The sequence below is a fragment of the Novosphingobium sp. HNCC26BN242 genome, from assembly GCF_057180525.1.
Genome location: NZ_JBXUGM010000001.1, coordinates 905,552 through 1,362,336, shown reverse-complemented (window position 1 = coordinate 1,362,336; position 456,785 = coordinate 905,552). Strand labels below are relative to the sequence as shown.

410 protein-coding genes, 5 tRNA genes, 1 pseudogene and 3 riboswitches (2 of these 419 running past the window's edge) are annotated in these 456,785 nt (G+C 61.7%); of the genes and pseudogenes, 193 read left to right on the top strand and 223 right to left on the bottom strand.

The window, feature by feature from the left end; genetic code table 11:
- The 5 genes from AC2A1F_RS06375 to AC2A1F_RS06355 all read left to right on the top strand — a co-directional run.
- Positions 1 to 302, top strand: the 3' portion of a protein-coding gene (locus tag AC2A1F_RS06375; protein WP_484207896.1) for a c-type cytochrome. Its footprint begins 43 nt before the window's first position; the window shows 302 of its 345 coding nt (coding positions 44-345); its start codon lies off the left edge, out of view; the stop codon is at positions 300 to 302.
- Complete coding sequence (locus AC2A1F_RS06370; RefSeq protein ID WP_484207895.1) at positions 299 to 1,927, top strand: FAD-binding oxidoreductase; 1,629 nt, start codon at positions 299 to 301, stop codon at positions 1,925 to 1,927. The genes AC2A1F_RS06375 and AC2A1F_RS06370 overlap by 4 nt, the downstream gene beginning before the upstream one ends.
- Complete coding sequence (locus tag AC2A1F_RS06365) at positions 1,927 to 2,679, top strand: SDR family NAD(P)-dependent oxidoreductase (RefSeq protein WP_484207894.1); 753 nt, start codon at positions 1,927 to 1,929, stop codon at positions 2,677 to 2,679. Before AC2A1F_RS06370 ends, AC2A1F_RS06365 begins: the two co-directional genes overlap by 1 nt.
- A gap of 13 nt (positions 2,680 to 2,692) precedes the next feature.
- Positions 2,693 to 3,571, top strand: coding sequence for an MBL fold metallo-hydrolase (locus tag AC2A1F_RS06360; protein ID WP_484207893.1), 879 nt, complete (start codon positions 2,693 to 2,695; stop codon positions 3,569 to 3,571).
- Between the two features lie 354 nt (positions 3,572 to 3,925).
- Complete coding sequence (locus tag AC2A1F_RS06355; RefSeq protein WP_484207892.1) at positions 3,926 to 6,838, top strand: TonB-dependent receptor domain-containing protein; 2,913 nt, start codon at positions 3,926 to 3,928, stop codon at positions 6,836 to 6,838.
- Positions 6,839 to 6,935: 97 nt separating this feature from the next.
- Here AC2A1F_RS06355 and AC2A1F_RS06350 read toward each other — a convergent pair whose 3' ends face one another.
- Positions 6,936 to 7,430 (bottom strand): GreA/GreB family elongation factor, encoded by a 495-nt coding sequence (locus AC2A1F_RS06350; protein ID WP_484207891.1) that lies wholly within the window; start codon positions 7,428 to 7,430, stop codon positions 6,936 to 6,938.
- Positions 7,431 to 7,499: 69 nt separating this feature from the next.
- On the opposite strand from AC2A1F_RS06350, the gene ybaK reads away from it, so the two are divergent.
- Both ybaK and AC2A1F_RS06340 read left to right on the top strand, forming a co-directional pair.
- A complete protein-coding gene (gene ybaK, locus AC2A1F_RS06345) occupies positions 7,500 to 7,994 on the top strand; it encodes a Cys-tRNA(Pro) deacylase (RefSeq protein WP_484207890.1) in 495 nt (164 codons plus the stop codon).
- Between the two features lie 88 nt (positions 7,995 to 8,082).
- Positions 8,083 to 9,084, top strand: coding sequence for a sensor histidine kinase (locus AC2A1F_RS06340; protein ID WP_484207889.1), 1,002 nt, complete (start codon positions 8,083 to 8,085; stop codon positions 9,082 to 9,084).
- Positions 9,085 to 9,224: 140 nt separating this feature from the next.
- Here the strand turns inward: AC2A1F_RS06340 and AC2A1F_RS06335 are convergent, their stop codons facing one another.
- The 5 genes from AC2A1F_RS06335 to AC2A1F_RS06315 form a co-directional block, all read right to left on the bottom strand.
- Complete coding sequence (locus AC2A1F_RS06335; protein ID WP_484207888.1) at positions 9,225 to 11,264, bottom strand: alpha-glucuronidase family glycosyl hydrolase; 2,040 nt, start codon at positions 11,262 to 11,264, stop codon at positions 9,225 to 9,227.
- Between the two features lie 71 nt (positions 11,265 to 11,335).
- Positions 11,336 to 13,231, bottom strand: a complete 1,896-nt coding sequence (locus AC2A1F_RS06330; protein ID WP_484207887.1) for an outer membrane protein assembly factor BamB family protein — start codon at positions 13,229 to 13,231, stop codon at positions 11,336 to 11,338.
- A gap of 16 nt (positions 13,232 to 13,247) precedes the next feature.
- Complete coding sequence (locus AC2A1F_RS06325) at positions 13,248 to 13,544, bottom strand: putative quinol monooxygenase (RefSeq protein ID WP_484207886.1); 297 nt, start codon at positions 13,542 to 13,544, stop codon at positions 13,248 to 13,250.
- Between the two features lie 4 nt (positions 13,545 to 13,548).
- Positions 13,549 to 13,863, bottom strand: a complete 315-nt coding sequence (locus AC2A1F_RS06320) for a putative quinol monooxygenase (RefSeq protein WP_484207885.1) — start codon at positions 13,861 to 13,863, stop codon at positions 13,549 to 13,551.
- A 29-nt stretch (positions 13,864 to 13,892) separates the two neighbouring features.
- Positions 13,893 to 14,453, bottom strand: a complete 561-nt coding sequence (locus AC2A1F_RS06315; protein WP_484207884.1) for a nuclear transport factor 2 family protein — start codon at positions 14,451 to 14,453, stop codon at positions 13,893 to 13,895.
- Between the two features lie 248 nt (positions 14,454 to 14,701).
- Here AC2A1F_RS06315 and AC2A1F_RS06310 point away from each other — a divergent pair, with 248 nt between their 5' ends.
- Complete coding sequence (locus AC2A1F_RS06310; protein ID WP_484207883.1) at positions 14,702 to 17,233, top strand: TonB-dependent receptor; 2,532 nt, start codon at positions 14,702 to 14,704, stop codon at positions 17,231 to 17,233.
- Between the two features lie 81 nt (positions 17,234 to 17,314).
- Complete coding sequence (locus tag AC2A1F_RS06305; protein ID WP_484207882.1) at positions 17,315 to 18,661, top strand: aromatic ring-hydroxylating oxygenase subunit alpha; 1,347 nt, start codon at positions 17,315 to 17,317, stop codon at positions 18,659 to 18,661.
- Positions 18,662 to 18,836: 175 nt separating this feature from the next.
- Here AC2A1F_RS06305 and AC2A1F_RS06300 read toward each other — a convergent pair whose 3' ends face one another.
- Positions 18,837 to 19,595, bottom strand: a complete 759-nt coding sequence (locus AC2A1F_RS06300; RefSeq protein ID WP_484207881.1) for an SDR family oxidoreductase — start codon at positions 19,593 to 19,595, stop codon at positions 18,837 to 18,839.
- Positions 19,596 to 19,625: 30 nt separating this feature from the next.
- Positions 19,626 to 20,546, bottom strand: a complete 921-nt coding sequence (locus tag AC2A1F_RS06295; protein WP_484207880.1) for an SDR family oxidoreductase — start codon at positions 20,544 to 20,546, stop codon at positions 19,626 to 19,628.
- Between the two features lie 183 nt (positions 20,547 to 20,729).
- On the opposite strand from AC2A1F_RS06295, the gene AC2A1F_RS06290 reads away from it, so the two are divergent.
- Positions 20,730 to 21,458 carry a ThuA domain-containing protein gene (locus AC2A1F_RS06290; RefSeq protein ID WP_484207879.1) on the top strand — a complete coding sequence of 243 codons (729 nt, stop codon included), beginning with the start codon at positions 20,730 to 20,732 and terminating at the stop codon, positions 21,456 to 21,458.
- A 9-nt stretch (positions 21,459 to 21,467) separates the two neighbouring features.
- Here the strand turns inward: AC2A1F_RS06290 and AC2A1F_RS06285 are convergent, their stop codons facing one another.
- The gene (locus tag AC2A1F_RS06285; protein ID WP_484207878.1) at positions 21,468 to 22,139 is read right to left on the bottom strand and encodes a TetR/AcrR family transcriptional regulator; all 672 of its coding nucleotides are present in this window, start codon (positions 22,137 to 22,139) and stop codon (positions 21,468 to 21,470) included.
- Positions 22,140 to 22,429: 290 nt separating this feature from the next.
- Here AC2A1F_RS06285 and AC2A1F_RS06280 point away from each other — a divergent pair, with 290 nt between their 5' ends.
- Complete coding sequence (locus AC2A1F_RS06280; RefSeq protein WP_484207877.1) at positions 22,430 to 24,031, top strand: class I adenylate-forming enzyme family protein; 1,602 nt, start codon at positions 22,430 to 22,432, stop codon at positions 24,029 to 24,031.
- A gap of 134 nt (positions 24,032 to 24,165) precedes the next feature.
- Here the strand turns inward: AC2A1F_RS06280 and AC2A1F_RS06275 are convergent, their stop codons facing one another.
- Genes AC2A1F_RS06275 through AC2A1F_RS06260 form a run of 4 tightly spaced genes read right to left on the bottom strand, consistent with a single transcriptional unit; the run spans position 24,166 to position 27,579 of the window.
- The gene (locus AC2A1F_RS06275) at positions 24,166 to 25,317 is read right to left on the bottom strand and encodes a thiolase (protein WP_484207876.1); all 1,152 of its coding nucleotides are present in this window, start codon (positions 25,315 to 25,317) and stop codon (positions 24,166 to 24,168) included.
- Complete coding sequence (locus AC2A1F_RS06270) at positions 25,317 to 25,691, bottom strand: Zn-ribbon domain-containing OB-fold protein (protein ID WP_484207875.1); 375 nt, start codon at positions 25,689 to 25,691, stop codon at positions 25,317 to 25,319. Before AC2A1F_RS06270 ends, AC2A1F_RS06275 begins: the two co-directional genes overlap by 1 nt.
- Positions 25,688 to 26,890, bottom strand: coding sequence for a CaiB/BaiF CoA transferase family protein (locus AC2A1F_RS06265; protein WP_484207874.1), 1,203 nt, complete (start codon positions 26,888 to 26,890; stop codon positions 25,688 to 25,690). Before AC2A1F_RS06265 ends, AC2A1F_RS06270 begins: the two co-directional genes overlap by 4 nt.
- On the bottom strand, positions 26,887 to 27,579 hold the full coding sequence (locus AC2A1F_RS06260) for a TetR/AcrR family transcriptional regulator (protein ID WP_484207873.1): 693 nt from the start codon (positions 27,577 to 27,579) through the stop codon (positions 26,887 to 26,889). Before AC2A1F_RS06260 ends, AC2A1F_RS06265 begins: the two co-directional genes overlap by 4 nt.
- Positions 27,580 to 27,750: 171 nt before the next feature.
- Between AC2A1F_RS06260 and AC2A1F_RS06255 the strand changes: the two genes are divergently transcribed.
- Genes AC2A1F_RS06255 through AC2A1F_RS06225 form a run of 7 tightly spaced genes read left to right on the top strand, consistent with a single transcriptional unit; the run spans position 27,751 to position 35,229 of the window.
- Complete coding sequence (locus AC2A1F_RS06255; RefSeq protein ID WP_484207872.1) at positions 27,751 to 28,632, top strand: SDR family NAD(P)-dependent oxidoreductase; 882 nt, start codon at positions 27,751 to 27,753, stop codon at positions 28,630 to 28,632.
- Positions 28,632 to 29,981 (top strand): aromatic ring-hydroxylating oxygenase subunit alpha, encoded by a 1,350-nt coding sequence (locus AC2A1F_RS06250; RefSeq protein WP_484207871.1) that lies wholly within the window; start codon positions 28,632 to 28,634, stop codon positions 29,979 to 29,981. The genes AC2A1F_RS06255 and AC2A1F_RS06250 overlap by 1 nt, the downstream gene beginning before the upstream one ends.
- A gap of 14 nt (positions 29,982 to 29,995) precedes the next feature.
- Entirely contained in the window at positions 29,996 to 30,970 is a 975-nt protein-coding gene (locus tag AC2A1F_RS06245) for a thiamine pyrophosphate-dependent dehydrogenase E1 component subunit alpha (RefSeq protein WP_484208182.1), read from the top strand.
- A gap of 12 nt (positions 30,971 to 30,982) precedes the next feature.
- Positions 30,983 to 31,993 (top strand): alpha-ketoacid dehydrogenase subunit beta, encoded by a 1,011-nt coding sequence (locus AC2A1F_RS06240; RefSeq protein WP_484207870.1) that lies wholly within the window; start codon positions 30,983 to 30,985, stop codon positions 31,991 to 31,993.
- A gap of 14 nt (positions 31,994 to 32,007) precedes the next feature.
- Positions 32,008 to 33,429, top strand: coding sequence for a dihydrolipoamide acetyltransferase family protein (locus AC2A1F_RS06235; protein ID WP_484207869.1), 1,422 nt, complete (start codon positions 32,008 to 32,010; stop codon positions 33,427 to 33,429).
- A gap of 15 nt (positions 33,430 to 33,444) precedes the next feature.
- Positions 33,445 to 34,605, top strand: coding sequence for an acyl-CoA dehydrogenase family protein (locus tag AC2A1F_RS06230; protein ID WP_484207868.1), 1,161 nt, complete (start codon positions 33,445 to 33,447; stop codon positions 34,603 to 34,605).
- 3 nt (positions 34,606 to 34,608) lie between these two features.
- Complete coding sequence (locus AC2A1F_RS06225) at positions 34,609 to 35,229, top strand: FMN-dependent NADH-azoreductase (protein WP_484207867.1); 621 nt, start codon at positions 34,609 to 34,611, stop codon at positions 35,227 to 35,229.
- Positions 35,230 to 35,293: 64 nt separating this feature from the next.
- Here AC2A1F_RS06225 and AC2A1F_RS06220 read toward each other — a convergent pair whose 3' ends face one another.
- From AC2A1F_RS06220 to AC2A1F_RS06205, 4 genes are read right to left on the bottom strand one after another with little or no spacing between them, the layout of a single operon-like run.
- Positions 35,294 to 35,794 carry a MaoC/PaaZ C-terminal domain-containing protein gene (locus tag AC2A1F_RS06220; protein ID WP_484207866.1) on the bottom strand — a complete coding sequence of 167 codons (501 nt, stop codon included), beginning with the start codon at positions 35,792 to 35,794 and terminating at the stop codon, positions 35,294 to 35,296.
- Complete coding sequence (locus AC2A1F_RS06215) at positions 35,794 to 36,690, bottom strand: acyl-CoA thioesterase (protein WP_484207865.1); 897 nt, start codon at positions 36,688 to 36,690, stop codon at positions 35,794 to 35,796. The genes AC2A1F_RS06220 and AC2A1F_RS06215 overlap by 1 nt, the downstream gene beginning before the upstream one ends.
- The gene (locus AC2A1F_RS06210; protein WP_484207864.1) at positions 36,687 to 37,490 is read right to left on the bottom strand and encodes an SDR family oxidoreductase; all 804 of its coding nucleotides are present in this window, start codon (positions 37,488 to 37,490) and stop codon (positions 36,687 to 36,689) included. The genes AC2A1F_RS06215 and AC2A1F_RS06210 overlap by 4 nt, the downstream gene beginning before the upstream one ends.
- A gap of 3 nt (positions 37,491 to 37,493) precedes the next feature.
- The gene (locus tag AC2A1F_RS06205) at positions 37,494 to 38,720 is read right to left on the bottom strand and encodes an aromatic ring-hydroxylating oxygenase subunit alpha (protein ID WP_484207863.1); all 1,227 of its coding nucleotides are present in this window, start codon (positions 38,718 to 38,720) and stop codon (positions 37,494 to 37,496) included.
- 243 nt (positions 38,721 to 38,963) lie between these two features.
- On the opposite strand from AC2A1F_RS06205, the gene AC2A1F_RS06200 reads away from it, so the two are divergent.
- Entirely contained in the window at positions 38,964 to 39,425 is a 462-nt protein-coding gene (locus tag AC2A1F_RS06200) for a VOC family protein (protein ID WP_484207862.1), read from the top strand.
- 80 nt (positions 39,426 to 39,505) lie between these two features.
- On the opposite strand, the gene AC2A1F_RS06195 is transcribed toward AC2A1F_RS06200, so the two are convergent.
- Genes AC2A1F_RS06195 through AC2A1F_RS06185 form a run of 3 tightly spaced genes read right to left on the bottom strand, consistent with a single transcriptional unit; the run spans position 39,506 to position 40,849 of the window.
- Positions 39,506 to 39,856 carry a Rieske (2Fe-2S) protein gene (locus tag AC2A1F_RS06195; protein ID WP_484207861.1) on the bottom strand — a complete coding sequence of 117 codons (351 nt, stop codon included), beginning with the start codon at positions 39,854 to 39,856 and terminating at the stop codon, positions 39,506 to 39,508.
- Positions 39,857 to 39,867: 11 nt separating this feature from the next.
- Positions 39,868 to 40,398: a VOC family protein gene (locus AC2A1F_RS06190; RefSeq protein WP_484207860.1), complete on the bottom strand. Its 531-nt coding sequence runs from the start codon at positions 40,396 to 40,398 to the stop codon at positions 39,868 to 39,870.
- 43 nt (positions 40,399 to 40,441) lie between these two features.
- A complete protein-coding gene (locus AC2A1F_RS06185; RefSeq protein ID WP_484207859.1) occupies positions 40,442 to 40,849 on the bottom strand; it encodes a MarR family winged helix-turn-helix transcriptional regulator in 408 nt (135 codons plus the stop codon).
- A gap of 194 nt (positions 40,850 to 41,043) precedes the next feature.
- Between AC2A1F_RS06185 and AC2A1F_RS06180 the strand changes: the two genes are divergently transcribed.
- Positions 41,044 to 43,650, top strand: coding sequence for a TonB-dependent receptor (locus tag AC2A1F_RS06180; RefSeq protein WP_484207858.1), 2,607 nt, complete (start codon positions 41,044 to 41,046; stop codon positions 43,648 to 43,650).
- Positions 43,651 to 43,928: 278 nt separating this feature from the next.
- On the opposite strand, the gene AC2A1F_RS06175 is transcribed toward AC2A1F_RS06180, so the two are convergent.
- The 3 genes from AC2A1F_RS06175 to AC2A1F_RS06165 all read right to left on the bottom strand — a co-directional run bounded on the left by AC2A1F_RS06175 (position 43,929) and on the right by AC2A1F_RS06165 (position 49,489).
- Positions 43,929 to 45,536: a family 43 glycosylhydrolase gene (locus tag AC2A1F_RS06175; RefSeq protein ID WP_484207857.1), complete on the bottom strand. Its 1,608-nt coding sequence runs from the start codon at positions 45,534 to 45,536 to the stop codon at positions 43,929 to 43,931.
- Positions 45,533 to 46,513 carry an alpha/beta hydrolase gene (locus AC2A1F_RS06170; RefSeq protein WP_484207856.1) on the bottom strand — a complete coding sequence of 327 codons (981 nt, stop codon included), beginning with the start codon at positions 46,511 to 46,513 and terminating at the stop codon, positions 45,533 to 45,535. The genes AC2A1F_RS06175 and AC2A1F_RS06170 overlap by 4 nt, the downstream gene beginning before the upstream one ends.
- 99 nt (positions 46,514 to 46,612) lie before the next feature.
- On the bottom strand, positions 46,613 to 49,489 hold the full coding sequence (locus AC2A1F_RS06165; RefSeq protein ID WP_484207855.1) for a TonB-dependent receptor: 2,877 nt from the start codon (positions 49,487 to 49,489) through the stop codon (positions 46,613 to 46,615).
- Positions 49,490 to 49,729: 240 nt separating this feature from the next.
- On the opposite strand from AC2A1F_RS06165, the gene AC2A1F_RS06160 reads away from it, so the two are divergent.
- Together AC2A1F_RS06160 and AC2A1F_RS06155 are read left to right on the top strand one after the other, a co-directional pair.
- Positions 49,730 to 51,070: a pectate lyase family protein gene (locus AC2A1F_RS06160; protein ID WP_484207854.1), complete on the top strand. Its 1,341-nt coding sequence runs from the start codon at positions 49,730 to 49,732 to the stop codon at positions 51,068 to 51,070.
- Positions 51,067 to 51,462, top strand: coding sequence for a cupin domain-containing protein (locus AC2A1F_RS06155; protein ID WP_484207853.1), 396 nt, complete (start codon positions 51,067 to 51,069; stop codon positions 51,460 to 51,462). Before AC2A1F_RS06160 ends, AC2A1F_RS06155 begins: the two co-directional genes overlap by 4 nt.
- Here the strand turns inward: AC2A1F_RS06155 and AC2A1F_RS06150 are convergent.
- From AC2A1F_RS06150 to AC2A1F_RS06130, 5 genes are all read right to left on the bottom strand, one after another.
- On the bottom strand, positions 51,431 to 52,975 hold the full coding sequence (locus AC2A1F_RS06150; protein ID WP_484207852.1) for a carboxylesterase/lipase family protein: 1,545 nt from the start codon (positions 52,973 to 52,975) through the stop codon (positions 51,431 to 51,433). The genes AC2A1F_RS06155 and AC2A1F_RS06150 overlap by 32 nt on opposite strands.
- The gene (locus tag AC2A1F_RS06145) at positions 52,962 to 53,984 is read right to left on the bottom strand and encodes a sugar kinase (protein WP_484208181.1); all 1,023 of its coding nucleotides are present in this window, start codon (positions 53,982 to 53,984) and stop codon (positions 52,962 to 52,964) included. Before AC2A1F_RS06145 ends, AC2A1F_RS06150 begins: the two co-directional genes overlap by 14 nt.
- Positions 53,984 to 54,751: a 2-dehydro-3-deoxy-D-gluconate 5-dehydrogenase KduD gene (kduD, locus tag AC2A1F_RS06140; protein ID WP_484207851.1), complete on the bottom strand. Its 768-nt coding sequence runs from the start codon at positions 54,749 to 54,751 to the stop codon at positions 53,984 to 53,986. Before kduD ends, AC2A1F_RS06145 begins: the two co-directional genes overlap by 1 nt.
- 28 nt (positions 54,752 to 54,779) lie before the next feature.
- Complete coding sequence (locus AC2A1F_RS06135) at positions 54,780 to 55,418, bottom strand: RpiB/LacA/LacB family sugar-phosphate isomerase (RefSeq protein WP_484207850.1); 639 nt, start codon at positions 55,416 to 55,418, stop codon at positions 54,780 to 54,782.
- Positions 55,419 to 55,538: 120 nt separating this feature from the next.
- Entirely contained in the window at positions 55,539 to 56,555 is a 1,017-nt protein-coding gene (locus AC2A1F_RS06130) for a LacI family DNA-binding transcriptional regulator (RefSeq protein WP_484207849.1), read from the bottom strand.
- Positions 56,556 to 56,729: 174 nt separating this feature from the next.
- On the opposite strand from AC2A1F_RS06130, the gene AC2A1F_RS06125 reads away from it, so the two are divergent.
- The 6 genes from AC2A1F_RS06125 (at position 56,730) to AC2A1F_RS06100 (ending at position 63,832) form a co-directional block, all read left to right on the top strand.
- Positions 56,730 to 58,262, top strand: coding sequence for a UxaA family hydrolase (locus tag AC2A1F_RS06125; RefSeq protein ID WP_484207848.1), 1,533 nt, complete (start codon positions 56,730 to 56,732; stop codon positions 58,260 to 58,262).
- A gap of 80 nt (positions 58,263 to 58,342) precedes the next feature.
- A complete protein-coding gene (locus tag AC2A1F_RS06120) occupies positions 58,343 to 59,152 on the top strand; it encodes a 2-keto-4-pentenoate hydratase (protein ID WP_484207847.1) in 810 nt (269 codons plus the stop codon).
- Between the two features lie 50 nt (positions 59,153 to 59,202).
- Positions 59,203 to 60,486 (top strand): MFS transporter, encoded by a 1,284-nt coding sequence (locus tag AC2A1F_RS06115; RefSeq protein ID WP_484207846.1) that lies wholly within the window; start codon positions 59,203 to 59,205, stop codon positions 60,484 to 60,486.
- A gap of 277 nt (positions 60,487 to 60,763) precedes the next feature.
- On the top strand, positions 60,764 to 61,297 hold the full coding sequence (locus AC2A1F_RS06110) for a hypothetical protein (protein ID WP_484207845.1): 534 nt from the start codon (positions 60,764 to 60,766) through the stop codon (positions 61,295 to 61,297).
- Positions 61,298 to 61,361: 64 nt separating this feature from the next.
- The gene (locus AC2A1F_RS06105; protein WP_484207844.1) at positions 61,362 to 63,128 is read left to right on the top strand and encodes an SLC13 family permease; all 1,767 of its coding nucleotides are present in this window, start codon (positions 61,362 to 61,364) and stop codon (positions 63,126 to 63,128) included.
- 101 nt (positions 63,129 to 63,229) lie between these two features.
- Positions 63,230 to 63,832 (top strand): twin-arginine translocation pathway signal protein, encoded by a 603-nt coding sequence (locus AC2A1F_RS06100; protein ID WP_484207843.1) that lies wholly within the window; start codon positions 63,230 to 63,232, stop codon positions 63,830 to 63,832.
- A gap of 107 nt (positions 63,833 to 63,939) precedes the next feature.
- Here the strand turns inward: AC2A1F_RS06100 and AC2A1F_RS06095 are convergent, their stop codons facing one another.
- Positions 63,940 to 64,740 (bottom strand): M48 family metalloprotease, encoded by an 801-nt coding sequence (locus AC2A1F_RS06095; protein ID WP_484207842.1) that lies wholly within the window; start codon positions 64,738 to 64,740, stop codon positions 63,940 to 63,942.
- 118 nt (positions 64,741 to 64,858) lie between these two features.
- The gene (locus AC2A1F_RS06090; protein WP_484207841.1) at positions 64,859 to 66,049 is read right to left on the bottom strand and encodes an aminotransferase; all 1,191 of its coding nucleotides are present in this window, start codon (positions 66,047 to 66,049) and stop codon (positions 64,859 to 64,861) included.
- An 87-nt stretch (positions 66,050 to 66,136) separates the two neighbouring features.
- Here AC2A1F_RS06090 and maiA point away from each other — a divergent pair, with 87 nt between their 5' ends.
- Together maiA and trhO are read left to right on the top strand one after the other, a co-directional pair.
- The gene (gene maiA / locus AC2A1F_RS06085) at positions 66,137 to 66,775 is read left to right on the top strand and encodes a maleylacetoacetate isomerase (RefSeq protein WP_484207840.1); all 639 of its coding nucleotides are present in this window, start codon (positions 66,137 to 66,139) and stop codon (positions 66,773 to 66,775) included.
- Positions 66,776 to 66,822: 47 nt separating this feature from the next.
- The gene (gene trhO, locus AC2A1F_RS06080; RefSeq protein WP_484207839.1) at positions 66,823 to 67,764 is read left to right on the top strand and encodes an oxygen-dependent tRNA uridine(34) hydroxylase TrhO; all 942 of its coding nucleotides are present in this window, start codon (positions 66,823 to 66,825) and stop codon (positions 67,762 to 67,764) included.
- Between the two features lie 121 nt (positions 67,765 to 67,885).
- On the opposite strand, the gene AC2A1F_RS06075 is transcribed toward trhO, so the two are convergent.
- The gene (locus tag AC2A1F_RS06075) at positions 67,886 to 68,557 is read right to left on the bottom strand and encodes a GntR family transcriptional regulator (protein WP_484207838.1); all 672 of its coding nucleotides are present in this window, start codon (positions 68,555 to 68,557) and stop codon (positions 67,886 to 67,888) included.
- A gap of 136 nt (positions 68,558 to 68,693) precedes the next feature.
- Between AC2A1F_RS06075 and AC2A1F_RS06070 the strand changes: the two genes are divergently transcribed.
- From AC2A1F_RS06070 to AC2A1F_RS06015, 12 genes are all read left to right on the top strand, one after another.
- The gene (locus AC2A1F_RS06070; protein ID WP_484207837.1) at positions 68,694 to 70,454 is read left to right on the top strand and encodes a CocE/NonD family hydrolase; all 1,761 of its coding nucleotides are present in this window, start codon (positions 68,694 to 68,696) and stop codon (positions 70,452 to 70,454) included.
- 70 nt (positions 70,455 to 70,524) lie between these two features.
- Positions 70,525 to 73,227 carry a TonB-dependent receptor domain-containing protein gene (locus tag AC2A1F_RS06065; RefSeq protein WP_484207836.1) on the top strand — a complete coding sequence of 901 codons (2,703 nt, stop codon included), beginning with the start codon at positions 70,525 to 70,527 and terminating at the stop codon, positions 73,225 to 73,227.
- Between the two features lie 4 nt (positions 73,228 to 73,231).
- Positions 73,232 to 74,338, top strand: a complete 1,107-nt coding sequence (locus AC2A1F_RS06060; RefSeq protein WP_484207835.1) for a CapA family protein — start codon at positions 73,232 to 73,234, stop codon at positions 74,336 to 74,338.
- A complete protein-coding gene (locus AC2A1F_RS06055; protein WP_484207834.1) occupies positions 74,335 to 74,787 on the top strand; it encodes a TRAP transporter small permease in 453 nt (150 codons plus the stop codon). Before AC2A1F_RS06060 ends, AC2A1F_RS06055 begins: the two co-directional genes overlap by 4 nt.
- Positions 74,784 to 76,094, top strand: a complete 1,311-nt coding sequence (locus AC2A1F_RS06050; RefSeq protein ID WP_484207833.1) for a TRAP transporter large permease — start codon at positions 74,784 to 74,786, stop codon at positions 76,092 to 76,094. Before AC2A1F_RS06055 ends, AC2A1F_RS06050 begins: the two co-directional genes overlap by 4 nt.
- Before the next feature lie 2 nt (positions 76,095 to 76,096).
- A complete protein-coding gene (locus AC2A1F_RS06045) occupies positions 76,097 to 76,978 on the top strand; it encodes a hypothetical protein (protein WP_484207832.1) in 882 nt (293 codons plus the stop codon).
- Positions 76,975 to 79,062, top strand: coding sequence for a CaiB/BaiF CoA-transferase family protein (locus AC2A1F_RS06040; RefSeq protein ID WP_484207831.1), 2,088 nt, complete (start codon positions 76,975 to 76,977; stop codon positions 79,060 to 79,062). The genes AC2A1F_RS06045 and AC2A1F_RS06040 overlap by 4 nt, the downstream gene beginning before the upstream one ends.
- Complete coding sequence (locus AC2A1F_RS06035; RefSeq protein ID WP_484207830.1) at positions 79,059 to 80,357, top strand: 2-hydroxyacyl-CoA dehydratase subunit D; 1,299 nt, start codon at positions 79,059 to 79,061, stop codon at positions 80,355 to 80,357. The genes AC2A1F_RS06040 and AC2A1F_RS06035 overlap by 4 nt, the downstream gene beginning before the upstream one ends.
- A 20-nt stretch (positions 80,358 to 80,377) precedes the next feature.
- Positions 80,378 to 81,406 (top strand): TRAP transporter substrate-binding protein DctP, encoded by a 1,029-nt coding sequence (gene dctP, locus AC2A1F_RS06030; RefSeq protein WP_484207829.1) that lies wholly within the window; start codon positions 80,378 to 80,380, stop codon positions 81,404 to 81,406.
- A complete protein-coding gene (locus tag AC2A1F_RS06025) occupies positions 81,403 to 82,317 on the top strand; it encodes a dienelactone hydrolase family protein (RefSeq protein ID WP_484207828.1) in 915 nt (304 codons plus the stop codon). The genes dctP and AC2A1F_RS06025 overlap by 4 nt, the downstream gene beginning before the upstream one ends.
- Positions 82,314 to 83,489 (top strand): CaiB/BaiF CoA transferase family protein, encoded by a 1,176-nt coding sequence (locus AC2A1F_RS06020; protein WP_484207827.1) that lies wholly within the window; start codon positions 82,314 to 82,316, stop codon positions 83,487 to 83,489. Before AC2A1F_RS06025 ends, AC2A1F_RS06020 begins: the two co-directional genes overlap by 4 nt.
- Complete coding sequence (locus tag AC2A1F_RS06015) at positions 83,462 to 84,772, top strand: alpha/beta fold hydrolase (RefSeq protein ID WP_484207826.1); 1,311 nt, start codon at positions 83,462 to 83,464, stop codon at positions 84,770 to 84,772. The genes AC2A1F_RS06020 and AC2A1F_RS06015 overlap by 28 nt, the downstream gene beginning before the upstream one ends.
- Positions 84,773 to 84,781: 9 nt before the next feature.
- Here AC2A1F_RS06015 and AC2A1F_RS06010 read toward each other — a convergent pair whose 3' ends face one another.
- Complete coding sequence (locus AC2A1F_RS06010) at positions 84,782 to 85,831, bottom strand: alpha/beta hydrolase (RefSeq protein ID WP_484207825.1); 1,050 nt, start codon at positions 85,829 to 85,831, stop codon at positions 84,782 to 84,784.
- 188 nt (positions 85,832 to 86,019) lie between these two features.
- Between AC2A1F_RS06010 and AC2A1F_RS06005 the strand changes: the two genes are divergently transcribed.
- The 5 genes from AC2A1F_RS06005 (at position 86,020) to AC2A1F_RS05985 (ending at position 93,736) form a co-directional block, all read left to right on the top strand.
- On the top strand, positions 86,020 to 87,141 hold the full coding sequence (locus AC2A1F_RS06005) for a CapA family protein (RefSeq protein ID WP_484207824.1): 1,122 nt from the start codon (positions 86,020 to 86,022) through the stop codon (positions 87,139 to 87,141).
- Positions 87,138 to 88,184, top strand: coding sequence for a hypothetical protein (locus AC2A1F_RS06000; protein WP_484207823.1), 1,047 nt, complete (start codon positions 87,138 to 87,140; stop codon positions 88,182 to 88,184). Before AC2A1F_RS06005 ends, AC2A1F_RS06000 begins: the two co-directional genes overlap by 4 nt.
- A 103-nt stretch (positions 88,185 to 88,287) precedes the next feature.
- Positions 88,288 to 90,861, top strand: a complete 2,574-nt coding sequence (locus AC2A1F_RS05995) for a TonB-dependent receptor (RefSeq protein WP_484207822.1) — start codon at positions 88,288 to 88,290, stop codon at positions 90,859 to 90,861.
- Positions 90,861 to 92,378: a tannase/feruloyl esterase family alpha/beta hydrolase gene (locus AC2A1F_RS05990; RefSeq protein ID WP_484207821.1), complete on the top strand. Its 1,518-nt coding sequence runs from the start codon at positions 90,861 to 90,863 to the stop codon at positions 92,376 to 92,378. The genes AC2A1F_RS05995 and AC2A1F_RS05990 overlap by 1 nt, the downstream gene beginning before the upstream one ends.
- Positions 92,375 to 93,736: an MmgE/PrpD family protein gene (locus AC2A1F_RS05985; RefSeq protein ID WP_484207820.1), complete on the top strand. Its 1,362-nt coding sequence runs from the start codon at positions 92,375 to 92,377 to the stop codon at positions 93,734 to 93,736. Before AC2A1F_RS05990 ends, AC2A1F_RS05985 begins: the two co-directional genes overlap by 4 nt.
- Positions 93,737 to 93,890: 154 nt before the next feature.
- On the opposite strand, the gene AC2A1F_RS05980 is transcribed toward AC2A1F_RS05985, so the two are convergent.
- The 5 genes from AC2A1F_RS05980 to AC2A1F_RS05960 form a co-directional block, all read right to left on the bottom strand.
- Positions 93,891 to 94,664 (bottom strand): hypothetical protein, encoded by a 774-nt coding sequence (locus AC2A1F_RS05980; protein ID WP_484207819.1) that lies wholly within the window; start codon positions 94,662 to 94,664, stop codon positions 93,891 to 93,893.
- The gene (locus AC2A1F_RS05975) at positions 94,661 to 96,163 is read right to left on the bottom strand and encodes a hypothetical protein (protein WP_484207818.1); all 1,503 of its coding nucleotides are present in this window, start codon (positions 96,161 to 96,163) and stop codon (positions 94,661 to 94,663) included. Before AC2A1F_RS05975 ends, AC2A1F_RS05980 begins: the two co-directional genes overlap by 4 nt.
- A 17-nt stretch (positions 96,164 to 96,180) precedes the next feature.
- Positions 96,181 to 98,400 carry a TonB-dependent receptor gene (locus AC2A1F_RS05970; RefSeq protein WP_484207817.1) on the bottom strand — a complete coding sequence of 740 codons (2,220 nt, stop codon included), beginning with the start codon at positions 98,398 to 98,400 and terminating at the stop codon, positions 96,181 to 96,183.
- A 75-nt stretch (positions 98,401 to 98,475) separates the two neighbouring features.
- Positions 98,476 to 99,666, bottom strand: a complete 1,191-nt coding sequence (locus AC2A1F_RS05965; protein ID WP_484207816.1) for a Bcr/CflA family efflux MFS transporter — start codon at positions 99,664 to 99,666, stop codon at positions 98,476 to 98,478.
- On the bottom strand, positions 99,663 to 100,973 hold the full coding sequence (locus AC2A1F_RS05960) for an MFS transporter (protein ID WP_484207815.1): 1,311 nt from the start codon (positions 100,971 to 100,973) through the stop codon (positions 99,663 to 99,665). Before AC2A1F_RS05960 ends, AC2A1F_RS05965 begins: the two co-directional genes overlap by 4 nt.
- A 78-nt stretch (positions 100,974 to 101,051) precedes the next feature.
- On the opposite strand from AC2A1F_RS05960, the gene AC2A1F_RS05955 reads away from it, so the two are divergent.
- From AC2A1F_RS05955 to AC2A1F_RS05920, 8 genes are all read left to right on the top strand, one after another.
- Positions 101,052 to 102,245: a cytochrome P450 gene (locus tag AC2A1F_RS05955; protein WP_484207814.1), complete on the top strand. Its 1,194-nt coding sequence runs from the start codon at positions 101,052 to 101,054 to the stop codon at positions 102,243 to 102,245.
- Positions 102,246 to 102,314: 69 nt separating this feature from the next.
- The gene (locus tag AC2A1F_RS05950; RefSeq protein WP_484207813.1) at positions 102,315 to 103,340 is read left to right on the top strand and encodes a LacI family DNA-binding transcriptional regulator; all 1,026 of its coding nucleotides are present in this window, start codon (positions 102,315 to 102,317) and stop codon (positions 103,338 to 103,340) included.
- A gap of 90 nt (positions 103,341 to 103,430) precedes the next feature.
- On the top strand, positions 103,431 to 104,444 hold the full coding sequence (gene galE / locus AC2A1F_RS05945) for a UDP-glucose 4-epimerase GalE (RefSeq protein WP_484207812.1): 1,014 nt from the start codon (positions 103,431 to 103,433) through the stop codon (positions 104,442 to 104,444).
- Between the two features lie 303 nt (positions 104,445 to 104,747).
- Positions 104,748 to 106,451 (top strand): carboxylesterase/lipase family protein, encoded by a 1,704-nt coding sequence (locus AC2A1F_RS05940; protein ID WP_484207811.1) that lies wholly within the window; start codon positions 104,748 to 104,750, stop codon positions 106,449 to 106,451.
- Between the two features lie 5 nt (positions 106,452 to 106,456).
- Entirely contained in the window at positions 106,457 to 108,310 is a 1,854-nt protein-coding gene (locus tag AC2A1F_RS05935) for a bifunctional sugar phosphate isomerase/epimerase/4-hydroxyphenylpyruvate dioxygenase family protein (protein ID WP_484207810.1), read from the top strand.
- Positions 108,311 to 108,402: 92 nt separating this feature from the next.
- The gene (locus AC2A1F_RS05930) at positions 108,403 to 109,050 is read left to right on the top strand and encodes a TetR/AcrR family transcriptional regulator (protein WP_484207809.1); all 648 of its coding nucleotides are present in this window, start codon (positions 108,403 to 108,405) and stop codon (positions 109,048 to 109,050) included.
- Between the two features lie 146 nt (positions 109,051 to 109,196).
- Positions 109,197 to 110,195 carry an alpha/beta hydrolase fold domain-containing protein gene (locus tag AC2A1F_RS05925; protein ID WP_484207808.1) on the top strand — a complete coding sequence of 333 codons (999 nt, stop codon included), beginning with the start codon at positions 109,197 to 109,199 and terminating at the stop codon, positions 110,193 to 110,195.
- On the top strand, positions 110,192 to 110,536 hold the full coding sequence (locus AC2A1F_RS05920; protein WP_484207807.1) for a c-type cytochrome: 345 nt from the start codon (positions 110,192 to 110,194) through the stop codon (positions 110,534 to 110,536). The genes AC2A1F_RS05925 and AC2A1F_RS05920 overlap by 4 nt, the downstream gene beginning before the upstream one ends.
- Before the next feature lie 4 nt (positions 110,537 to 110,540).
- Here AC2A1F_RS05920 and AC2A1F_RS05915 read toward each other — a convergent pair whose 3' ends face one another.
- Both AC2A1F_RS05915 and AC2A1F_RS05910 read right to left on the bottom strand, forming a co-directional pair.
- On the bottom strand, positions 110,541 to 111,464 hold the full coding sequence (locus tag AC2A1F_RS05915; protein ID WP_484207806.1) for a ThuA domain-containing protein: 924 nt from the start codon (positions 111,462 to 111,464) through the stop codon (positions 110,541 to 110,543).
- The gene (locus AC2A1F_RS05910; RefSeq protein ID WP_484207805.1) at positions 111,461 to 113,443 is read right to left on the bottom strand and encodes a pyrroloquinoline quinone-dependent dehydrogenase; all 1,983 of its coding nucleotides are present in this window, start codon (positions 113,441 to 113,443) and stop codon (positions 111,461 to 111,463) included. Before AC2A1F_RS05910 ends, AC2A1F_RS05915 begins: the two co-directional genes overlap by 4 nt.
- A gap of 135 nt (positions 113,444 to 113,578) precedes the next feature.
- Between AC2A1F_RS05910 and AC2A1F_RS05905 the strand changes: the two genes are divergently transcribed.
- From AC2A1F_RS05905 to mazG, 6 genes are all read left to right on the top strand, one after another.
- On the top strand, positions 113,579 to 114,028 hold the full coding sequence (locus AC2A1F_RS05905; RefSeq protein ID WP_484207804.1) for a type II 3-dehydroquinate dehydratase: 450 nt from the start codon (positions 113,579 to 113,581) through the stop codon (positions 114,026 to 114,028).
- Positions 114,025 to 115,290 (top strand): MFS transporter, encoded by a 1,266-nt coding sequence (locus AC2A1F_RS05900; protein WP_484207803.1) that lies wholly within the window; start codon positions 114,025 to 114,027, stop codon positions 115,288 to 115,290. Before AC2A1F_RS05905 ends, AC2A1F_RS05900 begins: the two co-directional genes overlap by 4 nt.
- A 226-nt stretch (positions 115,291 to 115,516) precedes the next feature.
- Entirely contained in the window at positions 115,517 to 118,498 is a 2,982-nt protein-coding gene (locus AC2A1F_RS05895) for a TonB-dependent receptor plug domain-containing protein (protein ID WP_484207802.1), read from the top strand.
- Positions 118,499 to 118,564: 66 nt separating this feature from the next.
- Entirely contained in the window at positions 118,565 to 119,467 is a 903-nt protein-coding gene (locus AC2A1F_RS05890; RefSeq protein WP_484207801.1) for a shikimate dehydrogenase, read from the top strand.
- A 241-nt stretch (positions 119,468 to 119,708) separates the two neighbouring features.
- Positions 119,709 to 120,713 carry an IS30 family transposase gene (locus AC2A1F_RS05885; protein WP_484207800.1) on the top strand — a complete coding sequence of 335 codons (1,005 nt, stop codon included), beginning with the start codon at positions 119,709 to 119,711 and terminating at the stop codon, positions 120,711 to 120,713.
- Positions 120,714 to 120,848: 135 nt separating this feature from the next.
- Positions 120,849 to 121,622 carry a nucleoside triphosphate pyrophosphohydrolase gene (gene mazG / locus AC2A1F_RS05880; RefSeq protein WP_484207799.1) on the top strand — a complete coding sequence of 258 codons (774 nt, stop codon included), beginning with the start codon at positions 120,849 to 120,851 and terminating at the stop codon, positions 121,620 to 121,622.
- Here the strand turns inward: mazG and hflX are convergent.
- The 7 genes from hflX to dusB all read right to left on the bottom strand — a co-directional run bounded on the left by hflX (position 121,603) and on the right by dusB (position 131,059).
- Positions 121,603 to 122,958, bottom strand: a complete 1,356-nt coding sequence (hflX, locus tag AC2A1F_RS05875) for a GTPase HflX (RefSeq protein WP_484208180.1) — start codon at positions 122,956 to 122,958, stop codon at positions 121,603 to 121,605. The genes mazG and hflX overlap by 20 nt on opposite strands.
- Entirely contained in the window at positions 122,955 to 123,536 is a 582-nt protein-coding gene (gene hfq / locus AC2A1F_RS05870) for an RNA chaperone Hfq (RefSeq protein ID WP_484207798.1), read from the bottom strand. Before hfq ends, hflX begins: the two co-directional genes overlap by 4 nt.
- 180 nt (positions 123,537 to 123,716) lie before the next feature.
- Positions 123,717 to 125,102 (bottom strand): nitrogen assimilation response regulator NtrX, encoded by a 1,386-nt coding sequence (gene ntrX, locus AC2A1F_RS05865; protein ID WP_484207797.1) that lies wholly within the window; start codon positions 125,100 to 125,102, stop codon positions 123,717 to 123,719.
- Positions 125,103 to 125,114: 12 nt separating this feature from the next.
- A complete protein-coding gene (locus AC2A1F_RS05860) occupies positions 125,115 to 127,310 on the bottom strand; it encodes a sensor histidine kinase (RefSeq protein WP_484207796.1) in 2,196 nt (731 codons plus the stop codon).
- Positions 127,311 to 127,446: 136 nt separating this feature from the next.
- Complete coding sequence (locus AC2A1F_RS05855; protein ID WP_484207795.1) at positions 127,447 to 128,883, bottom strand: sigma-54-dependent transcriptional regulator; 1,437 nt, start codon at positions 128,881 to 128,883, stop codon at positions 127,447 to 127,449.
- Entirely contained in the window at positions 128,880 to 130,013 is a 1,134-nt protein-coding gene (locus tag AC2A1F_RS05850) for a two-component system sensor histidine kinase NtrB (protein ID WP_484207794.1), read from the bottom strand. The genes AC2A1F_RS05855 and AC2A1F_RS05850 overlap by 4 nt, the downstream gene beginning before the upstream one ends.
- Positions 130,010 to 131,059: a tRNA dihydrouridine synthase DusB gene (gene dusB / locus AC2A1F_RS05845; protein WP_484207793.1), complete on the bottom strand. Its 1,050-nt coding sequence runs from the start codon at positions 131,057 to 131,059 to the stop codon at positions 130,010 to 130,012. The genes AC2A1F_RS05850 and dusB overlap by 4 nt, the downstream gene beginning before the upstream one ends.
- A gap of 101 nt (positions 131,060 to 131,160) precedes the next feature.
- Here dusB and AC2A1F_RS05840 point away from each other — a divergent pair, with 101 nt between their 5' ends.
- From AC2A1F_RS05840 to AC2A1F_RS05830, 3 genes are read left to right on the top strand one after another with little or no spacing between them, the layout of a single operon-like run.
- Positions 131,161 to 132,378 carry a bifunctional 2-C-methyl-D-erythritol 4-phosphate cytidylyltransferase/2-C-methyl-D-erythritol 2,4-cyclodiphosphate synthase gene (locus AC2A1F_RS05840; protein ID WP_484207792.1) on the top strand — a complete coding sequence of 406 codons (1,218 nt, stop codon included), beginning with the start codon at positions 131,161 to 131,163 and terminating at the stop codon, positions 132,376 to 132,378.
- Between the two features lie 22 nt (positions 132,379 to 132,400).
- Positions 132,401 to 132,952 carry a hypothetical protein gene (locus AC2A1F_RS05835; protein WP_484207791.1) on the top strand — a complete coding sequence of 184 codons (552 nt, stop codon included), beginning with the start codon at positions 132,401 to 132,403 and terminating at the stop codon, positions 132,950 to 132,952.
- A gap of 4 nt (positions 132,953 to 132,956) precedes the next feature.
- Positions 132,957 to 133,460, top strand: a complete 504-nt coding sequence (locus AC2A1F_RS05830) for a CinA family protein (RefSeq protein ID WP_484207790.1) — start codon at positions 132,957 to 132,959, stop codon at positions 133,458 to 133,460.
- Here the strand turns inward: AC2A1F_RS05830 and AC2A1F_RS05825 are convergent.
- Together AC2A1F_RS05825 and lipA are read right to left on the bottom strand one after the other, a co-directional pair.
- Positions 133,421 to 133,882, bottom strand: coding sequence for a type II toxin-antitoxin system RatA family toxin (locus AC2A1F_RS05825; protein WP_484207789.1), 462 nt, complete (start codon positions 133,880 to 133,882; stop codon positions 133,421 to 133,423). The genes AC2A1F_RS05830 and AC2A1F_RS05825 overlap by 40 nt on opposite strands.
- A 2-nt stretch (positions 133,883 to 133,884) precedes the next feature.
- Complete coding sequence (gene lipA / locus AC2A1F_RS05820; RefSeq protein WP_484207788.1) at positions 133,885 to 134,829, bottom strand: lipoyl synthase; 945 nt, start codon at positions 134,827 to 134,829, stop codon at positions 133,885 to 133,887.
- Between the two features lie 66 nt (positions 134,830 to 134,895).
- Between lipA and AC2A1F_RS05815 the strand changes: the two genes are divergently transcribed.
- Entirely contained in the window at positions 134,896 to 135,546 is a 651-nt protein-coding gene (locus tag AC2A1F_RS05815) for a carbonic anhydrase (RefSeq protein ID WP_484207787.1), read from the top strand.
- A 91-nt stretch (positions 135,547 to 135,637) separates the two neighbouring features.
- On the opposite strand, the gene AC2A1F_RS05810 is transcribed toward AC2A1F_RS05815, so the two are convergent.
- Positions 135,638 to 136,966, bottom strand: a complete 1,329-nt coding sequence (locus AC2A1F_RS05810; RefSeq protein ID WP_484207786.1) for a tetratricopeptide repeat protein — start codon at positions 136,964 to 136,966, stop codon at positions 135,638 to 135,640.
- Between the two features lie 315 nt (positions 136,967 to 137,281).
- Here AC2A1F_RS05810 and gyrA point away from each other — a divergent pair, with 315 nt between their 5' ends.
- From gyrA to trmFO, 3 genes are read left to right on the top strand one after another with little or no spacing between them, the layout of a single operon-like run.
- Positions 137,282 to 140,044 carry a DNA gyrase subunit A gene (gene gyrA / locus AC2A1F_RS05805; RefSeq protein ID WP_484207785.1) on the top strand — a complete coding sequence of 921 codons (2,763 nt, stop codon included), beginning with the start codon at positions 137,282 to 137,284 and terminating at the stop codon, positions 140,042 to 140,044.
- A complete protein-coding gene (locus AC2A1F_RS05800; protein WP_484207784.1) occupies positions 140,041 to 140,394 on the top strand; it encodes a DUF952 domain-containing protein in 354 nt (117 codons plus the stop codon). Before gyrA ends, AC2A1F_RS05800 begins: the two co-directional genes overlap by 4 nt.
- A gap of 54 nt (positions 140,395 to 140,448) precedes the next feature.
- Positions 140,449 to 141,813, top strand: coding sequence for a methylenetetrahydrofolate--tRNA-(uracil(54)-C(5))-methyltransferase (FADH(2)-oxidizing) TrmFO (trmFO, locus tag AC2A1F_RS05795; protein ID WP_484207783.1), 1,365 nt, complete (start codon positions 140,449 to 140,451; stop codon positions 141,811 to 141,813).
- Between the two features lie 47 nt (positions 141,814 to 141,860).
- Here the strand turns inward: trmFO and AC2A1F_RS05790 are convergent, their stop codons facing one another.
- Both AC2A1F_RS05790 and AC2A1F_RS05785 read right to left on the bottom strand, forming a co-directional pair.
- Positions 141,861 to 142,325, bottom strand: coding sequence for an EF-hand domain-containing protein (locus tag AC2A1F_RS05790; protein ID WP_484207782.1), 465 nt, complete (start codon positions 142,323 to 142,325; stop codon positions 141,861 to 141,863).
- A gap of 95 nt (positions 142,326 to 142,420) precedes the next feature.
- The gene (locus AC2A1F_RS05785; RefSeq protein ID WP_484207781.1) at positions 142,421 to 143,008 is read right to left on the bottom strand and encodes a hypothetical protein; all 588 of its coding nucleotides are present in this window, start codon (positions 143,006 to 143,008) and stop codon (positions 142,421 to 142,423) included.
- Between the two features lie 317 nt (positions 143,009 to 143,325).
- Between AC2A1F_RS05785 and AC2A1F_RS05780 the strand changes: the two genes are divergently transcribed.
- From AC2A1F_RS05780 to AC2A1F_RS05770, 3 genes are read left to right on the top strand one after another with little or no spacing between them, the layout of a single operon-like run.
- Complete coding sequence (locus AC2A1F_RS05780; RefSeq protein WP_484208179.1) at positions 143,326 to 145,137, top strand: Tad domain-containing protein; 1,812 nt, start codon at positions 143,326 to 143,328, stop codon at positions 145,135 to 145,137.
- Positions 145,134 to 145,730 (top strand): TadE/TadG family type IV pilus assembly protein, encoded by a 597-nt coding sequence (locus AC2A1F_RS05775; RefSeq protein ID WP_484207780.1) that lies wholly within the window; start codon positions 145,134 to 145,136, stop codon positions 145,728 to 145,730. Before AC2A1F_RS05780 ends, AC2A1F_RS05775 begins: the two co-directional genes overlap by 4 nt.
- Entirely contained in the window at positions 145,727 to 146,392 is a 666-nt protein-coding gene (locus AC2A1F_RS05770; RefSeq protein ID WP_484207779.1) for a TadE/TadG family type IV pilus assembly protein, read from the top strand. The genes AC2A1F_RS05775 and AC2A1F_RS05770 overlap by 4 nt, the downstream gene beginning before the upstream one ends.
- Positions 146,393 to 146,455: 63 nt before the next feature.
- On the opposite strand, the gene AC2A1F_RS05765 is transcribed toward AC2A1F_RS05770, so the two are convergent.
- The 5 genes from AC2A1F_RS05765 to AC2A1F_RS05745 form a co-directional block, all read right to left on the bottom strand.
- On the bottom strand, positions 146,456 to 147,844 hold the full coding sequence (locus tag AC2A1F_RS05765; RefSeq protein WP_484207778.1) for a pyruvate dehydrogenase complex E1 component subunit beta: 1,389 nt from the start codon (positions 147,842 to 147,844) through the stop codon (positions 146,456 to 146,458).
- Position 147,845: 1 nt separating this feature from the next.
- Complete coding sequence (pdhA, locus tag AC2A1F_RS05760; RefSeq protein WP_484208178.1) at positions 147,846 to 148,856, bottom strand: pyruvate dehydrogenase (acetyl-transferring) E1 component subunit alpha; 1,011 nt, start codon at positions 148,854 to 148,856, stop codon at positions 147,846 to 147,848.
- Positions 148,857 to 149,246: 390 nt separating this feature from the next.
- Positions 149,247 to 149,323: transfer RNA gene (locus tag AC2A1F_RS05755), tRNA-Arg, on the bottom strand.
- A 47-nt stretch (positions 149,324 to 149,370) separates the two neighbouring features.
- Positions 149,371 to 149,447 (bottom strand) — tRNA-Arg (locus tag AC2A1F_RS05750).
- Positions 149,448 to 149,462: 15 nt separating this feature from the next.
- Positions 149,463 to 149,927 (bottom strand): (deoxy)nucleoside triphosphate pyrophosphohydrolase, encoded by a 465-nt coding sequence (locus AC2A1F_RS05745; RefSeq protein ID WP_484207777.1) that lies wholly within the window; start codon positions 149,925 to 149,927, stop codon positions 149,463 to 149,465.
- 59 nt (positions 149,928 to 149,986) lie between these two features.
- On the opposite strand from AC2A1F_RS05745, the gene AC2A1F_RS05740 reads away from it, so the two are divergent.
- Both AC2A1F_RS05740 and AC2A1F_RS05735 read left to right on the top strand, forming a co-directional pair.
- Positions 149,987 to 150,169 (top strand): Flp family type IVb pilin, encoded by a 183-nt coding sequence (locus tag AC2A1F_RS05740; protein WP_484207776.1) that lies wholly within the window; start codon positions 149,987 to 149,989, stop codon positions 150,167 to 150,169.
- A gap of 102 nt (positions 150,170 to 150,271) precedes the next feature.
- Positions 150,272 to 150,460, top strand: coding sequence for a Flp family type IVb pilin (locus AC2A1F_RS05735; protein WP_484207775.1), 189 nt, complete (start codon positions 150,272 to 150,274; stop codon positions 150,458 to 150,460).
- A gap of 77 nt (positions 150,461 to 150,537) precedes the next feature.
- On the opposite strand, the gene AC2A1F_RS05730 is transcribed toward AC2A1F_RS05735, so the two are convergent.
- The 4 genes from AC2A1F_RS05730 to AC2A1F_RS05715 all read right to left on the bottom strand — a co-directional run bounded on the left by AC2A1F_RS05730 (position 150,538) and on the right by AC2A1F_RS05715 (position 156,007).
- Complete coding sequence (locus tag AC2A1F_RS05730; RefSeq protein WP_484207774.1) at positions 150,538 to 152,022, bottom strand: M48 family metalloprotease; 1,485 nt, start codon at positions 152,020 to 152,022, stop codon at positions 150,538 to 150,540.
- 119 nt (positions 152,023 to 152,141) lie between these two features.
- On the bottom strand, positions 152,142 to 153,098 hold the full coding sequence (locus tag AC2A1F_RS05725; protein WP_484207773.1) for an acetyl-CoA carboxylase carboxyltransferase subunit alpha: 957 nt from the start codon (positions 153,096 to 153,098) through the stop codon (positions 152,142 to 152,144).
- Between the two features lie 32 nt (positions 153,099 to 153,130).
- Positions 153,131 to 154,048 (bottom strand): tyrosine recombinase, encoded by a 918-nt coding sequence (locus tag AC2A1F_RS05720; RefSeq protein WP_484207772.1) that lies wholly within the window; start codon positions 154,046 to 154,048, stop codon positions 153,131 to 153,133.
- A 3-nt stretch (positions 154,049 to 154,051) separates the two neighbouring features.
- Positions 154,052 to 156,007, bottom strand: coding sequence for a hypothetical protein (locus AC2A1F_RS05715; protein ID WP_484207771.1), 1,956 nt, complete (start codon positions 156,005 to 156,007; stop codon positions 154,052 to 154,054).
- A gap of 232 nt (positions 156,008 to 156,239) precedes the next feature.
- Between AC2A1F_RS05715 and AC2A1F_RS05710 the strand changes: the two genes are divergently transcribed.
- Together AC2A1F_RS05710 and aroB are read left to right on the top strand one after the other, a co-directional pair.
- A complete protein-coding gene (locus AC2A1F_RS05710) occupies positions 156,240 to 156,821 on the top strand; it encodes a shikimate kinase (protein WP_484207770.1) in 582 nt (193 codons plus the stop codon).
- Positions 156,812 to 157,918: a 3-dehydroquinate synthase gene (gene aroB, locus AC2A1F_RS05705; protein ID WP_484207769.1), complete on the top strand. Its 1,107-nt coding sequence runs from the start codon at positions 156,812 to 156,814 to the stop codon at positions 157,916 to 157,918. Before AC2A1F_RS05710 ends, aroB begins: the two co-directional genes overlap by 10 nt.
- Before the next feature lie 47 nt (positions 157,919 to 157,965).
- Here aroB and AC2A1F_RS05700 read toward each other — a convergent pair whose 3' ends face one another.
- The 7 genes from AC2A1F_RS05700 to AC2A1F_RS05670 form a co-directional block, all read right to left on the bottom strand.
- Positions 157,966 to 158,748, bottom strand: coding sequence for an enoyl-CoA hydratase-related protein (locus AC2A1F_RS05700; protein ID WP_484208177.1), 783 nt, complete (start codon positions 158,746 to 158,748; stop codon positions 157,966 to 157,968).
- Positions 158,749 to 158,861: 113 nt separating this feature from the next.
- Positions 158,862 to 159,830, bottom strand: coding sequence for a glucokinase (locus tag AC2A1F_RS05695; protein WP_484207768.1), 969 nt, complete (start codon positions 159,828 to 159,830; stop codon positions 158,862 to 158,864).
- A gap of 38 nt (positions 159,831 to 159,868) precedes the next feature.
- On the bottom strand, positions 159,869 to 161,689 hold the full coding sequence (gene edd, locus AC2A1F_RS05690; RefSeq protein WP_484207767.1) for a phosphogluconate dehydratase: 1,821 nt from the start codon (positions 161,687 to 161,689) through the stop codon (positions 159,869 to 159,871).
- Positions 161,689 to 162,315: a 6-phosphogluconolactonase gene (locus AC2A1F_RS05685; RefSeq protein WP_484207766.1), complete on the bottom strand. Its 627-nt coding sequence runs from the start codon at positions 162,313 to 162,315 to the stop codon at positions 161,689 to 161,691. The genes edd and AC2A1F_RS05685 overlap by 1 nt, the downstream gene beginning before the upstream one ends.
- Positions 162,308 to 163,756, bottom strand: a complete 1,449-nt coding sequence (gene zwf / locus AC2A1F_RS05680) for a glucose-6-phosphate dehydrogenase (RefSeq protein WP_484207765.1) — start codon at positions 163,754 to 163,756, stop codon at positions 162,308 to 162,310. Before zwf ends, AC2A1F_RS05685 begins: the two co-directional genes overlap by 8 nt.
- A gap of 210 nt (positions 163,757 to 163,966) precedes the next feature.
- Entirely contained in the window at positions 163,967 to 166,015 is a 2,049-nt protein-coding gene (locus AC2A1F_RS05675) for a glycoside hydrolase family 97 protein (RefSeq protein WP_484207764.1), read from the bottom strand.
- A complete protein-coding gene (locus AC2A1F_RS05670; RefSeq protein ID WP_484207763.1) occupies positions 166,015 to 167,664 on the bottom strand; it encodes an alpha-amylase family glycosyl hydrolase in 1,650 nt (549 codons plus the stop codon). The genes AC2A1F_RS05675 and AC2A1F_RS05670 overlap by 1 nt, the downstream gene beginning before the upstream one ends.
- Positions 167,665 to 167,836: 172 nt before the next feature.
- On the opposite strand from AC2A1F_RS05670, the gene AC2A1F_RS05665 reads away from it, so the two are divergent.
- Positions 167,837 to 168,736 (top strand): ROK family protein, encoded by a 900-nt coding sequence (locus AC2A1F_RS05665; protein WP_484207762.1) that lies wholly within the window; start codon positions 167,837 to 167,839, stop codon positions 168,734 to 168,736.
- On the opposite strand, the gene AC2A1F_RS05660 is transcribed toward AC2A1F_RS05665, so the two are convergent.
- The 4 genes from AC2A1F_RS05660 to AC2A1F_RS05645 all read right to left on the bottom strand — a co-directional run bounded on the left by AC2A1F_RS05660 (position 168,715) and on the right by AC2A1F_RS05645 (position 175,585).
- A complete protein-coding gene (locus AC2A1F_RS05660; protein WP_484207761.1) occupies positions 168,715 to 170,070 on the bottom strand; it encodes a glycoside hydrolase family 32 protein in 1,356 nt (451 codons plus the stop codon). The genes AC2A1F_RS05665 and AC2A1F_RS05660 overlap by 22 nt on opposite strands.
- The gene (locus AC2A1F_RS05655) at positions 170,045 to 171,415 is read right to left on the bottom strand and encodes a 2OG-Fe(II) oxygenase family protein (RefSeq protein ID WP_484207760.1); all 1,371 of its coding nucleotides are present in this window, start codon (positions 171,413 to 171,415) and stop codon (positions 170,045 to 170,047) included. Before AC2A1F_RS05655 ends, AC2A1F_RS05660 begins: the two co-directional genes overlap by 26 nt.
- 2 nt (positions 171,416 to 171,417) lie before the next feature.
- Positions 171,418 to 172,920 (bottom strand): tryptophan halogenase family protein, encoded by a 1,503-nt coding sequence (locus tag AC2A1F_RS05650; RefSeq protein ID WP_484207759.1) that lies wholly within the window; start codon positions 172,918 to 172,920, stop codon positions 171,418 to 171,420.
- 154 nt (positions 172,921 to 173,074) lie between these two features.
- Positions 173,075 to 175,585 (bottom strand): TonB-dependent receptor domain-containing protein, encoded by a 2,511-nt coding sequence (locus AC2A1F_RS05645; protein ID WP_484207758.1) that lies wholly within the window; start codon positions 175,583 to 175,585, stop codon positions 173,075 to 173,077.
- Between the two features lie 266 nt (positions 175,586 to 175,851).
- On the opposite strand from AC2A1F_RS05645, the gene AC2A1F_RS05640 reads away from it, so the two are divergent.
- Positions 175,852 to 176,871, top strand: a complete 1,020-nt coding sequence (locus AC2A1F_RS05640) for a LacI family DNA-binding transcriptional regulator (RefSeq protein WP_484207757.1) — start codon at positions 175,852 to 175,854, stop codon at positions 176,869 to 176,871.
- Between the two features lie 3 nt (positions 176,872 to 176,874).
- On the opposite strand, the gene AC2A1F_RS05635 is transcribed toward AC2A1F_RS05640, so the two are convergent.
- From AC2A1F_RS05635 to AC2A1F_RS05620, 4 genes are all read right to left on the bottom strand, one after another.
- Entirely contained in the window at positions 176,875 to 178,008 is a 1,134-nt protein-coding gene (locus AC2A1F_RS05635) for a glycoside hydrolase family 68 protein (protein ID WP_484207756.1), read from the bottom strand.
- Between the two features lie 23 nt (positions 178,009 to 178,031).
- Complete coding sequence (locus tag AC2A1F_RS05630; RefSeq protein ID WP_484207755.1) at positions 178,032 to 180,125, bottom strand: alpha-galactosidase; 2,094 nt, start codon at positions 180,123 to 180,125, stop codon at positions 178,032 to 178,034.
- The gene (locus AC2A1F_RS05625) at positions 180,125 to 181,444 is read right to left on the bottom strand and encodes an MFS transporter (protein ID WP_484208176.1); all 1,320 of its coding nucleotides are present in this window, start codon (positions 181,442 to 181,444) and stop codon (positions 180,125 to 180,127) included. Before AC2A1F_RS05625 ends, AC2A1F_RS05630 begins: the two co-directional genes overlap by 1 nt.
- Positions 181,445 to 181,679: 235 nt before the next feature.
- The gene (locus AC2A1F_RS05620) at positions 181,680 to 182,582 is read right to left on the bottom strand and encodes a DMT family transporter (RefSeq protein WP_484207754.1); all 903 of its coding nucleotides are present in this window, start codon (positions 182,580 to 182,582) and stop codon (positions 181,680 to 181,682) included.
- 309 nt (positions 182,583 to 182,891) lie between these two features.
- Here AC2A1F_RS05620 and AC2A1F_RS05615 point away from each other — a divergent pair, with 309 nt between their 5' ends.
- The 4 genes from AC2A1F_RS05615 to AC2A1F_RS05600 all read left to right on the top strand — a co-directional run bounded on the left by AC2A1F_RS05615 (position 182,892) and on the right by AC2A1F_RS05600 (position 186,633).
- Positions 182,892 to 184,436 (top strand): TadA family conjugal transfer-associated ATPase, encoded by a 1,545-nt coding sequence (locus AC2A1F_RS05615; protein WP_484207753.1) that lies wholly within the window; start codon positions 182,892 to 182,894, stop codon positions 184,434 to 184,436.
- 147 nt (positions 184,437 to 184,583) lie between these two features.
- A complete protein-coding gene (locus AC2A1F_RS05610; RefSeq protein ID WP_484207752.1) occupies positions 184,584 to 185,189 on the top strand; it encodes a 50S ribosomal protein L25/general stress protein Ctc in 606 nt (201 codons plus the stop codon).
- A 267-nt stretch (positions 185,190 to 185,456) separates the two neighbouring features.
- Positions 185,457 to 186,026: an aminoacyl-tRNA hydrolase gene (pth, locus tag AC2A1F_RS05605; RefSeq protein ID WP_484207751.1), complete on the top strand. Its 570-nt coding sequence runs from the start codon at positions 185,457 to 185,459 to the stop codon at positions 186,024 to 186,026.
- A 178-nt stretch (positions 186,027 to 186,204) separates the two neighbouring features.
- Entirely contained in the window at positions 186,205 to 186,633 is a 429-nt protein-coding gene (locus tag AC2A1F_RS05600) for a PEP-CTERM sorting domain-containing protein (RefSeq protein ID WP_484207750.1), read from the top strand.
- A 34-nt stretch (positions 186,634 to 186,667) separates the two neighbouring features.
- Here the strand turns inward: AC2A1F_RS05600 and AC2A1F_RS05595 are convergent, their stop codons facing one another.
- The gene (locus AC2A1F_RS05595) at positions 186,668 to 188,188 is read right to left on the bottom strand and encodes a tetratricopeptide repeat protein (protein WP_484207749.1); all 1,521 of its coding nucleotides are present in this window, start codon (positions 188,186 to 188,188) and stop codon (positions 186,668 to 186,670) included.
- 127 nt (positions 188,189 to 188,315) lie between these two features.
- On the opposite strand from AC2A1F_RS05595, the gene ychF reads away from it, so the two are divergent.
- The gene (ychF, locus tag AC2A1F_RS05590) at positions 188,316 to 189,416 is read left to right on the top strand and encodes a redox-regulated ATPase YchF (protein ID WP_484207748.1); all 1,101 of its coding nucleotides are present in this window, start codon (positions 188,316 to 188,318) and stop codon (positions 189,414 to 189,416) included.
- A gap of 93 nt (positions 189,417 to 189,509) precedes the next feature.
- Here ychF and AC2A1F_RS05585 read toward each other — a convergent pair whose 3' ends face one another.
- Both AC2A1F_RS05585 and mutL read right to left on the bottom strand, forming a co-directional pair.
- Complete coding sequence (locus tag AC2A1F_RS05585) at positions 189,510 to 190,001, bottom strand: hypothetical protein (RefSeq protein ID WP_484207747.1); 492 nt, start codon at positions 189,999 to 190,001, stop codon at positions 189,510 to 189,512.
- 1 nt (position 190,002) lies between these two features.
- The gene (gene mutL / locus AC2A1F_RS05580; RefSeq protein WP_484207746.1) at positions 190,003 to 191,796 is read right to left on the bottom strand and encodes a DNA mismatch repair endonuclease MutL; all 1,794 of its coding nucleotides are present in this window, start codon (positions 191,794 to 191,796) and stop codon (positions 190,003 to 190,005) included.
- Positions 191,797 to 191,984: 188 nt separating this feature from the next.
- Between mutL and AC2A1F_RS05575 the strand changes: the two genes are divergently transcribed.
- From AC2A1F_RS05575 to AC2A1F_RS05545, 7 genes are all read left to right on the top strand, one after another.
- On the top strand, positions 191,985 to 193,031 hold the full coding sequence (locus AC2A1F_RS05575; protein WP_292628971.1) for a rod shape-determining protein: 1,047 nt from the start codon (positions 191,985 to 191,987) through the stop codon (positions 193,029 to 193,031).
- A gap of 111 nt (positions 193,032 to 193,142) precedes the next feature.
- Positions 193,143 to 194,048, top strand: coding sequence for a rod shape-determining protein MreC (gene mreC / locus AC2A1F_RS05570; protein WP_484207745.1), 906 nt, complete (start codon positions 193,143 to 193,145; stop codon positions 194,046 to 194,048).
- A complete protein-coding gene (locus AC2A1F_RS05565) occupies positions 194,045 to 194,599 on the top strand; it encodes a rod shape-determining protein MreD (RefSeq protein ID WP_484207744.1) in 555 nt (184 codons plus the stop codon). Before mreC ends, AC2A1F_RS05565 begins: the two co-directional genes overlap by 4 nt.
- Before the next feature lie 5 nt (positions 194,600 to 194,604).
- Complete coding sequence (gene mrdA, locus AC2A1F_RS05560) at positions 194,605 to 196,674, top strand: penicillin-binding protein 2 (RefSeq protein WP_484207743.1); 2,070 nt, start codon at positions 194,605 to 194,607, stop codon at positions 196,672 to 196,674.
- A complete protein-coding gene (gene rodA, locus AC2A1F_RS05555; protein WP_484207742.1) occupies positions 196,674 to 197,789 on the top strand; it encodes a rod shape-determining protein RodA in 1,116 nt (371 codons plus the stop codon). Before mrdA ends, rodA begins: the two co-directional genes overlap by 1 nt.
- Before the next feature lie 95 nt (positions 197,790 to 197,884).
- Positions 197,885 to 197,960, top strand: a tRNA-Lys gene (locus AC2A1F_RS05550).
- A gap of 48 nt (positions 197,961 to 198,008) precedes the next feature.
- Positions 198,009 to 198,084: transfer RNA gene (locus tag AC2A1F_RS05545), tRNA-Lys, on the top strand.
- Between the two features lie 64 nt (positions 198,085 to 198,148).
- On the opposite strand, the gene AC2A1F_RS05540 is transcribed toward AC2A1F_RS05545, so the two are convergent.
- The 7 genes from AC2A1F_RS05540 to AC2A1F_RS05510 all read right to left on the bottom strand — a co-directional run bounded on the left by AC2A1F_RS05540 (position 198,149) and on the right by AC2A1F_RS05510 (position 203,713).
- Positions 198,149 to 198,559, bottom strand: a complete 411-nt coding sequence (locus AC2A1F_RS05540) for a hypothetical protein (protein WP_484207741.1) — start codon at positions 198,557 to 198,559, stop codon at positions 198,149 to 198,151.
- 165 nt (positions 198,560 to 198,724) lie between these two features.
- Positions 198,725 to 199,477, bottom strand: coding sequence for a hypothetical protein (locus AC2A1F_RS05535; RefSeq protein ID WP_484207740.1), 753 nt, complete (start codon positions 199,475 to 199,477; stop codon positions 198,725 to 198,727).
- Between the two features lie 68 nt (positions 199,478 to 199,545).
- On the bottom strand, positions 199,546 to 200,304 hold the full coding sequence (locus tag AC2A1F_RS05530; protein ID WP_484207739.1) for a hypothetical protein: 759 nt from the start codon (positions 200,302 to 200,304) through the stop codon (positions 199,546 to 199,548).
- A gap of 218 nt (positions 200,305 to 200,522) precedes the next feature.
- Positions 200,523 to 201,338 (bottom strand): hypothetical protein, encoded by an 816-nt coding sequence (locus AC2A1F_RS05525; RefSeq protein ID WP_484207738.1) that lies wholly within the window; start codon positions 201,336 to 201,338, stop codon positions 200,523 to 200,525.
- Between the two features lie 137 nt (positions 201,339 to 201,475).
- Positions 201,476 to 202,042: a hypothetical protein gene (locus AC2A1F_RS05520; protein ID WP_484207737.1), complete on the bottom strand. Its 567-nt coding sequence runs from the start codon at positions 202,040 to 202,042 to the stop codon at positions 201,476 to 201,478.
- A gap of 114 nt (positions 202,043 to 202,156) precedes the next feature.
- On the bottom strand, positions 202,157 to 202,384 hold the full coding sequence (locus AC2A1F_RS05515) for a hypothetical protein (protein ID WP_484207736.1): 228 nt from the start codon (positions 202,382 to 202,384) through the stop codon (positions 202,157 to 202,159).
- A gap of 558 nt (positions 202,385 to 202,942) precedes the next feature.
- Positions 202,943 to 203,713, bottom strand: coding sequence for an Arm DNA-binding domain-containing protein (locus AC2A1F_RS05510; RefSeq protein WP_484207735.1), 771 nt, complete (start codon positions 203,711 to 203,713; stop codon positions 202,943 to 202,945).
- 521 nt (positions 203,714 to 204,234) lie between these two features.
- Here AC2A1F_RS05510 and AC2A1F_RS05505 point away from each other — a divergent pair.
- Complete coding sequence (locus AC2A1F_RS05505) at positions 204,235 to 205,074, top strand: 23S rRNA (adenine(2030)-N(6))-methyltransferase RlmJ (RefSeq protein ID WP_484207734.1); 840 nt, start codon at positions 204,235 to 204,237, stop codon at positions 205,072 to 205,074.
- Positions 205,075 to 205,261: 187 nt separating this feature from the next.
- Here AC2A1F_RS05505 and AC2A1F_RS05500 read toward each other — a convergent pair whose 3' ends face one another.
- Together AC2A1F_RS05500 and AC2A1F_RS05495 are read right to left on the bottom strand one after the other, a co-directional pair.
- Complete coding sequence (locus tag AC2A1F_RS05500) at positions 205,262 to 205,582, bottom strand: hypothetical protein (RefSeq protein WP_484207733.1); 321 nt, start codon at positions 205,580 to 205,582, stop codon at positions 205,262 to 205,264.
- Between the two features lie 57 nt (positions 205,583 to 205,639).
- A complete protein-coding gene (locus tag AC2A1F_RS05495) occupies positions 205,640 to 205,939 on the bottom strand; it encodes a PepSY domain-containing protein (protein ID WP_484207732.1) in 300 nt (99 codons plus the stop codon).
- A 238-nt stretch (positions 205,940 to 206,177) separates the two neighbouring features.
- Between AC2A1F_RS05495 and AC2A1F_RS05490 the strand changes: the two genes are divergently transcribed.
- Positions 206,178 to 207,971 carry an ABC-F family ATP-binding cassette domain-containing protein gene (locus AC2A1F_RS05490; RefSeq protein WP_484207731.1) on the top strand — a complete coding sequence of 598 codons (1,794 nt, stop codon included), beginning with the start codon at positions 206,178 to 206,180 and terminating at the stop codon, positions 207,969 to 207,971.
- Positions 207,972 to 208,222: 251 nt separating this feature from the next.
- Here the strand turns inward: AC2A1F_RS05490 and AC2A1F_RS05485 are convergent, their stop codons facing one another.
- Both AC2A1F_RS05485 and AC2A1F_RS05480 read right to left on the bottom strand, forming a co-directional pair.
- Positions 208,223 to 210,046 carry a DUF885 domain-containing protein gene (locus AC2A1F_RS05485; protein WP_484207730.1) on the bottom strand — a complete coding sequence of 608 codons (1,824 nt, stop codon included), beginning with the start codon at positions 210,044 to 210,046 and terminating at the stop codon, positions 208,223 to 208,225.
- Positions 210,047 to 210,129: 83 nt separating this feature from the next.
- On the bottom strand, positions 210,130 to 210,603 hold the full coding sequence (locus AC2A1F_RS05480) for a DUF6456 domain-containing protein (protein WP_484207729.1): 474 nt from the start codon (positions 210,601 to 210,603) through the stop codon (positions 210,130 to 210,132).
- Between the two features lie 116 nt (positions 210,604 to 210,719).
- Here AC2A1F_RS05480 and AC2A1F_RS05475 point away from each other — a divergent pair, with 116 nt between their 5' ends.
- Positions 210,720 to 211,292 (top strand): helix-turn-helix domain-containing protein, encoded by a 573-nt coding sequence (locus AC2A1F_RS05475; RefSeq protein ID WP_292628603.1) that lies wholly within the window; start codon positions 210,720 to 210,722, stop codon positions 211,290 to 211,292.
- A gap of 2 nt (positions 211,293 to 211,294) precedes the next feature.
- The gene (locus AC2A1F_RS05470; RefSeq protein ID WP_484207728.1) at positions 211,295 to 212,482 is read left to right on the top strand and encodes a glycosyltransferase; all 1,188 of its coding nucleotides are present in this window, start codon (positions 211,295 to 211,297) and stop codon (positions 212,480 to 212,482) included.
- Between the two features lie 108 nt (positions 212,483 to 212,590).
- On the opposite strand, the gene secF is transcribed toward AC2A1F_RS05470, so the two are convergent.
- Genes secF through yajC form a run of 3 tightly spaced genes read right to left on the bottom strand, consistent with a single transcriptional unit; the run spans position 212,591 to position 215,560 of the window.
- Entirely contained in the window at positions 212,591 to 213,568 is a 978-nt protein-coding gene (gene secF, locus AC2A1F_RS05465) for a protein translocase subunit SecF (protein WP_484207727.1), read from the bottom strand.
- Between the two features lie 15 nt (positions 213,569 to 213,583).
- Positions 213,584 to 215,203, bottom strand: a complete 1,620-nt coding sequence (gene secD, locus AC2A1F_RS05460) for a protein translocase subunit SecD (protein WP_484207726.1) — start codon at positions 215,201 to 215,203, stop codon at positions 213,584 to 213,586.
- Between the two features lie 27 nt (positions 215,204 to 215,230).
- Entirely contained in the window at positions 215,231 to 215,560 is a 330-nt protein-coding gene (yajC, locus tag AC2A1F_RS05455; protein ID WP_292628597.1) for a preprotein translocase subunit YajC, read from the bottom strand.
- A 230-nt stretch (positions 215,561 to 215,790) separates the two neighbouring features.
- Here yajC and AC2A1F_RS05450 point away from each other — a divergent pair.
- The 6 genes from AC2A1F_RS05450 to accC all read left to right on the top strand — a co-directional run bounded on the left by AC2A1F_RS05450 (position 215,791) and on the right by accC (position 219,347).
- Positions 215,791 to 215,867, top strand: a tRNA-Pro gene (locus AC2A1F_RS05450).
- A 127-nt stretch (positions 215,868 to 215,994) separates the two neighbouring features.
- Positions 215,995 to 216,408 carry a holin family protein gene (locus AC2A1F_RS05445; protein ID WP_484207725.1) on the top strand — a complete coding sequence of 138 codons (414 nt, stop codon included), beginning with the start codon at positions 215,995 to 215,997 and terminating at the stop codon, positions 216,406 to 216,408.
- A gap of 121 nt (positions 216,409 to 216,529) precedes the next feature.
- Positions 216,530 to 216,868 carry a hypothetical protein gene (locus AC2A1F_RS05440; RefSeq protein ID WP_484207724.1) on the top strand — a complete coding sequence of 113 codons (339 nt, stop codon included), beginning with the start codon at positions 216,530 to 216,532 and terminating at the stop codon, positions 216,866 to 216,868.
- Positions 216,869 to 216,938: 70 nt separating this feature from the next.
- Complete coding sequence (gene aroQ, locus AC2A1F_RS05435) at positions 216,939 to 217,391, top strand: type II 3-dehydroquinate dehydratase (RefSeq protein WP_484207723.1); 453 nt, start codon at positions 216,939 to 216,941, stop codon at positions 217,389 to 217,391.
- A 110-nt stretch (positions 217,392 to 217,501) separates the two neighbouring features.
- On the top strand, positions 217,502 to 217,990 hold the full coding sequence (gene accB, locus AC2A1F_RS05430) for an acetyl-CoA carboxylase biotin carboxyl carrier protein (RefSeq protein ID WP_484207722.1): 489 nt from the start codon (positions 217,502 to 217,504) through the stop codon (positions 217,988 to 217,990).
- 10 nt (positions 217,991 to 218,000) lie between these two features.
- Positions 218,001 to 219,347: an acetyl-CoA carboxylase biotin carboxylase subunit gene (gene accC / locus AC2A1F_RS05425; protein ID WP_484207721.1), complete on the top strand. Its 1,347-nt coding sequence runs from the start codon at positions 218,001 to 218,003 to the stop codon at positions 219,345 to 219,347.
- Positions 219,348 to 219,412: 65 nt separating this feature from the next.
- Here the strand turns inward: accC and AC2A1F_RS05420 are convergent, their stop codons facing one another.
- From AC2A1F_RS05420 to gshB, 3 genes are all read right to left on the bottom strand, one after another.
- A complete protein-coding gene (locus AC2A1F_RS05420) occupies positions 219,413 to 219,646 on the bottom strand; it encodes a hypothetical protein (protein ID WP_484207720.1) in 234 nt (77 codons plus the stop codon).
- 92 nt (positions 219,647 to 219,738) lie between these two features.
- The gene (locus AC2A1F_RS05415) at positions 219,739 to 220,341 is read right to left on the bottom strand and encodes a DedA family protein (RefSeq protein ID WP_484207719.1); all 603 of its coding nucleotides are present in this window, start codon (positions 220,339 to 220,341) and stop codon (positions 219,739 to 219,741) included.
- Between the two features lie 187 nt (positions 220,342 to 220,528).
- The gene (gene gshB / locus AC2A1F_RS05410) at positions 220,529 to 221,476 is read right to left on the bottom strand and encodes a glutathione synthase (protein WP_484207718.1); all 948 of its coding nucleotides are present in this window, start codon (positions 221,474 to 221,476) and stop codon (positions 220,529 to 220,531) included.
- Between the two features lie 116 nt (positions 221,477 to 221,592).
- Between gshB and AC2A1F_RS05405 the strand changes: the two genes are divergently transcribed.
- Positions 221,593 to 221,781, top strand: coding sequence for a hypothetical protein (locus AC2A1F_RS05405; RefSeq protein ID WP_292628580.1), 189 nt, complete (start codon positions 221,593 to 221,595; stop codon positions 221,779 to 221,781).
- A gap of 140 nt (positions 221,782 to 221,921) precedes the next feature.
- On the opposite strand, the gene AC2A1F_RS05400 is transcribed toward AC2A1F_RS05405, so the two are convergent.
- Both AC2A1F_RS05400 and rsmI read right to left on the bottom strand, forming a co-directional pair.
- Positions 221,922 to 222,278, bottom strand: coding sequence for a YraN family protein (locus AC2A1F_RS05400; protein WP_484207717.1), 357 nt, complete (start codon positions 222,276 to 222,278; stop codon positions 221,922 to 221,924).
- Positions 222,275 to 223,126 (bottom strand): 16S rRNA (cytidine(1402)-2'-O)-methyltransferase, encoded by an 852-nt coding sequence (gene rsmI / locus AC2A1F_RS05395; protein WP_484207716.1) that lies wholly within the window; start codon positions 223,124 to 223,126, stop codon positions 222,275 to 222,277. Before rsmI ends, AC2A1F_RS05400 begins: the two co-directional genes overlap by 4 nt.
- 51 nt (positions 223,127 to 223,177) lie before the next feature.
- On the opposite strand from rsmI, the gene AC2A1F_RS05390 reads away from it, so the two are divergent.
- Both AC2A1F_RS05390 and AC2A1F_RS05385 read left to right on the top strand, forming a co-directional pair.
- Positions 223,178 to 224,344 (top strand): penicillin-binding protein activator, encoded by a 1,167-nt coding sequence (locus tag AC2A1F_RS05390; RefSeq protein ID WP_484207715.1) that lies wholly within the window; start codon positions 223,178 to 223,180, stop codon positions 224,342 to 224,344.
- Positions 224,345 to 224,427: 83 nt separating this feature from the next.
- Positions 224,428 to 226,440: a DNA topoisomerase IV subunit B gene (locus tag AC2A1F_RS05385; RefSeq protein WP_484207714.1), complete on the top strand. Its 2,013-nt coding sequence runs from the start codon at positions 224,428 to 224,430 to the stop codon at positions 226,438 to 226,440.
- Positions 226,441 to 226,459: 19 nt separating this feature from the next.
- Here AC2A1F_RS05385 and AC2A1F_RS05380 read toward each other — a convergent pair whose 3' ends face one another.
- Positions 226,460 to 226,945 (bottom strand): cupin domain-containing protein, encoded by a 486-nt coding sequence (locus AC2A1F_RS05380; RefSeq protein ID WP_484207713.1) that lies wholly within the window; start codon positions 226,943 to 226,945, stop codon positions 226,460 to 226,462.
- A gap of 77 nt (positions 226,946 to 227,022) precedes the next feature.
- Positions 227,023 to 227,808, bottom strand: coding sequence for a hypothetical protein (locus AC2A1F_RS05375; protein ID WP_484207712.1), 786 nt, complete (start codon positions 227,806 to 227,808; stop codon positions 227,023 to 227,025).
- Between the two features lie 238 nt (positions 227,809 to 228,046).
- Here AC2A1F_RS05375 and AC2A1F_RS05370 point away from each other — a divergent pair, with 238 nt between their 5' ends.
- The gene (locus tag AC2A1F_RS05370; RefSeq protein WP_484207711.1) at positions 228,047 to 228,892 is read left to right on the top strand and encodes an AAA family ATPase; all 846 of its coding nucleotides are present in this window, start codon (positions 228,047 to 228,049) and stop codon (positions 228,890 to 228,892) included.
- A gap of 103 nt (positions 228,893 to 228,995) precedes the next feature.
- Here AC2A1F_RS05370 and AC2A1F_RS05365 read toward each other — a convergent pair whose 3' ends face one another.
- Positions 228,996 to 229,736 carry a glutathione S-transferase family protein gene (locus tag AC2A1F_RS05365; RefSeq protein ID WP_484207710.1) on the bottom strand — a complete coding sequence of 247 codons (741 nt, stop codon included), beginning with the start codon at positions 229,734 to 229,736 and terminating at the stop codon, positions 228,996 to 228,998.
- Between the two features lie 108 nt (positions 229,737 to 229,844).
- Positions 229,845 to 230,765, bottom strand: a complete 921-nt coding sequence (locus AC2A1F_RS05360; protein ID WP_484207709.1) for a L,D-transpeptidase family protein — start codon at positions 230,763 to 230,765, stop codon at positions 229,845 to 229,847.
- 170 nt (positions 230,766 to 230,935) lie between these two features.
- Here AC2A1F_RS05360 and AC2A1F_RS05355 point away from each other — a divergent pair, with 170 nt between their 5' ends.
- The 4 genes from AC2A1F_RS05355 to AC2A1F_RS05340 all read left to right on the top strand — a co-directional run bounded on the left by AC2A1F_RS05355 (position 230,936) and on the right by AC2A1F_RS05340 (position 235,781).
- Positions 230,936 to 232,117 carry a vWA domain-containing protein gene (locus AC2A1F_RS05355; RefSeq protein WP_484207708.1) on the top strand — a complete coding sequence of 394 codons (1,182 nt, stop codon included), beginning with the start codon at positions 230,936 to 230,938 and terminating at the stop codon, positions 232,115 to 232,117.
- 119 nt (positions 232,118 to 232,236) lie between these two features.
- A complete protein-coding gene (locus AC2A1F_RS05350; RefSeq protein WP_484207707.1) occupies positions 232,237 to 233,313 on the top strand; it encodes an AI-2E family transporter in 1,077 nt (358 codons plus the stop codon).
- A gap of 37 nt (positions 233,314 to 233,350) precedes the next feature.
- A complete protein-coding gene (locus AC2A1F_RS05345; protein ID WP_484207706.1) occupies positions 233,351 to 234,124 on the top strand; it encodes an enoyl-CoA hydratase in 774 nt (257 codons plus the stop codon).
- Positions 234,125 to 234,230: 106 nt separating this feature from the next.
- A complete protein-coding gene (locus tag AC2A1F_RS05340) occupies positions 234,231 to 235,781 on the top strand; it encodes a hypothetical protein (RefSeq protein WP_484207705.1) in 1,551 nt (516 codons plus the stop codon).
- Between the two features lie 52 nt (positions 235,782 to 235,833).
- Here the strand turns inward: AC2A1F_RS05340 and AC2A1F_RS05335 are convergent, their stop codons facing one another.
- Together AC2A1F_RS05335 and AC2A1F_RS05330 are read right to left on the bottom strand one after the other, a co-directional pair.
- Positions 235,834 to 237,033, bottom strand: a complete 1,200-nt coding sequence (locus AC2A1F_RS05335; RefSeq protein WP_484207704.1) for an exo-beta-N-acetylmuramidase NamZ family protein — start codon at positions 237,031 to 237,033, stop codon at positions 235,834 to 235,836.
- Entirely contained in the window at positions 237,030 to 237,566 is a 537-nt protein-coding gene (locus AC2A1F_RS05330; protein ID WP_484207703.1) for a DOMON-like domain-containing protein, read from the bottom strand. The genes AC2A1F_RS05335 and AC2A1F_RS05330 overlap by 4 nt, the downstream gene beginning before the upstream one ends.
- 36 nt (positions 237,567 to 237,602) lie before the next feature.
- Here AC2A1F_RS05330 and AC2A1F_RS05325 point away from each other — a divergent pair, with 36 nt between their 5' ends.
- From AC2A1F_RS05325 to AC2A1F_RS05295, 7 genes are all read left to right on the top strand, one after another.
- Complete coding sequence (locus AC2A1F_RS05325) at positions 237,603 to 238,019, top strand: hypothetical protein (RefSeq protein WP_484207702.1); 417 nt, start codon at positions 237,603 to 237,605, stop codon at positions 238,017 to 238,019.
- The gene (locus AC2A1F_RS05320; protein ID WP_484207701.1) at positions 237,970 to 238,176 is read left to right on the top strand and encodes a hypothetical protein; all 207 of its coding nucleotides are present in this window, start codon (positions 237,970 to 237,972) and stop codon (positions 238,174 to 238,176) included. The genes AC2A1F_RS05325 and AC2A1F_RS05320 overlap by 50 nt, the downstream gene beginning before the upstream one ends.
- 68 nt (positions 238,177 to 238,244) lie before the next feature.
- Positions 238,245 to 239,474, top strand: coding sequence for a tyrosine--tRNA ligase (gene tyrS, locus AC2A1F_RS05315; protein WP_484207700.1), 1,230 nt, complete (start codon positions 238,245 to 238,247; stop codon positions 239,472 to 239,474).
- 174 nt (positions 239,475 to 239,648) lie between these two features.
- A complete protein-coding gene (locus AC2A1F_RS05310; RefSeq protein ID WP_484207699.1) occupies positions 239,649 to 239,978 on the top strand; it encodes a PilZ domain-containing protein in 330 nt (109 codons plus the stop codon).
- A gap of 55 nt (positions 239,979 to 240,033) precedes the next feature.
- Positions 240,034 to 241,338: an MFS transporter gene (locus AC2A1F_RS05305; RefSeq protein WP_484207698.1), complete on the top strand. Its 1,305-nt coding sequence runs from the start codon at positions 240,034 to 240,036 to the stop codon at positions 241,336 to 241,338.
- 32 nt (positions 241,339 to 241,370) lie between these two features.
- Positions 241,371 to 242,288, top strand: a complete 918-nt coding sequence (gene cysK, locus AC2A1F_RS05300; protein ID WP_484207697.1) for a cysteine synthase A — start codon at positions 241,371 to 241,373, stop codon at positions 242,286 to 242,288.
- A gap of 5 nt (positions 242,289 to 242,293) precedes the next feature.
- Positions 242,294 to 242,998, top strand: coding sequence for a dienelactone hydrolase family protein (locus tag AC2A1F_RS05295; protein WP_484207696.1), 705 nt, complete (start codon positions 242,294 to 242,296; stop codon positions 242,996 to 242,998).
- A gap of 36 nt (positions 242,999 to 243,034) precedes the next feature.
- Here the strand turns inward: AC2A1F_RS05295 and AC2A1F_RS05290 are convergent, their stop codons facing one another.
- From AC2A1F_RS05290 to AC2A1F_RS05270, 5 genes and pseudogenes are all read right to left on the bottom strand, one after another.
- A complete protein-coding gene (locus AC2A1F_RS05290; RefSeq protein ID WP_484207695.1) occupies positions 243,035 to 244,837 on the bottom strand; it encodes an acyl-CoA dehydrogenase C-terminal domain-containing protein in 1,803 nt (600 codons plus the stop codon).
- A gap of 14 nt (positions 244,838 to 244,851) precedes the next feature.
- The gene (locus tag AC2A1F_RS05285) at positions 244,852 to 245,319 is read right to left on the bottom strand and encodes a MerR family transcriptional regulator (protein ID WP_484207694.1); all 468 of its coding nucleotides are present in this window, start codon (positions 245,317 to 245,319) and stop codon (positions 244,852 to 244,854) included.
- 31 nt (positions 245,320 to 245,350) lie between these two features.
- The gene (gene hisI / locus AC2A1F_RS05280; RefSeq protein WP_484207693.1) at positions 245,351 to 245,734 is read right to left on the bottom strand and encodes a phosphoribosyl-AMP cyclohydrolase; all 384 of its coding nucleotides are present in this window, start codon (positions 245,732 to 245,734) and stop codon (positions 245,351 to 245,353) included.
- Between the two features lie 440 nt (positions 245,735 to 246,174).
- Complete coding sequence (locus AC2A1F_RS05275) at positions 246,175 to 246,735, bottom strand: ComF family protein (protein ID WP_484208175.1); 561 nt, start codon at positions 246,733 to 246,735, stop codon at positions 246,175 to 246,177.
- 57 nt (positions 246,736 to 246,792) lie between these two features.
- Positions 246,793 to 246,963 (bottom strand): annotated as a pseudogene (locus AC2A1F_RS05270) (double zinc ribbon domain-containing protein); the annotation flags it as partial.
- Between the two features lie 104 nt (positions 246,964 to 247,067).
- Here AC2A1F_RS05270 and AC2A1F_RS05265 point away from each other — a divergent pair.
- Complete coding sequence (locus AC2A1F_RS05265; protein WP_484207692.1) at positions 247,068 to 247,799, top strand: methyltransferase domain-containing protein; 732 nt, start codon at positions 247,068 to 247,070, stop codon at positions 247,797 to 247,799.
- A 198-nt stretch (positions 247,800 to 247,997) separates the two neighbouring features.
- Here the strand turns inward: AC2A1F_RS05265 and ppdK are convergent, their stop codons facing one another.
- From ppdK to AC2A1F_RS05245, 4 genes are all read right to left on the bottom strand, one after another.
- Complete coding sequence (gene ppdK / locus AC2A1F_RS05260; RefSeq protein ID WP_484207691.1) at positions 247,998 to 250,661, bottom strand: pyruvate, phosphate dikinase; 2,664 nt, start codon at positions 250,659 to 250,661, stop codon at positions 247,998 to 248,000.
- A gap of 64 nt (positions 250,662 to 250,725) precedes the next feature.
- Positions 250,726 to 253,149, bottom strand: coding sequence for a glycine--tRNA ligase subunit beta (glyS, locus tag AC2A1F_RS05255; RefSeq protein WP_484207690.1), 2,424 nt, complete (start codon positions 253,147 to 253,149; stop codon positions 250,726 to 250,728).
- Positions 253,146 to 253,271, bottom strand: a complete 126-nt coding sequence (locus AC2A1F_RS05250; protein ID WP_484207689.1) for a hypothetical protein — start codon at positions 253,269 to 253,271, stop codon at positions 253,146 to 253,148. The genes glyS and AC2A1F_RS05250 overlap by 4 nt, the downstream gene beginning before the upstream one ends.
- Positions 253,268 to 254,173, bottom strand: coding sequence for a glycine--tRNA ligase subunit alpha (locus tag AC2A1F_RS05245; RefSeq protein WP_484207688.1), 906 nt, complete (start codon positions 254,171 to 254,173; stop codon positions 253,268 to 253,270). The genes AC2A1F_RS05250 and AC2A1F_RS05245 overlap by 4 nt, the downstream gene beginning before the upstream one ends.
- 121 nt (positions 254,174 to 254,294) lie before the next feature.
- Between AC2A1F_RS05245 and AC2A1F_RS05240 the strand changes: the two genes are divergently transcribed.
- Both AC2A1F_RS05240 and AC2A1F_RS05235 read left to right on the top strand, forming a co-directional pair.
- Positions 254,295 to 255,212, top strand: a complete 918-nt coding sequence (locus AC2A1F_RS05240; protein ID WP_484207687.1) for a TraB/GumN family protein — start codon at positions 254,295 to 254,297, stop codon at positions 255,210 to 255,212.
- A 24-nt stretch (positions 255,213 to 255,236) separates the two neighbouring features.
- A complete protein-coding gene (locus tag AC2A1F_RS05235; protein ID WP_484207686.1) occupies positions 255,237 to 256,157 on the top strand; it encodes a TraB/GumN family protein in 921 nt (306 codons plus the stop codon).
- On the opposite strand, the gene AC2A1F_RS05230 is transcribed toward AC2A1F_RS05235, so the two are convergent.
- The gene (locus AC2A1F_RS05230; protein WP_484207685.1) at positions 256,154 to 256,372 is read right to left on the bottom strand and encodes a hypothetical protein; all 219 of its coding nucleotides are present in this window, start codon (positions 256,370 to 256,372) and stop codon (positions 256,154 to 256,156) included. The two genes, AC2A1F_RS05235 and AC2A1F_RS05230, sit on opposite strands and share 4 nt — an antisense overlap.
- Positions 256,373 to 256,477: 105 nt before the next feature.
- On the opposite strand from AC2A1F_RS05230, the gene AC2A1F_RS05225 reads away from it, so the two are divergent.
- A complete protein-coding gene (locus AC2A1F_RS05225) occupies positions 256,478 to 257,362 on the top strand; it encodes a DMT family transporter (protein WP_484207684.1) in 885 nt (294 codons plus the stop codon).
- Between the two features lie 11 nt (positions 257,363 to 257,373).
- The gene (locus AC2A1F_RS05220; RefSeq protein WP_484207683.1) at positions 257,374 to 257,574 is read left to right on the top strand and encodes a hypothetical protein; all 201 of its coding nucleotides are present in this window, start codon (positions 257,374 to 257,376) and stop codon (positions 257,572 to 257,574) included.
- 57 nt (positions 257,575 to 257,631) lie between these two features.
- Here the strand turns inward: AC2A1F_RS05220 and gcvPB are convergent, their stop codons facing one another.
- The 12 genes from gcvPB to AC2A1F_RS05160 all read right to left on the bottom strand — a co-directional run bounded on the left by gcvPB (position 257,632) and on the right by AC2A1F_RS05160 (position 268,355).
- Complete coding sequence (gcvPB, locus tag AC2A1F_RS05215; protein ID WP_484207682.1) at positions 257,632 to 259,188, bottom strand: aminomethyl-transferring glycine dehydrogenase subunit GcvPB; 1,557 nt, start codon at positions 259,186 to 259,188, stop codon at positions 257,632 to 257,634.
- Positions 259,185 to 260,543 carry an aminomethyl-transferring glycine dehydrogenase subunit GcvPA gene (gene gcvPA / locus AC2A1F_RS05210; RefSeq protein WP_484207681.1) on the bottom strand — a complete coding sequence of 453 codons (1,359 nt, stop codon included), beginning with the start codon at positions 260,541 to 260,543 and terminating at the stop codon, positions 259,185 to 259,187. Before gcvPA ends, gcvPB begins: the two co-directional genes overlap by 4 nt.
- A gap of 4 nt (positions 260,544 to 260,547) precedes the next feature.
- Positions 260,548 to 260,919, bottom strand: coding sequence for a glycine cleavage system protein GcvH (gcvH, locus tag AC2A1F_RS05205; protein ID WP_484207680.1), 372 nt, complete (start codon positions 260,917 to 260,919; stop codon positions 260,548 to 260,550).
- Complete coding sequence (gene gcvT / locus AC2A1F_RS05200; RefSeq protein WP_484207679.1) at positions 260,919 to 262,079, bottom strand: glycine cleavage system aminomethyltransferase GcvT; 1,161 nt, start codon at positions 262,077 to 262,079, stop codon at positions 260,919 to 260,921. Before gcvT ends, gcvH begins: the two co-directional genes overlap by 1 nt.
- Positions 262,080 to 262,112: 33 nt before the next feature.
- Positions 262,113 to 262,237, bottom strand: a riboswitch (glycine riboswitch).
- Positions 262,238 to 262,338, bottom strand: a riboswitch (glycine riboswitch).
- A 53-nt stretch (positions 262,339 to 262,391) separates the two neighbouring features.
- Entirely contained in the window at positions 262,392 to 263,069 is a 678-nt protein-coding gene (locus tag AC2A1F_RS05195; RefSeq protein ID WP_484207678.1) for an NAD(P)H-binding protein, read from the bottom strand.
- A complete protein-coding gene (locus AC2A1F_RS05190; RefSeq protein ID WP_484207677.1) occupies positions 263,062 to 264,234 on the bottom strand; it encodes a deoxyguanosinetriphosphate triphosphohydrolase in 1,173 nt (390 codons plus the stop codon). Before AC2A1F_RS05190 ends, AC2A1F_RS05195 begins: the two co-directional genes overlap by 8 nt.
- A gap of 7 nt (positions 264,235 to 264,241) precedes the next feature.
- The gene (locus AC2A1F_RS05185) at positions 264,242 to 264,931 is read right to left on the bottom strand and encodes an aspartate/glutamate racemase family protein (protein WP_484207676.1); all 690 of its coding nucleotides are present in this window, start codon (positions 264,929 to 264,931) and stop codon (positions 264,242 to 264,244) included.
- 79 nt (positions 264,932 to 265,010) lie between these two features.
- Positions 265,011 to 265,331, bottom strand: coding sequence for a hypothetical protein (locus AC2A1F_RS05180; protein ID WP_484207675.1), 321 nt, complete (start codon positions 265,329 to 265,331; stop codon positions 265,011 to 265,013).
- Positions 265,331 to 266,803: an NAD(P)(+) transhydrogenase (Re/Si-specific) subunit beta gene (locus AC2A1F_RS05175; RefSeq protein ID WP_484207674.1), complete on the bottom strand. Its 1,473-nt coding sequence runs from the start codon at positions 266,801 to 266,803 to the stop codon at positions 265,331 to 265,333. Before AC2A1F_RS05175 ends, AC2A1F_RS05180 begins: the two co-directional genes overlap by 1 nt.
- The gene (locus tag AC2A1F_RS05170; RefSeq protein ID WP_011445494.1) at positions 266,803 to 267,087 is read right to left on the bottom strand and encodes an NAD(P) transhydrogenase subunit alpha part 2; all 285 of its coding nucleotides are present in this window, start codon (positions 267,085 to 267,087) and stop codon (positions 266,803 to 266,805) included. Before AC2A1F_RS05170 ends, AC2A1F_RS05175 begins: the two co-directional genes overlap by 1 nt.
- A 10-nt stretch (positions 267,088 to 267,097) precedes the next feature.
- Entirely contained in the window at positions 267,098 to 268,213 is a 1,116-nt protein-coding gene (locus AC2A1F_RS05165) for an NAD(P) transhydrogenase subunit alpha (protein ID WP_484208174.1), read from the bottom strand.
- A 19-nt stretch (positions 268,214 to 268,232) separates the two neighbouring features.
- Complete coding sequence (locus AC2A1F_RS05160) at positions 268,233 to 268,355, bottom strand: aa3-type cytochrome c oxidase subunit IV (protein ID WP_292628498.1); 123 nt, start codon at positions 268,353 to 268,355, stop codon at positions 268,233 to 268,235.
- A 188-nt stretch (positions 268,356 to 268,543) separates the two neighbouring features.
- Between AC2A1F_RS05160 and AC2A1F_RS05155 the strand changes: the two genes are divergently transcribed.
- Positions 268,544 to 269,962 (top strand): sigma-54-dependent transcriptional regulator, encoded by a 1,419-nt coding sequence (locus AC2A1F_RS05155; protein ID WP_484207673.1) that lies wholly within the window; start codon positions 268,544 to 268,546, stop codon positions 269,960 to 269,962.
- 19 nt (positions 269,963 to 269,981) lie between these two features.
- Positions 269,982 to 270,749 carry an SDR family NAD(P)-dependent oxidoreductase gene (locus AC2A1F_RS05150; protein WP_484207672.1) on the top strand — a complete coding sequence of 256 codons (768 nt, stop codon included), beginning with the start codon at positions 269,982 to 269,984 and terminating at the stop codon, positions 270,747 to 270,749.
- Here AC2A1F_RS05150 and folP read toward each other — a convergent pair.
- The 3 genes from folP to AC2A1F_RS05135 form a co-directional block, all read right to left on the bottom strand.
- Entirely contained in the window at positions 270,746 to 271,852 is a 1,107-nt protein-coding gene (gene folP / locus AC2A1F_RS05145) for a dihydropteroate synthase (protein WP_484207671.1), read from the bottom strand. The two genes, AC2A1F_RS05150 and folP, sit on opposite strands and share 4 nt — an antisense overlap.
- A 104-nt stretch (positions 271,853 to 271,956) precedes the next feature.
- Positions 271,957 to 273,114: a DNA methyltransferase gene (locus tag AC2A1F_RS05140; RefSeq protein ID WP_484207670.1), complete on the bottom strand. Its 1,158-nt coding sequence runs from the start codon at positions 273,112 to 273,114 to the stop codon at positions 271,957 to 271,959.
- A 203-nt stretch (positions 273,115 to 273,317) separates the two neighbouring features.
- Positions 273,318 to 273,947 carry a ribonuclease HII gene (locus AC2A1F_RS05135; RefSeq protein WP_484207669.1) on the bottom strand — a complete coding sequence of 210 codons (630 nt, stop codon included), beginning with the start codon at positions 273,945 to 273,947 and terminating at the stop codon, positions 273,318 to 273,320.
- 10 nt (positions 273,948 to 273,957) lie between these two features.
- Here AC2A1F_RS05135 and AC2A1F_RS05130 point away from each other — a divergent pair, with 10 nt between their 5' ends.
- Positions 273,958 to 275,091, top strand: coding sequence for a PQQ-dependent sugar dehydrogenase (locus tag AC2A1F_RS05130; RefSeq protein WP_484207668.1), 1,134 nt, complete (start codon positions 273,958 to 273,960; stop codon positions 275,089 to 275,091).
- A 114-nt stretch (positions 275,092 to 275,205) separates the two neighbouring features.
- A complete protein-coding gene (locus AC2A1F_RS05125; protein WP_484207667.1) occupies positions 275,206 to 275,673 on the top strand; it encodes a DUF2569 family protein in 468 nt (155 codons plus the stop codon).
- A gap of 93 nt (positions 275,674 to 275,766) precedes the next feature.
- Here the strand turns inward: AC2A1F_RS05125 and AC2A1F_RS05120 are convergent, their stop codons facing one another.
- Complete coding sequence (locus tag AC2A1F_RS05120) at positions 275,767 to 278,079, bottom strand: S8 family peptidase (RefSeq protein ID WP_484207666.1); 2,313 nt, start codon at positions 278,077 to 278,079, stop codon at positions 275,767 to 275,769.
- Between the two features lie 94 nt (positions 278,080 to 278,173).
- Here AC2A1F_RS05120 and AC2A1F_RS05115 point away from each other — a divergent pair, with 94 nt between their 5' ends.
- The 5 genes from AC2A1F_RS05115 to AC2A1F_RS05095 all read left to right on the top strand — a co-directional run bounded on the left by AC2A1F_RS05115 (position 278,174) and on the right by AC2A1F_RS05095 (position 281,279).
- Positions 278,174 to 278,863, top strand: a complete 690-nt coding sequence (locus tag AC2A1F_RS05115; RefSeq protein ID WP_484207665.1) for a pyrimidine 5'-nucleotidase — start codon at positions 278,174 to 278,176, stop codon at positions 278,861 to 278,863.
- Positions 278,864 to 278,920: 57 nt separating this feature from the next.
- Positions 278,921 to 279,757, top strand: a complete 837-nt coding sequence (gene dapD / locus AC2A1F_RS05110) for a 2,3,4,5-tetrahydropyridine-2,6-dicarboxylate N-succinyltransferase (RefSeq protein WP_484207664.1) — start codon at positions 278,921 to 278,923, stop codon at positions 279,755 to 279,757.
- Between the two features lie 101 nt (positions 279,758 to 279,858).
- On the top strand, positions 279,859 to 280,017 hold the full coding sequence (locus tag AC2A1F_RS05105; RefSeq protein WP_484207663.1) for a hypothetical protein: 159 nt from the start codon (positions 279,859 to 279,861) through the stop codon (positions 280,015 to 280,017).
- A 100-nt stretch (positions 280,018 to 280,117) separates the two neighbouring features.
- Positions 280,118 to 280,522: a DoxX family protein gene (locus tag AC2A1F_RS05100; RefSeq protein WP_484207662.1), complete on the top strand. Its 405-nt coding sequence runs from the start codon at positions 280,118 to 280,120 to the stop codon at positions 280,520 to 280,522.
- Between the two features lie 4 nt (positions 280,523 to 280,526).
- Positions 280,527 to 281,279 carry a sulfite exporter TauE/SafE family protein gene (locus AC2A1F_RS05095; protein WP_484207661.1) on the top strand — a complete coding sequence of 251 codons (753 nt, stop codon included), beginning with the start codon at positions 280,527 to 280,529 and terminating at the stop codon, positions 281,277 to 281,279.
- Here the strand turns inward: AC2A1F_RS05095 and AC2A1F_RS05090 are convergent.
- Positions 281,272 to 281,919, bottom strand: a complete 648-nt coding sequence (locus tag AC2A1F_RS05090) for a GNAT family N-acetyltransferase (protein WP_484207660.1) — start codon at positions 281,917 to 281,919, stop codon at positions 281,272 to 281,274. The two genes, AC2A1F_RS05095 and AC2A1F_RS05090, sit on opposite strands and share 8 nt — an antisense overlap.
- Before the next feature lie 31 nt (positions 281,920 to 281,950).
- Between AC2A1F_RS05090 and AC2A1F_RS05085 the strand changes: the two genes are divergently transcribed.
- Positions 281,951 to 282,256, top strand: coding sequence for an alkylphosphonate utilization protein (locus tag AC2A1F_RS05085; RefSeq protein WP_484207659.1), 306 nt, complete (start codon positions 281,951 to 281,953; stop codon positions 282,254 to 282,256).
- A gap of 256 nt (positions 282,257 to 282,512) precedes the next feature.
- Entirely contained in the window at positions 282,513 to 282,803 is a 291-nt protein-coding gene (locus AC2A1F_RS05080) for a hypothetical protein (RefSeq protein WP_484207658.1), read from the top strand.
- 160 nt (positions 282,804 to 282,963) lie between these two features.
- Here AC2A1F_RS05080 and AC2A1F_RS05075 read toward each other — a convergent pair whose 3' ends face one another.
- Together AC2A1F_RS05075 and AC2A1F_RS05070 are read right to left on the bottom strand one after the other, a co-directional pair.
- The gene (locus tag AC2A1F_RS05075) at positions 282,964 to 283,359 is read right to left on the bottom strand and encodes a nuclear transport factor 2 family protein (RefSeq protein WP_484207657.1); all 396 of its coding nucleotides are present in this window, start codon (positions 283,357 to 283,359) and stop codon (positions 282,964 to 282,966) included.
- 66 nt (positions 283,360 to 283,425) lie between these two features.
- Positions 283,426 to 283,632, bottom strand: a complete 207-nt coding sequence (locus AC2A1F_RS05070) for a cold-shock protein (protein ID WP_292628462.1) — start codon at positions 283,630 to 283,632, stop codon at positions 283,426 to 283,428.
- A 248-nt stretch (positions 283,633 to 283,880) separates the two neighbouring features.
- On the opposite strand from AC2A1F_RS05070, the gene AC2A1F_RS05065 reads away from it, so the two are divergent.
- Positions 283,881 to 284,363, top strand: coding sequence for a YaiI/YqxD family protein (locus AC2A1F_RS05065; protein ID WP_484207656.1), 483 nt, complete (start codon positions 283,881 to 283,883; stop codon positions 284,361 to 284,363).
- Between the two features lie 64 nt (positions 284,364 to 284,427).
- Positions 284,428 to 284,562 (top strand): hypothetical protein, encoded by a 135-nt coding sequence (locus AC2A1F_RS05060; RefSeq protein WP_484207655.1) that lies wholly within the window; start codon positions 284,428 to 284,430, stop codon positions 284,560 to 284,562.
- Between the two features lie 61 nt (positions 284,563 to 284,623).
- On the opposite strand, the gene AC2A1F_RS05055 is transcribed toward AC2A1F_RS05060, so the two are convergent.
- On the bottom strand, positions 284,624 to 285,112 hold the full coding sequence (locus AC2A1F_RS05055) for a glycine zipper 2TM domain-containing protein (RefSeq protein ID WP_484207654.1): 489 nt from the start codon (positions 285,110 to 285,112) through the stop codon (positions 284,624 to 284,626).
- 106 nt (positions 285,113 to 285,218) lie between these two features.
- On the opposite strand from AC2A1F_RS05055, the gene AC2A1F_RS05050 reads away from it, so the two are divergent.
- Positions 285,219 to 285,752: a hypothetical protein gene (locus AC2A1F_RS05050; protein ID WP_484207653.1), complete on the top strand. Its 534-nt coding sequence runs from the start codon at positions 285,219 to 285,221 to the stop codon at positions 285,750 to 285,752.
- Between the two features lie 52 nt (positions 285,753 to 285,804).
- Here the strand turns inward: AC2A1F_RS05050 and thiC are convergent, their stop codons facing one another.
- The gene (thiC, locus tag AC2A1F_RS05045; RefSeq protein WP_484207652.1) at positions 285,805 to 287,700 is read right to left on the bottom strand and encodes a phosphomethylpyrimidine synthase ThiC; all 1,896 of its coding nucleotides are present in this window, start codon (positions 287,698 to 287,700) and stop codon (positions 285,805 to 285,807) included.
- 50 nt (positions 287,701 to 287,750) lie between these two features.
- Positions 287,751 to 287,858, bottom strand: a riboswitch (TPP riboswitch).
- A 429-nt stretch (positions 287,859 to 288,287) separates the two neighbouring features.
- Between thiC and AC2A1F_RS05040 the strand changes: the two genes are divergently transcribed.
- The 7 genes from AC2A1F_RS05040 (at position 288,288) to AC2A1F_RS05010 (ending at position 296,759) form a co-directional block, all read left to right on the top strand.
- On the top strand, positions 288,288 to 290,492 hold the full coding sequence (locus tag AC2A1F_RS05040) for a hypothetical protein (protein WP_484207651.1): 2,205 nt from the start codon (positions 288,288 to 288,290) through the stop codon (positions 290,490 to 290,492).
- Positions 290,493 to 290,761: 269 nt separating this feature from the next.
- On the top strand, positions 290,762 to 292,003 hold the full coding sequence (gene crtY, locus AC2A1F_RS05035) for a lycopene beta-cyclase CrtY (protein ID WP_484207650.1): 1,242 nt from the start codon (positions 290,762 to 290,764) through the stop codon (positions 292,001 to 292,003).
- Positions 292,000 to 293,478, top strand: a complete 1,479-nt coding sequence (locus AC2A1F_RS05030) for a phytoene desaturase (protein WP_484207649.1) — start codon at positions 292,000 to 292,002, stop codon at positions 293,476 to 293,478. Before crtY ends, AC2A1F_RS05030 begins: the two co-directional genes overlap by 4 nt.
- Positions 293,475 to 294,056 (top strand): LOG family protein, encoded by a 582-nt coding sequence (locus AC2A1F_RS05025; RefSeq protein ID WP_484207648.1) that lies wholly within the window; start codon positions 293,475 to 293,477, stop codon positions 294,054 to 294,056. Before AC2A1F_RS05030 ends, AC2A1F_RS05025 begins: the two co-directional genes overlap by 4 nt.
- A gap of 32 nt (positions 294,057 to 294,088) precedes the next feature.
- Positions 294,089 to 295,066 carry a phytoene/squalene synthase family protein gene (locus tag AC2A1F_RS05020; RefSeq protein ID WP_484207647.1) on the top strand — a complete coding sequence of 326 codons (978 nt, stop codon included), beginning with the start codon at positions 294,089 to 294,091 and terminating at the stop codon, positions 295,064 to 295,066.
- A gap of 110 nt (positions 295,067 to 295,176) precedes the next feature.
- Complete coding sequence (locus AC2A1F_RS05015) at positions 295,177 to 296,019, top strand: cytochrome b/b6 domain-containing protein (protein ID WP_484207646.1); 843 nt, start codon at positions 295,177 to 295,179, stop codon at positions 296,017 to 296,019.
- Positions 296,016 to 296,759: a molybdopterin-binding protein gene (locus tag AC2A1F_RS05010; RefSeq protein ID WP_484207645.1), complete on the top strand. Its 744-nt coding sequence runs from the start codon at positions 296,016 to 296,018 to the stop codon at positions 296,757 to 296,759. Before AC2A1F_RS05015 ends, AC2A1F_RS05010 begins: the two co-directional genes overlap by 4 nt.
- Before the next feature lie 75 nt (positions 296,760 to 296,834).
- On the opposite strand, the gene gorA is transcribed toward AC2A1F_RS05010, so the two are convergent.
- Complete coding sequence (gene gorA / locus AC2A1F_RS05005; protein ID WP_484207644.1) at positions 296,835 to 298,193, bottom strand: glutathione-disulfide reductase; 1,359 nt, start codon at positions 298,191 to 298,193, stop codon at positions 296,835 to 296,837.
- A gap of 96 nt (positions 298,194 to 298,289) precedes the next feature.
- Complete coding sequence (pgi, locus tag AC2A1F_RS05000) at positions 298,290 to 299,813, bottom strand: glucose-6-phosphate isomerase (RefSeq protein WP_484207643.1); 1,524 nt, start codon at positions 299,811 to 299,813, stop codon at positions 298,290 to 298,292.
- 168 nt (positions 299,814 to 299,981) lie between these two features.
- On the opposite strand from pgi, the gene lepB reads away from it, so the two are divergent.
- From lepB to AC2A1F_RS04975, 5 genes are all read left to right on the top strand, one after another.
- Positions 299,982 to 300,854 (top strand): signal peptidase I, encoded by an 873-nt coding sequence (gene lepB, locus AC2A1F_RS04995; protein WP_484207642.1) that lies wholly within the window; start codon positions 299,982 to 299,984, stop codon positions 300,852 to 300,854.
- The gene (gene rnc, locus AC2A1F_RS04990) at positions 300,827 to 301,525 is read left to right on the top strand and encodes a ribonuclease III (protein WP_484208173.1); all 699 of its coding nucleotides are present in this window, start codon (positions 300,827 to 300,829) and stop codon (positions 301,523 to 301,525) included. The genes lepB and rnc overlap by 28 nt, the downstream gene beginning before the upstream one ends.
- A 66-nt stretch (positions 301,526 to 301,591) precedes the next feature.
- A complete protein-coding gene (gene era / locus AC2A1F_RS04985; protein ID WP_484207641.1) occupies positions 301,592 to 302,497 on the top strand; it encodes a GTPase Era in 906 nt (301 codons plus the stop codon).
- Positions 302,494 to 303,333, top strand: coding sequence for an SGNH/GDSL hydrolase family protein (locus AC2A1F_RS04980; protein ID WP_484207640.1), 840 nt, complete (start codon positions 302,494 to 302,496; stop codon positions 303,331 to 303,333). The genes era and AC2A1F_RS04980 overlap by 4 nt, the downstream gene beginning before the upstream one ends.
- A gap of 169 nt (positions 303,334 to 303,502) precedes the next feature.
- A complete protein-coding gene (locus AC2A1F_RS04975; RefSeq protein ID WP_484207639.1) occupies positions 303,503 to 305,047 on the top strand; it encodes a hypothetical protein in 1,545 nt (514 codons plus the stop codon).
- Between the two features lie 19 nt (positions 305,048 to 305,066).
- On the opposite strand, the gene topA is transcribed toward AC2A1F_RS04975, so the two are convergent.
- From topA to plsY, 3 genes are all read right to left on the bottom strand, one after another.
- A complete protein-coding gene (gene topA, locus AC2A1F_RS04970; protein ID WP_484207638.1) occupies positions 305,067 to 307,682 on the bottom strand; it encodes a type I DNA topoisomerase in 2,616 nt (871 codons plus the stop codon).
- 121 nt (positions 307,683 to 307,803) lie between these two features.
- The gene (dprA, locus tag AC2A1F_RS04965; RefSeq protein WP_484208172.1) at positions 307,804 to 308,919 is read right to left on the bottom strand and encodes a DNA-processing protein DprA; all 1,116 of its coding nucleotides are present in this window, start codon (positions 308,917 to 308,919) and stop codon (positions 307,804 to 307,806) included.
- Between the two features lie 5 nt (positions 308,920 to 308,924).
- On the bottom strand, positions 308,925 to 309,506 hold the full coding sequence (plsY, locus tag AC2A1F_RS04960) for a glycerol-3-phosphate 1-O-acyltransferase PlsY (protein ID WP_484207637.1): 582 nt from the start codon (positions 309,504 to 309,506) through the stop codon (positions 308,925 to 308,927).
- Between the two features lie 82 nt (positions 309,507 to 309,588).
- On the opposite strand from plsY, the gene murI reads away from it, so the two are divergent.
- The 4 genes from murI to AC2A1F_RS04940 all read left to right on the top strand — a co-directional run bounded on the left by murI (position 309,589) and on the right by AC2A1F_RS04940 (position 313,551).
- Positions 309,589 to 310,410: a glutamate racemase gene (gene murI, locus AC2A1F_RS04955; RefSeq protein ID WP_484207636.1), complete on the top strand. Its 822-nt coding sequence runs from the start codon at positions 309,589 to 309,591 to the stop codon at positions 310,408 to 310,410.
- 45 nt (positions 310,411 to 310,455) lie between these two features.
- Entirely contained in the window at positions 310,456 to 311,376 is a 921-nt protein-coding gene (locus AC2A1F_RS04950; RefSeq protein ID WP_484207635.1) for an MBL fold metallo-hydrolase, read from the top strand.
- Positions 311,377 to 311,531: 155 nt separating this feature from the next.
- Positions 311,532 to 312,752, top strand: coding sequence for a 5-aminolevulinate synthase (hemA, locus tag AC2A1F_RS04945; protein ID WP_484207634.1), 1,221 nt, complete (start codon positions 311,532 to 311,534; stop codon positions 312,750 to 312,752).
- Positions 312,753 to 312,870: 118 nt separating this feature from the next.
- The gene (locus tag AC2A1F_RS04940; RefSeq protein WP_484207633.1) at positions 312,871 to 313,551 is read left to right on the top strand and encodes a nitroreductase; all 681 of its coding nucleotides are present in this window, start codon (positions 312,871 to 312,873) and stop codon (positions 313,549 to 313,551) included.
- A gap of 60 nt (positions 313,552 to 313,611) precedes the next feature.
- Here AC2A1F_RS04940 and AC2A1F_RS04935 read toward each other — a convergent pair whose 3' ends face one another.
- From AC2A1F_RS04935 to AC2A1F_RS04920, 4 genes are all read right to left on the bottom strand, one after another.
- On the bottom strand, positions 313,612 to 314,832 hold the full coding sequence (locus AC2A1F_RS04935) for a type III PLP-dependent enzyme (protein ID WP_484207632.1): 1,221 nt from the start codon (positions 314,830 to 314,832) through the stop codon (positions 313,612 to 313,614).
- 266 nt (positions 314,833 to 315,098) lie between these two features.
- Positions 315,099 to 316,298, bottom strand: a complete 1,200-nt coding sequence (locus tag AC2A1F_RS04930; protein WP_484207631.1) for a carboxynorspermidine decarboxylase — start codon at positions 316,296 to 316,298, stop codon at positions 315,099 to 315,101.
- Between the two features lie 60 nt (positions 316,299 to 316,358).
- A complete protein-coding gene (locus AC2A1F_RS04925) occupies positions 316,359 to 316,634 on the bottom strand; it encodes a GxxExxY protein (protein ID WP_484207630.1) in 276 nt (91 codons plus the stop codon).
- Positions 316,635 to 316,801: 167 nt separating this feature from the next.
- Positions 316,802 to 318,007 (bottom strand): saccharopine dehydrogenase family protein, encoded by a 1,206-nt coding sequence (locus AC2A1F_RS04920; protein ID WP_484207629.1) that lies wholly within the window; start codon positions 318,005 to 318,007, stop codon positions 316,802 to 316,804.
- Between the two features lie 77 nt (positions 318,008 to 318,084).
- Here AC2A1F_RS04920 and AC2A1F_RS04915 point away from each other — a divergent pair, with 77 nt between their 5' ends.
- From AC2A1F_RS04915 to AC2A1F_RS04900, 4 genes are all read left to right on the top strand, one after another.
- Positions 318,085 to 319,074, top strand: coding sequence for a threonine ammonia-lyase (locus AC2A1F_RS04915; RefSeq protein WP_484207628.1), 990 nt, complete (start codon positions 318,085 to 318,087; stop codon positions 319,072 to 319,074).
- Between the two features lie 164 nt (positions 319,075 to 319,238).
- Complete coding sequence (locus AC2A1F_RS04910) at positions 319,239 to 320,396, top strand: BtaA family protein (protein ID WP_484207627.1); 1,158 nt, start codon at positions 319,239 to 319,241, stop codon at positions 320,394 to 320,396.
- 2 nt (positions 320,397 to 320,398) lie between these two features.
- A complete protein-coding gene (locus AC2A1F_RS04905; protein ID WP_484207626.1) occupies positions 320,399 to 321,043 on the top strand; it encodes a class I SAM-dependent methyltransferase in 645 nt (214 codons plus the stop codon).
- Positions 321,044 to 321,108: 65 nt separating this feature from the next.
- A complete protein-coding gene (locus AC2A1F_RS04900) occupies positions 321,109 to 321,543 on the top strand; it encodes an MAPEG family protein (protein ID WP_484207625.1) in 435 nt (144 codons plus the stop codon).
- A gap of 171 nt (positions 321,544 to 321,714) precedes the next feature.
- Here the strand turns inward: AC2A1F_RS04900 and AC2A1F_RS04895 are convergent, their stop codons facing one another.
- From AC2A1F_RS04895 to AC2A1F_RS04860, 8 genes are all read right to left on the bottom strand, one after another.
- On the bottom strand, positions 321,715 to 322,920 hold the full coding sequence (locus AC2A1F_RS04895) for a class I SAM-dependent RNA methyltransferase (RefSeq protein ID WP_484207624.1): 1,206 nt from the start codon (positions 322,918 to 322,920) through the stop codon (positions 321,715 to 321,717).
- Positions 322,917 to 324,341: an NAD(P)H-hydrate dehydratase gene (locus AC2A1F_RS04890; RefSeq protein WP_484207623.1), complete on the bottom strand. Its 1,425-nt coding sequence runs from the start codon at positions 324,339 to 324,341 to the stop codon at positions 322,917 to 322,919. Before AC2A1F_RS04890 ends, AC2A1F_RS04895 begins: the two co-directional genes overlap by 4 nt.
- Positions 324,325 to 324,642 (bottom strand): hypothetical protein, encoded by a 318-nt coding sequence (locus tag AC2A1F_RS04885; protein ID WP_484207622.1) that lies wholly within the window; start codon positions 324,640 to 324,642, stop codon positions 324,325 to 324,327. The genes AC2A1F_RS04890 and AC2A1F_RS04885 overlap by 17 nt, the downstream gene beginning before the upstream one ends.
- A gap of 35 nt (positions 324,643 to 324,677) precedes the next feature.
- A complete protein-coding gene (ilvD, locus tag AC2A1F_RS04880) occupies positions 324,678 to 326,525 on the bottom strand; it encodes a dihydroxy-acid dehydratase (RefSeq protein WP_484207621.1) in 1,848 nt (615 codons plus the stop codon).
- Positions 326,526 to 326,642: 117 nt separating this feature from the next.
- Complete coding sequence (locus AC2A1F_RS04875; protein WP_484207620.1) at positions 326,643 to 327,365, bottom strand: N-formylglutamate amidohydrolase; 723 nt, start codon at positions 327,363 to 327,365, stop codon at positions 326,643 to 326,645.
- Positions 327,362 to 328,159 (bottom strand): 4-(cytidine 5'-diphospho)-2-C-methyl-D-erythritol kinase, encoded by a 798-nt coding sequence (locus AC2A1F_RS04870; RefSeq protein WP_484207619.1) that lies wholly within the window; start codon positions 328,157 to 328,159, stop codon positions 327,362 to 327,364. Before AC2A1F_RS04870 ends, AC2A1F_RS04875 begins: the two co-directional genes overlap by 4 nt.
- Positions 328,159 to 328,608, bottom strand: a complete 450-nt coding sequence (locus tag AC2A1F_RS04865; protein WP_484208171.1) for an endonuclease domain-containing protein — start codon at positions 328,606 to 328,608, stop codon at positions 328,159 to 328,161. Before AC2A1F_RS04865 ends, AC2A1F_RS04870 begins: the two co-directional genes overlap by 1 nt.
- 102 nt (positions 328,609 to 328,710) lie before the next feature.
- A complete protein-coding gene (locus tag AC2A1F_RS04860) occupies positions 328,711 to 330,360 on the bottom strand; it encodes an electron transfer flavoprotein-ubiquinone oxidoreductase (RefSeq protein WP_484207618.1) in 1,650 nt (549 codons plus the stop codon).
- Positions 330,361 to 330,471: 111 nt separating this feature from the next.
- Between AC2A1F_RS04860 and AC2A1F_RS04855 the strand changes: the two genes are divergently transcribed.
- The 5 genes from AC2A1F_RS04855 to AC2A1F_RS04835 all read left to right on the top strand — a co-directional run bounded on the left by AC2A1F_RS04855 (position 330,472) and on the right by AC2A1F_RS04835 (position 335,303).
- Positions 330,472 to 331,269, top strand: coding sequence for a uracil-DNA glycosylase family protein (locus tag AC2A1F_RS04855; protein WP_484207617.1), 798 nt, complete (start codon positions 330,472 to 330,474; stop codon positions 331,267 to 331,269).
- On the top strand, positions 331,236 to 333,056 hold the full coding sequence (locus AC2A1F_RS04850) for a lytic transglycosylase domain-containing protein (RefSeq protein WP_484207616.1): 1,821 nt from the start codon (positions 331,236 to 331,238) through the stop codon (positions 333,054 to 333,056). The genes AC2A1F_RS04855 and AC2A1F_RS04850 overlap by 34 nt, the downstream gene beginning before the upstream one ends.
- On the top strand, positions 333,046 to 333,573 hold the full coding sequence (gene moaB / locus AC2A1F_RS04845) for a molybdenum cofactor biosynthesis protein B (protein ID WP_484207615.1): 528 nt from the start codon (positions 333,046 to 333,048) through the stop codon (positions 333,571 to 333,573). The genes AC2A1F_RS04850 and moaB overlap by 11 nt, the downstream gene beginning before the upstream one ends.
- A gap of 125 nt (positions 333,574 to 333,698) precedes the next feature.
- The gene (locus AC2A1F_RS04840; protein ID WP_484207614.1) at positions 333,699 to 334,766 is read left to right on the top strand and encodes a PA0069 family radical SAM protein; all 1,068 of its coding nucleotides are present in this window, start codon (positions 333,699 to 333,701) and stop codon (positions 334,764 to 334,766) included.
- A gap of 21 nt (positions 334,767 to 334,787) precedes the next feature.
- Complete coding sequence (locus AC2A1F_RS04835) at positions 334,788 to 335,303, top strand: hypothetical protein (RefSeq protein ID WP_484207613.1); 516 nt, start codon at positions 334,788 to 334,790, stop codon at positions 335,301 to 335,303.
- A 64-nt stretch (positions 335,304 to 335,367) separates the two neighbouring features.
- On the opposite strand, the gene AC2A1F_RS04830 is transcribed toward AC2A1F_RS04835, so the two are convergent.
- The 6 genes from AC2A1F_RS04830 to AC2A1F_RS04805 form a co-directional block, all read right to left on the bottom strand.
- The gene (locus AC2A1F_RS04830) at positions 335,368 to 336,993 is read right to left on the bottom strand and encodes a long-chain fatty acid--CoA ligase (protein WP_484207612.1); all 1,626 of its coding nucleotides are present in this window, start codon (positions 336,991 to 336,993) and stop codon (positions 335,368 to 335,370) included.
- A gap of 21 nt (positions 336,994 to 337,014) precedes the next feature.
- Entirely contained in the window at positions 337,015 to 340,605 is a 3,591-nt protein-coding gene (dnaE, locus tag AC2A1F_RS04825) for a DNA polymerase III subunit alpha (RefSeq protein WP_484207611.1), read from the bottom strand.
- A 173-nt stretch (positions 340,606 to 340,778) separates the two neighbouring features.
- Positions 340,779 to 341,267, bottom strand: coding sequence for a glutathione peroxidase (locus AC2A1F_RS04820; RefSeq protein ID WP_484207610.1), 489 nt, complete (start codon positions 341,265 to 341,267; stop codon positions 340,779 to 340,781).
- An 85-nt stretch (positions 341,268 to 341,352) separates the two neighbouring features.
- Complete coding sequence (locus AC2A1F_RS04815; protein ID WP_484207609.1) at positions 341,353 to 342,027, bottom strand: ABC transporter ATP-binding protein; 675 nt, start codon at positions 342,025 to 342,027, stop codon at positions 341,353 to 341,355.
- The gene (locus AC2A1F_RS04810) at positions 342,020 to 343,261 is read right to left on the bottom strand and encodes a lipoprotein-releasing ABC transporter permease subunit (protein WP_484207608.1); all 1,242 of its coding nucleotides are present in this window, start codon (positions 343,259 to 343,261) and stop codon (positions 342,020 to 342,022) included. The genes AC2A1F_RS04815 and AC2A1F_RS04810 overlap by 8 nt, the downstream gene beginning before the upstream one ends.
- 140 nt (positions 343,262 to 343,401) lie before the next feature.
- On the bottom strand, positions 343,402 to 344,337 hold the full coding sequence (locus AC2A1F_RS04805; protein ID WP_484208170.1) for an MASE1 domain-containing protein: 936 nt from the start codon (positions 344,335 to 344,337) through the stop codon (positions 343,402 to 343,404).
- A 237-nt stretch (positions 344,338 to 344,574) separates the two neighbouring features.
- On the opposite strand from AC2A1F_RS04805, the gene purF reads away from it, so the two are divergent.
- The 3 genes from purF (at position 344,575) to AC2A1F_RS04790 (ending at position 347,232) form a co-directional block, all read left to right on the top strand.
- On the top strand, positions 344,575 to 346,080 hold the full coding sequence (gene purF / locus AC2A1F_RS04800) for an amidophosphoribosyltransferase (RefSeq protein WP_484207607.1): 1,506 nt from the start codon (positions 344,575 to 344,577) through the stop codon (positions 346,078 to 346,080).
- Positions 346,081 to 346,087: 7 nt separating this feature from the next.
- Entirely contained in the window at positions 346,088 to 346,789 is a 702-nt protein-coding gene (locus AC2A1F_RS04795; RefSeq protein WP_484207606.1) for an SDR family NAD(P)-dependent oxidoreductase, read from the top strand.
- Positions 346,790 to 346,878: 89 nt separating this feature from the next.
- On the top strand, positions 346,879 to 347,232 hold the full coding sequence (locus tag AC2A1F_RS04790; protein WP_484207605.1) for a PilZ domain-containing protein: 354 nt from the start codon (positions 346,879 to 346,881) through the stop codon (positions 347,230 to 347,232).
- 147 nt (positions 347,233 to 347,379) lie between these two features.
- Here AC2A1F_RS04790 and AC2A1F_RS04785 read toward each other — a convergent pair whose 3' ends face one another.
- The 3 genes from AC2A1F_RS04785 to AC2A1F_RS04775 all read right to left on the bottom strand — a co-directional run bounded on the left by AC2A1F_RS04785 (position 347,380) and on the right by AC2A1F_RS04775 (position 351,112).
- A complete protein-coding gene (locus AC2A1F_RS04785) occupies positions 347,380 to 348,660 on the bottom strand; it encodes a class I SAM-dependent methyltransferase (RefSeq protein WP_484207604.1) in 1,281 nt (426 codons plus the stop codon).
- Positions 348,661 to 348,697: 37 nt separating this feature from the next.
- A complete protein-coding gene (locus tag AC2A1F_RS04780) occupies positions 348,698 to 350,062 on the bottom strand; it encodes a cryptochrome/photolyase family protein (RefSeq protein ID WP_484207603.1) in 1,365 nt (454 codons plus the stop codon).
- A 75-nt stretch (positions 350,063 to 350,137) separates the two neighbouring features.
- The gene (locus AC2A1F_RS04775) at positions 350,138 to 351,112 is read right to left on the bottom strand and encodes a metal-dependent hydrolase (protein WP_484208169.1); all 975 of its coding nucleotides are present in this window, start codon (positions 351,110 to 351,112) and stop codon (positions 350,138 to 350,140) included.
- Positions 351,113 to 351,298: 186 nt separating this feature from the next.
- Here AC2A1F_RS04775 and AC2A1F_RS04770 point away from each other — a divergent pair, with 186 nt between their 5' ends.
- Together AC2A1F_RS04770 and AC2A1F_RS04765 are read left to right on the top strand one after the other, a co-directional pair.
- Positions 351,299 to 352,252: an alpha/beta hydrolase gene (locus AC2A1F_RS04770; protein WP_484207602.1), complete on the top strand. Its 954-nt coding sequence runs from the start codon at positions 351,299 to 351,301 to the stop codon at positions 352,250 to 352,252.
- Positions 352,249 to 352,740 carry an RNA pyrophosphohydrolase gene (locus AC2A1F_RS04765; RefSeq protein ID WP_484207601.1) on the top strand — a complete coding sequence of 164 codons (492 nt, stop codon included), beginning with the start codon at positions 352,249 to 352,251 and terminating at the stop codon, positions 352,738 to 352,740. The genes AC2A1F_RS04770 and AC2A1F_RS04765 overlap by 4 nt, the downstream gene beginning before the upstream one ends.
- 180 nt (positions 352,741 to 352,920) lie before the next feature.
- Here the strand turns inward: AC2A1F_RS04765 and AC2A1F_RS04760 are convergent, their stop codons facing one another.
- The 5 genes from AC2A1F_RS04760 to AC2A1F_RS04740 all read right to left on the bottom strand — a co-directional run bounded on the left by AC2A1F_RS04760 (position 352,921) and on the right by AC2A1F_RS04740 (position 358,818).
- A complete protein-coding gene (locus AC2A1F_RS04760) occupies positions 352,921 to 353,427 on the bottom strand; it encodes a tetratricopeptide repeat protein (RefSeq protein WP_484207600.1) in 507 nt (168 codons plus the stop codon).
- A 54-nt stretch (positions 353,428 to 353,481) separates the two neighbouring features.
- Entirely contained in the window at positions 353,482 to 354,669 is a 1,188-nt protein-coding gene (locus AC2A1F_RS04755) for an RsmB/NOP family class I SAM-dependent RNA methyltransferase (RefSeq protein WP_484207599.1), read from the bottom strand.
- A gap of 161 nt (positions 354,670 to 354,830) precedes the next feature.
- Entirely contained in the window at positions 354,831 to 356,288 is a 1,458-nt protein-coding gene (guaB, locus tag AC2A1F_RS04750) for an IMP dehydrogenase (RefSeq protein WP_484207598.1), read from the bottom strand.
- 102 nt (positions 356,289 to 356,390) lie between these two features.
- The gene (locus AC2A1F_RS04745) at positions 356,391 to 357,914 is read right to left on the bottom strand and encodes a M28 family metallopeptidase (protein ID WP_484207597.1); all 1,524 of its coding nucleotides are present in this window, start codon (positions 357,912 to 357,914) and stop codon (positions 356,391 to 356,393) included.
- Positions 357,915 to 358,032: 118 nt separating this feature from the next.
- On the bottom strand, positions 358,033 to 358,818 hold the full coding sequence (locus tag AC2A1F_RS04740) for a 3-hydroxybutyrate dehydrogenase (RefSeq protein WP_484207596.1): 786 nt from the start codon (positions 358,816 to 358,818) through the stop codon (positions 358,033 to 358,035).
- Positions 358,819 to 358,914: 96 nt separating this feature from the next.
- Here AC2A1F_RS04740 and ypfJ point away from each other — a divergent pair, with 96 nt between their 5' ends.
- Positions 358,915 to 359,781 (top strand): KPN_02809 family neutral zinc metallopeptidase, encoded by an 867-nt coding sequence (gene ypfJ / locus AC2A1F_RS04735; protein ID WP_484207595.1) that lies wholly within the window; start codon positions 358,915 to 358,917, stop codon positions 359,779 to 359,781.
- 75 nt (positions 359,782 to 359,856) lie between these two features.
- Entirely contained in the window at positions 359,857 to 360,513 is a 657-nt protein-coding gene (locus tag AC2A1F_RS04730) for a hypothetical protein (RefSeq protein WP_484207594.1), read from the top strand.
- A 99-nt stretch (positions 360,514 to 360,612) separates the two neighbouring features.
- Here AC2A1F_RS04730 and sdhA read toward each other — a convergent pair whose 3' ends face one another.
- From sdhA to sdhC, 3 genes are read right to left on the bottom strand one after another with little or no spacing between them, the layout of a single operon-like run.
- Positions 360,613 to 362,427, bottom strand: a complete 1,815-nt coding sequence (gene sdhA / locus AC2A1F_RS04725; RefSeq protein ID WP_484207593.1) for a succinate dehydrogenase flavoprotein subunit — start codon at positions 362,425 to 362,427, stop codon at positions 360,613 to 360,615.
- 3 nt (positions 362,428 to 362,430) lie between these two features.
- Positions 362,431 to 362,814, bottom strand: coding sequence for a succinate dehydrogenase, hydrophobic membrane anchor protein (gene sdhD / locus AC2A1F_RS04720; protein WP_292628327.1), 384 nt, complete (start codon positions 362,812 to 362,814; stop codon positions 362,431 to 362,433).
- A 39-nt stretch (positions 362,815 to 362,853) separates the two neighbouring features.
- Positions 362,854 to 363,279, bottom strand: coding sequence for a succinate dehydrogenase, cytochrome b556 subunit (gene sdhC, locus AC2A1F_RS04715; RefSeq protein WP_292628324.1), 426 nt, complete (start codon positions 363,277 to 363,279; stop codon positions 362,854 to 362,856).
- 154 nt (positions 363,280 to 363,433) lie between these two features.
- Between sdhC and bla the strand changes: the two genes are divergently transcribed.
- Positions 363,434 to 364,312: a subclass B3 metallo-beta-lactamase gene (gene bla / locus AC2A1F_RS04710; RefSeq protein WP_484207592.1), complete on the top strand. Its 879-nt coding sequence runs from the start codon at positions 363,434 to 363,436 to the stop codon at positions 364,310 to 364,312.
- Positions 364,309 to 365,214 (top strand): 50S ribosomal protein L11 methyltransferase, encoded by a 906-nt coding sequence (locus tag AC2A1F_RS04705; protein WP_484207591.1) that lies wholly within the window; start codon positions 364,309 to 364,311, stop codon positions 365,212 to 365,214. Before bla ends, AC2A1F_RS04705 begins: the two co-directional genes overlap by 4 nt.
- On the opposite strand, the gene AC2A1F_RS04700 is transcribed toward AC2A1F_RS04705, so the two are convergent.
- Genes AC2A1F_RS04700 through recN form a run of 5 tightly spaced genes read right to left on the bottom strand, consistent with a single transcriptional unit; the run spans position 365,211 to position 370,207 of the window.
- Positions 365,211 to 365,702 (bottom strand): CinA family protein, encoded by a 492-nt coding sequence (locus AC2A1F_RS04700; protein WP_484207590.1) that lies wholly within the window; start codon positions 365,700 to 365,702, stop codon positions 365,211 to 365,213. The two genes, AC2A1F_RS04705 and AC2A1F_RS04700, sit on opposite strands and share 4 nt — an antisense overlap.
- A 4-nt stretch (positions 365,703 to 365,706) precedes the next feature.
- Positions 365,707 to 367,806, bottom strand: a complete 2,100-nt coding sequence (ligA, locus tag AC2A1F_RS04695) for an NAD-dependent DNA ligase LigA (protein ID WP_484207589.1) — start codon at positions 367,804 to 367,806, stop codon at positions 365,707 to 365,709.
- Positions 367,803 to 368,126, bottom strand: a complete 324-nt coding sequence (locus tag AC2A1F_RS04690) for a hypothetical protein (RefSeq protein WP_484207588.1) — start codon at positions 368,124 to 368,126, stop codon at positions 367,803 to 367,805. The genes ligA and AC2A1F_RS04690 overlap by 4 nt, the downstream gene beginning before the upstream one ends.
- Positions 368,127 to 368,168: 42 nt before the next feature.
- Positions 368,169 to 368,546, bottom strand: coding sequence for a putative quinol monooxygenase (locus AC2A1F_RS04685; RefSeq protein WP_484207587.1), 378 nt, complete (start codon positions 368,544 to 368,546; stop codon positions 368,169 to 368,171).
- Positions 368,543 to 370,207, bottom strand: coding sequence for a DNA repair protein RecN (gene recN, locus AC2A1F_RS04680; protein WP_484207586.1), 1,665 nt, complete (start codon positions 370,205 to 370,207; stop codon positions 368,543 to 368,545). Before recN ends, AC2A1F_RS04685 begins: the two co-directional genes overlap by 4 nt.
- 146 nt (positions 370,208 to 370,353) lie before the next feature.
- On the opposite strand from recN, the gene AC2A1F_RS04675 reads away from it, so the two are divergent.
- Positions 370,354 to 371,265 (top strand): UDP-2,3-diacylglucosamine diphosphatase, encoded by a 912-nt coding sequence (locus AC2A1F_RS04675; protein WP_484207585.1) that lies wholly within the window; start codon positions 370,354 to 370,356, stop codon positions 371,263 to 371,265.
- Entirely contained in the window at positions 371,262 to 372,326 is a 1,065-nt protein-coding gene (locus AC2A1F_RS04670; RefSeq protein WP_484207584.1) for a glycosyltransferase family 4 protein, read from the top strand. Before AC2A1F_RS04675 ends, AC2A1F_RS04670 begins: the two co-directional genes overlap by 4 nt.
- A 29-nt stretch (positions 372,327 to 372,355) precedes the next feature.
- Here the strand turns inward: AC2A1F_RS04670 and zapE are convergent, their stop codons facing one another.
- The 3 genes from zapE to AC2A1F_RS04655 are packed head-to-tail and all read right to left on the bottom strand — an operon-like array spanning position 372,356 to position 374,737.
- Positions 372,356 to 373,489: a cell division protein ZapE gene (gene zapE, locus AC2A1F_RS04665; protein WP_484207583.1), complete on the bottom strand. Its 1,134-nt coding sequence runs from the start codon at positions 373,487 to 373,489 to the stop codon at positions 372,356 to 372,358.
- On the bottom strand, positions 373,486 to 373,950 hold the full coding sequence (locus AC2A1F_RS04660) for a PaaI family thioesterase (protein WP_484207582.1): 465 nt from the start codon (positions 373,948 to 373,950) through the stop codon (positions 373,486 to 373,488). Before AC2A1F_RS04660 ends, zapE begins: the two co-directional genes overlap by 4 nt.
- A 4-nt stretch (positions 373,951 to 373,954) precedes the next feature.
- Positions 373,955 to 374,737 (bottom strand): succinate dehydrogenase iron-sulfur subunit, encoded by a 783-nt coding sequence (locus tag AC2A1F_RS04655; protein ID WP_484207581.1) that lies wholly within the window; start codon positions 374,735 to 374,737, stop codon positions 373,955 to 373,957.
- Positions 374,738 to 375,195: 458 nt separating this feature from the next.
- On the opposite strand from AC2A1F_RS04655, the gene AC2A1F_RS04650 reads away from it, so the two are divergent.
- Positions 375,196 to 377,184, top strand: coding sequence for an alpha/beta hydrolase family protein (locus AC2A1F_RS04650; protein WP_484207580.1), 1,989 nt, complete (start codon positions 375,196 to 375,198; stop codon positions 377,182 to 377,184).
- A 93-nt stretch (positions 377,185 to 377,277) separates the two neighbouring features.
- Positions 377,278 to 377,973 (top strand): HAD family hydrolase, encoded by a 696-nt coding sequence (locus tag AC2A1F_RS04645; RefSeq protein WP_484207579.1) that lies wholly within the window; start codon positions 377,278 to 377,280, stop codon positions 377,971 to 377,973.
- A gap of 311 nt (positions 377,974 to 378,284) precedes the next feature.
- Here the strand turns inward: AC2A1F_RS04645 and AC2A1F_RS04640 are convergent, their stop codons facing one another.
- The 13 genes from AC2A1F_RS04640 to AC2A1F_RS04580 all read right to left on the bottom strand — a co-directional run bounded on the left by AC2A1F_RS04640 (position 378,285) and on the right by AC2A1F_RS04580 (position 396,543).
- Positions 378,285 to 380,570, bottom strand: a complete 2,286-nt coding sequence (locus tag AC2A1F_RS04640; RefSeq protein WP_484207578.1) for an EAL domain-containing protein — start codon at positions 380,568 to 380,570, stop codon at positions 378,285 to 378,287.
- 83 nt (positions 380,571 to 380,653) lie between these two features.
- Entirely contained in the window at positions 380,654 to 382,555 is a 1,902-nt protein-coding gene (locus AC2A1F_RS04635; RefSeq protein WP_484207577.1) for an XrtA/PEP-CTERM system amidotransferase, read from the bottom strand.
- 9 nt (positions 382,556 to 382,564) lie between these two features.
- Positions 382,565 to 384,130, bottom strand: coding sequence for an exosortase A (xrtA, locus tag AC2A1F_RS04630; RefSeq protein WP_484207576.1), 1,566 nt, complete (start codon positions 384,128 to 384,130; stop codon positions 382,565 to 382,567).
- Complete coding sequence (locus AC2A1F_RS04625; protein ID WP_484207575.1) at positions 384,120 to 385,349, bottom strand: TIGR03087 family PEP-CTERM/XrtA system glycosyltransferase; 1,230 nt, start codon at positions 385,347 to 385,349, stop codon at positions 384,120 to 384,122. The genes xrtA and AC2A1F_RS04625 overlap by 11 nt, the downstream gene beginning before the upstream one ends.
- Complete coding sequence (locus AC2A1F_RS04620) at positions 385,346 to 386,401, bottom strand: FemAB family XrtA/PEP-CTERM system-associated protein (RefSeq protein ID WP_484207574.1); 1,056 nt, start codon at positions 386,399 to 386,401, stop codon at positions 385,346 to 385,348. Before AC2A1F_RS04620 ends, AC2A1F_RS04625 begins: the two co-directional genes overlap by 4 nt.
- Entirely contained in the window at positions 386,398 to 387,276 is an 879-nt protein-coding gene (locus tag AC2A1F_RS04615; protein WP_484207573.1) for an XrtA system polysaccharide deacetylase, read from the bottom strand. The genes AC2A1F_RS04620 and AC2A1F_RS04615 overlap by 4 nt, the downstream gene beginning before the upstream one ends.
- 25 nt (positions 387,277 to 387,301) lie before the next feature.
- Positions 387,302 to 388,666: an XrtA/PEP-CTERM system-associated ATPase gene (locus AC2A1F_RS04610; RefSeq protein WP_484207572.1), complete on the bottom strand. Its 1,365-nt coding sequence runs from the start codon at positions 388,664 to 388,666 to the stop codon at positions 387,302 to 387,304.
- 16 nt (positions 388,667 to 388,682) lie between these two features.
- Positions 388,683 to 390,353 (bottom strand): preprotein translocase subunit YajC, encoded by a 1,671-nt coding sequence (locus tag AC2A1F_RS04605; protein WP_484207571.1) that lies wholly within the window; start codon positions 390,351 to 390,353, stop codon positions 388,683 to 388,685.
- Positions 390,350 to 391,363: an AAA family ATPase gene (locus AC2A1F_RS04600; RefSeq protein WP_484207570.1), complete on the bottom strand. Its 1,014-nt coding sequence runs from the start codon at positions 391,361 to 391,363 to the stop codon at positions 390,350 to 390,352. Before AC2A1F_RS04600 ends, AC2A1F_RS04605 begins: the two co-directional genes overlap by 4 nt.
- 13 nt (positions 391,364 to 391,376) lie before the next feature.
- Positions 391,377 to 392,894, bottom strand: a complete 1,518-nt coding sequence (locus tag AC2A1F_RS04595) for an XrtA system polysaccharide chain length determinant (protein ID WP_484207569.1) — start codon at positions 392,892 to 392,894, stop codon at positions 391,377 to 391,379.
- A 25-nt stretch (positions 392,895 to 392,919) separates the two neighbouring features.
- The gene (locus tag AC2A1F_RS04590; RefSeq protein ID WP_484207568.1) at positions 392,920 to 393,567 is read right to left on the bottom strand and encodes an XrtA/PEP-CTERM system exopolysaccharide export protein; all 648 of its coding nucleotides are present in this window, start codon (positions 393,565 to 393,567) and stop codon (positions 392,920 to 392,922) included.
- A 226-nt stretch (positions 393,568 to 393,793) separates the two neighbouring features.
- Complete coding sequence (locus tag AC2A1F_RS04585) at positions 393,794 to 395,020, bottom strand: pyridoxal-dependent decarboxylase, exosortase A system-associated (RefSeq protein ID WP_484207567.1); 1,227 nt, start codon at positions 395,018 to 395,020, stop codon at positions 393,794 to 393,796.
- Positions 395,017 to 396,543: an acyl-CoA ligase (AMP-forming), exosortase A system-associated gene (locus tag AC2A1F_RS04580; protein WP_484207566.1), complete on the bottom strand. Its 1,527-nt coding sequence runs from the start codon at positions 396,541 to 396,543 to the stop codon at positions 395,017 to 395,019. Before AC2A1F_RS04580 ends, AC2A1F_RS04585 begins: the two co-directional genes overlap by 4 nt.
- A gap of 30 nt (positions 396,544 to 396,573) precedes the next feature.
- On the opposite strand from AC2A1F_RS04580, the gene AC2A1F_RS04575 reads away from it, so the two are divergent.
- The 4 genes from AC2A1F_RS04575 (at position 396,574) to AC2A1F_RS04560 (ending at position 399,364) form a co-directional block, all read left to right on the top strand.
- Positions 396,574 to 397,566 (top strand): GNAT family N-acetyltransferase, encoded by a 993-nt coding sequence (locus AC2A1F_RS04575; protein WP_484207565.1) that lies wholly within the window; start codon positions 396,574 to 396,576, stop codon positions 397,564 to 397,566.
- 71 nt (positions 397,567 to 397,637) lie between these two features.
- Positions 397,638 to 397,901, top strand: a complete 264-nt coding sequence (locus tag AC2A1F_RS04570; RefSeq protein WP_484207564.1) for an acyl carrier protein — start codon at positions 397,638 to 397,640, stop codon at positions 397,899 to 397,901.
- A 3-nt stretch (positions 397,902 to 397,904) separates the two neighbouring features.
- Positions 397,905 to 398,576 carry an alpha/beta hydrolase family protein gene (locus AC2A1F_RS04565; protein WP_484207563.1) on the top strand — a complete coding sequence of 224 codons (672 nt, stop codon included), beginning with the start codon at positions 397,905 to 397,907 and terminating at the stop codon, positions 398,574 to 398,576.
- Positions 398,573 to 399,364, top strand: a complete 792-nt coding sequence (locus AC2A1F_RS04560; protein ID WP_484207562.1) for a hydrolase 1, exosortase A system-associated — start codon at positions 398,573 to 398,575, stop codon at positions 399,362 to 399,364. Before AC2A1F_RS04565 ends, AC2A1F_RS04560 begins: the two co-directional genes overlap by 4 nt.
- A gap of 83 nt (positions 399,365 to 399,447) precedes the next feature.
- Here the strand turns inward: AC2A1F_RS04560 and trxB are convergent, their stop codons facing one another.
- Positions 399,448 to 400,416: a thioredoxin-disulfide reductase gene (gene trxB / locus AC2A1F_RS04555; protein ID WP_484207561.1), complete on the bottom strand. Its 969-nt coding sequence runs from the start codon at positions 400,414 to 400,416 to the stop codon at positions 399,448 to 399,450.
- Between the two features lie 207 nt (positions 400,417 to 400,623).
- Between trxB and add the strand changes: the two genes are divergently transcribed.
- Entirely contained in the window at positions 400,624 to 401,643 is a 1,020-nt protein-coding gene (add, locus tag AC2A1F_RS04550; protein WP_484207560.1) for an adenosine deaminase, read from the top strand.
- A 7-nt stretch (positions 401,644 to 401,650) separates the two neighbouring features.
- Here add and AC2A1F_RS04545 read toward each other — a convergent pair whose 3' ends face one another.
- From AC2A1F_RS04545 to AC2A1F_RS04525, 5 genes are all read right to left on the bottom strand, one after another.
- Positions 401,651 to 402,460: a tyrosine-protein phosphatase gene (locus AC2A1F_RS04545; RefSeq protein ID WP_484207559.1), complete on the bottom strand. Its 810-nt coding sequence runs from the start codon at positions 402,458 to 402,460 to the stop codon at positions 401,651 to 401,653.
- A 40-nt stretch (positions 402,461 to 402,500) separates the two neighbouring features.
- Positions 402,501 to 402,890: a response regulator gene (locus tag AC2A1F_RS04540; protein WP_484207558.1), complete on the bottom strand. Its 390-nt coding sequence runs from the start codon at positions 402,888 to 402,890 to the stop codon at positions 402,501 to 402,503.
- Positions 402,887 to 403,984, bottom strand: a complete 1,098-nt coding sequence (locus AC2A1F_RS04535; RefSeq protein WP_484207557.1) for a PAS domain-containing protein — start codon at positions 403,982 to 403,984, stop codon at positions 402,887 to 402,889. Before AC2A1F_RS04535 ends, AC2A1F_RS04540 begins: the two co-directional genes overlap by 4 nt.
- Positions 403,985 to 404,053: 69 nt before the next feature.
- Complete coding sequence (locus tag AC2A1F_RS04530; protein ID WP_484207556.1) at positions 404,054 to 404,497, bottom strand: hotdog fold thioesterase; 444 nt, start codon at positions 404,495 to 404,497, stop codon at positions 404,054 to 404,056.
- The gene (locus AC2A1F_RS04525) at positions 404,494 to 405,693 is read right to left on the bottom strand and encodes a M20 metallopeptidase family protein (RefSeq protein ID WP_484207555.1); all 1,200 of its coding nucleotides are present in this window, start codon (positions 405,691 to 405,693) and stop codon (positions 404,494 to 404,496) included. The genes AC2A1F_RS04530 and AC2A1F_RS04525 overlap by 4 nt, the downstream gene beginning before the upstream one ends.
- A gap of 134 nt (positions 405,694 to 405,827) precedes the next feature.
- Between AC2A1F_RS04525 and AC2A1F_RS04520 the strand changes: the two genes are divergently transcribed.
- Together AC2A1F_RS04520 and AC2A1F_RS04515 are read left to right on the top strand one after the other, a co-directional pair.
- Positions 405,828 to 407,075 (top strand): acetyl-CoA C-acetyltransferase, encoded by a 1,248-nt coding sequence (locus tag AC2A1F_RS04520; RefSeq protein ID WP_484207554.1) that lies wholly within the window; start codon positions 405,828 to 405,830, stop codon positions 407,073 to 407,075.
- 129 nt (positions 407,076 to 407,204) lie between these two features.
- Positions 407,205 to 408,206: a sensor histidine kinase gene (locus AC2A1F_RS04515; RefSeq protein ID WP_484207553.1), complete on the top strand. Its 1,002-nt coding sequence runs from the start codon at positions 407,205 to 407,207 to the stop codon at positions 408,204 to 408,206.
- Positions 408,207 to 408,323: 117 nt separating this feature from the next.
- Here AC2A1F_RS04515 and AC2A1F_RS04510 read toward each other — a convergent pair whose 3' ends face one another.
- Positions 408,324 to 409,658 carry a M28 family peptidase gene (locus tag AC2A1F_RS04510; RefSeq protein ID WP_484207552.1) on the bottom strand — a complete coding sequence of 445 codons (1,335 nt, stop codon included), beginning with the start codon at positions 409,656 to 409,658 and terminating at the stop codon, positions 408,324 to 408,326.
- Positions 409,659 to 409,824: 166 nt separating this feature from the next.
- Here AC2A1F_RS04510 and ettA point away from each other — a divergent pair, with 166 nt between their 5' ends.
- On the top strand, positions 409,825 to 411,498 hold the full coding sequence (ettA, locus tag AC2A1F_RS04505) for an energy-dependent translational throttle protein EttA (protein ID WP_484207551.1): 1,674 nt from the start codon (positions 409,825 to 409,827) through the stop codon (positions 411,496 to 411,498).
- Between the two features lie 83 nt (positions 411,499 to 411,581).
- On the opposite strand, the gene AC2A1F_RS04500 is transcribed toward ettA, so the two are convergent.
- Complete coding sequence (locus AC2A1F_RS04500) at positions 411,582 to 412,172, bottom strand: flavin-binding protein (RefSeq protein ID WP_484207550.1); 591 nt, start codon at positions 412,170 to 412,172, stop codon at positions 411,582 to 411,584.
- Positions 412,173 to 412,307: 135 nt separating this feature from the next.
- Here AC2A1F_RS04500 and AC2A1F_RS04495 point away from each other — a divergent pair, with 135 nt between their 5' ends.
- Complete coding sequence (locus tag AC2A1F_RS04495) at positions 412,308 to 413,435, top strand: RcnB family protein (protein ID WP_484207549.1); 1,128 nt, start codon at positions 412,308 to 412,310, stop codon at positions 413,433 to 413,435.
- 122 nt (positions 413,436 to 413,557) lie between these two features.
- Here AC2A1F_RS04495 and AC2A1F_RS04490 read toward each other — a convergent pair whose 3' ends face one another.
- A complete protein-coding gene (locus AC2A1F_RS04490; protein WP_484207548.1) occupies positions 413,558 to 413,926 on the bottom strand; it encodes a winged helix DNA-binding protein in 369 nt (122 codons plus the stop codon).
- Between the two features lie 199 nt (positions 413,927 to 414,125).
- Between AC2A1F_RS04490 and AC2A1F_RS04485 the strand changes: the two genes are divergently transcribed.
- From AC2A1F_RS04485 to AC2A1F_RS04460, 6 genes are all read left to right on the top strand, one after another.
- Positions 414,126 to 414,851, top strand: a complete 726-nt coding sequence (locus tag AC2A1F_RS04485) for a prolyl hydroxylase family protein (protein WP_484207547.1) — start codon at positions 414,126 to 414,128, stop codon at positions 414,849 to 414,851.
- Entirely contained in the window at positions 414,842 to 416,698 is a 1,857-nt protein-coding gene (locus tag AC2A1F_RS04480) for a DUF885 domain-containing protein (protein ID WP_484207546.1), read from the top strand. Before AC2A1F_RS04485 ends, AC2A1F_RS04480 begins: the two co-directional genes overlap by 10 nt.
- Before the next feature lie 78 nt (positions 416,699 to 416,776).
- On the top strand, positions 416,777 to 417,184 hold the full coding sequence (locus tag AC2A1F_RS04475) for a DUF350 domain-containing protein (RefSeq protein WP_484207545.1): 408 nt from the start codon (positions 416,777 to 416,779) through the stop codon (positions 417,182 to 417,184).
- Between the two features lie 23 nt (positions 417,185 to 417,207).
- Positions 417,208 to 417,603 (top strand): hypothetical protein, encoded by a 396-nt coding sequence (locus AC2A1F_RS04470; RefSeq protein ID WP_484207544.1) that lies wholly within the window; start codon positions 417,208 to 417,210, stop codon positions 417,601 to 417,603.
- 3 nt (positions 417,604 to 417,606) lie between these two features.
- Positions 417,607 to 418,758 carry a glutathionylspermidine synthase family protein gene (locus tag AC2A1F_RS04465; RefSeq protein WP_484207543.1) on the top strand — a complete coding sequence of 384 codons (1,152 nt, stop codon included), beginning with the start codon at positions 417,607 to 417,609 and terminating at the stop codon, positions 418,756 to 418,758.
- Positions 418,755 to 419,126 carry a potassium channel family protein gene (locus AC2A1F_RS04460; RefSeq protein ID WP_484207542.1) on the top strand — a complete coding sequence of 124 codons (372 nt, stop codon included), beginning with the start codon at positions 418,755 to 418,757 and terminating at the stop codon, positions 419,124 to 419,126. The genes AC2A1F_RS04465 and AC2A1F_RS04460 overlap by 4 nt, the downstream gene beginning before the upstream one ends.
- Positions 419,127 to 419,135: 9 nt before the next feature.
- On the opposite strand, the gene AC2A1F_RS04455 is transcribed toward AC2A1F_RS04460, so the two are convergent.
- Positions 419,136 to 420,743 (bottom strand): lysine--tRNA ligase, encoded by a 1,608-nt coding sequence (locus AC2A1F_RS04455; RefSeq protein ID WP_484207541.1) that lies wholly within the window; start codon positions 420,741 to 420,743, stop codon positions 419,136 to 419,138.
- A gap of 401 nt (positions 420,744 to 421,144) precedes the next feature.
- The gene (locus AC2A1F_RS04450; protein WP_484207540.1) at positions 421,145 to 421,972 is read right to left on the bottom strand and encodes a flagellin N-terminal helical domain-containing protein; all 828 of its coding nucleotides are present in this window, start codon (positions 421,970 to 421,972) and stop codon (positions 421,145 to 421,147) included.
- A gap of 184 nt (positions 421,973 to 422,156) precedes the next feature.
- Here AC2A1F_RS04450 and AC2A1F_RS04445 point away from each other — a divergent pair, with 184 nt between their 5' ends.
- Both AC2A1F_RS04445 and AC2A1F_RS04440 read left to right on the top strand, forming a co-directional pair.
- A complete protein-coding gene (locus AC2A1F_RS04445; RefSeq protein WP_484208168.1) occupies positions 422,157 to 424,883 on the top strand; it encodes an ATP-dependent DNA helicase in 2,727 nt (908 codons plus the stop codon).
- Positions 424,880 to 425,425, top strand: a complete 546-nt coding sequence (locus AC2A1F_RS04440) for a SixA phosphatase family protein (RefSeq protein ID WP_484207539.1) — start codon at positions 424,880 to 424,882, stop codon at positions 425,423 to 425,425. Before AC2A1F_RS04445 ends, AC2A1F_RS04440 begins: the two co-directional genes overlap by 4 nt.
- A 3-nt stretch (positions 425,426 to 425,428) precedes the next feature.
- Here the strand turns inward: AC2A1F_RS04440 and AC2A1F_RS04435 are convergent, their stop codons facing one another.
- From AC2A1F_RS04435 to rpmF, 5 genes are all read right to left on the bottom strand, one after another.
- Entirely contained in the window at positions 425,429 to 425,839 is a 411-nt protein-coding gene (locus tag AC2A1F_RS04435) for a MerR family transcriptional regulator (protein WP_484207538.1), read from the bottom strand.
- Between the two features lie 24 nt (positions 425,840 to 425,863).
- Positions 425,864 to 426,163 carry an integration host factor subunit alpha gene (locus AC2A1F_RS04430; protein ID WP_484207537.1) on the bottom strand — a complete coding sequence of 100 codons (300 nt, stop codon included), beginning with the start codon at positions 426,161 to 426,163 and terminating at the stop codon, positions 425,864 to 425,866.
- 120 nt (positions 426,164 to 426,283) lie between these two features.
- Entirely contained in the window at positions 426,284 to 427,261 is a 978-nt protein-coding gene (locus AC2A1F_RS04425; RefSeq protein ID WP_484207536.1) for a beta-ketoacyl-ACP synthase III, read from the bottom strand.
- Entirely contained in the window at positions 427,258 to 428,352 is a 1,095-nt protein-coding gene (plsX, locus tag AC2A1F_RS04420) for a phosphate acyltransferase PlsX (RefSeq protein ID WP_484207535.1), read from the bottom strand. The genes AC2A1F_RS04425 and plsX overlap by 4 nt, the downstream gene beginning before the upstream one ends.
- 25 nt (positions 428,353 to 428,377) lie before the next feature.
- Positions 428,378 to 428,557, bottom strand: coding sequence for a 50S ribosomal protein L32 (rpmF, locus tag AC2A1F_RS04415; RefSeq protein ID WP_054106339.1), 180 nt, complete (start codon positions 428,555 to 428,557; stop codon positions 428,378 to 428,380).
- A gap of 246 nt (positions 428,558 to 428,803) precedes the next feature.
- On the opposite strand from rpmF, the gene AC2A1F_RS04410 reads away from it, so the two are divergent.
- On the top strand, positions 428,804 to 429,196 hold the full coding sequence (locus AC2A1F_RS04410) for an MAPEG family protein (RefSeq protein WP_484207534.1): 393 nt from the start codon (positions 428,804 to 428,806) through the stop codon (positions 429,194 to 429,196).
- Positions 429,197 to 429,299: 103 nt separating this feature from the next.
- Here the strand turns inward: AC2A1F_RS04410 and AC2A1F_RS04405 are convergent, their stop codons facing one another.
- Both AC2A1F_RS04405 and AC2A1F_RS04400 read right to left on the bottom strand, forming a co-directional pair.
- On the bottom strand, positions 429,300 to 429,968 hold the full coding sequence (locus AC2A1F_RS04405; protein ID WP_484207533.1) for an MBL fold metallo-hydrolase: 669 nt from the start codon (positions 429,966 to 429,968) through the stop codon (positions 429,300 to 429,302).
- 130 nt (positions 429,969 to 430,098) lie between these two features.
- Positions 430,099 to 430,791: a S24 family peptidase gene (locus AC2A1F_RS04400; protein WP_484207532.1), complete on the bottom strand. Its 693-nt coding sequence runs from the start codon at positions 430,789 to 430,791 to the stop codon at positions 430,099 to 430,101.
- 119 nt (positions 430,792 to 430,910) lie between these two features.
- Between AC2A1F_RS04400 and AC2A1F_RS04395 the strand changes: the two genes are divergently transcribed.
- Together AC2A1F_RS04395 and AC2A1F_RS04390 are read left to right on the top strand one after the other, a co-directional pair.
- Positions 430,911 to 431,099, top strand: coding sequence for a hypothetical protein (locus tag AC2A1F_RS04395; protein ID WP_484207531.1), 189 nt, complete (start codon positions 430,911 to 430,913; stop codon positions 431,097 to 431,099).
- Entirely contained in the window at positions 431,089 to 431,481 is a 393-nt protein-coding gene (locus AC2A1F_RS04390; protein ID WP_484207530.1) for a hypothetical protein, read from the top strand. The genes AC2A1F_RS04395 and AC2A1F_RS04390 overlap by 11 nt, the downstream gene beginning before the upstream one ends.
- A 174-nt stretch (positions 431,482 to 431,655) precedes the next feature.
- Here the strand turns inward: AC2A1F_RS04390 and AC2A1F_RS04385 are convergent, their stop codons facing one another.
- The 16 genes from AC2A1F_RS04385 to AC2A1F_RS04310 all read right to left on the bottom strand — a co-directional run bounded on the left by AC2A1F_RS04385 (position 431,656) and on the right by AC2A1F_RS04310 (position 453,269).
- On the bottom strand, positions 431,656 to 436,248 hold the full coding sequence (locus AC2A1F_RS04385) for an LVIVD repeat-containing protein (RefSeq protein ID WP_484207529.1): 4,593 nt from the start codon (positions 436,246 to 436,248) through the stop codon (positions 431,656 to 431,658).
- An 11-nt stretch (positions 436,249 to 436,259) separates the two neighbouring features.
- Positions 436,260 to 438,188 (bottom strand): hypothetical protein, encoded by a 1,929-nt coding sequence (locus tag AC2A1F_RS04380; protein WP_484207528.1) that lies wholly within the window; start codon positions 438,186 to 438,188, stop codon positions 436,260 to 436,262.
- A gap of 38 nt (positions 438,189 to 438,226) precedes the next feature.
- Entirely contained in the window at positions 438,227 to 440,203 is a 1,977-nt protein-coding gene (locus AC2A1F_RS04375; protein ID WP_484207527.1) for a heme-binding protein, read from the bottom strand.
- Positions 440,203 to 441,531: a multiheme c-type cytochrome gene (locus tag AC2A1F_RS04370; RefSeq protein WP_484208167.1), complete on the bottom strand. Its 1,329-nt coding sequence runs from the start codon at positions 441,529 to 441,531 to the stop codon at positions 440,203 to 440,205. The genes AC2A1F_RS04375 and AC2A1F_RS04370 overlap by 1 nt, the downstream gene beginning before the upstream one ends.
- Positions 441,532 to 441,809: 278 nt before the next feature.
- Positions 441,810 to 442,748: a D-2-hydroxyacid dehydrogenase gene (locus AC2A1F_RS04365; RefSeq protein ID WP_484207526.1), complete on the bottom strand. Its 939-nt coding sequence runs from the start codon at positions 442,746 to 442,748 to the stop codon at positions 441,810 to 441,812.
- The gene (locus AC2A1F_RS04360) at positions 442,745 to 443,146 is read right to left on the bottom strand and encodes a type II toxin-antitoxin system HicB family antitoxin (protein ID WP_484207525.1); all 402 of its coding nucleotides are present in this window, start codon (positions 443,144 to 443,146) and stop codon (positions 442,745 to 442,747) included. Before AC2A1F_RS04360 ends, AC2A1F_RS04365 begins: the two co-directional genes overlap by 4 nt.
- Entirely contained in the window at positions 443,143 to 443,325 is a 183-nt protein-coding gene (locus AC2A1F_RS04355) for a type II toxin-antitoxin system HicA family toxin (protein WP_168852991.1), read from the bottom strand. Before AC2A1F_RS04355 ends, AC2A1F_RS04360 begins: the two co-directional genes overlap by 4 nt.
- A gap of 38 nt (positions 443,326 to 443,363) precedes the next feature.
- Entirely contained in the window at positions 443,364 to 444,920 is a 1,557-nt protein-coding gene (cysS, locus tag AC2A1F_RS04350; protein ID WP_484207524.1) for a cysteine--tRNA ligase, read from the bottom strand.
- 47 nt (positions 444,921 to 444,967) lie between these two features.
- Entirely contained in the window at positions 444,968 to 445,762 is a 795-nt protein-coding gene (locus tag AC2A1F_RS04345) for a hypothetical protein (RefSeq protein ID WP_484207523.1), read from the bottom strand.
- Positions 445,749 to 447,794, bottom strand: a complete 2,046-nt coding sequence (locus tag AC2A1F_RS04340) for a CHASE2 domain-containing protein (RefSeq protein WP_484207522.1) — start codon at positions 447,792 to 447,794, stop codon at positions 445,749 to 445,751. Before AC2A1F_RS04340 ends, AC2A1F_RS04345 begins: the two co-directional genes overlap by 14 nt.
- 154 nt (positions 447,795 to 447,948) lie before the next feature.
- A complete protein-coding gene (locus tag AC2A1F_RS04335) occupies positions 447,949 to 448,620 on the bottom strand; it encodes a nitroreductase (RefSeq protein WP_484207521.1) in 672 nt (223 codons plus the stop codon).
- A 59-nt stretch (positions 448,621 to 448,679) separates the two neighbouring features.
- Entirely contained in the window at positions 448,680 to 449,195 is a 516-nt protein-coding gene (locus AC2A1F_RS04330) for a DUF2846 domain-containing protein (protein ID WP_484207520.1), read from the bottom strand.
- The gene (locus AC2A1F_RS04325; protein ID WP_484207519.1) at positions 449,195 to 449,722 is read right to left on the bottom strand and encodes a hypothetical protein; all 528 of its coding nucleotides are present in this window, start codon (positions 449,720 to 449,722) and stop codon (positions 449,195 to 449,197) included. Before AC2A1F_RS04325 ends, AC2A1F_RS04330 begins: the two co-directional genes overlap by 1 nt.
- Positions 449,723 to 449,931: 209 nt before the next feature.
- Complete coding sequence (gene cobT, locus AC2A1F_RS04320; protein WP_484207518.1) at positions 449,932 to 451,746, bottom strand: cobaltochelatase subunit CobT; 1,815 nt, start codon at positions 451,744 to 451,746, stop codon at positions 449,932 to 449,934.
- A gap of 94 nt (positions 451,747 to 451,840) precedes the next feature.
- Positions 451,841 to 452,494, bottom strand: coding sequence for a fructose-6-phosphate aldolase (gene fsa, locus AC2A1F_RS04315; protein WP_484207517.1), 654 nt, complete (start codon positions 452,492 to 452,494; stop codon positions 451,841 to 451,843).
- A 91-nt stretch (positions 452,495 to 452,585) separates the two neighbouring features.
- Positions 452,586 to 453,269, bottom strand: coding sequence for a DUF4197 domain-containing protein (locus AC2A1F_RS04310; protein ID WP_484207516.1), 684 nt, complete (start codon positions 453,267 to 453,269; stop codon positions 452,586 to 452,588).
- Between the two features lie 71 nt (positions 453,270 to 453,340).
- On the opposite strand from AC2A1F_RS04310, the gene AC2A1F_RS04305 reads away from it, so the two are divergent.
- Both AC2A1F_RS04305 and AC2A1F_RS04300 read left to right on the top strand, forming a co-directional pair.
- Positions 453,341 to 455,506, top strand: coding sequence for a primosomal protein N' (locus tag AC2A1F_RS04305; protein WP_484207515.1), 2,166 nt, complete (start codon positions 453,341 to 453,343; stop codon positions 455,504 to 455,506).
- A 62-nt stretch (positions 455,507 to 455,568) separates the two neighbouring features.
- A protein-coding gene (locus AC2A1F_RS04300) for a cryptochrome/photolyase family protein (RefSeq protein WP_484207514.1) crosses the window boundary here: on the top strand, positions 455,569 to 456,785 show its 5' portion. Its footprint extends 355 nt past the window's final position; only the first 1,217 of its 1,572 coding nucleotides appear in the window; the start codon lies at positions 455,569 to 455,571; its stop codon lies beyond the right edge, outside the window.

Genomic DNA, 456,785 nt, shown 5'->3' with positions numbered 1-456,785 from the left:
CCGCGCTGTCCGCCGCCGCATTTACGCCGCCATTGCTGGCCGGGCAAAAGCTTGGCGAAGTGCAGGGCACCCGCACTGCCGACGATATCTATGCCAAGACCTGCGGCTATTGCCACGGGCGCAATGTGGGGCCGATCATCCTTGGCCGCGCGATCCCGGCCGATACCGTCAAATACATCGTGCGCCACGGCCAGAACGGCATGCCCGCCTTCCGCCCCACAGAAATCAGCCCGACCGAACTCGCAGCCCTTGCCACATGGGTGGAAAAGAGCGCGGCGCGCAAGCAGGAGCACGGATATTGAGCGAGATCAGTCTTGATCGCCGGGGCTTGATCGGCGCTGGCATCCTTGGCGCAGCCAGCTTTGGCCTTGGCACGGGTGCAAGCGCGCAGAACCCGGCCCCGCTGGCGCCACACATGTCAAAGGCAGACTTTGCGGGCGCAATGAAAGCGTTTCGCGGCGTCGTGGGCGCGCAATGGGTGTTTGGTGACGAGGAATCGGTTGCGCCCTATGCCAAGGTCTATGTCCCCGATCCGCTGAACCGCCACGTGCCCATCGGCGCGGTCTGCCCCGAAACGGTGGAGCAGGTGCAGGAAATCGTCCGCATCGCCAACACCTACAAGCAGCCGCTCTGGCCCGTCTCCACTGGCAAGAACATGGGCTATGGCATGACCGCGCCCGCCACGCCGGGGCAGGTGGTGCTCGATCTGAAGCGGATGAATCGCATTCTGGAAGTGGATGCGGACCTTGGCACCTGCCTGCTGGAACCGGGCGTTACTTACCAGCAGCTCAAGGACTATCTGGTCGAAAACAACATCCCGCTGTGGATCGATGTGCCCACGGTCGGCCCGATCGCCTCGCCGGTTGGCAATACGCTCGATCGCGGGGTGGGCTACACGCCCTATGGCGAACACTTCATGTTCCAGTGCGGCATGGAAGTGGTCCTGCCCGATGGCCAGCTGATGCGCACCGGTATGGGTTCGATCAAGGGCAGCACCGCTTGGCAGGCGTTCAAGTGGGGCTACGGACCCTATCTTGATGGCCTGTTCACCCAGTCGAACTTCGGCGTCGTCACCAAGATGGGCCTGTGGCTGATGCCCAAGCCCCCGGTCTACAAGCCGTTCATGGTGCGCCACGCCGAAATGGGCGATGTGCCGCGCATCATTGAAGCGATGCGCCCGCTGCGTGTGTCCAACCTCGTCGCCAACTGCAACCTGATGATGAGCGCGTCGTATCAGCTCGCCATGTTCAAGCGCCGCAACGAAATTGTGCCCGATGGCGCGATGCTGGACGAAGCTTCGCTGAAGAAGGCGGCCAAGGCCAATGGGCTGGGCATGTGGAACACCTACTTCGCGCTCTATGGCACCGAACAGACCGTCGCGGCTGTTGAGCCGATTATCCGCGCGAGCCTGACCGCCAGCGGCGGCGAAGTGCTGACCTCGGCCGAAATGGGCGACAACCCATGGTTCCACCACCACGCCACGCTGATGGAGGGCGGGCTCAATCTCGACGAGATCGGCCTGCTGCGCTGGCGCGGGGCGGGCGGGGGCCTTGCGTGGTTTGCGCCAGTGGCCGCCGCGCGCGGAGTAGAGGCGGAGCGCCAGACCATTCTGGCCAAGGAAATCGTCGAGAAATACGGCTTTGACTATACCGCCGCCTACGCCATCGGCTGGCGCGATCTGCACCACATTCTTGCGCTGCTGTTTGATAAATCGGACGCTGAGCAGGAGAAGAAAGCCGACGCCTGCTACCGCGAACTGGTCACCCGCTTTGGCGCACAAGGCTGGGCCAGTTACCGCACCGGCGTCAATTCGATGGACCTTGTTGCGCAGCAATATGGCGAAGTGAACCGCGGCTTCAACGCCAAGATCAAGCACGCAATCGACCCGAACGGCATCCTTGCCCCGGGCAAATCGGGGATCATCTGATGATGCGCTTTGAAGGGAAAGCCGTGCTGATCACTGGGGCTGCCACCGGTATTGGCCGCGCCACGGCGCTCGCCTTTGCGCGCGAGGGGGCCAGCTTGATGATCGGCGATATCGATGCGCGCGTGGGTGAAACCGTAGACCTGATCGTGGGCGAGGGTGGCCGCGCCGCTTTCTGCCACACCGATGTGCGCAAGGCCGCAGACCTTACCGCGCTGGTGGCTGAATGCGTCGAGCGCTATGGCCGGATGGACGCCGCGTTCAACAATGCCGGGGTCCTGCCCCCGCAGCGCCCGATCCACGAAGTGCCCGAAAACGAGCTCGATCTTGCCATCGATGTCGATTTCAAGGGCGTGTTCTTTGCGATGCAGGCGCAGATCCGCCATTTCTTGACCGTTGGCGGCGGGGCCATTGTCAACACCGCCAGCGTCGGCGCGCTGATCGCAGACCCGAACATGAGCGCCTATTGCGCCATGAAGCACGCCGTCTCCGGCCTGACCAAGGCGGCGGCGGTCGAATATGCGCAGATGGGCATCCGCGTAAACGCCATCGCGCCGGGCTTCGTCGTCACCCCGATGACGCAGCACTGGGCCGACAGCAACGCATTTACGGAAATGTTCTTCGCCCAGAACATCTCGGGCCGCGCCGCCCGGCCAGAAGAAATCGCGCCCACCGTGCTGCACCTGTGTTCCGACGGGGCGAGCTTCATCAACGGGGCCACTTTCACCATCGATGGCGGCCAAACCGCCCACTGACGGGAGACTGTTCATGCGCAAAGTTCTCACACTGCTCGCTGCGACCGCGCTGTCTATCAGCGCCGCACAAGCCAAACCGCTGGATTACAAGGTTATCGCCACCAGCCCGGTCAGCATGGTCGCCAATGTCACGTTGGTAACCGGCGAAAAGGAGGCGGTGCTGGTCGATGTGCCTTTTGCCCGGTCCGATGCGCTGCGCGTGGTGGCCGATATTCTCGATAGCGGAAAGACGCTGAAGGCGATCATCATCACGCACGATCACCCCGATCACTTCTTCGGGCTGGACGTGCTGCAGGATGCCTTTCCCGATGCCAGGATCGTGGCGCATCCGGTGGCCGCCAAGGACATGGAAAAGTCCATCCCGATCAAGTTCAAACGCTGGAGCGGGCAACTGGGCATCAACGCGCCCAAGCGCCCGGTACAGCCCATGGCGATGAGCGGCGACAGCGTGGACCTTGAAGGCCACAAACTGCAGGTGCTGGGGCCGATGCAGGGCGATCATGTTCATTCCACCGTGGTGTGGGACGCCGAAACGCGCACGCTGATAGCGGGCGATATCCTGTACAACGGTGTCTACGTGTGGCTCGGCGAACATGGTCCGACACACTACGACGCATGGCTCAAGGTACTGGACCGGTTAGAGGCGATGAACCCGGTGCGGATCGTGGCGGGGCACACCCGGCCCGGCTTGCCCGATGACAGCATGAGCATCGCGTGGACGCGCGGCTACATCAAGGCCTTCGTCGATGCGCGCGCGCGCAGCAAAACATCAAAGGAACTGGCCGCGATCATGGCCGAGAAATACCCCAATGCCACCGAAGTCTATGGCGGCTTCCTGCTGGGCATTTCCAGCCAAGTCGGCGCGGGCGAAATTCCGCCATGGGACGAATAATTCAGCGGACAAGCCCGTCAATTTACACCCTCTTTGACAATGGGGGGATTTGTTGAGGACGGCAAATATCGTCCGACCAGATGCCGCCTATCCCCACTTTTGAAAAGGCCAGTTTTCCCTACGGAAAGCGGGCCTTTTTCTATTCCAAAGCGGAACAATCGATGTTGCATGTGTGCAACACTCTATCACATATCGTTACATTGTATACCAACTTCCGTTTAATTCAATCTTGACCTATCGGCCTGTCGAAGCGAGTTGCCATCCACTAACATTTTCTGAATAAACCGAAATCAGGGACGTGCCATGATTCACAAAAGTTCACTCCGTTCAGCCATGCTACTGTCCGCAAGCGTGATGTCGATTTTTGCTGTTCCATCCATCGCGCAGGAAGCGCAGATCACTGATCCCGCCGCGCCGCAAGCATCGGAAGATAGCGCGCCCGAAGCAATTGTCGTTACCGGCAGCCGTATTCAGCAGCGCGCGGATTATGCCACGCCCAACCCGTTGGTGACGGTCACCGCAGAAACGCTGCAGCAGGCTGGCAACATCCAGATCGTGGAAACGCTGGCCCAGAATCCGGCCCTGCTTAATTCGCTGTCGGGCGCGCGCACATCGGGTTCCAACGCCGATTTTGGCCGCGTTGGGGTACAATTGCTCGATCTGCGCGGACTGGGTGAAGACCGCACGCTGGTGCTGGTCAATGGCCGTCGCCATGTGTCGAGCCTGTCGGGTTCGGCCTCGGTCGATGTCAACACGATCCCTACCGATCTGATCGAAAGCGTTGACGTGCTGACCGGCGGGGCATCGGCCATCTATGGTGCCGATGGCGTCTCGGGCGTGGTCAACTTCCGCCTGAAGCGCAATTTCGAAGGCTTGGCAGCCAGCGGCCAGATCGGCATTTCCAGCCTTGGTGATGCCGGGCAGCGCATCGGCGCAATTACCGTGGGCCGCAACTTTGCCGATGGCCGCGGCAACATTGCGCTGTCCTATGAATTCCGCGAGATTGATCGTGTGGGCAGCACGGCGCGCGATTACATCGGCAACCCCGACCGCGCGTTTGGCCTTGTGCGCAACCAGAACGATATCCCCGACGATCCCAACTTGCCCGATCGCGTGCCCACCAACAACCTGCGCTATGCCGACAGTTCGGTGGATGGCGCGCTGGATTTCGATGTGGACGAATGCTTCACGATCGGAACTTGCATTCCCGACTTTACCGGCTCAGGCAAAGTCTATGACCGGGGCCGTCTGCTGGCCTCGGCCGGTGGTTTGACCCAGGGCGGCGACAGCACGCCGCTGGCCGGATATCAAGGCGATCTGCAGGCCTATAACCGCGTTCACAATGTGAACATGCTGGCGCACTATGATTTCAGCGACGCGGTGTCGTTCTACTTCGAAGGCAAGTACGTCAAGAACCGCACCTTCACGCTGGGCCAGCCGTCGTTTGATTTCTTTACGTTCCTTGCCCCTGACAATGCCTATCTTGAAGATCGGTTTGGCGGCATCCGCTCGATTGCCGAAGGCGCGCTGATATCGCGCGATAACTTCGATCTGGGCGTGCGCGGTGAACAGAATGATCGTGAAACGATCCGCCTTGTCGGTGGGTTCGAAGGCCGTATCTCCGATCACGCCCGTTATGACCTGTCCTATGTGTTCGGGCAGACCAAGGCCAACATTCTGCTGACCGATTATCGCATCGGCGACCGCTACGCCGCGGCAATCGATGCGGTGCGCGATCCGGCCACCGGCAATATCGTTTGCCGTTCCAACCTGACGCCCGCTTCGGCCGATGGTGCCACCACTTTCACCCCCGGTGCGGGCAGTGGCTGTCTTCCGCTCAATCTTCTGGGCAATGGCGTGCGCAGCCAGGCCGCGCTCGATTGGGTAAATGCGGACATCAACAACCGCTCACGCCTGCGCCAGCATGTCGTCTCGGGTGCCATCTCGGGCGATTTTGGCCAGCTGTTCGAACTGCCCGGTGGCCCGGTCGGCTTTGCGCTTGGCGCTGAATACCGCAAGGAATCGAGCAGCTTCGTGCCTGACCAGCTGTTGCAGCAGGGCGCGCTGGCCGATTTCTCGACGCAGCTTCCCGAAACCGGCGAATTTGACGTGAAGGAAGCCTTTGCCGAGCTTTCGGTGCCGCTGCTGCGCGAAATGCCGTTTGCGCACGATCTTTCATTCGGCGCGGCGCTGCGCTTGTCGGACTATTCCACCGTGGGCAAGACCACCACGTGGAAGATCGACGGCACTTATGCTCCGATCCGCGATGTGACGTTCCGGGCCACCCTGTCCGAAGCCGTGCGCGCACCGAACATTACCGAGCTGTTCCAGCCCAGCAACGGCACGTTTTCGTTCATTGGCGATCCGTGCGATCCGGTGTTCATCACCGAAGGCACACAGTTCCGCGCGGCCAACTGTCAGGCAACGCTGGCTGATGCGGGGCTGACGCCGGCACAGATCCTGGCGTTCAATCCTGAAAACGATCCGACCGCCACAGTCAGCCTGCCTGGCAACATCGGTGGCAATCGCAACTTGCGCGAAGAAACCGCCCGCACCTGGACAGCCGGTGTGGTGGTCCGCCCCAGCTTCATCCCGGGCCTTGTAGCCTCGTTTGACTGGTGGGACATCCGGCTGAAGAACGCGATCAACACGCCGGATGCCGAAGAGATTGCCGAACTGTGCGTCGATCAGCCCAGCCTAGACAACGTGTTCTGCGAAAACATCACGCGTTCGCCTACCACAGGCTTCATCTCGGGTTATCTGTTGCAGCCGGTGAACGTGGCGAATTTCCGCACGGCGGGTGCAGATTTCAAGCTGAACTACAGCTTCCGCACCGACAAGATGGGCGCATTCAGCTTCACGTTGGTCGGCGGGTATCTTGACCGGCTGGAATTCACCCCGACCATCGGCGCGCAGATCGACGATGACCGGGAAGAGCGCTACTTCCCCAAGTGGAACGCCACCGGCGACATCACGTGGAAGATGGACGCGGTGACCGTGAACTACGGGATCAGCTGGTTCAGCTCCACCCGCCGGTATGAACTGGAAACGCTGGCCGCCAACCCGGATATCGCCGCGCCTGAAAACCTGCGGGTCAAGGCGCGCTGGCAGCATGATGTGCAGGTTGGCCTTGATGTGGGCGAAAAGTTCAACTTCTACTTCGGCGGCAACAACATCTGGAATCAAAAGCCCGACCGGTTCGATACGACCTATCCGATCAGCTTTGTGGGCCGCTATCTTTATGCAGGTGCGCGCATCAAGATGTGATGATCGGTCTGAATTGATCCTTCGACAGGCTCAGGATGAGCGGATTTGGTTTCACATCCGCTCGTGCTGAGCTTGTCGAAGCACGCCTGATACCAGCCTACCCCATCACGTAACTGCCATTCTCACCGATTTGCGCTGTGCGAATGGCAAGCACTTCGATGGCTTCGGCCTTTCCGCCAAAATCCAGCAATTCGCCCACCTCAGCGCCCATGATGGCGCGGGCCAGCGGGGCCGAAAATGCAATCAGGCCGTTTGCCGGATCGGCCTCGTCATCACCAACAATGGTAATGAAGCGCTCTTTCCCGTTCAGGCGCAGGCCGACCGTGCAGCCAAACACGATCGTCTCTCCAGCAGGTGCAGGTTGCACATCTGCCGTTGCCTGCCGCGTGCTCCAGTAGCGCAAGGTGCGGCGCAGCTTCTTGACCTCGGCTTCATCGCTCACGCCCTCTAGCGCCGCTTCGGCCTCCGCCAGCCTTTGCGCAATCTGCGCTGCCCCACGCGGGGTCACAAGATTCGGACCCGGGGGAATGGGGATCTCGAACTTCGGCTCCATATGTTCGTCATCGCCTTCACGGCGGAACGCGACACTCATTCTCATTGTCTCCAACAGCGGATTTCTGCGGTGGCATTCGGCCGGGCAGTCTGCAACAAACCCGCGGATATGGCACAGATCACCCGCGCAACGAAGGCTCTCGAACAGGCGGGCGTGGGCTTTGAACTGCGCACATATGATTATGATCCCGAAAGCCCCAGCATCGGCCGCGCCGCCGCCGATGCGCTGGGCGTTCATCCGGCGCAAGTGTTCAAGACGCTGATGGTGCTGGCTGATGGGAAGCCAGCTTGCGCCATTGCGCCTTCGGATGGTGAGATTTCGCTTAAGCGCGTGGCGGCAGCGCTGGGTGCAAAGTCGGCGGCAATGATGCCCCGTGCCGATGCCGAACGGCTGACTGGCTACAAGATCGGTGGGATCAGCCCGTTTGGACAAATGCGCAGCGTGCCATGCGTGATCGATGAAACAGCGCTGCTGTGGGACGCGGTGTTCCTGAACGGAGGGCAGCGCGGGTTGCAGGTGCTGGTCGCGGGCACAGATGCGGTGCGCGTGCTTGGCGCGGTTGTGGCGGATATCGCGGCAGTGTTTCCCCGGGGAAACATATAGCGAACGAAATCACGTGCTGCGATATCGCTGGTGACCTGATGGGCAAGCGCGTAGGGTATAGGTCCTTTAAGAAAATTCGGAATTTCCATTGGTCGCCCACAAGCCAGAGCCTTATCAGTGGCAGCCCGATCAGTTGCGGCGTGCTGTCATTGCGGCCGGAGTGGCGCTGTGGGCGTGGAATGTCGATACCGACGCCTTCACGATGGACGATGTGGGCTTTGCGTTGTGGGGCGTTGCCGATCACGAGAATGTGACGTTCGAGAAGCTTTCCGCACATATCCACCCGGCTGACCGGGACAGGGTGCGGGCGGCATTCACCGCCACACGATCGATCCTGGGGCCTTACGAAACCGATTTTCGCATCATGATCGGCGATGAAGTGCGCTGGATCGCGGCGCGCGGGCAGGGGGAGGATGTGGGCATCGTCGGGCGCACGATGTATGGCATTTTCCTTGACGTGACCGGGCGCAAGCAGGCCGAAGAGGGACACGAACTGCTGGCGGGCGAAATGAGCCACCGGGTGAAGAACCTGCTGGCCATCGCCTCGGCACTGACCGCCATTTCATCGCGCTCTGCCGGCTCGTGCGAGGAGATGGCGCGCGAATTGACCGAGCGTTTGGCCGCGCTGGGCCGTGCGCACGATCTGGTCCGCCCGCTGCCGAACGGGCAGGGGCAGGCCGCGCTGCTGGGCGATCTGCTATCGCTGCTGCTCGCGCCTTATGACGAAAAAGGCGCGTTCAAGGGCCGCATTCGTGTGGCAGTGGAGCGCATGGGCGTGGGTGAGGATGCCGCAACCGGGCTGGCGCTGATCATTCATGAGCTGGCGACCAATTCGATGAAATACGGCGCACTGTCTACGCCGGTCGGAACCCTCGACGTAGCGAGTGTGACCGATGGTGATGATCTTGTGCTGACCTGGACCGAACATGGCGGGCCGCCGGTCGAAGCGCCCGATGGTCCTGGCGGCTTTGGCAGCAAGCTGGTGCGGCGCAGCATTTCGGGCCAACTGGGTGGCTCAATCGATTATGATTGGGCCGAAGCGGGCCTGATCGTGACCCTTCGGATGAGCCGGACACGGTTGGCGGGGTAAGAAGCAAGTCTGTAAACCCAGTCCGTTCGTGTCGAGCCTCAGCACGGTGTATCGACTTCGTGCCTTTGGCGCGAAGTTTATCCCGAGCATGCCGAGGGGCTCGACACGAACGGAAGTAAGGCCAGGCTCGTTTTGGCAATCTAATGCGGCGTTCCCGGCACATGCTTGAACCGCTGCGCCTTGTACCACGCCAGATCATGTTCTGGCAGCGGTGATCCGGCGGGCAGGGGCAGGCCGTGTACCGACATCCAGTAAGCCAGACTAGCATCGCGCCACCAGCGGGCTTCGCGGTGCTGGATGGCAAGCAGCGCGTCGGTCTTGGCCCAGCGTTGCGGATCGACGTGCTGGCGCAGCGTGGCCCAGTCTTGCCGCAGCGTGGCCACTTGCGCCACGCCGCGATCATAGCGGCGCGCAAGTTCGTGCCATAGCGTTGTGTCGCCGGGCATGGCGTAGTCCCACGGCAGGTGGTGGAACCACAGCAGCAGTTCGGGCGGGGTGGTTTGGGGCTTGGCCAGCCGCGCGGCGATTTTCGGAGCGTATTGCGCAACGGCGTTGCTGCCGTTCGCGCTGCGGTTAAAGCCGATGCCGGTGCGGGTGGCGCGGTGGTAATAGACCGGGTTCCATTCGGGGCGGGCCAGATCATCAACCCACGGGCCGGGGCCATAGTGGTGATCGGTGGCGAACAAGTGGGCAAGGCCGAGCGGGCCGGTATAATCGACCACAGCTTCACGCGAACGCATCATCATGCCGGTGATGGTGCCGGTGGGGGCGGGATCGGTGCCGAAGGTTTGCGCGGCCCATTCGCGGGCGATGGCTTCTGACGATAGCGACGGGTCCCAAGCCAGTCTGCCGAACGCATACCAGTTGGCCTGATTGAAGGTGCTGCCCGCCCAGTCCCGGTCGCGCCCGATGTTGGCAACGCCTGCCATGGCGGTCAGCGATGTGCCCACCGTTTCACCCGGGCGGTGGCCGGTGGGCGTATCGAGCGCTTCTTCGAACAGCGGGCCAAGGAAAGCCAGGTGCGTGGCAAAGCCCAGGTATTCCTTGGTGATCTGGAATTCAGCCGCCAGCCGCGTTTTGGGCATGGCACCGAACAGGGGGTGGACCGGTTCGCGCGGCTGAAAATCGATGGGTCCGTTCTTGACCTGCACGATCACGTTTTCGGCAAACTGGCCGTCGAGCGGCTTGAACTCGGTGAAGGCCTGCTTGGCGCGGTCATCCGGGTTGGTATCGGCATAAACGAAGGCGCGCCATAGCACCGTGCCGCCATAGGGTTTGAGCGCGTTGGCCAGCATGTTCGCGCCATCGGCGTGGGTTGCGCCATAATCGCGTGGGCCGGGCTGGCCTTCGCTGTTGGCCTTGACCAGAAAACCGCCGAAATCGGGAATGACGCGATAAATCTCTGCCGCCTTAGCCTGCCACCATGCGGCCACGCGCGGATCGCGTGGATCGGCGGTGGGCAGTCCGCCCAGCTCTTTCGGTGCGGAAAAGCGGGCGGAAAGATATACGCGAATGCCATAGGGGCGGAACACATCGGCCAGCGCCGCCGCCTTGGCGATATAGGGCGCGGTCAGGCTGTCGGCGCTGGCATTCACGTTGTTGAGCACGGTGCCGTTGATGCCAAGCGAGGCATTGGCGCGCGCATAATCGGCGTAGCGCGGGTCTTTCAGGTCGGGCAGCGTCCACCAGTCCCACAGCGATTGCCCGGCATAGCCGCGCTCGACCGAACCATCGAGATTGTCCCAGTGGTTGAGCAGGCGCAACTGAACGGCGGGATTGGAAGCAAGATTGACAGTGCGCGGATCGCCGCCGGTGCGGATGTGGCGGATCAGCGCAAACGCGCCGTAGAGCAGGCCAATATCGCGCTGCGCGGTGATCTGCAGCCGGTTGTTGCCTTGGCGGATGGCATAGCCTTCATCGCCGAGCGCCGGGTCGTCAGTGCGGGTGAGCGCTACTGCGAAGGGTAGGCGTGGCAGGCTTTGTCGCAACTCTGTGATGGCAAGCGCAATGGTGGGCGAGGTGGCGTTTGCTTCCACCACCGAGCCGCTTTGCTCACGCGCTGCCGTGCCCAGCCACAAGCTGTAGCCTTCATCGGCGCGGACGGGATGGGCTGTGCCGAAGGCGAACAGTGCCAATGCCAGCCAGCGCGCCAAACGGTTGCGCCAATCCACACCCTTCATTCCCGCTATCCTCAACCTTGATTTATGATAGCGGTATCATGAAGGGTGTGGCGGGGCAATCAGCGCAGCGATTACTTTGCGGCTTCGAACACCATCAGCGCGTTTCCAGCCATGTGGCTGTACATGCCGTAACCCGAATTGACGAAGACCTTGCCTTTCCACACAGCAGCGCCCGGGCCGCTCATGCTGCCGCCCTTGGTGGTTTTGCCATCAATCGTGGTCATGGGCTGAGTGGTGTCAAACTGCCAGATCACACGGCCGGTCTTGCTGTCATAGGCGCGGAACATGCCATCAAGGTGGCCTGCAAAGACTGCGCCGGGAATGGCGGTGGCAGCGGCGGAAATGCCCGGATCGCAGAACTTGGCGCCCTTGCACTTGTCTGGCGCGCGGGTGAACCAGCGCACCTTTCCGGTGGCGGCATCAAGCGCGTGGATACCGGCACCCCGGATCTTTGCGTCATAGACGCGCGCGTCATAAGTTTCCGCCATATCGTTGACCGGCACGAACACCGTGCTGCCTTCTGCGGCCATGCCAAAGTGGACGCCGCCCTGCGTGCCGCCGTGGCCGACGCGGGTTTGCCACATGACCTTGCCGGTTTCGGGATCAATGCCGGTGGCCTGCCCCGATTTTTGCCCGGCGACGAGGATCGTGCCGCCCGTGGGGGTGGGCATGATCAGCACCGATGCGGCAAAATCATAGTCCGGGCCGTTTTCGACCGGGCAGGAATCGTTGCCGACCATGCAGCCCACGTTCCACGCGTCCTTGGGCGTCAACTGCCTGCGCCACAGTTCCTTGCCGGTGCGCGCATCGACCGCGAAGATGGCGTCAGAGCTGGAATCGGCGGGGGAGGAGTAGTTCTCGCCCGAGCCGAAATAGACGCGACCCGTTGCGGCATCATAACTGGGGCTGTTCCATACGGGCGAGCCGGAGGGCCCGATGATGGGCGTGCCCGAGGCGGTCTTGCCGAACGGCTTGGGCTCCCCCGCCGTCCACGCGCGCCATACTTCGCGGCCCGTTGCCGGATCGAGCGCGACGACCGAGCCGCGGAAGGTGCAGCAGGCATAGGCGGAGTCTCCGGCCTGCACCACTTCGAGCGATGAGACGGGCACATAGAGCAGCCCACCGCCCAGCGTGGGCGTGCCGGTGATGGTGGAATCGGCATGATCGCTCATGCGCCCCGCCCACAGTTCCTTGCCGGTCAGCGCGTCGAGCGCGTGGACCTTGCCCAGCAGATCGCCGAAATAGAGCCGCTTGTTTTCGGCATCGGCCACGATGGCGGTGCGCACTTCGGCGCTGAGGCGGTTGGTCCAGCGGGCACAGCCAGTATCGGGATCAAAGGCATAGACGGTGCCGTCCTGGCTGCCGACGAACAGTGTGCCCCAGGCCAGCGTGGGCTGCGAGCGCGCGCGGTTTGAGGCCGGGTAGGCGAAGGACCATTTGAGCTTGAGCTTGGGAATATCCGCTGCTGGCAACTGCGCGACATTGGCGGGCACGAAGCGGCGGTTATCGTGGCCCCAGCCGATGGGGGCGGGCACATCGGCCATGTCCATGCGGGCCGCATAGCCGGTGCACTGCTTGGGCGGGGCGGGGCGCTGATATGAGGCGAAGGGCGTGCGCGTCAGGTATTCGGCGACCTCGATTTTCTGCTGCGCGGTCAGCGCTGCGCCTTGGGTGCGCATGATGCCATCGGTCAGCGATTGCACGATGGAATCGGGCGCAACCATGGCAAGGAACGCGGGGCTGGGCGCCTTGGGCACGCCGCCCATGTGGCACATCGCGCAATGCTGTTCGAACAGCGGACGGCCCGGCGCGGTGGCAGGATCGATGCGCGGGGTATCGTAGACCTGCAGATCGTCAGTCGATTTGATCCGTTCGGGCGGGGCGGCGTTCAGCAGCGATGATCCGATGGCCCCGGCTGCCAGCACGGGCAGGCAAAGGGTAGCGATGCGGCGGAATGAAAGCGTCATCGAAAATGCTCTCTCTTCAATCGAGCGAACGGTAGAAAGCGATGGTCATGTCTTCGGCCAGACATTCGAGGATCGGCGGCACCAGACGATCATGGAAATCGATGGTCATGTGCGCATCGAAGGCCGCTTCATCGCGGAACGTGGCGACGCATTCAAACAGATCGGGATCGGTTTCCGACTGGAACAGCTCGTAAACCAGCGCATCGGGTTCCTGCGCAAAGACGAGGCGTTTCAGTTCGGTCTGCAGCGCAATCAACTCTTCGCGCTTTTCCGGGCGCGTGCGCAGGCGGGCGATGAAGCTTTTCTTGGCCATGGGGTTACTCAGCCTCGGGTTCAGGGGAAATGTCGGGAAGATCGTAGAGCAGCTCGCGCGTGTAGCTGCCGTCCATGCAGGCGATCATCGCGGTGATCAGTGGCTGGTTATGCGGGTATTCGCCATGCGCCTTGTCCGCCGCTTCATCGACGAAGCGTTCGTAGACTGCGAACATGCCGGGTTCTGCAAGAGCATAGAACTGATAGCTGAGCGTGCCGGACTCATCGGCGGCGAGCGCCTCCATCTGCCGGGCAAGTTTGACGAATTCGGCTTCCTTGCCAGCGGCAATGCGGAAGCGGGAGAGGAAACTGAATGCCATCGATGGCGCTCCTGATGGATGAGGCGGGGCTACGCAGGTGCGTGAGACTGGTGGTAGGAAACCCAGTCCGGCAGGCGTTCGGGAAAGTCTGCGGGAAGGGGCTTTGGATAAGCGTGGTTGCGATCCGGGCGGCCCAGAATGCCGGGATAGGCATCGACCGGCACGTAATAGAGGAAACCGATCACGCGCTCGGCAAACTTCCAGCCACGCGGGGTAAGGGCGTAGTAATCATCATAGCGCAGGGCGGCGACCATCATCTGCCCATTGCGCCACAGTTCGGCATGGCCCGAAACGCGTCCGCGCGCCGCAGTATCGCTTTCAAAATCGATCTGCACATCATGCATCACATGATGGCCGGGGCCGAGAACGGCAAAGCGGCCGTCGAACTGCGCCATGATCGCATCTACGCCGCGCGCGTGCATGACTCCATCGGCGGAACGCAGCACGGCATCTTCGGCAAACAGTTCGCGCACCGCTTCAACCCGCCGATCATCGATATCGAAGCTGTAGCGCGCAATCAGTTGGCGAATTTGTGATTCGGCTTCGAGGCGGGCGATTCTCGCCTCAAGTTCGGCCTGAACTGCGGCCATGGTTCTGCTCTCCCGTCGGGCCTCTGCGAGCCGTGTCGTGATACGATGATACCCGGGGATGCCATAAAAACAATCATGAATGTATGGGAAGTCGCGGCTTTTTCGCTGGGCCCGCCGTGCCGTCAAACCCGGCCTGACATGCCCTTTGTGCAACACAATAAAAAAACATACATGTCTGCTTGCAATATGCCGGATTGGAGTTAGTTTGAGGGCAACTCGCAAGGATGGCGGGGAATGAGGAGAGACGGATGTTGAGCAGTTATCTGCGGCGGTCGACTGCCGCTTGCGCCCTTGTAGCAGCAGCCCTTGCACCAACGATCCTGTCGGCCCCAGCCTATGCAAACGCCGCGGTCGCAGCGGACGAAGCGCAGGCTGCGCCACAGGAATCGACAACGGAAGCAACGACCGATGGGACCAGCGCCACCAACGCAGGGCAGCTGAGCGAAATCGTGGTCACCGCGCTGCGCCGCGATTCAAACCTTCAGTCAACGCCAGTGGCGGTTTCCGCTGTTGACGCCAGCCTGATCCAGCAGGTCAGCCCGCGCGATCTGGGCGATCTGGCAGCCTTCGTGCCGAACTTCTCGGCCAACACCATCACCAATTTCAACGCCGCATCGTTTGCCATGCGCGGCGTCGGCCAGACCTCGATCATCGTCTACTTCGAACCACCGGTGGCGGTGCTCGTGGACGATTTCGTCGTGTCCTCGGTCCAGACCCAGCTGCTCGACGTGTTCGATGTGCAGCAGGTGGAAGTGCTGCGCGGGCCGCAAGGCACGCTGTTTGGCAAAAACACCACAGGCGGCGCGGTTACCGTGCGTACCAAGCGCCCTGAACTGGGTGCTGTCGGCGTGGATGCGCGGGCAGAGATCGGCAGCTTTGGTACCAAGCGGTTCCAGACTGCGCTGAACGTGCCAATTGGCGAAAACCTTGCTCTGCGGATCGTTGGCGGCGCGGAAAAGAGCGATGGCTTTTACAAGAACGGGGCCTGCTATGGCCCGGTGACCGCGCCGGTGACGACGAGCAAGTTCAACGGCGTTTCGGGCTGCCTTGATGGGGAATCCGCAGGCGGCAAGGACGTGGTCAACTTGCGCGCCAAACTGCTGTGGGAGCCGACCGACCGCATCCGCCTGTTGGCGCAATATGAATGGCTGCGGGACCGATCAGAGACGGTGCCTTCGGTCAACGAAAACGGGCTTTACACCGGTAATACGCCGTTCCTGACAGATGTGTTGAACGCCGTGCGCCCCAACCCGAACAGCAACGATCCGCTTGATAATGCAGCGGTCAGCTATCGTCAGGATGGGTTGATCAAGATGCGCGATGGCCAGCGCATTTCGGTGGATGGCATCTATCTTAACGGTGACATCGATTTCGATTTCGGCACGCTGACATCGGTCACCGGTTGGCGCCGGCAGGAATCGCGCATTCCGAACTCCTATGCGGGCGCAGTGCCGATTGCGGCAGACGGTCAGCCGCTGTCGATCTTTGACGCAACGCGCGACGACAACCGCAAGACCTTCCAGCAGGAACTGCGCTTTGCCACCGATTTCGGCGGTAATTTCGATATGGTGCTGGGCGGGTTCTACCAGCGTGAAACCATCGACTTCTGCGTGGCGCAGTTGCTCGGCTTCCTTGACCTGACATCCGGCCCGCTGCCGTTCGGCAACTGGAACGATACGCCTTATATCTTGTGCAATGCGCAAAAGTCGCGGTCGAAGGCGGCCTTTGCCGAAGGCACTTACAAGATCACGCCTGAAATCACGTTTACCGCAGGCGCGCGTTACACGTGGGAAGACAAGGAATGGTATGGCCGCCAGCAGGTGTTCATTCCTGAACTGAACGGCGGGTTTGATCCTTCGATCCAGATCGATGACGCGCTGGATGCCAGCGTGTTCAAGTTCCCCGCAGGCGTGATCCGCGTGGATGACCGCGCTCGCCGCGCCACATGGCGCGCCAGCCTTGGCTGGCAGGCGACGCCCGATATCTTTGCCTATGCGACCTATTCACGCGGGTTCAAGAGCGGGGGCTTCAACGACCAGATCGGCGGCTTTGCAGCCTTTGGCACCAACGTGGACCTGTTCCGCGCCGCAGCTCGTGCAACGCGCCCGGAAACGGCTGACAGCTATGAAGCGGGCGTCAAGACTGAGCTGTTTGACCGCCGTTTGCGCTTCAACCTCACCGGGTTCTATGTGAAGTACAAGGATCTGCAAAAGCAGCTCAACGTGCCGATCGTGGTGAACGGGCAGTCGAACCAGGTGACGATCTTCGTCAACGCGGCCAGTGCCACGGTGAAGGGGCTTGAGGCCGAAGCAACCGCGCGCCTGTTTGAAGGTTTCACGCTGCGCGGCGTGCTGGGTTATCAGGATGCGGCTTATGACAGCTATACCGCGCCGGGCGCGGGCTATGACCTTGCCACTGCGCCGCTGGACCGCGCGCCCAAGTGGCAGTGGACTGTGGATGGCACCTATGAAGTGCCGGTCAGCAGCGAGTTCAAGTTCGTGGCCAATGCCTCGGCTGCTTATACCAGCCGCAACCTGAACACGCAGGCGATTGACGATCCGCTGGGCAACACGTTCCTGAACGCGCGCACGCTGGTCAACGCCTCGCTCACGCTCTCGCAAGTGGACAACAAGTATTACGTCCGCGTGATGGGCCGCAACCTGACCGACGAGCGTTATCGCATTGCATCGCAGAACGTGGCGGGCCTGTGGCTCAACTCGAACTTCGGCGCGCCGCGCTACTTCGGCGCAGAAGTGGGCGTGAAGTTCCGCGGGCCCTGAGCCGATTTGCGGGGGGAATGATACCAGTACCAGATGGCCGCGCCTTATGGGTGCGGCCATTCCTGCCAACAGGAGTTGAGCATGAAGACTGATTTCGACCTGTGGGACATCCACACCGGAGCCCACCACCCGTTCAACGACCGCGCCCCCCGGATCGACAATGGCACCGGGCGCGTGGGGCCTGATCGCTATACCGACCCTGCCTTTGCCAGCGCCGAATGGGACCGCGTGTTTGCACGCAGCTGGCTGCTGGCTGGGCCTGCATCGGACATTCCCGAAGAGGGCGATTTCTTCAAATTCGATATCGGCCCGGAAAGCTTCATCGTAGTGCGCGGCGAGGATGATACGATCCACGCCCACTACAATGTGTGCCCGCACCGGGGCAGCCAGTTGGTGATGGGTGATTTCGGATCGCTCGACCGGTTCACCTGCCCGTTCCACAGCTGGAAATTCGATCTGGACGGCACCAACATTGCGGTGACCGACGCCGAAACCTTCCGCCCCGAAGTGCTTTGCCATGGCACCGACCTTTCATCGGTGCGGTGCGAAGTGGCGGCGGGGCTGGTGTTCATTTCGATGGACCCGGACATCAAGCCGCTGAAGGAATTTCTGGGGCCGATCCTGCCGCAGCTTGAACTGTACGAAATCGATCAGATGTATGTCGTCCAGCATCGCCGCTCAGACTGGGGCGCGAACTGGAAGGGCGGGGTGGATGCCTTTGCCGAAATCTATCACCTGCATGCGGTGCATCCGCAAACGCAGGGCCTGATGGATGATCGCACGCAGATAGATTTGTGGGAAGGCGGCCTTAGCCGTCAATTCGTGCCGTTTGCGCAGCCGAGCCCGCGCTATGGCGATCAGGAAGGCGTCAATCCCGGCATTCAGATGATGCTGCGCGATGCGGGCGTCGATCCTGAAACCTTCAGCGGCACCGCGCGCGAAACCCGCGCCGCCGTGCAGCAGGCCAAGCGCCTCCGGTCTGACGAGCTGGGCCTGCGCTATGACCGGTTCAGCGATAGCCAGCTTTCGGATTCGGTGGTCTATTCGATCTTTCCGAACGTGCAGATCGGCTGCCACCCCGAAGCGGTGTTCCTGCACCGGTTCATTCCGCACGCGACCGATCCGAACCAGTTCACTTATGACACCTGCATCCTTTATCGCCATGTCGATGCGCCCGGATATGGCGCGCCGGCGTGGATGGGCATGGGTTCAGAAGTGGACATGTCTGGCCGCACCCGGCCCGAGATTGTCCACACCAAGCTGGGTGAGCCGCCGTGCCTTGGCGAAGTGCTCGATCAGGACAGCGATCTGTTGCCGGTGGTGCAGAAGGGCGCGCATTCACGCGGCTTCAAGGGGCCGCTGTGGAGCGAGCAGGAAGGGCGGCTGCGCCACTTCCATGCCGAGCTGGATCGGTTGATGGCGGGGTAGGGGGCGGCTCGCGGCCGCTTCGCACTCGTCCTACTCCTCCGTCACCCCGGGCTTGACCCGGGGTCCCGCTTTCTTCCGACGTTGAAAGAAAAGCCTAATCCCGGGTCAAGCCCGGGATGACGATGGTGGTGGATGGGCTGGTGAGCGCATCTGGCGCAGGTCCAGGCTCCACCCTTCAGAATGGGCGGATCGTCACACCGTTGTCGATCACCAGTTCGGCGCCGGTGATGAAGCGCGATTCGTCCGAAGCGAGGAACACGACCAGTGCCGCCACATCATCGGGGTGGCCGGGCGTGCCGAAGGGCAGGACGCCTGCGGGAATGTCCTTCGCTTCACCAATGCGGCCTTCGGCTTCCTGCACCATCGGCGTTTCGATGGCACCGGGGTGGACCGAATTGCAGCGGATCTTGTAGCCCTTGACCTGCGCCATCACGGCCACCGATTTGGTCATCGATCGCACCGCGCCTTTGGCGGCGGAATAGGCGAAGAAGATCGGGTAGCCCAGCAGCGCACCGACCGATGACATGTTGATGATCGATCCGCCATCGCCCTTGTTCATCAGCGGGATGGCGTATTTCATGCCCAGGAAAACACCGTCGGTCATGATCGAATTGACCCAGCGGAACTTCTCCAGCGACGTATCCTCAACATCGGCGCTGAGCACGACCCCGGCATTGTTGACCAGCACATCGAGCCGCCCGAAGCGGCTTTCGATCTCGGCCATGACCGCGATCCACTGCTCTTCGTTCGACACATCGTGCGCCATGGCGATGGCCCCGCCGCCGATCCTGTCTGCCACGGCCTGTGCCGCAGCAAGGTTCACATCGGTGACGACAACGGTTGCGCCTTCGCGCGCCAGTGCCGCGCTATCTGCTGCACCAAGCCCTGATCCTGCGCCGGTAACGAGCGCCACTTTGCCTTCAACCCGGCCCATATCTCTCTCCCGATTTGCTATCGTGTTGTTTCAGGCTGCGCCGTCTTCTGAAAAGTAGTCCGGCATTCCGGCGGGCCAGATCACGCCCCATTGGGCCTGTCCGCCATCGATGATCATCAGATCCCCGTTGATGAAGCGCCCGGCGGGCGAGGCCAGATAGGCGATGGCTTCGGCCACGTCCCAGGCATTGCCGCGCATCTTCATCGGGTTGGCCTTGTGAAAGCGGGCCAGCGCCTCTTCGGGATACATGCGGAAACCTTCGGTTTCGATCACGCCGGGGCCGATGCAATTGACGCGGATGTTGTGCGGTGCCCATTCGGTGGCAACCGTCTTGGACAAATAGATCACGCCCGCCCGGGCGGCACAGGTATGCGCGGCTTGCGGCATGCCACGTTCGACATTGGCGACGATGTTGATCACATGGCCGGGCTTGCCAACCTCGCGCCAGCGCTTGGCGGCTTCCTGCATCATCCACCAGGTGCCGTTGAGATTGGTGTCGATCACCGCGAGCCAGCCCTTGCGGCTGAAATCAATCGCGTCCTGCGGGAATTGGCCACCGGCATTGTTGACCAGCGTATCCAGCCCGCCAAAGTGATCATGCACTCGGCCGATCAGGGCTTCGACCGCATCGGGATCACGAATGTTGGTGGATTGGCACAGTACATCGCGCCCGGTATGTTCGCGGATCAGCGATGCGGTGCCATCCAGCTTTGCCGCATCACGCCCGCAAATCGCCACGTTTGCGCCAAGCCGCGCGGCAAGGAACGCTGCAGCCTTGCCCATGCCGCTGCCAGCGCCAGAGATCAGGATGGTATGCCCGGCCAGCAGGTCTTCGCGAAACACGCTGGCCTGCTGCGCCAGCGAATCATCGTCCAGCCCGCGGCGCGGGCGGCCCGGATCACCCGGTTCAGGACGGAAGATGCGCGGTGCAGTTGTTTTCGACGCGGTCAAAGGCTCTTCCCCCGTGGATCGGTCATTCGTTTGTATTTACAGGATACGCCCTTGCCGGGCATCCAGCCGAAAACCGTTGCCTCACAGGTTAGCCCGATGCAATAAAAAAGACAAACACGTTTGATTGTGTTTTTTAACAGCACGGGCATCATTGCAGCCTGAACTGGCGGGAGAGAGAACGACATGCAGGCCCATCTCGTAGCGTCGGGGAAGTATCACGATATCGATTTTGCGCGGCTCGAACTCCTGAAGCTGCTGGCAGAGAACGCGCAGATCCGCACAACGGTTTCCACCGATTATGCCGATACCGCTGCTATTTCTGCAGCCAGTCTGCTTATCAGCTATACCTGCGATGTGGTGCCCGATGAAGCGCAGACCGCGGCATTGCGCGCCTTTGTTACAGGCGGCGGGCGCTGGCTGGCGCTGCATGGCACCAATGCCCTGCTGCGATTCGCCGAGGATGGCGTGTGCGAAACGCCCGATGAAGCGCCCGCGTTCATGGACCTGCTGGGCACGCAGTTTGCCGGACACCCGCCCATTGCGCCATTCAAGGTGGAGGTGACACGCGGCGACCACCCGATGACACAAGGCCTGCGCGCTTTCCGCGTGGAGGACGAACTTTACCTGACCCGCCCGCGCAGCGATATCGACGTGCTGCTGCACACCGCGTTTACCGGCACTTGCCCTGAATTCCGCGATTCCGATTGGGATGAGGCCCAAGTGCCCGTGCTGTATGAGCGGCGCGTGGGTGAGGGGGCGATCTTGTACCTCACGCTCGGCCATTGCCGGGGACATTATGATCTGGCCCCAGTGGCCCCGTTCTGGCCGCATCCGCAGCGCTGTGCGTGGAATTATCCGGTGTTTTACGAGCTGTTGCGGCGGGGAATCCGCTGGGGCTTCGGCCAAATCTGACCGACCGGCTCAAACAGGCGCAGCAGGGACCAGCGCAGCGATTTGCGATTCGAGATGGCGGAGCATCGGTTCAACCTTCTGCGCATCCATGCCGCCGGTCTGGACGCTGATCGCCATCCCTTCAAGCAAGGTCTGTGACAAGGTCATCGCCAGCGCAAAGTTGGCGGGCGCGCTCGCCCATTCAGGAAAGAGCTGTTCGGCCTGCGCATTGAATTTTTCAGCAAATTCATCTTGAAGTGGCTTCAGGATGCTGGCCAGATCGGCATCGGTGCGGGCGGCCACGGCCAGTTCGTGAAAGGCGATGAACGCTGGTTTCTGCAGCTGCCGCCAATAGGTTTCAACCAGATCGGTCACTTCATGGACCGGCTTGTCAGCCGCCCGGCGGAAGGCGCGCAGACGCTTTTCGTGGAGTTCGGCAATAGTCGCCTTGATCAGTGCGGTGCCATTGTCGAAGTGGTGCATCATCGCCCCGCGTGATAGTCCCGCTTCTTCGGCCACTTTGGGCGTGGTGGTATTGGCATAGCCATATTTGACGAGGCAACGCACGGTGGCTTCGATCAGGCGCGCACGGGTTTGCGCGGCCTTGGCGGCTTGCAATTGCGGCCCCTTTTCACGCCCGGCTTCGTTTGCGGGGCGGGGTTGCCGGACGGGGCGTGCAATCCGGGTGCGGGAAAGTGCCATTTTTCGTAAGCCTGATTCTGTGTGCGCAGAGGGAAATCGCCGGTTCGGCCTGCTGCCATAGCGCGCCCTTGCACAATTGGGCAAGAATGGCGGTGAAGCGTGCAAAAAAGGTGAACCGGCAGGCATAAAAAAGACAGATATGATTGTCTTTTTTGCAGTGCCGCGATATTCACTGCGACATAACAACGGCACCGGCTTTCGCAAGGTCCGCCGACATAGCCCGAAGGGCTATGGCCAGAACGATTAGGGGATGCATGGAAAACGGTCACGAAATCCACACCATAGGTGCGATGATCGCAAGTTCTGCGGCGCGCTTTGGCGATGACGAAGCCATCGTGTTTCCCGACCGGCGGCTGACGTATCGCGCGCTGGATGCCGCCGCTCGCCGCTGGGCGCGCGCGCTGATCGCGCTGGGGGTGGAGCCGGGGCAGCATGTCGGCCTGCTGATGCCGACATGTGTGGAATTTATCGAAGCGTTTTGTGGCATTGCCATGGCAGGCGCTGTCGCCGTGCCAATCAACGCGCGGTATCAGCCGCAGGAATTGGCCTATCTGGCGCGTGATGCCGATCTGGTCGTCCTGATCACCGCCGGAAAGCTCACCGATTCGCTCGATTTCTGCGAGCGGGTGGCCGCGGCGCTGCCTTCGATGTCGGGCCAGACGGCGAGCGCCGGACTGAACCTTCCCGAAGCGCCGCTGCTGCGCACGATTATCTCGCTCGACGAAGTCTGTTCGGCTTCGATGCTGCCACTCTCTGCCGCATTGGCGCGTGCTGATGGTGTGGACGATGCGGTGCTGGACGCGCGCATGGCTGCGGTTGATCCTGCTGACACGGCGATGATTCTCTATACATCTGGCACCACTTCCAGCCCCAAGGGCGCGATGATCTCGCACCGGGGGCAGGTGGGCAACAGCCGCAATCTGGGTCGGCGCTATGAATGCACCAGCGCGGACAAGGTGTGGTCGCCGCTGCCGATCTTCCACATCGCGGGCATCCTGCCGATGATCATGATCCTCGATCTGGGCGGCGTCTACATGACCGTGCCGCATTTCGATGCGGGCCTTGCGCTGAACATGCTGGGCCGCGAAGGCGCGACGATTGCCTATCCCAGCTTCGTCACGATCATGCAGGATCTGATCACGCACCCGACCTTTGCCCAGACGGATCTTTCGCGGCTGCGGGTGATGAATTCGAACTTTGCGGTGCAGCCCGCGTGGATCAAGGAGGCGGTGAAGGCCGCCATGCCGCACACCATTCAGGTGGGAACATATGGCCTGACCGAAGCGGCGGGCACCGTCTCGACCAGCCGCCTGTCCGACAGTTACGAAACCCGCACCGAGCGCTGCGGCACGCCGCTGAACGAATGGGAAATGCGCATCGTTGATCCTGAAACCGGGCGCGATTGTGCCGCTGGTGAGCGGGGCGAGATCGTGCTGCGCGGGCCGAACATGCTCAAAGGCTATTACAACGCGCCTGAAAAGACCGCCGAAGCGCTGCGCGATGGGTGGTTCTATACCGGCGATATCGGATCGATCGATGCAGGCGGCAACGTGATGTTCCATGGCCGCACCAAGGATATGCTGAAAGTGGGCGGCGAGAACGTGGCAGCTGCCGAGATCGAGGCGATGCTGCAGACGCACCCGGCGGTCACGCTGGCGCAAGTCGTCGGCCTGCCCGATGACCGCTATGTTGAAGTGCCCGCCGCCTTCGTGGAACTTGCCGATGGTGCCAGCGTGACCGAGGCGGAGCTGATCGCGCACTGCAAAGGCAAGCTCGCCAGCTTCAAGATCCCGCGCCATGTGCGTGTGGTAAGCGAGTGGCCGATGTCGACGTCGAAGATTCAGAAGTTCCGGCTGCGCGATGGGTTGATTGCGGAGTTGCAAGGGGTTTGAGGGGGGGCGGTGTTAACTCCTGCCATACACCCACCCCGCTCATGCTGAGCTTGTCGAAGCATCACGCCCAACCGTTGCGCCAGCACCCTTCGACAAGCTCAGGGTGAGCGGATTGGGGTAAAAGTAAAAACAGCTTACGCCGTATCCGAGCTGCCGAAAATCACCGTGGCCTGTGCTGAAAGCGTGCCGCCGTTGCCGTGGGCCAGCGCAACCTTCGCACCCGGTATCTGGTTCGCCGCAACCCCCCGCATTTGACGCACCGCTTCGGTCATGGCGAACATGCCGTACATGCCGGGGTGGCAGCATGAAAGCCCGCCGCCGTTGGTATTGACCGCCAGCGATCCGCCCGGCGCGATGCGTCCGCCTGAGACGAACGCGCCGCCTTCGCCCTTGCCGCAAAAGCCCAGGTCTTCGAGGAACAGGATCGTGTTGATCGTGAAGGCATCGTAGAGCTGGACGGTGTCGATATCCGCAGGCGTCACGCCCGCCATGGCCATGGCGCGCGGGCCAGATTCGGCAGCGGCGGTGATGGTTACATCTTCTGCCTGCGAGAGCGAATTGTACCATGTGGCTGCCGCCGCGCCGAGGATCGGCACCGGCGGCTGCGGGCAATCGCGCGCCCGGTCCATGCGGGTCAGCACCAGCGCCGCGCCGCCATCGGTGACCAGGCAGCAATCGCGCACCGAAATCGGCGTGCTGACCATGCGCGCGGCAAGGCAATCTTCGATGGTCAGCGGCCCTTTGGCGAAAGCTTCGGGGTTGGTATTGGCCCATAGCCGCGCTGCCACCGCCACTTCGGCCAGTTGTTCGCGCGTGGTGCCGTACTGGTGCATGTGGCGCGCGGCGGCCAGCGCATAGAACGACAGCGGATACATCGGCGCATAGGGTGCGTCCCACCGGTCTGGCCGGGCGGGGGTGGAAAGCTTGCCACCTGAAGAACGCTGGTTCGCGCCATAAGCGATCACCGCACAATCGAGGTATCCGGCATCGAGCATCATCACGGCCGTCACCAGGTGGCTCATGAACGAGGCCCCGCCTGCGCGGTTGTTGTCGGTAAAGCGCGGGTGGATGCCAAGGTATTGGGCGAGTGAAAGGCCACCGAACAGATCATCGGGCAGGGCGATGAACAGGCCGTCGACTTCCGGCAGGCCAATGCCTGCATCAGCCAGCGCGAGGTGGACGGCATTGGCCGCAATTTCGAGCGCGGAGTAGCCGGGCATTTCGCCCACGCCAAAGGTGGCGGAACCGGCAACGGCCGTGCGGGCGCGGGGGAAACGGTCGCCCATCAGGCTTGTCCTTCGTTCACTGGCCAATTTTCTACCGGATCGAACACCAGCAGCGGTCCTTCGGCAATGCGCGCCTGCACGGCCATGCCGATGTGCAGCGTTTCGGGCGTCACGCCTTCGACGCGGCTCATCATCCGTGCGCCTTCGGCCAGATCGATCAGCACGACGTTGTAGGGCGCTTCGGGCGGGCGGCGCTGAATCCATGTGGCGGAATAGACAGTGCCGTGCCCCGATGCTTCGATCCATTCGAGCGGTGCGCCCGTGCCGGGGGCATGTTCGCGCGGAGGGAACACGGCGGTTCCATCGGGCGCGCGCTGTAGCAGGAAGCGCCCTTCGGCCAAGGCCGCATCCCAGTGTTGCGCGGAACCGCTCATGATATCACCGCGCCACTGGCGACGAGTGCGGACACTTCGTCAGGGGTAAACCCGGCTTCGTTTAGAATGGCCATGTTGTCTGCTCCCAGAACCGGGCCGGGATCGCCGATGGCGCCCGGCGTTTCAGAGAAAGTGGTGGGAATGCCCGGATAGCGCAAACGCCCGGCCTCGGTCTCACGCTCTTGCCAGAAGCCGGTTTCCACCAGATGCGGATCGTGCAGCAACTGAGCCATTGAGGCGATAGGCGTGGCGGGAATTTCAGCGCGGCGGAACAGGTCCATCCATTCGGAGGTGCTCCGCGTGGCCAGTTCGCGGGCTACGCTGGCCAGCACTTCGCCGATGTTCTCGGTGCGGCTGCGCAATGTGGCGAACATCGGGTCTTGCGACCACGGCGGATTGCCCAGTTCGCGGAAGAAGGCCTGCCACTGCTTGTCGTTGTAGATCATCACGCCCACGTGCCCATCGGCGGTGCGATAGGGGCGGCGCGATGGCGATGTGGCGCGTGGATATTCGGGCGGGCCCTGGGGGGGATCGAACAGCGATCCGCACAGATGCTCCACGCTGGCAAAGGATACCATCGTTTCGAACATCGGCACTTCAATCTCTTGACCCAGCCCGGTGCGTTCGCGCGCAAACAGCGCGGCGATTACGGCATAGGCTCCGGTCAACCCGCTGACCTTGTCGGCAATCACGTTGGCCACATAGGTCGGCTCGCCGCCCGACAGCCGCGCCTGCAGATCGACCACGCCCGATGCGGCCTGCACGATATCGTCATAGGCCGGGTAATCACGGTACGGCCCGTTGCGACCATAGCCATAGAGGTTGGCGTAGATGATCTTTGGATTGGCCGCGCGCAGGGCTTCGTAATCTAGGCCAAGCCGCGCGATGGCCTGTGCGCGCATCGAATGGATGAATACGTCGGCCGTTTCCGCCAGACGCAGCACCGCATCGCGCGCGACGGCCTGCTTCAGATCAAGCGCTAGGCTGCGCTTGCCGCGGTTGACGTTGAGGAACATCGCCCCGCGCGTGGCTTCCGGGCCGGGAGGGATGGCGCGGGTGGTATCGCCAGCCGGGCCTTCGATCTTGATCACATCTGCACCCAGATCGGCAAAAATCTGCGTGGCATATGGTCCCATCAGCACGCTGGTAAGGTCCAGCACTTTCACGCCAGCGAGTGGCCCCAAACCTTTGCCGCTCATGCCGTTTCTCCACCGGGCCGAAGTGCCATGACGCTCATTTCAAGGAAATCCAGCAAAGGATCAATCAGGCTGTCATCGGCTGCCCCGGTCAGGTGGGCCCCGGTCAAGTAGGCAATGCGCATGCCTTCCATCAGCACTTGCGAAAGCGCCATGGCAAGGCGAAGGCGCTCAGGCTCGCTGACCCAATCGGGATAGAGTTGGCCGGCCAGCGCCTGAAACCGCTCGGCAAATTCGGCCTGCAGCGGCAGAAGAATGGCGGCAAGGCCTTCGTCCGTGCGCGCGGCCATGGCCAGTTCCTGAAACGCGATGAAGCCTGGCTTTTGCAATTGTTGCCAGTACCCGCGCACCATCGCGCGCACATCGCCGGTATGGGTTGAGGCGGCGCGGCGGAAAGCGTTCAGTCGCCGCTCGTGCAGTTCCACGATGGTCGCCCGAATCAGCGCATCGCCATTGGCAAAGTGGTGCAGCATCGCCCCGCGTGAAAGGCCCGCTTCTGCTGCCACCAGCGGGGTAACGGTCTTGGCATAGCCATATTTGACCAGACACGAGATCGTCGCCTCTATCAGCCGCGCCTGCGTGGCCGCGCTCTTGCGAATCTGCCGCCCCGGGCTGGTATCAACCAGATCCGGGGCGGGATCCGGAGGCACCGGATGCGATGATACCGTGGACCGCCTTGCTGTAAGCGCCATCTGTTTCCTGTCAGCCGCTGGGACGGCCTCTCCCCAAGTGTGCCGGCCTTGCTGAAAGCCGCCGGTCGAATATCTGGGTACACCATGCGTCACACGAAAAAAGCATGCAAGCATGTTTTTTTGTTTGCACTCTGCAAGGGCTGCAATAGAGTGCGTGCCAAGGGAGATAGGATGATGCGCATCCGCAGTGCCAGCTATGGCGCGCGGTGCATCAAGGATAGCGGTTCGGCCAGTGTGCCGGACAGGCTGGTCCGCCCGATCTTCACGTTTGGACGTTTGAAAGGGCAGGACATGGATCTCGGGCTGCAAGGAAAGAAGGCCATCGTTGTCGGCGGTGCGCGCGGCATCGGCTATGCCGTGGCCGAAATTCTGGCGCGTGAAGGCTGCGATGTGGCGCTTAGCGCACGCGGCGAGGATTCGGTGAAGGACGCAGTCGCTTCGCTCTCGCGCTATGGCACCAAAGTGATCGGCAAGCCGGTCAACGTGAAGCGCGCCGATGAATACAAGGCGTGGATGGAATGGGCGATTGAAGCGCTCGATGGCGTGGACGTGCTGATCCCCCTGAGCTCTGCAAGCGGCGGCATCGGCAGCGAAAAGTACTGGCACAACGCCTTTGAAACCGACGTGCTCGGCCCCGTCCGCGCGATTGAGGCGGCGATCCCCAAGATGACTGAACAGCAGCGCGGTTCGATCGTGCTGGTCGCAACCACTTCGGCGCTTGAAGCGATGGGCGGCCCGCAGGCCTACAACGCGATGAAGGCCTCGCTGATCACTTATGGCAAGCAGCTTGCGCTGGCCCATGGCAAGGACGGCATCCGCGTGAACGTGGTCTCCCCCGGCCCCATCGAGTTTGAAGGCGGCAACTGGGACATGATCAAGGGCACGATGGAAAAGTTCTACAATTCGCAACTGCGCCAGCAGCCATCGGGGCGGCTGGGGCGGCCCGAGGAAGTGGCGCGCGCTATCGTGTTCCTCGCCAGTGAAGCGGCCAGTTGGTGCAACGGTTCGCATCTGGTGGTCGACGGCGGCTTTACCAACCGGACGCACTTCTGATGTGGGACACTGCACGGATGGATGTGAAGCGCGTCGTCGACGTGATCCGCGTCGATCCTGCGGCGTACGCGGGCGGCACGCCGGTGGAAAAGGCGCCCGATCCTGATCTTGGCACCGATGTGATCCCGGCGGCACGCTATTACTCCGAAGAGTTCATGAAGCTGGAGTGGGAGCGGATCTGGTCAAAGGTCTGGCTGTTGGGCGGCCGGGCCGACGATATTCCCGAACCGGGCGATTATATCTGCACCGACATCGGCAAGGAATCAGTGCTGATCGTGCGCCAGCACGATGGATCGATCCGCTGCTTCCCCAATGTCTGCCTGCATCGCGGCAACCGGCTGCGGCCCGAGGGGCTGGGCAATGCCGAACAGTTTCGCTGCATGTACCACCACTGGACCTATGGGCTGGATGGCGCGATTGAGCGGCTGCCTGATCTGTGCACGTTCCAGCAAGGCGGGCCTCCGGGCATGACCTTGCCCAGCCTGCCCTGCGTGGAATGGAACAGCTTCGTCTGGTATTCGCTGAACCCGCAGGTTGAACCGTTCGACGATTACATCGCCCCGATGAAAGAGCATCTGGAGCCCTATCATCCCGAACGGATGGCTTGGTCGCGCGACGTGACGGTGGAGTGGGATTGCAACTGGAAGGCCTCGGTCGATGCCTTCAACGAGACTTATCATGTGCAGGGCATTCACCCGCAGCTGCTGTGGTATCTTGATGACGTGAACGTGCAGATCGACTGCTACGAACGGCACAACCGCTATCTGATCCCGTTTGCCACCATCTCTCCGCGCGTGGCCATGCCCAGCCAGATACCGCCTGCAATTGATGAAATCATGCGCAACGCGGGGATGGACCCGGCCGAATACGAAGGCCGCGTGGGCGATATCCGCCGCGATGTGCAGCTGTTCAAGCGCAAGCATGGGGCCGCACAGGGAAAGGACTATTCGGCGCTGAACGACGATCAGCTGACCGACGATTACCACTACATGATCTTCCCCAACGTGGCGCTGAATGTCCACGCCGATGACATCATGATGTTCCGCCAGCGCCCCCACGCCACCGATCCGAACAAGATGCTCTATGACGTGTGGGTGTTCGAACTGGTGCCGCAGGGTGAGGAATGGCCCGAGCGGGTCAAGCATCGACACTTCAAGCATGGGGACCGCTCCATCGGCCAGGTGCTCGATCAGGATGCCTACAACCTGCCCACCGTGCAGCTGGGCATGAAGTCTGACAGCTTTCCGGGGTTGTGGATCGGCGAACAGGAACTGCGCATCCGGCACTTCCACAAGGTGCTGGACGATTACATCTATGGTCCCGGCGGCAAAGGCCCGGACGACATCTGAGAGGAACTGCCATGTTGCAACTGGGCCACGACCAGCTGCTGGGCGCTTATCGGCGCATGAGCACGATCCGCGCTTTTGAAGAGCGGCTTCACGAAGAGATCAAGACCGGCGAAATCGGCGGCTTCACGCATCTGTACTGCGGACAGGAAGCCGTGGCCGTGGGCATTTGCGATCAGTTGACGGTGGAGGACAAGATCGTCTCCACCCACCGCGGCCATGGCCACTGCATCGCCAAGGGCTGCGATGTGCGGGGCATGATGCTCGAAATCTATGGCCGCGCCGATGGCCTGTGCAAGGGGCGCGCAGGTTCGATGCACATTGCTGATCTGGACGTGGGCATGCTGGGCGCGAACGGCATTGTCGGCGGCGGCGCACCGCAGGCAGTCGGCGCGGCGCTTGCGGCCAAGATGGACGGCAAGGGCCGGGTGGGCATTGCCTTTTCGGGCGATGGTGCGTGCAATCAGGGCACTACGTTCGAGGCCATGAACATGGCCGTGGTGACCAAGGCTCCGGCGATTTTCGTATTCGAAAACAACCACTATTCCGAACATACCGGCGTGGAATACGCGGTCGGCACTTCGCTCGACATTGCCAGCCGCGCCGAGGCGTTTGGAATGAAAGTGTGGCGTGCCAATGGCTGCGATTTCTTCGATACTTATGAGCAATTCCGCGAGCTGCTGGACTATGTGCGCGCAGGGCATGGTCCTGCCGCGATCGAGCTGGATACGGAGCGCTTCTATGGCCACTTCGAAGGCGATCCGCAGCGCTATCGCGGCCCCGGAGAGCTGGACCGCATCCGAGACGAGCGCGATTGCCTGAAGGCTTTCCGCAAGACCGTGACCGAAGCCGGGCTGCTGACAGAGGCCGAGATGGACGCCATCGATGCCGAGGTTCACGCGCTGATCGACGCCGTGGTGGCCGAAGCCCGCTCTGCCGCCGATCCCGATCCGGCGACTGTCGCCGACGACGTTTACGCCGAATATTACTGAGGATTTGCGATCATGGCGGTGATGAACATTCGTGAAGCGATCCTGCGCACCTTGCATGCAGAGATGGAGCGCGATCCCGACATCCTTGTGCTGGGCGAAGACGTTGTTGGCGGTAACGGCACTGCGGGCGGCCCCGAGGCAATCGGTGGCATCTGGGGCACGACCGGCGGCCTATGGGAGAAATTCGGCCCCAACCGGGTGATCGACACACCGATTTCAGAAAGCGCGATCATCGGTGCAGCCGCTGGCGCAGCGCTTGCGGGGAAACGCCCGGTCGCCGAGCTGATGTTTGCCGATTTCGTTGGTGTCAGCCTTGACCAGTTGTGGAACCAGATGGCCAAGTTCCGCTACATGTTCGGCGGCAAGACCAAGTGCCCCGCCGTGGTGCGCATGGTCTATGGCGCGGGGATGCAGACGGCGGCGCAGCACAGCCAGTCGGTCTATGCGCTGCTTACCGCCATGCCGGGGCTGAAGGTCGTTCTTCCCACGACGCCCGCCGATGCCAAGGGCCTGTTGACTGAAGCCTTGCGCGGCGATGATCCGGTGATGTTTTTCGAACACAAAGCGCTTTATGGCGTGAAGGGCGAAGTGCCCGATGGCGATTATCGCGTCCCCTTCGGCCAGGCACGGATGGTGCGCGAAGGCGGCGATGTGACCGTGGTGGCCTGCGGGCGCATGGTCAACTTTTCCGAAAAAGCGGCTGACAAGCTGGCAGCCGATGGCATCGGTGTGGATCTGATCGACTTGCGCACCACCAGCCCGATGGACGAGGACGCGATCCTTGATTCGGTGGAGCAGACCGGCCGCTTGGTGGTGGTGGATGAAAGCCCGCCGCGCTGCAGCCTTGCCGCTGATATTTCGGCACTCGTCGCCACGCGCGCTTTTACCAGCCTTAAGGCTCCGCCCGAAATGGTCACCGGCCCCCACGCGCCGATCCCGTTTTCGCGCGGGCTGGAACGGGCATGGCTGCCCTCGCCACTGACGATCGAGAGCGCGGTCCGCCGCACTCTCGCGTTCCGTTGAGCGGGGGGCGGGCCATGGCCAAGCTCAAGGCGTTCACCATGCCCAAATGGGGCATCGAGATGGCCGAAGGCACGATTGCCGAATGGATGGTGGCCGAAAACGCCGCCTTCACGCGCGGCACCGTGCTGACCCTGATCGAAACCGACAAGATCACCAACGAGGTGGAAGCCGAAGCCGACGGCCGCTTTGTGCGCATTCTGGCCAAGGCCGGTGAGACCTATCCGGTGGGCGCCCTGCTGGCGGTGCTGTCGGACGGTGGCGAGGCGAGTGCGGCAGAAATCGATGCGCTGGTTGCGGGCTTCCGCGCCTCTGACACCAGCTTCGATCCCGATGCGGGCGAACCGGCAGCACCTGTTGCCACCGCTGCGCCTGCCGCACCGGAAATAGTCGTGCCTGAAGGCCTTGCGATCAGCCCCGCCGCACTGGAACAGGCCAAGGCCTTGGGCGTCGATCTGGCCACGGTGCAGGGCAGCGGACGCAACGGCCGCATCTCAGCGCAAGACGTGGCGCAGGCCGCGCGCGCTCCGGCCCAACCCGCGCTCGTCGGTGTGTTCCCGCTCCTGCCCGAAGGCCCGGTCAAGGCAACGCCGGTCGCGCGCCGTCTGGCGCTGCTGCATGAGATCGATCTGGCCAAGATCACCGGCACCGGCCCCCGTGGCCGCGTGCGCCGCGATGATGTGCTGGCGGCGGTCGCCAATGCTGCGCCGGTCGTGGTGCCGGAACCGGTTTCGGCCCCGGTGATCGCAGCGCCAGTGGCGGCAGCCGCAGGCGCACCAGATGTGCAGCCAATGTCCTCGATGCGCCGAACCATCGCGCGCAGGCTCACGCAGTCCAAGCAGGAGATCCCGCACTTCTACGTCCGCCGCCGCGTGCGAGCAGACCGCCTGCTGGCGCATCGCGCCGCCACCACGGGCGACAAGCCGAGCGTCAACGACTACCTGATCCGCGCCTGTGCGCTGGCGCTGCTGGAAGTGCCAGCGGTGAACATTCAGGTCCACGGCAACGACATCCACCGCTTTGCGCAGGCCGACATTTCGGTGGCCGTCGCCACTGATCGTGGCCTTGTAACGCCCATCGTGTTCGGGGCCGATGACCTGTCATTGGCGCAGATTGCCGCTGCGATGAAGGCGCTGGCGCAAAAGGCCCGCACTGGCAAACTGCGCCCCGAAGAAATCGCAGGCGGCAGCTTCTCGCTGTCCAACCTCGGCAGCTTTGGGGTGGAGCAGTTTGATGCGATCATCAACCCGCCGCAGGGCGCAATCCTTGCCGTCGGCACCGCGCGGCCCGAACCCATCGACGATGCCGGAGCCATCCGCATCGTGCCCGTCCTCAACCTTTCGCTAAGCTGTGATCATCGCGCGATTGATGGCGCAGATGCCGGGCGTTTCATGGCGGCGCTGGCCAGCCTGATCGAACAGCCTGATCTGTTGGCCTGACCGGAGAATCCTCAAATGAACTTTGCCCTGACCGAAGAACAGCGCCAGCTTCAGGAAGCCGCGCGCGAATTTGCCCGTGCTGAACTTCCCGCGATTGCCGCTGAGTGCGAGCGGAACAATACCCCGCCCAGTCACGCGCTGATCAAGCGCTATGCCGATATGGGCTTCCTTGGCATCAATGTGTCGTCCGATCTTGGCGGGCTGGGCCTCGGCAATGTCGAGGCGCTGGTGGTGCTGGAGGAATTTGCCAAGATTTCCTCGGCCGTGGCTTTCCCGATCTTCGAATCCTCGGTCGGCCCGGTGCGCGCGATCGAACACTTCGGGTCTGACGAGCTGAAGCGTCGCGTCGTGCCCAAAGTGTGTGCAGGCGAGATGATCGTGGCGGTTTCGATGTCCGAACCCGATGCCGGCAGCGCGCTGACCGATTTGAAAACGCGCGGCGAACAGCGCGGTGACAAGATCATCCTCAACGGGACCAAGCGCTGGTGTTCGGGCGGGGGCCATGCCGATGCCTATGTCGTCTATTGCCGCCTGTCCGATGCACCGGGGGCCAAGGGCATTGGCGCAGTGCTGGTGGAAAAGGACGCCCCCGGCCTCAGCTTTGGCCCGAACGAGGAACTGATGGGCTTTCGCGGCGTGCCTTCGTCAGACCTCAACTTCGACGATTGCGAGATTCCGGCGGCCAACGTGATCGTGCCCGCAGGCGGGTTCAAGCAGCTGATGGAAGCGTTCGATCTGGAACGCTGCGGCAATGCCACGATGGCGCTGGGCCAGGCCTCGGGCGCGCTGGAAGATGTCAGCGCCTATGTTCAGGAGCGCAAGCAGTTCGGTAAGCCGATCGTGGAATTTCAGGCGGTGCAGATGAAGCTGGCCGAAATGCACATGAAGGTGGAGGCCGCCCGCCTGCTGATCTGGCGCGCGGCATCGCTGGCGCAGGATGGCCTGCCATCGGTGCTGCACAGCTCCACCGGCAAATGCTTTGCCAACACCATTGCGCGTGAAGTGACCGGCGATGCGATGCAGCTGATGGGTGCCTATGGCTATTCCAAGGACTTCCCGATGGAGCGCCGGTTGCGTGACAGTTGGGGCTGGGGCATCGCGGGCGGAGCCATCGATATCCAGAAGACGAACATCGCCGGCGCCATGCTGGGCCGCCGCTTCGATCAGCGGCGCTAACAGGTGGAACGCTTGCTTCACGTGTTGGGCAGCCCGCGCGGGGTGCGCTCACGGTCAGACATGGTGGCGCGGCGGCTGATCGAACGGTTAGGCGTGGCGCAAGCGGAGGCGCTGGACCTTGCCAGTGCCGCCCTGCCAGCCTTCGACGGCACGACCATAGAAGGCCGCTATGACCTGATTGAGGGCCGCGAAGTGCGCGCCGAAGTGGTGGAAGCATGGGAAGGCATTGGGCGCACGGTCGAACACTTCTTGTCGTTCGATACCTATGTGTTCAGCGTGCCGATGTGGAACTTCGGCGTGCCGTGGCGGCTGAAGCAGTACATTGATGTGCTGACCCAGCCCGGCCTTGCCTTCACCGCCGACGCCACCGGCGTCACCGGCCTTGCCGCCGGACGCCGCGCGATTCTGGTCTGTTCAGGCGCGCTCGATATCCGGCCCGGCCAACCCGGCGCAGAGCTGGATTTCCAGACGGCGTTCATGAAGGCGTGGCTGGGGTTCATCGGCATTACTGACGTCCACGAAGTGCAGGTGCGGCCTACGTATGGCACGCCTGAGGATGTGGAAGCCGCGATGCAGCGCGCCTATGCCGATGCAGATGCGCTGGCGACTGCGCTTGCAAGCTAATTTAACTCCCCCCCCCCCCGTTCGTGTCGAAGGGCTCGACACGAACGGAGTTAGGTTGAGAGAATCATTTGCCCCCAGCATCCCTGCTGCGCCCCTCGCGCGTATAGACGAGGTTGATGCTTTCGAACGTGACGCATTCGGTGCCATCGTCCAGCAGCACGGCATAGCGGGTGATTGCAGTGCCACGCGCCTTGCCGCTCCGCGATGGTTCCAGGCTGATGATCTCACTGGTCACATAGATCGTATCGCCCGCGCGCACCGCGCGTTTAAGGCGCAAGTGTTCCCAGCCCACGCCGCAAACGAAGTCGATGTCGCTGTTGATCGTGTGATCTAACTGCCGCCACAGCGCCAGAACATGGATGCCGCTGGCCACCACTTGCCCGAACACAGATGCGCGCGCCGCTTCGGGATCGGTGTGGAACCACTGCGGATCATAAGCGCGGGCAAACTCCACGATTTCTGCTTCGGTCACCGTGCGTGTGGCCGATTGGCGTTTCAGCCCCACGGCCAAGTCTTCAAAGCACAGCCACGGCATGCCCAGCGGTGAAAGGTCGGTTTCGCTCATCAGATTTTCCCTTCGCGCGGCACATCCAGCATCCGCGCCAGCCCCTGTTGTGCCACCGTGGCCACCAGCGTGCCATCGCGCCGGAATAACTTGCCAGTGCCCATAACGCGCGCGCCCGATGCCACCGGGCTATCGAGCGCATAGAGCAGCCAGTCATCCACGCGGAACGGATTGTGGAACCAGATTGCGTGATCAAGGCTGGAGGTCTGCAGATGATCGTCGGTCCAGGCAATCCCCAGCGGCCGCAGACCGGTCTGCATGATGTGCGTGTCGCTGGCATAGGCCAGCAGCCGCTGGTGGACATGCAGCGGCGCATCGACCGTGGCATTGGCGCGCAGCCAAAAGTGGCGTTGCGCTGGCTGCGGCGTGGCAAGGCGGATCGGGAAATGTTCGACCGGCCGCCATTCAAACATTTGGCGGCGGCACCAGAAGGGGCGGTGGCGCGCGGGCACATCGTCCATGGCGCGCGCGAAAATGGCGGGCAGCGGCTCCAGCCCCTCCGGCCCGGCAACGGCGGGCATCGCTTCGTGATGCGCGGCACCTTCCTCTGCCACCTGAAACGATCCCATGGCATAGGCCACCGGCACGCCATCCTGCGTCACGGCCACGCGCCGCTGGGCAAAGCTGCGGCCATCGGTATCGCGTTCCACCGTGAAATCCAGCGGACGGTCGATCAGCCCGGCGCGCTGATAGAACAGGTGCAGCGCATGGGCGTCCTTGTCCTGCGGCACCGTGGCGCGCATCGCGGCCAGCGCCTGCGCCACGATCATGCCGCCGTACAGCCGCAGCAAACCGCTGGGCAAAGGCCGGGTGTGAAAAGCATCCGGCCCGACTTGTTCGAAATTGAAGATTGCTTCGCGTTCCAGATCGGGATCGTCGGGAAAGGGATTGGTCACGCCTGCGCCGCCGCCTTGCGCGCCGCGCGTACCGATGCGCCGATTTCGGCATTGGTGGGATTGCGGCGCAAGGTCAGCCCGCCGTTCACTTGCAGCACCTGTCCGGTCATGAAGCAGGCATCGTTGCACAGCCATGCCACAGCCTCGGCCACGTCTTCGCTGGTCCCTACGCGGCCCAATGGATATTCGGAGGCAAAGGCCTCGATCAGGCCGGGGGTGGTGCTGGCCTTGCCGGTCATCGGCGTGGCGGTGAATCCGGGGGCGACAGAATTGGCGCGGATGCCGCGCTTGCCGAACTCGTTGGCAACGCAGCGGATAATGTGATCCGCCCCTGCCTTGGTGCCCATATAGATCGCGTGGTCTTCCAGCATGATCGATGCCGTGGCCGATGAAATCTGCACCAGCGACCCGCCATCGCGCATTACCCGCAGCATGGCCTGATAAAACAGCATCGCCCCGGTCAACTGCAGCGCCACCATGCGCTCGATATCCTCGCGCGTGGTTTCAAGGAAGGGCTTGAGCAGGCCCCACCCGGTGGCGTTCACCGCAATATCCAAGCCACCGAAATGCTCCACGGCGCTGCTTGCCAGACGCGCCAGATCGGCCTCATTGGAAATGTCGCACCGGCTCACTGCCAGCCCGCCGATGTCCTGCGCGAGCGACTCCAGCGCCTCGGGCGCACGGCCTGCGACGACGACCTTGGCCCCCTCGGCTGCCAACTTGCGCGCGATGATTTGCGCCATGTTGCCGTGGCCTGCCGCGCCGATGACGACGGCTACCTTACCTTCAAGCGTTGCCACCCGTCACACCTGCTTGATATAGGGCGCCAGCACCGGCTTTACCCGCGCCGCTTCGGGCACGTTGTCTATGCCAATGCGGCGGTCGAGTTCCTCGTGCCAGTGATAGATGCGCCGCTCCTGATAGTTGAGCGACATGCCCTGAAAGCCCGGACCTTCGACCGATTCCTGAATCTGCGGGGCAAATTGCAGGTCTTCGTACAGGATGCGCTCCCAGTTCTTGATGCGCGTTTCCCACAGCGGGTTGGGATTGGCCGGATCGTGATCGGGCGCCACCCAGCTTGACACCACGCGGGTGCGTCGCGTGCCCAGCGGCCAGAACTGCAGCAGCGGAATGCCGGTGGGGGCAGGGGGCATGATGAAGTTGGGATAGATGTTGTAGCTGATATTGTTCTTGGCGGTGAATTCCGAAACCGTGGGGATTTCGGGCATGCCCTTGGTGCCGGGGTCAACCCAGTCTGGCCGCCGGTTGGGCGTAACCATGCGGCTGTGGCCATTGGGCCAGAGCGTGATGATCATCGCGCGGTGATCGAGGAAGCGGTCCACGGTGTTTTCGTGGATAGATTTCAGGTGATAGACCTCAAGGAACGCATCGAGCAGCACCTTGACGTTGCAATCCACCTCATAGCTGCGGCTATCGACCAGCCGCAGCGTTTCCAGCTGCAGTTCCTCCAGATGCGCGGCCATCGGCCCGATATGTTCGATCAGCGGCTGGGCTTGCGGATCGCAGTTGAGGAAGATCAGCGAGCCGAGCAACTCGCACCGCACGGCGGAAAGCGAATGGCAGGCCATATCAAAATCGGGGAAATCGCGCTTGTCGCGCACGGCGGTCAGCTTGCCATCGAGCGTGTAGCTCCAGCCGTGATAGCCGCAGACGAACCCGCGCGATGTGCCTGCGTCTTCCTTCACCAGCGGCGCACCGCGGTGCTTGCAGGTGTTGTAGAACGCCTTCACCTCGCCCGAAAGCGTGCGGCATACGACGATAGGCGTGCCGGTGTTGCGCGTCAGGAACCAGGATCCCGGCTCGGGCAACTGGTCCACATGCCCGGCATAGAGCCATGCCTTGTTCCACATGCCCGTCCGTTCCAGTTCGAGGAAATCGGCATCGACATAGCGAGCGGCAGGGACAGTCGGCAGCGCCGGAAAGCCCTCGGGCGCGTCCTTGCGGTCCCGCTCCCAATCCATGCGGGCAAGGTCTTCGGCGTGTCCAACGTTGATGGCCGGATCAAGCATGGTTTCCAACTCCGCTAAACTTATGTTCTGGGGCGTATGTTCTGAAAATTAAAAACAGACATGTATGCTTGTAAATTACCGCAGGCGCAGATGCAAGCCTGACAAATATTTATGCATTATAGATAGTTAGAGGTATTTCTCTGGTGCCGGGGCAACGAATCTGCATTGCGCGCTGGCCAATTTGCGGGCTTGTGCAAAGGCCAGCCCACAGGCATCGTGCAGAAAGGTTTTGAAGGAAGCGCCATGAACATCCTTGCGGGAATCTTTCACCATGGGCTGATCGTCGACGATATCGACGCGGCCATGGCGGGGATAGCACAGGCTGCGCCGGTTGCCTGGACGCCAGTGCGCGCGTTCGATCCGCTGCCAGTGTGGTCACCGGCAGGCGGGCGGGGTGAAGCGCGGCTGAAGGTGGCCTATGCGCGGCAGGGCCCGATCAGGCTGGAACTGGTCGAAGCGCAGCCCGGATCGCCCTATGATCAGATGCGCGCGCTGGACCGATCGCACATCGGTGTGTGGGTCGATAATCTGGGCGATGCGGTGGAAGACTTCGTCGGGCAAGGGTGGGAGATCATCATGGCAGGTGCTTCACCCAAGCACCGCTATGGTAGCATGGCCTATCTGGTGCGCGAAGGGGGGCCGGTGATCGAACTGGTTGGCCGCGAATTGCAGCCGATGATGGAGGCGTGGTGGCAGGCTGGATGAGCGGTTTTTTGCCGTAACATCAGCAGCATCCTGAACAGCACCTAGATGCACTTAACTGCACCTAGGCGCACCTTACCGCTTCAGAGCACGACCGGAAGCTCGTCCATTGCGGGTGCTGCATCGGGTACGCAAACAGCGATCATGCCGTCTTCGATCCGCACCGGAAAGCTGCGCAGATCCTTGTAGGCCCCGCCGATACATTTCCCGTCCTTCAGATCGAATCGCGCGCCATGGAGCGGGCACATCACTGCGCCGCGCCGCACGCGTCCGGGGGAAAGCAGCGCCGCCTGGTGGGTGCAGCGATCGTTGACGGCAAAGATGCCTTCGTCGGTCTTGGCCAGCAGGACGTGCCAGCCGCCAATTTTGGTGGCGAGCTTACCCTCGGCGGGAAATTCGGCTTCGGAAACAAGGGTATGCCAAGTGTCGGTCACGAATATGATCCTCAGGTCATGCGGATGGTCTTGATCGGATCGCCACCGCGCCAGTTCTTGGCGGCTTGCGCGACCATCGCATAGAAATCAAGCAGGGTGCGCGTTGGGGCATAGATCTCGGTCATCAACCCCAGCGTGGCCGTGGTATCGGCAAAGGCGAAGATGAACCCGTCGGTCATCTCCGCGCGCAGTGCGCAAGGCGCACCGCTTGCAGAAAACCTTGCGATTTCAGCGTCCACATCTTCGGCAAACACGGCGATATGGTGCATGCCCCAGCGGCCCGATCCTTCGGGATAGAGATCGCGGAAGGGGGAGGGGCCGGGATTGTTCTGGGCGACGAATTCCACCATCACATCGCCCCATTGGCCGTAGGCGGAAGTGTGGTCCAGCACCCGCTCCACCCCGCGATGCACTGCGCGGGCCAGCGGGATGTTGTCGGCCACAAAGAACGGCCCCGATCCAAAGGCCGCGTGATGGGCGCGAGCGGCGATGCGCACATCCTCGACAAAGAAGGCGATTTGCCGGACGGGGAGCGTATTCATGCGCAAGTAACGGGATTCATGCGGTTTTCCTATTCTGCGCTGTTCAGCGGATCAACCGCAACTGTTCGAGCATCCTGGCATAGCCCGCTTCACCCACGGCGGCGGCAATTGCTTCTTCCCCCGCGCGCGATGCTGCGTGGATTTGCGGCATGATGGCTGCGCCATCGGGCGACAGCGACAGGTGGATGGTCCTTCCCCCGCCCTGTTCGCGAACGATCCAGCCCCGTTCGGTGAGGCGCGAGACGATCGGCACGAGGTTTGACCGTTCCATGCGCAGCATGCGCCCGATCGAGCTTTGCGTAATACCAGGATTGGCTTCGATCACCATCAGGGTGGCGGCATCGGGGTGACGGATTCGCAAGGTGCCATAATTTGCATTCACGATCTTCAGCGCCAGGTTGGCCGTGCGCACAAGGTGAAAGCCGACCATGGGTTCAAGTGGGTGCTTCATGACGGCTGTCTAACATTCCCGCCCGCGATGTGCATCAGGGAAGCAGTTGGCATTTCACCCGCGCGTATCCGGGCCTTAATTTTCTAACAAATGTTGCTATTGACTATAACACAAAGGCGGGCTTATGTTGCTGTGGCCGGATAAGAGATCGGCGCACCGCCAGGCTCGAATAAGTGCCGGTTTGGGAGGACAAGATGACCAGAAAGCTTCTTGCGGGCGTGAGCCTGCTTGCCTTTTCGTTTGCCGGATCAGCGCTTGCACAAGATGCAGGGCAGACAGAAACGCCCCAATCTTCAGAAACGCAGGCCGCACCAGCTTCGAACGCCGAAATCGTCGTCACTGCGCAGTTCCGCGCCCAAAACCTGCAGGATACGCCGCTGGCCATCACGGCGGTCAGCGGGGAACTGCTGGCAGCACGCGGGCAGACCAACGTTTCCGAAATCACCGCCCAAGCGCCGAACGTGACTCTGAAGCCGCAGGGGCAGGAATTGGGCCCCGGCATCATCGCCTTCATCCGCGGGGTGGGCCAGACCGACCCGAACTTTGCGCTGGAACCCGGCGTTGGCATGTACATCGACGATGTCTATCTGCCGACGCTGACCGGATCGCTGCTGGACTTGACCGATCTAGATCGCGTGGAAGTGCTGCGCGGGCCGCAGGGCACGCTGGCCGGGCGCAACTCGCTGGGCGGTTCGATCAAGCTCTATTCCAAAAAGCCCACCGGATCGAACACCGGATCGCTTGAGGCGACTTATGGCCGTTACAATCGGCTGGATCTGCGCGGGCTGTTCGATCTGAAGCTGTCGGACAACCTGTTCATGCGCGTGGCTGGCGTGACCAAGAACATCGACGGCTATGTCAAGCGGCTCGATTATGCGCTGACGCATCCGGGCACCAATGTGCCGACCTTTGCGCAAGGCGCCGATCCTGAACTCGGCACGCTGGGCGGGCAGTCCTATGCGGCGGGCAAGATCAGCCTGCGCTGGCAGCCGACCGAGACCATCGACATCAACCTGAGCGGCGATTACACGCGCGAACGCAATGAACCGGGCGCAAATGTGCTGCTCTATGCCAATACATCGGCAGTGTTCGACGGCCCCAATGCCACCTTCACCGGCGGGCGTCCGTTCCTGCAAGGCACCAATGGCGCAGGGGTGCCGCTCAATTGCGCGTTCGTGCCGAACGGGGCGAACAGCTGCGATACCATCACCGGGTATGACCGCCGCTTTATCTCCTATGCCACTTATGCCGATCCGGCGCGGGCCGACAGCCAGATGCCGTTCAAGCCGACGTTCACTGAACCGAAGTCGGACCTTGACAACTATGGTCTGGCGCTGACCATCGACATCGATCTGTCCGACCAGCTGAAGCTGAAATCGATCACATCGTGGCGCAAGTATACCGCTGAATGGTCTTATGACTCTGACGGTTCGCCGATTGCCAACAACAACCTGAACCAGATCCAGAAGAACAAGCAGTGGAGCCAGGAGCTGCGGCTTTCGGGCAAGGTTCTGGACGATGCGCTGGATTTCACGGTGGGCGGGTTCTACTTCGATACGCGCGGCACGTACACCGGGCGCATCAACCTGAACTATGCCGGGATCGATTTCCTGCACGGGCCTGATCCGACGCCCGCCCGGAACAAGGCGCTGTTTGCCAACTTCACTTATGCGCTGGCCGAAGGGGCGAACCTGACCGGTGGTATCCGCCAATCGTGGGACGAAAAGGATTACGGTTATGTCCGCCGCAATCCTGATGGAACGGCGATTCAGGGGCCGTGCAACTTCTTCCTTGGTGCGCCCACCGCAGGGCCGGTGGGGCTTGGCAACCAGCCAAACTGCCTGCTGTTCGGTCTGAACGGGTTGACCGCGCAGTTCCGGGACAGCCGCCTCGATTGGCGCATTGCGGCCGATTATCGTTTCAGCCCGGAATTCATGGCCTATGCCCAAGTATCAACCGGCTATCGTGCAGGCGGCGTAAACCCGCGTCCGTTCTTCCCGAGCCAAGCGACCGCGTTTACACCCGAAACCATCACCGCCTATGAAGTGGGCTTCAAGTCTGACCTGTTTGACCGCAAGCTGCGCGTCAACGTTTCGGCGTTCTTCAACGATTACAAGAACATCATCTTGAGCAGCGTGAACTGCCTCGATCTGGCAACAGCGGGCCCCGGCGGATCATCGCAGGCCACGCCATGCCTGCGCCCGTCCAACGTGGGTTCCGCCCATGTGAAGGGCTTTGAAGTTGAAACGCTGCTCCGTCCGACCGAATTCTTCACCATCGATGGGTCGGTCAGCTACCTCGATTTCCAGTACCAGAATGTCGACACGCTCTCGACCGGGGTGACGCTGAACGATGTGACGCCTTATACGCCCAAGTGGAAGGCGGCGATTGGCGCGCAGTATGATATTCCCGATGTGCTGTCGGGCATGGTCACCATGCGGCTTGATGGAGCCTACCAGTCTGAAATCTTTACCGAAGCCGCCAATCTTCGCAGCCTGGCGGTCAGTAGCACGGTTCCGGCCAACGGCCCGGCCACGCCTTCGCCGTTCAGCAATGCTGGCGGTGGCGGGCCAATCACCACGCTGCGCCTGTCCAACCGCATCGCCCCCTATTTCCTCGCCAATGCGCGGCTGGGCTGGCAATCGGATGCCAAGGATTGGGGCGTGACGCTGGAAGTGCAGAACCTGACCAACAAGTACTACTTCCTGACACTGCTGCAGGAAGCGTTCGGTGCAGGCACCGCATCGGGCCAACCGGGGCGGCCGCGCACTTGGTCCGTCTCGGTCCGGCGGACGTTCTGATGAAGGGATGATGGCATGGCTTGGAGTCAGATGGCGTCATCTGGCTCCAAGCTGTTTGGCCAAAGCAGAAAAAAGGATGGTTCGCGCAGAGGGCGCAGAGGAAGCAGAGACGCAGAGATGACGCTTCGGACCGAAGGTCCTTCTATCCCGATCGCCTCGCGCAAAACGCAACGTCCGGATTCGTGAGACGGCTTCGCCGCCGCTTCTACCTCTCTGCGGTCTCTGCCTCCTCCGCGGCCTCTGCGCGAAACCCTTTTTCTTGGATGGAATGACCTTAATCAATCATCCAGCGCGGTGAAGGTGAAGTTGCGGAACTCCGTTTCGCCCGGCCCGGCGGCGTAGAGGCCGGGGCGCAGCATCAGAAAGCCGCCGCGCACGTTGTGGTGATAGCCCGATACTTCCATGCCGCGATCAAACTTGCGCCAAGTGCGCCCGCCATCGCCCGAGGTGTAGTAGCTGACGATATGACGGCGGTTGACCACGCGCATGCGCATTGACGTGCCGTGGGGGTTGGCCGGGCGGCCGCGCTCCATGCCGTACTGGTGCGTGACAAAGCGCTCTGCATCAAAGCCCAGCCCCGCATAGAGCTTGTCATCATAGAATAGCACCAGCCCTGCGGTGGCACCGGGGGCCAGATCGATATCGCATTCGAACTGGTAGGACGTGTCGCCCGCGATCAGCAGCAGCGGGGAACCAGTGGAGGGGGCAAGGCCTTTGCCTTTGAAATAGAGCATGTTGTCGGCAACGCGCACCCGGCTGGCCTCATCAGAAGCAGGGCGGAAGAACGACCATTTGGTGCCCAGTTGCAGCGTGCTGAAATCATCGGACAGCGGCATGCCGTGGGGCAGGGCGGCACCGCCGTTGGGCTTTCGCAGCGGCTGTGCCAAGTCGCCGCCGGTCATGCGGAACCAGCCATCGGCGGTCCATTCCACCGGATCGAGCAGGCATTGGCGGCCCAGCGTCCAATACCCGTTTTCAAAGCCGTGGTAGAGGCTCCACCACGAACCATCCGGCGCTTCGACCAGACTGGCGTGGCCGCGGGACCACCATGCCTCGCGGATGTCGGTTGTGCGCACGAGCGGGTTGCCGGGATGCTGTTCCCATGGGCCGTGGATAGATTTTGACCGCGCGGCGATGACCATGTGGCCAGTGGGCGGGCCTGCGGTGCCGCCGACGGCGGTGATCATGTAGAACCACTGGCCAACGCGGTGGATTTTCGGGCCTTCGGGTGAGAAGCCTTCGACGTCCCACTCATCGGGGTAGCGCCAGGGATCGTAGACGTGTTCGACCGGGCCGACCGTGCGCATGCCATCGTCGGTCAGGCGCACGCGGTCTCCGCCCGAGAGGAACAGCCAGCGCGAACCGTCTTCACCCACGGCATGGCATGGGTCGATATGGGCGTGGAGGCCGAGTGGGACCGGGGCGCTCCACGGGCCGTCGATGTGATCGGCCCAGATCACGAAGATGTCGTTCTTTGGGCTGGCTTTGACCGGGATGTAGAGGAAATAGCGTCCCTTGTGCTTTTCGAGGCTGACCGCCCAGACCGAGCCGATGTTCTTGTGCAACGCGGGCTTGCGCGGTTGCCAGTTTACCAGATCGCGCGAATGCCAGATCAGCAGGCCGGGGTAGCTCTCGAAGCTGGAGAAGGTGAGGTAATAGTCCTTGCCGTCCTTCAGGATGGCGGGGTCAGGCCGATCGCCAGACAGGACGGGGTTGAGGAACGTGCCATTGCCTTGGTCGGCAATACGTTGGTTGTCGAAGCCCCGACGGTGCGTGGAGATTGGACGGGGCGTCGGGACAGTTTTGGCGCTTGCGTTAAGAGGGAGCGCAAGGCCGAAAGCAGAAATCGACGCAGACTTGATCGCATCGCGGCGGTTGATCGTCATAGCGCCAGCCCTGTGGTGCGCGCCCATGCGCGCCAAAGCTCGGGCCAGACTTCTACCGGCTTGCCAATGGCCTTGCGCAGGCCGAAGCCGTGGCCACCATATTCGAACAGGTGCGTTTCGGTGCGGATGGTTTTTTCCTTCAAAGCCGCGCGCAGCAGAAGGGTGTTGTTCACCGGCACGGCATCGTCATCCTCGGCATGGAGCAGGAAGAATGGCGGCGCGTCGCCCGGCACGTTGCGATGTGGGGAATGCGCAGCTTCCCGCGCGGCAGTGGCGGATTTGCCGACCAGCAGCTCGCGCGATCCGGGGTGCGCATCGGGGGCAGTCATGGAGATAACCGGATAGATCGGCGCGGCGCTGTGCGGTTTGGCAGAGAGCGCATCGGCAGCATCTATGGGTTCATAGGTCTTCGTGGCAAATCGCGTGGCGAGATCGGCGCACAAGTGGCCGCCTGCCGAAAAGCCCATCGCCGAAACACGCTCCGGGTCCACGGCAAAATCGCGTGCGCGGTGGCGGATCAGGCGCATGGCGCGCTGCGCATCGGACAGGGCGACGTTCGGCCCGGCCGCCCAGCCCTCTCCGGGCAGGCGATAGAACAGGACGAAGGCCGTAAAGCCGCGTGCCGCCAGCCAGCGGCCCATTTCATAGCCTTCCTTGTCCACCACCACCCACTTGTACCCACCACCCGGCGTGATCAACACTGCCGCGCCATTGGGGCGGTCGGGCCGGAACACCGCCAGGCGCGGGGCGGTGATGCCGTAGACCGCCCGGTCGGTAACGAGGCGGTCGGTTGAGCGTTCGAGAACGGTTTCAGTGAGTGCTTTGGCAGGCTTGCCCGGTGCGCCGTTCGGCCACAGGTCAATCGTTTCGGACGGTTGCGGCAGGCCGGGGGGCAGCGCGCCGCCGGGCACCGCAGGCACCGCCGTTTGCGCAAGGGCCTGCTGCGTCCCGCCTGCCAACAAAAGGGAAGCCGCCATAAACGAACGGCGATCAAATGATGCGGCGTTGGTCATGGCGGCTCCGAGTGTTGTGGCCGGGCGCGGGAGAGGTGAGCGCCCGGCAGGGTAGATTAGGGATCAGTACTTGAAGCGCGCCCCGATCAGGATGTTGCGCCCGAAGTGGTTGTTTTCATAGTTACGGTCGGCAGCAATATCCGTGAAGCGATAGCGATATGTATCGAGCAGGTTGTTACCTTCGACCGAAACCTCCACCCATTCGGCGATCTTATAGCGGATCGAGGCATCAAGGTTGAATTGGCTGCCATAGCCTTCGAGCAGGTTGCCGGTGCCGCTGGCGCCTTCATGGAAGCGGCTGCGATAGGTGCCCATGACGCGCGCCGAAAACTTGCCGTCATCATAGTACAGCGTGCCGTTATAGGCCCACTTCGATACGTTGGCGAGCGTGCTGGTCAGCGTGACCGGGACAAGCGCACCGCGCGGAGTGGTTGCCGGCCCGGCAAGAGTGTAAGTCGCACTGCTATCGATGTACGTGGCGTTGGCAAGGACACCGAAATTGCCGAGGAAGCCTTCGGTGAAGATCTTGAACGGGATTTGCGCGGCCACTTCCACGCCCTTGAGCGTGGCCCCTTCGCCATTGACGATGGTGGTCAGCTGCCAGATCGGCTGGCTGAGCAGATCGGGGTTCAGCACCGCCGGGGACGAGGGGTTGAGCACCGAAACCGGCAGGCCGGTCTGCGCAAAGGTGGCTTCGGGCACCACCGAGCTTTGCGTGAACGTGGCGATTTGCTTGATGAATCCTGCGACAGACAGCAGGGCCTGAGGGGCGAAGTACCATTCCACGGCGACGTCATAATTGGTCGCGCGGAAAGGCCGCAGGAACGGGTTGCCGCTGTTGACGCGGAAGTTGAAGCCATCAGCCGAACCGCCCGGCGTGAGCGAGCCCAGCGTGGGGCGCGTGATCACTTCGGCCACGGCACCGCGGATGATCACGTCATCAGCGGGGTAAAGCGCAAGGTTCGCTGCGGGCAACCAGTCGTCATAGGCGCGCTCAACCGTCGCCTGCACGCCGCTGACCAGACCATAGGAGGACTGTTCGGTTTTCACGTAGCGCATACCGGCATTGAGCGCATAGCGCAGGCCGAACAGTTCGCCCTTGCCATCGAACTGGATGTAGCCGCCCTTCGTGGTTTCCTGCACGCCACGGATGTTGCCCGCATCGGCCACCAGCGGGCGATTGTAGAGCCCGGTCAGCGCAGTCGTTGCATCAAGGTTGGGCACCAGCCACGCATTGGTGTTGCCTGCTGGCTGCCCGGCATTGCCCAGATTGAACAGTTGGGCCAGCTGTGCGGTGACGGGGATGCCATAGACTGCGGTCGGGCCGAACACCGACGAGGCCGAGCAGGTGATCGTGCCCAGCACGCGGTCAAGCCCGCCATTGCCGCACACCGCCGTATCGCGGGTATAGGCTTCGGTATCGAAGTTGAACCGGCGCCACATCGCGCCCGCCTTTACCGTAAAGCCATCGGCCACGTCCCATTCGGTGCGGAACTGCACGGTCTTGAAGCGGTTTTCGACATTCGAGGGACGGTCGCGGATTTCAGCGAGCTGGAAGTTGGCGGGGTCCGTTACACTCGTGCCGAAGGTCAGCTTCGGGCGCTGCATGTCGGTGTAATCGTAGCTGTACCCTTGTGCATCACGATCATCGAAGATCATCGTCGTTTCAACAGGGATATCTGCGGTCGACTTGGAAAATCCGCCGAGCAAGGTGAAGCGCAGGCTATCGGATACGTCCTGATCCCAGGTGCCGCCCACCTGATAAAACTCGGTCGTGCTCTTGCGCAGGTAATGTTCGGTGCGGACCCACGCATCGTTGAGCGTGGCCGAGACCATGTTGTTGTTGGAATCGTAAACCGGGTTCACCACATCGATCGAGCGTTCGTTGCTGCGCAGCAGAACTTCGCCCCACTTTTCGTTGCGGTCGTTGTTGAAGCGCGAATAGAGCCCGTCGATCGAGAACTTTGTGGCGTCACTTGGCGCGAACTGGACCGAGCCGGTCAGGCCCAGACGCTCGCGATCATGTTTCACTTCGCCATAGCGCGGAATGCGCGGGTGAAAGGCCAGCGCAGCCTTGTCGCAAGCAGCATCGCGGCCATTGGTATAAGTGCCGCCAGAGTTCGGACGTCCGGCAAGATTGGTTGCGCTTTGCGTAAAGCAGGGCGCACCATCAACCGAGTCGAATGCTGCCTGCGCCCAGCGCACGGTGTTGTTGCCCAATTCCAGCACGCGGGTCTTCTGGTAGGCTGCGGAAACTGATACGCCGAACGTGCCGGCATCATTGCGCCAGCTGAGCAGCCCGGCAAGGCGCGGGCCGACATATTTGGACAGATCGTTGTAGGTGCCGACGACCGAGGCAACGCCGGTAAACCCGGCCTTTGCGGCCAGCGGGTTGCCGGTGTTGAGATCGACCACCGCGCCCAGCGAGCCTTCGTCAAGCGAGGCTTCGGCAGTCTTGTGCACGACGATGGAGCTGAACAGTTCCGAGGCAAAGACGTTGAAATCGAACGCACGATCACGGTTGGCAGATGCGCCATCGGTGGAGGTGGCAACGGTTTCAAGGCCGTTCACACGCACGCGGGTGAACTGGCTGGACAAGCCGCGAACGGTGATGGCCCGGCCTTCTCCGGCATCACGCGAAATCGAGATACCGGGAATGCGCTGCAACGATTCCGCCAGGTTCTGATCGGGGAACTTGGCAATGTCTTCAGCAACAATCGCATCGACTGCGCCAACCGCGTTCTTCTTTACGTTGATCGCAGCCTGCAGTGACTGGCGGAAACCGGTGACGACGATAGCAGCATCGGCGGCCCCATCGTCTTCTGCAACTTGCGCTTGTGGTTCGGCATCCTGCGCTGTGGCGGTGCCTGTTACAGCAAACGCACCACCGGCCAGCAAAGCCATCCTGAACAGCGAAACGCGTGAACCCGAAATACGCATGCCTAATCCCCTCGTCGCCCTTTTGGGGGCTATTGATACCGGTGTCAAAGGGGCATGCGCCAATCGCGGCAAGCCTTCCAATGCACCACTGCTCCCACGCGCCGATGCTGCAACCCGCAGGGCACCGACAGTCGATCCGGCTTTTGTCCAGAGGCTTTGTCGCCTTTGGTAACCGGTGTCATTATTTATTGCCCTCAAGCCGCTGCTCTGTCAATAACCATGACATTGGGAGAGTCGAAGATGCACAAGTACCTGCAAAAAGCCTGCATTTCCGCCATTGCCATTACCCTTGTGAATGGTACCGCACATGCGGAACCCCATCCTGCTGATCCGACCAAGGGCGGTGCAGGCGGGCGAATCATCCGTGTGACGACGCTGGCAAAGTCTGGCCCGGGGTCACTGACAGAAGCGCTTGCCGCCAAGGGACCGCGTACCGTGGTGTTCGAAGTGGGCGGGGTGATTGATCTTGGCCGAGATTCAATAGCGATTACAGAACCTTATCTGACAGTGGCAGGCCAAACTGCGCCTTCACCCGGCATCACGCTGATCAAGGGCGGGATCGATCTGAAGACGCACGATGTGGTGCTTTCGCATTTGCGCGTGATGACGGGAGCCGATGGGCAGGCCAAGCTTTCAGGCTGGGAAGCCGATGCCTTTTCCGGCGTTGCGGCGCACAATGTGGTGGTGGAACATTGCAGCTTTCTGTGGGGGGTGGATGAAAACATGTCGGCCTCCGGCCCGCGCTTTACCGGCAATACCTTGGCGGAATGGCGCGCCGGGACCAGCCATGATGTGGTGTTCCGCGATAACATCGCCGCAGAAGGCCTTGCCAATTCGAGCCACCCCAAGGGCGAACATTCCAAAGGCTCACTCATCCACGATAATGCAACTAATATAACGTTTTACCGCAATGTCTGGGCGCACAACGTGGAACGCGCGCCACTGGTGAAGGGCGGGGCGCAGGTAACCATGATCAACAATGTGATCTACAATCCCGGCCACCGCGCGGTGCATTACAACCTGATGAATCTGGAATGGCAGGGCTACCCTTATGTGACCGGTGAGATCACCGCAGTGGGCAATGTAATGCGCGGTGGGAATGATACCGATCCGGGTATGCCGTTTTTGATGCTCGGCGGCGACGGGGATCTCAAGTATTTCGGCAAGGACAACCGCGCGGTGGATCGGCACGGCAATCCGCTGCCGCAATTCGGCCGCTATGGCGAAACGGAGGCAAAGCTGATCACGGCCAAGGTGCCGATGGCCGACCTATCGCGCTACACTGTGCTGCCATCGGGCGAAGTCGAGACCTCGGTTCTGCAAACCGTGGGTGCGAGGCCTTGGGACCGCGCCCCCGATGATATCCGCGTGCTGTTTTTCGTGGCGGAGGGGCGCGGCGACATTATCGACGATGAAAGCGAAGTGGGTGGCTATCCGAAGCCGGTGCCGACCCACGCGCCGTTCAATGATGCGGACTGGCACCTTGATACGATGACCCCCAAGTCAGGGCGCTATCCGGGCCAGAAAGCCGGCGCGCAGGAAAAACTCTCAACTCGCGATGCTGCGATGCGCGCGCAATGAGCGTGTTGTTGGCCATGTTGATGTCGGCAGCGCCGCCGATGGCGGTGATCAATGAGGCCGATACCGTGCGGCGCGAGCCGCCGCCGCACGGTGCCATCGGCATGAGCACAGCATGGCGCATCAGCGATTTTGCGCCGCAACCGCGCCGCATGGAATTCCGCCGCCGCACACTCGATGTGGGAGCCGCCATTGGCGAACACCCGATTGCGCATGACGAGGTTTATTATGTCCTGGAGGGTGAGGGTGAGGTCGTTTCCGACGGGAAGCGTGCTGTGCTGACCAAGGGCATGACCGCCTACCTGTATGAAGGCGCGTTCGTTGGCATATGGCAGACGGGCGACGCGCCGCTGGCGCTGATCATCAGCTACCCGGTTGAACGTAAGGCGCAATAGACCACAGTTCGCGCTCCCAACCGCGCGGGTCGTTCACCGTCTCTACCTGACCGTCGCCCACTACCAGCGTGGCGCGGTCGGGCAGGGTATAGGGCACCCAAGCGGCAAGGCCCGGCAGGCCCGTTTTGGCAAGGCCTGTGAAGGCTTGCATCAGCAACCTGCTGGTGGCTTGCGCACCGCTATCGGTGCCGCTCATGCTCCCCGGCCCATCGAGCGTGCCGAACACATAGGGAATATCATCGGTGTGCGCCGCACCGCGCATGGGATCGAGCGGGGAGCGGCGGTCGAGTTGATAAACCCATGTCGCCGTCGCTCCCGCCTTGGCGCGCTCGTCGGCCTCGATCACCTGTCCCGGCCATGATCGGCCCGCCGTGGTGGCCGAATAGAACACCTGTTGCGCCGTCCAGTCTGGATAATGCGCGCGATATTGCGAAACGACCCAAGTGACATCGAGGTCTATCTTGATTTCCGGCGCGATACGCGTCGCAAGATTGTCCCAATCCAGCCCTTGCAGCTTTGGTCCGCGTGGATCGATGAAGGCGCGTGTTTCATCGCGCGTGTTGCCAAGGATCATCGGGATCTGCCGCGATTGCGGCGCGGCATCGGGCCAGAATGGGTGGCGCGGCAGGTTGGTCATGTCGAGAACTGGCCCGAAATAGAGCGAACCGCCGATCACGGGGTCGGTGGCGGCGAGGCCTTCCACCAATTGCTGTACCGGTATCGTGCGCAGCATTTCTACATCGCTGGCTTGCAGTTTCAGCGCGGCAAACAGCGTCTGCGTGCGTTTCCAGGCGTTGCCAGGGCCACTGGCGACGACCTGTTGCCCGCTCATCGTGGCGGCGCTGTGGAACAGCCCCTTGGCGGCGGGCATTGCCATCAGCGTGGCAATCTTGGCTCCGCCACCTGATTGGCCGAACACCATCACGCGCGCCGGATCGCCGCCGAATTCGGCGATATGTGTCCGCACCCATTTGAGCGCGAGGATCAGATCGAGCTGCCCCAGATTGCCGCTGTCGGCAAAGCGTGGGCCGAAGGGTTTGAGCCAAGCATAGCCCAGCGCGTTGAGCCGGTGGTTGACGGTCACCACCACGACATCGCCCTGCGCCGCCAGCTTTCCGCCGTGCGTCAAAGGATCGGTAACGGTGCCATTGGCATAGGCCCCGCCGTGGAAATAGACCATGACCGCGCGGCGCGCATTATGGTTCGCGTCGGGCGTCCAGACGTTGAGGAACAGGCAGTCTTCGCTTTGCGGCACGTCAGGATTGCCGCGTTGCGGGGCGATGGCTGCGCAGGCCTGTGCCTTTATCGGCGAGCCATTCAGCGGCTCGGCCACCGCGCGTTCGAACCGTGCAGCGCGGGCATACCGGATTCCCTTGAAGGCCAAAACGCCCTCCTCGCGCAGACCGGTGAAACGCGCAACTTGGGGATCGCGCGTCTTTGCCAGAACCGGTCCAGCCACAAACGCTGCACCTGCACCAAGCAGGCCACGCCGCGTCAGATCAACGGCGGACATCGCCGCCTTGCGCTGAAAATGTGGCCAATTCATCCGCGCCGATCAGGCAGAAATCACCCGGAAGCGAATGCTTGAGCGCGGCCAGCGCCAGCCCGCATTCCGCCATAGCCTGCGCATCGCCGCCGCAAAGAAGCTGGTGCAGCACGCCTGCAGCATAGGCGTCACCCGTGCCGATGCGGTCGACAATGCCGGTAATGTCAATCTCGGCGGTCTGGTGCTTTGCGGTGCGGGTATCAACGCGCGCGGCAAGGCGGTGATGATCGCTTGACACCACGTGGCGCGCGGTCGATGCTACCAGTTCTAGGTTCGGGAAGGCGGCAAATGCTGCATCCACCGCCTCGCGCCGCCGCTCTGCACCATCGCCGGAGAACGTCGTGCCCAGCAGCAGCGAAATGTCGCGGTGGTTGCCGATCAGCACGCTGGCCGCGCTGACCAGTTCGTTCAGCACAGAGCGTGGATCGCTGTCCCAGCTTTCCCACAATTGTGCGCGGTAATTGCCATCAATGCAGATCGGCACATCTGCCGCTTGCGCAGCAGCCACTGCTGCCCGGGCCAGCGCCACGCCGTTTGGTCCCAAAGCGGGCGTGATGCCCGACAGGTTTAGCATAGCCGCGCCTTCCAGCGCGCCTGCCAGATCGAACGCCGCTGCATCGGCAAGAGCAAAGGCCGATCCTGCCCGGTCATAAGTGATCGATGAAGGCCGCAGCCCCGCGCCCGGCTCCATGAAATAGAGCCCCATGCGCCCAGAGCTGCGTACCACGAACCGGGTATTCACACCTGCCGCGCCAAGCTCGGCGCGCGCCTTTTCACCCAGCGGCGTATCGGGCAGCAGCGTCACCATCCGCGCTTCGTGCCCCAGCGCGGCCAACGCTGCGGCGACGTTGGCCTCCGCCCCGCCCACGACCATGTCGAGGCTTTGTGCCTGCACCATCAGCCTGGCGCCGGGCGGCGAAAGCCGCAGCAGCATCTCGCCAAAGCAGACGACGTGCCCAGACAAAGGCCCACGCATCAGCGGGCCAGCCACCCGCCGTCCACGGCCAGCACATGCCCCTGCACATAGTCCGCAGCGCTGCTGGCCAGGAACACCGCGGCCCCGCCAATGTCCGATGGCGCGCCCCAGCGGCCTTCGGGAATGCGCTCCATGATCTGGCGGTTGCGCGTTTCATCGCCCTGCAACGCGGCCGTGTTGTTTGTGGTGATATAGCCGGGCGCGATGGCGTTCACGTTCACGCCCTTGGCCGCCCATTCGCAGGCGAGCAGCTTGGTCAGGCCAGCAACGCCGCTCTTGCTGGCGGTGTAGCTGGGCACACGGATGCCACCCTGAAAGCTGAGCATCGAGGCGATGTTGATGATCTTGCCGCGCTGCCCGGTGGCTTCGCAGTGGGCGATCATGTGGCGACCGGCGGCTTGCGAAAGGAAGAACACCGATTTGAGGTTGGTGTCGATCACAGCGTCCCAGTCTTCCTCGGTAAACTCCACCGCATCGGCCCGGCGGATGATCCCGGCATTGTTGACGAGGATATCCAGCCCGCCGAGCGTTTCCTTCACATAATCGACCACGGTCTGGACCGGCGCGATGGTGGAAAGATCAGCGCCTACCAGTTCGCACTTGCGGCCCAGCGCGCGCACCATGGCTGCGGTTTCTTCAGCCGGGGTGCGGCCCACAGCGGCGATATCCGCGCCTGCCTCGGCCAAGGCCACGGCAATGCCTTGCCCGATGCCGGTGTTCGCGCCGGTGACGACCGCGACGCGGCCCGAAAGATCAAAGTTGCTCATGCCCTATCCTCTCCCCGCTGCCTGTTTGTCAGGCAGTCAGACCGCGCAGATAGTCGGCAATCGCCGCATCCTTGCAGTTGGGATAGAACAGCTCGGCAAACTTTTCGCCCGCAATGGCGGCTTTCAGCAGGTCCTGATCAACGGTCTTGAGCACGGACAGCATATCGTGGCAGGCCGCTGCCTTCAGGTCCTTCAGGATGCCGCGATTGGTGGCCATGATTGCGGCGCGTTCACGCGGGTAGCCAAGGCCGCGTTCGCCATCGAACAGCTTGGCATAGCAATCCTGGAGGTTCAGCTCTGCCGCCCAGCCAAAACCTTTGGCATAAGGCATGGAAATGGCGTTGCCATCGTTGATCTGGCCAAACAGGAAGGCGTCGGTCGGATCGATCACCAGCCCGCAGAACACGCCGGGCATGGCATTGGCCGCCAGCATCGATCCCATGCCGGTGCCGCAGCCGGTCACTACAAAGTCAGCCGCGCCCGAATTGAGCAGGATGCCCGTCAGCACGCCGTTCATCACATAGGTGAGCGAAGCTTTGTCGTCAGCCGCATACATTCCGTAGTGGTGGACTTCATGGCCCAGCGGCGTGGCCACGGCGGTCAGCGCGTCGTGGACAATGCTGCTCTTGGCGGCCTGGCTGTTTTCAATGATGAGCGCGATCTTCATGGGGGATTCCTCTCGCTCCGGCATCCGGCGCCGGTAGCCTGTTCGTTTCAAAGTTGATTGCTAGGTAACCGGTGTCATAAATTCGTGCAAGCCGGATTTTGGCGTTTGCGCAAAAGCGCTTCAGGCGGATGCTACAGAAGCGCGTTCGATCAGGTCGGAAAGGAAGTGCGATGGTTGCCGCCGGGCTTCTGCCGGATCGATCAGTTTGATCGCGGCTGATCTGGCCATGTCCTGAATCGGCCACCGCACCGTGGTGAGCGGAGGCCAGATGTGTGCGGCGATGGCGGTATCGTCAAAGCCCACGATTGACAGGTCTTCGGGCACCGAAAGCCCCTGCTTGCGCACGGCATGAAGCACGCCTGCGGCCATTTCATCGTTGCTGGCAAAGATGGCGGTGGGGCGGGGCGATGCGGCCAGCAGCTTATCCCCCGCAGCAATGCCGGTTTCGAAGGTGTAATTGCCCTCGGCCATGATCGCCGCGTCGATGGCCAGGCCCGCCGTTTCCAGCGCATCGCGATAGCCCAGCGCGCGTTCGGCGGCAGAGCGGAAGCCTTCTGGCCCCGCCACAAATCCGATTCGCCGATGCCCGCGCCCAATCAGATAGGCTACCGCCTTGGCCACGGCCTCGCGGTCGTTCGATGCGACCATGTGCTGGTCCTCATCCAGCTTGACCGAACCCATCCGCACCCAGGCCACGCCCAGTTCCTCGCACAGATCTGCCAGCGCATCGTTTTCGGAAATCGGCGGCAGCAGCAGCACGCCATAAAGCCGCTGCTGTTCAAGGAAGCTGCGCACATCTTCCAGCATATCGGGCGAGCGGCGGTTTACCGGGCGCACCACCAGCGCGAACTCGGTGTTGCTGATGGCCGAAAGAATGCCTTCCTGCACCCCCAGCACCATCTGTGCGTTCGGGTTGTCGTGGATCAGCCCGATCAGGAAGTTGCGCCGCAGCGCCAGCGCGCGCGCCTGCGGGTTGGGCACATAGCCAAGGTCAGCAATCACCGCCTCAACCTTTTCGCGCGTGGCTTCGTTCAGCAGGGGTGAACGGTTGATCACGCGGCTGACAGTCTTTTTGGATACGCCGGCGATGCGCGCAACATCGTTGATCGTCGGTTTGCCGTCCTTTGCCTTTTTCACGCCCGTCCCCGATCGATCCTGTTGGGCTGCCGATGGCTTACACCGGTGTCATCAACATTTCCGTCCTAGCCTTATCGCCCCGATCTTTGCAATGGCAGCGCATTCATCGGCAATTGACACCGGTTACCTAAGCGCTATCGATGGCGGCACACCTCACAGGAGAGTCGCTTGTCCATGCCGGACGCCCTGATCCTCGATGTTCTGCCCGAGGCGCTGCAAATCCATGCCGCAGATGGCGTGGCCGTGGCCCTGCGCGATCTTGCGGCGGGAGCGGTTGTGCGGGTGAATGGCACGAACGTCATCTTGAACGCGGCGGTTGCACGCGGGCACAAGTTTGCGCTTGTCCCGCATGAACCGGGCGTGTCGGTGATGAAGTATGGCCTGCCCATCGGCTGCACTACGCAAGCGATTGCGGTGGGGGACCATGTTCATGTCCACAATCTGGCCACGGCGCTGGTAGGAGAGGTGGCCTATGCGCCGCCTGCCACCAAAGCCAAAGCGCCTGTCCAGTGCGCCTCAGATGCCGCAATGATGTGGCAGGGCTATCTCCGCGGCGATGGCCGCGCTGCCACGCGCAACGAGATCTGGATTCTGCCCACGGTCGGCTGCGTCGGTTTGACGTCAGAACAAGTCGCCCGCGCCGCAGAAGTTCGCCACGCTACACTGATTGCACAAGGGCGGATCGATGGCATCCACGCCTTTGCGCACCCGCACGGCTGTTCGCAACTGGGCGATGATCTTGGCGGCACGCGCGCGTTGCTGGCGGGCCTTGCCGCCAATCCCAATGCGGCGGGGGTATTGCTGTTGGGGCTGGGCTGCGAATCGAACCAGTTGGCCGACCTGATGGATGCCATTCCCGCTGAACTGCATGGCAAAGTTCGGACGCTTTCTTCACAAGGCGCGGGCGATGAACTGGCAGAGGCGGCGGTGCTGGTCGACCAATTGGTGGAGCAAGCAGCGCAGGCGCAGCGTGAAGCCCTGCCGCTTTCCGCCCTGACAGTGGGCCTCAAATGCGGCGGATCGGATGGCTTTTCCGGCCTCACCGCCAATCCCCTGCTGGGCCGCTTTGCCGATGTGTTGGCAGCAGCGGGCGGGACTCCGGTTCTGACCGAAATTCCTGAGATATTTGGTGCTGAACAAGCGTTGCTGGACCGCGCCGTGGACCCACAGACGTTCAATACCGCAGCTGCGCTGGTGAACGGGTTCAAGCGGTACTATCTTGATCAGGGGCTTCCCGTTTCGGAAAATCCCTCGCCCGGAAATATCGCGGGCGGCATTACCACGCTGGAGGAAAAGTCCGCAGGTGCCGTGCAAAAGGCTGGCGGCGCACCGTTGTGCAGCGTGGTGGCCTATGGCGATCAAGCGCGCGTGCCCGGTCTTGCCCTGCTTGAAGCGCCGGGCAATGATGCGGTGTCCTCAACCGCGCTGACCGCCGCGGGGGCCACGCTGGTGCTTTTCACCACCGGTCGCGGCACGCCGCTTGGCTTTCCGGCGCCAACCGTGAAAATTGCATCGAATCGCACGCTGGCGCAGGCCAAACCGCACTGGATCGATTTCGATGCTTCGCGCGTGCTTGATGAAGGTGTTGAGGCTGCGGATGCGGCCTTTCTCGCCACGCTGCTTGCTATCGCCAGCGGGCAGAAAACCGCCGCTGAACGCGGTGGGCAGCGCGCCATCGCCATCTGGAAAAGGGGCGTAACGCTCTAATTGAAACGGCTGCCAAAGCGCAGCCACTTGCGAATGACACCGGTTTCCTATACGCAGCCGGACGAATGAAGGACCAAGGGATGGGGATCGAATTGAACAAGAGCGCGGATCATGTCGCGAAGGCCTTTGTGGGTGCCCGCCACGCTGCGCGCGCGCTGCCGGTCTACCCCGGCGTTGCCCCGCGCAATCTGGCTGCGGCCTATACCGTGCAGGACCGCGCCATTGCCATTGACGCCCGCATGGTGGCCGGATGGAAGGTTGGCCGGATCAATGCTCCGCTTGACAGCCAGTATGGCGCAAACCGCCTTGCCGGGCCGATCTTTGCCGATAGCATCATCGATGCGGTAGCAGATGAATCCCCGCCGATGCCGGTGTTTGCCGGTGGTTTCGCGGCGGCAGAGGCTGAACTGCTGCTTCATGTAGCGCCAGGATTTAGTGGCGCGGTGCCCACCGATGATGCCGGAACCATCGCCATTGTGGATGACGTGCGGCTCGGCATTGAAATTGCCAGCTCACCCTATCCCGGTATCAATACCGATGGCCCGCTGGTGACTGTGTCTGATTTCGGGAACAATGCAGGGCTGGTGCGCGGTGCGCGGCTCGAAGGCTGGCAGACGCTCGACTTGTGCGCCATCATGGTGCGCAGCAAGATTGATGACGTGGAAGTGGGTGCAGCAACCGCCGCTACCATGCTTGATGGTCCATATGGCGCAGTGCGGTTCCTGCTGGCCAACCTGATTGCGCGCGGCTTTGATGTGTCGGACGGCCTGTGGGTATCGTCCGGCGCGATTACAGGCGTGCATGAAATTGCGGTGGGCCAATCCTTCCGCGCCATATTCGAAGGTTGCGGCGATCTGCGCTGCAGCGTGGTCGCTGCGGCCCCGCGTTAAGAGCGAAGGGCAGACCGGGCAAAGCCGGGTGCCCGTATGGGAGAGTTCTGATGGTCCAAGGTTCCGCCCCCGCGCTTGATGCCGCCGCCGCCAAGGCGGGCCGCTATCGTTGGGTGATCGTGGCGCTGCTCTTTGCGGCAACGGCGGTCAATTACATCGACCGGCAGATGATCGGCGTGTTGAAGCCTACGCTGGTGGCTGAATTCGGGTGGAGCGAGACGGACTTTGCCTACATCGTGTTCTGGTTTCAGGCCGCTTATGCCATCGGCTACATCGGCTTTGGCCGCATCGTTGATGTTGTCGGCGCAAGGCTGGGCTATACCGTTGCCATCATCATATGGACCGCAGGGCACATGGCACATGGTTTTGCCAGCGGCCTGATGAGCTTCGCTGCTGCACGCTTTGGCCTCGGGCTGGGCGAAAGCGGCAATTTCCCCGCAGGCATTCGCGCGGTCACAGACTGGTTCCCACAGCGTGAACGCGCATATGCCATCGGATTGTTCAATGCCGGCGCAAACGTGGGCGCAATCATCACCCCGCTGCTGGTGCCGGTGCTGGTCCTGTGGTTCGGGTGGCGCGCGGCATTCTTCGTCACCGGCATCTTTGGCGTGCTGTGGCTGGTGGCGTGGTGGCTGATCTATCGCCATCCTTCGGAACACCCGAAGGTATCGCCCGCCGAACTGGCGTGGATTCAGCAGGACCCGGCTGATCCGGTGGAAGCTATTGGGTGGAACCGCCTGCTGACCGTGCGGGAGACCTGGGCCTATGCGCTGGGCAAGTTCCTGATCGATCCGGTGTGGTGGTTCTTCCTGTTCTGGCTGCCCGGCTATCTTTTCGAACGCTATGACATGGACCTCAAGACTTTCGGCCTGCCGCTGGCGGCGATTTACCTGATTTCCGATGGCGGTTCGATCTTTGGCGGATGGATGTCGTCGCGGCTGATAAAGGCTGGGCGCACGCCCAACTTTGCGCGCAAGATCACGATGTTGCTTTGTGCCTTTGCGGTCCTGCCGATCTGGTTTGCGCAAAGCATCGACAGTGTATGGGGCGCTGTGCTGATCATTGGCCTTGCCACCGCCGCGCATCAGGCATTTTCGGCCAATCTTTACACTTTGCCATCGGATATGTTCCCGCGTGGTGCGGTGGGTTCTGTCGTGGGGATCGGCGGCACACTGGGCGCGCTGGGTGGCATGGGCATGGCGCTGTTCACGGGATATATTCTGGACACCACCGGCAGCTATGAAATCCTGTTCGGGATCTGTGCCGGAGCCTATTTCGCCGCGCTTGGTGTGGTGCATCTGCTGGCGCCCAGACTGGCTCCTGCGAAAGTTTGACCGGGGCTTTCCAAGCGTTTTTCTGAACTGCACCAAGATGCACCTAACTGCGTTCAAGCGGCACCAAATCTACCATAAAGGGCCGCGCGTGACACTTTACCCCCGGGCAAAGTGTCACAGAGGACAAATGTTGGATTTCGGGTGATGACGGGCACGGAAGGGATTCACAGGAATCCTGTTATGTGCTTTGTTGAATCACGAAATGTTCCAAGCAGCGATCCTCCCCGGTTCATCCGCTCCCTCTGCTAGTGCTTCTGGCTCCGGCTCTCCCAGCCCGGTGTCATCGCTGCTGGATTGCCTTGCGCAGGCCAGCACCCGCCCGCGCTATGCCTTCATGGTGCTCAGCCTGATTGCCGAAGTGTCCGATGCCCGGGGAGAGGCGGGGCCGTTTGTGCGCCGGGGTGGGCGTGAAATGACCTTGCGCGATTTCCTGTGCGACAGTCTGGCCCCGATGGGCGGGCGTGATCCGCGCCGTATTGCTCTGGCAGAGCGGGTGAAATCGGATCTGATCCTTGAAGATCGCATGCCAACAGACCCTGCTGCTGCTGCCGCGCTGGTGGAGGATGAAGTGCGTGAGCGGGTGCGGGCATCGGGCAAAACCAATCTCAGCCGCGCTGTGTCCGAGCTGGTGGCTGCAGGACTTTTACGCCGGTATTACAAAGGTTTCGCGGTGGATCACGAAAACCGGGGCGGGCAACGCCACGCGGTTTATGTGTTGCAGGGTATCGCACGCTGCCTGTTATCGCACCGCATGGCCGCCCCTGCGCCATCCCGAAAATCCCCCGTTCAGGGCGAACTTCGCTTCGTCTGATTGCTTCGTGCTTGGAACTTCGGCCTAAGTTTGGCATTCAGGCGGGGATGAGCCCGTATATTCAATGACATCAGCCCAATGGCTTTCGCTGGCCACGCTTGCCGGAATGATGATCTTGTTCCTGTGGGGACGGTTCCGGTATGATGTAACGGCGGTGATGGCGCTGCTAGGCGCGGTTGCGCTTGGCGTCGTGTCGCCCAAAGCCGCATTTTCCGGCTTTTCGGACGATATCGTCATCATCGTCGGGTCCGCGCTGGTGCTTTCGGCGGCGGTGCAGCGTTCGGGCATGATCGAAGGGCTGCTGCAATCGCTGGCGCAGCGGATAAAGCGGCCACAGACGCAGATGCTGGTCATGTCGGCCGCCGTGGGCGTGGCTTCGGGCTTTATCAAAAACGTGGGCGCGCTGGCCATGCTGATGCCGGGCGCTGTGCAGATGGCGCGCAAGAACGGATCGTCCCCCTCGCTCTATCTGATGCCGATGGCCTTTGCTTCGCTGCTGGGTGGCCTGACGACGCTGATCGGCACATCGCCCAACATCATCGTCAGCCGCGTGCGCGAGGAGATGACAGGCGAACCGTTCAGAATGTTCGACTATCTGCCCACCGGCGCAGCGCTGCTGGCCGTTGGGCTTGTGTTTTTAAGCGTGGGCTGGCGGCTGCTGCCGACCAACCGCAATGCCGCGCAAGGCATGGACGAGGCGATCAACATATCGTCCTATGTGATCGAGGCGAAAGTGACCACCGGCTCACCCGTGGCCGGATTGACCGTCGCTGCGTTTCGGGAGCGGCATGACAGCGAAATCGAGGTCACCGGTCTGGTCCGCGGCGATATGCGCGGGGCGGTTGATCCGGGCATCCACATCGAAGAAGGCGATGTGCTGATCGTTAGCGGAGAGCCGAACACGCTTGAGCGGGTGGTGGGTGCTGATCGCCTGATCCTGGCAGGTGGTGACAAGGACGATCAGGGTAAGGCCGATAGCCTTGGCGTGATCGAAGCCGTGATCCATGCAGAATCGGCGTTAATCGGCCGCACGGCAAGGCGGTTGCAGATGCGTGATCGGCTGGGCATTAACCTGATCGCTATCTCGCGAGAAGGGGCGACAATCGCCAGCAAGCCGGGCAATACCGTGCTGCAGGCAGGCGACGTGATCGTGCTTCAAGGGCCGCTCAATACCATGCCCGCGCGCCTATCAGAAATGGGCGCGCTGCCACTGGCACAGCGCAAGATCGGGCTGGGTTCACGCAAATCACGCTGGTTGCCGCTGGTCATTCTGGCCGCAGCAATGGTGGCTGCCGGCAGTGGCGTTGTGCCTGCTGCCATGGCGTTTTTCGCCGCTGCTAGCCTGACCGTGATCACCGGTGCCCTACCTGCGGACGAAGCCTACAAGGCCATCGAGTGGCCGATCCTGATCATGCTGGCCGCGCTGATCCCGGTCAGCGAATCGTTGCAGACGACCGGCGCTTCTGACGTGATTGCACGTTTGCTGGCCGATCTGGCGATGCAGCTGCCCGCATGGGGCGCAGTGGCGCTGATTCTGGTTGCGGCAATGGCGGTCACGCCGTTCCTGAACAATGCCGCCACGGTGCTGGTGATGGCGCCGATTGCGGCAGTCTTTGCCGAACAGCTGCACTATCGCCCCGAAGCCTTCCTGATTGCCACAGCAATCGGCGCTGGCTGCGATTTCCTGACCCCCATCGGCCATCAGTGCAACACGCTGGTGCTGGGGCCGGGGGGCTATCGCTTTGGTGATTACGCAAGGCTGGGCGCGCCATTATCACTGCTGGTGGTGCTGATCGGCACGCCGCTGATCCTGTGGTCGTGGCCGCTTTAGAATTCATCCGCCCTTGCCGAACCTGTCGGTGCCGAATGGCGTATTGTGATGCCCGGTGCAGCGTTGAATGTCTGCCCGTCGATTGTGATGGAGCATGGTTCATGGGTTTGAGGATTGCGGGTGTATTGTGGGTGGTGCTAGCTCTGGCGGGCAGTCCGTCGCTGGCGCAGACATCTGAAATGGCGGCTGCGGCAAAACCTGCGCCGCTGCTGGTGCCGGCCGATTTCAAGGTGCCGACGCTGGTGGAAGGGCCGGGTTTCAAGCTGGTTCCGCTGGGGCCGGATTTGGTCAAGATCGATTTTGACGCCTACATGTCGTCAATCGAACATCTGCAGAAAACCTTTTCGCGCAGCACGAGCTGGCCTCATCCCGGCATTTCCGATGCCGATGCAATGAAGGACATGGAAGGCGAACATGCGCGGTTTAAGGCGCGCAAGTCGTTTGCCTATGGGGTGCTGACGCCTGATGGCAAACGCGAACGCGGAAGCGTCTATGTCTCGCCCAGCCGCGTGCCGGGCTACGATGCGATGGTCAGGATGTGGGTGACCAAGGCGGATTACGACGCAGGCTTCGATGCGCAGCTTTACGCCTGGGTGCAGGCATGGGTGGCCAAGGAATGGCCCTTTGCGCGCGTTGCCTATCCGGGCCGCGCGATTGCGTGGGACGATTGGGATGCGCAAATGAAGGCGGCCAAGGGGGGGTGACGCCGCTCAGCCGTTCAACTGTCTGACGGTATCTCGCTTTAATGCGTTGCCCACCCCCACCCCCTCCCGCAAGCGGGAGGGGGGCGAGCTTTATCGGGCAATGAGCCTTATTTGATCTGTGCCCGCATCCGCGCGGCGCGCTTGGCCGGATCGGGGTGGGTTTGCAGCAGCGCGATGCCACCACCGCCGCCCAACGCCGCCAGCTTGTCCATCGCGGCAGGGCAGGCGGCCAGCGGATAGACTTTGGCCTTCATGAAACCGAGTGCATAGTCATCAGACGCAGTTTCGGCGGCCTGCGAATGCTGGGCGTTGACCACGTTCCTTATCAGCCCGCCAAGCTGCGAATTGGCAAGCCGGCCAACGCCGCTGCTGGCCGTGCTGGCCACGCTGAGCGCTGCGTCCTGCTGCAGGGCCATCTTCATGCGCTTTTGCCCGTGGCCAAGCTTCACGTGGCCGATTTCGTGCCCGATCACGCAACGCACTTCATCGTCGGTCATCTTGTCCATCAGCCCGGAATAGACCCGCACCGTACCATCGCCCATCGCAAAGGCATTCACATCCTTGGCAAGGTAGGCCTTGATATCAAGATTCAGCCCGTCATAACTGGTCAGGCCCTTGGTCAACTTGGCCAGCCGCACGGCATAGGGGTTCTTGGCAGGCGCAACGGTGTTTTGCTTGTCCAGTTCAACGGACATCTGCGAGAAATAAGCGACCATCTGCTGGTCTGAGACTGTGGCCGCTTGCACCACCTTTTTGGCCGAACCCAATATGCCGCCAAGCCCCTGCGCCTGAGCAGAAGCTGCCAGCATGACCGTGGCCAGCCCGGCAAGAGCCGCTCCAGCAGTGGTCAAAAGCGATGATGCACGCCGCGTTGAAGCGTGACGCCGTGATGTGATGGTCTTTTTCATGAGTATTCTCTCCTTGTGGGAAAGGTTAGCGACCGCTTTGCATCGCAGCAAGCCGAGGCGCGCCTTCGGCACAGGAATTGAATCTGATTCGGGGCGAATGCAGCAGGCCAGATGGCTTTCAGCTTCGCCCCAGTGCATCCCGCCCCAGTGCATCCCGCCACTGTGCCAGCCGTTCAACCGCTTGCGTCAGCATCGCCTCAGGTTTGCAGTGGCACAGCCGCGCAATGTGGGTTGGGGCATTTGCGCCTTCCCACAGTGCCGAAAGCGGGATGGAGGCGACGCCAGCTTCTTCAACAGCGCGCAGGGCAAAGGTCCGGTCATCCAGCGCAAAGCCCGATGCGGGCAGATCAACGCAGGTGAACCATGTGGCGGCGCTGGGCAGCAGGGCGAAGCCTTCGCGGGTCAGCGCCTTGATCAGGCCGTGGCGGCTCTCAACCCAGCGGGCGGTGCAGCCTTGCGCAATTTCCGGGTGATGCAGTGCTTCGGCCACGGCCGCTTGCAGCATCGGCGGCGTGGTGAAGGTCAGGAACTGGTGCGCGCGCCCTACCACGGCGGCGACATCGGGCGCGGCCACGATCCAGCCCACTTTCCAGCCCGTTGCGCCAAAGATCTTGCCAGCCGATCCGATTTTCAGCGCGCGCGCCGCCATACCGGGCTGGGCGAGAAGCGAGGCATGAGTCTGACCGTCAAACCGCACATTCTCCCAAACCTCGTCACAGATCGCGAACAGATCATGCTCTGTGCAAATGTCGGCCAGCATTGTCAGGTCTGCGGGCGATGCGACGGTGCCGGTGGGATTGAGCGGATCGTTAAGTACCAGCACACGGGTGCGCAGGGTGATCGCAGCCCTGATTGCCACCTGATCATAGGCCCAGTACGGCGGTTGCAGCGGCACGAACACCGGCACCCCGCCCGCGCGGCGCACCAGCGGGGCATAGGCATCATAGGCGGGTGCGAAGAGCAGCACTTCATCGCCCGGTTGCACAACGGCAAAGATCGCCGCAGCCACGGCCTCGGTCGCGCCGGAGGTAACGATCACGCTTTCCGGCGGCAGGTTGAGCCCTTGCGTGCGCGCATAGAAAGCGGAGACCGCGCGGCGCAATTCGGGCAACCCTGCCATCGGCGGATACTGGTGCGATTGTTCCGCGCTGGCACGCACCAATGCCTCCAGCAATTCAGGCGGCGGTGGACCATCGGGGAAACCCTGCCCCAGATTGATCGCACCGGTGGCGCGGGCAAGGCCGGACATCTCTTCGAAGATTGTCACCGGCATATCGGCGTATAGCGGGAGCAGGCGCGGTTGTGTCATCGCCGCCAAGCCTAGCCTCTGGCCGCGTATGGTTGCAATGCGTGTGATGGCAGCTACGCTGCCACCCGCAGAAGAGGAGTTGGCCGCGTGTCACAAGGGATTGTCCTGCATGGTTTCTGGCGGTCCACCGCCACCTGGCGCGTGCGCATTGCGCTGGCGCTGAAGGGGCTGGCCTGGGACACCGTGCCGCATGACCTGCGCAAGGGTGATCAGCGCGCCGAAGATTATCTGGCGCTCAATCCACAAGGCGTGGTGCCCACGCTGGTGGTGGATGGCGCGCCGTTGATGCAAAGCATGGCAATCTGCGAGTACCTTGACGAGGTCTATCCCGAACCGCCATTTCTGCCCGCAGGGCCGCTCGAACGCGCGCGGGTGCGGGCCTTTGCGCAAGTGGTGGCGTGTGAAATACACCCACTCCAGAATCTCAAAGTGCTCAAGATGGTCAAAGCACTGGGACAGGATCAGGCGGGCGTGGATCGGTGGGCGGCCGAGGTGATCGAACGTGGGCTTGAAGCCTGCGCCGCATTGATTGCCGCGCACGAAGGCCCTTATTGCTTTGGCGCGCAGGTGACGCTGGCCGATGTGCTGCTGGTGCCGCAACTCAGCAATGCGCGGCGGTTTGGTGCGCGCTTCGATTATGGGCGGATTGCAGAGGTGGAAGAGGCTTGCATGGCCTTGCCAGCCTTCGCCGATACCGCACCTGCCATGCAGCCCGAGGCGGATTAGCCGCGCCTACTGGCGATTTGTGCCCTGCGCGCTTAAAGGGGCGCACCATGAATACCAATCAGCCGATCACAGTAGCCGCGCTTTATCACTTTGCCATGGTGGATGACCCTGCGGTCCTGCGTGATGCGCTGGATGATCTATGCCGCGCGCAAGGGATCAAGGGCACACTGCTGGTGGCGCGCGAGGGGATAAACGGGACAATTGCGGGCCATGCGCAAGGTATTGCGCAAGTGACAGGCTTTATCCGCAGCCGGTTCGGCGATGGGGTGGAAATCAAATATTCGGGCGCGGCGGAAATGCCGTTCTACCGCATGAAAGTGCGGGTGAAGCGCGAAATCGTGACGATGGGCCAGCCGGACATCGATCCGCGCGCCAGCGTGGGGACCTATGTGGCTCCGCAGGATTGGAACGCGCTGATCGCCGATCCCGACACGATCGTGATCGACACGCGCAACGATTACGAGGTTGAAGTCGGCACGTTTGAACGCGCCATCGACCCGCGCACGCGCTCGTTCCGCGATTTTCCTGACTGGTTCCGGCGGGAGCGTGAGCGGCTGCTGGGAGAGGGCAAAGCGCCCAAAGTCGCCATGTTCTGTACAGGCGGCATTCGCTGCGAGAAATCCACCGCGTTTCTGAAATCCGAAGGGGTGGAAGAGGTCTATCACCTCAAGGGCGGCATCCTGAAGTATCTGGAAGAAGTGCCACCCGGCCAGAGCCTGTGGCATGGCGAATGCTTCGTGTTTGATGAGCGTGTGGCGGTGGGGCATGGCCTTGTGCCCGGCACCCACGTGCTGTGTCGCGCCTGTCGCTGCCCGGTAAGCGAAGAGGGTCGCGCATCGCCGCTTTATGAAGACGGCGTATCATGTGCGGCCTGTTATCACGAACGCACCGATGACCAGCGCGCCTCGGCGCGGGAGCGGGACCGGCAGGAGAAGCTGGCACGCGCGCGGGGCCTTGCGCATATCGGCGCGGTGCAAGGGGACGGTTAGACCCAAAATCCTCCACCCAACCCGCTCATGCTGAGCTTGTCGAAGCATGCTACATGACCTTGCGCCAAACACCCTTCGCCCTTCGACAAGCTCAGGGTGAGCGGGGTTTGTAGAACAAGCCTTAACTGTAAAACTCGCTTTCAATCCGCGCGAGCGTTTCGAAACCATCGCCGATGTGCGCGCGCATCGCGCGTTCAGCGCCATCGGCATCGCCTGCCACGATCAGCGCCAGCATGGCGCGATGATCGGCATTGGCGGTTTTCAGCCGCTCTTCGTCATAGAAGCTTTCGAACAGCAGGCGGTGGATCGGCACGTTAAGCCGCTGCAAGTGATCGGCGATCACTTTGTTGCCCGATCCATCCACGATCAGCCGGTGCCATTCATTGTTCAACCGGCCAAAGCGGTCGGGCGCACGGTCCTTTACGCATGCGTCAAGCTGGTCTTGCAGATCCTGCAACCGCGCGATCATGGCCGGATCGGCCCTTGCGGTGAAATCGTGCATGGCCATGCCCTCCAGCGCCATGCGTGCGCGGTAGATCTGGCGCACTTCATCCAGCGTTGACGAGCGCACCGATGCGCCGCGAAACTCCTCGATCTCCACCAGCCCTTCGCCTTCAAGGCGCTTTAACGCCTCGCGCACCTTGGACCGGCTCGCCCCGGTCTGGCGGATGATGTCCACCTCTACCAACCGCTGGCCCGGCACGAAGCGCCCGGTGCGGATGCGCTGGCGCACCCAATCGGCGATTTCAGGGCCGGTTGGCGCGCGCGGCGGTTCGAGGTTTCCCGTTTGCATGACATGCACCTATCGCGCAGCATCAACGATATTGTCAACAATATCATCAGCCATTTTTCAGTTGTAAGCGCTTGCCACTTCAACGATCACAGGATCAGCAACAAAGCGGACATCGAATCCGCGCAGGAGAGATGGCGTGATAAGGACTCCGATCCTGGCAGCGGTAATGGCGGCGGCTTGTATGACCGCTGCGCCTGTTGCCTTGCAGGCGCAAGCTGTGTCGGCCGCGCCCTATCCCGATGTTGTTCGCACCTCATCCTATGTCCCGGTGCGCGATGGCACACGGCTTGCAGTCAATGTTTATCGCCCGGCACGCGATGGCGCGGCGGAGACTGCGCCACTGCCGGTAATCTTTTCGTTCACCCCCTATCGCGCGCGCTTCAAGGACAAGGACGGCAAGGTTGAGGAGCTGGCCCTGAATGACCGGCTTGCCATGCGCAGCCTGATCCGCGCGGGCTATGTTGTGGCCACGGCCGACATTCGCGGCAAGGGCGCCTCGTTCGGGCACCGCCGCGGCTTTCAGGACCGGACCGAGGCGATGGACGGCCACGATCTGGTCGAATGGCTGGCCAATCAATCGTTTTCGACCGGCAAGGTGGGGATGATCGGCTGTTCTTATCTTGGCGGTTCCACCTTCCATACCGCGTCCACCGCCCCTCCATCGCTGAAGGCCGTGTTCATCGGCGCATCGGATCTCGACAAGTACGCCTTCGTGCGCCGGGGCGGGATACCGGCGCAGTTCAACACGCGGCCTGATGAGCCGCCCGAGGTTGATCTGGCCAGTGTGCCGGTGGACGCCGATGCCGATGGCTCTCTGCTGCGCGCAGCCGTGGCCGAACATGCCGCCAACACGCCTATGGCGGCGCTGTGGTATGGCATGCCCTATCGTGACAGCGTTTCGGCTTTTACCGGCAATGCCTTCTGGGAAGAGGTTGGCACCTACAACTATCTCGATGCCATTCGCCGCGCTGGAATTGCCACATACTTCTGGAGCAACTGGCAGGATGAACCAACCGCGCAATCGCTGCTGAGCGCGGCCAATTTCCCTGAAAGCCGCTTTCTGGCAGGTCCGGGCAGCCACTGCGTGCCCCCGCCGGGGTTCGATTTCACCGGCGAGATTACGCGGTATTTCGATCTGCATCTGAAAAGTGCTGGCGCTGGTCGCAATGGGGCAGGCAAGGTCCCACGCGCGACCTATTGGGTCGAGGGGTTAAATGGGAAGGGCGGCTATGTCTCGTCCGACACGCTGCCGGGTGAGAAGAGCACGCCGCAAGGCTGGTTCCTCAGCGGCGGCAAAAGCGGCACTGCGCATTCGGTCAACGATGGCACTTTGATGCTCAAGGTTGCGCGCGCAGGCGCGGACAGCTTTACCGTGCAATACGATCTGCCCGATCCTGAATACTTCGCGTTCTGGGCCAAGCCGATGGACGACAAGGGCCTGAGCTATACCACAGCGCCCTTGACCAAGCCTGCCAAGCTCATCGGCTTTCCGGTGGCACATCTGGCGGTTTCGGCCGACAAATCTGATGCCCACGTGTTCGTCTATCTCGATCAGGTGGATGCTACGGGCAAGGCGGAGGTCGTGGCCTTCGGGCGGCTTGCGCTGTCGCATCGCGTTGAGGGCCGCGCACCCTATGCGGCGATGGGCCTGCCATTCCACCCGGGGCGCAAGGCCGATGTCCTGCCTGTGGCTCCGGGGCAGGTGGTGCGCCTGAACATCGACATGACGCCGATCGCGCGCGTGGTTCCGGCGGGCGCGCGGCTGCGGCTGACGATTGCCGGTGCTGATCCGCGCCAGCGCAATTTGAAGGATATCGCGCAAAGTCCGGCTCCGGTCATCACGGTGCACCATGGCGGGGCCGATGCCTCACGCCTCGATCTGCCGCTGGCGCAATGATTACGAAGTGACGTTTGCATTTTGGGGAAGTGGAAGCCGCGTTTGACGGCTCAGGGAAGGAGCAATGAACATGAAGGGCAATCTTGATCGGTCTGCCAAGGCCATGCTGAATTTGGGTGCCAGCATGCTGGCGCTGGCTTTGCCAGTGGCTGCTCACGCGCAGGACGTTCCGCAGGAAGCCGCAGAAGAAGCCGCGCCCGGCGATGATGCGATCATCGTAACCGGTAGCCGCGTGCGTGGCACCGCGCCGGTGGGTGCGGCGGTAACGGCGCTAGGCCGCAAGGACATCGAAACATCAAGCGCGGTAACCGTGGACCGCATGATCCGCGAAATCCCGCAGGTTTTCGATCTTGGCGTCTCCGAAAACTCGCGCGGGCAATCGGGCGGCAGCGGCAACATCACCTTCGGCAACTCGGTCAACCTGCGCGGGATCGGGCCTTATGCCACGCTGATCATCGTCGATGGCCACCGCGTGACCAACAACAGCCGCTCGATCGATCCCTCGACCATTCCTTCGCTGGGTGTTGAGCGGGTTGAAATCATCGCTGATGGCGCTTCGGCCATCTATGGTTCGGATGCCGTGGCAGGCGTGGTCAACATCATCCCGCGCCGTTCACTGGATGGCGGTGAACTGCTGGCCCGCCAGGGCATTAGCAGCCGTGGCGATTTCCATGAAACCACGCTGGGCGCTGCGCTGGGCAAAGTGTTTGATCGCGGGCAGATCATGGTCGCCTATGAACATATCGAACGCTCGAACCTGTCAGGCGATGATCGCGATTTCTTCACCAGCGATCAGCGCCGCTTTGGTGGGACGGACTATCGCATTGTTCGTTGCGATCCGGGCAATATCAACGCCAACGGCACCACTTATGCCATCCCCGCATCCGGGCTTACGCAGGCAGGCGCGGCAGGCTTGGTCGCAGGATCGCTCAACAAGTGCGATGAGCTGACCAATCAGGATCTGATCCCTGAACAACGCTACGATTCGGTCAACAGCACGGGCCGGTTCGAGGTCAGCGACTGGCTGGAAGTGTTCTACGACGGGTTTTATTCCAAGCGCTCATTTTATCGCAAATCGGCCTTTGCAAGCGCGCGGATCACTGTGCCCCAGACCAACGCCTTCTTCGTGCGCCCCGCCGGTTTTACTGGCTCCAGCTACACGCTCGATTACAATTTCCGCGATGATCTGCCGACCAACGATTCATCGGGCTTTGCCAAATCATGGCAGATCACGCCGGGGGTAAAGGTCAAGCTGCCCGGTGACTGGGAAGCCGAAGCCCTGTTCGGCTATGGCAAGACCAACGATTTTTCGGGATCGTACTTTGCCACCAACAATGCCGCGCTCAATGCCGCCCTGGCCAGCAGCAATCCCGACACTGCGTTTGATCCCTATGGCCTTGGCCGCACCAGCCAGGCCGTGCTCAATGGCATTGCCAACCAGATCTTTCTTGCCCCCACCAATGGCCGGTTGCGCACTTATGAAGGCCGCCTCAACGGCAGCCTGTTCACTGCACCGGGCGGCGATGTGAAACTGGCGGCCGGGTATGAACGGCAAGACTTCACTGTCGCGCTTGGCTCGGCCCGTGGCGGCCCGACGACGCCGATTGTGTTCCGCAACTTCGGGCGCAAGGTCGATTCGTTTTATGCCGAACTCTATGTGCCGGTGTTCGGCCCTGAAAACGCGATGGGCGGCTTCCAGCGTCTGGAATTCAACGCCGCCGTGCGCCACGACAAGTATTCGGACGTAGGCGGCACCACCAATCCCAAGTTTGGCGTGAACTGGGTGCCGTTCGATGGGGTTAAGCTGCGCGGCAGCTATGGCACATCATTCCGCGCGCCGACGATCCCTGAAATCTATGGCAATTCCAACAACATCTTCGGCCAATCGTACCAGAATCCGGCCGGCGGCGCGCCGCTGCAGGGCTATGCGCTGTCTGGCCCCAACCTTGATCTTGAGCCGGAAACGGCCACGTCATGGTCGGTCGGCATCGATTTCGATCCCACGCCCAACCTGCATTTCGGCCTGACGTACTGGGATGTGAACTACAAGAATCAGGTGCTCGCCAACCTGTCGAACCTCGCCATTCTGGGCACGGAAGCGCAGTACGCCGGGACCGGAATCATCCTGCGCGGCACCGATGCGGCCACCCGCGTGCAGCAATTACTGGCACAGGGCGTGACGCTGGCGGGTGGCTCCTTCCCCGGCGGCAGCGCGGCCAATGTCACGCTGTTCGTCGATGGACGCAGCCAGAACCTTGGCGTTTCTGTCACGCGCGGCATTGATTTCATTGGCAGCTGGCGGGCCGAACTGGGCGGCGAAGATGCGCTGACGTTTAGCGCATCAGGCACTTATCTGACCAAGTACCGCGTGGCGCTGACCCCCACCGCCCCGCTGATTGACCGGCTGAACTTCATCTTCAACCCGCTGAAGTTCCGTGCGCGCGGCAGTGTGACATGGGATCACGGCGCGTTCAGTGCGCGCGTGCTGGCCAACCATGTCAACGGCTATTTCAACAATCTGACCACCGCCGGTCAGCAGGTGAAAAGCTACACGCCGATCGAGCTGAACCTAACCTACCGGATCGGGGATCGAGACGCGACCGGCTTCTTCGACAAGGGCATGACGCTCAGCCTCGAAGTGCGCAACCTGTTCGATATCGACCCGCCTTATGTGAACCTCGCGCCCAGCGGCAACGGCAGTGGCGGCTATGACGCCAGCGCCAGCGACCCGATTGGCCGCTTGTTTGCCGTGTCCTTGCGCAAGTCGTTCTGACCCTATGCGCGGCGGAGCGATCTCGATTGTGCTGGCAGGGGACCTCGTGCTCGATGAGCCCGATGCGCCCTACTGGCTGGCCGGGATCGCTCCGACACTGCAGGCGGCAGACCTTGCGGTCGGCCATCTGGAAGTGCCGCATTCGGCGCGCGGGGTTGAGCTGAAAGGCGATGTCCCCGCACCCGCCGCACCGCCGGAAAATGTGGCGGCGATTGCGGGGGCGGGGTTTCATATGCTGAGCCTTGCCGGGAACCACATTGCCGATTGCGGGGCCGATGGCATTGCCGATACCCTTGCGCTGTTGGCAGCGGCGGGGCTGAAAGGCACCGGCGCGGGGCTGACCCTGGCACAGGCGCGCGCTCCGGCAGTGGTTGAACGGGGCGGACGCAAGATCGGCCTGCTCAGCTACAATTGCGTCGGACCAGTAATTTCGTGGGCCAGCGACAGCCGCGCCGGTTGCGCCTACTTGCGCATCGAAACTGCAGACGGTTCCCCCATCGCCCCTGCCGCCAATCTTGAACACGTGACCGATGAAGCCGTGGCCATCTTGCAGGCTGACATCGCCGCCCTGCGCCAAGAGGCTGATTTCGTGATGGTCGCGCTGCACAAAGGCATTGTCCACACCCCCGCGCGCCTTGCTCCCTATGAACGTGCAATCAGCCACGCCGCCATCGATGCGGGCGCGGACGCGGTGATCGGCCACCATGCCCACATCGTGCGCGGCATCGAGTTTCATCGCGGCAAACCGATCTTCCACGGCCTCGGCAATGGCTGCGTCGTCACCAGCGCGCTAAGCCCCGCACAAGACCATCCGGCCCGCCGCGAATGGGCCGAGCGGCGCAAGGTGATGTTCGGGTTTGAACCGGACCCGGCCTATACTCTCGCCCCATTCCATCCCGAAGCGGTCAATGCCATGCTGGGGCGGCTGACCTTGCACCCGGACGGCAGGGTGGACGTAGGCGTTGTGCCGGTAGACGTGCTGGCACCCGGACGGCCCATGCTAGCGACAGGAGAACGAAAGACCGCCGTGGCCCGCTATATCGAACAGATCACCGTGGCCGCCGGACTGCCCGCCATCACCATCGCGGCTGACGGGACGGTGTCGGCATGAAAGCCTTGCGCACAGCCGTGACCCTGACCGGCGGCATCGCCCTACTCGCAGCCACCGGCATCGATACGATCTCAGTTATCGGGCGGCACATCGGCCTGCCGTTTCGCGGCTCCATTGAACTGGTGCAAGTCGCCGTGCTGGTCGCCGGAACGCTGGCCCTGCTGGTGGCCACGGTCGACCGTTCACACGCAAAAGTGCACCTGCTGGTTGACCGGATGAGCGAACCCGCCCGCGCCATGCTGGATCGCGTATCCGCGCTGTTGGGCGCGCTGTTCTTCGCCGCCCTGCTGGCCGGTTCGGCTTGGCTGATGGCCGATCTGTGGAGCGGGCACGAGGAAAGCGAAGTCGTCGGCGTATCATGGCGCGCGATGCGGCTGTTCGCCAACGTCGTGTTCGCCACGATTGTGATCGCGCTGCTGGGCCAGGTCATTCGGAGGCGCAAGCCATGATACTGGCAACGCCCGAAACCGGCCTGATCGGCGTGCTGATCCTGTTCGCACTGCTGCTGGCGGGCCTGCCCATCGGCGTGGCGCTGGGTCTTGTCGGCCTTGGCGGGCTGTTCCTCGTGCTCGGCATAGAGCCAGGGCTGATCAAGGGCGGGGTGGTGCTGGTCGATACGCTCACCCGCTATGAACTCGGCACGCTGCCGCTGTTCATGTTCATGGCGCACTTGTTCTTCTCGTCCAACGCCAGCCGCGATCTGTTCGATGCGGCTGCCAAGATGGTAGGCCACCGGCGCGGCGGCCTCGCCTATGCTTCGGTCGGCGGCTGCGCTGGCTTTGGTGCAATCAACGGGTCGAGCCTTGCCACAGCGGCCACCATTGGCCTTGTCGCCCTGCCCGAAATGCGCAAGCGCGGTTATTCCGATGCGCTGGCCACCGGCACAGTGGCAGCAGGCGGCACGCTGGGGCAGATGATCCCGCCATCGGGCGCGCTGATCGTGTTCGGGATCATCGCCGAACAGTCCATCGGCAAGCTGTTCACCGCCGCCATCGTGCCGGGCATCACGCAGGCGCTGCTCTATTGCGCGGTGATCTGGATCGTGGTGCGCCTGCGCCCCAATGCCGCCCCTGCCAGCGAACGCGCCACCTGGGCTGAGCGGCGCGCGGCACTCGGCAAGATTGCCGACATGGTGCTGCTGATCGCGCTGGTCATCGGTGGCATTGCGCTGGGTTGGTTCAGTCCTTCGGAAGCAGCCTCCATTGGCGCGGCAGGCGCTCTGGCAATCGCCGCGTGGCGCCGCCGCCTGAACGGTGACATGCTGATGCAGGCGTTCGAAGAAACGCTGCGCACCAGTGGCTTGATCCTGATGGTCATTATCGGCGCACTGGTGTTTTCGGTGTTCATCTCGGTCACCGGCGTCACCGATGCGGTGGGTGCCTGGGTCACCGGCCTCGCGCTGGGCACCGTGCCCACACTGCTGCTGGTTGCGCTGATCCTGCTGCTGCTCGGCTCGGTGCTCGATGGGCTAGCGCTGATGCTGCTGACCACGCCGATCCTGCTGCCGGTGGTCGAAAGCGTGGGCATGTCGGCCATCTGGTTCGGCATCTTCCTGTGCCGCGCAATGGAGATCGGCTTTGTCCACCCGCCATTGGGCATGAACCTCTATGTCATTCAGGGCGTGGCCAAGGATGTCAGCATCAACCGCATTTTCAAGGGCGTGATGCCGTTCCTTGCCAGCGATCTGTTCCACCTCCTGATCATCATCCTGTTCCCCGCGCTGGCGCTGGGACTGCCCGAATTGCTTGGAAACTAATGATGATAGCTTACGCTGGCCCCAACCTGCCGCACGATCTGTTCGATGCCACGGGTCGCAACGCTGGGCCGCTCACATGGAACATCGACCGCGCGATGCCCGCCGCTGACCGCTGGCTGGAAAGCAAGTTCGCGCCCTGGACCCGCTCGGTGGTGCAGGACTGGGCTGATGGCGCACTCGACCATCTGGAAGCCGTGGTCTTCACCCGTGCCGACGACAGCGCACAGCGGCTCTATTACTATCTTTGCGAGCTGCGCCGGGCAGGTTCAATCAACGGGCCAGAGCCGCTCATGCTCGACATCGCCAAGATCGCCCGCAGCAGCAGCGTGGCCCGCACCGAAGCTGCCCTGCGCCAACTGGGCGAAAGGCTGAGTGTAGATGCTGGGGCGCTTTCGGCGGCTATCGCCAGCGGCAATGCGGTGCGTTGCGATGCGACGCCTGCTGTAGCCGCAATCGCCCCGGTCTGCCTGATTGCAGGCAGCCCGCTGCCCGATGACCGGATGCACGTAATGGTCGCGAACGCCGGTTGGGCCGCTACTGGCCGTACGCTGGCCGATGAATGGGCAGATCGCGGCCCCGAAGTGGATGAAGCAGGCGACCCGTTCGCGGCTCTTGCCCGCCAACTTCACGCCCGCCATCTGGATACTCGCGGGTTCTATGATCGCTCCGCCGTGCTGGCTGAACAGGCGCGCAGCATCGGCGCAGAAGCCGCCGTGCTGTGGCTTATCGAAGAGGACGACACTACCGTCTGGCACTTGCCCGCGATGCGCGCCGTGCTGGAAGATTTGGGCGTGCCGGTGCTGGTGGCCACGCGCCGCGATTGGTCCTGCCGTGACGGGATCGACACTGAAATTGCAGCATTTCTCGCAGGAGTTTCCGCATGAAGCCGCTTTCCGGCCACCGCGTTGCCGTGCTGGGCAACATGGCAGACCGCGCGCTTGCCCGATTTCTCGCGTCATTGGGCGCAGAACTGGGCGGGCCAGTCGAAGGTGCGTCGTTCGTGATTGATGACCTCGGCCTCGAAGGGCTGGAGGGCGTGACGATCCCCGAAAGCGCAGTCCACGTTTCGGTCACCGCCTTCGGTTCGGGCGGCCCGCGTTCGGCATGGCAGGGCGGCGAACTCGTCGCCTCGGCCATGGGCGGGGCCTTGCGCGTAACCGGAGAACCGGGCCTGCCGCCGGTCAAGGAAGCGGGCGATGCCTGCACCTTCCACGCCGATATGGTCGCCGCATCGGGCGCACTGGCAGCGCATTATGCACGGGGCACCCATGGTAAGGGTCAACACGTCGACGTGTCGATCCAGCAGGTTGCTTTCAGCCGCAATTTCAACGGCGTGCTAGTGTGGCAGTTCGATCAGCGCAAGTTGGTGCGCGTCGGCGGCGCGCTCGCCTATGGCAAGGCCACGGTGCGCGCGATCTGGCGGCTTGCTGATGGCTGGTGCTTCCATTCATTGATGACCGGACGCCTTGGCGCGCCCGCCAATCAGGCGCTGTCTGACTGGATCGACGAAGTGGGAATGCCCAATCCGCTGGCAGGCACAGATTGGCTTTCGTACAACCGTTCCACCCTGCCTGCGGAAACCCGCGCCGTATGGGAAGCAGCCATCGCGGCGTTCTTCCTGTCACGCACCAAGCACGAAATCGCCACCGAGGGTTTGCGGCGTGGGATCAACGCCTGCGTGGCCAACGAACCGGCAGACGTGCTGGCCGACCCGCATCTGGCCGCGCGTGGCTTCTTCGATACGGCAGACGGCTTGCCTGAACGCTTTGCTTCGTTCCGCGAAGGAACCGCGCAAATCGCCGCGCCCGCCATCCACACCGGCACCCGCCCCGGCCCGCTTTCCGGCGTTAAAGTGCTCGATTTCGCATGGGCGCTGGTCGGCTCGATCACCACCAAGACGCTGGGCGATCTGGGGGCAGAGATCGTCAAGATCGAAAGCCGTACGCGGCCCGATCTTGCGCGGCTCGATGTGCAGGTCTCGGCCTCAAAGCCCGGAAACTGGGACGACAAGCCGTGGTTCGCGCACCTCAACACCTCCAAGCGCAGTGTCTCTCTCAACATGAAAAAGCCAGAGGCGCGCGAGCTGATCGATCCGCTGATCGATTGGGCCGATGTGGTGGTGGAGAATTTCTCCCCCGGCACGATGGCCAAACTGGGGCTGGACTATGACAGCCTCGCCGCGCGCAATCCCGGCATCGTCATGGTATCGGGCAGCGTATTCGGCCAGACCGGGCCAATGGCGCAGCAATGGGGCGTTGATGGCACCGGTGGCGCACTTTCCGGCCGCACGTTCCTTACCGGATGGGCGGATCGTGACCCGGTGATCCCCGGCGCGGTGCCTTTCGGTGATGTGATCGTGCCCTATGTGATGGCCGCTGGCGTGGCGGGTGCCTTGCAGCACCGCCGCGAAACCGGGCGCGGGTGCCACATCGATGCGTCGATGTATGAAATCTGCGTGCAGCAGATGCGCGACTATCTGGCGCAGGCCAAGCGCGGCGAACGCCCGCAACGTATGGGCAATTCCGATGCGCGCGTGTTCTGGCAGGACGTTCTGCCTGCTGCTGGCGACGACCGTTGGGTGGCAATCTCTTGTTCGACCGAGGCGGACCATGCTCGATTGTTGGCGCTGACTGGGCCGAACCCCGCCGCGTGGACTGCCGCACGCGAAGATCAAGCCATCGCCGCCGAACTCCAGTCCCACGGCATCGCCTGCGGCGTGGTGCAGGATTGCGAGGACATGATCGAGCGCGATGCGCAACTGATCGGGCGCGGCGCGCTGGCCATGCTGGACCATCCGCTACTCGGCCCCTTCGGCCACATCGCCACGCCAATCCGCTTTTCGCGCGACCAATTCGCCCCCTTCCGCGCGCCCGGCATAGGTGAGCATGTGCATGAAATCGCACGCGATCTGTGCGGCCTGACCGAGGCCCGGATTGCCGAACTAGACCAGGCAGGAGTTTTCCAGTGAGCGACGCCCCAACTGCACCATCGGGCCAGCGCAGCCGCAAGGATCTTGCCTGCACATCTGCCGCCAACGCCTTTCAAAAGCAGTTCGGCGCAGACCTGAAGCGCCGCGTGGTGGACGAGGGTGAGCCTTTCGCCATCGTCCAGGCCGATACCCCGCACGAGATTTTCCACGTGATGGGCATCCCGATCATCACCAACCAGTGGTGGTCGGCCTATATCTCGGCCAAGCAGCTTTCGAACCACTACTTCGAAGTGATGGCGCAGGCCGGTTACCCGAAAAACAGCTGCAAGTACTGCTCCTTGGGCCTTGCCTGTACGCTGGCCAACGACCCGAAGACCGCGCCATGGGGCGGCTTGCCCAAGCCCACCGTGCTGGTGGCGCGGATGACCTGCGATTGCATCCAGCACGTGTTCGGCCAATGGGCCGATGCGCTGGGCAGCGAATTCTTCCCGATGGAGGCACCCGCGTGGGAGCACAAGGACCCGCGCTGGTTTGCGCATTCGCGCAACGCATGGGACGAGGTCTATGATCCAGACCGCATCGCGCTGGCGGTCACGGAAATGCGCGATCTGATCACGCTCCTGGAGAACCGCACCGGGCGCAAGTTCGATGAGGCCAAGCTGCATTACCTGATGGAGCGGATCAACGAGCAGGAAGGCTATATCTGGGAAGCCGCGCAAGCCATTGGAACGGCTCGGCCCTGCCCCGTCTCAATTGCCGAACAGATGCCCAACACGATGATCCCGCAATGGCACCGCGGCTCCGACTGGGCGGTAAACCACGCCAAACGCTTCCGCGATGAAGTGATGGAGCGCGTTGCGGCAGGTGCAGGTTGCGCCACGCAGGAGAAAATCCGCCTGATGTGGATCGGCGCGGGCGTGTGGCACGATCCCGGCTTTTATCAGGCACTTGAAGAGCGCATGGGCGCAGTCTTCGTCTGGTCGATGTACATGCCGTTTGCCGGCCCGCAGTACATCCGCGAATTGCAGGGCCGCCCGATGGAGGCGCTCGCCAGCCGCGTCTGTTCGATGAACGAGGTGCTGCATCTGCCGCCGTGGATGAACGGGTGGATGACCAGCGAGGCGGAGCGGTGCGGGGTCGATGCCTGCGTCGTGCTGCTGCCGCCCGAGAACCGGCTATCCCAATCGGGCACGAAGATCACTGCCGAAGCGTTGGAAAAAGCGGGCGTCCCGGTGCTGATGATCGATGCCGATATGGTCGATGCGGGTAACTGGGACCATGACAAGATGGTTGGTCTTGTGGCGGACTTTCTGGTGCAGCGGGGGCTGGCTTGAGGCGGCCAGGTGTCATCTCTGTGCTTCTAGGTGCACTTCAGGCGCTGTTCCTTTCCGGCTGCGCGCGCCCGGTGGAAACCGGCGTGACCGAGCTGGTCTTTGCCTCGCCCTACAGCCCCAACCACCCCTTTTCGAAAGCCGATCAGGAGTGGATGGCATTTGTCGAAAAGCGGTCCGAAGGGCGCCTAAAGATCAAGCCGGTATGGTCGGGCGCGCTGCTTTCGTCGGACATGTCGATGGAGGAACTGCGCCACGGCGTGGCCGACATCGGCCTGATCACGCCGATCTATGTGCGTGGCGGAACGCACCTTATCCGCATCCAGTCGGGCTTTTATCAGGGCGCGGACAGCGTTGAATCGCAAGTAAAACTCTACCGCTGCATCGATGCTGCCAACCCGCAGGTGGGGCGCGAACTGGCGGGCTTGAAGGTGCTGGCGGTGCAGGGCGGCACGTTGCCCGGCCTGATCACGGTCAACCGCCCGGTCAAGAGCCTAGCCGACATAAAGGGCCTGCGCATCCGCGCGCCGACCGAACTGCTTAGCGTGCTGGATTCGCTGGGCGCGGACCCTGTAAACATGCCGATGGGCGAGGTCTATTCGGCGATGGCCAAGGGCGTGATCGATGGCGTGATCGCGCCGGAGGACACGTTCAAATCCCTGCATTTTGCCGAGATTTCAAAGCACTTCTACCAGATCGCCGTGCCGCGCGGGGCCTATCCGGCCCGCGCGATGAGCGCCAAGCGGTGGAACACTTTGGCGGTGGAAGACCGCACCGTGCTGGAGGAAGGCATAGGCGTGTGGGAAGCGGCGCTGGCGCGGCAGGTGCGCGCGGCGGTGGACAAGGGCAAGGATGAAGCCGCGGCCTACAAGGTGACTTTCCATCCCGCCACAGCGGCGGATCAGCAGCGCTTTGATGCGATATATCTGCGCGATTCGCAGGCCAATGCGCGCGGCCTTTCGGCGTTTGGCATTGATGGTGAAGCGGCTTTCCGTTCGGCCCGCAAGGCGGTGCAGGGGCGGGACAAGATTTCCTGTGGGAGTGGAATATGAGACGTTTGACAGCCCTTGCCCTGTCGGCGGCCCTTTGCGCCGGCCCGCTGATTGCAAACGCGCAAGTGATTGGCGAACCAGCGGGAACCGGCGCTTCGCCTGCCGTTGCCGAAGCCCGCGCCGATGCGCCGGGATACACGATCTACCGGCCCTCCAATTGGCCGAAGGAACCGCTGCCGCTCGTGCTGTGGGGCAATGGCGGGTGCCGCAACAATGGCCTGTCGGCCAGTCACTTCCTGCGCGAGATTGCCAGCAACGGATACGTGGTGATCGCCAACGGCGCGCCAAAGGAAGAGCGCCCGGTGCAGGCCGCGCTGCCGCCAGCCAATGGCCCGCGCCCCACCGGCGCTCCGCCGCCACGCGCCACGGCGGACGAAACGCAGACTAGCCAGATGCTTGGCGCGATTGACTGGTTGGCGAAGAGCGACCTTGCCCCACATGTAGACACCACACGCATTGCGGTGATGGGCCATTCCTGCGGCGGATTACAGGCGCTGGCCGCCGGGGCCGATCCTCGCGTCGATGCCGTGGTGGCCTTCAACAGCGGCGTCTACGTGCGCGCCGGATCGGGGCTGAGCGGTGTGGGCATCACCAAGGAAGACCTGACCAAGCTGCACACGCCGGTCGCCTACATTCTCGGCGGGCCGGATGACATTGCCTATCCCAACGGGTCTGACGATGTGGCACGGATCGCGCATGTGCCGGTGTTCTATGCCAATTCGCCGGTAGGCCACGGAGGCACTTTCGGCCTTGCCAATGGCGGCGATTATGGGCGCATCGGCGCGGCCTGGCTCGATTGGCAGCTGAAGGGCAGCAAGGCGGCAGGCGCGATGTTTGCCGGGACCGATTGCGGCCTGTGCACCGACAAGACGTGGACGATTGTCCGCAAGCAGTTCCCGGAGAAACCATGAGCAATCCTCCCGGTATCGGGCCACTATCCGGCATCCGCATCGCCGATTTCAGCCACGTTATGGCAGGCCCCTATGCCTCGCACCTGCTGCGGCTGATGGGCGCGGAGGTGATCAAGATCGAGCCGAAGGGCGGCGACGGGTTCCGCAATTATGGCGCGGATCGGCGCTACGACGGCATGTCGCCCGCGTTCATCGCGGCCAATGCGGGCAAGAAGTCTATTGCGCTTGATCTGAAGGACTCAGGCGATCTGGGCATTGCGCGCGACATCATTGCGCGCAGCGACGTGGTGCTGGAAAACTTCCGGCCCGGTGTGATGGCGCGGCTTGGGCTTGGGTACGAAGCGGTGTGTGAACTGCGCGCCGACGTGATCTATTGCTCGGTTTCGGGCTATGGTCAGGAAGGACCGCTGCGCGATTGGCCTGCCATCGACAACATCGTGCAGGCCACCAGCGGCATGATGATGCTGAGCGGCGAAGAAGGCGATCCGCCGGTGCGGGTGGGCTTTCCGATCGTGGATACACTGACCGGGCAGACCGCCGCGATGGCTATTCTGGGCGCATTGATGCAGCGCGAGCGCAATGGCACCGGCAGCAAGCTGGACGTGTCGATGCTCGATGCCAGCCTTGCGTTCATGACATCGGCTCTGACGCCGTTCATGGTGACGGGCAAGCCGATGAGCCGCATGGGCAATACCGGATACAGCGGGTTGCCCACCGCTTCGCTGTTTACCGCAGCCGACGGGCGGCAGGTTTCGCTTGGCGTGGTGCAACCGCCACAGTTTGCCGCGCTGGCGCGGGCGATGGGGCGTGAGGATTGGCTGACCGATCCCGCCTATGCCACACCCGATGCGCGGCGAGCGAATTTCGATGCAATGCACGCCGAACTTTCAGCAGAGTTCGTGAAGGACAAGGCCGCCGCGTGGGAGAAGCGGCTCAGCGATGCCGGCATACCCTGCGGCATGGTGCGCCGGGTGGATGAAGCGGCCGATCTGGCGGGCGAAACCGCGCTGATCGACATCGCAATTCCGGGTCTGCCGCAAGAAAACGTACGCATCCCGGGTGCGGGCTATCGCGTGGAAGGGCAGGTGCCAGTCACGCTTGATGCACCGCCGCGTCTTGATGCGGATCGCGAGAGCATTCTGGCATGGCTGGCAGGCGAGTGCGCGGCGTGAAGCGCGCTTTGAAAGTGTGCCTTGCCTCGGTGGCGCTTTTGGGAACTCCCGGCGCGGCGCAGGATGCATCCGTTCGGACCGTGGAAGGCACATTGCCCGGCGGTGCGCAGTGGCAGGCGGTGGTGCCGCAGACCTTCAACGGTACGCTGCTGCTTTACAGCCACGGTTATTCCCCGCGCAAGGACGCGCCCGAACCTGCGCCGAAGGAATACCGCGAACTGTTGTTGCGCAAAGGGTACGCGCTGATCGCGTCAGACTTTGGCGCGGGTGGCTGGTCGCTGGAACAGGCTGTTCCGGCGCAGCGTGGGGCGGTGGAGGCCTTTGCGGCAAAGGAAGGCCGTCCGCGCCGCGTGCTCGCGTGGGGTTCATCGATGGGCGGGCTGATTTCCACGGCTTTGGCGGAGCAGGATCAGCCCGCGATAGATGGGGCGCTGGCGATGTGCCCCTCCATCGGCGGGGCGGTGGGCATGATGAACATGGGGCTGGACGGAGCGTTCGCCATTGCCACGCTGATCGCTCCCAATTCCGGCCTGTCTTTGGTCAACGTGGCCGATGACATGGCCAATGGGCGCAAGGCGATGGCGGCAGTTTCGGCAGCAGCCCAGACAAGGGAAGGACGCGCGCGGATTGCGCTGGCAGGCGTGCTGGGCGGCATTCCGGGCTGGACGCGCAGCGACCGGGCGCAACCGTCAGCGGAGGATTTTGAAGGTCAGGTCGGTGAAATGGCCGCGACGCTGGTGTTCGGCACGCTGATGCCGCGCAACGATCAGGAGAGCCGCGCGGGCGGGGCGTTTTCGTGGAACACGGGTGTTGATTACGCGCAAGTTCTGGACCGGACGGGCCGCCGTCCGCTGGTGGAGGCCATGTACCGCAAAGCCAGGTTGAGCCTTTCGCGCGATCTGGCGGCTCTGGCCAAAGCACCGCGTATTGCCGCCAAGCCTGCGGCCGTGCGGTACATGCTGCAGAACTATACGCCCACTGCGCAGCCCAAAGTCCCGATCGTGTCATTGCAGGCAGTGGGAGATGGCGTGACTTCGCCTTCACTGCAGCGCGCCTATATCGAGGCTGCGCCGCGTGCGATGGCCAACGGTTTGTGGTCAAACAGCGCGGGCCATTGCCGTTTTCCGGCCGAGCAGGTCATGGCAGCACTGGGCCATCTGGAAGCGCGGCTTGATGGTGAGACATGGCAGGCGCGGCCTGCGGTGTTCATCGATCACACGCCTGCACCGATGGTGCAAACCTGCATTCGCCGGACCGGAACCACCGGCCCGGTGTGCCAGTAAGTCAGCGTGTCAATCGATACCCTTCTTCTCGATGGTCCAGCTGGGGACTAAGCACAGGCGGCAGTTTGCGCCCTTGAAGCTGCGTGCAGCTGCCTGATTTCCGCGCAACTGCCATTCGAGCCAGTCGAGCGAAAGCGCGGCAACCGCGCCGCCGTTGGCGCTGCGGAACGTGCCGCCGTGGCCGACAGGAAGCTGCACCAGCGCTGCCGGGACATGGGTGATGCGCTTGTAGTCATCGGTGCCGTTGGGGAAGGCAACATCGTCAGGCCCGCCCAGCACATAGAGCACCGGGGTGTGCAGTTTGAGCAGCAAGTCCTTGTTTACGGTGATGCCCCGGATCGGGTTGGTGCCATCAGTGAAGATGCCGCTGTTGTGCACGATCACCGCCTTGATGCGTGGATCGGGCGCGATTTCCAGTGCTTGCAGTCCACCGCAGCTGTGTCCGGCCACAGCCAGCAGCGCCGGATCGATGCGGCCTTTGAGCGGGCTTCCAGTGCGCTGGTTTTCGGCCAGCGCCCAGTCGATCCCGGCCAGCACGTCGGCGCTGGTCGTCGCCACTGGGGGGAGCATCCCTGCGGTATCGGGGCGGCGTTCGGGGCGCTTGGCCAGCGCGCCGGGGCCGCTCATGACCTCGCCGGGGGCGATTACGACATAGCCGTGGCTGGCGATTTCGATCAGGTGCTGGCGCGCGCTGGCGCCATCGGCACTGCATCCACCGTTGCCCCAGACCAGCACGCCCAAGGGCGGCGCGGCGGTGAGATCGGCAGGCCGGTAGATCACGTGTCGGGGGAGCGATGCCTCTGTCGTCATGATCGCCGGATAGGCCCCGGTTCCGGGGCCATTCGGCATCGCATCGTAGGCGGCGCGCGCGGGATCAGGCGCTCCAGCGGGGGCGGCCTGCTGTGCCGCCAGCGGCAAAGCTGCGGTTGCAAGCAGGGCCGCCGCGCCGATACGGGCAAAACGTGTGGCAATCGAAACCAAGGCATCCTCCATCACTATTCCGGTTGTCCCGGAGCGGGCAGACTGGCCACGGATTGCGATCTGCGCAAGGGCTTGCAAGGCACAAGAGCACGCGGACTGTACAATTTCTGGCAGGAATTTCCTGAAGATTGGCAATTTAAATCTCTAAATCAGTGTTATAGATTGGTTCCGCCAATTCATTCCTTTAAATGCAAGCGCTTGCCAATGCGTTGGATGCCGGTTACGCTCCTATCAAACATTACGACAACCGAACATGGGAGGGTGTCATGAGCCACACCGTGCTGGCGACGGGCGATCTTGCCATGGATCGCGATGATTACGACGCCTGCTTTGCCGGAACCGCTGATTTGCTGCGGAGTGCAGACGTGGTGTTCGGGCAGCTTGAAACCAGCTTTGCGGAAAAGGGCGTGCGCCTGCCACAGGCGCGCCATGCCGTGCTGGCGCGACCCGAAGGCGCTGCCGCGCTGGGCCGGGCAGGATTCGATGTGATTTCGATGGCCGGAAATCACGTGATGGACTGGGGGCACGAAGCCTTTTTTGAAACCCGCGCGCATATTGAAGCGGCGGGGATGAGCGTAGTGGGCGCTGGCGCGAACATTGCCGAGGCGCGCCGCCCGGTGATCCGCACGCTGGGCGATGGAACGCGCGTGGCGTTTCTGGCCTATTCCAGCATCCTGCCGCATTCCTATTGGGCGGATGAACGCCGCCCTGGCTGTGCGCCGATGCGGGCGTTCACAGTGTACGAGCAGATCGAGCATGACCAGCCCGGCACGCCCGCACGGGTGCACACCTACCCGCACCGCGAAGATCTGGCTGCGATGGAGGCCGACATTCGCGTGGCCAAGCGCCAAGCCGATGTGGTGCTTGTCTCGCACCACTGGGGCATCCACTTTGTCCGCGCGGCGATTGCCGATTATCAGCGCGATGTGGCGCGTGCCGCGATTGCTGCGGGGGCCGATGCGATCTTTGGCGGGCATGCGCACATCCTGAAAGGGTGCGAGCTGATTGATGGCAAGCCGGTGTTCTATTCGCTGTGCAACTTTGCCACCGACCTTGCGATGGACGAGGCCCATGCCGCGTCCAAAAGCTTCAACGAGATCCGCGTGCTGGCAGAGGAATGGGAGCCGGACTTTGGCAGTCTGTACAACTTCCCCAAGGCGGCACGGCTTTCGATGATTGCAAAGCTGGAGATTGAGGGCGGTAAAGTGCTGCGCGCGGGGCTCTTGCCGCTGGTGATCGGGCGTGATGCGGTGCCGCGTCTGGTAGCGTCGGGCAGCGAGGATCATGCGGCAGTGGTCGATTATCTGAGCGCGGTGACGCAGGAGGCCGGCCTCAATGCGCGCTATCGCACCGATGCAGGCATGGTGCTGCTGGAAACTGCAGCGTGACCGCGCGCAAGGGCGCCTTTCCGCTTGAGGGGTTCGTTTTCCTCTACTTGCTGGCCTATCTGCCCAACGTGATCGTGACCAAGCTGGTCACCTCGATCCCGCATCCCGGCCTTGGCCGTCCGCTGACCGGACTGGAGACGCTGCCTGCATCGCTGATCATCAGCATGGTGCTGACGTATGGCTTTATCTGGCTGTCGGGCTGGCACAAGGATGCGAACAAGATTGCGCTGGGGCCGGTGCGGGTGCCGTTCCCCACGCGCTACACGTTCCTTTCGGGCATCGGCACGGCGATGGTGCTGTTCACGGTGCCGCTCAGCTTTACCATTCCCGATGTGAGCATTCCGTTCATCCAGTTGCTGATGCGCGGGGATATTCTGGTGATCGCGCCGATTGTTGACCTGATGTTCGGCCGCCGCGTGCGCTGGTGGAGCTGGACGGCGCTGGTGATGGTGCTGTTCGCGTTGGTCATCGCGCTATCGGACCGGGGCGGGCTGAAGCTGCCGCCAATCGCGATCCTGACAGTGGTGCTCTACACCATCGGCTATTTCCTGCGCCTTTATGTGATGACCAAGATTTCCAAGAGTGGTGATCCGGCTTCGGTGCGGCGGTACTTTGTGGAAGAAAAGGTGATCGCGCTGCCGATGTCGGTGGTGATCCTTGGGGCCATTTCCGCAAGCGGGATCGGTGGGCAATCTGGTGAGCTGGCCTGGGGCTTCATCAGCGTGTGGGGCGATCCGGTGCTGGCTGATCTGTTCTGGATCGGCGCGACGCTGACGGTGATTTCGGTGCTGGCCATCATCATCCTGCTGGACCCGCGCGAGAATGCCTATTGCGTGCCGCTGGAGCGCGCAGCGAGCCTTGTGGCCGGGATTGGCGGATCGGTGCTGCTGGCATGGTTCTGGGGCCTGCGCATGCCGCGTGATGCCGAATTGATCGGCGCGGGCGTGCTGGTGGGGGCCATTGTGCTGCTGTCTTTGGCTCCGCGTTTTGCCGCGAAGCGGGAACTGGCCGCGCGGGCGCAAATGTTCAGCGAAACACCATAATTTCTAAGTCTCCGGTCGGGGTAAGGCCGGTTTTCGATACACGAGGGAGAGTACAATGGGGAACGTCAACAGCACGAAGTTGAGCCTGTTTGCAGGCGCCGCAATGATAGCGCTTGCACCGCTGGCCACGCAGGCTCAGGAAGCGCAAGCTGAAACAGCGGGAAGCGCAGGCGCAGAGGATCAGGCGATCATCGTTACCGGCAGCCGAATTCGCGGTATCGAGGCCGTCGGTTCGAACGTCATCTCCATCGGCGCGGCCGATATTGCGCAGGAACCGGTAACATCGACCGCAGACCTGCTGCGCCGTGTGCCGCAGATCGTATCGCTGGGGGCCAACCGCAATGGCGGTGCGGCGCAGAACGGTGCAGCCAATGCTACGCGCGGTGCCGGGATCAACTTGCGCGGCATTTCCACCAACGCCACGCTGCTGCTCTATGATGGCCGCCGCTTTCCCCCGCAGGGCACGCAAGGGCAGTTCACCGATCCTTCGGTGATTCCCGCAATTGCGCTGGAACGGGTCGAAGTCGTCGCCGATGGCGCATCGGCGGTCTATGGTTCCGATGCCATTGCGGGAGTGGTGAACTTCATCCTGCGCCGCAATTTCGATGGCGTGGAAGTGCGGGCCCGCGCTGGCATCGCTGAGGGCGGCTATACCGAAAAGCAATTTGCCGCGCTCTATGGCCGCAAGTGGGACACCGGTTCGGTGATGGTCGCCGCAGAATATACCGACAACACGCATCTGCGCGGCTATGACCTTGATTTCTATCAGGATGATAACCGCTATCGCGGCGGGCGCGATCTGCGGGTGCAGAACTGCAATCCCGGCACGATCAGCACAGGCGGCACGACATATGCCATCCCGCAAGGCGGGGTGACAGCGGCGAACGTGGGTGCGTTGGTGGCAGGCACCAACAACCGCTGCTTCTATAACGCGCAGGACACAGTGATCCCCGAACAGAAGCGCTATAACCTGACTGCAGCCTTTTCGCAGGATATTGGCGATAGCTTGCGCGTGTTTGCCGACGGGTTCTATTCCTATCGCAACGGCACGATTTCGGGCATCAACAACATCAGCGCCACGGTGCGCAATACCAATCCGTTCTTCGTGACGCCGGTGCCCGGCACCACGCAGCAGACGGTGCTGTGGTCGATGGTTCCCGAACTGGGGCCGGACTTCAATCCCTATCACGGGGAATCTTGGAATGTGGTGGCCGGGATCGAGGCCAGCCTGATGGGCGATTTCAAGGCAACCGCCTATTACGCGCATGGTGAATCCGAAGACGTGGCCGACCGCCGTCTTGGCGTGAACACGGCTGCACTCAACGCCGCGCTGGCCGATACCAACCCGGCAACCGCGCTTAATGTGTTTGGCGGGCCGAACAATCCGGCCACGCTGGCGCGAATTCGCGACAACCTGTTTGTGATCACCGGACGGACGAGGCTGGAAGTGGCCAACGTACAGATGGATGGCTCGCTGTTCGATCTGCCCGGCGGCGCAGTGCGCGTGGCGCTTGGCGGGGAATATCGCGAGGAATACACCTTCACCGATCTGAAGACTGGGCAGGCCGCAACCCCGCGCAGCGTGGCCGATGCAGGCACGCGCAACGTGAAAGCGGTGTTCGGCGAACTGTTCGTGCCGATCGTTGGCAGCGGCAACGCGATGCCGTTTATCGAGCAGCTCTCGCTTTCCATCGCGGGCCGGTATGAAAAGTACAGCGATTTTGGCAGCACCACCAATCCCAAGATCGGGCTGACGTGGAAGCCGATGGATACGCTCACGCTGCGCGCCAGCTATGGCACATCGTTCCGCGCGCCAACCTTTACCGAGGTTTCTACAATCGCGGGCGGGGCGGGCTTGTACTACGACACGCTGCCTGGCGCTTCGGGCAATCTGGTGGGCATCGGCATTGCCGGGGGCAATCCGGGGCTGAAGCCAGAGACGGCAACGACATGGTCGGTCGGCGGGGAATTCAGCCCGATTAGCGCTCTGCGGCTGACTCTCAACTACTTCGATATTGACTACAAGGATCAGATTCAGGCCTTGCGCGGCACGCCGGGCATCCTGACCAATCCGATCTATGCCTCGTTCGTGAACCTGAACCCCACGGCCACGCAAGTTTCGGCGCTGATCGCATCGGGCCTGCCGATCAACAACCCGATCAATGCAAATCAGGTGCAGTTCATCGTCGATGGCCGTCGCCAGAATCTGGGCCGGTCGCAAGTGCGGGGTATCGACTTTGGCGCCTATGCCAACTGGACGATGGGCAATGTGAAGTTTGATGTAGGGGTGCAGGGCACTTATTTCACCAAGTATCTGTTTCAGGCGCTGCCGAGGGCTGCGGTCAACAACGTGGTGGGGTTGATCAACTTTCCGCAGAAGTTCCGCTCGCAAGCCGATATCGGCGCGCAGGTCGGCATCTTCTCGGGCCGTCTGACGTGGAATCATCTGGCGTCCTACACCAACACGACGCTGACCCCGTTCCAGAAGGTTTCGAATTACGATACCTTTGATCTGGGCGTGAATGTGGAGGTTAACGAACATCTGCGCATCGGCTTTGATGTGCGCAACCTGCTGAACGAAGACCCGCCGTTCGTTGATACGACGCGCGGTTATGATGCGCAGTCGGCCAACCCGATTCCGCGCATCTTCTCGATGACGGCAGGGGTGAAGTTCTGATGGCGGCGCTGCTTTCACTCTTGGCTGCGGCAAGCCTTGCCACGGTAAATGCAGGCGATTGCAGCGCGCTTTCAGGTGTGGTGGGTGACGTGGTGGTTGACAGGGCCACCACGATTCCTGCCAATGCGGCGTTCAAACCCGATGATAGCCGCACATTCTACAAGGCCGTGCCGGTATCGGCGGGGTTTTGCCGGGTCGAAGGGCGGATCGAAGGCAACATCGGTTTTGAGCTGTGGCTCCCGCTGACGTGGAACGGGCGGCTTTTGGGCGCGGGCGTGGGCGGCGATGCGGGGGTTTTCAACTATATCGACATGAGCCTGCGGATTGGGCAGGGCTTTGCCACGGTCACCACCGATACAGGACACAAGGCCACGGACGCGCACTGGATGCGCAATGCCAAAGCGCGCACCGATTACGAACACCGCGCCGTCCACCTGACTGCGCAGTCCGCCAAGGCGCTGGCCGCGCGGTTCTATGCAAGGCCGGTGGATCGCAGCTACTATACCGGATGTTCGGGCGGCGGGCGGCAGGCCCTGAAGGAAATGCAGTTCCATCCGCAGGACTATGACGGCGTGATCGCAGGCGCGCCCGGGCCGAACATGCCGCTGCAATCGGTGCGGATGATGTGGTTCGCGCTGGAGGCGCAGCGCAAACCTCAAGCTGTCTTGAGCGATGCCGACTGGTCGCTTTACGAAAGCCGCGTGACTGCCGCTTGCGATGGGATTGACGGCAAAGTGGACGGGATCATCACCGATCCACTGCAATGCCGTTTCCGCACAACCGCGCTGCTGTGCAAGCCCGGACAAGGCGACGGGTGTTTGACCGCGCCGAAGCTGGCGATGCTGAACAGCATCATCGCGCCGTTGCGGGATGAACGTGGCCAGGCGATGGATCGGGGCCTGTTCCCTGCCGTCCGCACCCGCCCCGGTCCGCCATCACCACTGCTGCGCGCGATGTGGGCCGATGCTGCGCACGATGATCCCGAATGGGACGCGCTGACATTTCGCCGCACGGGGGATCTTGCCCTGATCAACCGGATCATGCCGCAATTGCGCGCCGATTCCACGGCCATTAGCGCGTTCCTTGCCGATGGCCGCCGTGCGATCCTCTATCAGGGTTGGCAGGATCCATCGACCAATGCCGGGCCGACGCTGGAGTATTATGGCGCGCTGGCGCGTGATAATGGCGGCCTTGCGCGACTTTCCCAGAACGTCCGTCTGTTCATGGTGCCGGGGATGTATCATTGCCGGGGCGGGCCGGGGGTGGACAGCTTTGGCGCATCGGGCCACGCACCAGTAAGTGAGGACCCGGCGAAGGACATGCTGTGGGCACTGATCCGCTGGGTGGAGCAGGGTGTGGCACCAGACCGGATTGAAGCGAGCAAGATGACTGACCCAGGTAGCTTTACCCGCCCGATCTGCGCCTTTCCGAAGTCTGCGCGGCTGCGGGGCGCGGAGTGGGCGTGCGAACATGATGCCACGCTGCTGCGCTGGCCTTCGGCGAAGTTTGAGAAATGATCAGCGATATCCTGTCCGCCCATATCGCCTCTGCGCGTTGGGAAGACTTGCCCGAAGCGGCGCGGGAAGGTGCGCGGCGGGTGCTGCTTGATGCTGTGGGTGTAACGTATGCCGCCAGCGGGCTTTCGCCTGAAGCCGCGCCGTTCATCACGCTGGCCCGTGCCAATGGGGCGGGGCCGTGTTCAATCCTTGGCACAGCGCACCGGGTGCAACCGCTGGGCGCGGCGCTGGCCAATGGCGCACTGGCGCATGCGGTGGATTATGAGGACGCGTTTGACCGCGCGCCTGCGCATCCCAATGCCTCGCTGGTGCCGGTGTTGTTGGCTTTGGCGCAGTCCGAAGGCGGGATTGACGGCAGGCGCTTGCTGACGGCGCTGGCCGTGGGCGGGGATGTGGCCTGCCGCATCGCGCTGTCGCTGCGCCAGCCGATGGAGCAGGGCGGGTGGTATCCGCCGCCGATTGTGGCCGCGTTTGGTGCGGTGGCTGGGGCGGCTAACTTGCTGGGGTTGACGGCAGAGCAGACCAAGGACGCCCTGTCGCTCACGCTATGTCAGGTGACCATGCCCGGCGAGATCAAGCACAGCCGCCGCACCGTGCTGCGCGCCGTGCGCGAGGCTTTCCCAGCGCAGGCCGCTCTGACGGCGGCGCTGCTGGCGCGCAAGGGCGTGGCGGGGTTCGAAACGCCAATGGAGGGCAAGTCGGGCTTCTACGCGCTCTATGCCGGGGGGCAATTTGACGAGAGCGATCTGACCGACCGGTTGGGCCAGCATTACTGGGGCGCGGCATTGACGTTCAAGCCATGGCCCAGTTGCCGGGGCACGCATCCTTTCATTGAAATGGCGCTCGATCTGTTGGCGCAGCATGGCTTTGCGGCGGATGACATTGCCTCGGTCGAGGTCATGGTCGATGATGTGCAGGCGATGCTGGTCGAACCGCTTGAGCGCAAGCAGGCCCCGGACGTTGCGATTGATGCCAAGTTCTCGATCCCGTTCACCACGGCGCTGGCACTGGTGCGCGGCGGGGTGAGGCTGGATTCGTTCGGGCCTGAAAGCCTGGGCGATCCGCAGGTTCTGGCGATGGCGGCCAAGGTTGTGCCGGTCGTGCAGGCGTTACCCAAATGGCAGCGCGGTGTGGGCGGCGCGATGCGTGTGACGCTGAAGGATGGTGTGGTGCATGACGCGTTTGTCGCCAATGCGCTGGGGTGCCCGGACCGGCCCCTGAGCGATGCGGCGCAGCGGGCGAAGTTCATTGATTGCCTGTCACGCGCGGCTGTGCCGGTGGGCCTCGGGGATGCTCAGGTTCTGGCGGAACGCATTCTTGCGCTCGACGGGTGCGAGGATGTGGGCGCGCTGTTTTGAAAACTCGTCATCCTGAACTTGTTTCAGGATCCATGTCTGTCCCCGGACTGAGTGTAGTGCAAACAGCAAACCGAGCAGTTGCATATCCCAGCACGCTACCGGCAATCCGGCACGATGGATCCTGAAACAAGTTCAGGATGACGGCATTTGGCTGTCAGAAAACGGCCTTGATCTCCGCCCGGCGCTGGCTTTGCCCGGGCAGGCCATCAGCCTCCGGCTCATCGGTTGGCTTGGCGGCGACTTCCCATTGCGTTTCGATTTCCATGCCCGGCAGCAGGCGGTGCATCGTTTCGGCAATCGTCTCGGCGCGCTCTTGCGCAGCCTCGGGACGCTCGGCAAGAACCACGCCGCTGACGGTTTCAGGGGTGGTCGCGGCATAGCCAGTGATGACCAGCTTTTTGGGCTTGGCCGCCTTGATCCACGTCACCGCGTTGTCGATCAGCCAGTCATCATATTGGTAGACAAGGAAATCCTTGTCGAATTCAAAGTACACCGGAAACACGCGCTCGGCATAAGGGCCGGGGGGCACAGGGCGTGCGACCGATGCAGGCGCAATGTTGCGGCGGGGCAGGGTATAGCGTCGGCCGGGGAAGCCTTCGGCCGGGACCATGTGACGAGTGCAGGGAATGTCGAGCCGCGAGGTGCGCACAGGGTCCAGCGCGGGGGCACCGCAGGGCTGGGCCGTGTTGGCAGAGGGCTTGCCTTCGACAAGTACCGCAAAGTTCCAGTCGGGCTTGTAAGGGCTTTCGGTCACGTCCCAACGCTTGCCGGTTTCACGATCATCGGCCAGCCAGCACCCCGATTTGCGGCCCGCGTCGGTATCGCGATAGATCGGGCACGCGACATAGCGCACAAGTCTCGCCGCATCCTGCGCGGCCTGCGCAGTGGTGGCGGTGCACAGCGCGGCAAGGAGGGCCAGCTTCCTCACAGCGCGCTCATCAGGTTGACCAGATCCTGCTTTTCCTGCTCGGTATAGCCGATGGAATAGCGCCGCTCGTAATAGTCCACCACGCCGCGCAGATCCTTGGCTAAGCCGTTGGAGAAATAGGGCGCGCGGCCTGAAAGCCCGCGCATCGATTGCAGCGTGATCTTGCCCACATCGGCGCATTTGCCCGATGTCAGCGCAAAGCCGGGATCGTAGGTGTAGATGACCTTGCCGTAATGCGGGTGCGGGCGTCCGGTGCAAGTGACCTTGAACAGCGGCAAATCATCCCACGGATCGGCAAAGGGCAGGGTGGTGGTGCCGAGATCGACCTGGCCCGGGGCCACGTCATTGCCCATCTGGCTCATGTTGTGACAGAACACGCAGGAGTTGCGCACCGGATTGCCAAAGCCAATGCGGGAATTGATGCCTGCGGTATCGGTGATCAGGAACATCTTTTCGCGGAACACGCGCGCGCCGCGCGCCACGGACTGGCGGAAGGCCAGTTGGTCAGACGTCAGCTTCGCAGCCTCATCAGCGGAGATGTTTTCCCAGCCCTTGAACTCGCTCCACACCGGCTCGCCGATGGAGCCCAATGCGCCGGGTTCGCTATCGCGCAGCCGCGCCGGGCCTGCCTTGGCCCCGCCGGAATCCACTGCACCACCTGCTTTGGTCACCTGCATCGCGGTGTAGATGCGCAGTTCAAAGTCCTGCAACTGCTTGCGCTGATCCGGGCTAAGCGCCTTGAGCATTTGCAGATGCGTGGTGGCCGCGTCTTCCATCTGAATGCGCAAGTTGCCCGCGCGGTTATCGGCCATCAGGTTGCCCGATTGGGGTTTGCCGTCATCGGGATCGAGCGGCAGCGCATAGCCCTGCTTTGGATCGAACGGAAAGCCAACCGCCAGCAGATACTTCATGTTCGCCACCGGGCGGGGGCGGCGATAGACCGAGATCTTGCCAGCCTCAGGCCCATAACTCGGCCCCGAATTGCAGCCATTGGGATCGCGCACAACTTCGATGGTGAAATCGGGCTTTACCGGTTTGCCGTTGAAGCTTGTGGTGGGCCAAGGCCGTTCGATGCGGATCAGCCCGCGATCGAGCAGCAGCGAATGGCTCTCGCGTTGGTCCTGCGGCAGGGTGGGGCAGTTCGAACCGTCATAGGCGGCAAACAGCGGGTCCTTGCCGCCGGTACGCTCCCACTGACGGCGCGCGCTTTCCACCGAAAGGCTCATTGCATCTGATGGCTGGTGGCAGGACACGCAGGCGCGGCCATCCTTGCCCAGCGGTTCGAAGAAAGGATGGCCTGCCGTATTCAGCGGCCCGCCCACGGTCAGCGTGCGCAGCGTGCCATTGGCGTTTTCATAGTCCAGAACCGCTGGCAGGACCCGGCCCTCACCGGGTGCCCACCAGCGGTCCGGCACATCCCCGCCACGCGCACCGACCGCAAGGATCAGCGCAAGTGCAGCGAGTGGCAGGGCTAACGACCTTTGCGGGAGGAAGTGCATCGGTCGCTTTCCCATTCTCAGTTGCCGATTTCAACGCGCAGGCGAACGCCGAATGTGCGTGGCGCGCCATAGATGCTGCCGCCGTCCGCGCTGGAGCTGTTCTGGATCTGCGATGCGATGTAGGTCTTGTTGGTCAGGTTGTTGACGAACCCTTCCAGCTTGTATTTGCGGCCCATGTCGATCGTAAGGCGCGCGTCGAAGATGTTGCGGCCCGGCACCAGCGTGTTGACACTGGGGAAGGGGGTGGCGAACTGTTCGGCGATGTAGGACCACTGCACGCGCGGGGTGACTTCAACCGATCCCAGCGGGATGGCATATTGCACGCCTGCGTTGACGGTCCATTCGGGCGAGAACGGCAGCACGCGGTCCTTTGGCACAAAGCGCAAGTTGGTGGGGCAGCCGGCATCGGTGCCCGGCGCATTGGTATCGGAAATGCAGGCCGAATTGGCGAATTCGGACTTCAGATAACCCATTCCGGCGTTGGCCGCGAAGCCGCCAAACTGCGCAGTCACTTCCAGTTCTGCGCCCCACGATTTGCCCGCCAGCGCATTTTGCGTGACCGGCAATCCGCCGACGAGGCTGGAAAGCTGAATGTCCTTGTAGTCCGAATAGAACACATCGCCGTTCACGCGCAGGTGCCGGTCAAACAGCTCGGTCTTCAGGCCGGCTTCATAGACAAAATTGCGCTCTGGCAGGAAGTCCGGGGTGTTGGGCGTCAGGTTTACGCCGCCTGCCTTGTAGCCCTTCGATGCGGTCAGGTAGAACATGTTGTTATCACCGAAGTGATAGTTCACGCCCAGCTTGCCGGTCAGCTGCTGCGAGGTGACCTGGCTGGTGAAGGGCAGCGTGATCGGCGGGCCGGGCACGGCAAAGCGGGTGTAGACCTGTTTGTCCCAAGAATAGCGCGCACCTGCCAGCACTTCGATGGCATCGGTCAGGTAGTAATTGACCTGTCCGAATACCGATTGCGATGTGTTCTTGGCTTCAGTGATGATGCTGCTGTTCGATTGCACTACATCGAGCACGTTGCGGTTGTCGCGCAGCAGGGTGACCGGGATACTTTCATCCATCACAAACCCGCCAAGCACCCACTGCAGCGGACCCTTGCCGGTGGACAGCAAGTTGAATTCGCCGATAAGCGTCTTGAACCTGGTCTTGCCGTTGCTCATCCGCCCGGGGAAGCGTGCGGTATTGGCTCCGTTGGTGGGCAGGTTGCCTGGCACCGGCAGGGCCGTGGCGGTGCGGTCCCCATCGGTCTGATCGTCGGTCGTGCCATCCTGCCACGATACCAGCGCGCGCGCCTGCACGCTGTCGCTCACGTCATAGCGGGCTTCGGTGGAGACGCGGTATCCGGCCTGATCCTGGAACGACAGGCCGTCTTCCTGAATTTCGAACGGATTGGTGCTGACCGTATCGCCCCGACGCTTGACCGCGTTGTTATCGCTGCGCACATCGAAGTATTCGCCGCGCACGTTGACATTCAACCGGCCATCCATGCCGCGCAGGCGAAGATTGGCGCGGATCGCGTCCATGTTCATGTTGCCGGGCTGGCTTTGCGCGGTGGCGGCGATGTTGCGGGTAAAGCTGTCACGCTCTTCATGCACGCCTGCAATGCGCAGCGCCACGTTCTCGCCGCCGACGTTGACTGCCACGACCGCGCGATAGCGGTCATAATTGGCCACCGTCACATCACCAATGGCAAAGGCGCTGTTAAATTCCGGCTCGGGCGTGCGGACATAGAGCGCGCCGCCGGTGGAGTTCTGCCCGGTCAGCGTGCCCTGCGGCCCGCGTAGCACTTCCATCGAACCGATATCGAAGAAGGTGTGGCCGATGAACTGTTCGTGCGGGATCAGCTGGCCATCAATGTAATAGGCAACACCGGGGTTCGATGTCGGCGCGGACTGCGCAATGCCGACCCCGCGGATGTTGATGAAGGTTGACCGGTTGAACGTGTTGATCGCTATCGAAGGCGCGATCTGCTGAATGTCGTTCAAGTTGACGACGCCCTTGCGCTCAAGCTCTTCACCAGTGAAGACCGATGCGGAGATCGGAATGTCCTGCAGGCTTTGTTCGCGGCGTTCGGCGGTTACGATAATGGCAGTAAGACCGCCGGAATCTTCGCTAGTGGCGGCATCTTGCGCTACACTTTGAGCGAGGGCCGGGGTTGCGGCTATGATCGCCGTGCCGCCCAGAAGCGCGCCGAGCATGCTGGCTCTGCGTGTGTTGTTGGAAAGCATTCGAATCCCCTCACGTAAGTTCTGCTCTTGTCGATAACAGTTTTCATACTGCCTATGTAAGGGCTTGCAAACCCCTTATTTTGCGTGGTTCGCTACGCGCGCACCAATCGCGCAGGCAAATGCGATGCCAGATGACAGGCCGATTGCGCAAGCCACGCGCAGCGGATTCAGCGGTGCAAGCAGGCCGAGCAAGGTCATGGCAGTGCCACTGGCCAGCATCTGCAAGGCACCGGCCAGGCTGGTCGCTGTCGCTGCCAGGCCGGGTTCGGCAAAGGCCACGGCGTTGAAGGCCACAGGCCCGGCCAGCCCTGCGCCAAGGCCCAGTAGCGTGATCGGCGCGATCAGCGGCACCACGCCCTCTATCCCTGTCATTGCAAGCGCAAACGCAATGGCGGCGCCCGTGGCAGAGCTGGCCGTGCCCACAATCAGTGCGCTGAACCGGCGCTCTACCGGCACTACCAGCCGGGTTCCGGCAATGCTTGCCGCCGCAATGATCAGCAATGCGAGCCCCGCTTCTGCGGATGACAGGCCAAAACGTTGGACCAACAGGAACGGCGCTGCGCCCAGAAACATGTACAGCCCGCTGCTGGCCGCACACAAAGTGATTGTGGTGAGCACAAAGCTGCGATTGCGCGCCAGTTGGGCATAATCGCCGATCAGACTGCGCGCTGTTGCGCTGCGCCGCTGCGGCACCCCTGTTTCTGCCAATCGCAACCACGCAGCAAACAGCGCCAGCGCCCCGGCCAGTGCCAGCAGGCCAAATACCGCGCGCCAGCCTGCAACGTCGGCAGCAGCACCCCCGATTACCGGGGCAATCGCAGGCGATATCAACACGATGGTCATCAAGGTGGCCTGAACGCCCGCCGCCCGTTGCTTGCCAAACACATCACCCACCATCACGCGGGCGGTTACCACGCCGCAGGCCCCGCCAATGGCCTGCGCCAGACGCGCAAGCAAAAGCCAGTCCGGGCTTGGTGCAAAGGCAGCCGCCGCACTACCTGCGATGTAAAGCATCAATCCGGCCAGCATCACTGGCCGGCGGCCCAGCCGATCTGTCAGCGGCCCGGCCACCAATTGCCCTGCAGCAAGGCCCGCCAGATAGACGCTGACCACTTGCTGCGCGCGGGCTTCACCAATGGCAAAGTCCATTGCAATCAGCGGCAGGGCGGGCACCAGCATATGGATAGCCATCGACCCCATCGCCGCGATTGCCGCCAGCGTGAGGATCGTGACGTGGTAGCCTGCGGGTTGTTTTGCTTCGGTCATCGTTCGCTGCGCGCCGCCACTTGCCGCGCGGTCAGCGTCAGCGCGGCGCAGACCACGGCAATGCCCACCAGCAGCAACGTGGGCGGGGTGAACGATCCGGTGCTTTGGCGCAGCCAGCCCATTAGCGGCGGCACTGTGGCTCCGGCGAGGCTCCCGGTCATGTTGATCACCACGATGCCCATTGCCATGCTGCCGGGCGAAAGCAGGCGCGTGGGGATGGCCCAGAAGGCGGCCACCGTGCATCCGGTGCAGGCCCCGCCGATCACCAGCGCAATCAGCCCTGGCAGCCCGGCTCCGAACAGGTTTGCCGCCAGCAGCCCCGCACCGCCCAGCAGCGCCGGAATGGCGACATGCAAGTAGCGTTCGCCGGTCCGATCCGAATGGCGTGCATTCAAGATCAGCCCGATCCCGCTGGCAGCCCAAGGCAAGGCCACTATCAGCCCGGTCTGCGCCGAGGTCAGCCCTGACAGGCTTTTCACCACTTGCGGCAACCAGAACATTATGCCGTAATTCGATGCCAGAATGCAAAACCAGATCGCCGCGCAAAGCCAGCCCACCGGGCTGCGCAGCACCGCCCAGCGTTCACCGGGCTTATCACTGGCCGCAGCCTTGCTTGCGCCTTTGACATTGCGGACGATCCAGTCACGCTCGCCCGTAGTCAGCCAGCGCGCATCCTTGGGGGTATCGGGGAACCACACCCATGCAAACACCGCCAGCGCCAGCGCGGGCAGGGCTTCGACCAGAAACATGAAGCGCCAGCTGGCCATGCCAAACGGCTGATCCAGATCAATCAGCATGCCCGAAATCGGTGCGCCAATCACTTGCGCGACTGAAATCGACACGATTGGAATCGCCAGAATTGACGCACGATAGCGTTCGGGCGCCCACTGGCTAAGGTAGAGCATCAGTCCCGATGATAGCCCGCCTTCGGAAAAGCCAATGGCCACGCGCAAGCCATAGAGCTGCCATTCGTTGGTCACCGCCGCCATCAGACACGAGCAGATGCCCCACGCCGCCGTGATCGTGGCCAGCCAGCGGCGCAGGCCGACAGCCTCATAAAACAGCACGCTGGGATACTTGGCGATCATGTAGCCCACGAACAATACGCCCGCGCCAAAGCCATATTGCGTGGCCGAAAGGCCTAGTGCGCGGTTCATGTCGATGGCAGCAAAGCCCACGTTCGTGCGGTCAATCGCTCCCACAAGGATGAACAGCGCGGCCGGAATCACCAGCCTGCGGATCACCTTTCCGCCGACACTGCTCTCCAGTGCATCTTCCTGCGCCACGCCCATGGCGGGCTTTCCCATTGGCACCGGCTTTCCCCTTGGTCCATATCGCGATGATAGCGCTTGCATGGCGCAGCGCGGCTGCTTATGCAACCACTCATGACCGAACTTGCCCCAAATATCGAGCTTGACGATTTCAACCCCGAAGTTGCCGAAGATTTCGATAGTCCTCATATCGAATATGCGCGTCTGAGGCGCGAATGCCCGGTGGCCCACACCAGCGGACTGGGCGGGTTTTGGGCGCTTACCCGCTATGAAGATGTAAAGCGGGCAGCATCAGATTCGGCCACGTTCATCACCTCAAAACAGAATGTCGTGCCCAAGATCGCCTATACCGGGCGCCGTCCGCCACTGCATCTCGATCCGCCCGAACACACGCCCTATCGCAAGGCGCTCAACCCGCTGCTGTCGCTTGATCGGGCCGAAATGTTCGCTGATCGCGCGCGCGAATTGACGCGCCGTCTGCTCGATCCGATGGTGGCCAAGGGCGGGGGCGATGTCTGCGTAGAACTATCCAGTTATCTGCCGGTCCACGTGTTCGGCGAATGGATGCGCATGCCCGAAGAGTGGCTGGATACGCTGCACGATGCCGGCCGCGCGTTCATCCTCGCGGTGCATTGCAACAATCCTGAAGTGATGAAGGAAACCTCGCTGCGGCTTTATGATATGGCCCGTGCGCTGATTGCGCTGCGTCATGAACATCCGCAGGACCCAGCGCTTGATCCCACCAGCGCGCTGATCGCGGCGCGGCATGAAGGAGAGCCGCTGCCCGATGAGCTGTTGGTAGGTACTGTGCGGCAGGTGCTGGTCGTTGGCATCGTCGCGCCGATGGTGATGATCGGCAATGTCTGCGTCCACCTTGCCCGCGACAAGGCTCTGCAACAGCAATTGCGCACCGACCCTTCGCTGATCCCAGCGGCTATCGAGGAATTCCTGCGGCTCTACACCCCCTATCGCGGCTTTGCGCGTACGGCGGTATGCCCGGTGGACATGGGCGGGCGCACTATCCCTGAAGGCGAGGCCATTGCGTTGATCTATGCCTCGGCCAACCGCGATGAAGACGTGTTTCCCGAACCGGACAAATTCATCCTGAACCGCCCAAACATCGGACAGCACTTGGCATTCGGGCGCGGGCCGCACAATTGCCCCGGCGTTCACCTTGGCCGCATGCAATTGCGCGTGATGCTGGAGGAAATTCTGGCAGCCACGCGTGAGTTCGATCTTGATGGCCCGGTCACGGTCAGCCGCTGGCCCGAAATTGGTGCGCTGTCAGTGCCGCTCAAGTTCGACTGAAGGCCAGCAAGCTGAGCGTCAACAAAGAGCGTTTGCATTCTACCGGGCCAAGGCGCTAGCCACATCGCCATGACAGGCCAATCCGCCGAACCCTTCGATGCCCTTGCCGGCAAGGCAGCCACGCTGGATGACGTGGCTGCCCGCGCCGGTGTATCCACCGCCACGGTCAGCCGCTTCATCAACAACCCGCAAGTCGTGGCCAAAGCCACGGCTGAGCGGATTCAGGAGGCGATTGCCGCCACCGGCTACATTCCCAATCTGCTGGCAGGCGGGCTTGCGTCGAGCAAGTCCAAGATGGTGGCGGTGCTGATTCCCTATCTGACCGATTCGATCTTCAACGATACGATGCAGACAATGGTGGAAGAGCTGTCCGCGGCGGGAACCACGGTCATGCTCGGCCTGACTGGCGTGTCAGAGGCGCGGACCGAAGACCTGATCCGCGCGGCCATCAGCCGCAGGGTCGATGCGATCATCTTTACCGGCCCCGTCACGCCAAATGTTGAAGGAATGATGCGGCGCAGCCCAGCGCTGTTCATCCAGGTATGGGACTTGCCCGAAAATCCCATCGGCATCGCCGTTGGCTTTTCACACCACGCAGCGGGGCGTGATATTGCCCGATTTCTGATGTCGCGCGGATACCGGCGGCCGCATGTGGTGACGGCGCAGGGTGCGCGGGCCAATATGCGCCGCGATGGGCTGGTGTCCGAATGGTTGGCCGGGGGCAACGCTGCGCCGACCGAGGCTAATGTCGAAGTGCCTTCGCGCTTTGGCCATGCACGGCGGATCTTTGCGGAAATCCGCAGGCTTGATCAGATGCCCGATGTGGTGGTCTGCGGGTCAGACTATCTGGCCCAGGGCGTAATCGTTGAAGCGCTGGCGGCGGGCTTGCGTGTGCCCGAAGATATTGCCGTGGTCGGCTTTGGCAACAGTTCCATCGCCGGTGAAATGCGCCCGACGATCACCTCGGTCGAGGTGGACGGTGCCCGCATCGCGCGTGAAGCGATTGCCGCCATCCGCAACCGCGCTGGCGCGGCGCTGCCGCAAGAACGCTGGATCGACGTTGGCTTTCGCCTTGTGGCGCGCGAAAGCGCCTGAACCGCGCGCGTGTGGCTGATGATGTTTAGAGCATCGCAAGACCTGCACTTTACAGCCCATAGCGCAACAGCATTCGGGTAAGAACAACGCATGAAGATTCTTTTGACAGGCGGCGCAGGATACATTGGCAGCCACGCCGCTGTTGCTCTTCTGGAAGCCGGGCACAGCGTTGTTTGCTTTGACAATTACGCCAACAGCAAGCCCGATATTGGCGCGCAGCTTGAACAGATCACCGGATCGCAGCCTATCCTGATCGAAGGCGATATTCGTGATCGTGCGGCGCTCGATGCGCTGTTTTCCGCTTATGCAATTGATGCGGTGATCCATTTTGCCGGGTTGAAAGCGGTAGGCGAGTCGGTGGCCAAGCCGCTGGATTATTACGAAAACAACGTCTGGGGCACGGCCTGCCTGTTGCAGGCCATGACAGCCGCCGGGGTGCGGCAGCTGGTTTTCTCCTCCAGCGCCACGGTCTACGGCTCACCCCAATATCTGCCGCTGGATGAAGCGCACCCGCGTTCTGCCACCAATCCCTATGGCCGAACCAAGCTGATCGTTGAGGAGATGCTGGAAGATCTGGCAGCCTCCGATCCTTCGTGGCGCATTGCCATCCTGCGCTATTTCAATCCGGTGGGTGCCCATGCCAGCGGGTTGATTGGTGAGGACCCGAACGGCATCCCCAACAACCTGATGCCGTTCGTGACGCGGGTGGCAGCAGGCAAGCTGGCGCAGCTCTCGGTATTTGGCGACGACTATGATACGCCGGATGGCACCGGAGTGCGGGATTACATTCACGTGGTCGATCTGGTCGAGGGCCATTTGGCGGCGCTGACTCGCATCGCCAGCGAAGACCAGCCCTTGTCGATCTGGAATCTTGGTACCGGCACCGGCTATTCAGTGCTCGATCTGGTCCGCACGTTCGAGGCGGTGAACGATGTGGCGGTGCCTTTCACCATTGCGCCCCGCCGCGCTGGCGATGTCGCAGCCTGCTTTGCCGCGCCAGACCGCGCGCGGGCAGAGTTAGGCTGGCAGGCGCAGCGCGATCTGGCCGAGATGTGTCGTTCGGCCTGGCAGTTTGAAGCGCTGGCGGCCAGGCGCAATTTCTGATGCACCCGCTTGCACTGATTGCAACTGTAACATCATTGTTCGCACTTGCGAGATCGGCCGGTGCAGCCCATTTGAGTGAGGCCTTTCAGGCATCCTCTCCCAAAACTTCCCAGGGCTGGCCAAGTGCCAGCCCTTTTTTTGTCCGGTCTCTTTACCGTGCCCTCTGTTTGCCCGGGGGTTGCGTGAGCATTTTGGGATCAGCAGACCAAATCGACGCATCGTGCAAAACAGGCCTTCACGATTTTCAAATTTTCATGAGTGAACTAGTTAGTTAATATCTTGCGTTGTCGGCAGACTTGACCGATGTTCACCTCCAGAACGGCCATGCACGTGCATCAAGGCCACGATCTGGGAGAGACTGTGATGAAGCCATCGCTGCGGTTCTGCTTGGCAGCCGTTTTTTTGAGCACGGCCGCGCAAGCAACTGCTGACAGCGCCGACCCTGCAGTACCCGTGGTGCAAACCGCAACAGGGCGCGTGGCTGGCAATGCCTTGCCATCAGGTGTTCAGGCATGGCTTGGTATTCCTTTTGCCAAACCCCCAGTGGGCGATCTGCGGTGGGCTGCGCCGCAGCCTGCGCAGTGGAGCGGCGTATTCCATGCCGATCGTAAAGGGCCAGCCTGCATCCAAGTGCTGCGCCCGCACGACATCAACCACTACTTTGGCGAAGAGGCGACCGGCGAGGACTGCCTGACCATGAACATCTGGGCGCCGCCCGGCGCAGCGGCCGGGGCAAAGCGTCCGGTCATCGTGTTCATCTATGGCGGTGGCTACACGATCGGATCATCGGGCATGGCCAACTATGATGGCGAAGCGATGGCCAAGGCCGGGGCGGTCTTCGTCAACTTCAACTATCGCGTTGGCGCGATGGGCTTTCTTGCTCATCCTGAATTAACGGCCGAGCAAGGCGGAGCATCAGGCAATTATGGGCTGATGGATCAGACCCTTGCGCTCAAATGGGTGCATGAAAACATCGCGGCGTTCGGCGGTGACCCCAACAAAGTGCTGATCATGGGCCAGTCTGCGGGGGCAAGTTCGGTAGCGGCGCAAGTGCAGTCTCCCGCCGCGAAAGGGCTGTTCCGCGCGGCTGTGATGTCAAGCGGGTGCAATCTGCGGGGCGTGAAGGCAACACTGCCCGATGCCGAAAAGGTCGGCCTGGCGCTGCAGGAGCGGCTTGGAGCACAGAACCTTGAAGCGCTGCGCAATGTTCCGGCTGATCGCATTCTTGCTGTGCAATCCGAAAGCCAGCTGGGCCTGACGGTTTCCGGCGTGCGCATTTCCGGGCCAATCGTGGATGGCCGCGTGCTGCCGCAACAAACTGCCGATGCGGTTGCTGCGGGCAACTTTGCCAAAGTGCCGATCATGGCAGGCTTTAACGAAGATGATATCGCCTTCGGGTTTGGCCCGCTCACCAGCGCAGCAACCGTCGCAGAGTATGAAGCCGCAGCGGCCCAATTGTTTGCCGCTGATACCGCGTCCTTTTTGAAGCTTTATCCGGCCAGAAACGATGCCGAAGTGCGCTCTGTGGCGCGCCGCGCCGCGCAGGATGCAGGCTTTGCCGCTTCGGCGCGGACTTGCGCCACCGATCTTGCGGCGCAAGGCGTTCCGGTGTGGATCAACGAATATGCGCGCAAGCATCCTTATGTGCCGGGCGTGAAACTGGCCGATCAGAACACCGCCACCATTGGTGCCTATCATACAGCGGACATGCCCTATTGGCTGGGCACGCAGGACAAATACAACATGTTCCGCCCCACGCGGACCTGGACGGCGTGGGATCGCACGCTTTCTACCCGTATGATGCTGGCGCTGATTGCCATGGCCGAAACCGGCAGCCCCGATACCCCCGCAATGCCGTGGAAGGCTTGGACGCCCAAGAATGACTCACTGCTTTGGCTGGGCGATGCGATTGAGGTGAAAAAGCTGAACGTGGCTGGCCAAACATGGCTTGCCGCGCATAAACCGGCAGCGGTCAATGCGCCGCGCCCCACCACGCCGCGCGATTGATCGCCATGAAGTATGCCATCGCATCGGTATCGCTCAGCGGCACACTGGAAGAGAAAATCCGCGCAGCCGCAGCTGCGGGGTTTGACGAGATCGAGATTTTCGATGTCGATTTCGTCGCCTCGCCGCTGTCCGCGCGCGATGTGCGGGCGCTCATTTCCGACCTTGGCCTCACCTGCAAACTCTATCAGCCGTTCCGCGATCTGGAAGGCATGCCCGATCCGCAGCGCATCCGGGCTTTCGATCGGCTGAAGCAGAAGTTCGATGTGATGGAAGAGCTGGGCTGCGACCGGTTGCTGCTATGCACCAACTGTTCGCCACTATCATCACCCGATCGTGCCCGCATCATCGCCGATCTGCGCGAAGCGGGCGAGCTTGCGCAGAGCCGGGGCCTGGTGATCGGTTATGAAGCGCTGGCTTGGGCCGCGCATATTCAGGACCACCGGGTAGCCTGGGACATCGTGCTACAGGTCGATCATCCCGGCGTCGGCATCCTGCTCGACAGCTTCCATTCGCTTTCGCGCGGCATTCCGGTAGAATCAATCCGTGCTATCGATCCGGCAAAGATCGTCTATGTGCAACTGGCTGATGCGCCGGTGCTGGATATGAACCGGTTGTACTGGAGCCGCCACTTTCGCAATCTTCCCGGGCAGGGCGGGTTCGATGTGGAAGGCTATGTTACCGAACTGATGCGCATCGGGTATGATGGTCCGATCAGTCTTGAGATATTCAACGATCGCTTCCGTTCCACGTCCGCCGCGCTGGTCGCGCGCGATGGTGTGCGCTCGCTTGATGCGTTGCGCGATTCCGCAGCGCGCAATCTGGGACATGAAACGACAATGCCGGCCAAGGCGCAGATAACCGGGCTGGAATTCGTTGAATTTGCGATCAGCCCGGAAGACCGCAGCGCGATGGAAGCCATGGCAAGGCGCATGGGCTTTGTTCCGGTCGGGCAGCACAAATCCAAGCAAGTGGAGCTATGGCGCAGCGGTGCGGCCAATCTTGTGTTCAATTTCGAAGATGCGGGATTTGCCCGCGCCTACCGGCTTACCCATGGCAGCGCGCTGTGCGCCATTGGACTTTCGGTGAAAGACAGCGTGGCTGCCATTCGCCGTGCACGAGCCTTGGGCGGCAACACCGAGTTGACTGACATCCCGACTATGCCCGCCATTCGCGGGGTAGGGGGCAGCCTTGTCTATCTGTTGGACGAAGGCAGTGCCGATACCATCTGGGCCAGCGAGTTCGATCTTGATCCGACAGCTGCGCCTGACCATGGCCTGATCGACGGCATCGATCACCTTGCCGTGGTGGTTCACAATGACGAGTTCCTGTCATGGCAACTTTATTGGCGTGCGCTGTTTGATGTGCAGGTGCAAGAAGCACAGGACGTGATCGATCCCAATGGGCTGGTCTACAGTCAGGCCATCCAGAACCGCCAAGGCACGTTCCGGCTGACCATGAATGCCACCGACGCGCGCGATGCGCTGACGTCCCGTTTTCTGAACCAGTCGTTCGGTGCAGGCTTTCAGCATATCGCGTTTCACGCGCCCGATATTGTCGCGCTGGCCAGCAAAGTTCAGGCAGACGGGCTGGAATGCCTGCCCATTCCGGCGAACTATCATGATGATGCAACAGCCCGGTTTGGCCTTGATCATGCGCAAAGTGCCACGATGCGCCAGCTGGATATTCTGGTGGACGAAGATGCCGCCGGGAATCGCTATCGCCAGTTTTACAGCCGCGCGTTCAATCGCAGCTTCTTCTTCGAGTTCGTTGAACGGACGGGATACGAAGGGTATGGTGCCCCCAACGCGCCGGTACGGCTGGCAGCGCAGTCGCGCTATCGCATCGATCCGCAGCCCTGAACCGCGCAAAAGCAGGCGCGCAACGGGCGGGCAGCTATTGCGCTGGTGGCAGGATTGGCCATAGAGGAGCCTTGATCTGATGAGGTGCGGCATTGGCCGAGGCAGAAACAAAAACCAGCAAGCGCGCACGCGAGGCAGCAGAAACACGAGACAACATTCTCGAGGTGGCTGCGCGCGAATTTGCCGACAAGGGTCTGGCTGGCGCGCGAATTGATGAAATTGCCGACAAGACAGCCTCGTCCAAGCGCATGATCTATTACTATTTCGGCGGTAAGGACGAACTGTATCGTGCCGTGCTGGAGCGCGCCTACGAACGCATCCGCGCGCAAGAGCAGGACGCTCATTTCGAAAACCTGCCGCCTGACGAAGCATTGCGCGCAATCATCGGGCACAACTTCGATTACCATTTCGAACATCCCGAATTTGTGCGACTGGTGATGAACGAAAACGTTCATCACGGCGAACATATCGCCCAGATTGCCAGCATGAAGGACCGCAATCGCACGGTCATTGAATCGCTCGGCGCGATTCTGCAAAAGGGTGAGGACGCAGGCGTGTTCCGCGGCGGGATCGATCCGGTCGATCTGCATTCCATGATCAGCGCGCTCAGCTTCTACAGCGTGTCGAACCGCCACACCTTCCTGCACAACTTCGGCGTGGACTTTGCCAATCCCGTGGTGCGCGCAAGACGGCGTGAAATGATCATGGCCTGCGTGCTGCGCTGGGTCATCAAGGGCTGATCGCTGCGGATTGCCCCCGATAATCCGACTGCCCGATAATTGGGGCGCCCTTATGGCAAGCGCACGCTTAACCGTTGCCCGCTCGCTTGCCTTGATGGCTCCGTTTGTGTACTAACCGGTTCACATAAAACGAGAGGGAGCCGCATATGCGATTGGCGATAAAGCGGGCTATCAGTGCTTCATTTCTGGGTATGGCCCTGCTGCCGACGATGGCCAGCGCACAGCGCACCTTTCCGGTCGCCGACCGTCCCTTGTCCGATGACATGGACCCCGGCACGATGAAGATCTGGCCCGGCGGAGTCACCTCGCAATCTGATGTCCGCTATGCCGCAGTGTCGGGCTACCGGCGGCTCACGCTCGATCTCTACATGCCGCCCAGTGCGGGTGAGCCAAAGCCGCTTATACTCTACGTTCACGGCGGTGGCTGGATGAACAGCGACAGCCGCCACATGGGTGCAGTTGCCGATCTGCCTGCCTTGTTTGCCCAGCTGGCGGGCGAAGGCTTTGTCGTCGCCTCGATCGAATACCGCCACGCAAAGGAAGCGCGTTTCCCGGCGCAAGCGCACGATGTGCGCGCCGCCTTGCGCTTCCTCAAAGAAAACGCTGCAAAGTTCGGCATCGATCCTGCCCGCACAGGCATCATGGGCGGATCGGCTGGCGCACATCTGGCGGGTCTTGCGGCGCTGTCTTGTGGGGACAAGAGCCTTGATCCCGCCGATACCAAAGCGCCGGATGGCAGCGAATGTGTGCAGGCCTTTGTCGGCTGGTACGGCGTCTATGATGCAACTGCGCTGGCCGCAGAACGCCCCACCGGGCGCGATGGCGGGATCGAGGCTTTGCTGGGCTGCCAAGGCGTGTGCCCTGCAGACAAGTTGGCAATGGTCAGCCCGGTAACCTATCTCGATCGGCGCGATCCGCCCACGCTGCTGATCCACGGCACCGAAGACAAGGTCGTGCCGATCTCGCAATCCCGCCTGCTTGAAGCGCGGATGAAAGCCGCAGGTGTGGCTGTCCAGTCGATCTATATTCCCGCTGTCGATCACAGCTTTATCGGCAATACGCCTGCCGAAACCCGTTCAGCAACGCTGCAGGCGGTAAATGCCAGTTTTGATTTCTTTCATGAAAAGCTGGACCGCAAGAAGTGAAGCCCATTCTTTCAGCCATGCTGTTTGCACTGAGTGCCGCCTTGTTTGCGCAGTCCGGTGCGGCTTCCACCGATGCAGCGCAAGAAGCCTCAGCCCCGCCGCCACCGCTTGATCCGGCGCAGGTCCTTGCCGCCTTTACCCCCGGGACTGGGCGTGAAGTGACCGCCGCAGCCTGTGGCGCGTGCCACTCACCATCAATCATCACCGGCAAGAAACTGGATGCCGATGCCTGGGCGCAACTGGTCGATCAGATGATTGGCCGGGGGGCACCGGTTGATGACAAGGATTACGACACAATCGTCGATTACCTTGCCGCCAACTACGGCCCTGCCAAGACCTGAGGCACTACTGCTTCGCCGGGATCGGATGCGGGCGCGGGGCTTGCCCGCCACCAATGGCCCACTTGATCGCCTCCAGCGTCATGGTGCGCACGCGCGGATCGTCCCAAGATGCGTCGGTGTGGCCCAGCCCTGAATAGAACACGCGGCCTGCGCCATAGGGCTTGATCCACGCCACCGGAAAATCTCCGTCCGTGCGGTGAACCATGGGCGCTTTCAGATCGACGCTCGACGTGTCGATCCTCGCCAGCACGTCCACCTTGTCGCGTGAATAGGGGGCAAGGCGCATCTGATAATGCTCGTCGCGGAAGGTCATGCCCGTCTTCCAGCCCTTCATTGCGGGAAAATCGGGCCGCTCCACGATCACTTTGGCGTCAGCGATCATCCACGGGTGGTTATCGAATACGCCTCCCAGCATCTCGCCATATTCGGGCCAGCCATAGGCGGTGGCCGTAGCCGTGTGGATGCCGATGAAGCCTTTGCCGTCCTTTGCGATGAAATCAAGCAGGTCCTGCTTCTGCCCCGCCGTCATGGTCGTTTCGCCATTGGTGTAGAACAGCACGGCATCGAAATAGTCGAGGTTTTTGCCACGCGCCTGGCTGCGGCCGCCCTTGGCATAGTTGCCTTGGCCCCACGTCTCCCCCTTGGTCACCCAATCGGTATCGGTGCGGATGAAGGCCACATAGGCTCCCGATTGCCGCCCAAGCTGTTCGATCACCGACGCGGCATGGCTGACTGCCATGTGCGCCGATTGGTTGCCGGTCGATAAGTCCGCCACGATCAGCAGTTTCTTTTTGCCCGCATATTGATCGCCATAGCCCGGCGGCGGTTTGCGTTCGGGCGCAGGCTTTGTGGGGGCTGTCGTTGTGGGCGCTGTTTGGCCCATCAGAATACCGGCCAAGGCCAGCGTGCAGAAGGTGCGGCGGATCATCGGCGGTTCTCCGGCAGGGCAAAGGCGGTGATCGTGTCAGACGCCAGTGGGCTATCCAGAAACGATCCGCCGGTAGCGGTTATGGCTACCATCTGGCGGCCTTCGGCGTTGGCATAAGTCATCGGCGTGGCGTGGGCGGCCGCATCCAGCTTCGTCTCCCACAGCAGCTTGCCGCTGGCCGTTTCATAAGCGCGAAAGCGTGCATCGTCGGTCGCGCCGATGAACGTCAGGCCAGTGGCCGTGGTGATGGCCCCGCCGATGTTGGGGCGCCCGGTCAGCCGCTTGTCTTCTGGCAATTCGTCGGTCACGCCCAACGGCACCTGCCATTTGATCGCGCCTGTCGAAACATCGACCGCGCTCAACCGGCCCCACGGCGGGGCCTGGCACATCAGCCGCGTTCCCTCCAGCTTGAACCGCCCACTCACCGGCCCGCGTTCATAAGGCAGCGGGCCTTTCGATGGCACCAGCGCGGTCACTTGCCCCAGATCACTGGTGTTCACCAGCAACAGCCCGCGCGCAGGATCAAAGGTTGCACCGCCCCAGTTGGACCCGCCCTGAAGGCCGGGGAACGAGATCGTTACCTCGTTGAACCCCACCGGCACATACAGCGCGCCCGGCTTCATATCGTGCTTCGCAATCCAATCGGTGCAGCCCTTGCGCAATTCGGGCGTCAGATCGGCAATGTCACTCATCGCAAAGGCTGTGCGCACCAGTGGCGGCGTGGCCTGCGGCATCGGCTGCGTGGGTGCGGCTTGCTCACCCGGAACGTTGCTGGCCGCAACCGGCACTTCGGCCACCGGCAACAGCGGCTTGCCGGTCACCCGGTCCAGCACGAACAGCAATCCGTTCTTGGAAACGATAGCCACCGCTGGGCGCTTGCGGCCATTCTTGCCCTTCCAGTCAAACAGAAGCGGCGGGGCTTGCAGGTCGTTGTCCCAGATATCGTGATGCACCACCTGGAAATGCCACAGATACTTGCCGGTGCGCGCATCAGCCGCCACCAGCGAGGTGCCATACAGATTGTCGCCCTTGCGATCCCCGCCGTACCGATCAAACGCGGGCGCGCCGAAGGGCATGTAGACGATGCCGCGCGCCTGATCGACGGTCAGGAACCCCCACGCATTTACGCCTGAACGCCGCTCGGCACTACCCGCCTGCCAGGTGTCGTATCCCCGCTCACCCTTGCGCGGCACCGAATGGAACGTCCACACCAGTTTGCCGGTGCGCACGTCCCACGCCCGCACGTCTCCGGCGGCGCCTTGTGGCGGAAACTCCTGCACGGCAGATCCGGTAATCACCAGATTTCCATGGACAATCGGCGGGCTGGTCATGCCATAAAATCGCGCTGCGGCCCCCTGCATCACTTCCGGCGTTTTCATGTCCACCACGCCGCCTGTACCAAACCCTGCGGCATAGGCACCGGTGGCGGCATCAAGCGCAATCAACCGCCCATCGCGCGTGCCAAACACGATGCGTGGGGCCAGCTTGCCATCACCGGGCCAATATTCCACGCCGCGCAGGCTGGGCTGGCCAGGGCCGGGAATGGCCGTTGCCCACAGTTCCTTGCCCGTGGCCGGATCCAGCGCCGCCACCCGGCCATAAGGCGTGGTGACAAACATGCGCCCGTCCACCACCAGCGGCGTCACCTGCGATCCGGCAAAGCGGCTGCGGCGGGCCGCTGGCGATATGGCAGGTGCGCCACCTGCGCTTGCGCCCACACCCTCGGCCGCCCGCTGCGCCTCAACGTTCGCGTCGGCAGGTGCAGCAACCGGCGGCGTTTCAGGCTTCATGTGATAAACCCAAGCAGGCTTCAGCTCTGCCACGTTGGCAGGCGTGATCTGCTGCAAAGGCGAATGGCGCTGCCCGCCCTTGTCATGGCCATAAGTGCGCCAATCGCCATCCGGCGCGGCCATCGCGCTGCCCGATAGCAACGCGCCCGAAAGCGCTGCGAGGCCAAGAATCAGCCGACGTGGCGGCATTTAGAGTCTCCCAACTTAATTTTATGGACTAGTTCGTTCATAACGGTTTGCTTGGCAAGAACCTTTCGCTACAAGGTGTTCAAACAGGCGCATATGAACGCAGCAAACAACCGCCGCAGGCTTCTTGGGGGAGCGATGAGCAAGACGATACTGGTCCTGAACGGGCCGAACCTTAACCTGCTGGGCGAACGCGAACCTGCGATCTACGGCCACGATACGCTGGCCGATGTCGAAGCGATGTGCCGTTCGGTGGCAGACCCTGCTGGCTACGCCATCGATTTCCGGCAGACCAATGCCGAACACGAAATGGTCGATTGGGTGCAGGCCGGGCGCAAAGGCTTTGCCGGTATCGTGATCAATCCTGCGGCCTTCACTTATGCCGCTTATCCGGTGCTCGATGCGATCAAACTGGTCGATTGCCCGGTGGTCGAAGTGCATATCTCGAACATCCATCGGCGCGAGGCTGAATGGCGCTCGAAGTCGATCATGACGCAAGTGGTCACCGGGATCATCTCCGGCCTTGGCGTTCACGGCTATCCGCTGGCCGTGCAACACCTGATCTGGCGAATCGAGCGCAGCGCATGAAGCCGACCCGCGCCCGCTTCGGCATCCTCATGCTGATCAGCATTGCCACGCTGATCAATTACCTCGACCGGTCGGTGATGGGGGTGGCCAAGCCTGAACTGGTGGCCGAACTCAAAATCTCGCCCGAAGTGATGGGCCTGATCTTTTCAGCCTTTTCATGGACATATGCGCTGGCGCAAATCCCCGGCGGCTTTGTGATCGACAAGCTTGGCACGCGGCTCACTTATGCGCTCTCGCTTGGCCTGTGGTCGCTAGCCACCATGGTTCACGGCTTCATGACCAGCGTGGCGGGCCTCGTTTCGGCACGGCTTGCCCTAGGCGTTGCCGAGGCGCCTTGTTTTCCCGCCAACAGCCGCGTCCTGTCCACATGGTTTCCACAGCAGGAACGCGCCAAGGCCACCGGCGTCTACACTGTAGGAGAATACATCGGCCTTGGCTTCCTGATCCCGGTACTGGCGTGGATCATGGCGACATTCGGCTGGCGTTCGTTGTTCTGGATCGTGGGTGGGCTGGGTGTTGTCTTCGCCTTCGTGTTCCATGCGCTCTACCGCGAACCCAATGAAAGCTCCAAAGCCAATCAGGCCGAACGCGATTTGATAACCGCAGGCGGCGGGTTTTCATCGGGCACGCCAAGCCTTCCGTTCTCATGGTCGCGCGTCCGCCGTCTGGTCACCACACGGCAGATCGCAGGCGCGTCCATCGGACAGTTTTGCAGCAATTCCACGCTCGTGTTCTTCCTCACATGGTTTCCCAGCTATCTGGCCGAAGAGCGTGGCATGGATTTCATCAAATCCGGCTTCATGGTGTCGCTGCCCTATTTGGCCGCCTCGGTCGGCGTGATGATCGGCGGCATCGGATCGGACTGGCTGATAAAGCGCACAGGCTCTGCCAGCATCGGGCGCAAGGTGCCGATCATTGCGGGGCTGCTGCTGTGCGCATCGATGATTTCGGCCAACTTCCTTGAAAGCAACGCGGCGGTAATCGCGGTCATGTCGCTTGCCTTTTTCGGGCAGGGGCTTGCGGGCCTCGGCTGGACGCTCCTGTCCGATGTTGCGCCCAAGGAAATGATGGGGCTGACCGGGGGTCTGTTCAATTTCTTCACCAACCTTGCCGGCATCATCACTCCGCTGGTGGTGGGCTTTGTAGTCGGCGCAACCGGCAGTTTCTACGGCGCGCTGGCCTATATCGGGGCCTTGGGGCTCGTTGGAGCGCTGGCCTATCTGCTCCTGCTTGGCCCGGTAGAGCGCGTGACCATCGACTGACCGGGAACTGGCGACTGACCGGGAACTGGCGACTGACCGGGAACCGGCGACTGACCGGGAACCGGCGACTGGCCCGAACCCGGTATACCGCCTCGCGGCGTGATGCCTCGGAAGCCACACATTGATCGTTGACATGAACTAACTAGTTCACATAATTATCGCTAACAAGGGAGTCGCGTTTTCCCGGCGCGGCACACCCATCGAATGAAACAGGGAGGGGATATACATGACCAAGTACCGCCTCGCGGCATGCAGTTCTGCGCTTGCACTCTCGCTCAGCATCACCACCGCAGCATTCGCGCAATCAGCCGCGCCGCAATCTGCTCAGACGGATGACAGCGATCCAACCAACGAAGAAATCATCGTCACCGGCTCCAGCATCAAGGGTGTGGCCCCGGTAGGATCAAACCTGATCAGCGTCAGCCGTGATTCGATCGAAAAAACCAATGCCCAGTCGGTGCAACAAATTCTGCGTTCGGTTCCGGCCGTCGTCGGCCTGGGCAGCGCAGGGCAGGGCTCGTTCGGCTCGGCCAGCGCCTCGGGTACCAACGCGCCGACCATTCACGGCCTTGGCGCATCGGCCTCGAACTCGACGCTGAACATCGTCGATGGCCATCGCATCCCGCTTTCGGGCGTGAACCATGCACTGGGCGATCCCAACATGGTCCCGGCCAACATGATCGAACGCGTTGAAGTTCTGCCAGAAGGCGCATCGTCGGTCTATGGTTCCGATGCTGTGGCGGGCGTGATCAACTTCATCACCCGCCGCAAGTTCGATGGCGTGCAGGTAAACGGCCAGCTCGGCTTTGGCGATGAATATCGCACCAAACAGCTTGGCGTGGTGGCTGGACACAGCTGGGAATCTGGCTGGCTGACCGCCGGTTACAACTATTCCGATCGTGATGCCCTGCGCGTGGCAGACCGCGATTTCATGGCAGCCGACCATCGCCAGCACGCGATCAACGCCGGCCTTGATCTGTCAACGGCGACAGCCCAAAACCGCGCCAACCTTGCCTCGTTCAACTGCGATCCTGCATCGGTCCAACCCGGCGGCACTACCACGATCTTCCGCTTCAACCCGGCAACCGGCACTTATGGCAATCCGGTTTCGAATGCTCAGGCCAACGCGTTTTGCGACATCAACCAGAACATTGATCAAATCCCGCGCGAACGCCGCCACAACCTGATGATCAAAGCCGAGCAGGAAGTGGGCGACAGCCTGAAGATCAATGCCGACGTGCTCTATTCAAACCGCAACAACCTTCAGCGCGTGTCGCGCGGCACGGCGGGCACGGGCGGCGGTGCTGTTCTTGCCACGGTATTCGGCCCCGGCACCACTACGGTCGGCGCTGGCCAGATCAACCCGTTCTACACCGCCATGCCGGGTCAGACATCGACCACGCAGCAAGTGCGTTTTTCGGGCGATGAACTGTTCGGTCCTGGTGCCAAGGTGGAATCGGGCGAAGAACACTATTTCTTCAACGCCACAGCCGAATACAAACTGTCGGATTCGTGGAGCGTGACGGCCGGTGCCACTGTCGGCTCATCAAACAGCTTCGTGCGCGATACTGGCCGCCTCAATACTTCGGCGGCCCTGCTGGCGCTTAACGGCACCACCAACCAATCGGGCAGCCTGACAACGCTGTCGGTGCCATCAACCGGCCTGATCGTTACGCAACTTCCGCTGACCGCTGCCAATGCGCTCGACGTGTGGAACATCGGTGCGACCAATCGCACGTCGGCCGCTGTGCGCGCACGGCTGACCGATACCACAACTTATCGCCTGACACGGCAGAGTCTGCAGAATTACCGCCTGCAATTGGGCGGTGATCTGTTCAATCTGCCCGGCGGCACGGCCAAGGTGGCAATGGGTGGTGAATACATCGCCTACACGATCCGCCAGAACGTGTCTCAGCCGCTTGGTATCGGCCCAGCCAGCACTGGCTCGTCCACGATCAACCTTGATTATGATCGCAACGTAAAGGCCGCCTATGCCGAAATCCTGCTGCCGCTGGTTTCGCCCGACATGGACGTGCCACTAGTCCATTCGTTTGACGTGAACTTTGCCGGGCGCGTCGATGATTACTCTGACTTCGGATCAACCACCAATCCCAAGATCGCCGCAAACTGGGAAGTTATCGAAGGCCTGAAGATTCGCGGCAACTGGTCCAAATCGTTTGTGGCCCCGGCCCTTACCAGCTTTGGCGCAGACGGGCGCGGGACGACAGCGGAAACCAGCATCGCTGGCGGGCCGACCAATCTGGCCGTGCCGATTGCGGCCTATCCGGGTGTGGTCAACATTCCCGGCGTTTCGTGCACCACCACTACCTGCACCATCGGCACGCCGACCATCCAGGGCCTCCAGATCAATGGCGGCAACAATGAACTGGTCCCGCAGCGCGGCACAAGCTGGTCGTTCGGGGTTGATTTCACACCCACTTTTGTGCCCGGCTTGCGGCTTTCGGCCACCTTCTGGCACAACGAGTTCACCGGCGGCGTAACCGCGCCGCTGGCTGGTTCGGCCGTGAACATTGCAGGCCTGCAAAACCTGCTCACCGTCTTCCCAACAGGAGCAACCCAGACCCAGATCACCAACATCGTCGGCAACCGCCCGCTGACCACGGCGATCCCGAACACAACCTACTTCGTTTATGACTTCCGCCAGCGCAACGTGCTGAACCTTGAAGTGGAAGGCATTGATGCCGATGCACGCTACAGCCGCAGCACCGATTGGGGCAGTTTCACGCTGGGCGCAGCGATGTCGCTCAAAACGAAGTTCGATCAGAACTTTGGTGGCGGCCCGACCTTCTCGGTACTGAACACCACCGGTTTCAACGGCACGTTCCCGTCGGTCCGGCTTGATCTGCGCGGCGATGTCGGGGTCACTTATGGTCCGGTTTCGGCCACGGTCTTCGTCAACCACACTGGTGGCTACAGGAACTGGTCTGCCAATTCCATCAACCCGGTCGTCTCGGTCGGCGGCGTCCCCACCGGGGCTGGTGGCGATCCGGTCAAGGCGTTGACGACAGTGGACTTCAACCTTTCATGGGATCTGCCCATTTCTGCTGCGGAATCGCAGGTCTATCTCGATGTGCAGAACCTGTTCAACACCAAGCCTCCATTCTACAATTCGGTGCAGGGCTTTGATACCTTTGCCGGCAACCCCCTGCTGCGCGTGGTATCGGTGGGCTTCCGCACCAAGATCTGACATTTCACCCATCATGCCCCCGGCCTGATGCCGGGGGCATCCTGCCAAGTTGGACGGACTGCACAATTGACCTCGGCTTTACGTTCCAAACCCATCCGCGCCGGCCGCATTCTGGCTGGGTTGCTTGGCCGGGGCATCCTTGAATCCCGTACCCCTTGGCTGCAAGAGCAGGAGGCGCGGGCGCACGGGTTGAACATGGTCTATTCGTTGTTCGATTTCACAGATCGCGGATGGGCTGACAGGGAACTGGAAGCTGTGGTAGCTTGCGCTCAGCGCCTTGGTTTTGCCGGGCTGAACGTCACTTTTCCGTTCAAACAGGCGGTCATCCCCTTGCTGGATGGCCTGTCACAAGCTGCGGCCAGCATCGGGGCGGTCAACACCATCGCCTTTGTCGATGGCAAACGCATTGGCCACAACACCGATGTGACCGGCTTTGCCACAGGCTTCCGCCTTGGCTTTGACAATGCAAAGCCAGGCAAAGTTCTGCAACTTGGCTGCGGCGGCGCGGGATCGGCCACTGCCCATGCGTTGCTGGGCCTGCTGGACGCAGAACAACTGGTGCTGTTTGATCCTGATCCCGCACGGGTCGAAGCCCTGCGCGCACCGCTTGCCAAACTCTATGGCCCTGATCGGCTCATGATCACGGATGATCCCGTAACAGCCGCGCGTGATGTCGATGGCCTGCTGAACGCAAGTCCGGTTGGCATGACCAAGCTGCCCGGAATGCCGCTTCTTGCCAGTGCCATCGCGACGCATCACTGGGTCGCCGACATCATCTATTTCCCCATTGAAACCGCATTTCTTGCCGAAGCCCGGCGCAAGAGCTGCCGCACACTTGATGGCAGCGGCATGGCGGTTCATCAGGCCATTGATGCCTTTGCCATTTTCACCGGGCTGACGCCCGATCCTGAACGAATGCGGGCAAGCTTTTTTGCGTTCGATCACAAATCTGATAGCGCATCGGCATAAGTTTCGGCACCCGCACTGGCTTTGCCAATGCGGGCAGCGTTCTTGAAAAGTCACAGGATGGAGCGTTTCGACACGCTATGGCTCCGCGCCCGCCATGCTATTCCATGCGGGGTCGTGCCTGGCTTAAAACTTACATAATCATTATTATCAATTCTGATGCCAACACTCGGGTGGATTCTATCTGGAAGTGCGAATCTTGAGGGTTTCCGGGCACTTTGTGCCCCACTCAAAAGGACGCGCAATGGCTCATAACTACCGGCATCTCAGTCTCGAAGAGCGTGACACGATCATGCGCATGCGCGATCGTCGTATACCTGTTGGCCGGATCGCGGCCGAACTCCGGCGGCATCCATCGACAATCTATCGCGAACTGCGGCGCAATTTTTTCTATGATGAGGATGCCTGGTTTCGTGGTTATTTCGGTCGTGTCGCACATCGGAAAGCTGCTTCGCGCCGGGTTTGTGGCGGCAAGGTCAACCGTGATCGTGAGCTTGCCGCGCGCATCGTGGAGCATCTTCAGCAATGTTGGTCACCAGAGCAAATTGCTGGCCGCTTAAGGCTCGATGAGGCCAATCCCATTACTGTCTGCCACGAGACGATCTACCAGTTTGTATACGGCACAGAAGGTCGTCAGTTAGGCCTCTGGAGCCACCTGCCGCGCCAGCGGAAGACGCGGCGCCAGCGCTATGCGCGCAAACCGCGAGGCCTGAATATCCCGTTGGCAAACACCATCGCAGAACGTCCCAAAGAGATTGCCGAACGCAAGCAGTTTGGTCACTGGGAGGGCGATCTCATTGCTTTCAGGAAAGAATTTGGAAAATCCAATCTTACCTCGTTGGTCGAACGGCGCAGCCGATATATCGTGCTCACGCGCAACCCCAGTCGCCATTCGATCGGTGTCATGGCGGGGATTGAACACCACCTTGGCCCCCTTCCCCCGACCCTTCGGCAAAGCATTACGTTCGACCGCGGCACCGAGTTTGCGGCATTCGCTACACTCAAGACAAAACTCGGCATGACGAGTTATTTCTGCAAGCCATCAGCGCCCTGGCAGAAGGGAAGCGTGGAGAACAGCAATGGTCGCATCCGCCGCTTTCTGTCGCTCGATACTGACATTGCCGCACTGCCCGATTCTGATCTGGCAGCTATCATCCAGAGGCTGAACAACACGCCGCGCAAGTGCCTCGGATTCCGAACACCAACCGAGGTCATTGGAGAACAAATCGCAGCCCACATAGCGACTTGAATTTTGTTGCCGGGGGTGGGGCTCGCCCCACCCCCGGCAAAACGCTACACTCTCACCGGCAGTTCGCACTTCAAATAGAAATCACATACGAGCGTTGACTGCGAGGCCCCCCTTCTAACTGGATGGATCACTGCGATGGCAACGGCACCTGTCCCCAATCTTTCCCGGCTTCTGGCGATCATGGCACGGCTACGTGATCCTGAACGGGGTTGCGAATGGGATTGTGCGCAGACGTTTGCGACCATTGCGCCTTATACGATCGAAGAAGCCTATGAGGTCGACGACGCGATTGCGCGCGATGACATGGCGGGATTGAAGGAAGAGCTTGGCGATCTGCTACTGCAAGTGGCGTTCCATGCACGCTTGGCCGAAGAGCTTGGGCTGTTTTCGTTCGACGATGTGGCCGCGACAATCTCTGACAAGATGGAGGCCCGCCATCCGCATGTCTTCGGCGATGAAGCGGACGAAGGACAATCGCGCGAGGACCGCTGGGAAAGCGCCAAGTCTGCCGAACGGGCCGCGAAAGGCGCGCAAAGTGCCTTGGATGGCGTAGCACTGGCTCTGCCAGCTTTGATGCGGGCTGAAAAGCTGCAGAAGCGCGCGGCGCGTCAGGGCTTTGATTGGCCCGGTGTAGAGGGTGCGACTGACAAAGTTATCGAGGAAATTGAGGAGCTTCGAGAGGCTTCTTCAGACGCCGAACGCATTGACGAAGCGGGCGATCTGCTGTTTGCGACGGTGAATGTTGTGCGCAAGTACGGCGTGGCACCCGAAGACGCGCTGCGTGCAGCAAATGCGAAATTCGAGCGGCGTTTCAAAGGCATGGAGGCGCTGGCCGAGGGCCGCTTTGCCACGCTCCGGCTCGATGAGCAGGAAGCGCTGTGGCAAGCGGTTAAGCGGTCAGAGCGCTAAATCGGCCCAATTCGCGCGGCGTCAGGCGGACTTTGATGCGCATCGCGGGTTCGTTTTCGGTGTCAGCCACCTGATCTTCTTCGATGATATCGCCGTGGGCGTGAAGCCAGGCGAGGCGCTGACCGTCAGACAGCGGCACGGTGAGTTCGAGCGTTTGTGCGCCGCCGGTCAGCATCAGGCCAAGGTGGTGAAGCAGGGTGTCAACGCCCTCACCCGTCAGCGCCGATACCGGCACGACGGGAATTTCGGCCACTTTTGCGGCGATAATGTCGTGCCGCATGTCCTGCTCTTCTGGTGTGAGCAGGTCCCACTTGTTCCATGCCTCGATGACGGGGACGACTGGTCCCCCTTCCCCGTTGACGCCCAGATCGGCAAGGATCTGTTCGACTTCAGCCTTCTGTTCAGCCGTTGCGGGGTTGGCGACATCGCGGACGTGGACGATTACATCGGCGGCGGTCACTTCTTCGAGCGTGGCGCGGAAAGCGGCAACAAGCTGCGTCGGCAGTTCCGAGATGAAACCGACGGTATCGGACAGGATCGCCTTGTCCACGCCGGGCAAGCGGATCGCGCGCATAGTGGGATCGAGCGTGGCAAAGAGCAGGTCTTCCGCCATGACGTCAGCCCCGGTCAGGCGGTTGAAAAGCGTGGATTTTCCGGCGTTGGTATAGCCGACCAGCGCAATCACCGGCCATGGCGCGCGCTGGCGGCGTTCGCGGTGGAGGCCGCGCGTGCGGCGCACCTGTTCGAGTTCCTTACGCAAGCGCGACATGCGCGTGCGGATCTGGCGGCGGTCCGCCTCGATCTGGGTTTCACCGGGACCGCCAAGGAAGCCGAAGCCGCCGCGCTGGCGTTCCAAGTGAGTCCATGACCGGACGAGGCGCCCTGCCTGATAATCGAGATGGGCCAATTCGACCTGCAACCGGCCTTCGGCTGTGGCGGCGCGTTCTCCGAAGATTTCGAGAATCAGGCCGGTTCGGTCGATGACCTTGCGCTTGAGCTTGTCTTCCAGATTGCGCTGCTGGATGGCCGACAACGCGCCATCGATGATGACAAGTTCGGCATCGGACTGGTTGCAGGCAACAGCGATACGCTCAACCTGTCCTTCCCCGAACAGGGTGGACGGGCGCACCGCGCGGATCGGCAGGATGAAAGCATCGACCACTTCGATGCCGATGGCGCGGGCAAGGCCCTGCCCCTCTTCAAGCCGTGTTTCTGCGTCTGCGCCGAGGCCCCCTCCCCGCTGTTTGATATCGGGGAGGACAACGACGGCGCGCGCGCCACGGGTGACTTCACCGGCTATCTCGCCGGTATTGTTGCCAAATTCAAACGTGCTCAGGAATCCTCGCCATCCCAGTCGCCGGTGAGATCAACGTGACCGGCAGGCTGTATTGTTGAAACGGCATGCTTGTAGGCGAGCTGAACATAGCCTTCACGCTCAAGCAGCATGCAGAAAAGATCGTAGGAAGCGACGCGGCCCTGAAGCATCACGCCGTTGACCAGGAACATCGTGACCTGCACGGCGGCATCGCGCACGCTGGACAGGAACACTTCCTGCAGCAGACGCGCCTTCTTGCCGTTTTCCTCACCGCCGGACTGGAAGTGGGCCACCGAAAGCTGCACGCCGGGCATGATCGTGGAGATCGCGTGCTTGTAGACCAGCTGTGACTGGCCATCGCGGCGCAGCAGGATCGAGAAATTATCGAACCAAGTGACGATGCCTTGCAGCTTTACGCCTTTCACGAGGAACATCGTGACCGGAATTTTGTTTTTGCGCAGGTGGTTGAGGAACAGATCCTGGAGGTTCTGCCCTTTTCCGCCGCTGGGACCCGTTACGGGTGCTGGTGCCGGTGCTTCTGCAGCGGGGGCCGGTTCAGCTTTGAGCCGAGGGCGGGCGGTGAGCGTTTTACCGGTCATTTCTTGTGACTCCGTTTTCTATTGGCTTGGCCCCTTTAACGAGGCTTCGCGATCTGGCCTTCGTGCGCAAACACTCTGGCCGGGTTCGTCTTGAAGTTTACGCATCTGCTTCAGCCCCGTAAACACGGGAATTGCCACATGGTTCCGCCTTAATGCGTATTCACAGCGCGAAATGCAAGATCAGTCCTCGTCCTCTTCATCCTTGCGGTCGGCCATGCCGAGCAGCTTGAGTTTGCGGTGAAGTGCCGAGCGTTCCATGCCGATGAAGCTGGCGGTTTTGGAGATATTGCCGGAGAAACGGCGGATCTGAACCTTCAGATATTCACGCTCAAAGTTTTCGCGCGCCTCACGCAAGGGCACGCCCATCAGAGTGGAGCCACCCGATTCGCCGCCGATAGGGGTGGCGACGATTTCGGATGGCAGCATATCGGCGTCGATCCGGGCCAGACGATCGCGCGGTGCGAGAATCACTGTGCGTTCAACGACATTGCGCAACTGGCGCACGTTACCAGGCCAATCATAGCTTTGCAGCGCGGCCATGGCTTCGGGCGATACGGCAGGCGGGATTACGCCCTGTTCGCTGGCGTGGCGGGTGAAAAAGTGATCGACCAGTGCGGGAATATCATCGCGCCGCTCCATCAGCGAGGGAATGGCAACGGGCACGACATTTAACCGGTAATAAAGGTCTTCACGGAAGCGGCGTTCGGCGATTTCCTTTTCCAGCGGGCGTGATGAGGACGAGACGACCCGCACATCCACACGCAACTGGCGGTGACCGCCGACACGCGCGAAGGACTGTTCGGTCAGGACCCGCAGGATGCGTGCCTGGCTGGACGGTGGCATGTCCGAAACTTCATCTAGGAACAGTGTCCCGCCATCGGCCATTTCGAGCAGGCCGGTGCGCACCAGCTTGCCGTCCACTTCTTCGCCGAACAGTTCCTGTTCGAAGCGTTCGGGGGTGATGCGGGCGGAGTTTACCGTGACAAAGGCGTTTTGCGCGCGCGGGCTCCACGAATGAAGCAGGCGGGCGGCCACTTCCTTGCCCGAGCCGGCCGGGCCGGTGATCAGGAGGCGGCTGCCGGTGCTGGCCACACGCTTCAAGGTGGCGCGGACCTGGTTGATGGCAGAGCTGTTGCCGGTGAATTCCTCTGCCATCGCAAAGCCTTGGCGCAAGCGCTGGTTTTCGCGGCGCAGGCGTTCGGTTTCGGTTGCACGTTCGACCAGCAGCAGCAGGCGTTCAGCCTCGAACGGCTTTTCGAGGAAGTCCATCGCGCCGCGGCTGATGGCCGAGACGGCGGTATCGATGTTGCCGTGGCCCGAGAAAATGATCACCGGCAGTTCCGGCTCGCGCTTCTTGATCTCGTCCAGCACTTCGAGCCCGTCCATCGGGCTGCCGTGGAGCCAGACATCGAGCAGCACGAGGCTGGGGCGGCGTTCGTCGATAGCGGCAAGGGCCGAAGTGCTGTCTGCCGCGAGGCGGCAGCCGTAGCCTTCGTCGGAAAGCACACCTGCGACCAGTTCGCGGATATCGCGTTCGTCGTCCACGATGAGGATGTCGAGTGCCATGGTGGGGTCCTGTCAGTCCTGTTCGGCGTAAGCGGGGGAAGTGGAAAGCGGTTCGCGGGCAAAGCGCATCGTCACGCGGGTGCCGCCGCCGGGTTCGGGCATGAAGGCCATTTCGCCGCCGTGCTCTTCGACGATCTTGTGAACGATGGCCAGGCCAAGGCCGGTGCCCTTTTCGCGCGTGGTCATATAGGGTTCGAGAATGCGGTCACGTTCGGCAGGAAGGCCGATGCCGTTGTCGGTGACGCTGACGGTGATGGTCTGGTGGTCGCCCGCCAGCGTGACGGCGATGCGCCCGCGATAGTCAACGTCTTCATTTTTTGAACGGGATTCAATGGCTTCTACTGCATTTTTCAGAACATTTGTCATCACCTGGCCGAATTGGTGGCGATCGCACTGGATGGGCATGTGCGGTTCATCGCAAGCGAAGCTGAAATCGATCAGGGCGTGGGCGACCTCCTGCAGGAACAACGACTGACGCACGAGATCGCTGGCGTCCTCTGCGCGGAACACCGGTTTGGGGAGGCGGGCGAAGGAGGAGAATTCATCGACCATCTTGCGCAAGTCTCCCACCTGACGGATGATCGTGGCGGTCAATTCCTCGAAGAGTTCGGGATCGTTTTCAATCTGGCGGCCATAGCGACGGCGCAGGCGTTCTGTTGCTAGCTGGATTGGCGTGAGCGGGTTCTTGATTTCATGCGCGATGCGCCGGGCGACATCGGACCACGCGGCGCGGCGCTGATCGAGCAGCTGGCGGGTAATGTCTTCAAAGGTGATGACATGGCCGTTGCTGTCTTCGGCCACGCGCACGGCCAACGTGCGCAAGTCTCCATCGAAAGGATGCTGAATCACGTGGCTGGGCTGGCCTGAGGTGACCAGTTGCGCAAAGATCGGCGACAGATCAGCCAGCGGTCGGCCAATTGGGCTAAGCGCGTCATGCGGCACCAGCACGCGCAGGGCGGACGAATTGATCAGTTGCACCGTGCCATCGCGCCCGATCGACAAGATGCCCGCGGTGATTGATTCGAGCACAGCCTCGATAAAGGCGCGGCGCACTTCGAGCTGGGCGTTGGCGGTGACGAGGGCTTGGGTCTGGCCTTCAAGCTGCTGGGTCATGCGGTTGAAGGCGCGGGCGAGCATGCCGACTTCGTCGGTGCCGCTACTTTGCACGACGCGCATCGCAAAGTTGCCGCTGCCGATGGTGCGCGCGGCGGAGACGAGTTCTACCAGCGGGGCAACCTGTCGGTCAGCAAAGCGCAATGCTGCCCAGACGGCCACGGCCACGAGCGCAAGGCTGACGCCGAATAACAGAAGATTGAAGCGCAGTTGGAGCGCTCTGGCCCGCGTGGTCAGCATGTCGTAGGATTTGAGAACGGTCTGCGCGCGCTCCCACTGTTCGAGCGCCAGCGCGTTGGAAGTGCGGGCTGCGTAGAGGTAGATACCGCGCTGCTTGTCCACCGGGGTGATCGCCTCGATCCGTTCGGCAGACGCATTGACCACCACCATTTCACCGGAATCGAGGCGCTTCAGGTCTTGGTTGGTGACGCGTTGCTGCCGTTCGGACTTTTCGGGATCGACGATGGCGGCGGTGCGCAGCGAGCCATCTGGCATGCGCTCCAGAATGGCGCTTTCGTTCATTTTGCGGCCGAGGACTTGATAGGAATAGCCTTCGGCAAATTCGGTTGAGGTGATCGGGGCCTGGTCGAGATAGTCGCGAATGTCTCCCGCCATTGCGATGGTTTCGTTGCCGACATCGCGCAGTTTGTCTTCGTAATAGCCGCGCGCCAATTGGTTGGCATTTTCGAGCATGCCGCGCGAATTGTCAGAGAACCAGAATTCGACGCCGGACTGGAACAGCAGCGAGGCAAAGACGACGACCAGCAGGGTCGGGATGGCGGCGATTAGCGAGAACAGCCAGACGAGGCGGACGTGGAGCCTGCCGCTTGAGCCCAGCACGCTGGAGGCGGCGCGGCGGATGGCCAAGCGGCGCCCCGCTAGCACCAACAGCGCCATGGCCGGAACCAGTGTTCCGATCAGCAGGCTGGAAGTTAGCCGGGACGGCAATATCTGGCCCTGCGAACTCCCCCCAGTCAGCGTTAGCCAACTGACCGAGAGCATGAGGACAAGGATGGTTGATGCGGCAATTTCGAGCAGAAAGAACACATTGGCACGGCGCAAGCCAAGGAGCATGCGGCGATACCAACGCGGCATTCGGCGAACAGAGACTTTGCCGACGTGTTGCATAGTGGCTAAGTAACAACACCCCTGTTGCATAAATGCAAGAGGAAACCGACGGGCGATGGTTCAGACTGGACGAATGCCGCAGTCAGCTGCGGAAAAAGCTGGTTCAATTGTGCCGTGGCACATCATCGGGTGTAATCGCCAGATCAGACAGGCGTTTGCGCAAAGTATTGCGATTGATGCCCAGTATCTGGGCTGCGCGCAACTGGTTGCCGCCGGTCTGTCCAAGAACCTTGAGGAACAAGGGCCGTTCAAAGGCAGCCAGAGCAGCGTCATAGACGGTGCCTGGCGGCGGTGCATTCATGGCCATCCAGTGATCGACCGCGACGGAAAAATCGGGCGATGAACCGGTTGCAGAGACTTCCGCCGATGAACTTGGTGTGCCCTCGGCCGGGGCAAGCAGTGGCTCGATTGCCGAGGCATCAATCGTCTCTTCCCGCGCCAGCAGGGCAAGCCGATAAATGAAATTGCGCAGTTCCCGCACGTTACCGCGCCAAGGCAGGCGTGACAGCAGATCGGCGCCCGCTTGCGCCAATTGGCGGCGGGGCAACCCTTCGGCTGCGGCCTTGGCCAGAAAGTGGCGCGAAAGTGCGGGAATATCATCAGCCCGTTCGCGCAACGGCGGCAATTCGATGGGGACGACGGCGAGCCGATAATAGAGGTCTTCGCGGAACGTGCCTGCGGCAATCATCGGTAGCAGATCGCGGTTAGTGGCGGCCACAATGCGGCAATCGACCTTGATTTCGTCGCGCCCACCGACGCGGCGGATGCGGCCTGATTGCAAGGCGCGCAACAGGCGGGTCTGCGCCTGCATTGGCATGTCGCCGATTTCATCAAGGAAAAGCGTGCCCCCGCTGGCCTGTTCGAACTTGCCGATGGAACGGGCAACCGCGCCGGTGAAGGCCCCGCGCTCATGGCCGAACAATTCGCTTTCGATTAGTTCAGCAGGAATTGCGGCAGTATTTACGGCAACGAATGGCCCAGTCCGGCGGTTGCCCAGCTGGTGGATCGCTTCGGCCACGAGTTCCTTGCCAGTGCCGGATTCGCCGAGGATCAGCACGGTCAGATCATTGCGCAGGACGCGCGTGATCATGCGGTAGACCGCCTGCATGGCTGCGCTCCGGCCGACCAGCGGAAGGCCCTGTGGCACATCCTGGGGTTCGTCCGGCTCATTCGCTTCGGCCTTTCCAATGGCCTGCGTGACAGTGCGGATCAGTTCTTCGAGATCGAACGGCTTGGGAAAGTATTCGAACGCGCCGGTTTCACTCGCGCGCACGGCAGTGTCGAGAGTGTTCTGAGCCGACAGGATAATGATCGGCAGCGAAGGATGTGCCGACAGCACTGGCCCCAGCGTTTCGATGCCATCGCCATCGGTCAGCATCACATCAGTGAGCAGCAGGCGATAAGTGTTTCCGGCAAGAAAGCGGTCTCGCCCGGCAATGGAATCACAGTGATCCACCGCAAAGCCTTCGGCCTCCAACGCGGCGGTTATTACAAGGGCAATCGAAGCATCATCCTCGACCAGAAGCACCCGCTTGGTCATGTTTGCGCGGCCCCTTGCTGCACCGAACCTGCGACTGGCAGATGAATGCGGAAGTGCGTGAGACCCTTGGCCTCGTCACGATCATGCGTGATACGGCCATTCATTTCCCGCACGAGCTTTTGCACAAGCGCCAAACCAAGGCCCTGCCCGTTCTTCTTGCCGGTTACAAAGGGTTCGAAGATGTGATCGCGCAAATTGGGATCTATGCCCGGCCCGTTGTCGGTCACACGCAGTTCAATCGGTAGGCGAAGTGGCTTGCCCCCCGGCCCTGCGTGCAGCTGAATGCCGCTGGCAAAGCGCGTGCGCACCGTGATGCATGGCGCGCCTTCGTGTTGGCACGCTTCACGCGCATTGCTCATCAGGTTGAGCAGGACTTGCACCAGCGAATCGGGATTTGCCATGATCGGGGGGAGCGAGGGATCGAACTCCTCCTCGATCGCCAAGGATGAGGGATGAGCCGCCGTGAGAACGGCCTGGGCACGGCGCACCGCTTCGTGCAAGTTGCATGGCTGCGCAGGTTCGGCGCTGCGGCGCGAGAGCGACTGCATCTGATCGATCAGTTTGGCTATGCGATCAACCTCGGCGGTGATCAGGCTGGTCATCGCGCGGTCGCGCTCTGACAGTTTGCGATCGAGCAACTGTGCCGCACCGCGAATGCCGGCGAGCGGGTTCTTGATTTCATGCGCCAGCACTTCGGGTGCGCGCAGCGCCACGCCTTCTCCGCCCCCTGCCCCGCTGCCATCGCCGGTCAGCGCTTCAACGCCGACGCCTTCGTGCAGCATCAGCAATTGCCATCCGGGGCAGTGGGTAATCGGGCTGGTCATAACATCGAACCGGCGCGGGGGCTGCCCCATGATGCGCACGCGCGCACCGCGTGCGAAAAGCTGCGCTTCGCCATCGGCCAGACGCCCGAGAATCAGCGGCTCTTCAAAATCAAACAGCTCGGCGACGGACTTTCCGACAATGCGGCGATAGCTTTGGCCCATGAGCTGTTCTGCGGCAGGATTGACGGTGGCCACGATCAGATCGGGATCAAGCTGCAGCAGTGCCAGTGGCAGGCTGGCGACAACGCGTTTCGGATCAGGTTTCTGGCCCGGTTCGGACCGCCGCCAATCAGGAAGCGCAATCATGCAGCCGCGCGCTGCCTATCAGCTTCTTCGGTTAGCAGCTGATGCTCGATGGCCTTGCCATAGAAATCGGCAAGGCTGGCCAGCACGGCCTTGGGATCATCTATGAAGTTGACCTTATTGCGGAAATCGGCCGAACCGTGCAGGCCTTTGGTGTACCAGCCTAAATGTTTGCGCGCCATGTTGACGCCGGTTACCGTGCCATAGTGTTCCTGCATGGCGTGGTAGTGCTCCACAATCAGCGCGTATTGTTCGAGCAAGGTCGGATCGGCCAGACGCTCCCCGGAGTTCAGCCAGTGCATGATCTGGCCGAGCAGCCAAGGGCGGCCATAGGAGCCGCGCCCAATCATTACGCCATCAGCGCCGCTTTGGTCCACAGCCGCGGCCACGTCTTCGATGCTGCATATATCGCCATTGACGATAACCGGTATCGAAACTGCATCCTTGACCCGGCGCACGAAGGCCCAGTCGGCAGTGCCCTTGTACAGCTGGTTGCGGGTGCGACCGTGGACGGTGATCATTTTGGCGCCGAGGTCTTGCGCGATGCGGGCGAGTTCCGGGGCGTTCAGGCTATCGTGGCACCAGCCCATGCGCATTTTCACGGTTACGGGCACATTCACTGCCTTTACCGTGGCCGCGATCAGCCGGGTGGCGAGCGGAATATCGCGCATCAGCGCCGAGCCGGCATCGCCGTTCACAACTTTGCGCACCGGGCAGCCCATATTGATATCGATGATGGCCGCGCCCTTGTCTTCCGACAGCTTGGCAGCTTCGGCCATCTGATCGGGTTCGCAGCCGACAAGCTGCATCGACACCGGCTCTTCAATCGGGTGCCAAGCCGCTTTCTGGATCGACTGGCGCGTTTCGCGGATGGCCGCGGGGCTGGCGATCATTTCGGTTACGTTCAAGCCAGACCCGAAGCGGCGCACGATGGTGCGGAACGGCAAATCTGAAACGCCGGTCATCGGTGCCAGCACGACCGGACAATCGACGGTGACGGGGCCGACCTGAATGGGCTTAAGCTTGGGCGCAACGGGAACTTCGGACATGGACGGTGATCTGCCTAAAAAACAGGCAGCGCATAGTCGATTGCGGATGACACGGCAAGGCTGTTGCTCCGGGCGGGCAAGCGCTGGTAGAGGCGCGGGGAATGGTCGCTTCCTCTTCTTCAGAAACCGCCCCAGCTATCGGAAACGAACGCCGGGCTGCACCGGCTGCTGCAATTGTTGTTGCGGCAGGCAAAGGCCTGCGCACCGGCGGCGCGGTGCCGAAGCAATTTGTGATCTGGCGGGGCAAGCCGCTCGTGCGCCATTCGGTGGAGGCCTTGATTGCGGCAGGGCTGGCACCTGTTGTGGTCGCGATCCCCGAAGATTGGCGCGATGTAGCGTCGCAGGCCCTGAGCGGGCTTGCCGAAGTGCGGCTGATCGCAGGCGGGGCAACGCGGCAGGATTCTGTTCTCGCAGCACTGGAAGCTCTGGTGGAAGACGCACCGGCGAAAGTGCTGATCCATGATGCTGCTCGCCCGGGGTTACCACGCGCGGTGATTGCCCGCCTGATCGATGCGCTGGATACAGGTGTGGCCGCGATCCCGGTGCTGCCGGTGGTGGACAGCGTGGTGCGCGGCGATGCGGGAGCAATGCTCCATCCTGTATCGCGTGACGAGTTGTATCGGGTGCAGACGCCGCAGGCCTTTGCGTTTGCTGAAATCCTGACTGCGCATCGTGCCTGGCCCGGCGAGCGCAATGCCGGAGACGATGCGCAAGTGGCCAGTGCCGTAGGCCATAAGGTCTTGCTGGTCGAAGGTGATGAGGGTTTGCGCAAGGTGACTTTCGCGGCTGATCTGGAGGAACACGATATGAGCGGTCACGTGCGCACCGGAATGGGGTTTGATGTGCACCGTCTATCCGAAGGTGAAGAGTTGTGGCTGTGCGGCGTGCAGATTCCGCATCACAAGGGTCTGGCGGGCCATTCCGATGCCGATGTAGCCATTCACGCGCTGGTCGATGCACTGCTGGGCGCGATTGCAGCAGGAGACATCGGTGATCACTTCCCCCCGTCCGACCCGCAATGGAAAGGAGCCTCGTCCGACCGCTTTTTGGCGCACGCTGCGGGCCTTGTGCGCGCCGCTGGATTCGAGATCGGCAATGTCGATGTGACGGTGATCTGCGAAGCTCCGAAGATCGGGCCACACAAGCTGGCCATGCGCACGGTGCTCGCCCGGATTCTCGGGATTGACACCGGCGTGGTATCGGTGAAGGCGACGACGACAGAGCGCTTGGGAACAACCGGGCGGGGTGAAGGTATAGCGGCGCAAGCGGTGGCCACTGTTATTCGCACTACGATCGCATCTGTTGGCCAAAACCGATAACGTGTTCAGGAGCATTTTGCAGATGACAGCGTTTCGATCCACATGTGTTGCCGCAGCCGCCTTGGCGCTGGTTCAGGGGCAATTGGCGCAAGCAGCGACGGCAGGTGCGGCCTGCGTGAGCGAAGCGGAAGTGGCCGGGCTTGTATCGTTTGCGCTGCCATCGGCGCTGGATGGCGCGATGAGGGGCTGCAAGCCGCATCTTGCGCCCAACGGTTATTTCGCCACAAGCGGTGACGCGTTTCAGAAGCGCTATGCCGAACGCAAGGATGCCAACTGGCCGATGGCCAAGGCTGCGTTCCTGAAGATAGGCGCAGGCAAGGATGCCAAGAAGACCGATGTTTTCGCAAAGCTTCCTGATGATGCCGTAAAGCCGTTTGTCGAGGCTATGGTCACCGAAATGGTGGGCAGCGAGATCAAATCAAAGGAGTGCAAGGCGATAGAGCGTGGCGTGCGCCTGCTGGCGCCGCTGCCGCCCGAAAATACTGCCGAGCTGATCAGCTTTGTTCTTGCCATGGCTGTAAGCGGGAGGAGCGGAAAAACCGCATCGCTCGAAATCTGCAAAGCAGCGGATTGACCCGATGGACAGCGTTCTTCCTACAGTTATTGGCGATCTGGCGCGCCGGGTCATTGAAGAAAATGCCGCGATCGGTCGCAAGGTGGCGGTGGCGGAAAGCTGCACCGGAGGGCTGGTTGCGGCGGCGTTGACCGAAGTGCCCGGCAGTTCTGCGGTGCTGGACCGGGGCTTTGTAACCTATTCGAACGAGGCCAAGCACGAAATGCTGGGCGTGTCGGAAGATCTGATCGATACGTTTGGCGCGGTGTCTATTGCGGTGGCGTGGTCAATGGCACAGGGGGCTTTGCGTAAATCGGGCGCGGATGTGGCCGTGGCGATTACGGGCGTGGCCGGGCCTGATGGCGGTTCCGACCAGAAGCCGGTGGGAACTGTGGTGTTTGCTTGTGCCAAGCGCGGCGAAGATCCTGAAGAAACGAATGCCGAACTCAAGCTGTTCGACACGGCTACGACCCGTGCCGATGTGCGGCTTCAGGCGACGTTGACCGCGCTGGAACTGCTGCTGCCGTAAAGCTGTTCGGCACGTTTCTCGAAAGCGGCGACCATCTTGCGGAAGGCAGCGTCGATGTACTGTCCGGCCAGCCTTTCGAAAATGGCGTTGCGAAACGTGAAATCCACTGTGAAACCGATGGTACACCCGCCATCGGCATTGGGGGTGAAGGTCCAATCGTTCTCAAGCCGCTTCAGCGGGCCGTCGATATATTCGACCTTGATTTCTGATGGCCTGACCTTGTGAACGCGCGAGGTAAACTTTTCGCGCAGAGCGCTGAAGCCGACCAGCATGTCGGCAATCATCTCGTCTTCGGAATCCGACTTGATCCGCGTGCCGACAACCCACGGGAGGAATTCGGCATAGCGGCGCACATCAGCGACCAGATCGAACATCTGTTCTGCCGACCATTGCAGCGTGCGGGTTTCAACGATGCGGGGCAAGCTCAGCCCTGCACTTCAGCTTTCCGCGCCTGCTTTGCGAGCTGCTCATCGCGGGCAGCGCGCATGGCGCGGAAATCATCGCCCGCGTGATAGCTTGAGCGAGTGAGCGGGGTGGCGGCAACTTGCAGAAAGCCCTTGGCACGGGCGATTGCGCCATAGGCTTCGAACGCTTTGGGCATGACGAATTCTATGACTTTGGCGTGCTTGGGCGTGGGTTGCAGGTATTGGCCCATCGTCAGGAAATCGATCTGGGCCGAGCGCATATCGTCCATCACCTGATGCACTTCGAGCCGCTCTTCCCCCAGCCCGAGCATCACGCCCGACTTGGTGAAAATGCGCGGGTTGTGGCGCTTGACCTGTTCGAGCAGCCGAAGTGAAGCGTAATAGCGCGCGCCGGGGCGGATCGTGGGATAGAGGCGGGGCACGGTTTCGAGGTTGTGATTGTACACATCCGGTCCGGCATCGACGATGGCTTCGATCGCCGATTCCGCTTTGTTGCGGAAATCGGGTGTGAGGATTTCGATCGTGGTGTCTGGCGTCATTTCGCGCAGAGCGTGGATCACTTTTACGAAGTGGCCCGCGCCACCATCGGGCAGATCATCGCGGTCAACCGAGGTGATGACGATGTGTTCAAGGCCCAGCTTGGCGGCGGCGGTGGCCACGTTCAGCGGTTCCATGGGATCGACCGCGCGGGGCATCCCGGTCTTCACGTTGCAGAACGCGCAGGCGCGGGTGCAGACATCGCCTAGAATCATCACAGTGGCGTGCTTCTTGGTCCAGCATTCGCCGATGTTCGGGCAGGCCGCTTCTTCGCAAACGGTGTTCAGTCCGAGTTCGCGCATCAGAGCGCGCGTTTCGCCATAGCCCTTGCTGGTGGGCGCTTTGACACGGATCCAGTCCGGCTTGCGCTGGCGTTCGGGGCGGGTGTTTTGAGCCAGATCGTTCATTCCGTCCAGATAGGCTGTTCCGACGGCACTTGAAAGACCCTATCGTTGCGGCCATTAGCACAGGGTATGACCCAAAAAACGCCAGAACTTGAACACCTGCTTGCAGGATACCGCCGCTTCCGGGAGACCGGGTGGAACCGCAGGCTGGATCGCTGGCGGGCGCTGAGCGAAGGGCAAGAACCGCGCGTGATGGTGATTGCCTGCTCTGACAGCCGAGTCGACCCAGCGCAGATATTCGATGTTGATCCGGGCGAGATTTTTGTGGTGCGTAATGTGGCCGCGATGGTGCCACCCTTTGAAACCGCGCCGGGTCACCATGGTGTTTCGGCCGCTTTGGAATTTGCAGTGCAAGTTCTGAAAGTGAAGGAAGTCATGGTCATGGGCCATGGCATGTGCGGCGGCTGCAAGGCGGCTTTGACGCAGAGCCTCAAAGGCACGGCACGCGGAGACGGCGGGTTCGTCACCGACTGGATCGCGTTGCTTGACGATGTGCGCGAGGAAGTGGTGCGCGAGCATGGCACACAGGGCCGCGCGGCAGAACAGGCCATGGAGTTTGCAGGGGTGCGGCAGAGCATCGCAAACTTGCGGACGTTTCCGTTCGTGCAGCGCAAGGAGCAGAGCGGCGAGTTGCAGCTGCGCGGTGCATTCTTTTCGATATCGGACGGCTTGCTGCATGTCCTAGACAAGCAGACCGGGGAGTTTGCCCCAGCGATCTAAGGGTAGCGCAAACACCCCCGCACAAGCGGTTTTACGAAAAAGGGCGGCCCCATGGGACCGCCCTTTCCTCTTTGGTACTTGAAAGTCGTGTTCAGGGGCGGCCCTGCGTTGTTGCAAAGGCAGACCAGAGACGCGCAAGTGCGGCCCGCTGACCGGTTACCTGTGCGAAGCTAGCCTTGGCTTCTTCAAACTTGTCCTGATCGACCTGCGCGATGCCAAGGCGCGTGAGTGCGCGGTCCTTGTCGATGGCGCCCTTTTCGATCGCCATCTTGTACATTTCCTCAGCTTTCGCCGGTTCGTCGTACGAGAGATAGGCATCAGCCATGGCAAGCGCGCTCTTGCCGTCCTTGCCGGCGCGGGCTTCGCGATCCAGGATTGGGAGCGACGCCTTGTCAGCTGCGATACGTCCCTTTGCCTGTGACAGCGCATCAGACACGAAGGCATCGCTGGCTTTCAGCACGCCTGCCTTAACGCCCATTTCGGCAACCTTAAGCACTTCGCCCGGAAGGCGGCGCGGGTCTGCCGCTTCGATGTATTCGACGTACTCGCGTTCGACGTACTTGGGATCGTTCTGGAACCCGCCAGAGCGCAGCAGCAGACGGCCAAGATCAACCGATTCCTGATTGGTGAACTGGCCGAATTCTCGCACCAGTTGCGATGCGCCAAGCCAATTAAGGGCCGTCGGGTTTGCCTCCACCATCAGCGTCGACCATTCAATTGCCTGCGGCCCAAGGCGGTTCTTGTAGGCAATCAGGTTGGCGCGCTTGAACCATCCTTCAGGGACCACGCCGCCTGCTGCCTTGCGCGCTTCAAGAGCAGACTTGAGCGCGGCGAGCGCTTCGGGATTCTGGCCCTGCTGCGAGTAGGAATCGGCCAGCAGTTCGGCTGCCGTATCATCCTTGTAGTTTGCAGCCACGACAGCGCTCAATGCCTTGATCGCTATTGGATAATCCTTGTTCGAATAGGCGAAGTTGCCGAGGTAGAACTGATACTCGGTCACGTTGGCGGCAGGCACCTGTCCGCTGTCGAGCATGTTCTGAATGCCGCGCTGGCGCATGGCAACATCGTTGAGCGCGCCGCCGATGCTGACAGCCCAACCACCAGAGGCCATACGATCAAGCGGGGTTTTGATCGCTGCTTCTGCGGCGGCCAGTTCTGCCGGAGCATTGGCCAGCAGAGCCTGTTGTGCAGCGGCATCAGCACCCTTCTTTCGCGCTTCTTCATAGGCCGTCACAGTCTTCTGGATTGGGCCTGCTGCTGCAACGAATTCCTTGGAATAGCTTGCCTTTTCGGCCTTTGCTTCCTTTTCCTTGGCGAAGGCAGCAGTGCTGCCGGTCGTCAGCGCGCCGGAAGACAAGGCAATGGCCAGCGCCGTCTTGCCGATCATGCTGCCCGTAATACGCTTGAAAGTAGCACGCATAGAATTGCTCTCCTGTTCGACCGGAGGCGGAGCCGCCGGGCATTTATGCCCTGAGCTCTCGCATCCATAGTCCTCTTACCTCTGGGCTGTTCCGCTAGTGGCGCGGAAAAATCCCCTTTGCAACGGTTTGTGCGCTATCCTTGTTGCGCTGAACGCGGATTGAATGACGCCTCGTCCGAATATTCATGCATCTTGTCGCAAGTGTGGAAAACCGCCGGGTTTCAGGGTCGATCCGGGCGGGATTGCTGGCCTTGGCGGGGCATTAGGTCTAGGGCCATATTTCACCATTTGTCATGATAACGAAAAGCGGTTCCCGTGAGCGACGACACCACCATTATCGATCCCCCCAGCCCCTTCCCCGAAGGTGAGTTCCAGCGGATCGACATCGTCGATGAGATGAAGACCAGCTATCTCGATTACGCGATGAGCGTGATCGTGAGCCGCGCCCTGCCCGATGTGCGCGATGGTTTGAAGCCGGTGCACCGCCGCATCTTGTGGACCAGCCACGAAAACGGGTTCGTCTCGACCAAGGCCTATCGCAAGTCCGCCCGTATCGTCGGCGATTGCATGGGCAAATATCACCCGCATGGCGACAGCGCGATCTATGACGCACTGGCGCGCATGACGCAGGACTGGTCGATGCGGCTGCCGCTGATCGACGGCCAGGGCAACTTCGGATCGATGGACCCCGATCCGCCGGCTTCGATGCGTTATACCGAAGCGCGTCTGGCGAAGGTTGCGGATTCGCTGCTGGCCGATATCGACAAGGACACGGTCGATTTCACGCCGAACTATGATGGTTCGGAGCATGAGCCTTCTGTTCTGCCCGCACGCTTCCCCAATCTGCTGGTCAACGGCGCGGGCGGCATTGCGGTGGGCATGGCGACGAACATTCCGCCGCACAATCTTGGCGAAGTGATCGACGGTTGCCTTGCCTACATGGAAAATCCGCTGATTACGGTGGATGAACTGATCCAGATCATCCCTGCACCGGACTTTCCCACCGCTCCGTTGATCCTTGGCACGGCAGGTGCGCGCAAGGCCTATCACGAGGGCCGCGGATCAATCATTATGCGCGCGCGGCACATCATCGAGGAAAGCCGGGGTGACCGGCGATCAATCGTGCTGACCAGCATGCCCTATCAGGTCGGCAAGAACGGTCTGGTAGAAAAGATTGCCGAGGCCGCGAAGGACAAGCGGATCGAAGGCATTTCGGATATCCGCGATGAATCAAGCCGCGAAGGCGTGCGCGTGGTCATCGACCTCAAGCGCGATGCAACGCCCGAGGTGGTGCTGAACCAGTTGTGGCGCAATACGCCCGCGCAATCGAGTTTCCCGGCGAATATGCTGGCCATTCGTGGCGGGCGGCCCGAGGTGCTCAACCTCAAGGACATTATCGAGGCCTTCGTTCGCTTCCGCGAAGAAGTCATCACCCGCCGCACCAAGTTTGAGCTGAACAAGGCGCGGGACCGCGCCCATATTCTGCTCGGGCTGGTTGTGGCTGTCACCAATCTTGACGAAGTGGTGCGGATCATTCGCGGATCGCCCAACCCGGCGGTGGCGCGCGAAGCGCTGATCACGCGCGAATGGCCGATGGGGGACATTGCCCCTTATATCAAGCTGGTGGAAGCCATTGAGGATATCGGTTCGGCCGAATCCGCCACCTATCGCCTGTCCGAAGTGCAGGTTCGCGCCATTCTTGACCTGCGCTTGCATCGCCTTACTGCTTTGGGGCGCGACGAGATTGGCGACGAGCTTGAAGGTCTTGCCAAGACGATTGCAGCTTTGCTGGAGATCCTGGCAGACCGGGTGAAGCTGTTTGCCGTGATGCGCGAAGAACTGGTGGCTGTGCGCCAGGCATTCGCCACGCCGCGCCGTTCGGAAATCACCGCGCCTGCTGATGGTATCGAGGACGAGGACCTGATCGAGCGCGAGGACATGGTCGTCACGATCACGCTCGACGGCTATATCAAGCGCACTCCGCTCTCCACCTTTCGCGCGCAGAACCGGGGCGGCAAGGGCCGAAGCGGCATGGCGACGAAGGAAGAGGATGCCGTGGCGACGATGTTCGTCACCAGCACACACACGCCGGTGTTGTTCTTCTCCACCGCGGGCAAGGTTTATCGCCTGAAAGTGTGGCGCCTGCCCGAAGGCGGACCGACCACGCGTGGACGCCCGGTGGTCAACCTCCTGCCCGCGCTCGACAAGGACGAGACCATCGCCACTGTGCTGCCGCTGCCCGAAGATGAGGCGGAATGGGGTAAGCTCTCTGTTGTATTCGCTACGGCCAAGGGCAACGTGCGCCGCAATTCGATGGACGCCTTTGCGAATATCCCGACCAACGGGAAGTTTGCGATGAAGTTCGAATCCGACGATGATGGTGCGCCGAGCGATGACCGTCTGATCGGCGTTGCGCTGCTGGAGCCGAGCGATGATGTGCTGCTGGCCACACGGTCAGGCAAGGCAATCCGCTTTGCAGGGGACGAAGTGCGCGAGTTTACCAGTCGCACATCCACCGGGGTGCGCGGCATGACGCTGAAGGGCGATGACGAGGTCATCTCGCTGTCAATCTTGCACCGCGTGGGCGCATCGCCTGAAGAGCGTGAGGATTATATCCGCTTCGCCCCGTGGAAGGGCGAGAAGGAAGGCGAGCCGACCACACCGCCAGCGCGCATGGCCGAACTGGCTGAGCGTGAGCAGTTCATCCTGACCGTCTGTGCCAATGGCTATGGCAAGCTGTCGTCGGCTTATGAATATCGGCGGACGGGCCGTGGTGGTCAGGGCATCACCAACATCGACAATATCGGCCGCAATGGCCCGGTCGTAGCCAGCTTCCCGGCGAGCCAGGCCGACCAGTTGATGCTGGTGACCGATCAGGCCAAGCTGATCCGCCTGCCGCTGACCACGCTTCGTGTTATCGGGCGCGGCAGTGCCGGTGTGCGCCTGTTCAACGTTTCGGGCGGCGAACATGTGGTGAGCGCGGTGCGTCTGGCCGAGGAAGAGGCTGTGGACGAGATCGCAGCAGCACCTGTGACGGATGAAGCTGTTGCGCCGGATGAGGAGGGTTCGGCGGAATGAGTGATCTTCCGCTCACCGCCTACAAAGTGCTGACGGGTGCGGAGATGGTGCAGCTTGAGGCCGAGGGTGTGTTCAAGGGCGCGCCCATCGATCTGACCGATGGCTACATTCACCTGTCGACCGAAGCACAGTTGACCGAGACGGTGGACAAGCACTTTGCGGGCCAAGATGACCTGCACGTGGTAGCCGTCGATCTGACCGTGCTGGGCGATGCGGTGAAGTGGGAGCCTTCGCGCGGGGGGCAGCTGTTTCCGCATATTTACGCCGATCTGCCGCTGGACGCTACGCTGGCCTATGGGCCGCTGGAGCGCGATGACACCGGGCAGGTCAAACTGCCGGTTGCGGGGTAGCTTGCACCGTAGACGGTCTTGCCGCAGCGGCGCGGCGATGCCAAGGGCGGCAGCATGACGCATCAGGTACACATCATCGGCGGAGGAATGGCCGGCAGCGAAGCGGCGTGGCAGTTGGCCCGGCGCGGCATTCGCGTGCGGCTTTCGGAAATGCGCGGGGGTGGCGATACGACCGCCGCTCATAACAGCGACGGATTGGCCGAACTGGTCTGCTCCAACTCGTTCAGGTCGGACGATGACGAGAAGAACGCAGTTGGCCTGCTGCATTATGAAATGCGCCAATGCGACAGCCTGTTGATGGCGGCGGCGGCCAAGGCGCGCGTTCCGGCGGGATCGGCGCTTGCGGTGGACCGCGATGTATTTTCCGCAGAGGTTGAGGCAGCGCTGCGCGCGCAGCCGACGCTGGAGATTGTGCGCGAGCGGGTGGATGTGCTGCCATCGGACGGGCTGACGATCGTGGCGACGGGGCCGCTGACCGCGCCATCGCTGGCCACCAGCATCGGGGCAGCGACCGGGGCCGATAGCCTTGCTTTTTTCGATGCGATTGCGCCGATCGTCTATCGTGAATCGATCAATATGGACGTGGCGTGGATGGCTTCGCGCTGGGACAAAGGGGCCGAAGCCTCGCTCGAAATGGGCGGAGATGGGCGCGATTACATCAATTGCCCGATGACCAAGGAGCAGTACTTCGCCTTTCACGAAGAGCTGCTGGCGGGCGAGAAGACCGAGTTCAAGGAGTGGGAGGCCAACACGCCTTACTTCGATGGCTGCATGCCGGTTGAAGTCATGGCGTCACGCGGGGTGGAGACGCTGCGGTTTGGGCCGATGAAGCCGGTGGGCCTCGACAATCCGCATTGGGCTACGGCTGAACACCCCAGTGGGCGGTGGCCCTATGCCGTGGTGCAATTGCGGCAGGATAACAAGCTGGGCACGCTGTGGAACATAGTGGGTTTTCAGACCAAGCTGAAGCATGCCGAGCAAGTGCGCGTGTTCCGCACGATTCCGGGGCTGGAGCAGGCGGAGTTTGCACGGCTGGGCGGGCTGCACCGCAACACTTTCCTCAATGCACCGACGCTGCTTGACCGCCAGTTGCGGCTGAAATCCGCGCCGCATATTCGCTTTGCAGGACAGATCACTGGGTGTGAAGGGTATGTGGAAAGCGGATCGGTGGGGATGCTCGCCGGGCTTATGGCCGCTGCGCAAATTGCCGGGCGGGACTGGACCCCTCCCCCGCGCACGACCGCGCTAGGCGCGCTGCTGGCGCATATCACCGGAGATGCCGAAGCGGAGAGCTATCAGCCGATGAACGTGAACTTCGGCCTGTTTCCGCCGCTGCACGATGTGAAGAAGAAGGCGCGCAAGGAGGCTTATACTGAGCGGGCGAAGGTGGACATGGCAGCATGGGTTGGTGGTTTGTGAGGGGGTAACAGACCCTCCCCCAACCCCTGCCGCTTGCGGGAGGGGAGTCACTTGCAGGAACACTTTGGTTTGGGCTTATCCTTCGGCCGGGTGGTGGCGAATTCTTCGCGCGTCAGGAACAGGTTGGCGTCGGCATCGGCGGTCTTGAACTTGTCGACCGTGGCAAAGGCCCATTCTTCGAAAGTCAGCAGGTTGTTGCCGTCCTGATCAAGCTTGCGAAAGGCCTTGGCGCGCTGGCTGAGCATTTCAGTGCGGCTGATGCGGTTGTCGCGGTCCTTGTCGACCAAGTTGAAGCGGCGCGTTTCCTTCCCGACGCCGGTTGCCTCGGGTGGGGCGGCACCCATCAGGCCTTCGACGTCGGCGCTGGGCAAATCCTCCGGCTCTTCCTCGGGCGCTTCGGCCACGGGCAGCACAGGCGCTTCAAAAGCGGTTTGAGCACGGCCCTGCCACCAGAAGATACCCGCAGCTACGAGCATGAGAGCCGCAAGCCCGCCCAGCAATCCGCGAATCATGATCCCGTGCGCTCCATAATGGAGGCAAGCTAGGCCTTGGCGCAGAACGTGGCAGCGCAAGATGACACCGCTTTGGCAGGACCTTGCGCCGCGGTTCAACGCCCCAACACACCGGCACGAACGATCCGCGCCATATCGGCAAACGGTGTTGGCTTGCCGCCACGCGCATCGCCAAGAGCAAACGCGCGCAGAACGGCAAGCGGCCGCATGGCGCGTGGCATGGGGGTGGGTAAAGGGGTTGCTGCATGGGGGGCGTGAACATGCGCTGCGGCGGCGCGAACCGTTTCAAGCCTGCCTGCACCAAGCAGACTTGCCAAGGCCATGTACGCATCGGTCCGCGCGGTGGCAAGTTCTTGCCCTCCATCATCGCCCACAATCTGCGCTTCCCAGCCATTGACAAGGCCGACAAGTGCCTGATGCTGCCCCTGCCAGGTGCGAAGATGGGCAAGTACGGGTTCGCTGACCGGCCACCGGGCGGCATCTTCCAAAAGCCGGTCACGCCACCAAGCAAGGCGCAATTGCACCATCAGTGGATCGCGTCCGGGTCGTGCCGCGTCTGCCAGTCGTTGCTCAAGCAAAAGCAGTGCAGCCCACGGACCACGCGCATGCCGTGGTGCATAGGCCAGAGCGAGGCGATTGCGAGGGGTCAGTTCGTCGCCCGAGGCCACGTCTTCAATCTGCATAGCTGGCGACCTTGCGTTTCGCGTTGATGCAGCGCCGTTACCGCACGATAGGCCATCGGGAAATCGTGAAAAGCAACTTGGCGAACGCCGCAACCGGCCAATTGATTTGGAGAGGCAAATGCGCCACGGTGATCGTCTAACTGGTTAATTGTTAACCAATCTGCTTTTGCGTAGAATTAAGTAAATACCGCTATTCGGCAGGCATGCCTATTGCGTATTCGCCAGCATCCAGACGGTTGTTAACCGTACTCGCCTCCATCAGGTGGGTTGCGAATGCGTTTGCTTCTCTGAGGCGCGATCAGAGTGGCAACGTGTTGATGATATTTGCCTTTTCTGTTGTTCCTTTGCTCGCTCTGGTGGGTTCGAGCATTGATATGGGGCGGGCCTATATCATCGAATCGCGCTTGCAGCAGGCCTGCGACGCAGGGGTACTTGGCGCCCGAAAAGAACTAGGTGCGATCAGCAATTTCAATGTTGATACAGACGGTGGCACAGTTGCTGGCAAGGGTAATCGCTTTTTCAACGCGAACTTTGGCGACGGCATATACAATTCGTTTGATCGGGATTTCCGGTTGGAAATCGGCGACGGCAATACGATCACCGGCGTTGCTTCAGTCGTTTTGCCTACCGATATCATGCAGTTCTTTGGCAAAGACCAGATCGATGTCTCGGTAACCTGCAAAGCCGAACTCACCGTGCCCAACACCGATATCGTGATGGCTCTCGACGTGACCGGATCGATGGCAGAAAGCAATCCCGACGACACCAACCCTCGTATCTCGGTGCTCAAGACCGTGGTCAAAGATTTTTTTGCGACCATGGAGGCAACACGGCAGCCCGAAAGCCGCATTCGTTATGGCTTTGTGCCTTATTCAACCAATGTGAACGTTGGTTCGCTGTTGAAGGACGAGTGGGTCGTTCCCGAGTGGTCGTACCCTTCGCGCACCCTGATCGGCTCGAATAAAACCGGCGGAACTTACAGCTATTTCAGCGCTCTCTCTCCGGTTTCGGGCAGCAATACCACAAAAAGCAGCACCTTTGCAGCGACCGTAGGCGCGGGCGGAGCGCTGGTGTGCAATAAGCCTGCTGATACGTTAACGCTCAACACTGTTCTTGAATCCACCACGACAGAGGCGGTAACCGAACCCGCTGGTACGCGCACAATCAGCAAATATCTGCGCACACGCAATGGCAGCACCTATAATGTCAGCCTTTCCGGCAATACCTGCACTCTTTCGACCACGACTTACACACAATTTGTCGACACCTACCGCTACATAACCGAACCAACGGTCGGCACAGGCACGTCCTGGCGATACAGGGATGTCAATCGCGACACGTCAGATTGGAGAACGGCCTCGAACGGCTGCATCGAGGAACGCTCCACCTATGAGATTGACGATTATGACAACGTCGATCTTGGCCGTGCGTTCGATCTCGACATCGATCGGGTCCCGACTTTCGGCGATCCCGACACACAATGGCGGCCGATGTATCCGTCCCTGATATATGAGCGGGCCCGGCTGTGGAACGGCACAGGCAATTTCACGACGGCAACGGTCGTCACCAACGACGAATATCTGGCGCCGGGCATTGCAGGCTTTGCTGCATGCCCCACTCCATCGCGCAAGTTGCAGGTTTGGAGCCAGAGTGACTTTGACACCTATATCGATGGCCTTGTCGCTTCGGGCAGCACCTATCACGATATCGGCATGGTCTGGGCCGCCCGCCTGCTTTCGCCTACCGGACTGTTTGCTGCAGAAAATGCGGACGTATCGCCCAAGAAACGCACCACGCGGCACCTGATATTCCTGACCGACGGTCAGACTTCGTCGCTCGACATCAGCTATTCCTCTTATGGCGTTGAACCAATTGCGCAGCGGCGTTGGAGTCCGGCGTCTTCGCTGACCCTGACAGGTACGATCGAGAAACGGTTTTCCTTCGCTTGCGAGCAGGCAAAGAAGAAAAACATGAAGGTCTGGTTCATTGCGTTTGGCACCGAACTGAACCCGGTCATGACAAACTGCGCGGGCGAAGGCTATTATTTCAAGGCTTCCAATGCCGCAGAACTGGATCAGGCATTCAAGAAAATCGCCAAGTCGATCGGCGACCTCAGGCTGTCACTATGACAGGGCTGCCATCCAAGGCATCGCTGCATATAGCGCAAGACGGTGTGGCCGCAGTCGAATTTGCTCTGGTGGCGCCAGTGCTGGCGGTGGTCCTGATGGGACTGTTCGATTTGGGTTACACCGTTTATGCCAATACCATGCTGCAAGGTGCCATGCAGCGGGCGGCGCGTGCTGCAACTGTGGAAGGCGCTGCGAACCTTTTGACCAAGATCGACAAGCGCGTGGAAACCGAAATCAAACGCGTGGTTCCCGATGCCAAGTTGACGTTCTCGAGAAAAGCATACGCAAACTTCTCAGCCGTTGGCGTCCCCGAGGACTTTAGCGACGCGAATACCAATGGCACCTGCGATGATGGCGAAGCCTTTGAAGACGCCAACGGCAACAGCACCTGGGATCAAGACCGCGGCGCTGCAGGCCTTGGCGGCGCACGTGATGCAGTGCTCTATTCGGTATCGATGACGTATACCCGCAAGTTCCCGATGGCATCGCTGGTGGGCATGTCTGAAACGGTCACCAATCAGGCTGTTACCGTTCTGCGCAATCAGCCCTATGATCTGCAGAAAAGTGTCGCCAAGGTGGGGAATTGCACATGAGAAACCTGGTGGCGCGCCTTGCGCGGGAGGCATCGGGGCTGGCCGCAGTGGAAATGGCGCTAGGTCTGCCGGTCGTTCTCATGCTTGGCCTTTGGGGCGCAGAGCTGGGCAATCTTGCCATCACGCACATGCGGATCAGCCAGCTTGCCATGCAGCTTGCCGACAATGGTTCGCGCATCGGCGACGTGTCGCTGCTGGAGAATCTGAGCATCTACGAAAGCGATATCAACGATATTCTGAAAGGGGCCGCCATCCAGTCTGGCAATCTGGGCCTGTTCAAACATGGCCGCGTAGTGATCAGCAGTCTGGAAGTTGTGCCCGGAACCACGGACCGGCAGTATATCCATTGGCAACGCTGCAAGGGCAGGTTGGCGTTTCAATCGGATTACGGCCCGGAGGGAACGGGCCTTGATGGCTCGCTAGTGGGAATGGGCCCGCCCGGCGATGAAGTGACAGCTGCCGAAGGCGATGCGGTGATCTTTATCGAGATCGAATATATGTATCAACCGATTGTCAGCCAGCGATTCGTGCCCGATGCGATGGTGCGAACGATTGCCACGTTCAACGTGCGCGACGATCGCGACCTTTCACAGATTTACCAGCGCAATCCGGCCCTGCCCGATCCTGTGGCCCGTTGCACGAAATTCGACGATGATGTCTGACATGAAAAAGGAGCGCCGATTGGTTCGGCGCTCCTTTTTCTATGGCTGCGGCTGCTGCGCAATTCAGCGATAGCAGACCTGTCGCACGGCGGCTGCGACTTTGGCTGAATTGATCAGGGCCAACTTTTCAAGGTTGGCTGCATAAGGCAGCGGCACGTCTTCGTTGCAGACGCGCAGGACTGGGGCATCGAGGTGGTCGAAGCCCTCTTCCATGCAGATCGCGATAATTTCTGACGCGATCGAGCAGACCGGAAAGCCCTCTTCTGCCACGACCAGACGGTTGGTCTTGGCCAGCGAGGCCAGCACGGTAGCCTTGTCCAGCGGACGCAACGTGCGCAGATCGATCACTTCGGCATCGATCCCTTCGGCAGCAAGCGTTTCTGCCGCTTCGAGCGCAAAGCCCACGCCGATGGAGTACGAAACGATGGTCACGTCCTTGCCCGGACGAACGATGCGGGCCTTGCCGATAGGCAGGACGAAATCATCAATCGCAGGCACATCGAACGTGCGACCATATACCAGTTCATTTTCCAAGAACACGACCGGGTCTTCACTTCGGATCGCTGCGCGCAGCAGGCCTTTGGCATCGGCACTGTCATATGGCGCGATGACAACGACGCCCGGAACGCTGGCGTACCATGGACCGTAGTTCTGCGAATGCTGCGCACCGACGCGGCTGGCCGCACCGTTGGGGCCACGAAACACAATCGGGCAGCGCATCTGGCCACCGGACATGTAGTTGGTCTTCGCAGCCGAGTTGATGATGTGATCAATCGCCTGCATCGCGAAGTTGAAGGTCATGAACTCGATGATCGGGCGAAGGCCGCCCATCGCCGCGCCAGCACCGATCCCGGCAAAGCCATATTCGGTGATGGGCGTATCGATCACGCGCTGTGGCCCGAATTCTTCGAGCAGGCCTTGCGTGACTTTGTAGGCGCCCTGGTATTCGGCGACTTCCTCGCCCATCACAAAAACGCGATCATCGACGCGCATTTCCTCGGCCATGGCATCACGCAGCGCTTCGCGAACCGTGGTGGGGACCATCGTGGTTCCGGCGGGCAGTGCGGGATCGGCAGCGGGCTTTGCATCGGTCTTGGGGGCGATTGCCGCAGCAGCCTTGGCTTTGGCATCTAGGCCAACCGGCGCAACGCTGGCGGGTGCCGCCTCGGCGACTGCAGGTGCTGGTGGTGCAGCAGAAGCGGCAGCGTCATCATCGCCCTTGATCGTAGCGATCACAGTGCCGACTTTTACGCCTTCAGTGCCTTCGGTGACGAGGATTTCGCCAATCACGCCCTCGTCGATGGCTTCGAATTCCATCGTTGCTTTGTCGGTTTCGATTTCGGCAATGATATCGCCGGATTTCACTTCATCGCCAGCCTTGACCAGCCATTTGGCAAGCGTGCCCTCTTCCATCGTAGGGGAGAGAGCGGGCATCTTCAGTTCGATAGCCATCTCAATACGTCTCCACCAGCACGTCGGTATACAGCTCGGCCACATCAGGCTCGGGCGACGTCTCGGCGAAATCTGCGGCTTCAGCGACGGTCTGGCGAATGCGCTTGTCGATTTCCTTGATCTTGTCTTCCGTCACGCCGCGCTTCAGCAGTTCGGCCTTGGCACCTTCGATGGGATCGTGATTGTCACGCATATCCTGCACTTCCTCGCGGCTCCGGTATTTGGCCGGATCGGACATGGAGTGACCGCGATAGCGGTAGGTTTTCAATTCCATCAGAACTGGCCCATTGCCCGCGCGGACATATTCCAGAGCCACTTCGGCAGCTTGGCGCACTTCGAGCACATCCATGCCATTCACGTCCATGCCGGGAATGCGGAACGCGGTGCCGCGGCGGTAGAAATGCGTTTCGGCCGAACCGCGCGAGACAGCGGTGCCCATGGCATAGCCGTTGTTTTCCACCACGAAGATGATGGGCAGCTTCCACAGCGCAGCCATGTTGAAGGTTTCATAAACCTGGCCCTGATTCGACGCGCCATCGCCGAAATAGGCCATGCACACGCCGCCATCGTTCCGGTATTTGTGCGCGAAGGCGAGCCCTGCGCCAAGCGGCACCTGCGCACCGACAATGCCGTGACCGCCGTAGAATTTGTGCTCGGTGCTGAACATGTGCATCGAACCACCCTTCCCGCGCGAAATGCCTGCGCCGCGCCCGGTGAGCTCTGCCATGATGACCTTGGGATCAATGCCGTATGCAAGCATATGCCCATGATCACGATAGCCGGTGATGACGCTGTCGTGCCCTTCGTCGAGTGCGGACTGCAGACCCACAGCGACCGCTTCTTGGCCGATGTATAGGTGGCAGAAGCCCCCGATCAGACCGAGGCCATAAAGCTGCCCCGCCTTTTCCTCAAACCGGCGGATGAGCACCATCTGCTCATAGAATTTGAGCAGTTCTTCGTCGCTGGCATCATAACGCTTGTTGTTGGCGTGAGCCTGCTGAAGGCTGCGCAGCGCAAAAGCGGCTTCATCCGCAACAGACGATGCAACTGTCGGCCCAGATGCAGGATCGGCTGCTGGCACTGTCGCGCGGGGTGCTCGTGCCTTGCTGGCAGGCTTCGCGGCGGCGCTTGCCGCGGGGTTGGCCGTTCTGGGCCTGGCGGATTTTGCCAAGTCTGGGGTTCCTCTTCTGGCAGCCTCACGTTCCGTAACGTTCGGAATGTCCAGCAAGCCTATACCGGACAAGCCGCCAATCGCAACGATGTTCGCAGGTCACGAACCACCAACGGATACCTATGCAATTTACGAGAACCAAAATGGTTATACGTTCGCGAACGCAGCATTTTCTGACTGCCAGAAACAAAAAAGCCCGCGCATGGCGGGCTTTCTGGCGACAGTGGGAAATGGTGCACCCGGAGCGATTCGAACGCCCGGCCCTCAGATTCGTAGTCTGATGCTCTATCCAGCTGAGCTACGGGTGCCCGCCATTTCCAACCCGCCATATCCCGCGGGACAGGCCCTTGGAAAATGGTGCACCCGGAGCGATTCGAACGCCCGGCCCTCAGATTCGTAGTCTGATGCTCTATCCAGCTGAGCTACGGGTGCTTGGGAGATGCGCCTTTAGGGGGCTGATTCTGCTTTGGCAACCCCTTGCAGATAACGAATCAACGCCTGCGCAAGCGGAATATCAAGCGGAGGCATGGCAAGGCCAAGCAAGTCATCCGGTCCCACCCAAGCGATAGATGAGCCGGCCTCACAGGCTTGGGGCACACCTTCCCATTTCCCGGTTGTATAGAGCAGCAAAAGCAACCGTCTCGCATTGCCAGTACTAAATCCCGTAGCGAAAGAAACCGCTGCAAGATCAGAGACATCAACCTTAATGCCGAGCTCTTCGTCGGTTTCTCTTACAAGTGCCTGTTCGCAACTTTCACCCGGCTCCACCTTGCCTCCGGGGAACTCCCAAAGCCCGCCGTGCGCCTTGGTCAGCGGGCGTTCCTGCATCAACACGCGGCCCATCTGATCCACGATGGCGAGCCCCACAACGATCAGCACTGTCGATAAATCTTCCATGCGCAAGGCAACCATCAACCCTTTCTTAGGGAACCATCCGTAATTTCTGCCACACCGCTCAACTGGGAATGACAATGAAGAAGTTCCTTCAATACCTTTTCCGCAACGTGAGCGGTGCCACAGCCATTGAATATGGCCTGCTGATCTCTTTGATTGGTTTGGCAGCAACCTTTGGCATGAAGTCGTTCGGTGATGCGATGTACAACATGTACCTCGACGTCAACGAAAATGCCTCTGTCAAGACCGGCGGCAATTAACGGCTTCTTAGGCTTTGCTACGTAACAGTGCGAATGCTCGCTCCGGGGACAAAGTTGGGGCGGGACGGGAAGACAAGAAGACCTTTACTCTAGGAGACCGACATGAAGCTTTTCCGCAACCTGCTCGCCAACAACGAAGGCGCCACGGCAATTGAATACGGCCTGATCGCTGCTCTCGTCGCTGTTGCCGCGATTGCTGCAATGAGCCAGCTGGGCACCTCGCTGAGCAACACCTTTACGGCTGTTGGAACTCAGATGGATGAAGCCAAGGACGGCACGCCTGCTGAATAATTCCTTGTAACATCACAATCACATGAGAAGGGCGGGTACCTCAGGTATCCGCCCTTCTTTCATGCTCGAGAGCGCGATCAGTAGCTGACAAGCTTGACCCGCTGTCCCGGCACCAGCCTGGTTGACGAAGTCATTCCATTCAGGACCAGGAACCGTTCAAGCGGACGATCAGTAAAGGCCATTCTGGCAGCGAGGTTTTGCAACGTGTCGCCGGACTTTACAGTTACTACGGTCAGCTTGCGCGGTCTTACCGCAGAAGCCTCTGTCGCGTCGATCCGGCGCAGCGACTGGAACAATCCGTTGAACTGTGCGGCCTGCCCCGCCTGACTGATCGTGGTGAAGTGATATGCCTGGTTCGGCGCGAATTCATAGGCAAAGACCACGATATCGACCTGGCCATTGCCCGATGTGGCGCGCGCGGTACCGTAGGCGGCACGCAGCCCGTTCACCGTTGTCGTCTGGATCGATTGCGGCGCCAGTTGCTGCTGGCTGGACAGGCCAGAAAAAGCCGTCCGAATATAAGTTTCGAGATTGCCGCTATAGGCGGCTGTCGAAAATTCGCCCTTCCCAGACTGCCCGGAAATGGCGACCGATCGCGTACCATTGACCAGATAAAACCCGTTTGGTGCCTGAAACGCCAACCTTAGCGCCGGGTGCGTGAATTTTGAACCATCGACAATCCCTTGCGCAGGATCATCACCATAAGTCAGGCCTGCAATGCTGGTCAGGAAAGAATCGCGATTCGTGCGCCCGGTGACCTTCGTTCCCGCGCGATTGAGCGCGGCGCGCACACGCGACGCCGGATCAGGGTGAGTGCTCGCCCACTGCGGAACTTGGTTCGCCGCCCCTTTTATCGCTGCATCAAGCGCGTTCTGGTTGGCGAGGCTTTGCAGAACCGTCGACATCGCACGCGGATCGTATCCGGCACGCTGCAGATATATAATGCCCAGATTGTCGGATTCAGTTTCTTGGCCGCGCGAATACTTCAGCGTCAGCAACTGGCTGCCGGTCGAAAATATCTCCTGCCCAATTTGGCCAAGTGCATTGTTTCCGAGCAACGCGCCTGACAGGATCGAGCCCAGCGCACCGATGATCGCATTGCGCTTTGCCGCACTTTCCCGCTTGGCCGCATGTCTGGCAGCCACGTGGCCGACTTCATGCCCGAGCACACCGGCCAGTTCGGCCTCATTGTTCATCAATGCGGCTAGTTGGCGAGTCACGTAGATGTAGCCGCCGGGAATCGCAAAGGCATTGTTCACGGGAGAATTTAGCAAAGTAACCGTGAAGTCACTTCGGGCATTGCTAAGCCCTGATTGCAGCGCGATTGTTTTGCCTATCCCGTCAACATATGTGGCGTGCGGTCCGGTCATCGCGCCGCCAAATTCCTGCAGAAGCTGGGGGTGAGCTTGGGCACCCTGCTTCTTGTCTGCAGCGCTGATAGACTGAACGGTGCCTTGTGCGTTCGCATGGCCACCATACTTGACCAAGCTGAGTGGCAGGGTTGAAACGGCTATGACAGCCGCGGTAAGGATCGTGGCGCGCGAGCGGCGGGCAAAAGACATCCTGTTCTCCCGGATGGATGTTTACGTAACGGCATCTCCCGCCGTGGAAGCCGGCAGGATGAGCACCATTAACCACACTCTCGCAAATCCGGTTCCCGAATTCCAGCAACCTTATCCAATCAGGCCCCAATCTTGAGAAAACGCTCCGCCCGCAGGTTGCGCAGTTCATCTGACGACTTGCTCGAAAGCGCCCGCAACTCTTCGGAAATCGCCTTCCCCAGCGTCGTGCAGGCTGCTGCCGGATCGCGATGTGCGCCGCCAACGGGTTCGCGCACGATACGGTCAATAACGCCAAGAGACAGGAGATCCTGCGCGGTCACCTTCATCGCTTCGGCTGCGTCAGCCGCTTTTTCAGCCGTACGCCACAGAATCGAAGCGCAGCCTTCGGGGGAAATGACCGAATAGATTGCATGTTCGAACATCAGCACGCGCTCGGCACTGGCAAGCGCAACAGCTCCGCCTGAACCGCCCTCCCCCACGATTGTGGCGATCATTGGCACACCCAGCGCAAGGCAGGCCTCTGTCGAACGGGCGATGGCTTCAGCCTGCCCGCGCTCTTCGGCCTCGACGCCGGGAAATGCGCCCGACGTATCGACAAGCGTAACGACCGGAAGGCCAAAGCGACTCGCCATTTCCATCAGGCGGATGGCTTTACGATACCCTTCCGGCTTGCCCATGCCGAAGTTATGGCGGATGCGGCTTTGCGTATCGTTGCCCTTCTCGTGCCCGATCAGCATGACACGGCCACCCCCGAATTGCGGGGCGAACTTGGCAAAGCCGCCAACAATGGCCTGATCTTCACCAAATCGCCGATCCCCACCAAGTGGCAGGAAATCGGTGAAGATCTGCTCAACGTAATCCTTGAAATGCGGGCGCGCAGGGTGCCGCGCTACCTGCGTCTTCTGCCATGGCGTCAGCGCCTTGTAGGTACTGGCCAGCAGTTCGGCTGACTTGCCTTCAAGCCTGCGAATTTCAGACGAAATATCGATATCGCCGCCGCGCGCCGTTTCGCGCAGTTCGGCAATGCGGGCTTCGAGCGCGGCGACCGGTTTTTCGAACTCGAGATAGGAAATCATGGGCCTTCCGCTAGGCGCGAGCAGCGATTTGGTCAACCTTGGGCAAGCGGATGGCGCTGGTTGACCAGAGAGACGAGGCGCGCAGCATCAACATGCGTGTAGATCTGTGTGGTGGCGATATCGGCATGGCCTAACAGGGTCTGCAGCACGCGCAAGTCTGCGCCGCCCTCTAGCAGATGCGTGGCAAAGGCGTGGCGCAGCACGTGCGGGCTGACTCTTTCAGGATCGAGCCCGGCCCGCAATGCCAGTTCCCGCAAAAGTTGGAACAGCCGAACGCGCGACAGGAATCCACCGCGTGGCGATGGAAAGACATAGCGGTTGGCTTTTGCGCCGGTTTTGTCCACGGTTTTTCCGGTGTTATCCCTGACCCGCAGCCAATCGGCCAGCGCCTTGGTCGCCCGGGCCGAGACCGGGACCATGCGCTGCACCGTGCCTTTGCCGATAATGGTCAGAAACGGCGCGTCGCGCGGTACAGATGATAGCGGCAGAGATACCAATTCGGTTGCACGCAAGCCCGAGCCGTAGAGCAACTCCAGCAGCGCTAGCATGCGCAAGGCTTCCGGCGTACCAAGGCCCGCTTCGGCTTCGGCTGTGTGAAACAGCGCGGCGACTTCATCGTGAGACAGCAGCCGGGGCAGTGGACGACGGATGGTGGGCCTTGGCAGCGCAGGCGATGGATCATCCTCGCGCAACGCCTCATCCACTAAAAAGCCGTAGAACTGCCGCAACGCCGAAGATTTGCGTGCAAGCGATGCAGGCGCAAGATCAACCCAGCTTGCGCCGAGCTTTGCGATATCCTCGCGCGATGCGCTGGCCAGCGGTCCGATAACTTTGGCTGCACCAGCAAGATCGCGGCGATAGGCCGATAGCGTATTGGCAGCAGCCCCGCGTTGCGCCGCTAGCATAGCCAGAAAGCTCTCGATAGCAGGCTCAGCGGAACCCTTTGGCAACAGTCAGACCCGCGACACGGCTTCGGCGGCAATCATCCGTGCTTCATCATCAAGCCCAACACGGTGGAGCGCAGAAACGATGTGATAGAGGTGGAGCGGCGTCATCCGGTCCCACCGGTCACCCTGCATCCCGAACGCCGCCAGCAGCGCCACGAGCGCTGTGTTGTTTGATGCAGCCGCGCTTTCAATCGCGCGTGTCCAGCGGGTTTGGCGCGTGAGATCGGCACTGACCTTGGCTGCAAAGTCTCGCGCCGCCGCAGTATCCACACGCTCAAGCCCCATCAGCCCTGCGAGCAGGAACTGCGACCGCAGTGATTCTTCGGAATCATCCTCGTTGGCAAAGGCATTCAGCCCCTCTGCCCCAATCACGGTCGCACGTCCCGGATTGGCCAGAACCAGAAGCCCCCATGCCTCGCTGCCAACCGGGCAGAACTGCGCCCACTTCAGAGCATTGCGATCGAGCCCTGCGGTGAGCATCGAGGCAATCAGCGGCGCTGCGCTGGACGCGAGCCCTTCTGACGGCATCACTCTGGCAGCAGCTCGCGAGGTCAGCACCAGCCCGGAAAACGCCCGGTCAGGATCGCTGCCATCGCCCCATAAAGCGCGGATCGCTTCAAGACGATCATCTTGCGCTTGGCCAACATAGGCAGTGCGCAGCGTTTCGGCGCGGCGCGCCCATTCATCCGGTGCGGCGTCTCCTGCATCGCGTTCGCCATAGAGCTGGCTGTAAAGATCAACCATAGCTGCGCCCGAGAGGACGCCGCGCGCTGCGGCAATGTCTGCCGCGGCGGCGCGAGCTCTGATTGGCAGCATCGGGGCGCGGGAAGCCAGCAGGGCATAGGAGGCCCCGGCCTTGTTGCGAAGCTCGGCAGGTGGCTCGATCCCGGTGGCAAAGGACAGGCCGATGCTCCATGGGGTAAGCGCATCGACGTCATCCCATTCCACTTTCACCGCGCGGCGCGTATTGCTGGCAGCGCCTGCAAACTTCTGGGCGAGCAGGATATCGATCTTGCTGCCCGTTCCACGACGCAGTGCGCGGTCCAGCTGCGCCATTCCATTCGATCCTTCGCTTGCAAAGGATGAACAGATGGCCCGGACCATATCCCATTCGGAGCCTTGACGGTTCGACGCCGTTAGCGCGGTGATGGGACAAAGCCCGACAGGATCGGCCGTGGCCACAAAGCTGGCCAGTGCTGCATCCTCCAGCGCTGGAGTGAAGTTGCCGCTATCGACCGACTGGACCATAGCCCGGGCGGCCTCAGCCTCACCCATCCGCAGCAGCAGTTGCGCGCGCATGGCCGCCCAATCCGCTCCATTCATGCCCACCGGCGTTGCCAGCCTGCTGGCCAGCACGCGCCGAGCAAGGATGTGGCCCCATCGCGACACAAAGCGCCCGCGCATCTTGCCGACCATGCCTTCAACGAAGGCGCCGTTGAGGTAGTAGGTGGACAGGGCCGGGAAGCCGCCGTCGCTCTCGTCCACCACGCCAACGCGCGCCAGGCTGCGTTGCCCGGCAGCCGGAATATCGGACTTTGGCGTGGCCGATTCGATCAGTTTTGCCAGCAGGGCCGGATCAATTGAATTGAGCAGCTCCTCGTCACTTATCCCCCCGCCGGAAGCAACCGGGTTTGCGCCTGGGAATGGCTGGACAACAGGCACCGCTGTCGCCCCTGCGATCGGGGCTGATGTGGCCTGCCCGCTCGAAGGTTGGGCTGATGACGCTGACGATGGAGATGGGCGCGGGGCCGGAGCAGCCGTGCGGGCTGGCAAAGGCGCGGCTGTGCGCTGTGCTGGGGGTTTGGTAGGCGGATTGTCAAAGCCAGGCGGCAGTAACGATTCCTGCGCCAGCAATCCTTCGGAAACCGCAAGCCCTGACAGGGCAAGGCACGAAACCACAAGGCCAGACACGGCAAGCCATCTGTGCGTTGTCCGAATGCGGACTTTGCGCTGTTCCGTCATGGCTTCGTTCCTGCAGAAGCGCCCGGCTTCAGCGGCTGTTCGATCCAATGCATCGGCTGCGCACCACCCCTGATCCATGCAACTGTCAAAAATGCGGCCAGCAATATAAGGCCAACCACAGCAAGCTTCTTCATCTACGCGCATCCGGTTTTCGACCGAGCCAACCCCAGCCAATGCGACACTTCAGGCGATACTTGCAAGCGGCACTAGCGCAAGTATAGGCAGCGCGGCAATGGAACATGATGCGGACCAACTCAGCTTGACAGAAATCGGCCGCATCGCGCGGCGGATAGACCGTCCACTGGTTCTGATCGGCATGATGGGCGTTGGCAAGACTACCGTAGGTCGCAAACTGGCCAGCATGTTGCATTTGCCGTTCGTCGATGCCGACGAAGAAATCGAGCTGGCCGCGCACATGCCGATCTCTGAGATCTTTTCCACATATGGTGAGCCATATTTCCGCGATGGTGAACGGCGCGTGATTGCGCGGCTAATCGGCAGCGGAAAGCATACTGACCGCAAGATACTGTCCACCGGAGGCGGTGCATTTTGCGATCCACGGACACGAGCTCTTGTGCTGGAGATGGGTATCGCCATCTGGCTCGACAGCGATGTGGATACCTTGCTCGAACGGGTTGGGCGAAAGGGCAATCGCCCGTTGTTGCAGAACGGTGATCCACGGCAGACACTCACGCGCCTGAAAGAGGAACGTGAGCCGTTCTACGCGCAAGCACCGATCCATGTGATGAGCGGGGTGCAACCGCATCATGTCACTGCCACCAAGATACTGAAAGCAATCGATCAATGGCTGTAATTCCCGTCGCGATTGCCGGTGCGCCTTATGAAGTGCGGATCGAAGCAGGTCTGCTATCGCAGGCGGGCGAGCATTGCCGCCCCTTTATTCGCAAAAATTGCGTGGCCGTGGTGACCGATGAACACGTGGCCAAGGCGTGGCGCGACACTGTGTCTGCGTCGTTCTCCGCTGTTGGCCTTGCCAGCGAATGGCTGGTGCTGCCAGCAGGCGAGAGCACCAAGAGTTGGGAGCAACTGGCCCGCGTGGTCGATTGGCTGCTGGCGCAGGAAGTGGAGCGCAAGGACAATATCGTGGCGCTGGGCGGCGGGGTAATCGGTGATCTGACCGGCTTTGCCGCCTCGATGGTCAAGCGCGGTTGCGGATTTATCCAGATCCCCACGACGCTGCTGGCACAGGTTGATTCGAGCGTTGGCGGCAAGACCGCGATCAACACGCCTGCGGGCAAGAACCTGGTGGGCGCGTTCCATCAGCCTTCACTTGTGCTGGCCGATCCGCTGGCGTTGGATACCCTGCCCTTGCGCGATACGCGGGCGGGCTATGCCGAAGTGATCAAGTACGGCTTGATCGATGATGCGCCATTTTTCGAATGGTGCGAGGCCAATGGCGCAAAGCTGCTGGCGGGCGATGCGTCTGCGCGTGAGACCGCGATTGCCACCAGCGTTGCTGCAAAGGCGCGGATCGTGGCCGCAGACGAAAAAGAGACCGCAGGCGTGCGCGCGCTGCTCAACCTTGGGCACACTTTTGGCCATGCGCTGGAGGCGGAGACAGGGTTTTCGGACCGGTTGCTGCATGGTGAAGGCGTGGCGCTCGGCATGGTGCTGGCTGCGCGGTTTTCAGCGCGGCAAGGCCTCATGGCGGGCCAAGATGCCGAGCGTGTTGCCGCGCACGTGGGCGGCATCGGCCTGCCCGCCTCGCTAAAGCAGCTTGGGCTTGATTGCGATGGGCAGCGGCTGACCGATCACATGCTGCACGACAAGAAGATGGACGCAGGCACCCTGCCCTTTCTGCTTATGCGCGGGATTGGGCAGACGTTTCTGGCCAAGGATGTTGATCTGGCCGATGTCGCGGCGTTTCTCAACGAGGAACTGGCGCGCTGAGGCAGGCCGGGGCCGAAGCTGCCCCGGCCCGGCCCTTAGATCGATGTTTACTTGCCGGTGAAGGCGGGCTTGCGCTTTTCCAGAAATGCCTTGCCACCTTCGGCGGCATCGTCGCTGTCGCCTGCTTTCCATTGGCCTTCAGCCTCGGTCAGCAGCGCGCTGGCGTAATCAGCTTCAAGCGCCTTGGCGAGGTTCTGGCGCATTGTGCCAAGGGCAACGGTGGGGCCAGCAGCAAGCCGAGTGGCGAGGGCCATCGCCTCGTCCTGCAGAGCGGCATCGTCCACTGCCTTGTAGATCAGGCCCCAGTTTTCGGCCTGCTCTGCACCAATCTTTTCGCCCAGCATCATCATCTGCGTGGCGCGCGCCTTGCCCACAAGACGCGCCAACATCCATGAAGCCCCGCCATCGGGCACGAGGCCAATGTTGACGAAGGCCTGCAGGAAATAAGCGCTGCGTCCGGCAATCACGAAGTCTGCCGCAAGCGCGATGGAGCATCCGACGCCGGCCGCTGGCCCGTTGACTGCGCTTACCACTGGCACGGCTACGCGCGAGAGCGTGAGCATCAGCGGATTATAAGCTTGCGTCAGCGCGGTGTAGGCTCCGCGCCCTCCGGCAATCGAGCGATCACCGCGCGCGGCAAGATCGGCCCCGGAACAGAACGCGCGGCCCTCGCCCGTGATCAGAACGGCGCGAGCGCCGCCAAGGTCGTTCAGCGCGGTGGCCAGTTCGAGCGCCATGTCCGGCGGACAGGCGTTCAGCCGCTCCGGCCGGTTCAGCACGAGCTTGAGAACATCGCCTGTGCGTTCAACACGAATGGTTTCATAGTCCATCTGGGCACCCTCTCTTTTGGCCAGCTGCGCCATGCGCTTAGAGGATGCCTTACTGACTTGGACGCACGAATCTACCAGAATTTTAACTAGTCAGTTAACGTTACCACACAGAATTAACCCGCGTAAGCTTGTGCAAAGGCGGCAGCCGCGCCGAACAGGCCGGGTTGCGGGTGGGTAATCAGCTTGACCGGGATCGCCGCCATCAGGCCTTCGAAGCGGCCCTTGGCTCGGAACCGATCGGCAAACCCGGACCGCGCCAGTGTATCCTTGATGCGCAAGCCAAGCCCGCCTGCCATGACCACGCCGGTCGCGCCATGGGCAAGCGCTAGATCACCCGCTACGCTGCCCAGCGACAGGCAGAACCGGTCAACCGCAGCAGCCGCAAGGCTATCTTCGCCCGAGGTGCCCAGTTCCCATAGCTCACGGTCCGTGCGCTGCGTGAACGGGCGGTGTTGCAACAGTGCCAGCGCCTCGTAGATGTCGACGATACCGGGACCTGCAACCACCCGCTCCACCGAAACGCGGCGATGCCGCTTGCGCAAGCCAGATAGGATGGCGTCTTCGATGGAATCGAGCGGCGCATAATCGATGTGACCACCTTCGGTCGGCACGACCCGGTATCCGGCCGGATCGCGCCACAACTGTGCCACGCCAAGGCCGGTGCCCGGGCCGATAACGCTGATTACACCGGATTCCGGCAAAGTGAGTTCCGGGCCGGACAAGTGAAGGAAATGATCGCTATCCGCCTGCGCCACGGCATGGGCCACGGCGGCAAAATCATTCACAACAACGTGTTGTTCAGCGCCCAGTTTCTCGGGAATCAGCGCCGGGCGGATGATCCAAGGATTGTTGGTGAACTTGATCACCTCACCCCCGACCGGTCCCGCCACAGCAATTGCCGCAGCAGGCGGCAAAGCGCCACCCTGCTGACGGCCAAATTCTTCCCAAGCCAGTTGGAACGACCCATGCTCTGCCGTTTTCAGCGTTACCGCCTCGCCCAGCGAGACGACCCGCCCGCCCGAAACTTCGGCAATCGCAAAGCGCGCGTGGGTGCCACCGATATCGACCGCAACTACCTGCATCCTGTCCCTCCCAATCGCGCCGTGTTCGGCTGCGTCAATTACAGTCCGGCGGCCGCGAGCATGGCCGAACCGCCGCGCTCTGCCGGATCGGAATGATGACGCATGAGCGCGAAGAGTTCACGTCCTACGCCAAGGCCTTCGGGCGGGGCAACCGCATCTTCGCGGGCGTCCCATGCGCCTGCATCAACCAGCGCCACCAGTTCGCCGGTATTGGCGCAGACCCGCACTACATCGCCATCGCGAAGCTTGGCCAAAGCCCCGCCCAGTTTGGCTTCGGGGGAGACGTGGATGGCCGCCGGAACTTTGCCCGAAGCGCCCGACATGCGGCCATCGGTGACCAGCGCCACCTTGAACCCACGGTCCTGCAGCACGCCCAGCGGCGGGGTCAGCTTGTGCAGTTCGGGCATGCCATTGGCAGCGGGTCCCTGGAACCGCACTACGACAACCACGTCCCGCTCCAGTTCGCCGGCCTTGAACGCGGCCAAGACAGCGTTCTGGTTGTCAAACACCCGGCATGGAGCCTCAATCGTCCAGCGCGCGGGATGGACCGCGCTGACCTTGATCGTCCCGCGCCCGAGGTTGCCTTGCAACAAGCGGAAGCCGCCTTCGGGCTGGAACGGGGCAGAAACGGGGCGCAGCAGGGTTTCGTCTGCTGATACTGCCGGCGCAGGCTCCCACGCCAAGGCATCGCCCTGCATCACCGGCTCCTGCGCGCCTTCTTCCAGCGATTTGCCGTAAACGGTCATGATGTCGGCATGGGCCAGCCCTGCGCCGATCAGTTCGCGGATAACATAGGGCATGCCGCCGGCTGCAGCGAAGCCGTTCACATCGCCTGCCCCGTTGGGATAGACGCTGGCGATCAGCGGCACGACGCGGCTCAATTCGTCCATGTCATCCCAGTCGATCTGGATACCGGCAGCCCGCGCAATAGCGGGAACGTGGATCACATGGTTGGTCGATCCGCCCGTGGCCAACAGGCCCGCAATCGCATTGACGATGGCCTTTTCATCGATGCAGCGGCCCAGTGGGCGATAATCATCGCCCTCCCACCCGATCTGCGCCACACGGTGCACCGCAGCGCGCGTCAGTTCCTGCCGCAGCTTTTGCCCCGGTTGGACGAAGCTGGAGCCGGGCATGTGCAGGCCCATCATTTCCATCATCATCTGGTTGGAATTGGCAGTGCCATAGAACGTGCAGGTGCCCGGCGAATGGTAGCTGGCGCTTTCGCTTTCCAGCAGTTCCTCGCGCCCGACCTTGCCCTCGGCATAGAGCTGGCGGATGCGGACCTTTTCCTTGTTGGGAAGGCCGCTGGGCATCGGACCTGCAGGCACAAGGATCGTTGGCAGGTGGCCAAAGCGCAAGCTGCCGATCAGCAGGCCAGGCACGATCTTGTCGCAAATGCCCAGCAACAGCGCGCCTTCGAACATGGCGTGGCTGAGGCCGACGACCGTGGCCATGGCAATGTTGTCGCGGCTGAACAGCGACAGTTCCATCGAATCCTGGCCCTGTGTCACCCCATCGCACATCGCGGGCACGCCGCCTGCGACTTGCGCCGTGGCGCCCACTTCGCGGGCGAAAATCTTGATCTGTTCGGGGTAGCGACCATAGGGCTGATGCGCCGAGAGCATGTCGTTATAGGCGGTGACGATGCCGATGTTCATCGCCTTGCCGCTCTTGATCAGCGCCTTGTCATCGCCCGCTGCGGCAAAGCCGTGCGCCAGATTGCCGCAGGACAACTGCGGCCGGTTGAGGCCCTGATCGCGCGAGCGTTCGATCAGATCAAGGTAGGCTGCGCGGGTGGTGCGCGAACGCTCGACAATGCGTTGCGTAACGCGCTCGACGGTGGGGTTCATCGGCATCATTCGCTCCAGTAGATCGTAACAGGCGGTCCAAAGCCGCGCAGGAATTTAGTGACGGGATAGCGGTCATCCCCGGCCAGCGCGCGTTCCAACAGCGCTTTCTTGGAGGTGCCGGTAACGACGAGAATGATCTCGCGCGTTGCTTTGAGCGCCGCTGCGTTCAGCGTCAGCCGGTCAAACGGCGCTTCGGGCGGCAACGGGATCGGCGTTGTGGCGATCACGGCCGGGCCGGGCCGCATATGCGCCTTCATTTCGGGGAACAGCGAGGCGACGTGGCCATCCTCGCCCATGCCGAGCCAGACCAAATCGAATGGGGCTACTAACGCCCCTTCCTCAAGCCGCTCAAACTTCGCCCCCGAAGTGCCCAGCGCCGCGTGGATCTTGCCGAAATTGCTGGCCGGATGATCATCGGGCACACGGCGATCATCAGTGAGTGCGATGGTAACGCTGGACCAGTCCAGCGGGCGATCCTTCAGCAGCGCCAGCACCTTGATCGGGGTCGAGCCACCGGTGAAGGCAATGCGCTTGTGCCCCGGAGTGGAAACGACGCGCGCGATGTGATCGGCCACGGCCGCAGCATCGCCGGGATCGGCCCAATGCACCGTTGCTGGTGATCGGTCAGTCATTCCAGCTTCTTCCGTCACGCTCGGTCAGTGCGATGGCCGCGTTCGGCCCCCAGCTACCCGCCGCATAGGGCTTGGCCTCCATGCCGGTATCGGCCCAGACCTTGCGGATAGCATCGACCCATTTCCACTGTGCTTCCACTTCGTCACGCCGCACGAACAGTGTCTGTTCACTCTCGATCAGGTCGAGCAGCAGGCGTTCATAGGCGATGCGGCGGCGCGCCTTGGCAAAGGCGGTGGTCAGCGACAGGTCAAGATTTACCTCGCGCAGCACAATGCCGCCACGATCCAGCCCCGGCTCCTTGGCCATGACCTGCAACCGCACATATTCCTCGGGTTGCAGACGGATCACCAAGCGGTTGGCGCGCAACCGGCCGCCACGCTCGGAAAAGACGTTGTGCGGCACCTGCTTGAACTCGACCACGATCTCGCTGCGCCGCTCGCTCAACCGCTTGCCGGTGCGAAGGTAGAACGGCACCCCGGTCCAGCGCCAGTTGTCGACATGGGCCTTGATCGCCACGAAAGTTTCAGTGTCCGAAGCCTCGCCCAGATCTTCGGCATAACCGCTGACCGAAGCGCCCTTTACCGCACCGGTGCGATACTGGCCGCGTACCATTTCTTCGGCCTTGGCAGGACGCAAGGCGCGCAGGACTTTGACCTTTTCATCGCGGATCGATGTGGCATCGAGATTGGCCGGTGGCTCCATCGCAGTCAGCGCCAACAGTTGCAGCATATGGTTCTGCACCATGTCGCGCAGCGCGCCGGTATCGTTGTAGAACCCCTTGCGCCCTTCAAGGCCCACGGTTTCGCTGACTGTGATCTGCACGTGATCAATGCCGCCGGCATTCCACAGCGGTTCGAACATCATATTGGCAAAACGCAGCGCCATCAGGTTCTGCACCGTCTCCTTGCCAAGGTAATGATCGATGCGGAAAATCTGTTCCTCGGCAAAGGCCGCGGCCACAGCATCGTTGATGCGGGTGGACGATGCCAGATCATTGCCCAGCGGCTTTTCAAGGCCGATCCGCACGTTGCCATGGGTCAACCCAGCGCGCTTCAGGCCCTCGATGGTCGGCTCGAACAGGAACGGCGCGGTCGACAGGAAGATCGACAGGCCGCACGACGTGTCACCCAGCTTCTTTGCCAGATCGCCAAAACCATCGACGTTCGAGGCATCGAGCGTCTGATATTCCAGCCGCTCCAGAAAGCTTGCCAGCTTTTCCTCGTCGCGCCGATCCTCGGGCAGGAATTCGGCCAGCGCAGCGCGGGCAAATTCGCGGAAATCGGCATCATCATGTTCGGACCGCGCGGTGCCGACGATGCGCAGATCGGGCCGGATCAGGCCATCCTCGTGCAAGGCATAGAGCGATGGCAGCAACATGCGCCGCGAAAGGTCCCCGGTCGCGCCAAATAGCAGCAGGGCCGAGCAACTGGTTTCGATCATCGACGCAAATCTCCCATTGGCCCAAATCTTCTAAAGGCATCGCGGGCCGTGAAGGAACGGCTGGCGTCCGCCTTGCGGTTCCGCCCTAGACCCTAAAGTATGGCCATTCAGCACGCATAAGTATGCAGGATAGCTATGCGCGCCGAAGCGGCTGGCGAAGGTTGTGCATTGCACCTTCGCCAACCGCAATCCCGACTTGCCGATTTCCGATTACTTTCCTGGTTGAAGCCGCACCGCCAGCCCGCCGCCGGGAGCGAGCCAGGCAGGGAACACATCACCTTTCTTCACTTTCAGTGTGGAATAGGCAATGCGGTGCCGGGCATCGGTTTCATACGTCGCCCCCTCGCCATCCTTCCACACGGTGGCGGTGTAGGTCTTGCCAGGATCGAGGAAATCGAGGCTGAGCGAGAGATCGCGCGCCGTCGCATCGTTTACGCCACCCACATACCAGTCATCGCTGTTGCGGTCCTTGCGTGCGAAGATCGCATAATCACCCACTTCGCCTGCAATCAGGTGGCTTTCCGACCAATCGGCAGGGACCTGCTTGATGAAAGCCAGTTCCTTCGGGTGCGCCTCAAGGCTTTCGATGAAGTCTGCCGCCATCTGGATCGGAGAGTAAAGTGCGAGGTAAAGTCCGAGTTGCTTGGCCAGCGTCGATGCCAGCGGCACCTTCTGGGCGCCTTCAAGGCTGAGCACGCCCGGCGTGTAGTCCATCGGGCCAGACAGCATGCGGGTATAGACCAGCGTCGGTTCGTGGTCCGGCCCGTTGGCGAACTGGCCCCAGGCGTTGTATTCCATGCCGCGCGCGCCTTCGCGGTCGATCCAGTTGGGATAGGTGCGGCGCAGGCCGGTGTCCTTGACCGGTTCGTGCGCGTTGATCGCGATGCGGTATTTCGCGGCTGTCTGCACCACGTTCAGATGATGTTGCACCGCACGCTGGCCGTCGTGATACTCCATCTTGTAGGTGCCCGGCGCATCACCCGGCGCAAGAATGCCGCCTGCATCGGCGACATAGCCGGTCTTCACCGCACGCACGCCAAGCCGGTCATAAAGCTTCATCGCATCATCAAGCTGCGCTTCGTAATTGGCGATGTTGCCGCCGGTTTCGTGGTGGCCGATCAGCATTACGCCCTTCTTTGCGCCATACTTCGTCACCGCCTCAAGATCGAAGTCTGGCGTCGCCTGCGTATAGCTGAAGTCCTTGCCACTGCCGAACCACGTGCCGTTCCAGCCCTTGTCCCAGCCCTCGACCAGCACCCCGCCGAAACCGTGCTTGGCGGCGAAATCGATGTATTGCTTGGTGCGCGCAGTCGTCGCGCCATGGGTCGGGCCTTCTGCCCACGACCAGTCACCGCGGATCATGCCCCACCAGATGCCGATGTATTTCATCGGTTTGACATAGGACACATCGCCAAGCTTGTTCGGCTCGTTGAGGTTCAGCTCCAGATCGTTCTCGACAATGCCCTTGGCGCTGTCGGCAATGCGCACGGTGCGCCACGGCGTGTTGAACGGCAGCGCGCGCGTCACTTTGGGGCCATTGGACGAGGGCGCAAGCGTGGCGCGGAACGACGTTCCGGTCTGCCGCTTCAACCACATCGCCGAATAATCGACCAGCGCCGCTTCGTGGAACGAAAGATGCGTGCCATCGTCCAGCTTCATCGTGATCGGCGTGTGCGCGGTGGATACGCCGTCGATTGCTGTCTTCTGATAGACCTGCTCGTAGCGGTTCCATTCGCCGCCCGGAATCCACCATGCGGTGCCGTTCTGCGCAATGTTGAACTCGGTCAGCTCATCGGCGATCTTCATAACCTGCATGGCGTTCTGTTCGGGCATCTCATAGCGGAAGCCGAAGCCATCGTTGAACAGGCGGAAGCGCACATTCATGCGGCGGCCGCCCCAATCGGGCACTTGTTCAAACTTTACCAGCAGTTCGTTGTGAGTGTCGGTCACAAAGCGCCGCTCACCCCAGGGCTGCTCCCATGTCTCTTTGCCCGAAGCGGTTTCGCTTCCGGTGATTTTCTGCCCTCGCTGCATCGTCGGGCCATCGCTGGTGATGAAGCCCAGCATCGATGATGCCAGCAGCAGTTTGCCCTTGCGCGTCAGGCTGTAGAGCGGGTGCCCATCGGTGTCGGTGGTGACCGACAGAACAATGCTGCCATCGGGCGACGATGCCGTTATTGGCTCGGCCAAAGCAGGCGTCATCAGGGCGCACGAAAGGGTCAGCGCCAGCGGCGCTGCACAAGCCAGATTGTACTGCATCAGATCCTCTCTTCGATCAGCAGCGCACCGAACGGCGGGATTTGTCCGCCACGGGCGTCTGTGAAGCTGGCGCCGTTGACCGACGCGAGTTGCTCGCCCTCCCCGGTCAGCCCTTGCGGCCAGTCCCTTGGTTCGGGTGACAGGTTGAAATAGCCTGCAATGGATTGCTGTGCGGAAACGCGCCGGATGACAAGTATGTATTCGTCTGCATAAAGCACATCGAAAGTGCCAAGCCGCAGCGCCGGGTTATCACGCCGCAAACGCAGCAGCGCCGTGGTCAGGTTCAGCAGCGAGTGCGGATCAGCCTCCTGCCGGTCCACCGCGCGGGCCAGATTATCCTCACCCACCGGCAGCCACGGCACACCCATCGTGAAGCCACCCTCGCCCGATTGCACCACCCACGGCATCGGCGTGCGCGCGCCATCGCGTGACAGGGTCAGCGGCCAGTTGGCGATAGCTTCTGGGTCCTGCAACTGCTCGAAGGGGATATCAACCTGCGTCAGCCCCAGTTCCTCGCCCTGATAGACGATGATATTGCCCCGCAGCGAGGCAAACAGCATGGCCTTCAAGCGGCCAAACGCCTCGCGATGCTCGGGCGCGCACCAGCGTGAAAGCGCGCGCGGTGCATCGTGATTTTCAAAGGCCCACGTCGGCCAGCCAAGGCCCGGCACATCGGGCCAGTGGGCCACGGCCTGCGCAATGAACTTGGGCGTCAGCTTGTCGGCATAGAGGAAATCAAAGCCATAGGCGCTGTTGAGGTGTTCCTCGCCCGCCGTATAGGCCTTCATCTCGGTCTCAGCCAGATCGCCGCCCACTTCGGCCACGGTGAACACGGCGCCATATTCATCGCACAGCTTCCGTACGCGCTGGATGAACTTGACGATATCGGGGTGAGACTGGTTGTAGATCTTGAGTTGGAAATCGAAAGGCCGCGTCTTGCGGCGGCCATCATCAGGCGCGGGCGGATTATCGCGCATTTCCGCGTCGTGCATCAGGAAATTCAGCGCATCGAGCCGGAACCCATCGACGCCCCGATCCAGCCAGAACCGCATCACACCAAGCAGCGCATCCTGCACTTGCGGATTGTGTGCATTCATCTGGGGCTGACAGGACAGGAAATTGTGCAGGAAGTACTGCCGCCGCCGCGCATCCCACGTCCAGGCAGGTCCTCCGAACACGGATTGCCAGTTGCTAGGGGGCGAGCCATCAGGCTTGGGATCGGCCCAGACGTACCAATCCGCCTTCGGATTGGTGCGGTCCTGCCGACTTTCCGCAAACCACGGGTGCAGATCGGATGTATGGGCATAGACCTGATCGATCGTGACCTTGAGCCCCAGTTCGTGGGCGCGCGCCACCATCGCGTCGAAGTCTGACAACGTGCCAAAGATCGGATCGACGCCGCAGTAATCGGCCACGTCATAGCCGAAATCCTTCATCGGCGAGGTGAAGAACGGCGAGACCCAGATCGCATCGACACCAAGCCGCGCGACGTGATCAAGCCGGGAGGTGATACCGGGCAGATCGCCGATGCCATCGCCATTGGAATCACAGAAACTGCGCGGGTAAATCTGATAGATAGCCGCCCCGCGCCACCATGGGACTGCGTCAGCCTTCGAGGCTGCGGAAGAAACGGAAGCGGAAGTGTTCATCGCGCGGTGGTTTCCAGTATTCGAGTGCTACGAAAAGCGACTTTAGTTGCTCGTTTTGGGCTGTCGATCACCAGCAGCGTCACAAAACGTACTATTCGTATGCGCATCGATTGCAGGCCCGCGCAGATTCTGCAACGTCAGCCGCGGGATACAGCATGACAGGTCCGCAAGCATGAGCAGTGAAGGTTTGATTGGGGCGGTTGAGGCAGGCGGCACCAAGTTCGTGCTCGCACTGGCCACGCAAGCGGGCGAAGTGCTGGCCCGCACGCGCATGCCAACCAATTCCCCTGTGGAAACCTGGCCCGCGATGCAGGCATTTTTCACGCAGGCCAGTGGTGAACACGGCCCTATCGCGGCGTTCGGCGTGGCCAGTTTCGGCCCGATCGATATCGATCCGGCCTCGCCCGCCTATGGCACTTTCACCACAACGCCCAAGCCCGGCTGGTCCGGCGCGCGCTTTCATGAAGCGCTTGGCGGCTTTGGCGCGCCGATCATGGTCGATACCGATGTGAACGGTGCCGCCATCGGGGAATGGATGGCAGGTGCGGGGCAAGGCTGCCGCACGTTGGCTTATACCACCATCGGCACCGGCATTGGCACCGGCGTTGTCCGCAACGGACGTTCGCTGATGGGCATTTCGCACTTTGAAAGCGGACATATCGTGCCCCCGCGTGATGCCGTACGTGATCCCTTCCCCGGCATCTGCCCCTATCACGACGATTGCCTTGAAGGCCTCGCCTGCGGCCCCGCCATCGAACGCCGCTGGGGCAAGAGCCTTGACCAACTGGGCGCGGAAGAAGCCAACCTGATTGCCGGATACATTGCGCATCTGGCCGCCACGCTGGTGCTGCTGCACATGCCCGACCGGTTGATTTTCGGCGGTGGCGTCATGAAGGCACCCGGCCTTGTCGAGGCGGTGCGCCGCGAGACGGCAAGCCGCCTCAACGGCTATGTCAGCCACCCGCGCCTCGATGAAGGCCTGAACAGCTATATCGTCACCCCCGGCCTTGGCGATGACGCCGGGATTACCGGGGCCATCGAACTGGGCCGTCAGGCGCTGGCCAAGGGATAGCGCACCGCCATTTGGCCCGCACCGCGCAGACTAAAGGCTTCTCCGGCAAGGCGGTGCTGCAGGGTCAGACAATCGGTTCCTTTCCCCGCGACGACCTCGATACTCCCGGTATCGAGCCAGATTTCAAGCGGGGCGTGATCGGCAACCGCCATCGCTGACTTCCGGTTCAATTGTGGCGTGACCGGATCGACGCGCTCCACCTCCAAGACTCCCGCGGCAAGCGACACATGCAGCTTGCGCCCAGCATCGTCTGCAAGCGTAAACTGCCAGTCGCCTTGGCCCACCGTTTCCAGCAAAGCCGCACGCGCCAGCGGCCTGAAACCATCCGAAAGCGCCATCACCTCAGGCTTGCCAAACAGCGCACGACACGCCGGTTCCACTGCCTGAACCAGCTTCAACACCGCGCCAGCACGCCGCAACGACAAGCGCCGTGGCAGGCTCATCACGCCTCGCCAACCTTGCAGCGGCAAATGCTTCTGCACCGCATGGTTGCCCATCCATCCGATCCACGTAGGCCGGCCCATGCTGTCACGCGGGTCGGTCCACCCAATCGCGGCGTAGAACTCATCGCCATGGTCGGCCACCTGCCACCCGGATTCGGGCACAAAGCGCACGCCATCAAAGTGGCCAATCCGATAGAGCGCACCCGATCCCGGCGCACCCGACAGCACATCAACCTTGAACAGCCAGCGCGTCTCGTCCGTTCCTTCCACTGGCAGTTCGACCAGAAACGGGCATTCCCACAAGTGCCCCGGCGCGCCATCACGGGCAATTTCGGACAGTTCGCGCCAAACCTTCAGATCAGGCGAACCATAGACCAGCGCCCGGTTTTCATCCGATAGCACCACCACCATGATCCACTGCCGCGTCGGTTCATGCCAGAACACGCTTGGATCACGGAAATCGGCCATTTGGCGGTCGAGCACCGGATTGCCCGCAAACTTGGTGAAAGTGCGCCCGCGATCGGTGCTCGCCGCGATGCACTGAAACTGGTGCGCCCGGTCCGTCCGCGCGCCAGTATAGCTCGCGATCATTGCCCCTTTGCCAAAACCGGCGCTACCCGAATGATCGATCACGGCAGAGCCGGAAAAGATCATCGTGCTATCTTCTTCGGCCAGCGCCACCGGCAATTCCTGCCATCTCGCCAGATCGCGGCTGACGGCATGGCCCCACGACATGTGTCCCCATTCCTCACCGAACGGGTTGTATTGATAGAACATGTGCCATTCCCCATCCTGCCAGACGAGGCCGTTGGGATCGCTCAACCAGTTGGCAGCGGGGGCATAGTGATAGTGCGGGCGCATCATCTCAGGCTTTCGGGTGGGGGATAACATCGAAGGCGATGGTTAGGCGCTCGCCATCATCAAAAGGAACGGTGCCGTGCCACAGGGTCGAGGGGAACAGCGCCAGCCTGCCCGGTTGTGGTTCAACCGCGCCGTAGGGTTCCAATCCAAGGCGAAGCTCTGGCGGCGGCGCGCCAAATTGGAGGTGCCCCGCAGGTGGTGAACCCAGCTTTTCCGCGTCTGGCACCGCAACATAGAGTGCCGAACTGATCCAGCCCATCGGGTGCGTGTGAACAGAATGGAACCCGCCGGGCCGCAGCCGGACCGACCAGCTTCCTGCAAACAGAAACGGCCCACGCGGTGCGGACAGCAGCGGGTGGGCGGGGTCGGCGCTTGGCAGATCATCGATATAGTCACGCACCGCCGCTTCAATCTTGGCCTTCGCCTTGGCAATCACCGGATCGATCCGCAGCAGCAACGGCCGCTCGGTCTGCGTGCCGCCGCGCACCGATTGTTCGTGATAGGGCAGTTGCATCGTGTGCAGGCCGCGCAAGGTATCGGCCAGTTCCGCAAGCTCCCCGGGCGTGAAATCCAGATCGAAGCTGCGCACATCGCGCATGCCGCCATCAAGCCAATCCGCCTGCGCATCGCCCAACAGCCGCCACGCCAGCGAAAGGTAGGACCAGAAGGCCCGCATGGCAGGCGTGCCAATGTGCCGTACGCACACATCGCGCGCGCGTTCCACCTGTCCGCCGCGCAGGAAGTGCCGAACCCTTGCAAGGTCCAGCCCAACGTCGCGCACGCTCTCTACGCCATCGAACAGCGCCGGATCATCAGCGCCCTCACCGCTCTCGCTGGCGATGAACAACTTGCCTAGAAGCGAGGCTTGCCGCTGTCCCAGCGCGGTTTCAGCGTCCGCAATGACATTGCGCGCCGCGTCCCAGTCCTTCGCGGTGGCCAGCACGTGAAACCATGCCATGCGAAGGCCGAAGTTTTCAGGCTCGCGCGCAACAGCTGCAGCAAAACTCCGCGCAAAATCAACATCACCCGCTGTGGCGCGCGAGCCGCTCAGGCAGCGGTGGCCGTCGATCCATGCCGGATTGGCCGCCAGCACCTGCTCCAGCAGCGCCTCGCCATCGGCCTGCCGCCCCTCTGCGGCAAGTGCCGTGGCGCGGCTGCGCTGCAGGTCAATCCGTGCAGGTGAAAGCTGCGCAGCATGGGCATAGAGATCGGCGGCGGGCAAGCCTGCCTCGAACGACACTTGCGCCACGCCAAGTGCGACGTTTGGATCATTCGGAGCCAGCTTTGCCGCTGCCAAGATCGCCTCAAGCGCGCCAGCGGTGTCCTGCACATCCCGCAGGGCTACGGCGCGTTGCAGGAGCGCTTGCGCATCCACCGTCAAGCCGCGCAGTGGGCCGCGATGAATTGCTCATGGCTGGGCTGCTGCAAGGCAGCGTGGTGCATGGCAGCACGCAGCTTGCCTAGCCATTCGCGCCCATCCACTTTGCGATAGTCGGCCAGCGGGTCTGTGCGCTCCGGCATGTTGCCCTGTCCGATATGCACCGCCAGCCAAGATGGCGGGCCGAACAAATCGGCATCGCGCTGCACCAGACGGCCATACCGCCGGAAATGCTCGATCTTCGAAATCAAAGTATCGGGCACGTCCATGGCCGCGCAATAGCGCCACAGTTCGGAATCGTCACGGTCGGTCAGCTTGTAATGGAGGATCAGGAAATCGCGGATACGCTCGTATTCGCTCACCGCGATCCGGTTGTATTCCTCGATCACCAGCGGATCGAAAGTGCGGTCCGGGAACAGCGCCAGCAGCTTGGAAATCCCGGCCTGAATTAGATGGATTGAGGTGGATTCCAGCGGTTCCATGAACCCGCTGGAAAGCCCCACGGCCACCACGTTCTTCTCCCAGAATGTTTTGCGCCTGCCGGTGACGAAACGCAGCGGGCGCGGGTCGGCCAGAGCCTTGCCATCAAGCCGCGAAACCAGCTTGTCCGCTGCGTCCTGCTCTGACAGGAACTGGCTGCAAAAGACGTAACCGTTGCCGGTGCGATGCTGCAGCGGAATGCGCCACTGCCACCCGGCCTCGCGCGCGGTTGATCGGGTATAGGGCGTCAGCGGCCCGACGTTTTCGCACGGCACCGCCACCGCACGATCACAGGGCAACCAGTGCGTCCAATCCTCGTAACCGGCCTTCAACGCGCCTTCGATCAGCAGCCCGCGAAAGCCTGAACAATCGACAAACAGTTCGGCTTCGATGGCACGCCCATCTTCCAGCGTGACGCCGGTAACGAACCCGGTTTGCGCATTTTGCTGCACGCTGGCAACTTTGCCCTCGATGCGGGTGACGCCCTTGGCCTCGGAATATTCGCGCAGGAACCGCGCATAGAGCCCGGCATCGAAATGATAGGCATATTCGAACGTCGACAGCACATTGCGCTGATCGGGCGACGGGCGGCTGAAGCGGTTTTCCTTCGCCATCGCCCAGGCCATCGAATGGTCGTCAAGCGGTGCGTTCTCGCCCGCCTCGCGCGCGCGCAGCCAATAATGGTGGAGATTTACGATATCGAACGCGCGGCCATGGGGGCCGAACGGGTGGAAATAGCGGTTGCCCAGCGTCCCCCAGTCCACAAACTCGATCCCGAGCTTGAAGCTGCCCTTGGTCTTGCGCACGAATTCGCGCTCATCGATTTGCAGGGTTTCGTTGAAGGTGCGGATCGGCGGGATCGTGGCCTCGCCCACACCGACTGTCCCGATATCATCGGATTCCACCAGAGTGATTTTGCAATTGTGCTGCAGAGCCTGCGCCAATGCTGCGGCTGTCATCCAGCCTGCCGTGCCTCCGCCGATAACGGCAATGGAACGGATCATCAGGTCGGGATTGCTCATGCGCTCATGCCTCTCTTTAGCGTCCCTTCTTGTAGCCCTTATCGCTCTTGCGGCGATATTGGAACAGAGGGGCAAGGCGCGTGCGCCCTGCCCCTCCATCCTGCGACCCGAAGCGGCAGGGGGATTTCCGCAGCAGCGGCGCCCCCTGTCCTCATCAGAAGTTGTAGCGAACCGATGCCGATACCGTGCGGCCCAGCGCTGGCGTGCCCGAGATCACGGTCGGCGTAACGCCTGCGTTCACAACGTTGCCGTTGCCGCGCAGATCGAAGGTATCGAACACGTTGTAGACCTGCAGGCCCAGTTCCAGGTTCTGGATCGGATAGACGCGCACCGACGGGTTGAAGATCGCCTTGCCCGGATACTCGAACTGGGCATCGTCGATCGAGCTGGTCTGCCCGGTCATCGCCAGACCCAGTGTTGCGATCTCGCCGATGTCGTAGTTGGCCGATGCAGTGTAGATCAGGTCAGGCAGGTTGGGCGAACGGGTGAACGCCGTTGCCCCTGCGCCCTGACGCTTGGCCTTCGAATAGGTGGCGTTGCCGGTGAAGCTGAAGCCACCATTGCGATAGGTTGCGAAGAACTCCGCGCCGGTCGACTTGAACTTGGCATCGATCACGCAACCACCAGCCCCACCGGGGCAGCGCGTGGCCGAAAGTTCGAAGGTGGACTGCTTGAAGTTGCCCTTCAGCAGCGTCAGCTCCATCGTGAAGCGGCCGCCCAGAAGGTCGCCACGGCTCTTCACCCCAAGTTCATGCTGGGTCACGAAGTCGACCGAAGGCGTCACACCGTCGGCGGTGCAACCGTTGCGGCCAATGTCGCCCGAGGTGCACAGCGCGCCATCATTGCGGATCTTGCCGCCCAGCGTCTGACGGTCGCTGTTGAAACGGCCACCGCGCGATGTGCGGGCAAAGATCGTGATGTTCGGCGTGGCTTTGAAAAGCGCGCCTACCGTCCATGACGTGTAGCTGCGTGTGTAATCAAGGTTTTCCCGCACGCCGTTGGAGGTGATGGTCGGAATGCTCACGCCGCTGCTGTTGACGTTGAACGTGGACCCACCGCCGATAACATATCCGCTGGCATTGACCCGCTCAAAGCGAACCGAACCATCGACGCCGAACTGATCGTGATCGAAATCAAGCGACAGGTAGGGCGCGGTGTTGGCATACGACAGGTCATATTCGCGCGAGCAGCATTCGCCCCAGTTGTTGTTGTAGCCAGACTGGCCTGCCTGCGTCAGCTTGTTGCCCGCATTGTCGAACAGGTCGAGTTGCGAGGGATTGTCGCCGTTCAGTTCGCGCAGCGACTTGTTGACGTTCCACTCCATCGCGATCTTCTGGTTCATGTAGAACAGACCGGCGCGGGTGGTGAGCTTGCCCGACATCACGTCGAACTTGCCTGCCACGGTCAGGTCATTGGCAACACTGCCGATATCGTTGATCTTGGTGCGCACGTTCACGTTATCGTCGAGATAGGTGTCGGTGTAGAGCTGGCCAGCACGCGGACCGCTGGCATAGCGGATCGCCGCTACCGTGCTGCCGTTGACGGTGGAGCCCAGCACGTTGGCTGTGCGCCCGACATTGAGGAACGGCGATGTGAACGCACCGCTCATCGATGTGTAGCGCAAGTTGTTGTCAACGGTGATGCCGCCATCGAATTCGTAATGGAACTGGTTGCCGAAGGACAGTGCTTTGGTGGTGATCCCGTCATTGCGCACGCGCTCGAGGTTGCCCTCGCGGTTGTAGATCAGGAAGTCCTGATTGTAGATCGAGTAGTTTGAGCTGTCGCGGCCATCGAAGCCGGGGAACGGACGAACATCCGTAATCTTCTTGCCGTCGATCGTGGCGAGTGCAGGCGAACCGGTGTAGTTCGGCTCCTGCGTATCGGCCACCTTGAACAGCATGCGGAAGTAACCGCGACCTTCGTTGAATTCCTTGGTCAGGCTGCCCTTTACCTGGACTGAATCCGAAAGCGTGTAATCCGCCTTCAAAGGACCGCGGCCGTTCTTAACATAGCCGCCGACGTGGAAATACAGCGTGTCAGTGATCGAGCCGCCATAGCGGAAATCCGCGCGCGTTTCGTCATAACCGATGCCGCGGTTGATGGCGAAAAAGCCGCCTTCCTGCTTGCCGGTGTGGCTGATGTAGTTGATGACCGCGCCCGGAGCCTGCGAGGCGAACGTACCAGCAGAGCCACCGCGCACGCCTTCGACATTGGCCACCGAAGCGTCAAAACGGGTCCAGTAATCGTTGTTGCCGAACTGGATATCGCCGAATAGCACAGTCGGCAGGCCATCTTCCTGAATCTGCACGAAGGGCGAGCCGCCCGTTGCCACCGGAAGACCGCGCACGGCGATGTTCGAGTTGCCGCCGGGGCCTGCGGTCCCTGCCACCTGGATACCCGGAATGGCGCGGAAGATTTCGGCCTCCGAAGTCGGGCGCAATGCCTGAATTGTATCTGCCGAGATCGAGCTGACCGATACGGCACTGTTCAGTTGGGTCTTGTCGCGGCCCGAAGCTGTCACGACGATTGCGTCAAGGCCGACGGCCTCTGGAATGACGTCTGCTGCACCGGCCTGCGCAGCATCTTGCGCCGCAGCTGGCATCGCCAACATTGCGGCAGAAAGCGCAATGAACGAGGCACAGGCATGAAATGGAGATAGCTTCATAAATCCTCCCACCAAGAAGCTCCTGCATCACTTGCAGGAATCAGTCACTGGTCCGCTAACTCTTCATACAATCGTTTGCAACACAAATAGCAATCGATTGCAAAGAGCGTTCAAAGCGTGGCAATGTTGCAACATAATCGCCGCAGCACACAAAAAGGAAATCCCCATGGCGGTTGACAGGCATGCAGATTGCGCCGCATCACCGCCGCCAAGGAACAGCGCGCCAGTGCGCTGCCCAAGACCGCGCGCGGGGCATTTGACAGCACATGGAAGACGGCGTGAAACCGGCCAAGATCAAGAATATCGCGGAACTGGCGCGCCTCGCCGGCGTGTCGGCGGGAACCGTCTCACGCGCTCTGGCCGACATGTCACTGGTCAACAAGGAAACGCGCGAGCGGATACAGGCACTCGCCCGCGAGCATGGCTTTCGCCCCAACCAGATGGCCCGCCGCCTGCGCACGCAGCGCACCGGAGTGATCGGCGTCGTCATCCCGCTTGGCCACGAACGCCGCCAGCACATATCCGACCCCTTCTTTATGACGCTGTTCGGCTATCTGGCTGATGAGTTGACCGAAAGCGGTCACGATCTGATGCTCTCGCGCGTTATTCCCGGGGATGACGAGTGGCTGGATCGCATTGTCGATTCCGGCATGCTCGATGGCGCGCTGGTTATTGGCCAATCGAACCAGAGCGAAGTGATTGAACGTGTAGCGCAATACTACAAGCCACTGGTGGTCTGGGGCAGCCACCGCGAAGGCCAGGTGCAGTGCACTGTGGGGGTAGACAATGCTGCAGGCGGAAGGCTCGCCGCGCAACGCCTGCTCGATCGCGGGGCACGGCGGCTTGCCTTCTTCGGTGATACCAACGGTCCCGAAATCGCTGATCGTCTGGCAGGCGCAAGGCAGGCTGTTGCCACTGTCCCGGGTGCCACGCTGAACGACTTTCCCACCCACCTTGCCAGCGATGAAATGGCCAGCCAGATCGCCGCAAACCTTGATGATATCGGCGCAAGTGTCGACGGCATCGTCTGCGCATCCGACATTATCGCAATGACCACGATCCGCCTGCTTCACGAACGCGGCATTTCCGTGCCCGATCAGGTCGCCGTCACCGGCTTTGATGATTTGCCGCTATCGCAGCGCATGGTCCCGCAATTGACCACGGTGCGGCAGGACATTGCTGCAGGTGCGCGCGCCATGGCCGAAGCCCTGCGTCTGCGGCTTGCTGGGCAGGACGCGCCATCCACGGTGATGACGCCGGAGTTGATCATCCGCGAAAGCGCTTGACACTCAGCGAAGGGTTACCCGGTCCCCGTCAAACTCCAGCGAGAAGCGCGGCGCAGGCGTTCCGCCAAAATTGCTGCGCAGCAATTCGGGATGATCGGTCAGGCCTCGTCCCTGCATTCCCCAATAGTCGACAAAGCTCCACACTTCGCCTTCGCCGGTAACCCACCAGCTATAGGATTGCTTGGCCTCACCCTCAGGGTTGGCAGCAACCAGTCCGCCCGCGTTCAAAAACCGCCACGGCCCTTTCAGATCATCGGCCACCGCGCCATAAAGCCCGTTCGGCCCGGCCACGGCATCGGGCGCAAAGGTGTGCGTCTGGGTTGACCAGAACAGGTAATACCGCCCTTCGCGCACGACGATATGGGGCCGTTCAAGTTCATTGTTGGTGCCCACCGCCTCGATCAGCGGATCACCCAGAACCCATTCGCCTGCCTCGAAAGTGGCGATGCCGATATTGCCGTTGAAGGCATGGTCCGACCATGCTGCGCTCCCGGTGAACAGCAGATGCGCCTTGCCGCTTGCCGGATCGCGCAGCCAGGCTGGATCGCGGAAACCCTTGATCAGCCCCGGCGCGCCTTGGTCCTGCCGGTCGAGCACATAGCGCACATCATCGGCGGCAAAAATCTCGCGCGGGGTATCCCATCCGCCCGGACCATCGGCAGTCAGCGATCCTATGCTGACGAATATGCGCTGCTCACAGGTCTGCGCAACTTCACCGCGCCGACCGGCAACGGTGAAGAAATGCTGCACAGTTTGACCGTCGTCCATCAACACGCAGCAGCCAGCCCATTCGCGGCTGCCGGGGGTCAGGCCATCGGCAAAGGCATTGCCATGATCGCGCCATCCGTCCTCACCAACCGAGAGCAAGCGGATGCGCGCATGTCCATGGCGCTCAACCGGATCGGCAAAGATCGGCGCGGACAGGAAGAACCACCAGTTGCGCCCGGCGTGCTCCACCGTACGGCCGTCTTCGTGCGCCAGTGGCCAGCAATCCCACAGGTCCAGATCGTCGAGCAGGCGAACGACATCGTCCTTCCCGATCGGCGGAATGCGTGGCGGATTGCCGTAACCTTTTGGTGCCCAACGGCTTGCACCGAACGGAGCAATCGATTGAAGGGGTGAGGAAACAGAGGCCATTGCAGACTTTCCAAAAACAGGCATCAGGCGCGTTTGCGCAAATGAAACAGGATCACGGTTTCGGCCTTGCTCGGTGGCAGAGGCAGGCCACTGGCGCTTAGCCAATCGGCGGCAAAAGTTTGCGGTGCTGTGCCCAATGCATCGAACAGGGGTGCCGAATGCGCTGCGTGGCCGCCCTCGCCGCCAGCAATGCGCAGCATCTGCACGTCCCATGCGCCTTCGCGCCCAAGGAACGGAAGCGGCAACGGTTGCGGGCGGCGGTCCTGCGGTGGCTCGGCCCGGATCACGAAGAGCAGCAGTTCGCCCGCGCGGCCTTGCGCCTGCCAGACCAGACCATCGGCCCCCTCGCCCTGCCACACCCTCCCCTGATGGAGCAGATCGCGCCACTGCTTGTGGAAAGCAATCCAATCCGCAAGCTCGGCCCGTTCCGCGTCAGACAGCGTGCGCGGGTCCATTTCCACGCCCAAATGGCCGGACATGGCCATCGCCGCCCGAAAGCCAAGGCTGTGCCGCCGCCCGGTCGCATGGGCCGGGCTTGCCGCAATGTGCGATCCCATCACCTCTGGCGGCAGGAATGACAGGAACCCGCGCTGGATGCCGATGCGGCTGACCGCGTCAATATTGTCGCTGGTCCAATACCGATGACAGAAATCGGCCATCCCGGCATCGTTGCGCCCACCACCGCCAGCACAGGCCTCGATCTCCACCGCGGGATGCGCGGCCCGCACTCTGGCCAGCAGATCATAAGTGCCACGCACTTGTGCTGCGCCACCAGCCGGGGCCAGATCGCGGTTGTGGTCCCATTTCAGATAGGTGATCGGCAGATCGCGCAGCAGTGCATCAAGGCAATCAAACAGATAATCCCGCACATCGGCGCGCCGCAGATCGAGCACCAACTGGTTGCGCGACGGTGGCCGTGCCCGCCCGTCAAGCGCCAGCGCCCAATCGGGATGCGCGCGATAAAGGTCGCTGTTGGGATTGATCATTTCAGGCTCAACCCATAGGCCAAACTCCATGCCCAGCGCATTCACGCGTTCTGCCAGCAGCCCAAGCCCTCGCGGATACTTGACTGGATCGGTGGTCCAGTCCCCCAGCCCCGCGGTGTCATCGTTACGGCCACGAAACCAGCCATCATCAAGAATGAAGCGCTCTACCCCAACTAACGCAGCAGCCTCGGCCAGCGCAACTATACGCTCCTCGTCATGATCGAAGTAACAGGCTTCCCACGAATTGAGATGCACGGGGCGCGGGCGCATGGCGCCACCCGGCCAGCGCAAGCGCGCCCGCACCGCTTCGTGGAATGCCGCCGCCGCGCCGTTGCGCCCGGCTGTCGATATCGCAAGGAACGCATCGGGCGCTTGCCAGCTTTCGCCGGGCGCAAGGCGCACTTCGCCCGGTGCCAACAAGGCCCCGGCGCACAGCGTCCAGAAGCCTTCGTCATCCCGCTCCACCGCAATGCGGCTATCGCCCGACCATGCCAATTGCAGCGCGCGCACCACGCCTGCATCGAAAGTCGCCCCTTGGTCCAGCAGGTAAAGCCCGCCCGGCCCGCCATGCCCAGATAGGCCGCGCCGCCCTTCGCGCAACCATTGCTGCTGCGGCATCGGCTCACGGCATTCCACCAGTTCGGCATTGTGCCGCCCGCGCCATGACACGATTTCATGCGCACTGGCCGGGATCGGTAGCAGGGCACTGGCGAGCCAATCGACAGCAAAGCTTTCCGCTCCGATATTGCGTACGCTGGCCCCGCACACAAAGGCACCGCCGACTGTGGCAAACGTCAGTTCAAGCTCTGCACCGGCCAAGACGTCACGCAATGTGAAGCGGACCGCTCCTTCGCTTTCCGCCGTCTCCGCTTGGCCAAAATGCACTGGCAGCGCAGATCCATCGGCCTTGCGCAGGCGCAGCAATTCCGGTCCGTACCAGCCCTGCCCGCCTGTTGGCGCAACATCCAGCGGAAAGTCTGCGTCCATCGAATAAGATGCAGCCGTGCGCTGATCTGCCAATGGGCTCAGCAATTCTGCACTGACAAGCGGTCCGCAGTGCCGCCACAGCGGCGCGGCACCGCGGCGCGGCTCCCACACCAGCGATGCATCCTTGGCATGAAGAGCAATCATTATGCGGGCACGGCCTGCGGCATGGCACTGACCCGGCCTTCACGCACCCACAGCACCGAAAAGCCCGCAAGCATCAGGCACACGCCGCAGAACATCAGCATGTTGCGCGGGTCGTTACCCAGCAACTGTTTGTAGGCATCAAACCCAAGCGACACGAAGCCAAGGTCGAGACGGCTCATCACCACGGCAAAGATCAGCATCGGGATCACGATCATCATGTTGAAGATCCCCATGTAAACGCCTGTGCGCTGCGGCGGGATTGCGTTGCTCAGGATCGCGTAAGGGTTGCCCATGATGCTCCCCCACGCCAAGCCAATGCCGATGGCGGGCACAAACAGCAGCGCCTTGTCAGTAATCCCCGGCAGTATGAACATGCCTGCACCGCCCGCAAACAGGCACAGCGCATGGAGCGGCCCCGGCCCAATCCGGCGCACGATTGGCACCATCGCAAAGGCGGTGACAAAGGCGACCGCATTGTAAAACGCCGCAACTTCGCCGTTGGTCAGCACGGCGGAGCGGAACGCACTGCTCTGTACGTCAGCCGTGCCATAAACACTGCGGCTCATCGAATAGACGGCATATGTCCAATAGCCAGACATGCCCGCCCATTGGAACAGGCTCATCATGCCAAGCTTGCGCATGGCTACAGGCATCTTCACGATCGCATCGCCGATTTCCGCCAGCGTGGCCAAAACGCCCTTGGGCTGGGCAAGGATATGCTCGCGCTCCTGCACCGTCAGCGGCAATTCGGGCACGCGCAGCACCGACCACACGATGGTGGCCAACGACAGCACCGCGCCAATCATGAACACCACGCGCACGGTATAGGGAATGCCGTGATCGTCCACCCAATCCTGGCTCATGCCAAAGCCGACCAGCAAGGACGGGGTCAGGAATGCCAGCATCTGCGCAAGGCCGGTGAACGCACTTTGCGAAAGAAACCCCGCCTGCCGCTGATCCGGGTTCAACCGGTCAGACACATAAGCGCGATAGGGCTCCATCGTGATGTTGTTGCCCGCGTCCAGAATCCACAGCAACGACATGGCCATCAGGATCGAACTGGATAGCGGCATGAAGAACAGGCCGAGGCAGCACAGCACCGCGCCGATCAGAAAGTAAGGTGTACGGCGGCCCCAGCGGCTTAACGTCCGGTCGCTCATCGCGCCGATGATGGGTTGCACCAGCAGGCCGGTGATTGGCCCGGCAAGCTGCAGCATCGGCAACTGGGATTCATCGGCCCCCAGAAAGCTGTAGATCGGCCCCATGTTGCCCTGTTGCAGACCAAAGCTGAACTGCAGGCCCAGAAAGCCAAGGTTCATTTCCAGGATGCGCGAAAGCGGCAGATGCGGGCGCAGAGCAAGGTTTGCGTGAATGCCGCTCTCACCGCCATCACGGCCGCTGCTGATGGTCACCTGCGCACTCTCCCCTCGGATGTCGTGGCCTTGGTGGCCCGACTAACCGCGCAGCAAGCCATGCCACAGCTATTGCGCCATGACAACAATCGATTGCATATTCATCATAACTCGGGCAACATCACTTTCATCGAACTGCCGACTATCGACCAGCCGACCGGCCGGCACGCCACAGATAAAGCCCCGCCGCCACGATGATCAGCGCACCGATTGCAGAGGGCAGATCGGGCCGCTCGCCAAAGACCAGCCAGCCCAGCCCTCCGGCCATCAGCAATTGCACATAAGTCATCGGCGCAATTGCAGCTGCCCCCGCACGCGTTGTGGCCAGATAGATCAGCGCATGGGCAATGCTGGCGTTGACAGCCACGATCATGATCTTGACCAGAACGATGGGCGGCATCGGCGGGATTTCGAACAAGGCAATGCCGCTCAGGTGCCCGGCAATGGCCGCGAACGACAGAAACACCGCTGCAACCGCCGCCACGGTAAACTGCATGGCCAGCGCGCTGCCTGATCCTGATACCTTGCGATTGGCGATGATCAACAGTGCCATGCCCGTGGCCGCCAGCACCGGGAGCAGCGCCACCGGCCCCAGAATCGCGAAATTGGGCCGCAAGATGATCAGCACTCCGGCAAAAGCCACCATCGATGCCAACAGTGTCTCGCGCCGCAGTTTTTCGGACAGTAGCACCGCCGCAAGCAGCGCGGTCAGCATCGGGCTGGTGAACGATATGGCGGTAAATTCGCCAATCGGCATCAAGTGCAGTGCGGTAAAACCTGCCAGAGCCGAAACGCCAACACTGCAACCGCGCAGCACCTGCCAGCGCAGATGCGGAAAGGCAAAGCCCGCGCGCCCCTCGCGCAGGAAAAGAATTACCCCAAGCCCGATGGCCCCAATGACATAGCGAACCGCAGCAATCGCGCTGCCCGGCCACAGGCCCGCCATGCTCTTGACCACGACATCGCCCAGCGAAAGCATGGCGAAGCCTCCCAGCGCAAAAAGCAGTCCAGCCCTGTTGCCGCTGGACCTGTTGTCATGTGCCAATTGCGTCGCTTCCGTTGCTGCGTTTCACCGGATCACTGCATACCGGCGCAAAGCCCCGCTAAACCATGCAGGCCCCACGCGGAACCGCTGTCAGCAAAAAAGACGCTGTGCGCGCCCAAACGCCTAGGTTCCTCGGTCACCTTGCGCCATCCACCATGGTTTACAGGTAGTTGACCGCTACAGCGCAGAAACGTGCTGTTAGTAAACCCTGAAGGTTTTGCGGTTATCAGATGCTCGTGATCGGTCCTGTATGCCCTCCGCGATTGTGCGCAGCAACGGCACTGAAGCAATGTTGATTGGGGTCTTTTGATGAGCGCTTTCGGGCGAAAGACAGGAACTGCCGGGACTGCGGCCAACGGCCCCCGGCCCTCTTTCGGGGTCGCACGGCCAATGCGCAATGGCGAACCGGCCACGCCTGGCACGTCGGCGGCTCCGATGCCAATGCCGATGGGTGGCGAACAGTTTCCGCCGCTTCCCGCGATGGATCAGGACGATTCTGCCGTTGGCGGTGCCGCGATCAAAGCCGATGCGATGACGCGCTTGGCCGATCGGGCCAATGGCGTCAACGAAGGCAACTACCAGGCCGAAGGGTTCGAAGCCTCGGTCCACAAGATCAAGGAACAGGTACTCCCCCGCCTGCTCGAACGAGTCGATCCCGAAGCGGCCGCCACGCTGACCAAGGACGAGCTGTCCGAAGAATTCCGCCCGATCATCATGGAAGTGCTGGCCGAACTGAAGGTCACACTCAACCGGCGTGAACAGTTCGCGCTGGAAAAGGTGCTGATCGACGAGTTGCTCGGCTTCGGCCCGCTCGAAGAACTGCTCAACGATCCTGACATCTCGGATATCATGGTCAACGGGCCGGAACAGACCTACATCGAAAAGAAGGGCAAGCTCGTGCTTGCCCCGATCCGCTTCCGCGATGAAAGCCACCTGTTCCAGATCGCGCAGCGCATCGTCAACCAGGTCGGCCGCCGCGTCGACCAGACCACACCGCTGGCCGACGCCCGCCTGAAGGACGGCAGCCGCGTCAACGTGATAGTCCCGCCGCTCAGCTTGCGCGGCACTGCCATCTCGATTCGTAAGTTTTCCGAAAAGCCGATCACGCTCGATATGCTGCGCGATTTCGGCTCGATGTCCGACAAGATGTGCACCGCACTCAAGATTGCCGGCGCCTGCCGCATGAACGTCGTCATCTCGGGCGGCACCGGCTCGGGCAAGACCACCATGCTCAACGCCTTGTCGAAGATGATCGACCCGGGCGAGCGCGTGCTGACCATCGAAGACGCGGCCGAACTCCGCCTGCAGCAGCCGCACTGGCTGCCGCTCGAAACCCGCCCGCCGAACCTCGAAGGCCAAGGCGCCATCACCATCGGCGATCTTGTGAAGAACGCGCTGCGTATGCGCCCTGACCGGATCATCCTGGGCGAAATCCGTGGCGCGGAATGCTTCGATCTGCTCGCCGCCATGAACACCGGCCACGATGGCTCGATGTGCACACTCCACGCCAACTCCCCGCGTGAATGCCTTGGCCGTATGGAAAACATGATCCTGATGGGCGACATCAAGATCCCGAAAGAAGCCATCAGCCGCCAGATCGCAGAATCGGTCGACATCATCGTGCAGGTCAAGCGTCTGCGTGATGGTTCGCGCCGCACCACCAACATCACCGAAGTGATCGGGATGGAAGGCGACGTCATCGTCACGCAGGAATTGTTCAAGTTCGAGTATCTCGACGAGACCGACGAAGGCAAGATCATCGGCGAATTCCGCCCTTCTGGCCTTCGCCCTTATACGCTGGAAAAGGCGCGCCAGTTCGGCTTCGATCAGGCCTACCTCGAAGCCTGCCTCTGATTTGGCAAGCGGGGTTGCACCCTTGACCGGCCAATTCCCTTGCATTTGGCGGTAAACCCGCTAAGGGCCGCCGCTTCCCTGTCATGGTCATCCCTGGAGGCGTGGCAGAGGAATTGTAACAACGCATTCTCATAAAGGTACTGACACATGAGCGAGACGCTTACGCTGTCGGCCGAGACGCGCGATCGGGCAGGCAAGGGAGCCTCCCGTGCACTGCGTCGCGAAGGCCGCACCCCCGCCGTGATCTATGGCGGCAACGAAGAACCGGTTGCGATCCATCTGGAAGAAAAGGCGCTCAACAAGGCGCTGGGCACCGGCCACTTCTTCAACTCGGTCGTCGAACTCACGGTCGGTGGCAAAACCATCCGCACCCTGCCCAAGGACGTTGCGTTCCACCCGGTGTCAGACCGTCCGCAGCATGCAGACTTCCTGCGTATTTCGAAGGACTCGGTTGTCCACGTCGATGTGCCAGTTGTCTTCATCAACGAAGAAAAGTCGCCCGGCCTCAAGAAGGGCGGCATCCTCAACATCGTCCGCCACGAGCTGGAAATGATCTGCTCGCCCGACGCGATCCCTGATGACATCGTCGTTGATGTCTCGGGCTACGAAGTTGGCGATTCGATCCACATCAGCGCAGTCAGCCTGCCCGCTGGCGTAAAGCCTGCTATCTCCGATCGCGATTTCACCATCGCAACGATCGTGGCCCCCTCCTCGCTGAAGAGCGAAGAAGGCGAAGCCGCAGCCGAAGGCTGATAGCCAGCTTCCGCCTGCTTCGGCAGACGAAAAAGCAGCCCCTTCCGCCCCGCGCGGGAGGGGTTCTTTTTTGGGTAGCGGGGTATGCGCGGAATGCTTCGACAAGTTCAGCATGATCCTTCGACAAGCTCAGGATGAGCGGAGGCTCGGATCGTGTCCGCTTACGGAACCTGTTGAAGTATTGCCTTCACCTCCTAAAAGCCCGCTCATCCTGAGCTTGTCGAAGGATGCCCGCCAACGGTCCCAACGCACAAGGAACCTAACGCCATGCAACTCTGGGTCGGCCTCGGAAACCCCGGTCCGCAATATGCGCTGCACCGCCACAACGTCGGCTTCATGGCGCTCGACACACTGGCCGAAGTTCACAATTTCGGGCCGGTGCAAAAGAAGTTTCAAGGCTGGCTGCAAGAGGGCCGCATCGGCACGCAGAAAGTCCTGCTGCTCAAGCCCGCCACGTTTATGAACGAAAGCGGACGCGCGGTGGGCGAGGCGATGCGCTTCTACAAGCTCGGCCTTGATGCGCTCACCGTGTTTCACGATGAACTCGATCTTGCCCCCTTCAAGGTCAAGGTAAAGCAGGGCGGCGGCACTGCCGGGCACAACGGCTTGCGCTCGATTGATCAGCATCTTGGCCCCGATTTCCGCCGCATCCGGCTTGGCATTGGCCACCCCGGGCACAAGGACCGCGTCACCGGCCACGTGCTCGGCAATTTTGCCAAGGCGGAACAGGATGATCTGGTGGAAATGCTCGGCGCCATCGCGGCAGAAGCGGGTTGGCTGACCAGTGGCGATGACGTGCGTTTCATGAATGATGTGGCTTTGCGCCAGCAAAACTGAACCCGTCCACACCGCATCCTTTACCGCCGGAAACAATCCAGACATCGAAAACTGTCGCTCTGGCTGACAGATGGCAGGTCTGGAAACGGGCGTTAACTATGCAAACCTCTGAAATTGCACATTTGGCACGCCCTTTGCTGTGTATAGCGTCAACCAAGTCCAAGTCGTGGAGGTTGTAATGACGAAGAAGTTTCTGGCAGCAGTCGCAGTAGTCTCGATTTCTGTAGCCACCGCATCGGCTCCGGCCCATGCCACATGGTGGTCGACCAGCGGTGGCAGCAGCTCGTGCAAGAAGGGCTCGAAGACTTGCCCCGGCACAAGCAGCAGCACCACCAGCAGCACCAGCACGACCACGGGCGGAAGCACCGGCGGTTCGACCACCACCACGGGTGGCAGCACCGGCGGTTCGACGACCACGACCGGCGGCAGCACGGGCGGTTCCACCACCACGGGTGGCAGCACCGGTGGTTCGACCACGTCTGGTGGCAGCACGGGCGGTTCTACCGGCGGCACGTCGGTTCCTGAGCCGGGCATGCTGGGCATGATGGCGCTGGGCCTGCTCGGCGTTGGCTATGCCCGTTCGCGCAAGATCAAGCAGCGCGGCTAATCGCGGTCAGTTCCCCGGCCCTCAGGTCGGGGAGCTACCCTTCGCTGTCAGAGCCACCCCACCGGGCAAGGCTCTTGCGGAAAACAGGATTGCGCGGGTCTGCCTGGCTGGCCTCAAGCAACAAACGTCGCGCGGTGTCAGGCTCCTTGCCTGCCACCGCGCGAACATATCCTGACAAGTGGATCAGGTCCGCATCAGCGGGAGACAGCGCTCTTGCCTTGTCAGCAATGGCAATGGCCTCGTCACCTTTGCCAGACCGGCTCAACGCCAAAGCCAGACGGCGATACACCTCGGCGTCGTCGCCTTGTGCCGCTATGGCGCGATAGGCAGCAATTGCCTCATCCCATCGTTCGCGCAGCACAGCGTCCTCAGCTTTTCCGGCAAGATCGAGCGCCGCTGTTCGTTGCGGCGACAGGCGCCGCACCTTCCATCGCTCCGCCTCATCATCAAGATCCAGCGCCCGCGCCGCCGTTTCGGCCAGTTCCAGTTCCGGTGTATCGGCAATCAGGCTTTCGGCCAGCGGCTTGACCGTAGTGTAAGCCGCCTTCGGATCATTTGTCGCCATCTGCGCCCCTGCCAGCAGCAGGCGAATGCGCGGATTGCCCGGCGCGCGCAAAAAGGCCCGCTGCAACATCGATCGGGCCTGTTCACGCTGACCCAAAAACAGCAGCGCTTGTGCATAGGCAATGCCGTTGTCCGAAACCGGATCCAGCTTGGCTTCCTCGCTCGCCAGCGTATCGCGAACCTTCTGCCAATCCTGCCGCGCCGTTGCCATCTGTACCTGCAAGGCCATCACGCGCGGATCGTTGGGCGCAAGCGCAGCGGCCTTGGCCACCATTTCGGCCGCCTTGGCCGTTTGCTCTGCCCGCTCGAAAGCACTGGCCCGCGCCAGCAGCGGTTCTGGCGCGCTGGGGAACCGCTGCGCCGCCTTGGCAAAGGCATCGTGCGCCGCACCGAACCGCCCGCGCCGCGCGGCGATCTCGCCGGTCAGCATCAGGGAATCGTACCCATCGGGGGCCAATTTCTGGATTTCGGCAACCCGTTGCTCTGCCGCTGTCAGGTCTTCCGCCCCGATCAGGAACAGCGCATGATCGCGCAGCAGCATGGCATCCTTGCCTGCCACCTCCCCGCGCCGGAACGCATCCACTGCCGCAGCCGTATCGTCCAGCGCCAGATGCGCGGCAGCCCTCACCCGCCAGGCCTGTGGCGCGCCATCATTGCCCAGCAGGGTAAGCGCCTCGTCTGGTCTGCCGCGCAACAGGGCCGCCTCAGCCTGAATACGCACCAGTTCGGGGCCACGCTCGCCCAGTTTTTCAAGCCGTGACGCAGTCGACGCTGCACCATCGCCATCGCCCATGCGCAGTTGCACAGCGGCCAGTAGTCGCAGTAATTCGGCAGTGTCACCCTGTTCGGCCAGCGCGGCAGACAGGTCGACTTTCGCCGCTGCCAGTTCCATCCGCGCAATTTCTTCGCGGGCGCGCGCTACCTTGTCGGTCGCATCCGCGCCGCAGCCCGAAAGTCCGATCAGCAGTGCCAGAACAAACGTCTTTTTCATTCGTCCGCTATCGCACATTTCCCTGAAGCAAAGGTGAAATTGCCCATCATCCCAATGGCCGCTGATGCAAAGGTTTCCAAACCGGATTGCTCCCGCTAAAGGCCCCGGCAACCAAGGAGTTTGCAGAATGGGTTTTCGTTGCGGGATCGTCGGTCTTCCCAATGTCGGCAAATCGACACTGTTCAACGCGCTGACGGAAACGCAGGCGGCGCAAGCGGCCAACTATCCGTTCTGCACGATTGAACCCAACGTCGGCAATGTCGGTGTGCCCGATCCCCGGCTTGATAAGCTGGCAGAGATCGCGGGCAGCCAGAAGATTATCCCCACCCAACTCGGCTTTGTCGATATTGCAGGCCTCGTGCGCGGCGCATCGAAGGGCGAAGGTCTGGGTAACCAGTTCCTCGGCAACATCCGGGAAGTGGACGCCATCGTCCACGTTCTGCGCTGCTTTGAAAACGTCGATATCCAGCATGTCGATAACCGCATTGATCCGGTATCCGATGCCGATACGGTTGAAACCGAACTGATGCTGTCTGATCTCGAAAGCCTCGAAAAGCGCGTCCCTGCAGCCATCAAGAAAGCCGCGCAGGGTGACAAGGAGGCAAAAGTCATCGCCTCTGTGCTTGGCCAAGCGCTTGAACTGCTGCGCGAAGGTAAGCCTGCGCGGCTCACCCAGCCCAAGGATGAAGATGAGGCCCGCGTTTTTGCGCAAGCGCAGCTTCTTACAGCCAAGCCCGTGCTTTATGTGTGTAACGTGGAGGAAGAATCCGCCTCGGCTGGAAATGCGTTTTCGGCGCGCGTGTTTGAAAAGGCTAAGGCCGAAGGTGCCAATGCGGTCGTGGTTTCCGCCGCGATTGAAGCCGAAATCGTGACCATGCCGGTGGAGGACCGCGCCGAGTTTCTGACCGAATTGGGCCTGACCGAAGCTGGGCTCGCCCGCATTATTCGCTCGGGCTATGAACTGTTGAACTTGCTCACCTTCTTCACTGTCGGCCCGAAGGAAGCGCGCGCGTGGACCGTGCATCAGGGCGCAAAGGCCCCCGAAGCCGCCGGGGAAATCCACTCCGACATGCAGCGCGGCTTCATCCGTGCCGAAACCATTGCCTATGATGACTTCGTGGGATTGGGCGGGGAAACCGCCGCGCGCGATGCGGGCAAGCTGCGTCAAGAAGGCAAGGAATACGTGATCAAGGACGGCGATGTCCTGCACTTCAAATTCAATGTCTGATGGGCTGCAAAAGAGGCATTTCTGAAGTGCACCTAGATGCACCTAGCAGCACCTAGCTGCACTTAGACGGCCCCAAACGCCTGAAACCGTGCCCTAAATCGCCTTGCACTGCACGTTGCCGGCGGCCTCATAAACGGGCCGTTCGAACTCATCGGTGATCACCAGCTTGCCATCGAAATGCTCAGCCGTCCCCACCGGTTCGACCGGCCCGGATGCGCTGAGCGTCAGCGCATATTCCTTGCCGGTATAGCGCGCCCAACTTCCCTTGGGCAGCTTCGCCGACCCCGTATCGGGTGCGAGGATCTGGATTTCTCCGTTTATTTTCAGCACCCCGCGCTTGTCCTGCGCGAGCAGCACCGCGCCGATCCCACCGCCTTCGGCCACAAAGGCGCAGCCGGTGCCGTGCAGCTTGTTCTTTGAAATATCGGGATAAAGGATCGCCTGCGGGGCAATCGGCTCCACCGGCGGCTTCCCATCCTGCGCCTTCTCCACCGCCGCGATGGCTTCGGCGTCGGTTGGCTCCTGCTCAGCCGAGCATGCAGAAAGAGCGATTAAAATCAGAGGGATATGCGCCAATCTTGCCATGTCACTTTCTCCCGAACAGCTTCTCGATATCCCCGTGCGCCAGCTTCACCCACGTCGGCCGCCCGTGATTGCACTGGCCCGACCGCGGGGTGACTTCCATCTCGCGCAACAACGCATTCATCTCCGCCACCGAAAGCGTGCGCCCCGCGCGGACCGAGCCGTGGCAGGCCATCGTGGCGAGGACGAGGTCGAGTTTTTCGCCTAATAACAATGCGTCGCCGTTTGCCGCGAGATCGTCGGCAACATCGGCGACCAGTTTCGCCGGATCGCCTTTGGCGAGCGCGGCGGGGATGGCGCGGATGAGCATGGCGTTCGGGCCAAAGCGTTCAAGCGCGAGGCCGAATTCTGCAAGTTTGCCAGAGGCTTCCTCAAGCCGGTCACAAGCCGCTTCTTCGAGTTCGACCACTTCGGGGATCAGCAGTGCCTGGGATGGGGCCGTGCCCTGCCCTGCCCCGGCAGAGCGCAGGCGTTCGAGGACAAGGCGTTCGTGCGCGGCGTGCTGGTCGACAATGACGAGGCCGTCCTCAGCCTCTGCCACGATGTAAGTGTTTGAAATCTGGCCGCGTGCAACACCGAGCGGGTGCTGCGCCGCGTCGGCTACGGGTTCGGCTGCCACTTCCGCGCGGGCCGATAGCGGGGCCAGTACGGACTGTTCATAGCCGCGCCAAACAAGGCCCGCTTCGGAGACGCGCGGTTCGGGCTGCCATGGCCGGCCAAAAATGCTTCCCTGTGAGGCACTTGGCGGCGCAATCGGTTCCGCCTGCCACGCCGCCATCGCGCTGGCCGATGGGGCTTGTGCGCTACGCTGGTCACCAGTCGATAAAGCATGGCGCAGCCCGGAGACGACCATACCGCGCACGAAGGCCGGATCGCGGAAGCGGACTTCGGATTTGGCGGGGTGGACGTTGACGTCAACCTCGCTTGCGGGAACTTGCAGGAACAGCGCAAGCACGGCGTGGCGATCGCGCGCCAGCATATCGGCATAGGCCCCGCGCACCGCGCCGATCAGCAGACGATCCTTCACCGGGCGGCCATTAACGAAGAGGTACTGGTGATCGGCCACGCCGCGATTGAAAGTGGGCAGGCCCGCGATCCCGGTCAGGTGATACTCACCGCGCACCAGATCGACCGTGACCGCATTGCCCGCCAATTCGCGCGCGACCAGCTGCGCCACGCGCGCTTCCAACGTTTCGCCGCCCTGCACCTGAATCGCGCGGCGGCCATCGTGTTCGAGCGTGAAACCGAGGTCCGGGCGGGCCATGGCGAGGCGGCGCACGACATCGGATGCAGCGGCCCATTCCGAGCGCGGACTGCGCAGGAATTTGCGGCGGGCGGGGATTTTCTCGAACAGTTGCTCCACCCGCACCCGCGTGCCGGGGGGCAACGCGGCGGGGCCTTCCGAAACCAGCGCGCCGTTATCGACAACGCGCTTCCAGCCCTCTGTCGCGCCTTGTGGGCGGGATTCGATGGTGACGCGCGCGACTGAGGCGATGGAGGGCAAGGCTTCTCCGCGAAAGCCAAGAGTTTCGACCATTTCGATTGCTTCGTCGGGCAATTTGGAGGTGGCGTGGCGTTCCAGCGCCAGCGCAATCTCGGCGGCGTCCATACCGCAGCCATCGTCGGACACCTCGATCATCGCCAATCCGCCTTCGGAAAGGCGCACGTGGATGTGTCCAGCGCCTGCATCAATAGCGTTTTCGACCAGTTCCTTAAGCGCGCTGGCAGGCCTTTCGACGACCTCCCCGGCAGCGATGCGGTTGATCAAAGTTTCAGGAAGGCGGCGGATGACTCGCATGGCCCGGCAAGGCCTAGCGCCGAAGCCGATTAATTTCGAGACAAGTGGTGAAGTTATCCCTCCAAACCCGCATAAACCCATGTCCTTTAGGCGTAGTGCCTGCTAGGAACCCGCTTCCCCGGGCGCTCACTTTCGAGGGGTCTGGCGTGTGCCCGTGCGCCAAACCACAGATTATCACGGATTTCCTGATGGCATCGATCTTTTCCCGATTCTTCAAGTTTGGTTCGCAGAACATCGCGATCGACCTCGGCACAGCAAATACCCTTGTCTACGTCCAGGATCGCGGCATCGTTTTGAACGAACCCTCGGTCGTCGCCATCGAGACGATCAACGGCATCAAGCGCGTCAAGGCCGTTGGCGATGATGCCAAGATGATGATGGGCAAGACGCCGGACAATATCGAAGCCATTCGCCCACTGCGTGACGGCGTGATTGCCGATATCGAAGTGGCCGAAGCAATGATCAAGCACTTCATCCAGAAAGTGAATGGTTCCAAGAGCCTGCTGCGCTATCCCGAAATCGTGATCTGCGTGCCATCGGGCTCCACATCGGTTGAACGCCGCGCCATTCGCGATGCGGCCAGCAATGCCGGGGCCAGCCAGGTGTTCCTGATCCTTGAGCCCATGGCAGCCGCCATTGGCGCAGACATGCCGGTGACCGAGCCTGTCGGTTCGATGGTTGTCGATATTGGTGGCGGCACAACCGAAGTGGCGGTTCTTTCGCTGCGCGGCCTTGCTTATACCACCAGCGTGCGCGTGGGTGGGGACAAGATGGACGAAGCCATCGTCTCTTACGTCCGCCGCCACCACAACTTGTTGATCGGCGAAGCCACGGCCGAGCGGATCAAGAAGGATTATGGCATTGCCACCGCGCCCGCTGATGGCATTGGCGAGACGATCCATATCAAGGGCCGCGATCTGGTGAACGGGGTACCCAAGGAAATCACGATCACGCAGGCAAACATTGCCGAAGCGCTGTCTGAACCCATCGGGGCCATCGTCGAAGGCGTGCGCATCGCGCTAGAAAACACCGCGCCTGAACTGGCCGCTGACATCGTCGATCAGGGCATCGTCCTGACCGGCGGCGGTGCGCTGATCCGCGGCCTGGACGAACATCTGCGCGAAGAAACCGGCCTGCCGGTTAGCGTGGCCGAAGACCCGCTTTCGTGCGTGGCGCTGGGCACGGGCCGGGCGATGGAAGATCCGATCTATCGCGGCGTGCTGATGACGGCATAAGTTCGCAACGGCGCGGAAGTGCGGGTCCAAGGGGTTGCGACTCAGGGCCCGTTCACGTGACGGAGTGCATCGAGGTGCGCAAGGGTCGTGCCGGATTGAAAGGGTGATCGGATGGCGCGGTCGCAGGACCGGCGCCCGGGCTATTCGCGCAGGGCGCAATACGGGGTATTCACCGGCTACGTGATCGCCATTCTGGGCGTCGTGGCCGGCATTGTTGTGCTTGTCGTGTCGCTGATCAACCCTGATGCCTTTTCCTTTGCTCGCAGTGCCGCAGCTGAAGTGGCACGGCCGATGGGCAAGGCTGGGGCAGCAAGCAGAGCCAGTGGACAAGGCGTGTTTGCGGCGATTGGCGCCTATTTCAATGCTGGACAACAAAACGCCGAACTGCGCCGCGAGGTAGAAGCAGCGCGTGCGCAAGCGATCTCTGCACAAGCGCTGGCAGACGAAAACCGCCGGTTGAAGGCGCTGCTTGGTATTGTCGATCCGAACCGCAAACCCGTGGCGACGGCACATCTGATCGGATCGAGCGCGGAAAGCACGCGGCGCTTTGCTGTGATCGATGCCGGAATGGCCAATGGCGTTCGCCCTGGCCAACCGGTGCGGGCTGCATCCGGCCTGATCGGGCGGGTTATCGAGGTGGGGCCACGCACAGCCCGGGTGCTGCTGATCACCGATCCTGATAATGTTGTGCCGGTGCGCAGGGCCAGTGACGGGCTTTCCGCCTTTGTCCAAGGCGCATCGGATGGTCGCATCGAGATTCGGCTGATAAACATGGGCGTAAACCCGGTGAAGCAAGGCGATGTCTTCGTCACATCAGGTTCAGGGGGCCTCTATCCGCCCGGCATACCAGTGGCCGTTGCCACAGCCCCCCATCGTGACGGTGCAACCGGGCACCTTGCCGCCGATCCCGCAGACCATGTTTATGTTATGGTGGAGCAGGCTTTTAGCCCCCAGGCCCGAGCCGATCTTGAACGGCTGATCGAGGACGGCACGAAGACCGCTGCAGACGTTCCGTGATATTTGAAGCGCTGGTCAAATCCCCGGAAGACCTTGTGCCTAAGCGCATCGACCGGGCGCCATGGCCGGCTTTTGCCAACGGCCTGCCGTGGGTAACGATCATGCTGGCATCGATGGCGACCTTTTCGCCAGTGATGGCATCTGCACCGGTCGTGCCGCCGCTGGCCTATATGATGCTGCTGGCCTGGCGCATGATGCGGCCCGGCATGCTGCCGATCTGGGCCGGATTACCGCTGGGGTTCTGGGATGACCTCTATTCCGGGCAGCCTTTCGGTTCAGGCATCGTGCTGTGGTCTGTGACCATGCTGGCGATGGAATTGATAGATGAGCGGTTTTTATGGCGGGGTTTTGGGCAGGACTGGCTGGCGGCCTGTGGACTGATGACGGCCTACCTTGGCCTTTGTGCCGCGATTGCCGGGCTTGCCACCGGGTATCCGCTGCCATTGGTGATTGTGCCGCAAGTGTTTGTTTCACTTGCACTCTATCCAGTGATAACCCGGCTGGTGGCGCTGCTTGATCGCATACGCCTGCTGCCGTTGAAAAGGCTCTGAGGCAGATGGCAAAGCTGCCGATGACATCGGCTATCCTGACCAACCGGTTTGAACGGCGCACCTTTGTACTGGGCGCGCTGCAAGGTGGCGTTGGTTTGCTGCTGGCGACGCGTCTGGGCTATCTGGCCGTTGCACAGAACGAGAAGTATCAAGCCGCATCGGAAAGCAACCGCGTCAACCTCACGCTGATCCCGCCACGGCGCGGTTGGGTGCTTGACCGGTTTGGCAAGCCACTGGCATCGAACCGCGCCGATTTCCGCGTGGATCTTATTCCCGACCGGGTCGTTAATCCCGAGCGCACCTTGCAGACGCTGGCCGGCCTGCTTTCGCTTGCGCCCGACAAAGTGCGCGACATTCGCGACCGTCTGGACAAAGCGCGCGGTTTCCAGCCGGTCGAAGTGGCAGCGAGCCTCGATTGGGAAAAGTTTGCCTCCGTTTCAGTGCGTCTACCCGAATTGCCCGGCGTGATCCCGCAAAAGGGCTATTCGCGCTATTATCCTTATGGCGCGGCGGTTGGCCACATGGTGGGATATGTCGGCGCGGCTTCGGCGGAGGATTACGAGAAGGAGCGCAATGCGCTGCTCGTCACGCCGGGGTTCAAAATTGGCAAAGACGGGCTGGAAAAGCATTTTGAGGCGCGGCTGCGCGGGGTGCCTGGCGCGCGGCGCGTGGAGGCGACCGCATCGGGCCGGATCGTGCGCGATCTGGGCACGCGCGAAGATGTTCCGGGCAAGCCAATCCAGTTGACGATCAATGCAGGCCTTCAGGATTACGCTGCGCGCCGGATTGGCCTTGAATCCGGCTCTGTCGTGGTGATGGACTGCGAGACTGGCGACATTCTGGCGATGGCATCGATGCCAAGCTTTGATCCGAACAGCTTTTCCGATGGCATTGGCCGGATCGAGTGGAAGATGCTGTCCGAGGATGATCACGTGCCCTTGCGCAACAAGGTGCTGCGTGGGCTCTATCCGCCGGGATCGACGGTGAAGCCGATGGTGGCCATGGCGTTTCTGGAAGCGGGGCTTGATCCATCAGCCAGCGTAAACTGCGGCGGTGGTTTGCGCGTGGGCAACCGCGTTTTCCACTGCTGGAACAGGCGTGGGCACGGATCGGTCGATATGGCCAAAGGCATTTACCAGTCGTGCGATGTCTATTTTTATCACTTCGCGCAGAAGATCGGGATGGACAAGATCGCCGCAATGGCGCGGCGGCTGGGATTGGGGCAGGAATTTCCGATGCCCTATCCGGGCCAGTCCTATGGCACGGTGCCGGATCCTGCGTGGAAGCAGAAGAAGTATGGTAAGGAATGGGCGGTTTATGACACCGTCAACGCTACGATCGGTCAGGGCTACATGCTGGTCAATCCGCTGCAGCAGGCGGTGATGTCAGCCCGTATCGCTTCGGGGCGTGAAGTGATGCCGCGGCTGTTGCTGGACAACAAGGCGCCGCTGCCCAAGCTTATGGGATTTCGGCAGGATCACCTCGACTTCATCCACGCCGCGATGAGCGAAGTGGTGAACGGACGCGGCACTGCGGGGCGCGCGAAGCTGCCGGTGGACGTGCTGATGGCGGGCAAGACCGGGACGGCGCAAGTCGTTGGCCTGAACCTGTCCAACGGCAAGAGCGGGATCTGGAAGTACCGCGATCATGGGCACTTCATCGCCTTTGCCCCGTTCGACAAGCCAAAATACGCCTGCGCGGTGGTGATCGAACATGGCGGTGGATCGGGCGCGGCCTATCCGATAGCGCGCGACGTGATGACCTATATCTTCGATCAGGGCAAAGCGATGGCCGTGCTGGAAGAGTTCGAAAAGCAATGGGGCGGCAATGTGCAGCAGCGCATGGCAGCGCGCTATGACCTGTTTGCGGCAAAGTATGGCGCGACGGCACCTAAGCCGGTGCCTGATGATGCCGAACTGACCGAACGGGCCGATGCGGCGCGCAAACCCGCTGGTGAGCCTGCTACCGCGCAGACCGACGCGGCATCGCCAGCCCCTGAACCAGAACAGCCCGCTGCAGCGCCCGTTTCCGCTTTGGAGCCGGTGCAAACCGCTCCTGCTTCAGGAGCGCAATAGTGCCACGCGCCTATGTTCCCGCCACCATTGCACGCCAGCCATGGAGCGTGCTGTTGCCGCTGATGGCGCTGGTGGGATTCGGTGCAGCGGTTCTGGATTCTGCGGCGGGCGGGCGGTTCGATGTCTGGGCGATGTCGCATCTGGTACGGTTCAGTGTATTTCTGGTGATGGCCATGATCATTGCCCGGCTGCCGCAACACCTGTTCCGCCAAATGGCCTTGCCCGCTTATGGCGTCTTGTGTGCGCTGCTGGTGCTGGTTGAACTGATCGGCGGCATTGGCGGTGGCAGTCAGCGCTGGTTGAACCTCGGGTTCATGACCCTACAGCCATCGGAACTGATGAAGCCTGGCATCGTGCTGGTACTTTCCTGGTTCTATTCAGTGCTTCCGGTGGGCGAGACGCAAAGCTGGCGCGCTTTGGGACCGGCGGCGGTGCTGCTTGGCATTCCGGCGGGACTGGTCATGCTGCAGCCCGATCTTGGAACCGGGCTTGCCATCACGTTTGGTGCTGTGGTGGTGATGTTCATGGCAGGATTGCCATTACGCTGGTTTCTTGGAGCAGGCGCGGCTGCGCTGGTGATTGCCCCCCTCGCCTTTTTCACGCTGCTGCGCGAATACCAGCGCAATCGCGTGCTGACATTCCTAGATCCCGAAAGCGATCCGCTGGGCACCGGTTATCACATCACCCAGTCCAAAATCGCCATCGGATCGGGCGGTTTCATCGGCAAGGGATTTGGCAACGGATCGCAAAGCCACCTCAATTACTTGCCTGAATCGCACACCGACTTTGTCTATGCCACGATGGCCGAGGAATGGGGCATGGTGGGCGGCTTATTTGTGCTGATCGTGTTTGGCCTCATCTTTCGCTGGGGATTGAAAGTTGCGCTGGCCGCGCCCGACCGCTTTTCGCGGCTGCTGGCCAGCGGCATGACGATGACGATCTTCTTTTACATGTGCATCAACCTGATGATGGTGATGGGCCTTGCCCCCGTGGTGGGAATCCCGCTGCCTTGGATGAGCCATGGCGGATCGTCGATGCTGACCAACATGATCTGCGTCGGCACGATCATGGCCGTGGAACGCTGGAGCCGAAGCGCCCCCAGAGGCTTGTCGTAAAGGTGAGGGCCTGTCGTAAAACTTGCATTTTTGGCTTGGCAGGGCCGGTAAAATCGTTATGGGGACGGCTCCCTGACGGGAATGCCAGACGGCATGGACGCATAGCTCAGTTGGTAGAGCAGCTGACTCTTAATCAGCGGGTCCTTGGTTCGAGCCCAAGTGCGTCCACCACCGTTAAGCACCCCTGCGCCGCACACCATGCGGTGGCCCTGCGGGCACGGACGCATAGCTCAGTTGGTAGAGCAGCTGACTCTTAATCAGCGGGTCCTTGGTTCGAGCCCAAGTGCGTCCACCAGTCCTTTCAATGGGTTAGCAAATTAAGTTTGGCACCCCAGAGAACCACAGCAATCACCTGGCAATCACGAGAACCATTTTTCGACTCGCGTTTTCTGCGAGATGATTTCCTGCTCCGCAGAAATCACATGGTAACCGCGAAGGCCGAGCCGTTCGGCAACCTCTTCCTCGGGCATGAACACTTCATGAGCATCACGGGCTTCAGCGGACCGCTTTGCAGTGGCAGCGATAGAGCGCATGATACCGTTGATGAACTGGCCGACGGTGATCGCCTCACGGCACTGACGGGAAGTAAGCGCTCGGCACACTGCCTCATGAAGAAGATCCTGTCCTTCGAACGGCAATTGGGCCGCATAGACGCTGGCAATCCGTTCAGACAGACAGTTCTTACCGAGCTTGAGCCGCTGCAATTCGGCACGCACCTCCTTGTGAGTTAGCGCCCGCTGCCCTTCGGGCACTCCCTTGATAGCCGACATCTGGCCTTACCTACACATGTGCGAAGATAAAAAAATTCAGACACGCTGTCCGAATTTTCTCCCGTTCGCGCATGAATGGGTAAGGATTGGTGTATCACGCCAAGGCTAAGCCCGGAACTTTAACACCGGATTTCGCAAAGCCATGACGAGACACCATTGGCGATCTTAGTTTCCTGCCCTCTCTGCATCCTCGGCGATCCATATCGACAGAAAATGCCGCGTGAGAGCCGGTGCGCCTTGTCGCTGCACAATCTCTGCCCAGCGCTCCCAGCGGTCTGCCCGGATCAACAACCAGCGGTAGAACAGGTCACGCTCATGCTCGCCGTCGAACTGCGGCGCCCAGATCGTCTCGCTGACAGCAATCCGCGATCGTGCAGGGCCGATGAGGACGATGGCCGGCGTGTCTGCGACGGTGTGCCGGGCAAAGGCGATTGGCATCGCTGGCAATGATGCCTCGGCCCGGGCGATGGCCGCCTCCATTGTGGCCCGGTCAGCTTCCGGGCGCATACCGGCATAGGTGGCAAGACTGCGAAGCCCGATGGGTTTGGCCATGAGGTCCGGATCGCGGGTCGCCATCAGCATGGCAATGATCGCCCGGCCTTCAGGCGTGATCGTTGCCCTGTTTAGCCGGTCCCCCTCCTCGATCAAACCATGGCCCTCGAGCCACATGCTGTAGTGCGCGGCTTTTTGCCAATCGCCGCCGAACAGATCCTTGGCCGATTCGCTTTGGCTGGAGACTGTGCGTTCGATGGCGACGAGCACGGCGAGCAGGAATTCCAGCTGATTTTCTATCTTATCGAAATAGCCGTCGCCCATCCCAAGACGGCCGGACCACAATGCTGTGCGCAAGGATTGCCAACGCGTGCCGTCCTCGTCGACCAGGGGCAAATCAGGATCGCCATAAGTGTCGATGGTCATCCAGTAACCCCAAGGCAGCCTTGGGTTTCGCCGCGTTTCGTAAGGGCTATGGTTGTTATGGTTGCGGCTCATGCCCGATCCTCCCGCTTTGGGGCGGGGAGACCACCGGTATTTCTGCCGGGTGTATTGCCAGCACTCGCATTGGCCGCATCGTTGATGGCCTTGAGCTTGCCTGCAAGCACGGTGACTAGCGCATAAACGAAGTGCTCATCCCGGTAGACCTGCCCGCGCTCCCGCGACAGACCGCTGGTGTCCCGCCGGGGAATGTAGTCCTGCGGTCCATCCATCGTCATGCCGAACCACCATGCAAGATCCTCGCCGTGTTCCTGTCCGGAGCGTCCCGGTTCGCGCCCCTGATGGAGCGCCTGAGATGGCGTATTATGCCGGGCACGCGGCACATGGCAGATGCTCAACCGCTCCGGGATCGTCTCCTGACAGGCCGCGCCATAGTTTACCGGCCGGTGCAGGCCGTCGTTGATGCTTCCGGGCAAGGCATCGGCTGCCCACCCGGCCAGGGCATGATGGGGTTCAACGCCAACATAGCCGGCAAGTTCGCCGCCCGGCTGGCGCAGAATGATGCAGGGATAGCCAGTCGCCGGATCGGTCCATGCAACCTTTTCAGATTCGGCTTTCCAGGGGCCTTCGCCATAAGGGCGACGGGTTCGCTCGCTGTAACGGGCATCGGGCACGATAGTGGTGCCGGCGATGGGCACGAGTTTTTGCCTTGCCGCCAGCGCCTTGCGGTTTTCGAGTGCTGCTGCTTCCTTACGGCGTTTGGTCTGGGCCGCGATCATGCGGGCCAGAGGATCGGTTGGCTTCTTTGCCATTGGTACTTCCTTCTGAACAAAAAAAGCCGCCGACGCGGGATTGCGTCGACGGCCGTGGGGTTGGGCTTGGACATTGCGGATGAAGTTCCGCTTTGGGCCTAATGACGAACGAGATTGTGTCGTGCGCGATGGCCCGATCAGATCAGGTCATGGGCGTTCTCCTTGTGGTGTGATGGGATTGTATGAATGCCAGAAGCCGGTGCTGGCCGGCGTCCGCGTCAATCCACAGTGGCCAGCATCGGCGCCTTGCTACCGATCCGCCGCCACAGCGAATCCGATGCCAGCCCGACACGTTCGACAAAGCGCGGGCTGAGCGTGCCATGGCGCGACCACCATTGCAGCAGGGCATGGCTGGCCGTGGCCGGATCAATCCCGGCATGGCCCTGCGAACGTGCCCAGGCCAGGGTCGCCGCTGCCGTCAGGACCGTGTCCAGTTCCACGTGGCTGCGCAGTTCGTGCCATTCGTTTGGCGCCTGCGGATATCCCACCTTGGCCTTGTCACGCAGAAGGTTCGCCTGAATACCCAGCCGCACGAGGATCTCGGACAAGTGGTGCCAGGTTTTGCCTTGCCCCTTGATCGCAAGACCAAGATCCAGATGCGGACGCCATGCCTCTTTCCAGTCTCCTGCCGAAGCAATCAACTGTGTCGGCATGACCAGGCCGTATTCCATCGCCGCCAGTTTCAGGACCGGCACGTCCATGGCGATTGAACCATAGCCCACCATGCAGGTGCGATCGGGCTGTGCGCGCATGTGCGTGAACAGTCCCTCGACCACGCCTTTCTCGCCGCCGTCATTGGGCATGGTCCAACTGGCGATCCGCTCGCACGTGATGGCGCCGTCCTCGGCCAGCGCCAGATCGAAGGCCGCTGCTGCATGAATGCGCCGGGTGCCAATACGGGGTGGCCAACTCTGGGTCTGCTCGATGAAGCAGTAATTGTTGTGCAGCACTTCGTCCCAATGGGTTTCCAGATCGAAGAAGGTGAAGTGTTGGGTAGCAGGTGTGGTGTTTGCCGGTGTCGTAAACGTCTTCATGGTGTTGTTTCCTATGGTTGAAACGCAAACGGCCGCCTCGATGGGCGGCCGTTTGCGGGATTGTTGTTTGTTTGTTTTGGGATCGCCCGACTGCACACATCGCATCGGCCGCGCATGGTGGGGCTGACGGCCCCCGATCAGATCGACGGCATGCCTTTCCCTATCCGCACCAGTGCCCGCCAAGCCTTCCATGCGGCAAGAACGTCGCGCTTGTCCGATGGCTGGATGTCACGGGTTTCTGAAAGCCACGCCAGCCAGATGGCCTGTGCGCGCAATGGCAGCAGCGCGATCTGGCCTTCGAGCCCACGCTTCCGGTCCGGCCCGCGATAGGGCAGACCGTGATCGAAAGCGGATTGCACAAGCTGCCATTCGCTGGTGCGTAATACGTGCATCCGCCCGTAGCCCTCAATTGGCAAGCCCAGCATGCGGAAGGCGCTGGCCAGGGCGCCGATTTCGAAACTCTCCGCCAGTGGGCGCTGGCCTGACAAAGGTATGACGCTGAGAATATCGCTGCCTTCAGGCACATGGCCCAGAAAGCGCCAGGCAAGATCAGTGGCCGGGTGCGTCCACAACCCGCCAGGGTGCAAATGGAAGCGGTAATTGCGGTTGGAGTCATCGGCGATGCCGAAGGTGGCAAATTCGATCGGGTAGCCATCGTCGTCTTCGAGGATAGCAAAGGTGGTAAGGTAAGTCCTGCATATCATGGGTATTGTTCCGTTTGCACAGGTCCAGACGCGCAAAAGGGCCGACAGCCTTGCGGCCTCGGCCCTTTTGCGATTGTGCTGGTGAGTTGCGTTTTGTGGTCGGCTATTGCGCGATCAGCGGTGACGTCCAGCGGATGTCAGGAATTCCAGCGATGGCGTGCAGCGCACTTCATCCGTGAGCCAACGCTTTTCCTCCTCCAGAGCATCGTCCTCGATCTCTGCCCACCACACCCGCCGCTTCGAATTCCACTTATAGCCGCGTGCCTTGAGCAGGTCCTTGCGCGAAAACGGCGCATTCAGGGCCTCGACTTTGGTCGTGACGCGATCGGCCCGGTCCCGCAACCGACACAACTTGATCGAACGCGCCCAAGAGTTGCGGCGGAGGGTCTTGTGCTACGATCCTAAACTCAGGAAAATGTTCGTCGGCACTGCCACCTGAACAAAGCATCAGATGCTCGTTGACGCGTAAATCGCCGCTGTCGTCGTCGAGAGTGTGAAGCAGCGTGAGGATCTTCGCAGTCAGTTGCTCCGGGGTGACTGCCTGATCTGGCCAATATGGGTGGATCCTTTTCCTGACAAAATCTGGAACCTGCGCCCTGTCGGCAAGCGTCGTCAGGTCGGCCCAGAACTCGTCAAGCCAATCACGAAACGTGCCGCCAAACGGCGGGACGTCGAGCGCAGAAGCGACCACCGGGAAATAGGCGTTGGAGGCACCGCGCTGAATGGCAACCGGTTCATTGGAGCAAGCCACCGGGCCCGACTGAAGCCAAGGCGACCTTCCTTCGCAGGGAATCTTCCCCAAGGCTCCTGGTGATAAAGCACCATCCAAGTCCCTTTCCTCGAGGCATTCGGTACAATGCACCCTCAGACCTTTCAGGCCCGCGCCTTTCCCGATCAGCTTCAATGGAAGCTTGCGAGAACAAGCTGAATTGTGCCGCGGCCAGGATGCCCAGGGGAAGTCCTGAAGATGCCCAGACGCGCAAGTAACAACGAAGCGGACCGGCACAACAAATGACTTTTTGGCGCGTTTGCCTCGGCCTGTTGAACACTCGCTGCAAAACAGTTCCGGGCGATCGAGTTCGGAACTCCAGAACCGGCTGCGTTGAAGCCGGTTGCATTTCGGGCACACATGCCAGTCCGGAAACCGGTAGGCTGGGAGTAGGCGTGCCGCTTGAGTGCTGGGCGGCTATTCATTCCGCATAGCAGATCGTCGATGTCACCCTTCGTAATTGAAGTTAGCGGCCGCCGTCTGAAAACTGGCACGATGTCGCGTTTCAAAATGCGCTCCGCTTCTTGCCATCTTTTCCATCGCTCCTTCAGGTATCCTTGAACGAACGAGTCGGCGTAATCCTCGAATGCGAGCGTTACTGCTGCCCTACGCCGCTGCCGTTGATCCTCGCGTGGGTCACTACCTTGCCTAACTAAAGCAGCAAGCCGAAGGGCTTCCTTCCGCGCAAGGTCGGGGGTCCAAGGGCTGCCATGCTCACCGATGGTGGAACGCTGCGTCGCAGATTCACGCCCTCCCGTTCGATACTGGAAAATGTAAGAACGCTTCCCCGTTGCCGAGATTTTTAGCCCGAAGCCCTTTACTTCCGCATTCCAAAGGAAGCTTACCTTCCCTGACGGTGTTACTGAATCGACGGTTCTCTTGGTCAGCTTTATGGTTGGCACACCCACTCCTCTGATAAGCACCCAGCAATCACGAGAAGACCAAATCAAGCAGCATTCAGCCAATCAAAGTCAAGCAGTATTGGAAGATTATCAATATTTTTCAGGTATATTCCAACTCAGTCCAATGCCATCCAAATACGAGCAGCTGACTCTTAATCAGCGGGTCCTTGGTTCGAGCCCAAGTGCGTCCACCACACCTTAAAGCAGCGTCAACAGTTTGATGTATTGACGTTGCAAGTGGCGTCGTAGACTGATCTATTTTCAAGCTTCTGGAACGCGGCCGGAATTGCGGGCTTGCTCGCGCGAATTCGTGCCAAGGGCAAGAATATGCCAGTGCCAAGCGCAATGCGGACCGGGCTTCGATATTGCGCAGCGCGGACATTGCTGGGGCGCGCAAGAGCATTGAAGGTTTTCGCCGGGCTTTACACCGGCTCGGGATTGGTTACTTCAACCTGCTCGCGCCCGGCAACCGCGTCCGGCAACCGCGGTGAATTGTCTCATCGCCAGGATTTTGGATCGCCGTGAATTATCGCCATTCCTTCCACGCAGGCAACAGCGCCGATGTGGTGAAGCATAGCCTGCTGATCGCACTTGTGCAGGCCTTGCAGCTCAAAGACAGTGGATTGACGCTGATCGATACCCATGCCGGTTGCGGGCTGTATGATCTTTATGGCGAGGACGCCGGGCGCACAGGCGAGGCGGCACAAGGCGTGATGCGTGCCTTTGCCGACAGCAACCCTTTGCTGAACAGTTATCGCGCTGCGGTGCAAGCGGTGAATGGGGAAATGGGGGACGAAGCCGGGCCACAGCTTTACCCCGGCTCGCCCCGCATTCTGGCGCAGCTTCTGCGCCCGCAGGATATGCTGATCCTGAATGAAAAGCATCCCGAAGACGCCTATGCTCTGCGTGGAGCGATGCGCGGCACCCCTGCTGCCGTGCACGAGCGTGACGCCTATGAACTTTGGCTGGCGATGTTGCCAACCCGGACCTCGCGCGGCGTGGTGGTGGTTGACCCACCCTATGAGCAAACGGACGAGCGCGCGCGGATCACGGCCACACTTGCCGCCGCGCACCGCAAGTGGTCGCATGGTGTGACGGTGATCTGGTATCCGCTGAAAGACCGGCACACGCATGTGCGGTGGAAGGAGCAGCTATGCCGGTTGGGCATTCCGAAGATGCTGAATGTCGAGCATTGGCTGTACGATGCCGACCAGCCCGGCATTTATAACGGCGCGGGGCTGTTTTTCGTGAACCCTCCCTATGCCTTTACGCAAGGCTTGCCGCCGATGCTGGAGGCCCTGCGCGCGGCGCTGGCGCCGGAGGGGCATCGGGGTCTGATTTCGGCGGAGTGGTTGGGGTGAGGCTGGCCGAACACTCTGCCTGACAGGCCCCTCATTTTCGTCATCCCGGACTTGATCCGGGATCCCGCTTTCTGTTTCTCGTCAGGTCTTGCGCGGTGCTCAAAGAACAGCGGGACCCCGGGTCAAGCCCGGGGTGACGGGTGATGTAGTGGAGTTTGGATGCGAATGGCTCATTCCCTACGGTCGGCTAATTGCCATCAGCATCGACCATGAAAACCATTGGCTTTCCACGCGATTCAGGGTCCCACCCGGCGTCTAGCGCCGCCTGAACACCGCGCATTACAATCGCGTCGCTAACCTGCAGGCGGCCGCGCTGCATGCCTTTGAGCAGGCGTTTGGGTGGGGGGAACTCCAGCATGGCGCCGCGCTGGGTGTTCTTGCGCAGCAGGGAGACGGTCATGCCTCTCCAGCCGTCGAACTCGCTCCATTGCGGTTCGCTGCGGAGTTCCCATTCGTATTGAAACCCGCCAACGTCGACGATTCCGGAAAGCCTGTGAATGCTGGTCATGGCCCGGACCACTAGCAGGTCTGCGGCCACACACCACCAGCAGATTGCGGTTAACGGCTAACGGCTTTCGCCCATGATTTGCCCCGTGCGCGCATCGACATCTACGAACACCACGCGGCCATCGCGGATGAACTTAAGCCGATAGACCATCGCCGAGGGATCGTATTCCGGGCCGAGGTATTGCATTCCGGGCTTGGTCGGCAGCACGCGGCGTTCGATATCGCGCAGCGAGCGCACGTTGCCCGCGCGCAGATCGCGGCGGGCTTCGTTCTGCTCGTCCGGGCGCTGTTGCTGTGCAGGGGATGCAGCAGGCAGAACGGCGAGCGTGGCAGCTATCAGGGCAGTCAGTCGGTTCATGATGCGCAGATGCCTAAGCCTTGGCCATTGAACAAGCGGTGAATGCTGGTGCGGTGAAATAAGGGTGAAAATTCTGAGGTTGCAAGCCCACCCCCAACCCCTCCCGCCTGCGGGAGGGGAGCGCGACTTATCGAACCGCAGGTGAGATTAGTCGCAGCTGGGTGGGCTTCCGGCGCTGGAAGGATTACACAGCGTGTGAGGCGTTGCGAAAGTGCGAGCGGACAGGTAAGCGCGCGGCATGGCAGCACCGATACTCAGCTGGGAAGGCCTTGGCCTGATCCAGGGCAATGGTTGGCTCTTTCAGGACCTTAACATCCATATCCAGCAGCGTGATCGGCTTGCGCTGATCGGGCGCAATGGTGCTGGGAAAACCACGCTGCTCAAACTGCTGGGCGGTCAGGTGGATGCCGACAAAGGCACGCGATCGATCCAGCCGGGCACGAAGATCGTGACGCTGGAGCAGGACCCGTTCTTCACCGGTTATGACACGCTGATGGACTTTGCGCTTTCGGGCAAGGACGCGCCGCCGCAGCATGAAGTTGAGGCGATTGCGGGCCAGCTTGGCATCGATCTTTCGCGCAAGGCCGATAGCGCCAGCGGGGGGGAACGGCGGCGGGCTGCCTTGGCGCGCGCACTGGCGAGCGAGCCGGACCTGCTGCTGCTCGACGAGCCGACCAACCACCTTGATCTGGCCGCGATCGATTGGCTGGAGGACTGGCTGACGCGCTATCGCGGGGCGTTTGTGGTGATCAGCCATGACCGCACATTCCTTGACCGGCTGACCAAGGCGACGCTGTGGCTGGATCGCGGTAGCTTGCGCCGCAAGGAAATCGGCTTTGGCGGTTACGAAGCATGGATGGAACAGGCTTATGCCGAAGAGGCGCGCGCGGCGGACAAGCTGGATGCCAAGCTGAAGATCGAGGCGCACTGGCTGGAACGTGGCGTCACTGCGCGGCGCAAGCGCAACATGGGGCGGCTGGAAAAGCTCTATGAAATGCGCGAACAGCGCGCCGCGATGCTGACGCCGCAAGGCACGGCCAAACTGGCGCTATCGAGCGACGATGCCAAGAGCAAGGCGGTGATCGTTGCGGACAAGGTCTGCAAATCGTTCGGTGAGCGCGATATCGTCAAGGACTTCACCCTGCGCATCACGCGCAAGGACCGCATCGGCGTGGTGGGATCCAACGGTGCGGGCAAGACCACGCTGCTTAAGCTGCTGACCGGCGAACTGGCACCGGACAGCGGCACGATCACGCTGGCCAATACGCTGGAAGCCGTGTTCATAGACCAACAGCGCAGCCTGATGGCGCCCGACAAGCGCGTGCGCGATGTGCTGGCCGATGGCAGCGACTGGATCGATGTGCGCGGCGTGCGAAAGCATATCCACGGCTATCTCAAGGACTTCCTGTTCGATCCGAACCTCGTTGAAGCGCGCGTGGGCACGCTTTCGGGCGGGGAGCGGTCTCGCCTGTTGCTGGCGCGGGAGTTTGCGCGGTTTTCGAACCTTCTGGTGCTGGATGAGCCGACCAACGACCTTGATCTGGAAACGCTCGACCTGCTGCAGGAAGTGATTTCGGATTACGATGGCACCGTCCTGATCGTCAGCCACGACCGTGACTTTCTGGACAAGACGGTGACGATCACGCTGGGCATGGATGGCTCGGGCCGCGTGGACATCGTCGCGGGCGGCTATGCCGACTGGGAGAAGATGCGCAAGGCCCGCGCTGCGGGCAAGCCGGTGGCAAAGGCGGGCGGTTCTTCAAATGGTTCTGCGCCACCCCCTCCCCCAATTCCTGCGAAAAAGGGCAAGCTGAGTTACAAGGACCAGCGCGATTACGATCTGCTGCCGGGGCGGATCGAGGAACTGGACGCGCAGATTGCGCGGGGTGAAGCGCAACTGGCTGACCCGGATTTGTATGCCACGGACCCAAGGAAGTTTGATGCCTTGATGGCGGGGCTGGACAAGCTGCGTGCAGAAAAGGACGCGGCGGAAGAGCGCTGGCTGGAACTGGCGGAGATGGTTGAGGGGTAGGCATACCCCTTGCATGATAGCGCATACACACCCCCACTCCGCTCATCTTGAGCCTGTCGAAGGGTGCCAGCATGCTTCGACAGGCTCAGCATGAGCGGATTTGGTGGAAGATCTTAGGCTTTTGAACTTAGCGCTAACGCACCCCCGCGCAGGCGGGGGCCTCAGGCCGTTTACGCGAATGTGCCGATAGAACCCTGAGGCCCCCGCCTTCGCGGGGGCGCGTGGTGTTTGGTGGATGGGTTGGCGGGGTGTTACCCCCTCAGCGCAGCAGCCGTCCGCTCCTCAATGCGCTTTTCCAGGATCGACAGCGGCATTGCGCCGTCGAGCAGGACTTCGTGGAACTGCTTGATATCGAACTTGTCACCCAGCGTCTTCTGCGCCTTTTCGCGCGCACGCAGCCAGGCGATATGGCCGATCTTGTAGCTGCAGGCCTGCCCGATGGATGTGCAATAGCGCTCCACTTCACGCAAGGTGCGCGGGCGCGTGAAGCCGGTGGTGGCGACCATGTAGTCGGTCGCCTTCTCTCGGCTCCAGCGCTTGGTGTGCAGTCCGGTATCGACCACAAGGCGCGTGGCGCGGAACAGGAAAGACTGCAGGTAGCCCGCCTTTTCGATGCCATCGTAAGCGCCAAGTTCGTCTGCCACCTGTTCCGAATAAAGCGCCCAGCCTTCGGAATAGGCCGAAAAACCGCCCGTCTTGCGGATCAGCGGGATGCTGTCAGACTTCTGCGCAAGGCTGATCTGCAGGTGATGGCCGGGCGTGCCTTCATGATAGGTGAGCGAGGGCAGCGTGTACTTGGGCCAGTCCGACACTTCCTTGAGGTTGATCCAGTAGATCGCCGGGCGGCTGCCATCGAGCGAGGCCGAATAGTAATAGCCGTTGGCGGCGCCATCCTGAATTTCCACCGGCACGGCGCGGATATCGAGCGGCTGATTGGGCAGCGTGGCAAAGGCGCGGGGCAGAAGGGCATTCATCTTCTGCACGCCCGCGTTCAGGCTGGCGATCAGTTCGGCCTTGCCCTCTGGCGTGGCGGCATAAAGCTGTTCGGGCAGAGTGTTGAGCGCGGCCAGCCGCTGCCCCACAGTGCCCTTGGTATAGCCTGCGGCTTTTAGCACGGTATCAAGCTGTGCTGTCAGGTCGGCCACCTGTTCAAGGCCGATGTTGTGGACTTCATCAGGCGTGTAATTGGTGGTGGTCGCCTGCATCAGCGCGGCGGCATAGATTTCATCACCTCTCGGAATGCGCCATGCGCCATCACCCGCTGCGCTGGTAGGCTTGAGCTGTTCAAGCAAGGCAATCTGGCGGTCAATCGCGGGATAAATGGCATCGCGCACGATTGCTTCGGTGCGGGCTTGCCAATCTCCGGCAATGCTCTTGGCAGCGGTGCGGCGGACGATGGATTTGACCATCGAGGATTCGCCCGGTGCCGACGCACGCAGTTTTTGCAACTGGATCAGCGCAAGATCGAGCGACCACCCCGGAGCAAGGATACCGCGCCCGGCCTGTTCACCCTGCTCGGTGATGTCATTGTCGATCTGGATGCGCAGTGCAGCAAGGCGGGCGAGATAGGCTTCGGCGTCCTCGGCCGTTTCCATCGGATGCGTGGAATCAAGGAAATCGGGAACGCTGAAGGCAGCGCACGAACGCTGCGTTATGCGATAGGGCGATAGCGGGCTGTCAACGCCCACGCGCGGACCATCAAGCCGGCGGTCAAGCTGGTAGCGCACAACATCGAGGTTGACCTTCATCGGCGCCGAGAGGGCCTTGTCATCGATCTTGGCGAGCTCTGCCAATGCGCCGCGAGTCTGCGCGATGGAGGCAGCGCGGCCGTTTGCACTGTTGTCTTCCAGCTGCGAGCGCAGGCCCGCCATTGCGCCCTTGTCCAACCCAAGAGAGGTCGCATACGTCGGCGAAAGCATCATCTGATCGTTGAAGATGCGCGTGAACAGCGCATCCAGCCGCGCGTCTTCAGTTGCGGCGGCGGCAAAGGCAAAGCGCGGGCTGGTGGCCAAAGCGGTGGCAATGCTGGCCGAGGTAACGAAGGCACGGCGGCTGAAGCGGGCAGTCATGAACATCTTCTCCGGGAAGCAAAAAGTTGCGGACCGGTGCCACAGCTGAAGAAGGCTTCAAAGCGCTTTTGTTGCAATCGATACTGGATTCACGGCAAGCAATAGTGATCTGCCACGCGGTCCAGCGCAATGCGCAGCACCAGTTTGCCGCTGCGTGCGGGCCAATCCAGCGCCTTTTCCGCAGAGGGAAGCCCCTCTCCTGCGCAAACCACGCGCCACAGGATGTCGGACAGCCCTGTGCCTGCGTGTGCGATGGCGGACACAAAGCGCTGGCGTGCTGCGATATGGCGTTCGCTGACATTGAGGCCACGGTCCGCCGTGCCGCTGATCCGCACCGCATCCCAACGCATGGTGACCGAGGGGGAAAGGTGCGCTCGTTCGAAATCAGCACGCAGGCGTTCCCCTGCATCAAGCTGGCGATCGGTAAGATGGCCGCGCGCGTGGAGCCAGGTTAGCGGAGATTCGGCAAGGTTCACCGTAACCGAACGGCTGCGGGGTGTGCGCTCGATACTGCGGCGTGGCCCCACACAGGTCAATTCTCGGGTGACAAGGATTCGGGCCATCTGTAATCTCCTGAAGGAACAAGGATAGAACAAGCAAAGGACTTGCCTTGCCTTCGCCTTTGTAGGAAAGCGAAAAACACCGTTCCGGTTAAGCCATCCTCAGAAGTGATCGATCGATGATCAACCGCATCCGCGATATCCGCCGCCAGAAGAGCATGACCTTGGCCGATGTTGCAGCCCGCTGCGATCCTCCGACCACCGCGCAGACCATCGGGCGTCTGGAAACGGGTATGCGCAGCCTGTCACTCTCTTGGATGAACCGCATCGGCGCCGCGCTTGGTGTAGATCCGCAACTGCTGGTCAAGGCGGATGAGGAAAGCCCGGCACGACTTGTCGCGAGGCTGGCCGTGGGCGGCGCCGAAGCGCTGGCCAAGCCGATGGACGCCATTTTGCCTGTTGCCCTCGATGGATCGGCGCGGCTGATGGCCATGGCGGTAGACGACAGCGCGGGCGAATACCGCGCAGGCGATCAGGTGTGGCTGCGGCAGATTGATCCTGAAGATTTCGCACGCGCGTTCAACCGTGACGTGCTGGCCCCACGCCCCGGCGGCCGCTTTGCCTTTGGCCGCCTGATTGATCAGCGCGATGGGCGCGTGGCGATCCTGCCGCCCGGGCCCGGACAGCGACAGGTGGTAATCGACCGGCCCGCGTGGCTGGGCCTTGCTGAAATGCTCGTGCGCAAGCTCTGATCTTGAAGCGGCTGCTTTCCATCTCGACGCTCTATCCCGCGCCCGGTCGCAGCGGGTTTGGTCGGTTCGTGCAGCGCCAGATGGAAGCGCTGGCCGCGCGGGGCGATTGGGAAGTGACAGTTATCAACCCCATCGGCAAACCGCCAGTGGCGATGCAGCGGTATGCGGCGCTCGAGCAGATCCCGGAAGTTGAGCAGCAAGGCGCGGTCACGGTGCATCACCCGCGTTTCCTGCTGTTGCCGGGCGTATCCGGCCCGATCAATCCGGCCCTGATCGCACACGCCGTGCTGCCCTTGGCGCGCAAACTGCACATGCAGGCGCCATTCGACATGATCGATGCGCAGTTCTTCTATCCAGATGGACCGGCTGCGGCATCGGTGGCGCGGGCACTGGACCTGCCGCTGGCGATCAAGGCGCGCGGTTCGGACATTCATCTGTGGGGTGAAAAGGCGCTGGCGCGGCGGCAGATGTTGGCGGCGGCAAATCAGGCCACGGCTCTGCTTGCGGTTTCGTGCGCGCTGGCCCGTGATATGGCCGCGATGGGTATGCCCGAAGAGCGGATTACCGTCCACTATACCGGACTTGACCGCGAACGGTTTCAGCCGCTGGAACGCAACGCCGCGCGGCAGTTGATCTCGGCCATTCCGGCAATGCACGTCTGGTCCGAAGGGCGGCTGCTGCTGTGTGTTGGAGCCCTGCTGGCCATCAAAGGACAGGCGCTGGCGATCCGAGCGCTACCGCTACTGCCCGACGACGTGCGGCTGGCGATTGCAGGTACGGGCGCGGATGAACCGGCGCTGCGCAGTCTGGTTGGCGAATTGGGCCTTGAATCACGGGTGCAGTTCCTTGGGTCGGTAGACCACGACATGCTGCCGCATCTTCTTTGCGCAGCTGACGTCATGGTGCTGCCATCAGAGAGGGAGGGCCTTGCCAATGCCTGGATCGAGGCGCTGGCCTGTGGGACGCCAGTGGTGATTCCCGATGTGGGCGGCGCGCGCGAGGTGGTGCGTGATGAAAGTGCCGGCCGAATTGTTGCCCGCACACCGCAAGATATTGCGCGCGGCGTGGCAGAATTGTTGGCCGATCCGCCTGATCAGACGGCTGTCGCCGCCAATGCTGAACGGTTCAGCTGGGAGGCAAATGCGGCGGCACTGGCAGAGATTTATACGGAGGCGGCGACAAAGACCTAGACCCGACCCAAGTTCCGTTCGTGTCGAGCGAAGTCGAGACACTCACAAAGCGAGCAAAGGTGTCTCGCCTACGCTGGACAAGAACAGGATTTGAGGCGTGACCGATTGTCACGCCCGTTCCCGCGCGAGCCGCTCCTGCTTTTCCATCGCCGTTTCGGTCGGCACGAAGCTGTTGGGATTGACCTTCAGCCAGATCAGAATTGGCGCAGCCATATATACCGAGCTGTAGGTTCCGACAAAGATGCCGAGCGTGATAGCGGCGGTAAAGCCGAAGATCACATCAGGGCCGAGCAGCAGCAGCGCCAGTAGCGTAATCAGCATCGACAGCGAAGTCACGATGGTGCGCGCCAGCGTCTCGTTCACCGAAAGGTCGAGAAGTTCAGGCATCGGCATCTTTCGGAACTTCTTCATGTTCTCGCGGATGCGGTCATAAACCACGATGGTATCGTTCAACGAATAGCCAATCAGCGTGAGCAGGGCGGCGACGATATTGAGGTCGAATTCCATCCCTGTCAGTGCAAACAGGCCCAGCGTAAGCGTAACGTCGTGCACAAGGGCAAAGAGCGCGCCGACGCCGAATTGCCATTCGAAGCGCAGCCAGATGTAGGCAGCAACGGCCAGCGACGCGAGACCGAGCGCCATGAACGCATCCCAGCCAAGCTCCTTGGATACCTTGCCTGAAACGGAATCAATCCCGTCAATCCGGGCGTCGGTGTGGTTCTTCTTGATGTCGGTGGTGATCGCACGCGCCATATTGTCAGATAGAGCGGCATCGCCTTCAGCGCCTTCAGGCAACTTCATGCGGATCGATATTTCATTCGGTTTGCCGAACCGTTGGATAACTGGTTCGCCATAGCCGAGTTTTCCGACCTGCTCGCGCAGTTCGATCACTGGCGCTTCGGCGCTGCGTTCGAACGTGACCCGAATCATTTGGCCGCCGATGAAATCGACGCCAAGATTGAGGCCTTTGGTCAGGACGAGGCCCCAAGATGCCGCCATGAGAACGATACTGATCACGTAGAACGGCACGCGCCACTTCAGAAAGTGGATGTTGGTGTTGTCCGGGACGAGCTTGAGGAGTTTCATGACAGGTTCCTCCTCTTACAGGGCGATTTCGGTGGGGCGAGCGCGGCGCAGCCATTGCGCCACCCACATGCGGGTAAGCGTGACAGCCGTGAACACCGATGTGGCGATGCCGATCATCAGCACAACCGCAAAACCCTTTATCGGGCCGGAGCCGAATGCAAACATCAACACGGCCGCGATGACATTGGTGATATTGGCGTCGAAGATTGCGCGGCTGGCTTCTTTATAGCCAAGCTCCACCGCCTGCACGACCTTGCGTCCACGATGACGCTCTTCCCGGATGCGCTCGTTGATCAGCACGTTGGCATCAACCGCGGCACCAATCGTGAGCACGAAACCCGCGATGCCAGGCAGAGTAAGCGTCGTGCCGATGATTCCCATGATGCCGAGGATCATCATCACGTTGATGAACACAGCAAGGTTCGCATAAACCCCGAAACGGCCATACGTAACGAGGATGAACACTGCGAGCGCCAGTGTGCCAACGCCCATCGCAATCATGCCCTTGCGAATCGAATCCGCACCAAGATCTGGCCCAACGGTGCGTTCTTCCACGACTTTGAGATCCACCGGAAGCGCGCCGGACCGTAGCGAGATGGCCAGTGCATTGGCGCTTTCAGTGGTGAAGCTGCCCGAAATGATCGCGCTGCCGCCAAGAATCGGTTCGTTGATGGTCGGCGCGGAAAGCACTTTGCCATCAAGAATGATCGCAAAGCGCTTGCCCGTGTTCTGCTGGGTCAGCTTGGCGAACTTGGCCCCGCCTTCGGTGTTGAACGTGATCGTCACCGTCGGCTCGTTGGTCTGCTGATCATTTGACTGCTGCGCGTTGGTTAACTGGTCGCCGCGAATACCGCCAAGACGTTTGACCACTTCGACCGCAGCGCCGCCCCCGGCAGTTGCGCTGACGTAGGGCACGATCTCGCTGCCCGGAGGAGCAATGCCCTGCGCCACGTCAGAAGGAATTGCGGTCGTATCGACCAGCTTGAATTCCAGCTTCGCCGTTTGGCCCAACAGGTTCTTGAGCGCCTGCGGATCCTGCAGGCCGGGCACTTGCACGACAATGCGCGATGGGCCGGAGCGGATGATGGTCGGCTCCTTGGTGCCAAGCGCGTCGATACGCTTGCGCACCACTTCCACCGCCGTGTCCATCGCCTGAGTCACGGCTTGGCTGATGCCCGCCTCAGTCGGTTTGAGCACGAAGCGTGTGCCATCGACGACATTGATGTCCCAATCGCGCTGCCCGGTCAGGCCTGCGCCATTGGTGAGCGGCAGCACAGCTTCGCGCACGGCATCGACTTGCGTGGCATCAGCCACCACGAACGTCAGCGCGCCATCGCGGTTGGAAATGTCGCTGATGCGGATGTCTTTGCCCGCCTTCTGGCCATCCTGCTTCAGCTTGTTGCGGACCGATTCCTCCATCCCTTCGATGCGCTGTTGGCGCACTTGCGAAGGATCGGCTTCGAGCAGAATGTGACTGCCCCCTGCCAGATCGAGGCCAAGATTGATCTTGGGCTCAGGAATGCCGGCAGGCCAGCCGAGGCCGAAAGTGGAAGTGAGCGAGGGGATGGCGGCCGCAACGCAAATCAGCGTTATGAACCAGAGCCAGATCACCTTCCAGCGCGGAAAATCGAGCATGGGCGGGCAGCTTTCAGTAAATCGGGATCAGTCGTTTGCGGGCGCAGAACCCGCAGGCGGCACGATATCACCAATGGTAGCGCGCACGGCCTTGACCTTTACGTTCGGGCCAAGTTCCAGTTCTGCATAATGATCGTCGAGCTTGATCACCTTGCCGATCAGTCCGCCGGCGGTCACGACCATATCGCCCTTCTTCATCGCGGCAATCTTGGCCTTGTGTTCCTTTTGCTGGCGCATTTGCGGGCGCAGGATCAGGAACCAGAAGATGAAGCCCATGGCGACGAGCGGCAGGAAGCTCATCCATGCGGGGGGCTGGCCGGCATTGGCGGCGGCGGCGGAAAGCGTGCTGAACATCATGGGTCCGTTTCTGGGATCGCGACTGTGGTATTGCAAGCGCACGACCTTGCGATTTCCCGCAAAACCCAGCGCTGACAGATTTGATCGGGGCGGTTAGCAGGTTGGCATAGGCAAGGCAATCAAACCCCGCACCGCCGCCGATATGCCTAATTGCAGTGCATGCGGCTGCCGGTTTTGGCAATCGCACGCTTGCTATCTGCAAAAGGCGTGCCTATAGGCGCGCTTCCGGTCGGGACGTAGCGCAGCCTGGTAGCGCATCACACTGGGGGTGTGGGGGTCGGAGGTTCGAATCCTCTCGTCCCGACCAATATTTCAAGAGCTTTCAAGGCCCGGCGCTGCTGCGTTTCGGGCCTTTTTGCTAGAAAATCGTTTTCCTACATGAACCGATATGGTTATCTGATTGCGCGTTCACTCCTGAGCGAAGGACGCGCATCATGGGCATACTCGAAGCACTGATCTCCCCTGTTTCGGCCATTCTCGACAAGGTCATTCCCGACAAGGAAGCGCGTGATCGCGCCAAGCTTGAACTGCTGAAGCTGGAAGGCACGCAGGAACTCGAGCAAATCCGCACACGGATGTCTGCCATTGTTGCCGAGGCCAATTCTGCCGATCCATGGACCAGCCGCGCACGGCCAGGGTTCCTTTATGTCATGTACATCATGATCCTGTGGGCGCTGCCGATGGGCCTGATCGCCGCTTTCAAACCTGCAGCGGCGCTGAGCATTGCGGCGGGCATCAACGCCTATCTTGGTGGCCTGCCAGAGCCGCTCTATGCCTTGTTCGGAACAGGATATCTTGGATACACGGCAGCCCGCCAATGGGGCAAGACCAAGGGAACTGATCGGTAACTCCTGCAAAGCAAGACCAGTTTTCAAGGATTTCGGTATCGCGCGACCGGTTGGTTATTTTCTGGTAACCTCCTTTTGCTACTCATGCGAAATGATCAATCGGTCCGCATCGCCTTTTTTGGTGTTCCCTGCCCGTCTGCGTGGCCGAGTGCCACAAGCAGGCTACAAAGCTGTGGCGGTTATGCTGCCTTTGGCGCTTGTGCTTGGCGGGTGCGGAAAGAAAGCGCCCGATCCAGCAACCGAAGCTCGCCTCACCGCGCTGGAGAAAAAGGTCGAAGCGGCAGAAAAGCGTTCGCATCAGGCCATCAGTCTTGCGATGCAGCCTGTTACTGCCCCGCCAGTCGATGCGGGCGAGATGGCACAGTTCGATGACGCACCAATCGATGCCGAACCGGAAATCGTCAGCGGCGAAGATCAGGACGGCATTCCGGCCCAGCCTGCGCCAGCCCCAGAAGGCTGATACACCGCGCTCTTGCGCGCATCGGACCATCGTCTATCACCGCCCCTGATCACGCCATCGGGGACCTTTGATGACCGAACCAGCCGCCACCGCATCGACAGTCTATGTCCTGAACGGACCCAACCTGAACCTGCTCGGCCTGCGCGAACCGGAAATATACGGGTCGCAAACGCTTGATGACATTGCAGGATTACTGGAAGATCGAGGCCGCGAACTTGGCCTTGAAATTGACATGCGGCAGTCCAACCATGAAGGCCATCTGATCGACTGGATGCACGAGGCGCAGGCCGAAGGCGCAAAAGCCGTGCTGCTGAATGCCGGGGCCTTTACGCATACCTCGGTGGCTCTCCACGATGCGATCAAGTCCATCAAGGTTCCGGTCATTGAGGTCCACCTTTCAAATCCGCACAAGCGCGAAGACTTTCGGCACAAATCGTTCGTTGGCATGGCGGCGCTCGGCACCATCTGCGGTTTCGGCGCGAACAGCTATCTTGTTGCGCTGGACGCCGTTTCGCGCCTTTGAACGCCTTCGATCAGGGCGTTTTCCACGTTGCAGGCCCCATAGCACTTGCCAGCCCGCCGCCTTGCGGGCATGGCACTTAGCCTGAATTCATACCTTTCGAGGAAATGCCAATGGGTCACGAAAGCGGCAAAAAGGCCGATAACATGGCAATCGACAGCAAGCTGGTGCGCGAACTGGCAGAACTGCTTGCCGAAACGGGCTTGACTGAGATCGAAGTCGAAGATGGCGAACGCAAGATCCGCGTTGCACGGCAATTGACAGCGGCGCCGGTTGCGCAATATGTGGCGCCCGCGCCGGTTGCCGCACCTGCGCCGGCCTCTGTTGCTGCAGCAGCTGCAGCTTCTGCTGCTCCGGCTGAAGACAATGCCAACGCCGTAAAATCGCCGATGGTCGGCACCTGCTATCTGGCCGCAGAACCGGGCGTGCCCAACTTCGTCAGCGTCGGCCAGACGGTCAAGGCCGGCGAAACATTGCTGATCATAGAAGCGATGAAGGTGATGAACCCGATCACCGCGCCTGCTGCCGGTGTGGTCAAGGCCATCCTTGTTGAAAACGCGCAGCCGGTCGAATTCGACCAGCCGCTGGTCGTAATCGCGTGAAGGCCCGCTGATGGCCATCAAGCGTCTGTTGATCGCCAATCGTGGCGAAATCGCGTTGCGGATCCACCGCGCCGCGCATGAAATGGGTATCGAAACGGTCGCGGTGCATTCCACCGCTGATGCCGACGCAATGCATGTGCGGCTTGCAGACCACGCGGTCTGCATTGGCCCGCCAGCGGCGCGTGACAGCTATCTCAATGTTGCGGCGATCATTTCGGCGGCCGAAATCACGCATGCCGATGCGATTCATCCGGGCTATGGCTTCCTTTCGGAAAACGCCAAGTTTGCCGAAATCGTCGAAGCACACGACATCACGTGGATCGGCCCCAAACCCGAACATATCCGCACGATGGGCGACAAGATTGAGGCCAAGCGCACGGCTGGTGCGCTTGGCCTGCCGCTGGTCCCCGGCTCAGACGGGGCAGTTTCCGATCTTGCCGAAGCCAAGGTAATTGCCGAAAAGGCTGGCTATCCGGTCATCATCAAAGCCGCATCGGGCGGCGGCGGCCGTGGCATGAAAGTGTGCAACGGGCCGGACGAGCTGGAAACGCTGATCCAGCAGGCCGGAAGCGAGGCCAAGGCCGCATTTGGCGATGCCACGGTCTATATCGAGAAGTATCTCGGCAACCCGCGCCACATCGAATTCCAGATCTTTGGCGATGGTAATGGCAACGCCATCCACTTGGGCGAACGCGATTGTTCGTTGCAGCGCCGCCACCAAAAGGTTCTGGAAGAAGCGCCATCACCGGTAATCACGCCTGAAGAGCGGGACCGGATGGGCGGTATCGTCGCCAAGGCCATGGCCGACATGGGGTATCGCGGTGCAGGTACGATCGAATTCCTGTGGGAAAACGGTGAGTTCTACTTCATCGAAATGAACACCCGCCTGCAGGTCGAGCATCCCGTCACCGAGGCGATCACCGGTGTTGATCTGGTGCGCGAACAGATCCGCATCGCCGATGGCAAGCCGCTGTCGGTTAAGCAGGACGAGATCGAGTTCAAGGGCCATGCCATCGAGTGCCGCATCAATGCGGAAGATCCGTTCACATTCGCGCCCTCGCCGGGCCTGGTTACAAACTACCATCCCGCCGGTGGTATGCATGTGCGCGTCGATTCCGGTCTTTATGCCGGATACAGAATTCCACCGTATTATGATTCGATGATTGCCAAGCTGATCGTCTACGGGCGCACCCGCGAAGGATGCATCATGCGGCTAAAGCGCGCGCTTGCAGAAATGGTAATCAACGGACCCAAAACCACCATCCCGCTGCATCAGCGCTTGTTGAGCCAGCCCGATTTCCTGAGCGGCGATTACACGATCAAGTGGCTGGAGGAGTGGCTGGAGAAGGACGCCTGACTTCGCATGTCCCTCTATCTTTATGAAAAGCCCCCGGACTCCGGGGGCTTTTTTCAATCTGAAGGTCAGTCGTCGCGTTCATCTTCACCCAATGGCAACCGCGCCCGGATCGCGCGCCACGCCGGCTCAGGCCGATCATTCTTCACGAGAATCGCTTCGACCTCATCAAACTCTTCCAGTTCAAGCGCTTCGGTGACGCTCAGCGGGAAATAGACGTTCTCGTCATTGTCAGTACGCACAGCATAGGCACCACGGCCTTCTTCACTGCGTGTCACAATGCAAAGGGCTTTCACTGCCATAAATAGTACCTTTTGTTTGATAGATGTCACAAATCCGCAGAGAGCGGGGCCAGACTCAATCACCACTCCGCGCATATAGTCAAGTGCGCACACTACTCACCGCGCGGCCTCCATCTGAAAATCCGGTAGAGGTAGGCGACCACGACGAGCGCGAGAGTGGCTGTGGCAAAGGGGCCGGTATACTTCTCGATCTCGCCAAAGTTCCGGCCAAGGTAATATCCAGCTCCCACCAGCACGGCATTCCAAATGGCAGCGCCTGCAAAGGTGAACAGCAAAAAGCGCCCGTGGCCCATGCGGGTAAGGCCTGCGGGCAGTGAGATCATCGTGCGCATGACCGGGGCAAATCGGACAGCAAACACAACCCATTGACCATGACGCTGAAAGAAACCAACTACCGCCTCGACATCCTGCCATTCCATGGTCAGCCATCGGCCAAACCGCTTCACGAATGGGCGCAGCCGCTCATATCCCAGATAGCGCCCGACCAGAAACCACACGTAATTGCCCAGCGTTGACCCAACCGTCGCCGCCAGCATCAGCGGCCAGAACTCCATCCGCCCGCGCGCCACGGCAATGCCGCCCAGCCCCATGATGACCTCGGAAGGAATGGGCGGAAACACGTTTTCGATGATCATCAGAAAAGCGATGCCCCAATAGCCGCCGCCTTCGATCAGGTGGGTGATCCAGTCGTTCATAGGGGTAAGAACCGCTTTGTTACCATAGGTATCCCGCTCCCCCCGCCCTTCGGCTGGCTGGCATGCTGCCGCTCAGGATAAACTTCTGGCGAAGCCAGAAGACGGGGGCCTCAGGCGGTTTCGATAATCGTTCCGTAACAAACCCGAGGCCGCCGCCTTCGCGGGGAAGCGCACTGCCCGTGGGCTGTCACAGCCGCGCTTCAATCGCGTTCCAAATCATCCCTGCCGTATCGGTGCCATTGAACTTGTCGATGGCCACGATGCCGGTGGGTGATGTGACGTTGATTTCGGTCAGCCACTGCCCGCCGATCACATCGATCCCTACGAAAATCAGCCCCAACCGCTTCAGTTCCGGCCCCAAAGCCGCGCAGATTTCCTGCTCTTGCGGCGTCAATTCGGTCTTCTCGGCATAGCCGCCGACGGCAAGGTTCGAGCGGAACTCCCCCTCACCCGGCTTGCGGTTGATTGCGCCTGCCACTTGCCCATCGACCAGCACGATGCGCTTGTCTCCCTTGGCCACTTCGGGAAGAAACGCCTGCACCATATGCGGTTCGGGCCAGGTCTGGTTGAACACCTCAAACAATGCGCCAAGGTTCTCGCCCTCTTCCGAAACGCGGAAGATCGCCTTGCCGCCGTTGCCATGGATCGGTTTGATCACGATGGCGCCGTGCTTCTTCTGGAACATGCGCACTTCATCGACCGAGCGGGTCACGATGGTAGGCGGCATGAAGCGCCGGTAATCGAGCACCATGACCTTTTCGGGCGCATTGCGCACGCTGCGGGGATTGTTGACCACCAGCGTCTCGCTCTCGATCCGCTCCAGCAGGTGTGTGGCAGTGATGTAGCCCATGTCAAACGGCGGGTCCTGCCGCATCAGCACCACATCAATATCGCGGCCCAGATCGATCCGCCGCTTCTCACCCGCCGCGAAGTGATCGCCCACCACGCGTTGCACGGAAACTGGCACGGCATGGGCAATCAGCCGATCATCCTCATCCAGCGTTAACGAGCCGACATCGTAGTGAAAAAGCTCATGCCCCCGCGCCTGCGCGCTCAGCATGAGAGCAAAGCTGGAATCCCCGGCGATATTGATCGATTGGAGCGGGTCCATCTGGACTGCGACGTGAAGTGCCATAAGTGAACTCAGCCTCAGGGGTTTATCTCACCTGCGCCTTAAAGCCGATTTATCGCCTGTGCGACCATTTTCGGCCTGCGCCACGATGGCGCCAAGCATTTTGATTGGAGCCTTTGATGCGCAAACTTTTCACTGTCGCCGCCGCTGGTATCGCCGTTCTCGGCTGGTCCGCTCAGGGCATCGCCAATCCCGATCCGCACCCCACCTCGGCCCCGCATGACGAACACAAGGGTGAAAAGAAGGACGAGCACCACGACGAGCACAAAGATGGCGAGCACAAGGAAGAGCACAAGCCTGCTCACTGATCGCTTCAGAATTTGATTTCATCCCAGGATCTGATTTCCCAGGATCTGATTTCCCAGAATCTGATTTCAGGGCCACCCCCCCCCTCTGAAATCAGGCGCCGGGTTGCCATGGACTGGCAACCCGGCCCACTCCCCCGAAACTACGCGCCGGGTTGCCAGGCATTGGTGATCCGGCGCGGCCATGTTCGGGGGGCAATCAGGATCACGTCGATCCGCACATCATCCCCTGCCTTAACATAGCGCGGCGCCAGCATTTCCGCCGCTCGCGCCACCCGGCGTAATCGGTGTGCGTCAATAGCCTCACCCAGCAGTGCCGCATCGCGCCGCCATTTGACCTCGACGAAGGCCACCGTCCGCCCCTTGCGCGCGACGATGTCAACCTCGCCCACTTTCACTTTCACCCGCTGCGCCATAATGCGCCACCCGCGCAGCCGCAGCCACCACAGCGCCAGCGTCTCCCCCCGCCGCCCTTGCCGCTCAGCTTCCGCTCTGCTCAAGCCATGGGCTCCCCGGCCTTGATCTCCATCGCCAGCGCATAAAGCGCCTTGCGATCAAGCCCATGTGCCTTGGCCACTTTGCCCGCGGCTTGCGATGGCGACATCTCCGCCAATGCCGCGCGCAGTTCTGCCTCAACCGTGTCCTCATCAGGTGCCGCAGCCGCCCCCGGAGGCGCGATCAGCAGCACAATTTCCCCTTTGGCCGGGTGCGTAGTGTAATGCGCCAGAAGCTGTTCGGCTGGGCCGCCCCTGCACTCCTCATGCAGCTTGGTCAACTCGCGCGCCACCACTACCTCGCGCCCCGGCAAACGCTGCGCTATGGCCTCAAGCGAGGCCACCAGACGCGGCCCCGTTTCATAAAACACCAGCGTGGCCGGAACGCCTGCGAGTTCTGCAAGCACATCGCCGCGCGCCTTGTCCTTGTTCGGCAAAAACCCCGCAAACAGGAAGCGATCGGTCGGCAGCCCCGCCATCGAAAGCGCCGTGATCACCGCACTCACCCCCGGAATCGCGGTCACCGCTATCCCCCGCGCCCGCGCCTCGCGCACCAGCCTGTAGCCGGGATCGGAGATCAGCGGCGTGCCTGCATCCGATACCAGCGCTACCGGAGATTGGACCATTTCGGCCAGCAAAGCCTCACGCGCAGCATCACTTGCATGATCATCATAGCGGCGCATAGGCTTATGCAGGCCAAGCAAATTCAGCAGCTTGCCGGTCACCCGCGTATCTTCGCACGCAATCACTGCACAGCGCTCAAGCGTGTCTACCGCGCGACGGGTAACGTCACCAAGATTGCCAATCGGCGTGGCAACAATATAGAGACCGGGTTCAAGGGCTGACGTGTTCATGGCAGTTTCAATGGACCGGCCAAAGCAGAGCGACAAGAGGGTGCGCAGGGAATGATCGATATCCACAACGGCGAACACACGCTTTCGGGCTTTCGCCAGACCCGGCGCTGGGCGGTCATTGGCGCGTTGTCGTTGCTGGCAGGCTGCGCGGTGATTCCGAAAGGGTCGGTCCCAGTCACTGAACCCACTGAAAAAGCGCCCGATGCCAATGTTCTGCCCACCGATGCCGGAAGGCACCGCGTGGCTCTGCTGGTGCCGATGACCGGGGCAAATGCTGCTGTTGGCCAATCGGTTGCCAATGCCGCCACAATGGCGCTGCTAGATACCAACGCTGCAAACTTGCGCATCACCACCTACGACACCGCAACTGGCGCAGGCACCGCCGCTGCGCGTGCGATCAGCGATGGCAACAAGCTAATCCTCGGCCCGCTGCTGGCCGATGATGTGATGCAAGTTGCCAATGTAGCCCGCACCGCGAAGGTGCCGATGATTACCTATTCAAACGACAGCGCGGTTGCCTCGCGCGATGTGTTCGTGATGGGCCAGGCCCCAGGCCAATCAATTGCCCGCACGCTTGGCTTTGCCAAGGCCAGCGGCGTCAAATCCGTGGCCGCCATCATCCCCACCGGCGATTATGGTCAGCGCGCCACCGCTGGTCTGGTAGATGCCGCGCGCCAGCAGGGCATCAGCGTCACCGGTATCGAGACCTACGATCGCGGCAACACTTCAGTCGCCAGCGCCGTCCGCCGCGCCAAGGACAAGGGCCGGTTCGACGCGCTGGTGATTGCCGATGGCAGCCGCATCGCGCTTCAGGCCGCACCACTGGCGGGCAAAGGCGTGCGCCTGATCGGCACTGAATTGTGGAGCGGCGATGGCACGATTGCCAAGTCGTCTGCGATGCGCGGCGCATGGTTCGCCACCGTTTCCGATCAGCGCTTTGGCCAGTTCGAAAAGAGCTACACCGGCCGCTTTGGCGCCACCCCCTCGCGACTGGCCACGCTGGGCTATGACAGCGTGCTCCTGACACTTAATGTCGCCCGCGGCTGGAAGCCCGGCACCACCTTCCCCACCGCCAAGCTCTATGACCCGCAAGGCTTCATCGGCCTCGATGGCGTCTTCCGCTTCACCGCCAGCGGCATGGCCGAACGCGCGATGGAAGTGCGCGAGGTGGGCGCGGGGACCTTCACAACCGTCTCGCCCGCCCCTGCGAAGTTCTGATCCTTCGCATCTGCGCGGAATTCGCCGGATAAGGCGCCATCCGTGCTTGCGCGCTGAATCAAGCGTGTTCTATACCCGTTCCCATGTCCGACGATCTTTTCGACAAACTCCCCGCCACCAACGCCGCAGAAAGCTATGACGGCTCGGCTATCGAGGTTCTCGAAGGCCTTGAACCCGTCCGCCGCCGTCCTGGCATGTACATCGGCGGCACGGATGAGCGCGCTCTGCACCACCTTGCCGCCGAAGTGCTCGACAATGCGATGGACGAAGCGGTCGCAGGCCACGCCAACCGCATCGAATTCACGCTTGAAGAAGAACCCGGCGCGGCTGGCCGCCTGACCATTACCGACAACGGGCGCGGCATCCCGGTCGATGAGCATCCCAAATATCCGGGCAAATCCGCGCTCGAAGTGATCCTCACCACGCTCCATTCGGGCGGCAAGTTCTCCGGCAAGGCCTATGCCACCAGCGGCGGCCTCCACGGCGTTGGCGTCTCGGTGGTCAACGCCCTGTCCTCGCTCACCCGCATCGAAGTGGCCCGCAACAAGGAATTGTACGCGCAGGAATTTTCGCGCGGGTTGCCCACCACCAAGCTGCTGAAAGTCGGCAACGCCCCCAACCGGCGCGGCACACAGGTCACTTTCGTGCCGGATACCGAAATCTTCGGCGCGGATGCCAAGTTCAAACCCGCCCGCCTGTTCCGGCTGGTGCGGTCAAAGTCCTACCTTTTTGCCGGCGTCGAGATCCGCTGGAAATGCGCGCCCTCGCTCACGAGCGATGAGGTGCCCGCCGAAGCTGTGTTCCAATTCCCCGGCGGCCTCGCCGATCATCTGGCAGAGCAGGTTTCAGGGCGCGATTGCGTCACCTCGGTGCCGTTTGCGGGCCGTCAGGACTTTCCGCTGGGGCCGAATGGCGAAGAAAATGGCCGCGTCGAATGGGCCATTGCCTGGCCGCTGTGGTCCGATGGCTCATACTCATGGTATTGCAACACCATCCCCACGCCCGATGGCGGCACCCACGAACAGGGCCTGCGCGCCGCGCTGACCAAAGGCATCCGCGCCTTTGCCGATCTGATCGGCCAGAAAAAGGCCAAGGACATTGCGCCGGAAGACATGATCACCGGCAGCGAAATCATGCTGTCGGTCTTCATCCGCGATCCCCAGTTCCAAAGCCAGACCAAGGACCGCCTGACCAGCCCCGAAGCCGCACGCATGGTCGAAGCCGCCGTGCGCGATCATTTCGACCATTTCCTCACCGACAATATGGAGCGTGGCAAGGCCCTGCTCGGTGCCGTGATGGAACGCATGGACGAACGCCTGCGCCGTAAGGCTGAGCGCGAGGTGAAGCGCAAGACCGCCACCAACTCACGCAAGCTGCGCCTGCCCGGCAAACTTACCGATTGCACCGGTGAAGGCGATGGCGAGACCGAACTGTTCATTGTCGAAGGCGATTCGGCAGGTGGCAGCGCCAAGCAGGCGCGTGACCGCAAGACGCAGGCAATCCTTCCCATCCGCGGCAAGATCCTCAACGTCGCCAGCGCCACGGCCGACAAGATCCGCGCCAACACCGAAATCGCCGATCTCGCCCTCGCGCTGGGCTGCGGGATGCGCAAGGACTGCAACGCCGATGCGCTGCGCTATGACCGCGTTATAATCATGACCGACGCCGATGTTGACGGCGCGCACATCGCCACGCTGCTGATGACGTTCTTCTTTCAGGAAATGCCCGACCTCGTCCGGCGCGGCCACCTCTACCTCGCCCAACCCCCGCTATACCGCCTGACCAGCGGCAGCACCTCGGCCTACGCCAAGGATGACGCTCACCGCGCCGAACTGGAAGCCACCAAGTTCAAAGGCAAGAAAGTCGAAGTCGGCCGCTTCAAGGGCCTCGGCGAAATGAACCCCGGCCAATTGCGCGAAACCACAATGGCGCCCGCCACCCGCAGCCTCATCCGCATCACCCTACCCCCGGAATACGAAGGCCGCGCGGCCGTAAAGGACTTGGTAGACCGCCTGATGGGCCGCGACCCCGCGCAACGGTTCATGTTCATCCAGAACCGCGCGAGCGAGATCGATCCGGAATTGATTGACGCGTAACGCGCGGGGGCCGCGCAGTTCAGGCGTGCTTGTCCTCGGCCTGCTTTTCGGGCTGTTCCGACCATTCCGGCGGCTTGTCGTTAGGCTCGTCTGCGTCAGCCGCGTCCTTCGTTTCGTGCACGCGGTCAGCAGCGTGATGAACAGGCGCGTATACGGCGTAGAGTTGCATCGGCTCGTCACCCGTGTTGGTGATATTGTGCCAAGCACCGGCCGGAACCATCACGCTCCACCCGTCTGACACTTCCTGCTCGAACGTTAGTTGATCCTTGGCATGCCCCATCTGCACGCGGCCCGTGCCAGCGTCGAGGCGGAGGAACTGGTCAGTTTCTGGATGCGCCTCAAGCCCGATATCGCCGCCTACCGGGATCGACATCAGCGTAACCTGCAGATAGCGCCCGCTCCATGCTACCGAGCGATAGTTGGTATTGGCCTTGGTGGCCTCCTCAATGTCGAATGCCTGAGGCTTGGGACCAATATCTTTGATCCGGTCTGCGCTGCTGGCCATGAAATTGTCCCCTTGATGTTGCATTACAGAGCGACAACTCATCACGGCTAATCCGGTTTCATCCGCCGAATACTGCCTCAGCTTTCCTCTGAAACGCTGCTCTCAGCTTTCTTCGGCCGGAAATCGAAGCGAATCCGCACCCATTCCCCCACCTGCGGCTTCCCGTTCACGCGCGGAGGTCGCACCAGAAACTGCCATGATGCCTGCCGAATTGCCCGCGCGAGGCCTGATCCCGGCGGGCTTTCGCCCAGTTCCTGGCAGTCCTCTACGTGGTACTTCTCAATCGTCTTGCAGGCGATCATCGCCCAATCGCCCTGCGTCCTCCGCGCTGGCAGGTATGGCCCGATTTCGGCATCAGTCGGCTCACGATACCACTGTGCGGCATAGAGGCGGACCCCGCCCGGCCCCTGTCCAGCGCTGGCGGAATCGCCGGGGCTGCCACCACTGGCACGCGCGCCCGCGGCTGATTCCTGCCGCTTCATCTTGGAGATATCGCCTGCGCGATACTCCTTGCGCGATAGTTCGATGAAGCCTTCGGGCCATTCGACCTTTCCGGGAATTGGCACAGGCGGCGGCGCGGTGGCTGGCTGAACCGGTGTGGCTGCAGCTTCCTGCGTCTGCTTGGCCTGCTGCTTTTCCGGCTGTTTTTCCGCAGCTTTCTTCTCGTCCTGCCCGGCATCGGTGAGGTCTATCGCCGTCAACCGTTCGCTTCTGCCATCGCCAAAGCCGGTGACCGCGCCCATCTTCCACATGATCAGGAACACCAGCGCACTGGCCACCAGCGCAAAGACGAACGATCCCGCCCGCTCGCGCGGCGATGCCTGATAGCCTTTTACTGCTGGATCAATGCGCCACAAAGCCATTCCCTAGCCGCCTACACGCCGCCACGGCTCCCGGCAATTGCACACCTCCGGGCAATGGTTCCTAGCGACAGTTTGATACCGTTCTTTTCTGACGTATGCGTCAGAAAAGATGACTTTGGATGACGCAGATGTCAGTAACGCCAACTTTAACTGACGCGTTCGTCACCAAACTACCCTATTGCAACGCGCAAATCAGCGCCGTATCGCTTAACCAACCGGTTAAGAACAGGATTCCCCGATGCGCTTTGAAGGCACCAGCAATTACGTCGCCACCGATGATCTGAAGGTCGCGGTCAACGCCGCCGTCCTGCTCCGCCGCCCGTTGCTGGTGAAGGGCGAACCGGGCACCGGCAAGACTGTGCTCGCGCACGAAATCGCCAAGGCAGTTCGCGCGCCGCTGATCGAATGGAACGTGAAGTCCACCACCAAAGCGCAGCAGGGCCTCTATGAATACGACGCCGTCGCCCGCCTGCGCGATGGCCAACTGGGCGATGAACGCGTCCACGACATCAGCAACTACATCAAGAAGGGCAAGCTGTGGGAGGCCTTCACTGCGCCCAAGCTCCCCGTCCTCCTGATCGACGAAATCGACAAGGCTGATATCGAGTTTCCGAACGACCTGCTGCAAGAACTCGATCGTATGAGCTTTGACGTATACGAGACGCAAGAGCGCATCACCGCCGTCGAACGCCCCATCGTGGTCATCACTTCGAACAACGAAAAGGAGCTGCCCGACGCCTTCCTGCGCCGCTGCTTCTTCCACTACATCAAGTTCCCCGACCGGGCCACGATGCAAGCGATCATCGACGTCCACTTCCCCGGCATCCAGAAGACGCTGGTGAGCAAAGCGATGGAAGTGTTCTACGAAATCCGCGAAGTGCCCGGCCTGAAGAAAAAGCCCAGCACGTCCGAACTGCTCGACTGGCTCAAGCTGCTGCTGAACGAGGACATGCCTCTGGATGTCCTCCAGAACCGCGACCCGACCAAGGCCATCCCGCCCCTGCATGGCGCATTACTCAAGAACGAACAGGACATCATGCTGTTCGAAAAGCTCGCCTTTATGGCGCGTAGGCCGGGGAACTGAATAATCCCCAAACCCCGCTCATGCTGAGCTTGTCGAAGCATCTGGCCCTGCAGTTGCTCCAGCACCCTTCGACAAGCTCAGGGTGAGCGGTGCGTGGTAAGGATCAGCTTCGCCGCCCAAGCTGTTCCAACTCCACCTGCTCGAACATCGCCTTCACCGCAGGCCGCGCGTTGATCTGTTCGATCCAGCGCACCAGATGCGGTGTGTCATCCTTGTTCACAAGTTCCGCAAAGCCAAACTGCATGCCGTTGGCGATGGCAAAGTTGCAGATGTCGGCCAGCGTATATTGCCCCGCCACCAGCCATTCTTGGTCGGCCAGATGGTCGTCCAGCTTGCGCACCGAATAGGCGATCTTGCGCATTTCCTCGTCGAGCATGTCCTGCGGAAAGCCCTCGCGCGCGCGCCGCCACTTCACCTGCTGCTCCACCACGGGGATGGCCTTCACCTTCTCCTCGAACTCGGCGTCGCTATAGCCCTTCACCATGTTGCCGATGTAGCGGTGCCAGCCAATGGTCGAGACGCACCAACAGAAGTACTCGTCCACCCACTTGGTCCACACCCGCATCTGCGCGCGGCCAAAGCTGTCGGCGGGGCGGAGCGAAACCTCGGTCGGGTACTCATCCTCAAGGTATTCGCAAATCACCGTTGATTCGGTCACCACCTTGTCACCATCGACAAGGGCAGGAACCTGCCCGCGCGGATTGATCGCCTTGAACCAGTCGGTGTGATGTTCGAACTTAGACGGATCAAGCCGGTTCTTCTCGACGTCCAGCCCCTTTTCAAACACTGTCAGCAATGGCTTCATGGAATTGGCGGCAGGACCAAAAGTGTAAAGTTTGAGCATCGTGGTGTTATCCTCTCCGAAGGGGGCCACCATAAACAATTGTTCGTAACACTAACAATACCCAATCGCGCGCCATTACCGAACGGGGTGCCGCGCCAGCAAGTTCGCTCAACTCACCCGAAAACAATCCTGCCCGGCCTGTTTGAGCGTCGTGCAATAGGCATGCGCGCCCGGCGCACTTGCTCTCAATCGATAATACTGGCGGGCACCGACAACAGCGGGAATGACCAATTTGCGAAAGCTTGCAAGTCTCGGGTGGCCAGCCACCAGTTCAGCCCAGCGTGCTTCGGCCTCGCCGGGGCTGGTCGCCGCAGCAAGCTGAATTGTCTGCCCCGGCCCTGCAGACGGAGACAGCCCAGATTGCGCTGGTGTCGGAGCGACCGCCAAAGCCGTTGCTGCTGGCTGCGGCACTCCTGGCACAACCGCCTGCGGCGCTTGCGTGTTCAGCGCCAGCGTGATCGCCGTTTCCTCTGATCGCACCGCCTCGTTGGTCACCACCACCGTCGTCGCATCAGCGCGGGTCAGCGAAAACAGCGCCTTGGCAAAGCTATACGGCAACCGAATGCAGCCGTGTGATGCCGGATACCCCGGCAGCCGACCGGCATGAATGGCAATACCCCGCCACGTCAGTCGTTGCATGAAGGGCATGGGCGCGTTGCTGTAGAGGTTCGAGCGATGGTGCACCCGCTTTTGCAGGATCGGGAACACACCGGCAGGCGTGCCGTGCCCGCGTTTGCCGGTGGAAACGGGCGATGTTGCCCACAAGGCGCCATCTTTGAACACATACATCTGCTGCGTCGGCTTGCTCACCACAATCAGCACGCCCGATTGCAGGACATCACTGACTAGCGGCGGCCCGGCCGGCTTCACCGCTGGCGTCACTTGTGGCTGCATCATCAGGCCCGCAGGAACCGAAATGTGCGCCTGTGCACGTTCGCCGTTGCCGAACGGAAGCCAGCCCGAAATCAGTGCCACTGCGCCCAGCAGCAGGACGACACAGGCACCGATTGCGCTGACAAACCGCTTCATCGATAACACTTCCTTAACCACGTTTAGCAAGGAATAGCCGGACAGGGGCAGCACTCAACCGATTTCTTCGCCGATTTCACCGGTAAGCGCTCCGCCGGGCGGCACGTCAGGTCTTGCCGTCACCGCTTTCACTGCTTAATCACACGGTTAAGTTAAAGGAGCGGCCACACGTGTTTTTCAACTTTATCGATGAACTGCGCGCCGCCGGCATCCCCGCCAGCTTCAAGGAGCATCTCGTCCTGCTCGAAGCGCTGGAAAAAGACGTAATCGAACAGACGCCTGAGGCCTTCTATTACCTGTCGCGCGCCACCTTTGTGAAGGACGAAGGCCTGCTCGACCGCTTCGACCAGGTGTTCAACAAAGTCTTCAAAGGCCTGCTCACCGACTATGGCCAGCGCCCGGTCGATATCCCAGAGGACTGGTTGAAAGCCGTCGCCGAAAAGTTCCTGTCCGATGAGGAGATGGAAAAGATCAAAGCGCTCGGCAACTGGGACGAGATCATGGAGACGCTGAAAAAGCGTCTTGAGGAGCAGGAAAAGCGCCATCAGGGCGGCAACAAGTGGATCGGCACGGGCGGCACCAGCCCCTTTGGCAATTCGGGCTACAACCCCGAAGGCGTGCGCATCGGCGGCGAAAGCAAGCATGGCCGGGCAATCAAGGTCTGGGAAAAGCGCGAATTTGCCAATCTTGACAACACCAGGGAACTGGGCACCCGCAACATCAAGATCGCGCTGCGCCGCCTGCGTCGCTTTGCGCGTGAAGGTGCGGCCGATGAACTCGATCTTGAAGGCACGATCGAAGGCACCGCGCGGCAGGGCTGGCTAGACATCAAGATGCGCCCCGAAAAGCGCAATGCCGTCAAACTCCTGCTGTTCCTTGATGTCGGCGGATCAATGGACCCGTTCATCAAGCTGGTCGAGGAACTGTTCAGCGCCGCCACCGCGGAATTCAAGAACATGGAGTTCTACTACTTCCACAATTGTCTGTATGAAGGCGTGTGGAAAGACAACAAGCGCCGCTGGTCTGACCGCACCAAGACATGGGACATCCTCCACAAGTTCGGCCACGATTACAAAGTCGTGTTCGTCGGCGATGCATCGATGAGCCCTTATGAAATCAGCCACCCCGGCGGGAGTGTGGAGCATTTCAACGAGGAAGCAGGCGCGGTGTGGATGCACCGCGTGGCGCAGACCTACCCCGCCACGGTCTGGCTCAATCCAGTGCCTGAAAAGCAGTGGACCTATTCGCAATCCACCAAGATGATCAAAGACTTGCTGGGTGGCTCTATGTACTCGCTGACGCTGGAAGGGCTTGATGGGGCCATGCGAGAACTCACTCGCAAGAAGCACTGAACGACAATTCTACTCGCTAGCAGGATCAAAAAGCGGATCTGCGGATTTACGCGGCTTCCAGCCTCGTTAAAAGACGTTGCTGGATATCCGGGACACCAAGTCCTGTAGGCGAGGGAATAATGATCAGCAGACAGCGGGTGGACAATGGGGGCCTGATCCTGCTCCTCGTACTGGCAACGGTGGCGCTCGCCATGGTGGTCTCTGCTTATGCCAGCGCTCTGTTGTGGGCCGCCTTGGCCGCCGTTCTGTTCCAGCCCCTGTTTCGGCGGCTGGATCAGCGCTGGCCCGGTCATCGCAATTCGGCGGCAACGCTGACCCTGCTGATCATCACGGTTGCGGTCATTATCCCAGCCATGGTGATCGCCAGCCTTGTTATCGATCAGGCGAGCGGCGTCTATCTCCAGCTGCGTAGCGGGCAGATCAATTTCGCGCTCTATTTCCAGCAAGTCCACGATGCCTTGCCGCTCAGATTGCAAAATCTGCTGGGCAGCGCCGGGCTGGGCACATTTGAGCGGGCGCAAATGCGCCTGTCCGAAGCGCTCAGCAACAGCGCCAGCATGCTCACGCAACGCGCCTTGGCGATTGGTGCCAATGCCGCAGCGTTCATGCTCGCTTTCGGCGTCGGGCTTTACGTCACTTTCTTCCTTGTGCGCGATGGCGATGAATTGGGATCGAAAATCGTCAAGGCGCTGCCGCTTGAGCCGGAGGTGGCAGATCGTCTGGCCAGCGTATTCATCACCGTTGTGCGCGCAACGCTCAAAGGGTCGGGCCTGGTGGCGCTGGCGCAGGGCGCATTGGGGGCCATCACCTTTTCAATTGTCGGCCTGCCCGCTGCCATGCTTTGGGGCATGCTGATGGCCATTGCCGCACTCTTACCCGCCATTGGCCCAGCGATCATCTGGGGGCCGGTTGCCATCTATCTCTATGCCACCGGTGCGATCTGGGAAGGCTCGGTCGTCGTCGCCTCGGGCGTTTTCGTGATCGGCCTGTCTGACAATATCCTGCGCCCGATGCTGGTGGGGCGCGATGCGGGCATTCCCGATTGGCTGGTGCTGGTCACCACACTCGGCGGAATCGAAGTCATGGGCCTGAGCGGCATCGTCGTCGGCCCGCTGGCCGGTGCCCTGTTCATCGCCAGCTGGCAAATTCTGACCGAGCAGCGCACCTTGAAGAGGGAAAGTGCGACTGCCCCCTGAACCGGGAGCCAAGTCAAAACCAGCGGTGGAGGCACGCATGACGAACCTGATCCTCAAGGCCTACGATAATCAGGGCAAGACCGTCCTCACGCTGAACCGCCCGGATAAATTCAACGCTCTGTCCGAAGCGCTGCTTGCCGCGCTTAAGGCTGAACTGGCGCTTATCGCCGCCGATCCTAAGGCCCGCGTCGTGGTGCTGGCAGGTGCCGGCAAAGCCTTTTGCGCAGGCCATGATCTTGGCGAAATGCACGGCCAGCGCCGTCTTGAATACTACCGACAACTTTTCGCCGCCTGCACCGAAGTCATGGAGGCGATCACGGCCCTGCCCGTCCCAGTCATCGCCAAAGTCCACGGCGTCGCCACGGCGGCTGGGTGCCAGTTGGTCGGCGCATGCGATCTTGCCATTGCGGCAGATACCGCGCGCTTTGCCGTCTCGGGCATCAACGTCGGCCTGTTCTGCTCCACGCCTGCCGTGGCGCTCAGCCGCAATGTGCCTGCCAAGCGCGCTTTCGAAATGCTGGTAACCGGCGATTTCATCGATGCCCGAACCGCCGCCGAATGGGGCCTGATCAACACCATCACGCCGCTGGAAGACCTTGACGGAGTGACAGACGCGCTAGCCAGCAAGATTGCCGCCAAAAGCCCTGATGCCATCCGCCGCGGCAAGGCCCTGTTCTACGCCCAACGCGAACGCCCGCGGGCGCAAGCCTATGAACTGGCATGCGAAATCATGGCGCAGAACATGATGGACGAAAACACCGGCGAAGGCATCGAAGCGTTTCTCGGCAAACGCCCGCCCATCTGGCGATAGGCCATCGCGGCAACAGAAGCTGTAACCGGATCGGTCATGAAACTGCGGTACCCGCTTGCCATGATTCACGGCGGCTTTATGTCATAGCCAGCCAAGGGGGACGCGCGTGAAATTGAAGAATAGCCTTGCCGGAATCGCTGCAGCAGCACTGATCCTCAATCCAGTGGTCGCATCGGCGGCCGATGCTCCTGCCGCAGCCAATGCCAAAGCACCTGCTGGTCCTTCGGCTTTCGTGCGCTGCGATGGCTTCCCCAACAAGGCGTCCACGCTGGGAACCGTGGCCCGGCTGGTCGCGATCACTGCGGTGGTCGGATTGCTGCTGCCGCAGCGCGAGGCTGCTGACCCGAAAAAGCGCCAGACCGGTGCCGATGGTGTAAAAGCTTGCGACGAAGCGCTTTCGGGGCCGGAGCCAGCAAAGGACGGCGGCCGCCGCATCGAACTGATCTTTGGCCGCGCCATCCATCGCATGGAGATGCAGGACTGGGATGGCGCACTTGCTGATATCCGTTCCGTAACCGCCGATCAGCCAGAACTGACCGCGACAACCGCTTACCAGCAAAGCCTTGGCATCACCGCCATTGAACTGGAAGCCATGGTCATGACAGGCAAGGCTGATTTCGCCGCCGCCCACAAACTGGGGCTGGAACTGGCTCGCCGCACGCCGTTCGATCTGCGCGCGCAGCTTGCAGCCATACGCTACATGTCGGTCGCTCGCGCCTATGGCGAAGCTGAAGCGGCGGTTTACGATCAAGTCGCACGGGCCTGGCCACTTGCCTTGATATCGCGGGCAGATGCGCGCGCGGCTGCAGGCCAATTTGCAGAAACAGGCTCCGATTACGCAACGTATGCGGCGCTTATCGCGACCATGCCCAAGACACGTTACTATGCGTCGCAGGCCCGTGCAGCCATTGCCTATCGCCTTGCGGGCAATGCTGGCGAAGGTGATCGCCTGATCAAGCTTGCCATGGAAAAGGCCGAGGCCGACATCGCGCTGGGCAAGAATGATGGCGTCGTCACCTCAGCCAACGAAGCGAACGACCTTTACGCGATCCTTGTAGCGCTCGATTCCGGCCAAACCACGCGGGCACGCACACTGTTTTCGGCGCGGAGCCGCTGGCCGAGCATAAGCGCGGGAATGGTTGCGGGGGTTGCGCAAAAGCTTGATGCCGCAGCAACGGCGGCTGACCGGACGAACATCCCGATTTCTTCGGCCAAGGACATTCTCGCTGCAGAGCAAGTCAGAACGGTGGCCCAGATCAACGATCCCGGCGAAAGCAACAACGACCGTTTCGCCACCTATCGTTCGGCTTTTGCGCCAAACGAATTCACGAAATTTGCCAAGAGCGTGTGGAAGACTGACAAGTCGCGTTATGTGATCACGCCAAAGGTGGAACCGGAAAATGGTGAGCTGATCAGCACGATGCGCGATGGCAGCGGTGCTCCGGCGACCTACGCCATGCTGCTGCATCTGGCCCTTGTCGCAAAGTCGCGCGGGCACAGCCACTTCATGATGATGCCCGGCCAGCTAGCGCTCAACGTCGCCCGGTTCCGAACGGGCACCCCCGGAGATGGAAAGGTGTTTGCTGACGTGGCCTACAACGCCGCCGACGTGATTGCCGCGATTTCGCCTATTATTCCCCAACCGGTCAAGAAATAGGAGCAGGCAGCCGCGCCCTTGCTCCTTCGGGGGAGCTTATTGTGGGTGGCGTTCAGTAAAGGCGGAAGCGTTCACTCTCTTCCGCCCAGGCAGCCTCGTCGCGCCCTGCTACCGCGTCCAGATCGGCAGGCACCGCGGCTGCATCATCAACCCATTCGCGCAAGGCAGGCCCGCCGTTGATCACATCGATCGCTAACTTGTCGAACACATATTCATAAGGAAAATCGCGCCACAGCGGATAGTCGGGATAGATCGTGCGGATCGCCTTGAACGCCAGCGCCTGCAATCGCCACGGACGGAACGCGTGATGATCGTAGAATGCCCCTTCGGCATGGATCATCAGTCCGTCGCACAGCGTCTTAGCGTGTTTGTGAAATGTCGGCTCGAACCAGCATTCGCGGATGGCGCAGCCAGCCATCCACTGCGGCGCAAGGTTGCGCATTTGCGCCAGCACCGCCTTGGCGTCCACATCGGGCGCACCAAACAGCACTTCCAGCGGCCGCGTGGTGCCGCGCCCTTCGGAAACGGTCGCGCCCTCGATCATCACCGTGCCCGCATAGGCCCGCGCCATGTTTAGGCTTGCCGCATTGGGCGATGGGTTGATCCAGATGCGACTTTCCGGCCAGCCAAAGCCCGGGCTAGAATCAGGCGTCCAGCCCTCCATTGTGATCACACGATAGTCCACGTCGAGCCTGTAATGCTCGATAAACCAAGCCCCCATCTCACCCAGCGTCATGCCGTGGCGCATCGGCATCGGCCCTGCACCCACAAAGCTTTGCCAGCCCGGCAAGAGCTTGGTGCCCTCTACCGGGCGGCCCGCCGGGTTGGGCCGGTCGAGCACCCACACCGCCTTGCCGGTGCCGCTCGCGGCCTCCAGCAAATACAGCAGCGTGGTGACAAAGGTATAAATGCGGCAACCCAGATCCTGCAGGTCGAACAGGAACACATCAGCCGTGCTCATCATCTGCCCAGTCGGGCGGCGCACCTCTCCGTAGAGGCTGAACACCGGAATGCCGTACTGCGGATCAAGCTCATCCGCTGTCTCGACCATGTTGTCCTGCTTGTCGCCCTTCAGCCCATGCTGCGGCCCGAAAGCAGACGTCACATTCACACCCGTCGCAATCAGCGCATCAAGCGAATGGACCAGCCCCTCGGTTACCGAAGCGGGATGGGCGACCAGCGCAACGCGCTTGCCTTTAAGTGGAGACCGTAGGGCGGGGTCGGCAAGCAGCCGGTCGATACCGAATTTCATACGTCACCCGGTGCCGCAAGCGCAGCGGCGAAGCAAGACTCGTGATGAAAGTCTGGCCGGTCCTCGCGGTGCGCCATCGCCCAGAACGATTTGTGCCCGCCCTCCTCCTCGATCACCGCCGTCAGCCCATACGCAGCAGGCAATGACGGCAGCGCAGCCGCAGGAAGCGCCACATCGAAGATCAGCACGGACCGCCCCCGGCGCGGCGTGCACACCGGATCGCGCAGCATCGCCCGCTCGGCCATACCCTGGCGGTAACCACTGAAATCATAAGCGGCCCAGCGTTGCGAAGGCGCGAAATTGAACTCGGCATAGGCCTCGCCACCCTCTGGCTTCACGAACAGTTCAAAGCAGGTCGTCTGCCACAGCCCATCAGCCCGCCCTTTGCCCGCAAACGGCGGCACAACCAGAGCCTCCGCGCCCTCCACCCGCCAGCGCAATGTCATCCAGTGCAAGTCGAGAGACAAAACCCGCGCTTCGACTGACAGGGCTGCAAGCGGCGGATGCAGTGGATGGCTGGACAGGATCGGCATAAGCGTGGAATTAACCCTTGGAAGAAGGGGAATGCAATGATCGGGATGCGCACAATTGCTTTGCTTGCCGCCTCGAGCGCCGCGATCTGCGCCAGTCAGGCATACGCGAAGGACTTCAGCATCGGCGGCAACATCAACGTGACGCTCGGCGATGACTGGACCGGCACCTCGATGCAGAACATGGCAATGCGCATGCCCGGCATGAAGGACATGATGGAAGAGGCAACCGAAAGCCGTCTGCGGGGGCCGGGTGCAGGCGTTCTCATCTCCTACATGAAGTTCAAGACGGACAAGGCCGCTAGCGACATCAAGGTCGACGATGCTGCCAACGTCATCACGAGCGCACAGGCAGTATATGGGCCACAGGCCGTAGAGACAGACCTGCAACCGATGGTGCGCATGAATGGCGAGACAGTTGCGGGCTTTCCTGACGCTCCATGCAAAGCCCAGTGAGAAGTTCAACGTCGCTGGCGGCTATCCCGGCGGATGCGTCACTACCGGCACAATCCGCCTCGGCATGGCGCTTCACAACATCTCGATTGCCTCGGAAAGTTGCGACAGTGCCGCCCACCGCGAAGCGCGCGCAGCTATTTTCGAAACGGAAAGCTAGCAAACTGGCCGCTTCGCCCAAGGCGAGGCTTTCGTTTACCCCGTCCAACGTGCTAGGCGCGCGCCATCATGACGCAGTACAACTCCACCCTTCTTCGCCTGCTCGACGAGCGCGGCTATATTCACCAGTTGACCGATGCCGGTGCGCTTGATGCGTTGGCGGCAAAACAGGTCGTTTCGGGCTATATCGGCTTCGATCCCACCGCGCCCTCGCTGCACGTGGGATCGATGGTCCAGATCATGCTGCTGCGCCGGATGCAACAGGCCGGGCACAAACCCATCGTGCTGATGGGCGGCGGCACTGGCAAGATCGGTGATCCCAGCTTCAAGGACGAAGCGCGCAAGCTGATGACTGATGAGGTCATCGCGGCCAACATCGCTTCGATCAAGACCGTGTTCGAGCGCTTCCTGACTTTCGGCGATGGCCCCAGCGATGCAGTGATGCTCGACAATTCCGAATGGCTTGATCGTTTGGAATATATCCCCTTCCTGCGCGAAGTCGGGCAGCACTTCTCGGTCAACCGGATGCTCAGCTTTGATTCGGTCAAGCAGCGTCTGGATCGCGAACAGTCGCTGTCTTTCCTCGAATTCAATTACATGATCCTGCAAGCCTATGATTTCCGCGAGCTGGCACAGCGTTATGATTGCCGGTTGCAGATGGGCGGATCGGACCAGTGGGGCAACATCGTCAACGGCATCGAACTGACCCGCCGCATGGATGGCAAGGAAGTGTTCGGCGTCACCACCCCGCTGCTTACCACCGCCGATGGCGCAAAGATGGGCAAGACCATGAACGGCGCGGTCTGGCTGAACGAAGACGCCCTGCCCGCCTGGGATTTCTGGCAATACTGGCGCAATGCCGATGATCGCGATGTGGGCAAGTTCCTGCGCCTGTTCACCGACCTGCCGCTCAACGAAATCGCCCGATTGGAAGCGCTTGAAGGCAGCGAGATCAATGCGGCCAAGATCGTGCTGGCCAATGAAGTGACCAAGCTGGTGCGCGGGGAAGATGCCGCCAAGGCTGCCGAGGCTACGGCTGCGGCAACCTTTGCAGGCGACGGACTGGGACAAGACCTCCCCACTCTGGAGGCATCGGGCGACAGCATCGGCATCATTGATGTGCTGGTCGGGCTTGGTTTTGCCGCAAGCCGGGGTGAGGCAAAACGCCTCATCGCCGGGGGTGGCGCGCGCGTGGACGGCGTGGCGGTGACCGATGATTTGCACGCTATCATTCTGTCAGATAAGGAAACTCGTATTTCTTCTGGCAAAAAGAAGCACGGCATCCTGCGCCGGGCCTGACCCTGCTCGGCTGATCGCGCCAGCAAGGCAACTCGTCATGCTTTCGGCTTCGCTAACGGCAAAGCCTTGCCGCCTAGGGCAAGGTTTTGCCGTAAGCTTTACGAATTGTTCGCCAATTTGGATGTACACCCCTTCGCACTGCTTAGGCAGAGTCACCAACGCGAAGGAGGAACGATGCGCGGCGGAGCACAGCTTTCAGTCACCGACCTGCGTCGTTCGACTCGTCACCCGGTAAACCTGCCGGTGATTGGCGAGCACCGTTCGCGCGGCGATATCATGCTGCACCTTGCCAATATCTCGACCACCGGCTTCCTTGCCACCGAGGTCGAAGACCTTGGCAGGGGTGAGCGGCTGACCGTGCGTTTGCCGGTGATTGGCCGGATCGAAGCTTTCGTGGTCTGGGTCGATGGCGGTCGTGCAGGCTTTCAGTTTGAACGCATTGTGCGCGTTGATGAATTTGCCAAGATGATCCGCGCTTTGCAGGTCAATCCCAAGGCTCGTTAAGCCTCTTCACAGCAGCGCAACTTTTGCTTTCTTGGCAATTGCCGGGCCGGATGGCATGGCCCGCTGCGTGACCACATCAGCCCCCACCTCCCCCCTGCCGACTTCCCCGCTGGCGATTCCTGATTACCGCAGGTTCTGGATCGCACGGTTCTTTTCGGTCGTGGCGACATCGGGCATGGTCGTCATCCTGGGCTATCAGCTTTATGATGTGGCGCGCGGGCAATATGGCATGTCGATTGCGCAGGCCGCATTCCAACTCGGCCTGCTGGGCCTCGCGCAGTTTCTGCCGCTGTTTCTGCTAACGCCGTTGGCAGGCCTTGTGGCTGACCGGTTTGACCGGCGCAACGTGGCAGCGCTGGCGATGTGCATCGATCTGCTGGTCGCGCTGGCGCTGGCTCTATCTACACAAGCTGGCGTCCTGTCGCTGCCGCTGCTGTTCGGCCTTGCCGCCTTGCACGGCACGGCGCGCGTATTCATCGGCCCCGCGCTGTCTTCCATCGCGCCCAACGTGGTGCCCGCTGCCCTGATGCCAAAGGCCGTTGCGATCAATTCGATGGCCTGGCAAATCGGCTCCGTCGGCGGGCCCGCCATTGCTGGACTGCTGTTTGCCGGGCACCCTTCCGCACCCTACTGGACATCCACCGCGATGCTGGCCTTCAGCGCGGCCTGCACCTTCAGCATTCGCCGCCTCCCCCCGCCCGAAGCCAACCGCAACGCCAAACCGCTGCGCCAGATGCGCGAAGGCCTCTCGTTCGTGTGGAATGACCGGTTCCTGCTGGGGTGCGTCACGCTCGATCTGTTTGCCGTGCTGATGGGCGGTGCCACTGCGCTACTGCCGGTCTTTGCTCGGGATATTCTGCTGGTGGATGGGCAACCGGTGGGCGCAGATGGCCTTGGCATCATGCGGGCCATGCCGGGCCTTGGCGCGGCACTGGTCGCCTTCGTGCTCGCCCGTCGTCCGATTGCCAACAACGTGGGCAACAAGATGCTGCTGGGTGTGGCCGTGTTCGGCCTGTTCACCATCGGCTTCGGGCTTTCGACGAACTACTATTTCTCGCTGCTGATGCTGATGGGCGTGGGCGCGGGTGATATGGTTTCGGTGTTCATCCGCAACACGCTGGTGCAATTGCACACCCCCGATGCCGTGCGCGGACGCGTCTCATCGATCTCGGGCCTCGCCATTTCGGCCTCCAACGAACTGGGTGAAATGCAATCGGGCGTAGCCGCCGCATTGTTTGGCGCGGTTGGTGCAGCAATATTTGGCGGCGTGGGGGCAATTGCCGTGACCGCCGCATGGTTTTTCCTGTTTCCCGAACTGAAGAACGCGCGAACCTTTGCAGCACGGTACAGAACATCCTAGACTTACGTAAATTCACTTGAAGGAGCAGCGCAATGAAAGCGGATTCGATCCTCGCCACCATCGGCAACACCCCGCACATTCGCCTGTCCCGCCTGTTTCCCGACCACGAGGTATGGGTGAAGAGCGAGCGCGCCAATCCCGGTGGCTCGATCAAGGACCGGATCGGCCTCGCCATGATCGAGGCTGCAGAAGCAGACGGAAGCCTGAAGCCGGGCGGCACAATCATCGAACCAACCTCGGGCAACACCGGCATCGGCCTTGCCATGGTCGCAGCCGTCAAGGGTTACCCGCTCGTGCTGGTGATGCCCGAATCGATGTCGCTCGAACGCCGCCGCCTGATGCTGGCCTATGGCGCCTCGTTCGACCTCACCCCGCGTGAAAAGGGTATGAAGGGGGCAATCGAACGCGCCAAGGAACTGGTCGAACAGACCCCCGGCGCATGGATGCCCCAGCAGTTTGACAATCCCGCCAACGTCGCCGTTCACGTGCGCACCACCGCGCAGGAAATCCTAGCCGATTTCGGCAGCGATCCGATTGACGTGATGATCACCGGCGTCGGCACTGGCGGCCATTTGACCGGTTGTGCTGAAGAACTGAAGAAGCACTGGCCCTCGATGAAGGCCTATGCGGTGGAGCCGACACTCTCTCCGGTCATCTCCGGCGGACAGCCCGCGCCGCACCCCATTCAGGGCATTGGCGCAGGGTTCATTCCCGGCAACTTGCACACCCAATCCATCGATGGCGCGATCACCGTCGATCCGGCTGATGCCAAGGAAATGGCTCGGCAGTGCGCTTCGAAGGAGGGCATGCTCGTGGGCATTTCCTCGGGCGCAACGCTGGCCGCCATCGCGCAAAAGCTGCCCAGCCTGCCTGCCGGTACCCGCGTGTTGGGCTTCAACTACGATACCGGCGAACGCTACCTTTCGGTGCCGGACTTCCTGCCGGAGTGAGAGCCATGGCGCTCGAACAGATCGATTACGCCGATGGCGACATCCCCCTCACCGGCTTTCTGGCAAGGCCGGAGGGGAAGCTGCGCGCCGCTGTGCTGATCCTGCCAACCATCATGAACTGCAACGCGCCAATGGTCCGCCGCGCGCAGATGCTGGCACAGGAAGGCTATCTGGCGCTGATCGCCGACTTCTATGGCGTGCAAGTGCGCGATTTTGATCACGCGCGTGAACTGTCTGGCCCATTGCGCGCCACAGCCGCAGGATACCGGCAGCGCCTCCACGCTGGGTTGTCGGCTTTAACCGCTTTACCGGAAGCCCAAGGCCTGCTGGTTGCAGCCGTCGGCTATTGCATGGGCGGCCAGGCCGCGCTCGAATTGGCGCGCGATGGGGCCGACATCGGGCTGGCCGCCAGCTTCCACGGCCTGCTCGATACGCAAGCCCCCGCGCAGCCCGGGGCGGTCAAGGCGCGCATCCTCGTCTGCCATGGCGATGCCGATCCGATGGTCCCGCGCGCGCAGGTCATGGCGTTCTGGGAGGAAATGGACGCCGCCGCCGCCAACTGGCACTTCCACAGCTACAGCGGCGTGAAACACGGCTTCACCGATCCCGGCAGTGACGAACGCGGCATGGCCGCCATCGGTTACAACGCAAGCGCTGACCGGCAAAGCTGGGCCGCGCTGATGGAAATGCTCGACGAAACGCTTATGTGAACCGGGGAGGCCACACAGCCTCCCCGCCTTCATCACTTAAGCAATCGCCAGCTGTTCAGCCGAAAGCGCCATGATCGTCTCACACCCGGCTTCCACTTCACGACGCAGCGCGCCTGCCTCAGTGGTCGCGCGCGTCGCCCAATGGCGCGCGCAGGTCAGTTTGGCTTCATAAAACGCCTTGTCCTCTGCGCCGCCGTCAATCGCCGCAGCCGCCACCTTCGCCATCCGCAGCCACATCAGGCCAATCGAGATAATTCCGGTCAGCGTCATATAGGCATAAGCGCCCGCCCCCAGATTGTTGGGATTGGCCATCGCGTTCTGCATGAACCACATGGTCGCAGCCTTCATCTCGCCCGCGGCTTTGCCAAGACGTTCGGCCACCAGCTTCACCGTATCATCGGCGCTCTCTTCGGCACATTCGGCATCGATCAGCGCAAACAGCGCCTGCACCGCACGCCCGCCATTCAGCGCCAGCTTGCGCCCGGCAAGGTCCATCGCCTGCACGCCGTTGGTGCCTTCATAGATCATCGCAATGCGCGCATCGCGCACGAACTGGTCCATGCCGTTTTCGGCAATATAGCCATGGCCGCCCCAGATCTGCTGCATGTCGGTGGCAATCTTGTAGCCCATGTCGGTGCCATAGCCCTTGATCACCGGGGTCAGCAGGCTGATCAGATCATCGGCCATCTGGCGGTCTTCTGCCGTCGCCGCCTTGTGCGACAAGTCCACTTGCAGCGCACCCCACAGGCACAGCGCCCGCATCCCTTCGATAAAGGTCTTGGCGTCCATCAGCATGCGCCGCACATCGGGATGTACGATGATCGGATCAGCCTTCTGCTCAGGCTCAGCCGGGCCAGTCAGCGCGCGGCCCTGACGGCGATCGAGCGCATAAGCCAACCCGTTCTGATAGGCGACCTCAGCCTGCGCCAGCCCTTGCATCCCCACGCCCAGTCGTGCGGCGTTCATCATGATGAACATGGCGGCAAGGCCCTTGTTCTCCTCGCCAACGATCCAGCCCTTGGCGGAATCATAGTTCATGACACAGGTGGCGTTGCCGTGGATGCCCATCTTCTCCTCAATCGACCCCACGCTCACGCCGTTCTTCTCGCCCAGAGAACCATCGGCATTGACGATGAACTTGGGCACGATGAACAGCGAAATGCCCTTGCTCGATTCCGGCGCACCCGGCGTCTTGGCCAGCACCAGATGGATGATGTTCTCGGTCAGATCATGGTCACCTGCCGAAATGAAGATCTTGGTGCCAGTGATGGCGTAGGAACCGTCCAACTGCGGCTCAGCCCTAGTGCGGATCATGCCCAGATCGGTGCCGCAATGCGGCTCGGTCAGGTTCATTGTGCCCAGCCATTCGCCGCTGACCATCTTGGGCAGATACATCGCCTGCTGTTCGGGCGAACCCTTTGAACGGATGGCCGAAATCGCACCGTTGGCAAGACCGGGATACATTGCGAACGCCTGATTGGCGGTGGCGAGGTACTTTTCCATGATGAAGCCCATCACGTGCGGCAACCCCTGCCCACCAAATTCCTCAGGCGCAGAAAGCGTGCCCCAGCCCCCTTCGACATACTGCCGGTAAGCGTCCTTGAACCCGGTAGGCGTAGTCACGCTGCCATCGGCGTGGCGGGTGCAGCCTTCCCTGTCGCCCGAAAGGTTGAGCGGCGCGATAACTTCGGCAACGAAACGCCCGGCTTCCTCGATGATCGCGTCGGTCATGTCCTGCGTCGCGCTCTCAAAGCCCGGCAGATTGCCATAGCTTTCAAGGCGGATCAGTTCGTTGACAACAAAACGCGTGTCGCGGGTGGGCGCGGTATAGATCGGCATGTGTTCCTGTCCCTTTAAACGGTCGAAGTGCGGCCTTCGGACCGCTCTTTGGCAATGACGAGATCGACAAAGCTGGTCAGCTCATCGATTGTCGCAGCAATATCAGCTTGTTGGCGGCGCAAATTCTCAATCCGCTCACGGCATTTGGCGAGTGTCACGCGGCGCTGTTCGGCCCGGCCATCGCCCATATCGTAAAGGTCGATCATGTCGCGGATTTCCGCCAAGCTGAACCCCACGTTCTTGGCGCGCATGATCCACGCCAAACGCGCCCGATCCCGCTTTGAATAGATGCGCGAAAGCCCGATGCGTTCGGGCGCAATCAGGCCTTCGTCTTCGTAAAAGCGCAGCGCACGGGCGGTGACTCCGAACTCTTCGGAAAGATCGGAAATGGTGAACTGATCACGCTTCAGCGCATCAGGCTGATCAAGATGGCCGGTGTGCCCGGATTGGGCGTGAGTCGCGAGGGCGGCTTGCTGAGACATGCCACCTAGCTAACTAACCTTTACGTAAGCGTCAATCGGCTATGCGCTCCAGACTGCCATCGGGCAAGATCCGCCGATAGAAACACGAAGGCGCCATAGTGTGGCACGCAGGCCCCGCCGCCTCGACCCGCAATTCCAGCGCATCCTGATCGCAATCGACCCGAAGCTCGATAATCTTCAAAACGTGGCCGGAACTCTCGCCCTTCATCCACAGCCGCCCGCGCGATCGCGAGTAGAAATACGCAAAGCCGGTTTCCAGTGTCTTCGCCACCGCCTCGGCGTTCATGTGCGCCAGCATCAGCAGCGCGCCCGTGCCATGCTCCACCGCCACGGCGGTCAACAAGCCGTTGGCATCGAATTTGGGCATGAATTCCGCGCCCTGTTCGCGCAGCGTGGCATCATCGGTTTCAGACAAAGGAGTTTTGGCCTTTCCTTGGACGTAACGGGCAGCCTGCCCGCAGTGAAATCCGACTGTGGCGGATTTGTTGCAGGATAACCACACAAGGTGGCAAAATCCATGGGTTGCCAACAATAGACTTTCGTCCTGCAGATTAATCGGGAATGAAGAGAATGTGGTTTGAGGGAACCACGCAATGAACGTACTGACCGGTAACACAGGTCGGAATTGGACAAAGCGCCAACGTTCAGGGAAACAGAATGAGGGGTCGGTTGGCATCCCCTGCAGCAGGCTCTTGATAGCCGCGCGGGGAAACAGCCGGGAGATGAGGGTACTGGCGTGACAGCAAGGGGGCTGTCAGAATCGCGTATAAACGCGAACGCCAATAGAAATTCGTCACGAGGACGCCCGGAACCGCAAGGTTTCGGGCGTTTCGTTTGTCAGGCTGGAATTGTGCTTCAGCCCGGCAGTTCCACCGTTTCTCTGACCGTTTCCAGCGCTTCGTCCATGACCCTCGCAAAGCACGCAATCCGCACTTGCCGCGCCCCTGCCTTGCGCAATGCGGTGATGCAGGCGTTCGTAGTCGCCCCGCTGGTCATCACATCATCCACCAGCAACACGTTACCGCCCTTGATCTGCGCAGTCCGCCCCGGATGCGCGGTGATTGCTCCAGCAAGGATCCGCGCCCGCGCCTTGCGGCCCAGCCCGCCGAGCGACGGTGTTGGTCGGGGGCGCACCAGACCGTCTACCAGCAGATCGTGCCCGGTCGCCTTGACAATCTCCCTTGCCAGCAGCGCAGACTGGTTGAAACCGCGCTGCATCAACCGCCAGCGATGCAGCGGCACCGGCACCACCAGCCAGCGGCCCTCCAGCGGAGGAATGCGCATCAGCATCATGCGGGCCATCATCGGAGCAAGGCCAATCCGCCGTCCGTGCTTGAAAGCCAGCACCAGCGCGCGCGACGGTTCGTTATAAAGCGTCGCCGCAGCAATTCCTGCGTGCTTGGGCGGTTCGGCCATGCATGGTGCGCACATCAGGTTTGCATCCGGACCATGCGCCTCTCCCATTGGCCGTTGACACAACGTACAGCACGTACCCGATGGCACCGCCAGCTTGTCCCAGCATGTGAGGCAAAGACCGCCATGCGCCGCCACCGGATCGCCGCACAGCGGGCACCGCGGCGGAAACACGAAGTCGATCACGGGGGTCAGGGCGGATGCCAGGTTCACCGGACGATAGTTGCACATCAGCACCCCTTGGCAATCCCCGCAAACCCGGGCACTGGCCGGAAATGGCCACTTCGCCCCCCACTATTTTCGCGCCAAATCGGCGCAAAGCGCTTCGCCGCCGGATGGCATACCTGCAGCAGCAGCCCGATGCCCCGCGCTATGTCATCGATGACATGGTAGAGGACGTGCTCGACCGGCTCTCGTTCCTGCGCCACACACCGCAGCGCGCGCTGATCGTGGGCGATTGGACCGGCACAGTCGCCGCAGCACTGACCGCCACGGGCTGTGCGGTTGAAAGTCGTGATCCCGTGCTGGGATATGCCCCGCTCGATGAGGAATCGCCCTACCCCTTTGCGGAAAGGTTCGATTTCATCGCCAGCCTTGGCACGCTCGATACGGTGAACGACCTTCCCGGCGCGCTGGTGCATCTGCGCAGCGCACTGGCCGCTGGCGGGTTGATGATCGCCTGCTTTATGGCTGCCGGATCACTCCCCACTCTGCGCGCCATCATGCTGGAGGCCGACGCCGACCGCCCTTCCCCGCGCATCCATCCGCAGGTGGACGTGCGCGCAGGAGGGCAATTGCTGCAACGCTGTGGGTTTGCCGATCCGGTGATCGATAGCCACCATCTGGATGTGCGGTTCCGGTCGCTGGAAGGGCTGCGTGCAGACTTGCGTGCGCAAGGTCTGAGCAGTTGCCTCGCCCGCCCCGGTGCTCCTTTGGGCAAAGCGACCCTCGCCCGCACCCAAGCCGCCTTTGACGCGCGCAAGGATGCCGAAGGCAAAGTGGCGGAGCGTCTGGAAATCCTGACGCTAAGCGGCTGGGCGAAAGCTTTGCGGCCGCCGAAGTTCTAAAGCGAACCATTCAGACCATAAACCTTAATGGCGTGTTTCCCTAGGGAAATACGCCAAATAGGTTATCTTAAAAAACGACGATCAAACTCGCTTCCCCGCGAAGGCGGGGGCCTCAGGCCGCGAACGCGAACGTTCCGTAACACGCCTGAGGTCCCCGCCTTCGCGGGGACGCCGTGGCGCTTTCAACTCGCCGGAAACTCAGCCCAGCGCCGCTTGCGCCGCCGCCAACCGCGCAATCGGCACGCGATAGGGGCTGGCCGAAACGTAATCGAGGCCCGTCTTTTCACAGAACGCGATGGACGCCGGGTCGCCACCATGTTCGCCGCAGATGCCCAGTTTCAGGTCAGGCCGCGTCTTGCGACCGCGCTCTGCGGCCAGTTCCACCAGTTGCCCCACGCCTTCGATATCCAGCGAAACAAAAGGATCGCGCGGGTAGATGCCCTGATCGACATAGGGGTTGAGGAAGCGCGCCGCGTCATCACGGCTCACGCCAAGCGTGGTTTGCGTCAGATCGTTGGTGCCGAACGAGAAGAACTTGGCTTCCTCGGCAATCTCGCCCGCCATCAGCGCAGCGCGCGGCAGTTCGATCATCGTGCCGACCATGTATTCCAGCGTGCGGCCCTTTTCGGCGAACACTTCCAATGCCACCCGGTCCACCAGCGCGCGCAGGATTTCCAGCTCCTTGCGCGTGGCGACGAGCGGGATCATCACTTCGGGAATTGGTGCAAGACCGCTCTTGTCAGCAACGTCACACGCCGCTTCGAAGATGGCGCGGGCCTGCATTTCGTAGATTTCCGGGAAGGTGATGCCCAAGCGGCAACCGCGATGGCCCAGCATCGGGTTGAATTCGTGCAGTTCTCCCGCGCGGCGCTTCAGGTGATCGACGCCAAGGCCGGTCACTTCGGCCAGCTCGGCAAACTCGGCATCGGCATGCGGCAGGAATTCATGCAGAGGTGGGTCGAGCAGGCGGATGGTGACGGGCAGGCCCGCCATGACCTCGAAGATCGACTGGAAATCGCTGCGCTGTTCGGGCAGCAGCTTGGCCAATGCCTTGCGGCGGCCCGCTTCATCATCGGCCAGAATCATCTGGCGCACCGCTGAAATGCGGCTGGCTTCGAAGAACATGTGTTCGGTGCGGCACAGGCCGATGCCTTCGGCTCCGAACTGGCGCGCGACCTGACAGTCCATCGGTGTTTCGGCGTTGGTGCGCACCTTCATGCGGCGGTGCTTGTCCGCCCAGACCATCAGCGTGCCAAAATCGCCGACCAGTTCCGGCTCCACTGTGGCGACCTTGCCCGCCATGACATCGCCGTTCGATCCATCGAGGGTGATGACATCGCCTTCCTTGATGTCGCGCCCGCCGATCTTGGCAGTGCGGCTGGCCATGTCGATCGACAGCGCCGAAGCGCCTGAAACGCAGGGACGGCCCATGCCGCGCGCCACAACCGCCGCGTGTGACGTCATGCCACCACGCGCGGTCAGGATGCCCTTGGCGGCGTGCATACCGTGGATGTCTTCAGGGCTGGTTTCAACACGCACAAGGATCACCGAATCGCCGCGTTCGGCCAGCAATTGCGCGGTATCGGCATCGAACACGACTGCACCCGAAGCCGCGCCGGGCGATGCCGGAAGCCCCTTGGTCAGCACATCGCGCACGGCCTTAGGATCGAGCGTCGGGTGCAGCAACTGATCCAGCGCCATCGGATCGATGCGGCGGATCGCGGTCGCCTCGTCGATCAGGCCTTCGCCCACCATGTCCACCGCCATCTTCAGCGCAGCCTTGGCAGTGCGCTTGCCCGAACGGGTCTGCAGCATCCACAGCTTGCCCTGTTCTACCGTGAATTCAATGTCTTGCATGTCACGATAGTGCTTTTCCAGCAGATCGAACACGGCGGCCAGTTCGCCATAGGCACCGGGCATGGCCTCTTCCATCGACAGCGGCTTGGCGTTGGCCCGTTCGCGCGCGGCCTTGGTCAGGTACTGCGGGGTGCGGATGCCCGCCACCACGTCTTCGCCCTGCGCATTGACCAGCCATTCGCCGTAATAGGCGCGCTCACCGGTGGCAGGATCGCGGGTGAAGGCAACGCCGGTGGCGCTGGTTTCGCCCATGTTGCCGAAGACCATCGCTTGGACGTTTACGGCGGTGCCCCAGTCGGCGGGAATGTCGTTCAGCTTGCGATAGACTTTGGCACGGTCCGATTCCCATGAATCGAATACGGCACCGATGGCGCCCCAAAGCTGTTCATGCACGTCCTGCGGGAACGGGCGGCCTAACTGATCTTCGACGATGGCCTTGTATTCGCCGACCAGCGCCTGCCAATGCTCTGCACCCAGTTCCACATCGTTGAAGAAGCCGTTGTCTTCCTTGACGATTTCCAGCGCATCTTCGAACCGGTGATGATCGAGGCCCAGCACCACATCGGAATACATCTGGATGAAGCGGCGGTAGCTGTCCCACGCAAAGCGCGGATCGCCTGAACCTGCGGCCAGACCCTTGATCGTCTCATCGTTGAGGCCGAGGTTGAGGACGGTGTCCATCATGCCCGGCATCGAGACGCGCGCGCCCGAGCGGACCGAGACGAGCAGCGGGTTGGCGGCATCGCCGAAGGTGCGGCCGGTGGCTGTTTCGATGTGCGAAACACCGTTGGCCACGCCTGCGCGGAGCGCATCGTCAAAGGTTTTGCCGCTGGCGTTGTAGGCGGTGCAGACTTCGGTGCTGATGGTGAAGCCCGGGGGCACCGGCAGGCCGATCCCGGCCATTTCGGCAAGGTTCGAACCCTTGCCGCCCGCGATGGTCTTGTCCTTGGCGCGAGGGTCGGTTGACACGGCACCGCCGCCGAAATGGAATACGTATGCGCTCATGTGAACAACGAGGCTCCCTGCGTCTGTCTTTATCTGCCGGTCTAAGCCGGATTCGGCCTGCGCACTAGCCTTCTATGCGCGAAAAGTCCGCTACTTTGTGCACTGCAGCACGGAACCGGTCAAGCAGCGCAAGACGGCTAGCCCGTTTGGCCGGGTCTGCGTCGTTGACCGTCACACCATCGAAGAATGCATCGATCGGCCCGCGCAAGGACGCCAACGCGGCCATGGCGGAGGTGAAGTCCTCGGCAGCGATCGCGGTGTCGGCCTGCGGTTCGGCAGCGTTCAGCGCATCGATCAGCGCCTGTTCGGCAGGTTCCGCCTGGTAGGACGGCGCGCCCGCTGCGCTGAACATCTGGTCGGCGATGCCTTCGAACGCCGGATCATCGACCATGACCATGGGATCTTCCTCACCATCGGTGAGCAATAGATCGGCGGCGGTGAAGCCTTCCTTTTTCAGAATGTTGGCGGCGCGCTTGTACCCTGCGAGCAGGTTGGTGCCGTCTTCGGTGGTGACGAAAGCCTGCAGCGCGTGGACGCGGGCGAGCAGGCGGACGAGATCATCCTCTCCACCGAGCGCGAACACGGCGTCGATCAGGTCATGGCGGACGCCTGCTTCGCGTTGTTGGACTTTTAGGCGGTCGGCGAAGAAGGCGAGAAGCGCATAAGTCGAAGCCACGATCTCAGCTGGCTCCAGGTGCTCAATAAAGAACGGCTTGTCCTTCTGGCTGAGAGCTAAATCAGCAAGTGTTTTCGAAGCTTCGCTTTGATCCTGTACAAGCTTAAACAATGGTTGAACGAGGTCAGCTACGCTATCAAGCGTATCTCTTCTCACTTTTTGAAGAGCAATGTTTCGTGCTGCGTTGCTCGACACATCTCGCAACTTTAGACGGATGCCGTTGAAGTCAATGATTGCCAGAGTTGCGAGAGCCGCGCGCCTTAGAGCAAATGGGTCTTTGGAACCGGTAGGCGACTGCTTAATCAGGAAGAACGCAGCCAATGTATCCAACTTATCCGCCAGCGCCACAGCCACCGTCACCGGCGCAGTCGGTACGTCATCGCCCTGCCCTACCGGTTTGTAGTGATCGCGGATGGCGTCGGCTACGGCGTCTGGAAGGCCTTCGGCGCGGGCGTAGTAGCCGCCCATCAGACCTTGGAGTTCGGGGAATTCTCCGACCATTTCGGTGACGAGGTCGGCTTTGCAGAGGCGCGCGGCGAGTTCGGCCTGGTCTGCCAGTTCTGCCTGCGTCCCCGCGAAGGCGGGGACCTCGGGAGGTTGTGCGCGAAGGCCTGAGGCCCCCGCCTGCGCGGGGGAGCAAGTGTTTTGTTGCGGCTTTACGATGCCTTCTTCCACCAGCCAGCGGGCCAGTTTGGCTACGCGGTCTACCTTGTCGGCGACGGTGCCCAGCTTTTCGTGAAAGGTGATGCGGGACAGTTTTTCGGCATGTTCGGACAGCGGCTTTTTCTTGTCCTGTTCCCAGAAGAAGCGGGCGTCGGACAGGCGGGCGGCCAGAACCTTGCGGTTGCCGTCGATGATGGCGGCGCCGTCGGTGGCTTCGATGTTGGCGGTGCAGATGAAGGCGTTGGCTAGCACCCCTCCACCATGCTGCGCATGGTCCCCCTCCCCGTTCCGGGGAGGTTTTGTGCAGACGAAGTATTTCTGGTTTACGCGCGCGGTTAGCTGGATGACTTCGGGGGGGACTTCGAGGAAGGTTTCGTCGAAGCGGCCCATCAGGGGGACGGGCCATTCGGTAAGGCCGGCGTTTTCGATGACGAGGCCTTCGTCTTCGACCAGCATCAGGCCAACGGCCTCGGCGGCGGCGTGGGCCTTTTCGCGGATCAGGGCTTCGCGTTCCGCCTGATCGACAATGACGTGACAGGCGCGCAGTTTTTCGGCGTGGTCGTTTGCGCCGCCGATGGTGATTTCACCGTGGTGGTGGAAGCGGTGGCCGAGCGTGGCGTAGCCGGATTTGATCCCGCCAATTTCGCATTCCACAAGCTCTTCGCCGAGGATGGCGACGATGCCGGAGAGCGGGCGAACCCAGCGCAAGGATTCGGTGGAGAGCGAGGCTGCGCCCCAGCGCTGGCTCTTGGGCCAGGGGAAGGCGCGGATTATGGCGGGGATGGCGGCGGCCAGCACGTCCTTGGTGGCGCGGCCCGGCTTTTCGGTAACGGCGAACCATACGCCATCGCGTTCGGTCAGCTGGTCCTTCGAAAGGCCGGTCTTGCGCAGGAAGCCTTCGAGCGCCTGTTCGGGCGCGGAGGTTTTGGGGCCTTTGAGTTCTTCACTGACCGCTTGCGTTTCCAGCGGCAGATCGCGGGCGATCAGGGCTAGGCGGCGCGGGGTGGACCAGACGGTGATGTCGCCTGCCTTGAGGCCAGCGGCATCGAGTTCCTTGCGGAACAGCTTTTCGAGATCGGCGCGCGCGCCTGCCTGCATGCGGGCCGGGATTTCTTCCGAGCGCAGTTCTAGGAGGAAATCGGCGGTCATGCTGCGCGGTCCGTGAGCTTGGTGCGGGCGTGCTTCGACAGGCTCAGCACGAGCGGGTTTTGGTTGGTGGGGCAGCGTGTCTCGACTTCGCTCGACACGAACGGGATGAGGGCGAGGCTCACTTGCTCCACTCCGGGTATTTGGCGGCCCACTGGTCGGCGTTGCTTTCCATCCAGGCCTCGCAACTACCGCGGGCGAGATCGCGGACGCGGCCCATGTAGCTGGCGCGTTCCTGCACGCTGATCACGCCGCGCGCCTGAAGCAGGTTGAACAGGTGGCTGGCTTCGATGGCCTGTTCATAGGCGGCAATAGGCACGGCAGCTTCGAGGCTGCGGACGCATTCGGCCTCGGCGCGGCGGAAGCCTTCGAACAGGCTGTCGGTATCGGCGACTTCGAAGTTCCATTTGGACATCTGCTTCTCGTTTTCGAGAAACACGTCGCCATAGGTCACGCCGTGATTGTTGAACGCGAGGTCATAGACGTTGTCGACGCCCTGAATGTACATGGCGAGGCGTTCGAGGCCGTAGGTCAGCTCGCCCGCGACGGGCTTGCAATCGAAGCCGCCCATCTGCTGGAAGTAGGTGAACTGCGTGACTTCCATGCCATCGCACCACACTTCCCAGCCAAGGCCCCATGCGCCGAGTGTGGGGGATTCCCAATCGTCTTCGACAAAGCGGATATCGTGGACCAGCGGATCGATGCCGATTTCGACAAGACTTTGCAGGTAGAGTTCCTGCAAGGCAGCAGGGCTGGGTTTCAGGATCACCTGATACTGGTAATAGTGCTGCAAGCGATTGGGGTTTTCGCCATAGCGGCCATCGGTGGGGCGGCGACAGGGCTGCACGAAAGCGGCGTTCCACGGCTCTGGCCCCAGCGCGCGCAGGGTGGTGGCGGTGTGGAACGTGCCCGCACCCATGCGCATGTCATAGGGCTGGAGGATCAGGCAGCCCTGCTGGCTCCAGAAGGCATGGAGGCGCAGGATCATGTCCTGCAGGCTGAGAGGCTTTTGTGAAGTGTCTGCCATGGTGCGGCGGCTTTGGCCGATAGGGCGGGGCAAATCAACTGTCATGCGATGCAAGCTGGCCCGCAGCGAAGGTGCAATTCCTTCATTTCCTCGCAAGGTGTTTGCGGGCAAAAGGCCTGCCATGAAAAACGCCATCAGCACGATTGCCGCTGCCATCGCCCTGACCGGACTTGCGCTGCCTTATATGGCGCAAGCGCAAGCTCCGGCTGCGAAGGCCGCAACCCCTGCCCCGCCCCCCCGGCAGTTGAAACCCGCGCTGTGGAAAGTGGCCGACGAGGATACGACGATCTACTTGTTTGGCACGGTTCACGCCCTGCCCAAGGGGCTGGTCTGGCTTGATGGCCCGCTGGCCAGCGCGCTGGAGGAATCTGCCGAACTGGTGACCGAAATACCCGCACTGGCCGTGGCTGAGCAGCGAAAGAAGGTTATGGCCATCGGATTGCTTGAAGGCGAGACGTTGCGATCCCTGATGGGAGATGCCGATCGCGCTGCTTATGAGGCGCTGCTGGCAAAGCTGAAAATACCTGTGCAGGATTTCGATCCGCTGGAACCATGGCTGGCCGGGATCACGCTGGCTGTGATGCCTTATACCCTTGCCGGATATGGCGCAGAAGATGGCGTAGAGGCGGTGTTGCGCAAGGCGGCGTTGGCCAAGGGCAAGAAACTGGGCGCGTTGGAGACGGCAGATTACCAGTTAGGCCTATTCGACGGGTTGCCCCGCGAGGCCCAGCTGAAGTTCCTGAACGCAGCGGTGAAGGATTTCGACCGCAGCATCGGCATCATCAAAACGATGACCGAGGAATGGGGGGCCGGCGATCCTGATGGTTTGGGCAAGCTGCTGAATGAGAACATGGACGATCCTGAACTTGCCGAAACGCTGCTGTATCAGCGCAATCGCAACTGGGCCGTCTGGGTGCGGCAGCGGTTGCAGCAACCTGGCACGGTGATCGTGGCAGTGGGCGCGGGCCATCTGGCCGGGCCGGGCAGCGTGCAGGATGCGCTGAAGCGGCAGGGCGTGGAGACGGTGCGCGTGCAATGAGGCCTGCGCGATGAGGTTTTTGCGATGAGCCTGTTCAAACGCCTTTTGTTTGCCGTGATCCCGGCGCTGCTGCTGGGCATGGGTGTGGCATGGCTGGGGCGCGACAAGGCGGCGCAGGACACTATTGCCGAGGCTGGCTCCGCCCGTGTGGCCTTGTGGGAGATTGCCGACAACACCGGCACAGTGCGCGGCTATCTGTTCGGCACGGTCCATGCGTTGCCGCCAAAAACGCAATGGCTGCGCCCGGCGATTACGCAGGCGCTGGCCGCGTCTGACCGGCTGGTGCTGGAGATTGCCGAGCCGATTGACCAGACCGTGGCCGGGGCGGCTTTGGCGGAACTGGCAGGCACGCCGGGCCTGCCCCCGCCTTCGCAGCGGGTGGAAGCCAAAGTGCGCGATGATCTGGCCAAGGTCTATCGCAAGCTGGGGCTGACCGATGCCGACTTTGCCGATACCGAAAGCTGGGCTGTGGCGCTGCAACTGGCCGCCATTGCCGGGGAGAAGGCCGGGTCCAATCCCGAAAGCGGATCGGAGCCGGTACTGCGCCAGCTGGCAGCGGGCAAGCCGGTGGCGGGCTTCGAGACGATTCGCAGTCAGTTTGGCGTGTTCGATGCGCTGCCCGCGCGTGAGCAGCAGGTATTGCTGCGTGAGGTGACGATCGAAGCGGCAAGCGAAGACGACGAGGAGGCCGCGATGATCGCCATGTGGATGCGCGGCGATGATCTGGGCATTGCGCGCGAGGCGAACGAAGGGTTTTTGGCCGATCCGGGGCTGCATGTGGCGCTGCTGACCAACCGCAACCGGGACTGGGCCGATCAGCTCGATGCCATGCTGGACGGCGGGGCCAAGCCGTTTGTGGCGGTGGGCGCGGCACATCTGGCGGGATCGGACAGCCTGCAGCGGCTGATGATGGCGCGTGGGTGGGCGATCCGTCGGGTGCCCTAGGCGGCTAACCACTCGCGGGCGGCAAGGCCGAGGAAGACGACCGCGACGAGAAACGTGATCAAATAGACTACCGTCCATGGCATGAAGCCAACCGCATCGAGATTGACGCGGCGCAGGCGGCGACGTTCTGCCCAGACCGAGGTGAGCGCGATTGTCAGCGCCACTGCGCCTGCGGCGAGGTGGAATTGCCAGAGGTGGGGGAACCAGTCTTCCATTGCGGATCAGATGGGCAAGGAAGGGGTTGATCGCAAGGGGAGTTGGCCTAAGGCGCTGGCATGCCCGGCTCTGATAGCTCTCAAAATCGGCCTCAAAGCAGACCAATGTTCGCTTTGGCTTTGCGCCTGCTGGCGACGGTGCTGTTCTCCATTATGCTGCTGCTGGTGAAGTTGACCGGGGAGCGCGGGATTGCGCTGCCCGAGACGCTGTTCTGGCGGCAGGCCATGCCCGCGCTGGCGATTTTCGGTTGGCTGGCTGCGCGCGGACAAGTCGGGCGGCTCAAGACAAAGCGCCCGTGGGTCCATGCGCGGCGGGCGCTGATCGGTGGCACGGGGATGTTCCTGACTCTGGGTGTGGTGCGCATCCTGCCGCTGGCTGAGGCGACCGTGCTGGGCTTTACCGCGCCGATGTTTGCGGTGATCCTGTCGGCGCTAATGCTGAAAGAGAAGGTCGGGCCGTGGCGCTGGACGGCGGTGGTGGCGGGCCTTCTGGGGGTGTTGATCATTGCGGGGCCGGATGCGGGCAACCTTCCCCTGTTCGGGGTTGCGGTGGGCATCGGCGCTGCCTTCATGGTAGCACTGGTGACGGTGCAGGTGCGCGATCTGGGGCGGACCGAGGAGCCGCTGACGGTGGTGTTCTATTTCTCGGCCATCAGCGCGCCGTTTCTGGGGCTGTTCCTGTTCAGCACGGGGATGCGCCACGATATGATTGGCTGGCTGATGCTGGGCGGGATTGGCGTGAGCGGACTGTTCGCGCAGATCACGATGACCGCTTCGTTGCGCTACGGCACCGTAGCGAGTGTGATTGTGGTCGATTATATCCAGCTGGCTTGGGCCACGTTCTGGGGCTGGCTGGTGTTCAGCCACATGCCGCCGGTGAGCACATGGATTGGCGCGCCAGTCATCATCGGAGCGAGCCTGCTGATCGTCTGGCGCGAACATGTGCTGGGCAAACGGCAAAAGGCAGCCGCGGCGCTGGAACCGGTCTGACCCATGCGCGTTTGAACCTGCAGATCGGGCATGCGGCGAACCTTCTTCGCCCGCCCCATGCTAAAAAGGTGAACGCCATGATCCGCAAGTTCGTTTTTGCCACAATGATGGGTGGACTTATTCTGGGCGCGAGCGCCTGTAACACGGTCAAGGGCGCAGGGCAGGATTTGCAGTCCGCCTCGAAAACGACCGAAGAAGCCATCAACGACTGATTGGTCTTCAGATGTGCAAAAGGGCCGCTCCGGGATACCGGGGCGGCCCTTGTTACGTCAGTCTTCCTTCCAGACCAGCTTGGGCTTGCGGGCGGCCAACGTTTCATCGAGGCGGCGGCGCGGGGCGAGGTGCGGGGCGGATTTGAGCATTTCATCCCCTGCCCGCGCGCGTTCGGCAAGCGAGCGCATGGCGCCAACGAACTGGTCGATCCCGGCCTTGCTCTCGGTCTCGGTCGGCTCAACCAGCATGGCGCCGTGAACGACAAGCGGGAAATAGACCGTCATCGGGTGGTAGCCCTCATCGATCAGGCCCTTGGCCAGATCGTTGGTAGAGAACCCTTCGGCAAAGCCATCGTCCGAGAAAAGCGCTTCATGCATGCAGTGGCCCGATGCACCGAACGGCGCGTCGAGCACGTCATCAAGGCTGCGCAGGATGTAGTTGGCGTTGAGGACGGCATCGCCCGAGACTTGGCGCAGACCGTCAGCGCCGTGGCTGAGGATATAGGCCAGTGCGCGGGTGTACATGCCCATCTGGCCGTGGAACGCGCACATGCGGCCGAACGCCTGCGGGTGTTCCTCGTGCGCCTGCTCCTCCTCGATCAGCTTGACCGAACCATCGGCCTGCCGCGCGGTGAAGGGCAGCGGGCCGAAGGGCGAAAGCGCTTCGGACAGGACAACCGGGCCGGAGCCGGGGCCGCCGCCGCCGTGCGGGGTGGAGAAAGTCTTGTGCAGGTTGATGTGCATGGCATCGACGCCAAGATCGCCCGGACGCACGCGCCCGACGATGGCGTTGAAGTTTGCCCCATCGCAATAGACATAGCCGCCCGCCGCGTGGACGGCATCGGCGATGATTTTCAAATCCCGTTCGAACAACCCGCACGTGTTGGGATTGGTGATCATCACGCCCGCTACATCAGGGCCGAGGCGGGCAATCAGCGCAGTGGAATCGACGCGGCCTTCGGGCGTGGCGGGGATGTTTTCCACCCGGAACCCGGCGAAAGCGGCCGTGGCGGGATTGGTGCCATGTGCGCTTTCGGGCACGAGGATGACGTCGCGTGGATCGCCCTTCGCTTCAAGCGCAGCGCGGATGCACAGCAGGCCGCACAATTCGCCATGGGCACCGGCCTTGGGCGTCATCGCCACACCGTGCATACCGGTGAGTTCGATCAGCCAGTGCGCCAGTTCGTTCATCACAGACAGCGCGCCTTGCACAGTGTGGACCGGCTGCAGCGGGTGGACATCGGCAAAGCCGGGCATCCGCGCGACCTTTTCATCAAGGCGCGGGTTGTGCTTCATCGTGCATGAGCCAAGCGGGAACAGGCCAAGATCAATGGCGTAGTTCTGGCGCGACAGGCGGGTGTAGTGGCGCACGGTTTCCGGCTCTGACAAACCGGGCAGGTTTGGCCGTTCGGCGCGGGCCATTGGGCCGAGCGCGCTCAGGTCGATGGCTGCGGTATCGGGGAAATCGACGCCGGAGCGGTCCGCCGCACCAAGTTCGAACAGCAGCGCTTCTTCCAGTTGCAGCGCACGGTTGCCGGTGAAAGTGCGGATGCCAGTTTCGGGCGCATTTTCGCCCATCGAGGGCCGCCAACCGGTGGGATTAATCGCGTTCATGCCAGCACCTCCTTGAGCGCAGCGGCGAGCGCTGCGATGTCATCATCTGTCGTGCATTCGGTGGCGGCGACGATCATGCCATTGGCCAGCGCCGCCTCCTGCGGGTAGAGGCGGCCAAGCGAGACGCCGCCAAGCACTTGCCGGTCCGCCAGATCGCGCACCACCTGCCGCGCGTCCTTGGGCAGAGTGATCGCAAATTCATTGAAGTAATGCGTGTTGACCACGGTCACGCCGGGGACTTGCGCCAGTGCTGTGGCGGTCTTGCGGGCGGCGGCGTGGCTTAGCTTTGCCATATCGGACAGGCCCGATCCGCCAAGCAACGTCATATGGACCGAGAACGCCAGCGCGCAGAGGCCTGAGTTGGTGCAGATGTTGCTCGTCGCCTTCTCGCGCCGGATATGCTGTTCGCGCGTGGAGAGCGTGAGGACGAAACCACGCTTGCCATCGGCATCGACGGTTTCCCCACACAGACGACCAGGGATCTGACGCAGATACTTTTCGCGGCAGCCGAACAGGCCAAGGTAGGGCCCGCCGAACTGGAGGCCGACGCCGATGGACTGGCCCTCACCAACAACGATATCCGCACCAAGGCTGCCGGGGCTTTGCAATACGCCCAGCGCGACGGGTTCGGTGACAACGGCGATCAGCAACGCGCCTTTGGCCTGTGCGGCAGTGGCGATGGCGGCAAGATCGGGGATGCGGCCGAGGATGTCCGGGTACTGAACCACGACGCATGAGGTGGCATCATCAATGCGGGCGATCAGCGCGGCATCGTCCGCGGTGGCGGTAAGTTCGGGCACGGCGGTATCGAGCACGTCGCCTGTGAATTTGGCCATCGTGCGCGCGGTTTCGACATAGTGCGAATGGACCCCACCCGAGAGCACGGCCTTGCCGCGCTTGGTGATGCGCCCCGCCATGGCGATGGCTTCCCAGCACGCGGTAGAGCCGTCGTAGAGCGAGGCGTTGGCAACTTCGGTGCCGAACAAGCGCGCGACCTGGGTCTGAAATTCGAACAGCACCTGCAGCGTGCCCTGCGCGATTTCGGGCTGATAGGGCGTGTAGGCCGTCAGGAATTCGCCGCGCTGGATCATGTGATCGACGGTAGCGGGCACATGGTGGCGATAGGCGCCAGCGCCAAGAAAGAACGGCACAGATCCAGCAGTGACATTGTTGGAAGAAAGCCGCGCCATGTGGCGTTCGACCGCCATTTCGCTCGCGTGATTGGGCAGGCCCGCGATGGGGGCAGACAGGCGGGCTTCGGCAGGAACATCGGCAAACAGCTCGTCAATCGAGCCTGCGCCGATGACCGAGAGCATGGCGCTGCGATCGGTATCAGTCAGGGGAAGGTAGCGCATGGTATCAAAGCTCCGCGATGAAGGCCTGATAGGAAGCCTCGTCCATCAGGCCATCGAGTTCGGCAGGGTCTGACAGGGTCATCTTCCACAGCCAGCCATCGCCTTCGGGATCGGTGTTGACGAGTTCGGGCTGGTATTCGAGCGCGGCGTTGGAAACCGTGACTTTGCCCGAAACGGGGGCGTAGACATCGGACGCAGCCTTGACGCTGTCGACCACCGAGGCGCTTTCTCCCATCGACACTTCGCTGCCCGCGCCGGGCACCTCGACGAAGGTGATGTCACCGAGTTGGCTTTGGGCATAGTCGGTGATGCCAACGGTGGCTTCGCTGCCTTCGACCGCAATCCATTCGTGGTCCTTGGTGAAATAGCGGGTCATCAAGCGGCTCCTTTGCGGTGATAGCGATGGGGAACAAAAGGCATAGGCACGACACTGGCGGCCAGTTTGCGGCCGCGCACGTCGATGGTGAGTGGGGTCCCGGGTGCGGCGTGGGCGACGGTCACGTAGGCCATGGCGATCGGGCGTTCGAGGCTGGGCGAGAAGCCGCCCGACGTGATGGTGCCAACTTCGGTGTCGCCCGACAGCACCTTTGCGCCTTCGCGCGCGGCCATTCGGCCTTCGATGGCAAGTCCGACGCGGCGGGTTTCGGCTCCGCTGGCAATCAGCGGAAGGATGACATCAGCGCCGGGAAAGCCGCCTTCGTTGCAGCGGCGCTTGTTGATGCCGAAGAGCAGGTCTGCGCTGACAGGATCGACGGTGTCGGTCATGTCATGGCCATAGAGCGGAAGGCCCGCTTCAAGCCGCAAACTGTCGCGCGCACCAAGGCCGATGGGCTTTACTTGCGGTTGGGCGCAGATCAGATCGGCCAGTTCTGCAGCGCTTTCCGCCGGGACGGAGATTTCGAAGCCGTCTTCGCCGGTGTAGCCTGAGCGGCTGATCCATGCATCCACGCCGCCCACCTTGAACTGGCCACCGCGCATGAAGGTAAGCGCAGACAACGGATATTGCCCGGTCAGGAGCGGTTCGAGCGCTTCAAACGCCTTCGGACCTTGCAACGCGAACAGCGCGCTGTCTTCAAGGTGGTTGATTGTGATGGCATCGGGCAGGCGTTCGCGCAGGGTGGCGATATCGTCCCATTTGGTGGCACCGTTGACGACGAGGTAGAAGCCCTGCCCCCAGCGGCTGACCATCAGGTCATCGAGGATGCCGCCCTCATCGTTCAGCAGCAGCGAATAGCGCACGCCGCCGATGGGCAGCGTTGAAAGGTCGATGGGCAGCACCGCTTCAAGCGCGGCTTCTGCGCCTTCGCCAGAGACGTAAAGCTGGCCCATGTGCGAGACATCGAAGAAGCCGGCACTTTCGCGGGTCCAGAGGTGTTCGGCGATGATCCCTTCAAATTGCACGGGCATCCAGTACCCGGCGAAGTCGACCATACGACCGCCGCGCGCACGGTGCCATGGATCGAGCGGCAGCGTGAGAGGCGCACCTGGGCCGGCATCTGCTTCGTCAATGTCTTGAATATCGTATGTGTCGCTCACAAATATCATTCCCGTACAGTTTAGACGCCATTCGGCGCCCCCTCTGTCACGGAAACCTGAGAGCTTTCCCCCGCCCGCCTCTCCTGACGGGTTTCATGGGGTTACCCCTTCGGCGGCCCTTCCCTTTGCGGGAAATGACTCTTTCCAGAGTGTCGCTGTCGACCCACGCGGTCCTTTTGCCTGAGAGATTCCGGGGCGGTTGCTCCTTCGGCGTCTCTCGACTCTGAACGAATCGAGAGAACTCTCCCGCGCGATCAGCGACGCTTGTTCATCGCTGCAGTGCAGCGTGAAGTCAACACGGCTTCCTAAGCCTTATCCCCGGCGCAAAATCCGGCGGAATTCATCGTGATGATGGACGAAGCGTCCGCGCTGTTTGGCACCCGCCAATGACAGGATCACGCGGGCAAGATCAGCGTCACGGACCGAGCGATACCGGCGGAACTTACCCTGCATCAGCAGATCGGCCAGCGGGCTGAGGATCATGCCGATGCGTTCCGCTGCGCGCGCGGAGCCTTCCCGGTGGCCGCGCAAAAGGCCAGGGCGCAGCAGATCGAGCCGATCGAAGTGCAGCTTGGCCAGCTTGTCCTCCACCTCGCCCTTGACGGAGAGGTAGAAGTTCTTCGATCCCAGTTCCGCACCGACTGAAGAAACGACGATCAACTGGCGCGCGCCCGCTGCCTTGGCGGCTGCGGCGCTTTCAAGGACGAGATCGTGATCGATGGCGCGGAAGGCGGCCTTGTCTCCGCCCACAGTCTTGATCGTGGTGCCCAGCGCAATGACCGCAGTGTCTGGTTGCGCAGCAGCTATGGCATCCGGCCAGTGCCCGGTATCGGAGAGCAGCATTTCCATGCGCGCACCCTTGGGCAGAGGCACTTCGCGGCGGGCGATGGCGACGAGGTGAATTTCGGCGCGGTCAACCGCCTGCGCCATGACGGCACGTCCGATCAGGCCGGTGGAGCCGACGAGAACAACGCGAGTCTGTTCAGACATTTCTGAGGCCTTCGGGGGTGTGGCCAAACAGCTTGGCGTAGCTGTCGATGGCGTAGCGGTCGGTCATGCCTGCGATGAAATCAGCGATGTGTCGGCTGCGCGCTGGTTCTGTTTGCGGAAGCGAGGTGCGCCAGCTTTCGGGCATTTGCAGGGGGTCTTTCGCAAAGGCCGCGAAGAGTTCGGCGATGACTTCGCGCGCGCGATCAGCGGTCTGTCGCTGCTCCTCGTGCAGATACAGCCGCTGGTACATAAACTGTTTGAGTGCGCGCTCTTCCACACCCATCGCAGGCGAGAACGTGGCGAGCGGGCGGCCAGCGGCGCGGACATCAGCGGCGCTGGCGACGCCGGTCTGCGCGATATTGGTTTGCGTGGTGGCGATCACATCATTGACCATGCGCCCGATCTGGCCGCGCACCAGTTCCCGCAGCAGGCGATCCTGTGGAGCTGAGGGGAATCGGCGCTCGATGATGCGCCACTGGTCTGCCACGCAGGGCAGTTCGAGCAGCTGATCGAGGCACAGGAACCCGGCGCGCAGGCCATCATCGATATCGTGATTGTCATAGGCGATATCGTCGGAAATAGCGGCGACTTGCGCTTCGAGCGAAGCAAAGGTGGTGAGATCCAGCGAAAACGCGGCGTCTAGCTCCTGCAGCGCCCAGGTGGGTTTAAGGATCGGGCCGTTGTGCTTGGCGAGACCTTCGAGCGTTTCCCACGTGAGATTCAGACCCTCGTGGCCGCAATAGGGGCTTTCGAGGCGCATCAGAACGCGCAGGGTATTGGCGTTGTGATCGAAGCCGCCCGCATCAGACATCGCGGCTTCAAGCGCGTCTTCTCCGGCGTGGCCGAACGGGGGGTGGCCGATATCATGGGCAAGGCACAGCGCCTCGGTCAAGTCCTCGTCCAACCCCAGCGTGCGAGCAATGACACGGCCGATCTGCGCGACTTCGAGGCTGTGGGTGAGGCGGACGCGGTAATGATCGCCATCGGGCGCTATGAACACTTGCGTTTTGTGGCGCAGGCGGCGGAACGCGATGGAGTGGATGATGCGGTCACGGTCACGCTGAAATGCGCTGCGCGGGCCGCGAGAGGCTTTGTCGTCGGTGCCAAACTCCCGCCCGCGCGTGGTGGCAGGGTTGCTGGCGTAGGGGGCGCGGCCCTCGATCATGATGCGCTCAGCCGAGGATCCAATCGACAGCGGCCTGCGCGTGGATGCGGGTGCAATCGTAGATCGGCAGGACATTGGCATCGACATCGATCACCATGTCCAGCTCGGTGCAGGCCAGCACAGCCGCCTGTGCACCGCGCTGCTCCATGTTGGTCAGCATGGTCTTGAACGCGCGTTCGGCAGCGCGGGTGGCCTTGCCCTGCATCAGTTCGTCATAGATGATCGCATCGGTTGCTTCGACTTCCTCAACCACTGGAGGCAGCAGGCTGATGCCGTGGGCGACGAGGCGTTTGCGATAGAAGCTTTCCAACACGACATAGCGCGTGCCCAGCAGGGCGGCGGTTTCGATACCATCCGCCTTCATCTTGGCAGCCACCGTATCGGCGATGTGGATGACCGGGATCGACACGGCACCGGCCACATCATCATAAACCTTGTGCATCGAATTGGCGCCGATCAGTAGCGCGGTGGCACCGGCCTGTTCAAGGCGGCGCGCGCTTTCCGACAGTATCGCAGCGGCACGCGCCCACTGATCTGGGCTCGACAGGCGGGCCAGCGGTTCGAAATCAAGGCTCTCGATCAGGAGCGGCGCGCTCGACAGCGTCGAGGTGCGGGCCTGCACCAGCTGGTTGATGTCTTCATAGTAGGTGCGGGTGGAAAACCAGCTCATGCCGCCGATAAGGCCGATCTTGCGCAAAGCGATATCTCCTGCGGGCTGAGAACACCCTGTCGCGCAGGGCCTTACGAAAGGTGGTGCGGCAGGTCCAGTGCTGGCGCTATTTCTTCTCGGGCGCGAAGCCGGTGGCGCACAGGGCGGCGGCGCTGGTAGTGACGCCGAGCAATTCCGCATCGCCAAGACGGCGCACAGTCAGGACATAGTCCGACAGACTGCGCTTGGGCGCTTGCAACGACTTGAGCCGCGAAAGTTGGCCAAGCGACAGGCGGTCCGTCATACGCTCTGCCATGCAGGCCGCGTTGGAATCGGAAAGGCCCGCATCGACCAGAGCCGAGCGGACCTTTCCATAAGCCAGTTTTGAAGGTGCGCAGGCCCCTGCTGCGATGGCGAGAGCCAGCACGGCGGAGACCAGACGCTTCATCAGTGCGCGAGACTCTTGACGATGTCTTCGACCATCTTCTTCGCATCGGCCAGAAGCATCATGGTTTGGTCCATATAGAACACGTCGTTGTCGACACCAGCATAGCCGACCCCGCCCATCGAGCGCTTGACGAAGAAAATCGTCTTGGCCTTGTCCACATCGAACACGGGCATGCCATAGATCGGTGAGGACTTGTCGGTCTTCGCCGCAGGGTTCACCACGTCGTTCGCGCCGATGATGAAGGCAACGTCAGCCTGCGCAAACTCGCTGTTGATGTCTTCCAGCTCGAACACTTCATCGTAAGGTACGTTGGCTTCGGCCAGCAGCACGTTCATGTGCCCGGGCATACGACCTGCGACCGGATGGATGGCGTACTTGACGTTGACGCCTGCCTTTTTCAGCACGTCGCCCATTTCACGCAGCGCGTGCTGCGCTTGTGACACGGCCATGCCGTAACCGGGGATGATGATGACAGTTTCCGCTTCCTTCATCATGTAGGCCGCGTCTTCGGCCGAGCCGCGCTTCCACGGGCGCTGTTCGCGCACCGTGCCATCCGAGGCTGCTGCATCTGCGCCAAAGCCGCCCGCAATCACCGAGATGAAGCTGCGATTCATCGCCTTGCACATGATATACGAAAGGATCGCACCGGACGAGCCGACCAGTGCGCCGGTCACGATCATCGCCGTGTTCTGAAGCGTGAAGCCCATCGCTGCGGCTGCCCAACCCGAATAGGAATTGAGCATCGAGACGACCACCGGCATGTCTGCGCCGCCGATGGGGATGATCAGCAGGAAGCCGATGATGAACGCCAACACGGTCAGCGTGGCGATGACCCAGACCGACTGGTCCTGCGTGAAGTAGGCGGTGAGCCCGATGATCGCCAACAGCGTGCCGAGGTTCAGCACGTGGCGGCCCGGCAGCATGATCGGCGCACCGCTCATCTTGCCCGCAAGTTTAAGGAACGCGATGATCGAGCCGGAGAAGGTGATCGCGCCGATGGCAATGCCAAGGCCGAGTTCGATGCGGCTAACCGGATTGATCTCAGTTATCACCTGCGCAGGAACAAGGTTCGCACCAGTCACTGCGTTCAATAGGTTTTCAGCGGGAACTTGGTGCAAAATGCCGAAGGCTTCTGGGTTCAAGTAAGCCGCCCAGCCCACCAGCACGGCGGCAAGACCGACCAGCGAATGGAAGGCTGCGACCAGTTGCGGCATATCGGTCATCGCAATGCGCTTGGCGATCACGAAGCCGATACCGCCACCGATGGCCAGCGCGACAAGGATTTCAGGCAGGCTGGCGATGGAATGCGTGAGCAGCGTGGTGACCACCGCAATGGTCATGCCGATCATGCCATAACGGTTGCCCGCACGGCTGGTGGCGGGGCTGGACAGCCCGCGCAGAGCCAGGATGAACAGGACGCCAGAGACGAGGTAGGCCAGAGCCACCCAGGGAGAGACAGCGACGTGTTCCATCACTTCTTCTCCTTCTTCTTGTACATCGCGAGCATGCGCGCGGTGACGGCGAACCCGCCGAAGATATTGACCGAAGCCAGCACCACTGCGCCAAGACCCAGCCATTTGGCCGAAGGGCTACCGGCAGCAGCCGAGGCGACCAATGCGCCGACCACGATGACCGAAGAAATGGCGTTCGTCACCGCCATCAGCGGCGTGTGCAGTGCCGGGGTGACCGACCAGACGACGTAGTACCCGACAAAGCAGGCGAGCACGAAAATGCTCAAGATCGATATGAAGTCCATGTGTCCCCCCTCAGGCCAGCAGGCGTTCGTTGACCACCTTGCCGCCCTGCGTCAGGCGGATGGCGTTGCCGATTTCCTCGTCCAGAACGGGTTTGCCCTGTTCCTTGTCCCAGAAGGCCGAGAGGAAATTGAACAAGTTGCGGCTGAACAGCGCCGAAGCATCCGCGGGCAATTGTGCAGGCGTGTTGGAAAAGCCGACGATTTTGACGCCGTGCCGTTCGATCACCTGATCGGGCACAGATCCTTCGACATTGCCGCCTTGCGCGACGGCGAGGTCATAAATCACCGAGCCGGGCTTCATCGTGGCGATCTGTGCATCGCTGACCAGACGGGGCGCGGCGCGGCCCGGGATCAGCGCTGTGGTGATCACGATATCTTGCTTGGCGATGTGGCTGGAAACCAGTTCAGCTTGCGCCTTCTGATACTCTTCCGACATTTCGGTCGCATAACCGCCTGCGCCCTCGCCTTCGATCCCGGCGACATTTTCCACGAAGATCGGCTTGGCACCGAGCGACTGAATTTGCTCCTTGGTGGCAGAGCGCACGTCTGTTGCCGAAACCTGCGCGCCGAGGCGGCGAGCGGTGGCGATGGCTTGCAGGCCTGCAACGCCAACACCCATGACAAAGGCCTTGGCAGCAGACACGGTGCCCGCAGCCGTCATCATCATCGGGAAAGCGCGGCCATAGTGGCTGGCCGCGACCAGCACGGCCTTGTACCCGGCGAGGTTCGACTGCGAGGACAGGATGTCCATGCTTTGTGCACGCGTGATGCGCGGCATGAATTCCATCGCCAGCGCTTCAAAACCGGCAGCAGCATAAGCATCGACCCGCTCGCGCTTTGTAAACGGATCAAGGCTGGCAACAATCCATGCACCGGGATTGGCGCCGGAAAGCTGATCAACCTCGGGCCCTTGCACCCCAAGCACGATATCGGCACCGGCAACCGCATTGTCGGTGACTTCAGCTCCGGCAGTTCGGTAATCTTCGTCAGAAATCGAAGCGGTGACACCGGCCCCGCTTTCCACGGCAACCGTTGCACCAAGCGCAATGAACTTTTTCACGGTTTCCGGCGATGCCGAAACCCTGCTCTCCCCTGTCGCACGTTCCCGAAGGACGGCGATCTTTATTGCCCCTGCCACGGCGCTTTTACTGGATCACCAGGATGACCACGAACACCAGCGCGATGATCGCAGGCGTGGACCACTTCACCAGATTGACGAAGCCTTCATAGGTCGACTTGGCGGCTTTGATGTCATTTGCAGGAGCCATGTTCTTCCCCAAAAAATCACGCGCTCATATTGGCGCAACGCATATGCTCTAGCGATGGCTTGGCTGGCACTCAAGTGCGTAGCGCGCACTTCAGGCTGAAACCGCCACGTCAGGCTTAATCGCCTCTTTACCCAATCCGGTTAGTGCTTGGCACCTGACGCAAATGCGGGGAGTCTAAAGTACAGGTCATGCAGGAGCCCGAACAGCGCCTTCTCATGTTGATTGATGACGAACCCGCGCAGTGCCGACTGATTTCGGCACTGGCATCGCGCGAGGGTTGGCGCACGGTCATTGCCCGCGATTCGGAAAGCGCTATCGCCACGCTTGGGACCCGGCAGGGGATGCAGCTTGGTGCGATCATTCTTGACCAGTGGGTGCCGGGCGATGATGCCTGCTCGCTGATAGCAGAACTGAAAGCGCGCCGCCCTGCCCTGCCCATCCTGATGCTGACCACCAGCAACTCGCCGTTGCTGGCAGTCGAAGCCATGCGCGCCGGGGCCACGGACTATCTGATCAAGCCCGTTGCACCCGAACGGCTGTTGCAGGCGCTGCGCAGTGCTACCACGCGCGAAACCGACGCGATTGAATTGCAACCCCTGACTGAAAAGCTGGGCGCACCGCTCGATTTCGATTCGATGATCGGGGCCGCCCCTGCTTTCCGCGCGGCGCTGGCCGTGGCCGCAAAAGCTGCACGCACCCATGCCAACGTGATGATCGAAGGCGAAAGCGGCACCGGCAAGGAAATGCTGGTGCGCGCCATGCATGCCGCGAGTACACGCGCCAAAGCCGCGCTACGCACGATCAACGCGGGCGGCATTCCGGCCAATCAGATTGAATCCGCGCTGTTCGGGCATGAAAAGGGCGCGTTTGCCGGCGCGTTTGAACGTCACGTAGGCCTGTTGCAGCATGCCGATGGAGGGACACTGGTGATCGACGAGATCGACCGTTTGCCCGACGATGTACAGGAGCGACTGGTCCGCTATTTGGAGCGCGGGGATGTGCAACCCATCGGCGCGCGCCATTCCTTCCGCGTTGACGTGCGCATCATCAGTTGCGCCAATGCCGGGATTCGTGATCTGGTGGAAACCGGCGATTTCCGCGCCGAGTTGCATGCGCTGCTGACGCAAACGCATGTGACTCTGCCCGCATTGCGTGAACGGCCTGCCGATATTGCTGCGCTGGCGAGGCATTTCCTTGCGCGCATTGGCGAGCAGCCAGGACTTCGCCCCTTGGGCATCACCGATGGCGCGCTGGCACTGCTCGGCGCTTATGATTGGCCGGGCAATGTCCGCCAATTGCAGGCAACGTTGTTCCGCGCCGCCGTGTTCTGCGATGGCGAAGCACTGACGCCGCAGGATTTTCCGAACCTTTCCAGCTTGATTGGCGAAGGTCATCGGCGGGTGCCTAATGTGACCGACGGCGCTGGCATCACGCTGTTTGCGCCCGATGGCAACTTGCGACCGCTCGAAGAAATCGAAGCCGATGTGATCCGTCTGGCGATTGGCCACTATCGCGGGCGCATGACCGAAGTGGCGCGGCGGCTGGGCATTGGCCGGTCCACGCTTTATCGCAAGCTTTCCGAACTGGGAATCGACAACGCCGCCTGATTGGCGCTAGTTTTGGCCCATGGCTGGGACTTTGGAATTTGCAGGGCGCACGGCGCTCGTAACTGGCGCGGCATCGGGCATCGGTGCGGCGTCGGCGCGTTGGCTTGATGCGCAAGGCATCGGCGAACTTCACCTGATCGATATCAACCGGCGCGGGCTCGACCAGCTTGACCTTGGGTGCAATGTCCACGCGCTGGGCGGCGATGTGACCGATCCCAACATGTGGAAGTTGTTCGAGCGCGAATTGCCGCAGATCGACTTTGCCGTGCTGAACGCGGGAATTGCCAGCAACGGCGATATCGTGGACCTGGATATTGCCTCGTGGCGTAAGACGATGGCAGTCAATCTCGATGGCATGTTCCTCTCGCTGCGCACGGCGATGCGCGCGATGAAGAAAGCCGGACGGGGTTCGATTGTGCTGACCGCTTCGATCTCAGGCGTCAAAGCGGCGGCGGGGACAGCAGCCTATTCGGCGTCAAAGGCCGCGACAATCCAGTTGGCGCGCGTTGCAGCGGCAGAGGCTGCGCAATTTGGCGTGCGCGTCAACGCAATTGCGCCCGGCGGCGTTGATACCGGCATCTGGGACAAGGCCGAATGGTTCGCCCCGATGGTAGAAGCCCATGGCGGTCGGGCCGAGGCGCTTGCAGCGATGGCAAAGGATGCAACGCCATTGGGGCGATTTGCCAGTGCGGATGAAGTGGCCGCACAGATCGGCTTTCTGCTGTCTGACGCAGCCGCGACGATTACCGGCACCTGCCTTGTCAGCGATGGCGGCGTTTCGCTTTAGGCGAGCTGGCTGAAATCGGTTAGCGCCGCATCGCGCAAGCCCCGCCAGACGTGGAAGGCCTGTACGGTTTCGGCCACATCGTGAACCCGCACCATCTGGCAGCCAGCATCCATCGCTTTCAAGGCAAGCATGACCGATCCGGCCATGCGCTGATGCGAGGACGCTTCATTGGACAGCGCGCCGATCAAGCGCTTGCGGCTAGCGCCGAACAGGATCGGCTGGCCCAGCGCGTGGAACAGCGGCAGGGCGTTGATGAGCGCCAGATTTTCAGCCAGTGATTTGCCAAAGCCGATGCCGGGATCAAGCAGGATCTTCTCGCGCGCGATGCCTGCAGCAAGGGCGGCGTCGCGGCGTTCGCGCAAGGCGTCGAACACGTCGAGCACGACGTCGGCGTATTCGCCATCGGCGTGGAGATCGCCATCGGTGCCCGGCGCGTGCATCAGCACGACCGGCGCGCCCGATTTTGCCACGATTTCAGCGGTGCGCGGATCGTGCCGCATGGCGGATACATCGTTGACGATGTGTGCGCCTGCGGCCAGCGCCGCCTCGATCACGCTGGAGCGCCGGCTGTCGATGGAGATGGCAGCGCCTGCTGCGGCAAGCTTTTCGATCACCGGGACGACGCGCTTGACCTCGTCCCCCTCCCACACCGCAGCCGCGCCGGGGCGGGTGGATTCGCCGCCCACATCGATCAAGCCTGCCCCGCCTGAGAGCATCGCGTGGGCATGGTCGAGCGCTGCATCGGGCTTGTCAAGAAACTGGCCGCCATCGGAAAAACTGTCGGGCGTGACGTTGAGGATGCCCATGATCTGCGGCTGGTCGAGCCGTAGCATGCGTTGGCCACAGGCGAGCGGGGCATGGGTGCGGCGCAGGTTTTCCCATTGCGTCGTGGCTTCGGCCGTCAGCGCATCGGGCAGTGCTGCGATGGAAGTGGGCATGTCTGCCGTGCCGAGCATTTGGCGCGCGGTCACTTTTGCGCCATCGCGCACGATCAGCGCAAAGCGGCTGGCATAGGCAAGGCTGCCCCCGAGCCGGACGGCTGCGCCTTCTTCAGACTGCGGGCTTTCAGCCAGCGCGATGGGGCGAATATAAACCGATGGCATTAGTGCGTCCCCGCGAAGGCGGGGACCTCGGGCTGGTATGCGCGAGGGGGTCCGCCAGATGGCCTGAGGCCCCCGCCTACGCGGGGGCGCGGTGGGGGTTCAAGTCAATCTTCCACAGCCAGCAGATACAATTGCCGTAGCGCATCAATCGGCTTGACCTCGCCTTCGTGTTCGACGTGCCAGAACGTCCAGCCATTGCACGATGGTGCGCCCTGAAGCTTTGCGCCCAGGCTGTGGATTGAGCCGATTTCGGCATCCGATTGCAGCGAACCATCGGCGCGAACAACGGCGGTGAAGCGGCCCTTCTTGGCGGTAAGGCGTGTACCGGGGGTAAGATAGCCGCTTTCCACCAGCGCGCCGAAGGCAACCTTGGGTGCAGAGCGCTTGGACTGCATCGTCACGAGCGAGGATTCGTCCAGCGGCAGCGCCAGTTCGATGCGTTCCAGCGCCACCTCGATGTAATCGTCCTCGCGCTCGCAGCCGATCCAATCCCGGCCCAGACGCTTGGCAACCGCGCCCGTAGTGCCGGTGCCAAAGAACGGATCCAGCACCACATCGCCCTTGTTGGTCGTGGCGAGCATAACGCGGTAGAGCAATGCCTCGGGCTTCTGCGTCGGGTGGGCCTTGGTGCCATTGCGGCGCAGGCGTTCGGGGCCGGAGCAGATCGGCAGCACCCAGTCAGAGCGCATCTGCAGTTCATCGTTCAGCGTCTTCATCGCGCGGTAGTTGAAGGTGTACTTCGACTTCTCACTCTTCGACGCCCAGATCAGCGTTTCGTGCGCGTTGGTAAAGCGGGTGCCCTTGAAATTGGGCATCGGGTTGGCCTTGCGCCAGATAATGTCATTCAGGATCCAGAAGCCCAGATCCTGCAGGATCGTGCCGACGCGGAAGATGTTGTGATAGCTGCCGATGACCCAGATCGAACCATCGGGCTTGAGCAGCCGGTGCGCTTCGATCAGCCATTCGCGGGTGAACTTGTCATAAGTGGCAAAGCTGGAAAACTTGTCCCAATCGTTGGTCACCGCATCCACATGGCTGCCATCAGGCCGCGCCAGATCACCGCCCAATTGCAGGTTATAGGGCGGATCGGCGAAGATCATGTCGATAGAGGCATCGGGCAGCTTGTGCATTTCGGCAATGCAATCGCCGCGCAGGATCTGGTTGCGCGGCAGGGCCACTTCAGCCTTGAGCACCTTTGCAGGGGCTGCGCGCAGAGCTTTTGCCTGAACTTTGAGCACACGCTCCTTGACTGCGACGACCATATCTTGTCCCTGACCCCTGTGGATAAGTCCACCGTGTGAGTCAAATCAGGCCATCCGTCAAGCCGCGACTCGCCGGATTCTGCCGAGTCGCGGGGCCTCAGCGATGAGAACGAAACGAGTCTTTTTCGATATGTAGAGTCCCCGATGCCGCCTCGGACTCAACATATGGTGGTGTGGCCAACCGGACTCGCTGGCAAACTTTTTTAGAGCAGCAGCAATTGCGCCACCGGGGCAAAGCTGCGCCGATGCAAAGGCGTTGGCCCATGCTCACGCAATGCTGCCAGATGTTCGGGCGTGCCATATCCGGCATTGCGGTCCCACCCATAGTGCGGGTGGGCCAGCGCCGCTTCGCGCATGATCCGGTCGCGGTGTTCCTTGGCGATGATCGAGGCGGCGGAAATGCACGGCTCAATCGCATCACCGCCCACAATCGCGCGCGCAGGCCAGCACCATTCGGGGCGGCGGCCATGCGGTGTCATGTTGCCATCGATCAGCACTTCGCCCACGCCTTCATCCTCGGCCAGCTGCGCGCACAAGGCCTGCACTGCCAGCGTCATCGCCAGCATCGTTGCACCGAAGATGTTGATCCGGTCGATCTCGTCGGGCTCAACCACGCCCACTGCCCAGCGACAGCGGCGTTTGATCACCTCTTCCAGTTCGGCGCGCCGTTTGGCGGAGAGCTTCTTGGAATCATCAAGCCCAGCGGGGCGCGGTTTGCACAGTACTACAGCGGCGGCCACCACCGGGCCTGCCAGTGGCCCACGCCCCGCTTCGTCCACGCCCAATGTCAGGGTGGTCGAAAAGGTAGTGGCACCAATTGCGGTTGCGGGCATTGTAGGCGGCATGACGAATCCCATTCTGCGCTCGCTATCGCCGCTCACCCTGCTCCTCGCAAGCTGCGGCACGTCCATTTCTGCCCAAGGCACCGACCCTGCTCAGGCGGGCATTGCCATTACCGATGTTGCCACATTCGATGAGCCATGGGCCATGGCCTTCCTGCCCGGCACCAACAGCGCGCTCGTGACCGAGAAGAAGGGCACGCTGAAGCTGTGGCGCGAAGGTTCGGATCAGGCGGTGACCGTGGCGGGTACGCCAAAGGTCGCCTACGGCGGTCAGGGCGGGTTTGGCGATGTGATCGCCGCGCCCGATTTCGCGACCAGCGGCATGGTTTACCTCAGCTGGGCCGAAGAGGGCCAGGGCGACACGCGCGGGGCCGTGGTTGGGCGAGCGAAGCTTGTCACCGATGGCTCACCGCGCCTCGAAGGCCTGAGCGTCATCTGGCGACAGTTCCCCAAAGTCAGCGGCAAGGGGCACTATTCGCACCGCATGGCCTTTTCGCCCGACGGCCAGTACCTCTATGTCACATCGGGTGATCGGCAAAAGTTCACTCCGGCACAGGACCTGACGGGCAATCTGGGCAAAGTGCTGCGGCTAATGCCCGATGGCACCCCAGCCCCCGGCAATCCGATGGCCGAAAAAGGCGGCGTGACCACGCAAATCTGGTCCTTCGGCCACCGCAATCTGCTGGGCATCGCGTTTTCGCCCGATGGCCGGTTGTGGGATATCGAACACGGCCCGGCCGGCGGCGACGAGATCAATCTGGTGGAGCCGGGCAAGAACTACGGCTGGCCGCTGGTATCAGACGGCGACCACTACGACGGCAAGCCGATCCCCCGCAACAACACCCGCCCCGACCTCGCCCAGCCCGTGATCAGCTGGAACCCGGTGATCGCGCCGGGCAACATGATCTTCTACACCGGCAAGGCCTTCCCCCAATGGCAAGGTCAGGCGCTGATCGCCGGGCTCGCCAGCGCCGCCATCGTGCGCGTCGGGATTGATGGCACGAAAGCCACCGAACTCGAACGCATAGACCTCGGCAACCGCATCCGCGAGATCGAGCAGGCCCCGGATGGGACACTCTATGTGCTGGAGGATGGCGAGGGGGCGAAGTTAAGGCACGTGACGCCGAAGGTGTGAAGTGAGGCATCACCACTTAGAAATTCCTGATCGGAGTGGACTTTCTCAAATGTCCGGTTTCGCCCCTTGCGGACCTTAGTTGAGCCTGACATGTCTAGTCCCTTGTGAAGTGTGATGGGGCGGAAAATGGCCGGCGAAGTAGGACTAGGGAGTATTAGAGGCTGGCTCGCGGTGTTGATTGGTGTCGTCGGCGGTCTGGTTCCGTTAGGTCAGCTTGGAAGTTTCTTGGCACTTTTAAAGGCGGCACCAATTCTAGAGCCCCGTTTAGGCCCAAGTTGGCCTACCTACTTTGCACTTGCATCTGCGATTATGGCCGTTCGCGCCATCATGTGTCTGTTTATTGCAAAAACATTGATTTGGGATCGACGTGCTTCGACCCCAAGAATCGCAGCGATCGGAATTTGGGTTGCACTCTTTTTGTTCGGGCTAGCGAGCATTGCTCTCGCAGGTGCCTTCAATCCCCGACCTGTTAGTTACACTGGTGCAGCTGCGAGCCTGTTTTGGCTTGTGGTGATATGCGTAGTAGCGACCGCCTATCTGTTTCGTTCCAAGAGAGTCGCTGCCACCTACGGTGCACAGTAAGCTTCAGTTGCTCGCGTTATTGAGTTGCGAGGGGGCAACCGCTTTCGACCAGTCATAGTCGCCCCAAACGCACATCTGTATGTTCCAATTCTCTCAAAACCCCCGCGACCACCGCACCGCAAATCCGCCATCCCCCGACGCCCCGGCAAAATGCCCCGGCTCCTTGCGAAAGAACACGCTGGCCGAGGCATCGCCGCCCCACAGCGCTGTCGCCCACGCCAGTTCCGCATCAAGCTCCCGCCCCTTCGGCGCCAGCGACAGCGGCACGCGGGCAAAAGTGGCGGTCTGCGTCGCATAGTCCCACGCTACCGGCAGGTTCAGGTTCAGCCCGCCTCGCTCCACCCGCAAGGGTTGTGAGAGGCGCAAGGCCAGACGGTCACCGTCCGCCAGCACGCCTTCGCGCGAAAGATCGACGCTCCATGATGACGACAGCAGCCGCGAACCGCTGTTTGCCACCGCCCCGCTATCGATCCGCGTGAAACCGACGCTTCCCGTTGCCCCCAGCGCCCAGCCCTTCCCGAAGCGCCAGCCAAGCCCCGGCGAAACCGTTGCCGTCGTCGCCCCGCCGCCGCCCAGCGCATCGGCAAACCGCGCGCCCAGCACCGTGCGCTCCTCGCGCATCAGGCCAAGGCCCAGTCGCCAGTCGAATACCCCGGCCTGCCCACTGTCGAGCGCCATCCCGAGTTGCACCAACCGGTCCTCACGCCGATCACGCTGCGGGTCGTTGCGCAGCAAAGCGCTGCGCTCTGCCGACACGGTCAGGCCAAGGCCGTCCAAGCGGTAGCGCACCGCCATGCCGGTTTCGGGCCGTTTGAACAGGCCATCGGCTCTGCCAGACACCAGAAATTGTGGCTCTTGCCGGTGCTGCAACCGCGCGGTCATGCTATCGGCACTCACCTGCCATCCCAGCGCCAGATCGAGCGACCGATCAAGCCGTGTCACCATCGACGATGCCAGAACCCGCGCCTGCGCGGTTTGCGCAGGATCAAAGCGCATCGGCACCGCACCGAAGCGCCGGTCCACGGTCACGGCCAGTGACACGCCGCTGGCCGAAACGCCAACCGGGGTGCCCGCCCCCGCCAGAGCCTCGTGCAAGGGCTGTCGCAGCGCGGCGCGCTGAAAACCGCGCGCCAGATCGACGTTGTAGGCACGACTGTAACCATCGAGCATGACAGTACCGAGCGAGGCATTGCTCAAGGCATCCCCCATCGCACCGCTCGATGTGAGCGTGGCAGCGTCAAGCACGACCGGTACGCTGGTCCCGGCCACCGAAAGCGTCCCCTGCGGCGCAAAGGCGCGCGCAATATCGAGTATGCCGCGGCCATAGAGCCCATCGGTGCCGGTTGCCCCCGCATCGCGCGCGCTGCGCAGCAGCAGATCGACGATCTGCGCGCCGGTCAGGTTCGGAAAGGCCTGCGCCAGAAGGGCGGCGGCCCCGGAAACCTGCGGCGCGGCAAAGCTGGTGCCGCTGACGACGGTAACGAACGTACCTTGTGCATTCGTAGTCTCGGCAATGGTGCTGCCTTCATAAACACAGCAGACCCCATCGCCCATGGCCATAAGGACCGATGCGGCCGATGCTCCTGCCCGGTTGCTGAAAGCGGAAGCCTCGCCATTCTCATTCACCGATCCGACCACGATCACATTGCTGCCACCGGCCTGAAGAACAGATATGGCAAAGGGATCGGGGTTGAGCGGATCGACCCCAGCATCGGTGCTGTTGCCATCGTTGCCCGCCGAAACCACGATGACTGCGCCACTGGCAGCCGCGCGGCTGATCGCATTGCGCAACGTGGCATTGGCCGGATCGCCACCGAGCGACATGTTGATGATTTTGGCACCTCCTTGGACCGCAGCGTCGATCCCGCTGGCAATGGCGCTATCGGCAAACGAGCATCCGTCTGACGCGCTGCATGAGCCTGGCGTATCGGCCCGCAGCATCTGCAAGGTGGCGTTCCACGCAATGCCCATGATGCCCGAACTGTTGCGCCCAGCCGCAGCCACAAGGGCAACCTGCGTGCCATGATCATCATCGGAATTGCTCAATGGCCGGGAGCCGACAACATCGCGCGAAGTTGAGGAAACTCGCCCGGCAAATTCGGTGTTGGCCGTATCAATCCCGGAATCGATGATCGCAATGGTCGTGCCGCTGCCGCTGGCCCCGGCCTGCCAAGCGGTGATCGCGCCATGGAGCGAGGGGCCATCGGATCGGCGATATTCAGCCGTATCAAAGCTGATGATGACGGTGGCAGGCGTCGGTGTTGGATTCGGAGTTGGCGCTGGGGATTGCGCCACGGGCGGTGCCGGCGTGCTGGAAACGCCGCCGCCCCCACCACTGCCGCATCCGGCCAAAGCCGATAGCGAGAGCAACAGTCCATTCTGCGCAAGACGAACGGAAGTCTTCATCAACGCTCCCCATCCCGGTGGCCAGTTTGCCATCTTGCTGGTAACTGCGTTTGCGTAAACGAACGATGAGACGGCTCTGGAGTGATTACCTGATATGCCCTTTGACCCGGCCTGCATCGATTGCTGGATCTTCGATCTCGACAATACGCTCTATCCCCCGTCAACGCGGCTGTTCGATCAGATCGATCAGCGCATGGGGCAGTTCATTCAGGATCTGTTGGGCTGCGACGCCACCGAAGCACGGCGCGTGCAGAAACTCTATTTCCACGATCATGGCACCACGCTTTCCGGCCTGATGCACTATCATGCGACCGAGCCGCGCGAATTCCTGAACTATGTCCATGATATCGACATGGCACCGCTGGCAGCAGCGCCGCGTCTGGCCACCCGACTGGCCGCACTGCCGGGCCGGAAGATTCTGTTCACCAATGGCGATGATGCCTATGCGATGCGGGTGCTCGAAGGCTTGGGGCTTGAGAGCAGCTTTGAGGGCATCTGGGATATCCATGCGATGGAATATCGGCCCAAGCCCGAACCTTCAGCCTATGCCGGATTGATCGAGGCTTTCGGGATCGCGCCCGAAACGGCGGTGTTCGTTGAAGACATGGCCCGCAATCTTGCGCCCGCTAAGGCGCTCGGCATGCAAACGGTCTGGCTGGACCTTGCCACCGATTGGGGTGATCGAGCCAAAGATGATGCCGCCATCGATGTGGTGGCCGATGACATTGTGCAATGGCTGGACCACACATTGGCGAGGCTTGCCGATCCCGCTTCGCTCGTCTAGTTCCCGCGCGATTTTGTTGCACAACGCCTCGCACGGGGCTCCGTACGGAGAGACGCCATGACCGCACAGCTCGAAGCCGCCATCGAAGCCGCCTGGGAAGACCGCGCCAATGTGACCCCAGCCAGCGATGCCGTGCGCGAAGTGGTGGAAGCCGCGCTCGAACTGCTCGACAGCGGGCAGGCCCGCGCCGCGCAGAAGGTTGATGGGGAATGGCGCGTCAACCAATGGCTGAAGAAGGCCGTGCTGCTCTCGTTCCGCCTCAATGACAACGCCGTGATCGAAAACGGTTCGGGCGGCGCACCTGCTTTTGACAAGGTGCCCTCGAAGTTTGCCGGTTGGGACGATGCGCGCTTCCGCGAAGCTGGTTTCCGCGTCGTGCCCGGCGCGGTGGCACGCAAGGGCGCGCACATCGCCAAGGGCGTGGTGCTTATGCCAAGCTTCGTGAACATCGGTGCATTCGTCGATGAAGGCACGATGGTCGATACCTGGGCCACGGTCGGTTCCTGCGCGCAGATCGGCAAGAACGTGCACATCTCGGGCGGCGCAGGCATCGGCGGCGTGCTCGAACCGCTGCAAGCCGGCCCGGTGATCATCGAGGATGGTGCATTCATCGGTGCGCGCTCGGAAGTGGCCGAAGGCGTGATCGTGGGCAAAGGCGCAGTGCTTTCGATGGGCGTCTACCTTGGCGCATCGACCAAGATCGTTGATCGCGCCACGGGCGAAGTCCACATTGGCCGCGTGCCGCCTTTTGCTGTGGTCGTTCCCGGCGCGATACCGGGCAAGCCGCTGCCTGATGGCACGCCTGGGCCATCGCTCTATTGCGCGGTTATCGTTAAGACCGTGGACGCACAGACCCGCAGCAAGACCGGCATCAACGAACTGCTGCGCGACTGATTTCACAGCCGTCGCAGGCTATGTCGGAGCTTTGGCAGGAACAGGGTGCTTCTCCAAACGTAGATACGTCAGGTTTGACGTTCTGATGGAGGAGAAGAACCATGGAAAAGCAAGGCAACGAAACGCACGTGACGACCGAAGAGGCGCGTGGCGGCGAGACGTCCAACGTGATGCGGTGGGTTCTGGCGGGTGGATTGCTCCTCGCGATTGGCGCACTGACCATCATCTGGGTCACCGGTGCAATTATCACACCGATGTGATCGTGATGCGGGCTTGTGTCGAATGCACAAGCCCGGTCATTGACACGCAAAGTTCCGACAGCAAGATCGGCATCATGCATACCGACCGAATTATCAGCGCATGAAGCGCAGCATCGCGCGGGTGTTTCTCGCGCTATTCTACTTTGTCGCAGGCGTGATCCATTTGATCGCGCCCGCAGCGTTTATGACGATCATGCCAGCATGGGTCCCCGCGCACGAAGCCGTTGTGCTTCTTACCGGAATTGCCGAGATTCTCGGTGCAATCGGGCTGGTGCAGGGATTTTCGATACCCTTACGCAAAGCCGCCGCCATCGGGCTGGCACTCTATGCGGTCTGCGTTTTTCCCGCCAACATCAACCACTTCATCATCGATGTGGGTAAAGCTGACGGCGGCCTCGGCCTTGCCTATCACGTGCCACGCATGTTTGCGCAACCGCTGGTGGTGTGGCTTGCCCTGTGGTGCGGAGGGGTGACAGATTGGCCTTGGCGCAGGGCGGCGCAATAGAGCAATGTTGCTGTCAGATCCCTATGTGCTGGCCGCCTGTGCGCTGGCGGTCGTCATGGTTGGCATGGCCAAGGGCGGCTTTTCCGGGCTGGGCGCGCTGGGGACGCCGATTGCTGCGCTGGCCCTGCCCGCGTCGACCGCCGCGGCGATCCTGCTGCCGATCTTGATCGTGCAGGATGTCGTCAGCGTCTGGTCGTTCCGCCACGCCTGGGACCGCTGGATCGTGGCGTGGATGCTGCCCGGCGCGGTTATTGGAATTGCGTTGGGCTGGGCCATGGCGGCCATGATCGACGAGCAAGCGCTGATGGGTGTTTTGGGGGCCATCACACTGATGTTCGGGGTCTACCGTCTGTGGATCGAGCGCGGCGGCAGGGTCGCTGCCGCATCCACTTCGCCCGGATGGGTCGGCGGTCTGTTCGGCTTGGCGACGGGTTTTACCAGCCAGGTTGCCCATGCCGGAGGCCCGCCGTTCCAGATGTGGGTCACCCCCCGCAAATTGCCGCATTTGACGTATGCCGGAACCAACGCAATCCTGTTTGCGGCCATAAACTGGCTCAAAGTGCCAAGTTATATCGCGCTGGGTGCCTTCACGCGCGATGTGGTGATTGCCGCAGCGCTGCTTGTGCCGCTGGCCATCGGCGCAACACTGGTGGCCGTACGGCTCGTGCGGGTGCTGAAGCCGGAGCGGTTCTACACGATCATTTACGTGCTGATGGTGCTGCTTGGCGCGCGGCTGATGCAAGTGGCCCTCAGCTGACCGGTGCTGCGCGCACCATGGTCCAGAACTGAGGCCCGCTTTTTGCCGGATGCCAGGTCTTGATCACTTCAAAGCCCAGTGCGCGGTAGAGGCCCACGTTGCTCTCTTTTGCCGTTTCCAGCGATGCAGGCAAATCTGCCGCAGCGGCCTGAGCGAGCCCTGCTCGTATCGCAAGGCCGCCCAGCCCCCGCCCTTGCCGATCCGGGCGGACCGCCGCCATGCGCAGATAGAATTGCGCTTCACCTGCTGGCAGGTGTTTTTCGATCATTCGATCAAGCTGTTCAGCACGCTGCACACCCGTGCCAAGCATCGCTAGAAAGCGGAACATCATCGGCAAAGTCAGCGCCGTATGGGCATGAACGGTGCCGGGTGGACGCCATAGCGTCACCACTTCGCACCCCGGTGTGCCCAGCACCATGCCATGGCGCAGATGATCCTCGAACGACCAGCGCATTAACCCGGGCAAGCGGCGCGCGCGCACCTCAGGATCAGGGAAAATCCACGACATGGCCGGATCATCGGCAAAGGCGGCGGCCAGCGTTGCGGTTGCCGCCTCGGCGTGGCTGGCGCCAAGGGTGATGATCGTCATGTCCATCAAGGGCTCCAGTTCCTCAACCATGGTGGCAATATTTTGTAACATGTGCCACCGCTGCGATGGATTGGAGCAAAGCATGACGAACGATGAAGACTATGTCTATGATGAGGACAGCGGAGAATGGATGTCCGCTTCGGACCTTGCGGCAAAGCGCAGTGCTGAAAACACTGTGGAAGTGCGCGATGCCGTTGGCAACCTGTTGGCCGATGGCGATCAGGTTACGCTGATCAAGGATCTGGAAGTAAAGGGCGCAGGCCAGACCCTGAAACAGGGCACGCTGATCAAATCCATCCGCCTCACCGGCGATGCGCAGGAAATCGATTGCCGTTATCCAGGCATTAAAGGGCTGGTCCTGCGCGCAGAATTTGTGCGTAAGCGCTGATCGGCTCGGCATAAAGGCGGCGGATTCGGTGTTTCGGGATACCAAACAGCTATGCCGCATACGTAACTTCGCACAGGTAGGTTGCTGAAAATCACACGCAAACATCTGATTTTATGCAATTCATGCTTGAGTTGCATATTCTGCAACCGAACGAACGGCAAACACAATTGCCGCAATGCACACAAACCTTATGCTGCAATGCAACAGGACAAGGTTGCGAGGCGCAGTCTTTCCTGACCATGCAGGAGACACTACCATGATCAAGACCGCAATCGCTCTCGCCGCTGCCGTCCTCGTTTCGGCTCCCGCCATCGCCGCAGAAGGCGAAACCGGTTCGTTCACCTATCAGGGTGTGAAGTACAATTACACTGCTGAACAGCAGGGTGAAGTTAAGGTTCTCAAGGGTTCGGCCTATGCCGGCAAGGTGCCTTTCGAACTGCGCGTTACGAAGCGCACCGTCACCGGCCGCTTCAACGGTCGTCCGGTCACGTTTGACGTCAAGGACGTGAAGCCCATCGCCAGCAAGGCTGCTGCTGCCAACGATTGACTGCCACGCAACACGGGAATGCCTCGCCAAGTGGCGAGCGTCGCCAAACCCGTGAACCGGGCCAGCATGTTGCTGACAAGGTAATTGAAAAGGGGCGCTGCCGGTGATGGCAGCGCCCCTTTTCGTTGAATGGCACCATGATTGTGCGGGTTTCTTCGTCTTACCCCAACGTGACGAATATCTCGGCAATCAGCATCCAGCCTAGCGGAAAGCGTCGCCATTTGGCGGCATATGTGCCCGAAGCGACCACGCGCTCTGTGCCAGCGACCACGCCTTGCCATTGGCCGTGCTCCATCGCTATTGGCTCAACCGTCGACCCGATGACCGCTGTTGTGCTGCGCGTATAGATGGTACGCTGGCTTGCAGAGAATTCGCGCTTCCACGCAACCAGTTGTGCCTTGCGCCCGGCAATCACGGCACTGTCGGTGCCGGTGACCAGCACGACGTTGGGGGCAAGCAGCGTCCCCAAAATAACAAAGTCCGCCTCTGCCAGCGCGCGATTGAACGCGGCGCGGCGGAGGCGGACTTGAAGTTCGGCTTCAGAGGCGAAAGTCATTCCTGCGCAGTGGCAGGATGAAGGCCTTTTGAAAAGGCCCGCGCTTTCGCTCCTAAGAAAGCCGGATCAGGCCGAAGCGAGATTAACAGCCGAAGCCTTGCCATTGCGGCCGGTTTCAACTTCGTAGCTCAGACGCTGATCCTTATCGAGGCTCGACATGCCGGCAGCCTGAACGGCCGAGATGTGAACGAAGCTGTCTGCGCCGCCGTTGTCAGGCTGAATGAAGCCGTAGCCCTTGTCGGTGTTGAAGAATTTTACGGTGCCTACTGGCATGGGAGTTCCTTTCAAGAACGATGGTTGCCCGCCTGCGAAAGTGCAGACTGGCCGTGCGTCAAAATCGTCAATTGAAAGGAAATCGTCGTCAAAAGCCGAGGCAGTGCCGAAGCGCCAAAACGGTAGTTGTAGCCGAAGTCCGTCGCAAAATTCGACGTCAGCGGCATCTTGATAGCAGGTCATGTGCGGATTGGCGAACGTAATCGGCAGACAGTGGCGCAAAACGGGCCGAGCCGCTATGGCGCGGCATGACGAACACCGAAACAACGCCCTCTCCCGCGCCCGCTCTGACCATTCTTGTTGATGGCGATGCCTGCCCGGTCAAGGACGAGATCTACAAGGTGGCCTACCGCTGCAATGTGCCAGTTGTCGTGGTCAGCAATTCACCATTTCGCGTCCCGGTGCATCCGCTGGTGCGACGCGTGGTGGTGAGCGATGGCTTTGATGCAGCTGACGACTGGATTGCACAGGCTGCACATGCCAAGGCAGTTGTCATCACGGCCGATATCCTGCTGGCTGACCGATGCCTGAAAGCAGGTGCCAGCGTGCTTTCGCCCACGGGCAAGCCCTTCACCCACGGGTCCATCGGCGCGCAGATCGCCACGCGCGCAATTATGGCAGATCTTCGCGCCGGTGGCGATATTATCGGCGGGCCTGCACCCTTTTCAAAGACCGACCGGTCCCGCTTCCTGTCAGCGCTGGATGAAGTGCTGGGACGGTTGTCGCGTTAAAATTCGCTATTGATGCTGCAAAGGCCTAGGCCATGATCGGGCATCTGCCCGCCGGAGAACTACCATGGCCAAGAGCCAGAAGAAATCGAGCAAGGAAATCCGCAAACCGAAGGCGGAGAAACCCAAGAAGCTCAACGCATCGAACCCCACGCAAAAAGCCGGCGTTGTGGCTGGTCTGGACAATATCAAGAACAGCTGAAGCACGCGTTACCAATCTCAAGCCTTGCCCCTCCCACGTATGGGAGGGGGTTGGCGGAAAGTCAGCGGCAGCGCACATTGTTGTTACGGTTGTTGCGATTGTTGCGATTGCCATTGTCAATCGCAGCACCGGCAGCCGCACCGCCAATGGCGCCAATGATGGCCCCAAGTGGCCTGCTATCACCCGGCGCAATGAGCGCCCCGAGAGCCGCACCGCCAAGACCGCCCACGATCAGGCCAGTCGAACCATCCGAACGGCGGCAGTAATACCGATTGTCGCGCCCGCGATAGACGCGGTCATCGTACGAAAGCTGCCGCTCGCGATAGCGGCCATTGTTGCGATAGTAGCGATCAGCCTCGTAACGGTTGCCATAGCGAGGATCGGGGCGGTCATAGTCGTAGCGACCATTCTGCTCGTAATAGCCGTTATCGTAATAGCCCCAGCCATTATCGTTCCCGGCATAGCCAGGTCCATCGGAAAAACCATTAGTCGTGCAAGCGGTGGTCAGCGTTGCTGCAGCCAGTGCCGCAATCATCAGGGCCTTGTTCATGGCGCAAAATCCTTTTGGAAGGTGACGCCAGAATGAGCGCCTCGATATAGGCGCAATGGTCGGCAAGGCCGGACGTTCCTGCAAAACGCTTTTTGCGCAAGGTGCCTTGCCCGGTTACGGTCACCGCAATAGCATTGCGGCCATCATGGGCTTCATATCCTTCCGCTCCCGCCTGCGCGCCTTTCACACGATGCGCTGCGATCCTCCCGATCCCGGCTTCATCGCCGATCTTGAATTTCTGGAGAACCGCGATCTCGATCTGTCGGTGCGGCTGGGTGCCATGCTCGGGTTCAACGCCCTGCTGATTACCATCGGCACGCATCCGATCTCGGCCAGTCCGGGCGCGCCATTGTCGCTCGATGCACCCACACAGCCCGGTTTCGTGCTGGCAAACCTTGCCGCAATAGTGCCGCTGGTCATTTCGTGCGCGCTGGCCTTGCGCGCGATGCTGCTGGGTGAAGAGTTTGATGCAGACGGGCTTGAAGGCGATGCCGCGCTGCGCCAGCGCCTGTTCGCCACCTTCATTCGCTCCATCGATGCGCAGGCCCGATTGCTCTACCACGCGGTGCGCTGGACCGTGGCGGGCGGCGTCCTCAACCTGCTGCTGTGGGCCGCAATCCTTTACGCCAAAATGACTTGAAGCCGGACCGCACGCGGCGATCCGGCCTCAAGTGCAAGGGTTTCAATACCGATCAGTCGTGCTCGCGGCCACCGGCTCCGATGTAAAGCTCGCGGCCCATCGCGTCGTACTTCTCGCTCATCGCCAGCATGCCCGCTTCGGCCTCGGCTTCGTTAGCAACGCCCTCTGCCGCAACAAAAGTTTCGATCCCGGCATTCTGCTTTGCCGCAAACTCGCGCACTTCCTGGCTGATCTTCATCGAACAGAACTTGGGCCCGCACATCGAACAGAAGTGCGCAGTCTTGGCACCCTCGGCAGGCAGCGTCTGGTCATGGTACTGCTCGGCAGTTTCAGGATCGAGCGAGAGGTTGAACTGGTCACGCCAGCGGAACTCAAACCGCGCCTTGCTAAGCGCATCGTCGCGTACCTGTGCCGCCGGGTGCCCCTTGGCAAGGTCAGCCGCGTGGGCGGCCAGCTTGTAGGTGATAACGCCAACCTTCACGTCATCACGGTCGGGCAGGCCAAGGTGCTCCTTGGGCGTGACGTAGCAAAGCATCGCCGTGCCATACCAGCCGATCTGCGCTGCGCCGATGCCGCTGGTGATGTGGTCGTATCCCGGCGCGATGTCGGTGACCAAGGGCCCGAGCGTATAGAACGGCGCTTCGCCGCAGGCCTCAAGCTGCTTGGTCATGTTCTCCTTGATCTTGTGCATCGGCACGTGGCCGGGGCCTTCGATCATCACCTGCACATCCTGCGCCCACGCCCGCTTGGTCAGTTCACCCAGCGTATAAAGCTCAGCAAACTGTGCTTCATCGTTGGCATCGTAGATTGATCCCGGACGCAGACCATCGCCCAGCGAATAGGCCACGTCATAAGCCTTCATGATCTCGGTGATCTCGTCAAACCGCTCGTACAAGAACGATTCCTTGTGATGCGCCAGGCACCACTTGGCCATGATCGACCCGCCGCGGCTGACGATCCCGGTCATGCGCTTGGCGGCCAGCGGAATGTAAGGCAGGCGCACACCGGCATGGATCGTGAAGTAATCCACGCCCTGTTCGGCCTGTTCGATCAGCGTATCGCGGAATACCTCCCAGTTCAGGTCTTCGGCCACGCCGCCGACCTTTTCCAGCGCCTGATAGATCGGCACGGTGCCGATCGGCACGGGACTGTTGCGGATGATCCATTCGCGCGTATCGTGAATGTTGCGCCCGGTAGACAGGTCCATCACGGTATCCGCGCCCCAACGGATCGACCAAACCATCTTGTCGACCTCATTGGCCACGTCAGACGCCACCGCAGAGTTGCCGATGTTGGCGTTGATCTTGACCAGGAAGTTGCGGCCAATCGCCATCGGTTCGGATTCAGGGTGGTTGATGTTCGAAGGAATGATCGCCCTGCCCCGCGCCACTTCATCGCGCACGAATTCGGGCGTTACGTAATCCGGGATCGAAGCGCCCCAGTCCTGACCATCGCGCACCAAAGCTTCAAGCGCCTGCTTGCGGCCAATATTCTCGCGGATCGCCACATATTCCATTTCGGGCGTGATGATGCCTTTGCGCGCATAGTGCATCTGGCTGACGTTCTGTCCGGCTTTCGCGCGGATCGGACGCTTCACAACATTGGGAAACGCCGGGACACCTGCAGACCGGTCCGGCCCCTTCAGGCCATTGTCCTCGGGCTTGATCTCGCGCGCTTCGTAATCTTCCACGTCGCCACGCGCCATGATCCAGTTGCGGCGCAGTTGCGGCAGGCCAGCAGCAATATCGATGGTCGCCGTGGTATCGGTGTAAGGACCCGAAGTATCGTAAACCCGCACCGGCGGTTCGCCCGATGAAGGCTCCAGCGCGATCTCGCGCATCGCCACCTTCACATCCGGGAAGCGAAGGCTTTCAACATGGATCTTCCGGCTGCCACGAATCGGACCCGTGGTGACGCCGATTTCCAGTTTCGAATTAATGTCGGCCATATGCACGCTCCTCTTCGGACGGTTGAGAAGCGGGCAATCTGTCGCATTTTGCGCGGTCAGGCCTCCCTCCCTCCGCCCGTGCTAACGGGTTCAGGTTCAACGGGTCGGGCTGCGTGACCAGCCCCTCTCAGCCAGCACAGGCTCCCCGGGGTGACCGATAGGATAGAGCGGTCCAGCAGCTTGAGCAACAGGCAAGAGGACAGATGCTTCCAAAGTCATGGCAACTGCCGATCTAGGTCGGTTTTGGAGAAATATCTCTCCATCTATGAGCAAAACTGGGTTAGCGATTGCCAGTCGCTGCTGCCAAAAAAGGGGCAGAATAGCGGCGTTTTTGGGGGTTTATCATGATAAACAAAGACTTGGGCATTTACGTTTCGCTGACCGCTATTGCAGCTGTCATGGCAGCATCACCACAAGCCGCTAGTGCTCAGGTTGCCGCGCCGCCCCAAATTCCGATCGCAGATACGCAGTGCAGCGGCGGCACCTTCTTCCATCCACTCTCGATGTGCACCGTCGCCGGCACCCGAACCAACTCTGACCCGGTGGTAACAGTTACGCCAAGCATGACGCGGCCCGGGTTCTCGACGGTGACCCAAACCGAAAATGTCACTTTCGATGGCACGATGGTCATTGGTGGCGCAGCCCTGCCGACAGGTCCCGGGTCCTCCTTCACTTTGCCGCCGCAGTTCATCTTCGGGACCGATGTCGTCAGCGTAGAAGGCTCGCTTGCTTACACGGGAAGCGTCTCCAGCCTTGTTTCGTCCAGCACTCCACCGCAGCCTGTCGCTCCGCTGGGCCAGTTTCAGCGCTACACGATCCAGGAACTCGATGTCCGGGCCATTAACGTAGACTTTCAGGGTGAAGGGGATGGTGTGGGCCCCAAAGGCGGCGACTTCAATCTCAATCTGAAGTCGGTTGATCCGACCGCCGTTGTCAACAACTCCACCGCGCTGGCGGGCAGCTACCGCGGGACGTCCGACACCGGGGGGCTCATCTTCGGCAAACTCGGCGGCAGTGCAACAGTCATCTCCGCCGCGCCTAATGCTGCCGTGGTAACCCCGGCTGCCAATTTCCTTGACGAGCAAGGCCGTCCGACCATGGTTTTCCTCTCGCCGCTCGGCGTCGAGTTCGACGTGACGTCGCAGGAAACAACCGTTCTTGACGAAAACGGCCTTGTTACCCCCACCATCGCGGTGACCGACGGGATCAACATGAATGACAGCCGCATTACGAACGTCGGGACTGCCATGGCCGCCACCGATGCCGTAAACCTCGGTCAGGTCACAGAACTTATCGCCACCAGCGGCACCGTGCAAAACGCACAAGGCCAAGGCGCGCTTGTGGGCGGTAGCAATTCGTCCGCAACCGGCGTGGGCGCTGTGGCGCTCGGTGAAGGTCAGCAGGCAAACGGCAACGGCGCGGTCGCCATCGGTGACCCGAACACCGCCACCGGCATTGGCGCAGTGGCCATCGGTGCCGAAAACACCGCAACCGGGCGTGGCGCGATTGCGATGGGCGAACAGAACACCGCAACTGGTCAGGGCGCCGTGGCATTGGGCATTCTGAACACGGCAGGTGCGCAGGGCGCAGTCGCCATTGGCGCATTCAGCACCGCAAGCCAGATTGGCAATGTCGCCATCGGCTTTGATGCCGAATCGACCGGCGCCGGCAGTGCCGCACTGGGCGGACGCTCTGTCGCCAGCGCAACCGGCACCACGGCCCTTGGCAATTCGGCCACGGCAACCGCCTCCGGTGCAACGGCAACGGGTTATCGCACAAACGCCAGCGGGATTGACAGCACCGCTCTGGGAGCCACTTCCAGCGCATCGGCCCTTGCCTCCACCGCAATCGGCCGCAGCGCTTCGGCAACCGCAGCTCGCTCTGTCGCTCTTGGCGCAGATTCGGTGGCGGATCAGGCAAATACCGTTTCGGTCGGTTCGGCCGGAGCAGAACGCCGGATCGTCAATGTCGCAAGCGCAGTTGCGGCCACCGATGCTGTGAACAAGGCACAGTTCGATGCTGAATCCGCAATGCGTCAGGCTGCCGAAGCCACGCTCCAGTCCAACATTACGGCTGAAGCCGGCCTTCGTGTTGCAGGTGATGCTGCCCTGCAAAGCGCAGTCAATGCCGAAGCTGCTACCCGTGCAGCAGCAGACATGGCCCTGCAAAGCGCCGTCGATGCCGAGGCAGCCACCCGTGCTGCTGCAGTCATGACGTTGCAAGGTGCGCTCAACACCGAAGCGTCGACCCGCGCTGCTGCAGACATGACCCTGCAAGGTGCGATCAACACAGAAGCTACCACCCGCGCCACTGCAGACACAAACCTGCAGAACGCTGTCAATGCCGAAGCAACCACCCGTGCCGCAGCCGTCACCACGCTGCAAAACGGTTTGAGCGCCGAAGCAGCCACGCGCCTTGCGGCCGACAATGCCGAAGCCAATGCCCGCGCTGCAGCCGACAATCAGCTGCAAACGCAGCTCAACACGCTCGGCACCAGCCTGTTCTCGCTCACCGGGCGCGTGTCCACGCTGGAAAACACCGTTCGGCAGGATCGCCAGGATGCCCGTCGGGGTATTGCGGCAGCCGTCGCGATGAGCCAGGCTCCGATGCCTTCGGCACCCGGCAAGGTGTCCTATACGGTAAACGTGGCCAACTTCCGCGATGAACAGGCCGTCTCGGCATCAATGGCAATGCGCCTGCGCGGGCCAAACACGATGGCCGTCACGGCGGGCGTCGCCTACGGTGGTGGCGCAAACACCGCAGTCCGCGTTGGCGTTGCTGGCGAGTTCTGATTGTAAAATTTTGATCAGCGCAATCTGATCAAAATGCAGGGGCGGCAGGCACCGGGGTCAATCCTCCAGCCTGCCGCCCAAATTTTTTGGCGCCCAAATCTTTTTTTTCAAATTTTTGCCAAGTGCCCAGATGCCTGCTCTCACGCCAGAAGTCATATGGTCGCGCTGGATTTGAACCAGTGCTGCATTCCATGCCCTTTCTGACGGGTGCTCCGTCCTGTCACCAGCCCGTGGTTGCACCGGCAACCGCATGGCCCTAAGCGCAAAGGATGACCGTGCGGCACCATGACATTGCAATTCTCGGTGGCGGCCTTGCCGGTGGCCTCGTGGCTCTTGCGCTGAAACGTGAGCGCCCGGAACTGTCGGTGTTGCTGGTGGAACAGGGCGAGACAATCGGCGGAAACCATGTCTGGTCGTTCTTCGGAACCGATGTGGGTAAAGCGGGCCGTGAACTGCTTGATGGCATGATCGTCGCCGCCTGGCCCGAATACACAGTTCACTTTCCCAGCTATGATCGCCGCCTGAAAACAAGCTACTATTCGATCTCGTCAGACCGCTTTGACAAGATCGTGCGCGAACGGCTGGGCCACGATTCGATCATTACAGGCATGCGTGCCCTCGCCTGCAGCGCGACCAATGTCACGCTTTCCGATGGCACCCGAATCGAAGCCAAAGCCGTGATAGATGCACGCGGCCTGCGCAACGTGAGCGATCTTACCGGTGGTTGGCAAAAGTTCGTTGGCCGCCGTTTCCGCCTCACCGCCCCCCACGGCCTGGAAATCCCGATCGTAAAGGATGCCACGGTCGAACAGATTGACGGATATCGCTTCGTCTATTGCCTGCCATTCGCCCCGGATGAGATTTTCGTCGAAGACACGTACTATGCCGATGGTCCAGCGCTTGATGTCGCAGCCATTCGCGCCCGCATTGATGCCTACGTTGCCGCGCGGGGTTGGCAGATTGCCGAAGTTCTGGACGAAGAGCAGGGCGTCTTGCCCGTCGTGGCAGGCGGCAACTTCGACGCTTTCTGGCGTGCAAGCGGTGGCGCCGTTGCCCGCGCTGGCGTGCGTGCCGGGCTGTTCCAACCGCTTACCAGTTATTCCCTGCCCGATGCGGTGAAATATGCGCTCGCTCTTGCCCAGCAGGTTGATCTGTCAGGCGATGCTCTTGCCCGGTTCAGCGAGGAATGGTCCAAAAGACATTGGGCCAGCACCGCCTATTTCCGCCAGCTTACCGCGCTGCTATTTGCAGGGGCGGAACCGCACTTGCGCTATCGTGTGTTGGAACGGTTTTACAGCCTGCGACACGGGCTAATCGAGCGGTTCTATGCCGGCAAATCCACCGTCCTCGACAAGGCCCGTATTCTGGCAGGCAAACCACCCCTGCCCATCACTAGTGCAATCGGGGTGCTGACCGGCCTTGGCGGCAAGCCAAAACTGCTGACGCATCCGCCCCAAATGCCCGTTGCCCATTCACCCTCCCTTCACTCGATTCCAGGAACCACAAAATGAAGCGCGCTTGCGTAATCGGCTCCGGCTTCGGCGGCCTTGCTCTTGCCATCCGGCTGCAGTCCGGCGGCATACAGACCACCGTCATCGAAGCGCGCGATAAGCCGGGCGGCCGCGCCTATTACTGGGAGAAGGACGGCTTCACCTTCGATGCCGGTCCCACCGTAGTAACCGATCCGGCCTGCTTTGAAGAGTTGTGGGCGCTGAAGGGCCACCGCATGTCCGATGATGTGGAACTGATGCCGGTGACACCGTTCTACCGGCTCAACTGGCCCGATGGCACCAACTTCGATTACTCGAACGACGAAACTCAGCTTCGCGCCGAAATCGCCAAGCTCAATCCTGAAGACGTTGCCGGGTACGACGAGTTTCTGAAGTACTCCGCCGGGGTCTATGAAGAGGGCTACGTCAAGCTCGGCTCCGTGCCGTTCCTCGATTTTGCCAGCATGCTCAAGGCCGCGCCCGCGCTCGCCCGCTATCAGGCTTGGCGCTCGGTCTATTCCATGGTCTCAAGCTACGTGAAGGACGAACGCCTGCGTCAGGCGTTCAGCTTCCACACCCTCCTCGTCGGCGGCAATCCGATGAACACCAGCGCGATCTACGCCCTGATCCACAAGCTGGAAAAAGACGGCGGCGTATGGTGGACCAAGGGCGGCACCAACAAGCTGATTGCCGGCATGATTACCCATTTCCAGCGCATCGGCGGCGAAGTGCGCATCGGCGATCCAGTGACCCACATCGAGACCCTGGGCACGCGGGTAACCGGCGTCAAAACCAAGAGCGGCTGGTCAGCCAAGTTCGATGCGGTCGCCTCAAACGGGGATATCATCCACTCCTACCGCGATCTGATGCCTGATAACCCACATGCACAACGTCGCGCAAAGTCGCTTGCCAAAAAGAAATTCTCTCCCGGCCTGTTCGTCGTTCACTTTGGCATCGAAGGCACCTGGCCCGGCATTGCACATCACATGATTCTGTTCGGTCCGCGCTACAAGGGCCTGCTGGACGATATCTACAAACATGGCGTCCTGCCCGAAGACTTCTCGATCTATCTCCACCACCCGACCGTGTCAGACCCTTCGGTTGCGCCCGAAGGCAAAAGCACGTTCTACGCGCTTGTCCCCGTGGCCAATATGGGCAAGCTCCCGGTCGATTGGGACGAAATAGGTCCGATCCTCGAAAAGCGCATTCTGGATGAAATCGGCCGCCGCCTGATCCCGGATATCCACTCGCGTATCGTAACGAAGTTCCATTACGCCCCGGATGACTTCAAGGCCGACCTTTCAGCCCACCTTGGCAGTGCCTTCAGCCTTGAACCACTGCTGACGCAAAGCGCTTGGTTCCGTGCGCACAACCGTGATGATGCCATCACAAACATGTATCTGGTGGGCGCTGGCACCCACCCCGGGGCCGGTCTTCCCGGCGTGGTCGGTTCAGCCAAGGCCACGGCAGGCCTGATGCTTGAGGATCTTGCATGAAACGCCTCGCAGTTTACTGCGGATCGGCCTCACCTGCCGATCCGCGTTACGTTGCGCTTGCGCGAGAAATCGGCGCGGAACTAGCCCGGCGCGGAATTGGCGTTGTTTACGGCGGCGGCAAGCTGGGCCTGATGGGCGCAGTTGCCTATGGCGCGCTCGATGCTGGCGGCGAAGTGATCGGCGTGATCCCTGAAGCGCTGGTTAACAGTGAAGTGGCCAACCCCGATTGCACAGAACTCCATGTCGTTCCCGGCATGCATGAGCGCAAAAAGGCCTTCACCGATTTGTCCGATGGATTCCTGACTATCCCCGGTGGGGTCGGCACGATGGACGAACTGTGGGAAGCGGTAAGCTGGGCACAGTTGGGCTATCACGCCAAACCGGTGGGCCTGCTCAACGCATTCGGCTTTTACGATCACCTGCTGGCCTTCAACCGCCACATGATCGAGGTGGGCTTTATCCGCGAGGCGCATGCCGGCATTCTGATTGCCGAACCCGACCTTGATCTCCTGCTGGCACGCATGGCTGCCCACGTGCCGCACAAGCCGATCTTTGCGATGAAAGCCGACGATCTTTGATGTCTGACTTGAACGATTGCTGGATCTGACCGGTGCAGGATCGCCAAGCGCTCGTTAGTAACGCCCGGACATCGATCCTGAAGGGCTCCAAAAGCTTCGCCGCCGCCAGTCATCTTTTCGATACCGTAACGCGCGAACGGGTGTGGCTGCTCTATGCTTGGTGCAGGCGGGCCGACGATATCATCGATGCCCAGGACCACGGCGGCGCGCTGGGCGATCAAGCTGGCGCGGCAGAGCGGCTGGCGCTGGTGCGTGACAAGACGGCTCTGGCCTTTGCAGGGGAGAACACTGGGGACTTTGCGTTTGACGCCTTGGGCCTCGTCGCGCGGGAAACCGGACTCACTCTCTCGATGGCGCAGGCGGTGATCGATGGCTTTGCGCTGGATGCCGTGGAATGGCAACCGCGGACAGAGGCCGACCTGATGCGCTATTGCTGGCATGTGGCAGGCGCCGTGGGTGTAATGATGGCGGTGGTCATGGGAGTGTTGCCCGATGATGAAGACACACTGGACCGTGCCTGCGATCTTGGCCTCGCCTTCCAGCTTTCCAACATCGTGCGCGATATCGAAGAGGATGCCGCCGCCGGACGTTGCTACATCCCGCGCGAATGGCTGGCGCAGGAAGGTATTGTACCCGGCGCGCAGATGCTGCCCGAACACCGCCCCGCGCTGACCCGGATCGTGGCGCGGATGTGCGACGCGGCGCAGGTCCACGAATGCTCGGCTCGCATCGGCGCGGCGCGGCTTAAGGGGCGGCAACGGTGGGCGATCCTTTCGGCGGCGGGCATCTATGGCGCGATTGCGCGCGAGGTTGCGCGGCGCGGTGAGCGGGCGTGGGATCACCGCGTTTTCGTTAGTAACGGGCGCAAGTTGGGGTTTATTGCCGGGGCAGCGTGGGCCGCGCTGCGTCCGGTGCCGCGCCATTGCGTTGACGCTGCAAAAGCGCGCAAATTCAGCCGCCAAAGCCTTATTACCCTGTCAGAACGGGATGGAGTTCCGAAGTGCACCTAGACGCACCTAGCTGCACCTAACCCGATAAAACGGCTCTCTGACAGGCGCATTTGGCGGTTTGAGATGCCGGCAGGACATGGCATCATGCACATCAATTCAGGAGGTCCGATGTGGACGCAATCGCATCGCCCGTTACGCTACAAAACTCGTCTGAACGGGACGCTGACCTTGTCTATCGCACCCGTCTGCCCGTGCGCATCTGGCATTGGGTCAATGCCGTAACGATTTTCGCCCTGTTCATGAGCGGCGCGACGATCTTCAACGCGCATCCCCGGCTCTACTGGGGCAAGTACGGCGCGAATTACGATCAGGCATGGCTGGTGATCGGCAAGCGCGCGCAGGAGGGCTTTCTGCGGCTTGGCGGTTTCGAGATTGAGACAACCGGCTATCTGGGACTGACCCCCTATTCCACCAAGGCGATACCGCCGCTGTTCACAATTCCGAACTATTACAGCCTTGCCGAAGGGCGGCAGTGGCACTTCTTTTTTGCGTGGGCGCTGGTTTTCTCGCTAACGCTTTTTTTAATTTATTCTATATTTTCAAAACACTTGTCACACGATCTTGCCTTAAAGCCTGAAGAGCGGAAACTGGCGCATCTGTGGCATGACATCAAGGATCACGCGCGCCTGCGCTTTCCCAGCGGGGCGGCTGCAAAGGCGTACAACCCGCTGCAGAAAATTGCTTACCTTGGCGTGATTTTCGTTTTGATTCCGTTGGTTGTGCTGACAGGGATGACAATGTCGCCCACGCTCAACGCCGCATTTCCGTGGCTGCTCGATATTTTTGGCGGAAGACAATCGGCCAGATCGATACATTTCCTATGCGCAGCAGGGTTTTGCGCGTTTATCTTCATACATCTTCTGATGGTGGTGCTGGCAGGTCCCTTCAACGAGCTGCGATCAATCCTTACCGGATGGTATAGGCTGCCGCAGCCGAGAAAGGATTCATTATGATTTCCCGGCGCAACGCCTTGATTGGTGTAGGCGCGTTAACCGTTTCCGGGTGCGACGCCGTTACGCGATCACCGACGGTTCGCAAGGTACTGACTTTAGGCGAAAAAGCGACGTTAACTTCTCAGCGTCTCGTTACAGACCGTAACGCACTGGCCCCCGAATTCACCCGCGCCGACCTCTCCCCCCGCTTCCGGGTTAACGGAAACAGCACTGCTTCATCGGCGGAATACCTGGCGCACGTGGCCAATGGCTTTACCGATTGGAAACTGGAGATCGGCGGCAAGGTGGCGCGGCCATTCAGCCTATCCCTCGCCCAGTTGCGCGCCGCGCCGCATCGCACGCAGATCACCCGGCAGGACTGCGTTGAGGGGTGGAGCGCCATCGGGGAGTGGACCGGCGTGCCGCTTGCGCTGATACTGCGGCAGGCACAAGTTATGGCTTCTGCTCAATACATTGTCTTCCATTGTGCAGATGATTTCTCAGGCGTCCCCTACTACGAAAGCATCGACATGATCGATGCCCTGCACCCGCAGACTATCCTTGCCCACACGATGAACGGCCAGCCCCTGCCCATCGGCCACGGCGCCCCCATCCGCCTGCGCGTGGAGCGCGCGCTGGGGTACAAGCAGGCCAAGTTCGTGATGCGGATCGAAGCGGTGGAGAGCCTTGCGGGCATTCACGGTGGTGGTGGCGGATTTTGGGAGGATCGTTCCGGCTACCAATGGTTTGCCGGTATCTGAAGCGTTACGAAATTGCCCCGCCGATGCAGATAAGTCGCTGCGATGAAAAGACATTTTCGTAACGTTACAGCCCGATCAGCGCATCAGCACCAGTTCTTCGGCCATAGATGGGTGCAGTGCCACGGTATCGTCGAAGTCGGCCTTGGTCAGGCCAGCCTTCACCGCAATCGCAGCTGCCTGAAGGATTTCAGGGCTGTCCGGGCCGATCATGTGGATTCCCAGCACCTTCTCGGTCGTCGCATCGACGATCATCTTGTAGAGCCCGCGTTCGGGACGGTGGCCGAAGATGTTTTTCATCGGGCGGAAGTCTGACGAATAGACCTTCACATTGCCGCCATAGGCCTGCCGCGCCTGGCTTTCCGTAAGGCCCACGCCTGCCAGCGGCGGCTGCGAGAATACGGCGCTGGGGATGTTGTCGTAATTGACTGAGGTATCCTTGCCGCCAAACACGCGGTCGGCAAAAGCCTGGCCCTCGCGGATGGCGATGGGGGTAAGCTGCACCCGGTCCGTTACGTCACCAACCGCGTAGATACTGTCGCAACTGGTTTTTCCGTGATCGTCCACCTGCACTTCGCCTTGCGCACCCAGTTCGATCCCGGCGCTTTCGAGGCCGAGGCCATCGGTTTTTGGGCGGCGGCCCGTGGCGACCAGCACGACATCGGCGTGGATCGGATCGGGCTGCTTGCCGACATAGACATCGAGCGAGCCGTCCTCGCGCTTCTCCACGCGATCAAACGGGCAATTGAACTTGTATTCGATGCCGCGCGCCATGGTGATCTGCAGCAGCCGGTCGCGCAGCGATTCATCATAGCCGCGCAAGATCGTCTCGCTGCGGTTGACAATCGTTACGTGACAGCCGAGCGCATTGAAAATGCCTGCAAATTCCATCGCGATGTAGCCACCGCCCGAGATGACGACGCGCTTTGGCAGGTTTTCGAGGTGGAACACCTCGTTCGAGGTGATGCAGTGTTCGCTGCCTGCAAATTCGGGCATGACCGGCCATGCGCCTGTGGCGATCAGGATATAGCTCGCGCTGATCTCGCGGCCCGAGGCGAGGCGCACCGTGTTCGGTCCCATAACGGTGGCGCGCTCAAGAAAACGCTCAACCTTGTTGGTTTCGAGCGTGTTGGTATAGGCCGTGTTGAGCCTGTCGACGTCCTTCAGCACCGCGTCACGTAACGTCGGCCAGTCGAAGGTCATCTTCTCGACCGTCCAGCCATAGTTGGCAGCGTCCTGCAATTCTTCGGCAAAATGCGAACCATAGACCAGCAGCTTCTTGGGCACGCAGCCCCGGATCACGCAGGTGCCGCCGACCCGGTATTCTTCGGCCACTGCAACGCGCGCGCCATGGCTGGACGCGATGCGGCTGGCGCGCACGCCGCCAGATCCTGCGCCAATCACGAAAAGGTCATAGTCGAATTGCTGGTCAGCCATGTGCGCTCCTGTCAGAGCGCTCATATGGCCGCTGGCCACGCGCAAGACCAGAGGGATTAAGGACAGATCAGCAGGTTGCCATGGCGTGAGCTTGGATCAGCCCCCGATGCCTGCCGCCGCCAGCAGCGCCTCGGTAGAGGGATCGAAGCCCTCCCCGCCACCGGCTTCAATCTGCTTGGCGATGGCCTTGCCCAGTTCCACGCCAAACTGGTCGAACGGGTTGATGCCGAGCATCGCAGCCGAAACGAAGGTGCGGTGTTCGTGGAAGGCGATCAGGGTGCCGAGCGTGGCGGGGTTCAGGTCTTCGCACAGAATCGTGGCGGAGGGACGGTCACCCGGATAGGCTCTTGCTCCATCCTCTGAATCCTTGCCCGCCATCAGAGCAGCGCCTTGGGCAAAGCAGTTCGACAGCAGGATTTCGTGATGGACCGGATCAAGGTCGTGCCCTTGCGTCTTGACGGCGAGGAAATCCACCGGGATCAGGTGCATGCCCTGATGCAGCAACTGGAACACGGCGTGTTGCGCATCGGTGCCGACGCCGCCCCACGTAACCGGCGCGCTTGCGCGAGCGAGCGGTGAGCCATCGGCCAACACGCGCTTGCCGTTCGATTCCATCTCAAGCTGCTGCAAATAATCGGGCAGGAGCGCGAGGCGTTCATCATAAGCGAAAACGGCGCGTGACTGGCAGCCACGCACTTGCGCATAGTACAGATCGGCAAAGGCCGCGCGGACCACGACGTTTTCGGTCAGGTCGGCATCTATGAAATGCCGGTCAATCGCAGCGGCGCCATCGAGGAATTCGGCAAAGCCTTCCCATCCTATCGCTATGGCCACCGGGAAACCGATGGACGACCAAAGCGAATAGCGCCCGCCGACTGTTTCCAAGAACGGCAGGACGCGGGTTTCATCAACGCCCCATTCCACGGCCTTATCCGGCGCAGCGGTGAGCGCGATGACGCGACCATAGGCATCGGCCACGCCGCCTTCGCGCAGCCATGCCAATGCAGAGCTGGCGTTTGTCAGCGTTTCGGTGGTGGTGAAGGTTTTTGAGGCCAGCGCGATTAGCGTGGTCTGCGGATCACAGGCCTTCATTGCGGCTTCCAAAGCGCAGCCATCGATGTTCGACACGACATGCACGGCAACCTTTGCGCCATCGCGAGTCAGCGCATCGATCGCCAGCGCCGGACCGAGCGCCGAGCCGCCGATGCCGATGTGGATCAGGCTTTTTACATCGCCCAGCGCGCCTTCATGGATCGCCTCGACCAGCGCCTTCATGCGGGCGTGGAAGGCTGCGGCTTCTTCAACGCTCGATTCCTTACCAACGCCGCGCTGGGCGGTGTGTTCAGCAGCGCGGCCTTCGGTGTTGTTGATCAGCTCGCCTTCGATCAGCGCGTTGCGGCGGCCGGTGAAATCCATCGCATCGGCAATGCTGACCATCTGCGCTTCGATTTCGGGCGAGAGGTGCGTTTTGGACCAATCGAAGATGATCGGGCCGCCGGGCAGATCGAGCGTTGTGAAATAGCGCGAAAGGCGCGCAGGATCGGCAAACAGCTCCTTCAGGGTGGGCCGCGGCAAGGCTTCGAGCGCGGTCCAGAATTGCTCTGCTGGGCTTGCCGACATGTTTTTCCTCATCCTTTCGCAACTGCGTTAAGCACCTAATGCCCGGTCAGGACGCGCTTTCCAAGTGCGCTGTTCATCCCTGCGCAAGCTGCGCAAACGTATTTGATGCACTGTATTAGCCAAACAACACACTTGACGAAGGGGCCTGCTGGCAACATGACCGCGACGATGAACGACACGCCCGACGCCAGCCAGCCGACTTCTGCCGATCCGGCAAACCCGGCTCCTGCCCCTTCCCCTGCAAAGAAGGAGAAGAAGGAGGCCAAGAAGGAAGACAGTTTTCCGGTTTTCCTGATCAAGCTGGTGCTGGTGGTGGCGATCTTCCGCAGTTTCATCTTTTCGCCGTTCAACATCCCATCAGAATCGATGCTGCCCCGGCTGGAGAATGGTGATTACCTTCTCGCCGCAAAGTGGCCCTATGGTTACAGCAAATATTCGCTTCCCTTCAGCGCGCCGCTGCTGCCCAAACGCATTTTTGCCAGCCAGCCCGAACGTGGCGATGTGGCGATCTTCAAGGCGCCTCCGGGCAATGATATCGACTATATCAAGCGCGTCATCGGCCTGCCCGGCGATACCGTGCAGATGATCGGGGGCGTATTGCACCTGAACGGCCAGATGGTGCGCAAGGAGAAGATCGCGGATTTCGTCATCCCGGTCAGCCCGAACACCGATTGCCTTTCCGCCGAATTCGCGGTGACCGAGGCTGATGGGCGGCAGACTTGCCACTACCCGCAGTTCCGCGAGACGCTGCCGGAAGGCAAAAGCTACAACGTGCTCGATCTCGGGCAGCGGTCGGTGGACGATACGGTGCCGGTGGTGGTGCCCGAGGGCCAGTTGTTCATGATGGGCGACAACCGCGACAATTCGATGGACAGCCGCTTTCCGGCGATGGAAGGCGGCGGCATCGGACTGGTGCCGCAGGAAAATCTGGTGGGCCGGGCCGCGATCATGATGTGGTCTACCGATGGCAGCGCCAACTGGTTCCTGCCGTGGACCTGGTTCACCGCGGCCCGCTGGGACCGGATCGGGGGCACGTTCTGAACAAGCTTTCTGAACCTGCCATCGCGTTTCTGACCGAACTTACCGGCAGCGCGCCTGCGCGCGCAGATTTGTGGGCCGAAGCCTTGACCCACGGATCGATGGGTGAGCCGCGCGATTACCAGCGGCTGGAGTTTCTGGGTGACCGGGTGTTAGGGCTGGTTATTGCTGAATGGCTGCATGAAAAAAGCGATGCGGCTGAGGGCAAGCTTTCGCAGCGGTTGAACGCATTGGTCAGCCGGGAAACGTGCGCAGATGTGGCGCGCGCTATCGCCCTGCCCCTCCATATCCGGCTGGGTAAACAAGCACGCGACGATGGCGGGGCGCAGAGCGACAATATTTTGGGTGATGTGATGGAAGCGCTGATTGGCGCGGTGTTTATCGAGCGCGGGTTTGAGGCGGCGCGCACATTTGTGCGTGCGCTATGGGATAAACCGATGGTTTCGGGCACCGGGCAGCGCAAGCATCCCAAGGCGGCGCTGCAGGAATGGGCGGCGGGCAACCGGCGCAAACCTCCGGTCTATGCGCTGGTCGCGCGGGAGGGACCGGACCATGCGGTGCGGTTCACCGTTTCGGTCGAAGTAAAGGGCGTGGGCGAGGCCAGCGCGGCCGGATCGAGCAAGCAGGAAGCCGAAACCGCAGCGGCGCTGGCATTCATGCAAGCCTATGGCTGAGGCCAGTCTGGCGAACGCGGCGCATTTGGCCTAAGGTCACAGCGAAATTTCAGAAGAATTGGACGAATGACAGAAAAATGTGGCCTCGTGGCCGTGCTTGGCGCACCGAACGCCGGCAAATCCACCCTTGTGAACTCGCTGGTGGGGCAGAAGGTGGCGATTGTCTCCGCCAAGGCGCAGACTACGCGCGCGCGGTTGATGGGGATTGCGCTGGAGGACCTTGGAGAAGATCGGGCGCAGATCATTCTGGCCGATACGCCGGGCCTGTTCGAGCCGAAACGGCGGCTGGACCGCGCGATGGTGAGTGCTGCGTGGGACGGGGCGCATGAGGCCGATGCGATTCTGCTGGTGGTGGATGCGCGCAAGAAGAAGCGCGATTACCTCGACCCCATTCTGGCCACGCTGAAAACGCGACCCGAGCGTAAGATTCTGGTGCTCAACAAGGTTGATTCCACGGCCAAGGAGCCGCTGCTGATCGCCGCCGAAGCGCTGTCGCAAGAGGCCGAGTTTGACGAGATATTCTTTGTGTCTGCGCTGACCGGTGATGGCGTGCCGGAACTGAAAACGCGGCTGGCCGAACTGATGCCAGTGGCCGCTTGGCACTATCCCGAAGATCAGGTGTCGGACGCCAGTGAGCGATTGCTGGCGGCGGAAATCACCCGCGAGCAGCTCTATCGCCAGCTGCACGATGAACTGCCCTATGACAGCACGGTGCGGCCTGAGAAGTATCTGACGCGCAAGGATGGCTCGATCGAAATCCACCAGCAGATCGTGATCGCACGCGAAACGCAGCGGCCCATCGTGCTGGGCAAGGGCGGCGCGAAGATCAAGGCCATTGGCGAAGCAGCGCGCAAGGAATTGGCGCAATTGCTCGACACCAAGGTGCATTTGTTCCTGCACGTGAAGGTGGATGAGCGGTGGGCCGACGCCAAGGAAATCTACGAGGAAATCGGGCTGGAGTGGGTCAAGTGAAGCAGCATTTTCTTGGTGCGCTTGCGCTTGTGGCAGTTGCCACCTCGTCCGCTGTGGCAAAGCCAGCGCCCTTGCCCGAAGGTGCCCGCTATGTGGCGCTGGGCAGTTCGTTTGCGGCTGGCCCCGGTGTTGGCCCGAATACCCCCGGCACACCAGAGCGTTGCGGACGCGGAACGCTGAATTATCCCAATCTTCTGGCAAAGCGCCTCAAGCTTTCGCTGGTGGATGCCACCTGCAGTGGCGCGACCACACAGCACGTGCTTGGCGCATGGAACGAATTACCGCCCCAGATCGAAAGCGTGACCGCCGATACCCAGCTGGTGACGATCACGATCGGCGGAAACGACGTGAACTTCGTTGGCAACATTTTCGCAGCCGCATGCGAGTTGATGACGACACCAGATGCGCGGTGCCAGAATTGGCGCGAGATCAACGAGGCGGAATGGCATGCCAATGAAGGCAGAATGCGGCAGATCGTCCGCGACCTGCGCAAACGTGCTCCCGAAGCCCGCATCGTATTTGTAGATTACATCACCGTGCTACCGCCCAAGGGTACTTGCGCAGCAGTGGCCATCAAGCCGGAGCGCATGGAGCAGAGCCGGGCCGCGGCAAAACGCTTGGCACGCCTTACGGAGCGCGTAGCCCGTGCGGAAGGCGCGGAAGTGTTCCGTTTTTCCGCGATGTCAAAGCCGCATGCGCCATGTGCAGCCGAACCGTGGAGTAACGGGCTGAGTGCACAGGCTGGAGATGGTATCCCTGTTCACCCCAACCGGGCCGGTCATGTTGCTGCAACAATCGGTCTTGCCCGGTTTCTGGGGAAAAAGTCTGTCCTGTAAACCGGACTGTCGCCGTTATGCAACGGTCCATCGCAACGTCTTCGCACGTGCGATAGACCCTTGCGGTCGAAACGTGCTGTTCATAAGGGGCCCTTGGGGGCAATCATGCGAAGGGAACGGGCAAGTCGTCCGTTAACGTCCCGGGTGCAACAGTGGACGGAGTGCAAGCATGAGCGAAACGGGCGGCGTTTTGGCAACAGCCGCAGTAAGCCCGCAGCCTGTCCCCCGGTTTTTCAGCGGCACTTTAACGGGATTGAACAGGATTCCCCGTTGGATAATTGAAGCTACTGGCTTTATTGTTCTTTTCGCGATTACGCGCAGCTTCCTGTTCGGCAACCCGATCATCCATATCGATGAGCAGTTTTATCTGTTTGTTGCCCAGCGGATGCAGGAAGGGGCCATACCGTATATCGATATCTGGGATCGCAAGCCGATTGGCCTGTTCCTGCTTTACAAGGGGATGGTTGCGTTACCGTTTGATCCGGTACTGGCCTATCAGTTGAGCGCAGGAGTAGCGTTTACCTGCACGGCAATGGTCATAACCCGCATTGCACGTGAGATCGCATCACCCAATGCCGCATGGCAGGCTGGCGCCGTCTACATTCTTTTCATGCCCGCCTTCAACGCGGGGATGGGTCAAGCGCCGGTCTTCTATAACTTGCTGGTGGCCATGGCAGCCTGGGGCGTGGTCGAAGGCGTGAAGCGCAACGAGGACACGGCGCTGATCTGGCGCGGCTGTCTGATCATGTTGCTGCTGGGGCTTGCCATCCAGATAAAATATACGGTGGTGTTTGAAGGCGCCGCCTTCGGCCTCATGCTGCTTGCACGCGGATTTGCCGATGTGTGGACGTTCAGGCGGCTTTTTGCGGTAAGCCTGCTATGGATGGGGGCCGCATTGCTGCCCACGGCAGCAGCCCTTGCATGGTTTGCGCACATTGGTGAGGCCGAGGCGTTCATCTACGCCAATTTCATCTCGATTTTCGACAAGGGCTCAGACGGCTGGAAATCATACGGACGCCTGGCCAAGGAAGTCGCGGTGCTGACACCGTTCTGGCTGGCAATTTTCCATGCTCCCAAAATGTTCAGCACGAAAAGCCGGGAAACCAGCACAGCCCATCGCGTAGTGACGCTGTGGGCCATCGCTGCTGGTATCGGATTTCTGAGCTTTGGCACGTGGTACGACCATTATGTCGCCCCGCTGCTGATGCCGCTGGCGATTCTCGCCGCGCCTGCGTTGGCGCGCGCAAAACCCCGCGAGCGCTGGTATGGCCGGGTGTTGCTGGGCTTTGCTGCCATCGCTGGCATCGTAGTAATGGTGTACCAATGGAACCAGCATGGCACAAAGCGCCAATTTGACGCCATGAATGCCGTGATCCGGCACGAAATGCATGGTGGCTGCCTGTTCATTTATGAGGGCGAAATGGCGTTCTATCGGACGACCCGCACCTGCCTTCCATCGCGCTGGACGTTCCCTAATCATCTCAACACATATGTCGAAGCGCCTGCCATCGGTGTTGATCCATCAGCGGAGATGCGGCGCATTCTGGCAAGTAGGCCTGATGTGATCGTAACACGTGCCGACAAGCACAAGCCTTACTTGCCAAACATGGAAACCCGCTCCATCATCAACGCCGAGCTTGGCCACAGCTACATCCGCTATGCGCGCATGCAGTTGGGCAACAAGGAATATTGGCTCTACCGGCCGCGGCGCTGACCGCGACCGGTAGACAGCATCATTCGGCTGGCTTGACGACCTTTTTGGCCGCAGCCTTCTTTGCTGGAGCCTTTTTGGCCGGTGCTTTCTTTTCTGTATCTTTCGAAGCGGCTGCCTTCTTGGCAGGAGCCTTTTTCGCGGCGGGCTTCTTTGCGGGCTTCTTGCCTTTGGCAGGTCCCTTGGCAGCACGCTCGTCAATCAACGCAACGGCCTCTTCTGGCGTCAGCGTTTCAGGCTGCTTGTCCTTTGGCAGCGTAGCATTGGTCGTGCCGTCGGTGACATAAGGGCCATAGCGCCCTGCCATCAACTTGATTTCGCCGCCTGATACCGGGTGCGCGCCCAGAACCTTCAACGGCTCTGCAGCGGCGCGGTTGCCGCGCGCCCCTGCTCCGGCGGCGGCTGCAGCCAACAGCATCACCGCTGCGTTCATGCCGGTTTCGAACACTTCGGCAGTGGATTTGAGCCGAGCATATTTGCTGTTGTGCGCAAGGTACGGGCCATAGCGGCCAATGCTGGCGGTGATCGGTTTGGCAGTTTCGGGATGGGTGCCCACTTCGCGAGGAAGGGACAGCAGTTTGAGCGCCCATTCGAGATCGAGTTCACCAATATCCTTGGGAATTGATGCACGCTTGGCTTCGGCGCCCTCACCCAGCTGGACATAAGGGCCAAAGCGTCCGGCTTTACGCACTACGTCAAGGCCGCTGACGGGATCCTTGCCCAACACACCATCTTCTGCGCCATCGCCTTCAGCCCCGCCGGGCTGGGCAAATTTGCGGGTATATTTGCATTCAGGATAGTTCGAACATGCCACAAACGCCCCGTAACGCCCGCCGCGCAGCGACAAGCGCCCCGCCTCGCACTTCGGGCACAGACGCGGGTCGGAGCCATCGTCACGCGGTGGGAACAAGTAGTCTGACAGGAATTCGTCCAGCTCGGCAGTCACCTCGCTCGGCTTCTTCTCCATCACCTCATCAGACTTGGGCTTGAAATCGCGCCAGAACGCAGCGAGCACGACCTTCCACTGCGCGCGCCCGCCGGACACGTCATCGAGTTCATCCTCCATCCCGGCGGTGAATTCGTACGCGACATAGCGTGAGAAGAACCGCTCAAGAAATGCCGTGAGAAGCCGCCCGGATTCCTCTGCAAAGAAACGGTTTTTCTCTGTCCGAACGTAATTGCGGTCCTTCAGCACCTGCAGCGTGGCCGCATACGTGGAAGGACGCCCGATCCCCAGCTCCTCGAGCCGTTTGACCAGACTGGCCTCGGAATAGCGCGGCGGCGGCTGTGTGAAGTGCTGCGTAGCATCGACCCCGCGCTTAGCCGGGGTATCGCCCTTGTTCATCGCGGGGAGGAGGTTTGAATCTTCCTCATCGCTATCGGCCTTCTGGTCACGCCCTTCTTCGTAAACGGCAAGGAAACCTGGAAATTTCACCACTTGTCCTGAGGCACGCAATTCGTGCTTGCCCGTACCATCGCGCAAGTTGACGCTGGTACGCTCAATATTGGCAGACGCCATCTGGCTGGCCATCGCCCGCTTGAATATCAGATCGTAAAGCCGTGCTTCATCGCCGGAACCATAACGATCCTTGCTGAAATCGGTCGGACGAATAGCTTCATGTGCTTCCTGAGCATTCTTGGCCTTTGTCTCGTAATGACGCGGTTTTTCGGGCAAGTAGTGCCCATCATAGCGATCCGAAATCGCCTTGCGGGCTTCAGAAATAGCGCTTGGGTCCATCTGAACGCCATCGGTACGCATGTAGGTGATGGCACCCGCTTCATAGAGCGTCTGCGCCACACGCATCGTGTGGCTTGCCGAAAAGCCGAGCTTGCGGGCAGCTTCCTGTTGTAGCGTTGACGTGGTGAACGGGGGATAGGGATTGCGCTTGGTCGGCTTGGTTTCCACCTCCTCGACGCGGAACGTGCCCGCTTCGACCACAGCCTTGGCCTTGAGCGCAGAGCCTTCATCACCCAGCGTCAACTTATCCAGCTTTTGCCCATCGAACTTGACCAGACGGGCCGAAAATTCAGTGCCGTGCTGTTCGAGCCTTGCGACGACCGACCAGTATTCCTGAGCACGGAACAGTTCGATTTCGCGTTCGCGTTGCACAATCAGGCGCAGCGCAACCGACTGGACGCGGCCTGCCGATTTCGCGCCCGGTAGCTTGCGCCAGAGCACAGGCGAAAGCGTGAAGCCGAACAGATAATCAAGCGCACGGCGGGCCAGATAAGCGTCGATCAGATCCTGATCGAGTTCACGCGGCCGCTTCATCGCATCGGTCACGGTCTGCTTGGTAATGGCGTTGAAAGTAACCCGCTCAACCTCTTTAGGAAGAACCTTACGTTTCTTAAGCAACTCCCTGACATGCCAGGAAATAGCCTCGCCTTCACGATCAGGGTCAGTTGCCAGAATCAGACGGTCGGCATCCTTGGCAGCATCGGTGATGGCCTTCACCCGTGACGTTTTGTCACCATAAAGTTCCCAGTCCATGGCGAAATCATCGTCCGGGCGGACCGAACCGTCCTTGGGCGGCAAATCGCGGATGTGTCCGTAGGAGGCGAGGACCTTGTAGCCGGGGCCCAGGTACTTCTCGATGGTTTTGGCCTTGGCCGGAGATTCAACAATGACAAGCTGCATGATCTGAAAAAACGGTCCTTAACGTGCCTTACGTGTGCACATGCGTATACGTGTGCGCGAGGGTGGGGAGGTTCGGGGCACTTCGTCAAGCACCCGTTCGGGGAAGGATGGCAAACTGTGGTTACGCCGCCAGGCTGACCCGCCCCCCGGCATGACGCACCAACCGGCCTGCCAGTTCCAGTTCCAGCAGGGCCATCTGCACGGCACCGGCGCTTGCTCCGCTTTGCCGGATCAGTTCATCGACGCCGATGGGTGCCAGCGTCAGCAAGCCGGAGACGTGAGCAGGTCCATCCGCCACATCGGCCAAGCTGGTTGCGTAGGCGTGGCTTCCTTCACGGACGGTTGATCGTGCACGGCCCTCAAAGCCGCTGAGCAATTCGATCACGTCATCAGGAGACTGCACCAGAATTGCGCCATCGCGAATCAACTGGTTGCAGCCGTGTGAGCGGCTGTCGAGTGGGGAGCCGGGGATCGCCATGACCTCGCGTCCCGCCTCTGCCGCCAATCTGGCAGTGATCAGCGAGCCGGAGCGGGGTGCGGCTTCGACTACCAGCGTGCCAGTGGCAAGGCCTGCGATGATGCGGTTGCGGTGTGGGAAGTGCCGGGCCAGAGGTTCTGTGCCCGGTGGCATTTCGGCGACCAGCAAGCCTTGTGATGCGACCTGTTCCTGTAGTTCGGCGTTTTCCGGCGGATAGGCAATGTCGATACCGCTGGCGATCACGCCGACTGTGCCACCACCACCTGCCATGCCTGCCAAGGCACCGCGATGCGCCGCCGCATCGATGCCACGCGCCAATCCCGAAATTACTGCATAACCATGCCCGCCGAGCGCCGTGGCGAAATCGCGCGATAACTTTACCGCAGCCGCCGAAGCATTGCGTGCGCCGACCACGGCGACAGAAGGCCGCGCCAGCAGTGCTGCATCACCGCGCAAAGTCAGGATCGGGGGTGGGCTTTCCAGCGCCGACAACAGCGAAGGATATTCGGGACTATCATGAAAAAGATACCGTGCGCCTGTCTTTCGAACGGCTGCCACTTCGGCTTCGATCCGGTCAGCGGGTGCCGGACGATACGGGGCCCCGCCCCTTGCCGCCAGATCGGGCAAAGCTTCAAGCGCAGCAGCTGCCGTGCCGAAACGGCGGAGCAACTGGTTGTAGCTGACCGGCCCGATATTCGGAGAGCGCAACAAGCGAATGCGGGCAAACGCCTCATCGCGCGAGAGCGCTGATGGCGCCATAACGCTCACTTCTTGCTGCCGACCTTTGGCTCGGCACCAGCACGCAGCCGGGCGATGTTCTCACGATGCAGGAACAGCACCAGCAGTGCCAGCAGCGTAAGCACCGGTGCATAGCCGGGAAAGCCTGTGAGCATTGCTGCCACAGGCGCTGCAATGGCCGCAGACATGCCGCCGAGCGAGGAAATGCGGCTGGTGAGCAGAACGCCGAGCCAGACGACCGCGTAAGCAAGCCCGATCGGCCAAGCGAGGCCAAGCGAGATGCCCATCATCGTGGCCACCCCCTTCCCCCCCTTGAACCCGAGCCAGATCGGAAAGCAGTGACCAAGGACAGCGGCAAGCGCAGCCAACGCTTCACCGCCGGGCCAGACATGCCGTGCGATCAAGACTGCCGCGAGTCCTTTACCCATGTCCAGCAGCAAGGTGGCAACAGCCACGCCTTTCTTGCCGGTGCGCAGTACGTTGGTGGCGCCGATATTGCCTGATCCAATCGCACGAAGATCGCCCCCGCCAGTGAGCCGGGTGAGGATGAGGCCAAAGGGCACCGAGCCCAGCACATAGCCGACGAGAAGAGGCAGAAGCGTATCCACGCACCGCTCATATCCGCAACCGCGGCAAAAGCGAAAGAGCCCACTTCCCATTTTGCCGCCATTACCGATACAAGCCCTGCAAATGAGTGCTGCAAACCCTGCTTCGCCGGCCGATCCTTCGGCTCCTTTGCTCCTGTTCGATTCGGGAGTCGGCGGTCTGTCTGTCCTGCGCAAGGTCCGCCAGTTGCTGCCCGAAGCCCCGGTGATCTATGTGGCGGACAACGCGGGACTTCCGTATGGCGACAAGACCGAAGCGCAAATCGCCGCCCGCGTATCCGGACTGCTGGGCCGATTGACCGAACGTCTGCGCCCCCGCCTTGTATGCATCGCCTGCAACACCGCATCGACCATAGCGCTGGCCTCGGTGCGCGAAGTGTTGGAAGTGCCGATCGTCGGCACCGTCCCTGCAATCAAGCCGGCCGCGGCGTTGACGAAGACCGGCGTAATCGGCCTTCTGGGAACCGAGGCGACCATCCGGCAAAGCTATGTCGACCGGCTTGAGGCCGAGTTCGCTTCTGACAAACGCCTGTTGCGCCACGGGGCTCCCGAACTTGTTGCCGCAGCAGAAGCCAAGCTGCGGGGCGATCCGGTCGATCCATCCGTGTTTGCGCGGGCTGCACAAAACCTTAGGGCCAAGGCTGATGGCGCGCTGATCGATACGGTCGTTCTGGCCTGCACACACTTTCCGCTGGTCGAAGCCGAGCTTGCCCAAGCGTTCGGGCTCGGCGTTTCGTTCATCGATGGTTCTGATGGCATCGCGCGGCGTATAGCCCATCTGACCGAAGGGCAGCCATGGCAGCGCAATGATACGGATATCGGACTTTTCACCCGTGGCGGAAACGATGTGGAACGGCTAGAGCCGTCGTTGGCTGCGCATGGCATCGGTCGAACTGCGGTGTTTTGAAACCGGCGTGTCTGAAACCGGTGCGATGAATTGGGGGAGCAAACGGTGAGCCGATTATCAAAGGCACTCATCGTTGTGTTGCTGGTACTTGGCTTTGCCTATTACTGGCTGCTGGTAAACGCAGACCCTCGCGCAATTGAGGCGCGTCAGATCGATCTTGCAGCCTTGCGCGCCAAAGCCGAAAGCATTTCAGGAGAAAAGCCGACCGGGATCGCATTCACCGTCATGGCATCACGCCGCGTGCCTTCAGCCACTTTGGCGGCTGGCACGGGCTTGCGGCAGGTCACCGCGGGGATCATTGCCTGGCAAATTTCCGCACCAAAGGGAGGGATCGTGGTCGATAGCGGGCTTTCGCCTGCCGATGCCGAAGCGATGGGGTATTCTGATTACGACTTGGCTGCCATGCGCATGGTCGATGGTTGGATGAAGGGTGCGGAGCAAATCCTGTTCACCCATGCCCATATTGATCACGTCGGCCGGTTCCTCGATCATCCCGACTTTGATGCCATATCGCCCAAAACGCTGATCACGCCTGGAATGTTGGGAGGGATCAATGCCTTGTGGCGCGAGAACGGAAGCCATATCGCCAGAACTCGCAACCTTGCGCCGATCGAGGCCGTTGCCCCGGGTGTTGTCGTCATCCAGACGCCGGGGCACACCCCTGCATCCCAGATGGTCTACGTCCGCCTCGCATCGGGCCGCGAATACATTCTGACTGGTGACACGGCGTCTTTGGCAGCCAATTTCGAGAACGGAACACCGCGTTCACGGCTGGTAGGAGATATCCTGGCACCGGAAGATCGGTCCGCCGTGATTGGCTGGGTCAAGGCGCTCAAAGGCCTGAAGCGTGCACATCCAACGCTGGTCCTGTTGCCATCACATGATGCGGACTGGCTGACTGTAAATGCAGACAAATTGGGCATAATCCGGTCACCGGCAGCGCAGGGCTCGTCGCCATCAAGATAAGACCTGGCAGCGCGGGTAACGCGGCTTATGCGCTGGCACTAAATGACACTGGCATTGCAGGGTGAACATGCGTAAAAGCCGCGCATTCGCCGGAGGCCCAATTGATCGGGTCTCGGGGACGCACAAGCGTCTCTGTTACAGGAAGGAGCGGCGGGGTGAACTACGATCAGGTTTTTGATTCTGCTATCGAGCGACTGCACTCCGAAGGCCGTTACCGCGTTTTCATCGACATTCTGCGCAACAAGGGCGCATACCCCAACGCGCGCTGCTTTGCCGGGCACAACGGGCCAAAGCCGATCACCGTATGGTGTTCGAACGATTATCTTGCCATGGGCCAGCACCCGAAGGTGATCGCGGCAATGGAAGAGGCGCTGCACAATGTCGGCGCGGGATCGGGCGGCACACGCAACATCGGCGGCAACACGCATTACCACATCGAGCTTGAGGCTGAACTGGCCGACCTGCACGGCAAGGAAGGCGCGCTGCTGTTTACATCAGGCTATGTCTCGAACGATGCCACACTCTCCACGCTGGCCAAGATCCTGCCGGGCTGCGTGATCTTTTCTGATGAACTGAACCACGCCTCGATGATCGCGGGCATCCGCAATTCGGGCGCGGAAAAGAAGGTGTTCCGCCACAACGATGTGGAGCATCTGGAAGAGCTGCTGGCTGAAACCGATCCGAATGTGCCCAAGCTGATCGCCTTCGAATCGGTCTATTCGATGGACGGCGATGTCGCCCCGATCCACGCGATTTGTGATCTTGCCGAAAAGTACAACGCGCTGACCTATATCGACGAGGTTCACGCCGTTGGCATGTATGGCCCGCGCGGCGGCGGCATCACCGATCGTGATGAAGCGGCGCACCGTATTGACATTATCGAAGGCACGCTGGGCAAGGCGTTCGGCGTGATGGGCGGCTATATCGCTGCAGATCGCAAGATCATCGACGTGATCCGCTCCTATGCACCGGGCTTCATCTTCACCACCTCGCTCTCACCGGTGCTGGTCGCAGGCGTGCTCGCCTCAGTCCGCCACCTCAAGGCATCGAGCGAAGAGCGTGAAGGCCAGCAGGCTGCGGCTGCCTACCTGAAGAAGGCCTTCGCCGATCAGGGTCTGCCGGTCATGCCATCGACCACACATATCGTGCCGCTGATGGTGGGTGATCCGGTGCGCGCCAAGAAGATCGCGGACATCCTGCTCGCCGAATACGGCGTCTATGTGCAGCCGATCAACTATCCCACCGTGCCACGCGGCACCGAACGTCTGCGCTTCACGCCGGGGCCATCGCACACCGAGGCGATGATGGACGAACTGGCCGAGGCGCTGGTGGAAATCTGGAACCGCATGGAACTGGAACTTCAGCGGGCGGCCTGACGCACCGCAATTATCGAAAATTGAGGCCCTTCCCTTGCAGGGAGGGCCTTTTTCGTTGGGCTTGTCTTTCGCGGTGCAAACGCTAGTTTTAACCGGACAATTAAATCCGGGAGAATGCATGCCTGCGCTGACATACGACGAAGTGGTGCTGGGCCGCCGTTCGATCCGGGGCTATCTCAACAAGCCCGTACCCCGCACACTTATCGAGGACGTGCTGGCGCTGGCGATACGCTCTCCAACGTCAATGAACACGCAGCCCTGGCACTTCCACGTCATCACCGGGGAGCCGCTCGATCGCATCCGCCAGGGTAACACCGAACGGATCCTTGCAGGCGAACCCGATTCCCGTGAATTCCGGCGGGGAGAGCCTTTTGCGGGCGTCCACCGTGACCGGCAGGTCGGCGTGGCAAAGCAGCTTTTTACCGCCATGGGCATTGCCCGCGATGACGCAGCAGCACGGCAGGACTGGGTGCTGCGCGGTTTCCGACAGTTTGACGCGCCGGTGTGCGTGATCGTGGCCTACGACCGCGAACTTGCTGGCAGCGACGATACAGCCTTCGATTGCGGCGCAGTCACCACAGCGCTGGTCAACGCCGCATGGTCACGCGGGCTGGGCTGCGTGATCAATTCGCAAGGGATCATGCAATCGCCCGTCGTGCGCGAGCATGCGGGCATTCCTGACGATCAGGTCATCATGAAGGCAGTTGCGCTCGGCTGGCCTGACCCGGACTTCCCCGCCAATGCCGTGGTCAGCACGCGCAAAAGCGTGGACGAAGCGGCGCGGTTCGTGGGGTTTTGAAGGGAAAAGGCCCCGCTTTGCAGCAGGGCCCTTCCTTGTATCACCAAACCCGTCGAGTGATCAGCGCAGAGATACCACGTTGTCGGAAACGCGCGGATCCCGGCGGTCGCCACGATACTGGCTGGCCATCGGCTCGTCCGACACTTCGAACACGTCAGTCGCGCCAAAGCCGTTGAACGCGGTCTTCATCGCCGCTCCATAGGCGCCCAGCATGCCTACTTCGATATAATCGCCCACCTTCACATCCACCGGCAGTTCGAACGGACCTTCCATGTGGTCCATATCGTCGCAGGTGGGGCCGTAGAAGCTGAACGGCTCCAGTTCGACCTCAGCTTCGTCATTCGCCACCTGATCACGCAGCACGCGCACAGGGAAGCGCCAGCCGACGTGGGCTGCATCGAACAGCGCGCCATAAGCACCGTCGTTGATATACAGCTCGGTCCCGCGGCGGCGTTCGACGCGCACGATCATCGAATTGTATTCAGCGCACAGAGCACGGCCCGGTTCGCACCACAGTTCGGCCGAGTACGAAACCGGCAGCGATTCATAGGTGCGGTCGATCACGCCAAAGTAATCTTCGAGCGGGGGAGGCTCCATGCCGGGATAGATCGACGGGAAGCCGCCGCCGACATCAATGATGTCAACGAGGACCGATGCGTCGACGATGGCCGCACGAACGCGCTCCAACGCCTGCACATAGGCGTGCGGGCTCATCGACTGGCTGCCGACGTGGAAGCACACGCCCAGCGAATCCGCGACCTGGCGGGTTGCTTGAAGCAGTTCAGCCGCATTGGCCAGATCGCAACCGAACTTGGATGCGAGGCTCAGTTCCGAATATTCGGACGAGACGCGCAAGCGCACGCACAGCGTCAGGTCTTCGGGCACGTTGCCTTCAACGTCAGCCGTGGCCGCCTTGATCTTTTCCAGTTCCTCAAGCGAATCGAGGCTGAACACGCGCACACCATAGGTATGGTATGCCTCGCGGATCGCAGACGGAGCCTTGACCGGGTGCATGAAGCACAGCGTAGCTTCAGGCAGCGTTTCGCGGACCAGACGCACTTCGACAATCGAAGCAACATCATAGTGCGTTACGCCCGAATCCCACAGGATACGGATCAGGTCAGCCGAAGGGTTGGCCTTCACGGCATAGAGCGACTTGCCCGGGAACTTCTCGACAAAGAAGCGGGCAGCGCGCGCGGCAGCGTGCGGACGGTTCAGAATGGCGGGTTGTTCAGGCGCGGAAGCGCGAACTACAGCCAGTGCGTCATGATGGATGTGCAACTCAAGGGACCCCCAAACGGAACAGTTGAAAAGAGCTGCCTTGCGGTTTGGAAGTCCCCATGGGGCAGCGAGAGAGGGGTAATAAGGCCATGACGCTGAACATCAAGTGAAAAACTTGCGCGCCCACACTGATGTCAAAAAAATGAAATAATTGCACCGGAATCCCCGAAAATCAGGGGTTTTCTTGCAACCAGATGAACCCTGCACGGTACAAAGTGCAGGTCGGTTCCGCTCGGCTGAAAATCGAATCAACACAGACCGCGCAATCACGAAAGCCGGTCGCGGAAGTCCTCGTAGGTAAAGCTGCGCACCTGCTCCAGCACTTCAGTCTCGCTGTCCCACAGCCAGATCGAGGGCAGCGGCACGCCGTTGAAGGTCGTCGTCTTGACCATCGAATAATGCGCCTGATCAAGGAAGGCAAAGCGCGTGCCGGGCTCAGCGCCATGCGGCAGTCGGTAATCGCCGATCACATCACCGGCCAGGCACGAAGGCCCACCTAGCCGAATCGGTGCGCCGCCTTCCCCGCTATCCTCGTATTCGTCGATCGGCAGTTCCCCCAACATGGCCGGGCGATAAGGTGCCTCGATCACATCGGGCATGTGGCAGGTGGCAGAAATGTCGGTGATGCCAAGCTGCATGCCGTTCCAGTGCGTATCGAGCACGGTCCCCACCAGAATACCGGCGTCGAGCGCCACAGCCTCACCCGGCTCAAGATAAATCTCACACCCAGTGCGTGCTTTCACCTCGCCCAGGAAAGCTACCAGATCATCGCGCTGATAATCGGCGCGGGTAATGTGGTGTCCGCCGCCGAAGTTCAGCCACTTGAGCTGGCCGAAGTATGGCGCGATGCGCGGTTCGAGCGCATCCCACGTGCGCTGGAGCGGTTCGAAATCCTGCTCGCACAGCGTGTGGAAATGCAGGCCTGACACGCCTTCGAGGTGTTCGGCAGACAACTGGTCCACCGGGAAGCCGAGGCGCGAATGCGGCGCGCAAGGGTCATAGCGCGGCACTTCGCCTTCGGCATGGAGCGGATTGATGCGCAAGCCGATATCGAACGCCTTACCTGCGGCCCGCGCCGCTGCGATTTCACCGGCAAAGCGAACATGCTGTCCGGGTGAATTGAAGATCACGTGGTCAGACAGCTGCAGGATTTCGACCAGATCATCTGCCTTGTAGGCCGCACAATAGGTCGCAATTTCGCCCGAATAGTGCTCCGCCGCCAGCTTGGCTTCCCACAGGCCCGATGTGCAGACTCCATCGAGGTATTCCCCGACAATCGGTGCAACCTTCCACATCGAAAACGCCTTGAGGGCGGCCAGCAGCTTGATCCCGGCACGGTCCCGCACATCGGCCAGCACGGAAAGGTTGGCGCGCAGCTTTGCCGCATCGACGACAAAAGCTGGGCTATCCACGCGGTTCAGGTCAAATTCTGCAAAAGCCCCCGGATCGCCGGCTCTGGTTTCCATATTAAGACCTCGGTTTGTTCACGCAGAGACGCGGAGAAAGAAGATGAGACGCAGAGAAATTCAGTCAGGCGTATAGTCGTTTACCACTCGGCGGATCCCGTCCTTGAGGGTTGCCTCGGAAAAGTTAAGCAGCAGCCCGACGGGCTGCTTTAACAATCTCAGGTAAGTCAGCAACTGCTTCGCATGAGCCTTGCTCAACTGTTCAACCGCCTTGATTTCAAGCACCAGTCTGTCGTCAACCAGCATGTCGACCTTGAAGGCGGGATCGTAAATAGCCCCGTCGAAGATAGCCTTGACCTGAACTTGGCGGTCAACCTTCAAACCGCGTTGGCGCAACCGCCCTGTCAGGACTGACTCGTAAACCGACTCATAGAGACCCGGCCCAACTCCCTGTGGATGCCAATCGCTTCTTCAAGAACGACCGAACACAACTCATCAATCAAGAGCAAAGGCCCCTCCGCGTCTTTTCTTTCTTCTCCGCGTCTCTGCGTGAAACAGAAAAATCAGAACTCCAGCGGCCCTGCCAGTTCCTTCACCTGCCATGGCAAGCCATGCTTGTTCAGCATGTCCATGTAGGGATCGGGATCGAACTGTTCCATGTTGAACACGCCCTCACCCGACCAGATTCCCTGCACCATCATCGCCGCGCCGATCATCGCCGGAACGCCGGTGGTGTAGCTGACGGCCTGATTGCCGGTTTCGGCATAAGCGTCTTCGTGATCGCAGATGTTGTAGATGTAGAAGGTCTTTTCCACCCCGTCCTTCAGGCCAGTGGCGATATCACCAATGTTGGTCTTGCCCTTCGTGGTGGCACCCAGCGAGGCAGGCTCGGGCAGCACGGCTTTCAGGAACTGCAGCGGGATGATTTCCTGCCCGTTGTAGATCACCGGATCGATCCGCGTCATGCCCACGTTCTGCAGCACGGTCAGGTGCGTGATATAGGCATCGCCGAAGGTCATCCAGAAGCGGATGCGCTCGATCTCGGGCAGGTGATGTGCGAGGCTTTCGAGTTCCTCGTGATACATCAGGTACATGTTCTTCGGGCCAACAGCCTCGAAATCGAACTGCTGGCGGATGGTCAGCGCGGGCGTTTCGACCCACTCGCCGTTCAGATAGTGGCGCGCAGGCGCGGTCACTTCGCGGATGTTAATTTCCGGGTTGAAGTTAGTGGCAAAATGCTGCCCATGATCGCCGCCGTTGCAATCGAGAATGTCGAGCGTGCGGATCGTGTCGAGCTTGTGCTTGCGCAGCCATGTGGCGAAGACGCTGGTGACGCCGGGATCGAAGCCCGAGCCCAGCAGCGCCATCAGGCCCGCTTCCTTGAACCGCTCCTGATAGGCCCACTGCCACGAATATTCGAACTCGGCCTTGTCGATCGGCTCGTAATTCGCGGTATCCATGTAGTTGACGCCCGCAGCAAGGCAGGCATCCATGATGTTGAGATCCTGATAGGGCAGCGCGAGGTTTACAACGAGGACGGGCTTCACCTCGTTGATCAGCGCGGTGGTGGCGGCAACATCATCTGCGTCGATCTGGTAGGTGTCGATGGTAACGCCGGTGCGCTCTTTCACCGACGCGGCGATGGCATCGCATTTGCTCTTGGTGCGGCTGGCCAGCGCAATGCCACTGAAGATATCCGAATTCATCGCCATCTTGTGGACCGCGACCGAGCCGACGCCGCCTGCGCCGATGACGAGAACTTTTGCCATGCTAACTCCAATGCCTTTTTGCGCGCCCACGCGATGCAGCGCGGGACAATCATGGCGGGGGGCTTTAGAGGAGTGGCATGACAAACCCAAGTCCTTCTGTTGATCAGCGCGCACCAACGCGCGATGGCGTGCTGCGCGCTGCTGACAAGATCGCGGCGCTGCTGCCGCAAACGCCGGTAATGCCGCTGGAATTGCCGAACGGGGACACGGTGTGGTGCAAGGTGGAAAGCCTGCAGCCGGTGGGCGCGTTCAAGATCCGCGGAGCATGGCACCGCCTGTCAGACCTGACCGAAGCTGAGCGCGCGATGGGCGTGGTCGCAGTCTCTAGCGGCAATCATGCACAAGGCGTAGCATGGGCGGCGCGCAGGCTGGGCATTGCGGCAAAAATCGTGATGCCCAACGATGCCCCAGCGGTGAAGCTTGCCGCCACCCGCGCGCTGGGGGCAGACGTCGTGCTCTATGACCGGCCCGGTGGGGAGGATCGTGACGAGGTGGCCCGTCGGCTGACGTCTGAAAACGGCGCAACGCTGGTCCATGCTTATGGTGATCCTTGGGTGATCGAAGGTCAGGGTAGCTGCGGCGTGGAACTTGCTGCACAGATGGAATGCCTTGCTGGTGGCTTGCCGACCCGCGTGGTCACGCCCTGCGGCGGGGGTGGCTTGGCTGCAGGCCTCGCACTCGCTTTGCCCAAGGCCGAGATCGTGCCGGTGGAGCCTGAAGGCTGGGACGATGTGGCCCGCAGCCTTGCCAGCGGCATTATCCAGCGCGTGGCCACTGGCGCGCCCAAGACCGCCTGCGATGCCTTGCAAACGCCCGCCACTTTCCCGATCAACTTCGCGGTCATGACGTCACGCAGCATGCAGGGCGTCAGCGTTTCTGAAGCCGAAGTGCGCGCCGCGCAACGCTATGCCTTTTCGCACCTGCGGCTCGTGATCGAGCCGGCCGGCGCAGCGGCGCTGGCCGCGATTCTTGGCGGAAAGGTTGCGACCGATGGCCGCACCGCCGTGATCCTGTCTGGTGGCAACGTCGATCCTGCAGCCTTTGCTGCGGTCATTTCAGAGGCTTGATCGCACATCTTACAATCTGCGGACAATCCGCGCCAATCTGCCACACAGGCGCAATGGTCACGTTCTAGTCGAACTCCCGAACATTCTTTCCGGGGGTCATTCACATGCTGGAACGTGCCCGTTCCCATCCGATCACGCGTTCTGTTGTCCGCCGGGGTTCCGGCATGGCCAACCGCATGCTCGACCACGCCTTTGCGCTGGCCTTTCGCGGCCTCGTCTATGCGCAAATCTGGGAAGACCCCGATGTTGACATAAAGGCGCTGCAGATCCGGCCCGACAGCCGGATCATTGCCATCGCCAGCGGCGGCTGCAACGTCCTGTCCTATCTCACGGCTAACCCCGAAGCGATCACGGCGGTAGACCTTAACACAGCACACATCGCGCTGAACAAACTCAAGCTGGCCTCAGCGCAGCATCTGCCCGATCACGCCCACTTCCGCCGCTTCTTTGCCGAAGCCGACAGCGCCGCGAACATTGCCGCCTACCGCGCGCACATCTTGCCGCACCTTGATGAAACCACCCGCCGCTATTGGGAAGGCCGCGATCTTTCGGGCCGTCGCCGGATCAGCGGCTTTTCCAGCAACATCTACAAGCGCGGACTGCTCGGCAACTTCATCGGCGTCGCCCATCTGCTGGCGCGGCTCTACAAGATCGACCTCTCGACGATCCTTTCGGCGCGCGATCTGGATGAACAGCGGCGGGTGTTCGAGCGTGAGATGGCCCCGGTCTTCGACAAACGCTTCGTGCGCTGGCTGACCGATCAGCCCGCATCGCTGTTTGGCCTCGGCATTCCGCCTGCACAGTTCGATGCGCTCGCCGGGAATGAGCCCATGGCCGAAGTCCTGCGCCGCCGCCTTGAGAAGCTGGCCTGCGATTTCCCGGTCGAGGACAACTACTTCGCATGGCAGGCTTTCGGGCGTGGCTATGGCCGGGGTGACCGCTGCCCGCTGCCGCCCTATCTGCAGGCGGACAACTGGCAGGCCGTGCGCGACCGGGCAAGCCGCGTGGACGTGCGCCACGCCAATCTGACCGAACACCTGACCGCCCAGCCCGACGCCTGTCTTGATCGTTACGTCCTGCTCGATGCGCAGGACTGGATGACCGACGACCAGCTGAATGCTTTGTGGACCCAGATCACCCGCACCGCCCGCCCCGGCGCGCGCGTGCTGTTCCGCACCGCTGCCGAACCCAGCCTGCTGCCGGGCCGGTTGAGCGATGCACTGCTTGCCCGCTGGCACTATCGCGAGGCACTGTCGGCTGAATGCACGGCGCAGGATCGCTCATCGATCTATGGCGGCGTGCACCTCTACGAGCTGGCCTGACCATGGCCTCCCTTGCCCCGTCGTCCCCGCATGGCGCGCTGATGGACGCAGTCTATCGCCGCCAAAAGCACATCTATGACGCCACGCGGAAGTATTACCTGTTCGGGCGCGATGGGCTGATTGCCGGGCTGGAAGCTGGTCCCGGCATGTCCGTGCTGGAGGTTGGCTGCGGCACGGGCCGCAATCTGGATTGCATTGCCCGTGCATGGCCCGACGCGCACCTTCACGGCCTCGACATTTCGGACGAGATGCTCTCGGTCGCGCGCGGGCGGCTCGGGCCGGAGTGCCAACTGGCGCGCGGCGATGCCACGGATTTCGACGCCACCGCCCTGTTTGGCCGTGGCAGCTTTGATCGCATCGTCATTTCCTATGCGCTGTCGATGATCCCGCAGTGGCAGTTGACGCTCGGCCATGCTGCCAGCTTGCTGGCACCGGGCGGCTCGCTGCACGTGGTCGATTTCGGAGACTTCAGCGGGCTGCCGCGCCCCTTGCGTTCGCTGATGCACGGATGGCTCGCGCGCTTTCATGTTACCCCGCGTGAAGACCTGAACGCCGTGGCCGTGCGCATCGCCAGCGACCGGGGCCTGACCTTGCGCACAATGCGTGGGCGTTACGGCTATTTCCGGCGCGTCTCGCTGCGCAGATAAGTTGCATTTGACAATCTAACGCGGCGCCCGCAGTCTCTCACGATAACACTCGGGGGAGAACATCAATGGAAATCGCAAAGATTCTGCAACCTGCCGTCGCGCTGATGGCGTGGACGATGGTGATGTGGCTGTGGATGTATGCCACGCGCATCCCGGCTATGAACGCGGCCAAGCTTGATCCTGACAGTCTAGCCCAAGACCCGACGCGCACGCTCGACGATATCCTACCAGCTACGGTGCAATGGAAAGCCCACAATTACAACCACCTGCACGAAGCGCCGACGCTGTTTTATGCCGTGTGCTTGGTCATCGCTCTGACCGGCCAAGGCAACGGTACCAGCGCTACGGTGGCATGGGGCTATGTGGGCCTGCGGGTGGTCCATTCGATTGTGCAGTCGACCGTGAACAAGGTGATGGTCCGCTTCATCCTGTTCGCACTGTCATCGATCACGCTGATGGCGCTGATCTATCACGCCGCGCGGATCGTGTTTGGCTTCTGACAACCTCCCACAACCCCTGCGCCCCCGCGAAGGCGGGGGCCTCGGTGTTGTTACGGAAGGGTGGCGTAAACGGCCTGCTCCCCCGCGCAAACGGGGGCCTCAGGGGTGTTACGGAACAGCAGCTTAAAACGCCTGAGGTCCCCGCCTTCGCGGGGACGCCGCGATATAATTTTAATCCCGCAAAAACAAACTCGCCAGTTCCACATGCGTTGACCAACGGAATTGCCCAACCGGTCGCAGCTCTGCCAAGCGATAGCCGCCCGCAATCAGCTTCACCGCATCGCGCGCCCAACTGGCGGGGTTGCAGCTGATATAGACCACGCGCGGCACCTTGCTCAGCGCAATCTGCTCCACCTGCTCCTGCGCTCCGGCGCGCGGCGGATCGAGCAGCACGCCTGCAAAGCGATCCAGTTCCTCTACCCGCAGCGGGTTGCGGAACAGATCACGGTGCAGCGAATGCACAGGCAAGCCCCTCATCCGCGCCGAGCTCTGGCAGGCAAGGAAAGGCTCACGCGCCGCTTCCACGGCCAAGACCTTGGTTTCTGGCCCTGCCAGTGCAAAGGCAAATGTGCCCAAGCCTGCAAACAGATCAGCCACCGTAGCCGCGCCGTTCAGCCATTCGCGCGCTGCATTGACCAGTGCGGCTTCGCCATCCTGCGTGGCCTGCAAGAACGCTCCCGGCGGCAGCGATACCGGCACACCGCCCAGCGTCACGGTCACCGGCTCAGGCTCCCACACGCCTTCCGCGCCATAGCCCGAATCCATCGTCAACCGTGCCAGCGCATTATCGCGGGCAAAGTCCAGCAGCGCCTCGGTCTTGGCCAGACCTTCGGCCACCAAGCCTTTCAGCCCCATCGAAACGCCCTGATCGCACATCGCCAGATCGACATCTACCGCCAGCTTCCGGCTGCCCCAGCCCTCCAGCAGCGCGCGCAAAGGCGCGATCAGCGCAAACATCTCGGGCGTCAGCACATGGCATTCGCGCATGTCGATGATCTTGTGCGAGCCTTGTTCGCGAAAGCCGATCACCACGCGCTTGCCGATGGACTGCGCATGGAGGGTGGCCCGGCGGCGTGAGCGCGGCGGCGAAAGGTGCGCAGGCGCGGCATTCACATCCCACAGCTTTTGCCCGGTGGCCCCGCCAACCACGCGGTCATAGACGTAATCGCTGAGTGCGCTTTCGGACAAGTGCTGCAACTGGCACCCGCCGCAGGCCGGGAAGTGGCGGCATGGCGCATCGACATGGTTCGGCCCGCGCACCACCGTGCCATCGGCCTGCAACGTATCGCCGGGAGCGGCCAGTTCCGCATATCTGCCGTCAGCGGTTGCCCCTTCGCCCTTGGCGGCCACGCGCACGATCAATCCGGCTTCACTCATCCAACGCAATCCTTCAAGGCATCCTGCACGGCATGGGCCAATTCACCCGCGGTGAAGGCCGCGCCGCAGCGCCGTGCGGCATCGGCGTGGAGCCATAGGCCTTCCTCCGCCGCGCGCAAGGCCGACCCCGATGGCAAATGCCCATGGACGGCAAGACGGCTGGCAATAGTCCCGGCCAGCACATCCCCGGTGCCCGCCACCGAAAGCCACGATGAAGCGCGTGGTGCGACGATTACCTCACCCGAAGGCGCAGCAACCACGCTGTCCGGCCCTTTCAGCACCACCACCGCGCCCGATCTCGCAGAAAGCGCCAGCGCCCGATCCCGGCGCAGCACCTCGCCGGAAAGGCCAAAGGCGCGCTCCAGCGCCACCATTTCGCCCTCATGCGGCGTCAGCACACATGGCGCGCCGTGCAGCATGTCTGGCCGCAACAGCACCAATGCATCGGCATCCATCACGCATGGCTTGCCCGTATAGAGCGCCTTGGCCAGCAAACGCGAAGCCGCATCCGTTCGCCCCAATCCCGGCCCGATCAGCAGCGCGGCCATGCGCGCATCGCCCAGCAGCGCGTCGATGTCCGCCGTCACAACAAGTTCGGCAGGCACGCCTTGCGGCACAGTCTGTGCCGCCAGTTTTACATAGCCCGCACCCGCCCGCAGCGCTGCTTGCGCTGCCAACAGTGCGGCCCCCGGCATATCCCCGGCGACAATCCCCACCATCCCGCGCCGATATTTGTGCGCATCCGCCGCCGGGGCCGCAATCACCGGCTTGGCCAGCACCCGCGCCGCACCCGGCACTGCCGATATGCCAATGTCCACCAACCGCAGCGCGCCCATTGCCGAACAGGCGGGCATCGCAAAATGCGCATGCTTCCATGCCCCAAGGGCAATGGTCATCGACCAGTCCGCGAGACCATCGTTCAAGGGGCTACCACTGTCGCTCTCGATCCCGCTGGGCACATCGATGGCAATCCGATGCCGGTGGCTTTCCGCCAAACGGCGCAGCAGAGCCGCCAAATCCTCCGGCAACGCCCGCGTCAAGCCGCTGCCGAACAGACAATCGACAAAGACATCGCCCGCGATCTCAGCATCCGTTGATGCGACAACACCGGTATAAAGCGCCCGCGCCGTTCGCGCCGCATTCGTCATCGGCTCGCGTGCGGCGATCACTTGCACGTGGTTGCCGTGTTCGCGCAGGAATTCGGCGATCACCCAGCCATCGCCGCCATTGTTGCCCGGACCGCACAGCACGGTCACCGATCCACGAGCCGCAACACGCCGCACCCACTCACCCGCCCCACGCCCCGCACGTTGCATCAGCGCGTCGACGCTCACGCCCGCTGCCATCAGGCTCTCCTCAGCCGCGCGCATCTGCGCCACGGTCAGGACTTGGTTCAGAATGCGGTCACGGCTTTGGGACATCGGGCTTCATTTGCGCGGGGAAGCGATAGCGATCACCGGCCACGGTCACTTCCAGCACACCTTGCGCAGACCACTCGGCCACAGCCTCGTCCGCGCCATCAGCCGCAATGACGCCGCGCCCATCATCCACCATCTGGAACCGGCGGAACGCGCCATCCTTGTGCCGCACCGTCAGGAATTGCAGAGCCCCGCTGCGCGAATCCTGCACGAAGCAATCGGGCGCAAACTTGGCGGCTCCTGCCAACGCGCAGTCAATCGCCCGGCCCTTTGGCGCTTCTTCGGGCGACGAACAGGCCGTCAAGGCAGCCAAGCCGCCAAGAACAAGCCCGCGCCGCATCACTCAGCGCCAATCTGCGAGATATCGCGCACAGCACCACGTGCCGCGCTGGTGGTCATCGCGGCATAGGCCTTGAGCGCGATGGAAATCTGGCGCGGGCGCGGGGCTGCTGGCTTCCACCCCTTGGCATCCTGCGCCGCGCGGCGCTGCGCGAGCACATCGTCCGATACGGCAAGGTTGATCGTGCGGTTCGGAATGTCGATCTCGATCATGTCGCCGTTTTCAACCAAGCCGATCTCGCCACCTTCGGCCGCTTCGGGCGAGGCATGGCCGATGGACAAGCCCGACGTGCCGCCCGAAAAGCGCCCATCGGTCAACAGCGCACAGGCCGCGCCCAGACCCTTCGACTTGAGGTAGCTGGTGGGGTAGAGCATTTCCTGCATGCCGGGGCCGCCTTTTGGCCCTTCATAGCGGATCACCACCACATCGCCTGCCACGACCTGCCCTGTCAGAACCGCCGTGACGGCTGCATCCTGGCTTTCATAGACCTTGGCAGGCCCGGTGAACTTGAGGATCTTTTCATCCACGCCCGCCGTCTTCACGATGCAGCCTTCGCGCGCGATGTTGCCATAGAGTACGGCGAGCCCACCGTCCTTGCTGAAGGCATGGTCAGCGCTGCGGATCACGCCATTCTCACGGTCGAGATCAAGCTCCTTCCAGCGGCGATCCTGCGAAAACGCCACTTGTGTCGGCACGCCGCCGGGCGCTGCGCGGAAAAACTCCTGCACGCTGGGTGACTTGGTGCGCACAATGTCCCAGCGGTCCAAGGCTTCGGCCAATGTGCGGCTGTGGACAGTCGGCAGGTGCGTGTGGATCAGGCCCGCCCGGTCCAGTTCGCCCAGAATCGCATAGATTCCGCCCGCACGGTGGACGTCTTCCATGTGAACGTCAGACTTGGCCGGGGCGACCTTGGACAAACACGGCACGCGGCGGCTCAGCCGGTCGATATCGGCCATGGTAAAGTTCACGCCCGCCTCGAACGCTGCGGCGAGCAAGTGCAACACGGTATTCGTTGATCCGCCCATCGCAATATCAAGGCACACAGCGTTTTCAAAAGCATCGAAGCTGGCGATGGAGCGCGGCAACACGCTGGCGTCGTCTTCCTCGTAATAGCGCTTGCACAAGTCCACAACCACGCGGCCCGCTTCAAGGAACAGGCGCTTGCGGTCGGCATGCGTCGCCAGAGTCGAACCATTGCCCGGCAGCGAAAGGCCCAGCGCTTCAGTCAAGCAGTTCATCGAATTGGCGGTGAACATGCCGCTGCACGATCCGCAGGTCGGGCAAGCCGAGCGTTCAATCGCGGTCACTTCCTCGTCGGTATACTTGTCATCCGCAGCGGCCACCATCGCATCGACCAGATCGAGCGCAACTTCCTTGCCGTTCAGCACGACCTTGCCCGCTTCCATCGGCCCGCCCGAGACGAACACCACCGGAATGTTGATCCGCATCGCGGCCATCAGCATGCCGGGCGTGATCTTGTCGCAGTTGGAGATGCACACCATCGCATCGGCGCAATGGGCGTTGACCATATATTCCACGCTATCGGCAATCAGATCGCGGCTGGGCAGCGAATAGAGCATGCCGTCGTGGCCCATCGCGATGCCATCATCCACCGCGATGGTATTGAATTCCTTGGCAACCCCACCTGCCGCCTCAATCTCGCGCGCCACCATCTGGCCCAAGTCCTTGAGGTGGACGTGGCCCGGTACGAACTGCGTGAAGCTGTTCACCACTGCGATGATCGGCTTGCCGAAATCCTCGTCCTTCATGCCGGTGGCGCGCCACAATCCGCGCGCGCCCGCCATGTTGCGGCCGTGGGTGGTGGTGCGTGAACGATACGGGGGCATGCTTTGGCTCCAGAATAGTGCGTTTTTTATGGGCGACTTGACTATGCTTGATAGTCGAAGTGCTGCCGTTGTGTCGAAAGTATTAATTACAACTATGTCAGCCCGCCCGCCGGATCATCAGCCGATTGCAACTGCAACCTGATTGGCAATCCGCGCCAGCCGTTCCGACCATTCGGCTTGCCCCACCGCATCGCTGATCAGGTCCTGCCGCACCTCAATCCCCAGATAGGGTCGCCCTTCAACCTCTGCATGGCGGTTCATCGTCGCATTCAGCAGCTTGCCCGAATAAGGCAACTGATCCCCCACGCACAGCCCCTCGGCCTGCAGCAGCGGAATCGCGATCCGGGCAGCGCGGTCATCCTCATTATAAAGCACGCCGACGTGCCATGGGCGCGGCTCGTCGCTCAATGCCAATTGCGGCGTAAAGCTGTGGAGCGACAGGATCAGCGCTTGCGGCACATCAGCCAACAAATCGTCAAGCGCCTCATGGTAAGGCCGAAAGAACCGCGCCAGCCGTGCTTCGTGTCCAGCATCATCCAGCACATTGCCGGGAATGGCGTGCCCGTCGCTGACCGTGGGCACAACCGTGCGCAAATGCTCATCCCGGTTGAAATCGCACACCAGCCGGCTGACCCCGCCCTGAAACGCGGCAATGCCGGGCCGCTGCGCCATTAGCGCGCCCACCTCAGCCACGCCGATATCGACCGCGATGTGCTTAGTAAGCAGCTCAGGCGCAATACCAAGGTCGATATCATCCGGCACGCGGTTCGAGGCATGATCTGAAACGACCAGTACACCGCCAAAGCGCGGCGTCCCGATCAGCGTGAAAGCCTCGCTCACCGCAGCGCCCCTGCCAAAGTCCACCACGCAGCGGGCATCGCCGCCTGCGCCGCATCGCGCTCGTCAACGTTGTCATAGAGCGCAAAACACGTGGCGCCCGAACCTGACATACGCGTCAACCACGCCCCGGTCCGCTGTAAAGCCGCCAACACATCGCCGATTTCTGACACCAGCGCCAGCGCCGGAGCCTCAAGGTCATTGCGCCCGCAAAGCGCCATTTCTCTGAGGTTAGCGCCCTCCATCGGTCCGCGATCGACGCCATCCCAAGCCTTGAACACCGGCCCCGTCGCCAGCGGAATGCGCGGGTTGACCAGCAGCACCGGCGTGCCTGCCAGATCGTTGGCAATGGGCTCAAGCTCGGTACCGGTGCCCCGCCCGATGCAGGCCACGCTCTCGACGCAAGCCGGAACGTCAGCCCCCAGCTTTGCCGCCCGCGCATGCCAGTCGTCGGGCAGGCCAAAGCTGTCGCGCACCAAGCGAAAGATCGCCCCGGCATCCGCCGACCCGCCACCCAGCCCCGCCGCCACTGGCAAGTTCTTCTCAAGAGTAACGGCCCAGCCCGCCCCATGCGGCAGCGCGGAGAGCGCCTTGGCCACGATATTGCCAAACGGATCGTCCAGCACCCCGCCAAACTCGCCCACAACGCGCAACGAATCCGCCGCCGCTGGGCTGGCGCTCAGTTCATCACCCGCATCGACGAACGCAAACAGCGTCTCCAGCTCATGATACCCATCATCCCGCCGCCGTCGCACATGCAGCGCCAGATTGATCTTGGCATAGGCGGTCTCGCGCATCATTCCTCCCCCACCGGGGGAGGGGGACCATCCGCAGGATGGTGGAGGGGCACGCGAGAGTTTTCAGTACGGACCCAGCCAGCACCCGCCAACCGCAATGCCCGCTCCTCACAAACCTGAACAATCCGCCGCACCACCAATTGGATATCCTCAAACACAACCTTCGCCGGAACGCGCAATGTGGCAATACCTTGCGACCGCAGGAAATGCGACTTCACCGAGTCCCGCTTGATCACTTCAGCGGTGTCGTGCCCAAAGCCATCAACTTCAATCGCCAGCCTCACCGCAGCGCAATAGAAGTCGATAACGAATGGGCCCGTCGGATGTTGGCGCCGGAACTTCAAGCCACTGGGCCGCTTTCGCAGTTCACGCCAGAGCAGGCCCTCGGGCAAACTCATTTCGCTCCGCAGCTTGCGGGCGAGTTTGACCGTGCCTTTTGGTCCTGTAATCAGCTTGGCGGTCCTTTCAGTGGAGAGGCTCGGAAAATCTGCACGTGCCCCTCCACCATCCTGCGGATGGTCCCCCTCCCCGTTTCGGGGAGGAATTACACCTCACATATTCGGATAGTTCGGCCCGCCGCCGCCCTCTGGCGTTACCCACTCGATGTTCTGCGTCATGTCCTTGATATCGCAGGTCTTGCAGTGGACGCAGTTCTGGGCGTTGATCTGCAGGCGCGGGTTACCTTCTTCCACACCCACATATTCATACACACCCGCCGGGCAATACCGCGCCTCAGGCCCGGCGTAGATTGGCAGGTTGATCCGCGTCGGTACGGTGGGATCTTTCAGCACCAGATGGCACGGCTGATCTTCCTCGTGGTTGGTATAGGAAAACGCCACGCTGGTGAGACGGTCGAACGTGATCACGCCATCGGGCTTGGGATAAGCAATCGGCCTGAACAGATCGGCGCGCTGCGTGGCCTCGGCGTCCTTGTGGTGCTTCATCGGCTTCCAGATGCCGAAGCCACCGATCGTGCGCAGCCACATGTCAGCACCTGCCAGCACCGTGCCCAGTTCGCCGCCGAACTTGGCCACCAGCGGCTGTGCGTTCTGAACCTGCTTCAGTTCCTTGGCGATCCAGCTTTCGCGCACGGCGGTGTCATATTCCACCATGTCGTCCTTCTCGCGCCCCGCAGCAATTGCCGTCACGATCGCATCGGCGGCCAGCATCCCGCTCTTCATTGCGGTGTGGCTGCCCTTGATGCGCGGCACGTTTACGAAGCCAGCCGAACACCCGATCAATGCGCCGCCGGGGAACGACAGGCGCGGCACTGATTGCCAGCCGCCTTCGTTAATCGCCCGGGCGCCATACGAAACGCGCCGCCCGCCTTCCAGAATCGCCCGGATTTCCGGGTGCTGCTTCCAGCGCTGGAACTCCTCGAACGGATATACATAAGGGTTCGCGTAATCGAGCGCTGTGACAAAGCCCAGCGCCACCTGGTTGTTCGCCTGATGATACAGAAACCCGCCGCCCCACGAATTGCTTTCCGAAAGCGGCCAGCCCTGTGTGTGGATCACGCGGCCCGGCACGTGTTTTTCGGGATCGATGTCCCACAGCTCCTTGATGCCAATGCCATAAACTTGTGGCTGGCAATCGCGCTCAAGATCGAAGTGCGCCTTCAACCGCTTGGTCAGGCTGCCGCGAGCGCCTTCGGCAAACAGCGTGTACTTGGCATGCAGTTCCATGCCGGGCTGATAGTCCGGCTTCTTCTCGCCATCCTTGCCCACGCCCATATCACCGGTGGCAACGCCCATAACCGCGCCGCTTTCGTCAAACAGCACTTCGGCAGCGGGAAAGCCGGGGAAGATTTCCACGCCCAGTTCCATCGCCTGTTCCGAAAGCCAGCGGCACAGATTGCCCAGCGAGCCAGTATAGTTGCCATCGTTCGACATGAACGGAGGCATCGGCCAGTGCGGAATGCTGGTCTTGCCAGACTTGCTCAGTACCCAATGCCAGTTGTCGGTCACCGGCACTTCGGCCATCGGGCAGCCCATCGTGCGCCATTCGGGGAAAAGCTCGTCAAGCGCCTTGGGATCGACCACCGCGCCCGAAAGGATGTGCGCGCCGATTTCCGAACCCTTTTCCAGCACGCAGACCGAAACATCGGGATTGGCCTGCTTCAGCCGGATCGAAGCGGCAAGGCCTGCTGGCCCGCCACCGACGATGACGACGTCATACGGCATCGATTCCCGTTCGCTCATGCCTCGATAACTCCCGACTGATCGCTAATTGCGCATTTGAATTGCGGTTGAGCCTTGTAAGAGGCCACTGGCAAGGTCAAGACCGCAAATTGGACCAGAAGGACGCACAAGTTGCCCGATACCGCTACCCCTCAAGCCACCGATTGGAGCGCTGCCGTTACGGCTTCGCTGGAATGGTGGCGGGATGCCGGGATCGATCATGCCTTTGTCGATAAACCCGTCGATTGGCTGGCTGCGCAAAACGCTTTGGGCAAAGTTGGCGACCAGCCCCTCACACCGGCCACGCCACGGGACCAGAAACCTCGCGACAAATCTCTGGCCGCCAGCGAATCACCTGTCGCCCCCCCTCAGCTTGACCGCACCGCATGGCCACAAACGCTGGAGGCCTTTGTGCCGTGGTGGCTGGCAGAAGCATCACTGGCGCCTGCCGGCCTGCGCCGTTTCGCGCCACAAGGCCCGGCCAACGCGGCCCTCATGGTCTTGGTGCCGATGCCCTCTGCCGATGACAAAGATACCATTCTGGATGGCCGCGCCGGACGCTTGCTTGATGCGTTGCTGGCCGCAGTCGGGCAATCCCGCGCGCAAACTTACATCGCCTCTGCCCTGCCTGCCCATGTGCCTATGCCCGATTGGGCGCAGTTCCATCAAGGTGGGCTTGGCGAAGTGTTAATGCACCATATCGCGCTCGCCGCGCCCCAGCGATTACTGATCCTGGGCAATTCCGGCATTTCAGCGCTTCTTGGCCACGATCCAACGAATAAGGCTCAAAGTTTACGCGCAATTAATCAAGACGGGTCACCACTTGCCGCGCTTCCTTCATGGGACTTGGAAGCCATGCTGGCGCGCCCTGCTCTCAAGGAACGCTTGTGGAGCAGATGGCTCGAATGGACGGGGACCGAAACGTTTTGAAAATCGCTCGAGTCACCAGAATTGGATTGATCGCGCTGGCAGGATTGCCGGTCGCGTTATCGGCAGTTCCCGCGCAGGCCAACAGCGCGGCGGTCGATTACTTCCGTGGCCGCGCCGCCCGCACAGCAGTGCCCACCCTGCTCAGCGCGGATGATCGCGGGTATTACAAGACGCTGTTCACCGCGATCGATCAGCAGGATTGGACGAAAGTTCAGGCGCTGTTCGCCCAGCGCGCCGATGGCCCGCTCCACGCCGTGGCCCGCGCGCAATACATGCTTGCCGCCACTTCGCCCAAGGCTGAACTTGCGCCGCTTACCGAGGTTCTGACCAAAGCCCCGGACCTGCCTTGGGCCGAACAGCTTAGCCGTCTTGCGCTCAAGCGCGGAGCCAGCGAATTGCCGGACCTGCCGCAGGCACAACGCCTCGTTTCCCTGCCCACCGTATCGAAGCGCATTCGCCCGCGTTCGATCGATGATGGCACGATGCCTGCCAGCGTCGCCGCCGCGATTCAGGATAGCATCAAGTTCGATGATCCCGTCGGCGCGCGTGTCCTGCTCGATGGCGTCGATGCCACGCTGTCGTCGGAAGCCCGGGCCGAATGGCGACAGAAGGTGGGCTGGGCATTTTACATCGAAAATGACGATGCCACCGCCCGCGCCATTTCGCTTACCGCAGAAGAGGCCAACGGGCCTTGGGTGTCCGAAGCCATGTGGACGGTGGGTCTGGCAAGCTGGCGGTTGGGTGATTGCCTTGCCGCCGCCGATGCTTTCGAAAAAGTCGCAGGTTCGGCTCACAACGATGAACTCGCATCGTCCGCACATTATTGGGCCAGCCGCGCATGGACGCGCTGCCGCAAGCCGGAAAGGGTTTCTGCCAGCCTGCGCAGCGCCTCGCGCTATCGCGATACACTTTATGGCATGATGGCGGCCGAGGCTCTTGGCCTGCGCGATGCGCAACCCGCTTCCGCTCCCGATTTTTCGGCAAGCGATTGGCAGGCGCTGCGCGATGTGCCGAATATTCGCACCGCCGTGCAACTTGCTGAAATCGGCAAGGACGGTCTGGCTGACGAAGTGCTACGCCATCAGGCCCGCATCGGCGCGCCCGGCCAATATGCCCCGCTATCGCGCCTTGCCCGCGATCTGGGTCTTCCTTCCACGCAGCTGTGGATGGCCTATAACGCGCCTTCGGGCGCGCGCCCGGACGAAGCGGCCCGGTTCCCGGCGCCAAAGTGGACGCCTGCCACCGGGTGGCGCGTCGATCCCGCGCTGCTGTTTGCGCATTCGCTGCAGGAATCGAACTTCCGCACATCGGTGGTCAGCCCTGCTGGAGCCAAGGGCCTGATGCAGCTGCGCCCCGGCACTGCGCGCGATATGGCCAAGGTTGATCCGGCCATGGCCGGGCGCGATACGCAGCTTGATTCGCCCGACATCAACCTCGCGTTCGGCCAGCAATATCTGCAGCACTTGCGCGATAGCGATGCCACGCAGGGCCTCCTGCCCAAAGTGATGGCAGCATATAACGCAGGGCCACTGCCAATCAGCCGCTGGAACACCGAAATTCGCGGCGGCACCGATCCGTTGCTGTGGATGGAATCCATTCCCTATTGGGAAACGCGCGGTTATGTTGCCATCGTGATGCGCAACTACTGGATGTATGAACGGCAGGCCGGTGGCCCCTCGGAAAGCCGCATCGGGCTGGTCCAGGGCATGTGGCCCAAGTTTCCGGGCCTTGGTGGTTCTGAAAACGTCCGGCCTGAAAACGTAAAGGTCGCATGGCGTGGCAATTGATACCTCGCGTGAATTCAAGCCTATCAACATCGCCCTGCTGACTGTTTCAGACACGCGCGGCCCGGCGGAGGATACTTCGGGCGACATTCTGGCCGAGCGGATCAAGGCCAAGGGCCACAAGCTGATCGCCCGCGCCATTGAAAGGGACGAGGCAGACCGCATCGTCAGCCGGTTGAACAACTGGATCGATGATCGCGGTGTTGATGCCGTTGTCATCACCGGCGGCACTGGCTTGACTGGGCGTGACGTTACACCCGAAGCGCTAGACCGCGTGAAAACCCGCGATATTCCGGGCTTTGGCGAGCTGTTCCGCTGGCTATCCTTCAAGACCATCGGCACCAGCACGATCCAGTCCCGCGCCTGCGCCGTGGTGGCCCGCGGAACCTATATCTTCGCGCTCCCCGGATCGAATGGCGCGGTGAAGGACGGATGGGACGGCATCCTTGACGAACAACTCGACAGCCGCAACCGTCCCTGCAACTTTGTGGAACTGATGCCGAGGCTGCTGGAAAAGTAGGTTTTTCCAAGACCATTTGGCTTTCGCACTGTACTTTCCCATACATCCATTCGGGAAGCGTCCAGATTTGAAAGGATAATCGTCGGTCACTTGCACAATCGTTCTGCTTATGTTCTAACTGCACCATGTCCATCCATGGCAGAGGCGCGCAATCAAGCAATGTCCCCACCCGCTTCGGGCTCGCCACGCGTGAGGCTGATGGCGATTGGCTTGACGGGCGCGAGGACGTTGACGGTCCCGGCCCCAAACTGCGCACCACCATCACCGAAGAGCATCCGCGCTCGATTCTGACGTTTAACACATCGCCCGACATTCCGTTCGACCGTTCGGTCAATGCCTATCGCGGCTGCGAACATGGCTGCATCTATTGTTACGCGCGGCCCAGCCACGCCTTCCACGATCTGTCTCCCGGCCTTGATTTCGAAACAAAGCTCTTTGCCAAACCCGATGCAGCAAAGCTCCTGCGGCAGACTTTGGCAAAGAAGGGCTATGTCCCGGCCCCCATCGCCATGGGCACCAATACCGATCCCTACCAGCCCATCGAAGCGCGCTACCGGATCACGCGGGCCGTGCTCGAACTGTGCCTGGAACTGCGCCACCCGGTGACGATCACCACCAAGTCAGCCCGTGTGCTCGACGATCTGGATCTGCTGGCAGAACTGGCGCGGCATCGGCTGACGGCGGTGGGCGTGTCGGTCACCAGCCTCGATCCGCGCCTGTCAGGCCTGCTCGAACCGCGCGCAAGTTCGCCTCTCAAGCGTCTCGACGCGCTGGAAAAACTCGTATCGGCGGGAATACCGACGCATGTCTCGGTCTCACCCATCATCCCCGCGATAACCGACCAGTTCATCGAAGGCATCCTCGCCGCCGCTGCCGAACGTGGCGTGCGCTCTGCCAGTTGGATCATGCTGCGACTGCCCCACGAAGTCGCCCCGCTGTTCCGCGAATGGCTGGACACGCACTTCCCCGATCGCGCGGCCAAGGTCATGTCCATCGTCCAGTCGGTGCGCGGTGGGAAGGACAATGACTCGCAGTTTTTCACCCGCATGAAACCCCAAGGCACCTGGGCCGATCTCACCCGCACCCGCTTCCGCATCGCCTGCCGCAAACACGGCATTGGCAAGGCGCATGTCGATCTCGATTGCTCTCAATTCATCGCACCGGCCTTGGACGGGCAATTGCGGCTGTTATAGTGCGATTGATGGAGGTGGTCTATGGTGTTGAAATTCCTGGCTTTAGGAGCAATCATGCTCACCTCGGTGCCCGCCGCAGCGCTGCCTGAGAGCATCCCCTCACCGCCGACACCGGCCCCCGCTTCGGAAAAGCGCGAACGGCCCAAACCTTGCGCACAAGGCTGCCTGAACCCGATCGAAGCAGTCACCTTTGCCTCCTACCTTGGCGACCGCGCTGGAGTGGCCGGGGAATTTGCCCTGCCAATCAAGGCCGTAGGCTTTGAAAAGGAGCGCGTTTTCCTCAATTCCGAAACCGATTACCGCGATCGCAATTGCCTCACCGTCGTCATGCCGATGGCCACAGCAAAGGCGATGGCAGGCAGTGCCGATCCCGAAGCGGTGCGCAAGCACTTCGAAGGCCGCCGCGTGATCGTGCGCGGCATTGCCAAGCAGGTTCGCGTTGATTTTACCGACAATGGTCAGCCGACCGGCAAGTATTACTATCAGGTCCACTTGCCGGTCGGATCGCCCAACCAGATCATCCGCTTGCCGGGCTAACGTTTGGCGATTGTATCGCCCGCCCGCACGCGGTTTGGTGCACCTAGGTGCATCTAGGTGCACTTCAGGCGACTTCGCTCCAAGTATACTCACGGAACTGATCGCGAAGGTCTTTCTTGCTGATCTTGCCAGTGCCGGTGTGCGGGATCTGGTCAACGAAAGCGACCGCATCGGGCACCCACCACTTGGCAACGTGTTGAGACAGGAAGGCTTTCAGCTCCGTCTGCGTCACTTGCATGCCCGGCTTGGTCACCACTACCAACAAGGGCCGTTCGTCCCACTTGGGATGAAACACACCAATCGCAGCCGCCTCAGCCACGGCAGGGTGGCCCACAGCTGCGTTTTCCAATTCGACCGAACTGATCCATTCGCCGCCCGATTTGATCACGTCCTTGGTGCGGTCGGTCAGTTGCAGCGTGCCGTCGGGGTGGATCAGGCCGACGTCGCCGGTATCGAACCACTGGCCCGCGACCACCGCATCGGCCTCAGCCTTGAAGTAGCGTTTGACCACCCACGGCCCGCGCACTTGCAGCGCGCCAGACGTCTCGCCATCACGCGGCAGGACTTTTTCGGGATCGCCCAGATCGACGCAGCGGATTTCGACGCCGAAGGGCGGGCGTCCCTGCATCGCCTTGACGGTCACTTGTTCGTCAAAAGTCAGTTCGTCCCAATCCCACGTCTCGGCACCCGTGGTGCCGATGGGTGAGGTTTCGGTCATGCCCCAGGCATGCGCCACACGGCGGCCACTGCGCATGAAGCGCTCCACCATCGCACGCGGCATGGCTGAGCCACCGCAGACAACCGTTTGCAAAGACGGCGGAATTTCACCGCCTGTGGCATCAACATGCTGCAGCAGCGCCAGCCACACGGTGGGAACGCCAGCCGAGCAAGTGACCTTTTCGCGGTTCATCAGATCGCACAGAACCGCGCCTTCATTGACTGCCGAGTAGACGAACTTCGCCCCCGCCGCTGCTCCTGCCCACGGCAGACCCCAACTGGCCGCATGGAACATCGGCACGATGGGCAGCATGACGGTGCGCGAATCCATGCCGAACACGACCGGGCTGATCGCCATCATTGCATGCAACATGGTGGAGCGATGTTCGTAAAGCACGCCCTTGGGATTGCCGGTGGTGCCGCTGGTGTAGCACAGCATGCACGGATCGCGCTCGTCCCCGTCATGCCATTCGGTCTGGCCATCCTCGGGGCCGATCCACTCTTCGAAATGGATCGCAGGTTCGCTGCTGTCATAGCAGATGTAGTGCTCAACCGTCGGCCAGCGCGGCTTCATACGTTCGACAATGGGCGCCCATACCTTGTCGAACAGCATCACGCGGTCTTCGGCGTGGTTGACGATATATTCGAGCTGATCATCGAACAGGCGCGGGTTCAGCGTGTGCAGGATGCCACCTACGCCCACTGCGCCATACCATGAAACAAGATGGCGGTGATGGTTCATCGCCAGCGTGGCGATTCGATCCCCCGGCTGCACGCCCAGCTTGCGCAAGGCCTGCGTCATGCGCAGCGCATCATGGCGCACGCCTGCCCAGGTGGTGCGGGTTTCGCTGCCATCGGCCCAGCGGCTGACGATCTCGCGCGCAGAATGTTCGCGCGCGGCGTGATCGATCAGGTGGGTAACGCGCAGTTTCCAGTCCTGCATCGAACCAAGATGGCCTTGGGCCTGCTGCATTTTCTCTCTCCCGATAGGCGTCTATTCGACCAGCCGCAGATGCCGTTCCGGTCTTGCGGTCAGGGACACATTGGCAAGTCCCTCTATCGGAATCAATCGTTCGATTAAGTCGCTGTCCAGTTTAAAATCATTGCCAAGCCGAATGAGCGGTTCCTTCGGCCCGCCGGTGCGCAAACGGGCGAGCACTTCTCCCCGCGCGCCGGACCCGCGTGGCAGCAGTAGGGCCAGTTCGGCAATCGCCTGCGGGTTGCTGACATCCAGTTTCAACTGCATCTGCGAAGCGCTGCTGACCGAGGCCAGCGGACGCGCACCGCGCACGGTGATGCGCGGCGGCTCGTCCGGGTTGGGCCGGTCCAGTTCGACATTGAGCAGCACGCAAATGCCGTCCTTTGCCCATTGCTGGAACGGTTCGACCAGCGCTTCTTCAAAGCAAGAGGCGGAAAACAGGCCGGAATTGTCCGAAAAATCGGCCATGACGAAGTCCTTGCCCTTCTTCGTCTTGCGCTTCTGCACGTTCTCCACCAGCGCCGCCATGACCGCCGCGGACCGTCCGCCGGGTTCCCCCTCGCCGCTCATCAGACTGCCATAGGACCGCGCGCCATTGGCCGAGGCGACCGCGCGGTATTCCTCCACCGGGTGCGCAGCAAAATAGAAGCCGAAGTTTTCGCGCTCTGCCGCCATCTGATCGGCCCGGCTCCACGGTTTGGTGGCAGCAAGGCGCGTGGCGGGTGCGGCGTGATCATCGCCGCCGAACAGCCCGCCCTGCCCCGACGTGCGCGAACGCGCGGCTTCATCGGCCACGGCCATCAGCAGTTCGGCATTGGCGATCACTTGCGCGCGGTTCGGCTCAAGACAATCGAGCGCACCGCCTGCGGCCAAAGCTTCCAGCTGGCGGCGGTTCATCGAACCTGCTGGAATGCGCTTGAACAGATCGTCAAGCGAGGCGAAAGGCCCATTGGCCTCCCGCTCGGCCACGATCTGCTCCATCGCTTTTTCGCCGACATTGCGCAGGCCCGCCAAGGCATAGCGCACGGCAAAGCCATCGCTGGTTTTCTCCACCGTGTATTCCGCCTCGGAATGGTTGATATCAGGCCCGGCCAGCGCCACGCCATTGCGGCGCATGTCATCGACGAAGACCGAGAGCTTTTCCGACTGGTGCATATCGAAGCACATCGATGCCGCATAGAATTCGTGCGAGTAGTGCGTTTTCAGCCACGCTGTCTGATAGGCCAGCAGCGCGTAAGCAGCGGCGTGCGATTTGTTGAAACCGTAGCCTGCGAACTTGTCGATCAAATCGAACAGTTCGTTGGCTTTGGCCTGATCGATGCCCGAAACGGTCTTGCAGCCATCGGCGAACCGCTGGCGCTGCGCGTCCATTTCCTTCTGGTCTTTCTTGCCCATTGCGCGGCGCAGCAGGTCTGCATCGCCGAGCGAATATCCGGCCAGAATCTGCGCGGCCTGCATGACCTGTTCCTGATAGACGAAGATTCCGTATGTCTCCGCCAGAATGACGCTGAGCTTTTCATGCGGATATTCAATCGCTTCCAGCCCGTTCTTGCGACGGCCAAACAGCGGAATGTTGTCCATCGGGCCGGGACGGTAGAGCGAGACGAGTGCGATGATATCGCCGAAGTTGGTGGGCTTCACCGCTGCCAGTGTGCGGCGCATGCCTTCGGATTCCAGCTGGAACACGCCGACCGTATCGCCCGATTGCAGCAGCTTGTAGGTCTGCTCATCGTCCCAGGCGAGCGCGGACAGATCGATTTCGATGCCGCGCTTGCCCATAAGGTCCACCGCTTTGCGCAGCACCGACAGCGTCTTGAGGCCCAAGAAGTCGAACTTGACGAGGCCCGCATCCTCGACATGCTTCATGTCGAATTGCGTGACTGGCATGTCCGAGCGCGGATCGCGGTAGAGCGGCACCAGTTGCGCCAAGGGCCGGTCCCCAATCACCACGCCTGCCGCGTGGGTGGAGCTGTTGCGCGGAAGGCCTTCAAGCTGCATCGCAAGGTCGATCAGGCGCTTGACCTCAGGGTCACGGTCATATTCGCGCTTCAGTTCCAACACGCCGTTCAGTGCGCGCGGGAGCGGCCACGGATCGGTGGGATGGTTGGGCACCATCTTGCACAGGCGGTCGGTCTGCCCATAGCTCATCTGCAGGATGCGCCCGGTGTCGCGCAGAACGGCGCGGGCCTTCAACTTGCCGAAGGTGATGATCTGGGCGACGTGATCGAGGCCATACTTGCGCTGAACATAACGGATCACTTCGCCCCGTCGGGTTTCGCAGAAGTCGATATCGAAGTCTGGCATCGAGACGCGCTCAGGATTGAGGAAGCGTTCGAACAGCAGGCCAAGCTTGATCGGATCGAGATCGGTGATCGTCAGCGCCCAAGCTACTAGCGAACCTGCACCCGAACCGCGCCCCGGCCCTACCGGGATTCCCTGCTCCTTGGCCCATTTGATGAAATCGGCCACGATCAGGAAGTACCCGCCAAAGCCCATGCGATTGATGATGCCGACTTCGAATTCGAGCCGGTCACGGTAGCCGATGACCTCTTCCCAGACGCCTGCGACATTGAGTTGTGGGTAGTCTGCGGCATCCGGCTGCGCATCGGGGCCGAGACAGATCAGGCTTTCGAGTTCAGCGTGCGCGGCTTCGGGATAGTAAGGCTTCAACCGCAGGACGAGGCCGGTGCGGCTGTCTGTCGCACAGAGCCGCGCCTCGCCTTCCTGATCGCCGGCAAGGCTGGGAAGGATCGGCTTGCGCTTGGGCGGCATGACGGCGCAGCGCTGCGCCACAACCAGCGTGTTGGCCAAGGCTTCGGGCAGGTCCTTGAACAGGTCCTCCATCACCTCGGCAGGCTTGATCCACCATTCCCTGCTGGAGCGCGGACGGTCTGTGCTGTCGACGTGGGTGGAACTGGCGATGCAGAGCATGGCATCATGCGCATCATAGAAGCCGCGCTCGGCAAAGCGCGCAGGGTTCGTGGCGACCAGCGGCAGATCGCGGGCGTAGGCCAGATCTATCAGCGCTTCTTCAGCGGCTTCTTCTTGCGCATCCTTGCGGCGGGCAACTTCGATGTAGAGGCGCTGCGGGAAAAGTTCTTGCAGCCGGTCGAGATAGGCCTGCGCTGCGGCCTGCTGTTGTCCAGCCAGCAATTGCACCAGCGCGCCCTCTCCGGCGGCGGTGAGGCAGATCAGGCCATCGGTGTGGCCGACGAAATCGGCCAGCGTGACGTGGGCTTCGAATTCGAGCGGGCGATCGAGGTGCGCGCGGCTGACGAGGTGGCACAGGTTGTCATAACCGGTGGAATCCTGCGCATAGAGCGCCAGCCAGTCGATGGTTGGTGCAGCAGGGCCGAAGCCGGTGGCAGCGCCATCGCGATCCGGGCGGGCGACCGCGAGCATCGTGCCGATGATCGGCTGCACACCCATGTCCTTGCACGCCTTGGCATAGGCGACGCTGCCGTAAAGACCATTGCGGTCGGTAATAGCAGCGGCGGGGAAGCCGCGTTCGGCAGCCGTTTTGGCAATAGCCTTCGGGTCAATCGCGCCGTCGAGCATCGTGTAAGAGGAGAAGATGCGAAGCGGGACGAATTGAGCGTGGGGCATGGTTTGCAAGGTAGCAACTTGCTGCCCGATTCAGGAGGGGTGTGTGGCAATCATCCCCAGTTGTTTCAGGGAGAATCGCGTCCCCGCGAAAGCGGGGACCTTGGTGTTGTTACGGAACCTCGCCTTAAACCGACTGAGGCCCCCGCCTTCGCGGGGGAGCAGGATGGCTAAACTCAGAGCAGCGCCGCGATATCCTTCGCAATGCTCTCAGGCTTGTCGGTCGGCGCATAGCGGCGCACGACTTTGCCATCGCGGCCGATCAGGAACTTGGTGAAGTTCCATTTGACGGCTTTGCTGCCGAGCAGGCCGGGCGCTTCCTTTTTCAGCCAATCGTAAAGCGGGTCGGCATTGTCGCCGTTGACCTCGATCTTGGCCATCAGTGGAAAACTGAGGCCGAAGTTGACCTTGCAGAAGCTTTCGATCTCGTCCGCCGTGCCGGGCTCCTGCCCGCCGAACTGGTTGCAGGGAAATGCGAGGACTTCAAAGCCCTTTTCGCCATAGGTCTGGTGAAGCTTTTCCAGCCCGTCATACTGCGGGGTGAAGCCGCATTTGGACGCGGTGTTGACCACCAGCAGGACTTTGCCCAGCTTTTCAGCAAGGTCGATGGCTTCGCCGTTGGGTTTCTTTGCCTTGAAATCGGCGATGGTGGTGGGCTGGCTCATCTGGTGACTCCACTGTGGTGCTTTGATTGGAGCGTTACACGGCGGGCGCAGTGGATCAATCGGGTAATCCTGCCAGATGGCGCGGCTATTCCAGAACACCCTCATGCAGGCGCACCACGCGGTCCATGCGTTGGGCCAGACGTTCGTTGTGGGTGGCGATCAGGGCGGAGCTGCCCTCGCCCCGCACGAGCTTGAGGAATTCCTCCAGCACACGGTCGGCGGTAGCTTCATCGAGGTTGCCGGTGGGTTCATCGGCCAGCACCAGTTCGGGGCTGTTGGCCAAGGCGCGGGCGACAGCCACGCGCTGCTGTTCGCCGCCTGAAAGCTGGCTAGGACGGTGATCGAGCCGCTTGGACAGGCCGAGCGCGGTGAGCAGTTCGGTGGCGCGCGCGTCGGCCTCTGCGCGGGTCTTGCCAGCGACCATCTGGGGCAGGACCACGTTCTCGGTCGCATTGAAATCGGGCAGCAGATGGTGGAACTGGTAGACGAAGCCCAGATGATCGCGGCGCAGCGTGGTGCGGGCATCGCCCGAAAGTTCGGACGCGTTCGTTCCGGCAATCTGGATCAGGCCGGAAAAGCCGCCTTCCAGCAAACCGATGGCCTGAAGCATCGTCGATTTGCCCGAACCGGATGGGCCGACCAGCGCGACAATCTCGCCCGGCTGGATTTCCAGGTTCACGCCACGCAGCACGTCGATAGTAACGCCGCCTTGGCTGAACGAGCGGCGCAGGTCCTTCAAGACGACAACAGGATTACTCATAACGCAGCACCTGAACCGGGTCCGTGCTCGCCGCTTTCATCGCGGGGTAGAGCGTTGCGAGGAAGCTGAACACCAGGGCCATCACGCTGATCGTGGCGATCTCCACCGGGTCTGACCGGCTCGGCAGTTCGGTGAGGAAGCGGATCGAGGGATCCCACAGGTTCTGGCCGGTGATCCATTGCACCGCGTTGACGATGGGCTGGCGAAAGAACAGGAACACGAAACCGAGGCCAAGGCCCGACAGGGTGCCGAGTGCGCCGATCACGAAACCGATGGTCACGAAGATCTTGAGCAGGCTTTTGCGCGTGGCCCCCATCGTCCGCAGGATGGCGATGTCGCGCGTCTTGGCGCGGACCAGCATGATCAGCGAGGACAGGATGTTGAACACGGCCACCAGCACGATGATCGACAGCACGATGAACATCGCCACCCGCTCTACCGCCAGCGCCTCGAACAGGCTGGCGTTGATGGTGCGCCAGTCGGTGACAACGGCGGTGCCTTCAAGCTCTTTGGTGATCGGGGCGAGGGTTTGCGCGACGGTATCGGCGTTGGTGGTGGTCACTTCGATCATGCCGATGGAATCGCCGGTCAGGAGCAGCGTTTGTGCGTCCGCAATGGGCATGACGACATAGGCGTTGTCATAGTCATAGATGCCCACTTCAAAGATGGCCGAGACGACATAGGCAATCTCGCGCGGGACGGTGCCGAAGGGGGTGGCGCGGCCCTGTGGGTTGATGATGGTGATCGTATCGCCCACACGCGCGCCAAGGTTCTGCGCAAGGCGCGAGCCGAGGGCGACATTGTTTGAGCCGGGGCGCAGCGAGGCGATGACGCCATCAACGCGTTTGTCTTCAAGCCGCTTGATATCGCCATCGGTATTGCCACGCACCAGCACCGCTTCGACCCGGCCATTGAAACTGGCAAGCAGGGGCTGTTCGATCAGCGGAGAAACATGCGTGACGCCGGGCGTCGCCTCGACCTTTTTCAGGATGTCCTGCCAGTTATCGAGCCTGCCGCCATAGGCCTGGATAATGGCATGGCCGTTGAGCCCCACGATCTTGTCGAGCAATTCGGCGCGGAAGCCGTTCATAACGCTCATCACGATGACGAGCGCCGCGACGCCAAGCATGACCGCCACAAGGCTGATCCCGGCAACAAGGGCGATGAACGCCTCTCCGCGGCCGGGCAGCATGTAACGCTTGGCAATCGTCCATTCGAAGGGGGAGAGGATCAAGCAGCAACCCTTTGGCAGCAATTCTTCAGCCGTGAACCGACGGCCGGGCTATTCTCTGCGATGTAGAGACAGTTGCATCAAACGGCAATGGCCACCGCAGGTTCCCCTCTCCAAGACTGCCTTAAGCAATATTGCCTGCATCAATATTGGACCCGCTCACGCTCCAATTCGGCGATGCGCGATCGCATGTGCCGCAATTCAACCAGCCGCTTCGTCCGCTCGCACGATAGTGGCAGCGCCGCCAGCACAGTGACGCCCACATAGAGTTGGAAGAACTGCAGTCTGTCGACTTCCGGCAAGTCCATACCGGCAATCGGCCCGTAACCCGAAACCGTCATGCCGCCTCCAATCAAGATAAGCAGCAGCGGCAGCAGCGTCACGATGGCTCCGGGAAGCGTGGCAGCGCAAACCACAAGATAGATCATGGGAAACACCAGCAAAGCCCGCATATCGAGCAGGAACACGGTGACTGTCAGCGCCAAGAAAGTCCCGACCACCAGCACCGCAAGCGGCCGCATGCTGGCCGGTGGCAGAAAACTCTTGCCGCGCCCCAGCCTGCCATAAATGAAGTGGAACACCGGCAGGCATGCAAGCAAGCCAAGCGCGTGACCGATGATCCAGCGGGAGAAGTTTTCCACAACGGGCTGATCGTGCAGCAACCATGCGAAAAAGGCAGCTGCGGCGCCAGTAATCAGCGGCACCATCAGCCCGATACCGATGTAGAATGACGCTACCCATTCCAACGTCTCATGCGGCCAGAAAGACCGTGTGATGCGCCGCCATATCAACGCGGCCGTCGCGCCCTCGCTGATGTTGATCAAGGCAAACGGAATGGCTGCGGCCCAGCCGAGTCCGAGAAATCCTGTTGCGATCACGCTGGCAAAAAAAGAGCCTGCGAGCCATGGGAGCCAGCTGTGCCTTGGCAGATGCAGCAACCTCCCGGCCAGCATTGCACTGGCCATCCACGCCATGGCAACGCCCCCGGTCAGCCGGCTAAACGTGACCGCCGCAGCCGCCAACATGAAATAGGTCAGGGAAACCCCAACCGGACCTGCAAGAAGGCGGGCGCTACGCATCACGTTTCTGTGCGCGGACTCTGGTTAATTTTTTGCATCGAGGCATTGTTGTATCAACATAATTTCGGCGCGCCGGGTCATTGTAATGGCCGGGGTAATGGCCGGGCCTGCTGACACCGGATACAAGTGCTGTCGAAAGGGTTGGTAAAACCTTGGACTTGCCAAGGCGGGCAAACGTCGCCATTTGAGCGGCAGCATTGGCCGGCGCGCAAACGCCCACGCGAGTCCACAGGACCCATGACTTCACAGATCGAACTTTCCGACGAAACTCCCTGGGATATCGGACCGGGAGATGACGACAAGCTGCGCGAAGAGTGCGGCATCTTCGGCGTACTCGGCGTTCGTGACGCTGCTGCGACAGTAGCGCTGGGCCTCCACGCCCTGCAGCACCGCGGGCAGGAAGCGGTGGGCATCACCAGTTTTGACGGGCAGGAATTCTATTCGCGCAAGGGCATTGGCCATGTTGCGGCGAATTTCTCCACTGGCTCTGCCATTGCCGAACTGCCCGGCATGGTTGCATCTGGCCATGTCCGCTATTCCACCACCGGGGGCGCGGGCCTGCGCAATGTGCAGCCGCTCTTTGCCGATCTGGCCTCGGGCGGTTTTTCCATTGCGCACAATGGCAACATTTCCAACGCGATGTTCCTGAAGCGCGATCTGGTGCGCAAGGGGGCGATTTTCCAATCGACCTCTGACACCGAAGTCATCATCCATCTTGTGGCAACAAGCCGCTATCCGACGCTGCTGGACAGGTTCGTCGATGCACTGCGGCTGGTAGAGGGCGCCTATTCGCTAATCTGCATGACCCCGCAGGGCATGATCGCTTGTCGTGACCCCATCGGTATACGGCCCCTGGTGATGGGCAAGCTGGGCGATGCCATTGTTTTTGCCAGCGAAACCGTGGCGCTTGATGTGGTCGGTGCCGATTTCGTCCGCGAAGTGGAGCCGGGTGAACTGATTCAGGTCGATCTTGATGGCAAACTCAGCAGCCATCGCCCGTTCGGCACGCCAGCCGCGCGGCCCTGCATCTTTGAACACGTCTATTTCAGTCGCCCGGATTCAGTCATGGGTGGCCATTCGGTCTATCAGGTGCGCAAGGAAATCGGCGCGCAGCTGGCGATTGAGAGCCCGGCAAATGCCGATCTGGTGATCCCGGTGCCCGATAGCGGCGTGCCCGCAGCACTGGGCTATGCGCAGCAATCGGGCATTCCGTTTGAGCTGGGCATCATCCGGTCGCACTATGTCGGCCGTACCTTCATCCAGCCATCGGACGGCGCGCGCAATGCCGATGTGAAGCGCAAGCACAACGCCAACCGCGCGCTGGTGGCGGGCAAACGGATTGTGTTGATCGATGATTCCATCGTGCGCGGCACTACCAGCCTGAAAATCGTGCAGATGATGCGCGAGGCCGGCGCTGCCGAAGTCCACATGCGCATTGCCAGCCCGCCGACCGAACATTCGTGCTTCTATGGCGTGGACACACCCGAACGGTCAAAGCTGCTGGCCGCCCGTATGGATGTGGCGGCCATGGCAGAATTCATCCATGCCGACAGCCTTGCCTTCGTCTCCATCGATGGTCTCTACCGCGCCGTGGGAGAAGCTGAACGCAACAAAGCCTGTCCACAATATTGCGACGCCTGCTTCAGCGGCGAATACCCGACCCGGCTGACCGATCTGGCCGAGCGGGACAATCCCGACCAGCTGACGCTGCCTGTTGGCAAGCCCATCGGTAAGGTTGCCTGATATGAGCATGGAAGGGCAACTCGCACTCGTCACCGGAGCCAGCCAGGGCATTGGCGCTGCCACGGCCAAGGCGTTGGCCGCCGCCGGTGCGCATGTCATTCTAGTGGCGCGCAATGCCAAGGCGCTGGAACAGGTTGAAGAGGAAATCTTCGAAGCGGGCGGCAAGGCGACGATTGCGCCGGTCGATCTGGCCGAAGCCGATGGAATAGCCCGGCTTGCTACCGCGATTTCAGGCCGGTGGGGCGCGCTTGACGTACTGGTCATCAACGCCGCCACTTTGCCGACGCTGACCCCGGTGTGGCAGATCGATGCGCGCGAATTCAATCAGGCGATGACGCTTAACGTGCTGGCGACGCAGGCTTTGCTTGCGGGATTTGACGGCATGTTGCGCAAGAGCAAGGATGCCCGCGTCATTGGCATTACCAGCAGTGTCGGGGCCGAACCCCGCGCCTATTGGGGGGCCTATGGCGCGTCCAAGGCCGCGTTTGACACGCTGCTGAACTGCTATGCGCAGGAAGTGCGCAATACCGCATCTATCCGCATGGCGATTGTCGATCCCGGCGCCACCCGCACCAAGATGCGGGCCAAGGCCTATCCCGGTGAAAGCCCGGAAAGCGTCAAACCGCCCGAAGTGGTGGCTGACGCCATTGTCGCGCTGCTTGGTGAACAATTTGCCAGCCCGCACCGCATCCGCGTTAACCAGACCTGATAGTGCGAATTTAACGAAGCTGTCCGATTTTAAGACGTCAGTGCGCCAAAGGTTGGCCCATTGACGCCAAATGGTCGAGGCACTTGCCGATGAGCGCGACGGACTGGAACACCGATATCTATGCGCAGGCGGCGCTTGAGGACCGCAGCGCAAACCGGCGCCGCATCAACATGCCAGCCACGCTCCGCCCTGCCGGTGGCAAGAGCTTTCAGACAGTCGTCCTGGATATCTCGCTCGGCGGATTTTGCGCCAATGCCCTGCAACCGCTGCATCATGGCAATCGCTGTTGGCTGACTCTGCCGGGCATGGAAAGCCTGCAATCCGAAGTGGTATGGTGGGATTCAGGCCGCGTCGGCTGCGCGTTTGACAAGCTGCTGAGCCCGATCGTGTATGACAACATCCTTGCGCACTACCGCGGCGATGGCGTGTTCCGGCGGGTTTGATCTAACCTCGCTTTCCAGCGGACTCTATAGCAACCCACAGACGTTTCCCGTTCGTGTCGAGCGAAGTCGAGACACCGCCCCCTGTGTCTGGACTTCGCTCGACACGAACGGATCATTGGGGCATTAAAATGGTAGAACAACGCAAGGTCATTGCTTCACCAATGTCACTTGACTGACATTGATCCCACCGCCCCGGAAGCCACCTTCGCAATACATCAGATAGTAGCGCCACAAGTCGATAAAGCGCTGATCAAAGCCCGCTGGGAGCCGCTGTTCTTCCACTGCGCGATCCAGCGCATCGCGCCACAGCTTCAGGGTGCGGGCATAGTCTGGGCCAAAATCCTCTCGTTCTTGCCAGGTCAGGCCACGTTCGGCCGCTAGCCGCGCAAATTCGCGCTCGCTGATCAACAGGCCGCCGGGGAAGACATAGGCCTGAATGAAATCGGCGCTGGCGGCATAGGCCGGGAACAGATCATCGCGGATGGTGATATATTGCAATGCCGCGCGGCCACCGGGCCGAAGGCATCGGGCAAGGCAATCGAAGTAGGATGGCCAGTATTCCCGCCCCACGGCTTCGACCATCTCGACACTGGCAATCGCATCGTATTGCCCAGTGGCATCGCGATAGTCCTGATGGCGATAATCGATGCCGGAAAGACCCGAGCCTGCAAGTGCATCCCTCGCCCATTCCAATTGTTCGTCCGACAGGCTGATTCCGATAACCCTTGCGCCTGTGGTTTCGGCAAAGCGCCGCGCCAAATAGCCCCAGCCGCAGCCGACCTCCAGCACTTCGCTGCCGGGTGACAGGTGCAACCGCTGGGCGAGGCGGTCCACCTTGTTAGCCTGCGCCTGTGCCAGCGGGGCATCGGGCGCAATGCCGTGCCACAGCGCGCTCGAATAGCTCATCGATTCATCGAGCCACAGGCGGTAGAAATCGTTGCCCAGATCATAGTGCGCAGCGATATTGCGCCGCGCCTGCGCCTTGGAATTCTTGCGCAGCAGGTTGAGCGCGCGGCCCGCCAGCCGCCATGGCCCTTTGGCTCTGCCAACATCGCCCAGCGTTGCCGCATTGCGCATGAAGAGGTCGAAGATCACCACGGGATCAGGGCTGTCCCATTCCCCTGCAACCCACGCTTCGTACCAGCCGATAGAGCCTGCGGTGCCAAGCCGGATCAGCGCATTCCAGCTCTTCAGGTGGATGCGTGCGACCGGTCCGTCGCCCCGACCGCCCACGCTGTGGTGCGTACCATCGGGCAGGACCGCGTGGATCGTGCCGTGGACCAACCCGCGGTCAATGCGCTCCACCACTTTGCTGAAAGAGCCTGAAAAAAGCTGCGCCAGCCAGCGTCCGGCGGCGGACATGTTCCATCCTCCAGACAGCAAATGTGCGCCCCGCGTAGGGCCTTGCGATGGAGTCTGCGTGGTCATTGGGCCGATATGTCTTCAGGGGAGAAAAGGCGCAAGGTCAGGTTCCCGCCTTCATGGCATCATGTGCAGAAAGGGCACGGGCGCGGGCCTGTGCGTGGGGCACGATCTTGGCCGGATAGCCGCGCGGCGGAAAGACCGGATCGTGAATATCGGCATCGGACAACTGCGCCAACTCGGGCACCCATCTGCGGATATATCCTGCCGCATCGAACTTGGGCGATTGCGTGAGCGGGGCCATGATCCGCACGAACATGTTTGAATCAACGCCGGTGCCCGCCGTCCACTGCCAGTTGACCGCGTTCGAGCCGTAGTCGGCGTCGACCAGCGTATCCCAGAACCACCGCTCACCTTCGCGCCAGTCGATCAGCAGGTGCTTCACCAAAAAGCTGGCCGCAATCATGCGCACGCGATTGTGCATCCAGCCGGTGTGCCACAACTCGCGCATCCCGGCATCGACAATGGGATAGCCGGTGCGGCCCTGCTGCCAAGCCTTCAGATCACCGGCAGCATCGCGCCATTCCAGCCGATCATAGGCTTCACGTGCATTCTTGGTGGCGTAATGGGGGAACTGCACGATCACGTTCTGCGCATAATCGCGCCAGCCCAGTTCGCTAAGAAAGACATCGACCGAGCCACCGGCGGCAGCAGTGCGATGCCAGATCGTGGCCGGGGAGATTTCGCCAAAGTGCAGATGCGGGGACAGGCGCGATGTGCCTTCCTGCGATGGCAGATTGCGGCGTTCGCCATATTGGCGTGCGCGGCTTTCGAAGGCATCGAGCCGGGTGAGCGCGCCGTCTTCACCAGGGGTCCATGCGCTGCGCATGCCGCCTGCCCAATCGGGCTTGGTGGGCAGGAGTGCCAAGTCATTCAGCACATCGCTGCGCGGCCATTGGGCTGGAGCTTCAAGGCGCGTTGGTGCCGGGCTTGGCGGCGCAGGCGGCATGCGCTCTTTGAGGGCGTTCCAGAACGGTGTGTAGATCTTGTAAGGCGCGCCGCTGCCGGTCAGCACCGTGCCTGCGGGGGCAAGGTAATTGCCATGATGCAGCACCAGTTCCATCGCCTTGGCCACTGCCCGTTCGGCATTGCGCCACCACGGTTCGTAATGGTGCAGCGCGTGGACGGTTCGTGCGCCGGTCTCTTGCTGGATCGCCGCTAGTTCCTCATGGCACTTGCCCCGGCGCAGAATCAAGCGTGAACCTCGCTCGCGCAAAGCCGTGTCGAGGCTAGCCAGGCTGTGATGCAGCCACCAGCGCGATGCCCCACCCAAAGCGTGATGGCGCGGCGCATCATCGTCAAGCACATAGACCGGGATAACCGGCCCCGCAGCGGCGGCAGCAAGCAGCGCGGCCTGATCGGCAAGGCGCAGATCGCGGCGGAACCAGACGATGGCAGGATCAGACATGCAAGCGTCTTGGCCTGACCGCGCCGCGCTTTCCAGCCTTCCCAACCTGCCCGTTGGGGCAGGCACGTGCCGATTTCATCGCAAGTTCCCGTCCGTGCCAGTGCATTCAGCATGGCTCAATTGCATTTCGGCGGTAACCGTGAAGCCACTGCGGATTTCGGGGCTGGCAAAGCGGGCATCGCCAAAGGTGACTTGCCCCGCGCAGCCCTTTCTCGCCACAGTGGCAAACGGCATCTGCGACCACGCGAGGAAATCGCGCACTTGCGCGTTCGATACCGCAGCGCGCTGGACCACTGGATGGGCCATCCCATCAGGCAAAGGTGGCTGACGGTCCTGTACCTGAGTCAGCGCGACCAGCGGGTTGTAGTTCGCGCGACCAATCACGCCATCCTGCCGCCAAATCACTTCGCGTTGCCAAAAGCGCAAAGGGGCTGGCGATGCAAAGACGCGGTCCGGCACTGGATAGGGTTCGGACATCACCAGTGCGTCATGCGCCAGGCGTGAAATCCCGATGTTGAGCAGGATAAAGCCCATGGCCGCCCCCACTGCCACGCCCGCAGGCCACCCCTTCCCCTTGCGCCGCGCCAGCCAGATGCCAAGGCCGAGGAATGCCAGCAGCCACGGAGCGACGATAAACAGCCCGTCAGTGTGGAACCAGCGCTCGCTGGCCGGTGACATCAGTTGCACAGCATAGACGTTCTGCAGATCGAGCAAGGGATGCGTCAGCGCACCGAGGTAGCATAGCGCCACCAGCCAGCCGATGCGCATGGGCGGGGCGCTTTCCGCAATCCGGCCACGCCGAACCTGCCATCGGTCCAGCAGCCAGAGCAGCCCTGCCAGCAGCGGCGGCATCAGCACCACGCCGCCGACCAGCCCATGCGTGAACCCGCGATGCATTGCCAGCGGTGCCCATGGCACCCAGCCGAAGAACACATCGATATCGGGCATGTTCGCCGCCAGCACGAGCGCTGCGAGCCCCTTGCGCGTGCGGTGCTTCAGGCCCGTTTCGGCCAGCGCCCAGCCAGCAAGGCTGTGAGTGAGGTTATCCAGATGCCGTTCCTGTCGGAATCAAATTTCAACGCTGCCTAGCCCATATCCGCAAAGCTAGCGAGGATCAGGTTCCCGCACAATAATCCTGCAGAACACTTGATTCCGGGCGCACTTGCCCTGCAAGTTGCAAAGGCAAACTTACCGAGATGTCAAAAACGAATCCGGCCAAAGGGATGAGGACCTGCGATGATTGACCAAGCTACCCACTATGTGCGCCCTGACGTGCAGGCCTTCCTGGGCTTTCTGAACGCCACCGCTGCCCCGCCGATGAGCGAGCTTGGCCTTGAAGCAGCCCGCGCCAGCTATCTTGCCATGGGCCAATTGGCCGAAGCCGCGCCGCGGGACCTCGCCGTAATCCGCGATCTGACCTGCCCCGGCCCGGCGGGTGACATTCCGCTGCGCCTATATGATGCGCGCGAGGAGCGTGAAGCCGGCCCGGCAGTGGTGTTTTTCCACGGTGGCGGCTTCGTGATCGGTGATCTGGACAGCCACCACAGCCTTTGCACCGAAATCGCCGCCGAGATCGACCTGCCAGTGATCGCGGTCGATTACCGGCTTGCCCCCGAACACCCCTTCCCCGCAGCGCCTGATGATTGCGAGGCGGCGGCACGCTGGATCGCGGCCAATTCCGCTACGCTTGGCCGGGAAATTACCGGGCTAATACCCATGGGCGATTCGGCAGGCGGCAACCTCGCCATCGTGGTGACGCAAGCTTTGGTGGAACAACCGGCCGCAGTGCCAGTTGTGATGCAAGTGCCGATCTATCCACTGTCGGATGATCGCCCCGATCACGAATCCTTTGCCCACTTTGCCGAAGGGTTCCTGCTGGACGCCCCAACGATGCAATGGTTTGCACAAGCCTATCAGGCTGTTACCGGAGACAAGCGTGCTTATCCGATCTATGGCAACCATTCGACGACACCGCCAACAGTGCTAGTGACCGCGGGCCTCGATCCGATTCGCGATAGCGGCCGGGTCTATGGCGCAGAATTGATCCGGGCCGGAGCCGAAGTCGTCTTCCTTGAAATGAAGGGGACGATCCACGGCTTCACCCAAGTGCGCAAGGCCATACCAAGCGCGCAGGAAGACATGCAGTCGATCTTCAAAGCCATGAGATTGCTGCTGGAAAGGCTAAGATGAACAACGAATTTGCCGGACTTCCCTACCGTCCGTGCGTTGGTGTCATGCTTGTGAACAGCGCCGGGCGCGTGTTCGTGGGCAAGCGGATCGACAACCGGGAGGTTAATGCGGACGCCTGGCAGATGCCCCAGGGTGGTATTGACGAGGGTGAGGAATTGCACCCCGCCGCCCTGCGCGAACTGCAGGAAGAAACCGGCGTCCCGGCGCACCTCGTCACGATCATCGCCGAAAGCCGGGAGGAGCATTTCTATGATCTGCCCGATCTGCTGGTCGGCAAACTGTGGGGTGGAAAGTATCGTGGCCAGCGCCAGAAATGGCTGCTGATGCGCTTTGCTGGCGAGGATTCCGACATCAACCTTGATGCCCACGAACATGCTGAATTCGAAGAATGGAAATGGGTTGAGCCGGATCTGCTGCCCGATCTGATCGTGCCGTTCAAAAAGCGAGTCTATCGGCAAGTGGTGGATGAATTCCGCGATCTGATCTGAGAGGCGCTGGGCGCTTGGGCCTGCATCCTTCGACAAGCTCAGGATGAGCGGAGTTTGAAGTCAGAGCGTTTTGTATTCCGGAGCCCCCGCGCAGGCGGGGGCCTCAGGCCTTTTCCACGACCCTTCTGTAACACGAACGAGGTCCCCGCCTTCGCGGGGACGCTGGCATTTCACTAAGTTTCAGTTATTCTCGATCTTGTCGTCTGTGGTTACGGCCTCTGCCGAAAGCACCTTTGGCGCAGGCCCGCGCGCAATCGCGGCAGATAGCTCTGCCGTTTCAGCGCAGCTTTTTCCACACAGACCTTCAAGCCGGGTCAAATTGCGCTTGGCCTTTTCGACCGCGCCTTTTTCAACCATTGCGCCGCCTTCGCCAGAGATGGCCACGACATTGTTCGGTTCGCGCGAAAGGACCTGCCGGTAGTAATGGATCGCCTTGCCCTGCAGGCCATCCTTGCGCGCGGCATCGGCAAGGCCCAGCAACGCCGGGCTGCTGGCCGGATTGATCACCAGCGCAGCTTCAAAACTGTCGGTAGCAGCAGCGGCATTGCCTTTGGCCAGTTCCACACGCCCGGCATTAAGCAAGGCCTCTACGCGCGGATCTGTAGGCACCGGATTGCGGGCCACACCCATGCTCCCGGTCACGCCAACCACCAGCGAAAGGGCAAGAGCAACGGGGGCGTAGCGCATCAGCAACTCCTTGAGCCGGGAACGCGTACTGAATGAACCGGCTTGCATGACAGTTCAATTAACACGCCGCACGAGTGTTGCGAAGAAAAACCCGTCGGTCCTGTCCCTAAAGGGCACGAGTCGCCAGCCTTGCCGGTGCGGGCGGCCCGCAGGCAGCGGCGGAAGCACAGGCTCCCATTCCGGATTTGCTGCCAGAAAAGCGCCTATCCGGTCCGTCCCCTCGGCATCCAGCAGCGAGCAGACCACATACGTCAGCCGCCCGCCCGGGCGCACCAAAGCAGCCCCTATACCAAGGACATGGGCCTGCATCGCGCAGTAACGATCGATCGCCTTCGCATCGATCCGCCAGCGCGCCTCGGGATTGCGCCGCCAGGTGCCGGTGCCCGAACAGGGCGCATCGATCATTACCGCGTCAGCGCGGCCCTGCAAATCATGCAGCATAGCCAATTCCTGCCCCGGATTGAGCAGGCGCGTTTCCGCCAAAACGCCCGCTCTGCCAGCGCGTTCGGGCAGGCGCGAAAGGCGCGCCCGATCAATGTCACAAGCCAGCAGCGTGCCCCGGTTGGCCATGGCTGCGCCCAGAGCCAGCGTCTTGCCGCCTGCGCCTGCGCACAGGTCCACCACGGCCTCACCGGGCTGAACGTCCAGTGCCATGCAGGCAATCTGGCTGCCCGCGTCCTGCACTTCGAACAGTCCTTCGGCAAACTCAGGCCAGCTTTCGGCCGCCGAGCCCGATGGCAACCGCAAGGCATGGGTTGCAATGGCTGGTTCCGCCTCAACCGGCAAGCGAGCATGCAACTCCTCTCGCGAGATTTTCAGTGTGTTGGCGCGGATATCCAGCGGTGCCCGGCTCAGCAGCGAGGCCTGATCATCGGCATCAAGGCCAGAAGCTGAGAGGCGCTCGACCAACCATTCCGGGGCAATCCCACCATCGGCCACGGTTTCATCCGGCGCAATCGGCGCGGGGCCATAGTTGGAACCATCAAACAGCGCGTGCAATGCCTGATCGTCTGCCGCCAACCGCAGCATGGCCGCCCGGCCCGATCCAGGAACCGGCCCACAGGTCCGGATCGCGCTCCACACCAGTTCCCGGATCGCGCGCCGGTCTTTCGAGCCGACATAGCGCCGCACCCGGAACCACTCTGCCGCAATCCGGTCAGCCGAAGCCCCCTGCCCCCGCGCGGCAGCGATGACGGCGTCCAGCAGATCAATCGCTGCCTGAACGCGCGCGGCGGGCGTCATCGTTTGGGTGCCTGATGCTTCGACAGGCTCAGCATGGGCGGGTCTTGGGGCATTGTCACTAAATCCCGCTCATCTGAGCTTGTCGAAGCTCGCTCATCCTGAGCTTGTCGAAGCCCGCTCATCCTGAGCCTGTCGAAGGACCATCCTGAGCCACCAAAGCCTCAGCTCATCTTGTAATTCGGCGCCTCGCGCGTGATCGTCACGTCGTGAACGTGGCTTTCGCGCAGGCCTGCATTGGTGATGCGCACGAACTGCGCCCGCTTGCGCAAGTCTTCGATCGTGCGGCTGCCGGTATAGCCCATCGCGGCCTTTACGCCGCCGACCAGCTGGTGGACCACATCCTTGGCCGGTCCCTTGAACGGCACTTGGCCCTCGATACCTTCGGGCACCAGCTTCATCTGATCCTTGATATCCTGCTGGAAATAGCGGTCCGCACTGCCGCGCGCCATCGCGCCGACCGAACCCATGCCGCGATAGGACTTATAGGCGCGGCCCTGATAGAGGAACGTCTCGCCCGGGGCTTCTTCAGTGCCTGCCAGCATCGATCCGATCATCACCGTGCTTGCGCCTGCAGCCAGCGCCTTTGCCGCATCTCCAGACGTGCGCAGGCCACCATCGGCAATCACCGGAACGCCGGACTTTTCAGCCTCTTCCGCGCATTCCATCACGGCGGTCAGTTGCGGCACGCCCACACCTGCAACGATGCGCGTGGTGCAGATCGACCCCGGACCGATGCCAACCTTGATCCCGTCAGCCCCGGCATCGACCAAAGAGCGCGCAGCAGCAGCCGTGGCCACGTTGCCTGCGATCACCTGCACCGAATTGGACAGCTTCTTGGCGGCTTCCACCGCGCGCGCCACGTCGCGGTTGTGGCCGTGAGCGGTGTCGATCACCACCACATCGCATTCAGCGTCGATCAGCGCTTGCGTGCGCAGCAGGCCCTTTTCGCCAACCGTGGTGGCTGCGGCCACGCGCAAGCGGCCGGCTGCGTCCTTGGTCGCATTGGGGAAGGTAACAGCCTTTTCGATGTCCTTCACCGTGATCAGGCCGATGCAGTGGAAGGAATCATCCACCACTAGCAGCTTTTCAATCCGGCGCTGATGCAGAAGGCGGCGCGCATCGTCACCGCTTGCGCCCAGTTTCACCGTGGCGAGATTATCGCGCGTCATCAATTCATGCACGGGCTGCAGCGGATTGTCGGCAAAGCGCACGTCGCGATTGGTCAGGATGCCAACCAGCTTGCCCGACGTTTCCACCACCGGAATGCCGCTGATCTTGTGCTGGCGCATCAGCGCCTGCGCTTCGCCCAGCGGCGCATCGGGCGCGATGGTGATGGGGTTGACGACCATGCCGCTTTCAAAGCGCTTGACCGCGCGCACGGCAGCACATTGTTCTTCAATCGAAAGATTGCGGTGAAGCACGCCAATTCCGCCCAGCTGTGCCATGACAATCGCCATGTCCGCTTCGGTCACCGTGTCCATCGCCGAAGAGATCACCGGAATGTTCAGGCTGATCCCCCGGGTCAGCCGGGTGCGCGTATCGGCCATCGAAGGCACGATGTCCGACTCGGCAGGACGCAGCAGCACGTCATCGAAGGTAAGGCCGAGGGGGATATCCATGATGCGCGCCACTTCCAAAAGTCCGGGGAGATTCGTGGCGGCCCATGTAAACAGGAAGGTGCCGGTGCGCTAGGGGCTTTGGGATCAGGGCGTTTGAACGCGCTAGGGTGCCGTGCGCGCAGGCCTGTTTGGGTAGCGCTTCGCATCGGCAAAGGCGCGCACCAGTTCCAATTGCAGGGCCACATCATCGGCCATACCGGCATAGTTGATCGATGCATCCGCCTTGTCGCTGGGGCGGTGATAGGTGTCTTCCATGAACCGCTCAAGCCGATCCATGTTGCCATAGCTGTTGCTGACCATGACCGTGGGGACATCGTGCTTCATCAGCACCCACGAATCCTGCCGCCGGATATAGGCATTGGCTCCATCTCCCGATGCCAGCTTGCGCTTCATCCGCCGCACCACATCGGCAATCAGCGGGTCGAGCCGGGTCTGTCCCTTCCCGACCACGCCGATCGGGCCGCCGGGAGGGACAAGGCCGGTGCTGTCCACATTGAACGCCGCGACAAACCGTTCGAGCGGAACAGGCGGATTCTCAGCAAAGGCGATTGCACCCAGCAGGCCCAGTTCCTCGCCCGTGCTGGCAAGGAAATAGACGTCGCGGTCCAGCGGCTTGCCCTTGGCCAGCGCGCGCGCCGCTTCAGTAATCACGGCAAGGCCAGAGGCATTGTCGATGGCCCCGTTGCAGATCAGGTCCTCGGCAGGGGCCGCCGCACATTCGCCAAAGTGATCCCAATGGGCCAGCACCAGCACCGCCCCCGCCGCCGGGTTGCGGCCCGGCAGCCGCCCGATCAGGTTGTGGGTCTTGATCCGCGTCTCAACGCTGGTCGCCTCGAACGTGGCTGAAATGCCCAAGGCATAAGGCACAAATGCGGGCAAAGCGGCATCGCGGCGCAACTGCGCCAGTGTGGCGTGGGGCGCACCGGCCAGCAGAATCTCTGCCGTGGCGGGCGACATGAACGCCTCGATCTCGCTGCTCAAGCTTTCGCCTGCCACCGCATAGCCCGCCCGCCGCCGCCGTGCGATCACATCTTCCAGCCCGCGTTCAGCATCCAGCACTGTCACGACCGCCAGCGCACCTTTGTCGAGTAGCCGCCCCGCCCGGTCACCCTCTGCATCGGGCAAGACGCCTGCGGGCAAACTGTCGAGCATCACCGCCACACGCCCGGCGAGTTCTGCGCGGCCCGGCGTCCCGCCCGTCGCGTGCCCCACAAACAGCAGCGGCGCTTCCTGCACCAGACTGCGCAGACCCGATGTCACGACGAACACGCTATCTGCGGGAAGTGCAACACGGCGTTTGCCGCGCATGAATGCGGCGCGGGACAGCGCTGGAACCCGCTCGACCAGTTCAACCGGCGCAAACCAGCCACTGCCCGGAATATTCGTGCCCGCCTCAAGCCCGATATCAAACCACTGCCGCGCCAGATAGCGCAGCGTCCTGGTTTCACCCTCGGTCCCCGGCTCCCGACCGCCAAAATCATCGCTTGCCAGCGTTTCCACATGCGCCTTCAACGCGGATTCAAGCGGCGTGGCGCGCTTTGGCCCGGGCGCGGCAGCGGACAGCAGCAGGCTGGCCAGAAGCAAAGCTCCTGCCGACCAACCCCGCAATGCCCCCGAACGCTTCATCGCTGACCCCAAACGCTTCGTCGCAATCCCTTGCTCTCAAAAGCAGCAGCGCAACGCAAGTTCCCAATTGGGCCAGAAAGGATGAACGGGGGTTTACAAATGCCGGGGCGCAAAGCCCTTATTGCGCCACCCAGCCCCCATCGATGTTGTAGTTGGCGCCCGTGATGTTGCGCGCTTCATCGCGGCACAGGAACAGCGCCATGGCCGCGACATCTTCGGGCTGGACGAACTGCTTGGTCGGCTGCCGCTCCAGCAGGACATCGTTCATCACCTGCTCGCGCGTCAGCCCGCGCGCCTTCATCGTATCCGGGATCTGATTCTCAACCAGCGGCGTCCAGACATAGCCGGGGCTGATGCAGTTGGCCGTCACGCCATGCGTGGCCAGTTCCAGCGCCAGCGTCTTGGTCAGCCCAGCAATGCCATGCTTGGCCGAGACATAGGCCGCCTTGAACGGCGAGGCGGTGAGCGAATGGGCCGAGGCCGTGAACAGTATACGCCCCCACCCCTTCGCTTTCATGCCCGGAATGCACAGGCGACAGGCATCGAAAGCCGAGGTCAGGTTGAGCGCGATGATCGCATCCCACTTTTCCACCGGAAATTCCTCAACCGGGGCCACATGCTGCATCCCGGCGTTGTTGATCAGGATGTCGACCGCGCCGAATTCAGCCAGAGCGCTCGCCACCATCGCTTCGGTGCCCTCGCGCTGGGTGAGGTCTCCAGCGGCAAAAATCGCCCGGCCACCGCTAGTTGCGGCCAGTTCTTCGCACAGCGCGGCAATTGCATCAGCATCGCCAAAGCCATTGAGCACGATGTCGGCGCCCTCTGCGGCGATCGCCCGGGCATAGGCAAGGCCAATGCCCGAAGTTGAACCGGTAATGAGCGCGCACTTGCCCTTCAGGAACATTCGATTACTCCGGGAATTCAGGACGGGTTGATGGTACTGGCATTGCGGCACGCTGCCTGCTTGTCCAGTCGCAAGTGCAAAAACAGGGGTAGGCCGATGCGGCTTGATGATTTCGACAACTCGATCAATGTTGAAGACCAGCGCGGTGGCGGCGGGCGGTTCCCGATGGGCGGCGGCGGAAAGCTGGGCTGCGGGTCCATCGTCATCGCACTGATTGCGGCTGTAGTGTTCGGAGTCGATCCCGCTCAGATGCTCGGCACGCTGCAACAGGTTCAGACGCAGGGACCGGTGCAGCAAGAACAGGCGGGCGGCACATCATTGGCCGAAAGCTGTTCCGCCAATGAATTCAGCCGCGAAAGCTGCAACGCGCTGTCATCGCTGAACAAGACATGGACGCCGCTGTTTCAGCAGGCCAACATCGCGTTCCAGCCGCCCAAGCTGGTGTTCTATGCCCAGAACGGCAATTCCGGCTGCGGCGCGGCGCAAAGCGCGATGGGGCCGTTCTATTGTCCCGCAGACAACGGCATCTACATCGATACCGATTTCTACACCCTGATGGACCAGCAGATGGGCGCAGGCGGCGATTTTGCGCGCGTCTATGTGATGGCGCATGAATATGGCCACCATATCCAGAACGTGCTCGGCACCTCCACTCAGATGCGCCAGATGCAGCAGCGCAGCCCCAGCCAGGCCAACCGCCTGTCGGTGGCACTCGAACTTCAGGCCGATTGCTATGCCGGGGTCTGGGCGGGCAAGAACCGTGACCGGATCGAACCCGGCGATATCGAGGAGGGCATGCGCGCTGCGCACCAGATCGGCGATGATGCCCTGATGAAGGCCGCTGGCCGTCGCCCGGCAGAAGAAGGCTTCACCCACGGCAGTTCGGCCCAACGCATGGAATGGCTGCGGCGCGGGCTTGAAACCGCCGATGAGGACCAGTGTGATACCTTCAAATCACTCTGAGCCCCACAAAGGCCTGTAACGTTCAAGGAACCGAAAGGTAGGGCGTGGCGTTTTAGCGGCAAAGGGGAATTCTCAATGCCAAGCTCGATCATCAGACTCACCGTCTTTGCACCGTTGGCGCTCAGCGTAATCCACCCTGCTCAGGCGCAAACCGCCGTCTCGCAGGAAACCGTGACGGCAGGAGATGTCGTCACCAAGCCGCTCAGCGACCTCAATATCAAAAAGGATGCGGTGCCCGAAATCCTCGTGTCAGCCCGCGCAAAACCCTATGACCTGACTGGCATGAAGCGCTGCCCGGCGATTGGGGCGGCCATCGCCAATCTAGATGCGGTGCTCGGCGATGATATCGATGTGGCGCGCGATGATGGCAATGCCACGATCAACATCGGCAATCTGGCCAAATCGGTCGTCGGCTCAATCATTCCCTTCGGTGGCGTAATTCGCGAACTCAGCGGCGCCAACGCACAGCAGCGCATGTGGGAGGAGGCGATCTACGCCGGATCAGTCCGCCGCGCGTTCCTCAAAGGCGTCGGCCAGCAGCGCGGCTGCGCTTACCCTGCCCGCGCTGCCACGGCCAAGGATGCCGCCGCGGTGCATGCTGCCCGTGATGCTGCGGAGGCCAAGGTAAAGCAGGACAAGAAGGACGACAAAGACGAACGCAACGAAACGAAGTATGAAAAGAACCAGTCCGTCAAATTTGAAAGTAAGCCAGTCGTCCAGCGCAGGCAGTAACTTCGCCGAACGCCGCACCGTACCGAACGAAAAGAGGCCGGAGTTACAAACTCCGGCCTCGTTGATGTGTTTGACTTTTTGATCTAGCGCGTGCGCTGATCAGTAAACGCGCTTCTTCGGCTTGATGTACTCGACATCGTCAGTCAGCGTGTATTCGTGGACCGGGCGGTAGTCGATCTTGACCTCGCCACCCTTGCCGCCCCAGCCGTTGAACCAGGCTGCGGTGTGCTTCATCCATTCAGCATCGTTACGATCAGGGAAATCTTCGTGCGCATGGGCGCCACGGCTTTCCTTGCGATTGTATGCCGAATGCATCGTAACCGCAGCCTGGCTGATCAGGTTGTCGAGTTCGAGCGTTTCAACCAGATCGGTGTTCCAGATCAGCGACGTGTCGGACACGTGAATGTCTTCCATGCGCTTGTAGGTGTCGGCCAGCTTGACCTTGCCTTCTGCCATCAGCTCGTCGGTGCGGAACACGGCGGCATGCTGGCTCATCGTGCGCTGCATCTCGATGCGCACTTCGGCCGTGGGCGAACCACCCTTGGCATGGCGGAAGTGATCGAGGCGGGTCAGCGACATTTCGGCGCTGTCCTTGGGCAGAGCATTGTGCGACGTGCCCGGCTTGATCAGTTCCTTGAGGCGCAGGCCCGTAGCGCGACCGAACACCACAAGGTCAATCAGCGAGTTCGAACCGAGGCGGTTTGCGCCGTGGACCGAAACGCAAGCCGCTTCACCCACCGCGAACAGGCCCGGAATGATCGTTTCGGGATTGCCGTCCGCGCCAATGGTCACGACTTCGCCGTGATAATTGCACGGAATTCCGCCCATATTGTAGTGCACGGTCGGCACCACCGGCAACGGCTGACGGGTAAGATCGACGCCTGCAAAAATCTTGCCGCTTTCCGTGATGCCAGGCAGACGCTCGGCCAGAACCTTCTGGTCGATGTGATCGAGGTGAAGGAAGATGTGGTCCTTGTGCGGCCCCACGCCCCGACCTTCGCGGATTTCCAGCGCCATAGACCGCGAAACCACGTCACGCGATGCCAGATCCTTGGCCGATGGAGCGTAGCGCTCCATAAAGCGCTCGCCTTCGGAGTTGGTCAGATAACCACCCTCCCCGCGTGCGCCTTCGGTAATCAGCACGCCCGCGCCGTAGATGCCGGTCGGGTGGAACTGCACGAATTCCATGTCCTGCAGCGGCAGGCCAGCGCGCAGCACCATGCCGCCACCGTCACCCGTGCAGGTGTGGGCCGACGTTGCGGTGAAGTACGAACGGCCATAGCCACCCGTGGCCAGCACCACAGCATGGCTGCGGAAGCGGTGGATCGAACCATCGTCCATGCACAACGCGATCACGCCCCGGCATTCACCGTTTTCCATAATCAGGTCGATGGCGAAGTATTCGATGAAGAAGTCGGCATCGTACTTCAGGCTCTGCTGATAGAGCGCGTGAAGCATTGCGTGGCCGGTACGGTCGGCTGCGGCGCAAGTGCGCTGTACCGGCGGACCTTCGCCCATGTTCTGCATGTGTCCGCCGAACGGGCGCTGATAGATCGTGCCTTCGGGGTTGCGGCTGAACGGCACGCCAGCGTGCTCCAGTTCGTAAACCGCAGCCGGGGCTTCACGCACCATGTATTCGATGGCGTCCTGGTCGCCCAGCCAGTCAGACCCCTTGACGGTGTCGTACATGTGCCAGGTCCAGTGGTCGGGCGAGTTGTTGCCAAGCGAGGCCGCAATGCCACCTTGCGCCGCAACGGTGTGCGAACGCGTCGGGAAGACCTTGGTAATGCAGGCGGTTCGCAGGCCGGCCTGGGCTGAACCCATGGTGGCGCGCAGGCCCGAACCGCCCGCGCCCACGACAACCGTGTCGTAGGTATGGTCGATGATCTTGTAGGCTGGCTGAGTAGAAGTCATGTCTTATGCGCCCCCGAGAGCAATGCGCAGAACCGAAAGAATGCCAAAGGCGGCAGCGGCGAAGGGCACGATATTGACCAGCAGCCACGCCGCGATCTTGGTGCCTTCTTCGTGTACATAATCCTCCAGCATCACCTGCACGCCCATACGGGCATGAGTGAAGGTGTTGATCATGATCAGGATCAGCGCAATCGATGGCAGGGGCCGCGCAACCCAGCCGCGCACCGTGGCAAAGCTGTATTCCGGCAGCAGCGCAAGGCTGACGATCAGGAACGTGATCAAAACAAGATTGCCGACAGCGGTGATCCGCGAGGTCAGCCAGTGGTGCGTGCCCTGATGGCTGGAGCCCAGCCCGCGAACGCGCCCGATGGAGGTGCCGTTACCCATAATGGTGTGCCTCTTTTGAAATGCGATCCGTGCCGGCGATCAACGCAGCAGCACGAAAGCCCAGAATGCGACGGTCAGAAGGATCGAGATGACGATCGTCAGTTTCGACCAGAGAGCGTTGGTGGTCAGTTCATACCCTGCGCCGATATCCAGAATCAGGTGGCGGATGCCCGAACCTGCATGCTGGAAAAACGCCCAGGTCAGACCGATCAGCACAACCTTGCCCAGCACTGCCGTCACGGCTTGCAGTCCGCCGCCGGTGCCAAGCCACACCCAGTCAAGAAACGACTGATAGGCCTCAGCCCCGCTCGCCAAAGCGCCGATCCACCACAGCAGGATGCCAAGGCCAGCAAAGGCTAGCCCATTGCCGGTGATGCGGTGCATGATCGAAATCAGCATGGCCGGGCTCCAGCGCCAAATCTGGAGATGCGGAGAAATCGGCCGTGCCTTGCGCGTTTGCGCCATGAATATACCCCCTCGACTAGGTACAGGTATCGCGGAAACCCGCGACAGGATTGCAAGTCCTATTAGTCGAAAAGACCGCCCACGCAAGCGTATGCGGGATGTAAAAAAGGACAGCCGGTTGCGCTGCGGCGAACCGGTGCTTAGACCGCGATGAATGAGCCTTACCCTTGCCCTTCTCGCTGCTGCAACCAGCGCTGCCGCCTCCCCCGCTCCGGCCGATCCGGCTGCAGCCAAAGAGATCATCCGCCAGTGTGAGGGCAAGGAGAGCTTTTCAGATCCGGCGCCGCCTGCGCGCATCTTTGGCAATGTCTGGTATGTCGGCTCCTGCACGGTCACCGTCCTGCTGATCACAGGGCCGCAGGGGCACATTCTGGTTGATGCAGGCATGGCCGATGCAGTGCCACAAGTGCTCGCAAATATCCGCAAGCTGGGTTTCCAGCCCAAGGACATCGGCCTGATCGTCTCAAGCCACGAACATTTCGACCATGTCGGCGGCCTTGCCTCGCTGCAAAAGGCCACCGGCGCGCGCTTTGTGGCCACGGCAGAGGCGGCAAAGGTTATCCGCAGCGGCAAGGTCAGCCCCGCCGATCCGCAAGTGCAGGGCATTCACGGCTCGCCCCCGGCGCGCGTTAACTACATCCTTCGATCCGGCGATGTGTTCAGCGTCGGTCCATTGCAGATCACCGCCTTCACCACGCCCGGCCACACCGAAGGCTCTACCAGCTGGCATTGGAAATCGTGCGAAGGCTCTGCCAAGAATCGCGTCTGCCGCACGATTACTTACGTCGATAGCATCACCGCCCTGCCGCTCGGCACCTATCGCTTTGCCGACCATCCTGATCGCGTGGCAATGTTCCGCAAGACTTTCGATCAGGTCGAAGCACTGGAATGCGGCATCCTGCTCACCCCCCATCCGTCTGCCAGTGCCATGTTCGAACGGATGAGCGGGGCCAAGCCTCTGCAAGATCGCGATGCGTGCAAGACGCTCGCCGCCGGAGCGCGGGCGCGGCTCGACAAGGCGATCAAGCCATGAGCTGGAAAATCACCGCGTACGCCCCGCGCGAAGTCGTCCAAGCCGCCCTTGTCGCGCACGAAGATGCGCTGGATTGGGACGCCGAGATCGTCATCGCCGGCAGCGAAATCGCCGAGGACAAGCCCGACGACTGGCAGCTCGAAGCATGGCTTGACCGCAAACCCACCAAGGCAGACCGCAACGCCATCGCCGACCTGTTCGAAGGCCCGCCGCCCAAGCTTCTGGTCGAAGAACTGCCCGAGGAAGATTGGGTCACACTCAGCCAGCAAGGCGTCGAGCCGATCCGCGAAGGCGTGTTCTACGTCCACACTCCCGAATATCCGCCGCTCCAGCAACAGGGCGTCCGTGATTTCATCATTCCCGCCAGCCAAGCCTTCGGCACCGGCCAGCACGCCACCACCGCCGGTTGCCTTGCCATGCTCACACACATGAAGCGGCAGGGCGTAGTCGTGCGCAATCTGGCTGATGTCGGCACCGGCACTGGCTTATTGGCCTTCGCCGCCATGCATCTGTGGCCCCGCGCCCGCGCCATCGGCAGCGATATCGACGCTGTCTGCGCCCCTGTGATCGCAGAGAATGCCGCCAATAACGGAGTCGTGCTCGGCGATGGCCCCGGCCGTATGGCGATGGTCATCGCCGCCGGGATGGACCACGCGCTGCTCGAAGCGGCTGGCCCTTATGACCTGCTCATCGCCAATATCCTGGCTGGGCCGCTCGTCGAACTTGCACCAGACTTCTCCCGCGCAGTCGTGCCGGGCGGCTCGGTACTGCTGGCTGGCTTGCTCGAAACGCAGGAAGCCACTGTCCGCGCCGCCTATCGCAAGGCAGGCCTGAGGCTGGCGGCGCGTATGGTACGGGGGGATTGGTCGATCCTGTGGCTCCGCCGCCGCCCGCTGCTTTAGCGCGCCAGCGTATCGCGCAGCAGCACCAGCGCGGCTTGCGTGAAATGTTGCATATTGGCCAGCCGGTCGTTGCTTTGCGTCACCACCAGCACAGATGCCTCAACCCCATCCGGTCCCACCACACCGATGGCGCTGGTGCCCGAAGCCACGCCCAGCGGATGCGCACTTCCGCCCGATGCGCCAGTCTCGGCAATGCCCCAATCCGCCCCATGCCGCGCCCGGATCAGCCGCGCCTGCTCCAGGGCATAAGGCTCTGTCGCCGAGGTAAAACCCCGCAGCGACCCCGGCTCATGCCCTAGTGCAATCCGCCGCCCTTTCAGCGAGTAGATCACCGATCCGCCCAGAAAGAATGCCGAGGCCCCCGGCATCGCCAGCAGGCTCGCCGAAATCAGCCCCCCGGTCGATCCATCGACCACAGCAACAGTCTGCTTGCTCGCCTTCAACAGCGCGCCTGCTTCTGCGCCGATTGCTGCCAGTAAATCAAACATCGCCCTACCCCGCCGCTTTAACGATTTCAGCCCAAGCGGCCTCGTCGATCACGTCTATGCCCAGCGCCGCAGCCTGTTTCAGCTTCGATCCCGCACCCGGCCCGGCCACGACCAGATCGGTCTTGGCCGAGACCGAACCCGACGCCCGCGCGCCCAGCGCCTCGGCCTGCGCCTTGGCCTCGTCGCGGCTCATCGTTTCCAGCTTGCCGGTAAACACAATGGTCTTGCCCGCCACCGCGCTGGCCTTTGTCTCCACGATGAACGGCGGTGGTGAGACTTCGGACAGCAGGTCTTCCCACACCGCAATGTTGTGCGGTTCGTGGAAGAAGTCGGCCAATGCCTCAACCACCACCGGTCCCACACCATCGATAGCCAACAATTCCTCCCCGCTTCGGGGAGGGGGACCATCCGCAGGATGGTGGAGGGGCACGTGCGACTGCGCCGCCTCACGCAGCGCCGGTAGCGTAACAAACCGCTTCATCAGATCTCGCGCCGTCACCGCGCCCACATGGCGGATGCCCAGCCCAAACAGCAGCCGTGCTGCATCTGGCGCCCGCTTGGCCTCAATCGCTGCCAACAGGTTGTCCACAGACTTGTCCTTCCACCCCTCACGCCCGACAATCTCGCTGCGGCGCATCTTCAGGCGGAAAATGTCAGCGGGGCTTTCCAGCCAGCCCAGCTGAAAGAACTCGATGATCGTCTTCTCGCCCAGTCCCTCAATATCGAGAGCGCCGCGCGAAACGAAGTGCTTCAACCGCTCCACCCGCTGCGCCGGGCAGATCAGACCGCCAGTGCAGCGCACATCGACCTCACCCTCCTCTGCCACCGCTTCGGACTGGCATTCCGGACAATGGTCGGGGAAGTGATAAGACTCCCGCACCTCCTCGCGCGTCAGGTTCTCGACCACTTGCGGGATCACGTCACCCGCGCGCTGCAGCACGATACGGTCCCCCACCCGCAGCCCCAGCCGCCCGATCTCGTCCCGATTGTGCAACGTCACGTTGGTGACGGTAACCCCGCCCACCAGCACCGGCTTCAACCGCCCGACCGGCGTCAGCTTGCCGGTGCGGCCCACCTGAATATCGATGGCCTCCAGCGTCGTTTCGGCGCGTTCGGCAGGGAACTTGTGCGCAATGGCCCAGCGCGGCGCCTTTGCCACAAAGCCCAGCCGCTCCTGCCAATCAAGCCGGTCCACCTTATAAACCACGCCGTCGATGTCATAAGGCAGATCGGCCCGCTGCGCCCCGATGCCGCGATAATGCGCCACCAGCTCCGCCGCCGAAGAACACCGCACCAGCAACGGCGAAACCGGCACGCCCCAGTCGGCAATCTTGCGCATCATCTCATACTGAGTGCTGGCCGGAACCTCGCTAGCCGCGCCCCATCCGTGAGCAAGAAAGCGCAAGGGTCTGCTGGCCGTTACACTGGCATCCTTCTGACGCAGCGATCCGGCAGCGGCGTTGCGCGGATTGGCGAAAATCTTGTCGCCGCTCTCGGCCTGCCGGGCATTCAGCGCAAGGAAGTCATCCTTGGCCATGTAAACCTCGCCGCGAATCTCGAAAACGGCGGGCACGTCAAACAGACCTGCGCCTTTCAACTCCTGCGGAATATCCGAGATGTAAGCGACATTCGCGGTAACATCCTCACCAACCTGCCCATCCCCGCGCGTGGCAGCGCGGACCAGCCTGCCGTTTTCGTAACGCAGCGAGCAGGACAGACCGTCGATCTTGTCCTCTGCGGTCATCGCCACCTCGGCATCATCGGGCAGCGCAAGGAACCGCCGCACCCGTGCAACGAATTCTTCCACCTCCTCATCGGCAAAGGCATTGTCGAGGCTCATCATCCGAACCTCATGCGCCACCTTGCGCAAGGGTGATGCGGCAACCTCATGGCCGACCTGCGCGCTCGGGCTGTCAGGCCGGATCAAGTGTGGATAGGCGGCTTCCAGATCGGCATTGCGCCGAACGAGCGCATCATACTCGGCGTCCGAAATCTCGGGCGAGTCCTCGGCGTGATAAAGCCGGTTGTGCTTGGCAATCTGCTTTGCCAGCCGCATCAGTTCGTTGGCGGCGTCGGCCTCGGTGGCTTGAAGCGCAGAGTTCATAGCGAGAAGATACCTTTAAGGCCGCCGACTTCCCAAAGCGCCAAAATAAGCGCTATCGGATTGCACAGGAACAAGACGAGTGATCGGACTAGGATCATGCCGAGTATTTGTGCGTCTCTATCACCGGCCAAAAACTGCAGAACACGAAGGACACTATTTTGGCCCCAGAGAACCGCGCAAACTGTCCACGAAATCGCCCAGATTGAAAACCAGTTCCATTCAAAGCCGTCGGTAAACATCACGACGAGTAGCAGGCACCAAGCGATAGACAGGGCTGCAAAGAAAAAAGCTGCGATGAACACGATAGGCAACAACGCCATATCGACTAGCGCTTGTAGTTCGGATTTATGAGGCAACCTCATCTAGGCCTTCACCTTCTCCACCTCAGCCCGCGCCCCAAACCCTGCAATGATCGGCCGCGCCTTTCGGATGGCTTCCTGCACTTGCGGCAGGCCAAGGCTCGCCTTGTGCGAAGCCTCATCGCGCCACACTTCAGTGATCCACACGCTGTTCGCATCGCCCTTGTCGCGCCAGATCTGATAGGCGAGGTTGCCGGGCATATCCTTCGAGCTTTCGCGCAGATAGCCGATCAATTCCTCGCGCTTGCCGGGAGCTGCCATCATCTGGCCGATGAGGGCATAGACGTTTTCGTACTCGACCTCTTCCACAGCCAATCCTTTTCCCGAAACCAGAAGCGCAGCGGCCGCGCCGACGAGAACCGTGCGCCGTGCGAACATCATGCCTTTTCCAGCAAGCGATCTGCCTGCGCCCGCGCCTCTGCGGTGACTTCCGCACCGGACAACATCCGCGCGATCTCTTCCTTGCGCGCCGCTGCATCGAGCAGACTAACCGAGGTGCGCGTGACCGTGCCTTCGGACGACTTGGCGATCATGTAATGCCGGTCACCGCGCGCGGCCACTTGCGGGCTGTGCGTCACCGCCAGCAATTGCCCACCACTCGCCAGCCGCGCCAGCCGGTCACCGATGGCGCTGGCAACCGCCCCGCCCACGCCCCGGTCGATCTCGTCAAAGATGATCGTCGCCGCCCCGCCCTCTTCGGCCAGTGCCACTTTCAGCGCGAGGATAAAGCGCGAAAGTTCGCCGCCCGAGGCGATCTTGCCCAGCGGCGCAAAATCGGCGCCCGGGTTGGTCGAAATCAGGAATTCTACCGCGTCCATTCCGCCCGCACCCCAACGGTCTTCGGGCAAACGCAGCACGGCGGTGTGAAACTTGGCCGCGTCCAGTTTGAGCGGGGCCAGTTCTGCCGCCACAGCCTTATCCAGCCGCCGCGCGGCCTCTGCCCGCAGCACGGACAGCGTCTCGGCCTTGGCCTGATAGTCCAACGCCGCTTCGCGCGCGGTCCGCTCCAGTCCGGCAATCTGCGCCTCGCCGCCTTCGATGGCATCGAGCGCGGTGCGCATCTCCTGCATCTTGTGCGGCAATTCATCGACCGTGCAATTGTGCTTGCGCGCAGCCGCCCGCAGATCGAACAGCCGCGTCTCGATCCGGTCGAGCATCGCCGGATCATGCGATAGCAGTTCGGCCGCGCGCGCCAGCTTGTCCTCAGCCTCCCCGGCCTCAATCACCGCGCGGTCCAGCGCTTCCAGGGCTTCGGCCAGCATCGGGTGTTCGGCTGCAATCCGGTCCAGCCGCCGCGCCGCGCTGCGCAAGGTAGCCAGCGCAGAATCCGATCCTTCCCACAGGCGTTGAAGCTCAACCAGATCGCCCGATAGCCGCTCACCCTTCTGCATATCGGCACGCTGACCCGCCAGATCCTCCTCTTCGCCCATGACCGGAGCCAGCGCCGTCAGCTCGGCCAGATGCGCCAGCAACAGGTCTTGCTCTTCCGCCGCTTTGGTAACGCGGGCCTGCGCAGCGCCAAGCGCCTCTTCGGCCCTGCGCCACTTGATCCACGCTGCCTCGACCCCTGCTGTATCCGCCCCGGCATAGCGATCCAGCAGCGCCCGGTGCCCGCGTGCGTTCACCAGCCCGCGATCGTCATGCTGGCCGTGCAATTCCACCAGATTGCGCGCCAGTTCGCGCAACAGCGCAACGCCCACTGGCTGATCGTTGATGAACGCCTTCGATCCGCCATCGGCCTTCAACCGGCGCTTGACGATCAGTGGCTCACCGCGCTCCACATCCACTTCAGCCTCGGCCAGTGCGGATCGGATCGGATCAGGCAGACGGTCGAATTCAAATGTGGCCGTAACGCTGGCCTGATCTTCGCCGCCACGCACCAGGCCGCTGTCAGCGCGATCACCCAGCACCAACCCCAACGCATCCAGCAGGATCGATTTGCCCGCCCCAGTCTCACCCGTCAGCACGCCAAGGCCGCCAGAGAACGACAGGTCGAGCGCTTCGATAAGGACGACGTTTCGGATCGACAGGCTGGTGAGCATCGGCTGATTCTCTAGCGCGTCCAATCGCCCGCGTCACGCTCCCATGTCATGTTTCGTTCCCTACTTGTTTCATTGCCGTGACACAGTGCCATATCCGCGCAACGCGAATCCGCCAATGCGGGCTGACTTTGAAAGAGGTGCAGCTTATGGCTACCCGTGCCAAGCATGACGGCAAGACCCTATTCAAGACCGCCGCAGAACTCAGCTCCTCCATCCCCGCATGGCTGGATATGCCCGAACCGCGCGGCTTCCGACCAAAGCGCAAGTATCGCACGGTATGGATTTCGGACATCCACCTTGGCACACGTGGCTGCAACGCTGCGATGCTGCTGGATTTCCTGGCTGCCATCGAATGCGAAACGCTCTATCTGGTCGGCGATATTGTCGACGGCTGGCGGCTCAGCAAGGGCTGGTACTGGCCCGATGCTCACAACGAAGTTATCCGCCGCGTGCTGAAAATGGCACACCGCGGCACCCGCGTGATCCTGATTGCGGGCAACCATGATGAGATGCTGCGCCCTTATGCGGGGATGAGCTTTGGCGGTGTGGAACTCGCGCTCGATACGATCCACGAAACCGCCGATGGCCGCCGCCTGCTGGTAACGCATGGCGATGGCTTCGATGGCGTGGTGCTCTATGCCCGTTGGCTCGCGTTTCTGGGGGACAAGGCCTATTCGGTGCTGCTGCGCGCAAATGTGTGGGTCAACATGATCCGCCGCCAGTTCAAGATGCCCTACTGGTCGCTATCGTCGTACCTGAAAAAGCGGGTCAAGAACGCGGTTCAGTTCGTCTGTGATTTTGAAGAAGCTGTGGCGCATGCCGCGCGCGACATGGGCGTCGACGGCGTAGTTTGCGGCCACATCCACTGCGCCGAAATCCGCCAGATCGGCGATATCACCTATTACAACGATGGCGATTGGGTCGAAAGCTGCACTGCGTTGGTAGAGGACAAAGCCGGCCAGATCAGCATTCTTGATTGGGCAGACGAAACCCGGCGCACCGCTGCGGTCAAGGCTGCGCTGAAACCCATTCCGCAGCTTCAGGAGGAACCGGCATGAGAATTGCGATCTGCACCGATGCCTGGCACCCGCAAGTCAACGGCGTGGTCCGCACGCTGGCCGCAACCGTTGATCGACTAACCTCACGTGGGCACGAGGTTGAACTGCTCACCCCCAGCCAGTTCCGCACGCTGCCCCTGCCCGGCTACAGCGAAATCCGCCTCGCCATGGCGCCGCGCTTTGGCACCCGCCGCACTTTGGCGGATTTTGCTCCCGATGTGGTCCACATCGCCACCGAAGGCCCGATTGGCTGGAGCGCGCGCAGCTGGTGCAAAGCCAACCGCGTCCCGTTCACCAGCGCGTTCCACACCCGCTTTCCCGAATATGCCGCAGTGCGCACCGGCCTCTCAGCAGAGCATTTCTGGCCGCTGATGCGCCGCTTTCATGGCGCAAGCCGCGCGGTTCTGGTCTCCACCCCCACGCTAGCCGCCGAACTGGCGCAGCATGGGATTCCGCATACCCGTCTGTGGACGCGTGGGATTGATCGCAGCCTGTTCCATCCGGGCCACGAACCGCTGGCTGATCTTGCCGATCTGCCCCGCCCGATCATGCTGAATGTGGGCCGCGTGGCGATCGAAAAAAACCTGACCGCGTTCCTTGATGCCGATGTGGCGGGCACCAAAGTGGTGGTCGGCAATGGCCCCGATCTCGCCCGGCTCAAGGCAACTTATCCGCACGTCTGCTTTGTCGGCGCACTGCATGGTGAAGATCTTGCCCGCGCCTATGCTTCGGCCGATGTTTTCGTGTTCCCCAGCCGCACTGATACCTTCGGTCTGGTGATGATCGAAGCACTGGCATGCGGCCTGCCGGTGGCGGGCTTCCCGGTTCCCGGCCCGCTCGATGTCATCGGCAGCCGAGGCTATGGCCCGGACGATGCCCTGCCGATGCAGATCGGCGCGCTCGATGATGATCTGGCGCTGGCCATCAACAAGGCCCTGCGGTGCGACCGCGTTGGCGTTGCCGTGCAGGGTGCCCGCTACAATTGGGACCGCGCAACCGATGAATTCCTGGCCGCAGTTGGTGAAGCGATGCAATCCGTCCGTGAAAGCGAAGCGGCCTGACCGCACGGGTCAAGCCCCCTCACGCAGTGTCAATTCGATCCGTGGCCCAGCGCCAGATAGTCAAGGCTCTGCATTTCCATCAGGCGGCTCACGGTGCGGTCGAACATGAAGCGCCCTTCTTCATCGCCCTTCCCGCTGCCATCGTACAGGTCTGCGGGTTCGGCATCGGCGGTGGCGATCAGCTTCACCTTGTGTTCGTAAAGCGCGTCGATCAGCGTGATGAACCGCGCAGTTTCGTTGCGCAGATCCGCGCCAAGACGCGGAATGCCAACAATGATGATCGTGTGATAAGCCCGCGCGACGGCAATATAATCCGCCGCGCCGCGCGCCTCACCGCAGAGCCGCTTGAAGCTGAAAACGCCTACGCCCTTCAGGCTCTTAGGCACGTGCAACATGCGCCCACCGCCCACGTCCAGTTCGATACTGGGCACGTTCGCGCTGTCTTCGGGCGGATAGTCGGTCAGCCGGAAAAAGGCCTCGCGCACCTTTTCAGTCGCTTGCGGCCCGTTCGGCACGTGCCAAGTGCCTACACCCTGCATACGCTCCATCCGGTAATCGTTCGGACCGTTGAGCGGCAGCACATCGAGCCGGCCTTGCACAAGCGCGATGAAGGGCAGGAAGTGTTCGCGGTTCAGCCCGTCTTTATAGAGTTCGGACGGCGCGCGGTTTGATGTTGAAACCAGCGTCACGCCGAAATCCACGATCAGCCCGGTGAACAGGCGGCTCATGATCATCGCGTCGGCGCTGTTGTTGACCACCATTTCGTCAAAGCACAGCACGCGCGTTTCCGCCGCGATGGCGGCGGCGACCGGCGGGATCGGATCGCCGCTCTCCTTCTTGCGCTCCTCACGCAGGCGGGCGTGAACGTCGAGCATGAATTCGTGGAAGTGCGCGCGGCGTTTGGCGGCGACCTTCAGGTTGCTGAGGAACAGGTCCATCAGCATGGACTTGCCGCGCCCCACCCCGCCCCAAAGATAGACCCCGCGCACCGGCGGGGGCGGCTTGGCACCGAACAGCTTGCCCAGCAGGCCGACCGAGGGCGGCGGCGCTTCGAGTTCGCGCTGCAATACATCGAGCCGCGCCGCCGCAGCGGCCTGCTCCGGGTCGGGCCGCAACTCGCCCGCCGCGACCAGTTCGTTATAACGCTGAAGGACCGATGTCATTGCTTTGTGGGCTTGCGGATTGTGCCGTTGAACGCGGCGATGGTATCATCGCCCTGCACCACCAGCCCGCGCAGGAACACCAAGCGGCCTGTCTCGCGCAACACTTCAACCACGGCGTCCAGCGGCTTTCCAATCTTGCCTGCGCCGATGAACTGGGTGGACAGATCGAGCGTGACCGAGCCTGCGGCATCGCCATCCAGCAGCGTGCGCATCGCGGCGAACAGGCTGATGTCGATCAGCGCCAGCGTAACGCCTCCATGGACCGCATCGAGCAGGTTGGAATGGCGCCGTTCGGGGAACATGCGCAAGCGCGCCACGCGCACGCCATCGGCGCGGTCCTCGATCCGGGTGAGCATCCGGCCCATTGTCTGGGCGTTGAACCGGGTCTCGTCGGTCAGGTTCCAAGTGAACCAGCCGGGTTGATCCTCGGCTGGTTCGTAACGGAAGGCTTGTTCGCTCACCAGTTCAGACGAGGCGTTCGGCCTGCATCTTCTTGATTTCGGCGATGGCCCGGGCCGGAGACAGACCCTTGGGGCACACGTTGGCGCAGTTCATGATGGTGTGGCAGCGATAAAGGCGGAACGGATCTTCCAGCTCGTCCAGCCGCTCCCCGGTCATTTCATCGCGGCTGTCGGCCAGCCAGCGATAGGCCTGAAGCAGGATGGCGGGGCCAAGGAACTTGTCCGAGTTCCACCAATAGCTGGGGCACGAAGTGGAGCAGCAGGCGCACAGGATGCACTCGTACAGACCGTCCAGCTTTTCGCGCTGTTCGGGGCTCTGCAGGCGCTCCTTGCCCGAAGGCGTAGGCGTCACGGTTTGCAGCCAGGGGCGGATCGAGGCGTATTGTGCATAGAAGTGCGTAAAATCAGGCACAAGGTCCTTGATCACTTCCATGTGCGGCAGCGGGGTGATGCGGATTTCGCCGGTCAGGTCTTCGATGGCCGTGGTGCAGGCAAGCCCGTTGCGCCCATTGAGGTTCATCGCGCACGAACCGCAAATGCCTTCGCGGCAGGAGCGGCGGAAAGTGAGCGTGGGGTCCATTTCCCCCTTCATCTTGATCAGCGCATCGAGCACCATCGGGCCGCACTGTTCGGTGTCGATCTCGAACGTGTCATAGCGCGGGTTTTCGCCGCTGTCAGGATCGTAGCGGTAAACCTTGAACTTGCGGACTTTTCCTTGCGTCGGCGATGCGTGGTGCCGCGCCTTGCCGGTGATCGTGGAATTCTTCGGAAGCGAGAAAGTCGCCATCTTCGTGTCCTGTGCCGCAATGTTCACAAATTCGTATGAGTCGTCCTTAGCAATTGCAGCGCGGGGGGCAAGAGGGTGTGGCCTGCCCATTGGTAGAGGGTGTTTTTGTTCAGGTTCACCCCGATGCGGCTGAACAGGTTTACACTGTTTACACAGTCCACGGAAAAAAACGCGCGTCGCGGTAGCGGGGTAGTTTTCGAGAATGCGCGACGACGCCTGAGGCCCCCGGCTTCGCGGGGGAGCAGGAGTTGAGCGCTGGGATAAGTGCGGCTTGCATCAGCCGAAAATGCCTTGTGCAACAGATGTAGGACAGCACAAATCTGCAAGTATCGGGAATCGGATCAAAAAAGGGTGCCGCACGTCACTTGTTCGATTCACCGTGCCATTCTAGCGTGGCCCAACGTGTTTGAACTGGGAACGTCGTGCTGAAATTGCTTCGAAACATCCTCTATGCGGGGATGTCCCTCGCGGTTATCCTGAATGTGGCCGTGGCGCAGGAAACTCCTGGCTTGCCAGCTCCTGTCTCTGGCCCCGCCGCTGCTCCAGCTGAACCACCTCTCGCCGCATCCGGTCCTCCATCGGTCGCCGCCTATGCGCAGTTGCCGTTCGTCGAAGGCGCCAAACTTTCGCCCGACGGACGGTGGATTACCGGCTTGTTCGCGGTCGAAGGTTCGCAACGCGTCGTGATCATTTCCCCCTTTGAAACAGAGGGCCTGAAGCAGGCAAAGCTGCCCGAAGATACCGAGGTTAGCCGCCTTCAATGGGTTGGAAACAACACTGTACTGATCCACCTGCGTGCTATTCGCCCGCTTGGCGATGGTGATCGTGCTTATATCTCACGCATAATATCATACGACCGCATAACCGGAAAGTTTACCCGTCTGCTGTGGGATCTGGGCGGGCAAAACGCTGCGCATGTCCTCTATATACCCAGCGACGGCTCTACCAAAGTTTTGATATCCGGCCAGAATTCGATCTACATGGGCAACGATTTCTGGCCTGCCATCTATTCCGTCGATGTGACGAATGGCCGAAAGCAAATTGAGCTTGCGGGCCGGACCGATGTTTTTGATTGGATCGTCGATCCGGCAGGCGTGGTGCGGGCAGTGATATCCACTGATGTCGCGCGGGGCGTGCGAACGCTTCTGCACCGACCAAAGAAAGGCGCGTCATTCGACCGCGTCAGCCGGGCTGGTTTTGACAATCTGGAAGTGCCGGTTCTAATCCGTGCGAACGAAAACAAGGCGATTGTCATCCGTTCGGTTGATGCTGCAACTTCGGCGAGTGCAGGCAGCAAGGAAAAGCACGATGCCTTGCTGGAACTCGACCTTGGCACGGGTGCTGTCCTGCAGACGCTGTATGAAGCGCCCGAGGGCACCACGATTGACGGTGTGCGCTATGACGATGCCGGCAACGAACTGCTCGGCGTCTATCTCGGCGGACGCAGCACTGAACCGCTTCACTGGCTTGATCCAGATCTCGACGAGTTGCAGAAGGCGTTCGAACAGAGCACCAAGGGCCGCCGCGCGCGCATTGTCAGTCTTTCAGCCAATCGCCAGCAGATGCTGGTGCGCATCGACAAAGCCAATGAGGCCGGGCGACTTTACTATTTCGATCTGGCCGACGGCAAACTAAGGCTGTTTGCCAACCTGAACAGCGAGACCAACAACAAGCCGGCCGGAAAAGTCGCGGCGATGAAATATCACGCCCGCGACGGCCTGGAAATCGAAGCGATCGTAACCACGCCACCGGGACGGGAAGCCAAAAACCTGCCTGTCGTCATCATGCCGCATGGTGGTCCGTGGGCGCATGACACGCTGGATTGGGATTATTGGGCGCAATTCATTGCCAGTCGGGGTTATCTGGTGATTCAGCCCAACTTCCGGGGATCAACCGGCTACGGTGAAGCATTTGAGAGGCGCGGCTTAGGCCAAATGGGCTTTGCCATGCAGGATGACGTCAACGATGCTCTTGGCTGGGCGGTGAAACAGGGCATGGCCGACGCGAAGCGAGCTTGCGTGGTAGGTGCCAGCTATGGTGGATATGTTGCCATGTGGGGCGCTGCGCGTGACACCGCCCTGTGGCGCTGTTCGGTGTCAATCGCAGGCGTCGCCAATTTACGAAGAGAGGTCAATGACTTCGGCGACATGCTTTATGGCAAGCGCTATCGTGAGCAGTGGCAAAACATGACGCCAGACTTTCAGGCGGTATCACCGATCAACTTCGTCGACCGGATCAAGGCACCGATGCTGCTGATCCACGGCAAGAAAGACCTGACCGTCGATCATGGGCAATCCCAAAGCATGTTCAGCAAGATGAAAGCGGCTGGCAAGGAAGTGGAGTTTGTGTCTCTGCCCAAGACCGACCACTACTTTACGCGTACGGCTGATCGCGAAGCGCTGTTGGAAGCGCTCGATGACTTTCTAAAAAGGCACAACCCTGCTTAGTAGCTGGGCCGAGGCACGACCTGTTCTGAGCGCAAGCAGGAAAAGTGTGCGCCCCATTCCCTTGTGATCTACACTTTCCCGTGAGGCCCCGCCGTGGCGATTAAGCTGATCTGTCTGGATGCCGACGATACGCTGTGGCACAACATGCGCCACTTCAACGCCACCGAAGAGGCGCTCTATGCGCTAATTGCGCCGTTTACCGACCGGCAGGTAGCGCGCAGCGTGCTGGAGGCGTGCGAGGCGCGCAACCTGAAGCTCTATGGCTATGGTGCCAAGGGCTTTACCCTGTCGATGATCGAGACGGCTTTGGAACTTGTCGGCGATCCCCTGCCCAAAGGCGTGATCGCGGGCATTCTAGAAGCCGGGCGAGACTTGTTGGCGCACCCGGTGGAACTGTTTGACGGAATTGCCGAAACGCTCGAAGCGCTCAGCGCTCGTGGGCGGTTGGTGCTGGTGACGAAGGGCGACTTGCTGCATCAGGAAGCGAAGCTGTCTGCATCGGGCCTGGGCCAGATGTTCAGCGGGATCGAAATCGTTAGCGACAAGACTACCGAACTGTTTACCGACTTGTTCGAGCGATACGACGTGGCCGCGGACAAAGCCGTAATGGCCGGGGATTCCTTGCGATCTGACATACACCCTGCCCTGAAAGCAGGCGCATGGGCTGCTTATATCCCGCAACCTGATGCCTGGGCGCATGAAGTGACGGCAGTGCCCGAACGTCATCCCCGGTTCGTGCAACTCGCCCGATTGGGCGACCTGCCGGGATGGATGGATCTGCAAACCTGAGATTGCTCCCGGTAGGCCGCTGGCGGCTGAAACGGCGTTGACGGCTCGATCAGCCTAAAACCTTATCCAAACGGCACGTTAACTAATACCCGCGTTAACCAAACGTAGCACCAGCCCGGACACAAAAAAGCGGCTCTGCTTTCCTTTTCAGGAAGGCTGAGCCGCTTGTTTGCGCTGCGGGAAAGCCCGGACTACCGGGACTTTTCCCGAAATATCAGCCGAGGAACAGCCAGCGAAGGATATCGAACATCAGGACCTCCATCCAGAAGTGGAGGCGCATAGTTAACAGAAAGTTTAATGGTTAACAAACTCTAAACACTGCCCTTTCGTCTCTGTCCCAATTTGACATACCACTGATGAAAATCAGCAAAGGGTTGTGGACGACCGAGGAAATACCCCTGCCCCACATCGCACCCCATTCTTGACAACGCCATGTATGTCGCTTCGTCTTCGATTCCTTCGGCAACGACGATCTGCCCCAGCGCATGGGCCAGATCGATGGTAGAGCGGATGATTTCCCGGTCTCGCTTCTGCGTCAGCAACCGGGACACGAAGCGACGGTCCAGTTTCAACTCGTCGCTGGGCAGGTCGGCCAGATAGGCAAGGCTGGCCTCGCCCGTGCCGAAATCATCGATCGACAAGCGGAAGCCCATCGCGCGCAATTGCGACAGGTTATGAACCGCAGCGGGCCGATTGCGCACGCTGGACGTTTCGGTCACCTCGATCGTCAAACGGTGCGGATCGATGTTGCGGCGGCGGACGATCTCGCTGAAATTGGGAACGAGCGAGGGTTTGTCCACCATTTGCGCTGAAAGGTTAACGCTCATCTGGAAATTCTGATCGAGCACGGACATGGCAAGCGCTGCCGTGATGGCTTCGTCCACCACCCAATAGGTCAGGGCATCAATCCGCCCCGCGCGTTCGGCCTGCAGAATGAAGGCATCGGGCGCAATCGGGCCGCGCGTGGGGTGGCTCCAGCGGATCAGGGCCTCGGCACCGCAAGGGCGGGATTCGCGCATGTCCCACTGGCTTTGAAAGGCGAGCCAGATTTCGCCATTGCGCAGGCCTTCATCAATCCGCGCATGTAACGACAGTTCCCACGGCGCTTCGGCCAGACGCTCGGCCTCGAACAGTTCGACCGACCGGCCACTGGCCAGCGCATCGTTGGCACTGGCAAGGGCGGAATTCACACGTGTTGGGGCATCGATGCCTTCATTGCGGTCAAGCCCGAAGTGAATGTTGGTATCGAACGTGTAGCTGCCGATCTGAAGTGGCGCTGAAAACAGGGCGCGCAGGCCTTCGAGGTGGTTAAGCTGCATTTCCAGCGGCCGGGCCTCTTCGGTCCAGGCAAAGTGGCCGCCATCGCTGTTGTAAATGGTTTCAATGCCCGAGCCGACCGCAAGCCTGCGGGCAATCTGGCGGGCACATTCGCCGTGCAGTTCCTTGGGCAGAGTGGCGAGAATCTCCTCGTAGCGGGCGATAACAGCAACCACCACATCGCAACCGACCTGCAGCGGATACGTGCTAAGCGCCAGCAGATTGGGCAGGCCCGATGTGCTGGTGTGCTGCACCCGGCGCATGCGCTTTTGCCAGAGACGGCCACTACCATAGATGACCAAGCAGAGCATGGCACCGCCGATGTCGAGCTTGATGCCCAGCAGTTGCAGTACGACAGGCAACCCCACAAGAGTCACCATGGCGCCGCCATAGAAGACCAGCTTTTGGCGGCGCTGCAGCGAACGGCTGCCAAGCAGAATCAACCCCCAGACCACTAAAAGCAGGGGCAACCCTTTGAAAAACAGCGCGAATGGCTTTTTCAACGCGTCGGCACCGGCAAGATCAAGCGCCAGTGGGTGCAGCCGCATCCGTCCAAAATAGCCGATAGGCGAGGCTACGCCCGCCGAATTGATGATGACAGTGCGCCCGGTCAGCAACCCCGGCGGGTAATCTCCGCTCAGGAACTTCGCGGCTTTCAGATGCGGAATCGTTTCAGGCTGCAACTGGTAATCGGGGGCGAACTTACCCTGCTTGACACCACCGGTGTTGGCCAGCACCGCGGGGAAAATTGGATAGTGGACCTTGCCAATGGGAATTGCCTGATCGGTGAACAGTGCAAAATCAATAAAGTTTGCGTGCCAGGCCGAAAGCACCACAGGGGCGCCAGCGATGCTGGCCGGTTCAGGAATATCGAAATCGTCGTTCCCGAATGCACCGTTTGGTCCTGCGATCCGCTTGCTGCGAACGACGACAGCAACATCGGGCCTTAACCTATCAATGGCGGCGACCAATTCCTTGTCACCGGCAGGATTTTCCCCGAACTTAACCGGACTGTCGATGAACACCCGCTGCGGCATCTGCATGGCCACATTGCTGAGCACGGTTGCCAACCGCTTCGAATCGACAACTGACTTTTCACTGGCATTCACGCCATCATCGAACGTCAGGACAATCGTGCTTTGCGATGCGGCGTGACCGCCAATTTTGGCGCGAACATTCTGGAAAATATGGTCGATCGGCGAAAGCAGATCGCTGGCATAGACCAGCAAGGCTGGAAGAAGCAGCGCGAGATACAGCGGGGAGCGCAGTTTCTTCAGCATGGACCCACAGCGATTGTTTCACCATGGGATTAGTCCGTAATGGTGAAGATCACCTTACCAGCGCGCGTAAAATTAAGACGGAATCAACTAATCGCTTCGAATGATTTCCGTAACATAAGCAGCTGCCAGATCAGCCGGCTGTGATCGGCGCGACCTGCGATGTGGGCCTCTGCAATCCATTCGATCCGCGCTGAATCGAACCAACCAGTAGTTGCCAGCACCCCATTGGAGGCAAGCCCGCGCGCCTCGTGAGCCAGCGGACCGCGCAGCCACTGGGCGATTGGGGTGACAAAACCCATCTTCGGGCGAAACAGCACATCTTCGGGCAGGTAGCGGCGCATCGTCTGCTTGATCAGCCATTTGCCGGTGGTGCCGCGCACGCGCATTGATTCGGGCAGGCGCGCGCCGAATTCCACCAGCCGATGGTCAAGCAGCGGCTCACGCGCCTCAAGGCCCACCGCCATGCTGGTGCGGTCAACTTTGGTCAGGATATCGCCGGGCATGTAGAATTTGAGATCTGCGTATTGCGCGCGGTCCAGCCCGGAGCGGGCGGGCGCATTGCGCATCAGATCGATCAGCGGCTGTTCGGCGCGATAGTTACCGCGCAGGCGTTTGAAATCAGGGCTATAGAGCGTCTCGCGCAGCTCGGGCGATGTGGCGGCAAGCGCGCGAGCATAGCCTTCTTCCCCCGATGCGGCGAGGCTAAGCAGCGTGGTCTTGGCGCGCAGCGGGCGCGGCGCCCAGTCCGCCTTGGGCCAGATCGCGCCGAGGCCGCCGAACAGCGGTTTGCGCAAAGCGGCAGGCAGCAGGCGGCGGGCCTGTTCTTCGCGGTGATGGAAGGTCTGGCGGCGGTATCCGGCGAACGCCTCGTCCGCGCCATCGCCCGAAAGCGCCACCGTCACATGCTCGCGCGCCAGTTCGCACACGCGGAAGGTGGGGAGTGCAGAAGCATCAGCAAAGGGCTCGTCGAACATGCCTGCAAGCCGGTCAACCAGCGAAAAGTCTTCGGCTGAAACCGTGCGTTTCCAGTGCTGTGTGCGGTATTGCTCCGCAATGCGGTCGGCATAGGCGGTCTCGTCGAGCGCGGAGACGTCAAATCCGATGGAGCAGGTCTTGACCGGGTTCGTACTCGCCTCGGCCATCAGCGCGACTACGCTGGAGCTGTCGACCCCGCCTGAGAGGAACGCGCCCAGCGGTACGTCGGAAATCATGCGCGAGGTGACTCCTTCGCGCATGTGATGCAGCAGGTGCGCTCCAAGGTCTTCGGCATTGCCCTTGGTGCGATCAGCAAAGGAAATGTCCCACCACTGCACCGGCGCGGGCAACGCCGTACTCTGGGGCGCATCGGGGCGGAGCAGTTGATAATGCCCGGCGGGCAGCTTCTCCACGCCCTTCAGGATCGAGCGGTGATCTGGCACATAGCCCCACGCGAGGTAATCTTCCACCGCCAGCGGATCGATCTCACGCCGCAACGAAGGATGCGCCAGCAAGGCTTTGAGTTCAGACCCGAAAATCACCGCTCCGTCTGATAGGCGCGCAGTGAACAGCGGCTTCACGCCCAACCGGTCCCGCGCCAGAAGCGTGGTGCGCTGGCGCAGGTCATGGAGAGCAAAGGCGAACATACCGTGGAGGCGCGGCAGGCAATCCACGCCCCAGTGCCGCCATGCCTGCAGGATCACCTCGGTATCGCCATCGGTGCGAAACGTGGCGCCCAGCGCCTGAAGGTCTGCCCGCAATTCGCGGAAGTTGTAGACCTCGCCGTTGAAGACGATCACCGCATCGCCCTCAGCCGCCATCATGGGCTGCGGCGATCCGGCAAGGTCGATGATCGACAGACGGCGGTGACCAAGACCGACGCCCGGCGCGGTCCACACGCCCTCGCCATCCGGCCCGCGATGCGCGATGGCATCGCACATGCGGCGAACGCGGTCAGGATCGACTGGCTTGAGGCCCTCGGTATGGATAATTCCGGCTATTCCGCACATGGCGTGGCCCTAGCGGCCAGAACCAGCGCGGTCCATCCACGCGTCAACCGGTCCAGCGGCTGCGAGGAAGGCCCGCATTGATTGTTCCGCCGAAAGTTGCCCCGCTAAGCCGTCTTCGGCGCTGAGGATTAACGTTGCCGTCGTCTGTTCGCGCAGCAGCAGCCGGTCGAGAATGTTCTGCAGTTTCAGGCGGCTGTTGCTGCCAGTCAGCAGATCGCCCGAACGATAGAAAGTCTCCGCCAGCCGATGCACCGGCCCCGCAGTCTGGATGCGGTCTGCCTGACCGCCCGCCAGTGACGCGGGCGAACGTTCCCACGCCCAGCCGGTGTCGGGCGTCAGCACGCCTTCGCCAAAGCCCCCAGCCTCACGCCCTTCGCTCTGCGCGGAATAGAGCGCGTAGGAAATATCTACTGTATGCCCCGCCGCATCGCGGAATCGACCCAGCAGCACGTGCGAGGCCCCGGTGTGGCGCGGTTTCCATGCCGCGCGCGGGGCATAATCGATCTGCTGCCAGCCCTGCACCGCCGGAAAGGCAATGCGCGCAGGCACTTGTGCTTCAAGCTGGTTGGCCCATGCACCCCAGACGATGAACAGTGCGGCAAGCGCCCCCATTGCGCCAAGCGCCCGTCCCTGCCCAAGATTGAACGCTGCAAGGCGTGCCAGCAGCGGGCTGGCCGCAACCGCATCGGCATCGACCATCCGGTCGTCAATTGCGCGGTCAAAGAACCGCCACGCAACAGCCATGACCAAGCCCATGACCACTGCAAAGAATATCCAGCCGTAGAAGATGTGATCGAACCCGACCGCAAATTCGATGCCCTGGCTTTGCGCGATGAAGATCGTGCCCCACGCCCGCATCCCGTTGGCAAGGATGGGCAGGACCACGCTCAAGGCCATGAAGGCAATCCGACGCGGCCATGAGCGGAAGCAAACATTGGCCACGAGCGCGCCATAGGCGATCATCGCGATCAGGAATTTCACGCCCGAACAGGCCTCGGCCACTTCGAAATAGCCGCCCGGCGTGGTGATGAACACGCCTTCGATGTGCGCGGGCACGTTCGAAATATCGAGCAAGGCCATGGTGATGGCAGCAGTGATCGTTTGCAGCGTGGGGATCAGTTCATCGCCTGCGGGCACCAGAAAGATCATGTAGGCCAGCGGGAACAGCAATGCCGCCGAGGCGCGCGGGCCGAGCAGCGTAAGCACGCTAGCCTGCGCCATAAGCACCGCGCCAAGCTGCGTGGCGAGCGCGACGCCAGCAAAGCTGCCCAGCAGCCACAGGAAACCTGCCCCGGCAAACAGCACCAGCCCCGGCCACCAGCCCTGCGGAGCAATCTTCACCACTTCGCGCCAACGCAGTGAAATAAGCCAGCCGAGAATGAAGGGGATCAGCAGCACGTGATTGTAGGTCGATGAATCCCACCATTGCAGGAACATCGCCTTCCAGTCGCCGGCGAACAGCACCAGATTGGCCGCCCAAGCGAACGCCAGAAAGCTTAAGGCACGCCGCCATTGCGCAGGCAGCGCAGCCCAAGCCCGCCCGATGGGGGCATCAATGGCCAGATTACGCGGCAACGCTTTGCGCCTCCGGCCCTGTCAGGCCGAGCAGTCCCGCCAGAGGCGCCAGAACGCTAGCCCAACCGCACTTTTCCAGCACGAAAGCGCGCGCGGACTGGCCAATGGTGGCGGCGCGGACCTTGTCATGCAGCAAGCTGAGCGCCTGCTTCGCCAGCCCATCAGCCCCCGAAGCAACCATGATTTCGTGCCCATCACGCGCCGCAATGCCGGTGGCCGCTTCGGGCGTCGCCAGCACCGGGCGCGCCATGGCCATGGCTTCAAGCACCTTGTTCTGCACCCCGCGCGCGATGGTTAGTGGGGCTACAACAAGGTCGGCCCCGGCAATCCACGGACGCACATCAAGCACCGCGCCGGTCACGCGTGTGCCGTTCACGCCTTCAAGCGAACGCACCGCCAGCGTAGGCGCACGGCCCACCACGTTGAAGCGCGCTTGCGGAAACACGGCGCGGATTTGCGGCATGACTTCATGCGCAAACATCGTGACAGCGGCGATATTGGGCGGATAGTCCATCTGGCCGGTAAAGGTCAGCTGCGGCCCCTCGCCCGCTATTTCCGGCGCGGCGGGCATGCCTGCGGGATCAAAGAAATCGGTATCGATGCCATTGCCCAGCGCGATAACGTTTGGCTGCACGCCCGGCGTCAGCCGCTGGCGAAACAGCGCGGCTTCATCGGGCGTCACCAGCAGGCTTGCGTCAACGCGGCGCGCAACATCGCTTTCAAACCGCGACATCAGCCGCGCCTCACGGGCATACAGCTGGTTCACCGGAAAGCGGCCTTGCGCGGCGTAGGCTTCGAACTTGGCCGAATCGACATCGACGAAATCCATCACCACGCGGCCTGCGAAGTCTGTCGGAATGTACTGCGCCATTTGCCCTGAAAAGACATAGATCGCGCTGATTGGGCGCTCGGCTAGCACCCGCGCCACATAGGCAGCGATGGCCTTGTCGGCAAAGGCGGTCAGGCTGACCGGCTTGCCGGTCGCCAGCGCCTCAACGCCTGCCAGTTTCAGCGAGCGAGTGCGGCGGATCAGGCAGTGGGTTTTGGCCACGGTGGCAAGGTCCGGCTCGTGGCCCATATCGCCCTCGTCATCGGCAAAGCAGGCGACGTGAACCGGCGCCAACGCTGCAATGTGGCGCAGCACATGGCATGAACGGATCTTGTCCCCCCGATCAGGCGGAAACGGGATGCGGTGGGCAAGGAACAGGACTTCGCTCATGCCAGACCGTTCGCAATGAACGGCCCGATGCGGTTCGCGACCGAGAGCGGCAACTTCTGCCATAGCTTGATCTTGGCCTGATAGCGCGGGCTGAGCGGATTGACGTCGCGCGGGGCCTTTCCATCGGCAGTCCAGTGCGCATAGCTCAGCGGCTCGGCCGCAAAGCCCCAGTTGCGCTTGAAGTGATAGGCCCCGGTATCGACCTTTGACCGTCCGAAATCGAACCGATCACAGCCCTTGGCGCGCGCGTGGTTCATCAGCGCATAGTACATCACGTCGTTGGCGCGCATCGTGCGCGCGGCGAATACGCCGCCGCCCCAGTAGGGCATGACCGCGCCGCGATGGTATAGGCTCAGCACCGAGGCGAGCGGTCGGCCTTCGTGAAGCACCGTGAGAATATCGGCATCATCGCCAAATCCATCGAGCACTGCCTCGAACAGGCGCTTTGGAAAAACCGGCGTGCCCAGATTGCGGACGGATTCAGAATAGACCGCATAGTGCATCGCCCGGTCATCGGTGCTGCGCCCGGTGCGCACTTCCATGCCGTGGCCCAGCCCGCGCCGCACTTCGGCGCGCTGCTTGCGCGGGATAGTGAGCAGTTGCGCCTCATGATCTGCCGCCAGCGGCATGACGAACCCGGCGTGGCTGTCGGTCTTTATGTGCCAGCCTGCGGCATCGGGCAAAGGCCCGCCGCGCAGTTCAAGGCTGGGGCAGTTGAGCCGCACCGCCAGTTCCTGCGCGGCTACAAATAGCGCCGCATCGCCTTCACCCACCACGCCGCCGCCGACGCCAAAGCCGGTGGAAACCAGCGCGCGGCCGAACAGCGGCGAATGCGCTTCGTGCAGCGGCAAAACGCTGCGAATTGCGCCGTTCTGTTCGGACAGGAGCAGGTGCGTCTTGTGTCCGGTCGAACGCTCGACCGCGTCCAGCCATTCAGGGCGGTGAAACGCGGTCGTATCGGGGTGGTCGGCGAGGAAACGCGCAATCGCCCCCCGATCCCCCGGATCGGCCAGTCGCGCCACCGCGCTTGCCGGAAAGAACGGCGCGTTCATGCCGCACGTTTCATTGGCGTGCGCGCGGCTTCGATGGCTGCCACTTCGTCCATGCGGCCCCAGCGGAATTCGGCCACCAGTCGTTCCAGCTTTGCCGCCATGACATCCAGATTGGTATAGTGCCGCATCCGCGATTTCAGCGGGGCCACCGGCGGGCGCGGCTGATCGGGATCGATTTCCCAAGGGTGGAAATAGAACACCGCAGGCCGCCCATCGCGCAAGTTCACCTGCCGGATGGCCCAGCGCGATACCGCATAAGGTAGCAGACGGAAGAACCCGCCCCCACCCGCCGCCATGCGACGGCCGGCGACTTCGGCGGTTGTGACCGGGATTTCGATCAGGTCAGCCCCTTCCACCGGGCGGAACGTGAAACGCGGAGCCTCGCGCCAGCCATAATGGTCATGCACCACCGGCGCGACCGAGGAGGAATAGGCATAGCCCTGTTCGGCCAGCACCTCGTGCGCCCACGGTGTGCGCGCATCGATGGAAAAGCTGGGTGCGCGATAGCCGCTCACGCGCTGGCCGGTTACGTCTTCCAGCACGTGGCGCGCGTGGATGATGTCAGCGGCAAAAGCCTGGCGGCCCAGCGTAAACACGCGGGCGTGGTCCCAGCCGTGGCTGGCGATTTCGTGGCCCGCATCGGCGATCTGCCGCATCATCTGGGGATAGCGCTGCGCGATCCAGCCCAGCGTGAAGAACGTGCCCTTCACCCCCGCAGCATCGAACAGCGCAAGGATTCGCGCACAGTTGCGCTCAACCCGGCAGGTCAGGCCATCCCAGTCCTTGCGGTCGATCACGGTTTCGAACGCGCCGACCTGAAACCAGTCTTCGACGTCGACCGAAAGGCCGTTCAGCACCTGCGACGGCGCGGTCATTGCTGTCACCCCAAAAGTTTGCCGCTCAGGCCGCGGCGCGGTGGAAATCTTCGGTTTCGATCCATTCAATCAGCATGGTCAGCGTGTGGCGAATCGCGGTTTCCTGCTCGGCCGTGCGCACCTCAAGGCTGGCGATGCGGCGCTGGACCTCGGCAAAGGCTGCGGCGACCTCTTCGTCATTGGGGCGGCTTTCCAGCGCGGTGATACGGCGATGGGCTTCTTCGAGCGCGGCGACCATTTCCTCGCTGATCGCGGCATCATCGCTCACCGGACGGGCTTCGAGCGCGGCGATACGGCGGTCGGCCTCTTCCAGCTTGGCCTCCATCTGCGCCTGAAGCGCAAAGTCCGGCACAATCGCTTCGGCAGGCGCGGCGCGCATGTCGGCCAGTTCGATGATGGCCTGCTGCAATTCGGCGATCTGCTCGTCACGCTCGGCCAAGGCGGCGCGCCAGACGCTGTCGTCGAATGAAGGGACGGGTGCAGCAAAGCTCTGCGGAGTTTGCGCAGATGGCAGTTCAACCACGGGGGCTTCGGCTGCAGGAACCGGCGTCACCTTTGGCCGGGCAGTGGTGAACCCGCCATCACCTGCAAGATCGTTCAGCACTGCCTGCAGCATGGCCGCATCAACATGGTCACGCTGTTCGACGGCACCCATCAGCAGCAGGCGATTTATGATCTGGTTCACCCGGCGCGGCACCCCGCCGCTGGCCTTGGCCAGATCGGCAAAGACGCGCGCATCGAACTGCGGGCGGCCCTGCCAGCCGACCAGCGCCAGCCGGTGTTCAACATAAGCGCCCACTTCTGAAGGCTCCATCGCATCGAGATGGTGCGAGGCAATCACGCGCTGGCGTAATTGCTCAAGATCGGGCGAGGTCTGCAGCAGCGTGCGGAATTCAGGCTGGCCCAGCAGCAGGATCTGCAACAGCGGATGCGCGCCCAGTTGGAAGTTGGAGAGCATGCGCAGTTCTTCCAGTGCTTCGACCGAAAGGTTCTGCGATTCGTCCACCACCAGCAGGCAACGACGCCCTTCGCGCGCTTCGTGGTGCAGGAACGCCTCGATCTGCGCGAGCGCGGTGGCCTTGTCATGGCCTGCCACTTCCAGCCCGAACGCGCGCGCGGCCACGTGGATCAGCTCTTCGCCATCCAGCGCCGAGGTTACGATTTGCGCTGCGGTCAACCGCGAACGGTCTACCGAGGCCATCAGGTGTGCGGCCAGCGTCGATTTGCCCGCGCCCACTTCTCCGGTGATGACGATAAAGCCTTCGCCTTGCGCCAAGCCATAGCCGAGATAGGACAGCGCCTTGCGGTGCGTCCCACTCTCGAAATAAAAGCGCGGGTCGGGCGTTAGCTGGAACGGGCGTCCGGTCAGGCCATAGAATTCATCGTACATCAGCCGTCTCCAGGCATCAGAAGGTATAGCGCAGGCCCAGAAGGGCAGAAGCAATGACCTGATCTTCAAGCAAAGTTTGGTTAAAACTATCCAAACCGATGGCTGCGGATGCTGCTAAGCGGTCTGTCAGGTTGCGGAAATAGGCGGCATTCGCGCCCATGGCCGTGGTACTTCCGGCACCGGTCGTGCCCGGCTCAAACCACGCGGAATAGGCCGAGACCGAGAAGCTGGACCGGCGGTCGATCGGGCCATTCAGCCCAGCGTTCACGTAATAGCTCTCGTCCAGCACGCCGTTGGCGGCACCCAGCACCGAATCCTCGCGCGCGATAAAGCTGCGGCGAATGTAGCCTGCGCCGATCCCAGCGGTCAGGCGGCCGATCTGGCGCGAATAGGTGCCGTTGATGCCACGCGCGCGGAATACGGCCGATGATACCGATGACAGCGCGTTGTTCACGCAGCCGCCGCTTTGCGATCCGTTGGCGCAGCCTCCGATCTGGCCGTTGAAGGGATTGCGCGTCACTTCAAAATCGGTCGGCAGATCACGCAACGCGCGCGTCACCTGACCGCCAAAGCCCGAAACGTTGTCGAACGCGGCAATGGTCAACTGGCTGCGCGCATCGGGCACATAGGAGAAACTGCCGTAATACGTCGTGCTGTCATAGCGGCGGCCGACGAAGGCGGAGAGTGCGGTGCGACGGCTGGGCCGCCACATCACGCCTGCATCCCACGTCAGGCCGTCCGTCTCATAAGCGATCTGGCGCGGCTGCGACTTGTCCGTCACGAAGCGGCCATCGCTGCCGATCACCGCAGCGCCAGTGCCATCACGGACCGCATCGCGCGAGGAAATCTCGACATCCTCGTACCCGATGGCCCCCACCACGGCGAGAGTCTGCGTCACCGGATACGTCACCTGCACCCCACCGCGCACATCGCGCACGCGCTGATCGAGGTTTGATATGTCTTCCTGGAAATACGATCCCGAAGCCGTCACACCCACCGGCAGGACCGTGCCCGGCGCAATACCTGCGGAAATCTGGCCGGACTGCACGAACGAATCGTCAAAGATATCGTTCAATGGCTGCCCGGCGGATCCTTGCAGCACATTGTCCTGCTCAAGCCGGTTGTACCCGACAAGGTAGGAGGCCGAGAGCGCCACATCGCCGACATGGGTCGACAAAGCAGGCCCTGCATAAAGCGAATATATCTGGCTCACCGCGTCGTTGGTGGCCAACGCATTGATCGCCGATGCTCCGCCAAGGCCGATGTTGGTGCGCGTCGCCAGCGCGCCTGCTTCAACAGACAGCGTGCGCGGGATAACGTCATAACGCACCCGAGCAAGGCCCGAGAGCGTATCGCCGTCAGCCACGCGATCAGACTGCGAGATGCGACGTTCGTACCGCACCGAAATCGCACCTTCAGTCCGCCGCCCGCGCAAGGCCACGTCCACGCCCGCTGCCAGCGAGCTGTAGGTCAGCACCTCGTCGCCGGGGGCCAGTTCCCACAGCACGTTCTGCACAGCCTCGATATAAGGCCGCACCGTGGTGCGCAGGCTGGAAGATCCGCCGGAGGCAGCACTATCGCCGCCATCCACGTTTTCGTATCCGAGAGACTGGGCATGGGCAGGAGCCGCGACGAAAGCCGTGGCAGCCAGCAGAGCCAAGCGGAGGGGAAGAGCCGGTCTGGTCATTCCTTATATCCGTAATAAGAGCCAAAGCGGCGGCCCGTGGTCGAAAAGCGGGTGCCATTCAGCAGGAGTTTGATGTCGTCGCACGCACCCAGCAGGCCCACGGCATCGCGCAGCGCAGCCTCTCCGGTCATATCAGCGCGCACCACAACGACTGTCTGGCCGACATGGTTGGCCAGCACCGTGGCAGGCGATGCGGCCAGCACGGGGGGCGAATCGAAGATGACGATGCGGTTGGGCGAATGCGCGGTCAGGCGGTCCAGCACCGCATTGGTGCGGGCAGACGCCAGATATTCCGTGTCAGACCCCGTCGCATTGCCAGCTGGCAGCACATAAAGCCCGGCAATATCGGTGCCGATCACACAGTCTTCCACCGGCAGCGAAGGATCGGCCAGTGCGTCCATCAGCCCTTTCCCTCCCGGCAGGCCAAGTGTGGACAGGACCGAAGGCTTGGCGAAATCGGCATCGACCAGCAGAACCTCGTTGTCCTTCTCAGCCGCGATGGAAATCGCCAGATTCACCGCGCAAAAGGTCTTGCCCTCCCCGGGGTGCGCTGATGCGATCAGGATGCGTTCGCCGTGGAGGCTGCCCTGCCCTGCACGCGATTCAGCTGCCACACGCAGTAACTGGCGCTTGATAATGCGGAACTCTTCAAGCGTTCCGGTCACCGCGCTTTCCGGCTCGATAATGCACTGTTCTCGCAGATGTTCGCGGTCGATCTTGTGGAAAGCCCCCGTGAACCGACTCACCTCGATCACCCGTTCCGGCGGCGGAGGGGCAAAGGGCGCAGGCGACGCAGTCACAGGCTGCACCGGTACCGCTGCCTCTTGCGCGGGCGCAGGCTGCGGCTTGATCCGAGGCTCTGGCGCTGGCGGCAGGTCAGGTAACACCGGGCGAGTGAGCGTGCGGAAATCGAAAGTGCCCGATGCCCGCTCGATCAGCGATGGGCCAGATGCCGGGGCTCTAGGCGCATCGAACTGCGGCGGAAGCGGGATCTTGCTCTGGTCGGTCATCGCGCGATCCTCCTCAAGCCACCATGCCGCGCTTCAGCATTTCCACGCCGAGCAGGACGAACAGGACCACGAACAGGCCAGCCACGCCGCCTGCAAACCATTTGAGCCGCTTTGCCCGCTGCGCCCGCGCCACCCGCGTAACCGCCTCGGACACCGCGCCCAAGACTTGCAAGCCAGTCGACCGCTCCAGTTGCCCCGTGGTGGCATAGGCAGACTTCAGCTGTGCCAGCGCGAAGGCCCCCGCACCGCCAGCGCCGATCCCTACAACCAGCACCAGCATGAGCAACAGCGGACGATCCGGCGCAGAGGGACCGGTCGGCATCGTCGGCGGATCGATCACTTCGAACTTCACCGCATCGCGCTCGGTCTCCACCTGTCCGCGCAAACGCAGCTGTTCGCGGTCGCGCAGCAGCTTGTCGTACTGTTCCTTGTACACATCATAATCGCGGCTGATGCGCGCAGCTTCGGCGGCCACGGTCGGCTCACTGAACTGCTGGGCTGAAAGCTGCGCGATTTCGGACTGGAGCGATCCCTTGCGCGATTGCAACGCAACGATGCTCGCCTCACGATCAGCCTTGATCGAAATCAGCGAGGAATAGGCCGGATTCAGCGTGCCACCGCCGCCGCCTTCACCCGCTGCCGCCTTTTGCAGGCCGGAAATCTGGCCCTTTACGGCAATCACATCGGGATGGCTGTCGGTCAGCCCGCGTGCGCGCATCGATGCCAGATCGGATTGCGCCTGCGCCAGTGCGCCCTTGGCACCACCGGCAGGCCCGGCCACGGCAATCGTCTGCGGCGTGCCCGAAAGCTGCCCGTTGATCGAAGCCAGTGCGCTCTGGGCAGCCAGCAGGTTCGATTCAACATCGCGCAATTGCCCGCGCGCGGCTTCCAGCTTGGTGCTGATCGAACCGATGCCGGGAATGAACCCGACATTCTTGGCCTCAAATTCCGTCCGCTTCAGTTCGGCGGCTTCCAGATCCTTTTTGCGGCTGGCCAGTTGCTGGTCCATGAAGGCCAGCGTATCGGTCATCTCGCCGCGCCCGCCTGCAAGGTTCTCCTCGCGGAAGATATCGATCATCTTCTGCACGATGTCCTGCGCCAGCTTGGCGTTTTCACCATCATCGCGCCCGCCGCCGCCTGCAAATCCGGTAATCTCGAACAAGTTGTCCTGCTGGCTCACCACTCGCACGTTCTTGGATAGGCCCGCCACCGCTGCCTGCATCTGCTTGTCGTCGGTCACCTTGTCGCCAAGCCGGGTCGCACGGATCACCTTTTCAAGGTTGACCGAACTGGTCAGCGTCTGCCGCACCCGCTCGATATCGCGCTTGCGATCACCGCCGATGCCGATCTGGTCGGCCAGCACATCATCGATCTGAACGAATATGCGCGCCTTGGATTCATAGCTGTTGGGCACCATCGCCACCACCAGCCAGCCCGCAAGGCACACCGCCCAAGCAATCGCCAGCGCAATCCAGCGCCGGGTCCAGATGCCGTGAAGCGCGATGCGCACCTCTTCATAGATGTTGGTCATGGCCGCCGTGTCCCCCGCCCGCCGATCAGAACATCGACTCAGGGATGATGATCACGTCACCGGGCATCAGCAGCACGTTGGCCTTCGTATCGCCCTTGCGCAGCAGATCGCCGATGCGCACCGAATATTCCTTCTGGTTGCCCGATTGCTTGTCGAACCGCACCAGCCGCGCCTTGTTACCCGCTGCATATTCGGACAGGCCACCCACTGCGATCATCGCATCGAGCAGCGTCATATTCGCGCGGAACGGGATCGATGCGGGCTTTTCGGTCGCCCCCACGATGCGCACTTGCTGGCTGAAGGTGCCCGCAAACTTGTTGACGATGACCGAAACGATCGGTTCCTGAATATATTGCGAAAGCTGGAGCTTGATGTCTTCGGACAGCATCGAAGGCGTCTTGCCCACGGCGGGCATGTCGGTGATCAGCGGCGTGGTAATGCGCCCATCGGGCCGCACCTGTACTTGCGCACCCAGTTCGGGGTTCCGCCAGACGAAGATCGTCAGTTCATCAAGCGGGCCGATCACGTATTCCTCGCCCGGCCCTTCCTGCAAGGCCACAAACGAAGCCGGTGGAAGCTGCTGTCCGCCGCCCACTCCGCTGCACCCGGTCAACGCAAGGCTCAGCATCGCGGTGCCGGCAAGCATGCGGGTTACGTGGGCATTCAAAGGCATGGGTCTTCCTTCTTGCTGCGGCTATCCCTTCCCCCCGACGCCGAAGCGCGCAGGTGGCAAAGACCGCAATTCACGCTCGGCTATCGCCAAAAAGGGTGAAGATTGCGTTAGCCTTGATTGCTGAGAAGGGTGACGCCAAGGCGGCATTCGCCGCTGTCCCGAAGCGGGACTGTACGTATTGCATGTGTTAACAGCGAAAACCTATCGCGCTGTCACACAAGGATTTTCAGATCAGTAGCTCGCCAGCTGGCCCTTGGCCAAGGAACGCTGCCGGGCTGGCGGTCGCTCCATAAGCACCTGCGCAAAAAATTGCGACCAGATCGCCCACATCAGCCCGCGGAAATCCGCCCTTGTCGGCCAATCGGTCCAGCGGGGTGCATAGGCATCCCACGATGCTGGCCTCTTCCTCAACCCCTGCGCCAAAACGCGTGGCAATGGCGCTGGGATAGTTGCGGCGCACCACCGTGCCGAAGTTGCCCGATGCGGCAAGCTGGTGATGCAGCCCGCCATCCGTCACGAGATAGACCTCGCCGTGGCTTTCCTTGCGGTCCACCACTGTGGCCAGATAAACGCCTGATTCGCCAACGAGATAGCGGCCCAGCTCGATGCAGAATGCGGTGTCTTTCAACGCATCGGGCAGGTTGGCAAAGCGTTCTTCCAGCGCTGCGCCCACGGCCACGATGTCCACCGGTTCGTCGCCGGGAAAATAGGGAATGCCAAATCCGCCGCCCAGATTGCACTTGGGCAGCACGGCACCGATTTCGTCCGCCAGCCGCGCGGCCAGCGCCAGCGTTTGCCGCTGCGTCTCGATGATCGCATCTGCTGAAAGCGCCTGACTGCCTGCAAAGATATGAAAGCCGCGCCAATCCGCCCCGGCAGCGATCAGCTTTCGGCCGAGCGCGGGTACGCGGTCCTCGTCGATGCCAAACGGCTTGGCCCCGCCGCCCATCTTCATGCCCGATCCTTTCAGATCGAACTCGGGATTGACGCGGATTGCCAGCTTGGGCGTGACGCCCAGCTTTTCGGCAATGGCCAGCGCACGGCTCGCCTCGCCTTCGGATTCAAGGTTCAGCGTTACGCCTGCGGCAATCGCCGCTTCCAGTTCGGCATCGCGCTTGCCCGGCCCGGCAAAACTTACCCGTGACGGATCAATCCCGGCGGCCTGCACGATGGCCAGCTCTCCGCCTGAAGCGATATCGAACCCGTCCACCAGACTCAGCATGTGCTGCAAAAGCGGCGCGTAAGGGTTTGCCTTTATGGCGTAATGTATCGTCAGCCGCTGCGGCATCGCCGAGCGCAAGGCGGTTGCCTTGGCGGACAGCATCGCGCGGGAATAGACGAATAGCGGCGTGCTGCCCGCTGCGGCCACCAGATCGGTCACCTTGCGTCCGTCAATCGCCAACACGCCGTCGATGGCGTCAAATCCGGAAGGTATCGGGCCGAGCGGCTTCATCGCGTAGCTTCCTCAGCCAGTTCGGCGGCCAGCGCAACCCGGTCTAGCTTACCATTCGGGCTGACAGGCATTTCGGCGCGCCAATGCACGTGGCGCGGCACCATGAAATTGGGCAGTGCCCGCGTGAGCGCCGGGATCAGGTCATCGGCCGCAGCGCCGGAAGCCGCGCGCACTACCAGATGGATCGCCTGCCCCAGTTGCGGATCGGGCAGGCCCAGCGCCACCGCCTCGGCCACGATCCCGGTTGCCACCGCCGCTTCTTCCACTTCCTGCGGGCTTACGCGATTGCCGCTGGTCTTGATCATCGCATCGCGCCGCCCGACAAAGTGCAGCAAACCTGCCGCATCGCGCCGCACCCTGTCGCCCGACCAGACGGCCATGCCGCCCAGCTTGGAAAACGCAGGCGCTGGCTTAAATCGTTCAGCCGTGCGCTGCGCATCCTGCCAGTACCCTTGCGCCACAAGCGGCCCGGTATGGACCAGTTCGCCTTCTTCCTCCGTGCCAGCTTCGGCACCCAAGTCATTGACGACAAGCACTTCTGCAAAGGGAATGGCCTTGCCCATAGAGGTAGGATGTTCGTCCACCAGCGCCGGGTCGAGATAGGTAGAGCGGAACGCCTCGGTCAGCCCGTACATCGGATAGAGATCGGCCTGCGGAAACTTCGCCCGCAGCGCGCGCACCAGCGGCACCGTCAATGCGCCGCCGCTGTTGGTAAGGCGGCGCAAACTGGCCGCCGCGTCCTCCGGCCAATCGAGTTCAGCCAGTTGCAACCACAATGGTGGCACGGCGGCGATGGTCGTAACCCCATGTTTCGCCACCGCTTTTGCCACGTCGCGCGGTGTCAGGTAATCGAGCGGCACCACGCTAGCGCCCGCATACCAGCTCGAAAGCAACTGGTTTTGCCCGTAATCAAACGCCAGTGGCAGCACTGCCAGCACGCGGTCTGCAGGTGTGATCTTCAGATAATGCGCCACGCTGACCGCGCCCAGCCACAAGTTGGCTTGCGAAAGCATCACCCCCTTGGGCCGCCCGGTCGATCCGCTGGTATAGAGGATCGCGGCCAAGCTATTTGGCGCGGCATCGGATGGCTGCAGTTCCTCGCCCAGCGCTGCGACCTTAGCCCAGACCGCTAGTTCCTCAAACACTTCACAAGCCGCGTCTTCCGCCTCCAGTGTGCCGATCCGTGCCTTGTTGGATATCAACAGGCTCGCCCCGGAATCGCCAAGGATATGCGCCACTTGTGCGCGCTTTAGCAGGGGATTTATCGGCACGTGGACCAGCCCCGCGCGCACCGCCGCCAGCGGCATCAGGCAGGCCAGTTCGGTCTTGGGCAACCACGTGGCCACCCGCGCGCCCGCTTGCCCCACGTGCGATTTCAGCCAAGCCGCCAGGGCGCCTACACGTGCGTTTAACTCTTCGTGGCTAAGAGTGCGGTCCCGCAGCACCAGCGCGGGCGCGGACCTTTCGCCCCGGAGCGCGAGGTGATCGAGCGGAAAAACAGTGGGATCGGGGCTTTCGGGCACGCAGGTCTCGGTCAGGGAATATCAATCGTTTTGAAGGTCTATCACGCCAGTCTTAACGAAGCGCAAGCAGATGCGGGCGTTCTTGCCGTGCAAGGCGCATCCCCGTTCGAACGGCTGGACTGGCTCGCGCTGCTGGCCGAAATGTGCCTCGCCCCCGCTGCCCCGCGCATCAGCGTGGCAACAGACGGCGCGCGGGTGGCCGCGCTGCCGTGGATGGAGGCGCATGGCGGGGCCGAGGCGCTGGCCAACTGGTACAATTTTATCGTTTCTCCGCTTGGGGATAGTGCGCTTCTCTCAGGAATCACACGAACCTTGCCAGCAGGCCGCGCCTCGTTCGCGCCGATGCCGAAAGAAGACGCACAGGCCTTGGCCAAGGCGCTACGCAGCACAGGTTGGGCCGTGATTTCAGAACCTTGCGACATGAACCACATACTGCCTGTGAAGGGCCGCAGCTTTGCCGAATACTGGGCCGCCCGCCCCGGCGCGCTGCGCGAAACGGTGCGGCGCAAGGGGCGCAAGAGCGAAGTCGCCTTGCGCATCGTCACCGAATTTTCTCCCGCCGATTGGGATGCTTACGAGTCTGTCTACAAGCTTAGCTGGAAGCCCGGCGAAGGCTCACCCGATTTTCTCCGGCGCTGGGCGGAAATGGATGGCGCGGCTGGCCGCATGCGGCTGGGGATAGCCGAGATTGGCGGTCAACCGGTGGCGGCGCAATTCTGGACCGTGGAGGGGGGCACGGCCTTCATCCACAAATTGGCGCATGATGAGCGCTTTCGCAAACAATCGCCCGGCACGCTGCTGAGCGCGGCGATGTTCGAGCATGTGATTGATCGCGATGGCGTTTTGCTCGTGGACTTTGGCACCGGCGATGATCCTTATAAGCGCGATTGGATGGAGGAGGTGCGCACCCGCTGGCGCGTACGGGCGTGGCGCAAGGGTGCGGTGCGGCACTGGCCTGAACTCATCCGGGCTATGGGGAGGCACAAGCTGCAACCCCTTGTTTCCCCGAACCGCGATGGTTAAGGGCCAAGTTCTGAACGACACCTAGATGCACCTAACTGCACCTATACGCACCTGAACGGTACCGGGATACGATGAGCGACACCGATAGCACCCTGCGCGCGATCCTTTGCGACGTGCTTGGACTCTCCACCGAACGGGTGGCTGGGTTCGATGCGTCAACCGGCCTGTTCGGCGATTTGCCCGAGCTGGATTCGATGGCCGTTGCAGGCCTGCTGACCGAGATCGAGGACCGGCTCGACGTGGTGATCGAGGATGACGAGGTCGATGGCGAGTTGCTCGAAAGCTATGGCAATCTGTTGGCCTTTCTCGAAGCCAAGGTCGCCGAGAAGGCCTGAGGCGTGATCGCAACCTGGCCCTGCCCCGGCCCTGACGGGCAGAGCGAGGAATATGCGCTAGCCTTTGATCGCGGGCGCAAGGCGCGGCTGCTGATCGTCCCTGCCCTGTTCGATGAAGCCAACCGCATGCGGCGGATGCTGGTCGATACGATGCGCCTGTTGGATAACGCGGGCGTGGACAGCTTTCTGCCAGATCTGCCCGGCTGCAATGAGAGTTTACAGGACTTTTCCGCGCAAAGCCTGCACGGCTGGCGGCGCGCGATGGTGCAGGCGGCGCGGCATTTTGGCGCAACCGATGTGCTGGCGGTGCGCGGCGGGGCGCTGGTGTTTCCGCACACGCTGCCGGGGCTGGTGCTGGAACCGGCCAAGGGCGGATCACTCCTGCGCCAGTTGATCCGCGCGCGGGTGATCGTTGCGCGTGAGGCGGGGCAGCAAGAGGACAGCGCTGGGCTGCTCGAAACCGGGCGCACCAAAGGGCTGGAATTGGCGGGCTGGCGCTTTGGCGCTTCGCTGATCGCCGGACTGGAAACGGCGGTGGCGCAGATCGAGGGCCAGCGAATTGTGGCCCAAGGCGAGCTTGGCGGCGGAGGCTTGTGGCTGCGCGCGGAACCTGCAGCAGCGCCGGAGCAATCGGCTGCGCTGGCGAAGATCGTGCTGACAGAGATTGCGGCATGACGCGCCGCCATGTGACTTTTCTGTGTGAGGGCGCCCGGCTGTTTGGCACGCTCGACATCGGGCAGGCGAGCGGCGCGACCGGGCTGCTGCTCGTGTCGGGCGGGAACGAATTGCGTGCAGGCGCGTGGTGCGGGCAGGCGCAACTGGCCGCGAAACTGGCGCGTGAGGGGTTTCCGGTGTTCCGCTATGACCGGCGCGGGGTGGGTGACAGCGAAGGCGAGAACGCGAGTTTTCGGCACTCCGGGCCTGACATCGCGGCGGCGGTCGCTGCGTTCAAAGCCGCGGCTCCGCATGTTTCGCGCATTGTGGCATTCGGGAATTGCGATGCAGCGGCGGCGCTGATGCTGTTCGCGCCTGACCTGCCACTCGCAGGGCTGGTGCTGGCCAATCCGTGGACGATTGATGGCGAGGAAGCGCCGCAAGCGATGCCCGCTTCGGCCATTCGCAGCCGCTATCTGGCCAAGCTGACCAATCCGCGCGAAGTGTGGCGGTTTCTCACTGGCGGGGTAAATTTGGGCAAGCTATTCAAGGGGTTGCGCAGTGCCGCCGCAGTAACACCGGTTGCGCCTTGCGGGCTGGTGGACGAAATGAAAGCTGGGCTAGCGGCGTTTTCCGGGCCAGTTTCCATCCTGCTGGCGAGCAATGATCGCACCGCGCAGATGTTTGCCGAGGTGTGGGACAGCGCCGATCCGCGTTTGCAGCGGATTGACAGCGGATCACACAGCTTTTCGAACGAGGTTGCGCGGGTGTGGTTGCGGGAGCGGTTGGTGGAGGCTTTGGGCAGGTAAACATGCCCTCCCCCAACCCCTCCCGCAGGCGGGAGGGGAGATTTGGATAAATCCCTCCCGCAATCGGGAGGGGAGGTATCGGTTTACGCCGCGACCGTCTGGGTGGCTTTGTAATCCAGGTCCGCAAGGAAGCGTTCGGCATCGAGTGCGGCCATGCAGCCGGTGCCTGCAGCGGTTACAGCCTGACGATAAACATGGTCCATCACATCGCCGCAAGCGAACACGCCGGGGATCGCGGTCTTGGGTGTGCCGGGTTCGACCACGATGTAGCCGTTTTCGTCCAGTTCCAGCGCGTTCTTGAACAGTTCGGTGGCGGGTGCATGGCCGATGGCGACGAAGGCACCGTCGGTGGGCTCAAGCGATTGCTCGCCGGTAACCGTATCGATCAGCTTTACGCCGGTCAGGCCCTTGCCATCTTCGCTGACGAAGCTGTCAACCTTCTGGTTCCATAGCACCTTGATGTTCGGGTGCGCGTGGAGACGGTCCTGCAGGATCTTCTCGGCACGCAAAGTATCGCGCCGGTGGATCAGGGTCACATCGGTGGAGTGGTTGGTGAGGTACAACGCCTCTTCCACTGCGGTGTTGCCGCCGCCGATCACCACGACCTTCTTGCCGCGATAGAAGAACCCGTCGCACGTGGCGCAGGCCGATACGCCCTTGCCCGAAAGCTCCTGCTCTCCGGGCACGCCGAGCCATTTGGCCTGCGCGCCAGTGGCAATGACCAGCACATCGCCTTCATAGACATCGCCACTGTCGCCAATCGCGCGGAACGGCGAGCCGTCCATGCTGACTTCGAGGATCGTGTCCCACATCATGCGCGTGCCGACGTGTTCGGCCTGGGCCTGCATTTCCTGCATCAGCCACGGCCCCTGCACCACATCGCGGAAGCCGGGGTAGTTTTCGACATCGGTGGTGATGGTCAGCTGGCCGCCGGGCTGAAGCCCCTGCACCACAATCGGCTGCATGCCTGCGCGCGCGCCATAGATCGCGGCGGAAAGGCCAGCCGGGCCGGAGCCGATGATGAGCATGCGGGTCTTGTGCGTGGTCGACATTCGGAAAATCCTCCAATTGTCTTGCGAGATAGGCAGCGCGAGGCGGAAAAGCGAGTCCGCCCAAAGGGCTTTATCCGCAAGTTCGGGAGAGTTTTTCTTTGCAGCACCCCTGCGCGCATTTTGCCGACAGAGCGTTGCGCAAAAGGATTTTGACAGCGGCGCCCTGATCGCCTGACAAGCGCGGACGTTTGGCAAAGGGCGCACATCATGGATCTGACTGACTTCATCCGGGGCATACCCAAGAGCGAGAACCACGTGCATCTGGAAGGCACGCTGGAAGCGGAAATGAAGTTTGCACTGGCCAAGCGCAACGGCATGGATCTGCCCTTTGCCGATGTGGCGGCGATGAAGGCGAGCTATGTCTATCATGACCTGCCAAGCTTTCTGGCGATCTATTACGACGGGATGAAGGTGCTTCAGAAGGAGCCGGATTTCTATGATCTGACTTATGCCTATCTGGCCAAGGCGGCATCGCAGAACGTGATCTATACCGAGATGTTCTTTGATCCGCAGGAGCATCTGAAGCGCGGGGTGGCGATGGCCGATGTGATTGGCGGAATCACGCGGGCGCGGCATGATGCCGAAAAGGCGCTTGGCATCCGGTCGCAACTGATCCTGTGTTTTGTGCGCGATCTTTCAGCGGAAAGCGCGATGGAAGCGCTGGATGCGGCGCTGCCGTTCAAGGCCGATCTGGTGGGTGTGGGGCTGGACAGCGATGAGGCGGGCAATCCGCCCGAGAAGTTCCGCGAACACTTTGCCAAAGCGCGCGCGCATGGGCTGAAAGTCACGGCGCATTGCGATGTCGACCAGATAGATACTTTGCAGAACCTGCGCACGGTGCTGACCGATCTGGTGCTGGACCGGATCGATCATGGCGGGAACATCGTGCAATCGCCCGAACTGGTGGCGATAGCCAAGGAGCGCGGCCTCTATTTCACCGTCTGCCCGACCTTTTCGGGCACGCTGCGGCGAACAGAAGAGGTGCCAGTCGATGTGGTGCGGGCGATGCTGGACGCCGGGCTGAACGTGACGATTTCGTCAGACGATCCGGCCTATATGGGCAGCGAATATATGGACGATGTGCTGATCCGCGCGGCTGAGCGTAGCGCCCTGACCCGCGAAGACCTGATCACGATTGCGCGCAACGGGTTTGAATCGGCATGGCTGCCCGAGGCTGACAAGGCGGCGATGGTGGCGCGGCTCGATGCTTATGTAAGCGCGGCCTGAGGCGCGATCAGGCCTCGACCAGATTACGCTCGATCGTTTGCAGTATGTCGGGGGTGACGCCAAGCACTTGCGCTGCATAGCTTTGGGTGGTGCCGTGGCGTTGCCGGATGGCGGCAAAGGCGGTGTCAAGGAACTGCGCCTCCACCCCCATGATCACCCGCACGGCGGCCTCCTCTATGTGTCTGCCAAAGCCTTCGCGCACATGGCGCGCACCGGCTTCGATGCGGGCTTCGGCGTTGCCGGCGGTATTGGTCAGCAGGTAATCGGCCATGAGATCATCGTGGTGGACACCCAGCAGATCGTGGACGAGCGCGGCGGCAACGCCAGTGCGGTCCTTGCCCGCCAGACAGTGCAGCAGGCTGGGGCTGGGACGCTCTGCCAAGGCTTTGAAATACAGGCGGTACGTACCGACCAGCACGGGGCGGAACGGAAGCGTTTCATAAAGCCGGTTCATGGCAAGGCGCGCGTCAGCCACGGTGCGCACGTCGCGTGCCGCTTCTTCATGGGCGGCAAGGCCATTTGCGCCACCTGCTGCCGTGGCGGTCTCGCCCGGATGAAACACGACCTCGCCTGAAAATTCCGGGTGGCGCAAACACGGATTGCCCCGCCGCTCACTATCGCCGCGCAGATCGATCACGGTGGCGATGCCAAGGTCGTGGACCTGGGCAAGGTCGTGTTCGGTAGCCTCGCTGTGCTGGCCCGAGCGCCAGAGCATGCCTGCGCGCAGATGCCCGGTGCGCGCCGCATATCCGCCGTAATCGCGAAAGTTGTGAATGCCGGTGGTGGAAAGCACGCGAGGCTGGGCTGCAAAGGTCATGGGGCAAACACTGCGCGATGCCTTGGGGCGGCGCAAGCGCTCAGTCCTGACGAATGGCCAAAGGTTCGAGCGCGCGCGCCACGACGACCGCTGCCGGGGTGGGTTTGGGCACCAGCGTGCCCCCAAGATTGCGCACGCCTTCGTCCATCCGATCAAGATCGCCGGTGTGCAACACATAGGGCACGCCCATTCCGGCCAGAGCGCGGGCAACCTGTTCGCAGGTTTGCCCTTGGCCAAGCGAGACGTCGAGAATGGCCGCAGAAATAGGATTGTTGCGAACGATCGCCAGCGCTTCGATCAGATCGAGCGCAGTCAGCGGCTTGCAACCGGCATCTTCCAGCGCGAACTCCAGATCCAGCAAGATCAGGGGTTCGTCATCAAGCACCAGCACGCGGCACGGCTCGCCTGAGGGAAGCTGGATAGTGGTCAATCGGTGTGCTCCCGCAAGGGGATGGTGAGCGCGGCGTGAAAGCCATCACTGCGCCACTCCCTGATTATTCCGCCGCGCGCCATATCGAGCATGCGATCCACGATCCCGTCGTTGCCCGATAGCGCTGTGCCCGGTGATGTCTGGCCATTGGCATGATCCAGCCCGGAACCGCCATGTTCGGACCAGTCGATACGGATTGCAGGGCCTTGTTCGGCGATGTTGCGCTGCCATGCCACGGTCACGAAGCCGCCTTCGCCCGCCAGAACGCCTCGGTGCATGGCGCTGACGGCCAGTTCGTGCAAGGCAAGGCCGAGGACCGAGACAGAGGCAAAATCGGAGCGGAGGCCATTGCCATCAAACCGAATGCGGGTGCCATCGGGATCATAGGGGGCCAGCACAGCGCGGATCGCCTGCCCCACCTCGACAGTGCCGCGCTGTGAATCATCGAGCGTGGTTTCGTAGGCGCGGCCAAGAGCCTGAATGCGGTCATTGATTTCACGCGCTTCGGTTTCGATCCCGCGCACGCGGCCGGTGAAGTTGACGATACCGCCGATCACCGCAAACATGTTTTTCATGCGGTGCGAAAGTTCGCGCGCCATTTCGCGGGCATGGCGCTCATCAGCGCGCGCTGCCCGAACATCGGACACGTCCCACTGGCTGCCGAGGAAGTAGATCAGGTGGCCTTGTTCATCATAGACCGGACCAACGTGAAGCGCATTCCAGAACGAAGAGCCGTCCTTGCGGTAATTGAACACCTCGACGACCAGCACTTCTTGATTTTCGAGGCTCTGACGGATGCGCCTGACGGTTTCAGGGTCCGTCTTCGGCCCCTGAAGGAAACGGCAGTTGCGGCCGATCACTTCGTGCTCTTCATAACCTGTCAGTTTCAGGAATGCGCGATTGGCAAAGACCACCGGCAGATCATCCTGATGCGGATCGCAAAGGCAAATCGCCAAATGAGTCTGTGCCATGGCCTGTGCGAACTGCACTCTTGCCACGCCATCGCCGGTGATGCCCGCAAAGGGTGCATCGGTTGGCCCCGGCGAAGCGCTTAACCCTGTGGAGGGAGCTGGATCGGGAATGTTTCTGGTCATATCAATGGCACCTGCCACCGAAATGCCGGTCCTAGCGCTTGGTTCCACAGAAAGTGATGAAAATCACAGCTATTTTCGCTCCAGCGGGATCACGGCAAACGTGAATCGCGAAATGCACACGAGCTTGCCCGCCTCGTCCTCAATGCGGATCGACCAGACGTGCGTGGTGCGGCCCAGCGCTTCGGGCCGGGCCGTGGCATAGACCCAACCATCGCGCACCGGGCGCAAGTGATTGGCGTTGATCTCCATGCCGACGCCCACGAACTTTTCGGGATCTACCACCATGGCGCCGGCCATCGAACCGATGGTTTCAGCCAGCGCCACCGACGCACCGCCATGGAGCCTGCCGAACGGCTGGTGCGTGCGGTGATCAACCGGCATGCGCGCCCGGATCCAGTCCGGCCCGCAATCGACGAATTCAATGCCCAGATGCGCGGGCATCGATGTGCTGCCCAACTGGGTAAGCCGTTCAATCGAGGGCATTTCGCCCTTCCACCAGATAGCTTCGGTCATGCAAAACCCTTTGCGAGGAACTGTTCGGCGCACCCAGCCAAAACGGCGGTGCCGAGCGGCAGGACCGATTCATCGACCATCATCCGCGTGGAATGGATTGAACAGCACGAACGCCAATCCACGCCCTCATGCGCAACGCCAAGGAAAAACATCGCACCGGGGACTTTATCGAGCACGTAGGAGAAGTCTTCGGCGCCCATGATCGGCGCGTCGAGGCGGTGGAAGCCGTGTTCGCCGCTTATCGCGCGCACCACCTGTTCGCCCAGATCGACCGCGCGGGCATCGCAGACGGTGACCGGGAAGCCGGGGGTTATCGTGACTGTGGCGGTCATGCCGTGCGCCTGCGCAATGTGCGTGGCGGCTTGTTCCAGCACTTCGCGAAGGCGCGCGCGGTTTGCGGGCGAGAGCGTGCGCAGCGTACCGCGCATGGAGACGCGATCGGCTATGACATTGTGTGCGGTGCCTGCCTCGATCTTCGCCACCGTGGCGACCACCGGATCGCTGACCGGGAATTTGCGTGTGACTAGCGCCTGCAGCGCGGTGACGATCTCGCAAGCCACCGGCACTGGATCGAGCGCGTCGTGCGGCATCGAGGCGTGGCCGCCACGGCCTTCAACCACGATGTCGAACTGGTCGGCCGAGGCCAGCAGCGCACCGGTGCGGCCCGCAACGAGGCCGTGCGGGCTGTTGGGCATGATGTGCAGGGCAAAGGCGGCATCGGGCAGCGGATCGATCAGCCCGTCATCGAGCATGAAGCGCGCGCCGTGGAAGCCTTCCTCGCCCGGCTGGAACATGAATTGCACCTCGCCCGCCAGACTATCGGCGCGGGCGCAGAGTACCTCAGCCGCGCCTGCCAGCATCGCGGTGTGCGTATCGTGGCCGCAGGCGTGCATCGCGCCGGGGATGGTGGAGGAAAATTCGAGGCCGGTCTGCTCGGTCATCGGCAGCGCGTCCATATCGCCGCGCAGGAGAACGCGGCGGCCGGACCCGGCCTTCCCTTTGAGCGTGGCGACAAGGCCCGTGGTCGATGGTCCCTCGCGCCATTCCAGCGGCAGATGGGCGAGCGCGGCGCGAACTTTGTCGCGCGTTTTTGGCGTATGCAGGCCAAGCTCCGGTTCTGCGTGGATCGCGCGGCGCAGCGCGATGATGGCATCGGCATGGCCGCGCGCCTGTTCAAGCAGTTCGTGATGGAACATGGAGCCTCGCTATCAGGGATATGCCCAAGGCTGGCACGTTGCAGCGCACCTGTCGACCCTTTGGGATAGGGCTTGCACCAGCGGGCAGGCTTTGTTAATCGAACGGTTAAACAGAACCAGCCGGAGAGCCAGCCATGCCTGAAGCCTATATCATCGATGCCGTTCGCACCCCGCGCGGGGTGGGCAAGCCCGGCAAGGGCGCGCTATCACACCTGCACCCGCAGCATCTGGCCGCCACCGTGCTCAAGGCACTGAAAGATCGCAACAATCTGGATACGGCAACGGTGGACGACATCATCTGGTCCACCTCTTCGCAGTACGGCAAGCAGGGCGGCGATCTGGGCCGCATGGCGGCGCTGGCCGCAGGCTATGACATTTCCGCCTCAGGCACCACGCTTGACCGGTTCTGCGGCGGCGGGATCACCTCGGTGAACCTGGCTTGCGCCTCGGTCATGTCGGGCATGGAAGACTGCGTGATTGCAGGCGGGACCGAGATGATGAGCTTTACCATCGCGCATGGCGCCGAACAGGCCAATGCCGGGATCAAGCCGATGGGCATGGGTTCGGGCAACATGGCGCTTGATGCGCTGCATCCGCAATCGCACCAGGGCGTGTGCGGCGATGCCATCGCCACCATCGAAGGCATCAGCCGCGAGGCGTTGGACGGGCTGGCACTCGTCAGCCAGCAGCGCGCCGATGTGGCGATCAAGGAAGGCCGCTTTGCCAAATCGGTGGTGCCGGTGCTGAACGAGGACGGCTCGGTCGCGCTGGACCGTGAAGAATTTCCCCGCCCAGAAACCACGGCAGAAGGCCTTGCCGCATTGAAGCCCAGCTTTGCCGGGCTGGCCGACTTTGACCTTGGCGGCACCACGTTCCGCAAGCAGATCAACCGGCGCTATCCCGATGTGGAAATCCAGCACTTCCACCATGCGGGCAATTCCTCGGGTGTGGTCGATGGCGCAGCAGCGCTGCTGATCGTGTCGCCCGCCTACGCCGAAAAGCACGGGTTGAAGCCGCGCGCGCGCATCGTTGCCTATGCCAATCAGGGCGATGACCCTACGCTGATGCTCAACGCGCCAGTGCCAGCGGCAAAGAAGGTTCTGGCCAAAGCGGGCCTGACCAAGGACGATATCGACGTTTGGGAGATCAACGAAGCCTTTGCCGTGGTGGCTGAAAAGTTTATCCGCGACCTTGATCTGGACCGCGCCAAAGTGAACATCAATGGCGGCGCGATGGCACTGGGCCATCCCATCGGGGCAACGGGTTCGATCCTGATCGGCACGGCGCTGGACGAGTTGGAACGGTCTGGCGGCAAATACGGCCTTGTCACGATGTGCGCTGCTGGCGGCATGGCCCCTGCGATCATTATTGAGCGCATCTGAACTGCAAATCTTAATCCGGCATGAGTTCTATAGCTAAAAGCCCGCTGAATATTTCAGCGGGCTTTTAGCTAATGACATTGCCAAGTCATAATCTTGCTGCCACCTCCTCTTTCAGACATGCGACAGGCCTTGCGCACCCTTTTCAAACCCGTCAGGCGGAGGCTTACAGCTTATTCGCTGGCAATCGCGTTTGCCGTTGCAGCCATAGTCGTGCGCCATGCAGTAGATCATCTACTGCCGCCCGGCTTTCCGTTTCTGACGTTTTTTCCCGCTGTCATTGTTGCTGCTTTTCTGGGCGGGCGCGGTCCTGGCGCAGTTTGTGGAATCATCAGCCTGCTGGCGTCGTGGTACTATTTCATACCGCCGTTCAAAAGCTTCGCGCTGGACGCTCCGGTGGCCACTGCCTTGTTGTTCTTCACAGCCGTGGTGGTGGTGGACGTTTTGCTGATCGACGGGCTGCAACAAAGGCAAGCGCGGTTGGAAGAAAGCCAGCTCAGGCTGGCGTCGATGGCAGATCAACAAACGCTGCTGTTCAAGGAACTGCAACACCGCGTGGCCAACAACCTGGCATCGGTTTCATCAATGCTGCGCCTGCAGCGCCGACAGATCGAGCGCGATCCCGCTTCTGCTGCTCGCCTTCTGGAAAGCGCCGACAACCGGATCGAGCTTATGGGCCGCGTCCATCGGCAGTTGTACGATCCCGCCGCGCGAACTCGCGCCTTGCCCGATCAGATCAGCGACGTTGTAAGCCACGCTCAGGAAGTAGCCGCCGCTCGCCATGTGACAATCCTGGTCAATGCGGTTGACGCCCGGATTGCAGTTGACCGCATGATGACGCTGATGCTGTTGGTGACCGAAGTCATCAACAATTCGCTCAAGCACGCATTTGATGACGGCACGCCCGGCGAAGTACGGCTGACGCTTGACCGGGTGGGCAATAGCCGTTTGCGCCTGACCATAGCCGACAATGGCAGAGGGCTGGACCCGGCCCATGCCAACGAACCGCCCCGTCATCGCGGCCTTGGCACCACGATCATGAAAGGCTTCGTCTCGCAATTGGGCGGGGAATTGGTGATCGACGGCAGCAAGGGCGTCACGACGGTGGTAGAGTTCGCCGAGGACGCGGATTAGGCCGAGCTTGTGCAGGTGGCATCGCGCTCACCCAAAACCTGCGATAGGCAACCAAACCTTCATCATTCCCGCCTGTGCAGGAATGACATTGGCAGAGCCGAAGCTTTGCGGAAAAAGCTACTCTACCGCAGCAATCGGCCCGGCCTCGTTCGCGATGATTTTCAGGACTTCGGTCCATGCGGCCACGTTCTGCACCAGTTCTGCCGGATCGACTTTGTCCAGCGTATCATCAGGGGTGTGATGCAGATCGAAGTAGTGCGTGCCATCCTGATCGAGATCAACCACGGCCAGCTTCTGCTTAACAATGATCGGCCTGATGTCGGTCCCGCCATTGGCTTTACCCGGTCCGTGCACGATGCCCATGGGGGACAGGGCCGTGGCGATGCGGTCTGACAGGGCCTTGTTCGCATCGGCCAAGCTGAACGTCACGCGCCACACCTTGCCTGCGCCAAAATCGCTTTCCATGGCCAGTGCGTGGGGTTCAGCGTGCTTGGCCGCATAATCCTGGCCACCAAACCCGCCAAGTTCCTCTGACCCTGCCCACAACACGCGGATCGTCCGCAGGGGCTTGCCACCTTCCTGCGCTTTCAGGGCGGCGGCGGTGATAATGGCGCAACCTGCGGCATCATCAATCGCGCCGGTACCCAGATCCCAGCTGTCGAGATGGCAGCCCAGCAAAATGGCAGGCAATAACGGATCGCGGCCCGGCAGATCGGCAAAGACATTGCCCGATGGCAGGCCTTCGGTGGTCTTTCCCGTGAGTGTCAGGTTCAGGCGCATCGGCTTTCCGCTGCGGGCGATCCGCGCGATCAGATCGGCATCGGGGTTCGATACGGCGCCTGCGGGGATGGGCTTGACGCCATCCGGGAACGTAGTGCCGCCGGTGTGTGGATTGCGGTGATTGTCTGTACCGATAGAGCGGATCACGGTGGCCAGTGCGCCCTTGCCCGCAGCGATGGCAGGGCCTTGGCGGCGCACCGCACCGTACGGTCCATAACCGCTGCCGTCCTGCGCGCGCTTCATCGCGTGGTCGATGAAGGCGATTTTGCCGATGAGCGATCCTGCCGGAGCTGCTTTTAGCGCATCGAGCGTAGGGAAATAGGCGACTTCGGCTTCTACGCCCTTGTCTGGCGTGGTGCCGCTGTAACCCAATGCGGTAACGGCCAGCTTGTAGGGGATCGGCGAGATCAGGCTCGCCTCGTCGCGCCCGCGCACGTAGCCGCGAATGGTGAAGGGTTCGACCGTAACGTTGCTGAACCCCAGCGCTTTCAGCCGAGCATTGGCCCAGACCCGCGCGCGGGCCTCAGCCTCGCTGCCGGGCATACGCGGGCCGACTTCGCTGGTAAGGCCTGCGAGAATGTCCCACGCGACATCGCCCTTGGGATCTTCGGCACGAGCAGCAGTGGCAAGGAGAGCGGCGGTGAGCGTGGCGGCGTGGGACAAGTTTCTCATACGTCGGTGCTATCGCCCCACCCTTCCCCTGCCAAGCCCCGCGCATCACCCTTGTTTGGCGCCACTGCTTGGTGCCACCTGAATCACAGCCCCCGCTTGCCCGCGCGGGTTCGGTTCGGTAGAGGCGGCCCAACCTCTTTTTCCGCCATTCATCCAAGGACCCGACATGGCTGCCCAATATGCCTACGTCATGAAGAACATGACGAAGACTTTCCCCGGCGCGCAGAAGCCTGTGCTGAGCGACATCAGCCTGCAATTCTACCAAGGTGCCAAGATCGGCATCGTCGGGCCGAACGGCGCGGGTAAATCCACGCTGATCAAGATCATGGCCGGTATCGACAAGGACTACACCGGCGAAGCCTGGGCCGGTGAGAACATCACGGTCGGCTATCTTGAGCAGGAGCCGCAGCTCGACGAGAGCAAGACTGTGCTCGAAAACGTCAAGGACGGCGCGCGCGACATTGCCGACATGGTCGACCGGTTCAACCAGATCGGCATGGAAATGGCCGAGGAAGACGCAGATTTTGATGCGCTGGGCGCGGAAATGAGCGAGCTTCAGGACAAGATCGACGCAGTCGATGGTTGGACGCTCGACAACCAGCTTGAAATAGCGATGGAAGCGCTGCGCTGCCCGCCCGGCGATTGGCCTGTGAACAGCCTTTCGGGGGGGGAAAAGCGCCGTATCGCGCTGACCCGTCTGCTCATCCAGAAGCCTTCGATCCTGCTGCTGGACGAGCCGACCAACCACCTTGACGCAGAATCGGTCAACTGGCTGGAAAACCATCTGAAGGAATATGCCGGCGCGGTGCTGATGATCACCCACGACCGCTACTTCCTCGACAATGTGGTGGGCTGGATTCTCGAACTCGACCGTGGAAAGTACTTCCCTTACGAAGGCAACTATTCGACCTACCTCGAAAAGAAGGCCAAGCGCCTTGAACAGGAAGACCGCGAGGAGAGCGGCAAGAAGAAGGCCCTTACCCGCGAACTGGAATGGATCCGCCAGACGCCAGCCGCCCGCCAGACCAAGAGCAAGGCGCGTATCCGCAAGTTCGAGGAGCTGCAGAACGCACAGGACAACCGCCCCATCGGCAAGGCCCAGATCGTCATCCAGGTGCCCGAGCGCCTTGGCGGCAAGGTGATCGAGGTCAAGAACATCACCAAGGCCTATGGCGACAAGCTGTTGTTCGAAGACCTTTCGTTTATGCTGCCACCCGGAGGCATCGTGGGCATCATTGGCCCCAACGGCGCGGGCAAATCCACGCTGTTCAAGATCCTGACCGGCAAGGAACAGCCTGACAGCGGCACTGTGGAAATCGGCAGCACCGTTCACTTGGGCTATGTCGATCAGAGCCGTGATGACCTGAACCCCAAGAACAACGTGTGGCAGGAAATCTCCGACGGTCTGGACTACATGACCGTCAACAAGCAGGAAATGTCCACCCGGGCCTATGTCGGCGCGTTCAACTTCAAGGGCGCGGACCAGCAGAAGAACGTCGGCAAGCTTTCAGGCGGTGAACGCAACCGCGTGCACATGGCCAAGATGCTGAAGCTGGGCGGCAACGTGCTGCTGCTTGACGAGCCGACCAACGACCTCGACGTGGAAACGCTGAGCGCGCTGGAAGACGCCATTGAAAACTTCGCTGGTTGCGCCGTAGTTATCAGCCACGACCGCTTCTTCCTCGATCGTCTGGCCACGCACATTCTGGCTTTCGAAGGCAACAGCCACGTCGAATGGTTTGAAGGCAACTTTGCCGCCTATGAAGAAGACAAGCGCCGCCGACTGGGCGATGCTGCAGACCGGCCCACAGCGCTGGCCTATAAGAAACTGACGCGCTGATTTTACAGCAATTTGGTGTTCTAGGCACCCCGCTGGCCTTTGTGGCTGGCGGGGTGTTTTTCTCTGTCACGCGCCGCCTTGCGCTATGGAGCGACCCAGCCGCCCTGCCATGGCACCGTGGAATCCGGGCGCGTAAAGCGCGCGCGCGTGCCGCCTTCGTGAGTGAGTTGCAGCCAATCGAGGCTGCGCACTTCGATCAGCAGCACCGCAAAATTGGCGCGGCCCGCAAGCGTTTCGTCGATGGTCGGGGCGCGGTGGAGCAAGTCATCAGGAATAGCAGAACCCGCGGCATCGAGCGCGCCGCCGGGGCCTGTCTCAGCCAGATAACACCGGCGGCTTGAAGCTGCGGCCCTGCTCCATGCGGCATCGGCAACGGGGCCTGTACGCTCGATCCGCCCTTCCCCGCGCATCCGCAATTGCACACGCGCATCGGGATCATAGGCCAGGACAGAGACAGGGGCACCTTTGCCAATCAGGCTGATTTTGGCGCTGCGGAGATCGGTGTGGAAGCGCAAACACGCCAGATCCGCGGTCGCCTCCCGCAGTACCATAATGCGCAAATCGCCATCGGCGGTACCCACCACAGGCGCATGCATGGCGTGGCGCCGGTTCCGTGCGGCTTCGGACAGACGCTCTGCTGCGTCAGCAAGAATTTCATCCAGCGTCAGATTCATTCATACTTCTCCGCCAAAACCTGAACAAAAGGCATGCCTGTCGGTTCATACCGTGGACAGCGCGAATCGAATATTACAAACTGGTCAAGGCAGCAGACCCTTCTGCAGCCGACAGTCTGGAAAGGGTCGGCAACGATGTCCGGCAAGTCAGTATTCAGCAAGAGCGCTCTGGCAATCCTCACTTTTGCCATGGTGACCACGGCCATCACGCCATCAGCCTTCGCGCAGGAGAGGCGTGAGCGACCGCAGCGCGAAGATCGCGGCGGAAATGCGGGCGGCCCCATGGGCGGCAACCGCGGCGCAAGCTGGAGCGATGGCGGCACGCGCAATCGTGGCGGCGATTTCAGCGGGCGGCAACAGCCACAAGTTCAGGCCCGGCCACAAGTGCAGGCCCAGCCAAGAGTGCAGGCCCAACGCCAAGATCCACAACAGCCACGCACTGAACGGCCGTCTTCGGGCAGTTGGGGCGGCACCGTGAACGGTGATGGCCGCGCCGGTTGGAACGGCGGGAGTTGGAACGGCGGCCAGCGCCCGGTAAGCGGGGCTGGTGCGAATGGCACAGTCACGACCCAACCGACACCACCTCGGGCCCCTCCACAACGGACCACGCCACAAAGAGGCTGGGACGGCAGGCAATGGAATGGCACCAATCCCGGTCGCAACGATGGAACCCCCGGCTGGCGGGGCAACGATGGCCGGGCGGACAATGGTGATCGTACCGGGCGTGATCGTGATGGGCGTGATCGTGATGGGCGGCCGGACGACCGGAACTGGAACCGGGATGGAAACCGCGATTATCGGGATCGGGATCGCAATGATGGTCGGCGTGACAACTGGAACGGCAACAACCCGCGCGGAAGTTCCTGGAGCAGCAACAACTGGCGAGGCAACAATTGGCAGGGGAACAACTGGCAGGGAAACCGGGGCCGCAACGCCTATCAGGGGGATTATCGCCGCTGGTCCAATGATTGGCGACGCGACAACCGCTATGACTGGGGCCGCTATCGCGCGGTGAACCGAGGCATTTATCGCCTTCCGCGCTATGTCTCGCCATTCCGTGGCTACAACTATAGCCGCCTGTCGGTGGGGATCTTCCTCAATTCAGGGTTCTACGGCAACAATTACTGGATCAATGATCCTTGGGCTTATCGCTTACCAGCGGCCTATGGCCCCTACCGCTGGGTGCGGTACTGGGACGATGTGCTGCTGATTGATATCTACTCCGGCGAAGTGGTTGACGTGATCAACAATTTCTTCTGGTAGGATTAACCGCAAGACTGTGACCGCAAGCAAAGCCCCGCCGAGCAATCTCGACGGGGCTTTGTTGCAAAGATCCGGGTTGCAAAGGTCCGGCTGTTCACTTGATAAATTTCAAGATTTCAGAATCAACCTCGAAGGCTTCCTGCCACGCTACGCAAAATTCCACGCATGAGTTTTTGGCCCTCTGGCGTCAAACGCACATAGCGGCGTCGCGCATCTGCATTGTCGGCAATGCGGTAGATCAGGCCATCTTGTTCAAGCCGAGCAATCCAGCGCAGGATGGTAGTGGAAGGTACGCCAGCATCAAGACAGACGCTTGACACCTGAACTTCGGTACGACGTCCTTCGGCAATATATAGATCCAGCAAAATGTCCCAACCTGGCTCTCCAAACAAACCACGCCTTGCGGATGCTGCATCGCGCTTCCTGCGTAACGTGTATAACGACACTGCCAGTTTCAGGTTTTCCAGTTCCGGGTCTGTGAAAGCGTCCAATCAAAACTCCCTTCGGACCGCTTCCGATCAATACGGACAAACCCGTATAAAGGTCAGATAGTCTGCACTCCTTTGATGCAGACCATCGCCATTCTTGATCGTTCGGCGCCCGCTTGAAAAAGCGAATACAGGTATTGGTTAACCCAGCCCTAAGACAAATGCTTGAGAAAATCTCTGTTTAGCGTCCACATCGGACTAAATGGCAGGTCTTGCGCATGAATGCGGCTTGCCCCAGAAAAGTTCCGCAATGGTCATTTTTCGCAACAAATCTTCAAACTCTTCAAATTCCTCCGCGCTGCGACAGGTCGGAGAAATAGTCAGGCGTCGGCTGGAACAGGATCCGGGCGTCTATCGACTGCCGGTGGATAGCCTTGAAATCTATGGTGTGGCGAAGTTCTTTACCGAAGCCGAATGCACCCGCTTGATGGCGATGGTCGATGCCGTGGCGCGTCCATCGCCCACCTACCGGGGCACCGATGCCACCGGCCGCACCAGTTACAGCGGCGATGTCTCTCCGACCGATCCGTTCATCATCATGCTGCAGCGCCGCATCGACGATCTGCTGGGCATTGATCCGGCGTTCGGAGAAACGATCCAGGGGCAGCGCTACCAGCCGGGGCAGGAGTTCCGCGGGCACTATGATCACTTTTTACCGTCACAGCATTTTTGGGAAGCGGAACAAAGACGTGGAGGTCAGCGTAGCTGGACTGCTATGGCCTATCTGAATGCCGTCGAAGAAGGCGGTACCACCGATTTTACCCGCATCGACCTTTCCATTCCGCCGCAGCCCGGCGCCTTGCTGATCTGGAACAACATGAAGTCTGACGGTACTCCCAACCCCGATGCGATGCATGCAGGCATGCCTGTGGTGAAAGGCGTGAAATACGTGCTGACCAAGTGGTATCGGGCACGCCCATGGTGCTGACATCACGCAAATTCTGGGGGCCTGCCCTGCTGGCACTTGCCATGGCCCAGCCCGTCGCTACTTCGGGGGTGGAGCGTAGCAACAGCACGGCGCAGAGCATTGCGGCCAATCCTGCAGTTCCTTCGTCACCAAGCCTTCCGGCGAACGCAGCACTTGATCGGCTGTTTGCGGCTGAAAGCCGGCAGAGCCTTGAACTAGACCCTTTGGGCGCGATCCAGCAAGGCAAGCAGGTTTCGGCAAAGCAGTTTCGCATGCTGTTTACCAAGCGCCATGCGCTGGAACGCCGTGAGGCGAACCTGAGGGTACTGACAGATCTTGCTGCCATCGATCCGGCAATGCTCGATGATGGCCATCGCATTTCGCGGGCCGTGATGATGGATGCCAAGCAGGCTGAGCAGGCGCTGCTGACACCCGAAACCTTGGCGCTGACCGAGGTGCAGCCATTCAACCATTTTGGTGGTTTCCACGTTGCCTACCCGGAAATCTCGTCGCCAGGAAGCGGCCTGACGCTCGAAACTTCCGCAGATTTTGCCCTGTTACTGGACCGGCACCGCGCTTTGCCCGCAGTATTTGATCAGGCCATCGCCCGTTTTCGCGAAGGCATGGCCAGTGGCCTGACCGAGCCCCGGCTGACAGTCGACAACATGATTGCGCAGATCGATGGCTTGTTGGCACAGCCGGTGGACCAATCCCCCTTCATGGCCCCTGCCCGCAGCTTTCCGCAAGGGATGGCGCAGGCACAACGCGTGCGGCTGCGCAGTGAACTGCGCAAGGTTACACAGCAAACGATCTACCCCGCCTATCGCAACCTGCGCCGGTTTCTTGCCGAAGACTATCGGCCATCCGCGCGTGAAAGCGTCGGCCTTTCGGCGCTGCCGGGCGGTGATGCGCTCTATCGCAAGCTGGTGCGGGCCAATACGACGCTCGATCTCGAACCGGCAGCCGTGCATGATCTTGGCCTTGCGGAAGTGGCGCGGATTCAGCGTGACATGCAGCAGGTCAAAAGCGACCTTGGCTTTACAGGGTCACTCCCAGCGTTTTTCGATCACATCCGCAGCGAACCGCGCTATCATCCGAAAACGGAGAGCGAATTGGCCGAAGGCTATCGCGCAGTTGGCCGCAAGGTCGATGCGCTGGCGCCGCGTTACTTCCTCAATCTGCCGCGCACCCCGTTGCAGATCCAGCCCTACCCGTCCTATCGCGCCAAGTTCGAAGCCGGGGGCAGCTATGCCCAAGGTTCGCCCGATGGCAGGCTGCCGGGCACGTTCTTCTTCAACACCTATGATCTGAAAAGCCGCTTCCTGACCGGGATTGCCACGCTCTACCTGCATGAAGGTGCACCGGGGCATCACTTCCAGATCAGCCTAGCACAAGAGAATACGGCACTTCCCGATTTCCAGCGCTTTGGCGGCAATACCGCTTATATCGAAGGCTGGGCGCTCTACGCCGAGACGCTGGGGTACGAGATGGGGTTCTACAAGGACCCGATGCAGCACTGGGGCACGCTGGACGACGAAATGCTGCGCGCGATGCGGCTGGTGGTCGATACAGGGTTGCATACCAAGGGCTGGAGCCGGGAACAGGCGGTGGACTACATGCTGAGCAATTCGGGCATGGGCCGCAGCGATGCCGAGGCTGAGGTGGACCGCTACATCGCCATTCCGGGGCAAGCGCTGTCGTACAAGATTGGCGCTTTGACGATCCAGCGGTTGCGTAAAGAAGCCGAAACTGCGCTGGGCAGCCGGTTCGATATCCGCCAGTTTCACGATCAGGTGCTGGGCAGCGGGGCCTTGCCGATGCAGGTGCTTGAATCCAAGGTGCGTAGCTGGATTTCGGCCAGCCGCTAATCCCTGCATGCTTGAAACTGAAACGTCTCGCTGCTTTACTGTTTCTATCGGGGCTGATGCCATTTGGGGGGCAATGCAATGCTGGGGTATTTTGTTACGGCGCTTCCACATTTTCTTGCATATTTTGGAACGGTTATCGCACTCGCCGTGATCTTCCTGTTCCTCTACTCACGCTTCACCCCGCATCCCGAATTCGTTCTCATCCGTCAGGGCAATGCCGCCGCCGCTACGCAACTGGTCGGCACATTTATCGGATTTGCGATACCGGTCGCGGTTGTTACCGCCAATTCGGTCAGCCTTGCCGATGTGCTGATGTGGGGCGCGGTGGCCACCGTCGTACAATTGCTGGTGTTCGTGGTGATCGCCCGCCTGCTGTTCCGCGAAGTCTCTGCAAAGATCGACGAAGGCTGCATCGCCTCGGGCATTTTCGTCGGCGGGATCGGGATCGGCACTGGTGTGCTGCAAGCCGCCTGCATGGTGCCCTGAACGCCTGCGCGGAAGGAATTGTCATGAAGAAACAACTCGTGCTGACCACGGCAATGGCTGCAACGCTCGCAGGCTGTTCGAGCAGTAACGACTGGGACGATGGCGTGGTGGCCGACCGCGATACCGCCGTCTGCGTCGATCAGGAAGGGCGCCGTATTCCCGATGAGAACTGCCGTAGCCCGCGGGGCGGCAGGCTCGGCAGTTCGTTTTTCTGGTATTATGTCGGGCGTGGCAATCGGGTTCCCTATTTTGGCGATCCCGTGCGCGATCCGAGTTATGGTTACAAAGGCAGCTATTTTCCGACCAAGGGTGCAACATATGCTGCAGCCCCGGCGGGCGCGAACATGACGCGCAGCAAGCCCGTTTCACGCGGCGGGTTCGGGTCCAGCGGCAAGTCGTTCGGCGGTAGCTGGTCCTGATCCGTGCAGCGCAAGACGCTGACACCACGCGCTGATTGGCAGGCAAAGGTCGCCGACCTGGGGTTGCTCTGGCACAGTGACGCCGACGGGCCCTACTGGGACGAGAGCGCGGCCTATGTGTTCTCGATGGCGCAGATCGAAGCAATCGAGGAGGCGACCGAGACCGTCCACAGGCTTTATGTCGAGGCCGCCGAAGTTATTGTACGCGACGATATACTGATGTCGTCCTGCGGGATTCCGCTGGCATGGCATGGCGCGGTGCGCGAGGCGTGGAAGCGGCAGGCAGTCGCGCTCGATTTCGGGCGGTTCGATTTTGCGTGGGATGGCACGGGCGCGCCCAAGCTGCTGGAATACAACTGCGATACGCCCACCTCGCTGCTCGAAACGTCGATTATCCAGTGGTTCTGGAAAGAGGACGTCTTTCCGCAGGCCGACCAGCTCAACAGTCTTCATGAAAAGCTGCAGGCGCGCTGGCAGGCGATTTCAGGAACGCTGCCGGGGCGGCGGGTGTGGTTCACGCACGTTGCTGATGACGCGCATGAAGACACGATGACCACCACCTACTTGCGCGATCTGGCAGGGCAAGCGGGGCTTGAGACATTCGGCCTGCTGATCGACCAGATCGGTATCGACGCACAGGGTCGCATTCTGGATCAGGACGATTGGCTGATCACCGCGCTGTTCAAGCTTTACCCGTGGGAATGGCTGGCGGCAGAAGAATTTGGCGCAAGCATCCTGCCGCACATCCATGACACCGTGTGGCTGGAGCCGGTGTGGAAAATGTTGTGGAGCAACAAGGCTGTACTGGCGGTGTTGTGGGACCTGTTCCCCGATCACCCGAACCTGCTCCCCGCCTCGTTCGTCCCCGGTGCGGTTGGACCAGATTATGTGGCCAAGCCCGTGCTGGCGCGTGAGGGCGCGAATATCGAGGTCGTCTCCCACGGCGAAGTGCTAGCGCGGTCCGATGGCAAGTATGACGCCAGCCGCGTGGTGTTCCAGCAGCGCTATCCGCTCAAGGATTTCGGCCACGGCTACCCGGTGCTGGGCAGCTGGATCGTAGCGGGCGAGGCTGCCGGATTGGGCATCCGCGAAGATGGCCTGATCACCGGCAACCGCGCTCGTTTTGTCCCTCACGTGATCATGGAGGAAGCATGAAGAAACTGCGCGCCGCGACCGACACGTTCATTGAACTCGTGATGATCTATGCTCTTATGCTGGTTATCTCGGCAGCGCTGCTGTCCCGGTTCGAGGGGATCGATTTCTTGACCGGGCTATACTGGGCGGCGACGACGGCGACCTCGACCGGATATGGCGATATCTCCCCCAAGACCGGCCCGGGGCAGATCGTGGCGGTTTCGCTGATGCACATCTCGATCTTCCTGATTGCACCGATGATCGTCGTGCGCCTGATCGATCGTCTCAACGAAGACCGCGATGCCTTTACGCACGACGAGCAATTGCAGATTCTCGAAACGCTCGGGCGGATCGAAAGCCGGCTGGACCGGCTTGAACAGGGGCGATGAAAGCCCTTGTTAGCTGTCCAGCGATTCAGCAATCAGTTTGCGCGTGTTCTCAACACCATAGAGTGCGATGAAGCTGCCCATGCGCGGTCCGGCGCTGGAACCTAGCAGCGTCTCGTAAAGGCACTTGAACCAATCGCGCAGGGTCTCGAAGCCGTAGTGCGGATCCTTGCCGATCTCGTAGACGATGTTCTGTAGTTCCTCTGCCGTGGCATCGTCTGACGTTCCGGCCAGTTCCTCGTCGAGCGCTGCCAGTGCGAGCGCCTCGCCCGCCTCCGGCTTGCGGCGCTGGAGTGTGGGGGCGATGAAATCGCGGTTGTAGGCAAGAGCGCAGGTGACCAGCGTATCGAGCGCGGGGTGCGCCGCCGGGTCTGCGTTCTCGACATAGTTGGCGAGGTAGGACCAGACCTGTTCACGCGTGGCCTGCGCGCCAAGCACGCCGACAAGGTTAAGCAGGAGGCCGTAAGTGACAGCCAGCTTGTCCCCCTCGCCGCCCTGATAGGCGGTGGTACGCAGCAAGTGCCACACCGGATTGCCAAGCTGCTGTTCAACTGGCTGCGTGGGCAGCTTTTCGCGGAACTGCCAATATTCATCCACCGCGCGGGGGATGATGCCGACGTGGAGCGACTTGGCGCTCTTGGGTTCGCGGAACAGGTAGAAGCCCAGCGATTCCTCGCTGCCATAATCGAGCCACTGTTCGATGGTCAGGCCGTTGCCCTTGGACTTGGAGATCTTTTCGCCCTTCTCGTCCAGGAAGAGTTCGTAGATCAGGCCTTCGGGACGGTGCCCGCCAAGCACGCGAGCGATCTTGCCCGATTGCGTGACGCTATCGGTCAGGTCCTTGCCGCACATTTCGTAATCGACGCCCAGCGCGACCCAGCGCATCGCCCAATCGACCTTCCACTGCAGCTTGGACCAGCCGCCGAGAACGGTGTGTTCTACACTCTCGCCGTTGCTGTCAGCGAAGCGAACGATCCCGGCTTCGGCATCCACCACTTCAACCGCGCCTTGCAGCACTTCGCCGGTGGTGGGCGAGACGGGCAGGACCGGCGAGTAGGTCTTGCGGCGCTCTTCACGCAAGGTTGGCAGCATGATGTCCATGATCGCCTGCCAGTTGCGCAGCACGTTCTTCAGCGCATCATCGAAACCGCCGGCGTTGTAGCGGTCCGACGCCGAGACGAATTCGTAATCGAAGCCGAAGCGATCAAGGAAATCGCGCAGCATCGCGTTGTTGTGGTGGGCGAAACTTTCAAACTTCTCGAATGGATCGGGGATGCGGCTGAGCGGATGGCCCAGATGTGCATCGAGCAGCGCCTTGTTGGGCACGTTGTCGGGCACTTTGCGCAAGCCGTCCATGTCATCCGAAAAGGCGATAAGGCGCGTCGGATGCCCCCCAGTCAGCACTTCATAGGCGCGGCGCACGAGCGTGGTGCGCAGCACTTCCTGGAAGGTGCCGATGTGCGGCAGACCCGAGGGGCCGTATCCCGTTTCGAACAGTACGGGGACCAGTTCGCCAGAAGCATCGCGTTTGCCGCCCGGGAAGCGCTTGATGAGCTTGCGGGCTTCTTCGAAAGGCCATGCCTTCGAGGTTTGGGCGGCGGTTTGGATAAGGTCGGTCATAGTGCCCGCCCTTTTGCGCGGCCGTTCAGGTTTCGCAAGCGAAAGCTGAAGGGGTTTACACTGTTTACACAGTCCTGAGACAAACTGTCAGGCCCCACTTCAGGCTTGGGTTGTGCCGCCCAAGAGGGACCCCGGGTCGAGCCCGGGGTGACGAGGAAGCGGGGGGCGGTAGTTGAAAAGCAGCGCATTTCGCTGCTTATCACAAGCGGCACCCTGTAGGAAAACGACGAAAGGGCGGGCTCCGCGCACAAACGCAGACCCGCCCTCCCGTGGAGGTGCTTTCGAGGCGAGGCGAACCCCGAAAGCGAGAAACTGGCTTGGATCGCAGACGCGGTACACCCTCCCCCGGCCCCTCCCTTACAGGAGGGGAGCGAGATTAGGGAGCCGCAATCAGGGCGCGCTTACTTGAGCAGCGAGAGCACGTTCTGCTGGGCCTGGTTGGCCTGCGCGATCATCGCGGTTGAGGCCTGGCTCAGGATCTGGGCCTTGGCCATCGCGGTGGTTTCTGCCGAGTAATCGGTATCGACGATGCGCGAGCGGGCGTCCGACAGGTTGGTGATGTTATCGTTCAGGTTGTTCACGACGGATTCCAGCCGGTTCTGGCCTGCACCGAGCAGCGAACGCGCCTCGGAGATCTCATCAAGTTCCGTATCGAGCGTGCCGAGCAGCGTGTTGGCGGCGGTCGCGGTCGAGATGTCGTACGATCCGGCTGCACCGCCCGAGGCGGCCAGCGTGGTCAGATCGGCAATATCGAGCACGACGGTGTCGGTCGATTCAAAGCCAGCCTGAATGGTAATCGAGGTCGTCGTGCCATCGAAGAGCTGCACACCATTGAAATTGCTGTTGGTGATGACTTGATCGAGCTGTTCGGTCAGCTGATCAACTTCAGTCTGCAGATAGACGCGGTCTGTGGCATCCTGATAGGTGCCCGAGGCGGACTGGACGGCCAGTTCGCGGATGCGCTGCAGCATCGCAGTGACTTCGTTCAAAGCGCCGTCAGCGGTTTGTGCAAGACTGATGCCATCGTTAGCGTTGCGCACGCCCTGCCCCATGCCCTTGATCTGCGAGGTCATGGTCGTGGTGATCGCAAGGCCTGCGGCGTCGTCTTTGGCGCCGTTGATACGCTTGCCGGTCGACAGGCGTTCCATGGCCGTGCCGAGCATTCGGCTTGCAGAGTTCGAAGCATTCGTAGCGCGGATTGCGCTGATATTCGTGTTGATAACTGCCATTTCCCATTCTCCACTATGGGCCGATGCGGGTTCAATCGCACCGGTATGAGTTTCCCGAATGGCAGGACGGCACTGTCTGGCAGCGTTTAAGGGGCGCTTTTCACTTTCCGGCAGATTTTTTCCGAAGGGCGGTTCTGGCTTGCCGCGTGTTCCATTCCTGTTCTAACGCAGCGGAGTGACTGAAATCTCCGCCCCTGCCCATCCGGCCCTGTCGCTGCCGGCGATTCACGCAAGCCATGGCGGATGCTGGTTACGCGACGGATTTTCGACGCGCGGGGTGAGCAAGGGCGACGCCATTGTCGCCGCCGCTGACACGCCGCTGCTGATGCTGAACGCACCGCTGGTGGCCAGCCGTCTGGGCTATCCCGACCTGTCCGGGCTGGACCTGCTGGAACTGTTTGCCTTCATCCACCCGGCCCGCTTTGTGGTGCCCACGGCCAAGGGGCTGGCGCATACGCTGAACCTGCCCGAACCGGTCAGCGACGATGCTGTGCCGCTGCTGTTGCAACAGGCTGCGCACGCGCTTGTGGCAGTGTGCGAGCGTGATGATTGGGCCGAGCGTGAGGGCGCGTGGACCGCGCTGCAATCGTTGGTGCGGATGCGCTGGCCCTGGGCCACGCTGCTGACCCCGCGCATCCGCAAGCCGGAAAAGGCCGAACGCTGGCTGTTTGCTCGCCTGCCCGAGTGGGAGGAAAGCGCCGAACGCCCGCAGCCCGCGCAGTTGGCGCTGGGTGAAGAGGCCGTAATCAAACGCCTTGCCGAATTGACCGGCGAAGGCGCAGAAAGCCGACCGGCGCAGCAGGCCTATGCGCGTGAGGCGGGGCGGATGTTTGCGCCGCGCAGGGATCAAGGCCAGCCGCACGTGGTGCTGGCGCAGGCCGGGACAGGTACTGGCAAGACCTTCGGCTACCTGTCGCCCGCATCGCTGTGGGCCGAGCAATCGGGCGGCACGGTGTGGGTTTCGACCTATACCAAGGCGCTGCAACGGCAATTGCGGCGCGAAAGCCGCCGTGCCTTTCCCGCGGAGCGCAATGGCAAGCCGCCAGTGGTGGTGCGCAAGGGGCGTGAAAATTACTTGTGCCTGCTGAACCTTGAGGACGCGCTGCAAGGCGGGTTTGCCGGACGGGCGGCGGTGCTGGCGCAACTGGTGGCGCGCTGGGCGGCGTTCAGCCAGGACGGCGATATGATCGGCGGCGATTTGCCGGGATGGCTAGGCACGCTGTTTCGCAAGCGCGGGATCGCAGCGCTGACCGACCAGCGCGGCGAATGCGTCTATGCCGGGTGCCCGCATTACCGGAAGTGCTTCATCGAGCGCGCAGCGCGGGCCTCTGCTGATGCCGAACTGGTGATTGCCAATCACGCACTGGTTATGGTCAATGCTGCGCGCGGTCGTGATGCGGCACAAAGGCCGACGCGGATCGTGTTCGACGAAGGGCATCACGTTTTCGATGCAGCGGATTCGACCTTTTCGGCGGCGTTAACCGGGGCTGAGACGATTGAACTGCGGCGCTGGGTGATCGGGCCTGAAGGCAAATCGCGCGGACGGCGGCGTGGGCTTTCAGCGCGGCTGGCCGATGTGGCGAGCTATGATGAAGAAGGTGAGCGCGCGATTGCGCAGGCGCGCGAGGCGGCTGATGCGCTGCCATCCGAAGGCTGGCTGGCGCGCGTGGTGGAAGGCACGCCAACCGGCGCGATCGAAGAACTGCTCAGCGCCGCGCGCGCACTGGCCTATGCCCGCGATGAAAGCGGCGGGCAGGAGGCGGGCTACGGGCTGGAAACCGAGATTGCGCAACTGGATGGCGCGTTTATCGAAGTTTCCGGGCGCGCGCAGGAAGCGCTTGAGGCCTTGCGCAAGCCGCTGGTGCGGCTGGGGCTGCGGCTGGAAGCCCTGATTGAGGATGGGCCGGACTGGCTCGATGGCCCGGCGCGCGCGCGGATAGAGGGAGCGCGGGGGGCTATCGGCTGGCGCAGTGATCTGATTGCGGGGTGGATTGCGCTGCTGGCGCGGCTTGGCGGACCGGGTGATCCTGATTTTGTGGATTGGATTGCGGTCGAACGATCAGACGGGCGCGAATGGGATGTGGGGCTGCACCGGCATTACCTTGATCCGATGAAACCTTTTGCAAACAGTGTTCTGGCGCCTTCGCACGGGGTGATGATGACTTCGGCCACATTGCGCGATGGCGATGACTGGCAAAGCGCGGTGGACCGCAGTGGCGCGCCGCATCTGGACATAAACCCGCGCCTGTTCAGCGCCGACAGTCCGTTTGATTATGCCGCGCAGGCCGAAGTGCTGATCGTGACCGATGTGCCCAAGGGCGATATTCCGGCACTGGCGGCGGCCTATGGGCGCCTGATCGAGGCGGCTGGCGGTGGGGCATTGGGGTTGTTCACCGCGATCCGCCGGTTGCGCGCGGTCTATGGCCGGATTGCCGACAGGCTGGCGCGTGGCGGATTGCCGCTGTTTGCGCAGCATGTCGATCCGATCGATACGGGCACGCTGGTCGATATCTTCCGCGATGATCCACGCGCATCACTGCTCGGCACTGATGCCTTGCGCGATGGGGTGGATGTACCGGGGGATTCGCTGCGGCTGGTGGTGATGGAACAAGTGCCCTGGCCCAAGCCTTCGATCCTGCACCGCGCGCGGCGCATGGCCAGCGGTGGTTCGGCCTATGACGATAGAATCATTCGCGCACGGCTGGCGCAGGCCTTTGGGCGCCTGATCCGTTCAGGCACGGACAAGGGGCATTTTGTGGTGCTTTCTTCAGCGTTCCCTTCGCGGTTGCTATCAGCCTTTCCGGCGGGCACACCGATCCGGCGCGTAACGCTTGATGTGGCTTTACAAAGTGTGGGCAGCCGTGTTTCTGGAGATGAAACCGCAGATGTGCGGCCAGAGGGGATTTCGTGAAAACACTGGCCCTGTTCCGCCACGCCAAATCAGACTGGAGCGATGCCCGCGCGCGCGATTTTGATCGTCCGCTCAACGCGCGCGGACAGCGCGGGGCGCAGGCCATGGGTGCTTACATCAAGAACACTGGCCGCACGTTTGACCGGATGATTGCCAGCCCCGCCGTTCGCGCGGCCGAAACCGTGGAAGAAGCCAGCAAGGCCTGGAAATGCACGTTCAAGGTGGAATGGGACCGGCGGATATATCTCGCCAGTTCCGCCACGCTGATCGACTTGCTGAAAGAGCTTTCGGGCGATCCTGCCAGCGTATTGATGGTAGGGCACAATCCAGGGCTGGAGGACCTGATCTTCGATCTGGTGCCAGATGACGGCTCCTCTCCCTTGCGTGCTGTGGTGGAAGAGAAATTCCCGACCGCGACCTTTGCGGTGCTGGAACTGGATGTAGACAACTGGTCAGACGTAGCGGAGGCCTGCGCGCGGCTGGTAGAGATCAAACGTCCACGCGATCTCGACCCGGCATTGGGGCCACAACTGATTGATTGAGGGTCAGGCTTCCAGCGCAGTGGCCAGTCGGTCGCGGATGCCTTGCAGGAATTCGATCAGTGGCGTGGCGGAATCGACGGGTTCATGTTTTACCACCGGTTGCGCCGGGGCCGCGGCTTCCGCCTGCTTTGGCTTGCCGCCGCGCAGGGCCTGTTTCGCGCCTTTTACCGTGTAACCTTCGCGGTGGAGCAGCCGATCAATCTCGGTAATCAGCGCGACGTCTTCCGGGCGGTAATAACGTCGCCCACCCGCTCTGGTTAGCGGGCGGAGCGACGGGAACTGTTCTTCCCAATAGCGCAGGACATGTTGGCGAATGCCAAGGGCCTTGGCCACTTCGCCAATCGTGCGCAGGGCACCCGGATCCTTGCCAACAGTGGCGATAATCGCAGTGTCGGAAGGACCGGGCTCGCTCATTTCAATACGGATTCAGCGCCAGCATCAGCCCTGCTGACCGATGCGATCCTTAAGCATCTGGCTGGCGCGAAAGCTGAGGACACGGCGTGGCGTGATCGGCACTTCAATGCCGGTCTTGGGATTGCGGCCCACACGTTCGGCTTTGTCACGCAGGAGGAAAGTGCCGAACCCGGAGATCTTCACGTTCTCACCCTCAGCCAGAGCACTGCACATGTGCTGAAGGATGGACTCCACCATTTCCAGCGAATCTGCACGAGACAAACCAACCCGGCGATTGATGCTTTCGGCAAGGTCCGCACGTGTCAAAGTACCAACTGAACGCATTCTTCCAAACCCCCCAAGGTCCCCTATAAAGAACCAGACAATAACGCGATTTGCGTGGAACGCAATCCAGCCAGCTTTGCATGCCAAAACAAGGCAGCATCGCGGATCGGAGCCGCCAAATCACATGCGGACCAGACTGGCACCCCATGTAAATCCGCCGCCCATCGCTTCGAACATCACAAGATCACCGGGCTTTATCCGCCCATCCTTGATGGCGACATCAAACGCCAGCGGCACGGAGGCGGCGCTGGTATTGGCATGACGATCGACCGTGACGACGACCTTTTCCGCCGGCAAATCAAGCTTGCGTGCGGTTGCATCGAGAATGCGGAAATTGGCCTGATGGGGCACAACCCAATCGATTTCAGCCGGAGAATGGCCGGATACTTCAAGCACTTCACGCAGCACGCTGGCAAGATTGGTGACGGCGTGGCGAAACACTTCGCGGCCCTTCATGCGCAGCTTGCCGACCGTACCGGTGGTTGATGGTCCGCCGTCCACGAAGAGCAGTTCGTTGTGCGCACCATCGGCATGAAGCCGCGTTGCCAGCACGCCGGGTGCCGCTGGATCGGCATCATCCACGTCCTGCGCTTCAAGCACGATGGCGCCCGCGCCATCGCCGAACAGAACGCAGGTGGTGCGATCTTCCCAATCGAGAATGCGGCTGAAGGTTTCCGCGCCGATGACCAGCGCGCATTTGGCCATGCCGGTGCGGATCAATGAATCTGCGGTGGCCAGCGCGTAGAGAAAGCCAGAGCAGACCGCTGCAACATCGAAAGCTATTCCGCCGTTGCAGCCCAATTCGTGCTGCACAATCGTGGCGGTTGCCGGAAAGGTCTGATCCGGTGTTGCGGTGGCCAGCACGATGAGATCGATGCGTGCTGCATCTATGCCCGCAGCATCAAGCGCACGCCGTGCAGCAAGCGTTGCCAGCGAAGATGTTGTCTCACCCTCGCCCGCGATGTAGCGCTGGCGGATACCAGTGCGTTCCACAATCCATTCGTCAGTTGTGTCGACGAATGTGGTCATTTCCGCATTGGTGACACAGCGCTGCGGCAGGGCTGAGCCACTACCGCGAATGATGGCCCGCAAACTCACGCTGCGTCCTCGCCAGTCACTGTGCCCGTGATGGTCGAAGTGCGACCGCGGCCAGTGGTACGAATGGCCTCTGCGCCGAGTCGGGCAAGATCGGCCTGGATACGTTCGGTCAGATTTTCTTCCAGCAACCTGGCGGTCACGGCGACCGCATTGGCGACGCCAAGTGCGGTGGCGCTGCCATGGCTTTTTACCACAACGCCATTTAGGCCAAGGAACACGGCCCCGTTGTGGTTGTTGGGATCAAGATGATGCTTGAGCAGTTCGGTGGCCGGGCGCGAGATCAGGAAGCCGAACTTTGAACGCAGCGACGAAGAGAAACTGCGGCGCAGCAAATCCGCCACGAAGCGCGCGGCACCTTCCATCGATTTAAGCGCGATATTGCCGGAAAAGCCATCGGTGACCACAACATCGCAATCACCGCGTGAAAGCTTGTCCGCCTCGGTAAAGCCATCGAAGGTCATCGCCAGATCGCCCGCCAACTCCTTGAGCTGGTTTGCAGCATCGCGCAGCACATCGGTGCCCTTGGTCTCTTCGGTGCCGATATTCAGCAGACGCACGCGCGGCGATTCCAGCCCATTGACGATCCGCGCATAGGCCGCACCCATGATCGCGAACTGCACCAGATTGCGAGCATCGCAATCGGTGTTTGCGCCAAGATCAAGCATGATCAGATCATGTTCGCCCAGCGTTGGAAGCAGTGCCGAAAGCGCCGGTCGATCAATGCCTGGCATCGTGCGCAGCGCCAGCTTGGCCATGGCCATCAGCGCACCGGTGTTGCCCGCACTGACCGCAGCTCCGGCCTGACCTTGCTTTACCGCATTGATGGCAAGGCCCATTGATGTGGTCTTGGCGCGGCGCAGGGCTTGCGTTGGCTTTTCATCACCCGAAACAACATCAGGCGCGTGGAGGATTTCCGACGCGCTGCGCAAGTTCGGGTGAGCATCAAGTGCTTGAGCGATGCGGGCTTCATCGCCAACGAGGAGGAATGTGCAGCGGTCATGACGGCGGCGGGCTATTGCCGCACCTTCGACCATGACACGCACGCCTTCATCTCCGCCCATCGCATCGACGGCGATACGCGGCAGGCTCATGTCTTCAGTCCCCCGCTTTTAAGGCTTAAAGCCCGACAGCGATGACTTCGCGACCGTTGTAATGACCGCAAGCGTTGCACAGATTGTGCGGACGCTTCAGTTCACCGCAGTTCGAGCATTCATGGAATGCATCGACGCTGAGGGCGTCATGGCTGCGGCGCATGCCACGGCGTGAGGGCGAAGTCTTTCTTTTGGGGACGGCCATCTCGGCACCTGTTCTTAGAATTGCGTAGTTTTGTTGCGGGCGCGATAGGGAAAACCGGACCTTCGCACAAGCCCTGTTGGAACAGGAACCATGCGCGGCGACGTGTCGCCAACAGAAACGGGATTCGCCAAATCGCTGGCGAAGGCGCGCCTATACGGAATTTCTGGTGCTTTGCAAGCAGCGGCGCGCTAGCACGCCCAAGTGATCCCGCGATAGGTGGCATCACGTGGGGGAGTATTCATCAGCATGTTCGTTTTGCCCATTACGCTTTGCGCCGCTGCCGCCGCTGCCGTGATCAACATCTGGCTGTCGATCCGCATTGGCATGCTGCGCACAGCAAAGAAGATCAGCATCGGTGACGGCGGCGATATGGACCTGATCGCCCGCATGCGCGCGCAGTCCAATTTCATCGAAAATACGCCGATCATGCTGGTGCTGATCGCCGCCATCGAACTGGCGCGCACTGGCAATGTCTGGCTGATGGGAGTGGCCGCAATCTACATGCTGGGCCGCGTGGCCCATGGCGTGGGCATGGACGGCGGGCCGCTGGGATCGTTGCGCATCGTGGGCACGCTAACGACCATGCTTTCGCAACTGGGCCTTGCGGTTTGGGCCGTTTCGATTGCGCTGGATGTTTGAAGTGTGTGAGGGGTGGGTTGCGCAACATGCCCTCCCCCGACCCCTCCCGCAGGCGGAAGGGGAGTATTAGGGTAACTCTTCCGCAGGCGGAAGGGGAGTTTCTTCAACTTAGCGCGTAGTCGCTGACATAGCTGTTGGTCTGGCGTTCACGCCCAAACGTGCTGTTGGGGCCGTGGCCCGGAACGAAAGTGACATCGTTGCCCAGCGGCCAAAGCTTTTGCGTGATCGAATCGATCAGGTCCTGATGATTGCCCATCGGGAAATCGGTGCGACCGATAGAGCCCTGAAACAGGACATCGCCCACAATCGCGACTTGTGAAGGTGCGTGGTGGAACACGACGTGGCCGGGCGTGTGGCCGGGGCAATGGATCACGTCTAGTTCGACTTCACCGACCGTGACCTTGTCGCCATCTTCGAGCCAGCGCGATGGTTCGAACACCTCTCCCGCTATGCCCCAGCGTTGGCCATCTTCGTCCAGTCTGGAAATCCAGAAACGGTCAGCTTCCTGCGGGCCTTCAATAGGCACGCCTAGTTCTCGCGCGAAAATGCCGGTGCTGCCGCAGTGATCGATATGACCGTGGGTGACAAGCAGCTTTTCGATGGTCACGCCGGTTACTGCGATAGCCTTGCGCAGCTTGTCGAGATCGCCACCGGCATCGATGAAGGCCCCCTTCATCGTCTTTGAGCACCACACCAGCGTGCAGTTCTGCTGCAGCGGGGTGACGGGGATGATGGCGACTTTGAACGGTGGTTCGGCTGAAGGCTGGGTCATGGGTGTGAAATGGCGTGTGGTTGGCGGATTGGCAAGATGGCTTGGGAATGGCTTGTGCCCCTCCGACATCCTTGCTTCGACAGGCTCAGGATGAGCGGGGGATGGTCCCCCTCCCCATGCTGGGGAGGAATTAGAGGCGGCCACCTTTCCAGACGACACGGCCGACCAATTCCACTTCGTGCAGGGGCCGTTCAAGGCGCGGATAGGCCGCATTGTCGGAAATGATGCGCACGGTGCCGCCGGGGCCGGATTCAAGCCGTTTGACCAACAGCACATCATCCAGCCGGATCACATGAATGCCCGCGCGCAACGGGCGCTGGGTGCGGTCAACAAGGATCTCGTCACCATCGCGCAGCGTCGGCTCCATCGAATCGCCCTCGACCTCGATCACTGAAAGCATCGCGGGTTCCAGCCCCTGCCCTTTAAGCCAGCGGTTGGAAAAGCGCAGGCGGCCAGAGGGAATTTCCTCTGCCGGATGAGCGCCGGGGCCCGCCGATGCGCCCAGCGGCAAGCGCGGGATATCAGCCCATTCGGCGGTCAACGAGCGCGGCACCGGAGTGATGACCGGTGGCCGCCCAAGCTCTACCGCAATCACGCCGCCGCGCGATGATGCGCCCAGTTCGCTTTCGGCCACGCCGAAGAATTCGGCCAGCGTGCGCCGGTCATTTTCTTCCAGTTTGCGCGGGCTGCCCTTGCGGACGAACTGCTGCAGATACGTCGTGTTCCGACCGATCAGCGCGGACAGCGCAGCAAGGCTGACCCCGCGCGTTGCGGCGAGTGCGACGAGCCGATCACGTGCCCCGGCATCAGATTCGGTCTCCATTGCCTTCCTCCATATTCGAAGGACTTTTCCTAGCATTGTAGGATTTGAAGATCAAGATAGGAAAAATCCTATTTCGAGTCGTTTCGGGATGACGGCACACCATGGAGGATCGGGACGTGATGCTTCTGCGCAGAGTTGAAAAATTCCTCGAACGCACGGGCATGCCCGTGACCAAGTTTGGCCGACTGGCCGCGCACGATCCCCGCCTGGTGGGTGATTTGCGCAATGGCCGCGAGCCGCGTTCCGCAATGGTATCCCGCGTGGAACATTTCATGAACACTTTTGCGGAGATCACCCATGTTGCTTGAACTTTCCAAAGCTTTCCATTCCGCCTTCGAAACGAAATGTGTTGTTGGCACGAGCTTGCCACCGCGCCGTCTGGCTACGGCAGAGCGGCTGATGCGGGCGGTGCGGGAAATCGCCGGCCCTTTAGCCGAAGTCGTCAGCCAGAGCGAAACACCGTGGGCCAGCATCACCTTTTCAGGCGCTCGGCACACGATGGTGCTGCGCTTTGCCGGAAGCGACGCGGTGAGCGATGGGGAGCGCTTTGTGGCGCTTTTGCCCGATCACGAATTCCGCGTGCGCGGCCAATTGGTGGCCGATGCGGCGATCACGCGCGTGGACCACGAACTGCTGCCCGCGCCACTGATGGAAGTGGAGTTTGAAATTTTGCTGCTGGACGAGGATTGAGCGGGACTGACGGATGGCTTTCGTGCGGCACCCAATTATTATTCGGTTCGTGTCGAGCCCTTCGACATGCTCAGGGTAAACTTCGAGCTTGGCCCGAAGTCGAAACACATGCGCGCTGTGTCTCGACTTCGCTCGACACGAACGGAGCTAGGGCAAATCCAGTCGCAACAGCGTTCAATCACTGCGGACCAGAATCGGCGCAGCCTTTGCCCCAACCCATTGGGCCAAGTCCACGGCATTGGAAACGCGGAACACCTCGCCTTTGGCATTCAGGAACAGCTCTTCCATCTCGGACCGGGTAAACGGACGCGAGCCGAGGCGGCCAAACACGGCCATCTGCCCACCGGTTTCATCCACGCCGCGATCACGGTCCAACCCCTTTGACAGCGCCAGCGCTGGTGTGGGCGTGCGTGCCCATGCGATAAGTTCGGGCTTGGGTTCGGGAGAGAAGCCGTAAAAGTTTGGCTGGCTGGACGGGCTGGTCAATTGCAGCACTTTCACCCCGTTTCGCCCATCGGCGACATAGGCGAACAGCGAGGCGTTGGTAGAGGCGACGATTACGTCTTCAGCGTCGGTCAATTTTCCATCGGCAGTGTAGCTGGTGTTGATTAAGGGCCGCGTGGGTGCGGTGATATCGACGATTACGAGGCCCTGCCTCTTGGCGGCGACATACGCATAAGTGCGCGAAAGGTAGACGCGGCGGGCATCGGTCAGCGGCACTGCGGCACCGGACACCGGCTTTGGCTGCGCCAGATTGGTTACGTCCAGCAGTTCGAGGCCCTTGGCGGTCGTTACCCACAGATAGCGGAATTGCAGTGCGGTGGCTCGAGGATCGGTGAGTTGCACGACCGAAGTGACGCGCGGATCGAGGCAGGTCTCTCCGCCTTTCTTGGCGCTGATTTCGCAGGGTTTATCCGCGCTCCACGCCTTGGTCAGGTGGACGGTGACCAGCGCATTGTCGGTGACGACGTAGGCATAGTCGCCTGCCAGCGTGATGTGCCGCGCGCTGGTGAGCACGCCGTCGGGATTAAAAGTAAAGCTGCGGGTGAAGAAGTTGTTGCGGAATTCGCCATCGGCCAGCGTATCGACATTGACCGCGATCAGCCCTTCGACCGCATCGGTGACGAAGGCATAGCTGTAGACCGGCGAGAACGGCTGTTCCTGATTGAGGCCACGCAGTTCGGGCGTGTTGCGCGTGGGGGCGATGGCCTGATTGGTGGGCAAGGCCATGCAGGTGGCGTTCTTTGTTTTTACGTGTGTATCGTGGCCCAGCGAAGAGAACGGCGCGGTGACGATGCGTTCGGAGAAGCCCTTGTCGCCAATCGCAGCAATGTCATAGGCGCGGAAGCCACCCTTGCCTTCAGCGACGAACATGTATTCGCCGCGCATCTGCAGGCAGCGCACGGCGTCTTTGGTGCCTTCAACGACGTTGGCGAACTGTTCTTGGCCCGTGGTTTCGCCTGACAGCTTGCTGTCGAACGGTTTGCCGCGCGTCCAATTCTTCAGCTCGCGATCGTTCTTCTCGACGTGCTGCTTCCAGTAATCGGGATAGGCATAGCGGTGCAGATAGGAGCCGATTACGGCCTGTGGTTCGTCCCACTCGGTCACGCGGACGGCTTCGAAGCCACCGGCAAGGCCGAACCACGCGTTCATGCCGACGAAGTTCACGTAGTTTGTGCCAAGCAGCAGCAGTTGCGCCATGACCGCGTTGTTGTCCTCGTCTTGGGCAACGTGGCAGTCGGTGCACTGCTTGGTTTCGTTCTTGCGCACGGTGTGGGGGAAGTGCGGCGCGAAGGCTTGGCTGGAGTAACCGATTGAGGAAATTGGCGGCTGCTGCACATAGATGCGTTCGCGGTTGATGTTCGTCGAGGACAGGATCAGCGCCGAAGTGGAGCGGATCGGCGCAGTGATGGCCTTGCCGCTGACCGGGTTGCCCGCTGCATCGAACTGCACCGGATCGGAGCCGGAGGACTTGTTGCGCTGATGCTTGCCCAGCTGGAACATGTCATCACGTGCGACCTGCGGGTTATAGGTCGCGTAGTTGCGGGTGTAGTCTTCCTCGTACTTGTGCGTGGCCGATTTCCAGTTCGCTTCAATCGGCAGATGGCAGCCTGCGCACGATGTGGTCCACGACAGGTGGCAGGTGAAGCAGGCCATGTCATCGTCACGGTGCGCGCGGGCTTCCTTGGGGATACCGGTGCCGAACTTGTAGTCGCCATCGTCTGATGCGGATTTGGCCATCAGCTTGGCACGGGCGGCCTTCGGGTTGAAGATCGGCGCGCCTGTGCTGTCCATTTTGCCGGCAAAGCGCGCGTCGACCGAGTCCTTCACCAGACTCATGCGCCACGACAGCTTGGGATCGATGATCGAGCGCTGGATCAGCACGCGCCTGCCGTCGGCCTCAGTGAACCATTCGAAACGGCGCTGGCCATCGGCGTTGCGCAGCAGCGAGAGGTTGTTGCCCTTTTCGGGCGCAGCAAGGTTCGAGGTCAACAGCGTGGGGTAGGCGTCGGGCGTGCCGTGGCAATCCTTGCAACCGATCTCCACCGCATTGGCGACCTCGCCATAGATCAGGCCATTGCCATGGCTGTCCTGCGCGAAGTGGCAATCGGCGCACTGCATGCCGATCTGCGCGTGGATGTCCATCATGTGGACGGTCCTGCCGGGATTGTCAGGGCCAGCATCCACGAACTTGCCCTCGGCGCCTTTACGGAACTTCTCGGGGTCATTCGGGTCGATGATGTGCGCCGTGTCGGTGCCGTAAGTGCTCATGTCGCCATCATCGTCGAGCAGATTGCCGCGACGGTCGCGCTTCAGGATCGCGCGGAAGTTCCAGCCGTGGCCGTGGTAGTCAGCGAACTGGGTGTCCTTGGCCTGGCTGTTGACGTCATAGACGTTGCGCAAAAATTCGACATCGCGCCACAGCCCGCGCGTGGCTGCGCCTTCGGGGTTGCGATCAAGCACTTCGCGCTGTTCATCGCTGGTGGGATAGAACTGCTTCTTGAACGCCTTTTCATATTCGGCGTCTGACATGCGCGCAGGCTTGGGCGCGCGGTTTTCCGGCCCCGGCCACATGCTGGGCGCATCGGATTCATAGTCCCACATCGTGTAGCCGAGGTAGCTGTTCAGAAAGATGTTCGGCTGGTGCATGTGGCAGTTCATGCACTGCGCGGTGGGAATGGCGCGGGTGAAGGCGTGGACCAGCGGGTGGCCACGTTCACGGTCTTGCATGGCGGCAGGACCGTTGGGTTCGTGCGCGTCATCGCCATGCGCGCCGCCGTGCTTGTCGGCCTTTTTCGCATGGCCCTTTTCGTCCAGCCCGGCAGCAGCATGAGCCGAGGCCTGATCCATTTTGGCGTCGTCCATCCTGCCGTGCGGCGCGATGCCCTTCGCAGGCGCATAAACCAGTTGCGTTGGCGCTGAAATCGCGCGGGCGCAATCATCGGCCATCGTGCCCGAGGCTTCCGCGTCAGACTTATCGCCGCCCAGATAATTGCCCTGCCCGCCGAGCACAGTGCCGCGCACCTTGTCGTGCGTTTCATGCGCCGTGGCATCGTACGTGCCATAAGCGCCCTTGCGGTGCTGGCCTTCGCGCAAGCTGTTGATCGTGGGGTCAGCGGTGACCGTCTGCCCATCACGCCCGCATTTGCCGTAGTTCAGCGAATGGCGCGGTTCGCGGTCATTCGCGTAGATCACGTGGCACGATGCGCAGCCCGATGAGCGATAATCTCCCGGCTGGTCGTTGGTGCCCATCTGGAACAGGAACGGGTCGTTCAGGCGGGTCTTGTGGATGTTCAGGACCGGGATAGCGACGCGCAGACCGGTGGCGGGGCCACGGTTGGACTGCTTGAGGTCGGGTCGGCCCGGCTCGTCCAGCCGCTGGATCAGGCCGGTGGAGTTGGGCAGGCCGATTTCAGGGAACTGCGGGTTGATCGTGCGGCCGCCATCTTCGAACACGCGGAATACGTCACCCGGCGGAATCTGGTGCCAACGCGGCAGCGGATAGAGGATCGGCAACGCGCCGCGCGCCTTTTCCTGCGGTGTGACCGTGCCCCACATCGGCTTGCCATCGGGGCCGATTTCCTTCGAGCCTGACTTGAGCAGTGCCGGTTCCCCTGCGCGGGTGAAGCTTTCGCCGAACATGTAGTTTTTGAACGGTACGATGCCGTTGTTGTAGGCAGCCCCGCCCCAAAGCATCGCGCCGGTGGACATCAGCGAGCGTTCGGACGCCTCGATGATCGACATGTGGCACGCCCCGCAGGCATCGCGCGCCACGCGATAGTCCGATGGGTTCACAAAGCGGACGAAATCAGGGCTTTCCTTGGCCAGCAGCGCATAGGAGCGCTTCGGGTTGGCCGAGGAAGGCCAGCCCCATGCCACCGGATACTTCGGCAGCACATGAGCGGCCTTCATCGCGCCCACATATTCCATCGAATTGGTGTTCCACGAACGGTCCGCCACCACTTTGGTGTCGCCGCCGTGGCAATCGGCACAGGTCAGCACAACGGCTGGGCTGGCGTGCATTGTGCGGTGATCGCTTTGCGTGTGGCAACTGACGCAGCCTGCGTTCTGCTTGTCGACGAATGCCCATTGTTCCTGCGCCGTTTCGCCCGGCTGGCCACGCGGAGCAGCCGGTGCGCGCGTATGCGTGACTTTCTGTGCCGGTTCTTCACCCGCAGCAAACAGAGCGCTCGGCACCAACAGCGCGGCAAACAACGCCATCAGCCATGCCAGTGGAAGAGTGCGGATGCGGCGCGTCAGGGTCATGGGCTGGGTCATCAGAAGGCCAGTGTCGCGTTGGCGAGGATGGAGTAGAAGCGGCTCGCCTTGCCCTGTTGTGCAAACAGGTTGTCAAAGCCCCGCCCCGGTTCAAGCACCGCGCCCGACAGGCGAAACACAAGATTCTGCGAGGCGTTTGGCCGCCAGATGGCCGAGACCGAGGCATCCCAGCCGATCTCCTTGGGGATCGAACCTTCGTTGCGCAGCACTTGCAGCACCTTCGTGTTTTCGAACCACAGGTGGTTGACGTTGGTCGAAACGCGCATCGTGGGCGTCAGGTCGAAATCCGTGCCTAGCCCCACCAGCATGGTGCCGGGATTGGTAAAGTTCGACTGGCCCTGTTCCTTTGACGAGCGCAGCGAATTAAGGATTCCGTTGCGGCCATTGATCGAAATCGCGCGGCCACCGCCAGCAAAAGGGATGGTCTGGCGGATCCAGTAGCTGGTATCAGCGCCCGCAAATTGCGGATTTTCGAAGATCGCATCAAACCCGCCTTCGACCTGATCGTAAGGGTCATTGTCGCCGCTGGCATAGAGGCCGGACAGGCGGATGCGCGTCCAATCGATATCATAGCTGAGTTCGGCAGCGGCCATGAAGGCGCGGATGTTGGCGGGGCCGCTGGTCAGGAAATTGTTGCTGTCATGCCCCAGCGCGCCATAGAATTGCGCTGTTACGTTCATGCGCCCGATGCGGCCATCGGCGGCATAGCCTAGATAGACTACATCGTAATTGCGCCCCCGCAGATCGCCCAGCAAAGCGGGGCGGACCGGGAAGCCGTTTTTGTCCACTGCGACCTGTCCACGTTCGCGGTTGATGTTCCATGTGGCCGAAAGCTGGCTGGTGAGGCCGACGACCGGGAAGTCCTGCCGATAGACATTGGCCATCAGCACGAAATCATCGCGCGGGGTCTGCGTAACGTCGTTCAGGCCCGAATTGGTGTCTTTCTCAAGCCGCCAGAACGCCGCCAGATTGAACTGGAAGCGGTTATTGTCACGGTTGCCGAACAGGCGGATGCCCAACTGGTTGTCGTTGAACAGGAAGCCTCGAAAGTCCGACTGCATCGGCTGAATGCCCGCACGGATCGAGATGAAATCGTAGCGCTTCGTATCGTACTGGCCGAGGTGGTAATCGACGAAGGCTTCCTGCAAGCCCACAAAACCATCGGTGCGGCGTGTGCCCTTGGACGGTTCAACGAACAGCACGCGGCGTTCGGGCACCTGCACATGATTGATATTGCCCGCAATCGCGATGCGGTATTCAATCGTCGGCGGTTTGAACGCGGTCATGCCCTTCAAAAGCGACACACTGGCGATGAAGGTTTGGGCCAGCACAAGGCTGTTGCTCCGCCCGAACACGTCAATCTGATTGGGATCGCTGGTGGTCTGGTTGCCGACCGGGATCGGAAAACTGCGCGGCTCGACAATCGTGTCGGACACGGCACCGGCAATCAGGAACCAGTCGTCGCCTTTCAGGAAGCCGGGGCGCTTGCCCTTGGCCAGCGGACGGTCCCCTTTCAGCAGGCTGTGGTGAAAGGGATCGAGCGAGGAGTGGCAGACCGAAGCAAGGCGCGGAAACAGGGTGTAGATCGACTGGTCGCGCTTGCCAGTGGTCCTGTCCTTTTGCGGGCAGAGCGACGACACGATGCGCCAGCGATCAGGCAGGGCAACATCGAGCGCGAGATTGCCCATCGGCCCTTCGCCATCATACTTGTCGTAGAAGGCTTCGGGCGGCGGCGCGTTGACCGCGCCGGGATTGTCCTGCTCGACCTTTTCGGGAAGCTGCTTGGTATAGCCGGGGCGGCGGCGGCCATCGATCAGCGCTTCGTCAGCGTCGGTTTCTCCGCCGGGCAGCGCGGCATCCGGCGGGTTCTGCGCATCGGAAACGGATTGAGGCTCGTCCGGCACCGGCTGATCGACCGGCTGGATCATGCCAAGTGCTGGCACAAGCAGGGCAAGCACCGGCAACATCATTTGCCCTCGCACACGTTCTGTTCGCTCGTATCGAGGAACGGCGCGAAGGGACAGTTCACGTAGCGCAGGCGCACGCCGCTGCCGATGGCGACGACGATGGTATCGGCGCGCATGTCCTTGGGCGCATTGCCGATTCCGCCGATCGTGGCCCCGGCGTTGTGCAGGCCGAGGAACGAGATCATGTCGTCCTGATCGATGCCATCACCGGACACGCCAATCGCGCCGATCAGACGGTTGCCGCGATAGATGGGGACCGAGCCGGGGAAAATCTGGATACCGTTGGCAAGGCGCTTTTTGCCGGTGGGCGTGTCTGGCACGCTGGAGCAGGTTTGCGGCGTATCGCTGCCCGCGCCTTGGACAAAGCCTGCGTGCTGCACCACATTGCCCGCCACCAGCGCGATCTGCAGGCCGGTGGCAAAGGGGCTGAAATCATCAATCGCGCGCGATAGCGGGCCGGGAGGGCGGCCCAGTTCGCCATCGGGGAAGTAGGGCCGTGATAGGTTGCCGCCCGAACGATCGGCAAAGGCCTTGGCCCCGGTCAGCGCGGTCTGGTCCCCCAGAAAATCGCGCACGCGCTGAACAAAGCTTTCCGCGCCGGGTGTGGCGAGCAATTGCTGCGCGGCCAGTGGGTTGGAAAAGAACGCCGCCGTACGCGCCTTTTGCAGCGACACGTCGATGCCGAAAATCGGCGCGTCGGGGCTGCGCACCTGTCCCAGCACTTCGCCGAAAGTATCGACCACGGTGATCGTCACTTGCGCGCGGCTATCGAGCGGGCGGCGGATCTGCGCGCGGGCGCGGGACATTACGGTGAAGGCTTCTTCCAGCACAGCGCGGGCTTCTGCGACGGTGAGCGGCTGGCCTACGGTGCCACCATCGGTCCCGGCTTTGACCGGATAGCGCGGGTTCCCAGCGCCATCGGTGAGCAGATAGGCATCGGCGAGTGCGAATTCGGACGCGCTGACCCGGCGAATGCCGCTGCGTTCCGTGCCATAGGCCGTGCCCGCCAGAACGGCGCTGCCGTCATGATATCCGTTCACCGGGATGAGTGTGCCACGCACATTGTTGATCGCGGCGAAGTTTGTTTGCAGCGCGGACAGCTTTGACGGTTGGGCATCCGCAAAGCGCAAGGTGGAGCCGTCGGCGGTGATGCGGTCGCCGCGAATGTCGGCTGCGGGGGCAAAGCCCTGAATGCCTGCTAGCGCGATGTATTCCTCGTCGTCCTGGTCGATGTCGTTGACGTTGGGATCATAGCCGTAGTCGCCATCGGCCATCACCCCGATGCCTCCGACGACAACACCGTTCTTGTAGAGCGGCAGACCGCCGGGATCAGCGGCAAGGCCCAGCGGCGAACGCTTTGGACCAATGAACGCGCCTGAGCCCGCATTGCCGGCCACGAAACGCGTATTGAGATCGGAACAGGGCAACTGGCTGAACTGCACACCGAACAGCGGCCCTGATTCCAGGCCCGGCGTGTTGGGCGCAGGCGGGAAATGCTCCTGCACGATCATGCTGGCGGTGCGGGTGGTGAAAGCATTCCCGCTGGAGGACAGGTAAGCGCCGGTCACTGCCTTGCTGATCGCGCCCATCGTAGCATCGACTTCGAGACCTTGCGCATCGATGCCGGGGTTGGCGATGCGGCCTGTGGCGGTGCGGCGGCTGGTGAGCATCCGTGTGGGTGCGCCGTTCATGCGGAACACGGCGAGCACATTGCCGACCCGGTCTACCACGCTGATGATCGCGGGCTTGCTGCGGGCCTGTGCCTCACCCACCGCTTGCGCGATGATCTGCTGCACTTCGGTTGCCGTCAGCGCTTCTTGCGCCGGATCAGCAAAGAAGCGCGAACTGGCGGTCGGCGTGGGCGTGGGCGTGAAGGTATCGCCTGAGCCGGATTCACCGCCGCCGCATCCGGCCAGCATCAGCGCCAGCGAAAGGACAGCAGCGGTGGACTGCCGGAGCGCCAGCGGCAAATGCATCAGCGCAGGCTCCTGATGGAGCGCACAGCCCCGCCCAGCGCACGGCGAAACGCTATCGGCTGGAACCCGTTGGGATCGCGGACGGCGGCATAGGCCTGATTGATCTGGATGCGCAGGCCACTGGCCGCCGAGGCGGAAACCATGCCCTGATTGACCATGCCGCCGAGCAGCGTATCCACCGCCATCACCGATTGCACCGCGCCTTCATAGTCGGTGAAGCGTTCGCCAATGGCATCGCTGGCGATGGAATCCATGATCGCAAAGGTCTGTTCACGGCTGAAGCTGGCCCCGGCGAAGCGGCTGGACAAGGCGTCAGCCGATTGGCGCAGCGATTGTGCGGCGGCCACAGTTTCTGCGCGGCCCACCAGCATAGCGCGGTGGAAGGCCTTGGCTCGTGCATCGAATGTCACAGCGGCATCGGGCGCGACGACCTTTGCCGCAGCCAGCAGCATGATCATGTTCTCGTCATTATAAGGCGGCGTGCCAAGGTCCAGCGGGCGGCCAGGGTTCGGCACCGCCGTAACACTCGCGCCTGCCTCGCCATCGTAGATGCGGCGGTGGCATGAATGGCAATCGTAGAAGGTGAATTCGGGGAAGATGCCGTCCACCGCGCGGGCGGGCTGGCTGAACAGTTGCAGGCTGCGCTTCACCGCCTCAGCCTGCCCCACCGCCCACATGCGCATGGCGTTGGTCTTGCCGCCCTTGCGCTGAACGTAGTCGGCGTCCTCGTCATGGTGCGCCTGCAAGGTGGTGAACAGGTCCAGCTCGAACGAAATGCGCGGATGGCCCGCTGCCATAATCCGGTGCGCGATGAACTGGCCTTTTGCGTCGCCCGAGAAGTGGCAATCGAGGCAGACTTGCGCCTTTACCTGCGGATTGACCAGATCGGTCATCCCTTGGGCCACATTGCGACGGTGGCTTGCGCCAACGGTGTAGTGGGTGGCGAGCCAGCTGCCCGATGCGCCATGGCAGGCTTCACAATCCACACCATCGGCAAGCCGCGCTGCGCCGGGAGAGGCATGACACCCGGCGCATTCGCGCTGCGCCCCGGCACCATCGAGGCCAAGGCGGCGCAGAATCGCCTGCCCGCGCGGTTCGAGCACCACGCGCCAGGCGCGGCTGTGCGCGCCGGTGGGTGAGGATTCCTCCTGCCAGCGCAACAGTTCATCCTGCCGCACCACCGCGCCATCGGCCACGCTGCGCCCATGACAGGTGGACCCGGTGCAAGATGCCACGCCGCTATGGCCCAGCAGCGGTGCAGGAACGGCCTCGGCTTTGACAGAAGCAGGGCCAAACAGCGACGAGGTGCCTAGCGCTATGCCCGCCATGGCCAGACACAGGGCACAGCTCAGCAGAACCGGGCGAGGTATCACCCGGAGCACAGCAAGCCGCTGTAATAGTGTCCTTAAAATGCTCTGCATTGCCCCTTGTCCCCACCGGCAGGAGACCGCCCGACGTTGTGCCTGTTGCGATGACTCACGCCGGAAGTGCTGCAATGCGACCCCGTGGAACCGAGACTAGGCCACCAAGCGAGCCGGGTTCAAGAGGCTAAACACCCTTTCGCACACAATTCAGCAATGTTCTGCCCCGCCCGTCCAAGGACAGATCAATATCCGCGCACCAGATCGACTTGCGCCAGCAGCGGATCGCCGCTGCGAAAGCGCGGAATGTTGTCGAGAAACCGCTTCACCGAGCGTTCGAACATCCGGGTCTGCGCACGGCCCGAAAGATGGCTGGTGACATGCGCATTGGGCACGCTCCACAGCGGATGTTCGGGCGGCAAGGGTTCGGGCGTCACCACATCAAGGAAGGCGTGGCCGGGGCGTCCGGCCTTCAAACCTGCGATCAGCGCATCCTGATCAACCACACTGCCGCGCGCCACGTTGATCAGCGTTGAGCCGGGCTTCATGGCCGCAATCTCGGCAGCACCGATCATGCCTTCGGTTTCTGGTGTGGCGGGCACGGCCAGGATGATCCAGTCAAACGTGCCCAGCTGCGCGCGCCATTCATCCGGCCCAAGCGTGCCTTCGCCGCCCGAACGCCGGACTTTGACCACGTCGACCTCAAAGCCTTGCAGCATCCGCTCCACCCGCTGCCCGATTGCGCCATAGCCCAGGATCAGCGCGCGGCTGCCAGCGAGTTCCACTTTGCCCGGCGAATCCAGCAGCCATTCGTGCCGGTCTTGCGAGCGCACAACTTCGCGATACCCCTTGGCCACGGTCAGCATGCCCATCACCACGTATTCGGCGATGGTGATGGCATTGATACCGGTGCCGTTGGTCAGGATCACGCCCCGTTCACGCAGCACATCAAGTGGGAAGAAATCGACCCCGGCATAGACCGAATTGAGCCATTTCAGCTTCGTCGCCAGCCGGATCGCCTTGTCCATGCCGCCAGGCTGATAAAGATCGAACCAGCCGATTTCTGCCTGCGGCGCGAGCGCGAAGAGTTCTTCGGCACTGCGAAAGAAGCGCGGCTCGATCCCGTCGGGCAGACGCCCTTCCAGCAGGGGCGCGGCCATGGCGTTCATGACGAGGACGGTCATGGTGCGCGCCGCTGTTCAATTTCGTTGCGGGCCGCATCGGCCAGAAAGGCGCTGCGCGTCAGGTTGCGGTCCGCTGCCGCACGGTCAATCGCATCGAGCATGCCGCGGTCCAATGAAATGTTGGCTCGCACTTGTCGCCCCGTGCGCTTGATAAATGGCACGGAAATCAGGAATGCACCGTCGGCCAATTCTGATGCGACACGTTCCCGCACCTGCTCAAGGCTGATCGGCTCAATAACCTGAGGCTCGTCTTCGAACCACAGTTCGAGTGCCTCGCAAGCATTGGGGATCAGTTGCTCAACTTCGTCGGCGGCAGAAAAGCAGCCCGGAAGATCGGGAAACGAAACGCCAAATGCGCTGTCAGTGTCCTTGTGAACCACTGCGTAGAAGTATTTCATAGCCAACCTGCCATTCGAGCAATGCTGCGCGCGGTGCCAAGCGGCAGGTCCTTCTTCGGATGAGGGACGATCACGGTCACACCATCGCGGCGGAACTTGTGATGCGATCCCTTGACCGAAACAGGCACAAAACCCTCGGCGAGCAGCCGCTTGACGATCTGGCGACTATCGCGCTCCATGTGTATTTATATACACACGACTAGTTTAAAAAGCAAGGTCAACCGAGCTTCCATTCCCAGCCGAGCGGGTCCCCGTCCATGACTTCGACGCCCTGTGCGGCAAGTTCGTCGCGCAGCACGTCGGAGCGAGCGAAGTCCTTGGCGGCGCGGGCTTCCTTCCGGGCTTGGAGCGTAGCCTCGATTTCTGCTTCGGTGATTTTGACACCCTTCGGACGAATGCGAAGATCTGATCGCATAACCTCAAGCAATCTCAAGCCCATAACAAAATCAAACCTAGCAACTAGGCCAAGCCGCATCTCCGCGTCATAGCCTTTACCAAAAATTGCCTCGTGCAATTCAGTAAGCGCAACTGGCGTGTTCAGGTCATCATCAAGAGCCGCGTCAAAACGCTGGCTTATTTTGTATTGAATCGAGTCATTCAGAAAACGTGTCGTCGGTGGCGCGCGCTCTTGGAGATTCCGTTCTGACCAGAAATCCGATCTTGGATCAGTGTATTGGCCTTTACCGCCAAAGTCCGAAGTAGGAAGCTTTGCCTTGAGCACTTCGATTCCCATCAACATCCGCTTCAACCGCGTCAGCGCCGCCGCCAATCCCTCCCAAGAAAACTCCAGCTCAGACCGATAATTCGCCTGCAAGCACATCATGCGGTAGGCGAGCGGGTGGTAGCCTTTGTCGATCAGCAGTTGCAGCCGCAGGAACTCGCCGCTCGACTTGCTCATCTTGCCCGAACGCTCGACGAGGAAGTTGTTGTGCATCCATACCCGCGCGCCGGAATTGCCAGGCATATCCAGCCCTCCAGCGCAGCAGAACGCCTGATTCTGCGCGATCTCATTCGGATGGTGGATTTCGCGGTGGTCGATGCCGCCGGTGTGGATATCGAACGGAAAGCCCAGCACTTCGCCCGACATGACCGAGCATTCGAGATGCCAGCCCGGAGCGCCCCTGCCCCACGGCGAATCCCACTCCATCTGGCGCTTCTCGCCCGGCGGAGTCTTGCGCCAGATTGCGAAGTCCGCCGCGTTGCGCTTGCCTTCCACCGCATCGATCCGGCCCTCGCCGTCCTCGGTCTGGGCGCGGGCAAGACGGCCATAATCGGCCACGGTTGAAACGTCGAAATACAGCCCGCTATCGAGCTCATAGCAGTGCTTGTCCGCGATCCGTTCAGCAAACTGGATCATCTGCGGCACGTATTCGGTGGCAATCGTCCAGCGCGCGGGCTGGCGGATGTTCAGCGCCTTGATGTCTTCCCAATAGGCCTGCGTGTAGTGCTGCGCGATGTCCCAGATGGACTTCGCTTCAGTGCGGGCCATTTTCTCCATCTTGTCCTCGCCCGCGTCGGCATCGTCGGTCAGATGGCCCACATCGGTGATGTTGATGACATGGGTGAGCTTGTAGCCCTTGAACGACAGCGTGCGGCCCAGAATGTCGGCAAAGACATAGGCACGCATGTTGCCGATGTGGGGGTAGTTATAGACCGTTGGCCCGCAGGAATAGACGCGCGCCTCGCCGCTATAGACCGGCTGGAACTCCTCCAACTGGCGAGTCAGGCTGTTGAACAGCTTCAGCGGGGCGGCGGGGGAAGGTGCATCAGACATGGCGAGAGCCTTGCCCCGCACCCCGCCCCCCGGTCAAGTCATTCGGCCTATGGCTGGGCAGGAACCCCGGCTTGCCCCGCACTGGCAAGGCTGGCCAGCAGATCAAGCTGCGCGGTGCAGCCCTTGTCAGCCATGGCAGCGGCAGCCTCAACCTCGTCAGTCGGCACGGTGCCGAGCAGCATCGTGCGGATCTTCACCGGCGCCCCCACCGGGCTGCTGAACGTGTAGGTCTGCCCATCGACCAGTGTCAGGCTGGCGGCGGGCCACAGCTTGAGCGGATTGCCAGCGCGCCAGTTTACATCGGCTGAGGTGCCATCAGGCGATTGCAAGGTGCCGATACCATCCAGCGTGGTATCGGGCCGCCACAGCACCAGCGTTGCCGGATCGGCCACGCAATAGGTGCCACCCTTGGTGACATCGATGTGCCAGACGTTCGAAGGCTTGCTCGGCACGGCAGCAACTGGCGCTGTGCCATCGCCGCGCACGGCCCCGGTGCGCGTGCGCACTGCACCGCCGCGCGCCATCATCGCGGCCAGCGCGGTCGCGCCGCCGCCATCGCGATTGACCGCGCCGTTCAGCGTGAACGTCCCCGGCCCGGCCAGCACCCGCGTGCCTGATTTGTCGAGCACGGTCACCTGATCGCCACCCTTGAGCACTACCGTGGCGTTGGCGGGCAGCTTCTTGCCCTGCGGATAGGCCGCCGCCGAAGGACCGGTTGAGCGCACGACGACCGATTGCGCCAGCGCCGCGCCGGGCATTGCCACACCCGCCAGCGCCACGCCCGCCAGCGCCACGATGCCCGCAACCCTTGCGCGCAGCTGCTTGCGATCAACCCAGCCCATAACTCTCTCCTTCATGCGACGTTTTCAGCCGCGCGATCAAATTCGCCAATGCCTCATCCCCCTGCACCGAATCGCGCAGCGCGGCTGTGAGGGCTTGCACACGCTGCGCATCACCCGCTGAATAGGCATTGAGCAGTTCCGCAGAATGTGCGCGCTGTTCAGGCAGCATGTCCGGCACCGGTTCAAACACTTGCACCGGCGTTGCCCGGCCACGCAGCACCACTTCGCCCATGGGCCGGAACCAGTCCAGCCCACTGCGCTCCGCCGCTTCGCGACTGACCAGCACTTTGGTATCGAGCGTCTTGTTCGCACCTTCGAGCCGCGCGGCGGTGTTCATCGCATCGCCCAGCGCGGTATATTGAATGCGCCCCTCTCCGCCGAAATTTCCGACCACCGCCTCGCCAAAGTGGACGCCCACGCGGGTGCGGCCAATCGGCGGCACGCCTTCGGGCACGGCCTTGCGGAATTCCTCGCCCGCCAGATACATCGCCCAAGCCGCCCTGACGGCACGCTCCCCATCATCGGGATAGGCAATCGGCGCGCCCCAGAAGGCCACCACTGCATCGCCCACAAACTTGTCGAGCGTGCCGCCATATTCCAGGACCACCGCGCTCAACCGGTCGAGGTAATCGTTCAGCAGCCGCGCAATCATCTCCGGTTCGACCGCATGGGTGAGCTTGGTAAAGCCCTCCAGATCGCTGAACAGGCAGAAGATTTGCCGCTTTTCGCCATGGAGCGAGAGCCGTTCAGGATTGCGCATGATTTCTGCCGCCACCGAGCGCGGCAGGTATTTGCCTAGCGCGCCTTGCGCAAATTCGCGCTGTGCCGCGTTGATGGCGCGCAAGGCGGAACTCACCGCCGTAAATGCAATCAGCCAGCCGACGAGCCAGCCGGTGGCAGGCACATCGAGCGTGTCATGGCCTGCCCGCTCCACCACAAAGGGCACCACCAGAAACGCCGCAAACTGCGCCAGCACCGCCAGCGCCAGGACCCAGGTGCGCGCTTGCGCCGCTGCCGTGGCCACGCCCAGCCCCACCGCCAACATTGCCGCCAGCGCCTTTGTCCATGCCGAAGGCGGCGCTTTCCACGCCTTGTCCAGCAGTTGCGCGAGCATCGAGGCGTGGACTTCCACCCCGATCATCTGCGTCTCACCCGTCACCGGATTGCCGGTGCGGCTGAACGGCGTGTCGAACTGGTCAAAGTCGGCAAAATCGCCGCCGATCAGCACGTAACGATCCTTGATCACCTCGGCCACGAAGGGCGCGGTATCCGGGTCGGCCAGCAGATCGATGGGAATTTTGTCAAACACAGGTCGATCGCTTGCCGTTGGCACACGGTAGCGGATCGGGCCGGTATAGGCGGCAAAGCGCGGGTCGGCCTGCGCGCCATCCTGTGTCAGCGCCAGCGAAAGCAGCGGCGGCAGGCCCGGATACTGCCGGGGCCAACGCCGCGCCACGCCATCGGCATCGGTTTCCAGCAGGATCGAGGCCGGGCCGACCTTCGGCGTTCGCACGCTCTGCTGGAACGCCCGCAGGTCCTGTTCCTGCTCATAAGTGATCGCTTCGGGGTTAGTGCGATTGTCGGCGTAGGCGATGTAAACCGGGGTCTGCATGGCTTTGAGCGAGACGCGCAGCAGTTCGTCATCATCCTGCGGGCTGTCAAACAGCACGTCGATGCCGATGCCCTTGGCACCCAGTTTGTCGATTTCCGTCAACGCTTTGGCAAGAATGGTGCGGTCCACCGGCGAGATCTGCCCGGTCGCGCGGTTGGTATCGGCGGTATAGACCACCAGCGTCACGCGTTTGTCGGTATCGGCTGGCGGGGCGAAGGTTGCGGCGCGCAGATCATAGAGCGCGGCTTCGGCATCGCGCAGCAGCGGCAAGCGCCAGCTGCTGAAGGCGATGAACAGCGCAAATGCGATCAGCCCCAGCGCCACGACAATGCGCTGCGCCCCAAGCTGGCCCAGCCCGCGCAAGGCGGTGCGGCGAATGTCGCTGACCCCGGCCTCGGTCCCCTCGTTCCGCCACGGCATTTGTCGCCCCCAATCCGCATGGCGACAGCAGCGCGATATTACGCTCCATCGCTCAACCCTGCTGCAGACCCCGTTGGGCGCTCGTGCGCCTCAGCCCCTGCTTAGGCGGATTGTTGCTATGCTGCCAATGCGGAACTGCACGAGCGCCAAGCGATCAGAAGCCAAGGAAGCGGACGTTGCCTTCCACTGGCTCACGGTCCCGCGGGAAATTGTTCACGCTGGCCTCTTCCACGCGATAGCCGATGGCCATGCCGCAGAAAAAGATGTGCGTTTCATCCGAAACGCCAATGAAGTCCTTGATCAGCCGGGCATGCATCGCGAGAAATTCCTGCGGGCAGGAATCGAGGCCCTCTTCGCGCAGCAACAGCATGATCGTCTGCAGCCACATGCCCACGTCCGACCACTGCGGCGAACCCATGCGCCGATCAAAGTAGCACAGCAGCACCGCAGGCGCGCCGAACGAGGTGACGTTGTTGCGCACGAAATCGCTGCGTGCATCGCCATCGCCACGCTCGATCGCCATGGCCTGATACATGGCCTTGCCCACCTCTTGCAGGCGGGCCTTGCATTCGGGGATCACTTCGGGCTGCGACCACGAGTATTCGATCGGGTCCTGCATCGGCGAGACCAGCATCTTGGCCTGCAGTTCCACCAGCGGCGCGCCGGTGGCAATCGTGGCTTCCCACGGCTGAAAATTGCACCCGGAGGGCGCCCAACGCGCCTTGTCCATCACCCGCTGCAACACGTCCAGCGGCACGGGATCGGGCTTGAACACCCGGATCGAACGGCGGGAAAGGACGGCTTCGCTGACGGTCATGGTGCTCATGGCGGATTAACTGCCCGGTTAAGGAACTGGCGTCAACCCGCCATGCGCAAGCGTCTAACTCAGCCCTTGGCCTTCATCGCGGCAACGGCGGCAGCAACCTCTTCAGGCCGAAGAGCGCCCGGTCCGGGGCCCATATCCTCGGCATCGACCAAGCGGTCGGTGCTGGACTTGACGAAGTCAGCCTCGTTCGACGGGCGAAGGTCGGGACGCCCAGCCATGATGCCCATCTTGATCTTGCACATGGCATATTGCGTTTCGTCGGCTTCGACCTGAAGCGCCAGCACGTCCTTGGCTTCGCTCTTCACGGTATATTCGTGGCGGCCCGGCTCAGTCACCAGAATGAAGTAGCGCCCTGCACCCAGCGAACTGATCTTCTGGCCGTTTTCGTTCACGGCACAGCCCATTGCTGCGCCCATAATCGTGCCGGTGCGGTAAAACACGATCTGACCCTTGCCAGCAGGCGGCGGCGGGATGACGACCGGAGCCTTTTCAGCGGCCATCACGCTGGAAGCCGCAGCAGGAATTGTTGCTACAGCAATTGCTGCGCTTAACATGCGTACGGTTGATTTCTTCATCAGTTACCCCTTCCCTGTGACGCGGCACCATTGCCAGCGTTGGATTCCGATATGTTCTGCGGCTCGACTTTGCCTGCAGGCGCAGACAATTCGATGACAAATGGCTCCGCCGTCTTGGCAGGCAGAATCGTGCCAGCGGCGAGGTTCTTTTCACCGCCGCTGATGAAAAAGCCGATCACGCTTGCAACAGGGATAGTGCCAGCAGCCACAGCGTTGAGCGCGGTTACAGTGCCGACGTTGTCCAAACCGATGGCTTCCAGCTTGAGCGAGCGCAAGCGAAGCTGACGTTCGCCCACCTGAAGATACTTTGCAGCCAGCACCAGTTCACCCGGTGCGCCGCCGCCGCCACCTTTTTTCGCGTGGATCACCTCGCCCTGCCCCGGCGTACCGGCGCGGATGGCTTCCGCACCATCAAGCATGACCGGTTTGGCCAGATGGAATGGAAACACTTCGCCCGTCTTGCTCAATTTGCTGCCGAGAGCGACATCAATCGCGATTTCGACGGGAGACAAGGCAGGAATCGTCACTGAGGAGCTTGGGGGTGCAGCGACTGCTGGCGGTGAAGAGTTGGTCGGCTCTGCTTGACTGACAACCTCTTGCGCGATGCTTGTAGCAGAGACCGCCACAGTGAAACCAAGCGCCATTGCACTGCTAACGAAGCTGCTGATCGTCCACCCCATGCCGCACCGTCTGCCTGCTTGTCATCATGATGACAAGTGGGTTCGATCAGACTTTGCTATTCATCCTCAAACAGATCCGCCAACTGCTCGATGATCGTGCCGCCCAATTGTTCGGCGTCCATGATCGTCACCGCGCGGCGATAGTACCGCGTCACGTCGTGGCCGATTCCGATGGCCACAAGCTGGATCGGCGATGATTTTTCGATCCATTCGATCACCTTGCGCAGGTGCTGCTCAAGATAGCCTGCATTGTTCACCGACAGCGTGGAATCGTCCACCGGCGCGCCATCGGAAATGACCATCAGGATACGGCGGTCTTCGGGCCGTGCTAGCAGGCGGCTGTGCGCCCACATCAGCGCTTCGCCGTCGATGTTTTCCTTCAACAGGCCTTCACGCATCATCAGGCCAAGGTTGCGGCGCGCGCGGCGCCAGGGTTCATCAGCCTTCTTGTAAACGATGTGGCGCAGATCGTTGAGGCGGCCAGGCTGTGCGGGCTTGCCGCCTGCCAGCCACGCCTCACGGCTCTGTCCGCCCTTCCATGCGCGGGTGGTAAAGCCCAGAACTTCGGTCTTCACGCCGCAACGCTCAAGCGTGCGCGCCAGAATGTCGGCGCTGATGGCGGCGATGGAGATCGGCCGTCCGCGCATCGAACCCGAATTGTCGATCAGCAGCGTGACGATGGTGTCCTTGAACTCCACATCGCGTTCGATCTTGTAGGACAGCGAATGGCCGGGCGAGATCACCACGCGCGCCAGCCGTGCTGCATCGAGCAGGCCTTCTTCCTGATCGAAATCCCATGACCGGTTCTGCTGCGCCATCAACCGCCGCTGCAACCGGTTCGCCAACCGCGTGACCACGCCCTGCAGGCCCTTCAACTGCGTGTCGAGATAGGCGCGCAGCCGGGTCAGCTCTTCCTCGTCGCACAGTTCGGTGGCGGAAACCACTTCGTCAAACTGGCTGGTATAGGCCTTGTAATCGAAGTTCTCAGGCAGATCGGTCCACGGACGGTTGGGGCGTGTGGGCAGCATGCCCTCTTCGCCCTCGTCGGCCATGTCGGAATCGGCAGAGTCTTCCTGCTCGTCCATTTCCTGCTCGGTGTCCGAATCTTCGTCACCTTCGCTGGTATCGCCGGCCATTTCAGAAGGCTGCTGCTCCTGATCGTCGGAGCTGGTGGGCTCTTCCTCGCCCTCGTCCTCCTGATCCTCGCCTTCGTCTTCCTGGCTGTTGTCATCATCTTCGCTGGCAGATTGCGTCAGGTCCAGATGCTGCAACATATCCAGCGCGATCTGCTGAAACGCGCGCTGATCATCAAGCGAGAGCGCCAGCGCTTCGACATCGTTGCCGACCCGGCTTTCGATCCAGCTGCGCACCATCGCCATGCCGGTCTGCGCCGATTCAGGCGCTTCTTGCCCGGTCAGCTTTTCGCGCAACAACAGCGCCAGTGCGGTGGGCAACGGCACCTCTTCGGGCTTGGACGCGCGGGCAATCGGATCGGACGCCGTGCGCACGCCCACCGCAGCGTTCAGATTGGCGCGCATGCCCGCATAGGCATTGGCCCCCAGCGCTTCATAGCGCACCTGTTCGACCGCATCATAACAGGCGCGGGCAAGTACCTCGCCTGGAGCATGGCGGCCGTGCAGCACAGCGTTGTGATGGCGAAGGCGAAGCGCCATCGAATCGGCATGGCCGCGCGCTTCGGCCACCTGCTCTGCCGGAAGCTGCCGCCCCGGCATCGGCACGCGCATCGATTGGCCAGACTGCACCGGCGCATCGGCCGTCCACGCCACTTCCACCTCGGGATCGAGCGAAATGGCGCGGGCAGTGCCGGTCAGCACTGCCCGAAAACGGTCGAGGGGAGTTTCGTCAGCCAAAGCCTGCCTTCAGATTCCGGGCCAAGAACCTGCGCCCCCGCCCCTCGACAAGCTCGGGGTAAACAGCGGGGGCCTCAGGCGGGCCAACACGAGTTCATCCTATGCTTTGGCCGGTCTTTGCCCAATCTGCAAGGAAGCCTTCGATGCCCTTGTCCGTAAGGACATGTTTGAACAGGCCCTTGATCACGGCGGGCGGCGCGGTGATCACATCTGCACCGATCTTCGCACTTTCCAGCACGTGCACGCCGTGGCGGATCGAGGCGACCAGGATTTCGGTCTGGAATGCATAGTTATCATAGATCAGGCGAATGTCGCGGATCAGGTCCATCCCATCGAAACCGTTATCGTCATGGCGGCCCACAAACGGCGAGATGAACGAGGCACCGGCTTTGGCTGCGAGCAGCGCCTGATTGGCCGAGAAGCACAGTGTGACGTTGACCTTGGTGCCTTCGCTGGTCAGCGCCTTGCAGGTCTTCAGCCCGTCAATCGTCAGCGGCACCTTGATGCACACGTTATCGGCGATCTTACGCAGGATTTCAGCCTCACGCATCATGCCTGCATGGTCGAGCGCCACGACTTCTGCCGAAACCGGACCATCAACCAGCGCACAGATTTCGCGCGTCACTTCGATGAAGTCCTTGCCCGCCTTGGCAATCAGCGTGGGGTTGGTGGTCACCCCATCCAGCAGGCCGGTGGCGGCAAGATCGGCGATATCGGCAGTGTCAGCGGTGTCGACGAAGAACTTCATGTGCGTGGCCTTCCAGATGGATGAGCGATTCCCCCCGCCTATAGGCAAAGGCTGCAGCCTTGTCAGGCTTCATCCATACGAATTAGTCAGACTATTTGAGGGTAAGCGCGGCGATCAATACCGGATCGTTTGTTGAACGCGGATCGGCCCGGATGGCTGCTTCCTCGCGGCCAATGGCGCGGAAAATCGCCGTGTCGGCCTGCAGCGCCAGCGCGTTGGCAATGCCACCGACGTCCACGCCGGTCAGCGCAGCCAGCACCTGCCCAACAAGTGGCTCACGGCTCACGCGAATCGCGTTGCCGAACTCGGGCACCATGATCCCGACAAGGCTTGTGCCCATCTGCTGATGCAGAAAATCTGTCGCTGCCATGGGATTGCCGCCGCGGATCAGGGCGAGCGCATCGCGCACGCCAATCGTGCGCACCGCATCGGCCACCGCAGGCGCAGCGCGGGTGGCCGCATCAAAGGCCATGTCGTTGAAAGCGCGCTGCAATCGGTCTTTCAGCAGTGGCCCGGTCAGGATTCGCGCCAGCACGCCGCCACGATTGCCGATGGATTCGGGCAAAGCCAGGCGCGTCACCGAATCATCCCAGAAACCGCCCGGAGCGAGAAGGCGCGCAAAGGCCCGGTCACTGGAAAGGAACAGCAATCGCCGCACCGCTTCCTCCAGCGAAAACGCCGGGAAGCCGGAACATCCGGCCAGAGCGAGCACGCCGATTGACGTCATGCCGCCAAGCATGGCGCGCCGATGGATCAGATGAGCAACCTCAGACACGTCTTTTCTCCTCAGTTCCGTGGGCACCGGGCTTTGCCCCCGGCCATCGCGCCCCATATAGACCCTGTTATATGAACCGCGTCCGATGCCTTGTCTTCAATGCCGCACTCGGCCCGCTCGATTACCGGGTGCCCGCCGGGATGGACGTGGAACCGGGCAGCGTCGTGCTCGCTCCGTTGGGTCCGCGCCAGATCATCGGCGTGGTTTGGGAGGCTGACCGTCTGCCCGCCACCGAAGTGCCTGAAAACAAACTGCGCCCCTTGCTGCAAGTGCTGCCCGTGCCGCCCCTGCCCGCGCCTTTGCGCCGCCTGATCGAATGGACGGCAGACTATTACCTCGCCCCGCTGGCCGCTGTCGCGCGGATGGCGCTTTCCAGCAACGCGGCGTTGCAGGGCGGCGGGACGATTACCGAATATCGCCTCACCGGGCGCGAGCCCGGCCGCATCACACCGCAGCGTGCGATTGCGCTCGATCTATTGCAGGACCAGCAGGCAACGATCCGCGAACTGTCTGAAATCGCGGGCATTTCTGACGGAGTACTGCGCGGGATGGTCAATGGTGGATTGCTTGAGGCAGTTGTGGTCGATTCGGACCGCCCCTACCCCGCCGCTGATCCGCATTACGCCGCGCCTGATCTGTCGGACCAACAGGCTGAAGTTGCTGCTAAATTCGTCGATGCGGTAAAGGCACGGGAGTTCCGCCCCTTCCTGCTCGATGGCGTGACAGGATCGGGCAAGACCGAGACCTATTTCGAAGCCATCGCCACCGCGATCGAGGCGGGGCAGCAGGTGCTAGTGCTGCTGCCGGAGATCGCGCTGACGGAAACTTTCCTCAAACGCTTCGAAGCGCGCTTCGGCGTTCCGCCGGTGACATGGCACAGTTCGCTCAAAGCGTCCGAGCGCCGCCGTGCGTGGCGTTCGGTGTCGCTAGGTGCCGCTCAGGTGCTGGTAGGTGCACGTAGCGCCCTGTTCCTGCCGTTTGCGAATCTGGGCCTGATCGTGGTCGACGAAGCGCATGAAATCTCGTTCAAACAAGATGATGGCGTGCGGTATAATGCCCGCGATGTAGCCGTGATGCGCGCGCGGTTCGAATCCTCACCTGTGATTCTTGCGAGCGCCACACCCGCGCTGGAAAGCCTGCAGATGGCAGAGGCCGGACGCTATGAGCGCGTGGTCCTCCCTGCCCGGTTCGGCGGGGCGACTATGCCCGAAATCCGCGTGCTGGATTTGCGTGTGGACCAACCCGAACGCAACCACTGGATCGCGCCGCCGCTGGTCGAAGCCTTGAAAGACCGGCTGGAAAAGGGCGAACAATCGCTGCTGTTCCTCAACCGCCGGGGCTTTGCGCCGCTAACGCTCTGCCGCGCCTGCGGTTACCGGTTCCAGTGTCCCAACTGCTCGGCCTGGCTGGTGGAGCATCGCCTGAGCAAGCGGCTGGCTTGCCACCATTGCGGGCATGAAGTGCCCACGCCTGATGCTTGTCCCGAATGTCATGAGCCGGACTGCCTTGTCGCCTGCGGTCCGGGGGTGGAGCGGATTGCCGATGAAGTGGCGGAAATCCTGCCGAATGCGCGGGTTGCGCTGGTCACTTCAGACACGCTGACAAGTCCGGCCAAAGCCGCCGAATTCGTCGAAAAGGCCAGTGCTGGGGCGATTGACGTTATCGTCGGAACCCAGCTCGTGACCAAAGGCTACCACTTCCCCGAACTGACGCTGGTGGGCGTAATCGATGCCGACATGGGGCTGGAAGGCGGCGATCTGCGCGCAGCGGAACGGACCTACCAGCAAGTCGCGCAAGTCGCCGGGCGCGCCGGGCGCGGGGCAAAGCCGGGCGAAGTGATGATCCAGACCCGCCATCCCGAAGCCGCCGTGATCGAAGCGCTCGCCAGCGGTGACCGCGATGCCTTCTATGCCGCCGAGGCCGAGGCCCGCCGCGATGCCGGAGCGCCGCCGTTCGGGCGCTGGGCGGCGATTATCGTGTCGAGCGAGGACGAGGCCGAAGCGCGAGATGCGGCGCGCGGCATCGGCGGCACTGCGCCCCGGCTGGACGATGTGCTAATCCTTGGCCCTGCGCCTGCGCCGCTGTCTTTGCTGCGCGGGCGCTATCGCTATCGGCTGCTGATCAACGCGCGGCGATCAACTGAAATTCAACGGATTATCCGCGAATGGCTCGATCCGCTGCGCTTTCCGCCCGGAGTACGAGTGGCGGTGGATATCGATCCGTATAGCTTCGTCTGATTTCCATTTTCCGGCCCCAACGGGCAGGTTGAACCAATCGATTGCTCGGCCATTGCCAACACATGACTGACAGCAGCCCCGTTCTCGTCCCTATTCCGGGCGATCAGCTCTCGATGGCCATCTCCAGCCTTGCCGACCGCACGCCGGAAGACACGGTGGTACTGATGATGGAGGTGGCCGAGGAGACGACCTACGTTCGCCACCACCAGTCCAAAATCGCGCTGATCCTTTCGGCCATGCGGCACTTTGCCGAGGAATTGCGCGCGGCGGGCTGGACGGTCGACTATGTGAAGTTGGACGATCCCGAAAACACCGGGAGTTTCAGCGGCGAAGTGGAGCGCGCCGTGGATCGCCACAAGCCGCGCGGAATTCAGATGACCGAACCCGGCGAATGGCGCGTGCGGCAGGAGATGGAGCAGTGGCGCAGCGATTTGGGCGTGCGGGTGCGGATCCTCCCGGACACACGCTTTGTCTGCCCCTTGCCCGATTTTTTCGAGTGGGCCGCCGGCCGCAAGGAACTGCGCATGGAATGGTTCTACCGCGAAATGCGCCGCAAGACCGGGCTGCTAATGGAAGGCGACAAACCGGTTGGCGGGCGCTGGAATTATGATGCGGAGAACCGGGGCGGCCCGGAAGCGGGGCTAAAACCGCCCGTAATTCCGGCGTTCGAACACGATGCAATTACGCGCGACGTGTTAGAACTCGTGGCAAATCGCTTCGGCAACCATTTCGGATCGTTGAAGAATTTCGGCTGGCCGGTCACCCGCGCCGGTGCCGAAGTGGCGCGCGATGCCTTCCTGAAGGATCGGCTGCCGCTGTTCGGCAAGTATCAGGATGCAATGGTGGCGGGTGAGGATTTCCTGTTCCACGCCGTCCTCTCGCCTGCGATCAACTGCGGATTGCTCGATCCGCTGGACCTGTGCCGCAGGGCTGAAGCCGAATGGCGCGAAGGCCGCGCGCCGCTGGAGGCCGTAGAAGGCTTCATTCGCCAAATCATCGGCTGGCGTGAATACATCCGGGGCATGTACTGGCTGGAAATGCCGGGGCTGGCCGATGCCAACGGACTGGATGCGCAGCGCCCGCTGCCCGATTTCTACTGGACCGGCGAGACGCCGATGCGCTGCCTCGCCGATTGCGTGCGCACCACGCGCGACAATGCTTATGCCCACCATATCCAGCGGCTGATGGTGCTGGGCAACTTTGCGCTGCTGGCGGGGCTGAAACCGCAGGAGGTCGCCGACTGGTATCTGGCGGTCTACGCCGATGCTTATGAATGGGT

Excerpts from the sequence above, each read along its gene's own strand:
- AC2A1F_RS06365 (WP_484207894.1), top strand. The coding sequence starts at position 1,927 with ATGATGCGCTTTGAAGGGAAAGCCGTGCTGATCACTGGGGCTGCCACC.
- AC2A1F_RS06360 (WP_484207893.1), top strand. The coding sequence starts at position 2,693 with ATGCGCAAAGTTCTCACACTGCTCGCTGCGACCGCGCTGTCTATCAGC.
- AC2A1F_RS06355 (WP_484207892.1), top strand. The coding sequence starts at position 3,926 with ATGTCGATTTTTGCTGTTCCATCCATCGCGCAGGAAGCGCAGATCACT.
- AC2A1F_RS06350 (WP_484207891.1), bottom strand. The coding sequence starts at position 7,430 with ATGAGTGTCGCGTTCCGCCGTGAAGGCGATGACGAACATATGGAGCCG.
- ybaK (WP_484207890.1), top strand. The coding sequence starts at position 7,500 with ATGGCACAGATCACCCGCGCAACGAAGGCTCTCGAACAGGCGGGCGTG.
- AC2A1F_RS06335 (WP_484207888.1), bottom strand. The coding sequence starts at position 11,264 with ATGAAGGGTGTGGATTGGCGCAACCGTTTGGCGCGCTGGCTGGCATTG.
- AC2A1F_RS06330 (WP_484207887.1), bottom strand. The coding sequence starts at position 13,231 with ATGACGCTTTCATTCCGCCGCATCGCTACCCTTTGCCTGCCCGTGCTG.
- AC2A1F_RS06325 (WP_484207886.1), bottom strand. The coding sequence starts at position 13,544 with ATGGCCAAGAAAAGCTTCATCGCCCGCCTGCGCACGCGCCCGGAAAAG.
- AC2A1F_RS06320 (WP_484207885.1), bottom strand. The coding sequence starts at position 13,863 with ATGGCATTCAGTTTCCTCTCCCGCTTCCGCATTGCCGCTGGCAAGGAA.
- AC2A1F_RS06315 (WP_484207884.1), bottom strand. The coding sequence starts at position 14,453 with ATGGCCGCAGTTCAGGCCGAACTTGAGGCGAGAATCGCCCGCCTCGAA.
- AC2A1F_RS06310 (WP_484207883.1), top strand. The coding sequence starts at position 14,702 with ATGTTGAGCAGTTATCTGCGGCGGTCGACTGCCGCTTGCGCCCTTGTA.
- AC2A1F_RS06305 (WP_484207882.1), top strand. The coding sequence starts at position 17,315 with ATGAAGACTGATTTCGACCTGTGGGACATCCACACCGGAGCCCACCAC.
- AC2A1F_RS06300 (WP_484207881.1), bottom strand. The coding sequence starts at position 19,595 with ATGGGCCGGGTTGAAGGCAAAGTGGCGCTCGTTACCGGCGCAGGATCA.
- AC2A1F_RS06290 (WP_484207879.1), top strand. The coding sequence starts at position 20,730 with ATGCAGGCCCATCTCGTAGCGTCGGGGAAGTATCACGATATCGATTTT.
- AC2A1F_RS06285 (WP_484207878.1), bottom strand. The coding sequence starts at position 22,139 with ATGGCACTTTCCCGCACCCGGATTGCACGCCCCGTCCGGCAACCCCGC.
- AC2A1F_RS06280 (WP_484207877.1), top strand. The coding sequence starts at position 22,430 with ATGATCGCAAGTTCTGCGGCGCGCTTTGGCGATGACGAAGCCATCGTG.
- AC2A1F_RS06275 (WP_484207876.1), bottom strand. The coding sequence starts at position 25,317 with ATGGGCGACCGTTTCCCCCGCGCCCGCACGGCCGTTGCCGGTTCCGCC.
- AC2A1F_RS06270 (WP_484207875.1), bottom strand. The coding sequence starts at position 25,691 with ATGAGCGGTTCCGCGCAACACTGGGATGCGGCCTTGGCCGAAGGGCGC.
- AC2A1F_RS06265 (WP_484207874.1), bottom strand. The coding sequence starts at position 26,890 with ATGAGCGGCAAAGGTTTGGGGCCACTCGCTGGCGTGAAAGTGCTGGAC.
- AC2A1F_RS06260 (WP_484207873.1), bottom strand. The coding sequence starts at position 27,579 with ATGGCGCTTACAGCAAGGCGGTCCACGGTATCATCGCATCCGGTGCCT.
- AC2A1F_RS06255 (WP_484207872.1), top strand. The coding sequence starts at position 27,751 with ATGATGCGCATCCGCAGTGCCAGCTATGGCGCGCGGTGCATCAAGGAT.
- AC2A1F_RS06250 (WP_484207871.1), top strand. The coding sequence starts at position 28,632 with ATGTGGGACACTGCACGGATGGATGTGAAGCGCGTCGTCGACGTGATC.
- AC2A1F_RS06240 (WP_484207870.1), top strand. The coding sequence starts at position 30,983 with ATGGCGGTGATGAACATTCGTGAAGCGATCCTGCGCACCTTGCATGCA.
- AC2A1F_RS06235 (WP_484207869.1), top strand. The coding sequence starts at position 32,008 with ATGGCCAAGCTCAAGGCGTTCACCATGCCCAAATGGGGCATCGAGATG.
- AC2A1F_RS06230 (WP_484207868.1), top strand. The coding sequence starts at position 33,445 with ATGAACTTTGCCCTGACCGAAGAACAGCGCCAGCTTCAGGAAGCCGCG.
- AC2A1F_RS06220 (WP_484207866.1), bottom strand. The coding sequence starts at position 35,794 with ATGAGCGAAACCGACCTTTCACCGCTGGGCATGCCGTGGCTGTGCTTT.
- AC2A1F_RS06205 (WP_484207863.1), bottom strand. The coding sequence starts at position 38,720 with ATGCTTGATCCGGCCATCAACGTTGGACACGCCGAAGACCTTGCCCGC.
- AC2A1F_RS06200 (WP_484207862.1), top strand. The coding sequence starts at position 38,964 with ATGAACATCCTTGCGGGAATCTTTCACCATGGGCTGATCGTCGACGAT.
- AC2A1F_RS06190 (WP_484207860.1), bottom strand. The coding sequence starts at position 40,398 with ATGAATACGCTCCCCGTCCGGCAAATCGCCTTCTTTGTCGAGGATGTG.
- AC2A1F_RS06185 (WP_484207859.1), bottom strand. The coding sequence starts at position 40,849 with ATGAAGCACCCACTTGAACCCATGGTCGGCTTTCACCTTGTGCGCACG.
- AC2A1F_RS06180 (WP_484207858.1), top strand. The coding sequence starts at position 41,044 with ATGACCAGAAAGCTTCTTGCGGGCGTGAGCCTGCTTGCCTTTTCGTTT.
- AC2A1F_RS06175 (WP_484207857.1), bottom strand. The coding sequence starts at position 45,536 with ATGACGATCAACCGCCGCGATGCGATCAAGTCTGCGTCGATTTCTGCT.
- AC2A1F_RS06170 (WP_484207856.1), bottom strand. The coding sequence starts at position 46,513 with ATGGCGGCTTCCCTTTTGTTGGCAGGCGGGACGCAGCAGGCCCTTGCG.
- AC2A1F_RS06165 (WP_484207855.1), bottom strand. The coding sequence starts at position 49,489 with ATGCGTATTTCGGGTTCACGCGTTTCGCTGTTCAGGATGGCTTTGCTG.
- AC2A1F_RS06160 (WP_484207854.1), top strand. The coding sequence starts at position 49,730 with ATGCACAAGTACCTGCAAAAAGCCTGCATTTCCGCCATTGCCATTACC.
- AC2A1F_RS06155 (WP_484207853.1), top strand. The coding sequence starts at position 51,067 with ATGAGCGTGTTGTTGGCCATGTTGATGTCGGCAGCGCCGCCGATGGCG.
- AC2A1F_RS06150 (WP_484207852.1), bottom strand. The coding sequence starts at position 52,975 with ATGTCCGCCGTTGATCTGACGCGGCGTGGCCTGCTTGGTGCAGGTGCA.
- AC2A1F_RS06145 (WP_484208181.1), bottom strand. The coding sequence starts at position 53,984 with ATGCGTGGGCCTTTGTCTGGGCACGTCGTCTGCTTTGGCGAGATGCTG.
- kduD (WP_484207851.1), bottom strand. The coding sequence starts at position 54,751 with ATGAGCAACTTTGATCTTTCGGGCCGCGTCGCGGTCGTCACCGGCGCG.
- AC2A1F_RS06135 (WP_484207850.1), bottom strand. The coding sequence starts at position 55,418 with ATGAAGATCGCGCTCATCATTGAAAACAGCCAGGCCGCCAAGAGCAGC.
- AC2A1F_RS06125 (WP_484207848.1), top strand. The coding sequence starts at position 56,730 with ATGCCGGACGCCCTGATCCTCGATGTTCTGCCCGAGGCGCTGCAAATC.
- AC2A1F_RS06120 (WP_484207847.1), top strand. The coding sequence starts at position 58,343 with ATGGGGATCGAATTGAACAAGAGCGCGGATCATGTCGCGAAGGCCTTT.
- AC2A1F_RS06115 (WP_484207846.1), top strand. The coding sequence starts at position 59,203 with ATGGTCCAAGGTTCCGCCCCCGCGCTTGATGCCGCCGCCGCCAAGGCG.
- AC2A1F_RS06105 (WP_484207844.1), top strand. The coding sequence starts at position 61,362 with ATGACATCAGCCCAATGGCTTTCGCTGGCCACGCTTGCCGGAATGATG.
- AC2A1F_RS06100 (WP_484207843.1), top strand. The coding sequence starts at position 63,230 with ATGGGTTTGAGGATTGCGGGTGTATTGTGGGTGGTGCTAGCTCTGGCG.
- AC2A1F_RS06095 (WP_484207842.1), bottom strand. The coding sequence starts at position 64,740 with ATGAAAAAGACCATCACATCACGGCGTCACGCTTCAACGCGGCGTGCA.
- AC2A1F_RS06090 (WP_484207841.1), bottom strand. The coding sequence starts at position 66,049 with ATGACACAACCGCGCCTGCTCCCGCTATACGCCGATATGCCGGTGACA.
- trhO (WP_484207839.1), top strand. The coding sequence starts at position 66,823 with ATGAATACCAATCAGCCGATCACAGTAGCCGCGCTTTATCACTTTGCC.
- AC2A1F_RS06075 (WP_484207838.1), bottom strand. The coding sequence starts at position 68,557 with ATGCAAACGGGAAACCTCGAACCGCCGCGCGCGCCAACCGGCCCTGAA.
- AC2A1F_RS06065 (WP_484207836.1), top strand. The coding sequence starts at position 70,525 with ATGAAGGGCAATCTTGATCGGTCTGCCAAGGCCATGCTGAATTTGGGT.
- AC2A1F_RS06060 (WP_484207835.1), top strand. The coding sequence starts at position 73,232 with ATGCGCGGCGGAGCGATCTCGATTGTGCTGGCAGGGGACCTCGTGCTC.
- AC2A1F_RS06055 (WP_484207834.1), top strand. The coding sequence starts at position 74,335 with ATGAAAGCCTTGCGCACAGCCGTGACCCTGACCGGCGGCATCGCCCTA.
- AC2A1F_RS06050 (WP_484207833.1), top strand. The coding sequence starts at position 74,784 with ATGATACTGGCAACGCCCGAAACCGGCCTGATCGGCGTGCTGATCCTG.
- AC2A1F_RS06045 (WP_484207832.1), top strand. The coding sequence starts at position 76,097 with ATGATAGCTTACGCTGGCCCCAACCTGCCGCACGATCTGTTCGATGCC.
- AC2A1F_RS06040 (WP_484207831.1), top strand. The coding sequence starts at position 76,975 with ATGAAGCCGCTTTCCGGCCACCGCGTTGCCGTGCTGGGCAACATGGCA.
- AC2A1F_RS06025 (WP_484207828.1), top strand. The coding sequence starts at position 81,403 with ATGAGACGTTTGACAGCCCTTGCCCTGTCGGCGGCCCTTTGCGCCGGC.
- AC2A1F_RS06020 (WP_484207827.1), top strand. The coding sequence starts at position 82,314 with ATGAGCAATCCTCCCGGTATCGGGCCACTATCCGGCATCCGCATCGCC.
- AC2A1F_RS06015 (WP_484207826.1), top strand. The coding sequence starts at position 83,462 with ATGGCTGGCAGGCGAGTGCGCGGCGTGAAGCGCGCTTTGAAAGTGTGC.
- AC2A1F_RS06005 (WP_484207824.1), top strand. The coding sequence starts at position 86,020 with ATGAGCCACACCGTGCTGGCGACGGGCGATCTTGCCATGGATCGCGAT.
- AC2A1F_RS05995 (WP_484207822.1), top strand. The coding sequence starts at position 88,288 with ATGATAGCGCTTGCACCGCTGGCCACGCAGGCTCAGGAAGCGCAAGCT.
- AC2A1F_RS05990 (WP_484207821.1), top strand. The coding sequence starts at position 90,861 with ATGGCGGCGCTGCTTTCACTCTTGGCTGCGGCAAGCCTTGCCACGGTA.
- AC2A1F_RS05985 (WP_484207820.1), top strand. The coding sequence starts at position 92,375 with ATGATCAGCGATATCCTGTCCGCCCATATCGCCTCTGCGCGTTGGGAA.
- AC2A1F_RS05975 (WP_484207818.1), bottom strand. The coding sequence starts at position 96,163 with ATGCACTTCCTCCCGCAAAGGTCGTTAGCCCTGCCACTCGCTGCACTT.
- AC2A1F_RS05970 (WP_484207817.1), bottom strand. The coding sequence starts at position 98,400 with ATGCTTTCCAACAACACACGCAGAGCCAGCATGCTCGGCGCGCTTCTG.
- AC2A1F_RS05965 (WP_484207816.1), bottom strand. The coding sequence starts at position 99,666 with ATGACCGAAGCAAAACAACCCGCAGGCTACCACGTCACGATCCTCACG.
- AC2A1F_RS05960 (WP_484207815.1), bottom strand. The coding sequence starts at position 100,973 with ATGGGAAAGCCCGCCATGGGCGTGGCGCAGGAAGATGCACTGGAGAGC.
- AC2A1F_RS05955 (WP_484207814.1), top strand. The coding sequence starts at position 101,052 with ATGACCGAACTTGCCCCAAATATCGAGCTTGACGATTTCAACCCCGAA.
- AC2A1F_RS05950 (WP_484207813.1), top strand. The coding sequence starts at position 102,315 with ATGACAGGCCAATCCGCCGAACCCTTCGATGCCCTTGCCGGCAAGGCA.
- galE (WP_484207812.1), top strand. The coding sequence starts at position 103,431 with ATGAAGATTCTTTTGACAGGCGGCGCAGGATACATTGGCAGCCACGCC.
- AC2A1F_RS05940 (WP_484207811.1), top strand. The coding sequence starts at position 104,748 with ATGTTCACCTCCAGAACGGCCATGCACGTGCATCAAGGCCACGATCTG.
- AC2A1F_RS05935 (WP_484207810.1), top strand. The coding sequence starts at position 106,457 with ATGAAGTATGCCATCGCATCGGTATCGCTCAGCGGCACACTGGAAGAG.
- AC2A1F_RS05925 (WP_484207808.1), top strand. The coding sequence starts at position 109,197 with ATGCGATTGGCGATAAAGCGGGCTATCAGTGCTTCATTTCTGGGTATG.
- AC2A1F_RS05915 (WP_484207806.1), bottom strand. The coding sequence starts at position 111,464 with ATGATCCGCCGCACCTTCTGCACGCTGGCCTTGGCCGGTATTCTGATG.
- AC2A1F_RS05910 (WP_484207805.1), bottom strand. The coding sequence starts at position 113,443 with ATGCCGCCACGTCGGCTGATTCTTGGCCTCGCAGCGCTTTCGGGCGCG.
- AC2A1F_RS05905 (WP_484207804.1), top strand. The coding sequence starts at position 113,579 with ATGAGCAAGACGATACTGGTCCTGAACGGGCCGAACCTTAACCTGCTG.
- AC2A1F_RS05900 (WP_484207803.1), top strand. The coding sequence starts at position 114,025 with ATGAAGCCGACCCGCGCCCGCTTCGGCATCCTCATGCTGATCAGCATT.
- AC2A1F_RS05895 (WP_484207802.1), top strand. The coding sequence starts at position 115,517 with ATGACCAAGTACCGCCTCGCGGCATGCAGTTCTGCGCTTGCACTCTCG.
- AC2A1F_RS05885 (WP_484207800.1), top strand. The coding sequence starts at position 119,709 with ATGGCTCATAACTACCGGCATCTCAGTCTCGAAGAGCGTGACACGATC.
- mazG (WP_484207799.1), top strand. The coding sequence starts at position 120,849 with ATGGCAACGGCACCTGTCCCCAATCTTTCCCGGCTTCTGGCGATCATG.
- hfq (WP_484207798.1), bottom strand. The coding sequence starts at position 123,536 with ATGACCGGTAAAACGCTCACCGCCCGCCCTCGGCTCAAAGCTGAACCG.
- ntrX (WP_484207797.1), bottom strand. The coding sequence starts at position 125,102 with ATGGCACTCGACATCCTCATCGTGGACGACGAACGCGATATCCGCGAA.
- AC2A1F_RS05860 (WP_484207796.1), bottom strand. The coding sequence starts at position 127,310 with ATGCCGCGTTGGTATCGCCGCATGCTCCTTGGCTTGCGCCGTGCCAAT.
- AC2A1F_RS05855 (WP_484207795.1), bottom strand. The coding sequence starts at position 128,883 with ATGACCAAGCGGGTGCTTCTGGTCGAGGATGATGCTTCGATTGCCCTT.
- AC2A1F_RS05850 (WP_484207794.1), bottom strand. The coding sequence starts at position 130,013 with ATGATTGCGCTTCCTGATTGGCGGCGGTCCGAACCGGGCCAGAAACCT.
- dusB (WP_484207793.1), bottom strand. The coding sequence starts at position 131,059 with ATGTCCGAAGTTCCCGTTGCGCCCAAGCTTAAGCCCATTCAGGTCGGC.
- AC2A1F_RS05840 (WP_484207792.1), top strand. The coding sequence starts at position 131,161 with ATGGTCGCTTCCTCTTCTTCAGAAACCGCCCCAGCTATCGGAAACGAA.
- AC2A1F_RS05835 (WP_484207791.1), top strand. The coding sequence starts at position 132,401 with ATGACAGCGTTTCGATCCACATGTGTTGCCGCAGCCGCCTTGGCGCTG.
- AC2A1F_RS05830 (WP_484207790.1), top strand. The coding sequence starts at position 132,957 with ATGGACAGCGTTCTTCCTACAGTTATTGGCGATCTGGCGCGCCGGGTC.
- lipA (WP_484207788.1), bottom strand. The coding sequence starts at position 134,829 with ATGAACGATCTGGCTCAAAACACCCGCCCCGAACGCCAGCGCAAGCCG.
- AC2A1F_RS05815 (WP_484207787.1), top strand. The coding sequence starts at position 134,896 with ATGACCCAAAAAACGCCAGAACTTGAACACCTGCTTGCAGGATACCGC.
- AC2A1F_RS05810 (WP_484207786.1), bottom strand. The coding sequence starts at position 136,966 with ATGCGTGCTACTTTCAAGCGTATTACGGGCAGCATGATCGGCAAGACG.
- AC2A1F_RS05800 (WP_484207784.1), top strand. The coding sequence starts at position 140,041 with ATGAGTGATCTTCCGCTCACCGCCTACAAAGTGCTGACGGGTGCGGAG.
- trmFO (WP_484207783.1), top strand. The coding sequence starts at position 140,449 with ATGACGCATCAGGTACACATCATCGGCGGAGGAATGGCCGGCAGCGAA.
- AC2A1F_RS05790 (WP_484207782.1), bottom strand. The coding sequence starts at position 142,325 with ATGATTCGCGGATTGCTGGGCGGGCTTGCGGCTCTCATGCTCGTAGCT.
- AC2A1F_RS05785 (WP_484207781.1), bottom strand. The coding sequence starts at position 143,008 with ATGCAGATTGAAGACGTGGCCTCGGGCGACGAACTGACCCCTCGCAAT.
- AC2A1F_RS05780 (WP_484208179.1), top strand. The coding sequence starts at position 143,326 with ATGATATTTGCCTTTTCTGTTGTTCCTTTGCTCGCTCTGGTGGGTTCG.
- AC2A1F_RS05775 (WP_484207780.1), top strand. The coding sequence starts at position 145,134 with ATGACAGGGCTGCCATCCAAGGCATCGCTGCATATAGCGCAAGACGGT.
- AC2A1F_RS05770 (WP_484207779.1), top strand. The coding sequence starts at position 145,727 with ATGAGAAACCTGGTGGCGCGCCTTGCGCGGGAGGCATCGGGGCTGGCC.
- AC2A1F_RS05765 (WP_484207778.1), bottom strand. The coding sequence starts at position 147,844 with ATGGCTATCGAACTGAAGATGCCCGCTCTCTCCCCTACGATGGAAGAG.
- AC2A1F_RS05745 (WP_484207777.1), bottom strand. The coding sequence starts at position 149,927 with ATGGTTGCCTTGCGCATGGAAGATTTATCGACAGTGCTGATCGTTGTG.
- AC2A1F_RS05740 (WP_484207776.1), top strand. The coding sequence starts at position 149,987 with ATGAAGAAGTTCCTTCAATACCTTTTCCGCAACGTGAGCGGTGCCACA.
- AC2A1F_RS05735 (WP_484207775.1), top strand. The coding sequence starts at position 150,272 with ATGAAGCTTTTCCGCAACCTGCTCGCCAACAACGAAGGCGCCACGGCA.
- AC2A1F_RS05730 (WP_484207774.1), bottom strand. The coding sequence starts at position 152,022 with ATGTCTTTTGCCCGCCGCTCGCGCGCCACGATCCTTACCGCGGCTGTC.
- AC2A1F_RS05725 (WP_484207773.1), bottom strand. The coding sequence starts at position 153,098 with ATGATTTCCTATCTCGAGTTCGAAAAACCGGTCGCCGCGCTCGAAGCC.
- AC2A1F_RS05715 (WP_484207771.1), bottom strand. The coding sequence starts at position 156,007 with ATGACGGAACAGCGCAAAGTCCGCATTCGGACAACGCACAGATGGCTT.
- AC2A1F_RS05710 (WP_484207770.1), top strand. The coding sequence starts at position 156,240 with ATGGAACATGATGCGGACCAACTCAGCTTGACAGAAATCGGCCGCATC.
- aroB (WP_484207769.1), top strand. The coding sequence starts at position 156,812 with ATGGCTGTAATTCCCGTCGCGATTGCCGGTGCGCCTTATGAAGTGCGG.
- AC2A1F_RS05700 (WP_484208177.1), bottom strand. The coding sequence starts at position 158,748 with ATGGACTATGAAACCATTCGTGTTGAACGCACAGGCGATGTTCTCAAG.
- AC2A1F_RS05695 (WP_484207768.1), bottom strand. The coding sequence starts at position 159,830 with ATGCAGGTAGTTGCGGTCGATATCGGTGGCACCCACGCGCGCTTTGCG.
- edd (WP_484207767.1), bottom strand. The coding sequence starts at position 161,689 with ATGCCGATGAACCCCACCGTCGAGCGCGTTACGCAACGCATTGTCGAG.
- AC2A1F_RS05685 (WP_484207766.1), bottom strand. The coding sequence starts at position 162,315 with ATGACTGACCGATCACCAGCAACGGTGCATTGGGCCGATCCCGGCGAT.
- zwf (WP_484207765.1), bottom strand. The coding sequence starts at position 163,756 with ATGATCGAAACCAGTTGCTCGGCCCTGCTGCTATTTGGCGCGACCGGG.
- AC2A1F_RS05675 (WP_484207764.1), bottom strand. The coding sequence starts at position 166,015 with ATGCAGTACAATCTGGCTTGTGCAGCGCCGCTGGCGCTGACCCTTTCG.
- AC2A1F_RS05670 (WP_484207763.1), bottom strand. The coding sequence starts at position 167,664 with ATGAACACTTCCGCTTCCGTTTCTTCCGCAGCCTCGAAGGCTGACGCA.
- AC2A1F_RS05665 (WP_484207762.1), top strand. The coding sequence starts at position 167,837 with ATGAGCAGTGAAGGTTTGATTGGGGCGGTTGAGGCAGGCGGCACCAAG.
- AC2A1F_RS05660 (WP_484207761.1), bottom strand. The coding sequence starts at position 170,070 with ATGTTATCCCCCACCCGAAAGCCTGAGATGATGCGCCCGCACTATCAC.
- AC2A1F_RS05650 (WP_484207759.1), bottom strand. The coding sequence starts at position 172,920 with ATGAGCAATCCCGACCTGATGATCCGTTCCATTGCCGTTATCGGCGGA.
- AC2A1F_RS05645 (WP_484207758.1), bottom strand. The coding sequence starts at position 175,585 with ATGAAGCTATCTCCATTTCATGCCTGTGCCTCGTTCATTGCGCTTTCT.
- AC2A1F_RS05640 (WP_484207757.1), top strand. The coding sequence starts at position 175,852 with ATGGAAGACGGCGTGAAACCGGCCAAGATCAAGAATATCGCGGAACTG.
- AC2A1F_RS05635 (WP_484207756.1), bottom strand. The coding sequence starts at position 178,008 with ATGGCCTCTGTTTCCTCACCCCTTCAATCGATTGCTCCGTTCGGTGCA.
- AC2A1F_RS05630 (WP_484207755.1), bottom strand. The coding sequence starts at position 180,125 with ATGATTGCTCTTCATGCCAAGGATGCATCGCTGGTGTGGGAGCCGCGC.
- AC2A1F_RS05625 (WP_484208176.1), bottom strand. The coding sequence starts at position 181,444 with ATGAACCTTGGCTTTCTGGGCCTGCAGTTCAGCTTTGGTCTGCAACAG.
- AC2A1F_RS05615 (WP_484207753.1), top strand. The coding sequence starts at position 182,892 with ATGAGCGCTTTCGGGCGAAAGACAGGAACTGCCGGGACTGCGGCCAAC.
- AC2A1F_RS05610 (WP_484207752.1), top strand. The coding sequence starts at position 184,584 with ATGAGCGAGACGCTTACGCTGTCGGCCGAGACGCGCGATCGGGCAGGC.
- pth (WP_484207751.1), top strand. The coding sequence starts at position 185,457 with ATGCAACTCTGGGTCGGCCTCGGAAACCCCGGTCCGCAATATGCGCTG.
- AC2A1F_RS05600 (WP_484207750.1), top strand. The coding sequence starts at position 186,205 with ATGACGAAGAAGTTTCTGGCAGCAGTCGCAGTAGTCTCGATTTCTGTA.
- AC2A1F_RS05595 (WP_484207749.1), bottom strand. The coding sequence starts at position 188,188 with ATGAAAAAGACGTTTGTTCTGGCACTGCTGATCGGACTTTCGGGCTGC.
- ychF (WP_484207748.1), top strand. The coding sequence starts at position 188,316 with ATGGGTTTTCGTTGCGGGATCGTCGGTCTTCCCAATGTCGGCAAATCG.
- AC2A1F_RS05585 (WP_484207747.1), bottom strand. The coding sequence starts at position 190,001 with ATGGCAAGATTGGCGCATATCCCTCTGATTTTAATCGCTCTTTCTGCA.
- mutL (WP_484207746.1), bottom strand. The coding sequence starts at position 191,796 with ATGCGAGTCATCCGCCGCCTTCCTGAAACTTTGATCAACCGCATCGCT.
- AC2A1F_RS05575 (WP_292628971.1), top strand. The coding sequence starts at position 191,985 with ATGGCATCGATCTTTTCCCGATTCTTCAAGTTTGGTTCGCAGAACATC.
- mreC (WP_484207745.1), top strand. The coding sequence starts at position 193,143 with ATGGCGCGGTCGCAGGACCGGCGCCCGGGCTATTCGCGCAGGGCGCAA.
- mrdA (WP_484207743.1), top strand. The coding sequence starts at position 194,605 with ATGGCAAAGCTGCCGATGACATCGGCTATCCTGACCAACCGGTTTGAA.
- AC2A1F_RS05540 (WP_484207741.1), bottom strand. The coding sequence starts at position 198,559 with ATGTCGGCTATCAAGGGAGTGCCCGAAGGGCAGCGGGCGCTAACTCAC.
- AC2A1F_RS05535 (WP_484207740.1), bottom strand. The coding sequence starts at position 199,477 with ATGACCATCGACACTTATGGCGATCCTGATTTGCCCCTGGTCGACGAG.
- AC2A1F_RS05530 (WP_484207739.1), bottom strand. The coding sequence starts at position 200,304 with ATGGCAAAGAAGCCAACCGATCCTCTGGCCCGCATGATCGCGGCCCAG.
- AC2A1F_RS05525 (WP_484207738.1), bottom strand. The coding sequence starts at position 201,338 with ATGAAGACGTTTACGACACCGGCAAACACCACACCTGCTACCCAACAC.
- AC2A1F_RS05520 (WP_484207737.1), bottom strand. The coding sequence starts at position 202,042 with ATGATATGCAGGACTTACCTTACCACCTTTGCTATCCTCGAAGACGAC.
- AC2A1F_RS05500 (WP_484207733.1), bottom strand. The coding sequence starts at position 205,582 with ATGACCAGCATTCACAGGCTTTCCGGAATCGTCGACGTTGGCGGGTTT.
- AC2A1F_RS05495 (WP_484207732.1), bottom strand. The coding sequence starts at position 205,939 with ATGAACCGACTGACTGCCCTGATAGCTGCCACGCTCGCCGTTCTGCCT.
- AC2A1F_RS05490 (WP_484207731.1), top strand. The coding sequence starts at position 206,178 with ATGGCAGCACCGATACTCAGCTGGGAAGGCCTTGGCCTGATCCAGGGC.
- AC2A1F_RS05485 (WP_484207730.1), bottom strand. The coding sequence starts at position 210,046 with ATGTTCATGACTGCCCGCTTCAGCCGCCGTGCCTTCGTTACCTCGGCC.
- AC2A1F_RS05480 (WP_484207729.1), bottom strand. The coding sequence starts at position 210,603 with ATGGCCCGAATCCTTGTCACCCGAGAATTGACCTGTGTGGGGCCACGC.
- AC2A1F_RS05475 (WP_292628603.1), top strand. The coding sequence starts at position 210,720 with ATGATCAACCGCATCCGCGATATCCGCCGCCAGAAGAGCATGACCTTG.
- secF (WP_484207727.1), bottom strand. The coding sequence starts at position 213,568 with ATGAAACTCCTCAAGCTCGTCCCGGACAACACCAACATCCACTTTCTG.
- secD (WP_484207726.1), bottom strand. The coding sequence starts at position 215,203 with ATGCTCGATTTTCCGCGCTGGAAGGTGATCTGGCTCTGGTTCATAACG.
- yajC (WP_292628597.1), bottom strand. The coding sequence starts at position 215,560 with ATGATGTTCAGCACGCTTTCCGCCGCCGCCGCCAATGCCGGCCAGCCC.
- AC2A1F_RS05445 (WP_484207725.1), top strand. The coding sequence starts at position 215,995 with ATGGGCATACTCGAAGCACTGATCTCCCCTGTTTCGGCCATTCTCGAC.
- aroQ (WP_484207723.1), top strand. The coding sequence starts at position 216,939 with ATGACCGAACCAGCCGCCACCGCATCGACAGTCTATGTCCTGAACGGA.
- accB (WP_484207722.1), top strand. The coding sequence starts at position 217,502 with ATGGGTCACGAAAGCGGCAAAAAGGCCGATAACATGGCAATCGACAGC.
- accC (WP_484207721.1), top strand. The coding sequence starts at position 218,001 with ATGGCCATCAAGCGTCTGTTGATCGCCAATCGTGGCGAAATCGCGTTG.
- AC2A1F_RS05420 (WP_484207720.1), bottom strand. The coding sequence starts at position 219,646 with ATGGCAGTGAAAGCCCTTTGCATTGTGACACGCAGTGAAGAAGGCCGT.
- AC2A1F_RS05415 (WP_484207719.1), bottom strand. The coding sequence starts at position 220,341 with ATGAACGACTGGATCACCCACCTGATCGAAGGCGGCGGCTATTGGGGC.
- gshB (WP_484207718.1), bottom strand. The coding sequence starts at position 221,476 with ATGGCACTTCACGTCGCAGTCCAGATGGACCCGCTCCAATCGATCAAT.
- AC2A1F_RS05405 (WP_292628580.1), top strand. The coding sequence starts at position 221,593 with ATGCGCAAACTTTTCACTGTCGCCGCCGCTGGTATCGCCGTTCTCGGC.
- rsmI (WP_484207716.1), bottom strand. The coding sequence starts at position 223,126 with ATGAACACGTCAGCCCTTGAACCCGGTCTCTATATTGTTGCCACGCCG.
- AC2A1F_RS05390 (WP_484207715.1), top strand. The coding sequence starts at position 223,178 with ATGATCGATATCCACAACGGCGAACACACGCTTTCGGGCTTTCGCCAG.
- AC2A1F_RS05385 (WP_484207714.1), top strand. The coding sequence starts at position 224,428 with ATGTCCGACGATCTTTTCGACAAACTCCCCGCCACCAACGCCGCAGAA.
- AC2A1F_RS05380 (WP_484207713.1), bottom strand. The coding sequence starts at position 226,945 with ATGGCCAGCAGCGCAGACCGGATCAAAGATATTGGTCCCAAGCCTCAG.
- AC2A1F_RS05375 (WP_484207712.1), bottom strand. The coding sequence starts at position 227,808 with ATGGCTTTGTGGCGCATTGATCCAGCAGTAAAAGGCTATCAGGCATCG.
- AC2A1F_RS05370 (WP_484207711.1), top strand. The coding sequence starts at position 228,047 with ATGCGCTTTGAAGGCACCAGCAATTACGTCGCCACCGATGATCTGAAG.
- AC2A1F_RS05365 (WP_484207710.1), bottom strand. The coding sequence starts at position 229,736 with ATGCTCAAACTTTACACTTTTGGTCCTGCCGCCAATTCCATGAAGCCA.
- AC2A1F_RS05360 (WP_484207709.1), bottom strand. The coding sequence starts at position 230,765 with ATGAAGCGGTTTGTCAGCGCAATCGGTGCCTGTGTCGTCCTGCTGCTG.
- AC2A1F_RS05350 (WP_484207707.1), top strand. The coding sequence starts at position 232,237 with ATGATCAGCAGACAGCGGGTGGACAATGGGGGCCTGATCCTGCTCCTC.
- AC2A1F_RS05345 (WP_484207706.1), top strand. The coding sequence starts at position 233,351 with ATGACGAACCTGATCCTCAAGGCCTACGATAATCAGGGCAAGACCGTC.
- AC2A1F_RS05335 (WP_484207704.1), bottom strand. The coding sequence starts at position 237,033 with ATGAAATTCGGTATCGACCGGCTGCTTGCCGACCCCGCCCTACGGTCT.
- AC2A1F_RS05330 (WP_484207703.1), bottom strand. The coding sequence starts at position 237,566 with ATGCCGATCCTGTCCAGCCATCCACTGCATCCGCCGCTTGCAGCCCTG.
- AC2A1F_RS05325 (WP_484207702.1), top strand. The coding sequence starts at position 237,603 with ATGATCGGGATGCGCACAATTGCTTTGCTTGCCGCCTCGAGCGCCGCG.
- AC2A1F_RS05320 (WP_484207701.1), top strand. The coding sequence starts at position 237,970 with ATGGCGAGACAGTTGCGGGCTTTCCTGACGCTCCATGCAAAGCCCAGT.
- tyrS (WP_484207700.1), top strand. The coding sequence starts at position 238,245 with ATGACGCAGTACAACTCCACCCTTCTTCGCCTGCTCGACGAGCGCGGC.
- AC2A1F_RS05310 (WP_484207699.1), top strand. The coding sequence starts at position 239,649 with ATGCGCGGCGGAGCACAGCTTTCAGTCACCGACCTGCGTCGTTCGACT.
- AC2A1F_RS05305 (WP_484207698.1), top strand. The coding sequence starts at position 240,034 with ATGGCCCGCTGCGTGACCACATCAGCCCCCACCTCCCCCCTGCCGACT.
- cysK (WP_484207697.1), top strand. The coding sequence starts at position 241,371 with ATGAAAGCGGATTCGATCCTCGCCACCATCGGCAACACCCCGCACATT.
- AC2A1F_RS05295 (WP_484207696.1), top strand. The coding sequence starts at position 242,294 with ATGGCGCTCGAACAGATCGATTACGCCGATGGCGACATCCCCCTCACC.
- AC2A1F_RS05290 (WP_484207695.1), bottom strand. The coding sequence starts at position 244,837 with ATGCCGATCTATACCGCGCCCACCCGCGACACGCGTTTTGTTGTCAAC.
- AC2A1F_RS05285 (WP_484207694.1), bottom strand. The coding sequence starts at position 245,319 with ATGTCTCAGCAAGCCGCCCTCGCGACTCACGCCCAATCCGGGCACACC.
- AC2A1F_RS05275 (WP_484208175.1), bottom strand. The coding sequence starts at position 246,735 with ATGGCCGAACCGCCCAAGCACGCAGGAATTGCTGCGGCGACGCTTTAT.
- AC2A1F_RS05265 (WP_484207692.1), top strand. The coding sequence starts at position 247,068 with ATGGCATACCTGCAGCAGCAGCCCGATGCCCCGCGCTATGTCATCGAT.
- ppdK (WP_484207691.1), bottom strand. The coding sequence starts at position 250,661 with ATGAGCGCATACGTATTCCATTTCGGCGGCGGTGCCGTGTCAACCGAC.
- glyS (WP_484207690.1), bottom strand. The coding sequence starts at position 253,149 with ATGACCGCCGATTTCCTCCTAGAACTGCGCTCGGAAGAAATCCCGGCC.
- AC2A1F_RS05245 (WP_484207688.1), bottom strand. The coding sequence starts at position 254,173 with ATGGCAGACACTTCACAAAAGCCTCTCAGCCTGCAGGACATGATCCTG.
- AC2A1F_RS05240 (WP_484207687.1), top strand. The coding sequence starts at position 254,295 with ATGAAAAACGCCATCAGCACGATTGCCGCTGCCATCGCCCTGACCGGA.
- AC2A1F_RS05235 (WP_484207686.1), top strand. The coding sequence starts at position 255,237 with ATGAGCCTGTTCAAACGCCTTTTGTTTGCCGTGATCCCGGCGCTGCTG.
- AC2A1F_RS05230 (WP_484207685.1), bottom strand. The coding sequence starts at position 256,372 with ATGGAAGACTGGTTCCCCCACCTCTGGCAATTCCACCTCGCCGCAGGC.
- AC2A1F_RS05225 (WP_484207684.1), top strand. The coding sequence starts at position 256,478 with ATGTTCGCTTTGGCTTTGCGCCTGCTGGCGACGGTGCTGTTCTCCATT.
- gcvPB (WP_484207682.1), bottom strand. The coding sequence starts at position 259,188 with ATGAACGCGATTAATCCCACCGGTTGGCGGCCCTCGATGGGCGAAAAT.
- gcvPA (WP_484207681.1), bottom strand. The coding sequence starts at position 260,543 with ATGCGCTACCTTCCCCTGACTGATACCGATCGCAGCGCCATGCTCTCG.
- gcvH (WP_484207680.1), bottom strand. The coding sequence starts at position 260,919 with ATGACCCGCTATTTCACCAAGGACCACGAATGGATTGCGGTCGAAGGC.
- AC2A1F_RS05195 (WP_484207678.1), bottom strand. The coding sequence starts at position 263,069 with ATGTCTGAACAGACTCGCGTTGTTCTCGTCGGCTCCACCGGCCTGATC.
- AC2A1F_RS05190 (WP_484207677.1), bottom strand. The coding sequence starts at position 264,234 with ATGATCGAGGGCCGCGCCCCCTACGCCAGCAACCCTGCCACCACGCGC.
- AC2A1F_RS05180 (WP_484207675.1), bottom strand. The coding sequence starts at position 265,331 with ATGAAGCGTCTGGTCTCCGCCGTGCTGGCTCTCGCCATCGCAGCAGGG.
- AC2A1F_RS05175 (WP_484207674.1), bottom strand. The coding sequence starts at position 266,803 with ATGGAACACGTCGCTGTCTCTCCCTGGGTGGCTCTGGCCTACCTCGTC.
- AC2A1F_RS05170 (WP_011445494.1), bottom strand. The coding sequence starts at position 267,087 with ATGGACTTCATATCGATCTTGAGCATTTTCGTGCTCGCCTGCTTTGTC.
- AC2A1F_RS05160 (WP_292628498.1), bottom strand. The coding sequence starts at position 268,355 with ATGGCTCCTGCAAATGACATCAAAGCCGCCAAGTCGACCTATGAAGGC.
- AC2A1F_RS05155 (WP_484207673.1), top strand. The coding sequence starts at position 268,544 with ATGCAGGAGCCCGAACAGCGCCTTCTCATGTTGATTGATGACGAACCC.
- AC2A1F_RS05150 (WP_484207672.1), top strand. The coding sequence starts at position 269,982 with ATGGCTGGGACTTTGGAATTTGCAGGGCGCACGGCGCTCGTAACTGGC.
- folP (WP_484207671.1), bottom strand. The coding sequence starts at position 271,852 with ATGCCATCGGTTTATATTCGCCCCATCGCGCTGGCTGAAAGCCCGCAG.
- AC2A1F_RS05140 (WP_484207670.1), bottom strand. The coding sequence starts at position 273,114 with ATGGTCGTCGCAGTCAAGGAGCGTGTGCTCAAAGTTCAGGCAAAAGCT.
- AC2A1F_RS05135 (WP_484207669.1), bottom strand. The coding sequence starts at position 273,947 with ATGCCCGCAACCGCAATTGGTGCCACTACCTTTTCGACCACCCTGACA.
- AC2A1F_RS05130 (WP_484207668.1), top strand. The coding sequence starts at position 273,958 with ATGACGAATCCCATTCTGCGCTCGCTATCGCCGCTCACCCTGCTCCTC.
- AC2A1F_RS05125 (WP_484207667.1), top strand. The coding sequence starts at position 275,206 with ATGGGGCGGAAAATGGCCGGCGAAGTAGGACTAGGGAGTATTAGAGGC.
- AC2A1F_RS05120 (WP_484207666.1), bottom strand. The coding sequence starts at position 278,079 with ATGAAGACTTCCGTTCGTCTTGCGCAGAATGGACTGTTGCTCTCGCTA.
- AC2A1F_RS05115 (WP_484207665.1), top strand. The coding sequence starts at position 278,174 with ATGCCCTTTGACCCGGCCTGCATCGATTGCTGGATCTTCGATCTCGAC.
- dapD (WP_484207664.1), top strand. The coding sequence starts at position 278,921 with ATGACCGCACAGCTCGAAGCCGCCATCGAAGCCGCCTGGGAAGACCGC.
- AC2A1F_RS05105 (WP_484207663.1), top strand. The coding sequence starts at position 279,859 with ATGGAAAAGCAAGGCAACGAAACGCACGTGACGACCGAAGAGGCGCGT.
- AC2A1F_RS05100 (WP_484207662.1), top strand. The coding sequence starts at position 280,118 with ATGAAGCGCAGCATCGCGCGGGTGTTTCTCGCGCTATTCTACTTTGTC.
- AC2A1F_RS05095 (WP_484207661.1), top strand. The coding sequence starts at position 280,527 with ATGTTGCTGTCAGATCCCTATGTGCTGGCCGCCTGTGCGCTGGCGGTC.
- AC2A1F_RS05090 (WP_484207660.1), bottom strand. The coding sequence starts at position 281,919 with ATGTTACAAAATATTGCCACCATGGTTGAGGAACTGGAGCCCTTGATG.
- AC2A1F_RS05085 (WP_484207659.1), top strand. The coding sequence starts at position 281,951 with ATGACGAACGATGAAGACTATGTCTATGATGAGGACAGCGGAGAATGG.
- AC2A1F_RS05080 (WP_484207658.1), top strand. The coding sequence starts at position 282,513 with ATGATCAAGACCGCAATCGCTCTCGCCGCTGCCGTCCTCGTTTCGGCT.
- AC2A1F_RS05075 (WP_484207657.1), bottom strand. The coding sequence starts at position 283,359 with ATGACTTTCGCCTCTGAAGCCGAACTTCAAGTCCGCCTCCGCCGCGCC.
- AC2A1F_RS05070 (WP_292628462.1), bottom strand. The coding sequence starts at position 283,632 with ATGCCAGTAGGCACCGTAAAATTCTTCAACACCGACAAGGGCTACGGC.
- AC2A1F_RS05065 (WP_484207656.1), top strand. The coding sequence starts at position 283,881 with ATGACGAACACCGAAACAACGCCCTCTCCCGCGCCCGCTCTGACCATT.
- AC2A1F_RS05060 (WP_484207655.1), top strand. The coding sequence starts at position 284,428 with ATGGCCAAGAGCCAGAAGAAATCGAGCAAGGAAATCCGCAAACCGAAG.
- AC2A1F_RS05055 (WP_484207654.1), bottom strand. The coding sequence starts at position 285,112 with ATGAACAAGGCCCTGATGATTGCGGCACTGGCTGCAGCAACGCTGACC.
- thiC (WP_484207652.1), bottom strand. The coding sequence starts at position 287,700 with ATGGCCGACATTAATTCGAAACTGGAAATCGGCGTCACCACGGGTCCG.
- crtY (WP_484207650.1), top strand. The coding sequence starts at position 290,762 with ATGACCGTGCGGCACCATGACATTGCAATTCTCGGTGGCGGCCTTGCC.
- AC2A1F_RS05030 (WP_484207649.1), top strand. The coding sequence starts at position 292,000 with ATGAAGCGCGCTTGCGTAATCGGCTCCGGCTTCGGCGGCCTTGCTCTT.
- AC2A1F_RS05025 (WP_484207648.1), top strand. The coding sequence starts at position 293,475 with ATGAAACGCCTCGCAGTTTACTGCGGATCGGCCTCACCTGCCGATCCG.
- AC2A1F_RS05010 (WP_484207645.1), top strand. The coding sequence starts at position 296,016 with ATGATTTCCCGGCGCAACGCCTTGATTGGTGTAGGCGCGTTAACCGTT.
- gorA (WP_484207644.1), bottom strand. The coding sequence starts at position 298,193 with ATGGCTGACCAGCAATTCGACTATGACCTTTTCGTGATTGGCGCAGGA.
- pgi (WP_484207643.1), bottom strand. The coding sequence starts at position 299,813 with ATGTCGGCAAGCCCAGCAGAGCAATTCTGGACCGCGCTCGAAGCCTTG.
- lepB (WP_484207642.1), top strand. The coding sequence starts at position 299,982 with ATGAACGACACGCCCGACGCCAGCCAGCCGACTTCTGCCGATCCGGCA.
- era (WP_484207641.1), top strand. The coding sequence starts at position 301,592 with ATGACAGAAAAATGTGGCCTCGTGGCCGTGCTTGGCGCACCGAACGCC.
- AC2A1F_RS04975 (WP_484207639.1), top strand. The coding sequence starts at position 303,503 with ATGAGCGAAACGGGCGGCGTTTTGGCAACAGCCGCAGTAAGCCCGCAG.
- topA (WP_484207638.1), bottom strand. The coding sequence starts at position 307,682 with ATGCAGCTTGTCATTGTTGAATCTCCGGCCAAGGCCAAAACCATCGAG.
- dprA (WP_484208172.1), bottom strand. The coding sequence starts at position 308,919 with ATGGCGCCATCAGCGCTCTCGCGCGATGAGGCGTTTGCCCGCATTCGC.
- murI (WP_484207636.1), top strand. The coding sequence starts at position 309,589 with ATGAGTGCTGCAAACCCTGCTTCGCCGGCCGATCCTTCGGCTCCTTTG.
- AC2A1F_RS04940 (WP_484207633.1), top strand. The coding sequence starts at position 312,871 with ATGCCTGCGCTGACATACGACGAAGTGGTGCTGGGCCGCCGTTCGATC.
- AC2A1F_RS04930 (WP_484207631.1), bottom strand. The coding sequence starts at position 316,298 with ATGGAAACCAGAGCCGGCGATCCGGGGGCTTTTGCAGAATTTGACCTG.
- AC2A1F_RS04920 (WP_484207629.1), bottom strand. The coding sequence starts at position 318,007 with ATGGCAAAAGTTCTCGTCATCGGCGCAGGCGGCGTCGGCTCGGTCGCG.
- AC2A1F_RS04915 (WP_484207628.1), top strand. The coding sequence starts at position 318,085 with ATGACAAACCCAAGTCCTTCTGTTGATCAGCGCGCACCAACGCGCGAT.
- AC2A1F_RS04910 (WP_484207627.1), top strand. The coding sequence starts at position 319,239 with ATGGCCAACCGCATGCTCGACCACGCCTTTGCGCTGGCCTTTCGCGGC.
- AC2A1F_RS04905 (WP_484207626.1), top strand. The coding sequence starts at position 320,399 with ATGGCCTCCCTTGCCCCGTCGTCCCCGCATGGCGCGCTGATGGACGCA.
- AC2A1F_RS04900 (WP_484207625.1), top strand. The coding sequence starts at position 321,109 with ATGGAAATCGCAAAGATTCTGCAACCTGCCGTCGCGCTGATGGCGTGG.
- AC2A1F_RS04895 (WP_484207624.1), bottom strand. The coding sequence starts at position 322,920 with ATGAGTGAAGCCGGATTGATCGTGCGCGTGGCCGCCAAGGGCGAAGGG.
- AC2A1F_RS04890 (WP_484207623.1), bottom strand. The coding sequence starts at position 324,341 with ATGTCCCAAAGCCGTGACCGCATTCTGAACCAAGTCCTGACCGTGGCG.
- ilvD (WP_484207621.1), bottom strand. The coding sequence starts at position 326,525 with ATGCCCCCGTATCGTTCACGCACCACCACCCACGGCCGCAACATGGCG.
- AC2A1F_RS04870 (WP_484207619.1), bottom strand. The coding sequence starts at position 328,159 with ATGCGCGAGACCGCCTATGCCAAGATCAATCTGGCGCTGCATGTGCGA.
- AC2A1F_RS04860 (WP_484207618.1), bottom strand. The coding sequence starts at position 330,360 with ATGAGCGAACGGGAATCGATGCCGTATGACGTCGTCATCGTCGGTGGC.
- AC2A1F_RS04850 (WP_484207616.1), top strand. The coding sequence starts at position 331,236 with ATGGCTCGAATGGACGGGGACCGAAACGTTTTGAAAATCGCTCGAGTC.
- AC2A1F_RS04840 (WP_484207614.1), top strand. The coding sequence starts at position 333,699 with ATGTCCATCCATGGCAGAGGCGCGCAATCAAGCAATGTCCCCACCCGC.
- AC2A1F_RS04835 (WP_484207613.1), top strand. The coding sequence starts at position 334,788 with ATGGTGTTGAAATTCCTGGCTTTAGGAGCAATCATGCTCACCTCGGTG.
- AC2A1F_RS04830 (WP_484207612.1), bottom strand. The coding sequence starts at position 336,993 with ATGCAGCAGGCCCAAGGCCATCTTGGTTCGATGCAGGACTGGAAACTG.
- dnaE (WP_484207611.1), bottom strand. The coding sequence starts at position 340,605 with ATGCCCCACGCTCAATTCGTCCCGCTTCGCATCTTCTCCTCTTACACG.
- AC2A1F_RS04820 (WP_484207610.1), bottom strand. The coding sequence starts at position 341,267 with ATGAGCCAGCCCACCACCATCGCCGATTTCAAGGCAAAGAAACCCAAC.
- AC2A1F_RS04815 (WP_484207609.1), bottom strand. The coding sequence starts at position 342,027 with ATGAGTAATCCTGTTGTCGTCTTGAAGGACCTGCGCCGCTCGTTCAGC.
- AC2A1F_RS04805 (WP_484208170.1), bottom strand. The coding sequence starts at position 344,337 with ATGCGTAGCGCCCGCCTTCTTGCAGGTCCGGTTGGGGTTTCCCTGACC.
- purF (WP_484207607.1), top strand. The coding sequence starts at position 344,575 with ATGACTTCACAGATCGAACTTTCCGACGAAACTCCCTGGGATATCGGA.
- AC2A1F_RS04795 (WP_484207606.1), top strand. The coding sequence starts at position 346,088 with ATGGAAGGGCAACTCGCACTCGTCACCGGAGCCAGCCAGGGCATTGGC.
- AC2A1F_RS04790 (WP_484207605.1), top strand. The coding sequence starts at position 346,879 with ATGAGCGCGACGGACTGGAACACCGATATCTATGCGCAGGCGGCGCTT.
- AC2A1F_RS04785 (WP_484207604.1), bottom strand. The coding sequence starts at position 348,660 with ATGACCACGCAGACTCCATCGCAAGGCCCTACGCGGGGCGCACATTTG.
- AC2A1F_RS04780 (WP_484207603.1), bottom strand. The coding sequence starts at position 350,062 with ATGTCTGATCCTGCCATCGTCTGGTTCCGCCGCGATCTGCGCCTTGCC.
- AC2A1F_RS04770 (WP_484207602.1), top strand. The coding sequence starts at position 351,299 with ATGATTGACCAAGCTACCCACTATGTGCGCCCTGACGTGCAGGCCTTC.
- AC2A1F_RS04765 (WP_484207601.1), top strand. The coding sequence starts at position 352,249 with ATGAACAACGAATTTGCCGGACTTCCCTACCGTCCGTGCGTTGGTGTC.
- AC2A1F_RS04760 (WP_484207600.1), bottom strand. The coding sequence starts at position 353,427 with ATGCGCTACGCCCCCGTTGCTCTTGCCCTTTCGCTGGTGGTTGGCGTG.
- AC2A1F_RS04755 (WP_484207599.1), bottom strand. The coding sequence starts at position 354,669 with ATGACGCCCGCCGCGCGCGTTCAGGCAGCGATTGATCTGCTGGACGCC.
- guaB (WP_484207598.1), bottom strand. The coding sequence starts at position 356,288 with ATGGATATCCCCCTCGGCCTTACCTTCGATGACGTGCTGCTGCGTCCT.
- AC2A1F_RS04745 (WP_484207597.1), bottom strand. The coding sequence starts at position 357,914 with ATGAAGCGTTCGGGGGCATTGCGGGGTTGGTCGGCAGGAGCTTTGCTT.
- AC2A1F_RS04740 (WP_484207596.1), bottom strand. The coding sequence starts at position 358,818 with ATGTTCCTGAAGGGCAAGTGCGCGCTCATTACCGGTTCAACTTCGGGC.
- ypfJ (WP_484207595.1), top strand. The coding sequence starts at position 358,915 with ATGCGGCTTGATGATTTCGACAACTCGATCAATGTTGAAGACCAGCGC.
- AC2A1F_RS04730 (WP_484207594.1), top strand. The coding sequence starts at position 359,857 with ATGCCAAGCTCGATCATCAGACTCACCGTCTTTGCACCGTTGGCGCTC.
- sdhA (WP_484207593.1), bottom strand. The coding sequence starts at position 362,427 with ATGACTTCTACTCAGCCAGCCTACAAGATCATCGACCATACCTACGAC.
- sdhD (WP_292628327.1), bottom strand. The coding sequence starts at position 362,814 with ATGGGTAACGGCACCTCCATCGGGCGCGTTCGCGGGCTGGGCTCCAGC.
- sdhC (WP_292628324.1), bottom strand. The coding sequence starts at position 363,279 with ATGGCGCAAACGCGCAAGGCACGGCCGATTTCTCCGCATCTCCAGATT.
- bla (WP_484207592.1), top strand. The coding sequence starts at position 363,434 with ATGAGCCTTACCCTTGCCCTTCTCGCTGCTGCAACCAGCGCTGCCGCC.
- AC2A1F_RS04705 (WP_484207591.1), top strand. The coding sequence starts at position 364,309 with ATGAGCTGGAAAATCACCGCGTACGCCCCGCGCGAAGTCGTCCAAGCC.
- AC2A1F_RS04700 (WP_484207590.1), bottom strand. The coding sequence starts at position 365,702 with ATGTTTGATTTACTGGCAGCAATCGGCGCAGAAGCAGGCGCGCTGTTG.
- ligA (WP_484207589.1), bottom strand. The coding sequence starts at position 367,806 with ATGAACTCTGCGCTTCAAGCCACCGAGGCCGACGCCGCCAACGAACTG.
- AC2A1F_RS04690 (WP_484207588.1), bottom strand. The coding sequence starts at position 368,126 with ATGGCGTTGTTGCCTATCGTGTTCATCGCAGCTTTTTTCTTTGCAGCC.
- AC2A1F_RS04685 (WP_484207587.1), bottom strand. The coding sequence starts at position 368,546 with ATGATGTTCGCACGGCGCACGGTTCTCGTCGGCGCGGCCGCTGCGCTT.
- recN (WP_484207586.1), bottom strand. The coding sequence starts at position 370,207 with ATGCTCACCAGCCTGTCGATCCGAAACGTCGTCCTTATCGAAGCGCTC.
- AC2A1F_RS04675 (WP_484207585.1), top strand. The coding sequence starts at position 370,354 with ATGGCTACCCGTGCCAAGCATGACGGCAAGACCCTATTCAAGACCGCC.
- AC2A1F_RS04670 (WP_484207584.1), top strand. The coding sequence starts at position 371,262 with ATGAGAATTGCGATCTGCACCGATGCCTGGCACCCGCAAGTCAACGGC.
- zapE (WP_484207583.1), bottom strand. The coding sequence starts at position 373,489 with ATGACATCGGTCCTTCAGCGTTATAACGAACTGGTCGCGGCGGGCGAG.
- AC2A1F_RS04655 (WP_484207581.1), bottom strand. The coding sequence starts at position 374,737 with ATGGCGACTTTCTCGCTTCCGAAGAATTCCACGATCACCGGCAAGGCG.
- AC2A1F_RS04650 (WP_484207580.1), top strand. The coding sequence starts at position 375,196 with ATGTCCCTCGCGGTTATCCTGAATGTGGCCGTGGCGCAGGAAACTCCT.
- AC2A1F_RS04640 (WP_484207578.1), bottom strand. The coding sequence starts at position 380,570 with ATGCTGAAGAAACTGCGCTCCCCGCTGTATCTCGCGCTGCTTCTTCCA.
- AC2A1F_RS04635 (WP_484207577.1), bottom strand. The coding sequence starts at position 382,555 with ATGTGCGGAATAGCCGGAATTATCCATACCGAGGGCCTCAAGCCAGTC.
- AC2A1F_RS04625 (WP_484207575.1), bottom strand. The coding sequence starts at position 385,349 with ATGAGCGAAGTCCTGTTCCTTGCCCACCGCATCCCGTTTCCGCCTGAT.
- AC2A1F_RS04620 (WP_484207574.1), bottom strand. The coding sequence starts at position 386,401 with ATGAACGCGCCGTTCTTTCCGGCAAGCGCGGTGGCGCGACTGGCCGAT.
- AC2A1F_RS04615 (WP_484207573.1), bottom strand. The coding sequence starts at position 387,276 with ATGACCGCGCCGTCGCAGGTGCTGAACGGCCTTTCGGTCGACGTCGAA.
- AC2A1F_RS04610 (WP_484207572.1), bottom strand. The coding sequence starts at position 388,666 with ATGTACGATGAATTCTATGGCCTGACCGGACGCCCGTTCCAGCTAACG.
- AC2A1F_RS04605 (WP_484207571.1), bottom strand. The coding sequence starts at position 390,353 with ATGACCAGACCGGCTCTTCCCCTCCGCTTGGCTCTGCTGGCTGCCACG.
- AC2A1F_RS04600 (WP_484207570.1), bottom strand. The coding sequence starts at position 391,363 with ATGACCGACCAGAGCAAGATCCCGCTTCCGCCGCAGTTCGATGCGCCT.
- AC2A1F_RS04595 (WP_484207569.1), bottom strand. The coding sequence starts at position 392,894 with ATGACCAACATCTATGAAGAGGTGCGCATCGCGCTTCACGGCATCTGG.
- AC2A1F_RS04590 (WP_484207568.1), bottom strand. The coding sequence starts at position 393,567 with ATGCCTTTGAATGCCCACGTAACCCGCATGCTTGCCGGCACCGCGATG.
- AC2A1F_RS04585 (WP_484207567.1), bottom strand. The coding sequence starts at position 395,020 with ATGAAGCCGCTCGGCCCGATACCTTCCGGATTTGACGCCATCGACGGC.
- AC2A1F_RS04570 (WP_484207564.1), top strand. The coding sequence starts at position 397,638 with ATGAGCGACACCGATAGCACCCTGCGCGCGATCCTTTGCGACGTGCTT.
- AC2A1F_RS04560 (WP_484207562.1), top strand. The coding sequence starts at position 398,573 with ATGACGCGCCGCCATGTGACTTTTCTGTGTGAGGGCGCCCGGCTGTTT.
- trxB (WP_484207561.1), bottom strand. The coding sequence starts at position 400,416 with ATGTCGACCACGCACAAGACCCGCATGCTCATCATCGGCTCCGGCCCG.
- add (WP_484207560.1), top strand. The coding sequence starts at position 400,624 with ATGGATCTGACTGACTTCATCCGGGGCATACCCAAGAGCGAGAACCAC.
- AC2A1F_RS04545 (WP_484207559.1), bottom strand. The coding sequence starts at position 402,460 with ATGACCTTTGCAGCCCAGCCTCGCGTGCTTTCCACCACCGGCATTCAC.
- AC2A1F_RS04535 (WP_484207557.1), bottom strand. The coding sequence starts at position 403,984 with ATGACCAGAAACATTCCCGATCCAGCTCCCTCCACAGGGTTAAGCGCT.
- AC2A1F_RS04530 (WP_484207556.1), bottom strand. The coding sequence starts at position 404,497 with ATGACCGAAGCTATCTGGTGGAAGGGCGAAATGCCCTCGATTGAACGG.
- AC2A1F_RS04525 (WP_484207555.1), bottom strand. The coding sequence starts at position 405,693 with ATGTTCCATCACGAACTGCTTGAACAGGCGCGCGGCCATGCCGATGCC.
- AC2A1F_RS04520 (WP_484207554.1), top strand. The coding sequence starts at position 405,828 with ATGCCTGAAGCCTATATCATCGATGCCGTTCGCACCCCGCGCGGGGTG.
- AC2A1F_RS04510 (WP_484207552.1), bottom strand. The coding sequence starts at position 409,658 with ATGAGAAACTTGTCCCACGCCGCCACGCTCACCGCCGCTCTCCTTGCC.
- ettA (WP_484207551.1), top strand. The coding sequence starts at position 409,825 with ATGGCTGCCCAATATGCCTACGTCATGAAGAACATGACGAAGACTTTC.
- AC2A1F_RS04500 (WP_484207550.1), bottom strand. The coding sequence starts at position 412,172 with ATGAATCTGACGCTGGATGAAATTCTTGCTGACGCAGCAGAGCGTCTG.
- AC2A1F_RS04495 (WP_484207549.1), top strand. The coding sequence starts at position 412,308 with ATGTCCGGCAAGTCAGTATTCAGCAAGAGCGCTCTGGCAATCCTCACT.
- AC2A1F_RS04485 (WP_484207547.1), top strand. The coding sequence starts at position 414,126 with ATGGCAGGTCTTGCGCATGAATGCGGCTTGCCCCAGAAAAGTTCCGCA.
- AC2A1F_RS04480 (WP_484207546.1), top strand. The coding sequence starts at position 414,842 with ATGGTGCTGACATCACGCAAATTCTGGGGGCCTGCCCTGCTGGCACTT.
- AC2A1F_RS04475 (WP_484207545.1), top strand. The coding sequence starts at position 416,777 with ATGCTGGGGTATTTTGTTACGGCGCTTCCACATTTTCTTGCATATTTT.
- AC2A1F_RS04470 (WP_484207544.1), top strand. The coding sequence starts at position 417,208 with ATGAAGAAACAACTCGTGCTGACCACGGCAATGGCTGCAACGCTCGCA.
- AC2A1F_RS04460 (WP_484207542.1), top strand. The coding sequence starts at position 418,755 with ATGAAGAAACTGCGCGCCGCGACCGACACGTTCATTGAACTCGTGATG.
- AC2A1F_RS04455 (WP_484207541.1), bottom strand. The coding sequence starts at position 420,743 with ATGACCGACCTTATCCAAACCGCCGCCCAAACCTCGAAGGCATGGCCT.
- AC2A1F_RS04450 (WP_484207540.1), bottom strand. The coding sequence starts at position 421,972 with ATGGCAGTTATCAACACGAATATCAGCGCAATCCGCGCTACGAATGCT.
- AC2A1F_RS04435 (WP_484207538.1), bottom strand. The coding sequence starts at position 425,839 with ATGAGCGAGCCCGGTCCTTCCGACACTGCGATTATCGCCACTGTTGGC.
- AC2A1F_RS04430 (WP_484207537.1), bottom strand. The coding sequence starts at position 426,163 with ATGCGTTCAGTTGGTACTTTGACACGTGCGGACCTTGCCGAAAGCATC.
- plsX (WP_484207535.1), bottom strand. The coding sequence starts at position 428,352 with ATGAGCCTGCCGCGTATCGCCGTCGATGCGATGGGCGGAGATGAAGGC.
- rpmF (WP_054106339.1), bottom strand. The coding sequence starts at position 428,557 with ATGGCCGTCCCCAAAAGAAAGACTTCGCCCTCACGCCGTGGCATGCGC.
- AC2A1F_RS04410 (WP_484207534.1), top strand. The coding sequence starts at position 428,804 with ATGTTCGTTTTGCCCATTACGCTTTGCGCCGCTGCCGCCGCTGCCGTG.
- AC2A1F_RS04405 (WP_484207533.1), bottom strand. The coding sequence starts at position 429,968 with ATGACCCAGCCTTCAGCCGAACCACCGTTCAAAGTCGCCATCATCCCC.
- AC2A1F_RS04400 (WP_484207532.1), bottom strand. The coding sequence starts at position 430,791 with ATGGAGACCGAATCTGATGCCGGGGCACGTGATCGGCTCGTCGCACTC.
- AC2A1F_RS04395 (WP_484207531.1), top strand. The coding sequence starts at position 430,911 with ATGCTTCTGCGCAGAGTTGAAAAATTCCTCGAACGCACGGGCATGCCC.
- AC2A1F_RS04390 (WP_484207530.1), top strand. The coding sequence starts at position 431,089 with ATGTTGCTTGAACTTTCCAAAGCTTTCCATTCCGCCTTCGAAACGAAA.
- AC2A1F_RS04385 (WP_484207529.1), bottom strand. The coding sequence starts at position 436,248 with ATGACCCTGACGCGCCGCATCCGCACTCTTCCACTGGCATGGCTGATG.
- AC2A1F_RS04380 (WP_484207528.1), bottom strand. The coding sequence starts at position 438,188 with ATGATCCAGCCGGTCGATCAGCCGGTGCCGGACGAGCCTCAATCCGTT.
- AC2A1F_RS04375 (WP_484207527.1), bottom strand. The coding sequence starts at position 440,203 with ATGCATTTGCCGCTGGCGCTCCGGCAGTCCACCGCTGCTGTCCTTTCG.
- AC2A1F_RS04370 (WP_484208167.1), bottom strand. The coding sequence starts at position 441,531 with ATGGCGGGCATAGCGCTAGGCACCTCGTCGCTGTTTGGCCCTGCTTCT.
- AC2A1F_RS04365 (WP_484207526.1), bottom strand. The coding sequence starts at position 442,748 with ATGACCGTCCTCGTCATGAACGCCATGGCCGCGCCCCTGCTGGAAGGG.
- AC2A1F_RS04360 (WP_484207525.1), bottom strand. The coding sequence starts at position 443,146 with ATGAAATACTTCTACGCAGTGGTTCACAAGGACACTGACAGCGCATTT.
- AC2A1F_RS04355 (WP_168852991.1), bottom strand. The coding sequence starts at position 443,325 with ATGGAGCGCGATAGTCGCCAGATCGTCAAGCGGCTGCTCGCCGAGGGT.
- cysS (WP_484207524.1), bottom strand. The coding sequence starts at position 444,920 with ATGTCTGATGCACCTTCCCCCGCCGCCCCGCTGAAGCTGTTCAACAGC.
- AC2A1F_RS04345 (WP_484207523.1), bottom strand. The coding sequence starts at position 445,762 with ATGGGCTGGGTTGATCGCAAGCAGCTGCGCGCAAGGGTTGCGGGCATC.
- AC2A1F_RS04340 (WP_484207522.1), bottom strand. The coding sequence starts at position 447,794 with ATGCCGTGGCGGAACGAGGGGACCGAGGCCGGGGTCAGCGACATTCGC.
- AC2A1F_RS04335 (WP_484207521.1), bottom strand. The coding sequence starts at position 448,620 with ATGAGCACCATGACCGTCAGCGAAGCCGTCCTTTCCCGCCGTTCGATC.
- AC2A1F_RS04330 (WP_484207520.1), bottom strand. The coding sequence starts at position 449,195 with ATGAAGAAATCAACCGTACGCATGTTAAGCGCAGCAATTGCTGTAGCA.
- fsa (WP_484207517.1), bottom strand. The coding sequence starts at position 452,494 with ATGAAGTTCTTCGTCGACACCGCTGACACTGCCGATATCGCCGATCTT.
- AC2A1F_RS04305 (WP_484207515.1), top strand. The coding sequence starts at position 453,341 with ATGAACCGCGTCCGATGCCTTGTCTTCAATGCCGCACTCGGCCCGCTC.